This is a genomic window from Sporosarcina sp. P16b, from assembly GCF_002743065.1.
Classification (GTDB): Bacteria; Bacillota; Bacilli; order Bacillales_A; family Planococcaceae; genus Sporosarcina.
Window position 1 is genome coordinate 57,672 of the sequence record NZ_PDYO01000002.1, and the last position, 461,373, is coordinate 519,044.

Sequence of the window (461,373 nt, forward strand, 5' to 3'; positions counted from 1 at the left end):
CAACCGGTGTTTTGTTGAGCTTTTTGGTCATATCTTCGACCGCTTCGTAGACATCGTTATCTGTCGCGAGTCCGCGAATAACTTCGACAAGTTGCATGACCGGTACGGGATTCATGAAATGCATGCCAATTACTTTTCCTGGACGTTTTGTAGCTGCACCGATTTCCGTGATGGGTAACGAAGATGTGTTCGTTGCCAAGATGGTATGTTCTGGTGTGATTTCATCTAGTTCTGCGAAAATTTTCGTTTTGATTGCCATATTTTCAACCGCGGCTTCGATGACGATATCGGCATCTCTCGCATTTTTCATATCTAGTGATTGTGTGAAACGACCGAGGACTGCTTCTTTCTCTTCCTCCGTCATACGTCCTTTTTCCACGTTGCGCGTTAAGTTTTTCGTGATGACTTTAAAACCTCGATCGTATGCTTCTTCATTAAGATCGTGAAGAGTGACTTGATAGCCTGCCTGTGCACAGACTTGAGCAATTCCTCCGCCCATTTGTCCTGCGCCGATTACAAATACTTTTTCAATTGTCATCTACAATGCCCCCGGTCAGTTAGTTTTTGGAACTTCGATCATGATGGCATCTCCTTGACCGCCACCTGAACAGATTGCTGCGATACCGATTCCACCACCGCGACGTTTTAGTTCATTCGCCAATGTTAGGACCACACGCGCTCCGCTTGCACCGATTGGGTGTCCAAGTGCGACTGCACCTCCATTGACGTTGACTTTTTCTTCGTCCAGACCAGCGATTTGTGAGCTTGCGAGCGCAACGACTGCGAACGCTTCATTGATTTCGTATAGATCAATGTCATCCGCAGTTTTTCCTGTTTTCTCAAGCAACGCCTTGATGACATGACCTGGTGTTTCAGGGAAACGCTCCGGTTCGATCGCTACTTCCGCGTGACCTAGAATCACAGCAAGCGGTTCCTTGCCTTGCTTTTTCGCTTCGTCTTCATTCATTAACACAACAGCACATGCACCGTCGTTGATGCCAGGTGCGTTTCCAGCTGTGACACTACCGTCTTTACCGAACGCTGGGCGTAGTTTCGCCAACGCTTCAAGTGAGCTGCCTCGACGTGGGCCTTCATCTTCTGTCACAATGACTGGATCACCTTTACGTTGAGGAATGCTGACCGCAACGATCTCCTCTGCGAATACTCCTTTGTCCATCGCTTCAAGTGCACGTTCATGACTACGTAATGACCATTTATCCTGTGTTTCACGGCTAACTGAAAAGTCATTTGCTGTACTATTTCCGTACCTACCCATATGAACATTGCCCGGCGCGAATGCACAAGTTAGTCCGTCGTATATCATGCCGTCCACTAATGTGCTATCGCCCATTTTCAAACCTGAACGGACATTCGCGTAATACGGTGCATTGGTCATCGACTCCATACCGCCAGCGACGATAGTTGTCTCATCTCCGAGACGGATTAGCTGGTCGGCAAGTGTGATACTACGCATTCCGGAAGCACATACTTTGTTGATTGTTTCCGTTTTGACACCGTATGGAATGCCGCCTTTGACTGCTGCTTGACGTGAAGGTATCTGGCCTTGCCCTGCTTGTAAAACGGTCCCCATGATTACTTCATCCACTTGATCACCTTGTACACCAGCACGTGCTAATGCTTCTTTGATGGCGATGCCGCCTAGATCGCTTGCTGTTTGTGATTGCAATGCACCGCTTAATTTTCCAAATGGTGTTCTAGCACCTTGTAAAATAACTGTTCTCATCTTCCCATTCCCCCTATTTGTGTGCTGACTGAACGCTCGCTCGATATCTGCCTACTAAATAAGAGGGTGCATAGCCCCTCTTATTATAGTTCATTCAATTGTTAGCGCTTTAGATAACTTAATTGTACGGTATTGACACGATATTCACAATACTTTTAATTCCGTTTTCCATCGTCGTTTTTCGGTGTTTCATCCCCTGTTTCAACCGTTACAGCTAACTCAGGCTCTGAAATCCGTTCTGCCGACTCTACTACTTCTTCCACAACTACTATTTCTTCTACCACTTCTTCTTCGGGCTCCGCAACCGTTTGGAATTCTCCAAAGATCGATCGCTCCAATAGTTCAGCAATGTCGTATGTGCCGACTTGTTCTTCGACTTCAACAGCTTTCGTTCCGTCAGACAACATGGTCAAGCAATACGGACAGCCCGATGAAATGATTCCTGGGCTAACTTCAAGCGCTTGTTCAGTACGTGCAACGTTGACGCGCTGGCCCGTATCTTCTTCCATCCACATCATTCCGCCACCCGCTCCACAGCACATGCCTTCTTCACGGTTACGTTCCATTTCTACCAACTGAACGCCTGGAATCGCTTTAAGAATTTCTCTCGGCTGATCATAGACGTCGTTATAGCGGCCTAGATAACAAGAGTCGTGGAATGTAATGACTTCGTCGATTGCATATTTCGGTACTAGTTTGCCTGCCATGACCAGTTCATAAAGCAACTCGGTATGGTGTTTGACGATAACTTGCAGACCGAAATCCGGATATTCATTTTTGAAGATATTATATGCGTGCGGATCGATCGTGACAATTTTTGAGACGTTGGCTTTTTCGAATTCCGCGATATTCGCTGTTGCAAGTTCTTGGAATAGGAATTCATTTCCGAGACGACGTGGTGTGTCTCCGGAGTTCTTCTCTTTGTTACCAAGAATTGCGAAGCTTACTCCTGCTTCATTCAATAAATGTGCGAAAGATAGAGCAATTTTCTGTGAGCGGTTATCAAACGCACCCATAGAACCAACCCATAGTAGGTATTCGAAGTCTTCTCCAGCTTTCTTCGCTTCCTTCACTGTCGGGATGTGCAAGTCTGGACGTGCGTCTCTCCAGTTTTCTTTCTCTTTTCGGTTAAGACCCCACGGATTGCCTTGACGTTCGATATTTGTCATCGCGCGCTGTGCATCGGGATCCATCTTCCCTTCCGTCATCACCAGATAACGGCGAAGATCAATAATTTTATCTACGTGTTCATTCATTACTGGACACTGGTCTTCACAGTTACGGCACGTCGTACATGCCCAAATTTCTTCTTCTGTGATGACGTCTCCGATCAATGAAGGACTATATAATTCATCGATTGTCATGCCTTCCGCCGCAGCAGCGAATGCCAATTGATTTCCTTGTGTGTTTTTAAACATTAGTTGAGGTACCCACGGTTGTTGCTTCGTCATGACAGCACCTGTGTTTGTTAAGTGGTCACGTAGCTTCGTGATCAAGTCCATCGGTGACAACATTTTACCTGTACCCGTCGCCGGACACATATTCGTACAGCGTCCACATTCTACACATGCATAAAAATCTATCATTTGCGCTTGTGTGAAGTCGGTAATTTTACCTACACCAAGTGGCGGCATTTCATCCTCGTCTTCGATTTCTTCAAGCGCTTCAAAATCGATTGGCTTTAAACGTCCTGCGTGATCTAAGCGGTGGAAATAGACGTTTGCCGGACCTGCGATCAAGTGCGCGTGCTTAGATTGTGGAACATACACTAGGAACGTCAACAATGTTAGTAAGTGTACCCACCAGCCGATAAAGAATATGGTGACGGCTACGCCTGTCGGAACACCACTGAATACTGTTGCGATGATCGATGCCATTGGCTCTGTCCATGTAGTACCTTCATTATGCCAAATCATGTTCGCGCCGTTTGCGACCAGTGTGGAAATCATCAGTAGTCCAATAAATATAAGAACTAGACCGGACTTCCAACCGCGCTTTAGACGAACTAACTTCTCCATGTAACGACGGTAGAACGCCCATACGACCGCTACAAGGATGACAAATACGACAATTTCCTGAAAGAATGTAAACGCCGGATACAACGGACCAAGTGGCAGATGCGATCCCGGTTTTAAGCCTTTCCAGATCAGGTCAATTGCCCCAAATTGAACGAGTAGGAAACCATAGAAGAACATCACATGAATGGCTCCACTCTTTTTATCTTTCAATAGTTTCTTTTGTCCAAATACGTAAACCCAAATTTTCTTCAAACGCGCTTTGACGTCATTGTCGAATTCTTCTTTTCTCCCCAGTCGGATGAATTCGTAGCGAGTTTTTAGTAAGTATAGGAATAAACCAAAGCCGTATATAACGACCGCTGTAAATAATATCCAGTTCGCGATAAGTAATATATTCATCCCTTATTCCCCCTCCGTTTCTTCTACTTGTGATTCCCTTTGAGAAACCGCTTTCAATTATATTCTATGTATAGTGTAATAATGAATGATCATTCAGTCAACTGTTTTTAAAAGTTTATTTTTTATTTTCTTGCTATGTATGAGAGGTCGTTTTGTCAAGTAATTATTTACTTATTACAAGTATTCTCTCATCTAATCCCGCTCTGATAGGCTTTATCGCTACGTTACTTGAATTAATCGCTTGATCAAGGATGTAGATTATCCAAATTAGAGAAAATTTGCGCTTTCCATCTCTAGCATAACACAACTACCAAACTAGTTTGAATATTTCGTTTTGTTGTATTTTAATATAGCAAATTCACCTACTTCATGCTAACGTTTTCATAATGTGCTGCTAGCATTAGAAAGGGGTTTTGTTATGTATCGATTATATGCACGGCTATTTCAAAAAGGACTCAAAGTCGGAATGAATTTTTTACCTTGGCGAGAGCCAGAGTTGCTAGTTGGACCTGGTAGTTTGGAAAGCCTTGCGGGGAAAGTGAAAAGTCTCGGTATTCGTAGTGTGCTTATTATTACGGATCACGACGTCGCCAAGCTCGGCTTACTAGATGTCCTGCTAGTCGGTCTCCATTCACTCGGTATCAAATACTTGGTGTATGACCAAACTGTCGCAAATCCTACGATAGTCAACATCGAAGAAGCGCGAGCATTGTACGTCGCCAATGAATGCGAAGCACTCATTGCGTTCGGCGGTGGTTCTCCAATGGATTGCGCAAAAGCGGTAGGTGCACGAATTGCAAGACCCGAGAAACAGATTCCCGAGTTGAAAGGCTTATTCCACGTGCGCAAGCGAATTCCTACGTTGTTCACGGTACCTACGACCGCGGGAACCGGAAGTGAAGCAACGCTCGCTGCGGTAGTGACGAATAGTAGGACATATGAGAAGTATGCAATCAATGATACGTCACTGATCCCCCATTATGCTGTGCTCGACCCATTGTTGACGGTGAAGTTGCCACCAAACATTACCGCGGCTACCGGAATGGATGCCTTAACGCACGCAGTCGAAGCGTATATTGGCAATAGTAATACGTATGAAACACGGAAAGACAGCCGCGAAGTAGTGCAACTCGTGTTCTCAAATTTATATGAGGCCTACCTTAATGGGGATAATTTGACTGCGCGAACGAATATGCAACGGGCTTCTTATTTGGCCGGCAAAGCATTTACTCGAGCGTACGTCGGCAATGTTCATGCCATTGCACACACGCTCGGTGGTTTTTACAACATGCCACACGGATTAGCGAATGCAATTATTTTGCCGCACGTACTCGAGTATTACGGCAAAAGCGTATATGAACCTCTTTCCGAGTTAGCTGATTTAATTGGCATCACAAATCATTCGGATACGAAGCAAATGAAAGCGGAAAAGTTCATCGAGGCAATTCGAGCGTTGAATCATGCGATGAATATTCCGGAACATGTAGATGGAATTATGGTGGAAGATATTCCACTAATGGTACAACGCGCCTCAGCGGAAGCGAATCCGTTGTATCCTGTGCCGAAAATTTTAAGTAAGCGAGAGTTTACGGAATTGTATAATGTGATTCGGGTTTGATTTGATGGAGGTAGGGCGGATGTGAGACTTGAATGAGCGCTCAAGCCCCGCGATTGAGCGGAGACAAAGCTTGATAGAGCGTTCGGGCATTGTGATTGAGCGAATTCAAAACTAGATAGAGCGTTCGGGCATTGCGATTGAGCGAATACAGGACTTGATAGAGCGTTCAAGCCCCGCGATTGAGTGGAGACAAAGCTTGATAGAGCGCCACAAAAAAAACAGGGGCCTCTGGCATTACCAGAGACCCCTGTTTACGCATGATCACTTATCCTTTTTCTCATTCGTGCGGAACACTTTTGCGCTGCGGACGTATTCATTGTCTGAAATGCCGAGTCGAGCGTTCACGATGCGTGCTGCTACGAATAGATAATCCGATAGACGGTTCAAATAGCGCCCTACGACGGGTGATACATCGTCCGCTGCGTTCATCAGTGTAACCGTTACACGTTCTGCGCGACGTGTTACGGTACGCGCGATGTGCAATGTCGCAGCTGCTGGTGAACCGCCTGGTAGGATGAAACGTTCTAGTTCAGGCGCTTCTTCCATTAGCTTATCGATTCGGTTTTCAAGAACTGTGATAGGTTCATCGTCAAGCTTGTAATGACGCTCTTTCATGACGTTTGCCAAGTCACCGCCACCATCAAATAATTCATTTTGAATTGTCTCAAGATCGGTTAGGATATCCGCAAACGTCCCTCCATCCAGTTCTGTCATAGCTTTCCCAATGAATGAATTCAATTCATCAATCGTGCCGTATGCCTCGACGCGCAAGTCGTCTTTTGCGACGCGTCCACCAATTAAACTTGTCGTACCTTTGTCACCAGTCTTCGTATAAATTTTCATTTCACTTCACTCCTTTGATTGTCTGAGCAATACCATACCAAATTCTTGTAACCGTTGTTGCTTCTGTGAATAATTGCTGATACAAACGGCCGCATCGATCGCGTAGTTCCCGTTGCTGTGCATCAAGCGGCACAATGCCCCGCCCGATTTCTGTCAAAATAAAGACAGTATTCGGTCCGCTGATTTCGCGTACCGCGTTGCTGGCCTCTATTTCTGTTATATCCGTAGTCATCAGCCACTCGTGTAAACCCGAAATGACAAGTGATTTACCGGGTTTAGCGGTTGCTGCTGTATCCATTGTACAGAAATACGCCGACGAATCGCCAATCCAACGTCTCACATAGTCCGTTTTACCGTTATAGGCACCTCCGATAACGACGTGCATGGCTTCCCCTCCTTGAATTCATTCTCGCTAGCCCATTCGAGTTGCCAAATGGATCCGTTCGTAACGTTCCATTCCCAAAATGAACGCTGCTCTTGTGTGAATGTATCGAGCACTACGCGAATCACGCCGCCATGTGTCACGACGACCGCTTCATTCGGCAACTCGGCTAATGCATCCAACACGCGTGACTTTACTTGCTGCAATGTTTCCCCATTGCGCGGTGGTGTGTTCCACGCATCGTCTAGCCAATTGCGGTAATCAGGATCATTTTTCAACTGCTCATACGACTGCTCTTCAAAATCCCCGAAATGACATTCCCGCCAGCGCACATCAGCCGTAAAGTCTATTCGTGGAAAATAAATGGCCGCAGTTTGACGGGTTCTGATCAAATCACTTCCCATTACATGTTGGACGGCTACTGGAAATTCAATGGCCTCGCCTTCTTGCGACACCAATTCGCTATCCGTCCACCCACAATAGAGTCGCTGTTCATTGGCAGTCGTCGTTAAGTGCCGAACGAGAAATATACGATAAGGACGCCCCATAATAGCACCTCCATTCCTTCAATGAATGCCCCGCATAGATCCCCTGTGACGCCTCCGAAATGTTTGATCGTCCAGAGATGATAAAGCCAGATCGCTAAACATATGACGAGTAGCATAACGGGGAGTAATAAAATGGAGCGGAATTGAATACTTAACAAAACAATCGTCACTACACTGATCGCGCTCGATGCAACTAGCATCCGTCCGCGTAAAAATTGTTGTTTGAAAAAGTACGCAATGCCGCTTGTTTTCGCGGTTTTCGTCAGTGTGTAATACCCTACTACAGCAGCGCGAGAGAGAATCGGCACCGCGACAAGCAATGCCCAACCGTTTACAAGCTGCAGAATTTCAATGAATAAGCCAATTTTCAAGCAGAGCAAAACGAGTAACGACAATGTGCCGAATGCACCGAGTCGCGGATCATCCATGATAGTTAGACGTTTTTCACGATCCTGATAAGAAAAGAATGCATCGCCGAGATCCGCAAATCCGTCTACATGTAAGCCACCAGTCGCAACCAATCCCGCGAGTAAAATGAGTACCGCAGTTAGGAAACTATTAAAATCACTTGTAACATACGCAACGCCTGCTAGCAGTACGCCAATACCGCCCCCAACGAACGGCAACGCGATGTACATACCGGAAACTTCTTTTTTCCCTAACGGCAGTTCTTTATGAACAGGAAGTGACGTGAAAAATTGGAGCGCTAGTAAAATGCTATTCATCTTCTCGCTCCTTTACGCCAAAATAGATTGAATCAACGGCCAGTCGATATGTTGCTTAACTTGATCAGCCCATTGTTCGTAGACATCGACACCTTCCATTGCAGGAAGCGTGGTACGATCCATGTCTTCTTCTGGTATTCCATGGTTTTCTAAGACGGGAATGACACCAGCCACCGGGATCCCGGTGTATTGTTCAATAAATTTCACGCCACTTTCGAAATAAGACGCGTCACCGTAAAATTTATTGATGATAATACCTTTGACACGCTGACGCCTTTCTTCTGAAAGTAGTTGAAGCGTGCCAACAATCGATGCAAATGCACCGCCTTTAGAAATGTCTGCAACTAGTATAACAGGCACATCTGCCAGTTCCGCAACGCGCATATTCGTCAGTTCACGATCCATCAAATTTACTTCTGCGGTACTTCCCGCTCCTTCGATGATCAGCATATCGTAGTGATCGGACAAATAATCTAACGCTCCTCGGATCGTTTCAAGACCTTTATCGAACCACTCTTCACGAAAGGATTGTCCGCCTATTGTCTCAAGCGGTACGCCCATAAATAGAACGTCAGCCTGCATATCGTCTCGCGGCTTCATCAAAATCGGATTCATTTCCACGATCGGTTGTGTGCGAGCTGCTTGTGCTTGCTGGAATTGAGACCGACTGATTTCACGTCCGTCCGCTAATGTTTCAGAGAAGCCCGACATGTTTTGTGATTTGAATGGTGCAACATGAACACCTTCATTCGCAAGTAGCCGGCATAGTGCGGTGCAAATCATCGTTTTACCGACATCTGAAGCAGTGCCAACGATCATTAATCCGTTCATAAACTCTCACCTTTCCAGACGATTGGCAACCCGTGATCCATTTCAATCGCATGATTTGCAAACTCCACGATTTGTTGATGCAGTATGCCGATGGTTTGGCGGTATATTTCCGTCTCTTCTCCATATTGCTGCCAGTCATCGAGGACTTCATTTGAAACAATGACTAGCTGTGAGACAATTTCTTTCATTTGCTTTATCGTGTGAAGTAGTTGATTTTGCTTTTGTTCTAAACACCCCGAGCTATGAACGCAAGGTGTACCTTCTTCGTATCCTTCATACATTTCATTAGCGAGCCATGTAGTGAGGCAGTCCCATAAAACGAGATCACCTGGTTTTAGAAACGGCAACACTTTATGGAGATGTTTCGGTTGCTCGATTGTGTGCCAATTTGCATGTCGACGATCTTCTCTATGTTGATCAATCCGATGCTTCATCTCTTCATCGGCTGCTACACCGGATGCAATGTAGATGAGGCGACCTGCCGTTTGATTCGTAAGCAGTCGTTCCGCATACGCACTTTTTCCGCTGCGCGCTCCGCCACTGATGAATGTTACTGTCGCTTGAACCATTGATCCATCGCCTCCCGCAGTGTATCCATCATCGTTTCGGACTTCATTCCGATCCGTAACCAACGCCCGTCCATTCCGCGAAAATTTTCCGAATGCCGCAGGACGATCCCTTGATTCAATAAATCTTGATAAAGCTTCTTCGCATCTTGCACGGGCTTCATGACGAGATAATTAGCGGAAGAGTCGAGAACTTCACAACTATGCGAGCGTAGGAACTGCGTCATATTTACGCGTTCTGTTTGCGCGTGCAAAATCGCCTGTTCACGATACGCTTCTTCCTGTAAACAGAACACCCCGATTTCAGCAGCAAGTCCGTTGACATGCCAATGCGAAGCTCGTTGTTTCAGCGTTTTGATTCGTTTGGGATGTGCAATGATATACCCTAGACGGATGCCGGGTATCGCATACATTTTCGTCATCGAGCGCACGATTAACAAATTCGGATAGTTGGCGACTTGTGGAATAAAGGACTTGGATTCATCGACAAAATCAATGAATGCTTCGTCTAGCACAACATCTGTCGCACTACTTTTAGCCGCTTCTATAATCGTTATTAGCTCGCTTTTTGAAGGTAACAAGCCTGTCGGATTATTTGGCGTGCATATATATATCGCATCCGCTAAAGGTAATGCCTCTAGAATTTTACGCATAGGCAATTCAAAACCTTCTGCTTCACTAGCTTGAAGCGATACGACCTCTGCACCGTTCACTTCAAGCGTAGCGCGATATTCGGAAAAGGTTGGGTCAATTATGATTACTCGTTTGCCTCGGTAATGCCCTGCCAATAAAGATAGTATTTCTGCCGCACCATTGCCGACGAGCACGTGTTGTTCGTCTACTTGATGAAAAACCGAAACAGCCGAACGAAATGGCTGACCGTCTGGATCGGGATAGCTGTTAAGTGTTGATACCAACGTAGGCCACGCTTCCATTACAGACGGCGGAGGTCCTGCTGGATTGCAGTTCTCACTAAAATCCAACACTTCATCAGGCATAGGAATATTCATTGATGTGTACAGTCGTTTACTGTTTGCGCCATGTTCAGGCAAACGCATAGAAAATCCCTCCTATTACTGTGCCAAGTGACCAGAATGTCCAAGACACGACTTGCATTTGGTAAGTAGCGGAGCGGATATGTTCTTTATTCGCAATGACTGCCGGACCCAGTATCGCCCGTTCCGACACTACTCCGCGATATGTACTGCATCCGCCCAACTGAATATTGAGTTGCCATGCCGTTGCTGCTTCAAGATAGCCGCTATTTGGGCTCAAATGCTTTTTCGCATCGCCCAGCCAGCCGCTAATCCGCTTGGTAAATGAATGTCCACCTTCGTTTGGAGTGAATAATAGAATGAGCAATCCTGTCATTCTTGAAGGAATCCAGTTAAAGAGATCATCTATACGAGCCGAAACTTTTCCAAATTCACCATAACGCTCATCGTTGTACCCCACCATGGAATCAAGTGTATTGATCGCTTTATACAGCCATAGACCAGGTGCACCGAGCAAGAATGCCCAAAATAATGGGGCCGTGATCCCGTCAGACGTGTTTTCTGAAACCGTTTCAATCGTAGCACGGGCTATCTCACTTTCACCGAGTTCCTTCGTATCCCTGCCGACAATCCAACTGAGTTTTTCACGGGCTTCATTCATATCTCCTGACTTCAATGGCTCATAGACTAGCAACGCTGCGTCACGCAAACTCTTTTGTGCAAGTCCCGCCGCAATAAGCAGCGCTTCGATTGCGATACCCGCCAACAGATGCAGGCGATACGCGATACTGACGAGCCAGATGACGAGCAGAAACGTCGTCAGACAAATAAGCAACCAGACTATCGCCCCTTTTATTGTCCGCATACGGCCTTTATTCAATAGCTTCGTCAAGTTACTAATCGTCGTACCTAGCCACTTGACTGGATGCGGCCAGTTAGGCGGATCCCCAATGAGCCGGTCGAGCACCATGCCAATGGCGATCGCAATAAAATGTGCAGGGATCATCTGTGCTCACCAACTGCTAATCGATACGAATGAATAGCTCGCACCGTACAATCATAGACCCCTTTACCGATCAACTTGCCGAGTTGAGTAATGGGCCCCGCATACGGCAAGTATTCTCCTTGTTGTGTAGATGCGATTAACATGCTATCTGTCGAAGTACCTGTAGCGACTGTGCCGGATTCTGGATCTTTCACTTGCTCGTCTTGCAGTGCTTTCACTTTCGCTTCTGTTGCGGTAATCAATGCTTGGACGAAAGCTTCTTCACTTAATTCCCCGTTAATGAATACCCATGTATTGATCGTACCTATGTAAGGAATATCTTCACGTTGCCAAGACTTCGAAACATCCACCGCGTTTCCAACACCTGCTGTCACCGCCACGACAATCGAGCCGAACTCTCCTTCGTACTCTTCTACTTCAACGTGCTCGGGACTAACGGCTGTCATCATCGCGACTGTATCTGTCAGATGATAGCCAAGCGTACGCAAATAGTCCGTATTCTCCCGTTGAACATCATCAATCATATAATCCGCACGTACGCCCCGATTGACGAATGTCTTGTACCAGCCAAGTCCCGCATTATGGACAGCGGAAGAAATCGTCTTCAGCGATTGGCTTGATTGCAACAATACGTGATCTTCCTTAATCGTTATGTCTGCCTTCCTTACAGTAAATAGCTCCACCTTTTCTTGCAAGTTCGGCAACAGCGTCATTTGAGGCTTCGGCATTTCAGGATGAGGCTGTGTTTTGACACGCGCATTGTATACATGATGAATCTCTTGCTCGAGCACGACGTCTTGCGGCACGCCGATTGAAGCTACTTCTCCGTTCTTTAATAGCAACAAGCGATCGCAATACAGAGCAGCGAGATTGATGTCATGAAATACCGAAATGACCGTGATCCCCTTCTGTCTCGCTTGATTGCGGATCGTATCGAGCAATTGTTGCTGATGTGCGATGTCGAGGTGATTTGTCGGTTCATCCAATAATAAAATAGGTGCTTGCTGGGCTAGTGCTTGTGCAACAAATACGCGTTGTTGCTCGCCGCCTGACAATAATTCAATGGCGGTATTTTCGTATCGCGTGACACCTGTATAATTCATCGCTTTTTTTACTGCTTGCTCGTCAAACTCCGACCAACTTGAAAAAATTCCGGTCTGATACGGATAACGACCTAGCGCGACGGTGTCTTTGACGCTATGAGAAAACGCATGGGCATGAAGCTGTGGCAAGACGGCTACTTGCTGTGCGAATTGTTTCTGCGTATAGGCACCAGAAGGCTTTCCGGCAATCATTACCCTACCGCTTTGTTTCGGCAAAATCCCCGATATAATTTTCAGTAATGTAGATTTCCCGCTCCCGTTCGGCCCTAAAATCCCGAGAACTTCTCCTTTTTCCACGTGGAACGACACATTTCGCACAATCGGTTCTCTTCCGTAGCCTCCCGACAAATTGTCCACTTGCAACATCTTCACATCGCTCCTTTTCTACGTTGTTTGTAAAAGATATAGGCAAACACCGGAGCGCCAATGAATGCGGTAATGACACCGACCGGTAATTCCGCCGGTGAAATAATCGTTCGCGCCACGAGATCGCAAATGATCAATAATGATGCACCGTTACACAATGATAACGGCAAGACGTGACGGTGATCGGAGCCCCATAACATCCTTGTCATATGCGGGACCACTAGGCCAACGAAGCCGATTGTTCCAGACACGGCAACAGCGGAACCAGTTAAGACCGAACCGCCTAGCAAAATCATCAATTTACGTTGTTTGACATTGACTCCAAGATGATGCGCACGTTCTTCACCGAATAATAAAGCATTCAATTCGCGGCGATTAAGCCACAGCATAAATGTACCGATGATAAAAAACGGCAGGACCATCAGAATATAATTCCAGCCGCGCATCGATACGCTACCAAGCAGCCAACCGACGATCTGACGGAGTTCTTCTTGCGTTAACGCGATCATCAGCGACAGCACGGAGCCGAGAAATGAGCCAAAAATGATTCCTGTTAAAATGATCGTCTCCATTTTCATTGATCGGTCGACCATTCGAGCAAAACCGATCACTAAAAACATCGTGATTGCGGCACCCATCATACTAAATACAGGTAAGGTGAACGCGCCAAGAACCGGCAGCGATATACCAAAAAAGAGTGTGATCACGGCGCCGACAGAGGCACCGGATGACACTCCGAGGGTGTAAGGATCAGCTAACGGGTTTTTCAAAAGCCCTTGGAACGCGGCTCCTGATATAGCCAGTGAGGCACCGACAATTCCGGCCAACAACACACGTGGCATACGGATCTTCCACAAAATATTACTCGCGGTCGCATCCGATTGATTCCATAGCGTCTCTATTGGTATTTTCACTGTACCGATCGATACGCCGAGCCAGATTGCCACAAGGAGCATGGCAATCGACACGACATAGGCGAGCGCAGTTTTATTCACCGAATACCTCAGGATAGACTGCTTTCGCAAACGATTCTAATCCGTCAGCCAAACGCGGACCTGTACGGCTTGTAATATCTTCATCCAGTTGAATGACTCGATCTTCTTTGATCGCAGTAACTGCATCAAACCCGTCACGCGTCTTAATATTTTCTACAACGTTTGGAACATAGCTATATATTGCCAAAATTACATCTGGATTTTCATCTACAATCGTTTCAGGACTGATCATAATCCAACCTTCTTCTGTCACGATGTTTTCAGCATTGATCATATCCAAAAACTGTTGTGGGAAAGTTCCTTTTCCTGCCGTGTAAATTTCAGGCGCATCGGAGTTTTCAATGAACACGCGCTTCTTGTCCGTAATGTCCGCTGCTTTCTTTTCGATATCAGCGACTTTCGTTTTCATATCTTCAACGATTTGATTCGCTTCCACATTTTTGTCCATAACTTTACCAATCAATTCAATCGTTTCATATGTCTCTTCAAATGTTCCTGCATTCTGTATAACGATCACAGGGATGCCTGCGTCACGAATCTGATTCAATCCTTCTTCATTCGAACCCAACATCATTTCATGTGCGAACACCGCTTCCGGTTGCAATGAAATCACTTTTTCTATGTTGACCGTAAAGTCCCCTACTGTATCTAGCTCTGTTACCTCTTTAGGATAGTCATCGTTTTCTGTTACTGCAATGACTTTATCTCCTGCACCAATCCCGTATAAAATTTCCGTGTTGCTTGGAAGTAATGAAATGACAGTTTCCGGCACTTTTTCAAATGTAACTTCTTTGCCAATCGCATCTGTCAGAGTGTATGGATAACTCGTTGTATCCGTTGATGCTTGTTCCGTTTTCGTTTCTTCGCCAGCTTGATTTTCATCTGCTGGTGTTTCTTCTTTTGCACTATCGCTTCCACATGCTGCGAGTAGTAGTACCGCGAGCATTGCTGTCAGCAGTAGTTGTAAAAACTTCTTCATGTGTGTTCCTCCTTTAATATGTGTGTTGCATTACGCAAGTCGCAGACACGAAAAAAATCCTTCGATCATTCGAAGGATTAGGTGGGATGAAATCAGGACGTGACTTCTTCCATTACACCTATCCTCGTAGGTTGCTGCGGAACTTCATTTTCTAAAAAGGCAGGTGACCTGGCTTGTGCATAGCACGTACAGTGGCGGGACCGCATCGGATTTGAACCGATTTCACTTTTCATCTCTAGTATTGAGAACCTTTTAGAAGATATGTAATTATGCTTTATTATAGCGGTAATAGTGAGGGTTGTACAGGGCGGTGCTGATCTTTCAAAAGTCATCCCCACTTCCTACCTGTTCTTGTGGTGGTAGGTTGAACCGCGCTAAAACTGGAAGAGACCGCGCATTTCGTGTTTAACACCGCGCAATTACTCTATGTAACCGCGCCAAACTGCTTGAAGATCGCGCTATTGGGATATTTCGTTGGATTTGATGAAACTTTGACAGGCAGTACTTCCAAAGACATAAAAAAGCCAAACAGTAAAAAATCTGCTTGGCCATTTTCGATATATTACATTCTTTCCGGTGCTTCAACGCCAACTAATTTCAATGCGTTCGCAATCGTCGTTTTAGTTGCTGTGATCAAAGCCAAACGTGCCTCGGACAGGTCTTTATTTTCCGGGTCGAGCACTTTATTCGCATTGTAGAAACTATGGAATGTAGCTGCTAGTTCTTGAATATATGTCGTCACGCGGTGCGGTGCGCGCATGCGAGCTGAGTCGCTGATAAGTTTCGGGAAATCTCCGAGCTTCTTCAGTAGCTCCAATTCTTTCTCATCTTGCAATAGCGTGACGTTTGTCGTTGACGCTTCCACGTTCTGTTCTTTTGCTTGACGTAGGATTGAACAGATACGTGCGTGCGCGTATTGTGCGTAGTAGACGGGGTTTTCATTGGATTTGGATACCGCCAAATCTAAATCGAAGTCCATTTGTGCATCGCCTGAGCGCATCGCAAAGAAATACCGTACAGCGTCTAGTCCGACTTCTTCTACGAGTTCACGTAATGTGACCGCTTTTCCTGTGCGCTTGCTCATTTTGAATTTTTCTCCGTCTTTATAGAGCTGAACCATTTGCGCCACTTCTACTTCGAGCGTATCGCGGTCATAACCTAGCGCCTGGATTGCTGCTTTCATACGTGGAATATATCCGTGGTGGTCTGCTCCCCAAATATTGATCAGTTTATCAAATCCACGACTTAGCTTGTCTTGGTGATAGGCAATGTCCGGTGTTAAGTACGTGAATGAACCGTCTTGCTTGATTAATACACGGTCTTTATCGTCACCAAATGTAGTGGAGCGGAACCAAGTCGCGCCGTCTTCTTCAAAGACATGGCCATTTTCACGAAGTTTTTGGAGTGCGATTTCGATCTTGCCGTTGTTATATAGGGACGTTTCCGAGAACCAGTTGTCGAAATGCACGCGGAAGTCCGTTAAGTCTTTCTTTAGTTTATCTAATTCGATATTCAAGCCGTGTTCACGGAAAAATGCAAGTCGCTCTTCTTCTGGAACATGGACATACTTGTCTCCATATTGTTCAACGAGGCCTTTTGCGATGGCGATGATATCTGCACCACGGTAGCCGTCTTCCGGCATTTCTTTTTCTAATCCAAGTGCTTCGAAATAACGAACGTCAATCGATAACGCTAAGTTATTTATTTGATTACCCGCGTCATTGATGTAGTATTCACGCGCTACGTCATAGCCTGCTTTGTCAAGAATATTACATAATGAATCACCAAGTGATGCCCCGCGTGCGTGTCCTAAGTGCAAGTCGCCTGTTGGGTTCGCTGAAACGAATTCAACTTGGATCTTCTGTTGCTGTCCGCTGTCGGAACGTCCGTAGTCTGCTCCTTGGTCCAGGACAGATTTCACGATATCTCCGAGACTGTCTGTTTTCAAGCGGATATTGAGGAAACCGGGTCCAGCAATTTCAATGGAGTCGATTGCCGTGTTTGTCGTATCAAGATGCTCCAAGATACTTTCCGCGATTGCACGCGGTGGCTTTTTCGCGAGTTTTGTCAACTGCATTGCGATATTCGCTGCATAATCGCCGTTCTCTTTACTTCTTGGTGATTCCAGTTTAATTTCCGGAATATCCGCACCTTCGACTAGTTGTGCTTTCTCAATCGCTTCGTGCAACGCTTCTTTAATTTCATGTTGAATCTGCTCTACTGCATTCATTGTGTTACCTCCGAGTAGGTTATTGTCAAATGGTATTTCCCTAATAAACTTTCGTCTGAATGTAAGTCGTACGCTACGGTAAAGCGTCCAGGTACCCACTCCAGTTGATTGGTATAAACGGCTAAATCCATAACGGCAGGACCATTACCGTATGTGCCGAAACGGACATCGTCTTGTCTGAACGGTAAGCGCATCTGCACGCCACCTTTACGCATGATGAAGGCATCTTCGGCATGTAATTTCACGGTCGTTCGGACTACTGGCATTCCTTCTGTCCGTTCTTCAAACAATAAGTAGGCCTGCCCTTTTTTCTCAATGATCTCTCCAGTCGCCTGCATCGTATGCGTTTCCGCTTGCTGGTCTGGATGTTGAATAACGGAACGGAGCTGAACTTTCAATTTTGGCGCTTCCATTCGTTCACCGCCTTAAGTAAATAGATTCACTCATTATACACTTCTTCTGGTACCAGTTTCAATGTTACACGTCTAAACTTTTCCTACAGTCCGTTTAATCCGTCCATAACCGTCCCATACTGTCAAAAGATACTGAATGGAACGGGATGTGATGAGTAATGAAACGTACCGACTATATAAAATCCACCAATCGTAAAAAAATGAAAATGGTTGTATTTTCCCTGTCGATCACGTCGATAGCCGCGATCGTGACGGTCTTAATCGCCCTTCGAATATATGCTCAAGTACTTGGTGCCCCATCATTAAGCGTACCGAAGGCTTCATTGTTCCTCGATCATAGCGGGCATCAGATCGGGGATCACTTTTCGCAACATAGACGTTACTGGATGAAGCTGTCCGATATATCCCCTTTTCTTACAGATGCTTTCGTGGCAACTGAAGATAAACAATTTTATTCGCATAATGGATTTGATTATAAACGGATTGCGGGTGCAGTTCTGAAGGACGTCAAAACGATGAGTAAGGCACAAGGCGCGAGTACGATTACCATGCAATATGCGCGGAATCTGTATTTGACGCACGAAAAGTCTTGGACACGGAAACTGCATGAGGCATTGTTTGCTTATCGACTCGAAGTTTTCTATGACAAGGATACGATTTTGGAAGGTTATTTAAATACCGTCTACTTCGGTCATGGAATGTACGGGGTCGAAGCGGCGAGCCGATTTTATTTCTCAAAAGCGGCGAAAGAGCTGACATTGGAAGAGGCGGCTACGATTGCGGCGATTGCAAAAGGACCTTCTATTTATTCACCTCTTGATAATCCCGAGAATTCACGCAACCGCCAACTGCTCGTGCTCGATCAAATGGAGCAGTACGATTATATTTCAGCCGAGCAAAAGGAACGCGCGGTAGAAGAGAGGATCGTACTGAAGACAGAGAGTTGGAAAGATATGAAGCAAGTGGCACCGTACTTTTTGGATGCTGCGTGGCAAGAGGCAGAAGACATCCTCGCATCAAAAGGACGTGTACCTGCAGAAGGCGGCTGGCAAATCCGAACGACGTTGAATCAACAGCACCAGCAAGCAGCGGAACAAGCAATTAAACAAGCTATGCCCGCAAATGACCTGCAAGTCGGATTTATTTCCATGGCTGCAGACACGGGGTTCGTGACGTCGATGATAGGCGGAGTGGATTTTGGCGACAGCTCCTTCAACCGAGTAACTCAAGCGAAACGTCAGCCGGGATCTGCGATGAAGCCCATCCTCTATGCAACAGCGCTAGAAAAAGGTATGAATCCGTTAACATTCATGACAGCTGAAAAGACAGTGTTTACGTATGATGACGGTCGTTCGACATATGAGCCAAGCAATATTAACGGGGAGTTTGCGGTGAAGCCGATTTCATTGGCACAGGCGATTGCCATTTCAGATAATATTTATGCAGTCAAAACGCTTGAGCAAGTTGGTTACAAGCCGTACACAAAAATGGCGCAGCGACTAGGCATCGATGTCTCGTTTCCCGAATCCCCAGCAGTCGCGCTTGGAACATCCGATGTGACATTATTCGAGATGACGACAGCGTATAATCGTATTGCGTCAAAAGGTAAACAAGTCGAACCCCAAATGATTCTATCGATTACGGATGCGAATGGAAAACTAGTCTATGAGCACCCTTCTAAGAAGCCAAAGCAAGCCATGTCGGAACAAGACGCATTTGTGCTAACGCATTTGATGACAGGAATGTTCGACCCTGTTTTCAATGATTATTTAACTTCTACAGGCTTGTCAATGCGACCGAAACAAACACGACCTTATGCAGCGAAGTCCGGGACGACGATATCGGATCAGTATTTGATTGGATTCTCGCCCACATTAACTGCAGGCATCTGGACAGGCTTTGACCGTGGCAAGCAACTAGAGAATTTGGAGGATAAAACCGTTTCAAAAAAAGTCTGGATCGATTTCATGGAAGCGGCGCATGAAGGAACAGCCCCACAACCCTTCCTTCCCCCTTCAGGCGTACAAGGCGTCATTGTGGATATCGAAACTGGCGGGATTGCGGTCAATGATTGCGCGAAGCAACGATTGATCTATGTGAAGGATAAAGATGTACCGAAGAAGTTATGCACGGATCGCTCGTTGAGAGAACAACATTCGGGAGAAGAGGAAAATTCTAAAATGGAGTTATTCCCGTTTTCGTTTTTTGAGTGATAGAGCGGGAAACTGTAGAGATTGAGCGGCTGACGTGTGTGATAGAGCGCTTGGACGTTTGCATAGAGCGGATCGCGATGATGTTTGAGCGGATCGGTCTCCAGATAGAGCGGATAGCGGGAGTGATAGGGCGGATGTACGCTTAGCTACAGAATATGTGCGTTCGCACGGTAGCATAGAGCGCGTAGCCACATACTATGAGCGCTGGAAGTAGACTTCACTTCTTAAATCCCCATTAAAATAGCCTCGTTCTCCGTATCCGCGGAGAGCGAGGCTTTTTCGACCGTTATGTAGTAATCGAGTGAATCTGCACTGCTTGGGTTTGTGGTTTCATCAAACGATCCTCTACATAGCGGGTGTCCTAGATTACAGCGCAAAGCTGTATGTTTAGTTTACTTCCTTTGTTGCAGACATTCAACCTCAAAGAGTACGTAATGCAAATTGTCACATTTTTGACGCATTTGACGAAAATTGTACTTTTTACGTATCCCGTTGGACATCTTACTCGGTGCGCAAACCTTCATGTAATTCAGGTGTACTACGTTCCCAAAGTTCTGCGTTATGTGATTTCAGAAAGTCCTTAAGAATTTTTTTCGAACGATCGTCCATTTCGTCTACGATAATTTGTCTCTTCATGGATTTGTCCATACGGTTGACGTGGTCTGCCAGTAACTTGTAGCCACGTCTCTTCTCACGGTTGACGATCATTTCGCAAGCTGTGATACCTGCGTAATACGGACCTTCCTCACGGTAATCAATTGTCACCCAAACGAGCCAGTATGGTTTGCCGCCTTCAGAATCTTTGCGGTCTGTGGTGAATTTGATTCCCCGTTCCGTATCACTACGGGCATGCATAGCCCCCATTTCTACTTGTGCAGTGCCCGCTTCTACATCGATGATCACAGGCGAAATGTTTTCCAACGACAACGAACCTATGCCGAACCCTTTATGTCCATCTGTTGGGTCATTTTTTATTATCGTAAAGCCTAACTTTGGTTTTGAATTTTGCTCATTTGCCATATAAATCGACCTCCGTCTCTGTTATTATATGTACTATACCTGAATTTTCTGCTAAGGAGGAAACTAAATGCCATACGTCACAGTAAAAATGCTTGAAGGACGCACTGACGACCAAAAACGGGCACTCTGTGAAAAAGTTACGCAAGCTGTTGTGGAAACGACTGGTGCTACTACTGACAGCGTAACAGTTTTCATTGAAGAAATGCCAAAAAACCATCTTTTTAAAAATGGAAAACGTATGAGTGATCAGTAAAATCAGCAAAAGGATTCTCATCGTGAGAATCCTTTTTACTTGATCCATTTAGCTGACTGAACTTACTTGCATCTCTTCGATGAAGGCAAAAGCTTGATCCATTTCTTGATCAGTGAAGTTCAATTTGTTTTTCACGATACGCACTTTAGCAATTTGGTCCTCTTTGTCGAGCTGATCGAAAAATAGCAATGTTGAGACCAATTCCAAAAAGCGTGACGACTTCTCATTCAATCGCTCGATACATTTTGGCAACTGTTCTTTTGGTGCTTCTGCTGTCGTAAGGAATTTCGATCCTTCATCCGTCACTTGATAGCAATATTGCTTATACGAACCCTTGTCCTCAAAACGTTCAGCCAAAAAGCCCATTTCACATAATTCTTCCACTCGCAATGTCAGTTCTTCCGAATAAGGACCATACATATGGAGCTCATATTTCTCAGCAAACGGGAAATTCATTTTCTTTAATATATAAACCATCTTCTGCATTTTCTTACGGCCATTTACTTCATTCGCCAACGATATAAACTGAACGATTTTTGCATGCTCTTGCAGCAAGTCCCGCAACCCCTCTCTTAACCTCTTAACAATTCCAAAATCTTCTCATGCAACGGGTTTCCATCTACTAACAAGTCTTCAGGATAATAAATTTTATGATCTGTTCTGCGTTTTCCTGATATCGCTTCAACCACATCGGACAGCCGCGACAGTTCACGCAAATCGCCATTTTCTAGTTGTAAATAAATCGGCACACGCTCATTCTCTTCACCTGGACGATAAAAGTCGTAAGGCAAATCCGATGAAGAATCCGTCACTAAATAATATTCAGGATCGAGCCCTGCTTCTTTAAACAATGTAATCAGTTCACCGAATTTCATATATTGCACAGCGGGATCGAACTCGGCATATTGAAATAGCCGTCTGTTAACGAAGCGATCGCATAAATCCGCTAAAATCGTGTCATCTTCTTCCATCCACAGTTGAAAATATGTTAATAACACGCCCTCATCAAGAGCTATGTACTCTTTCAATTTGAACTCTTGAGCGAAGAACGAAATGAAATGCATGGGTTCTTGCTTAAATGCATACCCTGTTTCAAATAAAAATTTCGCTCTGTGTAAAATTTTAATAAGAATTACTTCCGCACTTCGCGACACGGGGTGGAAATACACTTGCCAGTACATCTGATAGCGGCTCATGATATAGTCTTCCACCGCGTGCATGCCGCTATGCTTGATGACTACTTGGTCTTCAGTCGGACGCATGACACGCAAAATCCGTTCCATGTCGAAATGGCCGTAGGAAACGCCTGTGTAATATGCATCGCGTTGAAGATAATCCATACGGTCTGCATCGATTTGGCTGGAGATCAAGCTGACGACCAGTTTGTCTGGATACGTTTTGTCGATCACATCTGCCACTTTTTGTGGGAAATCTGGCGACACACGACGCAGCACTTCATGGACTTCTGTCTGTTCCAATAAAATTTGCTGGGTGAATTGTTCGTGATCCAGATTGAATACTTTTTCAAATGCGTGGGAAAATGGACCATGTCCCAGATCATGCAATAATGCTGCACACAGGGCGACGAGTCGCTGTTCTTCGTTCCATTCTTTACGCCCCCTGAAGCCGTCGTCGAGAATTCGTCGGACGATTTCATAGACACCAAGCGAGTGCTGGAAGCGGCTGTGTTCTGCACCGTGGAACACTAGGTAAGTAGTGCCAAGCTGGCGAATTCTGCGCAGGCGCTGGAATTCGCGTGTGTTGACTAGGTCCCATATTACGCGATCCCGGACATGTATGTAGCTGTGTACAGGGTCTTTAAACACTTTCTCTTCGGGCAGTTTTTCGTTTTGGTACGCCATGTCGTCACCTCATCCTTCATTCGTTCCAGTATAACAAAAATCGACGTGACGTGACATAGTACTCTTTGACGGATTTTAAACGGGATTGTGTGTGGAATTTCAAATTTAAGATAGTGACTTAGTATCTACGAGGGGATTGCTGCTCCAGCTGGGGACGCTTTCCGGAGGGCGTGGCTTGAGCCTCCTCGTCCGCTTCGCTCCCTGCGGGGTCTCAAGGCGCACGCTGATCCTCCCGGAGTCGCCCCAGCTTCCGCAGCAATCCTACATGGTAAGTGGTAGAACGTGGTTCACCCTTTGTAAGCAGTGTGTAAGTTTTTGTTGTCTTTGAGCTTGATTAAGTTCAAGTTCCTACACAACTCTAATCACAATCCTAACTTCAATGAACTTCTATAAGTATCACCCACACACATTGCAAGGGATTGGCGCGTAGGTGGGGCGACCCCCAGAGGATCAGCCCGACAGGAGAGACAACCAAGGGAGCGAGAGCCGTCACGAAGAACGGCTTTTGCGAGTAAAAGCGAAGCGTTAAGAGCATATCATTGCACTAGCGAATTGGTTGGCTCGCCGCGGGCCCTCAGGAAAAAAGCGTCCTCTCCATAGCGCAAATCCCCACCCCAACACCCTTCCAGCCTCACCCCACTGACTTTACTTAACTCCCACTCACCTAAAAAAACGTCCATTTTATTACCATCTTCATAGAATTTTGTAACTCTCTGAATAAAAGACTCATCCCGTGGTCATAATGGCAGTAGAAAGAGAGTACAAGACAGGAGGCATGGAGATGGTGAAAGTTAGACAAGACGCTTGGTTAGAACAAGACGATGAATTATTGGCAGAGACGGTGCTACGACATGTAAGAGAAGGAAGTACACAGCTAGGTGCATTTGAGGAAGTAGGCGACGCCCTGAATCGAACAGCGGCAGCTTGTGGGTTCAGATGGAATGCAGTTGTTCGAAGAGACTACGAGGGTGAACTCTCTGAAGCGAAGAAAGAGAGAAAGCAAACGTTACGTGTGCTAGGTACAGATTTTAAAAGACGTAATCAGCAAATGTACAGCCCCGAGACAGGCGCAGATGGCCAGGAAAAAATCCAGGTTCCATTATCAGCCCTATCCCTCGACACGGTCATTGCCTATTTAATTCGCATGCATCATAACGGTGGTGCGGATACGGATGCACTTCGATGGAGACAGACAGCAAAAACAGCGACGGAACAAATGAAATCGCTAGAAATGCAAATTGAAGATCTGAAAAAAGAGAATAAAACGTTGAAAGATGACTATGAGCAATTCGTCCAAATCATGAATCGCGCACGTCGATTAATCGCTTTAAATGAAGAAAGCGAGCACGTTGCACCGTTGTTTAAAATGGAGCCAAATGGTAATCTAATCACATCAAAAGAGCCGCCAATCAATAACTGATTGGCAGCTTTTTTTCGTACTATGATAACATCTTTTGATTGCGTTCAAAGACACGTCGCAAATAGAATCCGTACAATTCCATTTCCTCGTCTGTTAACCCATCGTGACGCACATCTTCCGTCAACGAGCGCAACAATATCTGCAGACGAATAACGACTTCATTGACCGTCAAATGCGTATCCAGAATTTCCGATAACGATGCCATTGTATCAGGTTGGATTACAGGATAACTGAATTTCGTCTGTTGGCCCTGCAAGCCCTCCTCATAGACTTCACGTATTAACTCCGCACGTTCGGAACCACTGCCTTCAACGCATAAATATACTTGCACAGCAACTCCTTGACGCAAACGACGCTGTGAAACCCCAGCGAATTTCTTGCCATCGACACTTAAATCATATGATCCGGGACAATAAGATCCGACAATTTCATAGGCTTCTATCCGTTCGCCAAGCTCAGGAAATAATAGCTGAACTAGTGATACCATCGCTTCGTAGCCTATTGGAATGTCAATCGAAGACTTTTGTTCAGAGAAGATTAAGGAAATATTTACTATCCCTTCATCTAAGACGACTGCAAGCCCTCCCGAATTGCGAACGATCGACTGATAGCCATGCTGCTCAATTCCTTCCATCGCTTGTTGAATAAATGGCATTCGATGATCTTGAATACCTAACACGATCGTCTTATCATGTACCCATGTCCTGACAACCGGTACACTTTGTTGCTGCCCAACTAATTGGCATAACGTATCATCCATGGCGAAGGATTCGAGCGCAGAACGATTGCGTGCCGAAATGGATTCGTCGATGAAACGCCAAGCTGGTTGATTCAGTAAATGTTTATCTTGTGACATGTCTAGCTCTCCTATAGTGATTGATCTGGATCATATGTAGACGGTTCACAAACTACGAGCCTGTCATTATAGGCTCTGGGCTGCTGTGATGATAGAAAGTTTATAGACATCTTCTGCAGAACAGCCGCGTGACAAGTCGTTGACGGGACCATTCAAGCCTTGAAGGATCGGACCAATCGCTTCGTATCCACCTAGACGTTCTGTCAATTTGTAGCCGATGTTTCCAGCGTCCAACGTCGGGAAAATAAAGACGTTTGCATCACCTTTGATAACGGATTCTGGAGCTTTTTTCGCTGCTACACTTGGTACATACGCTGCATCAAATTGGAATTCTCCGTCAATCAATAGGTCAGGTGCCAATTCTTTAGCAATTCTAGCCGCTTCCACCACTTTTTTCGTCTCTTCTGTCACAGCAGAACCTGTAGTAGAGAATGAAAGCATCGCAACGCGTGGATCAATTCCGAATGCCTTTGCAGTTTTCGTACTTTCCACAGCGATTTCAGCTAACTCTTTGGCTGAAGGATTCACAGTAATGGCACAGTCCGCAAAAATTAGACGCTCTTCTTCTTTCATCATAATGAAAGCACCGCTCGTTTTTGAAACGCCAGGCTTCGTCTTGATAATTTGCAATGCAGGACGAACTGTATCCGCCGTCGAATGTGCTGCTCCACTCACCAAACCGTCTACACGTCCTGTATAGATTAGCATAGTTCCGAAATAGTTTACATCTTTCAATTGCTCGCGCGCTTGCTCAATTGTAGCTTTTCCTCCACGACGCTCAACGAATTTTTCCGCCAGTTCTTCAAAATAGGAAGCGTTTGCAGGATCAATCAATTTAATCTCAGAAATATCAAAGCCACCTTCTTTTGCTACTTTATTTACCGCTTCTTCATTACCTAATAAAACTGGCGTTATAATCCCCTCTTGTTGAAGATGTACAGCCGCTTCTACTATTCTTATGTCCTCTCCTTCAGGTAATACAATCGTCTTTCCTTTACCTTCCAATGTCTTACGAATACCTTCAAAAAGATCTGCCATGTGTAATTCCCACCCTTGTTATATTTTCCTATTTATCATACCTGAAAAGCCCAATTAATACACTAAGAATTCTGAAGTTTTCAGATAACTGTCTATTAGATATTCATTTTTGTAATGCCTGTTGTGGGTCTAACCTTATTCCTTAACGAGTAAAGACTGTTTATGATACACTTGATATAGAAACTACTTTATTTTAAAAGGAGACTGAATTCAAGTGAACGAAGCAGCTATTACATTAGACGGTTGGTATGTACTTCACGATTTTCGCACGATGGACTGGGCTTCTTGGAAATTGATTTCAAAAGAAGAGCGTCAGGCAGCAGTCAATGAATTCCTAACTTTTTTGGAGCGTATACAAGAAGCGGATGATGCTAAAACAGGTAGTCATGCATTTTATACAGTCGTTGGTCAAAAGGCAGACTTCATGTTAATGACATTACGTCCTACAATGGATGAACTTCAGCAGTTGGAAGCAGAATTCAATAAGTTAATAATTGCGGATTACACAATCCCAGCGTATTCCTATATATCGGTAGTGGAGTTATCGAACTACTTAGCAGGTGAATCTGACGAAGATCCATACCAGAATCCGCATGTACGCGGACGTCTGTATCCTGAATTACCTCGTAGCCAATACGTTTGTTTCTATCCAATGGATAAGAAGCGCGAAGGCGAAGATAACTGGTACATGCTCGACATGGACCACCGCAAAAGTTTAATGCGCAGCCACGGCATGATCGGCCGCGGTTATGCAGGTAAAGTGAAGCAAATCATTTCCGGCTCCGTCGGCTTTGATGATTACGAGTGGGGTGTCACGCTGTTCTCCGATGACGTGTTACAGTTCAAGAAACTCATCTATGAAATGCGTTTTGACGAAGTCAGCGCACGCTACGGCGTATTCGGCTCATTCTTCGTCGGTACAATTTTAGACGCAGACAAGCGCGAAGCATTTTTCGAAGTATAATAGGTTAGATCCAAGCCGCGAATGAAACACTTCGCGGCTTTTTTGTTGCGAAGAAAGAGGGATATAGGGCTAGTGGTTCGGGATTGAAGCTCCAGCTGGGGACGCTTTCCGGAGGGCGTGGCTTACTCAAATGCAACCTATAAAAGTGCATGCTCCTAACGCTACGGTGTTACTTAGAACTATCACTGTTAATAGCAAGAGAATTATTGTTGGCTTCTAACTTAGTTAACTTTAGACACAACATAAGGTCTTGAATTTCACTCTCCAACACCAGAAAGAGATACTAGTGAAGCGAAGTGGAAGGCGGCGACTCGGGGAGGATCAGCTCGACAGGTAAGACAACCAAAAGGAAGCGAAGCGACCTGGTTGGCTTACCGCGGGCCCTCCCGAACGCGTCCGCCTGGAACGCAGCGTAACGTTGCCTTCCCCAAATCTTGAACTCCCCACTCCAATTCAAAATGGAAACACTAGTGAAGCGAAGTGAGAGCCGTTACGAAGGACGGCTTTTGCGAGTAAAAGCGAAGCGTTAGGAGCATATCTTTGCACTAAAGGCGGCGACTCGGGGAGGATCAGCCCGACAGGTAAGACCACTAAAGGAGCAAAGCGACTAGGGGGCTTACCGCGGGCCCTCCCGAACGCGTCCGCCTGAAACGTAGCGTAACGGTGCCTTCCCCTAACTTTGAACCTACCTCTTCAAAAAACTTCATTCATACCCACTCACCCTCCAACATAAGATACAACCAAGGGGGTTTTGCTTTAGCTGTCATCGCGACAAACAAAAGGGAATTAAAGCGCTTGCTCGTCTCACACAGACTAGTTCACACGCAACGCATATTTCCCTCGCCCAACAAGACTGCCCGCGAGTAAAACTAACAGATCTGGAGAGGATGTTGAAATGGTTCAATATTATTGGAATCCCGGCTATGCCCAGCAACAAATGGTCCCACCACAAACAAATGTACAGGGGAACGTACCAACACCGCCTTTTAGAGAGCAGTCGTACATCGAGAATATCTTACGGCTTAACAGAGGAAAACCCGGTGTCTTTCATTTTTCATTCGAACATGCGGTAGAATCAGGCAAGAACACAAAAGCGATCACGGGTATGGTAGAAGCTGCTGGACGCGATCACGTCATCCTCAGTGAAGCCAAGACAGGACGACGTTATTTATTCCCTATGATCTACTTCGATTATGCGGAGTTCCCAGAGGAAGTAAATTACTTCAACCAAACGCCATAAGAAAAAACCGCTCATGCGTGAGCGGTTTTCCTATGTTACCTTCCAAATTTCACTGCAGCAATGATCAACATCATCCACCCTACGATGAATGCAATGCCACCAATCGGCGTGATCGCGCCAAGTATTCCGATTCCAGATAAGCTGAGTACATACAGGCTTCCAGAGAAAATAACGATACCCGTCAGAATTAAATAGCCTGCCCACGATAGTTGCGTCGATGGTCCAAGCAATGTGTCGCTCATCAAAATACCAATTGCGAGTAATGCAATCGCATGGAACATTTGATAGTGTACCGCGGTTTCCCAGACGGCTAAGTAATGTTCGGAAAGGCGATCTTTCAATGCGTGTGCACCAAATGCCCCAAATCCAACTGCAATCGCGGCATTAATAGCTCCTGCGATAATGAAAAACGGCATAATGATTCCTTCTTTCTAACGAATGTTGTATATTCTGTTTCCAGTCTACCATATTGAACCATGTAAAATGACAGGTGTTTGAACGATTTTTGGTGCTATCAGAAGTCAAACAGCGACTCTCCATTGGCATCCTCTTCACGCAATGGTTGCTCGTTCAGCGACGTAATTGGCGTCGCATGTACAGTGCTCGTTTGTATAGCTTGCGGGATGGACGGTACAGATGGCCTTTCATCACCAAGCATCAAATTACATAATGTTCGCACAGCATAGATCGCTTCTCTTCGTGCTGCTTCATCCTGTGTTTGTTTAGCCAAGCGGACTTGTCGCTCCATTTCTCCGAGCATTTGTGCAGCTGTGATCATCGCATTTTCATCCCCTTTTTCGGTTCAAATTTCATACACTCCATACCAGAGGAGCGCTTTACCACTATAGATGGTAACATTTTCGTCTTGAATCCATATGCCTTGCAGCCCCGCGGACTTGCGGGATCCCAAGTCGTATAAAAGAAGATACAGTCGAAGCAATTGACTGCCATCGTTACACATCCTTTCTCATTCATCACTTGGTCGTTTTCGCCCAATCTATCGGCTCTTCTCCCCACTCGCGTAAATACTCATTCGCTTTAGTAAACGGCTTACTGCCAAAGAATCCTCTGGATGCACTAAATGGACTCGGATGAGGCGATTCGATAATTGCATGGCGTCTGCGGTTGATCAATGCCGTTTTTTCCTGCGCATGTCTTCCCCATAAAATGAAAACGATTGGTGCACTGCGCATCGACAGTTTACGAATGACTTCGTCCGTAAAGAGTTCCCAACCTTTCCCACGATGCGAAGCGGCTGCCCCTTCGCGCACAGTGAGTACAGTATTCAATAATAATACACCTTGTTCAGCCCACCCTGTCAATGTTCCTTCAGTCGGGGCATCAATTCCAATATCTGATGATAGTTCTTTGAAGATATTGCGTAAACTCGGTGGCACTTTCACGCCAGGCTGGACAGAAAAACTCATACCATGAGCCTGTTTGGGTCCATGATAAGGATCTTGGCCCAAAATCACGACTTTGACGTCCTGAAAAGGCGTCAATTTAAAAGCTGTCCACATATCAGACATTTGCGGATAGATGATGTGATTTGTGTATTCTTCACGAAGAAAAGTACGCAATTCCTGATAATATGTTTTATCGAATTCATCTTTTAGTATGTGATCCCAATCATTACGAAACTCTGCTACCATTTGCATCACTCCTCAAATTCAATATCTAGTTGATAGCCTGCAAATGAAAACATGTCTTTTAGCGTTTTTACTGCATTTTGCTCTGCGGATTCTAGGACACCTTGTTCGGATGCCTCTTCCATTATTAACGTTTTGGCTTCATTCGCTAGCTCATAGCCTTCTTTAATATCTGCTTTTCCACGGAATAACCCTTCTACAGAATAGACTTCTACTTTATCGAAGTACAGTTCTGCACCACCGAGAAAATCAGCTTTCGGTATTGTCAGCTCAATACGTTTTTCGTCTTCATCCACTCGCATATCTTGCTCGGTGATTTCACTAAGATCAATTCCGGCTTTGATAGAACCTGGAATGACTACTAATAAATTCCGCTTCGTCCCAGGAAAATTGACTCCGATGTTTTTACCGAATAATTCATTGTCCGTGCGTTTGATGAGCACTTTCGAGTAAGCTTCTGCCGTTGTCAGTTCCTGTAGCTCTTGGACACGCTCGACAAATGCCGTCTTTTGTTCCGTAAAAGTAGAGCCCAATTGCATTAAATAAAAGCCTGCTATTGGCAGGGTAATAAGTGCGGCGACTAATAGTACAATGACTAAAATATATGTTCTTCTCCACGAAGTCCATAAAGTAAAAGCGATTTCGAGAATTCCTCCCCTTCGCTTACGTTTGGTCTTTTTCCGTCCAGCGAATGTTACAGCTGATTGGGCATTAGCTTCCGTCCATTCCTTCTTCTCTCTTTTAGACGATTCATGCTTACTCATGGCTCACATCCTCTCGTTTGTTCCAACACTCCGTTTCTATTTATACGTTCTGTCGAATAATAAGTTTCATTGGCAAGATCTGTACGTATTACAAGCTTTCTAGACTTTCATCATACCTGAGTTGTTTGTATTTCGACAATTAGTTGTATACTATACGTAACAATAAAATGTAGGATGCGAAGGAGAGAGTTATTATGTCATTAAAGAAAACCTTGACGATTGCAGGATCGGATACATCAGGCGGTGCAGGAATTCAAGCAGATTTAAAAACTTTTCAAGAGCACGGTACGTACGGTATGACGGCAGTGACAGTGATTGTCACGATGGATCCCGATCAGAATTGGTCACATAATGTCTACTCATTGCCGACTGATGTCGTAAAGGCCCAATTGAAAACAGCGTTATCTACTGGAATTGATGCTATCAAAACCGGCATGTTGAGCACAGAAGAAGTCATTCGAACGGCAGGTCAGGCAATTGATGAATCTGGTTTGGATCATGTCGTGATCGACCCTGTCATGGTGTGTAAAGGTGAGGATGAAGTATTGAATCCTGGGAATACGGATGCAATGATTACCTATCTCCTACCGAAAGCAGAAATCATCACACCAAATTTATTCGAAGCGGGACAATTAGCTTCTATGAAAACACCGAAAACAATAGATGACATGAAAATGGCAGCGCAGAAAATTCATGAACTCGGCGCTCGTAATGTCGTGATTAAAGGCGGCAAACAACTCGATCATGAAGAAGCGGTGGATTTGTTTTACGATGGTTCGACGTTTACGTTACTGAAATCAGAAAGATCCGATACCTATCATAATCACGGAGCGGGCTGTACATTTGCAGCTGCTATTACAGCAAATTTGGCGAACGGGTTGCCGATCAAAGACGCGGTCATTCAAGCGAAGCAGTTTGTCACAGCGGCCATTGCGCACGGTTGGAAGCTTAATGAGTATGTAGGACCTGTCATGCACGGCGCGAAAAATCAGTTCGACGTGCCACATGTAAAGTTGCAGGAAGTATAATGAATGCTTATAAGTCAGATGTAGTCCTGACTTATAAGCCGTCTAATCGCATTCAAACTGCAATATCTATATAATACTAAATAGAAAGATTGCAGCGTAATGCCTGCAAGATTTAGGAGGATGAGTATGGAAACGGTTGACGTGAAACATTTACAGGAGTTACTGGACTCCTTTGCCAATAAAGATGTCTACATACATTTAGAAACGACAAATGGATCGTATGCTTCTCATTTTCAAGAAGGATTTTTTAATGCCGGCGCATTTATTCGTAATGTCATTATTCGCTACGAACTTTGTAAGGTGACGGGCGAATCTCCACACCGTATCGGTTTGAAATTGCCGAGTGGTTGGATTTACGCACAAGGGATCACGCACTATACAGTTGACGAACATAATCGTTTACTGATGGCGGGACTCGGGCCTGATGGAAAACTAGCGGTAGCGCTTGAAATTAGCGAAACACCATTTACTTATTAAGAAAGGAGATTTTTTGATGTTGCAAAAAGAACGACACGTACTCGTTGTATTCCCTCATCCTGATGATGAATCATTCGGCATCGCTGGAACGATTGCACAATATATTGAAATGGGCGTACCCGTTACGTATGCTTGCTTGACACTAGGCGAAATGGGCCGTAATCTAGGAAATCCTCCTTTCGCAAACCGCGAAACACTACCACAAATCCGTAAACAAGAGTTGCTAGATGCGTGTGATGCGATGGGATTGACAGATTTACGCATGATGGGACTGCGCGACAAAACGATAGAATTTGAAGATCCAGAAAAACTGGTTAAAATGATGACTGACCTCATTGATGAATTACATCCTTCATTGGTCATCTCATTCCACCCAACGCTTGCTGTACACCCCGATCACAACGCAACGGGCGTAGCTGTGATTGAAGCGATGAGCCGCATGCCGGAAGCGAATCGACCGGTACTGTACATGAAAGCCTTCGATAATGACACGTTGAACCAACTTGGTGAGCCGCAGGTTGTGCATCATACACCTGACGTAGCAGATAAAAAGATTGCCGCCTTACGTGCACATGCCTCCCAGACGGTTTGGATGCTACCCGACATGGAAAAACGATGGGCTGCAAACGATAAAGATGCACTTGACTGGTTATATAACGAAGCGTTTTATATTCATGATTTCACGTAAAAAACCGCAAATCTGCGGTTTTTTTGTATCTTATACAAAATCACTTCTCTTCAAACGCTTTAATAAAGGCATATAAATCCTGCAACTTCTTTTCAAACACTTCCACGTTTAATGCACGATCCATTTGGATTCTTACGTTATTTTGTGATTGTACCGCGATTTGCATCTGACTTCCTGCTTCTCTAATTACCGTTTGATAACGGTGTCGTATATCATCGATTTGTCTCTCGGCTTCTTCATCTTCTGCACATAACGGCACAATATCCACTAATTCATCGCGCGGACTTTCCGCGTCGTAGGCATGAGGTTGTGTCGAATCGAACAGGCACACCGATAACTCAGGAAACAGTACTAAGTCGATACTTGCGGGATCCAATCCACACCAACCGTATAACACATCTAACCCACGTCGCTGCGCTTCGTCTCCTAACGCCCGCATCATCGTCGACTTGCCTGTGCCCGGTAATCCCTTGATCAAAAAGCGACGTTTTGTACGTTTCGTGATAGACGGGATGAAATCATGTGCGCTGCCAGATGATAATGAACCGACGATCCGATGCGAGACATGAGCTGATTTCGTTAGTTCAATCGTTCCAAATAATTCTCGCTTTAATTCTTCCGTAATCTCTTCGTGGCGGGGCCAATCCATGCGTGCGATATTCACTGCTTCCCATTCATCATGAATCGCTTTTGCCCGTTTTAACTCTTTCAACGACTGACCAAAACGTGTTTTCTCTTCTTTCAACAAAGCACTCACCTCATCATGCCGTCCGAGTAGCTGATCTTGATGATAGACGTCATAAAAACAAAAGACTTTATGGCGGTTACCAAGATCTGTCGGCTCGAAGGAAACCGGATGGGATGCTTGCAAGATGAAAAGTTCCAGTCCTTCAACGAAAATTGCATCGGTTTTATCCACATGTCCAGGATTCATGAATCGATCCACACTAAAGCCCTTGTTGACAAAATAGACCGCCAAGTCATTGAGCACTTGCGATAAGGAATGCGTAGGCAAACACTTCAAAAATATCGTCTTTTTTGACTCCGTGAGCAACTCTTCATACTTATGTTGCACGCCTTGTCCTGTATAAGCCGTTCCCATATATTCTGTAATATGTCCGTATATATTGACCATCCTTTCTTTCTTCATTTCATCATATGTATAGGTAAATAAAAAAAGCACAGCCGAGTAGGCTTATGCTTCTTAATAGTGTAATAAAACTTTTTCGTCCGTTTGATGAGTGATCTTCAATAACATTTTCTTACATTGTGGTAAGGCAATTTGAATGATTTGACCAGAGAATAGGACAACAACCAATGTACCGACCCCTACAGGTCCACCAAGCAAGAAACCGATAAGTGTGGCGATCGCTTCAATCGCGGTCCGTACCAATCGAAGACTCCAGCCAAACTTTTCAACAAACAACAGCATCAAGCTATCCCGAGGTCCAGCCCCAAGATTCGGTGATACATATATCCCTACCCCATAGGATAAGACGAATACACCGGCGATGAAATAAATAATTTGCACTGTCAATGAAGTCACATCAGGTAAAAGCCAGTTGAAAAAGTCGATAAATAATCCGATGACCAACATATTAAGCCATGTACCTAGTCTCGGCCATTCCCTCAAAATAATCGATGTCACCGAAATGATAACAAAACCCGATATAATACTCCATGATCCTATCGTTAATCCGAAGTTTTGATACAAACCGAGATGGAGCACGTCCCACGGAGCAATCCCAAGCCGCTGACCTTTAATCATCAACGAGATGCCAAGCGACATGATCATCATTCCCGCGATGAAAAATATCCATCGCCAAGCTAATAAATTACGCATATACATTCTTCTTTCTTCTAAAATATCAGTGTACTCATGGATTCATTGTAACAGAAATCAAGAAAGTTGCTATGTACTTACTTTACGAGATCACTAAATTGTGCTTTTGCAATCCGTGCCAAGTCTTGTGGTGACAATTTCATTTGCAATCCGACTTTGCCCGCACTGACATACATATAGTCGAGCGTTTCAGCTTGTTGGTCAATAAATGTCGGAAATTCACGTTTCATACCGATTGGCGAACAACCGCCACGGACATAGCCCGTTTCTTTCGTCAATTCTTTCATAGGCAGCATTTCGACTTTTTTAAAGCCTGCGGTTTTCGCTGCTTTTTTCAAGTCTAATTCATCCGAAACGGGAATGATAAAGACGAGTAAGTCTGTTTTACTTGCCATGGCAACGAGCGTTTTATAAACAGTAGAAACCGATACATTCGTTTTTTTCGCAACGGAAACCCCGTCATTCTGACCGTCATCCGTTTGATAGCTGTGGATTTCATGGGGAATCTTCTCGCTTTCGATGATGCGAATTGCGTTGGTTTTCGGCAACTTTTTCTTTGACATAAGTAGTACTCCCCTTTTCTTCAATGTAGTAGAAAGCTAGCAGAATATATGATGTGAAAAAAGCCCATTTCACTGGATTCCAGCAAAACGGGCTTCATTTTCAAACGAATCAGATCAAATGCTGATATTCATTTGTGGCTGATCCATGTCGTACTGATTCATTCTGGCTTGATTTTGTACTTGATAGAGAGTAAATGCATGACTATATTGTTGTTGCATACGATTCGGTCTATTAGTTGCTGCGGTACTGTCAACGCTACTCATGAGATCACGAATAGTTTTGGCCCGATTATGTAACGCTAATTGTAGTTCAGCTTGTGTGATTTTCGCAGATGCATTACTAGCTAGCTGATAATCCGCTGTCGTTGGTGGTGATTCAGAGTATGCCTCTTTGCGGACTTCACGCCACAAATCAATCGTTTCATCCAAGTTATTACCGAGCGGAATCGAGATATTCTTCATCTGTCCCGCACCAAGCTTCTGGAAGTCTGTTTGCATTTCTTCCGGTTTTTCAATTGGTTGCGAGTTTCCGCGCAGCAATGCGACTAATTCATCTTTGGTCTTTTGCGCTAGTTCACGAAATTCTGTTTGTCGTTCATAAGCATTTTCAGCATTCATTTTCCGGATTGCATCATACCGCTGTAGTTGTTCGGCGGCGTTCGCAAACCCTATTACAGCATTCATGGTATCCACCTCCGAATAGGATTTTTCGATATGTACAGCTAGTATAACTAGTTTACGCGGTAGCGCGTGAACTGCCAATCCATCAAAAGATTGGATTCGCGCGGGATTGGTATTTTCATTTTATCCTTTAGGTACGCATTTCATACTATATGGATATGCGAGCCGGGCGATATTTACTAGTGTTTGTTATGGGAATATGTGTAGTAAGAGTACCCTTTTTTATATGTGATCAAACAACACCGCACACTAGTTGATGTAGTGTGTGGTGGAAAGTGCTGAAGTTCAAGGTCGAATGATGTTTGTAATGTATGTTTAGTTAGTTAGGGCATGGGATTGAAGCTCCAGCTGGGGACGCTTTCCGGAGGGCGTGGCCCGAGCCGCTTCCCTCGCTTTCAGCTCAGTCCAGGGTCTCGAACTCACGCTGATCCTCCCGGAGTCGCCCCAGCTTCCGCTTCAATCCTACGTTGATAGTGTAAGTACGTAAATCAGTCATTGTAGATAGATTGTGAATTAGTGTCGCCTTCGAACTTAGTTAAGTTCAAGGACAGATCTAATTTGAGTCCCAGTCTTTCACTATCGATAGTATGCAAATTAGAAAAGCCCTTGAACCTGTTTAGGTTTAATGGCTTGGTTCATATATATATAAACGATTACAATTCTAACTTTACTGTACAACAATACGTATTAACCACTCATCTTACGAGGGATTGACGCGTAGGATGGGCGCTCAAGAAAGCGTTCTCTCCGAAGCGCCAATCCCTAGCCCCCACACTATTGCAACACAATCCAATCCCCATCCATTCACTCAATCTTTCATGATCTTCGGCGGTGTTTCTCCTGGAATCGCTGGTTTTTCTTGGGGTGTATCTTCCAAGAACTTTGTCTCTACGATTTCTTTCGGTACACTTGCTTTGCCGTTCTTTTCTTCCAGTCGGTCAATTGTCCGCTCGATCGTTTTGTTTAACGTCGAAAGCGCTACGATTGTATCCCCCGTTTGTGCTTGCAGTTCTTTCTCTGCCGTGTAGAACTCCATGTCTCCATTTGCACGGATGATGTACAACAATATTGATTGATCGTCGCGCTCGCGTAAGTACTGCGTGTAGCTATATTGTTTCGTCAACAACGTCTTACGGAATACGTGCCCTTGATTGATACGTTCATCCAGTTCATGAATCGTCAAGTTCGGTGTGAACAGGAATTGCCCTGTCGCTAGGTTGAACTGTTGATCTGCACTTCGTTTATGTGTGGTCGTTTGAAACAGTAAGTCTCTTCCTAGATCTGGCGTAAAATCGGCACATACGTGTGAGTTATAGGTATCCGTCTTAGTCATGGCCAAAATATAACGGTATGGCGTTAAATCTAAGTGATAGCCTGTATGCTCGGATAAAATATCTCCCTTAAACGTTGGTATGCTGAGTTTTCGCGCATTAGACAAGCCACCCCAAGAGTCTTCCACAACTAAAACTTTGTGACCAGCAGTACTAATATTCTTCGCAAGTTCCGCTACGAATCTTGTACTGCCGATTAGTACTACGCCCGATTCAATCGGCGTGGCCAAATTCAGTTTCTTGGCAAGCCAGCCAATCGAGAAGCCATGTAAGATGACAGTCGCAAATACGAGCGCGAAAGTCAACGCGGTTAAAAGCTCCGCATCTTGATAACCGTTTTCAAGCAATATGGTCGCAAAATAGCCTGATACAGTCAGTGCCACTATCCCCCGTGGCGCAATCCAACCGATGAGTGTTTTTTCACGATTCGTTAAATCCGTGCCGATTGTTGATACCCATATCGATAGCGGCCTAACGACAAATAACATCGCGAGTACGTATAGAATAATTTTTGGATTCAATATTTCAATCAAAATATGTGGATCTAACGATGCCGTCAACATGACGAATATTCCCGATATGAGCAATACTGAAATATTCTCTTTGAAATTGCGAATGTCTTCTAAAGTAGTCAAATGCATATTCGCCATCGTCATCCCCATCGCTGTGACTGCCAATAAACCAGTCTCATGCATGATTTCATCCGATAATACGAAGACAAATAACACGAGGCCGAATAAGATTGGCGCTTTTAAATATTCCGGTACCCAGCCCTTTTCAAATGCTGTGCCTAGAATCCGGCTCGTTCCCCAACCAAGAAGTACGGAGAACAATGAAGCACCAAAAAACAGCAACATCGCTTTGGCCGTTACTTCACTATTGACGAATTTGATGACTTCAAATGCAAATACGGCTAGAAGTGCACCGAACGGATCAACGACGATTCCTTCCCACTTTAATATTGCGGCCGCACGGGGCTTTAAGCGCGCCTGTCTAAGTAAAGGCAAGATTACAGTAGGACCTGTGACGATAAATAGGCCGCCAATAATGAATGCCACTTCCCATGATAATCCTGCGATATAGTGAGCCGCAAGTGAACCAGCAATCCACGCAATAAATGCACCGAACGTTACGATTCTCGCAACGGGACGTCCAAATCCTTTAATTTCTTTAAAATCGAGGTTCAAACTGCCTTCAAATAAGATAATAGCCACTGCGAATGTAATGATGGGTGAATATAGATCCCCCATTGATTGTTGCGGATTAATCAAACCGAAAATCGGTCCAACTAGTAGTCCCGCAATTGCCATCACGACAATCGCTGGCATTCTTGTACGCCACGCTACCCATTGCGACGCTACACCAATTAACACGACCAACATTAAATCCATAACCAACGAATTGAACATCAGGTAGGCCGCCTCCTTCCCTCTTTGAAACCTTTCTAAATCGCTTTCTTCTCATTGTAATAAACTATTCCCATTTTTCATAGGGTAAGGGGAACAAGTAGTTTCAGAAAGGGTGGTTCCAATCGAAAAACAAGTCAAAAAAACAATCGCGATCTATCTTTCCATAACAGAAGGCAAAGGAAGTTATCCTTTACGACGTGCACTACTACTGGCAAATACTCTAAAAAACGAAGCACAAGTCATCTTTTTATACGACCAAGAAACGCCAGTTCCAAGCGAACATTTCACGTGCCATAAAGTAATTGGTCCTTCCTCCTTAATTAAATTAATAGGTAAGCTTCAGCCTGATCTTTTGATTCGTGACAGTGGTCCAAGCTATAAAGAGGAAATGACCAAAATTCATGAACTAGTACCAAGTATTTTACATTTCGACGATTTCGGTGATGGTGGACAATTGGCAGACTGGGTGATCCAGACGCTGTATCCGGAAACTCAGGAACTCTATGCTGAGCACTATATCGTGGGGCCGCAGACATACATGGCAGACGCGTCACTGCAATCTTTTCGGCATGCCGGTTTAAAAAGAAAATCCCCGTCTTCTTCGCAACTCGTCATTTCATTCGGCGATGAGGATCCGGGCAATCTCACATTCCGGGCTTTGCGACATTTAAAGCAACTGCAAATTCCTTTATCCGTACTGGTACTGCTTGGAAAGAATTATAAACATGATGTGAGTGAAATCCAAATGATGGCATTGAGTCGACCGAACACCAAAGTCGTACAAGCCCCAGACAACCGTGCAGAACTGTTCTCAAAAGCCGATATGATTCTGTGTGATGCGGGTTATACACCATATGAAGTAGCCGTTATCGGTGTGCCTTGTATTGTACTTGCCCAAAACGAATTCGAATCAAACCTCGGATTTCCAACCGAGAGAAACGGCTTTACACATCTCGGCCTCGGTCGTAAAGTAACTCAGTCGAACTTACTGAACGCGATCATGGAACCATTGCTACATGATGCACGTAAGGAACGCGCGATCAAAAAGCAGTTACAGAACGATATCGGGAATAGTGAAGAAAAAGTGCTTGAAGCGATCCGTTATTTGTTGGAGTTCCCTAAACGTACAAGGCAGGATATGTTACACTAAGGGAAAACAGATGATAGGAGTTTTCCCTTATGACAAAGGATCAGTTGGAACAAGAGATCGCGGAGCTTAAGATGGACTACATCAGCCTGCAAGGAGATATGGAGAAGTTGGAGTCGACCGGTCATGTGAAGATGATTGAAAACGCGGAGCTGCGTCTTTCTAAAATGGAAGAGCGTCTCGCGGATTTGAATAAACAGCTTGCTGAAGCGACGAATTAATACGAACAACCTCCATCAAGTATTGCTGATGGAGGTTGTTTTGTAAGTTTTGGATATAGAACGGCTGGCTGTGGGGTTGGGGTGGGGATTGGCGCTACGGAGGGGACGATTTCCTGCGGGCATGGCTTGAGCTTCCTCGTCCGCTAAGTGCAAAGACGTGCTCCTAACGCTTCGCTTTTAATCGCAGAAGTAATTGCTATTCCCGCGGGATTCGCCCCTCCTACGCGACAATCCCTTGTCTATTGAACATGTTTAAGTTCAAAAGTAAGAGTGTTGGAGTGGCTAGTAAATTAGTGAGTGTGAGGGGATGGAAGCTCCAGCTAGCGGACGCTTTCCCATGGGCTCGGCTTGAGCCTCCTCCCCTGCGGGGTCTCAAGGCTCTCGCTGATCCATCGGGAGTCGCCGCTAGCTTCCGCTTCCATCCTACCCAGATAGTAGGTAGAAATAGATCACTCATTGCCGGTAGTGTGTGACTTCGTGTTGTTTTTGAACTTATTTTAAATTCAAGTACAGTTCAAGTTCAAAACTACTTACTATCTGAACTTCAAAGGTCTTCGAAAAGTATTACCTACTCACTTTGCAACAATAATTAACACACCATCTCCAGTAAGTAATTCAAAGTACCCCCATTATCCACGTAGGATGGAAGCGGAAGTTGGAGCGACCCCTGGAGGATCAGCGAATGCCGTAGCGAAGGACGGCATTTGCGAGTAAAAGCGTAGCGTTAGGAGCATGCACTTTTATAAGTTGCATTTGAACAAGCCACGCCCTCCGGAAAGCGCCCCCAGCTGGAGCCTCAATCCCCTTGTGCTTACAAATTCACTCTCAACATACACGCCCTAGAACTTAATCCCCTCTTACCCCATAAAAAAAGCCCACAGCAAGTGTGAGCTTAGGCCATAACATACTCTTCAGCTGCCTCGTCTTGTACGAGCAACTCTTTCAGGTACTTCTTCGCGCGGAACAAGCGGGACTTCACAGTGCCGATCGACACACTCATCAACCCTGCGATCTCTACTAACGAATATTGATTCACATAGAAATACTCAATCGTTTTTCGGTAAATACCATCCAACTCGCTGATTTTCTGTTGCACTAGCTCTGAAATATCGCTCTGCTCCATCAACTCAGCAGGTGTTTTCGCATTACTAGGAACCAAATCTAAGATCGGAACGTCTAATGTATCAGGTTGATTCATCACGTATTGACTCTGTCGTACATTTTTTCTGTAACGGTCGCGAAATGTGTTCATACAAATCGTTGTCAACCAAGCCTTCATACGGTTGACTTCACTCATTTCACCGCTGTAGCGCACTACTTTTACCCATACGTCTTGCATGAGATCTTCTGCTTCTTCTTTATTGCGAGTCAGTTTAAGACATAAATGATATATATAGCGTCCATATTCTTCGTATAATGCGTTTAAGTCGTTTTTCATAATAAGTAGCCTCCGTTTTATAACTGGTACCCTTATTATCATAGACACACACATTACGAGCTATCGCTTTCTCTTTCAGTAACCTTACAATTGTGTAAGGTTACTTGACAAACTCTACGCTTCAACGACCTCTTCTTTTGGTTCCTGCTTGGTAATCTTTAGGCGCAAAATTCGCGTTCTGTCCATTTCTTCAATTTCAAACAACAACGAATTATAACTAAACTTCTCGCCTTCTTCAGGGATATGACCCACTTCCTGAAAAACAAATCCACCGATAGTATCGTGATCGGTAGGTAACTCTATATCGAGTAGTTCAATCACGTCTTCAATCTCTAAACGTCCTTGACAGACTAGAAGATTCTCTTCTTTTTCGAAGACCATCGACTCTTCCTCCACGTCCGTTTCATCCTCTATATCCTGTCCAATCATTTCTTCAATAATATCTTCCTGTGTGACGATCCCAAGTGTCCCACCATATTCATCTAGCACAATCGCCATATGTTTCTTTTGCGTTAACATACGCTTAAACACAAGCTCTACACTTGCGGTCTGCACGACGAACAAAGGCTGGCGATCAATTACCTCCGCAAACGTTCGCTCGGGAAACATTGACCACTCAATCAACATTTTGGAATAAAAAATACCGACCACTTTGTCGATACTCTCTTCATATACTGGATAGCGGGTATAGAAATACTGCAATACGACGTCACGTACTTCTTCATACGTAGAATCCATCGACAATGAAATAATATCCGTACGGTGTGTTTCCATTACGTCGCTAACATCTTTATCCCGAAAATCTAGCATACCCTTTAGACGGATTGATTCATCCTGACCGAATGTACCTTCAGTAGATGCAATGTCCACCATGGAACGCACATCTTCCTTCGTCAAAGTGGCTTCCGTCACCGTTCCTTTTGAAATTAAGCGAACGAAGAAATTGGTAAACAATGATAGGAATAACGTCAATGGAATCATTAACTTCACGAGCACCGAAATGGGTGGTGCTACAAAATACGCGATACGATCCGCAAATGTTGCAGCAATCGTTTTCGGCAATACCTCTCCGAATATAATCAAAATAACCGTTAAGATCCCTGTCAGTAACCCAATACTCAATCCTTTATCAATTGCAATCATCGTCACAATCGTCGGCATCAAAATATTCGCAACATTATTCCCAATTAATATGGCCGTAATCATACGGTCCGGCTTGGAAATCAATTTTCGTAATTTTATCGATTTAATGTCTCCTTGATCCGCACGCAATTGAACTTTCATTCGATTGATAGCGGTCAACGCCGTTTCACTTCCCGATAAAAAGAAGGACAAAAATAAACATAGTCCCAGTGCAATAAACAATTGCGTCTCCTCCAACGTTTCTCCATTTATTTGTCATCATTCATCATATGTTATTGCCATGAATCCAACATTTCTTATTTCATAAGTATATCACATATATAAACTGAATCGTTAATGCAACATACAGGTAGGACGTATACTTTTATCATTCAGTTCCCTTACCCGTAAGTGCCTAAACCTTAATACCTCACGAATTTCTGCTATACTGTGATATAGAAAATATCCAAAGAAAAGAGGGTTTACCATGACTTCATCACAAGCATTGGATCACTATTTCACAACCAACCGTGACCGCCACTTGGAAGAGTTAACGAGCTTCTTGGCAATTCCAAGCATCAGTGCACTTTCCGAACATCAATCAGATATGCAAAAAGCAGCAGAATGGCTGTCGAATGAATTCGAAACAATCGGTTTGGAAAACGTGTCAATTGAAAAAACAGCTGGACAACCCGTTGTCTATGCGGACTGGTTACATGCTGAAGGTCAGCCAACCATCCTGATCTACGGCCACTACGATGTGCAACCTGTTGATCCGCTTCACTTATGGGAAACACCTCCATTTGAAGCAACAATCCGTGATAATAAATTATATGCACGCGGAGCAAGCGATGATAAAGGGCAAGTGTTTATGCACAGTAAAGCAATCGAGGCGCTGATGAATGTTGAAGGAAAACTACCTGTTAACGTCAAGCTAATTATTGAAGGAGAAGAAGAAATCGGTAGCCCGAGTCTCGAGGAATATATCCAAAATAATCAAGACAAGCTAGCGGCAGACTTCATCGTCATTTCAGATACAGGCATGTACGGACCTGGGCAGCCCGCCATTTGCTACGGACTGCGTGGTTTAGCCGGCGTACAAATTGATGTGAAAGGTCCTAAAGGCGACTTGCACTCCGGACTGTATGGTGGCGGTGTTCAAAATCCAATCCACGCACTCGTCGAAATCTTGGCTTCATTCCGTGATGCCGAAGGAACTATCGCAATCGACGGATTCTATGATCAAGTTCGCGATCTAACAGAAGAGGAGCGCGCGGGTTGGGCTGCTCTCGACTTCGATAAAGAAGCAGTGAAAAAAGAAGTCGGTGTCAAAGAACTCACTGGCGAGCCAGGCTACACGTACACAGAACGTACATGGGCTCGCCCTACACTCGAAATTAACGGTGTATTCGGCGGATTTTCAGGAGAAGGTATCAAAACCGTCCTTCCTTCCGAGGCCGGAGCGAAAATCACATGCCGTCTAGTCCCTGATCAAGAGCCGGATGAAATCATAGAAAAACTACGCGCGCACATCGCGAAACACGAACCAGTCGGATGTGAAGTGACGGTTACTGAATTTGATAAAGGTAAACCTTATTTAACTCCATACGATCACGAAGTCATCCAAGCGGCTGGCAGAGCGTACGAGCAAGTATACGGCGTACCTACCGTCTATACACGCGGTGGCGGCTCCATACCCATCGTCGCTGCATTCGATGAAATCCTAAATATACCTGTCGTTTTGATGGGCTTCGGACTGGATACAGAAAACTTCCACGCACCGAATGAACACTTCCATTTGGAGAATTTCGATAAAGGACTGCGTGTTATCAGTAATTATTATGGAGAGATCGAAAAACTAGGGCTATGATTTGCGAGCGGATAGATGGGTTGATAGAGCGGTTGCTTGCGTGCATTGAGCGCTCGTGGCGTTGCATAGAGCGGACGCGTGAGTCCATTGAGCACTCGTGGCGTTGCATAGAGCGGACGCGTGAGTCCATTGAGCGCTCGTGACGTTGCATAGAGCGGATGCGTGAGTCCATTGAGCGCTTCTCCCTTCTCACATACAAGAAACAGGCTACTCCACAAATGGGGTAGCCTGTTTTGTATTTTATTCGTATATCCACATGAAGAATGGCACTTTACCACTCTCAAGATTCCTCTTCTTCGTCCTCACTACTTCCAAAGTACGTAATGATTTCTTCTACCGGCTTACGTGGTGAGGCTTTCGGTGACGTATCGAAATAGCCGAACTGCAACATGCTGATGATGCGTTCGCCCGCCTCTACGCCTAAACGCTCGCGGAATTTCGGGTGATCGATGAACGGTGGCGTCTTCCAACAAGTACCAATTCCTTTATCCCAAGCAAGCAATTGAATATTTTGAATTAGCGTGCTAGCTGCTGCGTAATCCTCCAGCCGTTCTTTTTGGCGTACATCTTCAGGTACGATGACGAAAACAGCTGCACCGGCAGTCGAGAACTTCTTCATTTGTTTTTCAAGATCCTCAGCAGAAAGCTGTTTCCAATTTGCTACACCGAACTCCTTCAAGACGTCCAAAAGCTGTTCATACTGTTCACCTGTCGCTACGATCAATCGCCAAGGATTCCGGTTTCCGTGGTTTGGAGCCCAAACGGCATCTTCTATAATTTCTGGAATGATCTCTGGTTCGATCGGTTGTCCGTTAAAATTCTTAATAGAGCGCCGTGTAACAATGGCCTCTCTTACCGATAATGCTTGTTCATTCACACTCAACCTTCTCCTTTGCAATAAGTATCTATTTTTCATTATACCCTAACTTGGTAGTCTGTTGCTAGAGGCTATGAGAAACACTTTGATGCAGAACTGGATAATTATGAGAAATGATCATTAATTTTAAAAAAGATATACTTCGCATTTGGCGAGTAAGCATAGGAGTCCTTATAATCCCACGTGCGGTGATATGCGTTATACGTATGGGCATTGACGAGCGGCATATCTCCGTCCTTGGCAGTTACAATCGTCGTATGGTCGAAACGCCCGTCTCCATGGAAGTCATACGAAATGATATCGCCTAGCTGCAATTCTTGGGGAGTTTTTACTTGAGTTGCAGTCAGTCCTTTTGTAGAAGTCGCTAAGTACCATCGCATTGAGTGAGCGACGGTATAACTGAAGCTCCACGTACCTTTACGCATCCACCAACCCTTTTCGCGGTTTGGTTGTCCATGCATCGGTGCTCCACCCGCCAACAGACATTGTGAAATAAAATTCGTACAGTCATCTTCAAAACTGGGGAAGGCAGGGTTTCTGCTATTCCACCAAGTGTCTGCATAGTCTACTGCCGCTTGTCGATTGTACAAAAAAATCCCTCCTTGCCATATCATATGACAACGAGGGACGTTCAATTAGTGATGTAATACTTTCGATAAAAAATTCTGGGCGCGTTCGGAATCGGGATTCGTGAAGAACTTGGCAGGTGATGCCTGTTCCACGACTTTTCCGTCTGCCATGAAGATGATCTCGTCACAAATTTCTTTGGCGAAGCCCATTTCATGTGTCACGACGACCATCGTCATACCACTTTCAGCCAGTTTTCGGATGGCATCGAGAACTTCGGTGACCATCTCGGGATCGAGTGCGGAAGTCGGCTCATCGAAAAGCATCACTTGCGGATCCATTGCGAGCGCACGCGCTATCGCGACACGTTGTTGCTGACCGCCTGATAACCGATTCGGATACGCGTCAAATTTATCGCCAAGACCTAGTGAAGTCAGCAACTCCTTCCCTCGCGTTTCCGCAGCGCTTTTGCTTAGTCCTTTTACATTGATAGGTGCAAGCGTGACATTTTGCAACGCTGTAAGGAAAGGATAGAGATTAAAGCTTTGGAACACGAATCCGATTTCAGAACGCGCTTTGTTAATATTCACTTTTCTATCGTGTATGGAAACGCCATCTACTACAATTTCTCCGTCATCGATAGGTTCGAGCGCATTGATCGTACGAATTAATGTAGACTTCCCTGCTCCACTTGGGCCAATGATGGCCACAACGTGTGATTTAGGTACTTCAAGCGAGACATCTGTCAGCACTTGGTTCATACCGAATGTTTTATTTACGTGTTTAATAGAAATCATTTCTGGCACTCCTTCACGTCAAGCTTCATGAATTTTCTCTCGCTAATAACTTTTGTTCGATCGCACGAATGATCATGGATAACGTGAACGTCATGGCAAAGTAAACAAAACCGATGAATGTCCATACTTCTATGGAACGCATACTAGTGGCCACGAGATTCTTCGCGTTCAACGTCAATTCCGTCGCACCGATGACCGAAATCAAAGAGGAGTCTTTAATTAGCATGATGAATTGTGAAGCAAGTGGCGGTAGAACTCTTCGGAAAGCTTGTGGCAAAACGATCAAACGCATCGCCTGCCAGTAGGTCATACCTGACGAACGAGCCGCCTCCATCTGACCTCTTGGCACACCTTGTATTCCTGAACGAACTATTTCTGCAATGAATGCTGCGGTAAAAACAGCCAAACCAATAATTGATGCCCAATAAGAACCGAGCTTTAAAAATTGACCGAGTACAAAGAAAATCCAAATCAATAGTACAAGCAACGGCACGCCGCGCATGACTTCTACATAGGCTGAGGAAAGAATACGGATGAATCTATTGCGGGAAATCCTACCCATTCCGATAATAATCCCCATCGGAATAGCCAGCAATAATGCGATCGCTGAAATTTCAAGAGTTTTCAGCGCCCCTTCAATAAAGATATCCATATTTTGCGATATTACACTGAAGTCATATTCATAGCCGCCCATATTATTCTCCCGAAACCTTATCTAGCCAGTCGCTTTCTTCAAACCAACGACTTCTTGATGCTAGTTCTTCCGGGCTGTCAACATAGCTGTGCAAGAATGAATTCAACCATTGAATCGTTTCAAAATCATTTTTCTTTACTGCAATTCCGAGATTCTCAGCAGACATCAAACCTTCTACTTGATGAACTTCTCCTTCATGTTCCAAACGCCAAACAGCAATGGCAGGTTCATCATACACAACGGCATCAGCCTGTCCTGAACCCATTGTCGTAGCTGCTAACGGGAAATCCTCGAAGTCTACTACCTCCGCATTTTTGAACTGAGACTTCGCAAGCAATGCGCCCGTAGTCCCGATACCTACCGCAATTTTATTCCCCTTGACGTCAAGCTCTTCCCATGATTTGATACCCTTATTCGCAGCTGGCACCATGATCGCCTGACCTGTTTTATAGTAAGGATTGGACATGCTAATGGATAATGCACGATCCCCACGAATCGTCATACCTGCGATGACCATATCTACCTCACCTATTTGCAAAGCCGGTCCTAAGCCATCAAATACGAATTGTTTAAACTCTACTTCCGTATTTAACGCTTCACCCACTGCGTTTGCTAGATCGATATCATACCCGACATAACCGCCTTCAATGCTTTTCATTTCAAAAGGGAAATAACCTGGTGCAATTCCAACCACCAATTTTTTGTTGTCTTTAATATTCTTCAACGTGGACTTCTCTGTTGAGCCTGCCCCTCCATCGTTACTGCTACATCCCGCAACGACCAATACTAGGATTAGCAATAATGCTGTAAACATCTTCTTCATACATTTCCCCTTCTCTCTCTTTACTAGTATAAATATTCTAAATTAATACAATTATAAGATACGGCCTACCAACTGTCTACAAGTATATGTATACGTTTGCTTGTATACTCCATATATTGGACAAGATCTTATAACGATTACTTTCTATAGTATTCAATATACATTACAGTGAATAATTATACAATAGTAAATAGTTTCATTACGCATGGCGAAGGAGAAGATAGGTTTACTAGTACTGTCTCGAATAAAAAAAACGACAGTCCGTTAGAGATTTCTCTAATGAACTGCCTTCTTTATTTTAATGGAGCATAGGGGGCTCGAACCCCTGACCTTTGCACTGCCAGAGCGTCTGTCTGTATTTTTTGTATAATTTATAGAATGATAAACATTGTCCCATAAGCTTTTGCGAGCGGTATATTGCGTTCCATTATATTCTTTACGATTAAAAAAGCTGGATAGTGTCAACAAACTGTCAACAAAAACTGCTTATCTCCAATGCCCAAACTACAAGGACACCACGCTAAAACACCTCACTGAAACCCATAATTATCATAGTCCTTATAAATTCCCTACTACTAAACACTCTCAATATTCAACATGAACATGAACATGAACAATTATATGTGTGTAAGTTTATAGCTACTAATGCTTCAAGCTTTTTTTGAATGAAAAAGTACTTACAAATCAGTTTAAAAAGAATATAATTAGGGCTACAAAATTTGGAACTTAGCTTTTTCTGTTATAATGGTAAAAAGATAGGAAAGGAGAATGGATAATAATGTCTAGAAAAGACTTACTTACGTATGAAGACTTAATAAAAAAGATGCAAGCTATGGGTATTAGGTTTAATATTGTTAATACAGATGAAGCTATCAATGTAATGAGAAATCACAATTACTTTTTCAAACTTGGATCATTTAGGAAGAACTATGAAAAAAATGATAAAGATAATAGGTATAATATAGAATTCGCTTTTTTATCAGACTTAGCAACATTGGACATGCGAATAAGATATATATTTTTACATATGTGTTTAGATATTGAACACTCCATAAAATGCCGTATTTTAGATGACATAACATACCATACTAATGAGGACGGATATGAAATTATGTTAGATTTTTTTAAAACAGAATACGGGGATAAAGATCGAGTCTTTAGCAATGTGATGTTTGAAAAAGAAGGGGTAAAATCTTTTAAAAAAGGATTCGAGAAATACTATGATGATCCTCCGATTTGGGTGTGCTTAGAGTTAATGAGTTATGGTTCACTTTCTGCATTTGTTGATTTTTATTACGCTAGAAGAGAAGCAAACGTGGAATTCAAAAAAGCGAATCAATATATTCGACTTGTTAAAAACATAAGAAATAAATGTGCTCACAGCGAACCCGTAATTTCCAAGCTTTATCCTAATTATGGTATGACTATCCCCCAGTCCCTCTATGCAAAAGGTCGAGCTATTAATATTACCGTTAAACAAATGAAGATAAAAACAATAATGGATATGCTGGCTTTATTTGAATTACATAAAGCTTATTGTAGCGAAGGCATAATTAACAGTCGCAAAGTCAGTTTACAAGAGTTTTTAGAAAGAAGCAAAAGAAACCTTAAGTATTATGACAAATCCACTTCAGTGAGTATTTTTTTTAATGCATTAAGGAAAATGGTTGCAAACCATAACAGGTTATAATACAATACAAATAAGGAAAGAAACCATTGTTGGTTTCGCAAAGAGACTGTTCTTTGATTGCAATAAAACTAAGCGCGCTAATCTTTAAATAGGTTAGCGCCCTTTTTTTATCTATTTTTTGTTATACATGCTTATCTACTGCAGCGAGTACATATGAAGTTAAAATGAACCTGCTCAAAATTGAGCACATCTTTTTGACAGACCAATTTTGGACAGTGAGATTCATTCTCTAAGCGTCTACCAATATGACGGCTTAAATTTGAGCTGTGAGTCCCTCTTTGTCAAAAATTATAAGAACCCACTCATATCGTCCGAATCATTAGCCACCTGAACATTTACAGGAGCGACTTCTGCAAGCTTTACATCCACACGCTGACCACCTCGCATATCATCATCAATCAACCGTTTAACATATTTACTAAAACTACCCCGCTCTGCTCTTTCGGCATACTCCAACAATCGACTATCGTACTCACTCACCAAACTAAAACTAATCGTCTTTACTTTTCGAGTCATCCAAACGCACCCTTTGCGAGTTGATAAAATCCGATTGCATTGGCAAACACCGGACTAGATATGGTGATGTGATTGCCCTCTTGTAGCGTCGGCTGCAACAATTCCGCGTTACCATAATGCTGTTGGATATAAGGTAACATATCCTTTGCGATCCCACCGCACACCAAGACGTCATCCGCACGATCCCACTTTAATTTAGTCGTGTTACGGATGACTCCACGGGCCACGCTTGCCAAGTCCTCTTTATTGTTTACTGTCTCCATCCCGAAATTAAATGTATCAGACGCGTTGTTGATGTATTTTTTATTGTTGATCGTAGCCGCATTGACCGTCCCGCTTCCTATATCAATAATACGAGTTACACCGCTAACAGGCGCGCTCCAAAACGCCCCGGAACCTTCCGCGCCAACAGCAACCTCTACTATATTAAAGACTACACTCTCGCCATTGACGGTAAAGCTGTGTTGTCCTGTAAGCATATCCTGTATGCGTTGTTTATCTGCACTCTTGTGGGAGATGATAGGCTGACCCGTTACCAGGCTAACATCCGTTATATCAATGCCGTACTTTTTACCGTAACGATAGATGGCCAACAGTACGCGGATCTTCGTGTCTTCGTGAGCCTTCGTATCACCGAACATCGAACCGCCCCCAAATTCATCTTCGTAGACTGCAATAGAGCCCGCAAATCCTTTACGCCCATCTATATCAAATTCCATATCATCATCACCGTGAGCTTCCACAATATCACGTTCAAACCAATCGCAAATCGCAGTACGGTATGAATCTGTTCCATATGGACCCGCAACCTTAGCTTTGTGGTTACCTGCATCAATGCCTAAGATTAATTTACTCAATATAAAAACCTCCTCGTGTATTACGCATGTAATAAATCTGGACGTTTGTAGTACACCGGTAATACATCCAGGTGCTTTGTATTGCGCTTGTAATGCATTATACGTCCGTAAGGTATAAAATATTCCTAATCAGTCCACACTCTATTCAAGGAGGGATAAACATGACTAAAAAAGATACGACTAAAATTGCAGAAGCGATCATTAAGAATGCGGAAAAGTACAGCATCCCCTTGAAAAAGAGACCAAAGCCTAAAAAGTAAGCATACCTCTCCCCTACCCCGACATATGCTCTAATATCCCTGGTACGGTAGAACAGCGTACATGGGTTAACTATCACAAATGAAAGGATGAGCGCATGAGTAGGGTAGGGAATAGGAAGGTGCGGAACGATAAGAAAAAGGATATCAAACCAACTGTCTCCCCCGAACTTCGAGATTGCATCTACCGACTAGCCTTTATAACAGATACGCCTATTAAAGATGTAGTAGAAGAAATATTGATAGCTGGATCTCAACGAAAGAAACCTCTGAATCATTTGGCGCAACACTTTTTGCGAGATGTAAGGATCAGCAATTCTCTTTATATGGGGGATAACAACCGCACACCAGTAGCTAAGCGCGCTGCGAGTGGTAAAGGTATTAGAATATCCACACGGGTTACACAAGGCATGTACAATGATTTAGAGGGTATCGCCTATGCTATGGGTTGTTCCGTTTCTCGTGTCTGTGCGTTATTATTGGATGCAACAGTTCGCGATGCGGATTTTATCAATGAATTTGCGAAGAAGTATATAGAAGAAAATGTGGACGAAAAACGTATGAAGGAACTAAAAAAGGTTCTCAAATATATAAATGCTGGCAATCCATATGACGAACACATGTCATGGGCTGCTATCCTCTCTTATCTTGTGGATGAGGTGAAAGTAGGTGCGGAAAAATTGCAAGATACCGTACAGGATTTTGTTATTAATAGATGGGATAAAGAGGAGTAGTTATCTACTCCTTTTAGTCCACCCCATACCCAAAAGTACACACCCACAATTGCGCAACTACCTTCTGTATGTTCCTATAATTCAAAATGTACTCATGAGCAAATAAAAAAGAACGCCTGTGTGGACGTTCTAACAATAATTAAGCTTTTATAAATCTATTCCAAGTATGTTGTTAGTTTGCATTTTTAAATAAGCTTTCATAACGTCAATGGGCAAACTGAATAACTCTATACCTTTAGCCTTTGCAACCTCTTTAGTTTTATTTAGAATAGTATCATTCTCCACTAACTCCAGAAAGTCATTTCCTTCCCAGGTTAATTTTGGACAATATTTTAAGCCGTAGCCTCCGGATATGTCGAGTAAATCATAATCAACTAGATTTGCATCCCTTAGTAACTCTAATTGGTACAGATAAAACTTGTCATCCATATCTCGTAATTGAAAAGATGACTTGAAGTAACCTTTCGAAAAACCTTCTAAAAGATCAATACAAAAATCCATATCTCTTCTCATAAGGTTTGCCTCCTCTCTATCTACCATTATTCGACAGATGAAGAAGACTTCCTCCTCTTCAAACTAAGTCTATTTACCTAAAAATATAATCTTACATAAAAAAAAGGATCTGCATCCCCTCTATTGTTTTATTAGATTCTAATACCTTTCATGTATGCAGCTGTGGAAGTTCTATCATAATTCATAGCATCCACAATGTCATAGACGCCTTCACCTACGAGTTTGCCATCCAGGAATAAATCTGTACTCTTCTGCAGCAATTTCATAAGCAACGAATTTTGTTCTGACATCATTTGGTTTCGTTGCAAAAAGGTATACAACATGTTTTCAAAGACTCCTCCACAATGGATAAGGTCACTTTTAGTGAAAAACTATTTCAGAGAAGTCAATAGCTATATCATTACAAGAATTTATTTCTACTAGACAATAACTCTTGTTTAATTTCGTTATATTCTTTGCCCAGTGTGAGTAATACCGAAATTGTCTGCTCTACTTTCACTATTTTCCTCAAATCTTCGGTTGGAAACGAGTCTCTCAAAGGTTCATTTTTCCCAAGCTCGAATAATTCTTTTAACTGCTTTGCGCTCATATCAAAAATGATGTTGTAAACAAGATTGGTGAATTGCGCATACTCAAAACCTTTGGTAGTTGTTCCTAGATAAAACTCTTGTATAGCATCCGTAAGTTGTCTTCTTTCGCGTTTGCCAATTTCTCGTTCTACAGCCCACTGTCTTTGTGCTAAATCAGATACTTCTTCTACATTTAGCAAGTAATTTCTAACGGATCTTGCTACTTCTGATTCAGTTAATAACATTCCTAACCTTAAGAGTCCTCTTCGGTTGAGTAACGTTAATGCGTTTACTCCTTTAAACAGAAGTTCATCTTGAACCTCTGCCTTAAACACACTTAAAGCAGCTCCTTTTAAGACTCTAATTTCTCCGTAATCATTAAATTCTCTTCGATTTCTTTTAATAATACTCCTAATTGTTTCAACGGGTACATCGTAATAATTAGCAGCCATTTCAGTAGTGATTTCTATAGTATTTGGTAAAGTGGGTAAAACTTTAACCTTCTCCAAAATCTCATCCCTGTATACATGTTGGTCCCTCATGGTGCGACTTTCAATAAGAACCAATTCATTTTCTTCTGTCAGACCTGCTTCTAATTGTTTATTTGTAACCTTCGCCATTAAAACTCCTCCTTTTCTATAAATCAAATATACCTAGAAAATAGTAAATTTGAAACATTTCGACAAAAGTAGTGAAATTTCGCAAATAAAAGCGGCATCGTCCGATAATGCTGCTGATCCACCCCTAAACAACCTTTCACAACGTCTTTTCAAGCGCTCTATCTTCCCAATGAACAAATCCATATTAACTACTCGCTTACTACGTCTAATTTTGCTTATAGGTTTAGATCTCCTCCCAATTCGTCATGTCGAATCACCACTCACTCCCTTATTTTCGGGCATAGAAAAAGCATCCCTCAAAAGAGATGCTGTAATCAGATGTTGTCCTCCGGTTGGCCAGGGAGGACTAATAATGAATTTTTAACTACCTTTTTTTCAATTTCTGAAAGCTAAAGAAGTCGGAATGCCTATAATTAATTAAGTTGATCCAAAAAAATTTATAAAACCTTTTTTGATAACGTTCTATATAGTTTTTATTCTGTTGCCTTTTGAACATAAATTTCAATCTTTCCAAGGAGCGTGTTGTAAATTCAATTGATAAATGCTCATTGGTTGAGAAGTGCGAACTTCCATTGTAGTCGGTTTGAAATAAATAAATGGCATCGTTACTTTTCCAATAAGGAAGAACAAACTCTTCTTCGATACGATTTCTTCCCGAGTATATGGTTTTGATTTTAACATTTAAAAGGTCATTGTTTGTCCTATTATGAACTATCATAAATGTACAAAACCTATCTCTTTTACCTGCTTCGTTTTTGAATTGCGCACCATTTTTCCCGAATAAAACTAAACCATCACCATGGGTATCTATACTTTCCTGTTTGATCGGAAAGTACATTTCATGTTCACCGTACTCAAAGTAAGCTCTGTTATCGAAGTTAATTTTCTTCTTATCCCGAATTACTGTAAAAATAGAAGTTAGCATAAATGTTATTATAGCGGTTATCAAACTAGTAACCCCTACTAAAATAGGAATTATCGTTTTAAAACTCTCATTTGAAAGTAGTTCATTCAAAACTATTCCCCTTCTTCCCACCGCATCCGTCAGACATTGTCCTGGCGCGTCAAATTTTTATACTTTTCATACCCTTGTGATTACAAACCTCAAATATTATCACAGTTCCTATCTATAGGTTGCTAATAGTTCTATTATATCAACCTCCATACCTTATTTGTCATAAATCTTTTTTACAATGTCAGCGTCTTTCCACCCCCCCCCCAAAGAACACCTTTAATTTCTAAAACCCATCTCCCATGTTCTATCAGCTCACTTATCTCATTCTTACAATCATATTCTCCACGCTGCGTAAACCCACCCACATCCACAATCCAGAAATCACCGTCTTGATCAATCATCACATTATCCCGACCCAGATCATGAATCACAAAATCATACTCATTAAACACCTTAGAAAACTCCTGTACATCCTCACAAAACTTCTCATAATCGAACTGGATTTCAAACCAGGGAATCCACGGCCGGAAAAATAGATCGCTCCCTTGGATACGCTGCATGATGTACCATTTCCCATGCTCACAATAATCGTATACTTTCGGGATGAATGGACGGCCTGCCAGTTCTTCCAAAATGATACCGTGATTCTGAAAATGATAACCCGTGCTTACTTTGAGAACCATTTCATTATCAATCACATACACTCTATATTCCGCGCCCCAGCCGATCAGCTTTAATTGTGAAGGGTAGAACACACCGTACTTAGTCGTTATCCCTTCTTCTCCCGTGATTGCTCCATGCATGTGCATACCACCCCTTTCTATTCACCCAGAAAGAAAGCAGCCCGTTTGCAGGCTGCTCATTGTATGATTTTTATATTTAGAGAACTTCTTTTGTAATTGTCAATTCAAAGTCATCGAGTGTAATCTTTTCTCCTTTATATTGCTGATACATGCGGTGCAGAATATGCCGCTTGGCTTCTTCCAGACGCTCTTCTTCTGTTTCATGTTCACATTGATAATGGAGAATAAACGGAATTTGTAAATGTTCTGTACGGTCAAATTTCTTCCGATTCTCTTCATTGATTTTGAGTGCATCTGGGTTAGCTTGGAATACTTGTTCCTGTAACTTGGTACGTTTAGCTGGTGGCGCTTCATAAGGATTGAAAAACCGCTCTGCTGCCTCATTGGTGGCTTTGAATTTTCCGGTATACCTAATACACGGTGTACTTGCTTCTTGCATGGCAATACGCTTCTGGTATGTGTTTAATCGTTCAGCTTTTGTCACTAGCATTATTGAATGCCCCCTTTGATTTTTAACATCTGTACAGCTCGTGCAGACGCAGGTAACTGTATTGGTTGGTGTAATCGTTCCAACTTCGCTCCCACACCATTTGGCAAGTGATACTGTAATCGACTAGCTTGTTGCGCTTTCTGTTCAATTTGAATCATTTCCATAATGATCGGCTGTGCTTTTTTCACATACTCGGTCATTAATGATTGTAGTTGCTTGTCTAGTTGCTGTAATTGCTTGGACTGTTCTTTCACATCCTCGTTGTAATCAAACACAGCTTTCTGGGCTTCTACTGCATCCATGGGTTTGCCACCGTAACCATACTCTTTCTGCTCCCTACGAGCATCTGCAACCGTCCACTCTAATTCATCAATATTTAGTAGAATCGAATCACGATCCCAGCGATCTACTGCATCCTTTAAACTGTCCTTTGCTACACGCAATCGGCTTTCCAGTGTGTGGATGCTTGTTTTCTTTTTCATCTGTTCGCGATCTGCAATTGCTTGCATTGTACGCACGAATGGAGCTTCTTTCGCTTTTGCCATATTTAGTTCCCTGCTTTCTTAAATTTAGTTAATAGATTGGTTGGCTTAGAGCTTGCTTTCATATTCTGCAAAACAGTTCCGCGGTTTGCATCCTTTTGGAATTTACTCAATACACTTGCTTGATTTTGTGGCCGCTTACCAATATGACTAGCTGCAAACTTCTGCAATATCGTTTTGGTATAATCGTCTATCGCATCGGCTACCACAGCTTGTTGGATAGCTTGATTTGCCACATCCTCCGCACCTGTAACTGTCACCGTGAAGTATTCAGCGGCTTCATCACCAGTAAGCCATGTTTCAGGATGAAGCATTGTTTTAATAGCCTCTTCTGAAATGCCAGTCTGTGCATTTGCCATATAAACTGATAGGAGAGTTTTTTCCATTGTTTCCAGATTGCTAATTATTTGTTGAAAATCAATTTTGTTTCCCATCGCCATTACTATTGGTAAATGAACCATTAGAACAGCATTTTCCGGCATAACGACTTTATCGGCCGCAAACGGAATCACACTGGAGATTGAACAAGCGAAACCATCAATATAACTTGTTGTCGGTCCTTTATGTGCTTTCAAGATGTTATAAATAGCAAGCCCAGCACTCACATGGCCACCGTATGAATTAATGTGAATGTCTAATGGCTCGTATGGGTTCAACTCTTCCAGGAAGGCTTTCACTTCTGTCGGGGTTACATCTGTGTCATAATACTTTTCTTCTGAAATAGAGCCATAAATATTTAGTGTTGCGTTCATTGGTCCACGTCCTTTTCTGCATTTCGCTGTTTATTTTCTTCCACTTGTCTTGTAACACGATCTAACAAGAATTGTTCTCCCGATGTGGGCTTGTCCTTCCACACTCCTGTTTGTTCAAATTCCTTAGTGACACCCACATGATAAGCTGCTGCAATTCGTTTCAAGTCTTCTTCTGTTAAATCTTTTGCGGCTGTACCTAATTTTTGTCTACTCATCTTATTCACCTCCAATTAGTAATCATCTACTGGATCTTCGTGTAGCATAGCCGCCTTGATATTTAGCTGTTGTAGAATTTTCATCATCTGCGTATTGACGCGGATCAGTTCCGAAATCGAATCATTCTTTTTATGGCCGGACTGCTTTTCACCGTTTTTCCATTTCACCATAACACCGCGTTTTTGCACGTCCTGGATCAGCCCGCTTTTTATATCCCAGAAAGCCATATAATCATCCACAAGATTCAGGAAGTAGGGGCCATCGTTCTGCTGTTCCCTTAATTGACCCAGCAAACCCTGCTGAATGGCCGCTCGTAAATCACCGTCTGACTGTTGTACCTCTTCTTTATTCCCAGCATTCCCCATCACTTGCACCCCCCTCCCCTTATGTACGAGAATCGAATAAATATAAAGAGTCATGACCCCTCCTCGTTGAATGGTTTCCCGAAAATTTTTCAAAAGTTTTGATGGGGGCGGGTTATTTTCCCCGCAGGTTCGTCCACACTGCGTACAGCAAGAGAATTGGTATGGTTACAAAGAATGTAAGCAAGATACCGATCTTGATTAACAATTAACATCGATCCTTTCCTCTTCTTTCTTTATGACGCTTTCCATTTTGATGATCTTATTTATAATGTGGCGCGGAATTCTGTTGATACTTCCACAGTTTTTGCATTCGAGTTCATGATTGTCGCGCTGCAGTGTTTGTATATTTCTAGTCACCTGATCTATGTCTATTTCTTTACGCTCTTTCTTTACAGGATTCTTTAAGCACCTTTTAAAGTTTGCATGTGCAACGGAGAGCGCACTGCGGCTTAGATTCAGTTCATCGGCCACTTCCTGCAGCGTGTAGCCCTCAATGTATTTCAAATAAATAACCCTGGTGAAACCTATCCTGCTATTCTTCATCATTGATTTTAATTTCTCTAAGTCTGCTTGTTGGAAACTCTTTTCTCTTGCAGCTGCCTGCCTTCTTTCCTGACTGCTTGTCTCGTCCTTCTCAATGCCTTCCAGTCGCTCAATATAGTCCATGATTTGATAAGCGACTTTAATCATATCCTGATGCATTTCAGGGCTTACCATTTTGTAAGTCATTTGCATTGTAGACATACCTCATTCCGCGAACAGCTGCCGCATTTTATTTTTTCTTTTATTTCTCTTTTCCATATCTGGTTTAGGAATGATGCGCTGATCATCCGCGGAACTCATTCGATCTCTCATGGCTTCTCTGCGCCATTCCTCATCATCATCTTCTTCATAGTATTGATTCAGCAGTTGCAGGTTGTTCACTATGGACTGGCGTAACTGCTCATAGTCAACCTTGCGGGACCATTCAAAGTAGCTGGTAAACATGCGCTTGTCCTCCACACTCAACTGCCCGCAAACCTCATTGAAGCGATGATACTGCTGGCGTGCCTTCCGGATCTTTCGTTCATACATGTCCTTCTCTTCAATGATCAGAAGGGCGACCATATCCGTCCTTTTCGGTAAGAAGTAATCTTCTTCATACATGGATACGCCATAACTAAACTCATACAGTTGTTCAAAGTGTTCTTCTTTCTCAGTCTCCATTCGATCAGCCAAACTTTTTCCCTGGGCATCCTTCCACAGGTTATAGCTGACCTCCCGCACCCGCCGTTCAACCTCGGCTGTCTCTTCGTCCATGTCTACGTCATAACATGTGCCGGCTGTCGCCAGAGTGAATTGTTCGTAATACTGATCTATCATGCTCGGCTGTTCCATGTGTAGCACCTCCCTGAATGGTCCTGTCTATTCTTGTTGCCGAATACGCGGCTGATACCTAATTCAGTTCAATGCCATACTTTTCAGCTAACCGGATATTCTCCGCATTCTCTCGATCTATGACTAGCCTGTAAGTAGGTGGAGCCATAAAATTAATGCAATGGCCAACTCTGTAACCTTCTTCTGCTGCATGAATGTGCTTATCCCCACATATAACGCATTTCTCCACCACGGAATATAGCTCGGTAGGTTTTGCGTAAGCCGTTTCTTTGAGTGTTACGATGTTTTGTTTTGTCATTTTATTTACTCCTCCTTTTATTGCTTTATTGCTCTTTTATTGCCGAGTAAGCAATAAAGCAAAAACCTTGATGCCACCATGTTTATACCTATAATTCTTATACTTATTGCTTTATTGCTAATAATATTAGATTATATAAAAAGGGGTATGTAGATGCCGTTTACCCCTATATAAATAGAAGTTAAGATATTTCCGGCAATACGGCAATATAGCAATAAAACATCCGCGATCCGTTGATACTAATAGCTTTCTGTTGTTGCTAAGAATATTGCTGCTAATTGCTATATTGCTATTTGTTACCTTTGGACTTGAAACCTTTCACTGTCTTCCAGGCACCGCTTTCCTGTACCGATTTATCTTTCCATTCCATACTGTAACGAGTGCAAACTACTTCCTTGAATTTTTTTGTGTCCATGGGAGGAACGCGGTTTTCTCTGCACCAATCCTCATAATCTTTTATCGCTCTCGTACCCCGTACATCGTTAAAATACTGTTCATTGAACTCATGGAAGAAGTCAGCAGCTGGATCATTATGTTCTGCAAATGCAGTCGCGGCCTCACGCACTTTATCATTTGGTGTTAATTTATCGGCTGACGGATTACTCATCATGCGCTTCAATGTATCGACAGCTATCTTCAAAACGTACTCACTAGCCGAATCACTTGATATTAATCTCATACTTTCTTCATCCGGTAAGCAATCCACATCCAACGAAAAGTTATGATCGAATGGAATAATGTTCAATCGACGATTTATAGCATTACCACTCTCATTCAGATTAGGGAAATGATTACTTGCTATGATCATCGTTGTGCTTAATCGGACTGTTTCAGAATCCCGCCCCTTGCGTTCAATCTCCGCATATCCACCTGTGACAATAGTCTTTAATAGGCCGCTGTCTTCAATGAGTGATTCCGGATTATCGTCCACAATATTCGCAAGCTTTCCGTAAATGGAAGATCCAGCGAACGTACTACTGGCTAATTTCTGTGGAGTAACCGCTGAAATGCTTCCACCATCTTTATTGAATGTCTGATGTATTAAATTCAAAACAGATGATTTCCCATTGTGCGCGCTACGTCCTAGCAAATAGTGTATTTTCGGGACCAATACACCTGGATAAAGTACGCAAGCAAATATCTCTTTAATATTTTCAATACTTGCCGCATGACCTCTGGTTACTTTATTTAATGTAGAATCAACAAAAGAATCGTAAGCGACAGGATTATAGTTGACTCCTATTTTTTGAAGTATAAATATATCTGAATTGAACGGCTCGAGTTCAAATGTATTAAAGTTCAAAATGCCATTTTTTAACGCAATATAATTTTCATTCAATTTACTAACTACTGGAGACATATCCTGAATGTAATTGTGGGTTTCTTTGACTTGACCATTTTTAAGCTCATCATCAAACTTCCGAATTATGCCGTTAATTTGTCGGCCTGATCTATCTTGCTCATATATCCCTTTTTTCGGATTGAAGTAATACAAATCACTATGAGGACTTGGATAACGGACAATGCTATATTCTTTCATTACTTCTTTCGCTAATACCTGATGAAGAAAGGAGCGTGTACTATTATCGTTAGTACGCCACCAAGGACGTTTAATTTCACCTTCACCACCTTGTGGAGGACTAAATGTATTAGCACATTCAGAAACAGCTTTCATGATTTGTTCATTTCCGTAGGTTGTCCCGTTTTGCGGTCTATCCCATTTATCACGCATTAAAGAGGATTTCCGGTAAATGCTGTCAATCATTTGAATATCGCAATTACACCAGAAAGCCAAATCATTTAGGAATCCTAAATCTGCATCGGAATAATCACTCTGGTATTGAGGTTCCCAGCCACCAAATAAAAAACTTTTGAACCTATCGCCTGTAGCTGGATTCTTACAAGCTATCTTGATGATTTCTTCTTCTGATAAAGCGGCACGGCCAAAGTTATCATTTTGCTGAATCGTAGATACTTGAGCTTTTTCACGTTTTAGAACCTTATCCAGAAATACATTCAATTCTTCTCCACCTGGATTGATAGGCAAAGCGTTTAAACTTTCGCCCGTGATCGTCAAAAATCTTGAAGAATCGTATATTTCATAACCCGTTTCAGCGTTTTTATTTTTATGTCGCTCACGGTCCAATTTGTGACGGAACCAGACATGTATACCTTTCCCAGAAGGCGATGTTTCAGCGTATGACATACTTACTATTTCTTCTGCCAACGGGTCCAATTCATCCACAGATTGAAGATCATCTATATCTACACATACAAAATCATCTTGCTGTGTCAAAACGAATCCTACGCCTTCATAATTATTATTTTCTTCATATATTTTCAAAACCTGTTCAAAGTTGCCCCAGGTTGAACTATCTGTGGAACTGGCTCTTCTACCGTTTAATTGATACGGTATTTTGTCGAATTGTTTTCTCTGTTCATTCCATTCAGCGCGCCATAAAACAAACTGTGGAAGTTTCTTTAATTCATCAGGAATGTTTTCAGCGGCCACTAATAATATTTCTTCTTTTTCAACTAACGCCATTTTTCACAACTCCTTTCTGTGACTTCTCCTCATCCTTTTATCTATCTAATTTAGAATCACAGCACGAAAGGAAAAGTCATTAGAAAGTTTTTCCTTGCTTAAAAACATATTGCTGATCTATACTGTTACTTATAGAGATACTTCTTGCGCCTTATTCCGTTGCCCGGAATTAGGCTTTTTTTGTTTGTTTAACTGCCGCGATCTGCTGCTTTGACTCTTCTGGTTGCCCCAGACATTCGTTAACTAACAAATCAGTAGTTTCATCTAGGTTGGTAAAACCCTTCTGGTATTCATTACATGCATGTGTTGAAAGTGTTTGAAGCACTCTTAACTTTCGTTGAATCTTATCCCAGTGGATCATTGCGTTTTCTCTTTTTACATTGCTCGCTTCATGAGACAAATCAGCAATCTCGCACAACATATCTTTAAGTAATTCCCCATGTATTGAAAATCCGCCACGCACTTCATCTAGCTCTAGCACTGCATCACTTAGTTTTGTCATTATTTTTCCCCCTATTAGAATCACTTATATTTTGTTGTTCAGCGTTTAAATCTTTCAGTGTATACCCCATGAGCGTAATAAGAGTGGAAAGCTTTGCTCTCGCTTCATAGTGACGTTGCTTTGAATCAACAGACATAGATGCAGCGGTAAAATCCTCTAACACGTCCCCTAAGAGCATGTGGACTCCCTCCATCGTCTCAAGATGTATTGCTAACTTGTCGATATTCTCTTCCATTTGTTTGATCTCCCTTCATTTCTTCAATTTATTTTGAATCTAGCCTGGTTTCCTTTTATAGAGTAATTGCTAGAATAAAAGTGATAACCGTCAAGCTACCGTAAAATATATTAATTGCCAGCGTGTTCGCTTCTGGTGAATCAGTTCCAGTTAGCACGTTTGCGAAATCTTTCACTGTGGATCACCCCTTCCTATTGCTCAATTTCCGACATCCAGCGGTCGAGACTATCTTTTTTGAATAGAAGCCGCTGTCCTAATCTGATATTCGGTATGGATTTTTCACGCGCTAACTTGTAAATCATATCCAGTGAAACTCCCAGATAAGTAGCTGTTTCCTGCGCTGTTAGTGTGGATCGTTTGATAGGTTCAATGTTTAATTTACTTGTCATACCTGCTCACCTCTTTTTATAGTTTTCTCATGCATTATAAAACTGCAGTAGCCTCATTTGGTAAGTCATCAACCACTTTTATTAAAAAAAGATCAAGCACTTCTTCATCTAATCCCTTTGCGATTTTCGATGCTACCGTAGCTGAAGGTTTTTTGTGTTCATTCAATATTTGAGATAAATATGAATGTGATATACCGATTTTTCCAGAAAAACTCCTTATTCCATAACCTTTTGTCGCTATTTTCAATTTCACTATATCTGATTTCCTGATTGTTACTTCAACCACATTCACCACCACCTTACAGAAATTTTATTCACTTTCTAATTCCTATTCTACAAACAAATATGGTTGATGTCAACCACCATCTACCAAAATTGTTTGACCATTTACCATTCAGTGAGTAAAATAGAGAAAATGGAGGGATGACGCAATGGAAGAAAGTACATTCGGTGAAGTTATAAAGGTCGCCAGAACTGAAAAGAAGTTATCACTGAGAGAGTTGGCCAGACGCATTGACGTGTCGCACCCCTATCTATCACAATTAGAAAATGGCCACAACAATAATCCTTCTGCTGAAATTATTTATAAATTGGCTGATAGTTTAGGTATATCTTTTGCATATTTATTATCATTAACAGAGCGTGATCCGGGATACAGCGACTTGTTTCATTCTGAAACCTACTCTTTACTAAAGTTTCTGGGGTGGGAAGATCTGCGAACCATTGTTAATTTTTCTGACTCTGAATTCGAAGAATGGATTAAGGAAATGGGTTTAGATAATAATACGGAGAGTACGGATAATATTAGGTTTGTGATTAACAAATTATATCAATTAGAAGATAAAGCTAAAAACATAACTCATGCGCAATCTTTTGTTGAACAGAGAAAAAACGAGATTGAGCTTGGAGAAAAAAGTGGTATCCCATTGAAAGCCGCGCTTCTAATCGGCACGAAGGGACTTCCGTTAGTTGTAAATAACTACATCCTCACTGATGAGGATAAAACCAAGTTGTTAAAAATTGCCGAAATCATGTTTGGCGAACAGGAGTGATCCACCATGTCCGGAAGCATACAGGATAGAAAGAACGGTTCTTACTTGCTTACCTATAGTATGGGGTTCAACGCGCAAGGAAAGCGTAAGAGGAAGACCAGGACAGTCAAAGCGAAGAATATGACGGAAGCGAAAAAGAAATTAGCTGCATTCGTTACGGAAATTGAAGGTGGCAACTATATAGATCCTACTAATATGAGTTTCGGGGCATTTGCGCATGATTGGTTTGAAAAGAGCGCAAAACGTAACCTCTCACCTTCCACGCTTTCTAGTTATGAGAATACTTTGAAACGGCACATACTCCCCAACTTTGCCGATATGAAAATGGACAGTATTAAACCTATACACGTAACCGATTATTTGATTAGTCTTGAAACGACTCGACTGGATGGCAAGAAGAAAGTGGGTCTCGCTCCTGCTACCATTAAGAAACATCACGACTTATTAAGTAACATCTTTCAATTCGCTATCAAGAATGGATCCATCAAGACTAATCCAGTTACAAATTCAGAAAAGCCCACACAGAAGAAAACAGAAACTGCAGTGTACACTACAGAAGAAGTCCGGCAACTGTTCGCTATGCTCGATGATGAAGGTGTCAAGCACAGTCTTATGATTCGTTTAGCCATCGAAACAGGCATGAGACGCGGTGAGATCCTCGGTTTACAGTGGAATGATATAGACTTTGAATCATACAAGATCCATATAAACCATTCGCTTAGTTATACAAAGGAATCTGGGTACACCTTAGGAAGTACAAAGAACAAGAAAAGGCGCGTGGTCATTGGCTCAAAAGGATTGATGAACAGACTTGCCGAATTCTACAAAGTAAGAAGAATGGACAAGCTACAAGCGTCTGAACTGTGGGAAGGTGGACAGCACTTCTATGTCTTTTCAGATTGGAACGGAAAGCCATTGCATCCAGATACACCATCCAGATGGTGGCTTAGGTTCTTGAATCGTAGTGGTTTTAAAAAGATACGCTTTCACGATCTACGCCACACAGCCGCTACCCTATTAATTAACCAAGGTGTACACGCTAAAATTATTTCAGAGCGCTTGGGCCATTCTAATATCTCCATAACAATGGATGTATATGGCCACTACCTGGAAGAAGCTAATCAACTAGCCGCGAATGTCTTTGATGATCTATTTGAAAGCCCTACGCAACAACGCCATATTTAGTGGCGTTTTTATTTTTCTTGAAAAGTGTCAACAGATTGTCAACAAAAAGTCTGTGTCAACAAAAAAACACCCTCCGTTGACGGAAGGCGTTCTCTCACAAACACTGATATGAAGGCATTTACAGAACCTTTTCTACTATGGAGCATAGGGGGATCGAACCCCTGACCTTTGCACTGCCAGCGCAACGCTCTCCCAGCTGAGCTAATGCCCCTCATATCTGATACAATATAGAGTATATCAATTGTTCGTTTAAAAGACAATAGGCAAGAAAGGTGGTTAATGGTATGCAGCATGAAGAAAGAGAGTTATCTGAAATTGTTTCTCTGTGTGACTCCAAGGGGCTTCTGAATCCTGAATCAATAGGATACGCACGCAGCCCTTTAGTGAGGAGCAATTTAAGAGGACAGTTCATGAAGAAGAAGCGCTGGAACAATTGGTGCATCTATGGGGAGGATATTTTATTAACCGCCTCGATCGTACACCTGGATCATAAAGTGACTTGTCTAATTTACATACTAAACTATGAAACACAGCGATTCTACGAAAAACATGTAACCCTTCCTTTTGGAAGACGTATTAAAATGCCTGAAGAGGCACTCGATAGTATCAAGTTCGTACATGACGATATGACGGTTCAATTCGTTCATATGCAAGGCGAAACGCATTTGTCCATTCTCATTCCTGATTTTGACAATGAAGTGTTGCATGCAGATTTACATATTATTCATCCCGAGAAAGATGAATCATTAAATGTAGTCATTCCGAAAAGTCGAGACTCATTCCATTTCACTTCCAAACATTCGATTATGCCGACCGGCGGATATGTACGTTTTGGTGATCGACGTTTTGATTTCAATCCCTATTACAGTTTTGCCATTTGCGATTATGGGCGCGGTGTATGGAATGCCAGAACGAATTGGGACTGGGCGATGGCTTCCCAGCGGACAAGCGGCAAACGGATCGGCTTAAATTTCGGCGGTAGTTGGACGGATGGTACGGGGTTGACGGAAAATGCCGTCTTCGTAGAAGGTACGATGCATAAATTTCATGAAGATGTAGTATTCGAAAGTGATAAAGAAGACCCGAAAAGCGCATGGAAAATCCACACAAAGTTTTCGAATGATATCCAGTTGACGTTTAAACCATTTTTCCAATGCCCAACGCTTGATGACTATATTGTACGGAAGATGTCGATTAATCAATATGTCGGCTATTATCATGGAAAGGTTCGACTACCAAGCGGACAAGTTTTACCGATTCGACAAATGCTCGGTTCGATCATGGAGCGAAAGTATCATTAATTGGGCTTCTTCCTATTCTCCTGTCTACAAATAGAACATTTTTTGTTTAAGGTAGTCGTTTTAAGGTGATAATACAAGTAGTATACACTTTAGAAAGGGTGGCGCTTATGTCGTTCATGCGAATGTTATCTATTGCAGGAGTTTCATCTATTCTACTTCTCGGAGGTTGCGCGTCAAAAGACGAGGCACCAAACAATGACGATGCAGTCAGCATTGAAGACGAGAGTAACGGCAGTACCATTAACACGGGTGACGGTTATGGTTTCACGGATTTCGATTTAACAATCAAGAAAGACAATAAGAAAATCGAGACGGATTATGAAGATGTAAAGCCTGACGATGCAGAGTACGTCAACGAGTTCCAGGACGTGAATCTGGAAGGCAATGAGGCCATTGACGATATGCATAAAATGTTTATGGAAATTTTGATTGATAGCGGGACTACTAAAGAAGAAGCAATCGATCGCATTTTACAGTGGTATGGACTCGATACGTATGATGAGTTCAAGTTGGATGTACAGTTTGCAGATGATAAGACCCTTCATATTGATGAGAAGAAGTAATAACGCGGAATAGGCTAATTATCCGATTATGTCATCCATTCTGTTCACCGGTGCAAAATGAAGCATGAAACAGACCGCTAATTTGTTTATGAATTAGCGGCCTTTTACATGCTTTTTTTTATTGTTTTAACGTAAATAATAAGTAATTCATACAAACTCCACTACTAATTGACAGTTGTGGTTGGAATCCGTTCATTTTAAAACAAATCATTACTCCTTTACACTATCCAACAAGATAAAGCCAAATACCACACCAGCTATTGTTTGAATGGTTAAACTTCCCGAGTAAATAATTTCCGGTACAAATGGAAGAATACTCTCTCCGGCTGGTGTAAATAGTAATACATACATAGATAATACACAAAGAGATGGCAACCCAATCGCCATGAATTTAGCCCAATCAAAGGTCCATTGTCTATTCTCTTTAATTTCATTTATAAGTTTTGGCAACCTGAACAGTATTCCAATACCAATAGGAAATATGGATGAAAACAAAACAAATGATAGTACTTCAAAGTTTTTCATATATTCTTGTTTCAACAGGAACTGATATTTTGCACCTGAATAAATAATGATCCCTATAACCATTGTCCATCCGAAGTAATAAAAAAACCTTCTCATAAGAATGCCCCCTTTTACAAAACGACTCTTCTTCTATTTAGCTCATTTCTTGAACAATCACCGTTCTACTATTTATACGTCCATAACGTGTGAAAGAGTTCATCTTTTCGAAGACCTTGAATTCAAGTAACTCTGTATAGACCTTCACATTCCACTCTCTCATTTACTCTACTAAAAAGTATATATAATAGATAAAAAAGCATCGCTACATGCAATGCTCGTTCACGGTGTAATTATTCAACTCCATAGATCAACACATACGTACGTTTTTGACATCCATTCTTCGGAACAGAAAAAAGACACAAGTTTTCGGGAGTGAAGGCCGGTGATCAACAGCCCTTCACTTACCCATCATGATTCAACATTCCATAAAACACGCCTTTACGGTCCAGCAGTTCTTCATGGCTGCCCGATTCGAGTAGCTCACCGCCTGCCAGTACGAAGATTTTGTCTGCTTGCTTGATCGTGTTCAGACGATGCGCGATGACGAAGCTTGTTCGACCTTCCATAAGACGTTCCAACGCATCCTGTATTGCGAGCTCTGTCACTGTATCAATGCTGCTAGTCGCTTCGTCAAGCAATAGCAGGGTCGGATCGGCCACTAGCGCACGGGCGATGGATAGCAGTTGTTTTTGCCCTTGTGATATCTCTTCGCCGCCTGCCGTCAGCACCGTATCATAGCCCATCGATAACTTGTTGATGAAGCTATGGGCGTTGGCTTTTTTAGCGGCTTCTTCGACTTCCCCGTCCGTTGCGTCAAGTCGTCCGTAGCGAATGTTTTCGCGCACGGTCGCTTCGAATAGGAATGGATCTTGCAAAACGAAAGCCATTTGGCTACGCACAGTTTGGCGCGGCAGTTCATCGATTGGGATACCGTCGAGCAAAATTTGGCCGCTGTCTACTTCGTAAAAACGTGACAGCAATTGCATGATCGTCGTCTTCCCTGCTCCTGTTGCTCCAACGAAGGCCGCCGTCTCACCTGACCGAACATGGAAACTAAGGTTCTTGATAATTGCTTCTTCTTCATAACCAAATGTTACATTGCGAAACTCGACATCGCCATGTAATGTTTCGATCTGTGCCGTTGCTTCGTCTTTTTCAACAGGCTCGTCCATAATGGCAAACACTCGCTCTGCACCCGCGATGGCGGAGAGTACAGTGTTAAATTGATTAGCCAAGTCATTTAGAGGACGCGTAAATTGCCGTGCGTACTCACTGAAGATGACAATGGTTCCAACCGTTACGCCACCATACCCTGTCACCGCCAGCAGTCCGCCTACCCCCGCAACAATCGCAAACGACAGATTATTCAGCGTGTTCATCACTTTTGGAATGAAACCTGAATACGTCTGCGCCCAGAAACCTGTTGTACGTAGACGTTCGCTTTTTTGTGCGAACTCTCCCATGACATTCTGTTCTTGCGAGAATGCTTTGACGACTCGTTGACCTGAAATCGTTTCTTCAATCATGCCGTTTAATTCACCGATTGCACGTTGTTGTTCTTTAAATAAAATACCCGTACGCCGAGTGATCCAGCGCATCGCAATGAACATTAAAGGAACGATGATCATCGTCAGCAACGTCAATAACGGACTGAGATAAAGCATGATGGATACCGTACCGATAAGTGTCAGCACGCTTGAAAATACTTGGATCAATGAGGAATTCAACGTCTGGCTGACATTCTCGATATCATTCGTCACGCGGCTCATTAATTCACCGTGCTGGCGTTTATCAAAGAAACGGATGGGCAGCTTCTGTAGATGGCCGAATAATTGCGTGCGCAGACGATAGACTGTCTGTTGCGCGATTCCGACCATCCAGTAGTTTTGGAAATACGTAGACAATGAGAAGCCCACATACACGAGCAGTAAAAAACCAATCTGCATACTGAGCCCATCCACTTTTTTCGGAATGATGAAGTGGTCAATAATGTTTCCGATCATTAAGGGACCGATTAGCGCTAGGGCTGAACTGATTAAAACAAGTACCAACACGGTGATCAGTAAACCTCGTTGCCGATCAACTAAGCGCCAAATACGTGCGAGCACGGACTTCCAGTTACCCGCTTTCTGAACTTTTTTACGTTGTACTTTTGATAAATCTGCTTTCTGGATAATAGGTTCATAGCCAAATGGTTTTCGCATCATGCCACTCCCCCACTCTGTTGCGATTCCGCAATTTCTCGATAGAAGCTAGACGATTGAAGTAGCTCTTCATGCGTACCATAGCCTACGATCTTGCCTTCTGATAATAATAAAATTGCATCAGCAATTTTAGCAGTTTGAATTTTTTGCGTGACAATCAGCATCGTCGTATCTTCTTCCCGCAATGCGTCCCATAATGACGACTCCGTTTTAACGTCGAGCGCACTGGTGCTATCATCCAAAATCAGTAAGGATGGTTTACGAATCAATGCGCGCGCAATCGACAAGCGCTGTTTCTGACCACCAGATAAATTCACACCGCGCTGGCCGACACGTGTTTCATAGCCATCTTTAAAGTCCATGACAGACGAATGAATTTGTGCTTTTTTAGCGGCCTCTTCGATTTCGTCGGCAATGGCATTCGGTTTACCCCATGACAGATTATCAACGATCGAACCAGTAAAGAGCATCGATTGTTGCGGCACATAACCGATCAAATTCCGTAACGTATCGAGTGGCCAGTCTGCGATGTTTTTTCCATCAATCCACACCGTACCTTTCGTCACTGTGAACATGCGCGGGAGTAGTTGCATCATGGTGGATTTACCGGAACCGGTCGCGCCCATGACGACGAGTTTCTCACCCGCCGCAACTTCAAACGATACATCTTTGAGTACGTCTTCAGTCGTTCCTGGATAACGGAAAGAAACGTGTTCAAAACGAACAGAAACTGCTCCTTGGTGGCGATTGTCAGCTATCTCTAACTTTTCGACATCAGCATCCGCAACTAGCAGTTCTTCCATTCGATCGGAAGACGCTTTTGCGCGAGAGAAGATGACAATTAAAAAAGAAAACATTGAGAAGGCACTTGTCATGCGCATCGTGTAGTTGACGATCGCCACGATATCCCCGACAGGCATATCTGAATTGCGGACTTCATCTGCACCGAACCAAAGTACCGCCATGAAGCTGACATTCATTATAAACAATAACACTGGCAGTATTAATTCCATTAAGCGCATCGCATGTACACTATCTTTTTTTAGTGCACTTGCCGCTTTGGAAAAACGGTTCGTTTCAAAAGCACCTCGTAAATAGGCTTTAATGAGACGAACCGCTTGCAAGTTTTCTTGTACGAGATGATTGACACCGTCTAAACGGCGCTGGACTAATCCAAATAAACGGACTCCTTTGCGCGCCATGACCACGAGGAATACCGCTAGGAACGGTGCACCAATCAGTAGAAACACCGCAAGTTTCGGACTGACGACGAATGCCATGATTAGACTACCGATCACCATCAATGGCGCACGTGCCATAATTCGTAGTCCCATGAAAAGGGCGTTTTGGACGAGTGTCACGTCACTTGTCAAACGTGTAATGAGACTCGACGTCGGAAAGCGCAAAAATGCTGCAAGTGAAAACGTTTGGACACGCTGAAATAATGCTTGCCTAAGATCATAACCAAAACTTTGTGCAGCATGTGCAGCGAAATAGGAATTGACGACGCCCGAAAAGAACGCCACGAAGGCAAGTCCCATCATGACACTCCCCCAGATCAAAACCGTGTTCAAATCCTCTTTCATAATTCCTTCATCTATAATTCTACCGATCAGCAATGGCTGGATTAATTCGACTGATAGTTCAAGTAACATGAGTAAAATGGCGATGAACATTGGCCATTTATAAGGTAGTGCATAGCGGAAAACCGTTTTCATCTGATTCACCCTTTACGTGCCGTCATTGCCTTCATTATGTCATATAGGAATATGGCGTGTACAGGCGTAAAGCTACACCTCGCTATGATCGTACTCTTGGATGGATTCTGGGAACGGAGCGTTTTTCTCCTTGCGATTCCCCCCGATCGATAACCAGATAACTCCCGCAAGCATGATGGCCGCACCACTTAGTTGCCAGACCCCCATCGTCTGACCGAGCCATAACACAGAGATCATCATCGCGGTGAGCGGTTCGAAACTGGAAAGGACGCTCGTTTCAACGGGTGAAATATACGTCATGCTTTGCAAAAACATGATGAATGCCAGTGTTCCCATTATGATGACAAGTAGCAACATACCCATTGACGGACCGTCGAGCAAATCCCCAAGGTTCATGAAGAACATCGGCAAGTTAAGGATGAATAAAGTAATGCCGCCAATGAACATTCCCCAGCCGACAACAAGTAACACACCCCACTCCGCCATAAGAACTACGGGATATAATGTGTAAAAAGTAAAGGCAAATCCCACAATTACTCCCCAGACAATCGCTGTTGTATCTAATGAAATGCTTGAGAATGAACCATTGGTCAAAAGCAAGAACAAGCCGAATAACGCCACGACCATACCGACTACTTGACTACCTGGTGGAAAGGACTTCTGTAGGATGGATAGTAGAATGATAATATAGACCGGCGCAACGAACTGGAATAATGTCGCAACTACCGCGTCACTATATGCAATGGTTTGGACGAATCCGAACTGGACCCCAAGCATTCCGATAATGCCAAACATCACCATTTTGCGCAACCACAACTTCTGTCTCATAGGACGACCAACTTGTATGCCTTTTGCTTTTAATAACGCTAGTACTACAGCACCTGCAATGGTCAAACGTAGGATTAACATCATAGAAACCGACATCTCACTATAGTCCAAAATCCACTCCATCATAGGTCCAGTAGCGCCCCATAACATTGAACCTACAATGATCATCACAATTCCTTTTAATCGCAACATGGTCCATCACCCCTTTCTAAATTGTTGTTTTTTACTTATATAGTATAAAATTCACATGTCAGATGTAGACAACACTGAAACTTCATTTATAATAGTCATATAGTAGAAGTGGAAAGGAGTACCCCTATGCATGCAATTCCGTTACCAGAGATTAGCGAACACCAAGCATTGGTCGATAGTCTAAATAAATACCAATTAGTGACACATACTGATGGCGAAGGTCTAATCACCTATGCCAATCAAAATTACCTAACGGTTAGTGGTTGGACCCCGAAACGGATCTTAGGTAAATCGTTTTGGCAAATGTTTTCGGATCAACCCCACAGTCAGGAAATAGCGAACTCCATTTGGGATTGTTTGCTGTCCGGGAAAACATGGGCGGGTAAAATAGAAAAAATGACCCGCATAGGTGAACCGTTCTTTGTGAATACACTTGCCGTACCTACCCTATCCAACGCCGGAGAACTACAGTCTGCGTTCTTTTTAGAACTTGATATTACGGAAGACGTTCGCTTGCAGGAACGCTTAGGAGAAATTGCATTCATTGATGTAGAAACCGGACTGATGAGTCGTCACAAGCTAGAACAAGTAGTGAATGAATCTATCGCAAAAGCCATGCATTTTTCATTCGTTTATTTGACGATCGATCATTACTACACTATGAAAGAGCTGCAATCTCAAGAGTCTGAGACGCAGCTGATTCAAGAATTCACCAACCGATTAAAGCGCTACTTCCAGGATAGTCCCATTGCGCGTGTCGATACGAATAGCTTCGTCGTGCTGACAGCTTTCGGCGATTGGTATATTCAAGGTTTCTATGAATTCTTAAAACAACAGCCGATCTACCTCAGCCACAATGCGCAAACACTTTCGATTAGTGGCGGGATTGTACGTTTCCCTGAGGATCAACAAACATACACACAACTATACAAAGTCGCGATGACTGCGGCAGCCGATGTCGTGAGTCAAGGTGGCGGACGGATTGCTTCTTTATCTGCTCAGTCTCATAAAATTCTGAACCGCCGTTTGGAAATTGACCGAAAGATGCTGACGGCACTGGATCGCAATTCATTGCATGTAGCCTATCTGCCGCAATTTGATGTGGCGAGCGAGAAAATTACTTGCTACGAAGCGCTTGTTCGTTGGGAAGATGAAGATCTGGGTGTCATCAGTCCTGACGAATTGATTCCGATTGCAGAAGAAAACGGTTTGATTGAAGAAATCGGTGCATACGTCGCAGAAGAAGCAATGACGTTCGTAACGAAATGGCATCGGGCAGGTAATGATATGAGGATTTCCATCAACTCTTCCATTCGTGAATCTTTGAACCCACAATGGAAAGACCGATTGATCTCCATCTTAAATGAAACAGGTTGCCCCGCAAATAAGGTTCATCTCGAGTTCACGGAAAAATTCGCGCTCAAAGCGGAGGAAGAACAATCCGTACTGACGCAAATGTCCGAACTGCAAAACCTTGGTTTGCAATTCACTCTCGATGATTTCGGTTCCGGATATGCATCGTTGCGATACTTGCAGCATTTGCCAATCACCAGCGTCAAAATTGACCGCGTCTTTACCGAAACATTGTTGAGCAATCCGAAGACACAGAAATTGATCGAAGGATTGATCCAACTTTCAAAAAAACTAAACTTGTATACAATCGCAGAAGGCGTCAGCAATGAACAGCAATTTGAGTTGCTGAAAGAAATGGGTATTGATGCAGTGCAAGGTCATTTCATCGGAATGCCGACGCCCGCTGAGCAAATCGAAATCAAATAAATTATCGCAATCAAATTAGATGGAGCTCCTTTCATAAAGAAAGGGCTCCATTTTTTCTATCTCATTCAGTTGTGGTACGTCTCAGTGCGTTTGATTACAGCTTACTGTACGGGAGTTGAAAAGACAACCTTTTTTGATTGGATGGTGGGGGTGTATGGCTGGATTGCGCGGGCGTGATTGAGCGATAGGCTGGGCTGATTGAGCGGGATTCGAACGTGATAGAGCGCTCGGACAGGTTCGTTGAGCGAAATTCGAACGCGATAGAGCGCTTGAACGGGTTGATTGAGCGGATCTCGAACGTGATAGAGCACTTGAACGGGTTCATTGAGCGGAACTTGAAAACATAAAGCGCCCACGTAGTTGTAGTGGGCGCTCAAGCCTTATTTTCCTATCGATTCTAGAGGTTGCACACTATTCGTTGTATGGCCAGCTCTTTCCAACGTATCCAGAGGCGTGAAGTGGTCTAATGTGTAGCTATTTACTTCATTTACGGACATCGTGTAGAGGGCATTGTCGCTATACAACAGCCGTTGAATTTCTTTTTCCCAGTCCATGTATTCATGCGTCATGCGTTTGGTCAAATCGGCTGTTTGGACGATGCCGCGTTCCGCTGTGATTTCGTAAATCATTGCGCCAGAGCTTTGAAGATCTAGGATATTTTCACGCTTGGATTGCTCATACACTGAAATTGGAAAGCCGAATAAGTGGCGTGTTGGATGGATGAACAAGGCGTGATGATCATGCTGGACAGAGGAATAGGTGCCTTGCCCGCCAATCACTTCAGAAGCGGTTTCTTTTGGATTGGCAAAATCGGTTACGTCGAACACTGAAATTTTCATGCCGCCTGTTTGAATAATAGGTGCGCCGCCTTGCGGATTTTTCTTTGCAATTGTTTCATAACCGAAGCCGATCAAATGGCCTTCGTCAAGCGGATGCAAGTAGTTGCTAAAGCCAGGAATCTTCAGCTCGCCAAGCACTTTCGGGTTATTCGGGTCCGCAACGTCCATGACGAATAGCGGGTCCGTTTCGCGGAACGTTACCATATACGCTTTGTCTCCGAGGAATCGTGCAGAATAAATTCGTTCATTGACCGCCAGATTCTCGACTGAACCGACTTGTTTCATATTTTCATCGAGAATGAATAAATGGTTCTTCGCTTTATTACGTTCATCCCAAAGATTCCCTTCTGTTGTGACCGTACGGAAGTAGCCATTGTGCTCATCCATTGAAAACTGATTTAAAATCGTTCCTTTAAGTTGGGCAGTTTGTAGGAAATGCACTTGTGTTTTGTCCAGGCTGAATTTGAATACTTCGCTGGTGCTTTGCTGATTGTTTTGGTAGTTTGTGGACGTCAGATACAGATGATTTGGAGACATATAGAGCTGTTCACCACTGCCCAGATAAGCTTTCGTATTCACTCCTCCCTCTTCTCCCGACTCGATGTCGAGTGTCGTGATGACGGAGTAGGAAGGTTCCATGGCGCCTGGCAAAATCGAGATTTTATCGAGTGCTAGCGGCTGTACCTTTTGAGCCGCTGCGGAATCATAAACTTTTGGTATTAGCTGATCTTCTACCAGAGTCGGATGATCATATCATAGGAACGGCTGATTATTCGTGACCATGTAAACGAATTGGTCAATTTTGCGTGTTCCGATGACGTACCCTTCTGCACCCGTTTCACGAATAAGTTTCGGATTCGTACGGTCTGTGACGTCATACACACGAATAACGGACATTTGTTGTGTCGGCATCATGCGGTCTCCCGTCATTTTCGAATCCATATTGGATGTCGGCGCGTCTAGATTTCGGCCACCAATTAATACGACTTTATCTTGATCTATATACAGTTGGTTTGCATAAAACTCATCCGAAAAGGCTACCTTGCTGGCACGGACCATCTCGTTTGAATTACGGATATCCGTGATCATAAGACCTTCGCCATTTAAGACATCATAGAGGAAATCACCATCCGTTTTGACAGTATCTGCTTCATCTACTCCCGCTACTTGCTGATTGGTCTGTGAATGATCAGCGCCGCCACTAGTAGAAGCTTTATCTTCCGAAGAAGACTCTTCCATGATTTCACTACGCCCCTGAGGTTCCACCCGTTCAAAGAAGTTCTCTATTTCCTTCATGGAAGTGACGGGCTGGACAGATTCGATGACGGTAAATGAAAGAACTTGGTCTTCAGCACGTCTCCACATTCCAAAACTTTTAGATGGGATATGCAATGTATAGTCCCCTGGCTGTAGCCCACCTACTTGCAATGACGCGTTTTTATTTCCGTACGAAAGCTTGGCAGGTGTTTTCTTATTACCTTTCATAACATGGAACTTCGAAGCATCCAAGTTTTCCCTAACCGGATTCGTAAAGTAGACATTCAGCGACTGACCCGCGAGCACGGACTTCGTGGATGTGATACCAACTTTCGGCCAGAATAGGAAACTGATCAGTACAACGATTCCAATCGTCCCAGCTATCCCCCATACAATGAGCCATCTTCCTGTATTCATCGTGTTCATCTCCTCTTGTGTAGTATGTATAAGAGTAGACTGCAAACTATTGATTTCGTTACATCCTATTAAAAAAAGCTAAAAACACTCTTTTTATAGAGTGATTTTAGCTTGGTCACAACTTTTTCCATTTTCCATCGCCTTCTACGTTACTGATTGATTGTCCCATATGAAATAGATTTTCAAGCTTCAGTTCGTCCAGATATCCCTTGAGTTCAAGCATGATATGATCGGTATCGATCTTCTCCTCGTTGAAGAGACTGATATCAACCGGTAGCGGTAATTTCATTTTTTGCCCCGGTTCGATTTCCAATCCAAGATCAGTCGAGTACTTGAAGGGGTTCTCATCCCAACCTTTCTCCTGTTTTACCTCGAAGCTGAAGGTTAATGTAGGCTGGTGAATGACTCTATTGGTGTCATTATTTATCTCAATTAGGTATTCAATTTTTCCATCTTCCAACGCTTTTTCTTGTAACACCTTAAGCTGTACATTTTCTAGATCTTCATAAAGCCCTACAGCTGGCACAACCTTTTCGGTTTCAGTGTTCGACTTTTGTAATAACGGTAGCACGAGTAGCAGAAACATCACGGTGGCTGTTGCGACAACACCCCAGATTACCAGGCTTTGCTTTTTTCTACGGGGTTGAATCCCGATTTCCTTCTTGCGGCCCTGGTCTTTTTCTTGTTTGTTCATCGTATCCCTCCTCTCTATATTTCATTTCTATGGATAGTGTACAGTAATAGTTTACTGTATGCAGTAGGCATCTATTATCGAATTAAATTCGACCCATTTTATCATTTAAAAAAGGAAGAGCAGAAAATCTCTCTTCCTCGCTGTTATTTACACGCTCACAATCGATAATTCTTTAAGTTGTTCAATCGCTTGTTCAATCAATTCCACTTTTTGCACGAGTGCAAGGCGGACGTACCCTTTCCCTGCGGTGCCGAAGATGCTGCCAGGTACCATGACGACACCCGCTTGTTTGATCACTTCGAAGACGAATTCTATGTCGTCTAGGTCGTACGGATATTTTGCCCAAACGAACATACCGCCTTCAGATGGCGTCGTTTCCCAGCCCAGTGATGCAAGTCCGTCCATTAACGCGTGATGGCGTTTAGAGAACTCTGCGCGTAGGCGATCCGTGATCTCTTCACCATTATCAAGCGCCACAATAGCGGCTTCTTGGATCGGTCCGAATGTTCCATAGTCGAGATTGGATTTTAGTTCGCGTAGCACTTTGATCATTTCTGCATTCCCAACAAAGTAAGCGATCCGCGCACCTGCCAAGCTAAAGCTTTTCGACAGCGAGTTGATTTCCATGCCAACTTCCATTGCGCCCGGTGTCGTTAGGAAACTTGCCGGACGGTCGCCTGAGAAATAGTATTCCGAGTAAGCTGCATCATGTAGTACGATGATGTCGTATTTTTTCGCAAACGCTACGACTTCTTTGAAGAAGGCTTCATTCGGCATTGCGGGTACTGGGTTTCCTGGCAAGTTCAGGATAAGTAGTTTCGTTTTTTTCAACACTTCTTCCGGGACTTCGTTTAGATTAGGCAAGAAGTCGTTCTCCGCAAGCAATGGCATGTAATAAGGCACAGCGCCTGCTAGTTTAATTCCTGCGTCATAGGCGACGTAGGCAGGATTCGTTGTCAGAACGTAATCTCCTTCGTCACAGAACGCAAAAGGTAAATGAACGAGGCCTTCCTGCGAACCCATCGTTTGCAAGATTTCTGTCTGGGGATCGATGATGACACCTGTCCGCCGCTTGTAGTAATCCGCGACGGCTTCATGGAATCGTTTCGTCCCTCCGAGTGTGTAACCGTAAGAAGATGCTAATGCACTTTGCTCAGACAACGCTTGGCGTACACGCTCGTCAGGCGGAAGATCCGGGCTGCCGAGGCTTAAATCGACGACTTGCGCACCTGTTGCTTTTTTTAACTCAGCAGCTGCTTTTAAGTCACCAAAGATCGCTGGTGAGAAAATGGACATTTTTTTGGAAGGTTGAAAGTTCATGAAGACACGCTCCTTAGCTGTTATATAGTACGTAATGACTTCATTATAACACGTGAAAAGGCCACTTGGATTAATTTTCTATTGAACATCTGGATGTTTGTTCTCCGGCAATCAGGGAATACTTTTCATAACTACATGCTGAGGAGGATGTCACATGAGTCAAGATTCATACGAAAAAATCGACGAGAATATTACGGGACAGACACAATCTACACAGCCCGGTGTCGAGGCAGAGATGCATCCCGCCCCAATTTATGATGATCCAACTTTTAAGGGTGCAGATAAACTTAAAGGCAAAACCGCACTGATCACAGGCGGCGATAGCGGAATTGGTCGTGCCGTCGCGGTTGCCTATGCGAAAGAAGGAGCGAACGTAGCCATCGCCTATTTGGCTGATCAGGAAGATGAAGATGCGGATAAAACGATTGAATTAATTGAGAAATATGGTGGCAAAGCGAAGAAATATCAAACGGATATTAGTAGCGACAAAAACTGTAAACAGCTAATTGGACAAGTTATTAAAGATTTTGGTGAGATAAATATACTGGTCAACAATGCCGGAAAACAATTTCCCCAGCAGTCCATCGAAGACATTACTGAAGAGCAGTTGAAAGAAACGTTTGAAACGAACTTCTTTGGTTTGTTCTTTATGTCAAAAGCCGCCATTAAACATATGAAAAAAGGCGACTGTATAATCAACACTTCTTCGATTACAGCCTATAACGGATCGCCTGGATTACTTGATTACTCCGCGACAAAAGGAGCCATCACAAGCTTTACACGATCATTAGCCTTAAATGTATCGGATAAAGGGATTCGTGTAAATGCAGTAGCACCAGGACCGATCTGGACGCCATTGATCCCTGCTACGTTCGACGCGAAAACTGTGGCTGAACATGGAGCCGATACACCGATGAAGCGCCGCGGACAGCCAGCTGAGAACGCACCCGCTTATGTTTTCTTAGCTTCTAAAGACTCGAGTTATATGACAGGACAGACGATACACGTGGATGGAGGGGACTTTGTCGGTTCTTAACTTGGAATAAATGGCGGTTGAAATGTAATCGCGCTATGGCCTTACAACTAGAAACCCCACGCAAAAAACGATGCGGTAAGCCACATTAATTGGCTTACCGCATCGCTGTTATTCTTCAAACGGCCACTTAGGCAACATGCGATTCAACTTCTTATCACTACGCTCCCCAAGCACATACTCCGCCTGCATAATCGTATGAATTTCTCGCGTGCCTTCATAAATGACGGGCGCCTTTGAGTTGCGTAAATACCGCGCAACCGGATACTCATCCGAATAGCCGTACGCTCCATGGATCTGCACTGCATCATCTGCCGCTTGGTTGGCAAAATCACAAGCTTGCCACTTCGCGAGTGACGTTTCACGCGTGTTTCGAACACCGCTATTTTTTAATTCACCCGCACGATAAACAAGAAGACGGCTCATCTGATAACCTGCTTCCATCTTTGCAAGCATTTGCTGAACTAATTGGTGTTCACCTATTTTCTTACCGAATGTTTCACGCGTTTTGGCGTACTCTACGCTTGATTCAAGACAGGCATACAATAAGCCTACTGCGCCTGCTGCCACCGTGAAACGACCATTATCTAGCGCCGCCATCGCAATTTTAAACCCTTCGCCTTCTTCGCCCAGTAGATTCGCAGCGGGTACGCGAACGTCTTCAAAAAATAGCTCGCCCGTGTTACCTGCCCGAATACCGTACTTCCCTTTAATTGCCTTCGATGAAAATCCAGGCATTGTACGCTCCACAATGAATGCGCTGATGCCGTGGTGTTTCTTCGATTTATCCGTGTAGGCGAAAACGAGAAAATTGTCTGCCGCATCACAAAGTGAAATCCAAGTTTTCTGACCGTTCAATACATAGTCATTTCCGTCACGAACCGCTGTTGTTTGAATGGCAGAAACATCCGAGCCAGCGCCAGGTTCCGTCAATCCGAACGCACCGATTTTCTCACCTTTGGCTTGTGGCACCAAGTACCGTTGTTTCTGGTCATTCGTTCCCCACTGCATCAGTGTCATGCAATTTAAACCGATATGTACCGAAACTGCAGTACGAAATGCCGTGTCTCCACGTTCGAGTTCCTCGCATAGAATCGCTAAAGCATTATAATCCATACCGCTGCCACCGTATTTTTCCGGTATACAAACTCCCATGAATCCTAGATCCGCGAGCCGTTTCCAAATTCCCACGTCAAAACTTCCTTGGGCATCCCATTTTGCAATATGCGGCATGATTTCGGCATCCACAAACTGTCTGGCTGTCTGTCGCAACATGTTCTGTTCATCTGTAAATGTAAAGTCCATCCTCGTGTCCTCCTTTACAATGAAACTAGGCTTTTTCGATACGTGCGTTCACCGCAATCTGCCCGACTGGTATACGGTATACGCGGTTATACAACTGTCGATAAAACTTCCTAAACTGACGTTCATTCAACGCGGGCAGTTGCGAAGTCGTCATCAGTAATAACGGGTGCTTGAAATTCGTCAGCTTCAACGTTTTATCAAGTGTCAGTCCATTCCGTTCGTAAAATGCAATACGTCGTGTTCGGATTGATAATTCTTCTTCGTTTTTGGAAAAGTCCGGATCTTCCACTTCGAGTAGTATTCCCGATGGCGATAACGCATCCAGACGGCGAAGCAGCACGCTGCCTAATCCATACGAACGGAATTCCGGCGCTATTGCCAAATAGAGTACGTGAATACCTCCATATTTCGGGATTTCTTGATAGATAGCATAGCCGTAAACGTTGATGCCGTCCGTCAAGTAGACTGCACGCAAGATGTTTTTCTTGAGTGCTTTGCGCATAATCGGAAACGGAATATGGTCGAGAAATCCGAAGTCTACTGACATGAATTTGAATAACCTATTTACTGTCCGTCGATTTGTTGCGAGACGCTGTAATCCCATCTGTGATGAATTCAAAGTTTGTTGTTGCATTCCACTTCACTCCTTAGAAATACGAGGAGATGGTCTATTGAGATCTAAATCCACGCTTTCCTACCAGTATATACTGTATCAGGCCCGTTGTACGTCAATAACAACTCCGCGCTTCTTCATTTCTTCGATATACAATTCACCAGGCACGATCTTTTCCGGTGGGTACGCGCCTCTTTTCGTAATGACGCCATCGCCAATCATTTGCGCTACAACTGAAATGGTGTTGGCCGTCGCAAGTGCCATAGCCGTTTCGTTGGTGTTCTGATCTTTTTCGGTAATCATATTACACAAAATTGTATGCGGCTGTCCGTCTTTCGTACCGCTCACTATAACGCGAAGCAAGACGGCATCCGATTTATCCCCTAGGCGTAGTTGCGGCGTCAAATGAGCGAGCATAACGTCGCGTACACGTAACGGTCTACCGTCTACTCGAATCATGGATTCCCTAGATAGTAAACCGAGATCCACTAATACTTGAACCTTTTCAGCATGACCCGGATAACGGATCGTCTTGTATTCTAGCGTCTCGATAGCAGGGAATGACTCAAGCAGCGTCGACGTACCGCCTGATGTATGGAAGGCTTCCATTTCGCCGTAGCCATCAAATTCCAATGTTTCAATTTCCGATAATGAAGGCAATTCCTTCACTTCGCCATTTCGCCTAACGCGTGATGTATCGGTGTAATGATCGAATAATCCTTCCAATGAAAAGACGACATGATAATTCAGTGGTGGCTCGGGTTTGACCGGAACTCCACCTACGTAAAGTTTGATCGACTGGGTTTCGTCTAGCAACGAAGCACCGTAACCAGCCAGAATATTAATCATGCCCGGTGCCACCCCGAGGTCCGGAATCAGCGTTACGCCTTTTGCGATAGCTTGTTCATTCAGCGCGAGCACTTTTTCCGTCGCGCCACCGATATGTCCGCCTAGATCCACAACGTGTACGCCCCGTTCTACTGCACAGCGAGCGACGGCTTCATTGAATGTATAAAACAATGCGTTGACGACAATATCACCCAATCCAATGACGTCGCTAAGTTGCTCTTCATTCGTAGCATCGAGCAATAAAATATCGAGTTTTTCATTCATTAGTTCTTCGGCAAAATCTTCTGCTTGCCGAATCGCACGGTCCGCGAGATACACTCTCTTCACTTCGTCCTGCTTCACTAAATCACGAACGACTTCTTTTCCCATTAAGCCTGCACCTAATACCACTACTTTCATCTGCTCATCCCTTCTTCCCGTAAGTTCATTCCGTATCGATTTGCGCGCGCTGCAACTTGCCGCTGTAATCGATGTAAATGCTCTTCCATTCCGTAAAGACACCCAGTGCGGCAACACCGGAGTCACGATGGCCGTTCCCTGTCCCTTTCGTTCCACCAAACGGTAAATGAATTTCCGCCCCAGTTGTGCCTGCGTTGATATAGACGATACCTGTATCTAGGTCGCGTTGCGCGCGGAATACTTTATTGACGTCTTGCGAGAAAATCGAACTGGACAAGCCATATGCGACGCTGTTATTCACTTCAATCGCTTCCTCAAGACTGCTGACCGTAATCAATGAAACGACCGGGCCGAAAATTTCTTCCTGCGCGAGTCGGCTATCCCATGCGACATCCGCAAACAATGTCGGCTCAACATAATGTCCATTCGCGAATTTGCCTTCATTCAACACATTTCCACCCGCCACCAGGTTTGCACCTTCACTTTTGCCGATCTCGATATAGCCTTGGATTTTCTCCAGTGCCTTTTCATTGATCACAGGGCCGACTTTCACCGTTTCATCCAGCCCGTCACCCATCGTTAGGTCTTTCATGCTCTCGATCAAACGTTTCTGCAACTCTTCTTTCACATCTTCATGAACAATGACTCGGCTACAAGCTGTACAGCGCTGTCCTGCCGTTCCAAATGCGCTCCACAAAATACCTTCTACCGCTAGTTCAATATCTGCATCTTCTAGCACGATGACTGCATTTTTGCCGCCCATTTCTAAAGATACTTTCTTCAAATGACGACCACCTAATTCCGCAACGTGGCGCCCTGTTTCCGTCGAGCCGGTAAATGAAATAACACGTACATCGGGATGTTCAATCAGCGCAGTACCAACATCTGCACCTGAACCGAAGACGATATTCGCCACGCCATGCGGCAAGCCAGCTTGTTCAAAAATCCACGCCATTTCATATGCCATCAACGGTGTTTCTGTTGCCGGTTTCCAAATAAATGTATTGCCCGCCACAATTGCCGGAAACGACTTCCACGTAGCAATGGCAATCGGGAAATTCCACGGTGTGATTAGACCGACAACGCCAATCGGTGCTCGAACACTCATCGCAAATTTATCCTGCAATTCAGACGGAACCGTTTCACCGAACAACCGTCGACCTTCTCCAGCCATGTAGAACGCCATGTCGATTCCCTCTTGCACTTCACCGCGTGCCTCTTCTATGACTTTCCCCATTTCCTTCGTCAATACTTGCGCTAGATGTTCCTTTTTGTCTTTCATAATACGGCCAATTTCATAGAGATAATCCGCACGTTTCGGTGCCGGCACCAAAGCCCATTTCTTCTGCGCCATCTTCGCTGCGGCAACCGCTTGCCGAACCTCTTCATCCGTTGACAAAGGTACTTGCGCCAGTTCTTCCCCGTTCGCTGGATTGAGTACGGCAGTATAACTAGCGGCTTCCTCTTGCCACATGCCATCAATGTAGTTAGTTAGCTTCATTAAAATTACCCCTTTCTGCTCCATATAGTTTTCGTTCGTCGCCTCTATTAGAATTGTTCGACAATATATCATCCTATTCCTTTAAAGCTAGACATATTCCGAATAAATTAACTTGATAGGCAGGCATGGATAACAGGCATAGAGCGCTTACCTTATGTAATAGAGCGGTTAAATGGATAGATAGAGCACACTAGGAGGTTTATAGAGCGCGTATAAAGATGTATGAGCGTATGCCATGGATATATGAGCGCTTAAGCTGACAGTATGAGCGGGAAGCTTGGAGCATTGACCTTGAGCCCCCCTCCCCAACACTATGGCCAGCCTCATGACGCAAAAAAAACCGCCACAGCAAGTCGGAAATTCCAACTCGCCATGACGGCTTGCATTCATTACAATAAATACCAAATATAGTGTGCTTCCTCATGACTACCCGGTGTAAGTGCAACGCTTTTCGGATAATGCATCTTCTCCACAGCCATCTCCATTAACTTGCTAACATGCGGATTCAACTGTTCCGCCTTAGCAAACAACTCCAATGCACGCTCCGAAGACTCACCCTGCGCGCGTTCCATCTCTACCAACCAAGATAAATACCAATACGCAGCGTCTTCTTTAGAAACATCTACACATGCTTCTAACACCTGTGTTGCTTGATCTATTTCTCCTGAATGAATCAATGAAGAAATCGCCAAGTACCTTGCACTTTGATGGTCAAAGAGGTCGAGCGACAGTAGACGCAAGAAGATCTCGCTCGCTTCAACAAAACGATCTTGCTCATAGAGCCACACACCGTACTGCATCAAGCTACGCAAATACGGACGATTCGGTGCGAACTTCCACACATCTTCCGCGCGATGGTCAAACTGCTTTTCACCAGAGAATATCGCTTGTTTAAAGAACTTCTCCTGCTCGTCCTTCGATTCTGTCAACTCCGTCTGAAGTAACAACGCATCGACATTCGTCGGATCAGCGCCATATGCACCTACTGCGAAGTCGTGTCGCTGTTCGATCGTTTCAGCATTGTACGCCATATAACACAGCATCTGTGCTTCTTGTTGTTGATTTTCCGGCTCGAATGGTTGCTGAATCGCTTCTTGAATATACGCTTGCGCTTCTTCAAACGAATCAAAGTTATGCTTTTGCGTCAACATATGCACTTGCCAGTTCATTTGCTCAGACGGTAGTGGATGGGTACCGATATGATACGCGGCATCCTGCTTCCCTTCCGCCATCATCTTTTCAAGTTCCTCAATCTTTTCTAGCAGAATATCCGTATGCTTTCGGAATGAAGAGACGGAAACCCCAAACAGTTTACCCACTTCCGCTTGCGTGTACGTATTCGGCATCATATTCGTATCGACTGCCAATTGGAACGCTGCCGCAGCGAGTACTTCAGGCTTACGGAACTTCGGATCTTGATCGGTAAAGTAGTATGCCATCAAGGACAATAACATTTCATACGCACCCGGATAAAGCTCTTCCTTTTCGAGTTGAGCATCCAGGATTTCTACTACTTGACGTTGCAGCGGTGTAAAGTTCTGCTCGACTACATCAGATAACGTCTGAACGTCCAGTTTACAAACCACTTCGTAAATGTCGACGAGATGCTTCTTGAAGAAATCGAAGCTGTTTTTCTCTTCGCTCGTTTCCGCTAGTTTCTGCACACGCGTCAATAGTTCATCACTCATATGACCATTCACTGCAATAGCAGAAATCGGCATGACCCAGCGCTCTTCATTGCGCATCTCTTCCAAGACGATAGCAATGACTGCGCGAACATCTTCAGGCTCACCTGCTTCTCTTGCCAATAAATACTCGCCTTCTCCTAGAATTTCTTTCATATGATAGACATCTTTATCAGCCTTCGTCACTTCTGCAAATGTAATGAAAGCATTCTGCCAACTCTTCAAAATAGCACGTACTGCCCTATTTTGCGTGCGGTTGAGCGCTTTTACAAGGTGGCGTCTCCATAGATCTTTACGGACGATGAAGAAATAGTAATCGCTGACATTCGTCACGAGTTCTTCTTCTTCCATCCACTCACCAAGGCGTTCAGCCCAGTCTTTCAATAATCCTTCTAATGATTGAATCTCAGCAGGAGACAAAGATGTTTCATAATAACTGTTTAATACTTTCCTTAATTCTTCTTGGACCGTATTTGTGCCCGGCATCTCTGTTTTGCCGCAGCAGTTCTCTACGATATCCCCATTTCCGCATGGGCATTTTTCTTTATTCCCTATCACATCGAACACAACCTTTTCTTTTTACTATACCATACTAAAAAGAAGCTCCGCATGCATAGCAGCATACGAAACTCCTTGTTTTAGTTTTCAGACTGTTCTTTCACTTCGCCAGTAGTAGGCGAAGTCGGTGGTATGACCCGTTTTATGAATAACGATAAGATCAATGCAATGAGTGTAATTACCGTAGAGATGAAGAACGCGTGATTGACGCCGTCGAGCATCGCCATCCGTCCAATCTCTTCTTTCATAGCGGAGACATCGACTCCAGATGCGACCAAATCTTGCACTTGGGTAGTTGCAGACACATCCAATCGCTTGGTCATGAGCGTCAATAACAAGGCCGAACCAATCGCGCCAGACACTTGCTGCAATGTGTTATTCATCGCCGTACCATGCGGATTCGAGATCATCGGCAACGAGTTCATTCCGTTTGTCATAACCGGCATCATGACCATCGATAACCCGAACATCCGAAGCGTATAGACACCCATCAAATAATAATAACCTGTATCCATGTGCAATTGGCTCAATAAATACGTCATGAATACCGAAATACTAAGTCCCGTGTAAACGAGGACACGCGGACCGTATTTATCGAATAAACGACCTGTGATGGGCGACATGATTCCCATTAATACTGCACCGGGTAACATCAACAGTCCGGCATCTAGCGGTGAAATTCCGCGCACGTTTTGCACATACAACGGTGTCAAAATCATTCCGGAAAACATCGCCACAGACAGCACCATCGATACGACAGAAGAGAGAGCAAACATCGAGTGCTTGTAAATACGAAAATCGAGCATGGGCTCTGTCATGCGTAATTGTTTTAGGATGAACAGTACGAGCGATACCGTACCAAGCGCGATCGTGCCATAGACGATCGGAGAACCCCATCCCTGTTCACCTGCAGAACTGAAACCATACAGCAAACCACCAAAGCCGATAGTCGATAATACTAATGAAGAGAAATTGATGCGTACATCACGATTCGGTGTAATATTTTTGAGTTTGAAAATTGCAAGAACTAGCGTGAGCAATGAAATCGGTAGCACGAGCTCAAACAGTGTCCGCCACGAATAATGCTCGACTATCCAGCCAGACAATGTCGGCCCAATTGCCGGTGCCGTGAACATCACAAGACCGAACATCCCCAATGCCGCTCCCCGTTTTTCAATTGGGAAAGCCGTCAACATTACATTCATCAATAACGGCATCATCAGTGCGGAACCGGATGCTTGGATCATACGTGCAACCACTAGTAAAGAGAATGTCGGTGCGATGATTGCGATCAACGTCCCTAACGAGAAAAGCACCATGGCGGTAATGAAGATTCTTCTATTTGTAAATTTCTGAATGAAAAACGCACTGGCAGGAATCATAATCCCGTTGACGAGCATATAACCTGTCGTCAGCCACTGAACGGCCGAAGGGGAAATCGAAAACTCTTTCATAATGACTGGCAATGCGATATTCAGTAACGTATTGTTCAAAATCGCAACGAACGCACCTATGAATAATATGGCAATGATGCCATAAGGCGGTTTCTCCTGCATTTTTTTAATTTCTATTGATTCTACCATTTTATCCTCCTATAACATGTAAAAACTATGTCAGAAGTATATTTTATACCGGCAGTACATTTATTACAACTAAAAAATTTCAAATACCCAGAGAGCTTGATGTAATAACGTTTTAGGAATAGTATAGATAGTATACACAGAGTATAAAAATTCAAATGCACAGGTGATTATCTATGAATGACCGCAAAAAGCACGTATTGCTTATCGCAAAACAACTATTCATCGACAAAGGCTTTCATGCAACATCCATCCAAGACATTTTGGATGTAGCACAAATTTCAAAGGGAACGTTCTATAATTACTTCCCTTCTAAAAATGAATGTCTCATGGCGATATTGCAAGACGCGTATTGTATAAGTTACTTACGAAGAAATGAGCTAGCGATTGGCAAAGACCTTGCAGACCCTGGCCTGCTCGCTGCACAAATTGAAATTCGTTTGACGATGAATCGACAACAAAACTTGCTACCGTTGTTTGAAACTATCGTTCATTCGCCTGACGATGAGCTGCGTCAATTTGTGAAGCAGATGCATTTTCGGGAACTCGCATGGCTTGCGAAACGACTGGTCAACGTCTACGGTGAGGAAGTAAAACCATACTCCTATGATTGCGCATCGTTACTTTTTGGCTTCATCCAATATGCGCTTAATATCTGGAAAAGTTCAACTACCGAGCCAATCGATACGATGAAACTAGTGGATTTTGTTATGCAACGAATGGAAGTGATCGTACCCGATATTGTAAAACGAGACGCTCATTTCCTATCACAGAGCTTGCTGGAAGATATGTTAACGGCGGCAGATTTTTCTCCGATGACACGCGAAGTGTTGATTGAGAGTTTGCAAAAGTTCGTTGCCAACTTACCAAAGGACGGAAGTCAAAGGACGTTATATAGCCAGTTTTTACTGGATGAGCTGTCCGCTGAACAACCAAGGATCTACTTACTAGAATCCGTTGTGCGCTCGTTCCGTCAAGCGTTCGAAGGTTCGGAACAACAACTGCAAGCAATCGAATTATCCGCGAATATTTGGGGGTTCATCAATCAATCTCAATGAAATAGAGACTAGCCAAGTCAGCGAAAATGACTTGGCTAGTCTCTTTTTATTTATTGTTGAGTATTAATATGAGTAATTTTGGGGAGTAAGATGTGTTATGTTAGCAGTCGTTTGGCTACGCCTGCCGCTGCAGTCACCTTCTTTAGGAAGTGGAGACGAATTATTACACGTCACTATAGATAGTAGAATAAACTAGTTGATCTGCGTTCCAGGCGGCGACTCCAGCGGGAACAGCGCGAGCTGAAAGCCCCGCAGGAAGCGAAGCGGACGAGGAGATTGAAGCCGTGCCCGCGGAACGCGTCCGCCTGGAACGCAGATCAACGTCGCCCTCACGTCACTAATGTCTCGCCTGAGTCAACCACGAACTTGATGATTCGGCTCTTCCCCTTGCGCAAATGCAAGCAATGCTTCCACGTTTAGCTTCATCATCGCCTTGCGCGTCTTCACCGTCGCACTACCAATATGCGGAAGCACCGTCACATTCGGCAACGTCAGCAACGGATGGTCTAGCGGAACAGGCTCCGTCTCGAACACGTCTAACCCTGCTGCATGAATTTTCTTCGTGCGTAGCGCTTCAAACAGCGCGTCTTCATCCACAATACCGCCACGCGCAACATTGATCAGAATGCCTGTCTCTTTCATCTCGGACAACTGCTTCTCCCCGATCATACCTTTCGTCTCCTCACTATACGGCACCAAAATCAACACGTAATCGGACGACGCTAGTAATTCGGAAAGCTCGGCATAACGACAGCCATACATATCTTCCATTTCTGACTTGCGGTTACGGTTGTGATACAGCACGTCCATATCGAACCCTTTCGCCCGTCTCAACACCGCTTCACCAATTCGGCCCATGCCGATGATACCAAGCGTAGCCCCGTACACATCAGTTCCAGTGAAACCAAGGGGCTCCCAAGACGTCCAGCGCCCTTCGCGCAACGCGTTCTCTGCACCAATCAAATCACGGCCCGTAGCCATCAATAAAGCGAACGCCAAGTCTGCCGTTGTTTCTGTTAGCACATCCGGTGTATTCGTTACGATAATATTCCGTGCTGCCGCCGCTTGGACATCGATGTGATTATAGCCCACTGCCATATTGACAATTAATTGTAATGAAGGGGCTGCGTTAAGCACTTCTTCGTCGATTTGATCGGAAATGACAGTCCATAGTGCATCCACGTCAGCTACTTCTCTTAACAATACGTCACGAGGAACGGCTTCACTCGTCGACTCCCACATGCGTACTTCATAGTGTTCGCGTACTGGGGCAATCAGTTCTTCTGGCATCTCTCGACAAATATATACTGTTGGTTTCATGGACAACACTCCTTTAGCCACCGATATAGTTCATATTGATTTTCTTCCGGTTCTTTATCGTCTGCTCCGTCCGTTCATCGGAATAGCGGTCTTTTCTGCCTCTCCACACGGTAGCAATCGCTTCATATAGTTCTACATCAGTTTGATCCGAACGAATTAATTTTCGTAGGTCAAAGCCTTCTGATGCGAAAAGACACGTATATAATTTCCCTTCAGACGATAGACGAGAGCGCGTACACGTTGAACAAAATGACTCCGAAACGGATGTGATGAAGCCGACTTGTGCATCCGTTCCTATATAGCGATAACGTTTTGCTACTTCACCGTAATAGTCTTCTTCCGCAGGCTCCATGTCGAACTCAGCGGCTAGCATGTCGTAGATCTCTTTTTTTGTTACGACTTTTTTGAAGCTCCAGCCATTGTCATTGCCGACATCCATGAACTCGATATAGCGCAATGTGATGCCACGTTCTTTGAAATACGTAGCCATCGGGAGGATTTCGCTCTCATTGACTCCTTTTTGTACGACCATATTCACTTTGATAGTGAAACCGATGTCCTGTGCCTTTTCGATGTTTTTGAGAACAAGTTCAGGTGAAATGCCACGGCCGTTGATCTGTCCGAATAATTCTGGATCCAGTGCATCTAAACTGATATTCAGACGGCGCAATCCAGCGTCGTACAGCGGTTGTGCGTATTGACCGAGCAACACTGCATTGGTTGTCAGTCCGATGTCTTCGATCCCTTCGATGTCGTGAAGCTTCTGTATCAACTCGGGTAAATTCCGGCGCATCAGCGGTTCACCGCCTGTCAAGCGTAGCTTCTTCACACCTAACTGAGCAAAAATCCGTGCCAAGCGCTCCAATTCTTCAAACGACAGCAATTCATTTTTAGCTAGAAATAAAAAGTCATCACCAAAAACTTCTTTCGGCATGCAGTACGTACAGCGGAAATTGCAGCGATCCGTGACAGAAATTCGCAAATCCCGAATCGGACGACCGAGTTGATCTACAATGGCATTCATCTTCTTCATCCCCTTCCCAGTTCACATGGCTTGTTGACATTTTTAAAAGAAATTTCGGGTGTATCGGTTAATAAATCGCCTTCAATCCAACGACCTTCATGTTGTGCTTGCACATGCATCACGCGACGATTGCCATCGCGTAACGCTTGTTTTATTGTCGGTTTGACGTTAGCACTCCAGACCGAAACGAGTGGGTGTCGCTTGCCTTCTACCGTTACAGACGAAATATCTCCATGATGCAACGCTAGCAATCTTTTCATGATCCCCGCTTCCATAAACGGCATATCACACGGCAACACGACATAGCGGTCAGCTTGCACTAATTCCATAGCGGATAAAATTCCGGCAAGAGGACCCATTCCAGAAACTGCCTCCAGGTCCGTCGTCACATGCACGCAATCCGGAAACTGTTCCCTATATTCTGGACGCGCCACGACAACGATCTCCTCGCAAATCGGTCGCAATGCCTCTAACGAATAATGATAAAACGAGTGACCTTCATGCAGTGCAAATGCTTTTGGCGAGCCATAACGCTGCGATTGTCCGCCCGCTAGCAACACACCGACTGTCTTCATCCGCCACTCACTGGTGGAATAAACGCGCAGACATCTCCCGCCTGAATGACATCATCCTTTAAGGCATACTCTTCATTCACCGCCACATGGATAGTCTCTTTACCGAAACCTGGATATGTCTCTTCTGCCCAGTTCAGCAATTCTTCGACCGTCAAGGGCGCGCGATCCAAAGACTCTTCACCTTTACCCGTCAACTCGCGTAGTCTTGCAAAGTAATGAACTGTAATCATCATGATTCGCTCCCTTTCTCTGGATATTTCTTCTGTGCACCGATCCATTCTTCGCCGTCTTCCCAGATTTCCTTCTTCCAAATCGGTACGACTTCTTTAATGCGCTCAATTGCATATTCATTCGCCTCATACGCTGCTTTTCTATGAGGAGACGATACCGCGATAACTATGGCAATGTCTGATATTTTCAACTCGCCAATCCGATGCGCCATAGCGACTTGAACTCCAGGCCACTTTGCTTCCATCTCCGCACCGATTTCAGCGAGCTTTTTTTCCGCCATCGGTACATAGGCTTCATACGCAAGATACAATGTGCGAACACCATGCGTCCATTCGCGTACATGTCCCGTGAATACCGTCACCGCACCCGCAGCTGGATGCAAAACAAGATCGCTGTATTTCTGCACATCAATCGGCTGATCTATGATTTCATATCGTTTCATTGTCCCGCCTCCACCCATTCTTGCAACCAGCCATCGAGTCGCGTAATATCTTCAAAAAGCTCGGCTGTTTTCACCGTTCGAATGATTCCAGTCAACGACTCCAGCTCTTCCCGTTCTTCTTCGTTTCGGATGAGCACCACTTTCTCACCGGCTTCTTTTTTATAGCCTTCTATCAATAAAACGTCTGGTTCACTTAACGCTGCCAATGTCTTTAGCTGTTCAAATGAATATTCTTTATTTTGTATCAATTGTATCATATCCCCCCCAGCGACAAGGGTTGAGACTGCTCCAAACCCTAAGAATTGCACCGTATCCGTATGTGCTGGCGGCAGTTCAGGCGCTCCCCCATGCCCATGATGTTTGAGCACCGCGACTTCGTAACCAAGATGCTTCAGCACGGTAATCCAATGCGAAACAAGCGTCGTTTTTCCACTGTTCTTGAAGCCCACGACGTGTAGCGTCTTCATAGTTCCCAATGCTCCACACCTTGTTCCGTTCCTAACAATAATGCGTCCACTACCATGCCTTTTTCATAGCCGCGAGTTCCGCTCGGCAAGACGATGATGCAGTTACCCCGTGCAATAGAAGACACTGCACTGGATTTATTGAAACCTGCAGGCGTCGCTATGATTCCTTCGTTTGTCATCGACCAGCTGGCGCGAACGAAACGTGTGAACGGATTCGCTTTCTTGAAATCTTCACCAAGAACCGCTTGAATACGCGGCATATAAGGTGCTGTGCAACCCATCATCGAGTAAATGGCAGGCCGCGCGAACAATTCAAATCCTGTGAAGCAAGCAGACGGATTACCTGATAGACCGAATAATAATTTATCTCCTAACACCGCTACTGTCGTCACACTGCCAGGACGCATCGCCACTTTATTGAACAATACTTCCGCACCTAGACGCTCATAGATCATAGGTAAATAATCGTAATCTCCGACCGACACACCGCCCGTCGTAATAAGCAAGTCTGTTTCCTGAAGTGCATTCTCCACGATTTCGGTACATACATCCAAATTGTCTTCCATCATGCCATACGATGTATACTCAATCCCCATTCGCGTCAACTGTGCACGAATCATCGGACCATTAGAATTGCGGATCTTCCCTGGTTCCAGTTCATCAGTGACATGTAGCAATTCCGTTCCAGTCGACAATACCCCAGCAATCGGTCGTTTCGCAACACGCACTTGTGCATAGCCAAATGTCGCAAGTAACGCAATAGTCCCTGGATGAATAATCGTTCCTGCCTCGATCAATGTCTCACCTTGTTTCGCATCTTCACCTTGACGCGAAATATTTTCGCCCGCTTCAAACGACTTACGTAACGTAAACCCGCTATCATTTTCCACCGTTTGCTCCAGCATAACGACTGCATCCGCATGTTCCGGAATTAATGCACCTGTCATGATGCGAAACGATTCACCTGGTCCAATCGGACGATCCGCAACATGCCCTGCACCAATTTCTCCAATCACACGAAAGGCTTTTCTATCATCACCTGAAGCACCCGTCGAATCTTCCGCCCGAATCGCAAAACCATCATACGGCGAACGATCAAAAGGCGGCACGTCATGCTTCGCAACGATAGGCTCTGCTAGCACACGACCATATGTATCTTCTAACGGAAGAACTTCCGTCCCCAACTTATGTACATTTTTCATCACACGCTCTACTGCTTCCGCCACTTGAATCGGTTTTCGAATTTCCACCACGTACATCTCCTACTTTCTTTTGTTATACTAACTAGTACAATGAAATGAAACGAAAGGATGATCATCATGTCCGAACTTACACACTTCAATGAACAAGGCCGCGCCAAAATGGTCGACGTGTCCGACAAAGAAACGACACTACGTACTGCGATCGCTACATCATCAATTACGGTAAACAAATCCATTCACGAGCAAATCACTCATGGCACAAATAAAAAAGGAGACGTCTTCGCAGTTGCACAAGTCGCCGCCATCATGGCCGCGAAAAATACGTCTAACATTATTCCAATGTGCCATCCACTTCCTTTAACGGGCGTAGATGTCCGATTTGATTGGGATATCGATGAAGAATCTTCCCATTATCATGTGTTAATCGAAGCCGAAGTCAAAACGAAAGGCGTAACCGGAGTCGAAATGGAAGCCCTGACTGCCGCTTCCGCCGCCGCATTGACGATTTACGATATGTGTAAAGCTGCCGGCAAGGACATGGTCATCGGACCCACCATGCTTCAGCATAAATCAGGCGGGAAAAATGGTGATTATCAACGTGCGGACTAAATGTCGCGCGTTTTTTTTGATTGGATTTGGATGGTACGCTCATACTTCCATGTTATCCGCTCTATCGACCCGCGAAGCCGATCATACTTCCATGCCATCCGCTCTATCACCCCGCGCAACCGATCATACTTCCATGCCATCCGCTCTATCACCCCGCGAAGCCGATCATACTTCCATGCTATCCGCTCTATCACCTCGCGAAGCCGATCATACCCCCACGCTAGCCGCTCTATCACCTCACGAAACCGCTCATAACCCCAAGCCATCCGCTCTATCACCCCACGAAACCGCTCATAACCCCAAGCTATCCGCTCTATCAACCCACGCAACCGCTCATAACCCCAAGCTAACCGCCCCTATCCCCCACACCCCTCATCCACTATCCCAAATGCTTTCCAAGCTCATGCACAATATGCGGCAACTCCGGCACGATCAACTTATCCATCGCTAGCTTCACGGCCTTCGAAGAGCCCGGCAATAAAAATACCGCCTGCAATCCGATTCCACCTGCCGTTGCGCGACTGAGCAACGCTTTTGATCCCACGTCTTCGGTATAGCTCAAAAAGCGAAACAGTTCACCAAATCCGTCTAACGGTTTTGTGAAATAGGGTGACACGGTTTCCACTGTAATATCCCGCGCGCCAATCCCCGTTCCGCCCGTGAAAATCATTGCCTGAATCGACGAATCGGACAACCAAATAGACAATTGCGCTTCGATACGTGACGCTTCGTCGGGACAAATCTCGTATGCCTTCACAATATGTCCCGCTTCGAGTAGCTTATCGCATATCACCTTGCCGCTTTTGTCATCCGTTTTTGTCCGCGTATCACTGATTGTCAGTACAGCAACTGCAACCGATTGATCACGCGCTTTCTGTGGTAAATGAGTCTCTTCCATTTGCTACCCCTCCTAGCCGAATAATGAATGATAGATTTTCCGTCCTTCTCGCATATCTTTTAAACCATGAATCAACAACCTGCCATTACCGAACAAAATACAGCGATAGCTTTCCGCCTGAAATTCCACGAAAAACGGCGTCTCCCGGTATTTCGATTCTAGTTGTTGGGCGACTTTCACACCGTCCGCTACCGTCAACTTACGTCCTGCGTCGGGTATGATTTGTACTGTATCACGTCCGCAAAGCACAGCGTATTGCGTGCCCGCCGCTTGATGCAACGCAGGATACGTTGGATGTTCACCACATGTTTCGCATTGCGGATTCTTCATCCGGCTGATTCCCGCTTCAACGGATGTATTATTCCACACATCAAAATGCAGAAGTTTCGTGCGCATGGCCTCTTCATTTCCTGTCAGCCATTTCATCGCTTCCGCGCTTTGATGTGCAGCCGAAATCTGTACTGCAGGCGCAATTACCCCTACTGTATCACATGTTTCATTGACCGCTGGCATGACCGGCAGTAGACAGCGGAAACACGGTGTTTTGCTTGGAATGAAAGGAAAGACGCTACCTGAACTGCTAACGACCGCGCCGTATACCCATGGGATATGTAGTTTCCACGCGACGTCATTGATCAGCAAACGCGTCTCGAAATTATCGGTTGCATCCAGTAGAATATCCGCGCCGACCGCAATTTCTTCGAGCAACGGTCCGTCGATATGATCGAGCACTGTGATCATTTCAACATCTTCACGAATGGCATGTAAACGACGTGCTGCTGCTACGACTTTCGGCACACTATTTTTCGCATCCGCTTCGACGAATAATTGTTGCCTCTGCAAATTAGATGCCTCCACGTAATCGCGGTCTGCAAGCGTTATTTTACCGATTCCCGCGCGCACGAGCGTCTCGGAAATCGACGAACCGAGCGCACCACAGCCTATAATCACTGCATGTGCATCCGATAGCCGCCGCTGTCCCGACAACCCAATAGGTTGAAATAATGTTTGCCGTGAATATCGATTCTCCACTTCATCTACTTCCTTTCATGAAACAACAAGCGAGGCAACCGATTAAGACCGATTGCCTGCATGTGTCTCCGGACTAATATCACTGAATGAACCTACGTAGCGAACGACGTCGCCTGTTCCATCTTTCACCGAACTGATGGATAGGAACTCCAAGTACTCTTCGCCACTCTTTTTCTTATTCCAAATTTCGCCTTGCCAGACACCCTGTTCATTAAGAGTGTGCCACATATCATTGTAGTATTCACGATCATGCCTGCCTGAACTTAAGATGTTCGGACTTAGACCGAGTACTTCCTCTTCACTATAACCTGTTAGTTTCGTAAATGCCGGATTGACCGAAACAATGAGACCTTTTGAATTGGTCACGAGAATACCTTGGCCAGTCGAATCAAATACTTCTTTAGATAAGCTCGTACGATCCATGTAGTAAAGCCAAATAGCCAATACAAGGCTGGCTAACGACACTTGTGAAAATGCCATGAAACCAATGGAGTAGGAACCTGTCATCGAGAAAATCGTTGCGAGTAATAATGGAGGGAAAAATCCACCAAGACCACCCATCATCGATACAATCCCGTTCACGGTACCTGCTTGCTTACTGAAATACATCGGTACGAGTTTAAAGATGACACCATTTCCGAGACCGGCAGCCGCCGCAATCATAATACTGCCGACTGTGTACAGTACGATATCTGGTGAAAATGCCAGTACGATGGACGCAATCGTCAAACCTGCGAAACAACCCATTAAAATGAATAGCGGCTGGAACTTATCGCCTAACCAACCACCGACCGGACGTAATAATGTCGCGACGACGATGAAGCCTGCTGTACGAAGTCCCGCGTCGACCTTATCGAGTCCAAAGTAATTGACGAGGAAACTTGGTAAAAACACAGTAAACGCAACGAACGAACCGAATGTGATGAAATAAAACAACGAGAAGAACCAGAGTTTCTCATTCTTGTAGACACCTTTAATTTGCTCGATAATCGGTGCTTTCACTTTTACTTCCTTACGGTCACCGAAGAAAAAGTTCAATGCGATGAATGCAAGCAATAAAAGCAAATACATTTTGACAGTCAATGACCAGCCAAACTTCATCGCAAGGACCGGAGCTGAAAACGTCGTGATCGCTGTCCCGATGTTCCCCATCCCGTAAATACCATTGACCAGTCCGTGCTTTTCCTTAGGATAATACTTCGGTAGCGACGTAACACCAACAGAGAAAATCGCGCCCCCAATCCCGAGCAACGTTCCGCCAATTAAAAGTCCTGTCACGGTTGATGTTTCACTTATGTAGTAGACAGGAAATAGCAATACAATGAAACTGATGAAAAACATCATACGTGCGCCATAGACATTGGCGTAGTAACCAAGTGGAATTCGCAAAATCGAACCGAGTACTACAGGGATTGCTGTGATGATGGCTACACGCTCTGGTGGAATGCTGATATCTTCGCTAATAAATGGTAATAACGAAGAGATCAGGACCCATACCATGAAGCCGACAACTAAATTTGCCGTCTGTAGAGGTAACTGAATCTTTTGTGTCATAGGAATCCATCCCATCTGAAATTAGTTGAAATTCTATCCAACATTTTTTCTTTTAAACTACTATAGTTCGTTACTCTGGTAAAATGGACGTATACAATTGTTCGAATAATTCATCTTGTTCTTTTGCACGTAAGACCGATAGAACCATCGGAAAGATGACGTTTTCTTCTTTTACAAAGTGAATCATAATGACTTCAAACGCTTCACCTGCGTCTTGTACGACGTCTTGCATCATCGCGAGTGTAAATTCCGATAGATCCCCTCTTGTGTGATGGAGGAAATGTCCGATATACGCATCGATTTCATCGTGTTCTTCTTGCACTGCTTGAACCGGTCCTTGATCATTTCCTACATATTTCGCAAGCATCGGAAACAGGAATGCTTCTTCTTTTTCTGTATGGTTTTTTAGCGGATCGATGAACTCGACGACTAGCTCGCGCATTCTTTTGAGCGCTTCGAGACCTTCGTCACGCGTGAACCGTTCATTCTCAAAACCCAGCACGATCGCATGCCACTGCTCCATCAAAGACGTTAAGTAACGATGTTCATTTTCGATCACGCGTAGGGCAGGTAGCGTATGGGTCGGTCCTGTATTGCTCATCATCCTTCACCTCTTCATTAAAAACTTAGAAACTTTTTGCGTAGCGCGTATTCGACGAGTTCCGGACGGCTCTTCAATTGCAGCTTGTCCATCATTTTCGCTTTATGCGCTTCTACAGTCTTGACGGAAATATACAGCATTTCCGCTATTTCCTTATTGCCATAACCTTTTGCAACAAGCGGCAGAATTTCAATTTCCCTTTTAGATAATATCTTGAACGGATCATCTTCATCTGTCTCATTCGTTCCTTTTTTCACAAACTCCCTCACGAGCGAAGTAGCCATAGACGGATGAACATACGTCCCGCCGTCATACACTTCACGAATGGCGTGTAGCAACTCTTCGTCAGGAGCATTTTTCAAAATATAGCCCGCTGCACCGTTTTTCAGTACGTGGAACATATACTCCTCGTCATCGTACATCGTTAAAATAATGATCTTCGTTTCTGGAAAGTCTTCATGGATTTTGCCTGTCGCAATCAAGCCACTTTGGCCAGGAGGCATGCTAAGATCCAGTAAAATAATATCCGGTCTGTGCTTCGCAACTAGTTCATATGCTTCCAATCCATCTGCCGCTGTTGCTACAACTTCCATATCGTCTTGAAAATTCAAGATATGCATAAATCCTGTGCGGACGACTGCATGATCATCAGCTATTATGATTTTCACTCGTTGCCCTCTCCTTCTTCAGCGGAATATTTGCTTGGACTGTCGTGCCTTCTAGCTGACTAGAGACGATCGTTAAACTGCCACCTACTAATTCCACCCGTTCTCTCATCCCATATAGACCGAGGCCCGTGCCTTGTGGGGTAAAGTCATTGACATCAAAGCCGACACCTTCGTCGCATACTTTTATTTGTAGCTGTCCGTCCACTTCATCCAAAGTTAAAAAAACATCTTCTACTTGGGCATATTTCATGGAGTTGAGAATCGCTTCCTGGCCGATGCGATACGCAACTGTTTCAATCGCACCATCATACCGTCTTTCTTTCACATCCGATTCGAAATGAACATACAGTCCATAATTCTTCTCCAAATTCTTGATGTGCGTCCGGAAAGCCGCTTCCAATCCGAAATCATCGAGTACTGCTGGTCGCAATTCAACAGATAGATGGCGGATCTCATCAAGTAAACGCATAAGTGAACCTTCCGTTTGTCTCAACTTCTCAAGCGCTTTGTCGTTCATGCCCATATATTTCAAGACGCGCAAATCGACGAGCGAACTGAGCATTTCCTGCGCCACGCTATCATGTAGCTCGCGTGAAATTCGTTTGCGTTCATTTTCCTGCGCTAAAATGACTTGTTGCATCCGTAACCTTTGATGGAGAACTTCGGATGTCTGGGTTTGTCTCGTTAAATTACGCAACATCAACATGGATACGTGTTGCTCTTCATCTAACACCTGATAGGTTGCGCTGTATGGTTGCACGCCAAGATCTTTTGTCTCCAAAAAGAGTTGGAATGAAGAGACTGTTTGTTGTGGTTTCTCCATGAAACACGAGACACATGTCATCTGTTCGTCTTCACTTGTAAAGCCACGGCATGTAAGACAAATTGCATCCGCCTCGCCTTGCAGCATCTTGTCATAGAGAGCAGGTTCCATTATTTGTTTCGCTGCTTCATTCATGGATAGAATTTTGCCATTCTCGCCGAAAAAAAACATCGCTTCTGTCGTACGATCGTATAGTTTGTGCAGCATAGTCGTTAACTGGTCATTGTTCAATAAAGTCATCTTTCAATCGCTCCTTCATGTGAAACGGTCCGAATTGGGGTCCTACCGCATGCTTGAATTGCTCAAACTTATCAGCCGTTAACCGGTCCACTTTACGATAGCCAATCAAAAGTACGCCTTGCACATGATCATCACGGAATAGAGGAATTGCGCCAAAACTTTTCAGCTTTTCAAATACGACAATCGGATAGTTATAGAGATCGCCATCCACTATACTTGCTTCAACATTCTCGATCTTCATCGACTTCCCTGTCTTGAACACAATTCCTGCCACACCTTTTCCCGATTGAAGGACAATTCTACGATAGCGTACACTGATATTCCCCGTTACATATCGCCACCTAAGATCGTGATGATATTTCTTCAAATCCACAAACGCCAAGCCGATGAAATCCGCATGAAGCGTTTCTTTCAGTTCGTCAATCGCCAGTTGGAAATTACTATTTACTTGTCCTGTCATAGACTTAATCTCCTATTATTCATCATTCGCTTACCGGGGTGATTGTTTGGTCGGCTGATGTTTTCTATATAGAATATAACTTCTACCTACATAATTCAATGGCACACTCCAGACGTGAACGAGTCGTGTGAATGGCCACATCGCGAAAATAAGGAAGCCAGTTAAAATATGAAGCTTGAACGCTATGGGAACAGCTGCCATATATGCAGCTTCCGGCTGGAATATGAGCAAGGATCTGAACCAGACCGAAATCGTATCACGGTAATCGAATCCTGGCGTCATCGTGTTTGTAATCAATGAGCTATATACCCCAATGAAAACGATAAATAGCAAAAAGGTATTGACGAGTAAATCCGACCTAGAAGATAACTTGCGAACATTTCTCTTTGTGAAACGACGGGACGTCAAAATAATCATTCCCGCTAATGTCACTACACCAAAGAATCCGCCACCCCACACTGCACCGATATGGTACATATGGTCGCTGATACCCATTGCCCGTGTCCACTCTTTCGGAATCCCAAGTCCCGCCACATGACCTAAAATGACGGGGAAGATACCGATGTGGAACAGCAGACTGCCGATCATTAATTGCTTCTTTTCAATAAACTCACTCGACTTCGCGGTCCAGCCGAATTGATCATTCTTATAGCGGAAAATATGTCCTACAATAAATACGGCAATACAGATGTAAGGAAAAATGACCCAAAGAAATTGACTAGTCATTAGCGGAAACCTCCCGTTGAATACATGATTTACATGTTTCACGCAGTGCACGGATCAAATGAAGCCATGGACTTTCATACTTTTCAAGTGCTTTCATTAAAAAATAGGAACCATCCTCGATGACCGCGAGCAACATGGAAAAGCTTTGTTGTGCCCGCGGGTCTCCCTTCCATTCAGCTGCATAAATAAATTCACACATTAACGGAAGCAAGTCGGATAGTTCTTCATCCGGCATTTCGAGCCCGAACATTTCGTATAACACTTTTAATTGTGCCAGCGTCTGACCGCGCTCTTTCGAGTCTGCAAATTTCACATAGGTCATGAACAGCGTGGCGTCTTTCTGGAAATCGAATGTGTACGTGTACAGTTCTTGTATTTCATTCAAACTATACGTTTGCATCGCTTCCCAGTACAGCTGCAGGTCAGCGTAACCCGCAGCATCTTCCGTTACGTACTCATTCCACATATCTGGATGGAATGTTAGCTTTTCCGGATAGTTCAGTTGATGGGAGAAAAAGCCGAAGATATGCTTCTTGTCATATAAGAGGTCCAGATTAATCACGCCAGATCCCCCCATAGAAGTTTTCTTCATAGATTTCCTTGCCCGTTTTCACTGGCGCTGCTCCCGGTGTTACAGGTCCGCAACCGTCACAACCTCCGTCCGAGCCCATTACAGAAAATGAAGAATACGGATTTTGAGCTGGTGCTTGTTCGCCGTATGTGCCCATTCCGTCATAACCTGCTGAACCTTGTGAGCGGTAGACGTTCATCTGGCTTTCTTTATGTGATGTCGGGATCACGAAACGATCTTCGTATTTAGCAATAGCTAGCAAACGATACATCTGCTTTGTCTGTTTAGCTGTCAATCCGACACGCTCTAGTTTGGATTCGTCGAAGTCCTTGCCAGAAGAAACTGCACGCATATACGAACGCATCATGGCCATACGTTGCAAGCCTCCCTTAACGATATCCACATCTCCAGCCGTTAGCATATTGGCTAAATACTGAAGCGGAATTCGCATTTCTTCAATCGCCGGGAAAATCATGTCCGGGTTTTTGATGGAGTCTTTCCCTTCAAAGTAGTTCATGATCGGGCTAAGCGGTGGTACGTACCAGACCATTGGCAATGTCCGATATTCCGGGTGCAATGGGAATGCTAGCTTGTACTCGATCGCTAACTTATACACGGGTGAGTTTTGCGCCGCATCAATCCAGTCCTCCGAAATGCCATCTTTGATTGCTTGCTCGATGATTTCTGGATCATGTGGATCTAAGAACAAATCACACTGCGCTTGGTACAAGTCTTTTGGATCCGGTGTAGATGCGGCTTCTTGCACGCGGTCTGCGTCATAAAGCAAGACACCTAGGTAGCGAATTCGGCCTGTACACGTCTCAGAACAAACCGTCGGCAAACCGGATTCTACGCGCGGGAAACAGAATGTACATTTCTCCGCTTTATTCGTTTTCCAGTTAAAGTAGACTTTCTTGTACGGACAACCGGTCATGCAGTAACGCCATCCGCGGCACGCTTCCTGATCGACAAGAACGATTCCGTCCTCGTCACGCTTGTACATGGCACCTGACGGACAAGAGGCTACACAGCTCGGGTTCAAGCAGTGTTCGCATAGTCGCGGCAAGTACATCATGAACGCTTGTTCAAAGTTGAATTTAATTTCTTCTTCAATTTTCTCGATATTCGGGTCAGTAGGTCCTGTAATATGTGCACCAGCTAACTGATCTTCCCAGTTCGGGCCCCACTCTGGATCCATGTATTCGCCCGTAATGACAGACTTCGCACGTGCAACCGGTGTATGCTCTCGATCGGGCGCGGACGTCAGTTTTTCATAGTCGTATGTCCATGGCTCATAATAATCTTTCATTTCTGGCATATCGGGATTATAGAAGATTTTGCCAAGTGCGATTTTCGACAGCTTGGAACCCGATTTCAGTTCTAGTTTGCCCTTTCGCAACTGCCAGCCACCCTTATAGAGTTCCTGATCTTCCCAACGTTTCGGGTAGCCGATCCCGGGTTTCGTTTCTACGTTATTGAACCACATATACTCGGCACCTTCACGGTTCGTCCATGTCGTTTTACACGTCACACTACATGTATGACACCCAATACACTTGTCTAAGTTCATGACCATTGCAACTTGCGCTTTAATTTTCAAGCCAGTTGACCTCCTTCATCTTACGGACTGCGACGTAGACATCACGTTGATTACCGATCGGTCCGTAGTAATTGAATCCATAACTGAGCTGTGCGTAGCCGCCTACCATTTGAGTCGGCTTCATGTGAATTCGCGTCGGTGCATTATGGCTTCCTCCGCGTTGCTCGGTGATTTCCGAGCCTGGCATCTGAATATGCTTATCTTGTGCATGGTACATAAACATCGTACCTTTAGGCATTCTGTGACTGACAACGGCACGTGCATTGACGACACCGTTTCGGTTATATACTTCGAGCCAAGCATTGTCGTCGATTCCGTGCTCTTCTGCATCGAGATTCGATAACCACACGGTCGGACCACCGCGGAACAAAGTGAGCATGTGCTGGTTGTCTTGGTATGTCGAGTGGATATTCCACTTACCGTGCGGTGTTAAATAACGCAAGACGAGTGCATCTTGTCCGCCTTTAATGTCTGCATCACGGTCCGCAAAGACGAATGGTGGAAGCGTCGGTTTATAGACTGGCAACGCTTCGCCGAATCCAAGGAATAATTCGTGGTCGACGTAGAAATGCTGTCTGCCCGTTAATGTACGGAATGGCACGAGACGTTCGATATTCGTCGTAAATGGCGAGTAGCGTCGACCCAATTTATTCGAACCACTGAAGACCGGTGTTGGAATGACTTCACGTGGTTGGGCGGTAATACTTGCGAATGTGAATCGCTCTGCTGCGCGGTCTGCGGAGATGTCTTTTAGTTCCATGCCCGTATCATGCTCCGCGGCTTCAAATGCTTTTTGCGATACACGGCCGTTCGTTGCGGAAGATAGTGTCAACATCGCTTCTGCTGCGTGTTTCGCTGTGTACAATTTAGGCAAGCCGTCTTTCACGGTGTCGTCTTCATAAATACCGTTGATACCTTTCATCAGTTCATATTCATCCGCTACTGAGAAACTAACACCGTGCGCGCCGGTTTTCCCTGTCGACAATAGCGGCCCGAGCGTAATATATTTATCGTAAACCTTCGTAAAGTCGCGCTCTACAATCGTCATACCCGGCATCGTTTTGCCCGGGATTGCTTCAATTTCACCTTTACTCCAGTCATGCACTTCGCCCATCGGCTGAGCAATTTCCTGAACCGAGTCATGTGCTAATGGAGACGTGACTACGTCTTTATAGACGCCCGGCAAATGTGTTTCCGCGAGTGTAGAGAACGTTTTTGCGATTTCACGATAAATATCCCAGTCCGATTTAGATTCCCATAAGGGGTTAACTGCCGGATTGAATGGATGGACGAACGGGTGCATGTCAGTTGAAGACAGATCCACTTTCTCATACCAAGTGGCAGCGGGTAGAACGATATCTGCATATAGCGGTGTCGCGGTCATGCGGAAATCGAGTGCTACTAATAAATCGAGCTTTCCTTCCACGTCATCGCGCCAAACCATTTCTTTCGGTTTCATATCTTCATTCGGCGTCGCAAGCAAACCGTCTGAAGCACCGAGTAAGTGTCTCATGAAGTATTCCTGCCCTTTTGCAGAACTTGAAATCAAGTTCGAACGCCAGACAAATAATGAACGCGGGAAGTTTTCCGGTGCACCGGGATCTTCTGCTGCGAATTGTAGTTCGCCAGATTTCAGCTGATCTACGACATGCGAAACAACTTCTTTCGTATCCGTCTTGCCTAGTTTCGCTGCTTCTTCCGTGAGCAGTAAACTATTTTTATTGAATTGAGGATAAGATGGCAACCAGCCGAGACGCGCTGCGAGAACATTATAGTCTGCTGGATGCTGGTATCTCGCTTCCCCACCAAGTGGTGACATGAGCGTATCCGTACCCGCTTCTTCGTACTTCCATTGATCGGTTGCAAAGTAGAAAAATGATGTGGCGTTTTGCAGACGTGGCGGACCTTGCCAGTCTTTCGCAAAGGCAATCGTGCTCCAGCCCTCGATTGGACGACATTTCTCTTGTCCTACGTAATGCGCCCAACCTCCACCATTCACTCCTTGTGAAGCCGTCAACGTGACAAGGTTGAGAATCGCGCGGTAGATCGTATCACTGTTGAACCAGTGATTGATTCCCGCTCCCATAATAATCATCGAACGTCCACCTGTGTCGATAGCGTTTTGTGCAAACTCCATTGCGATTTGCGTAACGAGTTCCGGTTTAACGTTGGTGATCGCTTCTTGCCAAGCTGGTGTATAGATAGAAGTAACATCGTTATAACCTGTCGCCTCTAGCTCACTGTCAATTCGATTCACACCGTACTGACTCAACATGACGTCGTACGTTGTCGCAACTAAACGCTCCGTGCCGTCCGCGAATTGTACTTTCATCGCAGGAATCGGACGCTTGAATGTGCCATTTCCTCGGTTATCGAAGTATGGGAAATGAATTTCTTGCCATTGCTCGGCTTGCTTTTCGATGGATAATGCGGGTTCAATACGTGTACCATCTGCATTTTCCAGTTGCAAATTCCACTTGACGTCTTCTTCCCAGCGCTGCCCCATCGTGCCGTTTGGAACAATGATTTCTTCTTTTGCTTCATCAAATAACACAGGTTTCCACTTCGCGTGTGCCGTCTGCTGTCCAAGATCGCTTGCTCGCAAGAAACGCCCGGCTTTATACGAATCTTCATGCGGATCTAGTAAAATCAAGAACGGCATATCGGTGTATTGTTTGGCATAGTTTATAAATGTTGGTTCTTTACGTTTTTGATAGAATTCATCCAAAATGACGTGGGTCATCGCTTGAGCAACTGCTGCGTCCGTTCCCGGATTTGCTGCGATCCAGTCATCCGCATGCGTTACACTTTCCGCATAGTCCGGTGCGACGGAAACGACTTTGGTTCCTTTATAGCGGACTTCCGTCATGAAGTGTGCATCGGGGGTCCGGGTAAGCGGTACGTTCGAGCCCCACATGATGATGTAGCCTGCGTTAAACCAGTCACTCGATTCCGGAACGTCTGTCTGTTCACCCCAGATTTGTGGAGAGGATGGCGGAAGATCCGCGTACCAGTCGTAGAAACTGAGCATTTCGCCACCAAGCAATGAAATGAAACGAGCCCCCGATGCATAACTGACCATGGACATCGCAGGAATTGGTGTGAATCCTGCCACGCGATCCGGGCCGTATTTTTGTACCGTATAGATGAGTTGTGCCGCAATGAGCATCGTCGCATCCCGCCAATGAATCCGGACATGACCACCTTTTCCGCGGGCTTTTTTGTATTCATTGGATTTCTCAGGGTCTTCAACGATTGCTGTCCATGCTTTTACAGGATCTTTCGTTTCCTCCAACGCTTCGTTCCACATGCGCCATAGCTTACCGCGTATATATGGATACTTCACACGCAATGGACTGTATTCATACCAAGAAAACGATGCGCCACGTGGACAACCACGCGGTTCGAATTCAGGCATATCAGGGCCACAGGAAGGATAATCGATTTGCTGATTTTCCCATGTGATAATGCCATTCTTGACGAAGACTTTCCAGCTACAGGAGCCTGTACAGTTTACGCCATGCGTCGTACGAACCACTTTGTCATGCGACCAGCGTTGACGGTACATGTTTTCCCAATCACGATTTTTCTCTTCTAACACTGACCAACTTCCAGAATAACTCTCGACAGGTTTAAAATAATTCAATCCGAATCTCTTTTTCATCGAACATTTCCACTCCTTTTTAGAACGTAGCAGTAAATGAATCCAATCTACTAATCTTCTTACCCCAAAATAAACTAAGTAGTCTGAAATCAAACTGAGGGAATTCCCTATTAATTACAATGTATTGTAGGTCTTTTCTATCAAGTCTTATAAAATATCTTTATATTATATAACTATACGTCTTTCTCTACTCGTTTCTATCAGGGAATTCCCTATTCTCCTTTCACGAATCCCTTATTTTACTTTCTAAGTAAGGGAAAACACTTTATACCGCCTTCTGAATACGCTTTAAAATTTTCATAATTTTAAGTGTTTTTATTTATCTAATGGGAAATTTAGTATAGTTCTCATAATATTATGTTGATTTTATTTATATAAATGATAGAATTATATACAAAATGAAAGGTAAGGTGGATGATACCGTGGCAAACGAATTAAATAAGGTACTTCGTTGTGAAGCACTGAAAGATAAAATTGTTACAGCAGAAGAAGCAGCTTCTTGGATCGAGGATGGAATGTCTCTAGGTCTGAGTGGATTTACTTTGTCCGGAGACGCGAAAGCGGTTCCATTGGCATTGGCAGAACGAGGAAAAACTGAGGACTTCAAAGTAAACGTTTTCACTGGCGCTTCAATGGGCCCGAACGTTGATGAATTGATGGCCAATGCAGACGTCATCAATTTACGTGTTCCGTACCAAGGTAACCCAGCAATGCGTGGCAAAATCAACTCAGGTGACTCATTCTATATCGATCAGCACCTTTCCCATACAGCTGAATGGATTCGCCAAGGCGTAATCGGACCCGTTGACTATGCCATCATTGAAGCAGCTGCTATTACAGAAGAGGGATATATCATCCCAACTGGTTCTGTTGGTAACTCTCCAATTTTCGTTCAAGAAGCGAAGCATGTCATCATCGAATTGAATGTGAACGCGCCTATGGAGTTTGAAGGCTTACATGACATCTACATCCCAGATGCTCAAAACCAACGTAAAGAAATCCCTGTGTACAGTGCAACGGATAAAATCGGTACACCAGGAATTAAAGTAGATCCTGAAAAGGTTGTCGGAATTGTTCTTACGGAACAAGGCGATATTCCTTCCCCTATTGTTCCTCCGGATGAAGAGACACAAGAGATCGCAAACAACTTGTTAAACTTCTTCCGTGACGAGATCAAATTGGGCCGTATGGATGAAACGCTCATGCCTCTTCAATCAGGTGTTGGTTCGGTTGCGAACGCAGTACTTGATGGTATGAGAACTTCCGAGTTTAAAGATATCGAAGTCTATTCTGAAGTACTTCAAGACGCAATCTTCGACTTAATCGATGACGGCGTAGTGAAATTCGCTTCTGCTACTTCATTGACTCTCTCTAAAAAGCGTTTGGACAGCTTTAAAGACGATATCAGTAAATACCGTGATAAACTTGTATTCCGTCCTCAAGAAATCTCAAACCACCCGGAAGTTATCCGTCGTTTGGGTATCATTTCATTCAACACAGCGCTTGAGCTAGACATCTACGGAAACGTTAACTCTACACATGTTAGCGGAACACGCATGATGAACGGAATCGGTGGATCAGGTGACTTTGCTCGTAACGCACGCATCGCGATTTTCGTTACGAAGTCTTACGCAAAAGGCGGAGACGTGTCATCCATCGTACCTTTCTCTTCTCACGTGGACCACACGGAACACGACGTAGACGTAATTGTTACGGAACAAGGTTACGCGGATCTTCGCGGCTTGGCTCCAAGACAGAAAGCGGAATTGTTGATCGAGAACTGTGCTCACCCTGACTTCAAGGAAGAGCTACGTGATTATTATAATAGAGCAGTTGAACAAGTTGGCGGACAAACACCACACATTTTGGAAGAGGCGCTATCTTGGCACGTCAATCTTGCGAAAAACAAGACTATGCACAAGACTGTAGAAGCTCAGAAGTAATTTTATAGTAATGAAACGACCAAGCGGACTTTGATCCGCTTGGTTTTTTGTTTTTTGGGAGGTTAGAGCGGTTAACTAGGGGGATAGAGCGGATGTGGGTCTTCATTGAGCGGTTAACTGGGGGGATAGAGCGGTTTCGGGGGATCATAGAGCGGGCGGAGAAATTTATGATCGGATAGCGTGAAAGTATGAGCGCTTGACCATATTGTGAGCGTTTCCTTCTGAAAATTGATGGAGCAGTCGCCTCGATCGACATTGAGCGGTTAACTAGGAACATAGAGCAGATGCCGAGATACATTGAGCGATTAAATGGATGGATAGAGCGCGTTCAGGAATTCATTGATCGGTTGAGGAAATGTATGAGCGGATAGCGTGGACGTATGAGCGGATAGCGTGGACGTATGAGCGCTCAGCCATACGTATAAACGACTTCAATTAACGAAAACGGTGCTCTCCCCTTCCTCCACACATAAAAAAAGAGGAACCCGTCACGGATTCCCCTTCCTTTATTTATTACAAATCATCAAAGCCATTCAAATCACTAGTTTTCACATATTGACGGCTCGTTTGTTCGAAGAAGTCCGTTTTCGTATCGTCGAAGTTATCGACGTACGCACGGATCCACTTCATTGGATTATCGGTGAACTCTGGATAGATTTCGCTTAAGCCAAGCATGCGCAACATTTTGTTCGCGCGATACTTCACGTAGCCTTCCATCTCTTCTAGCTCAAGGCCATCGATTCCCGCTAATACATAGCGACTCCAGATGACTTCTTGCTCGACGGAGTGGCGGAATTGGTCATAGATCCATTCCGTGAATTCGTCTGTGTTATACTCTGGATGTTCAGCCAAAGCTGCACGGAAGATATCGCTGATGGCTTTACCATGCTGTAGTTCGTCACGGTTGATGTATGAAATCATTGTGGATGTACCGACCATTTTTTGGTGGCGTGCCAAGTTATAGAAGAATGCGAAGCCACTGTAGAAAAATAGGCCTTCTAGTAATGTCGTATACACCATCGCTTTTAGAACCGTTTCAATTGTCGGGTTCTCCGCAAATTCATTGTAGACATCTACAATTCGTTCATTTCGCTTCATTAATACTTCGTCTGTACGGCCCATTTCGAAAGCTGCCATTTGCTTGTCCAAGTTCGTGACTGATGAAAGTACGTACGATAGCGATAGGTAAGGTTTTGAAGTAATCGCCACCTTTTCCCCCGCTCCACACCGTGCGTGCGACTTTCACCGCACACGGCGTTCCATCTTGATATATTTTTCACTTTAAATAGTCTCTAAATTACACTCTTTACGATATTTATTCAACTTACTAATTTGCATCTCACTCAGTTCTAGTAGGTTTAGATACCTTCGAATAATCTCTAAGTCCGTTGCATGGATCAGCCTGTGTACCAATGTGGAAACTATTGTTAAGTTCTTGTATTCGTCCGTGCCACCCGAAGCTTTAGGCTTTATATGGTGGCAGTGAATTTCTTTAGCTAATAGAAACTCACCTTTGACACTACATTTTCCATTTTGCATCGAGTATTTTGAGAGTCTGTTATCTATATATTCAAACGTTCGGTCATAGGTTTCCATTCTACTCAAAATTACTATTTGATTCCCGATATCTGGTTTCAGTTTTTCATACTCTTCTCTGCCTTGCTTCGTGTAAGGAGTTAAATGCTGTGAGAAGTTCATATTGTTTACTGTCCTTATATCCGAAAACACATGCATTGGTATACCAGATATAGTGTAAGTATCATTTCTATTCTTATGATACTTCACATAAGATTGGGGAGGATTGATTGGATTTCCCTGTTTTGCAATCCCTTTTAATCTCGCATGCTTGGACTTTCTTATTCTGGATTCGACTTCACTAAGGTCTATATTCACATTTGTGGCATATTGGAAATAGTTTTTGATACCCATAACGAAACTATTATAGCTAAACACTGTTTTCGCATCTGCACTTTTGCTAATTTTTTTGATATGTTCTCTTGTCTTTATGATGATATCTTCTTTCTTCGATTCCACAATGTTTGTTTGGGCTACCCATTTAGTTCCTTTTTTCTCGGCTTTAATGCTAAACCCAAGAAACTCAGTCGATTTCTTTTTAAGATTGGTTATTCCAGATTTCTCTTCCGAAATATCCAGACTTAATCTTTTCTTTAGAAATTCTTTAGTACTAGCAAACATTTTAACCGCGGTCTCATAATCCCTTGTGAAGATTTTGAAGTCATCAGCGTATCTGACAATAAACATTTCTTTTAGATTAGTCTTTTTCAGTGCTATGAATTTATTCCTGTTGATTGAATACGTATGATTCGAAGGGAATTCCTCCCATTGCGTATTTATCCATTGGTCTAAATCATTGAGCACTATGTTTGATAAAAGTGGGGATAGGATTCCTCCTTGGGGAGTTCCTTTATTCGGTGTACCTATTCCCGATACAGGCGCTTTTAGCATTTTTGATATTATGGCTGTTACTCTGCTATCTTTAATTCCAATTCCATATACCTGTTTGATAAGTCTGTTGTGATTCACGTTGTCGAAGAATCCTTTTATATCAATATCCACTACATATCTCAGTAGGTTCTTGTTGATTAAGAATTGACTTCTTGAAACTGCATGTCTTGCAGAGCGTAATGGTCTGAAGCCATATGAGTGTTTATAGAATTTAGCTTCTGCTATCGGTTCGATTACTTGCTTTATACATTGTTGAATTTACCTATCCGATATGGTGGGTATCCCTAATGGTCTTTTACTTCCATCGAGTTTTGGTATTTCTACCCTTCTAACAGTCTGCGGTTTATAATTCGCCAAACGTCTTCTAACGTGTTCAACAATTTCCTTGTCAGTGAAACCTTTGAAGTGTTTAATCGTCTTCTTATCGACCCCTGCTGTGTTACTACCTGCGTTGGATTTAATAGTCCTATAAGCAAGAAGTATGTTACTAGAACTAGTGATGATACTATAAAGGTCAATTCCATCCGTTCTATTTTCTTGACTTGCAAGATATAGTTCATCAAAGGTTTTAACCATGTCATAGTATTCTGCATATCGCATTTGCATACTCACCGATGTATTACCTCTCCTCATTAAGTTCTCTTAACGAAGTCACATCTTCCTACTCGATTTTGTGAGTTTTTCAAATTTAGATTTGACGTATTTAAAGTTTATACCAAGACTCGAGGCTATCCCTCCACTACCTTTCAGTAGCTTCATCAGTACTGTGCCTCTACTTTCACAAGACTAAAGATGTTTAATAGCCAAAGCCTTTATATCATCGCCACTCCGTCTACAAACGTTTAATTAAGTGTGCCTTGCTTACCACGTTTCCAATCATCTAGCTGTACATGCGGGTTTAGGTGCTTACTCTAAGCCTGTTAAATTATAGCCTCTTTGTTAGCTATCCCGAATTTCATCGCTACGACCCTTACTTTTCGGTATTTAACTACTCTCTCAGGAGCATGAGAACCTTTCGGTAATCAACCACATCTAGACCTGTACATTCGCAAGTTCGTCAGTCCCCATCGGACATTCTCACCGTGCCCGCTTTATAGCCCTCCGACCTATCGTTAAACATAGACTCTGTGATAGCAATCCTTAGCTTATCTTCAGCCGACTTCACCTAGCTTCATACAATACCCGATTGTAGTCGTATATTGCATGTAGGAGTATTAAGGATTTCGTTTTCTGCAAACATGATTGCTTCTTTCCGAAATTCGATGATTGAATTGTTTAATCCAAATTTAATGGATTACCTCCCATTTCGTGTTTATGCACTTATAGGGAAACGTGTCGCTCCATAGCTGTGATTATGCTCACTTTCCTGGTCTGCAATGGTCGCGAGAATCGACTTGACGGAAGGATCCGTTGTGAAGTCGGCGATTTTCATTGCGATGACAGTTTGTGGACCATCAAGTGTAGCCAGTAGGCCGATAATTTTTAGGAATGCGGATTGTTCTTCTTGCGTCAGGCTCGAGAACTGCTTGACGTCTTGCGTCATGTCAACTTCATTCGCTGTCCAGAACAGGGAACGGATTCGCTGACGTAATGTATAGAAATGGGGATGCGCGAGGTCGTTCCAGTTTAGAATGCCGCTTGCTTCCCCACCGAAAATAGCTGTTGCCTTGTTCGGGTTTGCAGGATTTAATACTTTTACTCTTGTAAGTGTCGCCAATGTTCGAGCACTCCTTTCGTCCAATTCGTAACGGTTTTTTCTTGTATGCCGCGTGGGCTTTGCTCAATCTTTAATGGTTCAAAAGGTGAATGATAGAATTTCGCCAGCTTGTCTGCGGCTTTGCAAAATAATTCATCACCGCCAAACTGTGTATCCCCCGTGCCAAAGACATAGACAAGCTCGGGTTTATAGCCGATGTCCGCCACGAAATCTTTGACTTCATCCGGTGTTGCACCTTTTTCCCATGTGAATGAACCGAGACAAAACGCGTCGTATTTTTTAATATCAGGGAGGACACCGATGCCGATACGATGAGTATCGACTTCGACGCCTTCACTTTGGAGACTTTCTGTAATCAATTCCGCTACTTCCTGCGTGTTGCCGCTCCAGGATGCATAGGCGATTAAGAATGACACCACTCACACTCCTCAATTTCCGCTGCAGTTGAACGCATATAGTACGTGGTTTTCATGCCCGATTTCCATGCCTGCAAGTGCAAATCCAAAATCACAGATGCGCGGATCGAGTTCGGTACATAAATATTGAATGAAATCGACTGATCGATATGCTGCTGACGAGCGGCGTTTTGCTTGATCGACCAACGCTGATCGACGATGTAAGCTGAACGACGGTAGATGTCATACGTGTTGTGGTTCAAATCCGGTGCAATGACCGGTAATTTATAGTCTTTCTTCTCTTCATGGTAAAACGGCTTGAATACTGGGTCGATTGACGCTGTTGAGCCTGCGATAACCGATGTCGAACTGTTCGGTGCGACTGCCATTAAATAGCCGTTACGCATACCGTTCATTGCCACATCCATGCGCAGTTCACGCCATTTATTTGAATCGTATTCGCGTTGCTCAAAGTATTCACCCGTTTGCCAGTCCGATCCATCAAATAATGGATACGCGCCTTTTTCTTTTGATAATTCCATTGAGGCTTTAATTGTCAAATACGCAATATTTTCATATAGCTCGTCTGCGAAATCCACCGCTTCGTCCGATTCCCACTGAATGTTTTTCAACGCGAGTAAATGGTGCCAGCCGAATGTGCCGAGTCCAATTCCACGGTAGCGTGCATTGGTGCGTTGCGCTTGTACAACTGGGATTTGGTTCTGATCGATGACGTTGTCGAGCATACGCACTTGAATTTTGATCAAACGGTCTAGCACGTCTGCCGTTACTGCTCTTCCAAGGTTAATCGATGACAGGTTACATACAACGAAATCACCTGGCTTTGTGCGTGTGACGACCATATCGTCTTCTAGTGTTACGGATTCATGTGTACTCGCTGACATATTTTGCAGTATTTCAGTCCTCTTCTTCAATTAAGCTCGCAAAGCTTAATCCGCAATTAATTGCTGCTGCATGTCACCATGCAGAGGAGACTATATCATCATCCCCAGCACGACCTGGTAGGATGCTCCGCTTTTCCCTTTATGAATTATCCCTGTTTTTCATCAGGGCCTCGCTTGAGGGGTACTCTACTCGCTTCTTCACTAGTGCTATTTCAACTAGCTATGCTTTCGATAGTCGTTAGGCATTTACTCAACTATAATATGATGGTCTGGAAAGTTACGGGAATACATACGGTTTCTCATAGCATGTGTAGAAATGCCATGAGCTAATGCCGCCTTTGCAATACTTTCATATACCACGTCATGGACTTGGCATTTACAAGCAGCATGTTTGTTGGTCGGTCTTAGTGATTTCGGGACAATTCTCTTATAGCTAGGAAAGTTATCACAGTCTAATCTATACGAAATTGTTGTACAATAAAGGGAAAGTGCAACAGATGCTGCAGTTATTGATGAATATTCAATTCCATCTATTATAATTGCTTTTGAGTTCTTCTTTTTGACTGCTTCAATCATCTTTTTGGTTTTTGGTTTCCCGTATTGATGATTTGAAGCGCCTGTCATTTGTTTCACTCTTAAACTGCGGATATGCTCTTTGTTTGGGTTTGTTGTAAAACAATCTCCGCCAATAGATGTCATTTTAATATTATAATATTCCTTTGATTCTACAGCATTTCGTTTAGAAATATAATATTCCTCAAGTTGATTCAACTCTATATCTGAGTATGCCTCAACCAGAATTACCCTGATAAACTTTTCCTTACCATACTTTTTAATAGCCCTTTTCAAATAAAGACCTGAACCCAAATATGTTTCCCAATTATTTATCCGACCGTAAATACATTTTCCAATGTATTTCATATTATTAACTGTATTTGTAGTCTCGTAAACAAAACCAAATGGCTTTTCCACAAATATCATCCCCTATAGAACAAATGTTCTTTATTTGATGATACTACAAAAGTTGAGATTTAGCACGGGATTGTCTTACTAAATAAGAGTTCCCCCGTTTAACGGAGTTTTCGACAGCCATTACTGACTGAAGGTGCTATTGTTAACACAAATTACTAGAATAAATCATACCTTCATGCTTATTCGGATTCATGCGGTTTACTTCGTCGCGATAGAACATGAAAGGCGTTCCTGTCTCGAGCTGGCTACGCAAGATACGTTTCATAATTTCAATCGCGGAAACCGTCTCTCGTGATAAATCTTCATTACGGACGCATTCCTCATACTTCTCGCGGAATGTTCCTTGTCCTTTCGTTTCATCATAGAAGTCTTCCAATGAATAGCCCATTTTCGTGCGGACTTCATGTGGATCGAATAAATGCCAGTCTTCACGGGACTCGACTTTCTCCATGAACAAGTCTGGCAAGCAAACGCCTGTGAAAATGTCATGTGCACGTAAACGGTCATCGCCGTTATTGAGCTTGAGATCAAGGAATGTGAAGATGTCTTGATGCCATACGTCGAGATAAACGGCTACGGCACCTTGACGTTGACCGAGTTGATCGACACTGACTGCCGTATTGTTCAACTGTTTGATCCATGGCAGAACACCGCTTGACGCGCCTTCGAAACCACGAATCGATGCACCACGAGAACGAACTTTCCCCATATAGACGCCGATACCGCCACCGAATTTCGACAAGTTCGCGATATCGGTGTTGCTGTTGTAGATCCCTTGTAAGGAATCATCCACTGTATCGATAAAGCAACTGGATAGCTGACCGTGCATCTTGCCTGCATTCGATAATGTAGGTGTCGCGACCGTCATGTATAAATTGCTCATCGCCCAGTATGCTTCGCCAACTTTATGAATGCGGTCTACTGTTTCGTCTTGCATTAGTGTCATCGCGATGATCAACCAGCGCTCTTGCGGCAGCTCCACTGGCTGTTTCTTAAAGTTTACGGTTACGTATCGGTCTACCAATGTTTTCAAACCGATATATGTGAATAATAGATCACGGGAAGGATCGAGTAGTTTACCGATTTCCTGAAGCTCATCTAGGCTGTATTTCTCTGTCAGAACGGATGTATATAAACCTTGTTCCACCAAGCGTTCTACATTTTTCGCAAAGTCGGTATAAGCATCCGCCCCACGCAATGCTTGTTGCTTTGCATAGACGTCGAATAAATAAATTCGTGCCGCTACAAACGTCCAATACGTATTTGCTTCATCAATACGGCTTAAAGACTCCAGCACCATCGCGTTCGTCCATTCAGTTGCCGTGCTAGCCGGGTGGCGCTCTTGGAATTTCTCACTCGCTTCGATTAACGGCTCCATTTGTTTCTTGCCGAATTCTTCTTGTAAGTTTTCCAACACTAGATTAAGTCCCTTAGTTTCTTGAATAATAGCCATGATATCCGCTCCCTTTAGTTAATTAATTCGGTTATGTACTAAATAAAAAAACTCCCAATAAAATCGGGAGTCGTCAATTGACGCTTAGTAGATCGCGGAAAGTTTTAGGCAGACTGAAATAAGACTGCTTTGTGCTTTCACTCTCCAACCCCGAAGAATGTTTTGCTGAGATGACTGGCAGGTCTACTGGCTGGCACATCGTTCTTCCATCTTTCCTTCCCGCCGAAGCAGTGGTTTTATAAGATAGTCGTCCGTGCCCTCAGTTGCGGGGGCAGCTCCGTTAGTGGCGGATTCCCTTTTAAACGTGGTGGGTACCAATTCATCTATTTGCTGTTACACACTATATATAGTGTGTTGATTCATATATAACCCTAACATGTTGTGTTCAAACATGCAAAACAAAAATCGAACCGAAGTTCAGAATCCTTCTTCTGAACTACGATTCGATTTTTGTTATTCAGTATTTTATAGTATATCAAACTTTTTACTTCTTGACTAAATGGTTTGTGTGAATGCTTTAAACTTAGGAGTGTGTGAATAAGGGATTTCCGCTATAATCCTAACTTATACATGGTGATAAGTTAAAGATTGAGAAATCATATCCCTTACATCCACAAATCACCCCCATTACAAACGATCTTCTGGTTTTTCCGCTGTCTCTTCCCAACATTCCGCGCCTTTTAATTCAGGGATGCTGGCTGACTTGAAGACAGGGTTTCTGCCGGCTTTACGTTGTTTAGTGAAGTCGTCCAGTACTTTAAAGGCGATTTTACCAAGTAGTAGAATGACGATTAAGTTAATGATGGCCATTAGTCCCATGAATAGGTCGGCCATATCCCATACAACTTGTACTTTTGCGATTGCACCGAAGTATACCATGACCAGTACAAGAACTTGATAGATTCGTTTCCATACGATGTTGGCATGAATGAATTCAATATTGGTTTCGCCATAATAATAGTTACCGATGATAGAACTGAAGGCGAAGAACATGATAGCACCGGCAATGAAGTACGGTGCCCATGCGCCTACTTGTACAGCCATGGAGTTTTGTGTCAAGATGATACCGTTTGTTTCACCTGTTTGATACAATCCGCCAAGCAAAATGATGAATGCGGTCGCAGAACAGATGATGATGGTATCGAAAAACACACCTAGACTTTGTACCAATCCTTGTTTTGCCGGATGCGATACGTTCGCTGTAGCAGCCGCGTTTGGCACACTACCCATACCTGCTTCATTGGAGAAGAGACCGCGACGTACACCTTGCATCATGGCCATCCCGATTCCGCCACCCATGACTTCTTTAATTCCGAAAGCATGCTCGAATATCAATACAATAATGCCTGGAACTTCTGAAATATTCATAATCACGATATATAACGCTACCAAAATATAGAAAGTCGCCATGATGGGTACGATGGTTTGTGTTACTTTTACAATCCGTTTGACGCCACCGAAGACGATAATCCCTGTTATTAGCATTAAGCCAACCCCGACACTCCAGTTCGGAATGCCGAATACTTCAGTGAATGACTGACTGATGGTGTTGGATTGTACTGCGTTAAATATGAATCCGAAACTCATCGTCAGTAAAATCGCGAAGACAATTCCGAGTTTCCGCCAGCCTAGCGCTTTTTGCATGTAATACGCCGGCCCTCCGCGGAATGTGTCACCATCTTTCACTTTATATACTTGTGCCAATGTACTTTCGATGAATCCAGTCGCCATGCCGATTACGGCGATCACCCACATCCAGAATACCGCACCAGGCCCACCAATTCCGATCGCTAGGGCTACCCCAGCTACGTTACCTGTTCCTACGCGTGACGCGGCACTAATTGTGAATGCCTGGAACGGCGATACCCCGTCATTGTTATCCTTCTTCTCTACAATCAGACGGAACATCTCACCAAATAAGCGCACTTGTACAAATTTCGTGCGAATCGTGAAATATAAACCCGCGGCCAATAAAAGTCCAATTAAAACATATGTCCAAATGAAATTAGTCACCGGCCCTACAAGCCAGTCAATCGCGTCTTGAAACATCTGACCACCTCCTTGTGATTCTATACCCTACTCGCCTACTAGCTATGCATGGTATAAGAAAAAACTATTTTCTACTGTCTATGTTGCAGGACAATTGACGCTTTGTTCTCCAATAACTTTGCTGCTTGTGCCATCAATTCAGCTAACGATTTCTCTCCATCGTCTAATGAATGCAATTCGGTGAACCACTCAAGTAGTTCTTGACGCGCCGCTTCTTCAATCGCTCCTGAAATGACGATGACCGGAACATTCTCTACTCTCGCAAGCTTGGCAATCCCCATTAATGCCTTGCCTGCAAGCGTCTGCCGGTCTGTCTTCCCTTCCCCTGTGACGATGAAATCTGCTGAAGATAGATGCTTTGCGAAATCCATCGCTTCGAGCACGACATCAATTCCACTTTCAAGATAAGCGCCACAATACGCAAGTAATGCCCCAGCACTTCCCCCAGCCGCTCCCGCACCGCGCAGCTCATGCAATCGCACGCCCGTCTGCCTTTCCGTCATGTCCGCTAGATGACGTAACCCTTCATCCAGACGCAGAACCATCTCTGCATCCGCCCCTTTTTGCGGACCGAAAACGAATGACGCACCCTGCTCACCGACAAACGGATTGTCCACGTCGGACGCAATGCGAATGTCTGTCTCCAGCACACGTTTATCCAGTTGCGTGATATCAATTTCATCGATTATTGACAGCGTTGAGCCATTCATCTGCACTAACTGTCCATCAGCTAAAAATCGAACGCCTAGTGCTTCGAGCAAGCCTGTTCCCCCATCATTCGTCGCACTCCCGCCAAGTCCAATAATCATTTTCCTGTAACCTGCATCAAGCGCATGACGAATTAATTGCCCTGTACCAAATGTTGATGCTTTCATTGGATCGAGTTCATGATCCGCAAGCAACAGCAAACCGGACGCTTGTGCCATTTCAATGACCGCTGTCTCGCCGTCACCAAGCACACCAAAGTGCGCATCCATTGCGCGACCAAGCGGATCTTGCACAGACACGGTTCGCAACGTCCCCCCAGTTGATGACATGAGGACAGACAGCGTCCCCTCACCACCATCCGCAACCGGTAAACGGACGACTTCTGCGTGCGGATATACTTTTTTTACGCCACTATATATAGCGTCGGCCGCTTCTTCTGCATGCAAGCTTCCCTTAAATGCATCAGGCGCAATAACAATTTTCACGGCTCTCACTCCCTTTATTCGTATTCTAGCAGATTACGCGGGAAAAGTTACAGTGAAAATATTGGATGGCTACTATATTTTTATCATGAAGGCTTTCAGGTGTGGATGTGTGTACGCTCAATGTTTACAGGTATCCGATCATACTTCAGCGGAGTGCGCTCTATGTGTTCGTCCATCCGCTCTATCGCGACGCGTATCCGATCATAGACCCCGGTAAGACGCTCTATACGACCGTGTATCCGCTCAATGTCTACGGATATCCGATCATACTTCGAGACAGAGCGTTCTATGAGTCTACCCATCCGCTCTACTAGCCACGCAACATGTTTTAAATGCCGCATTTTTAGGGAACACTGCGTATAAAAGGAAAGGAGTGAGTAATAGATGGCTGTGTTGCAAGTGAAAAACTGGACGAACCGAAGAAGTTATCAGAAGAGAAATCTATGGGCGGGTATATTATTCGGACTCGGGTTCGTGGCGTTTTTAGATGAGACAGTATTCCACCAGCTACTTCATTGGCATAAGTTTTATGATAAATCTACGGTGGCGGTTGGATTGGTATCGGATGGTTTGTTTCATGCATTTAGTTGGTTTGCGACAGTGGGAGGGTTGTATTTAGTGGCGGATTTGCGCAGAAGGCATGCGTTATGGCATAAGATGTTCTGGGGTGGCAAGTTACTCGGGGGCGGTGCGTTCCAATTGTATGACGGGACCATTCAACACAAGGTCATGCGCATACATCAGATCCGATATCACGTGGACATTGTTCCGTATGATATCGTTTGGAACGTTACTGCGATTTTGATGATTGCGGCAGGTTTGTTGCTCATCAAGTCCGCGCAACGGAATGCACGCTCGGCGGAAAAGCTTATGCCTCATGCCACATGATTCCTATATCAGTGCAACCGATTGGTTATTTGGGATGCTTGCGTTGCTCGCCATCGTATTCTACGGGGGCGCTGTCTTTCATTCCAACCGGCAAAGCCGCTTGCGTAAATGGCCACGAAAACGGATCGTGTTGTGGATTGCGGGTGTACTCGCTTCAGCAAGTGCTGTTGTCGGACCGCTTGCCGAACTGTCACATGCTTATTTCACGTGGCATATGTTGGGACATCTCTTGCTCGGTATGATCGGTCCCCTTCTGTTGGCGCTCGCCGCTCCCATGACATTATTGCTCCGGACATTACCCGTTCGACAGGCAAGAATGGTAAGCTCCTTGCTAAGAAGCCGACTTGCGGGGTTCTATACACATCCCGTCACTGCCTCCATTTTAAATATCGGCGGACTTTGGCTGTTATACACGACAGGCTTGTTTGCGGCCATGCACCATCATCTTTGGCTCCATGTCTTGATCCACATGCATGTGTTCGTTGCGGGATATCTATTTACCATTTCTCTTTTATACACCGATCCTGTATCTCGTCGGTACAGTTACCGCTTCCGCACTGTAGTCTTTATTGCGGCTCTTGCGGGACACGGAATTCTATCAAAATTCCTATACGCCTATCCGCCTGCCGGTGTACCCATTGAAGAAGCGCGCACAGGGGCCATGCTTATGTATTATGGAGGCGATGCGGTGGATCTCGTGTTGATCATCCTTTTGTTCAGGAGCTGGTATCATTCGGCCAAACGTCAACAGACCCACATTCCGTCCACTTCAGACGGTCATGTGTATATGAATAAAACGACACAAAACGCACCCGCTGGCTAATGGGTGCGTTTTATATTTTCTATTCATTTCATGAGTCCGGTATACCTGTCACAATGGTCCCTTGGGCAGCGGCACACAACTTCCCGATAGTGAACATTTCATTTTGCGTCATGCTCTCCCCTTATAGACTGTAGGCCTTCACTTGGAATGAAGCGAATATTTTTCTTACGCCAATCGCTATTACGATCTAGGTGCAAATAATATGACAGACACACCAATTAGGCAAATACCGGCTCCTATGAAATCATACAAATCAGGAGTTTTTTTATCAATTCCCCATCCCCATAATACGGATAGAAAGACGAACACGCCTCCATATGCCGCATAGACTCTGCCAAAGGTTGGAAAGGTCTGAAATGTGACCACTACGCCATATAAAATTAAGGCAATGCCGCCGAATAATCCGAACAGTGCAGATTTCCCTTCGCGCAACCATTGCCAAATCAAATAACCACCGCCGATTTCCGCCAAGCCGGCCAGCAGAAATATCACCACGACCTTCAACATCAGTAAACCTCCATTTAATCACTTCGGATCATCCAACATATAATTGTTCACATACACAAGTCTATTTCTTGAAAACTAGTATTAACTATATCATGATTCAGACAACTTAAAAAAGCTAACTATATTCTGAACAGATGAACTTGGCGTGAAGCTAATTAAACATGACGACTTTACTTTCGTTTGTTGCTCATACATAAAAAGGGTCTGCAACGTAACACATAAAAACCAAAATAGAAAAAGGCTTATCGAAGTTCGATAAGCCAGTTCACCGTATCTTCCATTATTTCGCCAAAGCGATCTCAATATGCGCTAAATGATGCGCTTCATGCCAAGCCAGTTTCGCTACTTTTGTCGCTACGGCAATCTCGCCGTTTACTTCATGAGTAAATGTTCGTTGTAGTTGCTCTTCCGTCAGACTATTGCCTAACGCTACAATACGCTCATTGATCCCTTCAAGCATCTTAATGGAAGGCTCAACTGGTAGCTCATTGTCAGGTAGTACAGCCCATTTCTCTTGATCAAATGCGGGTACTGTTGGATGGTCGTCTGTTAACGCAAGCTTTAATCGCTGATACATAATCAACTGCGAGTCTGCAATATGATGTACCAATTGACGAACTGTCCATGCACCTGCGCGATACGTTTTAGTTAGCTCTTCGTCAGTCAATGAATCTACAGTTCCCCTTAATCGGGTAGTATATGTTTCAATTTCTTGTAACCACTTTTGAATATCTTCCAACGTCACCTGTTCAGGAACGTGTAATTTTCCGATCGGAAATTGATTATCCATAACGAACCCCCCTCTTCATTGCCTTCATTATCCCATAAACTATCTAATTATTCTACGAATTGAATAGCACTACTTATTTAAAAAACTCTACTGACTGTATTGACCCTCACGTTACGTTACACTTTATACTACATAGTAAGGAGGTGTTGATAATGAAAATGAAGGTAAAGGAAGTCGCGGATTTAGTCGGTATTAGCGTACGCACACTTCATCATTACGATGCAATCGGATTGCTGACACCCGAGGAGACAACAGACACGGGTTATCGCTATTACTCCGAACGGAACCTTGAGACTTTGCAGCAAATACTATTTTTCAGAGAACTAGAATTTCCTCTTAAAGAAATAAAGAACATTCTCAGCGAACCGTCATTTGACCGCCAGCAAGCTCTTCAGCTACATCGAAAACTATTGCTTGAGAAACGCGAACGGATCGATCAAATGATTGCGACTATTGATAAAACTACACAGTATATAAAAGGAGAGAGGGACATGTCGAACGAAGAGAAGTTTCAAGGATTTAATTTTAATCACAATCCCTATGAAGAAGAGGCTCGAAAATTATGGGGTGCAAAAGCGGTTGAACAATCGAATACCGCATTCGAAAACAAAGCAGTCGGTAAAAAAATGAATGACATCTACCGGAAATTAGCACATCTTACAAACACACCGCCAGAATCCGCTGAAGCACAAACAGCTATTACAGAATGGTATGAGTTTTTGAATACACACACTGGCCATCACTACACATTGGAAGCATTCAAAGGTTTGGGGCATATGTATATAGCAGACGAACGCTTCACAACGAATATCGATCAATTCGGTGCAGGTTTGGCACAATTTATGAGCGAAGCGATGACGTTTTTTGCAGATCATAACAAAAACTAAACATCCTGTTGCATGCTGTTTATCAATCAATAAATAGGGCTACCTCCGCATTTCGGGTAGCCCCCATCCCTGTCTATTCACCGATGTTTCCGCGCTGCTTTCATCATGTAACTGACGACTATGACAAAAATCAACGCACCTACAATAGTAGGGACGACATAAAAGTCACCTAAACGCGGTCCCCAACTGCCAAATAAATTGCCTCCAATCCACGCACCGATGATACCTGTAATCACATTCCCCACCACACCGCCTGGGACACTTTTACCAATGATCAGACTAGCAAACCAACCCATCACACCACCAATTATTAAATATAAAAGGATACTCATTTCACACGCCCCTTCTCTTATTTTCACGCGTTTTTATTACGTACATTTCGAAAATAATAGTGAAGTGAAAAAGTGATATCTTATTAACAATCTATTCTTCGTTACAGCATACTATTCGACAAATGAAAGTCTGTGTAGGTGCATGTATGCGAAAAGTCCATTCTCATGTTATAGAAACACTGAAATCTCTTTTCATAATCGATATGACGGAATGAGTCCTTTTTTATACAAGAACGCTACACCAATCAAAAACGAACTCGGGACTTTCTTCCAAAAGAATCGTTTTTGATAAAATTGACGATGGGCTTTTTTCAAATTACTCCACTGTTTGCAGTCTTTTTTCTGTCGGTACCGCGCCACATCAATCAGCTTCACTCGATTGTCAGGCGTGATCAATATATTGCGTAAATGAATGTCTGAAGGATTCAAACCTGCGTCGGTTGCTAGCGATAAGGCATAGTCGATTTCTTCTATATGAGCTTCTGTAATCAAACGCCCATTTGTTAGGCAATCAAAAAGTGTATTTCCTTCCACGTAATCCATCACTAAGTAATTCGCGCCTGCCTCATAAATACGTGGAAAGTACTGAATATCCTTGAGTGATAGATAAATCTCAGCCTCTTCCTTCGCAATGTGCTCGAAGTTTGAAAAGAATACCTTCATCGCCTTGTTCGAGAATTTGATTCGAAATACAAACGCACTTCTCCCTGTTCCGACGAGCTGCATAGACGGATGAAAGTCTATCAGACGATTCTTTTTATTCACGACAATCGACTGGACAAGTTCTTGATATATACTCAAAGTGTAACCTCCTATAATTTTTAAAAAAACAAAAAAGAGACATCAAAACCAATTAGTGGCTTAGATGTCTCTGTTACAATCACAAAAGACCTCACCAAATAATTGGTAAGGTCTCGCAAACAACGTTAGTTGCCAGTAAAGCCGAGGACTTCCATCCTGTGTTGACGACTTTTACTGTCATAGCTACTCCCCTTAACGGAAGTGTTCGTATACATGTATAGGCTCACTATAAGTTGAACCGACTTAGATGTCAACTAACTAAGCATGCATAGGTATTCATTGACACATTGTGATAAAACAACCAATTACTTTTCTGCTGAACCCCTTATTCCATCAAACGTTTCACTAGTGTACCTTAAACTGTTTCTTCTCATCTAGCAGGTTGACTGCTAAATTTACTTTTTACCATACCGATCAACGCAGGCAGGACAGATAAAAAGATAATCGCAAGTAACACCGTGGAAAAGTTCTCTTTAATAATAGGAATATTGCCGAATAAATACCCTAGCATCGTGCACAGACCTACCCAAAAAGCTGCCCCGACGACATTATAGAAAGCAAAGTACCGGTAATTCATGCGGCTCGCGCCCGCAACGAACGGAGCGAACGTCCGGACAAACGGCATAAAACGGGCAATCAGGATGGTTTTCCCGCCGTGTTTATTAAAGAACGCCTCCGCGGCTTTCATTTTCTCTTGGTTTATGACTTTCCCTAGCCAACTGCCAGGAGAAATCGACATGCCCACTTTACGTCCAATATGGTAGTTCACTGTATCGCCTATGACCGCCGCAACGAAGAAGACCGCGACAAGCAACCAAATATTAAAAGCATCTAGCGCCGCAAATGCACCGCCTGCGAAAAGTAAGGAATCTCCAGGTAGAAACGGAAAAATAACGATTCCAGTTTCAATGAAAACGATTAAAAATAAGATGACGTACGACCAGCCGCCAAATATTTGAATAATATCGACTAGATGCTCGTCAATGTGCAAGATAAAGCTGATCAGACCTTGAATGAGGTTCATGTAAAGTCTCCTTTTTTGAAAAAATGACTTCGACGCTACGCAAGTGAGGATACCAGGCGTATACACACTATCTATATACCTTACGTCCGGCACAAGGTATTTATCCTTGAAAAGCGCCAAGCTTGTAAAATAAATAAGATTCGCTTCCCTTTTGAAAGCAAACAGGAAATGGATAATAAGCGGTTGCGTCTACTTATGAGGCTTATTAAATATACCATGGATTCCCGTAAGTTCATCCAACTTATTATATTTCCCCTACAATTGAACCCCAGATACGCTACACACGAACCCGATCAACGTATCGGATGACTAGGCTAGCAACGAGCACACTGAAGATCAAATGACTTACCGTCCAGTACAACCACGCCATGCCGTCATCCGCTGCTGGCGGCTGATCGGTTAGCAAGGTAAGGAAATACAATACGCCGCTCCCCGCTGTATACACCACAACATACGGCCACATGTTATATTGCCATTTGAAAAATTTTAATAAGTAAAACAGCCCCAACACGCTGGCAATACAAAAGACGAAGTGAAAGACGATGCCGAACCAAGCGACGTGCGAAAAGACATGAATGATGGGGAAATAATCTACATTGTACAGCAAAATATACGCTTCATTTCCTGTTACAGCCCATACGACAAGCATGAGTAGCGCCAACACGGCACCACCGGCAATTCCTATGCTGACCAACTGCAAAAATCGCTTCATCTGCTCCCCCTCTTTTCGTTAAGGTGTTTGGTTATCTATTCCCTCGCATTTTCTAAATAAACGACCCTGTTCCCTAGTCTTCTTCACTACACATCTATAGTCTGGATGCACTTCTACGTGCCATACCATCACAAAAAAAGACCTCACCCAAAACGGTAAGGTCTCCTCAACTAGAGTAGGTTCCATTTTAATGTCTACTGCCATTCAACACCAACCAGCTACTAGTAAGATGTAATACATAGTAGATGTAAATCATGGACGAGCATGTCGACATGTTCTTTCTTAGTAGACCAACTGGTACAAAAACGAACCGCACTATGGCTAGCATCGACTTTTTCCCAGAACGTGAATGAATATTTTTTGCTCAACTCCGTCATGACATACTCCGGCAATATCGGAAATTGCTGATTAGTTGTCGAATCATAACGTAATGCAAACCCGTTCTCTACAAATGCTTGTCGAAGGATCAACGCCATGTCCACCGCATGTTTCGAAACTTCATAGTACAACCCATCTTCAAACAACGTTTCAAACTGGATGCCTAACAGTCTCCCTTTAGCAAGCAAGCCGCCTCGTTGTTTAATGAAATATCGAAAATCTTTTTTCAATGAATCATTGGTAATGACAACCGCTTCACCAAACAACGCACCTATTTTCGTTCCGCCAATATAGAACACATCACATAGTCGTGCATAATCTGCTAACGTAATATCATTATCAACCGAAGCCAACCCATACCCAAGTCGGGCACCGTCCAGTATTAATGGCAATCCGCATTCCCTACACACTTTATTCAAAGCTTCCAATTCCGCTTTAGTATAAGTCGTTCCATTTTCAGTAGGGTTCGAAATGTACACGAGACCCGGCTGTACACTGTGCTCTGGACTCGCATCATTCCAATGGGCATCCACTAGCTCTTTCACTTGCTCCGCTGTAATTTTTCCGTCCTCGCTAGGTAAAGTCAGTACTTTATGTCCCGTAGATTCAATAGCGCCTGTTTCATGTGTCGCGATATGTCCACTCTCTGCAGCAACTGCGCCTTGGTAAGGACGTAAAATCGATGCGATGATCGTCGTGTTCGTTTGAGTTCCCCCTACTAAAAAGTGAACATCCGCCTCTTGCGCTTCACACGCTTTACGAATATACTCTCTAGCTTTTTCGCAATGTTCATCCATCCCGTATCCCGGAGTTTGTTCTTCATTTGTTTCAATCAATCGTTGCAAAATTCGCGTATGCGCGCCTTCCGTATAATCATTTTCAAATCGTATCATCGTTGTCCATCTCCAAATATACCTGATTTTTTCTGCAAGTATACCATAGAATAATGGATTTCTGTTGCATCTTACATTGTTCTTGCAATGATGAATTTTCCGTTTTTTATTCCGCAAACAGCTGTTGTACTTCACTGTCATCTTGTAATTTTTCTTGAATAAAAACATCCAATTCTTCTTCATTCGTAAAGTCGTTTAACTCTTTCCCATACCAGTCTTGTAATTTCGTTTTATGAATTGTATAGGCATAGTCTCCGAATTCAAAGCTAGCCCACTCCGCATTATCGATAAGCGCGAATAAATAACTAGCATTATAAATCGTCGTCTCTTTATATTCACTTTCCCTTATCGCTGCATCCATATTTTCATACTTGATCGTCATACCATATGGTTCTGTTTTGGTTTCAAGCGACACTTCCTCAAACTTTTCGGCATAACGCAGTTGGCCAATTATATGGATGACTGCACTGTTATCACCAATAAACGATCCTTTGTATTGGAATACATCTTCACTTGGCTGATCGGTAGTGGAACTACAACCATTTAAGAAAAGTATGAGTATGAATGAAGTCAAAAAGTATTTTGTGAAGTTTTTCATTGGAGTCTCCTTCCTTAATATGTTTTACTCTATCGCTCAATGATCATGACGATAGACGTTATTTGGGTTTTCAAGGATTCCCATTCTATTTTACGCTATAACTATTCCGTCTTCCAAATCATTTATCCATTTACAGTAAAAAAAGAGGGAAGTAATACTACTTCCTCTCTTCTAATCGATTGTTTAGATTTTTATGTTGCTTGCCAACTTTTCTCCATAACGTGGTGCCCTTTTAGAAAAAGCACGTCTACCAAGTGATAAATGGTGCGGATCCTGGTGGGGCGTTTCGTATAATATCAACTAGAGGGAAAAACAGCGTGAATACTATGCCACCAATATTAAACAAACTAATTATGGACTCTAAATTAATCTCTCTCTCCCCTTTTTCAATATCTGTTAACTGGTCCGTTAGTTCAATAAGAAAAGCGATTCTTATTAAAGAATCGCACAAAACAGTAGTTTCCTTATGCTTGATTTTTCTTATTCAAATGAACAAATGCATCAACGAATGATTGTAAGAATTGAACAGTTCCTTGATCTTTAACTTTGTCGTTTTCATCCAATAAAGCTGCAGCATTACTAATATAAGCTTCCGGTTGTTGAACCACTGGCATATTTAAGGGTACAAGGATTTGACGTAAGTGATGGTTTGCACCAAATCCACCCAAATTACCAGGAGATTGGCTGATAATCGCTGCCGGTTTACCATTCCATACACTCGCTCCATAAGGACGTGAACCTACGTCTAGTGCATTACTTAATACAGCAGGTACAGAACGGTTATATTCAGGCGTTACAAATAAAATAGCGTCAAATTCCTTTATTGTGTTACGAAATGAAGTATATTCTGCTGGAACATTATTTTCACCATCTACATCCTCATTATAAAATGGCAGATTTCCGATTTCGACAAATTCTGTTTCATATCCTTCAGGGAATAGAGATGCAACATTAGCCGCAATTTTTCTAGAAAAAGATTCTTTCCGTAGGCTACCAACCAAAATACCAATTTTCGTCATTTACTATCATCCTTTCTTTCAGTGTTAATATTACCAGTAATCATCACTTTTAAAAGTACGCACTTAAAAGTGGTATAGTATACAAAAAGATACTAAAGGAGCAACTAGCATGAATATAGAACCAGAATTATGTCGTGTAGAAGATGCCTTAGCCATACTAGTGGGGAAATGGAAACCCATTATCTTATTGCATTTATTGAAGAACGGTACTCAAAGGTTCGGTGAATTAAAACGAAGAATGCCTGGAATCACGCAAAAAATGCTGACTAATCAATTACGTGAGTTAGAAAACGAGGATATTATACAGCGTGTTGTCTATCCACAGGTTCCTCCTAAAGTGGAATATTCGATTACTGAATACGGTAGGAGCCTGGAACCAATCTTACACGCAATGCATGAATGGGGAACAAAGCATACATTGCATAAAAGACAAACAATGAACGAAAGAACGAGCAAATAAAAAGCTGCCTTAATCGGCAGCTTTTTAAAATTACATTTATTGTTTAAACTTAGATCAACATCTTCAACTAACCTGCCTCGTTACTTTAAAATGCTTATTCGGTTATCGCGCCCTTTTACTTAATTACTCCAACTCAAGAGTTATAGCCGAATGAGATAATATTTATCGTTACAATCAAAAATACAACGATAAAAATCGTAAATAGTAAAGTGATAATCGGGGTTAAACTTTCAGGATTTTAGTGCGATTTTTCCATGAAGACATTTCATGGCATTTTCTTACTCTCCTGTAACAATTGAGATTCTCCCGTTCGCTCCCAAGATTCCACAGTTTCATACGCTTGCTTAGGTGAATACCCTTTGCCCACAAGTACTCCCATCAAGATAAATTCTTGAAAAATATGTGTTAAATTGACTCCTCTTTTCACATCTTCTTGTGCCTCTTTGACTAAAAACTCTGTGTACCTAATCCAATCATCAGGCGTTTTTTCGATAGTTGATTCACTTTGCACAAGACAATTCGTACGATTTTCCGTGTAGAGAAAATTATACTTTGCAGCATGCTTAATTTCATCAGTTAATATTTCAAATACTACATCTCTATTTTGACGATCCGGTAGACCTTTTCGTATTTCTCTATACTTTTCTACTGCTTTTAACTCGCCAAAAAGAGCCTGCTGAATTCCGTCTATATAGGATGCTGGTTTCTTAAAACCCTCTTCCGTTACGTCCAGTACTTCTTGACCAGTAAAATCTTTATACATTTTCTTAAACATTAAATTATGTCTAATCTCATCATCTCGAATGGATGAAATGATTTCTTTATCTTCCTGCGTCGGAGCAACGGATATTAAATATTCATAAAAAAGCCGGTCTTCCTTTTCTCCTTGAACTGCCTCAAATATCAATGCTAATGACTTTTGTAATGCTTCCGGATTATATCCTTGATACATACTGTTCCCTAAATAGTACACATTTGTCCCCCTTAAATATATTTTCATTCTTATCGTATGGGATGAATTATGAATTGGTTACTGGTAGCCTATCTATTCTTAAGGTGCCTCTAAAAGTAAACAAAGACAATAAAGATAGTAAATGAAAAGGATGAAATGAATTTTACCATTTCGTACTGCTGTTGAAAGGTGGAATTCAATCTCTGAACGGACTTGTATTCTCTCAACACACGAGGTAAACATAAAGCAATTTCCAGGAGGTATTAAACTTCATGACTCAAGAAAAGCCGGTTATTGCAATTGCTATTTTTTCTTAATAGAATTCCTGCTCATTAGATAATAAGCAGTGCCAGCTATAAATAACCCTGTGCTAAGCCATATTGCAATACCGTTCCACTCAGCATTAAACAATGTAATATTTGTTAGGTTCACAAAATAAATTGCAATTAAAATAAAGTACAGTCCCATTATCTCTTTCATTTTCGCACCCCTCAAATGGCCCGTTTAAGTGATCTGGAATCAATTGTTTATACTACAATCGCGCCCGTTACCGAGACTGTAGTTTTAACTCGTTGATTTCCGTTTCAGGCGGACGCTTTCCGCGGGCATAGCTTGAGCCTCCTCGTCGCTACGCTCCTGCGGGGTCTCAAGGCTCATGCTATTCCCGCAGGAGTCGCCGCCTTACACTACAATCAACTAAGTATCTGCTCTTAAAACTATTCAGGAATTGCGCTCGATTGCGATAATTACTATACTGAATTACTTCAAACAAGTCCATTTATATTTAACTTAAACCAAGGAACTTTACTTTTTACCTTCCTTTGCTTTTCGCTTTGTATAAATAACATGAATAGCATTTCCAATTGTTACAATTATTGCTGCCGTTAATATACCAAGTACCCAATATATATTTAAAATATTAAAATCAGATATTAAAAACAAAATGGTTGCTACAATAAACGCTCCCCAACCTCCGATAGCCCAACGCCATGAATGGTCTTTATTAAATAGCATAATAATCCCCCCTTGCTTGTAATACAATCTGGCCCGTTTGTGTTATTTGACGTGATCTCCTGTTAAGCAATCGAACTCCGAATGTGGAAGTGATAGTATCTCTAATTTTCATTGAATTCCAAAGAAACCTTGTCTATTTGTATATTGGGGTTTACAGCTAATAATGAATGTATAAATTCACTTTCATTTTTTGGAGATATATTTATCACATCATATTTACCATAAAGAATCTCCAACCTGTCAACGGATAGGGCGGGCGCTGTAAATGGACTTTTTGTTCTGCTGATTTTTTTGATCTCTTTGATATGTATTTCACTTTTAAACGGACCAAATTTTAATTTCAGCAATTCCCTCTCAACCTTATAACCTGTTCCAAACCAAATCCATAATAACAAAGTTAGAATAGATGCACCTATGATATATCCAGGTACACTTTTATAGGTGATTAGTTGCCAGCCAACAGGTTCTCCACCGAAAATGTAAATTAAAATTATGAAAAGAATAAAACCCCAAATGATTAAGAAAAACCAAATGTCTTTCTTGGTTGGAAAATACAATCGTATCACCTCTATTTAGAAACCTATTTCATTAAATGGACCGTTAGTTGAACAAATATTATTGTTTATTCTTGATTTCTTCTAAAAGAGAAATCATCTTATCATTTTGTTCAATAACTGTTTGATTCTGTTTTCTAATTTTTGCAAAGTCGAATACAAATACTATTAAAACCAAGATTAAAAAGAATAACACGTTTTCCCCTCATTTCTATACCAGCAATTCATTCTATTTTTCAAAAATCGTGTAGTTGCCCTTTTATACTCGACATCACCTTAAACTTATCTACTTTTATTCAATCACATTAAATTTGTTGATACACAATTTGGACCTCTTGCGGGAAAACAGTTATGCCATAAGATGTGTTATAGAATATAGAAAACCATATGACCCTAGCGAACCAATACTTATTACTAAAACCATAACCGATAAGATTAAAGGTCTGTAATCTGACCTTTCCTTTGAATTAAAGAGGAAAATAAGGGATACACATATACTGGCGATAAAAAAGATCAGCCACAGAATATTTAATGTGAAACTTTCAAAATTAGTAAGGAAATTAGCTATATAATGTATGTTTATTATAAGCAGTATAGTTAAAATCATTTTTTCAAGTTAACTCCCCTAATCACTGTGAAAACTCACCCTTTGGCTTTGATACTTTCTTTCACACTCGCCCACTGTTCCTTGGTAACACTGAACATGACAGTGTGACGAATTGTTCCGTCTATCCGGATCATGTGATTGCGAAGAACGCCTTCTCTTATAGCACCAATGCGTTCAATTGCTCGTTGGGAACGAATATTTTCATGATCGGTTTTCAGTTGGACACGATTCATTTGTAATTCTTCAAAGCAATGAGTAAACAGCAAATATTTACATTCCGTGTTGATGGAAGTTTGCCAAAACTCAGGGTGTAGCCAAGTGTTTCCAATTTCCAAGCGCTTATGTGCCAAAGCAATATCCATCAATCTAGTTGAACCGATGATTTTGTTTGATTCATTATGAATAATAACAAATGGATACTCACTCCCAAGCTCTTTTGCACGGAGAGCTGCTTGAATGTATTTTTCCATGTCGAATCGAGTCTTCATCGAATTCGTCATATGTGTCCATATTCGCTCATCTTGCGCGACACCGTAAAGAGCTTCTACATCATCTTTTATCATCGGTCTCAGCGTAACTTGAGCACCTTGCAATAAAATCTCATTCATACGTATCCTCCAGATTTAGTAGTAGCATATATTGACTCTATTAATAATTACTGATCTATATTATTATCGAATTTAACAAGTTAATTAAACGTTTGATGATTTATAAGACAATGGTATGTACCTATTCTAAATTACTGATTCTAGCCATAGTACCCAAGCTAGAACCAATCCAAGCCGCGATAAATGGCAAGAGGTTATAAAATTGTAGCGATTCGGAGCTAGTGTTTAGAGTAACGGCGAATACCGTGAACATAATGCTTGTGATGCTGAGAATAACAACCTCAGTTATCTTTTTTCTCTTCCATCGCTTCTTTCCCCAACGATCTCTATCAAAAGCCTGGACAAGCTTATTTGTTTTGGTGCCCGTTGTTTTTTCTGTTATGAGGATATAGAGTGCGTGTACAGCGAAAAACCATAATAGTACACAAGTTAATGTCAAGAAAACAGAAAGTGGCCATTCTGCTTTTACATAAAGAACAGACAGGGTAAATATCGCCAACATCACAATACTGATTTGTACCAATTGCTTTTTCTTCAGTTGCTTTACTTCTTGTATATCCCATTCCGACACATCCACTTTATCCCTCCTTAAGCGTTGTATTCTATTTTTCTCTACTATCCAAAATTCACATCTCTTTTTTATAAATCATTCTATGCGACAAGTTGGCCCTTTTACTGAAACGTGAGCAAATTCTTATCACAGAATTGCACATATTTATAGCAATGAGTTACAAAGAAAGCTAATCTTTTTGCTCTTTTTTCCCAACACCATATCCTATAGAAACACCCAACAGTAGTATAAGCAAGAAATCCCCGTCGAAGTTTTTTGTAATGATACTAATTACTAACCAAGCAAATAAGATTCCTGCAATTAACAACATTATACTTTTAGACATATTTAATACTCCCTCATTTCGGAATATGTCGAATGTATTACTGAACAATAATACAAAATAGCCCGATTGTTGAACGGTTGTATTCAATTAACGCACCCGTTAATAGTAGTTTTTATTCCAAGTGACTCTCTGGAATTTTGAGGAACCAAATATATATAGCCAATGCAAATATAGTTCCATATAATAATTTGACTTCGATAAAAATCATTACAAATAGATAGCTTAGAAGGAAAGTTAATATCCCACCCAATACAGAACTTATCGTTTTCGGTAACAAATATTTATAACTTAGTTTATAAAAAGTAAAGCCACCAACTGAACTTAAAAAAACTGATAACACCAATATAAAGAAAAAGCTTAATGACATTCTATCACCATCCTTTTAAAAATGATTTGGCCCGTTTGCGGAGCGTACGCAGATTGCTTCTTACGCAATCGACTGTACCCGCTAATTCTATATAATCCCCTCAATTGAAACATATAACGAAAATAAAAAAACAACAATACAAAAAGAGCCATACACTTTTCGCTTTTTTCGAAACTCTTCTAACCCCATAACTAATAGCGCTAAACCTAAAAACAATATTATATACGGAGATAGCCTAAATTCTTGGGTGATAATTCCATATCCCGCAAATAACGCAGCTAGGGCTGCGAAAACTAAACGTAATAAAATCAGCAAATAACCCACACCCTTTTTCTTCTTAAACAAAATGGCCCTATTATTGAACAAGCGCAAATATCTCCACAGAACTGCACACAATTACTAAATCGAGTTTAGAAGTTTTGAATAAAATATGGCCCGAGACAATTGTTTTCATGCGTTATAATAAATGTTCATTTACCTTCCCAATCCATTACGTACAGATCTCTATAATCCAGGTCTCCCTCTTCGTCATACGGTAAATCATGTACTTTGAGATTTTCTGTGTTTTGAACTAAGAATCCATCATGTATAAATTGATAAAAAATTGTACATTTATGTTTTTTTAGCCTCTCAAATACCTTTACTGCCTCCTCTTTTTCAAGACATACCGTTTTTTCATAACTACATAAATGCCAAAAAAATGAATACATGTATATTTCCTTTTGTTCATCATGTGTTAGATGCCCAGCAAAGTTTTCAAGCCATTTCCCTCGTAAATAGCGCCCCCACTTTGGTATTTCTAATACTTTTAAATCGGTATTCTCCATTTTTAAACCTATCTTTCTCCAATTTCTTGTTCGCTAATCGGGAATAATTCATCTTCCACAACTGCACTCATTTGCATGTAAACCTTTTAATTATCTAAATCATCATCAGTAAATGACTTTTTATTTACTACAGGCTCGGTTGTTCTTTCTATTGACTGTCCCACTACAGACTTGTTAATTCCTTCTTTGACTGCTTTATAGATCACTAGATAAAGAATGAAGAGTCCTATAATCCAGAGAATAATCATCCCAAAAACCTGGCTTGCCATTAACTCCCACTCCATTCCTTATACAAAGCTTCCCCGCTGCTGGTACGGTGTTTATTCAACGACTGCTCCCATTTGCTGAACTCTTTAATTATAATTCTTGAATCTTTTCTACTCTGTTCCCAAAATGATCTCTAAATTCAAATCGGTCATAACCTGGAATTGGTACGCCTTCAATGATTTGAATAGAATGTTGTTCTAACACGTCTTTCCAATGTAAAACATCCTCTACCAGATAAGCTACATGCGCTTTTGTTGTTAAGCGGTTAAAACCGTCTTCTGTGCCTACGTGAACCTCTCTGTCTCCGACTTTCAACCAGAATCCTCCACGACCAGTAAGTGAATCTGGCTTTTCTACTTCTTTCAATCCCAATACATCACAATAAAAATTCTTACCTTCCTCTTCTGCATTTTTCGGAATCGTGATCTGCGCATGATGCAATCCAAGAATCATTTACCTCTCCCCCTTTGTATTGAAAACTTTACCTATCGAACAATCTGGCCAAATTACTAGATCGTTCACGCCCCTAAATCAGATAACCATTGACGAAGTTTTGCTTTAGGGTAGTATATTTTATTATTTATAACTACGCGTGGTATGTTTGGATATTCTTGAATCAAGTGTTTCGCATCTTCTTTGGAAATCCCCATGAAGTAATGAACATTATTTTCCCTTATCAATTCGTGTTCATCATCATCGCTAAAGATTTCTCTGATACTATCTTTAGCATTCGGATTTTTAAAATTTTTGAGCCCATCTCCTATAAAATATCCAGCTGCAGCAATTCCTAATCCAATCCAAATTAAATCAAATTCCATATTATTATCCCCCTAATTTTTTCCAACATACTGTATGTAAGTAAATGGTCCTTATATAGATCAAACGCAATTCCTTACTATAGAATCGCATTTGATTCTGAAATAATCTCTGATTATATAATGGTTTCCAATCTACTTCTGTTTTCTGCTACACCAAATTCGATAAAATTATTTTGTGCTTCTTGTAACGACGGCTCGTTAGCTCCGCCAGTATAGTCTGGATCATCAAATTGAATGTTATCGTCTTCCCAAAAACAAATACCGCAAATATCGAAAGTGCCGGATGGCTTTTCATCTAATGTTTTATATCCATAACTGGGACATGTATATTTCCCACCATTCCAACACTTTTTCAGCTTTAACAATCTCGTAAGATAATTGACTATAACTATCCTTTTCTATTCAATTGAAGGAGTGTTCAATAATTTGACCCGATCCCCTGTTAAGCAATCGCGTTACGAATATGGAAATGATAGTACCTCTACTTTTCATTGAATTCCAAAGAAATCTTGTCTATTTGTATATTGGGGTTTACAGCTAACAATGAATGGATAAGTTCACTTTCATTTTTGGGAGATATATTTATCACATCATATTTGCCAAAAAGAATTTCCAACCTGTCAACGGATAGAGCAGGCGCTGTAAATGGATTTTTTGTTCTGTTAATTTTTTTGATCTCGTTGATATGTATTATCCTTTTAAACGGACCAAATGTTAATTTCAGCAATTCCCCCTCAACCTTATAACCTGTTCCAAACCAAATCCATAGTAATAAAGTGAGAGTGGATGCACCTATGATATATCCAAGTACACTTTTATAAGTGATTAGTTGCCAGCCAACAGGCTCTCCACCGAAAATGCAAATTAAAATCATGAAAAGAATAAAACCCCAAATGATTAAGAAAATCCAAATGTCTTTCCTAGTTGGAAAATACAATTGAATCACCTCCATTTGGATACCTATTCCATTAAATAGCCTAATTGTGGAAAATACTTATTCAGTTATCGTCCCCGTTTGCTTTACAGATACCACTAAAATTCACGCCTCTGTATTAGTATCTATCTCACTTTTTCTAACGTCCGAAATGGTCTTTACGGCCACAATTAAAAAGAGAGCAATAAACCCCACTTTGAATCCTATTGACCAATTCCATATGAAAGCCGAGAAAGTGACTCCAAATGTTAATGCTATATAGTATAGAACTTTATAAGATTTTTTTGAAAAAACATCTATTACAAAAAACATAATGAATAGAATCATGAATATATTTTTTAAAACATCAAACAAAGCGTCCCAATCCATCTTTTAACCTTCTTTCATAAAATGGCCCGATTACTGAAATGGGTGCAAACCGTCGTGCAAGAATTGCGACTATGTGTATAGAATTCTAATCATAAATATGAAAAAGTAACTAACTTACATTTTTCGCATCGATATGCTGGAACTTTGCCTATTTTAAAGAATGAATCATTTATTAAGACCTCGTTTCCATCATCAGAGAAAACGGAATCCCCTGATTCTGACCAGCAAATTCGACGGGGAGAAAATATATATCCTCGCTTTACTTCATCACCACATTTATGACACTTTGGAGTTTCGTTCATATTGCTGACGCCGCCTTTCCTAGATGTTTTTTATAACTCCCTATAAAACAATCTGGCCCAATTCTGGAAAAGATAATTATGTTAATCTTCCATTTCTTGCGAGAACCTAAGTAAATATCCATCAGGGTCTTGAACAAGAAATTCTTTTTGCATAAATGTAGTATCATTACTTTTATATTTGCTAACAGTGGATTCTCTGAAAAGTGGAATGTTATGTTTTCTTAAACGATCAATAACAGGCTGTATGTCTTGAATTTCTATTTGAAAATTGATTCCCCTGCCAAATGGGTGTTTCAACTCCCCAGTGTCCCAATGACCATTGATTTCCTCTAACATTATTTGCGTTTCCTCTTCTAACGAAACAAATAAAAATTTATCACCCACACGTTCATATTCTAATTTGAAGCCGAGCAATTCTATATAAAACCATTTAGATTTCTCGATGTCTGTTACAGATAACTCTGGAATTAAAGCATTGAATCTCATTATTTCTTCTCCTCATACTTCTGATAAAATTACTCCGTTGAATGGCCCGATTATGAAAAATCCTTATTCAGTTATCGCTCTTCATAAACAAAGGCTAACTAACCATCGCATCAAGGTTTTGATTACTGATTAAGGTTATCTATTTTCTTCTCAATTCTATCGAGTTGCTTTTTTCGCTTATTATTAGAACGTATCAATAAAACAATTAAGACTATAATTATCACTATAAAACTAAGTGAAAACAGTGTAAATGCGATATCTCCTAAGTTAATTGTGCTATTGATAGAATCTAAATTTATTTTTCTCTCCTCCTTCTAAACTCACTAAATGGCTCGATTCCATCACAATGCGTATTCAACAACTACACCTGATAAATAAATATTGATATTGTTGGGTAACCTTTAACTATGACTTTATTACTTTATTACTTTATTACTCTTTTACCGTTCTAATATCTTTTATTGAATTCTTGGTAATGGAGTCTTCCTTTGTTAGCTGATGACCTTCTACAAGCGAAATATAATAATCCCCATTTGATAAAGGATAAAAGTTCTGATCTTCTTGCTTCTTTTCAAAATAGATTGTGTATCTATGTTTGGAATCTGTTTTTAACTCCCAACTTCCTCCCGATTCCATAGTGGCATTTGCTGATATTCTACTGGCTGTGTAGCCTTTTTTATCTTCTAGCAATTCAGCTACAAAATAACTGTTTTTATTTTGTTCAATCACTAATATTTCTATTTCGTCTGTTGTAGTTATCGAGTCAATACTTCCTTTAATTCCTTCGCTTTGAATCAGATCTTCCAAAGCAGCTTCTGGTGATGAATAGTAATTTGTATTATTCTCTTCAGTGCAAGCAGATAAGAGTAAAAGGCTAGTCATTAGTAAAGCACCTATTAAATGTTTGATGATATTCGCCTCCTTCTAATCCCTTATTCGTTTGTAGAAGTAAAACCACACGATGAGAATAATCCAAGTTATCGCAGGTAATACCGCTGGAACCATTCTCGGCAAGTCAGTAAAACTTCTAAGGCTTACCTGTACAAGTAAAGTTGAACCAACAAGTAGAAACAGCACGCTCAAAAACTTAGCGTTAATTTTAATTCCGTCACTCATTTACTTCAGCCTTTCCCGTTTAATAAAATGGCCCTGTTACTAAATAGGTGCAAATCTCTTATACAAGGATCGCCCCGGTTTATGAATTTTCTTTTCTGTCTTTATCCTTTAGTGCCTTTATAGTCTCAGGGATGACGACAAAGACTAGTATTCCACCCATCATTGTTAAATAGGTGTCTAGACTTATTACTTTCGTTAAAAAAAGAAAGAGCATAACGGCAAGTATGAATATTCGCCAGTAAAAGAGAGATTTCATTTTCATCAAAACACCCCCATTTCTCTGCAAAGTGGCCTGATTATGGAAAGTCTTTATTTAGTTATCGCACCCTATTGCGAGAAAAAAGTTATCCCATAAGATGTGTTATAAAATATAGAAAACCATATGACCCTAGCGAACCAATACTAATTACTAAAACCATAACCGCTAAGATTAAAGGTCTGTAATCTGACCTTTCCTTTGAATTAAAGAGGAAAATAAGGGATACACCTATACTGGCGATAAAAAAGATTAGCCACAAAATATTTAATGTGAAACTTTCAAAATTAATAAGGTAATTAGCTATATACAATAAGTTTATTAAAAGCAGTATAGTTAAAATCATTTTTTTCAAAATAACACCCCTAATCACCTAGATTATCTTTCCAATTCACTCGACAATCTGGCCCGATTGTGGAAAATACTTATTTAGTTATCGCGTCTATTTATGGAATTACCAAAGGGGCTCATCTTTTCCACTTAATTTAATTTTAGAAATAATAAACGGAACAAATAGTAGACTTAACCATCCAAAAGTTAATAACCTCTGCGATTCAGCAGAGATGTATTGTCTGTCACCACAATGGAGACAGTCTTTTCCCTTCTTTGAAAATCCAAGAGCGATTATGTCTTTGGCATTCCACTTGTAATTACAGTTAGTGCAACGTGGCATGATTATCCCCTCCTCTTCTTCATTACCCTATATTCAGAAAGTGGCCCGGTTGCGATATTAGGGCGATTACTCGTGTAGCAAACACCCCTATTTATTGTCAGGTGATTTCGATTTGCCTTTAAAAAATAACACAGAAATTAACATAATTATGCCTATAATCCCTACTATGAATTCAGCGATGTAAAAGTCAGAATCTCTTATTAAACGAATAAGAAATCCTCCACCAAAGATTATTGTCATACTCATACCAAGAATTAGAAATGCTGTTTTCATTACTTCCCCTCCAAGCATAATTTTTTCGCAAAATGGCTCTATTACTTAATAGGATGCAGGTCTCTTATACAAGAATTGAGCCCTATTCTTGTATAAACCTATTCACTCGCGGTCTTTTCACCATATTTATTTTCCATAACGTAAAAAACAAAAATTATTATGAGAATCACAATTGGAGTTGTACTATGCTCCATTAACCCGAAGTACGGCAATATTAAAGACAGAAGTATGAATGTTGTCGCTACCAATCGTACGATAATAAGGTTTTTAGGATGTTTTTTATTATCCAAACTACTCTCCCCTTTTCTAAAAAAATGGCCCTATTGTGGAAAGGACGCAAATCCTTCTTCAAGAATTGCGCCCGAAAATGGAATACGGCTATCTTTTTCTATTCATTTGAAAGGCTGTCATGGATGCCGAGAACATCAACAAACCTCCTCCAAAATTCATTATTCTATTACCCGTGTCGCCCAAACTATTAATTGTCAAGGAAACCATAAATACCCCCATTGCCATTGCGAAAACTATTAATACCTTTTTCCACACGCCCCCCCTAATATTTACGTCAGTATGCTGCAAGTTGGCCCGATTGCGATTTAGTCGCGATCACTTGTGCAACAATCGCGCCCGATTGTGGAAGTATTATTTGATAATAATATTCCCTGCATATTCGGCGCTACCTTTATCCGTAAGAAGCTTCACGACAATAATGTATTCTCCTTCTTCTTCCGGCAAATTAAAGAATTTATCTTTAACTGGTAAATTCATTTTTTCGTCGTTATGGTGCGCATAAACACGCAGATCCTCAATTTCAAAGTTATGATGATCAAATGATATCTCCATTTGCTCGCCAGAATCATGGTTTAATGGCTCTAGTCCGTTTTTTAAAAAAGACATATCATCTGTTTCTACTGTGTATTCTCGCCATTCTGCTTTATATGATTCTAACTCTTCTTTATCTGCCTCATCTGAATTGTTATCAAGTGAAACCCTAGGAGGATAAGGGTTATCATCTCTTTCCCGAATATCAAGATTTCCTACATATTCCGTGTTTCCACTATCAGCTTCAAGCTTCACAACAATAAGATAATTGCCTTCTTCTTTCGGCATCTCAAAAACTTGATTATCAACTGGAAGTTCCGTTTTTTCGCCATCTTGTTTTACATAAATATTTATATTATTAATCCTTATATCCCCGTTATCAAATCTTATATCCATCTTTTGTCCAGAATAATAATGTAATGGCTCTTGTTCTTTTGCAAGGGAATCAATGTCATCTGTTTTTTTCGTATACTTCTTGTCGGAATCCCAATTTATATTCGCAGTCTCCAATTCTCCTTTAACAAAATCTAGCTGACTCTCAATGAAGGCGTTAGGAGGGTTAAAATCATAATCTTCACCTATACATCCCGTAAGTAAAAAAACAAAAAACAAACTTATAGAAATCATTATTTTCCGCTTCATGTTAAAAACACTACCTCCCCTTTTTATTCCACTAAATGGCCCTATTGAGGCATAATTCTTATTCAACAACTGCTCCCGTTCGTTGAAGTACACACTTTCTAAAATCCTTTATTTTTCTTCGGTTTTTTAATACTGAAGCATGCTCCTAAAATTAAACCTTCCGCCTACAATCCATAGATCACAGATTTACTATCGGTATGAATATTTAAATTAGTGGGTTTCTAGTATAAGTTGTACAACAACCACATCATTTTCAAGCTCATCAAATTCATATCAAAAGCACAACCACTTCACAACAACATCTACTTCACATTTTCTTAAACTGATTTGACACATGAACCAGAACATACTTTTTCGTCCACATTTGCGTCGTAACGAGCAAGGTTTCACCTTCTTTTTCAAAGAAAAGGCCTGAACCCTCTTTTACTTGAAAAGCCCACCCTCTGGAGCCAATCATTTCTTTAATCGTTTCATCTGCTACTGAAATACCTTTGTTCCGGCTTCTTGTGATATACCATGCGGAGTCTTCGTCTGCAGTGATTTCCATAATCTTTTGATCAGAATCTTTCAATTGTCCGATGACTTCTCTTGCCGATAGGTTTTCTATCGGTAGAGAAGGGTAATAGGATTTATTCACAACGATCCACGCAGCTACCATAACTACAAGTATCGCCACGATCATGCCAATCCATTTCACACGCGCTCACCCATTCCCACAAACTGTCGATACACATACACCACGCTGTGTCATTCACTTCCTCCCAACTGAAGCTCTAGTCCTAACCATCTTGCTTTGACTTTTCCCGTTCCTCTCGTTCAAGAATATATCTCTCGTATGCATCCTTCACGCCATCGTACGCATCGACTGGGACGGTATGTTGATGTATTTCCTTCAACAACCAAAACGACCTGAAAATCACTCCGACGGTGATGGCAGCTAACATATACCAACCTATAGGTCCCGTAAACGCCAAAATTCCTAAAACCCCCGCCATCAAAATACACCCTACCAACTTCATACCATCTCTCCTCGTACGTAACATGTGGCGACAGATTTGCCGCCACTATGATTTCTTCTGTTTCATAATCCAATCAACTGAAAATGTGTTTCTTCATCATTTTTAAAGATTTGCATATATTCATACGTCCGATCCAATGTAATGTTGTATAACTTATACTCGTCTTCTGTCGGTTCATCATTCTCCTGCAAGTATATCTGGATAGAGTCCTCATCCGTTTTAATCTCCACATCGCCAAATCCTTTGCCACTTTCCAGGAAATCTCTATTTAAATACAAATATCGTTTTACTTCTGTTTCATTGAACATATAGATGCCATTTCCCTCAGGCTCTTCAGAAGTTTCTATATCGTCAATGAAACTTTTCACATCTGCATTCACTTGATCGATGGTCACTTCAGAATAGGATAATTGCTTCTCGCCACACCCTACCAACACACCCACAACTATCAGCAACACGAATAATTTCCTCATTTTATATACGTCCCCTTTCAAGTTAATTCCATAAGCATTGCATAAACACTTCCAATGAATATACCACCACTTCCAAATATTACATACCGGTTAGGTACTATTCTACAATAAAAATTAGCGATATATGCAATAATTCGCAATTGTTCATACGTATATGATAAAATGGAATAGAGTGACATTCTCTTTCTTAAAAAGAACACTATTGTTTAGTATAAGGAGGAATTGCAAATGACTAAAGATGACAGACAAGAGATTATCAGAAAGAATGAAATGCGATCGAAGGAAATTTCCAAAATGATTGGCGAAGGCGGAATCGGTGCGGAAAAGTATTACGATATTAGAAAAAAAACATCTACTGAAGATACTCCAGAAGAACACAAAGAGAATGTATCTGACGACAATAAATAATCTTGTTGCTTACTGCATAATTCCATAGTAAAACCAACGCGCTGCTTTCCTATTTCATGGGAAGTGGCGCGTTATTTTGCGGGAACACATAAAAGAATTCCGTAGTACACTACGGGGTTCGGTAGGTAGGGAGAAAACACGAAAACGTAACCCTATTAACAATCCATTTAGCGTATGATTTGTAACCGAATTGATAGTAGAAAAAGCAAGAAAAAATGCTTAGGCATAGAAGCCTGAGCATTTTTTATTCAACAATCGCACCTGATTGTTGCATTGTCCCTAGTATTTATAATACAAAGTTACCCTCCCGCAGGAGCGACACAAATAACTTGAACCTTACATTTTTTTAGATTTGATTTTCTTACAATCTTGATTTGGCCGCCGTTACATGGCGCAATGCGGACAATAATGGGCTGCCCATTTTCATCTCTGCTCCAAACTAATGTAGGACATTTTTTTAAATTGCCTGCATCATCGATATATGTGAACCGAGGAGCAAGTAGTTCCAGTTCGCTTAGAGTAGCGATACGGAAGCCAGCCCCTAAACTCTGACAATATTTAACTGCTTGACGAAAACATCTGTTTACTTGAGTATAATTATAAACTATATTAGTGGACAGATCATAACCCTCTGAAGCAAAAAAATCTCTGAATTCTTGACATTGACTTCCTTCACACCGGGTTAATTGTTGTGGACATTTCTTTTTACACTTACAACGGCAACCTGTTTTTTTCTTTTTGCACATACTATTTCACCCCCCTACATTTACTATATTGATAAAGGTAGACAAGGGATTGTATGTATATATCAGAAAGTGCAAAATAAATCATTAGAACGCTTAGACAAATGTTTTCCTAAAAATTTATACTACTACTGAATATGCGGAAGCTAAATCTTATTAAAGAATCGCGCGCGATTGCAGATGTCCTTTTTTATTTAATCTCTTTTACATTTATAGTCATGTGATTGACTGGCACTCAACGACAAGATACTCGCTACATTAAAAGTGGTTGGTTTAAATAACCCCTAAGTGGATGGTCCTCAAAAATGCTTTGTATTATAGAATTATACTGTATAGAATGAAGAAATGTATTTCTAAAAAGGAGGAAGGCGTAAAGGTGTTCCTTATTGCATCAATGATTCTCGTGGTCATTATTTTAGCGGTCGGGCTAATTTTGACCATATCCACTGCTAATTCTATGAATAAAGATTACAATAGTAAAAAAAGTTTTTCCAATTTGCTGTGGATTTATGTTTTATCACTCCCAGTTATTGTTATATTGACTCTTGTATCTATATTTATATTTTATTAACATCGGTGGACGGTTCAGGTCCCGTGAAAAGGCATATGTTTTCGAGTCTCAGGAACCGTCTACGCCCACTGAAAAAGTTCGTATTTCACTAATACATTCTGTAGATTCTTCCCTATAGGCTCCTTGACCGCGGGGTGTATTATTCATCATCGTTCCCTGAATTATGTGGTTGATGTTACAGTACGACAACGACACAATTCTAGGGAGCAAATGTGGCAGCCAAAAATTCATTGACATTCTTCAAACATTATCCCCTATAACTTCTTAGCGCGTAGGCGAACCTTGAAATGCCTTCTTGTATGGAAGCTCCGTTACCTTTACCATAAGTAAATCGTACGTATCCATTCTTTGAACCCATTAGTCTCCCAGGTACAAATGAAACGCCATTTTTCATAGATTCTTCAAGTAACTTATATTCATCCATTTCGTGGTGTATTTTACACCATAAATGAATTCCGCCTTGTGGCACTACATATGTAACTTCATTTTTAGTTAAACTGTCCAATGCTAAAATTAACGCATCTCTACGCTCCTTCAGTTGGATCCTTAAATTTGAAACATGTTTATCAAATTGAGGGGAATCTAGAAATTGATTTGCTATCCATTGTGGAAAAACACTATGACCGAAGTCTATTTGCTGTTTGCCGTCTGATAAACGCGTAATCACTTTTTCTGGTCCAATAATCCAACCAATGCGTAATCCTGATGCAACCACTTTTGATAAGGAACTAATGTATAGAACATTTTCATTATCATCCATTGACTTTAACGTGGGTCCAATGTCTCCATCGAATGACGTCAAATTATACGGATCATCCTCAATTATGGGAATACCGTACGTTGAGGATAATTCCACTATTCTCTTTCGACGTTCTAGCGACATTTTTGTGCCAGTAGGATTTTGATAATCAGGATTTAAAAAAAGCATACGAATTCGATGTTTTCTCTGTAAAGCTACAATATCATCAGGATTTAAGCCATATTGATCAACTGGGAGTAATAGCGTTTTAATACCAAACGATTGAAAGATCGGTAAAGAGAATGCGTAGGATGGATCTTCAATAGCAACTGTATCACCTGGTTTTAACAGGCACTGAACGATTAGGTGGATGGCTTGCTGAGCGCCCGATGTAATCAGTATGGAGTTTGGCTCAACTTCCATATTTTTATAGGTTTTTACATGTTGACAAATGGTCTCCCGTAATTCCACATCGCCTAAAGGATGATCGTACCCTAAATTCCCCTCAAACGCATAATCCTTAAGAATCCTAGCGAATTGGGCGTTAGGTTGTAAATCTGCTGCAAGTTCCCCGCTTGATAGGTTAATCATTCCTTCTTGCTCCGTTTCATTACGAAGTTTCTGTACAAGAGGAAGATTCGGAAGAAATGATCCATCCTCCACATATCTACCCCAATTCGGAACTCTTTTATGAGTTAGTCCCCATATATCTGTATTGATATACGTGCCGCTTCCTTTTTTTCTGACAATTAATCCACTCGCCTCTAACTCATCATAAGCCGTCACAACTGTGCTCCGATTGATCCCTAACTTTTTTGCTAACTCACGTTCAGATGGCAATGGCTGGTCCTGAGATAAATCCCCAGATAGTATCCCATTCTCTATTTGTTCCGCAAGTTGCCTATACATCGGTTTTTTTATTGAACGGTCTAGCATAAAATGCATGAAACTCCACCCTTTATTTATATGTTTTCAATATACTAAATTTCGTCGTACGCTCGTAGTGAAATAGTACATGTTAGTATATCATCCCTTACCAGCTGTATCTCTATAGAAGTGGTAAAGATGTTCTTGGCCATTTCAACTACATCTGTATATTCATTTGTAGGTAACTTTCGAAGTTCAATCTAATTCTCCCCCACTATGGTCCGTTACTCCGTTCTTATTCCCCTTCGTTACACGTGGTATTTGGTTCTACATGAACGTGAACATCATATACATCATTTTTTTCTTTTAGTTTTTTTTCAACTAAGGTGGAAATGTCATGTGCTTGTTTGAGACTTAAGGTTGGTTGAACCAGGATTACAATATCAACTACTGCATTATTACCGTAATACCTACCTTTAATTTCTTTAATTTTTTGAACATCTTTTATGGTTTGAATGGTTTTTTTATAAATTTCAATTTGATTTTCATCAAAACCATCACTTAAATCATGAGAAGCCTCTCTGAAAATATCCCATGCTGTTTTACAAATAAGGAATCCTACTGCTAATGCAGTCAAAGTATCAAGCCATGGCATATGTAACTGTGATCCGAATATGCCTATAGCAGTTCCGATACTGACCCAGGCGTCTGAAATGTTGTCTTTGGCAGCAGCCATGACAGCTTGGCTGTTTATTTTTAATGCTAATTTTTTATTGTATCGATAAACAAAGTACATGACTATAAAGGAGAAGATACCGACATATCCTGCCATGATATCTGGCGATTCCTTTCCTCCCTGGAAAAAGGAAGTGGCTGTGCTAATTAAAACTTGTATACCCACTGCCATCATAATGAAAGAGGCAACCAGCGATGCGATTGTTTCACTTTTCCAATGGCCATATTTATGATTTTTATCTGCGGGTTTCCTCGATAATTTTAGTCCGATCAAGACAGCAATCGATGCTATAATATCCGTTGTATTATTTAAACCATCTGCCTTAAGGGCTTCAGAGTCGCTCAGATACCCTATAAATAATTTTAAAACGGATAGACATATATAAGCGACTATACTAAGATAGGCTCCTCTTTCACCTAATTTCAAATTATGATACCTTTGCTCTTCCAAAAAAATTCAACTCCTTATCATAGAGATTTATCAGAGACGATGTTAGACAGGATGAAAACTCGCCTTCAGACAACATGAACCTATGATTACGTCTAGCCAAAGGTTCATTTTTTTTGAAGAAGTATATTTTATTGATACATTTCTTTTCATCTTCCCACAATCCGGCATCCCCAGTATCTTACATAAGCGCGCCCCATTTTTGAAGATATAGCTAATGCTACTCGAACTTTGGAGGCTCACTTAGCCATGATTTCAGATATTCAATGAACTTTTTCGTAGATGGAGCAAGGGTTTTAAAAGATGAAACCGCAATACCAATTGTTCGATAATTTTCTCCCTCTAGTTTAAGGGCTCGAACATTAGTTGGAATCCGATGTAAAACCATTTCAGGAAGTATACTGATTCCCATACCATTTCCGACCATTGCAATAATTGCCTGGTCATCTGTCAGTTCAAATTTTATATTAGCTGCAACATGGTGTTCTTTTAAAATTCTTATTAAATCGTTATCACTCCCTTTTTTCGACTTGATGAGAGGCTCCCCTTTAATCATTTCAAAACTAATTTCATTTTGATCGGCAAGAGGGTGCTCGTTTGAAAGGATACAGAGCAATCGATCTTTTCTTAAGGGAATTACTTCAAAATGTTGCGAAGTCGGTAGGGACACAAACCCAAAATCAACTAAGCCAGTTGCGATCCAATGCTCGACATCGTCATAGTCCCCTTCCATCAATTTGATTTCGATCGAAGGGTAATCGTCAGTAAATTTTTTTAAGATTTCAGGTAACCAGTGTACAGACACGCTAGAAATCGTTCCAATACGTACTGTACCAATTTCCAACCCATTGATACTGGCTATTTCTTGACCCAACTCTTCGTTCCATTTTAGTATTTCACGTATGTATGTTAATATGCGCTCTCCGTTACTGGTCAATTGAATACCTGAACGGTCTCGATTGAGTAAGGTAAATCCCCATTCTGATTCAAGGCTGGCTATAGCATGACTCACAGCCGATTGGCTTAAACCGATTGTTTCACCCGCCTTTGTTAGGCTCCCTAATTCCACTACGGTACTGAATATCTCAAACTTCACTAAAGACACTTTAACCCCTCCTCTTGCATGAAAATCATTCATGTCATTCTTCACAAACATTCATTTTTCTAATCTTCAGTTTACAGCTATACTTATAAACAATCAATTCGTGATGGGATAGGTGATCAAAATGAATCGGAATACGTCGTCTGGGGTAGTACATGGGATAGGATCGGATACTCAATTAAAGGCAAATTTCATGATGCTGATTGTGACGATGCTTTGGGGTTCATCCTATTTGTTTACAAAAATAGGTCTTGATTCTATTCAAGAGTTTAACCTGATAGCACTACGTTTTGGCATAGCCTTTATATTAGCCGGCGCTGTATTCTACAAGCGGTTAATACGTATAGATCTCAAAACAGTGTTTTATGGATTTCTACTAGGGTCCATCTTGTTCGTATTATTTACTGTTGTTACGATCGGATTAAAATTCACATCTATTTCAAATGCAGGATTTTTATTTAGTCTATCCGTTGTATTTGTTCCATTGTTACTAGCCATCCTATTTAGAAAAAAACCTGAAAACAAAGTGATTTTTGGTGTGGGTATCTCCATTACTGGGATTGCTCTATTGACGTTAACTAATGAATTGACGGTCAATTCCGGAGACTTCCTCATCATTTTAGGTGCACTATTTTATGCCATTCTCATCATTGTGACAGACAAGTTGACGAAAAACGTTGATTCGATCGCACTCGGGATTTTACAACTCGGCTTTACTGGGGCATGGGGGCTTCTATTTTCATTATTTCTCGAAAAGCCACATCTTCCTGACACAACCAAGTCATGGGTTTCTATACTGGCTTTAAGCATACTTTGCAGTGCCATTGGATTTATTGGCCAAGCATGCGCACAAAAGTATACTACACCAACGCATACAGGTCTTATCTTTTCATTAGAACCCGTTTTTGCAGCATTATTTGCTTTTATTTTCGTACAGGAAACACTACAAGCTACAGGATATGTAGGGGCAATTCTTATTTTAATTGGTATCTTAACCGCTAAGTTTACTGTTAAACGGCCTTTCAGAAAAAGATTCAACCAAACTGTTGATGGTTCTGAATTCTAGCCAACTATTCACGATCAACATGGTAAAGGGTATGCAAAGGCATGTAATTATTCATTGCAAGGGTCCGGCTAGCCTCCTTAGTGTATTGGGAGATGTTAGCATTCACGTAAATACGCAACTTTGCTTAGGTTTCCTTCATCATCAAATGTCCCTTTAAAAGAAAAATAAGCGCTATTCTTTATTACAGAATAGCGCTCGTTTGTTGAATAACTAATGAGCTTTTATTAACTGATAGTAACTTACAAGCGTTAATATTTCATATGTGCATAAATTCTTGCCATTGTTAAACTAAATTAATAAGGCACTGAAATTATAATTAGTTCCATTTATTACCTGATTGTGCAATCAACAACTTTTATCCTGAAAAAAATTGGGGAAATTGTTTCACAATCGCATTAGTTAGTGTGTCCGCCATTTGTAAAGCTTCTGCCTCAATTTTGTTAAACACATCAATACTTGATTGAATATTGTTTTGGAGTATAAGTACTGCTTCCTGTTTAGTAAGAGCCAGATGCTCGAAAAACATTGCTTGAAATTTATCTTTTGAAATAAAAGGATTTATTTCACTTAGAAATTCAGCAATTTCTTCTCCATTTTCGTGCCATCTTCGATCTATAGCTGCTACAGCTCTCTGATCACCGGCTTTTGCAGCTTTGACAAGTTCCGCGGCAATTACCAGGTGCTCCCTTATTAATTTGCTGTACATGTCGGCTATTTTATTTCCATAGTAAGGTCTCAATAAACTTCCATTATCTGTAGAGTTTTGGAGTAGACGTGCGGTAACAGCATCTATATCAGGTGAATTAAAAGCAATGCTATTTATTGTCATTCTCGTCCAGTATACGTGTTGTAACCAAACTAAACGCATAGAATTATTTAAACTGTCTTTCTGTTGATTATAAATAGGTTTGTCACCCCATCCCTCATGACATTGAGGGTTATAGTCAAATTTATAATTCGCTCCACATTGACAATAAGGGTTTAAACAATTACGTTGATAATAAGGGTAACCACCGTAATACCCCTGTTTATTTTGCCACATCTTGCATCCCTCCAAAACTTTAGTTCTTATTAAATTACTATATGTAATATAATTCAATTAGGTGTTTGTCTTTACTAGTTGAATGATTCACTTTCGTAAATCAGCAATTTTTAATTTGAAACTTTTTCGGGATCGCTTCACAATCGCATCAGTTATTGTGTCCGCCATTTGTAAAGTTTGCGCCTCAATTTTGTTAAACGCAGCAATACTTGATTAAACATTGATTCGGAGTATAAGTACTACTTCCTGTGTAGTAATATCCACGTGCTTAAAAAAACATTTCTTGGAATTCATCTCTTGAAATAAAAGGGTTTATTCTACTCAGATATTCGGCAATTTCTTCACAATTTTCGTACCATCTTCTCGTTATAGCTTCCACATCTTTCTGATTGCCAGCTTTTGCAGCTTTGACAAGTTCCACAGCAATCAACAGGTGCTCCCTTATTAATTTGCTGTATCTCTCGGCTACTCTATTTCCATAGAAAGGCTTTAATAAGCCTTACTACCCCCTTTACTACAAAATGGTCCTATTGTGGAAAGGTCGCAAATCCTTTTTTAAGAATAGCGCCCGATTGTTGAATATCGTTATTGAACTAAAGCACCCGTTAGTTGAATAAGAATTAGGACTTGATTTCTTTCAATTTCGCTAAAAATTCAGTTTGAAAGCCTGCTTCAAATACTACACACTGAATTATGTTTAGGTCTTCAGAAAAGGCAAATAAGCCTTTTAAATCTATAAAAGATAATGGGGTAAATTCGGGTCTAGGTTTTACTTCCCATGACTGGACTTCACCTATGCAAAGAAAATCATCAGAATTTCGATACTCACTTTCTGAAAAATAAACTTCAAGAAAACCAATTGCTGAGGAATCTATGAAGCCAGTTTGAATCATCTTTTTCCCCTTTATAACAGTCTGTTTATAATCAAAGGGGATTTTCAATGGAACAGGTTCCGATATAATTGTAATTAGCCTAGTTGAATAATCAGCGAGAATGGATACTACACCTCTAAAAATGTAATGGTACTGCTCAATGTCCTCACACTTTATTTCGAAAATACTTATAGGCATTTCCTTTGTTTTAATACCGAAATTTAGTTCCTCTTCATAGTCCTCGCTTACATTTATAAATGAGATTTCCACTATTTGCTGTCCCTCCAAAAAATAAACTTCAACAGATATAGCCTTGATTAACATCAGGATTTTACAATCACTTATTGAACTAACCTGCCCCGTTAGTTCAACAAGAAGAGTATTATGTTGATACACTAAAGCACCCGTGACTTTACACCTTAAATCTTATCATCATCTTCCGTTTGACCATATTCCTTCTCCAACAATTCACTAATTCCTTTTCCTTTATCTCTTTTTCCATATTGTTTCTCAAACATTTCTCCAATAATTGAATTGTTAATCCCTTTAGTCACGGCTACTTGAATAACTATGAATAGAACAAACAATCCTACAAGATATAACACAATTGCTTCCACGGCTATAAATCCCTCCAAACATTAAGTTGAATTGAATGGCTAATTTCACCAAATATCTTATTGAAGTATTCGCCCTTTTAGTTGAATAAGAAAAGGGTGCTTATCCCTCAATTGAAGTAAGCTCCCGTTCTCAAGAAAACACAAAATTATTTAATCCTTTTTACCCTGATTGAGAACCTTAATTATTTCAACTAATTTCTCGTTTTTTTCTTGGTCTAATTTTATTTTCTTGTTCATGAACTTAATTACCCTGATTATAAAATAATTTGTTCTTTTAGCTTGGGTACCTATTATTTTTTATTTGGTTCTAACTGGTTTTGCTTCCATCTCCACCGTTAATCATTTCAAACCTTCCAAATTAGTAAGTATATCAATATCATACAGTATCTTCCTCAACTAACCTGCCCCGTTAGTAAAAACACTCCTTATGTCTATAATTCTATTAAGTTGGCAATAATCCCTTTGATATTACTTTTTTAGGAGGAATGGAATTGTTACTGTCAAAAGCATGGTCTTCGTTTGAAGCTGATAAACGAATAGAGGGTTTTTCACCACAAACCTTGAAGGCCTATCACTTACAGTCTTTGCTACTAATTGGTTATTTTAAGGATGTTGAGATGGAATTGCTGGATACAAATCAACTGAAGGAATATCTTGCGGAATCGGGCAAACATTTAAAACCAGCCAGTCTTGCACATCGCATCCGCTTTATGAAATCATTTTTTCGTTGGTCTCATGAAGAAGGCTACTTGAGTAAGAATCCTACTTCCAAGATTAAAGAGCCCAAGGTAGGTAAGCGAATACCCAAATATTTAAACGAACGAGAGATTGAACACCTTCGTGAATCCTGTCATTCCCCAATGGAAAAAGCGATTTTTGAATTCATGTTTTCTACCGGTTGTCGAATTGGAGAAATAGTTGCGTTAGAAAAGAACGATATTAATTGGTCCAATCAATCTGCGATTGTTAGAGGAAAAGGTGATAAGGAAAGAGAAGTTTATTTTAATACACGTTGCGACATTTGGCTTAAACGTTATATTGAAAGCCGTAATGACAATAACCCTGCCATCTTTGTGACAGTAAGGCAACCACATAAAATGAGTGTTGCCCAGATGCGATACATCATCAAACGGATCTCCAATCGTGCTGAAATCAATAAGGAGATTCATCCACACCAACTTAGACACAGCTATGCAACTCATTTGCTGAATAATGGAGCTCCTATTGAAGTCATACAAAGTCTTATGGGGCATGAGAAAAGTGAAACCACGAGGATATACGCTCAATTAAGCGGAAGGCTAAGGAAAGAGTATTATCAGAAGTACTTTTAAATGTAAAGGAGCAATGTCTTAAAAGACGTTGCTCTACTTAACTAAAGCACCCGTTAGCTCATTTAGGAATGTATTTACCAAGCAACGTTTGAAGGCTTATTTTTGATTAACAAAACTCTTATATAAGGAAAATCCCAGAATATATTAAGCAGGCGCCTATCAACATTAAAAGAAATTTCACTATCCACCAAGGTGCTATACTCAACAAAAAAGAAAATATTAGCCAAGTAATGGTTATGATTATAGAATCTGAAGCAGCGGAGGAAGTATTTTCTCCAAATTTCTTATGTTCTTCTTTATTGTAAAAAAAGCTGCTTATGAAAGCACCTATTCCAAGTAGAATAATAAAAAACTTTAAAATGATCATCAAATTTACCTCTTTTTCATTACTTATAATTCTAATAGTTTATCTTAAATTTTGTTTCACTTCCTCCTCAACTAACCTGCTTCTTTAGTTCAATAAGATAAAAGGCTGTACTCCCTCTCCCTCTTGAAGTAAAGCACCCATTCATTGAAGAAGGATTTCATAATTTAAGGCTGTTTTCGCAATTTTTTTTAATCAAGAAGACCATTACCAATGTACTCAAAAGTATTCACATCAGCATAGATAATTACATTGTTTGGGCTGCCTTTACTTTTAGTAGGGAAATCGATTAAATATACTTCTTTCCCTTCATATGACTTATCATCGATTTCAGTTATCATATATTCATTCAAAGTAACTTTAGAGACCTTTCCATCCATCCAAGTACCATCAATCCATTCTTTTTGTTTTGCAGATAATTGTTCCCAAACAATCCTTCTAACATCATTCTCATTTTTTTCCTCATTAACTTGCTCATTATTACCCACAGTGTTTTGGTCATCGCTATTCTTTGCTTGTTTATTCTGAGTAGAACAAGCAAATAAACCTAATAAGAGACAAGATGAAAGAATAAACAGAGTGATTTTCTTCAAAACCAACACCTCCTCATTCGATTAGACGACAATCACCCTTATACGTTTCACGCTTAGTCTGCTTTATTGTCAACTGTACTCCATTTTTGAATAAGTTAAACAACGCTTTTCAACTAACCTGCCTCGTTACTTTAAGTACATAATTTCACAATCCCCTTTAAAATATTGCAAAGAGATCAAATATTCCTTAAAGGAGTTGCTCCACATTCTGGCCCGATTGTTGAATTAACTTACCATTATTTAATTATGTTTAGAACAATCTGTACAATGAATTTTGCCCTCATTTTTCAAATACGCTTTTATTTCTACCATGCCGACATATTGTGGAACTTTCATTTTCACATAGATTTCTTCACCAGGTTTAACTTCTCGATTGCAAGTAGAACAATATAACGTACGCTTGAACAATTGACTACCTCCCTTTACTAGAAAATGATCCTATTGTGAAAAGGACGCAAATCCTTCGTCAAGAATTGCGCCCGATTCTAGAATTGTAACGCTCAATTGCCTACATTTTTTCTAGCTAATCTATCTTTACAATTTAAAACCAACTCAAACATGAAAAAAGCTAACAATCCACTCCAAAAAATAAAAACTGGAGAAAACAAGCCAGTTGATGTAAATAAATAATAAAAATAATCGATTGCCGAAACGAACATGTACGTAAAGAAACCAAAAGCCAACCCTTTTTTAGAGTTGAATACTTGTCTATCATTCATTTTTCTGAAGAACATCACATGTCACATCCTTAACTTCACAATCAGGGCCGTTGTTGAATAAGCCGACCTCTTATATCTCTATTTTTTCATAAAATCATTTATTCCCTTCAATGGTATCAGTTATTTTAAATACCCTGTTCGAAACTCCTGTCAGCCGTGCCATTAGCAGAGCGACATAAATTTACGTGTTGCTGTTTATTGGTTTACCCATTGCGTTGTTATTTTTTGCTGATAACCGCTTTAAGCATGGATATAGGTACAAAAATAAGGACGCTAATTCATATGCGAATCGCGTCCCCAATTGGTAGGCTATTTACTGTTTTCTCCCCGTGTTCTGAACCCGTTCACAGTACACGAAAGTCTTTTTTACAATATATACTTATCGATCTTCAATACCAATTCTGCGATTTCCGGCTTACTGACTTGATCGTCAGCTCCAACACTATCTCCTTTATGCTTCAAGTCATCTGTGATGAGTGAAGAGAAGATGATAATCGGCAGTCCCGCAAGTTGAGGCGTTTCACGAATTCGTTTTGTGAAATGGTGTCCGTCCATTTGTGGCATCTCGATATCCGTGATGACCAACTGGACTTCCTCCTTCACATCAACACCATCCGCCACTAGCGTTTCTAAATAATCAAACGCATCTTTGCCGTTTTCATAGAAGTCGAGATTCGCGTAGCCTGCTTCATTGAGCGTGTCATACAATAACTTACGCAATAACGGGGAATCTTCCGCAATCAAAATGCGTTTATTTGATCGTTCACGCTTCCCAAGCTTCTTCACTTGCTCCACGTTAATACCTGCTTCCGGATTAATATCCACAATGATCTTTTCGAAATCAAGCAACAGCAACATATCGCCGTCGAGCTTGATGACGCCAATCACCTGGGAGTTTTCTGCTGCATAAATGCCAGAAGGTTTCTCAATTTGATTCCAAGAAATGCGGTGGATCTGCGTCACGTTATGTACGCGGAAAACGACCGTTTGTTTATTGAATGATGCGACGATATACTTTGCATCTTCTGGACGGCTTGAAGGGGCCATTCCTAAAATTTTCTCCATACTGACGACGGGCAATACTTCGCCACGCAACTGAATAATTCCTTCCACCGCAAAATGTGCATGGGGAATCGGCGTGATTTTCAATGGCATGATGATTTCCTTCACTTTGATCACGTTAATGCCATAACGGTTCCCTTGCATCTCAAATCCGACAATCTCCAGCTCATTTGTGCCACTTTCCAATAAAATTCCTGAATCATTGGACACGCTCTTCCACCCTCTCAGACTATATGGTCAATTGCTAATATATGTATTCATCGAATATACCATTCATTGGTGCGATAGAACTAGTATATCACACCAATTGACTATCAATCTATGGGTATGTAAATAAATCTAGTAATGAGTTCGAGTTAAGGATGTACGAAACCTCGCGTATTTGACTCTGCCAGCCAGCTTTCGAGTTGTGGAACGGTCAAGGGTTTCGAGAAATAGTATCCTTGGAAAGTCAAATCAGACTTCAAACCAAGCAGAAATTCCACTTGTTCTTCTTTCTCTACGCCTTCGACGACTATTGTCAGATCCATCGAGCATCCGATCGCTATGATGGCATTTAGCACCGCACTGTTCTTCGCTGGCGCGGGTACTCTGTCTGTAAAGGACTTATCGATTTTCAGCGTCGTAATGGGCATCTGCTGTAAAAAGGACAACGACGACACGCCAGTCCCGAAATCATCAAGCGCGATCGAAAATCCATAGCGCCTGAATCGTTTCATTGCAGCAATAGCCTGGTTAGTGGACTTCGCCGTACTCGTTTCCGTTAGCTCCAGTTCAATACGACTTGGATCCAGTCGATACGCAGTGGTTTCTTTCCATAACAGATCGAGTAAATGTGGTTCTGTCACGTATTCGCCAGGAATGTTAATGGCTACTTGCGGTACATGAATACTTTGCGAATCCCAGTTATGAATCTGTCTGCACACTTCGCGAATAACCCAGTCCGTCACTTCTCCCATTCGCCCTTCTTGCTCTAGGATTGGAATGAACGTCGCGGGCGTAATCGCGCCAAGTTTCGGGTGCGTCCAACGAAGCAATGCTTCCACACCGACAAACTCATGGATAGCCCCTTTTACTTTCGGTTGATAGACGAGATAGATCTGTCTTTCATCCAACGCTTTGGAAATATCGCGCAAGACATCTTGCTCATACGACATTCCGTGCGTCACTGGATCGAACGTCACCAATCCCCACTCATGTGAAGCTGCCGCTTGTTCCACAACCATCAATGCCTCTTTATACAACGTCTTCACAGATTTGTTTTGATCAGCCTTAGCTAATCCACATGCATAGCGCATCTCTTGGTTTTTAATAGATAATAATTGATCCATATCACGCTGCATAAGGACTAAGTTTTTATAAAAATCTGCGGTGCGTCCCGTAGATTCCACACAAAATAGATAACGATTTCCGCTGACACGATATAACTGTGCATAGGAAGGTTTCCACTTCGCAAACAACTCACCGATTTGCTGCAGGATCTTATCTCCTTCTGAGTAACCATATAATTGATTGATACGTGGCAGATCAGGGAAATTCCAAATCGCAACATCTCCCGGTGCGACTTCATCGGTCAAACAACGTTCCCAATTCCGGCGATTCGGCAGTTTTGTCAAGACATCAAAATACTTCAGCCAATAATCGACATAGCCGTCAATATAGGAGATCAATAACATGCCGAGAAGCAAAAGCCCAGAGCCAACACCGATCAAAACATTCATCACCTGCATATGCATAACAGACTCACTTACTGCTTGTCCTTCTTCTACATAATACGTAGTAGCGAGTATGCCTAGATAATGCATAGAAAGTGTCCCGACAGTCAGGAAAAACGTCGCCAGCACTTTTGATGCCGAAATACGTTCTAGATTGCTGATTTCTCGCAATGTCAGATAGGCAAGCAATCCAGCAATCACGTTCCCCGCTATAAGTAAGTTCCAATCGTAGACGATTACAGCATCCACCTTCATCGCTTTCATACCTATAAAGTGCATAGCGGTCGTACCTTGCGCAATCAACGCGGCCCCTACTGCATGACGCCAACAAGCTTTCATCGGGCTACATACAAGCCGAAACGCAAGTAATGTCGCAAAGAAAATGGGCAATATACAAACAAATGCCCACCCATAATGCACATGCATTTCAATCGGCAACAAGAGTGAATTCATCGCAAGAAAATGGGTCGCCCAAATCCCAAACGACAATGCCAGTGAAGCCAATAAGAGCCATACTTCCCGCTTAAAGAAACTTGGCTTTAGCATACGATCATATAATACGAGTGTGGTATAGGAAGAGAACGCTATCACCAAAAATGATGCGAGTATCATTTTCGATGAAAAGGAACCGATTAATTGTGTATAGTCTTGGTAGTCTGGTGTCGAAAACATCCGTTCCACCTCCTTACCCCGTTAGATAGGGAAATTCATACTTTATCATGATTCTAAGTACTCACAGCTAACATTGTACAAAACGAGTTGCTTACTACTTATTATTTACTATTCGACAATACTAGTCAATCAATTTTTTATATATTCTGGACACTTAGCAATCTAATTCACGAGTAATGTGATAAGTGTATAGGGTTTTCCGTTAACCCGATGGCAAAATCTCTTTGGTTATCACAGTTTGTGAGGGATTATGGTAGAATAAAGCAAATTACAGAACTAAAGGAGAGATACAAATGCCCATCTATAATAAACTCGTTCGCGATCTCATCCCAGAGATTATCGAAGCGGATGGAAAAACTTGCGTGACTCGTCTATTGAATGATTCACAATACATAGCTGAAATTAAAAACAGGATGCATGAAGAACTGGCGGAGTACGAGGAAGCGAGTTATATTGGTATAGAGTCATTTAAAAAGAAAGTCAGTAAAATATATGAAAGATTCTACTCTTCAGACCAATAAAAAGACGTCCAATTTTTCTAAAATCGGACGTCTTTTTATTGAGTAGATTATCACTTGGGATTTACGGTTTTTGTCCAACGAACTGGATGACATGGGAAAGTCCTTTATGGAGGTCGCCTTCATGGCGTGTGACCTCTCCAACAAAAAAATGAATGATTCGCCAATCACTGAATGCGTCCAGAAAGTCTTCCGGTCGGTAGAGAAAATCCAGCTCTTTGGGGCCTCCGCTTTGATAAGGGATTTGGTCTTGTGAATAGACTTCCGCTATAAAATACCCTCCAGGCTTTACGGCTTCTTTGACTCCATGAAGGGTTTTCAGTCGGACTTCTCCTGGGAAGTGGCCAAAAATATTCACAACTCCATCCCATTGATTCTGCTGCCACTGTGCTTCTGCCAGATCGATCAGTTGCGTGTTCACCTGGACACCTTGTTTTGCTGCCAACTTTTTCACCTTATCCAATCCGGATTCGGCATTGTCCCATGCCGTGACGTGCAGCCCCTGTCTGGCCAGGAAGACGGCGTTTCTTCCTTCCCCTTCCGCGATGGTCAAGACCTCCCCAGATAAATTCCCCTGCATATCCTTTAGAAATACATTCGGTTCGGTCCCATAGATGTATTTCTTGTCTTTAAAGCGTTCATTCCAGTTCACCATTGTACTGCCTCCTTAGTTTTGGAGTGAATTCTGCAACTCCCAACAACGGTGGGTTTGCAATCGGTATTGGGCAAGCAAGTCCTTTTGCATCAAATGATTTATCTGTCTAAATCATTTAAAACCCTCTATACTGCGCAGTTGTTCGGGCCCGTCTCCATTTCCTTCGCTTCTTCAGGCGGTGGATTAATCTTGCCCATATTTGTCTGTCGGATTTCTTCATATGCATTCGGCTGATCTTTCAGACCTTCCGTAACCCGCTTGATAAACTTTTCTTCATCTTTTATCTGCAGTCCCTCATTGTTCTGATAAAGAACAGACAGTTTCGCTGACACACTGCCGTCTTCATTGAGCTCACTGACGTCCGAGTAATGAGCCGGAAGCACAAGCAGGTCATCAGCCAATTTTTTGTAGCGGCTGTAGAGGGTTTCGTACAGATCTTCTGCCCAGTCGCCCGCTTTACCGGCAAGATCCGGGCGGCCGATGGATTCTACAAACAGAATGTCACCCGTGAGCAAGTACTGATTATCGACTACGAATGTCGTACTGCCGATTGTATGCCCAGGAGAGTATACAGCTTCAATCTCTGCGCTGCCGACTTGAAATTTCATTCCATCAACGACTGGTTCAAATTTAAAAACCACTTCTTCCGCATCATCCGGCGGCAAATAATAGGTAGCATCCACTGAGTTCGCCAGTTTTTTACCGCCTGAAATATGGTCCGCATGCAAATGCGTATCAATGACATGTGTTATCTTCAGACCTTTTTCCCGCGCAAACTCTTCGTAGGTTTCTGTCATCCGGCTAGCGTCAATAATTGCCGCTTCCCCGTCGGATTCGATCATATAGGATAAGCATCCTTTGCCAAGTCGCACGAATTGATAAAGAGCGCCTCCGGGCAATTCACCAATTTTGACTGCTTCCAGCTGTTCACTCCAGGCTGCCATGCCGCCTTCAATCGAGTAGACATTGTCAAAGCCCTGTTCTTGCAAATAGGAAGCCGCTTTTTGGGAATTGTTCCCTCTTGCACACACTGTATACACGTTCTGGTCTTTCGGCAAATCCTCCAGACTCGTTGAATTGGAATCACTCAGCTCCCTGAAAGGAATGTTGAAGTATTTGACTTGATCTCCTTCAATCTGCCAGTCAGCCGCCTCGTCTTTGCCGCGTACATCCAGCACATAAACCGGTTCTTTCTGAAACACCTGATTCGCCACTTTCTTTGGGGATACTGATTTAATTTCCATAAATAATTCCTCCATTCCATAAACTCTTATTTACCGTCCGAGGTACACTGTACGGTAAAAAAATTAGCTTAAACTGTCTTATCAATACAGCCAATCAATCTCTTTTCAATATCCACCGCAATTTCCTTCAGCGAGTCGTTATTAACCATTTCTATCAGCGCACTCGGTTTCGGCATGCCTATTTTTGTTGTATCCTCCTCTTCAAAGATAACAATTTTGCATGGAAGGAAATACCCAACAAGCAGATCTTCGGATAGTACGCGGTTTGCTTCCTGCGGGTTGCAGACTTCAAGAATCGTATATGGTGTATCGAAATCAGTGCCTTTTTCCTGCAGTTTCGCAGTCAAATCGAAATTCCAGAGCACACCGAATTTTTCGTCCTTCAGATTCGCTTCCAAATCCTTCACCGCTTCATCCTTGCTCTTGCTTGTTTCCACTGTGTAATCAAACATTTGTATTGCTCCTCTCTTGTGTACTCATTCTTTTCTTAAACTTCCCGTATTAATCACGCCAAAACATTTCTTCTGGAAATAAGCCTTTACTACTTAGTGAAAATAACGAAGAACAAAAGCGGTCATCGTTTTATTTCCTATTTTATTTTCCAAAGCAATTAGCCATTGAAATCGGGAAATAAACACTACCAAAAGCAAACGAAGACGCAAAACCATCCAGTAGAAGTTCTAGACGTATCCGATTCTTTTGAAGTATGCGGATGAGCTAAGTGAATTGGAGTGGATCTTCGAGAGGAAAGATTTTATTTGAAGATGGTGTGTTTTGTTTGGTTGGGTATGGGAGATTTATGAGTATCGATTGCATTGGTATTTTGAGAGGAAGAGTTCTGTTTAACACACAAAAAAGTTGTAGCCATTGCGCAACTTTTTTGCGAGTCGGATCTAGGCTACAACCCTTTAACTACTTACGCAAAGAGTTGTCTTTGAAATGTTTAATTTTCTAAATAGGAATATTTTAATATAAATGAAATGAAACCTAAAACTAACCTCTTTAACAATTATATCTCCTCCTGTAAACATACCCTTTCAACATCTTACAGCTAAGTGTAGTACCTTGTAGTTATAATGATAAAGAGCTCTTAACAATAGGTTGCTACTATCATTTTACTTTTAAAAACAGAAATGTTAAAATCCACACAAATAAGTAGCAACTACATCTCTTCCATCAAAAATAGAGCAATGGGTTAACTAAAGTGTTAATTTATCCATTGCTCTATCATTTATTTAAATTTTATCTATTTAAACGCTCTAACTTTTTGCTTTTCTTTAATGCCGCACCTAAACGATGCAATGCTTCCTCTAATGCGTCTGTTGGCAATGCTAAGTTAATCCGCTCAAAGCCGTTGCCTTCTTCGCCAAAGATGTACCCTGACGTCGTAAAAAAAGCGGCATCCTTCTGCAAAAATGATTCAAGTTCTTCTTGATCCAAACCTAAAGCATTAAAATCTAGCCATTGCACATAAGTCCCTTCAATCAATGGTGCTTTGATTTGTGGGAAATATTCCTTAAAGTAGTCATGTACTAAATGTTGGTTGGTATCAATCACCTTTAACAACTCATCAAGCCAAGCTTCTGATTTTGTATAGGCTAATTCATAAGCCTTATATCCTAAAATGCCCACCATATTCCCAGTTTCTACTGCCAATTCTTGTTTGAATTGTTCACGAATTTTTTCATTTGAAATAATGATACTAGAAGCCATCATCCCCGCCAAGTTGAAGGACTTGGAAGCTGCTGTACAAGTAATTAACTTATCTGTTAACTCTTCATTAACCGTTGCAAGCACCGTATGTTGATGACCTGGCATGATAAAATCATACCAAATTTCATCTGAAATCACATATAATTCATGTTTCACAGCAATGTCTGCTAATTTTTCTAACTCTTCCTTTTTCCAAACTCGACCCACAGGGTTATGCGGGCTACAAAATAACAATATTTTGTTGTTCGGATCTGCTGCAGCTTTTTCAAAAGCCTCAAAGTCAATCGTATAATCATCATTATTCTTAAGTAACGGTACATTTACTTCCGTACGCTCATTATCCTCAATTGCCATACTAAACGGATAATAAACGGGACGAAAATTGATGACTCCATCTCCCTTTTTTGAAAACATACGAATTGCTGTATAGAAAGCGGATAAAATCCCTTGAGTGGGAACAATCCATTCCTTTTCAATTTCCCATTGATGTCGTCTTTTTTGCCAGTCCACTACAGCCGTTAAAAAGGATTCATAAGGACCTGTATAACCAAGCACTGCTTCATCTAGATATTCCCTTAATCCTTCTATCACTTCAGGTGGGTTTTTAAACTCCATATCAGCATCTGACAATGGGATAACATCTTCACTCACATCTGGATTCAACTTATACATTTGCTCCCATTTCAATGCACCTTTATCTTTTCGGTTCACTCTTGTTGTAAAATCGTATCCCATTTCTAACACTTCCTTATATAGATTGTACTTTTTATACCTTTTCTTCCTATCTTAATCGTCTACTCACAAGAATCATATATTATTTAGTTAGAAAATCTACTGCAAATTTAGACGTTGCCAAAACTCCGTTAATTAGCGCATTTTCATCTATATCAAATTGATTATTATGATGCTCTGCACCACTTCCGTACCCTTCATTACGAACACCTATAAGAGCAAAAAGCGTAGGTGCTATTGTTCTATATTCACTAAAGGTTTCAGTCGCATACCAGATTACATCATGTATGACAGAACCTGGCATTATTTCTTTATTACCAGAAATCGCCAGTTTCGCTAGTTTTTCATCATTTATAACCGGATCCCCACCAATTTCGAAATTTTCTCCAAATTCAACGGTACAATTATGTGCCTGCGCAGTAAATTCAGCAATTTTCTTTACTATATCCAAAGCCTTTCTGCCTTCTTCCACATCAAAAAATCGGAGGGAACCCCGAATATTCACCTTATCTGGAATGATATTATCTATCTCACCACCATGGATTTGCGTCAATCCGAGTGTAACCGTTTTTGTGACGTCAATTTGATTCGCCCATGCATTTGTAAGTCCAGTTAAAATATTGGCTGCAGCAAAAATTGGATTAATGGATAGATCCGGACGTGAACCGTGACCACTTTTCCCATGTACAGTGAAATTAACTAATTTACCTCCGGCCATTCTCGGACCTGCATCAACACATACTGAACCACTGTCCATAAACGCTGTTAAGTGGTTGCCGTAAATGGCATCGATTCCTCTATTAACTAAGTGTTGAACCATCGCCTCAATACCGGAGCCAATTTCCTCCCCTTCTTCAAAAATAAAGTAAACTTTACCACTCAAATCATGCTTCATTTCTGTTAGTATTTTCATTGTGGAAAGTACAATAGCCATATGACCATCATGTCCACATGCATGCATAACTCCTGGATTTTTAGAGAAATACTTTCTTGGTCCAGCAAGATTCTGCGGATTTTCTTCTATAGGAAGTGCATCAATATCTGCTCTAATTCCTAATGTCTTTCCTGGTTTTCCTGTATCAAATAAAACGGTGAAACCAGTGCTTCCAGGTACTTCTTCAACTTCCAATCCTAATTCCTTTATTGTATCTTTTAAAAATTTAACTGTTTCGTCTTCCTCAGAACTTAGTTCTGGATATTCGTACAAATACTTACGAATGCGAATGGTTTCTGCTTCTAATTCTTTCGCTCTGTTTTTTATGAATGTATTCATTTCTGTCATTGTCGTCATGTTATCGCCCTTCCCTCATTTATTTAAGATCATATAAGTGAATCCATTTCATCGTGACAAAAATCGCTACATCAAGATATGTGTTTAAGAAGTTCACAACGAAACCACATATCAAACTGACGTGAAGTCAAACTCGTATGATGAAATGGATTAAAGTGTATATTAAACTTGCATTTGTAATCATTTACTTTTCATCCTATTTATTCGCCACCAGTCCAGCCGACAATTGTTAGTATATATAGAATGACAAAGCTCATTAGCATGAAGATTAATACTGCCGGGAAAACCCAACGTACCCATTTTGTAAAGGGTACACCTGCCATTACACAAGAACCGATTGTCCAACCAAGCACTGGAGACACTAGATTTGTGAAACCATCACCAAACTGGAAAGCTTGAATTGCTAACTGATTTGGTAGACCCAGCGTGTTGGCAATTGGTTCAATGATTGGAACAAGAATCGCTGCCTTACTTGTAGCTGATGGTATAAGCGGGTTAAGTATAGCGACAACTAGACTTATTCCAATTGTAGCAAAACTTTGGTTAAGCTCCATTAACGGCTTTGTCAACGTAAAAACAATTGTATCTATGATATTTCCTTCCGTTAAAACCAGTGACATAACACGAGCTAAACCGATAATAAAGGCAATAAAAGCTATAGAAGCAATTCCCTTAGAAAAGTTTTCACCAATATCATCAAAGGACATACGAGTCAATAGTCCAATAACGATAGCAGCTATTATAGCAACAACAGTAAAGAAGTGGTAAAGCTGTTCTCCTCCAAATACAGAATAAGCGATGATCACTAAAAAATGAGCAATAAAAACCAATAGTGCCAAAATACTTGTTAATTTAAGTTTTTCTTCTTTTATTACATCGTCTCCATATTGATTACCTAATTGGTGTGCTCTCCATCCATTACTATACATTAGAGAAGTTTTTTCATTACTTTGAATTTTTTTGATGTAACGCATAAGATAAATTAAGCCAACAATCATAAATAAGTTTACAGAAATGAACCGAAATCCGATTCCGGAATAAGGTGTAACACCAATCATCAATTGAGATATAACATGGCCTTGAGGTCCAGTTGCGAATCCAATTAAGGTCGGAAAAGTTGTAATACCGATAGCAACAAGTGGATCCAGTTTCAACTTCCTAGCAAATATGACACCAATTGGTACTAATGCAATCAGTGAATCACTACCTGCAAGTGCACCAATATAAACCATCAATATAAACATTACACTAACTAAAATACCCATCCCTTTATCTTGTAATTTAAAAATAGCCCAGTTCAAAATATTATCTATTGCACCAGATGCGAGTAGTACAGCAATTGTTGCACCCGATACTAAAACAAGGTAAATAATGATGCTAGACTCATTCAATCCATCCAATATTAACATCATCATCTTCCAGGGACTTACAGGAGTTTGATGTCCAAGGAACGCAAACTGATTTCCTAAAACAGTCCCATCCTCATCCGTCGCAAAATTACCTGCTGGGATTATATATGTTGCAATACTGCCCAATAATAATATCCCCATCATTATCCAAAATAAATGTGGCAACTGGAACTTTTTCTTATTAATAATTAGATTTTCATCTGCCTTAAATTGCTTTTCCATAATGAGAATCCCCTTTTTAATTTAGATGTATTCTTATCATTTAAAGGATATATTCTAAAACAATTTCACTTGGAAGCCTTATATGTTTACATTACTTAAGCACTAAAATTTTGTACCCATCTCAAAAAACTTCTAATCATGAACCGAACGAAAGCGCTTACACATCTTTCATTCAAGTTTAATTATGTCAAGATGTAGTATTTCTCTTCAAATGAATACTACATCTTTTAACCAATTAACTTCTTATAATGTTTTCTTTCTTTTGAAATACTGGCACATCTATTTCAATAGTCTTCGGATATTTAATTCCAGCCCCTGTATTTAGTACAACGACTTGTCCATCTTATTTAATCCAACCATCTTCCCGAAGGTGCGGCGGCAAATGCTAACGTACCTTCGGGACAGACAAATGTCCCCTCTGAAGAAGCGATAAAACTTAATTCTTTCATTAGAGCACCGTTACTTATAGCTATTGCACAGCGGTTTGTTTTTTCAATACCTTCCACTAATTCTTACAATTCACGAAGTCCTTTATAAATGCCAATATAGCTATAAGTCATTTATTAACGAATGGCAATCGATTCAATTTCAACCAAAGCGTTTTTGGGAAGTTCTTTGACTCCTACCATGGCTCTAGCTGGTTTACTATCACCGAAGTACTTATCGTATACTTCATTTACTTCTACTACTTTATCTAATGAAGTAAGGTAGACTGTATTTTTCACAACATTTTTTGCAGATAAACCGGCAGCTATCAAAATCGATTCTATATTTTCCAGACACTGCTCTGCCTGTTCCACGATATCTTCATTCATTTTATTGGTAGTTGTGTTAATAGGTAATTGACCCGAAATGAATAGAATATTATCCCTTTCTACTGCTTGTGAGTAGGCACCTACTGCTGCTGGAGCATTATCGGTATGAATCTTCTTGAACATATTAATCATCTCCCAAACTATTATTAAAACTTTGCTCCATACGAACTTTCTGAAGGTAGTTGTAAATAGTGAACTTCGACACTCCTAGAACACTAGCGATATATTCAGTAGCACCTTTAATTAAGAATGTACCCTTCGACTCTAATTCCCTAATGACTTCTATTTTTTCTTCAGTATCCAACAGTGCAGGAGCTTTAAAGTGTTTTTCAAGTGCTTGCCTTGTCATTGATTGGATCACTTCATGTACATCGGTATAAAAGTTTTCATTTCTTTGCACGTCCTCTTTGAAACTAATAATTTCTTGAACTTCACCTCCCAGTTGAATTAACAAACTGATATCAAAATTGATGCATAACGCTCCTATTACCCTATCGTGAGAATCTTTCAAAAATACAGTTGATGATTTCATAACGGAACCTTTTCCAGATACTGTTTTGTAGTTCGCAAAATCTTCCCCATGCCCATTTTTCAATTGCTGTAACACTAAATCCGTGATTGGTGAACCAACATCCCGACCTGTCACTGATCCAGCCAAGTGGATAAGCGATTTTTCCAGACTACTAAAATCGTGTACAGCAACTTCGCACTTCGATCCAAACATCTCGACTAAAATATCAGCAGTGCGAATCGCGTGATCAAAAACTAATTTATTTTCTTTTTCCAATTCCATCCACTCCCACCTCTCGTTATCTAGGTAAATCAACTATTCGGATAACTATAAAATCAATATTATCAGACTGTTATTTCAATTACAACAAATTTTTAACCATTAAAATTTTGTTGTAATTAAAACTTCTTTATAGGCTATAAAGTTTATGGCTATCTGACAAATCAACAAATGAGAGTTTGGCGCATTTATCACAGTAATTTAAATACTATGAAATGGCTGTTTTAACAGAACTTCGCGAGTATTTTCGGACAGGAGGTGTTTCTATTGTTAGGTAGCAAGTTCACATTCACTACGTCCACTTATCCAATAAAAATAAAGCCGATGATTCCTTAGCGTAGGAAAAATCGGATTGGTGGTTGTTTTTAATAACTTTTTGAACGCAATTAAAATACCATGTTTATGTGCTGAAGGTGAATTGTTAATTTGTACATCATTTTTGTTTGAAAAGACATATGTATTCTCCATGCTTCTTTAGTTAACATAACGTCACTTCTAGTAGTTGATCCAGACAGACAAGCCCTTGTAACACTTCAGATCCCCCTATGGCCCTTCCCTTTCGTTATGTGTGAAATATACATCGTTATATTAACGGGCTTTTGGTGAATGACAGACCTGTCTAACTGAATAGCTATGCAGATTGACCTCAACGATGAGTAGATGAAAAACCCTCGCGGAAAGTCATGGGGAAGTTCATTCAAATTTATCCATAATTAGCATGTGAATCCTTTTTATAAGTTACGACATTCCTCTAATACCTATATCTATGTCCTATACGCCGTCAACACGGACCCATGTTTCATTCTTATAAGTACGTACAGGTACCAGGTCCCTACACAATTAGGGTGTCATTTACTTTTAAAAAACGTACTATTAGATATACCAGACCCGAAAATATGTTGCGATAAATAATATTCAACAAACAAGCAATTTTGACTGTATTCGTATCAACTCGTATATACTAAATACAAAAGTGAAAAGGAGCAAAACCAATGATCAATAAAATCGGTCAAATTATGTTATATGTACACAATCAAGATGAGGCTGTGGATTTTTGGACGAAAAAGGTTGGATTTACTGTCATTTCAGATGAAGATAACGGTCAAGGTATGAGATGGATTGAAATAGCTCCAACCAAAGAAGCGGAAACCAGTATAGTTCTTCACAACAAGGAAATGCTTGCTGAGATGCAGCCAGAATTGAATCTTGGCACTCCTTCTTTGCTGTTTTTCTCAGAAGATCTTGAAACGTTACATAGTACCTTGTCAAATGAAGATATTACGGTGGGAGAAATAGTCGATATGCCTTCGGGGAGGGTATTTAACTTTGCCGATAGCGAACAAAATTATTTTGCGGTCATGGAAAAGAGTAAATAACCGCTAGAAGTGTGTTAGGTTAACATACTATGTGTTGCATTCACTTCAATTCGTGTACATGGGAACCGCTTGCGATTGTCAGATCCGTTCAGAAGCTAAAATTTAGTTGGTTGGGACACGTCCGAATGCAGGTAGGATTCATTCTAATTCAACAAACTGGATATTTCCTTAAACAAAAAAAACGCCACGGCATCTATATACCACGGCGTTTCATTTCTTCTTCAAGCAGTTCAATAAATGCTTGATCTACACGTACTTCCTCTGCGCGCTCATAAACTTCGAGCAATGCTGCGTTTGATAAGTTTAGCATAAGACCCCTACTTTCTTGTATATGAATTTTATTTGTTTACCATACCCCTAAATCAAGCATTTAAACCATTATGTACATAATCGTATCAGTTTTTTCACTCATTTTGTTGCTCGGCACACGTCCAGCTACAGAGCAGAACAAAGAGTTCCAAACACCATTTCTTTTACAAGCACTAGTAAAAATGCACCAAATATACCAGGAAACTAACTATTTAAAATCCTTTTAATAAATTATCTGCTATAATTCAATTAACTTTTCAATCTATTAAAAAGGAGTGGTACGTATCACACACTTAGTCGATGAAGGCAATAATTTGCAACTGACTAAAGGCATAGAATCGTTACTAGTGGGTCATGTGGTATATACGTATACAGACAGTAACAAGTATATAGAACACGCTACATCATATATAGCTGAAGGATTGGATAAAAATCACGTCATTTTGTATGTAGATCAGCCACAGAGTTTTGCATCTGTTAAAGAAAACCTTAGAAATAGCGGTTATTCGGAAGTACAAATGGCTAACATTTATTTTGTTGATACCGACTTAGCATGTGAAACGCATGAAGATTTTAATCCTGAAGCTATTTTAAAGGATTTACATGACTTCTTTGAACCTCATATGAAAGAAGATAACGTGCTTCGCGGGTGGGGGTTGGTGACTTGGCGTCCTCAAAGTATAAAAACGTTAGTTCCTTCGATCGCATTACATGAACAAAACTTTGACGAATTTTTCTCTAGAGTAGCTAATATCACACGTAATTATATCAATGTGTGCGCGTATGATAGTGTATCTTTATCCAGTTCACTCTTAATTGAACTTTTGCAAACCCATGAATACCATATGACGGATACGCATTTCTTACCTTCTCATTTATATAAAAAAGAGTCACTTCGTTTCACAGGAATATCCAAACAACTGCAGTTTGAAAATGAACTACGAAATCATGATACGCGTAGAGATAAATTACACATCACGGGAAAATTGGCTACCATTATTGCCCATGAACTTCGCACTTCCCTTACTGTCGTCCAAGGCCGTTTACAATTATTGGATTTAACTGACGACAATCGTAGTGAAGCAGGTCAACTACAACTTGACGGGATCAAAAAGGAATTACAGGAAATCGAACAAATCGCTTCCAAATTCGTATCTTTAGCTGAAACACATGTAGTAAATAAAAAAGTGATCAATATTACGGAATTAATCGAAAGTGTTAAGGTTCGGATCGAATCAGATATGGACATGAAAGCCATTGCTATACATGTACTATCGGATAATCCCAAAATGACCATTTTTGGTGATGAATTAAAAATAAGACAAGTATTTATTAATTTAATCCAAAATGCGGTTGAGGCCATGGAAACCGGAACTATTACGATTGATGTGAAAGACGATGTTGACCATGTGACTATCGACGTTGCTGATAGTGGTCCAGGTATCCCTGATGTTATTCTACGTCAAATAGGTGAACCATTCATGTCATCAAAAGTAGATGGGACGGGATTGGGATTGTTGATCTGCGAAAAAATCATTAGAGATCATAATGGGAACTTAGTACTTCAAACGGAGGTTGGAAAAGGGACGACCTTTACAGTTAGTTTACCAAAATCAGCACTAGGCTTATAACATTGAATGAGTCTCCCTACGAAAAGAAGCAGAAGCCATTTAGGGCTCCTACTTCTTTTTTGATTTTCTCGAATGGTTTATGGCTAGTTTGTTCAAATCAGTACATTCAATAAAATACTTAACGTAATAATACTAAGTAGCGTAGAAATCAACGTGATCATCGAAACTAGTTCCGGCTCGGTATCAAATTCAATCGCATACATCGTCGTGGTGGCCGCTGTAGGCATTGCGGAAATGATGATGAGGACTGTCCCTACTAGAGGATCCAACCCCACGAACAGCACGAAAACAAAAGCAAGTATAGGCGCAATGACCATTTTCAAAACTACGCCCGAAATGACAACTTGCCAATTTGGCCTCTTACTAATCACTGATCCTAGTTGCATGCCGAGCAAGATCATCATTACGGGAATCGCGGCATCCCCGACCATAGACGTCGTAGACAAAATCGATTCGGGTACGGAAATCTTGAAGTACTGGAAGAGGAAAGCGAAAATCGCAGCATACGTTGTCGGCATTTTGAAGACCATTTTTATGGATCGACCTATTCCGCTCGTACTGCGTGACGCGTAATACACACCGAAGAAATTATTTTGTAGCGATTGAATCACCATGATGAAGATGGCATACGGCAGCGCTTTTTCTCCTAAGCTAAATAACACGACTGGCAAACCATAGTTTCCCGAATTCATGAAACCTGTGGCCAGTATGGAGGCACTTTCTACTTTCTTCTCCCACTTAAAGATTTTCGCAATCACCTTGTTTAGTAAAACCATCGCATAAAAAAGTGAAAACATATAAATCAGGATGGTCATATAACTCGTATTGAAATCCGCCTGGTATAGGGAAGTAAAGACAAGGGCTGGCGTTAGTATGTAAATTGAAAGAGAAGAAATCGATTTGATATGTAAGTCTTTGACTCGTTGTAAAATGAATCCGACTGCGAATACTGAAATGATTGGTAAAATAACTGTAAAAAATAATCCCATTTATACACCTCTATTGTTCCTGTCATCTCAGAATCTTGATTGGACGTAGGTGCCTTTGATAAACTTCAAAGACACCTTACGGATTCCATACTACTAGTCATCTTGTAAATTGTCTCCTTATATGAGATGTTCATTTGCAAATGGTACATTACTTATTACATTACGTTCCACGAATTGCAATGGCTTCATCATGCGTTTCATGAATATAGTTTGCAATTTCTTCTTGCTCCCCTGCCAATTCAGTCAGCGTGGCATTTAACTCTTCCACTGCTGCTGTGCTTTGCTCAACTACCGCAGCAAATTCTACCGTGCGCTCACGTATCGTTAATGTTCGTCCCGTAATGACATCAAATTCACTTATGAATTTAGCTAACCCATTTTGCAATGCAGACATGACTTCATGCAACACGTTAAATGACGCACTGGATTCATCCGCCACACTGTTTTGCATCGTCAACTGCTTTACCCCTTCTTCTAATTTTCCAACCGCAATCGTATTCGTACTATTTAACTCCACAAGATTTGTGTCGATCTTCTGAAGTGTCTCATCTGTCAATCTAGCCAGTTTACGAATTTCATCTGCGACTACCGCAAAGCCTTTGCCGTGTTCGCCTGCACGCGCTGCTTCAATCGATGCATTTAATGCCAATAAATTAGTTTGCTCTGTAATTTGTTTAATGGAACTTGCAAACGCATTGGTCTCGTCAATTTTACTAGAAAGAATACCAAATGTATGATTCAAATCTGTAAAGAATACGGCAAATGTATCAAGGCTCTCTTTCAATTGAGTCATTTGTGCAGTTCCCGCCTCCGCTTTACTACCTGCATCATTTGTTTTGTCGCCCAGTTCACCAAGGCCTGTCGAAATCTCTTGAATCGCTTCATATGTCTGTTCCGCGTTTTCAGCAATCTCCGAAATATGATCGGCTTGATGTTGGCTACCTGAACTCACTTCATTGACCGCCTCTAACATTTCGCGCTGGGAAGTCGTTGACCTAGCCGCATTCGTTTGAATAAACGCTAGATTAGACGTGATTTTCGTCACGGCTGCGTCAAGCTTCTCAAACAGCATTTGTTCTTCTTCGGCTTTCTCCGACGTAAGTGCAAGAAGCTCTTCTACGTGATGAAAGACACGATCATTCTGTCTCACTAATAAAAACAAACAAAGTGCAGTGAGAAAGTGAAGTAGAATCAGATTGGAACCGCTTCCAATAATGATTTCAGGTGATATGAAATATCTATTGTTCACGAGCAGTGCAATCAAGCTCAATACATAGGCAATTCCAATAATATGCATTTTCCCATGAACGGCACCTAACACTAAGACTAGATAAATCACGCCAATCGTCCCTAGGTTAGCATTTGAGAATAAAATGAGACTCATGGAAATGCAAAAAGTCAAAAAAATTAAAATGTAAGGAAACCGTCTTGCGATGAAAGTTGATTGATTCATAAATAAGTAAAAAATGATGGCCACGACGAACGGAATGGCAACGGATGTAATAATAATCATGGACGACTGAAGAATGATTTGTGCAAGGAGTCCAAGTCCCGCTGTTAGTCCAAAACTGAGCGCCATAATGTTGTTTTTGTTCATCCAATCCGTGTGTTTTAGTTCTTCAATTTTCATCTTTCATTCTCCTTTGATGGCAATAGGCCTAGGAGGGTTATGGAATACCCTTATGTATAAGGTATCATTTATAATAATCTAAATAAATAGGTAATTTGATTCAATTATATTCATATAACTTTTCAGCAGAAGAGTTATATGACGTTTTCTGAAAGTATAGCTACGTCTTGGATGTTTCTCTATTTCCTATAATCTAGTAAATTTCCATCACCACTTGGCTATAATCCTTTCATACAATGCTTCCAACTCGTCGTCCCCCATCTTTTCTACATAACTCATCGAATAATTCGAGCGCAAGCAAATTATCAAAACCAGCACTCCGCGTTCTTCCACTGTCATGCACCCACCTCCACCTGATACAGCACACGCTCTCCCGCTTTTGCGTGGCCCACATATGCGGGGTACGCAATGATCTCTTTCTTATGCTCATACAGGCATTCTTCGGCACCCGTTTCCATAAAGGTCATGCGGTTGATCATCAGTCGATCGGCTCGTGTGAGTTTTCGTTGTCGTTCGCGGAATAATTCTTCATGTAATCGGTAAGCATCCAGTGAATGCTCTGCCAGATAAAAAGCGTACCACTCATCAGGGCCGTCCATGACAAATAGTTTCACTTTGCCGATATTCAAGTCGTTTTTCTCCATCAATCGCTTAATTTCCACTTCGTCAAATTCGATTGCTTGTAGTTTTTTACTGTCATCTTGGAATGTGACTTTATCTTTCTGTAAGGCCCAGTAGATGCTGTTGGCTAAGTGTGATAAGTCCATTTCTAGTGCGTAGTCGAACATGTCTTGAACGGTGATCATTTGTTTTCTCCCCTTTTATAGTAGTTTTCATCAAAGTTATATAGCTTGCCGGTTTCTTTGCTGTAAATGGTTTTGATCGTGCCGGTTGGTCCATTACGGTGTTTGGCAATATCGATTTCTAGTAGATTCGTTGGCGCTTTGTCTCTTTCATAATAGTCCTCACGGTGGAGAAGCGCGATCACATCGGCGTCTTGTTCAATATTTCCTGAGTCACGCAAGTCACTCATGACGGGATGTTTGTCATGCCGCATTTCAGACGCTCTTGATAGCTGTGATAAGACGACGACGGGACAGTCGAACTCTTTCGCCATCGCTTTTAATTCATTGCTGATCTGTCCAATTGCTACCGTTTGATTGTGTACATTGCCTTCAGGACGAATGATTTGTAAGTAATCGATGAATATAATCGGTCGTTTCGTCGGATTGGTTTTGATGATATACCGAGCTTTTGCTTTTATTTCCCTGACGGTCATACCGCTTTTGTCGTTGATGTGAATCCCCCCACCGTTCAAGTGATTCAGCGTGGGTGTCCATCGATCTTTTTGTGGTTCGGTAAAATATTTATACGGGTCGCGCATTCGTAAACGATTGTATTCACCTGTCGAAGCGATCATTCGATCAATCATTGTTTTACGATTCATTTCAAGCGAGAAGACGATTGGCATATGTCCATCTTTGCTGGCTTGCAGTGCCAAGTGATTGAGCACGTCCGTCTTTCCCATAGATGGCCGACCCGCGACGACGATGTACTCACAGTCTTGGAAGCCGTTTAGGATTTTATCCAAATCGATTAGTCCTGTCGATATGCCAGGCTTTGTTTGATCTGGCAAGAACGGTCTTTCAAATTGAGTGACTAGATATTCCGATAATATCGTCACCTCTCTGCCGTTATTCAGTTCATCCAGTTCTTCTAGGACATGCACTACGTCATCCCCGCTCCACTCATGCTCAATCGCTTGCTGTAATATCCGTGCCGTTTCTTGCTTTTTCCATTGGTCGATGATCATCTCTTCGTATTCATCAAAACGTACGACATTCGCAAATCGTTTGAGTCCATATACGTAATTGACTCCTCCAAGCTCGCTTGGCTCTCTCCTTGTCAGAACCGTGATATAGTCTACCGGTTTCCCTTCCTGCGCCAATTCCCGCATAACAGTATAAATAGTTTGATGGACATGCCCCTGGAAAAATCTCGCTTGCATGTGACTATCGAGAATTAAGTAATTTTCTTCAAACATCGAACCTAGTATACTTTTTTCAGCAAATTCGTAACTCATATGCATTCTCTCCCTTTTCAAAATCTAATGTTGGTGACGTATAGGCTTCCAATCCGATCGATCGAACCATTTCAGCTGGGGCTTCATTTAAATAATTTTCGAATTTCTCTGCTTTGAATAATGTGGACGGTTGCAAGTAATAGCGAAATTGTGGATGGTGGAGCCATTGAGCCACTTTCGTATCGATCACTAGTTTGAAATCATCCAGTGTGTAGCCTTCTTCGATACGCTCATGGAGAAGGTCCATCGTCGTATTCGTAGTATGCTTGAATCGCTTGAACGCTTTTTCGTTTAAATAATCAATGACAGAAGAAATAGTGGCGAGATCTTTCTCGCTATATCTTTTTTTCTTTGTAGTCTGTTTAAGTTCTTTGGTTATTGCTGGGTGCAAAACGTTCTCCTCAGACAGACGTTTTTGTTCGACTCTATCGACCATTTCCGTCTGCTCGAAGGGTACAAATTCACCGCACGTCTGTGACAGCTTTTCGTAATCAATCCGATACCATTTCGTTCGATCCATCGGCATTTTATTGTACGCAGACGTAATGATCAGTTGGTCCGTTTCCAATTTTTTCACTAGCCTCTTGACCACATGCATCTTCCAACACGGAAATTCACGCGTCCACTCTTCATACGTGTTATACACCCATCTATGGCCTTCGTTGTAGTTTTTAGATATTTGCAATCGGTAGTGCAATTGCTGTAGAAACAACGCTTCATTTATGCCAACTATTGCTGCAAACTCCGGTGAAAATGGGATTCGTACCTCTTGAATTTTTCTAATCATTGCTTTGCGCCTCCTGTTCAGTTGTTTGATTATTTGTTCTTTCATACGTCATATAGACGAATTATTCAAAAAGGATACTGGTTTCTTATTTTTATTTTTACAAAGCTGAAATTTGCGCACAAAAAAAAGAAGTTACGGCTCGTTTTTGAGCTGTAACTTCTTTTTTGTAGTGATAAACCACAGATATTTCTCTAGAGTGTTGATCGCAAGACTTACTTCTTACCCGCAATAATTTCAAAGATGATATCCGCATGATCCGTATTATCTAACAAACCTGTAAAACGCTCTTTGGATGGTCCATACGCATAAACTGGTACGTCTTCACCTGTATGTCCACCAGTTGTCCAACCCGTATAAGAGCGTTTGTCGATAATCTGTTTGATAGCTGTTTCAATATCACTGGCTTCTGTACCTGCTGCTTGGATGGCTTCGATTTCATTCTTCTCTATTGGCAAACTTTCTTGATCGATGTAGCGTTTCAATGTTTCTTCTACATCGTTACCGCTTGCCATTTCTTGTGCAATGAAAGCGGGTGTACGTTTCACTGCTTTGATCGCATCCGCTGACCAATCATATATGTCATCTGCTCCTATGGAAAATCCTCCAGTTGAGTGATCCGCCGTCGCAACGACTAATGTGTGGGGATCGCTTTTTGCAAACTCGATAGCTGCCTTGAATGCTTTCTCGAAGTCTTCCATTTCACTCATCGCACCGACAATATCATTATCATGTCCTGCCCAGTCAATTTGGCTTCCTTCCACCATGAGGAAAAATCCCTCTTCGTTTTTCTTCAATCGCTCAATCGCCGCTACCGTCATTTCTTCCAGTGAAGGGATTTCTGCCGAACGGTCTATCATCTTTGGCATGCCGCCATCTGCGAACAATCCCAGTATTTTGTCATTCTTATTGTTCAATAATTCTTCTCTTGTCGTGACGTATCCATATCCATCCAATTCGAATGAATGCGCATGGCTCAAATCTTCTCTGACGAAGTGTTTTTTTCCGCCACCTAGAAGAACATCGATTGTATGCTCACCGTTGATGCGTTCATTGTAGTAATCATCGGCGATCTCGTCCATATTTTTTCTACTTTCATTATGGGCACCATATGCGGCTGGAGTGGCATGTGTAATTTCAGAAGTGGCGACAAGGCCTGTTGATTTCCCCGCTTCTTTTGCAGCTTCGAGGACAGTTTGCACGCGCTCTTTCTCTTTGTCCACCGCAATAGCATTATTGTATGTTTTGACACCTGACGACATAGCCGTTGCTGCGGACGCTGAATCTGTAATCGACTCCTCGTCATCGTCAGGATATGTCATCTGTTGACCAACTAGATATTTATCGAACTCGGTTAACTCGATCTCAGGGGTTTTCGGGTCATCTTTGAAGTAACGATAAGCCGATGTATAGGAACTTCCCATGCCATCCCCAATCAAGAATATGATGTTCTTAATTTCCGGTGCGTCATCATTTTTCACTTCGTCAGCTGAACTCGCAGAATAATTCCCCGTCCAGATGGCTCCACCTATTAAAGCAGCGGATAGCATGACGACGGGCACGATAGTCTTACTCAACTTCTTCAACAATAAACAACCTCCTGTATGTGTAATCAACTTTTACTCTACTAGAAGATTATTAATATACGAAGAAGGCTGTGTAAATGTTTGGTAAGGAAAGGGGTTTTTGAAATTGGATTTAGTTGTTAAACTAGCGGATTATATTTATCACTTCACCATCTACCCAACAGGCGGTACCGATTTACTCCGATTCTGTATAAACATCTCCAACGTACCCGAGCCGAAGAGGACGCCTGCTACAATCAATAACAGTCCGATAAACTGAACATGACGAGTACCAATCTGAAACTCCACACGAATGAATTCGGTGGGTTCTGAGGTACTATTCGGCTTCTTCCTGACTCTATAATAACTGGACAGGACACTAACCGAGTTCCCTGAGTCTTTCTGGAATCACGTATGCCCTAACGGACTGCGTTACGATTCGGTAGGCCCATTTCAAGACCTGTTCAATTTTGCTCATTGTTACAGACCCATGCTCGCAATGCGAATCATGCTGGTGGATAGTCGAATCATTTCCGTTTCATGGTCGTCGCAAAAGCGGTTCCATGACGCATTACATAAACTTCGATCAATGCTTGTTAAATCGTCGTTCGTGTTTTGAATCAAGAATGCACTGTAAAGGTCTCGCTGTATGTGTCGATTTCCAAATATGTTCCAGCGGTCGCTCAAGGTCTTCTTTTGATAGGTGTCATCCATATGATTGTATTGACTCGCCTTGACGCTCCAGGTATCAATCTTTTTGAGATGAATGCCGTCTGCCTGCAATTTCGTGTCCAATATCGAGAGTAAAAGTGCAGGGGCCCGTCGAGCAAGCGACCGTCCAAATCGCCTCTTCGAACAGATGCGACCCGTCACCTCATTTAGGGTTGTCTTACTGGACCTACGTTGTAAGCCCGAGAAACACATCGTTTCCACGCGAATATCATCTCCCATCGCACGAATCCAATTGGCCATGATTTGATGGTCCTGCTTTCGTATGGCTGTCATCTTTCGATGTAACTCATTGAGCTGCCGACGCACCTTTTGATACGTGTTACTTTCATGCCAAGGTATACGTACCCCCTTGATCGTTCCATTTGGATGATACCGTTCGGGATTTGTCGCTCGCCGACTTCGATCCAGCTTTCTTTGCAAGAGGCGAATCTCCCGCTCCAAATGAATGACATTTGGAGCGAGTAGGAAGAGTTTGGCATCTGTCTCGCTAACGATCGCAATCGTTTGTGGCCCAATATCAATCCCCACGCGACCGACACCTTTCGCGTGCCTCAGTTCGCCTTTTTGGTCTTTCTTTTCTGGCGGAATACCTTCGAGGACGAGCTGTACAAAATAGCGTTCTGACCCTCGGATAGATCTTCGAATGATGCGGCAATACTTGATGCGATCCTGTAAGGCGAGATGAGCGTAGACGTCACGTTCTTTAAGATGGATAGGCAGCGTAAGCCCATTCCAGTGAATGCATCTTTCTTTGTGGCGAATGCCAGCGCCATTGCTTTTCCCTTCGACAGAGTGCATCTCCCCTTTTCGTTTGAAGTGGACACGTTTCGATTTGCCAAATAGCAGCTTAGAGAAGGAGTGCCAAGCTCGCGTTGCAATTTTCTGGGCTGTGTTCGAATCGATATTCTTCTTGAAGTGGTGTTGCATAGGTTTCACATAGGCATGTAAAGCATATTCGCTTAGGCCGTATTCCTTGTCGAGTTCCCGAAACGCCTTATTGCGTGCTACAGATGGTTTTTCTGTAAGCAAAGAGCGATAGCGAGGATCCCTGCCTCGGTTCTTTCTACGAAGGAGTAATTCTCCAAGACAAGCATTGTAGAGGGTGCGGGCAATGTTCAACCGCTTCCGAAGAACATCTTCTTGCCACGGCTCTGTGCGTAGCGGAAGAGTCAATACATATGTTCCGTTCGTCATCGATCAACACTCCTTCCAGTTAGACATTTTTCTGATTTTCAATATAGTGCTTGATTGTATCTTCTGAAATATGGCCAACAGTGCAACTGAAATAGCTACGTGTCCAGGGGGACGGAAGCCTGGACTTAAGGGATGGGTACTTGCCACGCAGTCTTCGGCTACTAACTCCCTTGAAATCTTTAATTACCTTATGTAGCAGTAGCCGCGGATCAAACTCTATGAATAAGTGGACGTGTTCTGGCATGATTTCCAGAGCATGAATGATAATCTCTTTTTCTTCTGCTAGTTCGTAGAATATCTGTTCAAGATCCATTGCGATGTCCCCTGTTAGCACCTTTCGAGGATACTTCGGACAAAAAATCACATGAAATTGGTTTTTGTAGACCAGTCCTTTTTATGTATATAGTCATTCATGTGAAACAGCTCCCTTAGATTATTATCTGATTTATCTGTCAATAATACCAAAGCAATATTTGATTAGCAACAATCTACTATATTATTTGTCGTAGAACAAAGAAAAAACCGACACCATTCCTCCCCATCATTGAAATGAGGGGCTTCCTGGTGTCAGTGTTGTGATAATTACTTTTATGTCTTTCATAGTTCACTAGCCCTCTCTGCAGATTATTTTCGTATTGGGCTAATTATAGAATGTACATCCATAAAGTCAATGTCACCAAACTCGCACTTCCCTCCCGCACACCATTATGTGTATACTAAATAATAAAATTAGTTAAATAACTTACAGTTCAGAAAAGGCGGGTTTCGATGATTAAATTTCGCGGACACCATATCTTTTGTTTGCTTGGGTATCGGGGAATGGGCTATTCGGAAGAGTACACGGCAAATATGACGAAAATACACGACGTGTTACGGGAGCGGCCCGATACGTTGATTCAGATTATAAGAGGACCCGATTCTTTATGCGCTAAGTTTCCCAAAGGGCAACCGTATCATTGCGAAGATGATGGGATTTATGAACGCGATTCGGTGATTTTACATACGCTTGGATTGAAAGTCAGCGATGTACTACCTTGGCGTGAGGTCGAAAGAAGGATTCGGCTACATGTCGTGCCGGATGATATTGTCGTAATATGTGAGACGTGTTCTTGGCGTTCGTACGGGTATTGCCAGGAAGGTGTCGAGGACATGCTAGAGTTAAGAGGATTGCGGGAAGTTCTTCACAATAAATAATTTCCGTAGAGCAATAGTCCAAGTCGAAATAGCATGATATGATAAGTACATAGATATGAAAGCGTATTCATACACTTTCATTATACGAGGAGGAGATTTCAATGAATATGTCTCTCCAGCAAAAACAAGAACTCGGCTTGCGCATGACTACTGAACTTCGGCAAGCGATCGAGCTATTGCAGTTATCAACTTATGATCTAGAACTATATATACGGGAAAAAGAGTTGGAAAACCCCGTGATCGAGATACAGGAAGCTGAAAGAACGGATTCATTCCAAGAACGACAGTCCACAAATTATTCCAATCAGGAAACCCATTCAACAGAATGGGTGAAGCAGCAAGAAGTCAGTAAGCGTGACCAAATGCTTCGCCAAGTCGAAATCGATTTCGAAGATGTCGAGACAAAGCAATTACTTAAGACGTTGATTCATAGCTTGGATGATAATGGCTATCTTTGTGCAGAGATGCAGTCTATAGAAAATGTAGAGACAGGTATTGAATTACTGCAACAAATCGGTCCGCCTGGCATAGGTTCTCGGACATTGCAGGAATGTTTGTTGCTACAAGTGAAAAGTTGCGATGAGTATCCCGCTTTAATGGAAACGTTCATATCGAAGTATTTGCCCTATGTGGCCGAACGTAAATGGGCTGATATCGCAAAAGGTATGAATATTACGCTGGCTCAGGTAAACGAATTGCATGAATTTCTGCTGACGCTGCATCCAAGACCTTGTCCAGAGCTTGGTAACAGTGAAACAGAATTTATGATGCCTGATGTGATCGTAGAGGAAAAAGACGGGAAATTGTCATTTCATTTGAACGATCGGGATCTCCCGAAAATTGGTCTGCGCAGGGAGTATGTATCTTCACTTACAGGTACATCCGATCTGTCTTCCTATTTGCGCAATTACCATAAACAAGCGCAATGGCTGCTAACGAGCATCGAACAGCGACGCAATACGATCATTCGCATTGTCACGGATCTTCTCGAAAAACAGGACGCATTTTTTCGCCATGGAAGGAAAGCCTTGCAACCCATGACGATGAAAGATGTGGCGGACAGTATTGAAATGCACGAGTCGACAGTTAGCCGTGCGGTGTCCAATAAAGTGATCCAAACACCTGCCGGCACGTTCGAAATGCGTTCTTTATTCACTTCCAAACTGGCCGCACAGGATGGAGACAGTGTGTCGCCATCCGCTGTCAAAACATCGATTCAGTCACTGATTACACATGAGGATAAACGGAAGCCGTTATCTGATCAAAAGATTGTGGATTTGCTCTTGGAACAACAAGGGATCACTATTTCGCGCCGGACGGTCAGCAAGTACCGGGAAGAACTTCACATCCCGGCGTCTAGTAAACGGAAGTCGATTTTGTAAGCCGTATTTCTTCATCTTCAGTCATGTTCTTTATTTTTCGAATCTTCCCTCTTCACTTGTATTGTTGCAGTAATTCAATGTGCCTTAGCTAGACAAACAATACATCCAACATTATGAAAAGACGTTATAATATTCTTGTGTATCAGTCTCCAATTAAAAACAGCATACCCCCAGTCGTAACTAGACAGGGGGTATGCTGTTTTTTGCTTTGTCTGTACTTATTTCTGCGATGCCCGCTCCAGAATCTTAATCGCACGTGCCTTTATTCAATTCACAAACGATGTGAAGCCATCGGAAGAATTGAATTTCACTTTGAAGCGTCCATAATCTGAATCCAGATTAAATGTATATTGGTCAAATGTGTACTTCGCATCTGTTACCGGATCCAATTCAATTTGCTGAGTAGTGGTAACATATTTAGCCACCATATTTTTATGTCCATAGGATGTAAACTCGGCTTCCAAAACTTTTTTGGCTTCATTAATTGTCAGCTGGAAGTTCTTCGTACCAACCTTCGTATACTTTAACGAATTCATCTTCCATTTATTATCTTGTTTTTTAAATTGATAGGCCACAAATCCGCCAACAGAATAGCCATTTTGGAATTCCACCGTGTTTACATTCAGTGTATTGGAATCGGGCTGTGTAAACTCGAACCGTACCAATGGCTCATTATTAATGTATGGCAAGACGTTAGTATAGCAGTCCAGGCATTTAGGATTGTAGTAACCTTTCAGATCCCCGTCTACAAACGCTTTTGTTGCACTCATACGTAGTGTAGACTCTATATCCAAATATATCCATTGATACATCCGCGCATCACGCATAGTCTTCTCAAGTTCAAATGTTCTACGATTGACGAGATCCCATGCTTTACCTTTAGTCACTTTATCTGTCGCTGGACGAGCTTCCTTCACCTTGATAGCTGCGTATAAGAATTGTGCATAGTGCGCGCGCGTAACGGGTTCATTCGGTTTAAATTCACCTTCAGGATAACCGTTCGCAACTCCACTAGCTTTTAGCGCATTGGCATGTGTGTAGCCCCAGTGGTCAATATACACATCATAAAATGAATTTTGTTTCGTCATATACAAATCAAACGCGATATCGAGAACTTTCGCCATTTGAATCCGTGTAATCGGTGCGTCCGGATTGAAGTAGCCATCTGTTCCGCCACTGAAAATGCCAGCTGCGGTCAACTTCATGATTGGGTCATAGTACGGGTGACTTTTCGGTACATCATGGTACGTGACGGTGCTGTTTGCTTGCGGTAACTTCAGCGCTTGATCTAGTAACTTCGCCACGTGTTTACGTGAAATCAGCTCTTGCGGTCGGAATGTGCCGTCAGTATAACCGGCTATGAAGCCTTTATCCTGTAAATAGTGGATCGCTTCATAATTCGGGTGATTTTTCGACACATCCTTGAATTCTTTTGTTGCTGCTTGCGTGGAACCAAATGATACAAATGAAAGCATAACGAGCATTATCGTCCAAACGAAAATCCGACTCATCTTGTTCATACTCTTTCCTCCTCAGTGAATTATTTTGTCGGCTGTAGGTTACTTGTTATTAGTATTCTACCAAGTTTCAAATGATTCGTATATACTTAATTTCGCAATATTGCAAATAATTTAATATCCTCATTAATTCTGCCTTATTTCAAGCTTTTGTCATAGTGAAAATGACATTTGACCTATCATATGAAGTCTGTTAGCATGAAAAGATTGTTATCCTTTCGACAAACTTCGATGATATGTAAGACTACAATGAATACGTTCATAGTTCTAAGTCTATTGGTAGAACAATTTATCATGTTACTGGGGATAATTTCGACTATAGCGGTCTAGACTTCATTAACGTACAAAACTTATTTGTTGTGAGTGTTAGCAATTTCACTCATAATAGTGGATACAACAATACTGCAACAGTCGGTGTACTTGCCTATCGTATAAATTTAGTAGGAAGGATGGATGGATTATGAATTTAGCAGCTATCGGTGTGCCAGGGCTCATTATTATCCTTGTAATTATTTTGATTCTTTTCGGACCTCGTAAATTGCCTGAAGTCGGCTCAGCAGTCGGAAAAACTTTGGCAGAGTTCAAAAAAGCTACAAAAGATATTATGGGCGATGATGAAGAGAAAACAACTAGTACTACACAAAAGACAATAGAAACAGACAAAAAAGATATAAATAAGTAGGTGACAAGATGGATCCGTATAGTGATCAAAACTCAAAAAACCAAAGCCCGTCAGACAAAAAAGCAAAAGATGAAGAAACCGCTTTACCCGTTCACTCTGCGGAGACTTCTTCCACTGAACGGGCTGTGCCAGAAGAATTAAAACCAGAACCACAACCGGATGAACCAAGAATGCCGCCTCCAGAGCCATCTGAAGATGAAAAGAAGGAGACAGATCCTGCGCTAATCGAACATCTCACGGATCTTCGGAAGCAGCTCATCAAAAGTGTCGTCGTATTCCTGGTTTTCTTCATTGCCGTATTCAGCACCATCAATCTATGGTTCCCATACGTTACACGGGGCTATAAGCTGATCGTTTTGAGTCCGCTTGAAGTCATTTCATTCTATACGACGATTTCCGCCGCGATGGCGTTTGGATTATCCGTCCCGTTCGTCTGTCATTTCCTCTGGCAGTTCGTCAAACCGGGTCTGACGCAGAAAGAAGGACGTTTCCTAAGCCTCTACTCCCCTGCAATTCTGATCCTGTTCGTCGGTGGTCTGGCATTCGGGTACTACGTGGTCAATCCGCTGAGCTATAACTTCTTAGTGAAGCTCGGTAAAATAAATTTCGATGTCATGATCACAGCAAAGGAATATGCACGTTTCCTATTAATGACTACCATGCCGATTGGCTTGCTGTTTGAGCTCCCGATCGTCGCACTATTCCTGTCCGCTATCGGTATTCTGACATCTGAAACTATGAAAAAAGTGAGAAAGTGGTCGTATGTGATACTCGCAGTTGTATCCGCATTGATCACGCCCCCTGATTTCTTAAGTCAGTTGATCATTCTCATTCCGATGATTGCTTTGTATGAAGCGAGTATTTTCATTGTCATGAAAACTGAAAAACGTCTGGTACCTGAAGCAGAGGCATCGTAAAGACTAGAAAAAAGCGTTCCACTTGTAAAGTGGGACGCTTTTTTGCGTAGGGAATGTATTTAATGACGCGGTCGCTTACTAATTTGAGCAAGCTGCTCTATGCCGGGCGTTAAACGCTCTATGTCCAGCGTCTAACGCCCTATCCGCCACGCCTACCGCTCTATGTCCAACGTTAAACGCTCTATCCGCTACGCCTACCGCTCTATGTCCAACGCCAAACGCCCTATCCGCCACGCCTACCGCTCTATGTCCAGCGTCAAACGCTCTATCCGCCACGCCTACCGCTCTATGTCCAACGCTATCCGCTCTATCCGCCACGCCTACCGCTCTATGTCCAGCGTCTAACGCTCTATCCGCCACGCCTACCGCTCTATGTCCAACGTTAAACGCTCTATCCGCCACGCCTACCGCTCTATGTCCAACGTTAAACGCTCTATCCACCACGCCTACCGCTCTATGTCCAGCGTCTAACGCCCTATCCGCCACGCCTACCGCTCTATGTCCAGCGTCTAACGCTCTATCCACCACGCCTACCGCTCTATGTCCAACGCTATCCGCTCAATATCCCCCGCCAACCGCTCAATACCACCCTTCTCCCCCACCAAAAAACTACACTTATTCCCCCTCGCAATTTAATTTATTTAAAACTATTTGACAATTAGTCAAATCGGTTTTATTATTAGTACAAGTTCTTTAAAAAAATTAAAGGTGGTTATTCATATGACAGAGATGATCTACGGCAATACTCCATGTATGTTGGGGGCTAAAAATATATCAGCAACAAAAGATTTTTCGGATGTAGACGCGATTGTATACGGTGTTCCTTGGGAAGGCGCGGTTACATGGGGAGATTACACAGGTTGCGAACTCGGTCCAAAAGTAATGCGCTTATGTTCTGCACGCTACTCGGGTTACCTTCCTGAAATCAACGACATGGATGTTTTCGAAAACGTCACACTAGGTGATATGGGAGATGTCGACGTCGTGCCTTCTGATGTAGATGAAACAATGAAGCGCATCACCAACTTCACTTCGGAATTATGGAAATCAGGTAAGTTCGTCATCGGTCTTGGCGGCGATCACGGTATTACGTACCCTATCGTGAAAGCGATTGCAGAGCAAGATAAAAAGGTTGGAATCATTCATATGGATGCACACTATGACAACCTTCCATCACATAACGGTGACCAGTTCGCTCGTTGTAGCCCATTTGCACGTTTGTATGAACAAGAAGGCGTACGCAATGAAAGTATTATCCATACAGGAATTCACGGACCTCGCAATAAACCCGAAAGCGGACGCAATGCGAAAGCTGCTGGTGCAGTGACTATTACGGTCAATGAAATCCGTGGCCATAAAGATTTAAAAGAGATGGCTAAAGAAATCTATGCACAGGCGTCAAAAGATGTAGATTGTGTATACTTGACGATTTGTAGTGATGTGTTGGACTTCGCATTCAATCCAGGCGGTCCAGTAGACGGAAATGGCTTAACTTCTTATGAATTACTCACATTGGTACATGAAATTTGTAAACTAGGCGTAATCGGTATGGATTTCGTGGAAATTTATCCGCAGCAAGATCCTAATCAATTTTCTGCTCACTTTGCTTCTACGTTGATCCTATATGCACTAGCAGGAAACATTCTTCATAATCAACAAAAAGAAGGAAAATGAGCTACTACTTCTCAGACTACTAAACCTTTCGATTGAAAATAGTCGATTTTTCCAACTTTATATAGGAAAATAAGGAAAAGTAATAAAACTGAGGAGTGTTAGAAGTTATGAATCCAAACCAATTGATTTTCGATTCTTATATACGAATGGCTGATGCCATATATAGTGTGTTCAATGTGAGTTGCGAAGTGGTGATCCATGACGTGACGAAAGTAGAATCTTCTTTAATTTATTTAAAAGGCGATGTCACGGGCAGATCGGTTGGTGCCCCTACTACGGAAGTCATTTTGAGAGAACTGAAGAAGAAGCACGAGGATATTAAAGATCTGAATGGCATCATCACGAATACGACGCGTGGAAAGATGATCAAGACTTCCATTGTTTTCATTCGAGATATGGATGGCAAAGTGATTGGTTTCCTTGGTATCAATTTAGATATTACGGAAATCAATCGTTTACACCATGTGCTAGAAGAAATGATTCGACCGGATACGAGCTACGACGGGCAGCATTTTGATGAAACGTATGCGACTCATATCGATGAAGTGTTCGACAACATCACCAAAAGCACAATAGTGGAGCTTGGAATCGACGTGGAAAACTTGAAGCGTAAGGACCGAATTACTTTTGTGCGGCAGTTGGAAAGTAAAGGGATCTTTCTAATTCAAGGATCAGCTGATCGAATTGCAGAATTATTAGGTGTATCCAAACAAACCATTTATAACTCACTCGAGGAAAAGTGACTTTTCTTTTCCTCGCCTATTCAGTGAGGACACGTAAGGGAGGAAAAGAAGATGGTCGCTAACGTACCCGCTACACAGCAAGCTAAGAAAAAAGGGGTATTATCAAAGATAAAATCGATGGGACCAGGAGCCATTATTACGGCTTCATTCATAGGTCCAGGTACTGTCACTACCGCCACTCGCGCAGGTGCTGGATTTGGTTACGCCATTTTATGGGCAGTAGTCTTCTCTATTATCGCAACCATCGTTCTTCAGGAAATGTCTGCACGACTTGGTGTCGTGTCAAAAAAGGGATTGGGCGAAGCGATACACGACCAATTTAAACAGCCTTTACTGAAATTCGCTTCTATATGGCTCGTCATTATATCGATTGGCGTTGGCTGTGCTGCGTATATTTCGGGAGATTTGATGGGAACATCCCTTGGTGTCTCTACATTGACGAATATTCCAGCACATATTGTAAGCCCTTTCATTGGCATAGCGATTCTGTTTCTCGGATTGTCAGGTAGTTATAAATTAATCGAAAAGTTAATGATTTTCCTAGTCATCGTCATGAGCGTGACGTTCATTACGACTATGATTGTCGTAAAACCTGATCTCGGCGCGGTGTTCGCGGGAGCATTTATCCCAAGTGTACCAACTGGTTCAATCATTATTATTATCGCACTGGTCGGAACCACAGTCGTTCCGTACAACTTCTTCATCCACTCTTCTATGGTGCAAGAACGTTGGACGCAAGTAAGTGACTTGAAGGAAGCAAGATGGGACACGATCATTTCGATTTGTGTCGGTGGATTAATCACTGCTGCCGTGTTAATCACAGCTGCCTCTACGATGATGGGCATGGAAGTAACGAGTGTTGCGGATCTGTCCGTCCAATTGGAACCTTTATTCGGTTCATGGGCAAAAGTATTTATCGCGATCGGAATTTTCGCAGCAGGCTTCTCCTCCGCTATCGCAAGTCCACTTGGTGCAGCAGTTGCAATCAGCAGTGTGCTGAAGTGGGAAGGCGGAATGAAGAATAAAAAGTTCAAAATGGTATTCTCCGGTGTGATTATCATCGGTATTATCACATCCGCAATTGGCTTCAGTCCACTCGACGTATTGCTTGCGGCACAAGCGTTGAATGGTATTTTGCTTCCGATTGTTGCGGTATACTTGTTTATCATCATGAATAATAAACAATTACTTGGTGATCAGCGCAACTCCACTTCACTCAATATCATTGGAGCGATCGTCATCTTGATTGCGATTTTCCTTGGTGGGTATAGTTTAGTTGATGCAGTTCAAATGTATTTGTAAGAATGGTTGTATAGGGAAAAGCGTTTCACTGTAAAAGTGGGACGCTTTTTCGTGTATCTAAGAGGTTCTATTTTCACTATTCGCTCATTAAATAACGGGGAGCGCTCTATGGGGCTACTTATCCGCTCTATCTAGACGCATTACTGCTCTATCACACCCCACGACTGCTCTATGTATTCGTATATCCGCTCTATCCACTTCTTAAACCGCTCATTTAAGCGTTCTGCCACAACGGCAGAGCGCTAGAGTGATCATCTTCTTCACATTGATGTATTAATGTTCAATACCCGATTTTCAACGTAAGGTGTTTTTATTTGTCTCACTTTTTTAGGTTAGTGTACATAGGACCATACTACTCGAGATATTTTTTGCAAAACTCAAAAAAAGCAGACACGTAATGCATGTCTGCTTTGCTCAATCCTATTTAATTAATTAAAAATCATATCGTCTTCTTCACTAACCGTTGCGTCTACATGCAGATAAGCGCCCAGTTGACTGACTCTCACTGTGATGCCGTAGTAAACTCTGTGATTACCCTGTGACACGCCCTTAGCTTCCGGGAAGTCGATATAGAATTCTCCTGGTTTCTTCGGTGTGATACGGAACACATTCGTCCCCGGATCTCTTGTCACTGTCGCAATCTGTTCACTTCCTTTAGGCAGCACATGCTTGCCCAGTTTAGCGCCTTCCCAAATGCTCAGCACCTCTTCCGATTTGATCGGCGTAACATGGATGTAATAATAAAATTGTTCTTTAATTTCAGTTGATGAGACATAATAACGTACGATCTTGCCATCCGCATACATAACCGTCGCAATAAATTCGCCCGGCTGATCCAGTTGGATGACATGACAATATTGTTGCAACTGATTTTCGCATCGCTTAAACTCTACGCGATCATTCACCAGTTTTCCCGCTGCTGTCGAAAGGGAAATCGACGTAGCATCAATGAATGCTTCGTTATTTTCTCTTCTTTCATAATGTTTCCACAGCACGACAGGTGTGGAATAAATATCTTCAGTCTCTTCCAATGAAATATCCCATGCACCATTCACTTTTTTGACATGCACATAGTATTTTCTATAACTTTTATCGGATGTATCAGATGAAGCTACCCCTGAAAAAGTCAGTGTAGCTGTTCCTTCTTCCTTTGGAACAATATGAATCTTCGTTTGCAAATTGACTTGACTTGGGATTTCACTGTCTGCCACGACGTCGAATACATTCGAGTTCGTTTTGCTGACATTATTGAATCTCTTCCATTTAAAATCTTTCGCATGCATCGTTAGAATTCCAGGCTTCACATCTTCCGCCGCTTTTAGTAATTTCGCTGCTTGACCTCTTGTGATAGTGGCGTTTGGACTAAATGTCGTAGGAGACGTACCAGTTGTCAGCCCGAGTTGATACAAACTATAAATTCCATCTCTGTGGCCATTTTTATGCACAACGTCTTTAAATCCATAATCGGGATCACGATATAGTGGTAATTCAAACGCTTTGATGATGATCGAAGCCATTTGCGCGCGTGTAATCGAATCGTTTGGCCCGAATCGCCCGTCTCCATAGCCGTTGATGACTCCTTTTTCCGCCAGTACCGCAATCGCTTTATAGTAGCCATTTGCAGTCGACACGTCTTTGAACTTTGGATCTTTTATATTCGTAGTAGAAAGCTTCGTCATCTTCACGATAATGGCAGCTGCCTGCCCTCTCGTGATAGAGTCGTTCGGACGGAATGTACCGTCTGGATAGCCTCCAATTATATTACGTGACGCCAAGTCATTAACTGCTTCCGCGAAATGCTTCGAATCTGGAACATCCGGAAACTTCGGATTGCCTGCCGCTGCGCTTGATACAGGTACACTACATGCTAGCAAAATCGCACCGAGTATTGCTATGATTTTATTCTTCATTCGACTTCATCCTCTCCATAATCTAGTAGTATGCCGTACAGACGTAGAATTACAGAAATAGTTTCAAAGTTTTTTGAATTAATTTCTCTTTAGATTAATGCACTATTTAATAGAAATCAATGGACTTTTGAATAATCAAATAACACGTTGTATAGTAATACTAATACAAAGGAGGGTCTAGAATGGATAAGAAACGTTTTGAAATCATCGAAAAACAAGGCAAACTGCAGCAATTTCAAGTGATCCGCGACAATGAAACCGGTGTACTTTATATGTCACAAGCACAAGGCTACGGCCTAGGCATGACAGTCCTCGTCGATGCGGAAGGAAAACCACTCGTCGATCAAGAGTATATAAGATCAGGTAAGTCCACTATGTAGAAATCCACATTCTGTCTCTCTCGCATTGGATACATTCCTTTCAAGCGGATCTACTGGCAGTCATTTAAAGCGGATCAACATGTAAAGATGCTTTTGGCGACCCGTTGCTACTTACTTTTGAAATACTAATAGGAAACTAAAGCAAATGGGTGCGATTCCGCAAGAAGGATTTGGTCATACGTCTAATTAGTAATTAACCCATTAGAACTGTATAATATAAGGTACGATTATAATGATAAAGGGGTGGTTTATATGAAGCCATTGGATCTTGACTCAAAAGAATTTAGACGAGTGATGCATAATCTACATCTCGAAAATTTAAAAATTTCTTCTGATATGCAGGAAAAAGTCTTAGAACTCATAAATACAAAGACTTCAATTACCCCTACTTTGATTAAGGATATATTGCGGCATGGGAAAGTATAATGATAAAGAAAATGATAAGTACCTAATAAAACACAATTTATTGGAGATTAATTCTTATAAAGAACTCGAAAGAGCAGAAGCATTGGCGTTTTCTCTTCGTGCAATGGCACTAGAACAAAACGATTTCATATTCGAATCATTTACTTTGAAAAAGTTCCAAGAGCTGCATCATTATCTATTTCAAGATATCTACCCCTTTGCAGGAAACTTTAGGAATGTTCAACTCATGAAAGGTGCTACTCGTTTCTGTCAAGTTCAATTCTTGGATAGCTATGCAAGTAACTTATTTATGGAGTTAAATGAGGAGCCTCTTTGGAATTCATTAAATGAAGCTGCAGATCGTTTAGCTTACTTCAAAGCAGAATTAAATATGTTGCATCCTTTTCGAGAAGGGAATGGTAGAACTATCCGGATTTTTCTACATGCTTACGCAATGAGTAGAGGAATTGAGTGGTCGTATGAAACGCTGGAGAGTGAAAAGTATCTGCATGCCATGATTAAGTCTGTAACTGATTTAAAGCCACTAAGAGAAGTATTCTTGGAAACGATTCAATACGTTGAATAATATAACGGGTACTGATCTTTTACACAGATTAGTGCCCGTATTTCATATTAGGAGTTTACTATTAAGCGGACTATTTGTGGTGTCGTTTGGAGGAACTCATCGAATATGGCAAGGGATAGTTCAGGGTAAAATGTAAGCTGCATGTTAAACATTCGGGGGCAATTATTAGGCAATGATTCTATCTCGATTTCCTTAAATAACTATATGATTGTTAGTAATTATCAAGTACAAGTCCCGTATAGATGTTGACTTTAATAGATTCAAAAATCATTACACTTATAGAGAGGAAATTTAAAATGAAAAAAATAAGCTTGATGTTTTTAATGGGAGTAATATTGATTCTAGCAGCGTGCACTTCTGAAAATAAAGATAGTCTTGTAAATATCAAATTGTCGGATAGCGAAAATGAAAATGTAGAAGCAGCGAAAGCCGATCTAAGCCAAAGTGAATTTAACGATGCAATTGAAGAAGCCAATAAAGAAACGGCAAAAGAAAATAATGCTGAAGTAGTAGATTTATTCGAAGGTGCAACTTATGAAGCTTATTTATTAACACGAGCAAAATTAACACAAGAAAGTTTCGATAAAGCTAAGGAGCAAGATGTTTTTGCAACTGAAGTAAGTTACGAAGACTATCAAAGTGTTGCTGAAGCACTTGTAAATGATGATGAATACCAAGGTAGTTATGGTGCATACGCGGCGAAATCTGTTCAGTATTTAACTCCCAAAGGTATTCCTAATTAAAGGATGTATGGTCCAGTTAATCGTTTCAAATAAACAATGACTTTCAAAAGTAATTCAATATTCGGGTGCGATTGTGTAACTTAGTTTATTCGTACTCGCTTAATTGATCGGAGTGGAAGCCGACTCCGGGAGGATCAGCGAGAGCCGTAACGGAGAACGGCTTTTGCGAGTCAAGCGTAGCGAGAAGGAGCACTTCTTTGCTTTAACAGGTGAAACACCCAACGAGCAAAGCGGAGCGGCGTGGTTCACCGCACGCCCATAGGACACGCGTCCGACTGTAGCGCAGATCAACGGGCACCAACCACTCCCCCATCATCGGTTGATTCAGTTTACACATACATCCTCCGTATCAGAATTTCCAATCACTTATAAAACTATAAAAAATCCTCCCCAACACATTAAAATGTACCCTATAAGATAGACACTTTGAAAAAAGTCTATCCTATAGGGTACTTTTGTTTATAATGAATAAAAAGATGTGGGGGCGGATGAATGTGACTGAACGATTGTTTACCTTAAAAGAACAAGCACGCTTGCAATGCAATCCTAACGTACAAGCTGTTAGTGATAAATCCATCACCTATACAGATGAGTTTAAACGCCATTTTATTTCGGAAAATGAAAAAGGAAAACTGCCGCGAGACATTTTTGAAGAGGCTGGATTAGATGCCGATTTAATAGGAGCTGTTCGGATTAAATCTGCAGGAAAGCGTTGGCGTGCCGCCTATAGAAAAAGCGGGGTAGAAGGCTTACAAGACACACGAAAAACCAATTCAGGCCGTCCATCAGAACGCGACTTGACATCGGAAGAAAAGATTGAACGTCTAGAAGCGAAAAACCGCTTATTACAGGCGGAAAATGAACTGTTAAAAAAGCTCGATCTACTCGAAAGGCAGATGATGAAAAAGAAATCACAATCCAAACGGCGCTAAAATATGAACTAATTAATTTCACCATCCAAAAGTATAAATTAGCACGTTTGGTAAGCTACTTATGCGAACTGATGGAGGTATCGCGTTCGGGCTACTATAAGCACTTTGAAGAGAAATCTAAACAGAAACGTGCAGCTCGCGAACAGGCAGACGAAGCCGTAAAGGAAATCATTTTAAAGGCCTATCTTTTTCGAGGACGAAAAAAAGGAGCACGCCAAATTAAAATGACACTCGAAAATCAGTACGGCATTACATATAACCTAAAACGCATTCGCCGGATTATGAAGAAATTCGATATCATCTGTCCCATCCGCAGAGCCAACCCAGCACGTCGTATGGCAAAGGCGACGAAAGAGCACCGCACATGTGAAAACACGTTACAACGTGAGTTTAAGCAAGGGGTGGCTGGAAAGGTATTATTGACCGACATCACCTATTTGACATATGGAAATGGCAAACGTGCTTACTTGTCAACGATTAAAGACGCCCAAACGAATGAAATTTTAGCTTATGAAGTTTCTTCTTCGTTAGGTTTGGAGATCGCAATGAATACGCTTCGCAAACTAAAGAAACATCGTCATTTAATGACAGATGCCTTTATACATTCAGATCAAGGATTTCATTATACAAACCCAAAGTATCAGGCAGCAGTGAAGAAAATGGGGTTAGGACAATCGATGTCACGCAGAGGGAACTGTTGGGATAATGCTCCACAGGAATCATTCTTCGGTCACTTCAAGGATGAAACCAATATAAAAGATTGTGAGACAATGGAAGAAGTTAGGCGGGAAATCAAGAGTTATATGACGTACTATAACCATTATCGCGGGCAGTGGAACTTGAAAAAGCTGCCGCCTGCAGAATACAGACGACAGCTTCAACTAGCAGCTTAGGCTTTTTTATAATTGTCCTTTACAAAGGGTACACTTTATTCAGTCAGGGGCTTTTTCAGACTCCTCAGGTTGTTGGAAATGAGCGAGCAACTCTTCCGCTACTTTCTTTGGCATCCCTGCTTCTTTTAATTGTTCAGGTGTTGCCTCGCGTATGGCTTTCACTGTTTTAAAATGTTTCAGTAATTGCTGTTTACGTTTGGGTCCAACACCTTCAATTCCATCAAGTGATGAAGTCAGTGAAGATGCCCCCCGCCTCTGTCTATGGAACGTAATAGCAAATCGGTGAACTTCGTCTTGAACGCGTTGAAGCAAGTAAAAAGCTTCACTCGTTTTTTTCAACGGGACAATCTGCGGCGGATGACCGTACAGCAACTGCGCTGTATTATGTTTATCATCTTTTGCCAGTCCGGCTATCGGGATGGAAAGTCCGAGTTCATCTTCTAGCACTTCACGTGCGATTTCCATCTGTCCTTTCCCACCGTCAATGACAATTAAATCGGGTAAAGGCAACTGATCTTTTAAAACACGTGCATAGCGTCGCCTAACCACTTCACGCATCGCACCATAATCATCATGCGCTGCAGCAGTTTTAGTTTTATATTTTCTGTAATCTTTTCGATTAGGTCTTCCATCTACAAATGATATCATCGCGGATACTGGTTCCACGCCATGTGTATGCGAGTTATCGAAAGCTTCGATGCGAAGAGGGGTACTGATGTTCATCGCTTCTCCAAGTTCTTCACAAGCACCAATTGTACGTTCTTCTTGGCGTTCAATAATTTGGAATTTAGCATTCAATGCAATAGACGCATTCTTGACGGCCAGTTTGACAAGTTCTTTTTTCTTTCCACGTTGTGGTATCAACACATTCGTATCGAGTAATTGATCTGCTAATGTAAAATCAACGGTTTCCGGCAGAAGTACTTCTTTTGGCAACAAATGTTGAGCTTCTCCATAGAAACGACCCAGATATGTTAGTAATTCCTCTTCTGGATCTCGATAGGCCGGAAAAATGGAGACATCCCGTTCTATCATCTTCCCTTGTCTAACGAAGAACACCTGCACACACATCCAACCTTTATCCACTGCATAGCCAAAAATATCACGATCTGTAAAATCATTCGCATTCATATTCTGCTTTTCCATAACGGTTTCAATATTGGTAATTTGATCACGATATTCCTTCGCACGTTCAAATTCTAATTCTTCCGCAGCTTTATTCATTTTTTGCTGAAGTTCCTTTTTGACTTCTTTATAGCCGCCATTAAGGAATCGTGTAATGTCTGCAATCATTTCAGTATACGCATCGGCAGGTACCTCTTTAATGCAAGGCGCCAGACATTGACCGATATGATAATACAAACACGCGCGTGTAGGGATACTTTGACATTTACGGTACGGATATAAGCGATCCAGTAATTTTTTCGTTTCATGGGCTGCGCTAGCGTTTGGATAGGGTCCAAAATATTTACCTGATTTTTTATTGACTTTTCGTGTAATAATCAATTTCGGATGACGTTCGTTCGTGATTTTCAAGTAAGGATATGTTTTGTCATCTTTTAGCATGATATTATATTTTGGATCATATTTCTTTATCATGTTTAATTCCAAAATTAATGCTTCAATTTCAGAATTGGTAACTATATATTCAAAATCCTCTATTTCTCCGACCAATCGCTGTGTCTTGCCATCATGGGAACCCGTGAAATAGCTACGCACACGGTTTTTCAATACTTTTGCTTTCCCTACATAAATGACTGTCCCTTGACGATCTTTCATTAAATAACAACCCGGCAATTCGGGGAGGATCGAAAGTTTATGTTCAATGATTTCATTCATTATTTTCACCTACTAAAAAACCGGGCTGCTCTGCGGCCCGGTCTCTTGTATTTATGCGTGTTTTTCGACTAGTTGTGCAAGTGCCTCTTTAGGTTGGAAGCCTACTACTTTCTCAGCTACTTCCCCGTCTTTAAAGAGAAGAAGTGTTGGGATCGACATGATACCAAACTGGCTAGCAGTTTCTTGGTTATCGTCCACGTTTACTTTTACGATGTTCGCTTTTCCTTCTAGTTCACCTGAAAGTTCTTCAAGTACAGGAGCGATCATTTTACAAGGACCACACCAAGGTGCCCAAAAGTCCACTAGTACTACGCCTTCTTTTACGTTTTCAGCAAAGTTCGAATCAGTTGCATTAATAATTGCCATTCTTATTTCCTCCTTAGTCTTTAACTATATTCGTATTATATCATGGAGGTATAGAAGGGGCTAAAAAAATGCCTGTACCCATTCATTAGCTTACTTTAATCTTTTTGATTTCTTCGATCATGATGGGGATAATCTCGAAGATGTCACCTACGATACCGTAGTCCGCGATTTTAAAGATGTTCGCTTCTGGATCTTTATTGATTGCCACAATGACTTTCGAGTTGGACATACCTGCTACGTGCTGGATGGCTCCAGAAATTCCAGCTGCAATATACAAGTCCGGTGTAACGACTTTACCCGTTTGACCAATCTGTAGTGAATAATCGCAGTAGTCTGCGTCACATGCTCCACGTGAAGCACCGACTGCACCGCCTAGAAGATTTGCCAATTCTTTTAAAGGCTCAAATCCTTCAGGTCCTTTGACGCCACGGCCGCCTGCTACGATTACTTTCGCTTCAGATAAATCAACGCCTTCTGTTGATTTACGTACTACGTCTTTGATGACAGAGCGAAGATTCGTGATTTCCACGCTTTTCGCTGTTACGTCACCTGAGCGGCTAGCATCATGCGCTAATGGCTCGATGTTGTTCGGCCGGATTGTGATAAATTGCAACCCTTCTTTAATTTCCACTCGTTCAAATGCTTTACCAGAATAGATCGGGCGGATGAATTCTGCATCGTCGCCTTCTCCTTCGATTTTTGTAACATCTGAAATTAATCCAGTTCCAAGCTTACTTGCAATTTTCGGTGATAAGTCTTTCCCCATGGCTGTATGTCCAAATACGACACCGTCTGGGGATTCTTCTTCGTACACTGCAAGGAACGCTTGGCCAAAGCCGTCTGGTGTATAGTGCTTCAAATGCGGATGTTCAACCGTTACTACACGGTCTGCCCCATAATGAATCATTTCTTCGCCAAGCGACTGAACTTGATCCCCTATAAGAACAGCGACAACTTCTCCGCCGCCTGAAATATTCTTTGCTGCTGCAATTGCTTCAAATGATACGTTACGTAGTTCTCCATCACGTGCTTCACCTAAAACTAACATTTTCTTTGACATAATATAGTCCCTCCTAAGTACGGTTCTCTATATGAATTAAATTACTTTCGCTTCGTTACGCAATAATTTTATAAGTTCAGCTGCCTGATCTGCTGGCTCACCTTCAAGTACACGCCCCGCTGATTTTGCAGGTGGTAAAAAGACTTCTTTTGTTTCCGTCTTCGCTTCTACATCCTCTTCCTCTAGGTCCAGATCATCGAACTCTAGATCTTCAAGAGGTTTTTTCTTTGCTTTCATAATACCTGGCAATGAAGGATAGCGTGGTTCGTTTAGACCTTGTTGTGCTGTTACGAGAATCGGCAAGGATGTTTCAATCGTTTCTGAATCCCCTTCTACGTCTCGTACAACTGTTGCGTTCGTTCCATCTATCGTTAATTCAGTAATTGTCGTGACATAGTTAATGCCTAATAATTCTGCAACACGTGGTCCCACTTGTCCTGAACCGCCATCGATTGCTACGTTACCCGCCAGAATTAGATCAGCATCTTTATCTTTTAAGTAATCCGCAATGACTCTTGCAGAAGTGTATTCGTCGATATCATCAATGTCGTTCTCAATATTGATGAGTACTGCTTTATCTGCCCCCATTGCCAATGCAGTTCGCAATTGTTTCTCGGAATCTTCGTTACCGATTGATAGTACAGTTACTTCCCCACCGTGTTCATCACGTAGTTTAATAGCTTCTTCCACTGCGTACTCATCGTATGGATTTATGATGAATTCTGCGCCATCTTCAGCAATGGCACCGTTTGAGATTGAAATTTTTTCCTCCGTATCAAATGTTCTTTTTACTAATGCATAAATGTTCATTAATAGAACCTCCTTTTTTGATAATTACTTCCCAGTAAATGTAGGTTGACGCTTTTCAATAAATGCTTGAATACCTTCTTTTGCATCTTCAGAGACGAATACTACTCCAAATGACTTAGCTTCTTCTTCCACACCTTCATAGAACGACGGGTCTTTTGAGAAGGAAAGCATGCGTAATGCATGTTTCATTGCAATCGGGCTCTTTGCTGAAATCTTCTTCGCAAACTTCAATGTTTCTGCCGAAAGTTCTTCTTCTGAATATGCATGATTTGCAAGCCCCCACTGTACTGCGTCTTCTCCTGTGATCGGATCACTCGTCAACATCATTTCTGCTGCTTTGGCTACACCGACCAAACGTGGTAAACGCTGCGTTCCTGCAAATCCAGGAATGAGACCTAATTGCAATTCAGGCAATCCCAGTTTTGCACTCTTCGTAACTAAACGGATATGGCAAGCCATAGCAAGCTCTAAACCGCCTCCAAGTGCGGCTCCATGAATGGAAGCGATTACAGGTTTAGGGAAATTTTCAAGACGCTCGAAAACTTCTTGTCCTTTACTAGAAAGCTGCGAGAACGCTGATCCAGTGTCAATTGTTGTGAATTCTTTAATGTCTGCACCTGCTGAGAAGAATCGGCCTTCACCATATAGAACCACAACACGAACATCGTCGTCGTGCTCTACGCTAGTTAACAACTGATCCACTTCCTCAATCAATTTTGAAGATAAAGCATTAGCTGGCGGATGATCAATTTTTGCTAATGCGACATGTCCATCCTTTTCCAAGTTAATCAATGTCATCTACTATCTCTCCTTTAATACTATGCTTACTGTTGTTCGTAGCCATGCAATAGCATATTGCTAACTTTAGGTGCTAGGCTGACTAAATTAAACTTCTGTTCGTTCATCACCCAAGAGGTAATCGTTTCGTCCATAGTGCCAAATAGCATCTGCCTTGCTAGTCTAAGGTCTAGATCGGGAGATAATTCTCCATTCTCTACCCCTTCTTCAAGCAAAGTATCCAACAAAACCATATATTCTTTCAACACATTATTGATTTGGAATCGCAGTTCTTTATTTGACTGTCTGAGTTCCAATTGTGTGACGATCGCTAAATGAGGATCTTCTTGCAATACTTTGAAGTGATTTTCCACAACTAATTCTAGTTTTTCTGCAATTGGAAGATCTGTTTTTAATATTTCTTTAATATTTTCTACGAAAATCGCCATTTTTTCTCTGAATACAGAAATTAGGATGTCTTCTTTATTTTTAAAGTACAAATAAATGGTCCCATCCGCCACTCCGGCTTCTTTAGCTATTTTTGAGACTTGCGCTTGATGGTAACCGTTCTCCGCAATAACAATTACCGCAGCGTCTACTATTTGTTTATATTTAGGTTTAGTTCGCTTCATTAATGATTCACCACCAAAAAGAAAATATGAATGACTATTCATTCATATTTTCATGTTAATATTCTTTTGGTTTATAGTCAAGCATTTTGTTACGAACTTTTTAATGAATTCTGAACTTCCGTTAATTTCTTTCGTTCTTCTTCCACTAATGTTCTGCGCAGTATTTTACCTACTGCTGTTTTAGGTAGATCTTCGCGGAAATCATAATGTTTTGGAACTTTAAATGCAGCAAGCTGTTTTCTGCAATACGTATCTAATTCTGTTTCCGTTATGGAATATCCTTCTTTTAAAACAATATACGCTTTAACTGTTTCACCACGATATGGATCCGGTACACCTGCTACGATACATTCTTGAATAGCTGGATGTTCATATAGGACTTCTTCAACCTCGCGTGGATAAACATTGAATCCGCTTGCGATAATCATATCTTTTTTACGGTCGACCACATAGAAGTATCCATCCTCATCCATATACCCTAAATCTCCTGTCAAAAACCATCCATCGCGGAATGATTCCTGTGTGTCTTCAGGTCTATTCCAATAACCTTTCATTACTTGTGGCCCTTTTACCGCAATCTCCCCTATTTCTCCTACTGGTAATGGTTCTGATGAGCCGGGACCAAGCACACATCCATCCGTATCAGGCCACGGAACGCCAACCGAGCCACGCTTTTCCAATCCATCCCAAATAAAGTTAGCCATAGCGACTGGAGACGTCTCTGTTAAGCCATATCCTTCCACAAGTTTTCCACCGGTTACCGCTTCGAACTTTTCTTTCACTTCAATTGGTAATGCAGCAGATCCACTGAGACAAGCTTTTATAGAAGATAGATCATATTTTTCCAAATCGGGATGATTCAACAGACCAATATAGATCGTGGGTGCCCCAGGAAATATGGTTGGTTTTTGTTTGTCAATATCTTTCAACGCGGTCTTAAAATCAAATTTAGGTATCAACACCATTTTATGACCTTTCATTACAGCGAAAATCAAAACAGTCGTCATACCATACACATGGAAAAACGGTAGAATGCCCATAATCGTTTCTTCGCCATCAGTCGTTTTGTATAACCACGCACTACACATTTCCGTATTACTAATTAAATTGGAATGTGTCAATTCTACGCCTTTTGGCGGTCCCGTAGTTCCTCCGGTATACTGCAATAGTGCAATATCACCGTTCTCATACGCTACATGAATCGGATCGGGTTTTGTTGTTTTCATGATTTCGGTATATACATGATGCATACCACGATGCTCTACTTTCACCGTTAACTTATGTTCTTTTTTCTGAATGAATGGATAGACTAGATTTTTTGGGAACGGGAGATAATCTTTGATCCCCGTAATAATAATATTTTCAAGCGCAGTTCCGTTCATAGCTTTCGTGACACGAGGGAACAAAATATCAAGTGATATAATCACTTTTGCACCCGAATCAGAGAGTTGATAGTGCAATTCGCGCTCTGTATACAGTGGATTTGTCTGAACCACAATGGCTCCTGCATATAGAATTCCATAGTAAGCGATAGCGCCCTGCGGACAGTTTGGTAACATAATGGCTACGCGATCACCTTTTACGACTCCTAATTTTTGCAAATAGGTAGCAAATTTTAGAGCGGACTCATGAAATTCTTTGAACGTGATATCTTTCCCCATAAAATGCATCGCTGTGTTATTTGAATATTTTTTGCTGGATCTGGTTAGATAGTCTTGCAATGGAATATTTTCATATGCTAAAGTAGTCGGAATTTCTTTTGGATATACAGAAAGCCAAGGTTTTTTCGTCATCTTTACAACTCCTTTATCGTGATATAATAGTTTGAATATTCCTTGTTCATTAGTATATCGATAAACTAATTAGTTTACAAGATAAATATGAAAGCGCTTTATTTATCTATATACATGCCTCTTAGTCTATGTGAGTGTGATTGCTATTATACATTTTCAGAAGATGGAGAGGCTGGACATGGAATACGGGAGGGGATTTGCGCTTCGGAGGGAACGCTTCAATCCTTTCGTAAACACTACATAACTATCCTCCGCTTGGTTTTGATCTTCTACAATTCAACTACTAAAAAACACACCAAGACCGAGGTCAGGGTGTGTTGGTGACGAGCCAGTATACTCCGATTAGGACGAAGAGTACACAGACTACTAATAATATTTTAATTAATCTTTCCATAATATGCGGTCTCCTATGAAATACTGGCGCCGATGACGAATGACAGTCCGACCGAAATGCAGAGCGAGATGAAGCCGACGGAGCGGTTGTCCGCTTGGATCTCCTCGTCTACCTTAAACTTCGGTGTCAGGAATTCGAACAGCAAATAGGCAAAGACGAGAAGGAGGAAGCCGAATAATCCCCATCCCATCATCTGCGGCAGACTATTGTGTTGCTCGATAGAATAGCGGAAAATATTTGCAACACCAAATATCTTTCCGCCTGTTGCCATTGCCACTGACAAGTTTCCTTTACGAATCTCTTCCCAGTTTTTATATTTTGTTACAATTTCAAATAGCACCATTGATACAATCAAGCATAGTGTAACGACACTGAAATACCCCGCCGTCTCAACTAATGGATGACTCCAAAATCCCGTATGATTCACAACGCTACACCTTCTTTATGTTCTTTTGCTAGTCATACGATTCAAACAGCTGAAAGGTTTCATTTATTTTAATTCTACTACAGTAACGCCGCTCCCACCTTCGCCTGCTTCACCAAAGCGATAGGATTTCACGCGTGAATGTTTTTTTAAGTATTGTTGAACACCTTGTCGAAGTGCCCCTGTGCCTTTACCATGAATAATATTCACTTGATGGTAGTTGGACAATAATGCATCATCAATATACTTCTCTGTGCGTGCAAGAGCATCTTCATATCGTTCACCACGTAAATCGAGCTCCATTTTCACATGCTCAGAACGACCTTTTACTGCTGACACTGTGACATGTTTCTTTTCTTTTTCAGGTTTCGTATATTGCAATCCAGACTCAGGTAATTTCATCTTCAAAATACCAATTTGAACAATCCACTCGTTATCTGATACTTTTTCAACAAGTGTCCCTTTTTGTCCATACGCGAGTACTTTTACTTCGTCCCCTTGTTGTAACGGACGAGGTCCTGCTTGCGCTTTAATAGCTTTCTTTTTCTTTTCTTCAGGCCTAGCGTCTTCCAATCGTTTACGAGCTTCAATTAACTCATGCTCCTTAACACTGGCTCCTGCATTCAACCGTAGAGCACGTAAGTCTGAAATAACCGCTTCGGACTCCGTTTTGGCTTGATCCACAATTTTTTTCGCTTTTTCTTTGGCTGCTTCTGTTAAACGGTCTTTTTGCTCTTCGAATTCTTGGAGTTTATCGTGTAATTCTTTTTTCAACTTCTCTGTTTCCAAAAGTACGTCATGTGTACGTTCAGCATCTTTTTCGGATTGTACGCGGCTCGTTTCAAGAGAGGCGATCATCGAATCTACTTCTCCACGATTTTCTCCTGTGAAACTCTTTGCACGATCTATTACATGACTTTGTAAACCTAATCGTTTGGAAATTTCAAACGCATTACTTCGTCCCGGTACACCGATTAGTAAACGATACGTCGGACTCAACGTATCAATGTCGAATTCAACACTCGCATTGGCAACACCTGCCCGGTTAAAACTATACGCTTTTAATTCTGGATAATGAGTTGTCGCCATTACACGTGCGCCAGTACCATGTACTTCATCGAGAATAGATATAGCAAGAGCAGCACCTTCTTGAGGATCCGTCCCTGAGCCTAATTCATCGAATAACAATAGTGAACGATCATCGAACTTCTTTAATATATTCACGATGTTGACCATATGAGAGGAAAATGTACTCAAACTCTGTTCAATCGATTGCTCATCCCCGATATCCGCATAAATCGAATCAAAGACGGCAATTTCAGAACCATCAAGAACAGGTATTGGCAGGCCTGATTGTGCCATTAACGTGCAAAGTCCCACTGTTTTCAGCGTTACTGTCTTACCACCTGTATTCGGACCGGTGATCACAATCGTTGTGATGTCGTTGCCAAATTCAATCGTATTCGCTACCGCTTCATTAATTGGCAGAAGCGGGTGACGCGCTTTAGAGAGGCGCATATAGCCATCTGCGTTAACTGCTGGTTTTGTGCATTTATTGGCAGTACCGTACTTAGCTTTCGCTAAAATAACATCCACTTCTGCCAATAGCTGTACTAATGTGAATAGCTCATGAGCGATTTCTTGCACACTGGCCGATAAGGCAAGTAAAATCTTTTCGATTTCTTCCCGCTCTTTAATTTTCAGTTCACGAATCTCGTTATTTGCCTGAACGACTGCATCTGGCTCGATGAATAGTGTTTGACCAGATGATGACATATCGTGAATTACACCGCCATAATGGGATCGATATTCTGCTTTAACAGGAATACAGTAACGATCATTACGCATCGTAACGATTGCGTCAGACAGCATTTTCGACGCGTTCTTCCCTCTTGTATAACTTTCAAGACGTTCACGTACGCGACTTTCTTGGATTCGTAAGCCTTGACGAGTCGAACGTAACGCGGATGAAGCACTGTCCATCACTCGACCATTATCATCGATTGCTGCATTGATTTCATGTTCAATCGCTGTCAAGATCGGCATCGCTTCTTTACGCGCGATTAAATGAGGAATAGAGATCTCGCCTTCAGTCGCAACAGCTTCTAAAAACTGACGAAGAATTCTGCTAGCACGGATCGTATCTGCAATTTCCACTAGCTCCATTGCGCTTAACATTCCACCAATTTGTGCGCGTTTAGCATGGGATCGAATATCATGGATTCCACCCATTGGGACATTCCCTCGGATACGTAAAAGTGCCAACCCTTCATCTGTTTCCTCAAGTAACCGAGTGACATCTTCGAGATTTTTTGAAGGTACCAATTGCTCTATATGTGCGCGGCCTGCAATGGACGTACATTGTGCCGCTACTTGTTGTATAATTTTATCAAATTCAAGTGTTTTTAAGACACGTTTTTCCAATGTCTTACACTCCCTTTCATTTACGAATCACTTTCTCAATAAATGTTTCAAGCGGCCATGTGTTAACTACCTGCTCAGCAGGAAGCCAAGCTTTTTGTGCATATTCCACGCCAATCGGCATAATATTAAGTTGATCTGTCGCGTGCGCATCTGTGTTGATTGCAATATTGACGCCCGCTGCCATTGCTTGTATTACGTGTTCTGTGCGCAAATCTAAACGATATGGACTTGCGTTCACTTCAAGAATTTTACCATATTCACTCGCCCACTTGATGAGCTGCTCGATATCCGGATTATATCCCTCACGTTGACCAATAATACGACCTGTTGGATGGGCGATCATGTGCACGTGTGGATTTTTACATGCAGCATGCAGACGCTCCATAATCTGCTCCTGCGGTTGATTAAAACTAGAGTGAATAGACGCAATAACAAAGTCCAGTTGCTTTAGAATCTCATCTTCAAAATCTAATGTCCCGTCCGGAAGAATATCCATCTCTGTTCCACAGAATACCTCAATGTCATCATACAACGCATTCACTTCACGAATTTCCTCAATTTGCTTCAATAAACGCTCAGGTGTTAAACCATTTGCTACTTTTAAATAATGCGAATGATCGGTAATGACCAGATGTGAATAGCCTTTTGCACGGCAAGCCTCCACCATCTCTTCTATAGAATGTCCACCATCTGACCAAGTGGTGTGCATATGAAGATCGGAACGGATTAGTTCAGGTGTGACAAGTGTAGAAATCTCCTTTACACGATCAAGCTCCGTTCCGTCCTTGCGAATGCTTGGCGGAATGAATGGCAAATCAAAATGAGCAAAAAATTCTTTTTCATTAGCAAACGTCTGCACATGACCTGCTTCATCTTCCACGCCGTATTCACTGATTTTCTCTTTACGTTTTTTAGCCAACTGGCGCATCCGTATATTATGCGCGGCAGAGCCGGTAAAGTGATGAAGTGCCGTCGCAAATTGCTCTTCAGTTACAAAGCGAAAATCCACATCGATTGGACTTACTGTATCAAGCGTAATTGACAGTTTAGCATCGCCTGCTGCAATCACTTTTTCGATCGGTAACGCAGTCAATATTTTTTCACGAACAATTTGGGGTTCGTCAGTTACGAGAATCCAGTCTACATCTGAACTTTCTTCTTCGCGCCTACGATAACTCCCAGCCACTTGATACTTCTGAATTTCCTCAATCAACTGTAATTCAGCCTGAACAATATCAACGATTTTAGCCACTTGCCAAATTGGGGTCTTGCCGGAACGATTTGCAAGTATTTCTATTTCACGCAATAAGTTCTCCTCTGTCTTTTTGCCGAATCCCGGAACTTTGCTTACCTCTTGTCTTTCGCAAGCTGCTTGAAGTGATTCGACCGAATCTATATCCAATGCTTCACGTAGTTTGGCTATTTTCTTTCCACCCAATCCAGGAATATTCAAGAGAGGAATCAAACCTTTTGGCACCTTCTCCTCAAGCTCCATTAATACATCGGATGTTCCTTTTTCCATCAAATCAGTTATGACCGCACCAGTTCCTTTACCGATTCCTTTCAACGATAGGATATCATCCATCTCAGCGAGACTTCTCGTGTCCAATTCCAGAATTGAAGCGGCTTTCCTGAATGCTGCTACCTTAAAATGGTTTTCTCCAAGTAACTCCATATATAATGCAATTTTTTCAAACGTACGAATTATAGTCTTTTTATTCAAGTTCGTATCCTCCCACTCTGTTAAAAAAGCTTCCACGCGTTCGGGAAGCTTTTGGTTCATATGTACAGTACAGTATTTACGAGCGTTAACCTATATAAACGAACCACCAATTTTTTATTGCCGAGGAAATAATTGGCGTATGTTCGAATATCGCTTTTGCCAGCAATGAATGACCTACTGAGTTTTGAATGATTTCAACGGGAAGCATCGCAAGTAAAGATAATACAAAAAAGATGATTACGTAGAATTCAATGAAGCCCAGTCCTGCGCCAACGAGACGCGCACCGAAACCTAGAATCGGAATATGCTTTATGAAGTCCAACATGGAACCAACTAATTGCAAAACCAGCTTCATTCCGACAAAAATTAAAATAAATGCGATCAACCGATAAAACGTCATATCCATATCCAAATTTTCGAATGTCCAGCTCAGCGTATCTGCTGCAGTCGCCCCCGGATAGGGTATCCATAATATTAATTTTTCTGCAAAGGGCTTGTAGAACTTATACGCTACGATTACCGATACAATCAATCCTAACATATGGATGAGCTGTACGATGAACCCGCGTCTAAAGCCCGCTATTAAGCCCCCTATAAGCAGTAAAATAATGAGTAAATCTATCATGTTTTGAACCTCAACCCTTCATTTTTTTCACTTCATCTTCTAATTCTTTTACTCTTTCTTGTAATTTTAGAAATTCATGCACATTATTTACCGCCGTCAGGACAGCAATCCTTTTACTGTCGAGATGTCGATTATGCTTACTGATTTCGCGCATTTTTTCGTCAACGAGCGAGGCTACATAACGCACATGTGAAGAAGGTTCCGTACCAACAACCGTATATGTTTGTCCGTAGATTTCAACTGTCACTCTTGCTTTTTTATTGTCCGCCATTTTATGCCCTCCCCCTAAAAACCCTCACATAATCATACCATGAAAATCAATTACTTGTGAATCAATTACGTCTCATATTGACACGAGGTTCGAAATTCAGACATGATCTTTCATAAGGGACTCTAATTTCAGGTATACTAAGGAATAGATTATTCCGAGAGGTGGATAAATAAATGAGTAATCAGGTCATTGTCCTGTCTGAGAAAGAAATACCGAAAGTACTTCGCTTCTATGAAACAAATAAAGTTACCCGTAATGCACCAGGTGTCATTTTTGCAGCTAAGATTGCCGATACGTCCATTACTGCTTACCGGTCCGGAAAAGTGTTGTTTCAAGGTGCAGGTGCAGACAGAGAAGCTGCACGCTGGGGGAATGTAACGAAAGTGACACCATCTGGAGCAAAAGGAGATACATTACCTGCAAATTTTGCATCGCTATCCGTTCTCGGCTCAGATGAGACAGGTACAGGCGATTTCTTCGGTCCGGTTACTGTAGCTGCTTGTTTTGTTGGTAGTGACCAAATTGAATTGGTAAAAGAACTAGGCGTAAAAGATTCCAAACAACTTACAGATGCGTATATGCAACACATCGCGGAGGATTTGAAACGAGTTGTAACTTACTCCGTACTGACGCTCGATACTATCAAATATAATGAAATCCAAAGTAGAGGATGGTCGCAAGGTAAGATCAAAGCTATTCTTCATAACCAAGCACTTCAGCAAGTACTGGATCAGATGCATCCTGTTTTACCAGAACATATTCTTATTGATCAGTTCGCGGAACGACGTGTTTACTATAATTATTTAAAAGATGAATCTTCTATTATTCGAGACAAAGTATTTTTCTCAACAAAAGCTGAAAACCTCCACGTCTCAGTAGCCATTGCCTCTATATTGGCACGAGTCGCATTCCTTGAAGCAATGGATCAATTAAGTACAAAAGCTGGTGTCACATTACCTAAAGGCGCTGGACCCAAAGTGGATCAAATAGCTTGTCAAATCATCCGTAAAAAAGGAGAACCATTCTTACACAACATCACGAAAGTACATTTCGCCAATACACAAAAGGCATTGAATCTCGCATATAAAAAATAATATGATTGCGGTGAAATAAAGTAGGCTACCTGTCAGAAAACTGATAGGTAGCCTGCTTATTTTTTATGATCGAAGTTGTGCGTTTGCTTGTACAGTTAACGCATCCAGTACTTTACTGTGCGCCTTAACGACGTCTTCATCCGTCAACGTACGTTCAGGATCGAAGTATGTCAGAGAGAACGCCACGGATTTTGTTCCTTCATCTACGTTCTTCCCTTCATATAAATCAAACAGCTGAACCTTCTTCAGTAATTTACCGCCTGCTTGCTGGATTATTTTCTCCAAGTTCGCTGCAGTTGTGTCTCGATCGACAACTAAGGCAATATCACGGGAGATGGAAGGATAGCGTGGAACAGCTTCATACAACAGCTCTTCTATTGCAGTTTGCATAATAGCCTGCAAGTTCATTTCCATGACATACGTTTCCTGCAAGTCACGTTGTTTTTGAACTGTTGGGTGTACTTGACCGATGATACCCACTGACTGATCGTCTAACCATACTGTCGCTGTACGACCTGGGTGCATTTGATCCACTGTCGCTTTTGTAAACTGCAGTCGTTCATGCAAACCTAACTGCTCAAACAATCCTTCTACAATTCCCTTCATAACGAAGAAGTCGACTTTCTTCGTTTCGCCTTGCCATGCATGGTGAACCCATTTGCCAGTCAAGGCTGCTGCAACATGTTCCACTTCTTTCGGTAAACCATCCTCTTCGATACCAAGAAAAACAGATCCTGTTTCGTAAAGTGCAATCGACTCATTTCGACGAGCTACGTTATATGTTGTTGCATCAAGAAGGTGCGGAATGATGCTTTGGCGAAGAATACTGCGCTCTTCACTCATCGGCATAAGCAATTTCGTTACAGGAGCGGTCTCCAACGCGAAAGCTTGCGCATCTTTTGGTGAAGCCAATGAATACGTCAAAGCTTGCGATAGACCTGCCGCTTCAAGGTATCTGCGAACAATGCGACGCTTCGCCTGATACGGTGTCAATCCGCCTGGTGTACTTTCCACGATCGGTAATGTTTTCGGTATTTCATCATAACCATATAGGCGCGCGATTTCTTCAATCATATCTTCTTTGATTTTTAAATCTTGACGTCGTGTCGGAATATCCATCACGAGTTGGCCATTGATTAAGTCCGTCGGGATCTGCAAACGATCCATAATCGTTTTCATTTCATCCATAGCAATCTTCATACCTAGACGATTATTCACGTAGTCCGGCGAAAGAATGATTTTCTGGGGTGTTTTGTCGAGTTCGTCAAAGGTAACGGATCCTTCAAGAACTTCTCCGCCTGCTAGTTCCGCCATCATTTGTGCCGCTCGTTCTGCTGCTTCTGCTACACGATTCGGGTCAACGCCTTTTTCAAAACGTGTGCTTGCATCACTGCGCAAGCCCACTTCTTTGGATGTTTGTCGAACAGAACTTGGTGCAAAATAAGCGGATTCGATAACGACCGTTGTGGTCCCTTCGTGCACTTCTGAATTCGCACCGCCCATTACACCCGCAAGCGCGACCGGCTCTTTACCATTCGTTATTACTAGTTGCTGGTCATTCAATGTACGCTCCACTTGATCAAGTGTCACCATTTTTTCACCTTCACGAGCATGACGCACGACGATCTCTTTCGTTTCAAGACGGTCATAGTCAAATGCGTGAAGAGGCTGTCCGTATTCCATCAATACATAGTTCGTGATATCCACCACGTTATTATGCGGTCGAATACCCGCTGACATTAACGTGTTTTGCAACCACTGAGGTGATTCCGCAACTTTCACGTTCTCCACTACTTTTGCTACGTACATGGGATTGTCTTCAGTTGCTTCTACGGAAAGTTTCAAAACGCTTTGAGCTTTTTCTGCAGACGCTGAATAAGAAATTTCCGGCAGTTTAATATCTTTAGATAAAATCGCTCCTACTTCATACGCAACACCAAGCATACTCAATGCATCAGAACGGTTTGGCGTTAAATCAAATTCTAAAATACGATCGTACAAACCAAGATGCGTCAATGCGCTATCTCCAGCACGGACATCATTTGGTAACACATAGATTCCTTCAGCATACGCTTTTGGAACTAATTTCCCTTCTATACCGAGTTCTTGCAATGAACAGATCATACCGTTAGATTCTTCACCACGAAGTTTCGCTTTCTTGATTTTCATTCCGCCAGGCAAGATAGCCCCTGGACGTGCGACAATGACATGTTGCCCCTCTGCGATATTTGGAGCTCCACAAATAATTTGCGAAATTTCTCCACCTACATCGACTTGACATATATGTAATTTATCCGCTTCAGGATGTTTTACACAGTTATTCACGTGTCCAATGACGATATTATCCATACCGAATGAACGATCTATGATGCCGTCTACTTCAATACCAGCACGAGTAATTTTTTCTGCCAGTTCTTCTACAGACAGTTCGTTCCAATCTACATAATTACTTAACCAATTCGTTGATACTAACATCAATATTCCTCCTTATGCCTCTGAACGGTGGAATTGTGAAATAAACCGAATGTCATTTGTATAGAAATGACGAATATCTTCCACTCCGTATTTTAACATCGCAATTCTTTCCGGCCCCATGCCGAATGCAAATCCTGTAACTTCTTCCGGGTTATAGCCAGCCATTTCTAAAACGTTTGGATGAACCATTCCCGCTCCTAAAATTTCGATCCAGCCTGTTTTCTTACAAACGTTACAGCCTGTTCCACCACACTTAAAACAAGAAATATCCATTTCAACTGAAGGCTCAGTGAATGGGAAGAAGCTTGGACGCAAACGAATTTCACGCTCAGCACCAAATAATTTCTTTGCCAATAAATCAAGCGTGCCTTTCAAGTCGCTCATGCGGATGTTTTCACCTACAACAAGTCCTTCAATCTGTGTGAATTGATGAGAATGCGTCGCATCATCTGAGTCTCGGCGGTATACTTTACCTGGACAAATGATTTTGATTGCAGCCCCATCTTTCGCTTCCATCGTACGAGCTTGAACAGGAGAAGTGTGTGTGCGCAATAAAATGTCCTCTGTAATATAGAAAGAATCTTGCATATCACGGGCTGGGTGACCTTTTGGCAAATTCAACGCTTCAAAGTTGTAATAATCTTTTTCCACTTCGGGACCTTCTGCGATTTCATAGCCCATACTAATGAAAAAGTCTTCAATTTCCTCTACTACCCGTGTTAATGGGTGATGATTACCTAGTTTGACTGGACGGCCTGGTAATGTGACATCAATTGATTCATTTTCCAATTGCTCCTGGATCGCTTGCTGTTCAAGTGTTTCTTTCCGTTCCTCAAGAATTTCTGTTACACTTTCACGAATTTCGTTGACGAGCGCACCCATCTTCGGACGTTCTTCAGCAGGCAGTTTACCCATCCCTTTTAACAGGTCAGTAATCGGTCCTTTTTTACCTAGATACGCTACGCGCACATCGTTCAATTCTTTGACAGTATTGGATTCTTTGATTTTCAGTATTACTTGTTCTTTCAGTTCATGCAACTGTTCTTTCATGTGTACTTGCTCCTCTCTCTATTGCGGTAGTATTGCTTAGCTAAACTTTCCGGAAAACAAAAAACTCGCCCCTATAAAAGGGACGAGGTCGATTTCGCGGTACCACCCTGATTAGTTTGCATCAAAAAAACGATGCAAAATCACTTGAATTGGAATAACGGTCCTATGCCGGCACGCCTTTACATGTCTGGTCCAAGCGCGCAGCTCGCGGGGTGAACTTCAATGGAGCATCGTTTTTCACACTTTCAGTCAAGGTGTGAAATCCCTGATAACGCATCTACCCATTTACTTTTCCCGGTCATTGCTATTTTCTTTGATTCGACTTCTAGTATACCGTAAATCGATTACGCCTTCAATAGAGATGTCATGGCTGACGAAGCGTGTACAACAAGATACCTGTTGCAACTGCCACATTCAGTGATTCAGCTTGGCCGTATAACGGAATTTTCACTACATGATCGGCCTGAGATAGTAATTCGCTATCAACGCCACTTCCTTCATTTCCTACAAGTAGTGCAAATGAGGTGTGTGTTTGCAGTTCATCGAGGGATATAGCTTGCTGCAAACCTGTACCGATAATCGGGACATGATGGTTTTTCAAACGATCGATCCAAACGGACAACTCTTCGCGTACTACAGGAATATGGAAATGAGAACCTTGCGCAGAACGAACCGTTTTCGGATTGAATGGATCTGCACATCCTTTACCTAAAATGACCGCATCCAAACCTGCCGCGTCTGCAGTACGAATCATTGTGCCGATATTTCCTGGATCTTGTACAGCATCAATTAACAACACCCGCTTCCACTGATGTTGATCTGTTTCTTCATATTGAGGCTGTCTACAATAGGCAAAAACACCTTGTGTCTGCTCTGTTTCGGAAATCTCCTTAGCAACTGCAGCTGTCAGTTCAATAATTGGCGCTGTCCAATGTGCCGGAATTTCAATATCCTCGCGTACAAGTAATTGAAGAACTACATCTGGCTGTTTAATGGCTTCTTCGACAAGATGTACACCTTCCACAAGGAATTCTTTCGTCTGATCTCGTTCCTTTCTAGTCGTAACTAGTTTCTTCCAATGTTTCACTAATGAGTTTTGAGTTGATTCAATTCGTTTATTCAAGAGGCTGAACATCCTTTTTTTCTTTTTAGTGTATCAAACCAGCGTATATTTAGCGACTTTTGTGGAAAAGATGAGAATAAAGGAGGCTGAAGAATATGAATTTCCAAATACGCGATGCAATTTCAGCAAACATGACAAACAATAGCTCCACTGACGTACGAAGTGTGATCGACGATGCCATCCAACGAGGCGAAGAACATTTATTGCCGGGATTAGGTGTGTTTTTCGAGCAACTATGGAAACGTTCCGATGAAAAAGAAAAAACAGAAATCACCAATGAACTATCTCAAGCATTCGCCCAAGCACAATAAAAGACTATTTATACAAAGACCAACCCTTCACACTGAGCGTGAAGGGTTGGTCTTTTAAACTTTTTTATCACGGCATACTGGTTAGTAGAAATACACTAGTGTACTAGAGAGTAAGGCGGTGACTCGTGTAGGATCAGCTCGACAGGTGAGACAACTAAAGGGAGCTTGCGACCTAGTTGGCTCACCGCCAGCCCTCTCAACCGCGTCCTAGAACGCAGTAAAAAGATGCACACCTACGTCTTTTTACTTCTTCGTATAGTGTTCTTTTAACTGATCACGCAAAGCAGCCTTCAAAAACTTCCCGACAGACGTCTTAGGAATCTCCTTGACAAACAAAACCTCATCCGGAATCCACCAACTCGCAAACTGCCCCTTCAGCGAATCCTTCAACTCTTGCACTTTCGCGTCACTCTCCGCCACATTCTCATTCAACACTACACAAGCTAGCGGACGCTCCATCCACTTCTCATGCGGAACCGCAATCACTGCAGCCTCATACACATCATTATGTGACATCAATGCATTCTCCAAATCAACAGAAGAAATCCATTCTCCACCACTCTTGATCAGATCCTTCGTACGATCCGTCAACTTCAGATAGCCGTCCTCTGTCATCACCGCAATATCTCCCGTATACAGCCAACCATCTTTAAACGCTTCTTCGGTACGCTCATCTTTATAATATTCACTTGCAATCCATGGACCTCTGACGATCAACTCACCCATCGTCTGGCCGTCCCACGGTACTTCTCCGTTTTCATTGACTACACGAATATCCAGCCCCGGCATGACCAAGCCTTGCAAAGACCGAATATCAATTCTCTCATCTATTGTCAAATTATCCATAGAAGAAGTTAGCACAGATAAACTGACAAGCGGTGAGGTTTCCGTCATGCCATAGCCGATGACAAATGGTATTTTGTATTTTTCTTCAAATGTCTTAATTAAGCCTTTAGGAGACGCAGATCCGCCACACACAATGACACGTAACGATGAAATATCACGTGGTTTTTGCTCAAGCACTCTTAATACAGCTAGCCAAATCGTCGGAACACCGGCCGTAATGGTCACTTTTTCACTTTCAATCAAGTCGAGTAAGACTGTCGGATTAAATCCTGGCCCCGGTAAAACTTGTGTTGTCCCAAAGAAAACTGCGGCAAATGGCACTCCCCATGCATTAGCATGGAACATCGGCACAACAGACATTGCAATATCGCGTTCACACAGTGCCATAGAATCCGCCAGTCCGAGTGCGTAGCTATGCAACACCAATCCACGATGTGTATAAATAACTCCTTTCGGTTGCCCCGTAGTAGCAGATGTATAGCATAAGCCTGCTGGAGTATTCTCATCCAAATCTTCCGGGTATTCATATTCATCTGAGGCGTTTTCCACTAACGCTTCGTAAGAATGGACATTTTCTAACGTAGTCTCGGGAATATCTTTACTATCGCCCATGACTACAAAATGTTTTACCGTCTTCAGCATGGGTGCCATTTTTTCAAGATGAGGGAAAAATTCTTCATCCACTAGCAAAATTTCGTCTTCCGCGTGATTGATAATATACATAATATGCTCAGGCGATAGTCGTATATTAATCATATGCAAGATTGCACCCGTACAAGGCACTGCGAAATACGCTTCTAGATGACGGTGATGGTTCCAAGCGAACGTACCGACTTTTGTTCCATGCTCCATTCCTAACTGTGTCAGTGCATTTGACAGTTTACGTGTTCTCTTTGCCCATTCACGATACGTAAAACGCTGTATACTCTGTTCACCAGTTCGTGAAATAATCATTTTGTTTGGAAAAAAACGTTCTGCACGTGTGATAAATGTTGATAGAATCAATGGTGTTTGCATCATATTCATCCGCTCCTCTTTCGTTAGAAATCAAGTTATCGATCCGACTAACACGATCCAAAGCATGTACTATCATTTCAATGAAATCGATGCGCAGATGGAATGATTCCTAGGATGTACTCTACGCGCAAACAACTAACTCTATGAATATTCACTACTGTTACTTTCTAAATATAGTATATACATTGACTGACTATTCTGTCTACAAAAATCGGTAGAATGTAGTTCACACCAATTTTTGACGCGTCCAAAAGAATGCATCCACACCAAGAACGGTTAGTGCACCGAATACGATTGACCATATAGCAAGGCTAATTAGCAACCAACTAGCAGTCTTTGATTTGGAAGAGCCTAGAGCAAGTGCCAAGAACGCTGCCAAATGGGAGCCAATCAGAATTGGACCTAGCAATGCTAGGCCTGGAACACCGTAGCGCTGCCAAATTTTCTCTGCACGAGCTGTACGCTTTGACGGAGGTTTTACATCGGTTTTCTTTTTGCTATCCCACCAGTTTTTTAATTTCTGAAAAACCAAAATTTCAAGCGCTATAGTTAAAGCATTCCCTGCAAAGCCAATCACAATAGCAGCCGGCGGAGACATACCACGTAAAATCCCCAAAGGAACCGCCACTAATACTTCAAACCCCGGAGTTGCACCCGCAAGAAATACAAGTAAATACGTAATCAACTAGTTTCCTCCCCCATTTCGATTCCATTCAGTATATCAAATGAAAGAGTGCAAAACATAAAAAAACTGCTTTCCGAATTCACAGGAAAGCAGTTGAATGATTTATTATAATAAAGATGCGAGGATCGCTTTTTGTGCATGCAGACGATTTCCTGCTTGCTGGAATACATACGAGTTAGAACCATCGATTACGGAAGTCGATACCTCTTCTTCACGGTGTGCTGGTAGACAATGCAAGAATACATAATCTTTTTTCGCATGACTGACCAATTGATCATTGATTTGGAAATCTTTGAAATCGACTAGACGCTTCGCCGCTTCTTCTTCCTGCCCCATACTTGTCCAAACATCCGTATAAATTGCATCTGCATCTGTGGAGGATTCAATCGGATCGTACGTCGACGTCACGCTTCCACCATTTGACTTAGCAATTCCCTTCGCTTTTTCAAGTAAACCTGAGTGGTATTCATAACCTTTAGGTGTCGCCACAGAAACATGCATACCCATATGCGCACCCGCAATCACTAATGAATGCGCCACATTGTTGCCGTCTCCAATATAGGAAAGTTTTAAGCCTTTCAAATCACCTTTTACTTCCTTGATAGTCAGTAAATCCGCCATTGCTTGGCACGGGTGAAATAGATCAGTTAATCCGTTAATAACGGGAACTGAAGTATGTTCTGCCAATTCCTCGACCATTTTATGAGATTTTGCACGAATCATCACACCATCTAAAAACTCGGATAATACTTTACCTGTATCTGAAACCGATTCTCCACGTCCAATCTGTAAATCTCGTGCATTCATGAATAGACCATGTCCACCCAATTGAATCATGCCTACTTCGAATGAAATACGTGTACGAGTAGAGTTCTTCTCAAAAATCATACCTAATGTTTTACCTGCTAAAATGTCCGGTGTTTTACCAGCCAATGTATCTTGCTTCATGTCATATGCCAGTTGTATGAGATACGCGATTTCCTCACTGGAATAATCGAGTAGTGTTAAAAAGTCGCGTCCTTTTAAGCTATCCTTATCTATGCTTGTTGTTGTTTGATTTGTTTTTACCATTTGTTGATCCCCTACCATCCATTTGAAGTATGTATAAACTAGTATACAATTGTATATTTATGAAGTCAAATGAATCTTTATAAATTTTCATAGTATTTCATTAAAAACAGCGATGCTTTTTGGGCACCGCTGTGTGAGTGTATAAATTATTCAAATGTGATGTTTTTCACTGTATTTGCATCAAGGCGTTTAACAATTTCAACTAACAGTTTAACTGTATTCTCAAAATCTTTACGGTGAAGCATGGCCGCATGACTATGAATGTAGCGAGTCGGAATGCAGATAGCCAATGTAGGGATTCCTGTTCCGCTTAAGTGGATTGATCCGCCATCCGTTCCACCACCGGCCATTGTCGCAAATTGATACGGAATATTCAGCTCTTCTGCTGTATCGACTACGAAATTGCGTAATCCTCTATGGGATACCATCGAAGCGTCATACAACAAGATCTGCGGACCTTCACCCATTGTACCAACAGATTCTTTTGCTGTAATACCTGGTGTATCCCCAGCAATTCCTACGTCTACTGCGAAACCGATATCCGGTTGAATTTTATTCGTCGCTGTTTTCGCTCCACGCAAACCAACTTCTTCTTGAATAGCACCTACACTATACAAACGATTCGGGTGCTTTTCACCTTTTAGCTGCTTCATCACTTCAATAGCGATGGCGCAGCCGATACGATTATCCCATGCTTTTGCAAGTAAGTAATTTTCGTTTTTCATGACCGTGAATTTGAAGTACGGCACAATCATGTCGCCTGGAAGAACGCCCCATGATAGAACTTCTTCTTTTGACTCTGCGCCTACATCAATGAACATGTCTTTAATATCGACAGGTTTCTTACGAGCTTCGGGAGGCAAAATATGTGGCGGCTTTGAACCAATCACGCCTGTAATCGTATCACCTGAACGTGTAACGATGGAAACACGTTGTGCCAACATGACTTGTGACCACCAGCCACCTACTGTCTGAAAATAAATGAAGCCTTTGTCATCGATTCGCGTCAACATAAAGCCTACTTCATCCAAGTGTCCCGCGATCATAATCTTCGGTCCGTTTGCATCGCCTTCTTTGCTAGCGATCAGTGAACCTAGTCCGTCATGATCGATTTCATCTGCATAGGGTTTGATGTGTTTCGTCATGACGTCACGCGCTTCGCGCTCATTGCCAGGGATTCCCCGTGCATCCGTTAAATCTTTTAGCATTTCTAACGTTTCATCTAGTTTCATAAAATATTCTTCCTCCTCATACTATATCCAAACGTACTTGCTTCGGTCTTACAACAGTTCTTTACGAATAGCTGCAGGTGATTTAGGTGATAACAATCCTGGCGCGATGTCATAGACTGTCTTCGCCCCAGTCTCGCCTTTTTGCTGCAATTTATAAGCTGCTCTCGCATATGCGACTAAGACACTTGACGTGAATTCGGGATTGCTGTCTAGTTTGAGTGAAAACTCAATGACTTGATCCGTGTGTTTACCCGTATTGCCGCTTCGAATGACGAAACCACCATGCGGCATCTTTGCATGATCCATACGAAGCTCTTCTTCCGTAATAAAATGAACAATCGTATCGTAGTCTGCAAAGTAGTCAGGCATGGTGACAATTGTTTCACGAACTTGATCTTCACTTGCTCCTTCTTCAAGTACGACATAACATTCACGTGTATGTTTTTCTCTAGTTGAAAGCTCAGGATGCTCACCGTTACGCACACGATTAATCGCGTCCTCCGCGGGCAATGTGTACTGAACGCCTGCTTTTACACCATCAACCCGACGCACTGCATCGGAGTGACCTTGGCTCAACCCTTTACCCCAGAATGTATAGGTTTCCCCTTCAGGCAAAATGGATTCTCCCATTAAGCGATTGATCGAAAATAAACCCGGATCCCACCCAACAGAAATAATTGCTGTCGTCCCTGCTTCTTTAGCTGCTTCATCAACAGCCGCGAAGTACTCGGGAATCTTTGCATGCGTGTCAAAGCTATCTACTGTTGTAAAGTGTTTCGCAAGTGCTGGCCCTTGTTCAGGCAAGTCATTTTTAGATCCACCGCATAAAATCAATACATCAATATCTTCTTTAAAAGATTCAATTTCATCCAGCTTATAGACCGCTACTTGCTCTGAAAGTAATTGTACGTCTTTCGGCTCTCTGCGTGTGAATACACCAACTAATGTCATATCTTTATTTTGACTAATGGCTGACTCTACTCCACGCCCCAAATTACCGTAACCAGCGATTCCTACTCGAATTTCTTTCGTCAAGATCACTCATCCCCTTTTTCTTTCTGTTTACGTTTCTCATTTTACCGTTAAGGGTGATAGATTGCGAATATTTATCTTTTGAGCAGTTCGGTTCAATTCGAAATGTTTCATGGTAAAATAGATAGTAGGTCAATTCTTTGTAAAGTGAGGATCTTTTATGCGTTTTTTTGTCTATCTAATTGTTTTCTTCTCGTTTTTTGATTTATTTTCACAGTTGCCGGTCATTAGTCCGTTTGCTACAGGTCTTGGCGTTTCCGCTTTCATCGTTGGATTATCTGTTGGTATTTACTCGTTTGCGAATGTTTTCGGTAATATCATTTCAGGTATTTTGACAGATCGCAGAGGACCATTTTATATTCTATTACTTGGATTGTTCACGTCGGCTTTGTCGTTGTTCTCATATGGATTGATATCTGGTTCTGTTTCACTAATTGGCATTCGATTTTTACACGGCTTGACGGAAGGCTTGATCATTCCTGCTGCCTTCACGTTTCTCGCTAATGGCTCCGAACGTTCCAAGCGTGGAAGGAATGCTGCAATATCGGGTGCATTTGTCGGGCTCGCGGCCATTTTCGGGCCTGCATATAGTGGAATTGTTTCCGTTAAGACAAGCGTCGCGACCATTATGGCCATCAATGGCGCCTTTATGATTCTATTGACAATTGGCGCTATACTATTTTTACGTTCCTTTACATACGTAAGAAAAGTGAAGTCAGCGAAACAAAAAGCGATAAAGCCGTTAGCTTTTTTCCGCCACCCTGGTATCGTCCGGGCATTCCTTGGCGCGTTCTTCTTAATGTTCTCACAAGGTGTATTGGCATTAGTGCTTCCACTAAAAGTAGAACACCTTCACTTTGATGCAAAAATGACCGGAATGCTGTTGAGTGTGTTCGGTCTAGTTGCTGTGTTGATTTTTGTTTTACCGATCAACCGTATTTTTGATATCGCCCGTCCGATGGTCACATTGGCAATCGGCTTGCTATTGATGAGTGGCAGTATGTTGTTCTTATCGCAAGTTGATGAACTATCGTGGATGATGTTGGCAATGGTTGTCTATGGAACTGGGTTCGCATTCCTGTTTCCTTCTATCAACTCGTTGCTAATTGATTCCACAGAACCTGAAACAAGAGGGAAAGCGTACGGGTTCTTCTACGCATTCTTCTCCTTTGGCGTTGTAGTGGGGTCTGGCACTATCGGTATATTAGATTTAGATTTCCATCATGCTTTTATGCTTGCAAGTGCAATTTTGTTGATCGCGGCCATTTTTACATTCATCGGTCTGCGAAAAGATATCCGACCTACAAACTAATATCGAACTCCCCAATAAATTATATGTAAAAGGTATGTCCATCGAGGTCAAAAGACGTTAATGGACATACCTTTTTTGTATGGTTCAAGTTCCTACATGTAGTGCGTATGACTAAGTGATTGGGAATGAAAAGGAGATGCCACAAGAAGTCGTTGCTACACGACTTTCCGGACATCTCCTGTTTTTACGCTTGCTGTGTAGAGAACGAATTAATAATCTCGAGGAACACTTCCCCATAACGTTCAAGCTTCGTTTCGCCTACCCCTTGCACGGACAATAACTCTTCATTAGTGGCAGGCATTTTAGTTACCATATCCCGTAATGTCTTGTCCGAGAAAATAACGAAAGGCGGGACACCAGCTTCCTGTGCTAGTTTTAAGCGCACCGCCCGTAGTTCATTGAATAACGGATCATCTGTTGCGACGACAGTTGTTACCATCTCGCCTTTACGCCAGACTTTTACTTTTCCTAACAACACATCTTTCCCGTCTTCGCTGACGAAAATAGTCGGATAGGGTCCACTTTCCACTTGTAAATAATTCTTTGAAATCAAAAATTCAATGAAATCCGCTACGTCTTTAGCATTGCGCCCTTTCATCAATCCATATGTCGATAGCTCATCGAAGTTCAATTCTTTCAACTTTTTGTTTCTGGATCCTGTAAGTACTTGCGCAACCATCGTCTTACCGAAACGTTGCCCCATACGAATAACACAGGAAAGTACTTTTTGTGTATCGACTGTTACATCAAACTGTTCACGCGTGTCAGTGCAGTTACCGCAACGACCACATTCTTCGACATCCTCTTCGCCAAAATACTTAATAATGTGTTTTTGCAGACAGCCTTCCGTATGGCAGTAATCAACCATCACTTGCATCTTTTTGATTTCATTTGATACACGGGAAGGATCTGGAGATTGTTCAATGAGGAAGCGTTGCGTTAAGACATCTTGCGAAGAGAATAACAAATAACAATCGCTGTCGAGCCCGTCACGCCCCGCTCTCCCAGCTTCCTGATAATAACTTTCCATATTCTTCGGCATTTGATAATGAATGACGTAGCGTATATTCGATTTATCAATCCCCATACCAAACGCGTTCGTCGCGACCATTACGCGTGCGTCTTCCATGATGAAACGATCTTGTTGATGTTGACGTTCATAGTCGGGTAATCCTGCATGATATTTAGCAACCGGAATACCACTTTTCTCAAGTAACAAATATACTTGCTCGACCGCTTTTCTCGTTGCAGCATAAATGATACCTGATTCATTTTTATTTTTCTGTGTGTACTCTTTAACGAATTGATCCCGATTTTGACCTTTTACTACCGAAAATAGTAGATTACTCCGCTCAAAACCAGTTACAACCCGGCTAACAGGAGGTATATGTAATTGCTGGCATATATCATCCTGTACTTCAGGCGTAGCTGTTGCAGTTAATGCAAGAATAATCGGTCGATTACGTAAATAATCAAAAACTCGGTGTATATTACGGTAGCTTGGACGGAAATCATGTCCCCATTGTGAAATACAATGGGCTTCATCGATCGCAATCAGCGGAATCGTCATTTTTTGCAATTGATTGAGAAAGGATTCGGAATCCAATCGCTCAGGTGCTACGTACAACAGCTTATACTTTCCTTCGAGTGCGTTATCCATCGTGCCAAAGTATTCCTCTGACGATAATGTACTGTTAATATACGCCGCTGGTATACCCAACTGATGCAATGCATCGACTTGGTCCTTCATCAAGGAGATCAACGGTGAAATGACAAGAACCGTTCCTTCCATTGCCAATGCCGGTACTTGATAGCAGACAGACTTACCGCCACCTGTCGGCATTACGCAAAGTGAGTCATCACCTTGTAATACTTGTTCAATCACTCGTTGTTGCCCTTCCCGAAATGCTGAATAACCAAAATACTTATCCAATATATCTAACGGATTTTGAATGATCGCTACCACCTCCCTCATTACTAGTTTTTATGATTGAAACAATAAGCGCTCTTCTTCTCGGCTATGTAGCTCATTCACTACGATCAAGCCGTTAAATTTTTGAAGGATTTCAGGTGTCACAGTTGGATCTTCCTCACGTAACGACTCGATGTCTGCAACGAGAATTCGCATCAAATCATGGTCGCGTGTAAGCTGGATAATATCCCGCTCCAGTTCGTGCTTTTCTTCCATAACTTGTTTATAAAAACCTTCTTCTTCGGCATCTGCATGACTGATGACACGCGTCTTCCAATAATCCAGTAAATGATCACAGGCTTGCTGAACCATTTCCGTTTCACCTTGTTCTACATATTCTATTAATTCATCTGTTTTCATTATGGCACCAGATAGTCCACCTTCATGAATCGCTTTATGTGAATGAAGCTGTCTTAATGCAGGTCCTGACATGCTGACCACTCCTTCTAGTTTTTCTTAAGCATAACAGAATTTCTAGGTCAGTGATAGCTTCCTACAATGAAAAGAGCCTTACAGAAAAATTCTCTGTAAGACACTTTTTACACCTTCGCTATACGAATACGACTGACCATCAGCCATGCGAGTATGCACATATAAATCACAAGGTAAGGTGCAATCAAATAAGGGACGACAAAGTAACTTAATGTAAGTAAAACACCCGCTGCTGTTATAGGCAGGCCATAATAGGAACCATCAAACTCTTCTACGTTATAACGGGCTAAACGGACAGCTCCTGCTAAAATATAAAAAATCACAGCGGACAAACCAATCCACATCGTATCAGTCAACGCTGTATCATAGAGTAGAATAGCAGGTGCTACACCAAATGAAACTAAATCGCTAAGTGAATCGAGTTCTTTCCCAAATGCCGACTCTGCATGATAATGCCTAGCTACCATACCGTCGAACCGATCAAATAATGCAGCGAAGAATATGAACATTAGACTCATATGTGCATGGCCTTGAAGCACAAGTAATATCGCTATAATCCCTAAACTTAAATTAAAAAGTGTGATGATATTCGCCAATTGTGATTTTAGTTTAGTATAATCAAAATATCTGAATGAAAACAAGTTACGACCTCCTCGTATACTTCTTTAGTATATGCTTTTAATGAAAGGAAGAAAAGATGAAAACACGTATTTTTAAATCATTTGTAGAACTAACAGGTTCGCCAGTTAGTTCGGCGCTACTAAAAAAATTGACAACTTCTCGAATTAGCAAGCCGCTAATTAAGCCCTTTGCATCATTCTACCATATTCAAGTAGACGAAGCGGAATACAGAATAGAACAATATTCTAGTCTCAATGACTTTTTCACTCGCTCATTACAGGCGGGCAAAAGACCGATCGATAGCAATCCAATGAACTTAATCTCGCCAGTCGACGGTGTATTAAGCGATTCAGGCAACATCGATCCACACCAACAATTTAGTGTAAAAGATAAAACATACAGTCTACATGCATTGCTTGGCGATTCGGAAAAAGCCGAGCGCTATACGAATGGCTATTATTATCTATTCTATCTCTCACCGAGACATTACCATCATTTCCATTATCCTATTTCCGGAACACTTGTGAATCGCTATGCATTAGGTTCTACCTCGTATCCTGTTAATGATCTAGGAATTCGCATGCGTGACAATGTATTTTCTTCCAACCATAGAGTTATTTCGGAACTCTCGACTGATTTCGGACATATTGCAATCGTCAAGGTGGGCGCCTTAAATGTAAACAGTATCCGCATTGCCAATTCTGAAACTACTTGTGTAAAAGGGCAAAATTTTGGTCATTTTGCATTTGGGTCCACTGTTATTTTATTTATCGAACACCATGAGGCATTCCGACCAGAAGAAATGCCTTTTACAGAAGTTCAAGTTGGTGATAGGATCGGAGAGTGGCAATATTAAGTAGATGAGGTTTTCTGATGGAACATCTTCAAGAATATATAGTGCAGTATGGTTATCTGTCGATATTTTTCTTTTTGTCCCTTGGTATTTTCGGGCTTCCTGTGCCCGATGAATTGCTTGTAGCATTCGCTGGTTATTTAACATCAGCGGGAACATTCCAATTTCTATTCACAATAATTTTCACACTATCCGGTGTAATGGTCGGATCCCTGTTCACATATTTGATTGGTAGAAAACTTGGTAAACCGTTGATTCAATGTTTTGGAAAACATTTATTCCTTACACCACATCGTATGCACAAGATCGAGCGATGGTTTATGACCTACGGCTCCTGGACGGTGACATTCGGATACTTTGTTCCAGGCATGCGTCATTTAATCTGCTATATTTCAGGGATGAGCGGCATGAGTATTCACCGCTATGTATTGTTTGCCATACCCGGTGTAATTGTCTCGACAACAGTTTGCTTGTTACTCGGCTATTTCATTCATTTACCTTTTTTCTAAATGACCGGGAGATGAAAACACAAAACATAGTTTCTAGACGTAGTGCCACATCCGCACTATGTTTAGAAACTAAAACGACGATGTCATTTCGGCTAAGAAATGATATCGTCGTTTTTCATGCAATTCTTTATATACCTTGATCCAACACATATAGCTGACGATATCTTCCATTCGTAGCCAATAATTCTTGATGCGTCCCATTCATGATGATTTCACCATTATCCATGAAAATAATACGGTCCATTTTCTCCATGCCTATTAAATGATGTGTGATCCATACAACCGTTTTATGTTCTAATGACTGATGAAGTGTTTCTACAAGGGAGTGTTCCGTTAAGGGATCCAAACTAACCGTAGGCTCATCTAAAATGACGATAGGCGTTTGTTTCAATAAAATCCGCGCCAGTGCAATTCGTTGACGTTCACCGCCCGAGAAACGTTGTCCCGTTTCTTCCATTTGTGTTTTCAGGCCTTCAGGAAGTGTTTGTAAATACTCGTATAAACCGACTTGTTCAGCCACTCGCTGTACATCTTCTAACGTAGCGGATGCATCTCCAAGTTTTATATTGTTTTGAACTGTGGTGGCGAAAAGATATGGCTTCTGATTTAAGACGCTCATAATTTCATATATGGAATCTCCATAGAGTGAAGAAGATTGTCCATTGACATGTACGTGTCCAGTTGTCGGCTGAACGGTACCTAGTAATAGCTGTATTAGAGTAGACTTTCCGGCGCCGCTCTTACCAAGTACCGCAACTTTTTCTCCTGGTTGAATCGTGAGTGTAATATTTTGTACTGCATTTTCTTTTTGACTTTCATAACGATAACTTACATTGTCGAGGACTATAGACACTTGATCTACATTACCTAGCTCCATTGGAATTTGTTCCTCTAAAGTATTTTGCTGATGTATAGTGTCGACTCTCTGCAATGAAGCTTCATAAGCAGGTAAACGCTCAATCGCAAATGACACGGGAATCAACCCTTCTAAAATAGGCAACGTAACCAATGTAAATGCAGCGATATACGTGGGTGCCAACGAACCGGCTGCCGCTTGTTGTCCTGCCCAAATACCAACGATTAAGACCAGTAAACCAGAGAAAATTTGCAATTGCATTGTACGCGATTGTTGCCAATAGACTAATTTTTTATCAATAGCATGACTTGCATGACTTTCTTCTTTAAACGAAGCAAGAAATTGTTCTTTCCTACCGCTGATGATCCAATCCCGCAAACCAAAAATACCTTCTGTCATCGTGTTATATAATTGACTGTGAAGTTTTTTCGACTGCAGCTGATTTTTCTTCATCATATACAGGGAAAGCATAGGATAAACGAACGTCACGATCGCTAGTAAAACAGCCATAATGAGCGCAAATTTCCAATCATAAATAGCTAGTACAATCACCGAGAAACTGAATAGGAATAATCCGATGACGGTAGGAAACAACGTACGGATATACACATCCTGTAAATGTTCAATATCATCCGCTAGCGCACCGAGTAGATCGCCTGTTTGAAAACGCGAACGAATAAATAATGCTTGCGGCTCCAGAACGTGATATAACTGCACGCGCATATCGGCAATAATTTTCAATACGGCATTGTGTCCGAGCAGACGCTCTACATATCGTAAGGCAGCACGCGAAATACCAAATGTGCGGACTGCCACGATCGGAATATACACGAGTAAGATCGTTTCAGGTCTTTCCGATGTACGAGATATTAAATATCCTGATGTGAAAGTCAACATCGCAGCTGAAAGAATAGTCAGTGTTCCGAGCAGTATAGTAGATAGTATCGTTTTATTATATTTACGGGCGTAAGGAAGTATATGTTGTCGGTACAAGTTCATATAGCATAACCCCTTCCACGCGCTTCAAGTAAACGACAGTAAGCTCCGTCTTGTTTTATTAATTGTTCATGGGCGCCCGATTCTACCACTTTACCGTTTTCAAGGACTACGATGGTATCCATTTCCTTCATCCAATGAATCCGATGGGTAGCAAACACTACGAGTTTATCTTCAAGAAGCGGTAAAATCATTTGCTTTAATTCATGCTCAGTTTCAATATCTAAATGCGCGGTCGGCTCATCGAATAATAAAATTTGACGACGTTGTAGTAACGAACGAGCTAGCGCAATCCGCTGCTCTTCCCCACCGCTCAGCACTCTCCCACCCGCTCCGATCCGTTCTTCATAACCCGCAGGAAATGTTGCGATCAATCGATCTAGACCTACACGCTCCGCGGCGTCTTGTACTTCCTGCAATGTAGCATCCGGTTCATAAAAGCGAATATTTCCGATTACAGTATCCGGAAAAATCGTAGGATGTTGTGGAATATAGGCAATTTGTTTTTGCCACTCCAATGTGGCTAGGTGCGGCAATTCTTGTCCGTCCAGTACGCAACTTCCGTCAGTAGGTAGCGTGAAACCTGACAAGACATCAACTAGTGTCGATTTCCCTGCACCTGAATGGCCAATGACGCCTACTTTTGTGAACCCTTTTAACTCCAAATCTAAACCTTCAAAAATAATCTGTTCATCGATTTTGACTTCGACATTGCGTAATTCCAACTTCGACTCATCATTCCAAGTAGCAATCGGCGAATCTATGACTGGTGGCAGAATCGTTTTCTCTTCCAAGATACTGTGGATTTGTAAGCTTGCGTCTTTGCCGTCGGCTGTCGCGTGAAAGTCATTTCCTAATTCTCTAACAGGCGAGAAAAATTCTGGCGCTAGAATCAAAATAATAAGTGACGGTTCAAGAAGAATCTGTCCATTAATCAATCGAAGTCCAAGTTCAACCGCCACTACCGCAACCGAAAGGCTGGCAAAAAAATCCAATGAAAACGAAGACAGAAACGCATAGCGCAAAGATCGATTCGTTGCAATACGATACTTGTTACTAACTATAGCAATGGATTGCTCATGCGCTCGGCTACGCCCCAAGTATTTCAGTGTTACAATTCCCCGTAATGAATCGACAAAGTGCCGAGATAGTAAACGGTACGTATCCATCTGTTCATCAATTTTCTTCTTAGAAACGAGTCCGATAAGAATGAGAAATATGATAAGAATCGGTAACACTATAATGAGCGTCACAGCGGACATAATATCGAGAGTAAAGATATAGACTACAATGACGAACGGAACTAAAGCCATCGCTAACGTCCGTGGTATAAGCAATTCTAAATACTTTCTGAACTTCGGGACACCTTCCAAACCGAGTGTCACCAAATGTCCCGAACCATATTTCCCAACTACTTGAGGGCCAAGATCAAAGATTTTCTTCAATAATTGTTGCTCATAATCCTTTGCTGTCCTATCGGCAAATCCATACGAAATACGCTCTTTTGCCCATTGAATCACATGACGCAAACTGTTGGCTACGACGAAAATCACAAATGATCGAAGCGCTTCACTCCAGTCTGCACCTTGGAACAATTGTGTGATGGCTTTTGCTAAATAAATCGCTTGAACCACAATGGCGATGGACTGAACTACAGTAAGTAGTCCAATCCATGCCATCACTTGTTTACTTCCTTTGTATTGAAGCAAGTATTTATCCATTAGTATTCTAGATGCTCCTTATCACCTGTCAACCGTTTACGGAACACATAATAACTCCAAATTGTATACGCCAAAACGATTGGCACCATAGTAAACGCTACGATCGTCATGATTTTCAATGAATAGTCTCCTGAAGCCGCATCTGCAATCGACATATTAAATGCAGGATCCAGTGAACTGATCATCACATTCGGGAATAGCGCGATGAAAAAGCTTGCCATGATAATGATCAATACTAAACCAGTCATCGTAAAACTTAGTCCTTCTCGTTTCGTTTTCAAGAAGAAGAACAGTAATCCGTATAATACGATGGCCAGACTATACAGCGGGATTAGAATAGCCCCATGATCTGTAAGAGCATCTGTGTCCAAATGCGTGAAGATCATAAACAGTACTAGAAACACACCCGTTAATGCATACACTTTACGCGCTGCTGTATTTGCCCGCTCACGTAAATCGCCTACCGTTTTCAAACCGATGAACAGCAATCCATGCAGATACGATAACAAAACAAACGTCACGCCGCCAATCATTGTGTAGACATTTACGAAATCGGTAAAGGCCGCATACATGTTCATGTCTCCATCAATCGGTAATCCACGAATTAAACTCGTGAAGAAAACTCCAAAAAGGAAAGGCGGTAAAATACTACCGATGAATACCGCCCAGTCCCACGTCTTGACCCAAGCTTTCGAATCGACTTTATTACGAAACTCGAATGCCACCCCTCGTATGATGAAGGCTAGCAATAAGACGACGAATGGTAAATAGAATCCACTAAAAGCGGTTGCATACCAGTGTGGGAATGCGGCAAACATCGCACCACCCGCAGTAATTAGCCATACTTCATTAGCATCCCAAACGGGTCCGATTGTATTCATGACGACCCGTTTTTCCAAATCATTACGCGCCAGGAACTTTGTACTCATTCCCACACCGAAATCGAATCCTTCTAGGAAAATAAATCCTATGAATAAGACAGCGATTAATATAAACCAAATATCACTTAATGGCATGTCCTGCACCTCCTGTTTCAAACGGATCTGTTGCCGATACATCCTCTTCCGGTTGTTCATCCGGACCTCGCTGGATGAACTTCACGAACAATATGACCATGATGATTCCGAGGATCGTATAGATTGTGGAAAAGGAAATAAGTGAAAACAGAATCTGGCCTGCTGAAACATTGGGTGAAATACCGTCAACCGTTTTCATTAAACCGTTTACTACCCAAGGTTGTCGTCCCATTTCAGACATAATCCAACCAAATGAATTCCCAATAAACGGTAGGAAGATCCCCACTACTAGAAGTCGTAGGAACCAAACGGATTCTACAATTTTCTTTCGGAACATCAGGAACAAACCAAGTGCGCCTAATCCAAGTAATGTACCACCTGTGACAACCATTATACGGAAGCTCCAGAATGTCGTTTTTACAGGTGGAAGATATTCCCCTTCCCCATGCTTATCAATCATTTGTTGTTCAAGTGCGTTCATACCTTGCACTTTCCCTTTAAACTCACTGTATGTTAAATAACTCAACATATAAGGTATATCAATACGTTTAGTTGTCTCTCGATTTTCCACATCAATCTTTGCAAATAATGTCCATGCGGCCGGATCACCACTATCTTCCCATAGCGCTTCTGCAGCAGCCATCTTCATTGGTTGTGCATGCATCAAGTACTGAGCTTGTGAGTGACCCGTAAATGCAATTCCAAGTCCTGATAACATACCGATGACCAGTGAAATCGCCAAAGACTTTTTAAAGAAGTCGACATGACGTTTCTTGATCAAATACCATGCGCTGACGCCTACTACGAAGAATGCACCTGTAGCAAAACTTCCGAAAATCGTATGTGGGAAAGCAACCCATAATTTTTCATTAGTCAGCAAGGCCACCACGTCATTCATTTCCGCACGGCCATTTTGTAATACATAGCCTGTTGGATTTTGCATGAACGAGTTCGCTGCTAATATCCAGAATGCAGACATGACCGTCCCGATAGAAACTAACCAAATACAAGCTAAATGTAATTTCTTCGGGAGTTTATTCCAACCGAAAATCCAAATTCCAATAAATGTAGATTCTAAGAAAAATGCCAATAGAGCTTCTACAGCAAGTGGAGCACCAAAAATATCTCCAACAAATCTAGAATAGGCGGACCAGTTCATTCCAAATTGAAACTCTTGAATGATTCCGGTCACTACACCAATCGCGAAGTTTATTAGAAAGAAAACACTCCAGAACTTCGTCATTTTTAAGTAAATTTCATCTTTCTTCACTACATACATCGTTTGCATGATCGCGATAATCAGCGCCAGGCCGATGGACAAAGGGACGAAAATGAAATGGAACAATGTAGTAGATGCGAATTGAATTCTCGCTAATAAGACTTCTTCCATCATTTTTGTTAATCTCCTTTCGAACTGTGGTTCTATTACCTAGAATAACGCAGAACAAAAAATAGTTCGTGAACTATGTACGATATTCCTGTTACAAATCTGCAAACTTATGACCAAATTGTCTATAAGTTATGGCGGCTTTGTAACAACGCGTAAAAGAGTGCGGTATGATTGGGTTTCAGTGGTATTCCTAACTAGATTTGCAAGTAGTAGACAGAGATTTCTGGTGTAAAGGGGACTTGCCAATTGACGTTCATTGTCGGGGAAATGAGCGGTTGACGAGTATAATAGAGCGGGTGCGAAGTAGCTATGAGCGATTGTAACGTGCCTTTGAGCGATTGCGGAGGAACTATGATCGGTTGCCGAAAGTTATGAGCAGTTAAGCCGTTACTATGAGCTTTTGTAAAATCTATGGCTCCTTACACCGTATGGCATTCTTTGAAAATACAAAAAAAAACGACCTACTCCCCTTTAGTAGGAAGCAAGTCGTTTTATCAGATGTTATCTATTACTTTCACAATCTCCTCATAATCTGGATGTCCTTTATGAAGATATATAATGAAGTGATCTACGTTGATCACGGCCAACTGCTCTGTCTTACTGCCGATATAGACAGGAAGATTTCCTGTCTCTTCAACTATTTCAAGTCGTTTGTCAGATGGATCTAGTTTATAGAGATGCAATGGAAGTAAAGCATCCCCATTGATCGTTACGATCATGCCACTTTCCGCTCTGAACATATCAATCGCAGCTTCAGCGGGTTCGCCTACAGTGAAACCTGCCTGCTCCAGCTGACTTACGACATTCTGATATAACTCTTCATCTTCAACAGCCGCCACAATCACTTCCTCTTGTTCTAGAATGACAGGAGATGGTTCAGGTGTTTTTTCTGGCGTTGCGCTTTGTTCTTTCGTGCTGCATGCGACTAACACTATTGATAAACAGCTTAGTACTATAGCATAAATAAACCACTTTTTCATAGTGCTCATATATTGATATCCTTTCTACGTGAAACTTTTTCTATCATGATTATACATCATTCTACTATAATACTTAATCTAAATCGTATTTCTAGACAAATAGTTGGCAACAAATTATGATGAATATACAGTACATAATAACCTGTACCTATTAATAATCATTATTAGTTTATAATAATTATAAATAAGCCTTTCTTTTAGTATTAGGCTTTGATACAATTATATTCATAGTTTGCAAACCAACAACTGAGGAGGAATGTATTTTGACTAATAATGATAATAATTCTCAAAAAAGAAAATTGACAACGGCTGCGGGAGCACCAGTAGTTGATAATCAAAACTCTATGTCCGCTGGTCCAAGAGGTCCCCTTCTATTACAAGATGTATGGTTACTTGAAAAATTAGCACATTTTGATCGCGAAGTTATTCCTGAGCGTCGTATGCATGCAAAAGGATCTGGAGCATACGGCACCTTCACTGTAACGCATGATATTACAAAGTATACGAAAGCAAAGTTATTTTCCGAGATTGGTAAACAGACGGAGATGTTCGCACGCTTCTCGACAGTTGCAGGCGAACGTGGTGCAGCCGATGCAGAGCGCGACATCCGCGGTTTTTCTTTGAAGTTCTATACTGAAGAAGGAAACTGGGATATGGTCGGAAATAATACACCTGTATTCTTCTTCCGCGATCCTTTGCAATTCCCAGACTTGAATCACGCAGTCAAACGTGATCCACGTACAAACATGCGCAGCGCAACAAACAACTGGGATTTCTGGACTGGACTTCCTGAAGCACTCCACCAGATCACGATCTTAATGAGCGACCGAGGTATTCCCCGTTCATACCGCGAAATGCATGGATTTAGTAGCCATACATTCAGTATGATCAATGAAAACAATGAACGTCACTGGGTTAAGTTCCATTTCCGTTCCCAGCAAGGTATCCAAAATATGACAGATGAAGAAGCTGCAGCGACTGTTGCAACGGATCGTGAAAGTTCTCAACGCGATTTGCTGAGTAACATTGACAATGGCAATTTCCCTAAGTGGAAAATGTACATTCAAGTTATGACAGAAGAAGAAGCAATGGAAATGCCGTATAATCCATTCGATTTAACGAAAGTTTGGTATAAAAAGGACTTCCCTTTAATTGAAGTCGGTGAATTCGAATTGAACCGTAACCCTGAAAACTACTTTGCTGAAGTAGAGCAAGCTGCGTTTACACCAGCCGCGGTCGTTCCAGGCATTGGGTTCTCACCTGATAAAATGTTGCAAGCCCGTCTGTTCTCTTATGGTGATGCGCAACGTTACCGTTTAGGTGTCAATCATCATCAGATTCCTGTTAACGCTCCAAAATGTCCGTTCCACAGCTTCCACCGTGATGGGGCAATGCGTGTTGATGGTAATAAGGGCTCTACTCTTCACTATGAACCAAACAGCTATGGTGAATGGCAAGAGCAGCCAGACTTTAAAGAGCCGCCACTAAAAATTCATGGCGACGCAGACCACTGGGACTTCCGTGAAGATGACGATGACTACTTCACACAGCCTGGAAAGCTATTTAATATTTTAAATCTAGAAGAGCAGCAACGTCTGTTCGAGAATACGGCACGAAATATGGGTGACGCACCGAAAGAGATCAAAATCAAGCATATCCGTCACTGCTACCTGGCAGATCCGAAATACGGTGAAGGTGTAGCGAAAGCATTGGATATTCCCATGGCAGATGTGGATATAGAAAATACAACAACGATTGTAGAAGAATAACATCATATGAAAAACCGCTTGGAGAGTTTACTCCAAGCGGTTTTTACATTCTACTTACGCTTTATCGCCTACGCCATTTAATATATTAGCAATCAAAAGTCCAAGAACAACCGCAATAACACTCATGACAAATGGCGTACCACTTTCAGGCATGCCTGGATAAATCACAAAGACCGACCCGATGATTAATCCTATGATTACGGCAAACATTCCGGTATGGAAATTAGAAAGCAGGTAGCGTATTAGTTTACTGCTGATTATAAACCCAACAACGATACCACAACCTGTCGCGATAATAATCGGTATATTAAAGTCTGAAATAGCCGTAATGACTGTCGCATAAACGCCTAGTAACAGTAAAATGAAAGACCCACTAATACCTGGCAACAGCATCGCCATACTACCTGCCCATCCCGATAAGAAAAGAATGATGGTATTTTTCACTGTTAGATGGGTAATAGATATAGGATCAATAGGGTTCATAAAAGCGGTAGAAGCTAATGCCGCTGCCACTATTACCATCAAAACAATATGACGGAATTTAAAGTTCGTTCTCAGTCCCGCTTGCTTTGAAACAAATGGAATGACACCAACAATTAACCCTAAAAATAAGTATTGGGTAGGTTCGTGATAATGCTTTAGTAAATATGAAATAACTTTACTGAATAGAATGATCGTCGCACCCATTCCGATACCAAGCGGAATGAGGAAACCAATATGCTTCTTCCAGTCCTTACTAAAAAAACCACTTATTGAAATAAGCAACTGATCGTAGATGCCTAATATAAATGCAATCGTTCCGCCACTTACTCCGGGAACCAGATCACTGATGCCCATCAAAAAACCGCGGTATAAATTTCTCCATTCCATGCTCGTTGTTCCTCCAATGATTTCATTCCGTATAGTATATCATGCTGTGCTGCACTAATTACAGTTCACCATTATTTATTTTCCCTATATGTTACAGCTATTTGGACAGAATATAAATTTCTGTCTATCAATAGGACTGTACAAAACAAAAGTTGTTCCATTGTTAGACAAAAACAATGGAACAACTTCTCATTAATAATTATCCATTTCAGATACTGTCACGAATTTATAGCCTTGAGACTGCAGATTTTCAAGTACCGCCTCCAGACCATCTGCAGTCGATTCATGAATATCATGCATTAAAATTATACTGCCTGCACGCGCATCTTGTGCAACATGTTCTAATATCAGTTCGGGGTCATGATGATCCCAGTCCAATGTATCCACATTCCATAAAACGACAGGTAATTTCGTGCTTTCCCGTACGCGATCATCTACAGCACCATATGGAGGTCTGAAAACAGTTGCTGGGTGTCCGATGATCGCTTCAATGATATCGGAAGTCCCTTTCACTTCACTTTGAAGTGCCACGTCAGTAAGCTCCGTCAAGGTAGGATGATTCCATGAGTGGTTACCTATCTCATGCCCAGCTTCTGCCACTTTCTTAGCAATTGAAGGATATGAATGAACTCTGTTGCCGAGCATAAAAAAGGTAGCTTTTGCGTTATATTTCTTAAGTGTCTCCAAAATTCTTAGTGTATAAATTGGATCGGGACCATCATCAAACGTCAAAGCAATAGTCTTTTCCTTTTTAGTGTCATCAGTTGCAACTTGAAATTCCTTTGCTAAGAATGGATTCAATTTTCGTAGTGGGATTTCCACAGTTGCCGGTCCAGCTTGCCTTTTTGTAAATTCACCTGTCCCAAAGTATAGAAATAATGAATCATCTGTTAAGGCATAGTTGCGATAGTTTACCCACATAGGTTCAGTAGGTTGCCATACACTTTCCTTAATCACATCACCTTCTAGCAAAGGACTTTGATGGATTTCATCACGCACTACACTCGCCATTCGTTTTAGCTTTTCCAGATTATGATCCACAATATCTTCAATCTTGAGTTCTTCTCCTGTTTCAGGATTGATATGAAATGTTTGTATTTTCATTTGACTATCTTGATCAGCAAAGTACGTAACAGCACGCATAACAAAAGAATAGTTTCCCGAAAGGTGCTGAAGCGTTTCAAAAGATACATCTAACTTGGACACTCTATTTTCCTTTTGTTGTTCATTGGCATAGGTTTTTTTCAATTGATCCACATAGTCCAACACTTGCTTATTAAAGCCATCGTATTCTGTTTGAGGATAACGAATGGTAAAAGGATACCGTGAGTCTTTAGGTATCTCCGTAAACATTTTAATACCTGGATACGGCGATATAATCGACTCAACCGACACTTCTTGTTTTGGCGCAGGTATAATTTCTTGTATTACGTGTTTAGGAGAGGTGGTATCTTTAGTCTTCATTACATTCACTATTAATAGTAGCGTAATAGATAGTAAAGTGATGATCGTGATGATTAATGCACTATCGATCCATGATGATCGACGTCTTTTATTTGTATCTTTCATGAAAGGACTCCTTTACTACACACTCGCCAGCATGGATGATAAATTACAGTTTACTAGCAATAGGATTACTATACCCTTTACGTTCCAAAAGTATTCTGTATTCCACCTTAATATTTTACAATCTGCTACCTTTAATTTCAATTGAATTATATGAAGGTTTTTCCATCTCCTAGTATACAACAAATCCATGATGATACGAAATTGTGTGTAGTGGTGTGTTGCCTTTAAAAAAGATTTTTATGTGAAATAGCTTTTTGAATCCTTTTCTCGAAAATAAAATTATGCTATACTATTCTGGGCCCGATTCTTGCAAAATCGGGTTCAAGGGACACACTATCCCTTTGTACACACCGATCTCGGCTGTTGTCTATTGCAAAGATCAAACAGAAGGCGGTAATTTACATGGAAAAGAAAGACTATCGAGTATTATTGTTTTATAAGTATGTAACAATAGAGGAGCCTGAAGAGTTTGCGGCTTCACATTTGGAATTCTGTAAAGAAACTGGATTAAAAGGACGTATTCTTATCGGTGCAGAAGGCATCAACGGTACTTGTTCAGGAACAATCGAACAAACGGATGCGTATATGGAGCATATGAAAGCTGATCCACGTTTTGCTGATGTGTGGTTTAAAATTGATGAAACAGACGGTCACGCATTCAAAAAAATGCACGTTCGCTTCCGTCCAGAGATTGTCAATCTCAGCTTACCTGAAGATGTCAATCCCTTAGAACTTACAGGTGAATATTTGGAGCCTGAAGAGTTCTTAAAACAAATGCAAGATGAGAACACTGTTGTTTTGGATGCTCGTAATGATTATGAGTATGACCTAGGTCATTTCCGTGGTGCAATACGCCCGGATGTCGAAAACTTCCGTGATCTTCCTGAATGGGTAATGGAAAACAAAGAACAGCTTGAAGGCAAGAAAATTCTTGCATATTGTACGGGCGGGATTCGTTGTGAGAAGTTCACTGGCTGGTTGAAACGTGAAGGATTTGAAGATGTAGCACATTTGCACGGCGGTATCGTTTCTTACGGTAAAGACCCTAAAGCAAAAGGACAGTTATGGGACGGTCAATGCTACGTATTCGATGAGCGTATCGCAGTTCCGATCAACCAAGTAGAGCACGTCATCGTAGGACGCGACCATTTTGACGGCACACCTTGTGAACGCTATGTAAACTGTGCAAATCCTGAGTGTAATGCAAAAATTCTATGCTCAGAAGAGAATGAACATTTCTATATGCGCAGTTGTTCAGACGACTGCCGCACACACCCTCGTAACCGTTATTTTGTAGAACACGATATGACAGTGGATGAATACGACGCACGAATGGCCAAAATTACAGCATCACGTGCTCATGAAACCATTTCTTAATACACGAACAGCCAGCATCCTTTTATAGGAAGCTGGCTGTTTGCTTTTATATGTAACGAGTTACCTACTTTTCATATATTTTCTTCCTGAATTCAACCAAACTTTCCTGCTATATAATCTTTCGTTTCGGAAAATAATGGGTAAGTGAAAAGTGTTGCTGTCTGTCCATACTCTTTTACTTCTCCATTTAGGAAGAAAGCTGTGAAATCGGATATTCGCGCAGCTTGTTGCATATTATGCGTTACGATAATGATCGTATAGCGCTCTTTTAATGTTCGGATCAAGTCTTCTACTTTGGCGGTAGAAATGGGATCAAGAGCTGAAGTAGGTTCATCCATTAATAAAATCTCTGGCTTGGTCGCTAATGTTCGTGCAATCGTTAACCGTTGCTGTTGTCCGCCCGAAAGACCGGTAGCGGGATGATCCAAGTGATCTTTTACTTCATCCCATAAAGCAGCGGCGCGCAGATTCTCTTCTACGATCTCATCCAATACTTTTTTATTCCTTTCTCCATGAGTACGGGGTCCATATGCAATGTTTTCATAAATTGAGAACGGAAAGACCGACGCATGTTGAAATACCATTCCTACTTTTTTTCGCAATTCCACTGGATCAATAGATGGTTCCGTTATACTTTCATTACCAATCCAAATTGCCCCTTCTGTCCTCACTCCGGGAATCAGATCATTCATACGGTTCATTGTCCGCAAAAAAGTTGATTTTCCACATCCCGATGGTCCGATAAGTGCCGTAATTTTCTTCTCTTCTAACTTCAGATTGATATTTTTTAATGCATGGTGGGTACCATAATAAAATTGTAGATTTTCTGTTTGGATGACTGATCGTTCGATAGTTTCCACTACATTCATTTCAATCTCCCCTATCCAATGTGTCCATTTATATAATGTGCCGTTTGTTCATGAATTGGATTAGTAAAAATCTGTTCAGTGGATCCATGCTCAATGACACGCCCCATATAAAAATACGCTACTTCATCCGAAACACGTGCCGCTTGTTGCATATTATGTGTGACGATCACGATCGTATAATCTTTTTTTAATTGTGATATCAGTTCTTCGATTTTTGCGGTCGACACGGGATCAAGTGCAGATGCAGGTTCATCTAGTAATAAAACGCTCGGTTGCATTGCAAGTGCTCTGGCAATACAAAGTCGTTGTTGTTGCCCACCAGAAAGGCGTAAAGCGGATGTATGTAGTTGATCTTTTACTTCTTCCCACAGTGCTGCTTTTTTTAGATTCTCTTCTACAACTCCTTGTAATTTTCGCTTGTCCTTCACTCCGTAGCGCATAGGTCCAGCTGCAACATTCTTAAAAATAGATTTGGCAAACGGAACAGGTCTTTGAAATACCATTCCAATCTCTTTGCGTATTTCATGTAAATTCACATTGGGTGAATGCAAGTCTACTCCTTCATAATAAATTTTTCCTTCCGTACGACATGAGTCTATTTCATCATTCATGCGATTAATAGAACGCAGGAAAGTTGATTTCCCACATCCCGACGGACCAATCAATGCCGTAACGGATTGTTTTGGGAATGATAGACTGACTTCATTAACAGCACAATGCCCACCATAATATACTGATAAATCGGTAGTTTGCAACACTGAACTGCGTTGAAAATCAGGACTATCCACTACTTTAACTCTATTCGTTTTCATTTTGACAGGCTGTAAAGCGACCGATTGCATACATATCCTCCTTTAATTGGCACCCATTTTTTTAAACATCAAATTCCCGATAAAGCGTGATGTGAAATTAAAGAATAAAATCGAGATGATCAATAATGCCGCTGCTCCGTCAGAGATTGCTGCTGCGTCTGGCATAATACCTTCACCGTTAATTTTCCAAATGTGAACGGCCAATGTTTCAGCCGGCCTAAATGGATTTAAAGGAGATGTTGGGGACAACGGATTCCAATTGGTGAAATCTATAATCGGTGTGCTCATTCCTGCTGTGTAAATCAAAGCAGCCGCCTCACCGAATACTCTTCCTGATGCTAATATGACACCCGTCACGATGCCAGGAAGTGCTGCTGGAAGTATGATGGTCGTAATCGTTTCCCATTTTGAAAAACCAAGCGCCCATCCTGCTTCGCGTTGTGATTTCGGTATGTTACGAATAGATTGTTCTACAACTCGTACGAGCAAAGGGAGATTGAATAGTGAAAGTGCAAAGGCACCGGATAAAATCGAAAAACCCCAGCCCATATACAAAACGAAAAAGAGGAATCCGAATAATCCTACTACTATAGATGGTAATGAAGATAGCACTTCAATCAATACGCGAATACAACGAATGATCCAGTGGTCCCTCGCATACTCAGCTAAATAAATCCCTGCACCAATCGCAATCGGCACTGCAATCATCAGTGTCAAAACGAGTAAATAAAAGGAGTTAAATAATTGAGGTCCCACTCCGCCACCTTCTTTGAAAATCTGAGGAGGTGTCGTAATGAATTGCCAGCTCAGCTGAGGAATACCTTTTACAAAGACAAATCCAAGCAAGCCTGCCAAAACTGTAATGATGATGCCTACAATGACGTATAGCCCAGCCGTAGCGAGCCGATCTGTACTTTTAGCTGACATTACGTACTTTTCCCCTTTCCAATCATTCGTACTATAATCGTGAAGAATAGCGACATCAGTAAAAGTATAAGCGCGAGTGACCAGAGCGCATTATTTTCCACTTGTCCCATCACTGTATATCCCATGCCCATTGTTAAAATACTAGTAATCGTGGAGGCTGGTTCAAATAATGAATGTGGAATGACAGACGCATTCCCAATAACCATCTGAACTGCTAGAGCTTCACCAAATGCTCGCGCCATTCCGAAAATGATAGCCATCAGTAGGCCAGGTTTCGCAGTTTTCAATACAACTTTACAAATCATTTGCCATCTGGTTGAACCTAGCGCCAGCGATGCTTCACGCAATGAACGTGGAACTGACTGAATAGCGTCTAGTGCTAAACTCGTGACTGTCGGTAAAATCATGACAGATAACACAATAGTACCCGCTGCGATACCAAATCCGCTACCTGGAAATAGATCGCGTAAAAAAGGTACGACGACACTTAATCCAATAAATCCATAAACAACTGAAGGAATACCTACTAACAACTCGATCACAGGCTGCATGATTCTCTTACCTGCATTTGGCGCAATCTCGCTCATGAAAATGGCTGCGCCAATCGCAAGTGGTCCAGCAATTAAAGCGGATATTCCTGTAATCGCCAATGAACCTACTATAAATGGCAAGGCCCCGATAATAGGTTTGCCTAGGGAATTTACTTCCGCTGGGTTCCACGTCGTACCTGTAAAAAAGTCTTTCACACTACCATCATTCATAATGAATGTAGATAAACCTTTTGAAAAAACTAGAAATAGAATGGCTGCAGTGATGGCTGCAGTCAAGACCACTGCGAGGAAAGTAAGCGATTTTCCGAATCGCTCTGTACGCATTTTACTACTTTTTCTGTACAATGGATGTTCTATCTCTTTGATCGTCTTCGCCATCATGTACGCTCCTTTCGAGATAGGAGGAATTTACACGTTTCTATCATTTATTTGTAACAGTTCCTTCCGCATCTCGCTCTACTTGCATCCCCGTTACCGGTAAGTAGTCCATTTCAGGTAGTATAGTTTCCTGTACCTCATCGGAAAGTATATAATCGATCAAGTCTTTTGCGAGACCCTTTGCTTCTCCATTTGTATACATATGCTGGTAAGCCCAAATTTCCCATTTATTTGATTCAACATTTTCTTGGTTTGGCGTCACGCCATTAACCCGTAGAGCTGTAGTCGTTTCATCGAAGTAAGAAAATGCTAAGTAGCTGATTGCTCCCGGCGTTTCACTGACAATTTTTCGTACCGTACCCGAAGAATCTTGTTCTTGTGCCTCGAGTGGTTGTTTTCCTTGCAATACTAATGCTTCAAAAGTAGCGCGTGTTCCGGATCCTTTTGCACGGTTGATCACCATTATTTCTTGATCCACCCCGCCAAGCTCTTTCCAGTTTGTGATTTCTCCTGTAAAGATTCCAATCAATTCTTCAGTCGTAACATCTTCTACACCCGTTTCTGGATGACTTACTGGACCCATTCCAACCACCGCAACTTTATGGTCGACTAAGCTACCCGCGTCCACGCCTTCTTTTTCTTCCGCGAATATATCCGAGTTTCCAATATCTACTGCCCCTTCGCTAATTTTACTTAACCCAGTACCGCTTCCTCCACCTTGGACATTTATAACCGAGCCTGGATTTTTTAACGCAAACTGCTGTGCTGCAGCTTCAACTAAAGGTTGTAGTGCACTAGACCCTACTGCTGTGATGGGTTCAGTTTGTTGTTTGGCTTCTTCCTTTTCACCATTACTTGCTTTCGGACTACTACAAGCTGCGATCAACCACGTACAAAGTAAAACAAATGCCAATACAGTTATTCGATTACGTTTCCTCATCACTGTGCCCCCTAAGATATTTTGTTTAAGTAGTAACTTTCTACTGCTTCTTTACTATAAACAATGAATATTAAAGGCTGATGGATGAAACGTAAAGGTTGTGTAAAGGTTGTGTGTAGAAAGATCATTCCCTGGATCTCTGTAATATAAAAAGCCAAAGACACAACCCTGTATGGATTCGTCTTCAGCCTTCGTATGTATCTAAAATATTCAGTTTATCTCTTCTTCAAATTTATAACCAAATCCTCTGACAGTCTTAATATAGACCGGACTTTTTGTATCTCGTTCAATTTTCTCCCTAAGGTGACTAATATGAACATCTACGATACGAGAATCTCCAGTGTAGTCATAATTCCATATCGCATTTAGCAACTGCTCACGGTGTAGTACTTTACCTGAATGTCGCATTAAGTATAAAAGTAGTTCAAATTCTTTTGGAGTCAATTCTAAAGGGCTTCCATCCAAAAAGGCTTCAATTCGATCTGGATAAACTAGTAAACGTCCATGACTTAGTTCCGTTCCCAGTTCTTTTTCTTGTGTAGAATTCTGTAACTCAATTCTGCGCAAGATGGCTTTCACACGCGCAAGCACCTCTCGTGGACTAAATGGTTTTGTTAGGTAGTCATCTGCTCCAAGTTCGAGCCCAAGCACTTTATCAAATTCATCGCCCTTCGCCGTCAACATTAAAATAGGTGTATGAATTTTTTCCTGACGAAGTTTCTTGCATACGTCCATGCCATCCATGCCAGGTAGCATAATATCGAGCAACAATAAATCTGGTTCTTCGGAAAGCGTCATAGAAATTGCTGTATTGCCATCTCGTGCTATGCAAACGGTGTATCCTGCCTGCTCCAAGTTGTATTGCAAAAGAGTAGCTATCGATTGTTCATCTTCCACAACCAAAACCTTTTTCATCTGGTTAGCTCCTTTACGACTAGTTCATTAATTTTTCAGAAAGTCTACGTCTCTACTCTACTTTGACGTCAAGAAAATGTCCACTCAAATCGATAATTGTTCTATATAGTTGGTGATATATTCAAATGAACAAACTTGATCTGTTGCTATATAGAAGGTTGAAGTTTTCTTCTCAGTGCAATTGATTGACATCGGTACTGCATCCTAGTACCCTTAAACTTAAGCTTACTTTTAGTTAGTTTAACAGTTGAAATGTACATGAAAACAGGAGGAATTACTATGACACTAGAGATGCAAAGAGAAATTCATTTAGCTAACAGACCGAAAGGCTTGCCTACTATGGACACTTTCAATTTTGTGGAAAAGCCTGTGCCTCAACTTAAAGATCATGAAGTTCTGGTTCGTACGCTATATGTATCAGTTGACCCATACATGCGAGGAAGAATGATAGATGCGAAATCTTATATCCCCCCATTTAAGTTGGATGAAGTGATTGCCGGTGGCGTCGTTGGCGAAGTCACGAAATCTACTTCTAATTTATTTAAAGCTGGAGATGTTGTTGTGGGTAACTTGAATTGGGCAGAATACACGGCCGCTTCCGAGAAAGAAGTTCGTAAAATCGATCCCAACATTGCCCCCATTTCTACACATTTAGGGATCCTTGGCATGACAGGTCTCACTGCATACTTCGGGTTACTTGATATCGGTAAACCACAACCAGGTGAAACAGTCGTCGTTTCTGGTGCCGCTGGCGCAGTCGGTTCGGCAGTAGGCCAAATCGCCAAAATGAAAGGTGCCAAAGTGATAGGAATTGCAGGTTCACAAGAAAAGATCGAGTACTTAAAAAATGAGCTCGGCTTTGATGAGGCAGTCAATTATAAACTGGATAGCTTTAAAGAAGACTTGGCCAAAGCTGCAACTGACGGTGTGGATGTCTATTTTGACAATGTCGGTGGCGATGTGACAGATGCAGTCTTTACATTACTAAATAAACATGCGCGAATTGCACTATGCGGTGCTATTTCGTCTTACAATAAAGAACAACAAGACATCGGTCCGCGTCTTCAAACTATGATGATCAAAACAAGCGCTTTGATGAAAGGCTTTACCGTAGGAGATTATGCAGCAGACTTCGCTACTGCATTAGCTGATTTAAGTAAATGGCTATCAGAAGGCAAGCTGAAGTATGAAGAAACCATCGTTGAAGGCTTCGACAATATTCCAGATGCGTTTCTTGGTTTATTCGATGGAAGCAATGTAGGTAAACAACTGGTCAAGGTCGCTGATTATAAAACAACGAAACACTAACCAGGTCGCAATGATAAAAGGCTATCCCGAGAAATTCTCAGGATAGCCTTTTATATTACTGGCATAAAAAACATCTTGTACAGTGAAAAAATTTCCATACAAGGCGCAGACTATTTTATTAACCGAATACGCTCGTACTGTGCAACGGTTGTACTTTTGCTTTTGGATCTATGAATGCTTTCGCGTGGCTGATTGCAACTGGTGCTTCACCCATACCTACCGCAATCAATTTCACTTTGCCATCGTATGTTGTGACGTCACCAGCAGCATAAATGCCTTCGATATTCGTCTCCATGCGAGAGTTCACTTTAATAGAATTACGATCCATTTCTAAACCCCATTCTTTCAATGGGCCAAGTGAAGAAATATTGCCGTAATTGACTACAACATGATCGAATGTGAGTTCTTTCACGCTACCGTCTTTTTCCTTTAGAATGACTTTATCCAACGTGTCTCCATCGCCATGTAACTCACTTATAGCGTGTGATGTTAAAACATTCACACTAGATTCGTGTAGTTGATTGACACTTGTTTCATGCGCAGTAAAACGTTCTCTACGGTGAACTAGTGTTACCTCACTTGCGATATCTTCAAGCATCAATGCCCAATCGAGTGCAGAGTCTCCCCCGCCACACACACAGATATTCTGATCTTTAAACATGGACAAGTCTTTAATACCGTAATGCAATGTTTTGCCTTCAAAAGTTGGTTCTTCTTTCAAACCGATTTTACGTGGTTGAAAAGCCCCAATTCCTGCGGTCAATAATATGGTCCGTGTCAAATGTTGTCCTTTGTCTGTCGTTAAAACAAAGTGATCATCCTTCTTTTCGAAGGACAATGCTGCTTCCCCTAAACAAATTTCAGGTTTTGCATAATGCGCTTGCGTCACTAAGTTTGCCACTAAATCCTTTGCTAAAACTTTAGGGAATCCGCCAACATCATAAATGTATTTATCAGGATATAGCTCGATCAACTGGCCGCCAAGCTGTGGTAAACTATCGATAATTTTGACAGACATCTCCCGCATACCCGCGTAGAACGAAGAAAACAATCCAGTTGGGCCGCCGCCGATAATCGTAATATCCACTATTTCATGATTCATTTAAAACACTCCTATAATTAATTCTTTAATGATAAGCTATTGGGGTGTACCACTTATGTTTCACTGGTCTATTATCCCTTATTCTAAAGAGAATAACATCTAATTTGTATTTAGATTTCCGGAAAATGTTCATTACAGTATTGCTCTGCTGATGCTTGTTCTTCTTCGTCCCATTCCACGTCGAATGGGCTTTCCGTTGCCAATTCATAAAATTGGTACGTAAGCATCTTTCGCTCGCCATCCTTCACAGAATATAGCATACGTAAGCCAGTACCATCTTCATTAAACAGTTCATCTTCTTCATCTAACTTAACTGTCAAAAGAAATTCGTAGCGCTGACCATCGATTATACCTGTTGGATCCACCAGTTCTTGTACTTTACCATTTACTATTTGCATTCAATTTCTCCTTCTTCCCGCTCACTTAGAGTTTACTCTCTCTATCCTACATCATTTCATAAGATTGTGGCAATTTATGAACGTCACTTTCGATAAATAGTTTGCTTTTCTATACTCGTTGCTAGAAAATGGAGGGATAGTCACACTATACGAACTAGGAGGAGTGCAATGCTTACTTTTGAAGAGTATGAGTATACACGCCCGGATATCGAAAAACTACAAACAGAATTCAAGACTGCACTTGAACAGTTTAAGCAAGCAAACTCATTTGATGATCAAGCTGAAATAATGGAGCATATAAACATGTTGACGAGTGATTTTAGTACGGCGGAGAATATCATGTATATCCGTTCTTCGATTGATACGAATGATGGCTTTTATCAAGATGAACGGGATTATTTTGATGTGATTGGGCCTCAATTCCAAGCCTTGCAAAGCGATTATTACCAAGCTGTAATCTCTACGCCTTTCCGGGCACAATTAGAAGATAAATGGGGGCCACAGCTATTTAAGCTTGCGGAGAATGCCATTCATTCGTATTCAGATGAAGTCTTGCCTCTTTTACAACGAGAAAACCAATTAGTTTCCGAGTACTCGAACCTCGTAGCTTCAGCACAAATCGAGTTTCACGGCAAAACGCTGACATTGGCACAACTTGGACCATTTAAAGAGTCACTTGATCGCTCTGTAAGAAAAGATGCTATGAATGCCACTGCTGATTTCTATGCGTCAAATGAAGTTCATTTCGATAGAATTTTTGATCGTCTCGTTGCCGTGCGTCATGAAATCGCTACAACACTCGGATTTAAAACTTTTACAGAACTGGGATATATACGTATGGACCGGATTGGCTATGATGCATATATGATGGAGCACTTCCGAAATCAAATTCGAACACATGTAGTACCATTGGCTGAGAAGATTCGTGGTATGCAAAGTCGGAGAATAGGGATCTCACAAATGAAGTTTTATGATGAACCTTTGCATTACCCCGAGGGAAACCCTCAACCTAAAGGTTCTCCTGAATGGATTGTAGAAAATGGACAAAAAATGTATCAGGAGCTATCGCGTGAAACCGGACGCTTTTTTGATTATATGAAACGTAAAAACTTATTGGATTTGGTGGCGAAAAAAGGCAAAGAAGCTGGCGGCTATTGTACATTTATAGATAATTATGATTCCCCGTTCATCTTCTCTAATTTTAATGGAACTTCAAGTGATATTGACGTTTTGACGCATGAAGCAGGCCATGCATTCCAAGTCTATTCGAGTCGTTCAATTGGCATCCCCGAATACATTTGGCCAACGACTGAAGCAGCAGAAATTCATTCCATAAGTATGGAGTTTTTCACTTGGTACTGGATGGATCGCTTTTTTGGAAGCGATGCAGATCGTTATCGTTATGCACACTTACTTGAAAGTGTATTGTTTTTACCTTATGGAGTTGCGGTGGATGAGTTTCAGCAACGCATCTATGACAATCCTGACATGACACCAAGTGAACGTAAAGCGGTATGGAAAGATATCGAAACCATTTATTTACCTAATCGGGATTATGATGGACATCCCTATTTAGAACAAGGCGGTTTTTGGCAAAGACAAGGTCATATCTATGAAGCGCCGTTTTATTATATTGATTATGCTTTGGCGCAAATTTGTGCGCTTCAATTTTGGCAACGATCTTTACATGATTTCGACGAAGCATGGACAGATTATTTGGCACTGTGTCAATTGGGCGGAAGTAAATCATTCTTGGAACTCGTTACAACGGCCCATTTAAGATCACCGTTCGAAGATGGAACGGTTGAATCGATAATGGATTTCATTGGCGAATGGCTGGTTGATCATCAGATTTCTTGATTTTACAGGAACACAAAAGGATGTACAGAATGTCATGTTGACGACTTTCTGTACATCCTATTTATGATCCAACCGAGGGGCATTAAGAATATTGATCACTTCTTTTACTTACCTACTTTTACTAAAAAAGCAAAAAGCCGTACTGGCTCTTTGCTTATCATTTCACTACTATAGAAAGAAATTACATTAACCCTTTGGCATTACCTGCCGAATCGACATCCATATTGAGCGCTGCTGGATTTTTTGGTAAGCCAGGCATAGTCATGATGTCGCCGGTCAGACAAACTAAGAAACCTGCTCCGAGTTTCGGTAAGATATTGCGGATTGTGATCAAGAAGTCTGTTGGACGTCCTAACTTTTTTGGATCATCGGAAAACGAGTACTGCGTCTTTGCCATACAGACCGGTAACAAATCCCAGCCATTCTTTTTGATTTCGGCTAAATCTTTCTTTGCCTGATCGGTAAATATAATGCCTGCGCCACCATATACTTTTTGAACAATCGCTGTGAGTTTTTCTTCTACAGATTGCTCTACTTCATAAATCGGCGCGAAATTATTTGGCTCTTCCATCACTTTCAGAACTTCTCTCGCCAATGCTTCACCGCCCGCTCCACCATCTTGCCACACATCAGTTAAAGCGACTTTGACATTATTCTCCTGACACCACTTTAGTACTACCTGAAGTTCACTATTAGAGTCGCCAACAAAATGATTGAGCGCGACAATAGGTTCCACCCCGAACGACAGAATCGTTTCGACATGCTTTTCCAAGTTAACTAAACCATTTTCTACAGCTTGACTATTTTCTACTTTTAAATCCTGCTTCGCAACTCCGCCGTGCATTTTGAGTGCACGAATTGTCGTTACAAGAACGACTGCATTTGGCTGGAATTTACCGATGCGCGCTTTAATATCCATAAATTTCTCCGCACCTAAATCGGATCCAAATCCTGCTTCTGTCACGACATAGTCAGCCAGATTACGCGCTGTATTCGTTGCAATTAACGAGTTACACCCATGGGCAATATTTGCAAACGGTCCACCGTGAATGAAAGCTGGTGTGCCTTCGATCGTTTGAACGAGGTTAGGTTTGAATGCATCTTTTAGCAAAAGTGTCAACGCACCTTCTACACCTAAATCACGCACAGTCACGGCTTCTTTTTCATACGTATAGCCGATGACTATTTCGGACAAGCGCTCTTTTAAGTCTTGTAAGCTAGTCGCCAGACAGAATACAGCCATGATTTCGGATGCTACTGTAATATCAAAACCATCTTCACGTGGTACGCCTTGTGCTGGTCCACCCAAACCAATTGTTACATGGCGGAGCGCACGGTCATTCATATCCATGACGCGTTTCCATGTAATCCGACGAGGATCGATCTTTAACGCATTGCCCTGATGCAAATGGTTATCGATCATAGCGCTCAGCGCGTTATTAACCGTTGTAATGGCATGAAGGTCTCCAGTAAAGTGCAAATTAATGTCTTCCATAGGCAGAACTTGGGAGAAGCCGCCACCCGTTGCTCCACCTTTGATACCCATTACGGGTCCTAATGAAGGTTCACGCAATGCAATCATAGTTTTCTTACCTAAACGAGAAAGCGCATCACCAAGACCCACTGTCACTGTCGATTTTCCTTCTCCAGCTGGTGTTGGACTTGTAGCCGTTACGAGTACGATCTTTGCTTGTGAAGTTTTTTTGGGAATAAGGTCTACATTAATTTTTGCTTTATATTTACCATATAGCTCCAATGCATCCAAGGGAATTCCTGCTTTGGATGCTATGTCTTCAATTGGTTGCATAATTGCTTTTGAAGCGATTTCCAGGTCTGTCAGTGTCTTTACTTCTTTCGTCACTACTTCCACTGCCTTTCTATACAGGGTATATGGTTTAGTTTGAAATGGCTAAAACGATTTTACCGAATTGTACACTGTCATCCAGCCTAGTAAATGCCTCACTTGCATTTTCAAGAGGAATCACTGAATCAATAACAGGATGGATTTGATGCTCTTCAACTAACGCTAACATATTGCGTAATTCTTCACGACTTCCCATCGTAGTGCCAAGTAACGAATACTGACCGTAAAAGAATTCACGTAAGTTCAGTTCGATGGTATCTTCTGTCGTTGCACCAAATACTACGATCCGACCACCTTTTTTTAGAATTTCAAGAGAACGATTGAATGTTGCCCTTCCCACACTCTCAATCACAAGATCCACACGTTCATCTTGTAGTTCTGTTGGCCAATCACTATTCGTATCAATCGCTATATCTGCACCGATTTTCATTGCGTGATTTCTTTTTTCTTCACTTCTTGAGGACACGATGACCCGCGCTCCCATTTTCTTTGCAAATTGAATCATATAGGTCGCGACTCCACTTCCTGCTCCAGGAATAAAGACGGTTTGCCCTTCTTCTATACGACCCCTCGTCACTAGTGCACGATAACCTGTAAGTCCGGCTAGGGCGATAACTGCAGATTCATTCCATGTGAGATGTGATGGCTTTTTCTCTAGCTGTTCTGAAGATATGCAAATCTTCTCAGCAAACGTGCCATGATCCGGCATACCTAAAATATCAAACTCAACTGGAGGCGCATCGCTTTCTTCGAACCATCGAAGGGATGGATTAATAATTACTTCGTCTCCTATGTTCCAACCGGTTACACCTTCTCCGATTGATTCAATCGTGCCTGCGCCGTCTGATCCCATTACCAATGGTTCTTTAGCATCTCCACGTCGTTTAGGTATAGCAGTATCACGGCGATTAAGTCCTGCTGTTTTCAATGCGACAATTACTTCACCATTTCCAGCTGAGGGATCGGCGATATCTGTATAGTGGAGCTCACCATTTTCATGAACGAATGCTTTCAATCAACTCATCCTCCTTGGGTTTATCTACGACTCTATCATAACGTATTTCATTCTATTTTCCTACATTTCACGCTATTTGATTATTCATTATTTTGTAATATAAGAAGTGACTGACATGGTGTAGGGTAGGGGATTTCCGTTCCGAGCGGACGCTTTCCTGCGGGCATGGCTTGAGCCAAGCGAACAGCGAAGGGTTCGCTTTGCCGTATTTCTGTGTACTTTGCAGAAATTAAGGCATCTGTCCGTGGTCTCAAGACTCATGCTCATAACGCTTCGCTTATAATCGCAGAAGTAATTGCTATTCCCGCGGGAGTCGCCGCTCGGAACGAAAATCCCTGCACAGTAAATAGTAGTAACTTTTTGTTGAGCATTAAAGTCAGAATAGTAAATAGTACTGAACTGGATCTGCACTTAAACTAAGAATAAGTCCAAAGACTACAACAATAACCACTCTAATGCCAGTAAATGATCTACATCTCTTTAGGCAGGATTAAATTGGAAGTTGTGGCGACTCAGGGGGGATCAAGCCCGACAGGTGAGACAATCAGATGGAGCTTTCGAATTGGTGAGCCCACCGCTCGGCCCATGGAAAGCGTCCGCCAGCTGGAGTTTCAATCCCCTCCTACTCTCTACTAACTTATCCAGCTTTTCCGATTTTAATTTTAGATTTCTAATAAAAAAAACGATGTCCCACGAAGTATAATCACTTCCAGGGACATCGTATTATAGTGTGCGTCTTTTATATTTAGCGAGCTCGAGCAATTCTAGTACATCTTTCTTAGGAAGACGGATAGCTAACTCCATCAGCTCTTTCTCAGCTGATCGACGTCCTTTTCCGCTACGATACTTCTCTTTATTCACTGCGTCGATTTCTGCATATAGCTCATCAATTTCTGTTGGCCATTTACCAGAGGATTCGACATTCATCGTTTCACGAAGACGATCATAAAGTGATTCTACTGTATTACCTGTCGCTTTGAAATACGGAGTAAATGTTACCTCACCCATAATCAATTCATCGGTAGAAACAGAAAAACGCTCTGAAATTTTAGCGATCCATGCAGCGGATGGTGCGTTCTTACCGCGCTCCCAATCTTTAATTCGACTAGCTGATGTGCCAATTGCTGCTCCAAATGCCATCATCGATAGTCCTCGACGTTCTCTCAGTGCCTTTAAACGCAGTCCAAAATCATCCTTACTCCATTCGTTCAACGAAATACCCCCTGTATGACCTATAGTGTATTAATTTTATTATCAAAACAGTCTTTTTGTCAATTTATTTATTTATGAAACTTTTACTATAGTTAAAATGGCAGTGAAGCTAATGATATCGCTCAGTATCCACTTCTTTGACGTGCGTAGTTTTCTTCATTTTTATCTATGTATGCTTGTATAATTTGTTCTTCAGTAAAACCGAGCGTATTCGCAAGCGCTCCGTAGTTCACCCAGATTTTTTTATAATCTTCAAATGCTAATGAATCCAAGAATGCATAAATAGATTGACCTGTTTGAATAAACTGCTGTGTCAAATTTTGATCTTTCGTATCACTTGCCGGCCATTCTTCCAATCCATCAAAGCCTTTTTCAATTCCTAAAGATAATAAGAAATGAATAGAATCCACATACTCTTCTAAAATAACGCTGTCAGCTGAAGGACCTTTCGTGCTCCAGAATTTAAAACAACGCGTTTCGTTAGCCAACTCAGAAAGTTCGACTACTAATGCCAGACCTCTTTCAGTAAATGTTTCATTCGTTTGATGATTTTTTTGAATATATGTATCGAGCGCTCTTTGCATTTCAAATAGTTGATGTAATTTCAATTAAATTCCCTCCACCATTTCGCTAGTAAATGAAACCTTTTCCCATACTCATCCGTATAGTACAGTACTATATCGTTTGCAGGAGCTGATTTCATGATTTTATTGATCCGCGTCTTCATTATAGCATTGGTTATTTATTTGTTTTATGCCGGCATTCGCTATTTGACAGATGCTAAGCGAAAGCTGGATGAAGCGTATGAAAAAGAACAATATTATTTTTATGACGATGTGAAAAATATCCGTAAAAACTTCTTTATTACGTATAAAGGTGCGATGTTTGAAGGTGAGAAATATCTAGGCACCACGTCTGATTCTTTTGATGTTGTTTCCATTTTCATTTGGGTAAAAAATGAAGCAAAATTGCAAGGTATGACAAAAGAGGATTTTCATTTTCTTGAATCCGAAGTACGAACGAATTATCCCCATGCTGAAATCAATTGGAAGAACCCAATTGAACAATTAATGAAATCTTGATTGGATGGAAATAGCTAAGAAAAGCTATTTCCTTTTTTATATTAAAATGTAACGGTTGTTGGGAATTTCACACCATATATCGCTAGTAGCAGCACTATGTCAATCATCATCAGAAGTAGAAATCCAATACGGAAATGGGTCTTTCTCGTTTTGTGATGAAAGAATTGCATGCCAACGTACGCACCTACTCCACCACCAAGCAGTGCCAATAACCATAGATTTCGTTCTGGTACACGTTGCCTTTTCTTTTTAGCTTGTCTTTTATCATACCCCATCGCCAAAAACGCCCAGAGTGACAGGATGACCATATAAATCAATAGAGTTTGTGCCATTTCAGCCATTCCTCCATACGAAAAAAATCCACCTTCATTTCCATATAAGAATGAAAACGAAAGTGGATTTTGGTTCATCTTATTTTGCTACAGATTTTTTTGCTGTCTCTGCAAGTTGTGCAAATGCTGATGCATCTGTCACTGCAAGTTCTGCAAGCATCTTACGGTTAACATCGATGCCAGCTACTTTCAAGCCGTGCATTAATGTGCTGTATGAAATACCATTCACACGAGCAGCCGCGTTGATACGTGTAATCCATAGTCTACGGAAATCACGTTTTTTGTTACGACGGTCACGGTAAGCATAGTTATAAGATTTCATTACCTGTTGGTTTGCTACCTTATAAAGTCTATGTTTTGAACCAAAATAACCTTTTGCTAATTTCAATACCTTTTTATGACGCTTGCGCGTTACTGTTCCACCTTTTACGCGTGGCATAGTGCATTACCTCCTGCTTATCCTTTAAGTGTGTGTTCGGTCTTACTTCATGTATGTGAGCATTTCGCGAATACGCTTGTAATCGCCTGAAGAAACTAGTGAAGACTTACGTAAGTGACGCTTAGCCTTCGTAGATTTGTTAGCAAATAGGTGACTTGTGTAAGCACGGCCACGTTTTAATTTACCAGTTCCAGTTCTTTTGAAACGTTTCGCGGAACCGCGGTGAGTTTTCATTTTTGGCATGTTCTGTTCCTCCTAAATTGTTCGTGTTACTGTTTTTCGGCAAGTGGGGCAAGTATTAAGAACATGCTCCGACCTTCCATTTTTGGTTTAACTTCAACAGTTGCAACTTCTTTGCAAGCTTCTGCAAAGCGATCAAGAACTCGTTGGCCAATTTCTTTGTGCGTAATTGCACGGCCGCGGAAACGAATCGAAGCTTTCACCTTATCCCCATTTTCCAAGAACTTGATTCCGTTACGAAGTTTCGTTTGGAAATCATGCTCATCGATTGTAGGGCTAAGTCGAACTTCTTTTACGTTGATGATCTTTTGATTCTTACGTACTTCACGCTCTTTCTTTTGCTGTTCGAACTTGAACTTTCCATGGTCCATAACACGAGCTACTGGGGGCTTCGCTTGTGGAGCAACAAGAACTAAGTCCAGGTTTGCTTGAGCAGCAATTTCTAAAGCTTCATTACGTGTTTTGATACCGAGTTGTTCGCCGTTGTGATCGATTAATCGCAACTCACGTGCTCTGATACCATCATTTACGTACATGTCTTTGCTAATAGTAATCCACCTCCGAATATTGTCTCGTGAATACATGTTTTGGTATATCGGAAATTCCGACTGCAAAGTCCCATAGGTCTATCCATTTTACAAAATAAAAAAAGTAGACAAATATGATTTGTCTACCCGCGTAAGTATACTATGCTAGTACACATAGATATAAACTTATTGTGCTAACCTGGCAACAACTTCATTGCGTCGAACAGGTGAGAAGCGGGTAGCCTCTTCTTATACCACAAACTGTATTCAGTTAACCTTATTAATAATATCATCTTTAGTATCTAGTGTCAACAACTCTGCATATCCTATTGTCGGATGCACAAGTTACGTTTGAATTAATTCAACTTTTTAAGTATAGCGCGTTATGGAAACTATTGCAACTATTATTTTTTCTGTTTAAGAAAAGTTGAATGAAAAACGACTTAACATCTACTTCGGTGTCTGCGGCTGGCTCCTGCATGTATCGCCAACCGCCTGTATGACACCTTCGTTTAGTTAGTGGGAATACTTAACGTAATTAGTTACAGTTCAATAAAGTCGTTGATTGAACAGAAGGCGCCAACTTCAACGGATCCGTTCAGCACGAGCTCAAGAAAAAGCGTCTGACCGAAACGACAATCCGCAATGCCTTGTCTTCATTCAATCTATCGACTTCATCTTGATCCTTAATCCTTCTTCACATCTTCTTTGATTAGCGCAAGGAATGCGTCGAATGACATGCTTTCAGATTTCTGTTCGCCGTATTTACGAACATTGACTTCGCCAGCTTCCATTTCACGGTCTCCAAGTACAAGCATATACGGAAACTTTTGTACTTGTGCTTCGCGGATTTTATAACCAATCTTTTCGTCACGGCTGTCTACGTCTACTCGGAACCCAGCCAATGCCAATTTCTCTTTGATTTCCTCTGCATAATCAAAGTGCACGTCAGGCGATACTGGGATGAGTTCTACTTGAATCGGTGCTAACCATGTTGGAAAAGCTCCTTTGTATTCTTCAATTAAGAAGGCAACAAAACGTTCCATCGTTGACACGACACCTCTATGGATGACGACTGGACGATGTTGCTTACCATCTTCACCGATATACGTCAGATCGAAGCGCTCAGGTAAGAGAAAGTCAAGTTGTGCAGTGGAAAGAGTTTCTTCCATTCCAATCGCTGTTTTTACTTGTACATCTAATTTTGGACCGTAGAATGCTGCCTCGCCTTCTTCTTCTGTATACGGAAGCTCCAACTCATCCATCGCTTCTTTTAACATAGTTTGTGCACGTTCCCACATTTCATCGTCATCAAAATATTTCGTTGTATCTTCAGGATCACGATACGATAGACGGAATGAATAATCTTTAATATTAAAGTCTTTATATACTTCAATGATCAACCTAACGACACGTTTAAACTCTTCTTTAATCTGATCAGGACGCACGAAGATATGTGCATCATTCAATGTCATTCCACGAACACGTTGAAGACCTGAAAGTGCACCGGACATTTCATAACGGTGCATCGTGCCAAGTTCCGCCAAACGAAGTGGCAAGTTACGATACGAATGAATGCCGTTTTTATAAATCATCATGTGGTGAGGACAGTTCATTGGACGTAAAACGAGATCTTCGTTATCCATACTCATTGTTGGGAACATGCCATCTTGATAGTGATCCCAGTGACCTGAAGTTTTGTAGAGTTCTACACTTCCAAGTACTGGAGTATAGACGTGCTGATAGCCTAGTCTTTCTTCTTTATCTACAATATAACGTTCTATTACGCGTCGAATAGTAGCGCCTTTAGGCAACCATAGTGGAAGACCTTGTCCAACTTTTTGTGAATTCGTGAAGAGATTCAGTTCTTTACCGATTTTACGGTGATCCCGTTCTTTCGCTTCTTCAAGCATGCGCAAGTGTTCTTTCAACTCGTCTTTTTTGAAGAATGCTGTTCCGTAGATACGTTGAAGCATTTTGTTATCGGAGTTCCCTCTCCAATAAGCGCCTGCAATGCTTAACAGTTTAAATTCTTTTAGTTTACCTGTAGATGGGACATGAATACCACGGCATAAGTCGAAAAATTCACCTTGTTCATAGATGGATACTTGTTGATCTTCAGGAATGGCTTCAAGAAGTTCCAATTTGTATTCATCGTCAATTTCTTTGAAACGTTTTTCGGCTTCAGCACGGGATACATCGTGACGAATGATCGGCAAGTTTTCGCCAATGATGCGTTTCATTTCCTTTTCTAATTCGGGTAAGTCTTCTGCAGTGATCGGTGTAGGCGAATCGATATCATAATAGAAGCCATTTTCGATAGTAGGTCCTATTCCTAGTTTCGCATCCGGGAATTTGCGTTTGACGGCTTGTGCCAAAAGGTGAGCCGTACTATGGCGCAGAATTTCCAATGCTTCATCTGACGTTGGAGTAATGATACTAATATCTCCATCTGTATGAATTGGTGATTTCAAATCGATCAGCTGATCTCCAATTTTTCCCGCCAATGCGCTCTTACGCAATCCGGGACTGATGGAGCCCGCAATTTCTTCTGTTGTTACGCCATCCTCGAATTCTTTTACTGCACCATCTGGAAATGTTAAATGAATATTTTCTGGCATGTGTATGACTCCCTTTCTTTTTTTGAACGCAAAAAAGCCTCATCCCTAAAGGGACGAGGCTTGAGCTCGTGGTTCCACCCTTCTTCCTTCTATTCGCAAAAACACGAAAAGACCGAAGCTTTCGATCGGCTAACGGGCCGTTACCGTCACCAGCTACTAGATTTCACTGATGCTGCTCGGAGGTGGTAAATTTATCTTCTGCCTACAAGGGTTTCAGCCATGCCCCCTGTTCTCTGGAAAGGTGAAAAATAAATCATTGTCCTCTTCGATGCATTTTAACATGTTATGAATGTTGAACTGTGTAATAGTATAGAAAAGTTTGAGCATAATTGCAAGTGTAATTTATTCATTCTTTCAACAAAGCAAGTTTATGAAGAAAGATTAATCCCGCCAGTTTTCCCCACCCAGTTTGAATGGTTGGCTAACCATACGAATTCTCTCCATAATTCGTGCAGCTTTAATAGGTTCTTTTTCCCCGCGCTGACTCGTTGTAAGGTGATGTTCCAATTCATTATAATCAAAATTGGATGTGAAGAATACAGGTAGTTTTTCCGCCATACGGTACTGTAGAATCGTACCTAGCACTTCATCGCGTGTCCACGTGGACATCGTTTCTGCCCCAATATCATCCAGCATCAAGACAGGAGCCCTTTTTACAAACTCTATTTTCTCGTCCAATGTTTGGTTTTGGATAGATTGCTTCATTTCACGCAGGAACTCTGGCACATATACAACAACAGTCTGTATACGTCTAGTTGCCAATTCATTCGCCAGCGCGCCTAAAATAAATGATTTTCCAATACCGAAGTTACCGAATAAATAGAAGCCTCTTTCGGGGACCTTACCAGTAGACTCAATTTGATTCAGGAAGTCTTTAGCCGCGCGCATGACGATCACGCGACTATCTTCTGAGAGAAAGTTCACGTCAGATAGGCGTGCTTCCATCACTTCTTTAGGCATGTACATACTGTTCACCATTTTCGAGATGTTTCTACGTTCATCTGCCAACTGCTTAGTAGGACAGACTACGTAATCAATATCAATCAGGCGCTGGGCTATGACTAGTTTCGGCTCAAAGCCTTTCATGACATTGATACACCCTTCAAGATTCGGACAGCGCTCACATGCGTGTGAAGCCGATGTAAATTCATATAATTTACCTAGACTGCGGTTGACCACTTCTGTATTGACTTCATCGGAATGATCGCTAATAAATTTTTGTACAGCCGGGTCTTCCATCACTTCTGTTCGAAGCTCGTCGTATTTCTGAGCTAACGATGGAGCATTCACTACGCGTTTCATCGCATCCCCAATTCGTTCCATATTATTTCACCTCTGATTCTTGAATCCCCAATTCTTTCAATAACTTCTGGCGTTCTTCCTCTACATTGAAGTCATCAGGTTTTTCGGATTTCTTCTTCTTTTTATCGCGCTTTGAAAACCATTCTGGAACTTTTTCTTCCCTGGTTGGCTTTCGGCTTCTAGGCGTTGATTGCTTGCCTTCTTTAAGCCATTTCATGTATTGATCATGTTCTTCTCTTGATAACTTCAAAGCCGTTTTCGCATCATTTACTTGTTTATTCGCCCAATGTGAAGCAATGCGTTCCACAAAACTACTAGTGATTTTTCCATCATTACGTAGCATTACATATTGTAGCAAGACATTGACGACACCTACCGGGAATTTATGCAGATTGATTAATCGTTCAGCAAGTTGAATATCTACAAGGAATGGTTCTTTTTTGCTTACTTTACGTAACATCTCTTTTGGTGGTGTATGTTCCAAATAGAATAGCAATTCTTCGTCACGGCTCATATTCTCTTTAGGCATTTCATCGACGATCGGTTGTGTAAATACCGACTGTAATTTTGGTGGTTGCTTGGACGTATTCATCTTATAAAATTCCGCAGCTGCCTTACGGACTTTTTCTTCTGTCAGCTGGTGGTTTTCATCCATTGCAATCATTACGACCTTTTGCATATCAAGTGGACTAAGTGAATACAAGAAAGCCAGCATCGCAATCATTTCCTGAGAAATAGTGCGTAACGAAGCTTTAGGGATCATTTGATCGGATAGTCCGTTATAAAATAAATCGAAATTAAAATTCAATACGTAAAACGGTATGCCAGGCGGTTCACTTTTTCCTTGAAATTGCATTCCGGCAGTCAATTCCATCGCTTGATCGCCTCTTGCAGGTGTATAGACATCTAAAAATGTCCGTGATATATCCTGATACTCCTCTTTCGCAATAGGCTCCTCTAAAAACCGACCACGCAACTGACGATAAGGTTGCTCTCCGATTTTACTGAACAAAAACGTTGATAGAAGCGGATCATTGAAGAAAGAAGGTGCATCGAGCGGCGGTAATAGTTCGTAGAGGAAAGACCGCTTATTTATTTCTTGTTTTTTCTTATACGTACGTAATAACCCAATAGCTTCTAACGAAATCCTCGCTTCAAAAATGGTTTGAAGTGGGAAAGAAGACATATTCATCAAATAATAGTGGGTATGTTCTTGCGGTTCTCTGCTTTCCGCATCTGTCCACAGTGTCATAAACAGACTGACCGCTTCGGGACCGATCAGTGGCTGATAAAAAAGCGTTAGCATCTGCCGATCATATGCAGAAAAAGGATGTGCTAACTTTACTTCGAAGGAATCGACAGGCTGCAACTCTGTATAAAGCATTTTAACAATCGCCTCCCCTTCTAGATTACAACTTACTCTTGTTCTTCATCTTTCCTGTTTTGCAATTGTTGCAACTCGTCTATGAAGATTGTGATGTCTTTGTAGTGGCGGTAGACAGATGCAAATCGTACATAGGCAACTTCATCCACATCCACTAATCGTTCCATCACCATTTCTCCCACTTGTTCGGAATCTATTTCGACATTTCCTGAGCTTCTTAGTTCTTTTTCGATAGACGCCACGATATCTTTTAATTGCTCGATCGGTACCGCGCGTTTTTCACAAGCGCGAATTAATCCTCTCAGCAACTTTTCACCGCTGAATTCTTCTCGCGTCTTATCTTTCTTTACGACAACTAACGGAGAATGCTCCACTTTTTCAAATGTCGTGAAACGAAAACTGCATTTTTCGCATTCACGTCTTCGTCGAATGGAGCGATTTTCTTCCGCGGGCCGTGAATCAATTACACGTGTTCCGTTGTAGTGACAAGCTGGACATAACATAGTTAGTTCCTCCGCATATTCATTAGTACTTTTCATTATAACAGAAACTATCCATACAACAACAAACGGACATGGAAAAGCACTTCATCCTGTAAGATGAAGTGCCGATTCATTCATTAAGAAGTTACTTTGTCAGTTAATGCAGAAGCGACTTTTTTCGCCAATTGCACAACACGTGCTGAATAACCCCATTCATTATCATACCATGCAAGTACTTTGATTTTACGATCGCCCATGACGATAGTAGAAAGTCCGTCAAGTGTTGCGGATTCTGTTGTCGTATTGAAGTCGATCGATACAAGTGGTTCTGTAGTAAAGCGAAGAATGCCTTTCATCGGGCCTTCTGCAGCTTTACGGAACGCATTGTTTACTTCTTCAACCGTCACATCTTTTTCTACGTCCACCACCAAGTCCACAAGGGATACGTTCGGTGTCGGGATACGTAATGCTAGACCATGAATCTTCCCTTCAAGTTCAGGGAGTACAAGTGATAAAGCTTTTGCAGCACCTGTTGAAGTAGGAATGATGGATTCTCCGCAAGAACGCGCGCGACGCAAATCTTTATGGGGGTTGTCTAGGTTCTTCTGATCATTCGTATAGGCATGTACTGTTGTCATTAAGCCGTTTACAATACCAAATTCATCATTCAATACTTTTGCAACGGGCGCTAAACAATTTGTCGTACAACTAGCATTAGAAATTACACTATGTTGGTTGACGTCTAATTTGTCGTCATTTACTCCGATCACAACTGTTACGTCTTCATTTTTACCTGGAGCTGTTAAAATTACTTTCTTTGCTCCGGATTCCAAATGAAGTGCTGCTTTCTCACGGGAGTTGAATACGCCTGTTGATTCTATAACAATATCTACACCCAGTTCTTTCCAAGGTAATTTCGAAGGGTCACGCTCAGAAATTAATTGTACACGTTTGCCATCGACAATTATTGCGTTTTCTTCTGCTACGATTTCACCATCGAAAACACCGTGTGTTGAGTCATATTTCAAGAGATGTGCAATTGTTTCAGCGGGATATGTCGCATTGACAGCAACAAGATTAACATCATCTTCTTTGATAATCTGGCGGAATACCATCCGTCCAATACGGCCAAGTCCGTTAATTGCAATTTTTGTAGTCATTAAAGGGATCCTCCTGCATGTATGTTATACTTTATATCTTTAATCGTTCATTAGTATAACATATTTTATCCTTATGCCAACACTATTACACATTAAATTCACAAATAAATTCCCTACAGCCATTATCTTGGCACAGCTTGCCAATTTCCGAGGATTGCATCCAACTGTTTTTCAGTTTCATCTAGTGTCTCGTTATTGTATATAACCGCGTCAGCACCTTGTTCTTTGCTATCCATATCCAACTGCGATGCGATTCTGGCATCCGCTTCTGCTTCTGTCCATTCGTTGCGAGCCATCAGTCTTTGCTTTTGAATTTGCTTCGTGACCGAAACGACGATAATCTTTTCTACATAATCCTGCAGTCTACTTTCAAAAAGTAACGGGATGTCCATAATGACGGTTTGATAGCCTTGAGTTAAATAGTCTTCTTTCTGATTGACCATTCGCCCCCTGATTGCAGGGTGCATTAATTCATTTAACTGTTGCCGTTTCTTTTGATTACCAAAAATTATGGCGCCGAGCTGTTCGCGATTTAATGTGCCATCTTCGCGTAACACTTCTTCACCGAAAGTCTGTTGAATCTTATCAAGCAATGGGCTACCTGGCTCAACAACTTCCCTCGCGATGACATCCGCATCGACAATAGGGTAACCTTTTTCACGCAACATATTGGCTACAGTACTTTTCCCGCTTGCAATACTTCCCGTCAATCCGATAATCACGTTCACCACTCCTTATTTTTGGCATGCTGGACAATAGACAGAGGTTCTGCCCGCGATCTGCTTACTTTTTGTCGGCGTGTCGCATGCTACACATGTTTTTTTACCGTACATATGCAGTCGATCTTGCATCGTTCCCGCATTGCCGTTAACTGAACGATAATCAGATATGGTACTGCCCCCCGCGTCGATACTTTCTTGTAAAACGCGTACAATCTCTTCAAACAATAAGATTTTACGCTTCCTGCTAATCCGTTCCGCTGTACGACCCGGATGAATTTTCATATGAAACAGCGCTTCTGTAGCGTAAATATTGCCGCATCCCGAAATGACTTTTCCATCCATGATCACTTCTTTAATAGGTTTTCTTTTATATTTCGGAGTTTCTGCCATCGATAAAAAATGGTCCAGCGCTTCTTCAGAAAAAGGTTCGGGTGCCATCTCTAACAAAGGAGGGAAATCTTCTTCCGCCTGCAGTAAACGCATTTCGCCGAATCTTCGTATATCCGAGTAGACTAGTAATCCGCCATCTTCCATTTCTAAAAAGACATGTGCATGTTTCCGAAACTTCTCTTCTGTAATTTCATCAGGAGAGTTCACGACAAACCATGCACCCGTCATGCCAAGATGGCTGACGAGTAAGTATGGTTGCTTTTCTTTCAATAAATGAAAATAAATATATTTACTGCGACGCACAATTTTCTCGATTTGCATTTGCTCCATGCCATGAAGAAAGTCGTCTACAGATTTCCCTTTAATAATCGTTTCTTTTCCTGCCGTTTTAGAAATGACCACGGTATCAGATACAGAAAGCTGCTTAACCGTTCGCCCTTCTACGAGCGGTGCAAGATCGCGCACCACTCCTTCTACTTCCGGTAGTTCTGGCATGTATATCACTCACTTTGTTTCGTACCAAGACTTGCCATAATTCCAATCCACTTTCAACGGAACGTCGAGTTGAATCGTTTGTTCCATGACTTCCGGTACGATTTCTTTTAATTTCTCCAGCTCTTCCATTGGCGCTTCAAAGATCAATTCATCATGCACTTGCAGTAACATACGTGCTTGCATATTTTCTTTTTCAAGTCTGGCATCCATATCTATCATCGCTTGTTTAATGATATCTGCTGCAGTTCCTTGAATCGGTGTATTCATCGCCGTACGCTCTGCGAAACCTCGCAAGTTGAAATTTGAACTCGTGATATCCGGCAAATACCGTCTACGCTTCAATAGTGTCGTCACATAGCCTTTTAGCTTAGCGTCAGTAATACTGTCATCCATATATTGTTTGACGCCTGGGAAGCTTGCTAAATACGTATCAATGAATGTCCCTGCTTCTTTACGGCTAATATTCAAACTTTGTGATAATCCATAATCACTGATGCCATAGACGATACCAAAGTTAACAGCTTTTGCTGCGCGACGCATATTGCTATCGACTTCCTCTTCCTTTACACCAAAAACGTCCATTGCAGTTTTCGTATGAATGTCCGCACCTTGGCGGAATGCTTCAATTAATTTTTCATCTTGCGAAATATGTGCAAGTACACGCAATTCAATTTGTGAATAGTCAGCCGCAAACATAATCCATTCTGATTCAGATGGAATGAAAGCTGCACGTATTTTGCGCCCTTCTTCCAAACGGATCGGGATATTTTGCAAGTTCGGATTGATCGAGCTCAATCTCCCCGTCTGTGTTAAAGCTTGCTGGAATCTCGTGTGGATCTTTCCATCTTCATGAATTTCTTTTGTGAGCCCTTCAATATAAGTTGAATTTAATTTACCGAGCTGTCTGTATAGTAAAATATGTTGAATGATTTCATGTTCGCTTTCAAGCTTCTCTAACACATCCGCAGCTGTCGAGTAACCCGTCTTCGTTTTCTTGATTGGAGTCAATCCGATTTTTTCAAATAAAATGACACCGAGCTGTTTAGGCGAATTAATATTGAATTTCTCGCCAGCCATTTCATAAATCATCTTCTCAATTACCGCCAGACGTTCCGATAACTGTTCACCAATCGTTTTCAGCACATCTACGTCCGTTTTCACACCGGTTACTTCCATTTTTCCAAGTATCTTTGCTAATGGTAATTCGAGGTCATGGAACAAGTCTTGCTGTTCATTGTCTTCCAACTGTTTTGTGACAACTGGATACAGCTCCCACACCGCATGTGCTTTTCTCGCGGTATGGTTGGCAAGTTGTTCAGATGCTGGTACAGTTCGTTTGGCCCCTTTACCGTAGACCACTTCATCATTTTCTACACCATGATAGCCGAATGAACGTGCGATTTCAGAGACTTCATTCGTCGAGAATGAAGGATTGACGATGTATGCCGCCAGCATGAGATCGAATTCTGCACCATTTAGTTCCATGCCAAGGCGCGCAATCGCTGCATAAGCTGATTTGGAATCGGAAACTAATTTACGTGTTGTCTGGTCTGCAATCCAGTTCTTAAAGAGATCCGATGTAGTCGCTAATTCAGTAGAAATGAAATACGTATCGGAGTCATCTGAAAGACCGATACCCAAAATATCTTGAGATAAATAATTATCACCGTCAATCTCGACATGTAAAGACATCGTATCCGTCAGCATTTCTGAAGTAATCTCTTCCACCATGCGGACGTTGATTTCTTCTAGTGGTTGAACCTCGACAGATACATCCATCTTTTCAAGCAATGATTTAAATTGTAATTCTTTATATAGTTGTATCACTTCTTCTTCGTTTCGTCCGACAAAGTCCATATCATTCAATGACACAGTAATCGGTGCGTGTACTTCAATTGTGGCGAGTTCTTTACTCATGAATGCTTGATCTTTATTATTCACGAGGTTTTCTTTCATTTTCTTTGCGGTAATTTGCTCTATCGATTCATAGACTTCCTCTACAGAACCGTATTCCTTCAATAATTTGATCGCAGTTTTTTCGCCAATCCCAGGTACGCCTGGGATATTGTCGGACGCATCGCCCATCAAACCTTTCATGTCGATGATCTGTAGTGGTGCAAGACCATATTTTTCTTCAATATGCGCAGGTGTGTATTTTTCAAGATCGGTAATGCCTTTTCTTGTAATACATACCGTCGTCTGATCATTCGCCAGTTGCGTTAAATCTTTATCTCCAGAAATGATGACGACTTCCGCTTCTGCATCACTGCATTCTCTGCTTAATGTCCCGATAATGTCGTCCGCTTCATATAGATCGAGTTCATACTGCGTGATGCCGAACGCTTCAATTAGTTTACGAATATATGGGAACTGTTCCGAAAGCTCTGGTGGTGTTTTTTGCCGTCCACCTTTGTATTCTGTAAACGTACTGTGGCGGAATGTAGTTTTTCCTGCATCCCACGCTACGATCACATGCGTCGGTTTTTCATTCGCTAAGATGGTCTCTAACATCATAGTAAAACCATATACCGCGTTTGTATGCACACCTTTTTCATTCGTTAATAACGGTAAAGCGAAAAACGCACGATAGGCTAAGCTGTTTCCATCCAATAAGACGACTTTCTTTTTCGTCAAAATCCATCCCACTCCTTTATATTCGTCACTATAAAAAAACGTCATTTTCATCTAGTTTACCACGTTTGGCAACTCGAATGAAAATGACGCACTTATGATTACTCGATATTGCCGCTTAATAGCTTGGCATATGGAGAATCAGCTGGTAGGATGATCATCGTTTCGTCATCCACGACTTTCGTATAAGACTGAAGTGTTCTATACAGTTTGTAGAATTCTGGGTCTTTTGCATACGCCTCGTTATAAATTCTTGCCGCTTCCGCTTCACCTTGCGCAGTGACGATCGCGGCTTCTTTTTTCGCTTTTGCTAACATTTCCTGAACTACACGGTCCGTTTCTGCTTCGATCTTCTGCTTCGCTGCATCACCTTCAGAAAGGTAGGATTGTGCAGTCGAATCACGCTCTGAAATCATCCGTGTGTAGATAGACTGTTCGTTTTCTTCAGGTAAATCAATACGCTTCATACGAACATCCACTACTTTAATGCCATAATTCCCATCGTCCAAAAACTTATTTACTTTGGCCGTCACATCGTCATTCAAGCTTCCGCGAGAAGAGTCTTCATCATTGACAACATTGACATAATCTAGACGTCCCATTTCATTACGGACTACAGAATAAATGAATTCTTCCATTCTAGCTTCGGCATTGACAATATTACGTGCATTGGAAATCATTTTAGCGGGATCTGTAATATGCCATATTGCATAATTATCAATGATAATCCGTTTCTTGTCTTTTGTATTAATTTCCGCTTCTGATACGTTAGAAGTCATTCGGTTTTTCGGCAACGTACTGACACTTTGAATAAATGGTATTTTCATATGCATTCCGGGCTTTTCGATAATTCGTGTAATCTCACCGAACTGACGGACGACGCGGTATTCATTTTCTTTGACGATAAATAAGTTGGATAACAGAATCACCAGAATCGCAAAAACGACTGTTAACGAGATAATGAGTTTTGTATACTTTTTCATATCAAACGCTTTTTTCGGTCGCATCTGCGTAACTTTAGGATCAGCATCTGGTTTCTGAGCATTTCTTTTTTGGTCGGTTTCCCCCATCTTCTTAAGGGCATCTTCTATCTTCTTGAAAGGGTTTTGTTCGTTACTCATGAAGCTTTCCCTCCTTTTTCAGCCGACTTATCCTTTTCTCCCGTTACAGGCGGCTGATCTTTTTGCAGCTGTTGGAGTGGTAAATACTTCATCGTTTCTCCGCTATCGTTCATAATATACAGATTTGCTTTAGGTAACACTTGCTCTAGCGTCTCAATGATCAAACGTTCACGAGTGATATCTTTACTTTTCGCATATTCATTATATAAATCACTGAATACCGCTACGTCGCCACGCGCTTGTTCGATACGTGCCGTCTTTTTCCCTTGCGCTTGGGATTTGATGGCGTCACGTTCACCAATTGCTTCTTTCGTTCTTTGGTTCTCGTACTTTTTCGCTTCATTAATCTTCGTGTTTTTCGTTTCGCGCGCATCGGTTACAGCGGTAAATGCTGCACGTACTTCTGCATTGGGTAATTCAACATCTTGCAACTTCACGCCTTGTACCGCTATACCGATATCATATTTCTCTACCAAACTAGTCAATAACTCACGAGTCTTTGCTTCAATTTCTGCTTTCCCATCCGTTAGCGCCGCATCAATTGTGGAACTACCGATGACAGAACGTATGGAAGCAGATGCCGCATCCCTCAAGATTTCAATGGGGTCTTCTGCATTGAATAAATACTTCTTCGGATCCACTATACGCCACTGCACTGTCAGATCGGTCAGCACGATATATTCGTCCCCTGTTATCATCTTTGTTTCCTTATCAACGATTTCACCTGACTTATCTTGTTTGTAACCGAAATGAATGCTGTACGTTTCTTTTGATAAGATTTCTGTTTTCTGAATCGGCCAAGGTAATTTAAAATGTAGACCAGAGTCCGTCACGGGTGCGCCAGCTTGACCGAATGAAATGACGACAGCTTGTTCTGATTCATCTACTGTGTACCACGTAGTAAAGACGATCAATAAAAGTAATAAGCCGGTGACAAACAAGCCCAGTGTCACCAGGATCCTCTTTGTGCTCATATCTGTTCCTCCTTTTCTATGTATGACTACTGTACGGAACAGTAGTCGAGTAAGTTTCATTTTTCTATACTACATTTGTTCATCAATGGGTAAATGAATACGAAAAACAGTGCCGACACCCACTTCACTGTCCACTGTGACAGTGCCTTGATGCGCTTCAGCAATGTGTTTCACAATCGCTAGACCCAATCCTGTACCACCTGATTCCCTGCTTCTCGCACGATCTATGCGGTAAAAACGTTCAAATAGTCGCGGTAACTCTGAAGGCATGATGCCAATCCCTTGATCGCGAACGGTGATTTCCACGTTTCCTTCTATTTCTTCTACAGAGACCGTCACAATCGTTTTCTCTTGCGAGTAGGCAATGGCATTATTCAATAAGTTCACCATGACTTGCACTAAACGATCATGATCTGCAGGAATTATGAATTGTTCTGGCATATGCAAATCAATTCGCATATCTTTTTCCTGTACTCTTGCCTGAACGATTTTGATGGATTGCTCGACTACTTCAATAACATCCACAGGCTCTCGTGTAATTTCAAAGCTTCCACGTTCCATGCTAGATAATCGCAATAAATCTTCAATCAATAATTGCAGACGATTACTTTCTTTATACATAATCTCTAGGAAATCTTTCTTCACCACAGGATCTTCCACCACACCGTCAAGCAACATTTCCGAAAAACCTTTAATCGACGTAACAGGTGTTTTTAATTCATGGGACACATTTGCCACGAAATCTTTACGTATTTGTTCCAGGCGGACCAACTCTGTAATATCATGCATGATAATAACGATTCCGAGCCAGTTGCCGTTTTCACCTATAACAGGCGCGCCGTATACTTCTAAATGGCGGATGCCTTCCTTGAGTACTACTTGAGATTGGAATGAACGTACTTCCTCTGTTAAAAAAATGGTTTCAATTTCTCTTTCAATATCCGCTGGCAATCCGATATCTTTAAACGTTTTTCCCATTAGCTCTTCTCCATCGCGATGGAAGGTTTCTTCAAACACGCGATTGACCAAGTTGATTGCACCTTGTCTGCCAAACATCAATAGGCTGCTACCAATGCTACTGACCAATGTCTTTAAGCGCTCTTGTTCCATTGCGCGAAGTGCAGAGTTTCCTTGTAATTTCTGCGCGACTTCATTGATGGAATTCGTCAGTTGATGATTGATTTCCGAGTCTTCATTATGCGCTCGCGCCTGATAATTGCCTCGTGCCAATTGATGAATAACACCTGTGAAGTGATCAATCGGCTGAACATACTGCTGAAGGATTTTTGCCATAACGAACATCGTGACAACAAATACTAAAACGAGTATAAACAGTAAGTAGACCCAATAGGTTTGTTGTATTGTTGCATCCACATTTTCTCCAAATAAATGAAAAAATTGTCCTAAGATAATTCCTAGCACAATTAATAGAATGGATAAAATGATGGCGGATGCAGTTAAAATTCGTGTGTAATAGTATTTCATCTAGTTTTGCTCCCCGAACTTGTAACCGACGCCTCTCATCGTTTTAATATAGCGCGGTTTCCTCGTATTTTCTTCGATTTTATCGCGCAGATGGCTCACATGTACATCCACAATTCTAGAATCTCCTGCAAATTCGTAATTCCAGACTGCTTGTAGCAACTGATCTCGAGAGAACACGCGATTCGGATGCTTCATGAAATGAACAAGCAACTCAAATTCTTTAGGTGTAAATTCTAGCGGCTTTTCGTCCAAGTACACTTCCAAGCGTTCCGGATATACTGTCAGCTGTCCCGCAACCAATTTCTTTTCCTTCATATGGTTGCGCTCACCTGTACGCCTAAGAACTGCACGTACTCTTGCCGCCACTTCACGGGGACTAAAAGGCTTGGTCATATAATCATCGGCACCCATTTCTAGCCCAACGATTTTATCCATCTCTTCCCCTTTAGCAGTTAACATAATGATTGGCGTTTCAATATTTTCTTTTCTCAACATACGGCAGACTTCTATTCCGTCTATTTTCGGCAACATTAAATCTAGAATAATCAAATCGGGTTGTTCCTCTAATACTTTTTCCACGGCTTCTTCGCCGTCATTTGCGAGTACTGTTTTATAGTCCGCTTGCTGCAATGTGAATTCAAGTAGTTTTTGTATAGATTGTTCATCTTCCACAATTAAAATCTTTTGCTGTTTAATTCCCATCCGGCGATTCCTTTGTTTGTGCCAGTTTGACAGGAAGCTTTTGTGGCGCGATCACTACTACTTCTCCGCTCATAATTCGTTCGCCTTCCTGATCAGTTGCATCTACTTGGATCGTTACTTGGTTTGACTGAACTTCAAGTTTCGTGACTTCCAGAACGAATTCGACTATCGAGTAATGATAGACCGGTTTAGGAAAATGCAGTTGCTGATTGATTATATGTGCGCCTGGTCCTGGCATATGTTTCGAAATGGCGGCTGTTACGATACCCGTCAACATAATGGGTGGAACGATCGGCTGTCCATATATCGTCTCCGCTGCATAATCATGTTGCAAATAAAGCGGATTGGCATCATTCGTTAATCCCAGGTATAGCATCAAATCTTTATCTTCTATTTTCTCGGTTAAGTGTAACCTCTCACCGATTTCTAACTCTGTGATATCTTTCCCTATCAATTTCCGTCTACTTTTCAACAAACAAACCCCTCCTATATTTCTAAAGTCATCTTTGAAAAAAAGCTGAAAATTACTTCAATAATTAAATTATAACAATCCACCCAAGAAAAATCGAGCTAACGAGAAAAAAGATCGGACGGCTACATAGCTGTCCGATCCCCAACCTATAATTTTACGATAGAACACTCATGACTGTACGTACAGAATCAGCGGACTTTTGAAGCCCCATTTTCTCATCGTCAGTCAATTCAAGTTCTATGATCTTTTCAATACCGTTCGCACCTAATACAGTCGGAACACCTAAATAAATACCGTTCATACCATATTCGCCTTCTAGAAACGCAATTGATGGTAATACACGTTTTTGGTCTTTCAAAATAGCTTCTGTCATTTCAACCAATGCAGCAGCCGGCGCATAATATGCAGACCCATTGCCTAACAGATTGACGATTTCAGCTCCACCTTTACGTGTACGTTCTACAATCTCTTCCAGACGACCAGCAGAGATCAAGTTTTCAAGAGGCACACCACCAGCAGTCGAATAACGCACTAAAGGCACCATATCGTCTCCATGGCCACCTAAAACGAATCCTGTTACATCTTTCACGGATAGATTCAATTCTTGTGCGACAAACGTTCGGAAACGAGCTGTATCCAGTACACCCGACTGACCAATCACACGTTCTTTAGGGAATCCAGATTCTTTATACACAGTATACGTCATGGCATCCACTGGATTCGTCAGAACGATAATCTTCGTATCAGGAGAATACTTTACAATTTCAGCTGTCACGGACTTCATGACTTTTTGATTTGTCTGTACTAAGTCGTCACGGCTCATTCCAGGTTTACGCGCAATACCCGCAGTAATGACCACTACATCCGAATCTTTTGTATCCTCGTAATTGGATGTACCGATGATGTTGGCATCAAACCCCTGAACCGGACCAGCTTCCAACATGTCCAATGCTTTGCCTTTCGTCGGATTTTCCATTGATGGAATATCCACGATGACGACATCGCATAATTCTTTTTGAGCTAAAAGGAATGCAGTTGTTGCTCCAGTAAAACCAGATCCGATAACCGATACTTTTTTACGCTTCAATGACATGTAAAACTCTCCTTTTTCAGAACAAGATGGTAGAAAGAGGGGGATTCTCATCCCCCTCCTTCGTCATGCTTATAGGTTTTTGATTAGTGCGTCTGCAAATCCAGAAGTGCTTACTTCTTCCGCATTGTCCATTAGACGTGCGAAATCGTATGTCACTACTTTAGATGCGATAGATTTTTCGATAGAAGCCGTGATTAGATCAGCCGCCTCGTTCCAGCCAAGATGTTGAAGCATCATAACGCCTGATAGCAACACGGATGAAGGGTTAACTTTATCCAATCCTGCATATTTCGGTGCTGTTCCGTGAGTTGCTTCAAAGATCGCATGTCCAGACTCGTAGTTAATGTTCGCTCCCGGTGCGATTCCGATTCCGCCTACTTGTGCAGCAAGCGCATCAGAAACGTAGTCACCATTCAAGTTCATTGTAGCTACTACGTCAAATTCTTTTGGACGAGTCAGGATTTGTTGCAAGAAGATATCCGCAATTGCATCTTTTACGATGATTTTGCCTGCAGCTTCTGCATCAGATTGTGCTTTATTCGCAGCATCTGTTCCTTCAGCGTCTTTAATACGGTCATATTCTCTCCATGTGAATACTTTGTCGCCGAATTCTTCTTCAGCCAACTCGTATGCCCAGTTCGCGAATGCGCCTTCTGTGAACTTCATGATGTTTCCTTTGTGTACAATCGTCAAAGATTTACGACCTTCTTCAATCGTATAGTTCAATGCTGAACGAACGAGACGCTTTGTGCCTTCTTCAGAAATCGGTTTGATACCAAGTCCTGAAGTTTCAGGGAAACGAATATTTTTAACACCTAACTCGGTTTGAAGGAAGTTAATTAATTTTTTCACTTCGTCAGAACCTTCTTGGTACTCAATACCTGCATAGATGTCTTCTGTGTTTTCACGGAAAATAACCATGTCACAATCCTCAGGACGTTTCACGGGTGAAGGTACTCCTTGGAAATAACGAACCGGACGCAAGCACGTGTATAGATCAAGTTCTTGACGTAGTGCTACGTTCAATGAACGGAATCCTCCACCGATCGGCGTAGTAAGTGGTCCTTTAATCGCAATTAGATATTCTTTAATTGTGTCAAGAGTTTCTTGTGGAAGCCAGTCACCAGTTTCGTTGAATGCCTTTTCTCCTGCAAGAACTTCTAACCAATTAATCTTCTTTTTTCCGTCATAAGCTTTTTCAACAGCTGCTTCGATAACACGTGAAGCTGCATGCCAAATATCCGGACCTGTGCCGTCACCTATAATGAAAGGAATCGTTGCGTGATCTGGGACGTTTAAAACACCGTTAGTTACTGTAATCTTTCCTTCGTTAGCCATTATTGATATCCTCCTGAGTTCAAAATCAGTGGGCCGGTATACGAGATACCGCCCCACGAATTTACTATTTTTTATCGTTCATTGATTGGAACATACTTTTGCATGCCTGGTCCAACGTACTCTGCACGTGGGCGGATCAAGCGGTTGTTTTCGTATTGCTCCAGGATATGTGCAATCCATCCTGAAAAACGTGAAACAGCAAAAATAGGTGTGAAAATATCATGATCGATGTCTAATGAATGATATACCGAAGCGGAGTAGAAATCAACATTTGGAGGCAATTTCTTTTCTCCAGTGACAATTGCTTCGATCTTTTCAGACATATTGTACCACTTTTCTTCACCACGAAGAGCAGTCAATCGCTTAGACATTTCACGTAAGTGCTTCGCACGTGGATCACCTTGACGGTATACACGGTGTCCGAAGCCCATGATTTTTTCTTTATTAGCCAGTTTTTCACGAATATATGACTCGACCTTATCTTCATCGCCGATCTCCATTAGCATATTCATAACCGCTTCGTTTGCACCGCCATGTAATGGGCCTTTAAGAGCGCCAATTGCAGCAGTAACGCCAGAATACATATCAGATAGAGTAGCCACACATACGCGCGCTGTGAATGTCGATGCGTTCAATTCATGGTCTGCGTGTAGTACAAGTGCTTTATTGAATGCTTCTTCAGCGATATCAGCAGGCTCTTCCCCAGAAAGCATGTAAAGGAAGTTTGCCGCATAGCTTAAACCTTTTTTAGGTGCTACTGGCTCTTGTCCTTTTCTGATACGTGCGAATGCAGTAACTACAGTTGCAACTTTAGCTTGAAGCTTAACTGCTTTATTGTAGTTTTCTTCAGGTGACATATCTTCCGCTTTTTCATCGTATAATCCTAGAAGCGAGATTGCTGTACGAAGTGCCGCCATTGGATGCACTTTGTCGATCGGATACGTTTTAAAGTGGTCAAGAACCCCTTGTGGAATTGCTGCGTTATCTTCCAACTGCTGTTTCAATTCAGCTAGTTCCTTTTCGTTTGGCAAACGTTTATGCCAAAGTAGATAAACTACTTCTTCGAAACTAGCATTTTCTGCTAAATCATCGATACCATATCCTACGTATGTAAGAGTGTCATCGATAATGGAACTGATTTGAGTTTGTGCTGCCACGATACCTTCCAAACCTTTTGTTGCTGTCATGATATTCGCTCCTTCTTCCCAGTTTGGTCATCTCCCTGAAGCGGAGTGCAGAAACGATGACCATCTGCTAATTATATTTTATCTAAAACGCTTACAAAGTCCATTATAAGCAACTTGAACGGTTTTGTGAATGGTAAAGATGTTTTTTATTTATTATTATCCGAAAGGAATGGACAAATTCCCATGATATCCATCGACTCCAAACGCTTCCAAACCTATGCCCGTCAATGGTTACCGGCTATATTAATCATAATTTCTCTCATCGTGATTCCACCTGTTGGATTTGCGATAGTTTTCGCTTTCTTCACCGCTCCGCTTATGAATTCTTTAATAGCCCTTATAAAACTGCCGGCTTTTTTAGCTGCTTTACTCATAATGGGGATGCTTGCCTCTTTAGTATACACCTTCCTATTCCTATCAATCAATGGATTGATTTCTGTCATTTGGACAATGGAAGATCAATTAGGTGTAATTATTGAAATGATGGATAATCAAGGATGGAACCTACACGCGGCCGCAGAACAATTTATCCAACTAAGTCATGAAGCGGTGGAGGGGGTCATTAGTTTACTACAAAAGACTTTCCAGCAGATTTTCAGCACATTTTTATTTATTATTGCGTACTTTTTCGCTTTACGAGAAAGTGCTACCAATCGTTTTTGGTTTTTAGTGTACTTTCCTAAAAACTTCAGACAGGTAGCACGCAGGATTTTTGAGAGGTCAAGCCGTTTGATGGGACATTTTTTCTCCGTTCAAATTCGACTATTTATTATGACGTTTATTCTAATGGCTGCCGGTTTTTGGCTTCTCGATTTCGAGTCATTCGTAACTAAAGCATTTTTGATTTCATTAGTCGATAGTATTCCGTTCCTTGGAATAGGTCTCGTGTTTTTGCCGATGATTGCCTTTTCCTTCTATATTGACGACATGCATTCGGCTATTGGCTTAGTCGTTTTGTACATCGTTTTACTTGTATGCAGGCAGATGGTTGAATCCATATTATGGGCACACACCTTTAAATTACGCACTGTACATTCATTTGTTATTACGGCTTGCGCTGTTTATTTATTCGGATTATACGGCATCATGTTTTTACCATTCTTCCTATTTATTGCGTTAAAAGTTAAGGAACATCCTACGTTTACATAACTCGGATTTGCCCGTTACGTATTTTATTGTAAATCCACTTGACGATAAATGGGTACAGTATTTTACGTGGGCCACTAAACAACAATACTAATCCCATAATGTCTGTGATGAAACCAGGTATTAGTAATAATAAACCACCTAGTAAAATACACACGCTATCTACTAATGCTTTACCAGGAGTTTCTCTATTGGCCATACGGACCTGTAAATCACGCCATGCACGAAGCCCTTGTTTCTTCGCAAGATACGCGCCACCAATTCCTGTTATGATAATAATCAAAATCGTAGGCATGATACCGAGCGTTTTGCCTGAGATCATTAATAAAGCCAGTTCTGTAGTCGGTACGATAATAAATAATGCTACTAACCATTTCATATAGTGACCTCCAAAAAAGACCGCTTTCTCTTAACGAGAAGCGGTCTGTATGTTTTTACAATACTTTTGCGTGACCGTTGTAGATCACACCACTCGCTGCGTCCATTGTAATGTCACTGCCATTTTTAATAACAGATGTGATATTTTCCACCCCTACGATAACAGGTATACCAAGACTCAAACCAACTACCGCAGCGTGACTAGTCAAACCGCCCGTTTCAGTAATGATACCTGCACATCGCTCGATCGCTGCGAACATATCACGGTCTGTAGAATGCGTAACAATAATGTCGCCTTCTTTAATTTGTGTCAATGCTTCTTGTGAATTCTTGATGATTTTCGCTTTACCGAAAGCAACATTTTTGCCGATGCCTTGTCCTCGACCGATTAAATCACCGATCACATGTAATTTCATCAAGTTCGTTGTACCCGCTTCACCAACCGGTACCCCCGCTGTGATAATGACTACATCTCCATGCGTTACATATTGATGTTTTACACTCTCTTCGACTGATTCCTGAAGGATCCCATCGATGTCCAGTGCTTTTTTTCCAACGATTGGATACACACCCCAAACTAGCGTCAGCTTATTGGAAACCACTTCAGAACGTGTAACCGCTATAATTGGAACACCTGGACGGTATTTCGCAATCATCGTCGCTGTTTGACCACTTTCAGTTGGTGCTAAAATCGCTTTTACATTCAAGTTTAGTGCTGTATAAGACGCCGCTTGTCCAATTGCCTCTGTAAGATTTCCTTCTTTTTCTCTCGTTCTTGTGGAAACGACAGAATGGAAGTCCATAGATTCTTCAGTAGAAAGTGCGATCTTGCACATGACTTTTACAGATTCGACCGGATATAATCCAGCAGCCGTCTCACCCGAAAGCATGACAGCATCTGAACCATCCAAAATCGCATTGGCTACATCGCTTGCTTCCGCGCGTGTAGGACGTGGGTTTCTTTGCATAGAATCCAACATTTGAGTGGCTGTAATAACCGGTTTACCGTATTGGTTACATTTACGAATCATCATTTTTTGTACCAATGGAACTTCCTCAGCTGGAATTTCTACTCCTAGATCTCCACGAGCAACCATCAGACCATCGGATAATTGGAGGATTGCATCGAGATTGTCGACACCTTCCTGATTTTCAATCTTCGGTACGATATGGATATGTCCACCATTATTATTTTCCAGTAGTTCACGGATTTGAATGACGTCAGATGCACGACGGACAAAAGAAGCCGCGATAAAATCGACGCCTTGTTCAATACCGAACAAGATATCTTCTTTGTCTTTATCCGTAATTCCCGGCAATTGAACGGAAACATTCGGAACGTTAACACCTTTATTATCTTTTAAAGGACCTGCGTTGATCACTTTGGTGTGGATCAAACCTTTTTCCGTATCCTTACCTGTTACTTCAAGTTCGATTAATCCATCATCTAGTAAGACAAATGAACCACGTTCCACATCATGAATTAACTTTTCGTAGGTAACGGAAAATGTTTCTGCAGTGCCGAGTACTTCTTGCATCGAAATATCTACTGCTTGTCCACGCACCAATTCAATTTGACCATCTTTCATTTTATGCGTCCGAATTTCAGGACCTTTCGTGTCAAGTAGAATTCCTACCATTTTTTCTTTTTCTGCTGCTGCTTTGCGGATTCTTTCAATACGTACTTTATGCTCTTCTTGGGTGCCATGGGAGAAGTTTAGACGTGCAACGTTCATCCCTGCGTCAATCAGCTTTAGTAGTCCTTCATATGATTCACTTGCTGGGCCGATTGTACACACAATTTTTGTCTTTCTCACTACTTATCGCTCCTCTGCGTCATGTCGACTCTGACTAATTAAATAGATATTGTTTCTGCTAAATCTACTAATGACAAATCCAACTTTTCTCGTTTAATAAAGACTTCCTCTAAGTTATAGTCTACCACTTTATGATTTCTCATACCAACAGCAGAACTTTTCTTTCCGGATAACAATGTTTCAACAGCTCTTGCACCGTATTGACTAGCAATTACCCGATCTCGGGCAGATGGCGAGCCGCCTCGCTGCATATGTCCTAAAATGGATACACGGGTTTCAATACCCGCTTCTTTTTTTAGTAGTTCTGCCAGTTGCGTGGCAGACATCATACCTTCCGCTAATACGATAATACTGTGCTTTTTACCACGACTCGTACTGCTCCTTAGGCGTTCAACAATAGCGTGTATGTTAAATGGCTTCTCAGGCAGTATAATCGATTCAGCACCGCCACCAAGCCCTGCCCATAACGCGAGATCACCTGCGTCACGACCCATTACTTCAATAATGAAAGAACGTTCATGAGATGTTGCAGTATCTCGGATTTTATCAATTACTTGGACTACGGTATTCAATGCAGTATCAAAACCAATCGTAAATTCTGTTCCGGTAATATCGTTATCAATTGTAGCAGGTACACAAGCACAAGGAACACCCAATTTCACAAGTTCATTGGCTCCTTTGAACGACCCATCTCCACCAATGACGACCAATCCTTCAATCGCATGAAGCTTGATTTGCTCCATTGCTTTGGCACGACCTTCTTCCGTCATGAACTCCGGACATCTTGCAGATCGCAATATCGTTCCGCCACGCTGAATGATATCTCCGACTGAACCAAGCTGGAATTGCTCGATTTTACCGTCAATCAATCCTTGATACCCATTGAACACACCGGAAACTTCCACCCCTTCGAAGAGAGCTTTCCTGACTACGGAACGAATGGCCGCATTCATTCCCGGTGCGTCGCCACCACTTGTTAAGACCGCAATTTTTTTCATGTCGATCCCATCCTTTAATCATGTCTTGTATGTACGAGCAAAAGACGCGGTTGCCCGCATCTTTTATTCCGAAAAGACGCCAATACTCCGGAATTTATTATATCGATTATCAATCAATTCATCTGATGTCAATTCGCATAATGTTTTCAGTGATCTTCGTAGCGTGCTACGGATTTCTACCGACTGTTTGTTTGCATCGCGATGTGCTCCGCCAAGTACTTCGGGAATGATTTCATCAATAATATTCATTTCTTTCAAATCGGGTGCAGTAATTTTCATCGCTTCCGCTGCTTGTTTAGCCAGTGATGGATCTTTCCACAAAATAGACGCTGCACCTTCCGGGGAAATAACAGAGTACGTAGAGTTTTCAAGCATATGGATATGGTTTGCTACACCGAGAGCCAGTGCACCTCCACTACCCCCTTCTCCAATAACGATGGAGATAACAGGGACTTTTAAACCAGCCATTTCAACTAGATTACGTGCAATTGCTTCACTTTGTCCTCGTTCCTCTGCCGCTTTACCAGGATATGCACCTTTTGTATCGATGAAACAAATAATAGGACGATGGAACTTTTCCGCTTGCTTCATTAGGCGAAGCGCTTTACGATATCCTTCGGGATGCGGCATACCAAAGTTTCTTCTAACATTTTCTTTGGTGTCTTTTCCACGCTGATGGCCAATGATTGTAATGGGCATTTCCTCAAATGAGGCGATTCCACCGATTATCGCTTCATCATCTCCAAAGTTGCGATCTCCATGAAATTCGATAAAGTCTTCGAACAAACGAGTAATATAATCCATTGTCGTCGGTCTTTCAGGGTGTCGGGCAACTTGTACACGATCCCAAGGCTCCATACTTTCATAGATATCTGTTTCCAACTTAACTAGACGATTTTTCAAATTGACGATTTCAGATGAAAGATCTACGTCATTGACTGCGGTATACTCTTCTAGTTCATTAATTTTTTCACGCAGTTTTACGATAGGTTCTTCAAATGCAAGTGTTTTACTCATACGAGTACAGCCCCCTTTCGTGCGTGAAGCTTCAAGATTTTATTCATTTCTTCTGGCATATCGTTGCGATGGACTACAGCGTCCAATTGCCCGTGATTCAATAAGAACTCCGCTGTCTGGAAATCTTCAGGCAGTTTTTCACGTACGGTTTGTTCAATTACTCGACGCCCTGCAAACCCGATCAAAGCTTTTGGCTCTGCAAGATTAATATCACCAACCGAGGCAAAACTCGCGGATACACCACCTGTAGTTGGGTAGGTCATGATGGAAATGTACAATAACCCTTTATTGGCATGTCTTTCAAGAGCAACACTCACTTTAGCCATCTGCATCAGACTAATTACACCTTCTTGCATACGGGCACCACCACTTGCGGAAAAAATCAACATAGGAATACCTAATTCCGTAGCTTTCTCTACAGCTCTCGTAATTTTTTCGCCAACTACTGATCCCATAGACCCCATTCGGAAATGTGCATCCATGACTGCAACGGCTACTAGTGTATCTTGAATCCTTCCGACGCCAGTCAGTACGGCCTCATTCAAACCTGTTGCTTTTGCATCAGCTTCTACTTTTTCTGTATAAGAAGGGAAATCTAGCGGATTCTCTGTTTTCAAATGATCATCCATTGATTCAAAGCTACCCTCATCAAATAAGTGATCGATCCGCTCTTGTGCCGTCATCTTATAATGATGCTGGCAAGAAGGGCAAACCTTACCATTCTTCAACAAGTCCTTCGTCAAAATCACATGCTTGCACTCCGGACATTTCGTCATAATTCCTTCTGGCACATCTGCTTTACTTTTGGCAGAAGGTATTGTATGTTGGTCTACTTTTGATTTCTTTTTAAATAATTCTTTGATACTCATTCCGTTTCCCTTCTTTCTCCCTCAACTTGATCCATCCATTTTTCATAACAAATTAAGGCTTTTTCCTTATTACCTGCCATCATCTCATCCAGCAGTTCATGCACTATAGCTATTTCCTCATCAGCCTCAATGGCTATATCAAAAGAAACACCGCTATACTGTTTTAGTAAAAACCAAATTTTCAAGGAGAGTCGATTTTCAGTAGCGACAATGGTTTCGCGCACCATATCTTCACGTGAAAACACTGACTCTCCTTCTCTCAACCTACTTTGCATGCCTTCCCAAACAGGAAGCATGCGCAATTCTTCATTTTCTGTGACTGTTGTAATTGCTGCCCGCTCATGGATCATCCTTGTATCTACTACATCTTGGATTGACCGTGCTTGCTGCATAATAAACGTCGAGAGAACTTCCACTAATTGATGTTTTTTGAAATCGGATAGGAACGTTCCTTCGCCTCGCCTCGTCTCAATGAGGCCTAGCAATTCCATACTTCGCAACGCTTCGCGTACTGCGGTTCTACTCACTTGTAGCTTTTCTGCTAGGTGACGTTCAGATGGTAACCTATCGCCGTATTCGATTTTTTGTTCGCTAATCAGTGATTGTAGTTCTCCGATAATATCCAAAAAACGCTTGGATGATGATTGTGAATTTTGCATGAGGAGAACTCCTTTTTCATACCTTCAGCAGAGTGGTCTGACCACCCTGCATACAAGCATACAAAAAAGTCGGCACCACGTAAAGCAATATCGTGAAATTACAAGTGTTTTTATTTCGTCATTTTTCTTGCCGACTGAACGCTCACTTACTAAAAAGTCGAAGTATGGTCAATCGTGACGTGGATTGCGTCATGATTGACCATAGAGTCTATACTCGTATGTTTTATTCTCCCGAACGATGGAGCGGCAACAACTGTTCTACTATCAGTTGAACAGATTGATTTCGAAAATCTATGCTTCCTGAAATTTGAACAAACGCTCCCTCTTTTAAGTGGACGCTGATCTGTGCGTATTGTTTCGGAAACAAAGTACAGGAAATTTCTCCAGTCTCATCTTGTAACGTAAGAAATGCCATCGCTTCGCCTTTTTTGGTACGAATCCGTCTAATCGACAGAATAATCCCCATACAGTGCACTTTAGTTCCTTGACGTAAAGAAACTAGAGATGTAATGGTCGCTAGTTGATTGGATGCATTTCGCTTCAATTGTTCAACAGGATGCTCGGACAAATAAAACCCTAATGTATCATGTTCAAAACCAAGCTTTGTCATCTGATCCATTGTGCCGCCCGGTGTATATTTAGGTTGCGAATTAAATTGGAACTGTTCGCTTAATGCATCGTCGCCTATGAACAGCGCATGGGAATGAGCGGCATCTATTGAGGCAAGGAGTACGGAACGCTTCTGATTAAAATCGTCAAGCGCGCCTGCTTTAATTAACGGAATGACAGTTTTTTCTGTGAAGTAATCAGCCCCGAGTGCAATCGCCATGTCAAACATAGAAGACCAGTTCCCCTTCTCACGCGCTGCAGCCAATTGCTGATAGAAGGCGAACGTAACCCCTTTTATAGCGCCTAGGCCTAGACGAACCGCATGTCCTTCGACTGTATGTGAATAGCGGCTTTTCGTAACTGACGGAGGTAGGATCGGAATACCTTTTGCCTTCATTTCACGAATTACTTCCGTCATCTTCTCTTTACTTCCTGTTAAAGAAGATAAAAATGCTGCGTAAAAATATGTCGGTTCATTTGCTTTAAAGAATGCCAGTCGATAGGAAATTAGTGAATAGGCTACAGCATGACTTTTCGGAAATCCGTAATCCGCAAATTTAACGATCAGATTATACACGTCGTTTGCCTTTACCTGATCGAATCCTTTTTTACGTGCACCGGCAGTAAAGTGCTGGCGTTCTTCTTCCAATACTTGCTGATTCTTCTTACTGATCGCTCGTCTTAGAAGATCGGCTTCCGCCATAGTGAAGCCCGCAATATTCACCGCGATTTTCATGATCTGTTCTTGATAAATAATAATGCCGTACGTTTCGGCTAGAATAGGTTCGAGTTCGGGTATGTCATATACTGTCGGTTCTTGTCCATTTTTTCGACGACTATAAAGAGGGATAAACTCCATAGGACCCGGACGGTACAAGGCGTTGACTGAGTAAATATCTTTAAAGTTATCGGGCTGTATCGTTCGAAGGGCGCGACGCATACCAGGCGATTCAAATTGGAAGATCCCTGTTGTATCTCCTGCTTTAAATAGTGCGTATGTTGCTTGATCAGTGAGTGGTATCTGCTCAAAGTCGATGATCTGCTTTTTATTGTATTGAATCATGGCACGGATTCTATCGAGTAGTGTGAGGTTTCGCAACCCAAGAAAGTCCATTTTCAACAAACCGACTTCTTCTACATCTTTCATCGCCCATTGAGTCAGGAAGACTTCATCGGATCCAATCTGCAGTGGGACATAATAAACGAGCGGTTTCGCAGCAAGCACGACACCTGCAGCATGGGTTGACGCATTTCTCGGTAAATCTTCTAAACGTTCTGCAGCTTGTTGCCATATTTTCCTTCGGGGCTCCACTTGAATCCAGTCACGTAATTTCTTGGACTGCATGATCGTTTCTTTAAACGACTGTCTACTATTCAATTCATTGGACATGAAACGCACTTCTTCCGGTGTGAAATCCACCACTCTGGCAACATTTCTGGCAACGGCTTTCGTTGAAAGTGTACCGAATGTGATAATCTGTGCGACATATTGTTTTCCGTATGTTTCCGCTACATAATTGACAACTTCCGTTCTGCGATGATCCGCGAAATCGATATCTATATCAGGCATGGTCACTCGTTCGGGATTCAAGAAGCGCTCAAATAACAATCCGTATATAATGGGATCCACTTCTGTGATACCAAGTGCAAATGCTACTAAAGAGCCTGCCGAAGAGCCACGTCCTGGACCTACCAAAATTCCTTCCGTTTTTGCGTAACGTACATAGTCTTCTACTATTAAGAAATAATCTGTGAAGCCCATTTGTTCAATAATCGATAATTCATAGCGTAGTCGCTCTTCATACTCTGGCGAAAGTGTTGGGAAGCGTTGTTGCAATCCGGTCCGACACTGTTCTTCCAGCAAATCAATGGACTTTTTGCCATCTACTACAGGAAACTTGGGAAGTAAAAAATCTTCTTTCTGGATCGTCACATTACAGGAATTCATAATGTTTTCCGTTGTCTGTAACCATTCCGGATACTCTCTGAACCAATTTGTAAGTTCTTGTAGTTCAGGCAAAAACGCTTGTCTATAACGATTAGGCGGTTTTTTTGAATCATTTAATTTATAGCCTTTCCGAATGGCTGTAGCGACTTCATAAGCTTGAAAGTCTTCTTTATGAAGAAAGCGTGTTTCGTGACAAGCCGCTATGGATAATTGACTTTCCTTACTCAACTGCATGATGGCAGCTTCGTCAGTATGGGCCCCTCCACCCGGCCGGCTGATTCCAATAAATGTTGAAGTGCTGGAAACGTTCTCCGTTAGTAACTGCAGTACATGTAGAGTACGCGCATTCGCCCAGGATGAATCGGTCATCGCACATATCATGATGCACCCTTCTCTATAGGCGTGGAGCCAATTCAGCGGTAAGTTTTCTTCTTGACGTGTCGAAATAGCACTGCTCATTTTCAGCAGATTGGAGAAGCCTGTTTCGTTTTGCGCATAAATGTATACAAGCACTTCATGATCTGCGACTTCTAACATAACGGACAATCCAATTATGGGTCGGATGCCGTATTTACTCAGCATTTTACTAAATGATCGCACGCCATATAATGTACTATTGACGATAGCAGCAGAAGAAGCCCCTCTTTTTTGCAAAAGAGGAGCCAGTTCATCTAACTTTACGATTCCACGCAATAAATCTGCGCCTGTTACAATTTGCGGATACATCAGGTTCATTTCAATCCCTCAGCTCTGCTTAATAGTTTCTGCAAAGTTCTTGCAGTTTACCGATGATTTCATCTACTTCTGTCCATGAATACGCGGAAGCACCTGACGCTAATGGATGACCACCGCCATTGTGCTGCATCGCCAATGTATTGATGATAGGACCTTTTGAACGTAGGCGGACACGGATTTGGTTCTGCTCTTCAATAAAGATGATCCACGCACAAATCCCTTTAACCTCTCCAAGTGACCCTACGAGTTGAGACGTCTCCGATACGGTTACATCGAACTGCTCCAAAATTTCTTTTGTTAATTTAATATAAGCCGCACCATTTTCATCGATCGTAAAGTTTTGGTAGATGTAGCCTTGCAAATGCAAGATTTTACGATCCATCTCATACATACCTGCGAATAATTTCGTTCGATCAAAAGGTTGCTTGATTAACGAGCTAGCTACTTCAAATGTCTTTTCAGTCGTGCTCGGGAACATAAAACGACCCGTATCCCCAACAATTCCTGCAAATAAGAAACGTGCCGCTTCTGGGGACATTTCCCAATTGTATGAAGCTTGACCTTCTTCATATATGGTATAGATCATTTCCGAGCAAGAACTCGCGTCTGTATTTACCCATCGCTCATCACCATATGGATCTTCGTTCGGGTGATGATCGATTTTCAATAAAAATGCACCTTTGTCGTAAAATGATCCATCAATACGATCCGTGTTCGCTGTATCGGTAACGATGACCAGGGCACCTTCGTAATCTGATTCAGTCACGGTGTTCGGTTCACCCAAATAACTTAACAGTTCATCATGCGTTCCAGCTGCGAGTACTTGCTTTCTCGGATAGTTCTTTTCAATAAGTGCTTTCAACCCCATTTGTGACCCGTATGCATCTGGATCAGGTCGGACGTGACGATGAATGATAATTTTTTCGTATTTCTCAATTGTGTCAATGATTTGTCGTTTCATCTATATTCCCCCAGGTTTCTGTACAAGTATTCGCATTTCCTATTAAAAGCCGCTACAATATATAATGAACCTCAACGCTAAGGTAGTAGGTTATTTTGTATGTAATGGGGGCTTTTTTGATGGAAATGGTTAACTTTATTTTTGTTTTTGGTATCGTCGCTTGCGGCGTATTCTATTTTGTTTTCAAAACACGACAATTCCGCACGAGCCATATGTTTCCCATCCGTAAAAAGATGTATGCGAGTTTGGCAGGCACAGCACTTGGCGCCCTATTGATCTTCTTCGGCATCAATCAATTGCTGATTTTCGATGGCACACTCACCTATATCGTGTCAGCTATATTCATTCTATTCGGTGGATATGTTGCTATATTTAACTTTAACGCTCAGAAACATTATAAGCAGTTTGTTGCGGAAGAAAGTAAACTAAACCAAGCTGATGTCAATTGACGTCAGCTTTTTTTATTTCTCAAAAAGCTGGAAAGTTCCCATAGCTTTAGCAACTATTCCATCGTTCGATGTCAATTCGATTTCCAGTTTGATGAATCGGCGACTCGAGTGAATAATCTTTGGTTCCACTGTTACCGATGCGCCAAGCTGAACTTGTTTGATAAAATAAATCGTTACATTCTCGGGCACACTTTCGCCACGTTTTTGAAGCTTAATCGTACGACTACCCGCTTCTGTCAGGATCGTTAGCATCGCTCCGTAAGATAATGAACCAAATTGATTGGTCATCTGTGGCACAACGGAAAACTCGATTTTTTCAGGCGAGTTGGCTATAGCTTTCATTTGATTCTTGACAATGTCGTCAATTGTTTCCCCTTGTTGCGGTTGACGTTGAGTCATTTGCAGTGCTTTTAGAACATCTTGACGACTGATGATTCCTTCTAGAATGCCCGCATCATTCACGACAGGCATTAGATCAATGCCTTCCCAGATCATACTGTGTCCCGCTGATGCAACACTCACTTTTCCGTTTACCGTGATGGGACCTGGCGTCATGACTTTTCCAACGGTTTCTACATCGGGATTGCTGACGACATCTCGGGACGTAATAATCCCTACCAATGTACCGTCAGATTTTACAACAGGGTAGGCTGAGTGCGATGTTTGATGATTCACTTCGTAAAATTGATCGACGGAATCTTCAGGAGATAATGTCACGGTACTGGCAAGTGGTGTCAAAATATCCTCTACCAATAAAATCTCTTTTTCAATCAACTGATCATAAATCGCTCGGTTCAGCATAGTCGCTACTGTGAAGGTGTCATAACTTGTTGAAATAACCGGTAAATTCATTTCGTCTGCCAGCTGCTTCACTTCATCAGTCGCATCGAAGCCACCCGTCACGAGGACGGCTGCCCCCGCTTTAATCGCAATTTCATGCGCTTTCAAACGATTTCCTACGATCAGCAAACTGCCCGCATCGATATATCGGATCATATCCTCGAGCTGCATGGCGCCTACTACAAATTTCGTTAATGTTTTATGTAATCCATCACGACCACCCAGCACGACGCCGTCTACAATGTTGATGACTTCTGCGAATGTTAGACGTTCAATATTTTCTTTTTTCTTTTTTTCAATTCGGATTGTACCGACACGTTCAATTGTATTTACTAATTTTTGATTTTCCGCTTCTTTTATCGCACGGTAAGCGGTTCCATCACTGACTTCCAATACTTTCGCGACTTGGCGGACGGAGATCTTTTCCCCCACTGCCAAACTTTCGATATAACGCAAAATCTGCTCGTGTTTAGTTGACATGATTTCACCTTTTTCTTCGACCCAGTTTAAGGTTTCGGCTTTTTGATAATCATACCATAAATTCAACAAAAAAACGGTCTACGACACGAACAATGCGCCGTAGACCGTAATTATTTATTTTACATTTTACAGTTCGATGATTTCTCCTGGCTCCATTATTTTCACTTCATGATTCTGTACGAGTGATTTGAAGTCTTCAGGATCCACTTCAATTGGTGGGAATGTATTGAAGTGGATTGGAACGGTTAACGTGGGTTTCAACAATTCGACTGCTTTTGCGGCATCTTTAGGACCCATGGTGAAATTATCGCCAATCGGTAAGAACGCCACATCAATTCCCTCTTCACCATACAGTTTCATATCACTAAATAGCGAAGTATCTCCTGCATGATAAATAACTTTATCTTCTATCGTCAAGAGTAAACCAGCAGGCATACCTGTATAAATTATTTCATTATCTGCCGTTGTATAAGATGAACTATGGAATGCCTGTGTATATTTCACGGTACCGAAATCAAACTCGTTTGCTCCACCAATGTTCATTCCGTGTGTAGTCAATCCCTGGAATCCAAGGTATACGGCCAATTCATTCGGAGCGACGACTAAGATATTTTCTCTTTTAGCAATATCCATTGTGTCGCCCACATGGTCATTATGTCCGTGTGTTAGTAAAATCACATCAGGCTTTTCATCGTCCGCCTGTAGATCTGTTAATTTATTACCTGTAATGAAAGGATCGATTAAAATCGTCTTGCCTTTCGTCTCAATTTTTACGATCGAATGACCATGGTATGAGATTTTCACAACGATCACACTCCTCTTTTAATTACCTACTCTATTCTATACCTTCTGCAAAATAGCTTAAAACCCTCTTTTTTTGTTATACTAACCATAACAGAGGAGGTAATATGTTGACGAACATTCAAAAAGTACAAAATTTCTTAGCGAAACATGATATTGATGCAGCACTCATAACCAATCCAGACAATATATTTTATCTAACTAATTTCCGTAGTGATCCCCATGAGCGGTTACTAGGTGTAGTCGTTTTCAGAGAAGCGGATCCATTTGTCATTTGCCCTGCTATGGAAGTTCCGGATGTAAAAGCAATTGGTTGGAAGTATGACGCTATTGGATATAAGGATACAGATAATGCGTTCGAATTTTTAGATCAAGCAATCACTGAACGGACTTCTACATTCTCATTACTCGCAATCGAAAAAGAACATGTAACAGTTGATCGCTACGAAATCTTGCAAGAGCGTTTTCCGACTTTACAGTTTGCGAAGTTAGATGATGAACTAGCCAACCATCGTCTGATCAAAGATGATGTGGAGCTTGAGCACTTGCGTAAAGCAGCCGAATTAGCAGACTATGCAATAGAAGTAGGTTGTAATGAAATCGCGGAAGGTAAAACCGAGCTAGAAATAGTCCAAGCTGTAGAACAAGCGGTGAAACAAAAAGGCGCAGAGAAGATGTCATTTGATACCATTATCGTTTCCGGTACGAAGACCGCTTCCCCCCATGGTATTCCGGGTGAAAAACGCATTGAAAATGGGGATTTCATCTTATTTGATCTTGGAGTCGTGTATAAAGGATACTGTTCTGACATCACGCGTACGATAGCATTCGGTGAGCCTACAGAGGAAAAGCGTAAGATTTATGAGACAGTCAAGAAGGCACAGCAAGCAGCAATTGACGTAGTACGTCCTGGTACATTGGCTAGAGAAGTGGACCTTGCCGCTCGGTCCATTATTGAAGAAGCGGGTTATGGTGAGTTATTCCCGCATCGGATTGGCCATGGCCTTGGTATTTCTGTTCATGAGTTCCCCTCCTTGACAGCTACGAATGATATGCCACTTCAAGAAGGTATGGTATTTACAATTGAACCGGGCATTTATGACCCAGCTATTACAGGCGTACGGATTGAAGATGATGTGTATGTGACGAAAGATGGCGTCGAGGTGTTAACGAAATTCTCTAAGGATTTGATCGTTGTCGGAAAGTAAAAAGAGTAAAAAAATGAAGACAGACTCTAATTTAGAAGTTTGTCTCCAGTCTCGGGCCGCTACTTTATGTAGTGGTCTTTTCTTTCGTTTAGATCGTTTCTAGTACATCTCCAACATACGCGTATTCCAGTTCTTGTGCTTCTGCTACTGCCTGGTACGTAATGTGCCCTGCTAGTGTGTTGATTCCTTTGCGCAGCGCTTCATTGTCTGCACATGCTTTTTTGACACCTTTGTTAGCAATTTGAAGAGCGTAAGGAATGGTCACATTCGTTAACGCCATGGTGGATGTTTGTGGAACTGCTCCCGGCATGTTCGCTACCGCATAATGAATGACACCATGTTTTGTGTATGTCGGGTCATCATGTGTTGTGACACGGTCAGATGTTTCAAAAATTCCACCTTGGTCAATGGCAATGTCAATCACTACAGAGCCAGGGCTCATAGATTTCACCATTTCTTCTGTTACGAGAGTTGGCGCTTTTGCACCCGGAATCAGAACGCACCCGATTACCAAGTCTGCATCTTTTACTGCTTTTGCAATGTTATATGGATTGGATACTAATGTTTGAATATGCTCTCCGAAGATCTCGTCTAGCTGACGTACACGCTCAACCGATAAATCCAAGATGGTTACGTGTGCACCGATTCCAATTGCAACACGCGCAGCATTTGTACCTGCTTGTCCCCCACCAATGATGGTGATTTTCCCACGTGATACACCTGGCACTCCAGCAAGCAAAATCCCTTTGCCGCCTTTCGTCTTTTCCAAATACTGTGCACCGATTTGTGTTGCCATACGGCCTGCTACTTCACTCATCGGCGCTAGTAGAGGCAATCCGCCACTCGGTAATTGAACTGTTTCATAAGCAATTGCTGTTACTTTTTTGTCGAGCAATGCTTGTGTTAATTTTAACTCGGGTGCTAAATGTAGATACGTAAATAGAATTAACCCTTCACGGAAATACTGATATTCAGATTCTGCAGGTTCTTTAACTTTCAGTACCATGTCCGCTTCCCATACTTCAGCGGCTGAGTCTACGATAATCGCACCTGCTTCTTTATACTCTTCATCTTGAAAACTCGAACCGATTCCAGCACCTTTTTCAATTAATACTTCATGACCAGCTGTTTTTAAAGTTAGAACACTTGCAGGGGCTATTGCCACTCGGTTTTCATTATTTTTAATCTCTTTTGGAACACCTATACGCATGCAAAATCCTCCTAGAATTGTAATTTCTCTTAATTACTTTTTTCATTTTCTCTTTGTCGATTAATAACTATTTAATCTTATCAGAAAATAGATGGTTTTTCCTCTTTTTTTCAACGTTTTTCCATATAATCTTCATTTTCTAAACTTTGATAAAACATTTCGACAAAAAAAGAAGGACTCTCATAATCTATGGAGAATAAGAATACTGTAGATAGATTTTAATTTTAAGGATGGAGTGGTAAAATGGCACTTACTTACAAAGACATCATCGTAGCCGTGGATGGTTCAGATGAGGCAAAATGGGCTTTTAAGAAAGCGATCGCAATTGCAGATCGTAATGATGCGACTCTTCACTTGATCAATATTATTGATACACGTTCTTACGCGGCAGTTGAAGCGTACGATCGTTCCATCGCAGAGCGTGCACAGAAATATGCTGAAGAGTTGTTAACTGACTATCGTACAGAAGCGGTTGCAGCCGGCGTAGCAAATGTGGAAATCCACGTAGAATATGGTTCTCCTAAGACGTTGATCCCACGTGATATTGCTAAGAAGCTTAATGCAGATTTAATTATCTGTGGGGCTACAGGTTTAAACCGTGTCGAACGTTTCTTAATCGGAAGTGTTTCTGAAAATATCGTTCGTTCTGCAAAGTGTGACGTACTGGTTGTACGTACTCCGGAACATCTACAAGGCTAATGCGTAACTAAAAGCTGTCCAAGAAGTCGTTCATTCGATTTCTTGTGGCAGTTTTTTCTTGCGTATATTGCTAGAGATATAGTATAGCGGGCACCGTTGACCGACATTCCAGGCGGACTCTTTCCTATGTAGACTTTTGAATACACTTATGTCGAAGCACATACTCCTAACTCATCGCTTTACCCCGCAAAAGCCGTAGAGAATGAATTGAAGTGCTGCTTGAATAATAAAAGTCCCGACTATCAGCGTTCTGACGGTCGGGACTTTGTTTTATTTATTCAACTGCTACTTTCTCTGCTTCTGCTGGCACTGGAATTCCAGCGATTCGCACTGTATCGCGAGCTAGCATGATTTCTTCGTTTGTCGGGATGATGAGTACTTTGACTGGTGAGTGTGGGAAGCTGATGTACGCTTCTTCGCCGCGAATATTGTTTAGGCTTGGATCAAAGTAGACACCCATAAATTCTAATCCGTTCATTACTTTTTCACGAACGATTGCACTGTTCTCTCCAATTCCGGCTGTGAAGATGATCGCATCCACTCCACCCATTCCAGCCGCGTATTGCCCGATGTGCTGGTGGATCCGGTCTGTGAAGACATCGAGTGCCAATTGCGCACGGTGATTGCCTTGTTCTGCAGCTTCCGTAATATCGCGCAAGTCGCTTGAAAATCCACTGATTCCAAGTAGTCCTGATTTTTTATTTAATGTGTTGACTACTTCTTCAGCTGACTCGTTCGTATGTTCCATCATATATGGAATAAGAGCCGGGTCAATATTACCTGAACGCGTACCCATAATTACTCCTGCTAACGGAGTGAAGCCCATGGATGTGTCCACTGACTTACCACCTTTAACAGCTGCAATACTCGCACCGTTACCTAAGTGACAAGAGATGAGACGTGTGTCTTCAAGAGGTCTATTCAAGATCTTGGCAGCACGCTCCGTTACGTATTTATGGCTCGTCCCATGGAAACCGTATTTACGAATTCCATACTTTTCATAGTATTCATATGGTAACGCATACAAAAACGCTTTCTCGGGCATTGTCTGATGGAATGCTGTATCAAAGATTGCAACAGATGGTGTAGTTGGCAAAGCTTTCTCAAACGCTTTAATTCCTACAATATTTGCTGGATTATGCAAAGGCGCGAAACTTGAAATCTCTTCAAGCTTCTCAACTACTTCGTCAGTAATTAATACCGAATCACTGTATAGCTCTCCCCCGTGAACTACACGGTGACCGATTCCGTCAATTTCATCATATGACGAAACGACTCCCTCACTCAGTAAATGTTCCAAAAGCATTTCAACGGCCATCGAGTGATTAGTAATATCTACTACTTTCTCGATTTTTTTTTCGGCAGTCGCCATTGTAAATACAGAATTCTCCATCCCAATTCGTTCGAATAACCCCTTAGTAATTTCTTCTTCGTTCGTCATTTCAATCAATTGAAACTTCAATGAAGAACTTCCAGCATTGATCGACAAGATCTTCGGCACAAATATCCACCCCTTATAATAATTACGTCGTAGAACGTTTTAATTTATTATAGTATCTACCTATTCTAAAAGCAATTGAATTCATGGGTTGTGCGCTATCTTTCTGCCAATGTATTATTTTTAAAAAAGAGGTAAAGTGACTATTCGTCACTTTACCTCTTCTTGCATCCACGCACTTAGTTTATTGAAGAACTGTTGCATAGCAGTAGCGTTCCCAAGTTCAGGTATTTTCGCTAACAACACATCCGGTAAGACAAAGTTCTCATTTGGTGGCTGTTGTAACAATAAAATACTTTTAGCAAAGCGTTGATCTGCAAATAATGATGAAGGTAGTTCAAGCAAGCCCCTCAATAATTTATGTTCTTTGACAAATTTCAAAATAGGTTCTGCTCCTTCAGCAGTTAACAACTTGGAAGGAACGATGAATAATCCGTAACCGCCCGGCTTCACATAGCGCATAGATTGCTCAATATATAAATAATGAGAGAACGCATGACCTTCCGGTGCCATTAGTTCATAATCCATAGCCACTTCATCGTCAGGGTAATAGCCTACAGGTAAATCACTTACTACCGCATCCACTACGTCAATAGGTAACGGACGAAGCGCATCTTGTAGATAAAATGATACCGGTAGCTCCAATAAATTGGCTGTCGCTGCAGCGATTTGAATCAACACATCATCAATTTCAACTGCACTGGCAGAAGCGGAACCTTTGTATTGATTTAATACTGTAAACAATAGATTCCCCGTTCCTGCCGCAGGATCGAGTAACGTTACAGGTTCTCTGGAATCCAATATTTTATTGACTAGATAACCCATCAAAAAGCCAATCGTATCCGGAGTCATTTGGTGATGAGCTTGTGTGGACTGCTTCAATCCTTTTAATAAGGCTAGTTGAATACCTTTACGAATTTCTTCTTTATCAGGATCTTGCAAGTCTACTGCTGACGGTTGATCTAGCCATTTTTCACTAGCTTCGAGCACAGCATCCAAATACAAACCTTCCGTAGCCGCCGCATGATTGTCGTAATACGTAAAAACTTTTTCCATGTTATTCATTTGAAATTCCTCCAAGAAGAAACCCACCTCTCGTTTCAGGTGGGTTTTTTAATTAATTCAATTCTTTTACTGCTTTAATCGCTGCATCATAGTCCGGGTGGTCAGTCGCTTCACTTACATACTCTACGTATGTGACTTTGTCGTCACGATCGACAACGAAGATTGAACGGGTCAATAAACGTAATTCCTCAATCGCTGTACCGAATGCTGTACCAAATGAAAGATCGCGATGATCAGAGTATAAGTGTAAATTTTCGACTTTCTCATTTTCTTTCCAACGTCCTTGTGCAAACGGAAGATCGCAAGAAATTGTCATGACTTCCACATCGTCACCGAGAGCTGTTGCTTCGTCGTTGAAACGCTTTGTCTGGATGGAACATACACCTGTATCAACAGAAGGCACCACACTGATCAAACGTACTTTACCTTTTGAATCTTCAAGTGTAACAGGATTCAAGTCATTAGCAAGCACTGTGAAACTTGGTGCCTGATCTCCAACTTTTACTTCTGAACCTAACAGATGAATCGGATTATCTTTGAATGTAACTTGTACCATACCTAACCACTCCTTTTAATCTAGTGTACTAAACCGTAGGGTCATCATGCAACTGATGGTGTTCAGGATGAATGATTTTCTGCACTTCTTTTCTCTCGAATGTTCGTTCATGCACGACAACCGTGTCGGCAAAGACATCATGAAGGGCTTTCTTTTGAGGTAAGAACAAAACAAGTAAATACAGAATCCACAGCATTTGTGAAATGAAACGACCGAAACCTTCTCTAAAAATAACGGAGCCCCAACTTACTTTCTCACCGTTTGATTTCATCACACGAATTCCCATGATCATTTTCCCTACGGTTTGCCCTGCTATTTTCGTCATCAAGATAAAATACAACAATAACAAGACAAGGGCAGTCACTTTATACGAACTGAATAAAAAAGCAGAGGGCTTGGTGATCGCAATATCAAGTACGCGAAACACCGGCTTGATAAAGATGCCGCTAATTGCCGAAATGATCAGCATGTCGATTAAAAATGCCCACAGTCTGATCCAGAAACCTGCATATTTTGGTACGAGTGTCTGTTCAAGTCGCACAGTTGGTTGCGTATCCAGCAGTTCATTCGTCATGATCGTTTCCCTCCTTCTCATTCACCGTATAAATACATCATGCGTGGTGCTGTATTTTCAGTCAGTAATTTCTTCATGATTTGTGATTCGACATCGCCATTGAATACATCATGTGCTTTGATGGATAGAATAGCTTTTAAATTAGTAGGCATTCCATATTCAAATACTTCCGCCTTTTCTAAGTGATAATCTTCTTTCATAGCAGCAATGACTGCCGGTAACTTACCATAATCATCTGCAAGTCCCGCTTCAATTGCTTGGCGGCCATTCATAACACGTCCATCCGCTACTTTACGGACAGCCGCTTCTGACATACCGCGTCCATCTACAATAATATCAACGAAACGCTTATACGAATCGTCAATCATTTCCTGTAGCATGGCACGTTCTTCAGGCTTCATCTCTCGAGTCGGGCTCATCATGTCTTTATATTGACCTGACTTGATCGTCGGGAATTCCACACCGTATTTTTCGGCCAACTTTCCGTAGTTAACCGATTGCATGATCACACCGATTGAACCAGTCAATGTTTCAGGATGAACATAAATTTTATCTGCAGGAGCTGAAATATAATAACCTCCTGAAGCCGCCATGCCACCCATCGCAGCGTAGACCGGAATTTCTTTCGTTTCCTGAATTTCTGTAATGGCATCATAAATATCAGATGACTCCAATACACCGCCACCTGGTGTATTAACAGACAGCACAATTCCTTTCACCGAGTCGTCATTCGCTGCTTCTTTCAATTGCGTCATGAATTGTTTATGGTTGTATTCCGCTCCACTAAAGAGTGTCGCTTCACCAACGTCTTGTATGACGCCATCTACTGTCAATACTGCAATACGCTCATTAACGCTTCCTTCTTCTACTACTGTTTCTTGTACTTTCGTCTCCATCAAATTGATTTCATTGACGAAACTGTTCCAGTCTCTCGTGAAGACCCATGACATCGCGTTAATACCAACCGACACAATAATCAATGTGGCGGCTACTGCTACAGCAATCCATCTTTTTGCATTCATACTATATTTCCTCCTTTGTTCACATCTACCTATACGTTCCTAATCGTCCAAATGTTTCATTCGTGTTACAATTATTTTATTATCTGAAAAAGGAGACGATTCAAATGAATTCTCTACATACCATTTTTCTCTTTAGCCGTTTGGACGAAGACACCGTCCATAAAAAACATGTGATTACACAACGCCTTAAAAAAGAAGGTTTCAAACTAACAGAAGATCATACGAAAGCCAATGTAGTCATCAGTATCGGCAGTGACGGCACATTCCTACAAGCTGTTCGTAAAACCGATTTTCGCCAGGATGTTCTTTACCTTGGAGCATCTGTAAAAGGGGCACACGGCGTCTATTGTGATTTCAAATATGATGACATTAGTTCCCTTATACACACACTACAACAAGCAACGATCGAAGAGCGCCATTATCCGCTCCTTGAAGTGTCGATTAACGAGCAGAATCCGTTCTTATGCCTGAATGAATTCAGTATACGTTCTACTATTATTCGAACATTTGTCATGGATATTTACATCGATGACTTATTATTCGAAACATTTCTTGGCGACGGTATGATCATCTCCACGCCAACAGGTAGTACAGCGTATAATAAATCTGTTAAGGGCGCTGTAATTGATCCGCGGCTACCTTCTTTCCAAGTGACAGAGCTCGCATCGGTTAACAATAATCGGTACCGTACGCTCGGCACGTCGTTCATCCTAAGCAATGAACGAACATTGACGCTCAATATCCAACAAGAAGGCAATGAATTTCCTTCCATTGCAGCAGACAACGAAGCGCTCGGTATCAAACAAGTAGGGAAAGTAGAAGCACGACTAAGTCATAAAGTCATTCGTACCGCAAAACTTCCAAATAACTCCTTCTTCGAAAAAGTCCAACGTACGTTCTTCTGAAATGAACCGAAAAAGACTGTCAATAGTCAGAACAAAACGACTCTTGACAGTCCTTTTTAACCCCTTACGACCACATCAATTTTGATTTTGCTCTTTTTTACGCAACTCAATACGCATGATTTTTCCTGAAGATGTTTTTGGCAATTCTTCTAAAAACTCAATCTTACGAGGATATTTATAAGGTGCCGTCAGTTCTTTGACATGATTTTGCAACTCTTTTACGAGTTTCTCAGTTGATTCTACCGTATCATCGCGCAAGACGACAAATGCTTTCACGACGTTTCCACGTTCAGGATCAGGGCTTGCTACTACCGCACACTCACGAACCGCAGGATGCTTGATCAAGGCATCTTCCACTTCGAACGGTCCAATCGTATAACCCGAGCTCACAATGATATCATCGCCTCGCCCTTCAAACCAGAAATAGCCTTCTTCATCCTTTTTCGCTCGGTCTCCGGTAATATAATAATCCCCTCTAAATTGCATCTTCGTGCGTTCAGGGTCATTTAAGTACTCTTGAAACAGTGCAGGAGTTGATTTATGAACGGCAATATCGCCCACTACACCTACGTCTGCCGGTTTACCTTCCTCATTAATGACCTCTACGATATTTCCCGGTGTAGGTTTACCCATTGATCCAGGACGCGCTTCCATTCCAATCATCGTACCAACAAGCAACGTATTCTCTGTTTGTCCATATCCATCACGGACAGAAAGCGAAAACTGCTTTTCGAAAATATCAATGACACCACGATTTAATGGTTCTCCCGCTGAGACAGCACTTTTCAAAGAGGCTAGTGAAAACGCATCTAAATTTTTAGCTTTTGCTATAAATCGGTATTCAGTCGGCGTACAACACAGAACATTGACTTGGTAATCATCCAGGAACTGTAAGTATTTATCTACATCGAATTTACCGCTATAGACAAAACCTACCGCACCGCTTCCTAGAACAGATAAGAATGGTGTCCAAATCCACTTCTGCCATCCTGGTGCCGCTGTAGCCCATACAATATCATGTTCTTCAATACCTAACCAGTTTGGTGCAGTCGTTCGTAAGTGTGCATATCCCCAGCCATGTGTATGTACTACACCTTTCGGCTTGCCTGTCGTACCAGATGTATACGACAGAAACGCCATATCGTCACTAGCGGTAAACTCTGACGAAGCATTCTTTTCTTGTGCAGTCAAGGAGACTTCCCCTTCTTTTGCTTCACCGATAATATAGACTGTCACTTTTTCAAGATTTTCTACGTGTTCAAGTTGATCAGTAAAAGCGTCAAATGCAATAATTGCTTTTGCGTTACTGTGTTCAATTCGATATTCAATTTCGGAGGAACGTAGCATTTCAGAACTAGGGATTACAACAAGTCCTGCCTTTAGTGCACCAATGTATGTCACATACGCTTCAATCATGCGCGGCACCATGACCAGCACTACATCCCCTTTTTTCAAGCCATTCGATGTCAGCACGTTCGCTGTACGGTTAGCTGCTTGGATGAGTTCGTCATACGTTACTTGTTGTTCTTGATTTTGCGCATCTACATAAATTAATGCTTTTCTGCCATCACCCGTTGCGTATTTTTCGAATTCCGAAACAATATTGTAACGAGCGGGCGCAAGTAGTTCTTCTCGGTTCATTTCCATTCCCCCTTTTTGCGTAATACTACAAGTATACAAATAGAATGGTGAAATTTCAAAACTTTATATACTTTTCTTCATTATACTGTCAAGTAACGTATAGTATTCTGTGTTTTTCGGTATGCTAGGTGGAATGAATGGTGTGGCTGGCAGTGGTGTTAGGGTGAGGGATTTGCGCTTCGGAGGGGACGCTTTCCTGCGGGCATGGCTTGAGCTTCCTCGTCGCTTTGCTCCTGCGGGATCTCAACCTCATGCTTTTCCCGCGGGAGTCGCCCCTCCTACGCACAAATCCCGACAGTGATAGTGGGATATACTTATTGTTCATTGAAGTTAGGTTTGTAATTATTTGAACTTGAAATAACAAAATGTAAAACACAACAACCATTCATATACTATCGCCAATGAGCGATCAACTTTTGAAGTAGGATGGAAGCGGAAGCTGGTGGCGAGTGCAAAGATGTGCTCCTAACGCTTCACTTTTACTCGCTAAAGCCGTTCTTCGTTACGGCTCTTCCCACAGGATCAGCCTGATTAGTTGAGACAACTTAAGAGAGTCTGCGAACTGATCGGCTCACAGCAGCCCATTGGAAAGTATCCGCCAACATAGGCTTCAATCTTACGTACTCACTATTACCTTACACGTCTTATTGCATTTAGCACTTGAACTTATAAGAAAAATTTAAAACTAATCCAAAAAGATGCCCCAAGAAGCGCTATAGCTTCAAGAGGCATCCCATGTCTTACGATTACTGATTAGAATTGTTCATTTGTGATTGAGCCTGACGCACTAATCGCTTTGTAATTTCTCCGCCGACGGATCCGTTGGCACGCGATGTGGAATCTGGCCCAAGTTGTACTCCAAATTCAGAAGCAATTTCTTCCTTCATTTGGTTAAGTGCTTGTTGCGCTCCGGGAACTAACAATTGGTTTGAGTTGTTGTTGTTGCTACTTGGCATGTCGTTCACCTCCTTGTGACATTAGAATGGTCACTTTTCAAAATATCATGCAAGGAAGATAATAGGTAATTTTTTCTTTACAACAAGTCTTCGAAGTCTTCTTCTGTCTGTCTGCTCGGAATCGTCGTAACACGTCGGCTTGCCACTTCCGTCACCATGTCATCAAACTCCTGGAAGCTTTCGTAATACGCCACTTTTTCAACTTGCGGTTTCGTTTTATTACTCGGTGGCGTAAATACGGTACAGCAATCATCATATGGACGAATAGAAATATCGTACGTGCCAATTTTTTCAGCAATCTGGATGATTTCTAATTTATCCATTGCGATGAGCGGACGCAAGATGGGTGTATTCGTGACTTCGTTAATAGCCGTCAAACTTTCAAGTGTCTGGCTTGCTACTTGCCCTAGGCTGTCACCTGTTATCAAACCAAGTGAATTCGTGTCTTTCCGTACTTGTTCAGCAACTTTCATCATCATTCGTCTTGTAGTCGTCATCGACAAATTGCTTGGTACTTGTTTTACAATCGCTTGTTGCAACTCCGTAAACGGAATAACATGCAAGCGAATGACTGCGCCGAGTTTTGTTAGTTGTCTGACAATGTCTTCCACTTTTTCTAACGCCAAATCGCTCGTAAACGGCGGGCTGGCAAAGTGAATGGCATCAAATGACACGCCGCGCTTCATCATCATATAGCCTGCTACTGGACTGTCGATTCCTCCCGACAATAAGAGCAATGAGTGGCCATTGGAGCCAACTGGCATGCCACCTGCGCCTTTATAGGTGTGTGAAGAGATATATGCTGCTTCTTGCTGTATCTCTACATATAATAAAATTTCAGGTTTCTTCATTTGAACGATCAAATCAGGGAACGCCCTCAATACATGACCACCCAATTCTTGTTGCAATTCTCCCGTATTGAGTGGGAAACGTTTGTCTGTACGTTTGACATCTACTTTAAATGTCTTGCCAGCAGTTTCCGTTTTACCTAGAACTTTTAATGAAGTTTCTTTAATATCCTCCACTGTTGGTTCGCAAATTACAATGGGACTGAATGATTGAATGCCAAAAATCGACGGCAATATTTCAACAGCACGATCTAGTTCTTCAGGTTTTTCTGCATAAATGAACATCCGGTCACGTTCTGCGCGCATCGTAACAGTTCCCAAATCGGACAAAGCAGCTTTTATATTCGCCTTTAGTTTACGTATAAATTTACTTTTATTCTTTCCTTTTAGCGACATTTCACCATATCGAATTAAAATGGTATTCCAGTTCATTTCCCCACTCCTTTTCTAATCAGCTCGACTAATTGACGAACCGCTACTTTCAATTGTTCAATTTCTTCATTTGTTTGATTTTTACCTAAGCTAATTCTAATGACGCCTTTTTCAAACGCTCGAGGTACATGGATCGCTTCAACCACGTGGCTTACATCCGAATTCTTGGATGAACAAGCACTTGAAGTCGAGACGATTATTCCCTGTTGTTGCAGGAAGTTAATCGCTATCTCCCCTGTTATCCGTGCAAATGCAACGGAAAGTATATAAGGTGCACTCGCGTTTGGTGCCAATACTTCGCATTCATCTATTTCCGAGAAAAACGCAACCAGTTCATGGCGCCATTGCTGGAACTGCTGCATATTTATTTCTTCTACAAGTAAACGGGCCGCTTTCGCAAGTGCCGCCGCATGTGGCACCGATACGGTTCCGCTACGCAATTTATGTTCTTGTCCGCCACCAAAGACCATGGGTTGCAGTCGTATATTGTGACGATACGCTAGAAATCCACTATTTTTTATTCCATAAATTTTATGGGCCGATAATGAAACAAGATCGGGACCATCCGTAAAATCAGTAAGCAAGAGTTTTCCAAAGCTTTGCACACAATCGGAATGGAACATTGCACGTGAAGATGAATGAATGATTTTCGCACATTCCTCAATCGGCTGAATCGTACCAATTTCATTGTTAACATGCATGATACTAACTAAAATCGTATCTTTTTGCAACTTCTCTTGGAGTTCGTCCAATGAAATTCTTCCTTCTTCATCTACAGTTAGATAATCCACAGTGAAGTGTTGTTTTTCCAATTCCTTGAAAACATTCAATACAGAAGGATGTTCGATACATGTCGTAACTAGATGACGACCTTTATGTTGGTTGGCGTATACATAACCTAGTATGGCAAGATTATTGGATTCTGTTCCGCCTGAAGTAAAGATTCCTTCCGTCAATCCTAGTCCGATCGTTCCAAGCAGTTGTGTTCGCGCACGTTCCAATAATTTTTCTGTACGTTTTCCTTCCGCATGTAGCGATGCAGGATTGGCAAAATACGTTTCGGAAGCATCCATAAACGTGCGGAGAACTCTTTCATCCGGCTTGGTTGTGGCGCTATGATCAAAATACATACGTACTCTCTCCTTTCTATATGAATGAGCGAAACAAAGCCACCGGAAAACCGGTGGCTTTGTCGGAATATAATTATACTTTAACTTGAATCATACCTTGAATCTTTTTCAAGGCGCCTGGTTCAACTTCTTCCACCGCAGTACCTGCTTCTTCCAATGCTCTTAAGTAGCGGCATTGCATGAAGGACTCTTCAGCTTTCAACAATTTAGTGTGAACGTCCGGATGAGATGCACGGTAACGGTTACCGTATTGGATGATTCGTTCTACAAGCAATGCATTTTCAATCATATCTGCAGCTTTCGCACAAACATCAGTGACTACTGTATCTGCTTTTTCAACGTATGATTCAACCAACGCCATATTAAGTGGCACTTCTTCCAAACTTTGTTTCACAATAAATATTTGTTCATCTGCTTCTTCAAGTTGCACTTCCATATCATCGGGAATTCCCGGGATATTGGCACGGTGTAAATTACGATCCGCAATTTGAAGTTGCTGTGCAAGAGTCACAATGCGGGAACGTACGAGATTTTCGTCGATCCGAAGATTCTTAATACGACTACTGAACTTGGAATGCGCATCAGAAATGGCATCCAATTCTTCCACTAGCTCTTGCAACTCAATTTGTTGAGCGGAGTATGCCAAGTTTTTCGCATCTTGACGTTCGATGAATATTTCAATTCGCTTCGCCAATGCGTTCAATTTTTGCAATGCCATTTGTGGAATAACGACTTCATTTTCATCAAGACGGTAACTTTGTTGAACGAATTTCACTTCTTCAATCGTATCCGGAATCGCATATTGAAGTTCTTCAAACAGATCCAACATTTGATCCAAATGCTCATCTACGTAATGACGGGAACTAACTTCCTCTTCCAATACATCATAGAATGATTCGATTTCGTCATGAATTTCATTTACTTCCGCTGCTACTTCTTCCACATCCAAGCGTGCTAATAACTGTCGAAGATCCGCAATTTGTTGTTCGATTTTTTCGAAACGAGAAGGCATTTTCAGATGTCCTAAATAATACTCCTGACCTTCCATTTCGATAATTCCTTTACGCAATTCTCGCAAAGCCGCAGGTATTTTCGTCTGCAACTCATTAAGTAATGCAGGAATCTCATCGAGTAAAAACGAAAAGCGTTCTTCTTTTGCTCCTAGTACAATCACAATTTCACGCGCTTGTAAGTAGTTTCCATTGTCGATAAGTGCGTCGTATTCTTCAAACCTTGGATTGAAGGATTCCCACTCTTTCTCTAAAGACTCCACTGCCGGTCCAAATGCGTACTGATGAGCTAAGATCTTTTTGCGCGCGGCACGGTGGTGTTCTTTTACCGTTTCTATTTCGAACCGATTTCTTTCTTCACTGCCGATCAGTTCGTTTAATTCCTGCAAGATCGTTCGCATCTCTTTTTCACATTCGTTCAAGATTTCGCGGATCTGTTTTTCCGTTTCCGTTGCTTTCTTAAAGCGGAAACGATCAACTTGCCCTTCAGCATCCAGTAAAAGCATATCTACATTATGAAGGCGATCATCTACTACTTCTGTCCAATTATTGCGCCATCTCTCGAACATTTCTTCTGTTTCGCCAGTCATGTTCAACTGCTTTACTTTCGTCATTTCTTCAAATATTGGCTCGTTTTGAATTTGTAATTTTTCTTGTTCCATTTCACTGATTTCTTGTATATGCTTTCGCCTAGACAGAAATGCCATCACTGTTAGAACAATGATGATAACTAATGGAATGATGACGTATATCATCTCACTATGATCCCCCTATCCCACACTTCGCGCATAAAGTGACTACTTTAGATATTATAGTATATCGTAACATGTTTAAAGCATTTTCGTCTTCTATTCACATCTTTTTTAAAAAACTACGAACTTTTTATCATATCTTAGGATATTTCAAGATGAATTCTCGTATTCCCACATTTCCTACTTGTAAATTTGGCGAATTATTCATTTACATAATAGATAAAAGGCCTTCCTCATTTAATTTTGCTGTTACTTGCTGGCGAATCTGCAAGATTTCATAGCGTTGCGAACCAATTTGAATCCATGTCCCGGGATATGCCTTTCCAATTTGTATGATTCCTCCTGCATTTGTCTGAATACATGTTTTCACTCCTGCGGGCGATCCCGTTTCATCCAATTCTATATGTCTCCCCGCAATGACTTCCCCGCCACGACACACGCCTTTAATAGTAATATCTTGAAGCGCTGTAAGAGAACAATTATATACTCCTTTTGAGCGGATATGGATATCTCCGTTACTGTACAAAATACTATTCAACGCGAAGGCCGCTTGTAATACAGATTCCGGACGAATTTCTTCACCGTAAATTTCAATTAATTGATTCGCTTTCTCGATCAATTTTCGTAAATACAGAACATTCGTATGTTCCTCTCTAAGTGGGTCGACAAATAACTGATATAAACGCTCAGCTAAACCTAGCCATTCTTGATCCAATCTTCTCGTATGATTTTTCACTACTTGTATAAAGTGTCGATTCATGTCTGTAAACGCCGCGTATTTTTGCTCCAATAATAACTGAATGACTTGCTTCAATATAAATGGCGGCACCTCTTCGGGATTCTCACCACGTAATGCAAAGATTTGAACGAGTGCTGAGTCGATATTGCGTAAGTAGTCGAGAATTTCCTTCAAATCATTGATCATGATCGTAATAACCTTTTCCTGAATGCCTACTGTAACAGTGGATGAGAAAATACTCCCTTGAATGAATACAGACTTCGTTCCACGAATGGAGGCCTTTGTGCAATTCTTCATAATCGTGATAAAGCCTGAAGCCGCAATGAACATGGAAGGATGCACACTACCACCAATCCATACATCTCCTTCAAAATGAATATTGCCACTTTCCAAGCTGACATCTGCAGCATGCCGATATTCTCGATTCACATAAATCTTTGCGAGTTTACTGCGCCACTCAATAACGGGTCTTCCATCAATTTTCGCATAGAGCTTATGCAGTATACTATCTACAGTAGGACCTGGACGGACGATCACGTCTTTAGGTGGTTTCACTTTATACGTTACGCCTAGTACATTTATGCCGTTGACCCCTTGTACCGCTGGGATATACGTAGCTATCAGCTGACCCGCTTTCACGGTCGGAATAAAGTTATGCTCGCGGAAATCAATAGGAGCTTCATCATCACCTTCTGGCTTTTTGAAATTCAAATGAATGTCCAAACGTGCATCTTGACTTTCAATAGGAAGAATTCCTCGGGCGACGAAAAATTCTGCAAATTCAAGCGTATTTACAGCTTGCTGAATACCATTCATGGACATATAGGAAGGATCAATCCCCATACGATGCAGTTCTTCCATTAGCGAATCTATCGTCAACTCGTTGAATACATGTACTTTTTCAATTGCTTGAATTTTGAGAACTTGTTTCCAAGACGTATTCTGCAATGTACGCGTGATTCTTTTTCCAGGCGTCACTAAAGCAGTCGCAATCATCTGATCATCACTCAGTTGTATGACGAGTTGAGTATTCACTTCTTCGGCAATTGCCTCACACTCTACATGATCTGTCGGTTCTAAGATCGTCCGTCCTGTACATTCAATTCCGTTGATCAGTAGTTCGACGCCAGGCGAAGGCACAATAATTGGATAGTCTTGCTTACCGAATCGAACTTCCAATCGTCCATTGTGAATACGGACACCCGCAGGAATTTCTTCTAGTTCTTCTTGTATGCTACTCGTTTTTTCTCTTTCAGTAATTGTTACTTCTGCTAACACTCTTTTGAGTCCGAACATTGAGGTACCCGCGGGTCTTTTTACATGGATGTGAACGTCATCTATTGTCAATTGCAGAATTTCAAGCGCATCTTTAATCGCCTCTCCTACCGTTTCAGCTTGTGTTGTAATGGATCTGGTCATATTTGCACCCCCATCTATATAGCCCTTTATCTTCATATATAGTATAGCATAAAACAGATTCCTTTTAACTATTCTCCAAGACTATTCAGAGCTTTCTAATAACCTCTATTCCGAAATCTCCGTTCGCTTCCTTCATATTCATTATCTGATAAACTATGTACGAGAAAGAGGTGGTACTAGTGGATAGCAAAGATCCGTATCAAGAAGATTTGGACGATGATGAGCTGCAAGATCTCGTACTCGAAGCACAACGGGAAGCTTTAGAGAAAGCAGCAGCCGAAAAAAATGTCCGCCGCACCTATCGTCCTTTTCCTAAGTGGATGTTTTGGATTATGGCAACTACGTTAGCACTCAGTACGTTCGCTATCGTTTTTCAGATATATTCCATTCCAGCATTGGAGTTTCTAAAAGCATCTTCAGAGTTATCTTCCGATCCACAAATAGCAGAATTTAAAGAGTCGGTAGTTGTCGTAGCCACAGAAAATACGAAAGGTACAGGCTTTGCCATTAATGAACAAGGTACCATACTAACGAATTTTCATGTAGTAGAAGGAAATGAATCGATGATCGTCTCTTTCCCGGAAGGCGACCGGTTTACCGCAGATGTCACACACGTGTTTCCAGACATCGATCTAGCAGTACTCGAGGTCAACGGAACGGATCTTCCTCACTTAACTCTAGCGGAGAAAACGACTTTTTACGATCATGAGCCCATTACGTTTATCGGAAATCCATTGAGTTTTTCAGGAATAGCGAATAAAGGTCACACGATTGACTACATACAGCTAACAGATTGGGACATTCCTGTTGTGATGATCAAGGCTCCTGTTTATAGAGGAAATAGTGGGAGTCCTGTTATTAATAAAGAAGGCAAAGTGATTGGCATTGTCTTTGCTACATTGGATGAGGAAACGCACGGTAAGGTAGGGTTGTTCATTCCTGTAGATGCTTATTACGAGGCAATGGCTAAGGAAAAAAGTACGTGACAGAGAACGGCTCGGGAGTTACATCTTTCTAATCTGTATGTATACAAAACAAAACCGGTCAAAGGAGTCATCTCCTTTAACCGGTTTATTTACTGTCTTACTTTTTAGCAACTAGCAATAATTTACCTTTATCTAGTTCACTTTCGCCTTCTTCAGCTTCTGTTTTTGAAAGGCCGATCGCTTGCATCTGTGCGCGCAATGTATCGCCGCGAGATGTGAACATGTTCTTCATTGTATTAAGGAAGCCCATCTCTGCCATACCTACTTGTTCTGAATCCAATGCGTCTGAAATTTTGTCTTCACGATCTTCACTGTGCGCGAAAACATAAATCTCATCATGCGTGTAGCCTTGCCCTACCAATTCTTCAATCTTCTTTTTAGCTTGTACTGCGTTCTCTAGGAAAAACTTATCCATTTATTATTACCTCCATTATATAGTTGTTTTCTGCTCTATTCATCTATACCTATTCTTAGCGATCGTTAAACAATAATGCCGAATTTCACATCCTTTGAACCATTATCTTGTTTTAAACTGATAGATATTACGTAATTCCTAGCTTGAAAAACAAAGCAATAGTCAGAATATGCTATACTTTCTTTATAACACAGCAAAAACAGGGGGTTATTTCATTGTCAACAGAACGCATTGAAGCAGGTTTAGAGAAGATTAAGGAGTATGTAAGTGAGGAAGAAGCCGAACGCCTGATGACGGCCGACGCATTAAAAGAGTTGGCGCCAGATTTACGGAAATACATAGTGGAGTTCGCGTATGGTGAGATTTATTCGCGACCGGGGCTTGATAGTAAACAAAGACAATTAGTGACACTCTCTTCACTTGTCACGCAAGGAGCGACTACACAAATAAAAACGCATATAAAGCGTGCAGTAACAGTCGGTTTTACTAAAACAGAAATCGTGGAGAGCATGATGCAACTCATTCCTTACGTTGGATTTCCACGTGTACAAACCGCGTTGACTGTAGCTAAAGAAGTTTTCGAACAAGAAAAATGACAGGAAAATCCGACCAAGAGATATCTCTTGGCCGGATTTTCTTCTTACCATCTAAAGATGGCAGCTGCCCCTGTTCCAACAGGCATCCGTTCTTTTGGAAGAACCACTACTTCGCCTCCGGTTTTAAAGACGGTTTCTGCTAAGTCATCCAGTACATCGTCCACTGCAGATCCCTCCAGATTTTCCGTCTGAATTTCTCCTGTTTCTAGGTTGATTCTACCTGGATATTGATAATCGTCTTCCAATATGAGTCGTCTGATTCGGTCTTCACTTGCCGCTTTAGCAATTTCTTCAATGTTTTCGGAAGCTTGGTCGCTCACTTTAGCATTTTCAAAATTTTCCACTAAGTCTTTTGTTTTCTGTAAATACGTGGGTTCTACTAATTCCCACGCCATTTTACGTAACTGTTCAAGACTTAAGGCATCAAAGTCGGACTTAATTCCATCGGCTTGCAAGTATGGATTATGACTTAACTCTTTGAACTGCGTCTGGTATTCTGAAAGTGTTACTAGATATAGTGGGATCTCCATCGGCTTAGAGTAATTCTCTGCAACCGTTCGATCTACGTATCGGAAATAACGCTCAATATCGATATCAATTTCATCTTTTTTACCACCATGTCCATGCAACATCACCGTTCCAGCAGCGCCACCTGTATTACCAGCGCCCAAATGCGATTCGGTCACTTGATTTCCAATCGCTTCATCTTTGGTTTTCGCCAATTCCTCAGGGATTTCTACTTCCTCTACACCATATCGATTCCCTTCAAAAAGTTTGAATTCTTGTCTGTTGACACCAAGCAGATGATAACGATCAGCAGATTGGAATACGCGAATAAGCGGTTTGATATGGAAACTGTCTGACACAATCGCCAATTCAGGTACAGGACGTTGCAGTCGATAGGCAATGATACGATCTTTCGTTGCGAATAATGCGAGTCCATCTCCTGCATGTGCCCAGAAAGGACGCTCGCCTTCTAGTTTCTCAAGTGGAGCCAATAGACTTTTCACTTCATTCGCCGCATGTTTTTTTGACAACTCTTGATTCACTTTCTGTAGTAAGTTTTTAAATCTAATCGGGTCTTGTTGATTTTCAGGTCGATACCGGTGGGTCGGTTGATAAATGGAGATGCATGTCTCCGCTTGCTCCTTCAAAAACTCATGAGGAAATTCGTTTACAATCTCTACGTTCATCCTAATCCCTCCAACAAAAATTTTCCTGCATACAACAGGCTCTATTCAACTTGTTCCCTATTCACTTGTTTATAAACTATACGATTCCGATAGTGTAGAAGCTTCTTGACAAACTACTGCAACTCATGTATAGTTATTGTTTGGGATTGATAACAGATCTGACATAAAAATGGCGTTCTGCAGATGTTTATTCGGAACACTTATTCATCACTGGCGCGACTATAGGGTCGCAAGGACGCAAAAGTAGGTAGGGTTTGCGTTGCTTAAGGGAAACAACCAGTAGAACAACGACCGCGGCAAAAGAGGTCCAATCAGAATCTACATGCTATATAAATCAACACATATAATCGTTGTCAAACGTAACATTTATTATCCTATATAAAAAGCGAGCTCCCCAATAGGGGACGCTCGCTTTTTTCAATTTAGATCGCTTCAAATGCTTGATCCAAATCTGCCATGATATCTTCCATATGCTCAAGTCCCACAGATAAGCGTAGTAACGTATCAGACACACCCATCTTCTGACGACCTTCTTTCGGCACAGCAGAGTGTGTCATCGTCGCGGGGTGCTGCATTAGCGTCTCTGCATCTCCTAGACTCACTGCCAATTTGACGAGCGATAAATGATTCAGCAACTTCTGCGCCTCTTCTTTTCCGCCTTTGATGGTAAAGGAAATCAATCCGCCACCCATTTTCATCTGCTTCTTCGCGATCTCATACTGCGGATGCTGATCATCAAATGGATAGAATACTTCTTCTACTTTCGGATGCTTCTGTAAATACTCAAAAATAATTTTGGCATTGGCTGAATGACGATCCATACGGATAGGTAATGTCTTAATACCGCGTAACAATAGCCATGCATCGAATGGCGAAATGATACCACCGAAATCTTTTAACACGGTCCCACGAAGTTTTGCCATCTCGTCTGCATCTTTACCAACGAGCAACCCCGCGATCACATCACCGTGTCCATTAATGTATTTCGTTGCGCTATGAAGTACATAGTCTACACCGAATGTTAAAGGTGTTTGTATGTAAGGAGAGCAGAAAGTATTATCCACTACTACTTTCAAGTTATGGCGCTTCGCTACATTAACTACCGCTTCAAGATCAACTAGCTCCATCGTCGGATTAATTGGCGACTCTATATATATACATGTAGTTTCTGGTTTCACAGCTTTTTCGATTTCTTGTTCCGTTTTCATGGAGATTAAATCATGCGTGATATTATACTTCTCTTCTAATATTTTTAAGAATCCGAATGTGCAACCATAAATCCCACGCGAACAAATCACATGGTCATTTGCTTTTGTCAAATGAACGAGCACCGCACTAACTGCGGCCATACCAGAAGCAAATGCAAGTCCTGCTGCGCCCTCTTCCATCTTGGCAATACGTTCTTCCAGCACAGCGACCGTCGGATTTCCTAAACGAGAATAAATATTCCCCGCTTCTTCACCAGCAAAACGTCGCTCTCCTTGTTCAGCCGAATCAAATACATAAGTTGAGGTTTGATACAGCGGCACAGCTAAACTTCCCTGATGATCTTTACTGTCGTATCCTTCATGAATCACGGCCGTCTCTTTGTGCCAGTTGTTAGTGTTCTTCATGCTGATTCCTCCTTGTTATAGCTTATTCATATTATTATGAAAACGCTTTAGTCTAGTGTACATCGATTGTTTGCAAAACGAAAGAGCAATTACTTCAATCTATTTTAAATAGAATAAAGAAATCTATAACTAGTTAAGAAACGCTGATTTCCGTTCCAGACGGACGCTTTCCGCAGGCACGGCTTCAAGCTCGCGCTGTTCTCGCTGGAGTCACCGCCTGTAACGAAAATCTGCTAAGTGTTGCAGTACTAGGTAAATATCATTTTTAAAAACTGAAGTGATTTACTTTAATGCAACTTATAAAACTGAAATGCTTGACCAATAGTGAATAACTTGGTATGCTATGCTTTGTGTAAAATATTCGCAGCAGTTATGTGTTCTGTTTTGTCCAGTCTATTCCTTTTTTAAGGTGCACCACGTAACCTCGAGGCTGCAGGGGCGAAGTTGCAAGATTATAGAATGGCAGATGGATTGAACATATCTGGTCTTATTTTACAACAAAATAAAACCAACAGAGGAGGAGTCTCTCATGGCTCGATATACAGGTCCATCTTGGAAATTGTCACGCCGTTTAGGTATCTCACTAACAGGCACTGGTAAAGAAATTGAAAAGCGTCCATACGCACCAGGACAACACGGTCCAAACCAACGTAAAAAACTTTCCGAATACGGAATGCAATTACAGGAAAAACAAAAACTACGCTTTATGTACGGAGTGAACGAACGTCAATTCCGCACACTTTTCAACAAAGCTGGTAAAATGCAAGGTATTCACGGTGAAAACTTCATGATTCTTCTTGAAGCTCGCTTGGATAACGTTGTGTACCGCATGGGTCTTGCACGCACTCGTCGTGCAGCTCGTCAGCTAGTCAACCACGGTCACATCTTGGTAGACGGCAAGCGCGTTGACATCCCTTCATTCGCAGTGAAAACAGGTTCTGAAATCTCTCTTCGTGAGAAATCTCAAAACTTGACTGCTATCGAAGAAGCACTAGAAGTGAATAACTTCGTTCCAGACTTCGTAACTTTCGATAAAGATACGAAAAAAGGTACATTCGTACGCCTTCCAGAGCGCGGCGAATTAGCTGCTGAAATCAACGAAGCATTGATCGTTGAATTCTACTCTCGTTAATAACAAGGAAACCCCGTTGGCTGAGATATCTATCTCGGCTGGCGGGTTTTTTGTAGTTACGTAAAGAAATTTTGAGATCATTTGAATTAGAACTGATACGATACCTCAGATAATGAAATTAATATATATCAAACAACTTCTAATGTATAAGAAGGTTTCTCGATAACCATATGGTATTTAAATTACAACAATGGTAATATTAATTATAATTTCAATCGCTGAAAAAACCTGACTCTTTCTAGGTATCTAAAACCTAGTACCAAAAGTAAAAGATTGTTTAAGTGAAATAATCTAATGCAGATATTCCGAGAAGATAGTAATGAGTAATAGTTTTCTGGAAATTAATAAGATTAGGAGGGGAAACAATTGGCACAATGTAATTATTGCAATAAGAAAGGCATCTTCCTTAGAGTTTCAGAAATGGGTTTATGTCCAAATTGCGATGGTCCAGTCAAGCTTTGTATAAATAGACATATAGAAATTATTCAAGAGTCTGCCGAACTAGTAGATAACTCAAAAGTCTTCAATACTCGCTTAGGTCGTGTTGATACTATTGTTAATAACTTAAATATATTGGCTGAGGAATATGTTTCTAAGGGCATCAATATTCCTCTGGATATAGACTCTTTTAAAAATAAGATTAGTGTAATCAAAAGCCAAATCATAGAAGCAGAAGCTTATAATAAAACTGATGACTTTCTAAGGAAAGCCGGACTAGCTAAAACTCTTAACACTAAAATTAATAATGCCAACAAAGCTCTTTTATTTTTAAAAGAACTTCAAAATGATTTCGGATACATGAATGAAGAGTTAGGTATTAAGGTCATGCGTTATATACATGACGCGGAGTATCAAGATCTTCTGTTAAAAGCCGAAAAAGAAGAGTTTAAAGAGAATTATAAAAAAGCAATTGATAAGTATAAAGATGTTTTATTTTTCCTCGCTAAAGACGACATTGATGATAATCTACAAAGAGATATAATACAAAACATCCAAAATAAGATAGATACACTTTCAACTAACCTGAAGAAATAATATAATTTAATGAACTACGGTTTTTATAATTGTATTTTTTTACATACAATATTGTAATATCTCACTATACTACGTTTGTAATATAAAATAATTAGGTGGGATAATGATGACAACAAATATCAATGTTGAAATGACTTCCTCACTAGAAGTGAAAGGTATATCTAATTCATATTTTGCCGACGTACTACTCAAATGTATTGGATAGTCGATATTAGGATGGCTAGTTATATTTTTCACATTAAGGATTTGTGCACTTTGGGCCATATGATTTATGGATTGAAGATCAATCACACAGTCATTGAGGGTAGAAGAACGCAGTTTTAACAGTTCTGCTATCAGATTGTTCGGTCACTGGATCAAGTACTAGCTGTTGACGTTAATCACTTTGGGAATTTATGGATTCTGGCTATATATTAAACTTGAAGATTGGAAAATGTGGATTATTTCATATATGAAATAAAAATATCAATGATTTGTTATGATTTATCAATAAATGTCTTGAAATCTATACAGCTAAGACACAACATCGACTACTGGGAGAAACGGGCCGACAAGGTCCTCCCCCATTTTCACTATACATAACCAGATGAAATCAATTTGTATGACATCTGTTAGCGTTACGGTATCAGAGTATTGCACTTAGACTCTCCTTATATAGAAGGAATAGCAATTAATAGATATCTTAAGGCGTTCTCCATACTGAAGGTTCATGCACGACGTAGGACCATCTTCATTAAAGAAGGATTGGACGCAATCAAAAAGAAATTGTTGCCTGCTGAAGAGTTCTGTAACTTGTATACCCATCATCAAACACAACTGAGCGTGGATTAAATACACCACCGGCAAGTTTGAGAGTCAGACGAGGCCCATGGCCGCCTATCTACTGATGCCAGGGTAAATTATCATTGAAGATGTATATGCGGAGGCGTACGAAGCGCCTGTGGCGATCTCGGACATTGCAGATTATTTCTTGGTGACTGACGAAGCCGCTGCTCATCGGATGGAGTTTATATTTAACCATCAGTCGATGTAATGCTATCTACAAACGGCAGATTGGGCACCATTGAACAATTTCATTAAAAAGGAGCAATACAGCTTGACCTTTTTTGTTAACTATCTAAGTGAAAAATTGCCGTCTTACATAAATTTATAGGGAGTGTTTACATTGAAATTAAAAAAGCCGCGTTCACCGTTAAAAAAGATTCAATCGCAAGCGAAAAGATCTGTAAAGAAAGCCGTTGTTCCTGGTTACGGTAAAGGTGGATCAACAGCAATGAAGAATCCTGCGAAATACGCTGCAAAGAAGGTAACCGGACAACCTTTATCCAAACCCAAGAAGAAGGGGTTTTTCTCGTTGTTTAAATGATGGGGTACTCCCCCCTGCCACTAGATATTTCAAGTTATTTCAGAATAAGCTATAACTTTCACTGCGCAGGCAATTACAATGTCGCGTGGGAAGGTGAGGACGTTGGAGTGAAATGAATAAAATTACGCTTGCATTCGGAGGTACATATGAGAGAATTAAATTTAACGGATGAGGAAGCTAAAACGCTTATTGAAATGCTTAAAATGCTTCTCCAAAAATACAATATTGATTTAAAACCCGATAATAAAGGCGTTATTAACCTTAAAGGTGAAATAACCGGTGAGTTTTTTCTGCATTATTACACACCGCGCTATAGAGATGATAAAATATCAATCCATTTACGTGACAAAGAAACAAATCATAACTTAGTAAGAGTAAATATTGATCCTGTTGGCTTCCATAACAATGCGGACGGCGTGACGATTGCAGGTAACAGGATATTGTTATTCTCTAGTGAAGAATGGGTACGTAAGAAAGAGAAGGGTGATGATAAAACTCATGTCAGGGCGTTTAATTTACCTTCTCAGTTTACTGACACTTCTTCATTAGAGCAGGTATTTTTAGACTTCATAGAGTATATTAATGTAAAGAGAGAAGGCAAAATAACCTTTGCTGGATTAATCTGAATGGTGGTGAGATAAATGACAAGCAACATTGCCCAAAATTCTTATTTTAAGTGGATTCAAGAGAACACGACTTTTTCCGACGTTCTTCATAACGCGGTTGAAATTTCTTCTCCTTTTACTGATTCTTTAAATGAAAACATAAAAATTTATATTGAAACAAATTCAGATCAATTTAAAGTCACGGACGGCGGTTTCACTATCTGGAGTTTAGAGGCGACTGGAATGTCATTTAGAAAAGGAACTCACCGCCAAAATCTGTTGCATACCTTAATTGGAAGATTGAATGTACATTTAGAAGTCGAATCAAATGAATTATTTATTATGACAGATAAAAATAACCTCGGTAAAGCCATACATCAATTAATTCAAGCTATTTTATCTGTATCTGATTTACTGTGGTATGGGAAAAAAACTATTAAAAACTTATTTTTTGAAGAAGTCACTAATTACTTTAGAAAACATGATGATATTTTCGATCCGTTTCCTGATATAGAAATACAAGGTAAATCGAGACTGTCTCATCACTTCGACTACCTCATGAATGTTCATAATAGAGAAAAAAAATTAGTACGTTTGATAAATCATTTAGATCAAACTCAGTTGGAACGCACTTTGTTAAGCTGGAGTGATACGAGCAAACAAAGAGAATCGAAATATGGAGAAAATTTGGGCATGGTTGCTTTGATAAACGATAAAGATAAAACTATTCCGAGCAAATATTTAGATGCCTTCCAAGAGTACAAAATAGAGCCAGTAGGTTTTTATGACAAACCAAGCTTAAAGAAAGCTCTTTCTTTAACAGGATAAATACTTAAAGATTAGCCTTTTCATAGGCTTTTCTTTTTCCCCTAAAAAAGAACATACATTCCTACAAAACAGATAATTTCTCATCATCTCCCACAGCGTCTGTCTACGCCACAAAAGATGACAATAATGTGCAAAAGAAAACAGACAAACCTAAACGTACTTATTCAAAAAAGAACCCTTAGTATTCAGGTACGTGAATACTAAACGCGAAAAAATTTGGGGATACAGACATCGTTATTGCGATTGACTGGATAAACGTTTCGAAATAGTTGAGCAGAGCTTGATTACTGAAAAGTTGGCCTTGCGCAAGCTGCTGAAAGTGAAATCCGACTTGGTTAATGGCAATATGAGTAAAGTCGATCACTCAAACCTCACTATTTCATAGTGGTTAGATATTTGGTTTGAAACCTATTAAAAAGATTGAAAAGTCATTTCTAAGTTGCAGCGTGAAAATGCTATCAAATATCAGATGAAACCCCTTCTTGGGAAATACGTACTGATATCTTTAGATAAGTCCACATACAAACTCAAGTTCATTAACGTCCTGTTAAAGAAACATGCCCCTGGTACTGTTCAATTGTTTCATAGACTATTCAAGATAGTGACAACACTGCTGTAGAAGATGAGATTATCGTTTGCAATCGCTTTAATACTATCATTATTGAAAGTGGAGAGAAGAAAGAGAACTTCTATACAGCTGATGAGCCGAATGTGTTCTTGAAACCCGCAAAAAATTGGAAAATATCACGAATTACACGACCATCCTTACCTTAGCCTATACTGGATCACATCGTGGTTAGTTACAAGGTCTCAAATGTTCGGATATAGACTTCGCTAAAAAGCTATTGACTGTCAGTCTTACAAGAGATCGATAGGGTGATAGAATGCCGAAAACGAAACGAAGTTATCGGACCATCCTTATTAATGGGGTGCTGATTAGCCAACTGGAATCATACCATAAATGGTGCATTCAGAAGAAACTATCGATTGGCAAGCTACACCGAGTGAAAGTCTATGTGTTTATATCTGATCAAGATGACACCCCTATCGCTAATAACACATTAAATTATTGCTTCAGAAGAATTAACAAACAAATTAATTTGAAGAAAATCACGCCGCACGGATTACGTCATACACATGCCACAATATTAATTAGTCAACGCATCTCCTTGCAAACTAGCATTTTCTCAATAATCATACTCTCCAATCTCAGCCTCAAATATCTCTTTCACTTCCTCCGAAGCCACTCCACCATAATTAACATAACCCGTCTCCGGCCAATAAACTGATCGTGTCATAGTCCCATCTACTAGTTCAATTCCAAAAAACACTCGCTTTCCTTCAGTCGCACGTCTTTCTGGTTCATACGGCATAACCACCAACTCTTCAATCAGTTGCTCCGCATGCTCATCCGTAAACTCTCCAATGAACGATAAATCTTGCTCACTTTGCAAAATAACTCGCTGCACTTTCCCTTCTATATCTAAAAAGTCTCCAACCGTTTCAGCCGTATCCGATTCAGTTACTTCGTATACCTTCCCGTCCGCTATAATTCGAAATGCCGGATCATAGCCTTTCATTGCGAACAATTTCGTCCCTTTTGACAAATAAGCTGCGTCTCCATTTTTCGTTTGATGATTCGTTCCCGCATGGCCATCCAACCTATACTTCACTTCTCCTACTTCTCCAGCTGTTTCCCAGTCCTTATTAAGCTCGTTCATTTCATAGTTCGCCCCATACGTTGTATCATTCCATTTCACAAAATCCACCCAGTCAATAATCGTGTTCTGCGGGGATGGATTGAAAGAGCAAGCTGTCAGCAACAATAAAATGGAAAATAGTAGCGTTCGTTTTCTCATAATTCTCCACTCCTTTTGAACGTAGACGTAAACTTTGGTTTTATGTTACAAATGACTACCACGTTGGCTTTGCTCTCTATATAGAGTTTAGAAGCAAAAAGGATACAAGTTGCGGAAATATTTTTTAGTAGAAAATTCATAACGGAATAATTAACGTCGAGGTACTTCTCGACACTATCTTTATTCTTTAATTCTTAGTATTCTTAAGTTCTTTGGTTATAGGCCGTCCCAATATGATACGTTGTGTCGTTTCATTTTGGTACGTCCCTATGTTTCAATGTGATACGTCCATGGTACTACTTAGAAACGTGTAATCAATTATATTTCTTTATTTTTTATTACAAAATATGAGGAAGTGAGCCTTCATTATGATGAGTATTTAGATCAAATAAAAGAGCGCCCCTCTAAAGGACGCTCTGAATAATTATTTATGCTTTGTCTTCTGTAACTGAAACATATTGTACATCTCTATAAAAGAAACAATATAACGTCCCTTTACTATCGGTAAAAACAATATCATTGCTTCGAGAATTTGTCGCGATCCCTAAAGCATCTTCTTGATCTGCTGCTTCAACTATTCTTAAAATACTTTCAGCGCCCGCAAAGTGGTAATGTACTCTGTATTTTTTCAAACTTCTCACATCCCTCTATCTACAGTATTCGACATAGGGAAAGAAAACCCTTTTATGTTGAGTGCGTGAATGCTAAGTTATAGTGTTTTAAGTTCAGTATTGTCATCACGTACATGACTACATTAGAAATATATTGATTACGAATATATGTTCTATACAAATTATTTAAAACACGATATGATAAACATCAAATATACAGTAAGTTAATTTCAGTTAGACAACTATTGAAACACACATAAAAAATAGTAGGAGGTATTATATGACGGATCGAGAACTTCTTGAACTTATGTTGGACAAAGTTACAAATATGGAACAGGATCTTTCTTCTCTCAAGACCGATATTTCCAGTATTATAGATGAACTAACATTTATGAAGAAAGCCATTGCCGAACAGGACGTACGCACCAATCCCAATAGCCAGAAAATCGATACGTTCTCTGAACAGATTTTATTCAACAAAGCAAAATCAGATGATATGCGTAAAACCCAGCGCTTACTAAACGACCATGACACAGATATTCGCATTATCAAAAAGTTGTTAACTAAATAAAAACGTATTATTTTACAGTGCTTATGTAACCAACTTCTTCGTTCGTTCAAACGAATATGACTGTTTTACATAGGCACTTTTTATGATTCCCACTATCAGTTATGTATGTTATTTCTAATATAAAAAGACACCTCCGAAGAGATGCCTTTTCATCCATTATGAATTACGAAACTTACCATATTTTCGATCCTTGATACTAACCAAGAAACCCTAATGTCATAGCATACATCATATACTCTTTTTTCAATTCACTAACTCCCAGTTAAACAAACTTCACCATACTATATTTCTTTTTCCCACGTCTCACAATGGTAAAAGCATCTTCCAAACGTTGCTCTGCCCCTACTGTGAACGCTGTATCTGTAATACGTTCTCCGTTAAAGGAAATCGCACCGTTCGTTACGTCTTCACGAGCTTGGCGTTTTGATGGAGATACACCTGCTTGCACAATGAAATCCACGATGTTTTGATCGACTTTTTCCATTTCGACAGTCGGCACATCTTTAAACGCATCTTTCATTTCAGTAGCCGTCAATGCTTTTAAATCTCCGCTAAATAGCGCTGCTGAAATGCGTAATGCTTGATCAAGTGCGTCCTGACCATGAATTAGACGAGTCATTTCTTCTGCTAACGTCTTCTGTGCTTTACGTAAATGCGGCTCTTGTTGTACGGAAACTTCAAGTGCTTCGATTTCTTCACGGCTTAGGAAGGTAAAGATTTTCAAATACTTCACAACGTCTGCGTCTGCTGCGTTGATCCAGAATTGATAGAACTCATATGGAGAAGTTTTCTTCGCATCGAGCCATACCGCACCGCCAGCAGATTTACCGAATTTCGTGCCATCTGCTTTTGTTACCAATGGAATCGTAAATCCGTATGCTTGTACTTCTTCGTCATGCTTTTTGCGAATGACTTCTAGGCCTGTCGTGATATTCCCCCACTGATCTGATCCACCAATTTGCACACGGCAATTATAGTTATCATATAAGTGGTTGAAGTCCGCGCCTTGCATTAACATGTATGAAAATTCCGTGAAGGAAATTCCTTGATCTAAACGAGACGCCACATTGTCTTTTGCAAGCATGTAATTGACGCTTAGCAATTTGCCATAATCACGCAAGAATTCGATCAATGACATGGAACCGATCCAGTCATTATTGTTTACAAGTTTCGCACCATTTTCTGTTTGGAAATCAAAGATCATCTCTAGTTGTTTTTTGATTCCACGAACATTCGCGTCTACTTGATCTGTCGTTTGTAATTGGCGTTCTTCTGAGCGTCCAGATGGATCCCCGATCATTCCTGTAGCGCCACCAATTAATAGAATAGGCTGGTGTCCGTGTAACTGAAAGCGACGCAGTGTCAGCATCGGTACGATATGGCCGATGTGCATACTATCCGCGGTTGGGTCTACTCCGCAGTATAGTGAAATCTTCTCGTCTGTTAGAAGCTTCTCAAGACCTTCTTCATTCGTCTGTTGGTATAGCAAGCCTCTCCAACGTAAATCATCCATTAATTCATTCGACATGTCCTATATCCCCCTATTTTCAACGTAAAAAGTCCCCACACGATCAAAAAATGATCATGCAGGGACGTTAGTTGATTAATTATAACGCGGTACCACCCGGCTTGAGAGTAAGTACTCTCCGGCTTTAAGGCGCTAGTAACGTTGCGCAAAACGTACACTCCAAAACTGTAATTCATGTATAGTGCACCGAACAGCTTCCACCAACCGCTGTCTCTCTTAAACGGAACTCACTATCATTACTTCGGTTTTTTCGACATGTAATTTCGTATGAGTTCAATTTTACCCAACTTCCTATGAAAGTCAACATTTATTGCATATTTCCTTCTGAATCTGTGATATAATGAGTAAGATTTTTGGGGGGAGAAAAACTTTGAACAACGAAAAGAATAATAGAATTAAGCAACTTGAAGATAAGTTTGAACAAGCGAAAAAAGAGCCTTGGGCCAAAAAACTTCGCATCGGAACCGGCGTACTTTGGAACTTGTTTTTATTACTCATTATCTTCGCCGTCATCGGGGCCGTATTTGCGAGTTCAGTTGGTGCAGGTTATTTCGCTTCCCTTGTTGCGAAAGAACCGTTACGTTCCAAGGAAGAACTTCGGGATCAGGTGTTTAATTATGAAGAGACATCTGAAATGTACTTTGCAGACAGTATTTATCTAGGCAAGATCAACTCGGATATCGAGCGCCGACAAATTACGCTGGATAAAGTTTCACAGTATGCACTGGACGCTGTGTTAGCTACTGAGGATGAATACTTTGAAGAGCATAAAGGCATCGTGCCAAAAGCGATATTCCGCGGAGTGTTCCAAGATGTTACGAACTCAGACAGTCAAACGGGTGGATCTACACTCACTCAGCAGTTAGTGAAAAACCAGATCTTGACGAACGAAGTTTCTTATGAACGTAAAGCTAAAGAAATCTTACTGGCTATGCGCTTGGAACACTTCATGACGAAGGATGAGATTCTAGAAGCCTATTTGAATATCATCCCTTATGGTCGTGATGTGATGGGGCAAAATATCGCGGGCATCGAAACAGCTGCGCGTGGGATTTTCGGTATAAAAGCTAATGATCTAAATTTGCCACAAGCTGCATATATTGCAGGTATTCCACAAGCACCGTATACATACACGCCTTTCTATAGTAAGAACCAAGGCATTAAGGAACGCGAAAAGCTGATGTATGGTGTAAACCGGATGAAGACCGTACTGTTCCGTATGCGCGATGCAGGCTATATTTCGGAAGCGGAATATCAGGAAGCTCTTGCGTATGATGTGACGAAAGACTTTAGACAGCCTTCACGTCGTGCTACTGAACGTTATCCGTATGTCACACAAGAAATTCAAAATCGCACAATCGAAATTTTAGCTGAAGTTTTGGCTGAGAAAGATGGCATTGACGCGGATCGTTTTGAAGGTGACTCCAAGATTAAGGAAAAATACGAAATCATGGCAGACCGTTCCATGCGAACAGACGGCTATCGTATCTATTCTACTATCAACAAAGAGCTGTATGACAAAATGAATGAAGTCGCTGACAGCTTCCGGTACTACGGTTATACGTATACTATGGAAACATTAGATGAAGAATCAGGTAAAATGATTACGAAAGAAAATCCTGTACAAGTCGGTGCATCGATGATCGAGAACCATACAGGGAAAGTACTTTCATTCGTCGGTGGACGGGATTACGAACTGGAAGCATTGAATCATTCTACTCAAGCATACCGACAAAACGGATCTTCCATGAAACCATTACTGGTTTATGCACCTGCCATTGAATACGGTGTAATTGGTGCAGGTAGTCCACTAGTGGATGTGAAGTTTAGAAAAGGTAGTTACGCACCCGGCAACTATTTCGACCGTGAGTTCGGGGTATTGCCAGCCCGTGAATCACTGGCGCGTTCACAAAACTTATCTACCATACGTCTATATGACCAAATAATAGATAGAAATCCTATTGATTTTCTAAAGAAAATGAAATTTGCAAATGCTACCGATAAGGCAGGCATCGGTCTATCTGCATCGTTAGGTACTATGGATGTCACTGTAGAAGAAAACACAAATGCTTACGCTACATTCGCTAACGGTGGTCAATTCATCGAATCGTATATGATTGAACGGATTGAAGACATGAAAGGTAACATAGTATTTGAACACAAAGCAGAACCTGTGGAAGTGTTTAGTCCGGAAACTTCTTATATCATCACCGATATGATGCGTGATGTACTAAAAGGTAACGGTACAGCTGCACGTTTACCTGGCTTAATGAATTTCCGTCCCGATTTAGCTGCGAAGACAGGGACATCCCAGCATTACGGTGATGCTTGGCTAGTCGGCTATAATCCAAATATATCGCTTGGTGTTTGGATGGGTTATAAAAATCGAAATACGCCGTTATACCACGGCTACAACAGCGGTCAAATGCATCCATCAGAACGGACTGCACGATTGTACGGACAATTGATGAATGTAGCCAATACGGTCATACCAGAAACCATTAAAGCAAGAGATACGTTTAAACGCCCGAATGGCGTCGTAACACGTTCATTCTGTGGCATTTCAGGACTTGCTCCTTCTGCTGCTTGTGCATCGGCAGGACTCGTTAGATCAGATTTATTTAATTCTAAAAAGATGGTCCCTACGAAAGTGGATGACAGTATCGTTTCATCCGCAGCTGTTCGAGTGAATGGCAAACTATATCAGGCATTACCTTCTACTCCTCGTGAATTTGTCACGTCCGGCGGTATCGGCGTAACTTCTGAATATGGTAAGCGGATGCTTGGACGCTTAGGCGGAGATGCTTCCAAACTGCTTGCAGGTCGTGGCGGATATGCAAGCACTGTCGCAGGATCTACATTCCCTGCAGACAACGTACCACCTGCAGCCGTATCAACAGGACAAAATGGATCCGTTCTTACATGGACTGCTTCGTCTTCAAATGATGTAATCGGTTATTACATTTATCAGAACGGTGCCAAAATTGGTACGGTTCATGATGGTGCTTCTAGATCGTATAAAGTCGGATATGGTTCATATTACGTACGCGCAGTTGATATTACTGGCTTACTCTCGGGACCTTCCAACACTGTAACCAATACGGCACCTGCACCAAGAGCAGAGCCGAAATCAGATACGAATACTGGAGCTAAACCAAGTACGACAACTCCAGAAACGAAGTCGGATGCAAAGTCGGATGCAAAACCGGATACCAAGTCTGAATCAAAACCGGATGCAAAACCAGAGACTGCACCAGAACCTACACCCGAAACTAAACCTGAAGCGACACCGGAACCAAAGCCGGATGCAGCTCCAGAAGCAAAAGAATAACTAACAAGCCGGATGACCATTCTAAATTGTCATCCGGTTTTTTATGAAGAATTTCATCAAAGTGAATAACAACCCCTCCTCCCTTCTTCCTTCTAACATCACCATTTTTTTACTACACATAGATAATTACCGACAATTCCGTGATTTAATGATAATAATATACTTTTCCCCAATATAAATTGTATACTTAACACAGAGTAGCACGTATCGAACGTACACCGAGCTTTTGAGCGTACCAAAAGTAGAAATATTAGGAAGAGGTGAACTGTGTGGAACACAAAAAGACCTACTTTTCCAGATCATTTCCGCATGACGAGGGTGAACTGGTCATTGAAGGGCCTGTTTCATCAGAGCGACTGGCATCGTTTGAATTTCACGAAGGACTGAAAGCGTTCCGTCCATCCAAACAACAACAAGAAGCATTGGTGAAAATCGCCGCGTTTCCTGAAGGTCGGATCAACGTAGCGAGAATCGATAATAGGATTGTTGGGTATGTTACGTTTCTCTATCCCGATCCACTCGAACGCTGGTATGAAGCAGACATGGCCAATTTAATAGAACTAGGCGCCGTCGAAGTAGTTGCAGCTTATCGTGGCGCCCGTATCGGTAAATCCTTACTGGAATTATCGATGTTGGATGATGCGATGGAAGATTATATTATTATTACGACTGAATATTATTGGCATTGGGATTTAAAAGGTACTGGTTTGACAGTATGGGATTATCGCAAAATGATGGAGAAAATGATGCGTGCAGGTGGCATGGAATTCTTCTCCACTGATGATCCTGAAATTTGTTCCCACCCTGCCAATGCACTAATGGCGAGAATCGGAAAACGAGTCGATCAAGAATCCATTGAACGCTTTGACCGTGTGCGTTTCAAAAATCGTGTTAATTACTGAAAGTGAGGAATAATCATGCTAATACAAGACATTATGAAAACAGACGTGATTACGCTTAATTCTACACATACGATCGCAGATGCAGTACAACTGATGAAAGAAAAACGAATTCGCCACATCCCCATTGTGAAAGATGGGCAGATCGAAGGACTCGTTACAGACCGTGACGTCAAAGAAGCTTCTCCTTCAAGTATTTCGAAGAGATTGGAACCTTCACTTTATGAAACCACGCTTGATAAAATTATGAAAACTGACCTATTGATCGGCCATCCGCGGGACTTTGCGGAGGAAGCTGCGTTAATGTTTTATACGTATGAAATTGGTTGCCTACCCATCGTTTCTAATTATCAGCTAGTCGGCATTCTAACGAAAACAGATTTACTCTATAACTATATTGAGTTAACAGGTGCCAATCAGCCCAGTTCACATATTCAGATCCGCGTGCCGAATACGCCCGGTATTTTATATGAGGCATCTAAAGTATTTCACGAACACAATACGAACGTGCTTAGTGTACTCGTCTATCCTTATCAAGATAACGAAGAGTACAAAATTCTCGCTATCCGCATTAAACGAATGAATCCCCTTCCGATCATCGAAGGATTAAAAAAGCAAGGATTCGAAGTTCTATGGCCAAGTGAACCGGAGATGGGCGTATGAAAAAACAAGCGAGTTTTATCTTTTCTCCTGACCAACTAAACTATGAATTTTCGGATACCCATCCTTTTAATCAAAAGCGAATCATTTTGACAAAAGATTTACTAGATGAAATGAATACGATCGAGCCTCATGAAATCGTCATTCCGCGCACAGCCACAGACGAAGAATTGCTTCTCGCTCATGACGCAAAGTATATCGAAATCGTCAAAAAGGCGAGTACAGGTAATGTCAGCGAAAATATCGGTAGTATTTACGGTATCGGTACGGAAGATACACCCTTCTTCACTGGCATGCATGAAGCGAGTGCACTGCTCGTAGGCGGTACACTTACAGCGATTGAAGAAGTAATGGAAGGTCGTTCAAGATATGCGCTGAACCTTGGCGGCGGCCTGCATCACGGCTTCCAAGGGAAAGCTTCTGGCTTCTGTATTTATAATGATAGTTCTGTAGCCATTAAATACTTACAGCAAAAATATGGAGCTCGCGTATTATATGTGGATACCGATGCGCATCACGGCGACGGCGTGCAATGGACGTTTTATGATGATCCAAATGTTTGCACATTCTCTATCCATGAAACAGGCCGCTACTTGTTTCCCGGGACAGGAAATGTGACAGAACGAGGAAATGGAGCGGGTTACGGTACTTCATTCAACTTCCCTATCGACGCATTTACGGAAGATGAATCGTTCCTACATATCTATAAGACTGCCTTGCGTGAAGTGGCAGAACACTTTAAGCCCGATGTCATTCTTACACAAAACGGAGCAGATGCACACTACTTCGATCCACTCACGCATTTATATGGCACCATGAAGATCTACGAAGAAATTCCAAAACTAGCAAAAGATATTGCGGAAGAATTCTGTGATGGAAGATGGATTGCAATCGGCGGCGGCGGATACGACATCTGGCGCGTAGTACCACGTGCGTGGTCGCACCTATGGCTAACTATGAAAGACATCCCAACACCTACTGGAAGACTTCCAGAAGCCTGGCTAAATAAATGGCAACCCGAGTCACCTGTTTCACTAATTGAGACGTGGGAAGATCCTGAAGATCTGTATGAACCAGTTCCTCGTAAATATGACATCAACGAAAAAAATGAGCAAATGCTAACGAGAGCTTTGCACGTCATCCGAAAATCATAATAAAAAGCAACTTATCGCTCAGATAAGTTGCTCTTTGCATTTATACCTTTTTAAAAACAACGTATGAGTGTTGTAGATTCAAAACACGCATCACTTTCGTTACAGGCAGCGACTCCAACCTACTTCCTAACCGATTGCCGCTCTTCCAAATAATACGGTAGAATAACTTCTGTCTCTTCTACTTCTTCTTTGTTCATTAACTTCGTTAACAAACGCATCGATACAGCACCGAGGTCATACAAAGGCACCACAATCGCGGTCAACTGTGGACGAACAATACGCGCAAGAATAGAGTGCTGGAAACAAATAATCTCCACATCCTCAGGAATTCTAAGATTCTCATCACGCACACCATTCATAATACCTATGGCCACTTCGTCACTGCTCGTCATGACAGCCGTTGGAGGATTAGACAGCTTACCTAGTACACTCCAGCTCTCGTAAGCATCATCATACGTATTGTCAGTTTCCACGATCAATGACTCATCGATCGTCATCCCTGCTTCTTCCAACGCACGAATATACCCAACACGTTTGCACACACGATTAATGTCACGCGTAAAAGGTCCCGAAACAAATGCAATACGCTTATGGCCATTGTCGATCAATTTTTTTGTTACTTCATATGCGGCCTGTTCATGATCAATATTGACAGATGGTAAATTGGTTTCAAAATCCAATGTTCCTGCCAAGACGATCGGAACGTTCGCTGTCTTCATTTCTTTTCGTACTTCAGGTGAAATAGAATCACTCATAAAGATCAATCCATCTACTTGCTTGCCTAAATGATCTTCAAACAACTCCACTTCTCGAGATGTACTCTTGTCCGAATTGGAAATGATAATATTGTACTCATACATCGTGGCAACGTCTGCAATCCCTCTGGATAGCTCTGCATAGTAACTCTTGGACATATCGGGGACAATTACTCCAATCGTCGTCGTACGCTTGCTAGCCAGTCCACGAGCGACGGCATTTGGGCGATACCCCAATCGTTCAATACAGTCCAATACTTTTTTGCGAGTCGCCGGCTTCACGTTTTGATTGCCGTTCACTACACGTGAAACCGTTGCCATCGATACGTTTGCTTCTCTTGCTACATCGTAAATAGTGATAGCCATTTTTGCTCCTCCTGTCTTTATTCTTTACTAGTATACCGTGTTCTACTGGATTTTTGTGTTTTTCTGTGTAGAAATCTGTCATTCTATACAGAAAAACACCGACCTTTACTAATAAAGGGTCGGTGTTGGATGTTTTAGATCGTTTGGTGTGTGTTCATGAAGCGAGTCATCTCTTCGTAGAACTTGTCAAACTGCTCAATATCCATTTGCTGCGCTGAATCCGATAATGCTACGGCTGGATCCGGATGAACCTCTGCCATAACGCCGTCTGCTCCTACTGCAATTGCCGCTTTCGCTGTTGGAAGCAATAAGTCTTTACGGCCAGTGGAATGTGTAACGTCCACGAATACCGGTAAATGTGTTTCTTGCTTCAAGATTGGAACAGCAGAGATGTCCAGCGTGTTTCGAGTAGCCGTCTCATATGTACGAATTCCTCGCTCACATAGCATAATCTCCGTATTACCTTTAGAAATAATATATTCAGCTGCATTGACGAACTCAGAAATCGTTGCAGACATTCCGCGCTTTAGAAGGACTGGCTTATTGACCATTCCAGCTTCTTTTAACAGTTCAAAGTTCTGCATGTTACGCGCACCGATTTGAATCACATCGACGTATTCGAGTGCTTCCTCTAAGTGCGATGGTGTAATGATTTCTGTGACGATAGAAAGTCCAGTTTCATCTGCAACTCGCTTTAGAATTTTTAAGCCTTCAAGACCTAAACCTTGGAAATCATATGGAGATGTACGTGGTTTGTAAGCTCCTCCACGAATCATCGTTAATCCTTTTGCTTTGATGGACTTGGCTACTGCCAAAACCTGTTCGTAAGATTCTACTGCACAAGGTCCAAATACGAAAGATGGATGTCCGTCTCCGATTTTATGGCCGTTTACATCAACAATCGTGTCTTCAGGTTTTTTAGTACGGGATACGAGCAATGCATTCTTCTGCTCATCTTGCTGTACTTCAAGTGCCGACATGAAAATAGATTTAAATACCTGCTCAAGGATACCGTCTGGTAAAGGGCCATGGTTTGCCTTCTTTAAGACGTTGAGCATCTCGCGTTCGCGAATCGGATCATATCTATTTACACCTTGCTTTTCTTTTAACTTACCAATTTCTTGGATAACGCCTGTACGTTCATTGATCAATTGTAGAATATCTAAGTTCAACTGATCGATAGTACCTCTCAACTCACCTAAATCTTGCTTGCTCATAATACCTGTCTCCTCCCCGTACATATCTTCCTTTTCTAACACCGGAATCTATGGTACATTTTTATATAATAGACCTAGTATAATGAATACTCTTAGAAAAGTCACGCAATTTCATCTAATAATTATATATTCACTATTTTCGCATAGAAAAAACTTGAAAAGAGGTTGGAAATCCTGGCTACTAAGTTATTCGCTCTTGACATCGGGACTCGCACCGTTGTAGGGATTGTACTAGAAGAACAAAACGATTCATTCCATATTGTGGACTTGATTTCTAAAGAACATAAAGAGCGATCGATGATTGATGGACAAATACATAATATTTTAAGCGTGGCGTCTATAATTCAAGAAATAAAAGAAGAATTGGAACACATTCATGGCCCTCTGCATCGCGTCAGTGTTGCGGCAGCTGGACGTTCATTGAAAACAGCAGAAGGAACTGTGACAGTAGATATTTCAGATCGCACATTGATGTCCAGCGAAGATATTAATCGATTGGAATTAGCCGCTGTACAAAATGCACAAGAAAAATTACTATCCGCTCATCAATCACAAGAGGATGATCACTATTATTGCGTAGGGTATTCTGTTTTATACTACAAATTACAAGATGAAAAGATCGGTAGTCTGATTGATCAAAAAGGGAAATCAGCGACTGTAGAAGTCATTGCTACATTTTTACCACGTGTCGTTGTAGAATCCTTACTTGCCGCGTTAAAGCGTGCCGATTTGGAAATGGAGGCTTTAACACTCGAGCCAATCGCTGCTATTCATGTGCTCGTTCCCCCTTCCATGAGAAGATTGAATATCGCATTGGTCGATATTGGAGCTGGCACATCAGACATTGCGATTGTTAGAGATAATACCGTGACAGCATATGGCATGGTACCCGTTGCGGGAGACGAAATGACCGAAGCGCTAAGTGCACATTACTTGCTCGATTTTCCTATTGCTGAACAAATGAAACGACAAATTCATAATCAAGACATATTGACATTTCAAGATATTTTAGGATTTGAACAAGAAATCCCTTCAGAAGAAGTAATTGATGTAATTAAACCTTCAGTGAAACATGTAGCACTGTCGATCGCAAGCGAAATCAAACGATTGAATCTCAACTCTTCCCCACAAGCCGTAATGATTGTGGGAGGTGGAGGGTTAACTCCTACTCTGACGAAAGAAGTGAGTATGCAGCTAGACCTTCCTGAGAACCGCGTGGCGATTCGAAGTCTCGATGCGCTTTCAGGAGTTACACTTTCAGACCAAATCGAAGCCTCTCCTGCACTCGTAACGCCAATCGGTATTGCGATTGCAGCACAAAGAGCTCCCATTCATTACATTACCTTAACAGTCAACGACCAAGCCATTCGATTATTTGAACTAAAAGAGCTTACAGTGGGCGATACACTGCTTGCCGCCCGCGTTACTGCCCGTCAGTTATACGGTAGACCCGGACTCGCACTAACTGTCAAAGTAAACGGGCGATGGAGAACACTTCCTGGCGAGCACGGCTCATCTACAACCATCTTATTAAATGGTACTGAAGCCAGCACTAAGGATCCTGTTAACGATCATGACCGCATAGAGCTATTGTTCGGTAAAGATGGCACAGACGCCACAGCGACTGTCAGAGACTTAGTAGATGCGCCTGAACCGATACGTTATCAGCTCGACGGAGTGACGCAGACAGTTACGAGTGAAATTTTGCTCAATGGAAAGACGGTTACAATGGATACTGAGATTGCGGATCGGGATGAACTGACGGTGAATCCGGCGAATCGAATAAAAGACGTACTAACGTCTCCTATACGTTCAGGGACAGATTCGTTCACTGTGACATGGAACGGAACTCCCCACCGCCTAAAGAAACGCGAGATCCTCTACATCGCAAACGGACAAGAAGTCTCTGCTGACTACCAGATTCACGCAAACGATATCATTGAAACGCGTCAACCTGCCTCCCTTTCCTTAAAGGAAATAGCAAGAGAATTAGATATCGTTCTAGAAGAGCGTGCCGATGTAACATTTAATGATGAGCCTGTGGCAATCAAAAAACCACGAACTGCTGTTTATGTAAATGGACAACAAGCAAGTCTTGACTACCAAGTACAAGCCAACGACCATGTGGAGTTCAAGTCGTTGCCCACTTCTCCTATACTATTCAGTGATGTATTTTCATTCACTGATTTTTCCTTACCGTCTCAATCTACCACTGCCTATCAATTAATGCGTAATGGCGAATCCATCGGCTTCAATGAATTGATATTCGGTGGAGATCAACTACGTATTCTATTTGTTTAAAAGCTACGCTGTGCGGAAATAACGCATGGCGTAGCTTTTTCTTTATGGCTGTTCTAACTAATCGTACACATAGAAAAAACCTTCCCGTGAAGGAAGGTTTTCGCTATTATTTAGAATGAATTTTGTTGTTGTTGTTTGAAGACGAGTTGTTAGCTTTAGATTGATTCGTATTCTTTTTAGCAGAGGCATTTGTATTAGGAGATTTAGTCTCATTTTTTTGGTTAGCAGATTTGTCAGTTTTAACCTGATCTGCATTTTTGTTTGTTGTTTCTTTTACTTTTGAAAGTTCCCCTGATTTTTCATTGTTTTCTTTTGAACTTTTATAATCAGTTGCCTCTTCACCTTCAGATGATACAGTCCCATCGTCCATTGGAACATTTGTTTTTGATTTAACAGACTTCACTTTGTCAACTAGCTGTTCTGATTGTTCTTGCAAGTTTTGAGACAACTCAGAAGTCTTCTCTTTTGCAGCTGTAGTGAACGCTGCAGTTTTTTCTTTTGCCGTATCCGTAAAGTCAGCTGTGTAATCTTTTGCTGCACTTGAAAATTCCACTGCTTTGTCTTTTGCTGTGCTTGATAACTCTACCGCTTTATCTTTTGCCGTTGAGCTCAATTCAATACTCTTGTCTTTTAATTGTGAAGCCTGTGTAGTGAAATCTTCACGCATTTCACGGCCTGTCTTTGGAGCTAAGAACAGTGCAGTCGCAGCGCCAATTACCCCACCGATGATTGCGCCGGCAATGAAACTACCTGTACCGTTGCTATCCTCATCATACAGATCATGAGTTGAACGATATGTGTAGTTCGCTGGATATTGTGGTTGGCCATACGTATTTGAGTAGTTACCTTGGTTGTCGTTATAGTTCGGTTTGTTTTCTGTCATTTTTTCTTCCTCCTGTGAATTAACTATATTTGTATGTTTTAAAGGAAAATGCTTGTACTAGGAGCGCGATTTGTATACTGTCCAACCAGCGGACGTTTTAGGTTGCCGTTCTTTTACTTGATCATATAGATTAACTGCAACGGTTCCCCACTGTACGACTTGCGCGATTTTGTCACTGTTTTGTTCGGCGTTTGTAGTTACTGAGCTCGAGATCCGATGAACTGATTGATTGAGAGTGTTCACCGTGTCACCTACTCCTTTTACCGCATCCACCACAGTGTTCAGCTTGTCCGCTTTTCCTTGTAAATCTTCGGCCAGCTGATTGGTTTTTTGAAGAAGTTGTGTACTTTCTGTAGTCACTCCCTCTAATTGCTTTGATAAGTCACCTACTGTATGCGAGACACTTTGTAAAGATGTCTTTAACGACCCCAGTGTCATAGCCAGACTTACACAAAGAATAAGAAATGCGATTGCGGCAATCACTGCTGCAACGTAAAGTAAATTGATCACTTACGTTATCCTCCTAGAGCATATTCTTACGAAAACTTTACCCCTCTTTGAGAGTTTCTAAACTTTTCGTCCTATACTCCTGTTCGACATAACTGGGTGATATCCTTTATCGAAACCAAAAAACCTAAAAAAAAAGAGAAACAGCCCTCTCATAAAAGAGATTAGGCTGTTTCTTCTTTCGTAATATCAGAAGTAAATTGTTTTAAATATAATTGGATATCTCCAGCACCCATAAAAAGAATGACAGAATGTTTATGTGCTGCTAAATCTGACATATCTTCTATCTTCAAATGTTGGGAATTGGGGATTTTATCTATCAAATCATGAATCGTTAAACTACCGACTTTCTCCCGTGCAGAACCGAAGATGTCACATAAGTACACATGATCTGCTTCAGACAGACTTTCTGCAAATTGATCTAACATCGCTGCTGTTCTGCTGAATGTATGCGGTTGGAATACCGCAATCACTTCACGATTTGGATATTTTTGCCGTGCCGAATCCAATGTTGCACGGATTTCGGTAGGATGATGTGCATAATCATCCACAATGACACGGTCATCTACTTCCAAGACAGAAAAACGTCTTTTTACGCCTGTAAACGTCGCAAAGCGTTCATTCACAATGTCAGCTGGAATATTTTCATAATGACATAGTGTAATAACACTCAACGCATTTCTAATAGCATGATCGCCTGTTAATATAATGGTGAAACGGTGATAGAATTCATTTCGAATGAACACATCAAACGAACAGCCGTTTTGATCTTTTTCAATATTTGCTGCGTAAAAGTCATTGGATGAATCCAAGCCATAATAGACAATCGGAACTTGACATTGAAGTTTCTGAAGATTGTCGTCGTCACCACAAGCGATTAATGCCTTCTTTACTTGACTCGCCATCTGTCCGAAAGCGCTCAAAATATCGTCCAGACTTGTGAAATAATCCGGATGATCGAAATCAATATTCGTCATGATGGCATAGTCTGGATGGTAGGCCAAAAAGTGTCGTTTGTATTCACACGCTTCAAATACAAAGTTCTCCGCATTCTCGGTACCTTTACCTGTACCGTCCCCTATTAAGTAAGAAGTTGGCGCAAAGCCACCCAATACATGCGCCAGCAAGCCCGTTGTAGACGTTTTACCATGTGTACCCGTAACACCTATGGAAGTAAATTGTTCCATATAGTCGCCTAGGAACTCATGATAACGAATAACTTCTATACCAAGTTCTGCTGCCCGCAGTAATTCAGGATGATCATCTTTAAATGCGTTTCCTGCAATCACTTTCATGCCCGGCTGAATATTATTTTCATCAAATGGCAGTACTTTTATATTTCGTTCATGTAAGGGGTCTTCCGTGAAAAAGTATTTTTCCACATCCGAACCTTGAACTTCATACGAAGAGTCATGTAGCAACTGGGCAAGGGAACTCATTCCCGATCCTTTGATACCAGTAAAATGTAACAATGTCATATTGAAACCTCCCGGGAGTTCTTTCATCCCACTTTTTATCTTCAATTGTCCCGAAATGGACGAGAAGATTATTTCTTGTCATAGTATACCATGCGTTCGACCAAACCTTTAGATAGGAACTATGCATTCATTATTTCATGAAGCTTTCAAATGCTTGTTCAGTCAAAAAGACGTCGCGCGGTCTGCTCCCTCTTTGCTCAGATATAAATTGATTGGCTTCCATTCGGTCGATTAACTTTGCCGCCCGGTTATAACCGATGCTGAAATGGCGCTGTAATGACGAGGTGGATGCACTCCCCTGCTCGATGACAAAGTTGCAGGCTTGCTCAAATAATGGATCCGATTCCTCTTCTCGGACAGCAGCCGCCAGCAAATCATCTTGGCCGAATAAGTAATTCGGTTCTGCTTCATTACGAACATGTTCTATTATACGCTCGATCTCATCATCCGTGACAAATGTCCCCTGAAGACGGACAGGAGCCGATTGGCCATTGCCTAAATACAGCATATCCCCCTTACCAAGTAAACGATCTGCCCCTACTGAATCTAAAATAGTTCTTGAATCTACTTGTGAAGACACAGCGAATGCTATACGAGTCGGGATATTGGCCTTAATTGTTCCGGTAATGACATCAACAGAAGGTCGCTGAGTTGCGATGATTAGATGAATACCACACGCCCTAGCTTTCTGAGTGATTCGGCTGATCGACACTTCTACGTCCGCAGGTGCCATCATCATTAAATCTGCTAACTCATCAATCACTACAAGGATATAAGGCATCTTTAAAGAGAAACGTCGTGATGCCATGACCATTTCGTTATAGCGTTCAATATTACGTACTCCGGAATGCGCGAATAGTTCATAGCGTCTTTCCATCTCATTAACTGCCCATTTCAATGCCGCAGTCGCCGCTTTTACATCTGTAATAACCGGACTTAACAAGTGTGGAATGCCATTATATGGTGCCAATTCCACCATTTTCGGATCAATGAGCAATAGTTTCAGATCATGATGTGAAGCTTTATACAACAAACTGATCAGTATAGAGTTGATACAAACGGATTTACCGGAGCCTGTAGCACCCGCAATCATTCCGTGTGGCATCTTCCGTAGATCAATGGTTTGCGGCTCCCCCGTCAAACTAAGCCCTAATACAGCTTCAAGGGGCGAGTCTGATTTCATAAATGAATCACTATCAATAACCTCTGAAATTCGAACTGCACGTGTTTTGCGATTCGGAATTTCAATACCAATCATACTTGTACCTGGAATCGGCGCTTGGATACGAATATCTCTAGCCGCCAACGCCAATTTTAAGTCGTCGGTAAGATTTCGAATTTTACTTACTTTTGTCCCCTGCATCACCGTTAACTCAAACATCGTGACGGCAGGACCTTGCACAGCTTGTTCAACCGTCGCCTGTACAGCGAAATACGAAAGAGTTTCTTCTAACGTAGCGGACTGCGCTGCAAGCCACTCTTCATCAACGATTTCTTCTTCCGGAGGTGCCAAATATTGCATCGTCGGGAATCCGTAATGTGGTGGATCTTCTTCGATGATTTCCTCTTCAGGTTCTTCTACAATCGTTTCCGAAGTTGTAGCGGCCATTTCGGTTACTTCAACGTGAGATTCTACTGCAATAGATTCAGGTTCTTCAATGGAATCCTGTTCTTCCACGTTCAGTTCTACACTATTCTTCTGTTGTTCTAGCTGTACTGATTGTGTATCTTCCAGTGATTCTGTTTGTTCCGCGACAGGGTGATCCGCATCGATTTCGACTGACGCTTCTTCTACTAATTCTTTCTTCGCTGCATTAGCTGCAATGAGTTCTTCTACTCTAGCCGCTAATTTTTCTTTATCGGATTTAAGCATCAATACATTAAAAGGCACAACTTTTTCTTTCTTAACAGCTTGTACTGGCCCCTCTTGATCATCCATTTCGAATTCTACTTCATTGGATTCTATTTCTACTTGTTCTACTTGTTCTACTTGTTCTACTTGTTCTTGTTCTTCTTCTTCTTCTTCTTCTTCTTCTTCTTCTATCGTAACGGTTACAAGCGCTTCCAAATCTACTACAATTTCTTCTGTTTCAGTTGCAACATCGTCATACATTTCTACTTCTGTTTCTACTTCTGTTTTCGCTTGCTCTGTATTTTCCGTTTGTGCAAAGACTTCTTTTGATTCTTCTGATTCCTCAATCGTTACTTCAGCTTCTTCGATTTCATCATGTATATCGTCGTGTATAATTACTTCTAGTGACTCTTCCACTTGTATTTCTTCAGTCTGTTCCACTAGTTGCGTAGGTTCTTCAGATACTTCCAATTTAGGTTCTTCTACTTCTTGTGTATGTTCTTCCGCTGAGGTCATCTCCGACTGTCTTTTTTCTGATGAACTAGCAAACAATGGTGCTTTATTTGGTTGTTGGTTGGAAATCAAGGACAATGGCAATTCTTCGTCTTGATCTTCAAATTGATCATGTAACTCTTGATCTTTCACATCTTTCTTTTCTATGACCGATTCCATAGCCTCACTGATTGGAGAACTAGTGTTCAATCCGTAGATAGGTGAAGGCACGTGCGTAGGCGAAAATGGCTTTCTGAATATCTTAGGCCTCTCTACTTTCACAGGTTCTTCTTGATGACGAGATGGTACTTCTAGTTCAGGACGTCGCGATTCATATGGTTCAATCCGTTGCGGCTCCGAGTGCATTGTACGTTCTTGCTTTCTTCCGGTAAACGGTAGAGGCAATGGATTCGATGTAGGTGGAATGATTTGGGCAAATTCTCTTTTTGCTTCTGCACGGTAGACATTTCCACCTCGCTCATAACGACCTGGCCAACGTTCATTCTGTTCCAAAGGAAGTATTTCAAATGCTTCTTCTGTTGCTTCATCTTCTAGTAAATAGTCTTTCGTATATTCATCATGATGGATCTGTGGTTCCCATCCATAAATTTCGTAGTCAGAAACTATCGGAAACCGAAAGTTTGTTTTTTTATCTTCATCAAGACCTTCGTTTGGTTTTTGGTTTAGGTTATTTTTATCATTAATATTTTCAGTAGTTGGTTGTTCAAATAATGGGTTATTTTTTTCAGTGCCTTCTTGCATTTGCTGAAGGCGTCTTTTCATATTCCGTAGCCAGCTCAAATATATCACTCTTTTCATATCAATCATTTCATTTTAACAGGTTACCTAGGAGGAAATCAAACAGTTCTATGTTCTTTCTGTATAAAATGATGATTTGTAACCCTTTGTAACAATAATACAAAAAAGCTTTTGCTACAAGCCTAATGAGGCTTATGCAAAAGCTTTTTCCTATGGATATATTTACAACGTACCTTCGAAAGCTTCTCCGACTTTCTTATCATCTTCTAATACGAGAATTCCTTTTGCGTCGGGAGCATCTTGCAGATTGAGTTCTTTAGCAGAACAAATCATACCAGACGAAGCGACTCCACGAAGTTCCGCATCACGAATGACCATACCTGAAGGCATTACAGCGCCTACTTTTGCTACGACCACTTTCTGTCCAGCTTCCACATTAGAGGCGCCACAAACGATTTGCAATGTTTCCTCCCCTACGTCTACCTGACAAATGTTCAATTTATCTGCATTTGGATGCTTTTCTTTTTCAGCAACATAGCCTATAACGAATTTCGGAGTGAAGTCCAATTCCAATTCTAACGCAATGTCATTTTTCTCTAAAGCTTCCTGTATTTGTTCGCCAAGCTCTTCTGTCAGTTCTACTTGACCTACTGTTGAAACAGTGAAATAACTGGATGCATCAAATAAATTGAACGCGACTACAGTTTCTGTCTCTTCACTTTTAATCAAAGCGACATTATTTTTTCTTTCCACAGTAATTGCTGCCGGTCTTTCAGTTGTAAGTTGAACGAACAATACGTCGCCAACACCTTCTGGATTATAAAATATATTCATTTTTTCTGATCCCTTCTTGCCAATCTATTTTTCGCCATAATGAAAATCGGTTCAAGTTTACCATCTTCATAAATGAAAGACAATGATGTAACAGGTACGGCACCTGTTGTGAAAAACTGCATCGCGATCTGCGCCACGACGTCATAGCCTGTTTCATTCCGTATATCTCCAATGATTAACACATCTTGGTGAGGAACGGAAACGACCATATGCCCTTGTATTTTCTGTTCCATTTCTCTCATGAATGGCTGATTCAATATTCTGCTCGCATCATAGCCATCGTTATTGTTGATGAAGTAGAATATATTATCAGATACGACATCTTGCTTATACGTTGTCGGTAACGACTTCACTTTAAACATTGCGACTTCCTGTATTTCCTGTTCTGTCATCTGCAGATCAGACAGCATCCCTTGATCAATCAGGCGATACGTGTTTCCTAAATCTAGCGCATAGAAAATTCGTGTTTCGGCTGTATGCTCTTTCGTTAAGAAAGCTTGTCCTGCGGAACTTTCAGTTGGAAATGAAGTCGAACGGATGACAGGATAAATTGTATTTTCTCCCGCGAAGCCTTTTGCTTGTTCTTGCTCCATGGCGCGAAATGTCTCTAGGACGGTATACACCACTTCATCGATTGCACGTTCGTTTTTCTGTTCATACTTGGATAGAATTTCAGGTAATGAAATATCCATGCCTTTATGAAGAGTATGGTGGACAATCCGCAATTTGTCAGCCCGACGGTCAAATTGCCAATCAAAGTTCTCTTTAGGTAAGCGTTTCTTTAGTTCTTCTACCAAATCTTCAGCTTCCATTCGTTAACCCTCTCCTTCATTACTTAAAATTACTTACTGGTCGTCATGTTGAACCGAACGAGCAATTTCCATCATCATTTCTAAATACGCTTTGGTATTTTCTTCATCCGTCACAGTTTCAACTTTCGCTCCGCCTACGTTGGCGATTAACTCTACTTGTTTCTCACCTTTTTGTATGACCGCAACAAAGCCAAATGCTTCATCTTTAGAAAATGTTTGTGCACCTACTAAATCATCCGGTTCATCCGTTAACAGTACGTCATAATAGACTTGACTATTTTTCTTTTCATTCGGATTAACTGTTAGATAAAATGAATCATTTCGTTTAGTTAAAACAATCTTTTGGGAAGTTGATTCTTTATCCATTCGTAGAGTTGGCGGTTTATAGAATTCAATATTGCCCACCGTTTGATTCGATTTTTTGCTATTTAGTTCGAATGCTTTTTTCGCTGAAACAAATGCATCGTCAGTACGGACTTCTACTTTTTGATTACATCCTACCAACACGACAGCCAGTAGCAACAGCAAGAAAACCTTTCCACTTCGCAACATTCAGGTTCCCCCCTTCTCTACTTTCGTTCAATTTTCTATCAGTCCTATTCTAATCGCACCCCGACGCTATTGCAATCGTCAGCTCTGTAGCGACGTGCTATACAAGAGCTGGCCAATCAATAATTGCATGATATGTTCAAATAACGCATCCCTTGGTACAAGTTGTGCCGTCAACATACCCATAGCCCCTTCTGACGTGCGTACATTTTGCTTTTTGAAATAGGCATCCACTGCATCACCAAGTTCTTTGCCACGGCGAATTTCGTCGGCCAATTCTTCTGGTAAAGGGATTTGTGCTCCTGCAGCAGTAAACGTTTTGCCTTCCGGTGTGGTGAGGGCGCCCCAATTGCAGAGATACATCGTGCCGGAAAGCATATGAACCCCGCCTTCTAAACCTATACCGAAAGCATTCTTGGCTGCAGTGATCGAACGATTGATTGCGCCTTGCCGCGTTTCTTCCTCACTCATCGGCTGTGCGCTGACACCTGACGGAACGGACGCAAAAGAAATGGTACTGTTCTCCACGTAACGTTCAACGACCCGAACTACCGCACGTTTTTTCGCCTGATTTTCAGAGCCCAGAACAAATTCCATTCCACATCCTCATTTCATTTCTAGTCGTTTAGCAATTTTGTTTAATAGTTTCCACAGTTGTTTTATCACATGCTTTTACTAGTTTTGTAATTAATTCTTTCGCTGCTGCATAATCATCTGTGTGGATAATGGAAGCCGCAGTATGGATGTAACGAGAACAAATACCGATAACAGCACTTGGCACGCCGTTATTGGCTACATGTACTTGCCCTGCATCCGTACCGCCTTGGGATACAAAGTATTGATACGGTATATTGTGAGTTTCAGCAGTATCTAAAATGAATTCGCGCATACCACGGTGTGTGATCATCGAGCGGTCCATAATACGTAGCAACGTTCCTTGGCCCAATTGACCAAATTCTTTTTTATCGCCACTTGCATCATTTGCAGGACTTGCATCGAGTGCGAAGAATAGATCAGGATCTATCATACGTGCAGCCGTTTGCGCGCCACGTAAGCCGACTTCTTCCATAACGGTTGCCCCTGAATACAATGTATTCGGCAACGTTTCATTTTTCACTTCTTGCAAAAGCTCTATGGCAAGACCGCAACCATAGCGGTTATCCCATGCTTTGGCCATAATCTTTTTTGGATTAGCCATCGGTGTGAACGGACAAACCGGCAAGATCTGCTGACCGGGACGAATGCCGAAACGCTCAGCATCTGCTTTGTCGTCAGCGCCAACATCAATCAGCATGTTTTTGATATCCATTGGTTTGCTGCGCTCTGCGTCACTCAACAAGTGCGGTGGAATCGAACCGATCACACCGGGAATTTCCGCATCTTCCGTGATGATCTGGACTCGTTGTGCCAATAATACTTGGTTCCACCAGCCTCCTAACGGCTGAAAACGAAGCATTCCGTTATCTGTAATACCTGTTACCATGAAGCCGACTTCATCCATATGTCCAGCAACCATAATTTTCGGCTCGTCTTCTTTTCCGTGCCGAACACCAAACACGCCACCGAGACCATCTTGAATTATCTCATCCGAGTTCTGTGCCAACTGCTCGCGCATAAAAGCCCGGACACGGTATTCATTACCAGGTGCGCCCGGAAGTTCAGTCAATGTACGAAATAACTCCAATGTTTCTTTTTTCATCTAAATCCCTCACTTTTTTATTGTCTATGTGTAGTATATCCACATAGTAAACAGATGAATACTAATTAGGTTAAGAATGTACTTTACACAAAAGTGCCATATTCTGCCGATTAGTAAAATTGGAAACGCTTTTGAATCGCCATGTACTTTTAAACTATGTTACACTATAAGAAAAGATTTGCGAAGGAGGCTGCAATTAGCCATGAGAGTAAAAGACTTTTTAGCTGGAATTTTAACTGGTGTTGCTGCAGGCGTAGTAGTGAATGAGGCATTTAATCGTTACAATGAAGAAGTACCTGCTGATAACGTATTGAAAAAAGTAAAAGATGCATTTAAAGAAGAAGGACCAATCGACGGTTCGTGGATCGTTATGAAACCAGAACCTTACACAAATCACGTGATTTCTATGGATGTTTACCGTGGTGGCGTTTCTCGCATGAAAGACGGCAAGCTAGAGCAATTTGAATTCGCAGCTGATGCGAAAACAGGCACTGTCGTGGAGCTAGTTCGTCAGTAATCAGTAATTAACTATACGTAGCGAGACTATCCAAGAAGTATTTACTTCTTGGATAGTCTCTTTTCTTGTTAGAATGAATTTTAAGTGCGAGTTGTATGCAGCAAGATTCGAAGAACGGCCCTATCTTCACTTTAACGCGTAGTCCGGCTTAAGATTTTACATAACTATATTTTAAAATGTACTTCTCCATACAGAAAAAGACAAACCCCTCGTAAAAGGGATCTGTCTCTAGCACTTAATGTTTAACATTGCATAAGGTTTCCAGCTCAAGAACACAACACCAGTTGATCGTAAGAGGAAGGCGGCGACTCCCGGAGGATCAGCGTGCGCCTTGAGATCCCGCAGAAGCGAAACGCACGAGGAAGCTCAAGCCACGCCCTCGGGAAAGCGTCCGCCTGGAACGTCGATCAACTGCGCACTCCCACTCCCCTCACTAAATCACTTGAACTTGAACTTGAACTTGAACTTGAACTCGAACTCGAACTCGAACTTAATCCCTCACCGAGTACGAGGCAAGCTATCTACAATAGTCTTCCCATCTTCACTAAACTTCGCCATGCGATACACCGCATCATGATAGAAAATAAACCCATACTCATTTGGAAGCGCTTCCTTCATTAAGCGCTCTTTTGCAAAAATCGAGTCCATTGGATAATCATCATACGCAAGTACCCACAAAGGATTCGTATGTGCATGCGTCGGCATAATATCCGCCATATGAATCAACGTCTCGCCGCCTTGCTCTAGCTTAATTACACAATGGCCGTCACTATGACCGCCCGTATGAATCATCTTAATACCTGGTGCTACTTCAATCTCTTCTTCAAACGTCTCAACTTGACTTTGAATTGGCTCCCAGTTTTCTTTCCAATACGTATTGCGTGAGCGAATATTCGGTTCTCTCATTTCATCCCACTCAACTTGTGAAGTATAGATCTTGGCATTTTTAAATACAGACACCAGCTGATCATCTTCCCACTGTGTCAAACCTGCCGCGTGATCATTATGAAGATGGGACATTAACACAACATCAATATCATCAGGCGTCATGCCAAGCTCTTCTAAACTTTCCTCTACACGCGTTTCGGCACGGACACCCAAGTTACGCTTTTGCTTGTCGTCCAACTTGCCTTTTCCGATACCGGAATCAATTAAATAATTTTTATTTTGATATTGAATGAGGATGGGGTCTGTTCGTAGTTCAATTAAATTGTTTTCATCTGTTTCATAGCGTCTTGACCATAGAGCCTTCGGAACGACACCGAACATCGCACCTCCGTCTAAAAAGTTTACGCCTCCGTCTAACCACGTTAGTTTCATATCATGAAAAGTTAGTTGATCCAAAATAATTCCTCCCTACATTCCTTTAGTAACTGTTGTATGGACATTGTACTTTTCCACTGAGCCCTAGAGCTCTAGCAGAAAAGTACAATGTCCAACAGCTTTTAATCTCTTATCGATCAGAATTAGCTTTGATATTGTGCTTCCAGACGATAAATCGGCTGACCTTTACTTGAAAACTTTTCTTCGTACTCGGTTAACACATTGTCTTCAGGCATGTTTGCATGTAAATCGAGTGAAACGGATAGTAATTTCATCCCATAATTCGTCATGGAAACAAGGGAATATTCAAACAGCGAACGATTATCTGTCTTAAAGTGAATTTCTCCATTCGCCTTCAAAACACCTTCATATTTCGCTAAAAAATTCGGATGTGTCAATCGACGCTTTTCATGGCGATCTTTTGGCCATGGATCAGAAAAGTTTAAATAGACACGATGAATTTCCGAATCCGCGAAAATGGATTCCAACTCTTCTCCATTAACACGCATCAAACGTAGATTCGAAGGTTTTTCCGCTTCAATCGCTTTCTCTAAGGCGGATACAATGACATTATCGAAATGTTCGATGCCAATATAGTTAATCTCCGGATTAGCTAATGCCATTCCAATGATAAATTGACCTTTACCTGTACCCACTTCAATATGAATTGGCGCATCGTTCCCGAATTCTTCAGTCCAACGATTCTTTTTGCCTTCCGGATCCAAAATCAATACATCCGGATGCTCCGCCATGAAATCTTTAGCCCAAGGCTTATTTCGTAAACGCATAATCAGTACACTCTCTCTTTTTCAGTAAATTCTTTTCTATTGCTCTTCTATGATTTCTTCCGCATCAAACAACCGACTCATCGCTGTAGTTTGTGCATGATCCAATATTGCTTGTGCGGCTTTAAATTGCGTATGTTTCATGGGACTCGGATTACTGCATAACTTTGTCAGCCATTGTTCATATGTTTTGCGATCAATGGTTGTAACCTCAAACGGAGTACCAGGATAGTCAATATAGCCATTTCTCGATACAATCAGCTTCTTGATCGGGATTTCCACTTTCGCTGCTCTGAAAAATGATGAAACCACTTTCTCCATTCTACTAAGCGCTATCGTTGGATTCAGCACCTTCGCTTGTTCTTCACCGAACTTCTTCAGCCAAAACCTTTCGCCACTACCTATGTACGCAGCCATTCTTTCATCTTCTAGCACTGTGATGCAATAGCATGTAGTAGGAGCTAATAAGATGATGTCCAACTCGACAGGTGCCTTATTGACTTTGACGATTGGATAATAAAGCAACAAGAAGCTATCAGGTAGACGCAGTGTCAGTTGCTTCAACAATGGATCAGAGAAATACTTTGGATCTACACGGGATCGGTCATACAATGTAGAACTAGCCCACTTTAATTGGAATTGAAACAATTGATCCCGATAGGCTCTTTTTAACTGTTCAACATTCGAAGGTTGACTTGAAATAGAAGCTTGAAAATCCCAATCATTCTCTTGATCTTCTACCGCTTGTTCAGAAATAGCGGACGCTTGTGTCAATTCCACATCTGGTTGTTTACGCCATTTTTTGAATAATACCGTATACCATTTCGAAGGCACTTCCACATCCTTAGAAAAAGTAGCCGCTTGCTCCGCATATATATCCACACCGTGCTCCCATTGTTTTTTAATACGTTTCCATTGGTAGCGCTTCAGACGGATGAATTGTGTCGGATAACGGGTTAGATCATTCTCGTACCGCGAAATATAATCCGCAAGTTTAATTAGCTGGGCCATTTGATTCTCTTTCCTTATGATGACCAGCCGCCACTAACTTCGGAATTTGTGCCTCAAATGCTTCTTGTAACTTTCTCGTCCACAGCCCCGGAACTCCTTGTCCTATAGGTTGCTGATCTATAGTGATAACCGGTGTGATTTCAGCATTCGTAGACGTATAGAAAAATTCATCCATTTCTAACGCTTGTGGCAATGTGAATTCTTCTTCTTTAACTGGAATCGCTAACTTCTCTGCTATTTGCAACACGACACGACGAGTAATTCCGTTAAGTATGAAATGGTTAGCAGGATGTGTATACAGGATACCGTCCTTAATACCAAACGCATTGGAAGAAGAGCCTTCACGTACTAACCCGTCCCGTACGAACAACGCTTCTTGACATCCATGATCAAACGCCTCTTGTTTCGCCATGACATTGCCGAGGAGATTCAAACTCTTAATATCACAACGAAGCCAACGCATATCTTCAACAGACTTCATCGCAGCGCCTTGTTGAAGATATTGCATAGGACGTGCATTTTCTACGGCATAGCCAATCATGACAGGGACACTGTCTTCCGGGAAATGATGCGTACGTGGCGCCACACCGCGTGTGACTTGTATATAAATATGTCCGACAGATAGTTGATTATCCGACTGTAGCTTTTGTACGATTTCGAGTAGCTCATCGATAGTATACGACAGGTTCACACGAATTTTTTCTGCACTCTCGAGCAATCTCTCCAAATGTTCTTTCGCTGTGTACAATGCGCCATCGTATACTTTAATTACTTCATATACTCCATCGCCAAAAACATACCCACGATCATTCACCGAGACGTTCATTTTATCTTCTGTTAGGTATTCCCCATCTTTGAAATAGATCACACAACCGCCACCCTTCCTATATGAAACCTCAAGCCAAATTACCGCCAGTTTCCTCTTTTTCTATTTTCACATGTTTATGACATAAAATCAATTAGACCTTATTAGAGTGAGAGCCATTTTTTCTATTCATCTCTTAAGAACAGCTAACTAGGTAACTAGTAAACTATTTATTCTAATTTATTAAAAAGTATGAGCGAAAACATGTGCGCTTTTATATAAAATACGTTATACTACTATTGTCAGAATCATTCACTTATTATTCTGGCATAGCGTAGATAATAGGAGCAAATCAGGAAAGGTAATATCAAAGAATACCCCAACAATCTTCTTTTGAAATGTTGGCGTGAAAATATGAAGATGAAGGAGTGGTTTCTTAAATGAACCCAGCTACCGATCGCATGTTAATTCGTATCAAAGATGTCTATCTGTTCATTCGGGATAACGGAAAAGTAACAACGGAGGCCGTGGCGGAGGAATTCAATATTTCACCCCGCACTGCACAACGTGACTTAAATGTTCTGGAGTACAATGAATTGATTAAGAGCTCAGTCCGCGGCGAATGGACGACGACGTCCAAGAAAGTGAAATTATCTTCCTGATGTAGCCTCCTATATACAAATTTACAACGCAAAAAGGCTGATGCTTTTGCATCAGCCTTTTTGCTTGGAACGATCTACTTCTTTTAGTTGTAGCAATTCCGCTTCTGTTAGCTCACGGTATTCACCTAGTTCCAATTCTGGATCCAATTCAAGCGGTCCCATCGTTAACCGCTTCAAATACACCACTTTTTTCCCTACCGCTTCAAACATCCGCTTCACTTGATGAAACTTACCTTCTGTAATCGTCAGTTCAATCTCCGACTCTTCAGCAGAATGCAATATGTGTAGAATGCCAGGCTTCGTTTCATAGGCATCATCTAAAATCACCCCGCGCGCAAAAGCTTCTGCATCTTCTTCTGTTACTATTCCAGCCACTCTCGCATAATACGTTTTCGGCACTTCTTTCTTCGGTGACAATAAATTATGCGCCAGTTTCCCGTCATTTGTCAGAAGTAATAACCCTTCTGTGTCTTTATCCAAGCGACCTACCGGAAACGGTTCGAAATGCCGATCTTCGCCCGCAAGCAAATCAACGACTGTTTGATCACGATGATCTTCCGTCGCAGACAAGACACCAGGCGGTTTATGCATCATTAGGTAGATGAATTCTTTATACAGCACTTCTTCACCTAACAATGAAATCGCATCGGAATGCGGGTCCACGTGCTGAGCAGGATCTTTCATCACTGCCCCGTTGACCCGAATCATTCCTTTTTTCAAGAGTTGTCGAACTTCTTTACGTGAACCATAGCCTGTGTTTGATAATAATTTATCCAATCTCATTGATTATCCTCCAAGTCCAAAGCGTCTCATCATACGTGTTAGACGATCTCCAAATAATTGTTGTGCTAGTCCTGATTTGATAGCCAAGAATCCATAGATCACCATTCCGACACCTGATCCAATCATGACATACAACAAAGCTTGCCAGCGTCCCACTGGAATGTGCGCCATATTCAAGCCTTTATTCGTCAGCCAAACTCCAGCAAACATCACTGCGTTGAAAGCCAATATCAAAAACAAACGTCTGATGACCATTTCAGATTTATAATTCAATGCTTTTTTAATGACGTACAAATTGATACACACTGCTACCGAGTAGCCAATGGCAGTGGCGATAATTGCGCCGTTCACTTCAAACAATTTAATCAGCGGAATGTTGATGAGCATTTTCACTAGCAATCCGAGCAATGAAGTGAAGACAATCCATTTATGATGATCAATTCCTTGCAAGATGGCAGCCGTTACGGTGAACATCGCAAATAGAATCGCTACCGGTGCGTAGGAAGCTAAGACACTCGCTCCCGCTACATCGTACTCATATAAGAATTGATAAACTTCACTGTTTAAAACAATTAACCCAATCACCATTGGAATCGTCAAGAACAGCATGATCTGATACGTTTGATCGAGTGATCGTGTGACGCCCTTTTGATTGTTAGACGTATAATCCTTTGTGATAATGGAGATGAGCGCCATAGAAAATCCAGTTGCGACCATCACGGGAATCATCACGATCTTATGTGTTAAAAAATTCAGCTTTGTTAAATATAAATCAGATACACTTGAAAGTCCGATGGATTTCATAGCGCCGTTAAATGTAATCATGTCGACGAATTGATAAATTGGATTAATCGTTCCGACCAATACAAATGGCAATACGTACGCGAGGACTTCTGTATAGATTTGTTTCAACGACACCGAACTCGCTGGCGGACTATTCGATAACAAATAATTAAATTCATCCTGATATTTTTTCCAGTAATAGTAGAGACTCCATAAACCAGCGAGCGCTCCGATAAACGCAGCAAACACTGCAAAGTGGACAGCAATTTTTGGTGACAAATCCAGTACATTGACGACCACAAAAGCTCCGACGAGCACCACAACGATCCGTACAATCTGTTCGATTAATTGGGAAACAGATGTCGGTTCGAACTTTTGATAACCTTGCAAAAATCCACGAGCGATACTAAGTAAAGGTACTGCCAGCAAAGCAAAGCTGACCCAACGAATGACTGTTGCAATATCTTGAACCGTGAAAATCTGTTCTTCATCTTTGATGACGAGTTCCGCAATCGGAGTCGCCAGGAAGAACAATGCGAGAAATGACAGAAAGCCCGTTAAAGACATGACGAGCATGCCTGATTTCATCAATTTCCGTCCGGTCGCATAATCGCCTAACGCATTGTATTTGGAGACAAACTTTGAAATGGCGAGCGGAGCCCCGGATACTGCAACCGCCAGTGCTAGATTGTAAGGTATGTATGCATATTGATAGAGACCGACACTCTTTTCTCCAACGATTGCATAAAACGGAATTACATAGAGTAAGCCGAGTGCCTTCGATAAAAATAAGCCAATCGTTAAAATGGCCGTGCCTTTCAATAAATTGGATGCCATAATTGATTCCTTCCATTCCTAAAGAGATTCTTGTATAGTTTACCCCTCGACACGCTTTTGCACAATCTTTATCTCAAGTCCAAATCAAAAAGCAACCATGCCCATATGGTGTATAATGAAAGACAAAATGAAATGAAAGAGTGGTTCTACAATGTATGATGTAATCGTAATTGGTGGCGGACCTTCAGGTTTAATGGCCTCTATTGCAGCAGCCGAACAAAAAAAGCGGGTTTTATTGATTGAAAAAGGACGTAAACTCGGCAATAAACTAGCCATTTCAGGCGGCGGTCGCTGTAACGTCACAAATCGACTGTCACAAGAAGAAATCATTAAACACATTCCGGGAAATGGCAAGTTTTTATATGGACCGTTCTCTGTCTTCAACAACCAAGATATCATCCACTACTTCGAAGGCCTTGGCGTTCCGTTAAAAGAAGAAGATCACGGCCGGATGTTTCCCGTTTCAAATAAATCTAAAGATGTCATCAACGCCCTATTAAATCAGATGGATGAACTAGGCGTGGACATACGATTGGAAAGCCGCGTACAGAAATTATTAATGGATGATGAAAAAATTCTCGGTGTTCGGTTAGAAGACGGTGAAGAAGTACGTGCTCATGCAGTAGTCGTTGCAGTCGGAGGCAAAGCCGTTCCACAAACAGGCAGCACGGGTGACGGATACCCTTGGGCTGAACGGGCGGGCCATACCGTAACGACATTGTATCCAACAGAAGTTCCGTTGCTGTCACGCGAACCATTTATTGTCTCGAAAGATTTACAAGGTCTAGCATTACGTGACGTCAAAGTATCTGTATTGAATAAAAAAGGAAAAACGCTTGTTACCCATCAAATGGACATGCTCTTCACCCATTTCGGATTAAGTGGACCAGCGATTTTACGCTGCAGCCAATATGTGGTCAAAGAGCAGATGAAGAATGGCAAACAGCCTGTCTTGCTGCAAATTGATTCAATACCTGATCAACATGAAGAACAATTGACACAAACTATCGCGAAAATTTTAAAAGACGAACCTAAGAAACAAGTAAAAACCTCATTGAAAGGCCTCGTACCTGAACGGTGGTTGCTATTTTTATTGAAGAAAGCGGAAATCGGGGAAACCGAAATCGGCATAGATATTAAGCGTGAGGCTATACGTACACTCGCAAAGCTTCTTAAGACGTTCCCTGTACATATTACAGGCACGCAACCGATTGAGAAGGCATTCGTTACGGGCGGCGGCGTTTCAGTAAAAGAAGTAGAACCAAAGACGATGGCTTCACGTAAAAAAATCGGATTGTTCTTCTGTGGAGAGATTTTAGATATCCACGGCTATACGGGTGGCTATAATATTACCGCCGCTCTTGTGACAGGACGTCTGGCGGGAATGAATGCCGGATTATTAAGTCGAACGGAATAATCGTGTGAGCGGTTGAACGTCTGCATAGAGCGGTCGACACGTGCGATAGAGCGGTTGACATTTCGCATAGAGCGCTTAATCCGTCTGATAGAGCGGCTAACGTGTCGCATAGAGCGCTTACCCCGTGCAATAGAGCGGCTAACGTGTCGCATAGAGCGCTTGACGCGTGCGATAGAGCGGTTAGCGTGTCGCATAGAGCGCATAGTCCATAAATATGATAATCGCAAAACGCATTCCATAAATCGAAAAAGCCGGTTGGAGAAAATCTCCAACCGGCTTTCTACATTTCATTAACCCGCTACAATATTTACAAGGCGGCCAGGAATCGCAATAATCTTCTTCAATTCCTTACCTTCCATCCATTGCTTCACGTCTTCGTTTGCCAAAGCCACTTGCTCTAACTCTTCTTTCGAGCTATCTTTGGCTACAGTTATTTTTGCACGAATCTTACCGTTGATCTGTACCGCTACTTCCACTGTGTCGTCCGATAATTTTGCTTCATCAAATATCGGCCACTGTGCATAGGCAATCGTGTCCGTGTGACCTAGTTTCGACCACAATTCTTCAGCCAAGTGTGGCGTGATAGGTGAAATTAACAGAAGGAATCCTTCAATATAGGCTTTTGGCAACTTCTCTGCTTTATAGCTTTCATTGATAAATACCATCAATTGAGAAATCGCTGTGTTATTGCGCATGGCTTCGTAATCTTCCGTAACTTTTTTGACTGTCTGATTATAGACTTTCTCTAGCGGTCCTCCAGTTTCATCCGTCAATTTATCTGTCAATGTATCGTCTTCATTGACGAGCAGACGCCAAATACGGTCAAGGAAACGACGAGATCCGTCTAGTCCATTTGTAGACCATTCTTTTGATGCATCCAGTGGTCCCATGAACATTTCATAAATACGCAATGTGTCTGCACCGTGTGAATGAACGATATCATCCGGATTGATGACGTTACCTAGCGACTTAGACATTTTCACATGTCCTTCACCTAAGATCATCCCTTGGTTGAAGAGCTTTTGGAATGGCTCTTTCGTTTGTACAACACCAATATCGTACAATACTTTATGCCAGAAACGAGCATACAATAAATGCAGAACTGCGTGCTCCGCTCCCCCTACGTAGATATCAACAGGCAACCAACGCTCAGCCAATTTCGGGTCAATTATCATGTCATCATTATTCGGATCGATATAACGCAAGTAATACCAGCAGCTTCCTGCCCATTGTGGCATCGTGTTCGTTTCGCGACGACCTTTCATACCTGTTTCTGGATCGACGACATTGACCCACTCCGTAATATTTGCAAGTGGTGATTCACCTGTTCCGCTTGGCTTAATATTATCGGTCACCGGCAACATCAACGGCAATTCAGATTCATCGACTGTAGTCATCGTGCCGTCTTCCCAATGAATGACAGGAATCGGTTCGCCCCAATAACGCTGACGAGAGAATAACCAATCGCGCAGACGATACGTAATTTTGCGTTCGCCCGTACCATTCTCTTCGAACCATTCAATGGACTTTGCAATAGCTTCTTCTTTCCCTAATCCATTTAGGAAGTCCGAATTCACGTGTTCGCCTTCTCCTGCATATGCTTCTTCTTCAATATTTCCGCCTGCAACAACTTCTACAATCGGCAAATCGAATTTTTTCGCAAACTCATAGTCGCGTTCATCATGTGCAGGAACTGCCATAATGGCCCCTGTGCCGTACGTAGCCAATACGTAATCTGCGATCCAGATCGGCATTTTTGTACCGCTTGCAGGGTTGATTGCATAGGCTCCAGTGAATACGCCCGATTTGTCTTTTGCCAAATCTGTACGCTCAAGATCACTTTTTGATTTTACGGATTCAATATATTTCTCTACCGCTTCACGCTGCGCATCGGTAGTGATCGCGCTGACTAATTTATGTTCAGGAGCCAACACTGCATACGTCGCACCAAAAATCGTATCCGGACGTGTAGTAAATGCTTCGAATGAATGCTCAGTGTCCGCAATTTCAAACGTTAATTGTGCGCCTTCAGAACGACCGATCCAGTTGCGTTGCATATCTTTTAGGCTTTCAGGCCAGTCCAAATCATCCAGGTCTTCTAACAGACGATCTGCGTATTCCGTAATCCGCAATACCCATTGGCGCATTGGACGTCTTTCAACTGGATGATTTCCGCGCTCAGACAAACCGTCGATCACTTCTTCATTCGCCAGTACAGTTCCTAGGGCTGGGCACCAGTTGACCGCTACTTCATCAATATACGCTAGACCACGTTTATATAGTTGAATGAAAATCCACTGCGTCCATTTATAATAGCTTGGATCCGTTGTATTAATTTCACGAGACCAATCATAAGAAAACCCAAGATCTTGCATTTGGCGTTTAAATGTTGCAATATTCTTCGCTGTGAATTCAGCTGGATCATTTCCTGTATCAATCGCATACTGCTCAGCAGGCAATCCGAACGCATCCCAACCCATAGGGTGCAATACGTTATATCCTTGCTTACGTTTGAATGCACTTAAAATATCTGTCGCGATATAGCCAAGCGGATGTCCAACGTGCAGACCCGCTCCAGACGGATAGGGAAACATATCCAATGCGTAAAATTTAGGCTTGGATGGATCGTCAACCATTTTGTATGTATCGTGATCTTTCCAATACTTTTGCCACTTCTCTTCAATTTGCGTGTGCTTATAACTCATGTCAAAAACTCCTCCACTATGATTCGATTTCTTTACTTGTATTGGTGCGTACAGATAAAAAAAGACTCCCGTCCCTCTATAAAGGGACGAGAGTCTATATAGTTTCCCGCGGTACCACCCAAATTGACGGACTACGCCGTCCAACTTGATTCCTTAACGCGGAGTACGGTATTAGTTACAAGTATTCACCAATACAGGCTCAAAGGCGAGTTCGTTCCCCACTACTACAGACTTGCACTAGCCGTCTGCTCTCTAAAAAGTAGCGTAAGAAGTACTATTCCTCATCATTGCCTTCATTATTTTATTCAGTTTACCCGAAACGCACGCTGAATACAAGCCTTCCCTGTTGCTTTTTGTCGTAAACTCAATCGTTCCTGCGATTTGTTATGTGATATCACTGTATATTCCATGGTATAATGTCTGATGTAAAGGAGCTGTACAGAATGAATGAAATCAATCTTCCGTTTCCAAGTGAAGGGAAACGATACCATACATGGTCAAGACATTTGAAGGATACATTCGGTTGCAAAATCGCCAAAGTAGCGCTTGACGCAGGGTTTGACTGCCCGAATCGTGACGGTACTGTTGCACATGGTGGCTGTACGTTTTGTAGCGTGGCGGGATCAGGTGATTTTGCAGGAGATCGCGTAGATGCCATTGAAGTTCAATTTGCTGAAATCAAAGAACGTTCCCAGCGTAAATGGAAAGATGCGAAATACATGGCCTATTTCCAAGCCTATACGAATACACACGCCCCTCTTCCTGTTCTTAAAGAAAAGTTTGAAGCGGCGTTGGCACAAGAAGGCGTTGTGGCATTATCAATCGCTACGCGTCCCGACTGTCTACCTGACGACGTAGTCGAGTATTTAGCCGAACTCAATGAACGCACCTATCTATGGGTAGAACTTGGCTTGCAGACCGTACATGAATCGACTGCAAAACTCGTCAACCGTGCGCATGATTTCGAATGCTATAAAGAAGGTGTCGATAAGTTACGTAAACACAATATTAATATTTGTAGCCATATCATCAATGGTTTGCCTGGTGAAACTGAGGAAATGATGATGGAAACCGCTCAAGCAGTTGCTGAACTGGATGTACAAGGAATCAAAATTCATTTACTACATTTATTAAAAGGAACACCTATGGTAAAGCAATACGAAAAAGGCAAACTGGAATTTTTAACGAAAGAAGCGTACATCAATTTGGTAGTTGATCAACTCGAGATCATGCCTCCCGAAATGATCGTGCATCGCATTACAGGTGACGGCCCAATCGATTTATTAATTGGACCGATGTGGAGCGTCACGAAATGGGAAGTCCTGAATGGAATTGATGAAGAATTGAAAAGACGTAATAGTTGGCAAGGGAAAAAACATCTGCAAGAGGTGAAATAATGTGACAAATATATTGCTGCACCGCGTACTGCCGATTGCAAAACGGCTAATTACTGAACGCGTGCAGCCTGGAGATACAGTTGTCGATGCGACCGCTGGTAATGGCAATGACACCCTTTTCTTAGCGAACTTAGTTGGGGACGAAGGTCGTGTTTTCGCATTTGATATTCAGCAGCAAGCACTAGAGACAACGGAGCAACATCTTGGTGAGCTAGCGAATCGCGCTACACTCATTCATGATAGCCATGCAAATGTCCGCCAATACGTGCAGGGCGAGATCAGCGGTGCTATGTTCAACTTAGGATATTTACCATACAGTGAAGATCCTAGTATCATCACGACGCCATCTTCTACAATTGCAGCAATCGATGCGTTACTAAGTTTGCTGAAAAAATCCGGAATCATCACAATCACTGTCTATGATGGACATGAAGGGGGCAGTGAAGAACGTGATGCACTGCTTGATTATGTTTCGACATTGCACCAAGGTGATGTGCATGCGATCCGCTACGAATTGCTAAATCAGAGAAGAAACCCTCCGTTTCTACTTGCACTCGAGAAAATGAAAGATTTTACGGAAGTGCGGAAGTTAGAAGCCGGAGAATCATAAAAACCCGTCGCCACAAGTAAAAGTGGCGACGGGTTTTCATCAATCAAATTGACGAATATCTGCAATAGGGTCGATTTCCAGGAAGTCCACTTCGTTCACAAATCGCACGAGTTTTTCTGCCGTTTCAGAGGCTGAACTTAACTGGCCTTCCCTCTTATATGCCTCGAACCTTTTCAGGTGTGGAAATTGTTGTTCAGATGAGGAACGAATCGTCTCCTGCATACCCGTATCGATAATTCCTGGCGCGATGGAAACAATCCCTGTTGGATAGTCTGCCATCTTTTGCTCCAATGCAATGACACGTGAAAACTGATCGAGTCCAGCTTTCGTCGTACAATAAATCCCCCATCCTTCATACGCACTGCGGCCTGCTCCGGAAGAGATATTCATGATCTTTTTCGTTCCCTGGAAGTCTTTCAATGAATCGATAAATACATTCATTAATTGAATCGGTGCCGTTAAATTCACTTTAATGGCTTGCTCCACTTTTTGAGTGTCCAATGAACCTACCAAACTAATCGGATCCACAATACCGGCGTTGTTGATCAGCGTGAAAGAACTAGCATCCTCCAGATGTTGACTAACTATGCCCCCAAGAATGGCAGTCGCTTTTTCACAGTCCATGAGATCTACTTCATACATCGTGTGTAGCTGTTCTGGATTCGTCCGTGCCAAACCATAGACGGTTGCCCCTGTTTTTGTAAATTGGCTAAGTAATTGTTGACCGATTCCTTTAGATGCACCTGTAATGATGATGATATCCATATGTATCTACTCCCTTTCTATACAATGTAGCTAATTAAAGACCCTATGTATGTCGTTGCTTCTTCCACAGTCTTATTCGGTAATTCAACAAACAATATCCAGCAATACACTGCAATAGCCAATATAATGACGATCAATAAAATCGCTTGACGTTTATTCATAACTCCACGTCCCCCACCCATTGTGCAACTCTGTAATTTCTACTATACCACAACAACGAAATAAGCCCGCCACTCAAGTTTCATTGAATGGCGAAGCCGATAACTGAATTTACGTTTGAGAAACAAATTTTTGTGCTCCACCATTTTTAATTCGTAGTAAATCCGCCAATGTCTTCACGCCTTGACGATCAAGTTTTCTAAGTAGTGCCGTGAATACATATGCCGTTGTCAACGCATCGCCTAATGCACGATGTCGTTCGAACACTTCTGTGCCGAATAGACGTGCATAATCTTCCAAGTCCTGTTGCTCACCTGTAGGATCCAAATAATTAATCAAATGCATCGTATCGAATGATGTAGGGGTTTGAAATGTACATTTCTGACGGCTTAATTCTTTCTTAATCACCATTTCATCAAAACTGACATGATGTCCAACCCAGCCCGCACTTTTATGTTTTTCTATAAAGGCAAAATATTCTTCAATAGCTGGAAGAGGCATAGGGGCATGGTCCACTTGTGACTGCTGTATAGTGGTCAGCTTGCTGATGATAGGAGGAATATCTCTTGACGGATTCACAAATGTTTGAAATACATGATCCGTAACCTCAAATCCTTCAACTTGTACGGCACCTATCTCAATCATTCGATCGTCTGCACCAATTGCAAAACCAGTAGTCTCTGTATCAAACACTGTGAAATTCATATCTTGCAGCGGCGTATTTAGCTGTATTGATTGTTGTAATTCATACGTTAATTTTTTCTTCTTCCAAAACATGATATCGCCCCCTACCTATATAGTACAATATGCGTGAATTTTGTACAGGGACCTTTATCTATACTTTCTTAAAGTTTTGATAATAAATGTGATTGAAGTGCTCTGACTGTATCTAGCGTTGTCCGCAATTCGTTTAATTCCCATCTTCTTAGTTTGCGCAAGTCGATTTCTGTAGAAATTTTCTCATCTCGTAAGTGTTTCTCCCACGACATGGAAATTCTCATACTTAAAGATATTTCATATGCATGACGAATTTCCTCTGCAAAGTCTTTCGTGATTTTTCTCTTTTTCTGCAAAGCGGAGATAATCTCAAGAGGTGTTGCGTTAATGATACCATTGCTGACTCCTAAAATTTGCAAACAATGATGAAGCGGGAATAGAGCATGTTTCTTAATATCAATCACATCTGCTTTACTGCGTCCCCTGAAAATAGTCAAAAAGTTTTGTTGCAATTGTGGTATTGGTTTCTCTTTTTCCTGTTGTGCCATATAGTAAATAAATGTAGCTGATTTTCTCAACAAATCTTGAACCATTAGAACAAAGCGATCATTGACAGTAGTTTCACCGTAGAGAAAACGGAATGACAGGAAGTTGTAACCGAGCAAGATCTGTTCAGGTGTAGACCGTAGCGCCCACTGGCGAATGCGTTCGTGCCAAATTGCCATCGTGCCACGCCACTGCGATTCACTCGCCATCATGAATCCGATACATCTAATATAGCCTGCTTGCTCAAGGTGAACGACAATTTCGTTGCCAAGAAGTTCAAAATAGTTCTCGACTTGCTCGGATTCCTCTTTCGATACATCTTCATATACAAGGAAGTGATCTTGATCAGTCAGCATAAACTGCTCTCCACGTGCACCACTGCCCATCTGGTACCAAGCAAATGCTACAGGTGGTGTTCCTTTCCCTTGATCCTCAAGTGATTGAACAGCCAGCATAACGCAATGCTTCGCTAAACGATCATAGAACTTTGTAATGATTTCCAATGTATGGATGGTTGAAATTTCATCCTGAATTAAATTGGATAACACATCGTAAATTGCTGCTTTAACGACAGGCAAATTTTCAAATGAAGCTTCTTCTATCGTTTTTAAGATATTCATCGAATTACGATCGCGTTTCGTCATCAATGTAGCGAATGTCACAATACCTACAGGCTTCCCTGCTATGACTACTGGCAAATGCTTGATTCCATATTTATAAAATTTAGTCAAGGCCTCGTAATAATAATCAGTAACCTTGACCGTATGCGGTTTTTTCGTCATGACATCTTTCGCCTTTAATCCGATTGCGGAACCACCATCCGCTATCACTCGTTCAACCAAATCTTTTTCCGTCACGATTCCAAGCAACTTGCCTGACTTATCTGTAACAATTATAGAGCTAATGGAGTGTTTAATCATCAACACAGCTACTTCTTTCGTTTCTGCCTCCGCATGAATCGTCACGACTGGACTGCTCATGAAATCCTGTACACGACGAACATACGGTTCACTCTCACCATATTCATCAGCCAAACGCACTTGTTCGCCTAATGAGGTATAGACATTCGCCAAACGAATCGACATTTTACGTAAGACGTAATCCCGCACATGTTGATCGTCCATCCGATGCTTAATCACTTCATACGGAACTTGGAGACAAACGGAGCCTTCGGCCACGACCATATCAATATGATGTTTATCAAGCGGCCGGTCCATTTCCCCTAAGTAGTAAGCAAAATTGGAAAAGCCAATGACTTCATTTTCTTGAATAAATTCTAGTGTGACTGAGCTACCATCTTGCCCCTCTATTTGAACCTCGGCGGACCCTTTCAACACAACGAGTAAACCTTCCTGAGGTGTTTTGAAATAGTTAGATCTCTCCGCTTCTTCATACATCTTGAGCTTACATTCAAGTAATAGCTGATCAAATTCCTTTTCTGACGTGTTCATAAACAACGGATTTCTATGAATTTTATCATACCATTCCTGATCTTTTACCATCTTCAGCATTTCAAAACCCCCTATTCGTATTGACCAACACGAGATCTCACTTCATATTATTCAAATGCAAATGTCATCAGTACCTTTATATTTACATTCAATATTCTTTCCGCAAGAACTTTCCACAAAAAATCAATCTCTTACCTATTTTCACAATTTATCCTTTCAACAAAAATGGCCCCCTCTTCTGTCGTGCTTGTAGAAGAGGGAACCATTAGTTGAATATCAAGCTAATTATTAAAGATCAAGCTCTTTGTAGCCAGTTTCCGCTTTGAAACGAACTTCTGCATAAGAAATTTCATCTTTCTCATGTCGCTTAGAGCTAACAAGTGTACCAATCCATGCAGCAAGGAAACCTGCTGGTACAGAAACGATAGCCGGGTTAGCATATGGGAAGATTGGATTACCAGTAATAAGAGTAGCTCCCTCAACTGGGTTCATTACTGATGGGCTGATTGCAACAAGAACTAGTGCAACAATTAGACCTGTCAACATTGAAGCAACAGCACCTGTTGTATTGAACCTCTTCCAATAAATGGTTAATAGAATAGTTGGTACGTTTGCGGATGCAGCAACACAGAATGCCAGTGATACTAAGAACGCAACGTTCAGCTTTTCAGAACCAAGTGCAAGAAGGATAGAAGCCACACCAATTGCGATAGAAGCCCAACGAGCAGCTGCAACTTGTTGTTTCTCGGTTACATTACCATTTTTAAAGATTTGTCCGTAAATATCGTGAGCGATTGCAGAAGCACCAGATAGTACAAGTCCTGCAACAACTGCTAGGATTGTCGCAAATGCAACAGCTGCAACGAAGGATTCAAGTGCGTCTCCTCCAAGAACTCCAGCCAGCATTGGTGCTGCCATGTTCCCTGCAGCGTTTTCTGCGATGATTGCATCCGCTCCAACGAATTTAGCTGCGCCAAAACCAAGGAAGATTGTCAATACATAGAAGATACCAATAATCCATACAGAATAAATAACGGAAGAACGTGCTGTTTTCGCATCTTTAACTGTGAAGAAACGCATTAAGATGTGTGGAAGACCAGCAGTACCTAAAACTAATGCGATTAATACTGAAATAAGCCCAATTGTGTCTTTATACACAACCCCTGAGTGAAGGAACGCTTCACCATGTGGAGTAGCCGTTTTCATGACCTCGAACATACTGATAAAGTTGAAGTTAAACTTCATAAGTACCAAGAAGGAGATAATGATTGTACCCAACATCAAAAGAATTGCTTTGACGATTTGTACCCAGCTTGTCGCTGTCATTCCACCGAATAGAACGTAGATTAACATCATTGTTCCAACGATTAGAACTGCCATCCAATACTCGATACCGAATAATAATTTAATAAGAGCACCCGCACCAACTAATTGTGCAAGCATGTAGAACATTACGATAGTAATTGTGTTCAATGCTGCTGCTCCACGCACTTTCTTAGCGCCGAAACGTGCACCGATCATATCTGCCATCGTAAACTTACCCAAGTTACGTAGTGGTTCAGCAATTAAGAATAAAACAACTAGATAAGCTGTTAACCAGCCAATACTATAGTAGAAACCGTCAAATCCGTTTAGTGAAATTGCACCCGCGATCCCTAGGAAAGATGCTGCGGATAAGTAGTCACCAGCAATCGCCATACCATTTTGCCAACCTGTTAATGAACCACCGGCAGTATAAAAGTCACTTGCTGTAGTCGTCTGCTTTGCCGCCCAATATGTAATGTAGAGTGTCAGCGCGATTACAGCGAAGAATATAACATATGAAATCCAACTCATGAACACAACCCCCTTATTTTAAAACGTTTTTCTCTATAATCTTGTCCACTTCAACATCAAAGTGTTTTGCTTTATTCATGTATATGGACGTGAATACCCATACCATAATGAACATGGAGAATGCATAGACCCAGGTCCATGTCATTGCACCAATTGCAGGTGTTTCTAAAATTTTTGTATAACCAGTTAATAGTGGAAGAATAAAGTACGCTGCGAAGAAGAAAATAACAAAAGGTGTAGCGAAGTTCTTTTTTCTTTTTACAAGACCCTTAAAGTCTTCTGTTTGAACAAGTTTTTCATAATCCATCGTGGATTTCCCACGTGCCACTTGATTAGTCATTAGTTAATCCCCTTTCTATTTTATATAGCGTAGTAAATTAGTTCCTGTTCCCCCCATCTCACTGAAACCGCTTTCATCATCGAGTTGAAATGATAATATGTTACAGCGTATTCGGATATAAATTTGTTATAGTACACATGTAAACGATACCAAACATTTACTAGATTTGCAATAACATTTTTAAAGATTCATAAAATTAAATCTACTGAGAAAGCAAATCATGTATAGACATTAATCTATCAAATATAAGCAGAAACTACAAGAACTTTTTGCATTTATCATACACTTTTAAAAATCAAAATCTTATAACAATTCCTAATTATTTCATTGCACTGTGCAAAATACTGTTAAACAACCGGAAAAAGTTGTAGTATACTGTATATTGGTTATGAGTGAAATAAACATGGTGGGAAGACTACTTTTTGGAGAAAGATGGTGTGTAAAATTGCCTATACCAACTAACCACGCACAACCCATACGAAAGACTGCTAAAGAGAGTGCATTTAGTCAACTGCAGAAATGGATTATCGATGGAACTTTACAGCCCGGCGAAAAACTAAATGACGTTGAATTAGCAGAAGCACTTGGAGTGAGTCGCACGCCTATACGGGAGTCACTACAATTATTAGAAGTTCAAGGATTTGTTCAAATGTTTCCAGGTAAAGCAACACAAGTGACAGACGTAGATCGGGAATCTATTTCGGACTTACTCCCGCCACTCGCAGCGCTGCAAGCATTATCAGCTGAACTTTCCATACCAAACCTAACTGAAAGTATTATTAGGAAATTGCGGGAAACGAATAAGAAATTCGCGCTAGCAGTTGAAAAGGAAGATTATTTTCAAGCTTTGAAAACCGATGAAAAATTTCACCAAATCATTGTGGACACAGCTAATAATCCATATATTTCTTCCATGCTTGTCTCATTACAAGCTCATGTGCGTAGACTTTTCTTTCATAATTCCATTATACTAACGGAAAAATCGATTGAAGAACATGACCAGATCATAGATTTAATGAGTAAGCGTAATGGTGAGCAAGTTACTAAAGTTATGAGGGAAAATTGGTTGCGCGCGATCGAGGAGTTTCGTTCGATTGAAAAAGTTGATTGATAAATAGAGTGGAAAACAGGATCCGACCTAAATCGGATCCTGTTTTAATTTTATGCTTTTTCTTTAGTTAAGATATTTTGGACACCTTGCCCTCTTTTATTGTGTACCACCGCCACGATAGCTGTTACGACAGTCACAATCAATACAGGAACTAACCAGCCGACACCTTCTGCATAATATGGAATGTACGCTGTATATGCCTCCTCTACGGTCTCAAGCCAATTTGGCATGTCCTTCTCTACTAGTGAGTAGAACTTCACAAGCGCTTCAACGAAACTGACGAGAAAAGCCGTTACAGTCGCTGTTCGATATACCAAGCTGGATTGATGGAATAAAGGGCCGGTGAATGTTAGCAGGATTAATACCATGGCCAGTGGATACAGTAGAACCAGTACAGGAATTGAGTAATTGATAATATTCGCTAGACCGAAATTCGCTACGACCAAACAGAATAGTGAAAAGAATACTACAAAAAGTTTATAGCTAACTTTTGGGATGATTGCATGAAAATACTCGCCACATGCAGTTAAAAGCCCAATAGCTGTTGTTAGACAGGCAAGCATAATCACAACTCCGAGTAACAATAGTCCTGTCGTACCGAATAAATAAGAAGAAGTTTCGCTTAACACGGAACCCCCGCCATCCAGATAGCCAAATAAATCAACCGATGTAGCACCTAAATACGCAATACCTATATATATAATGGCTAAAAATCCGGCTGCCACAAATCCTGTCTTAGCCGTGGAAGTCAATATTTGTTTTTTACTAGTAATGCCCATCGCACGCAATGCGTTGATGACGATGATTCCAAAAACTAGAGAGGCTAGTGCATCCATCGTATTGTATCCCTTAAGAAAACCTGTAAAGAATGGTGTTTCATTATAAGGGGCTTGCGAAACTTGCGCACTTCCCATTGGATTAAGAAGCGTCATACCAATTAAGCCAATCAATATAATAATGATGAGTGGTGACAAATATTTACCGACTCGATCAACGATCTTTGCAGGATTCAATGATAGCCACATGCTAATACCAAAGAACACGAGTGTAAATAAAAAACGGGCAATATCAATAGGGAAACCATGTAAAAATGGAGCAACACCAATATCAAATGCCACAGCCCCTGTTCGTGGTGCTGCAAAAAACGGCCCAATCGTCAAGTAAAGTATTGCTGTAAATAGAACAGCGTAGACTGGGTGAATTCGACTTGCCAAGTCTTGCAAATCTTTCTTGCCAGAAAAACCAATAGCCAAAATACCTAAAAAAGGCAAACCTACTCCAGTAAATAAAAAGCCAGCCATAGCTTTCCACGTTTGATCTCCAGCCAGCTGTCCAAGCTCGGCAGGAAAAATTAAATTACCTGCACCAAAAAATAAGGCAAATAGCATAACCCCAATAACAAGACTTGATGAAAATGATAGTTTGTTCTCCATATGTATAAAAATCCTCCCAAAGTCAAAAGCTTTAATTTGTATGCAATATATTGCGTTCCCTTATATTACTCTTCTCAATTTGGAAAATCAACAGCCAGTCAAATCATTTAACTCTTGTCTATATTGTCAACTTACAGACTATTCGCCAGGACCCACATTGGATCTTTTAAAAATAGAAAAAACTGACCCCCGTAGAGATCAGTTTGGATTGATAAGATGATTAAATGAAAAGTCGTGTATTGGATAGTTTGTGAATTCCATTTCAAAGTCGATTAGCTACGTCTTACTCCCCCCGCTAATCAATTCAGTACAAATTTCGTTTTGCTGTAACCTTCTCTCCATTTAGTTACTTGCAATGTAGCAGGAATAGCCTCTTTCATTTCATCGATATGGGAAATGATACCGATCATTCTCCCTGACTGCTGAAGCGCGATGAGTGTATCTATAGCTTTTGCTATAGCCTCTTCATCCAATGCGCCGAATCCTTCATCAATAAACATCGTCTCCATACGTACAGCGCCTTGGAAGCTTTGAATGACATCTGCCATACCCAGTGCCAAACATAAAGAGGCATTAAATTTTTCACCGCCTGATAGCGTTTTAACGTCTCGTGTCTGCCCTGTATATGCGTCATGAACATCTATACCTAAGCCACTTTGTTTCCCTCTAGTTTCTTGACGGTCACTACGGACGAGTTCATATTGTCCATTTGAAAGATCACGCAGGCGAATATTCGCAGCTTGAATGATGCGCTCCAAATACTCGATTTGAATATAGCGCTCAAAGGAAATTTTCAAATGGTTTTGACCACGGATTAGATCGTAGAGATTCACAATTTTTCCATATGTCTTTTCTAGCTCGGCTTCCTTAGATTTGCTATTTTTTAATTCATTGTATAGATCCTGCGCTGCTTGTTCCCGTGCTTTTGATTGATTGCACAGAGCAAACGCCTCTTCATATTGTGTTTTCATTGTTTCAACCTCGTGCTCCATCACTGCCATATCCGTTCGCTGTTTGCCATCTACAGACTTCTTGAGTTCTTCTACGGATGATTGTAATGTATGAAGCGTTTGGGCGAACACTTGAAGTTGTTGCTGAATAGCCTGACGCTTTGAAGTCGGCAGTTTCACTTGCCTATAATTCTCTTCCGAGGTAAAGCCTTCTTCTGTCAGCCGTTTTGTAAAGGAAGCTGAACTATGGTCTACCTTTGCTTTCATATCTGCTAAGGACTTCTTCTCCAAAACCTCTCGGGATTCCCATTTTATTTTCTCAGTTGAGGCGTCTTGAAATTTCTGTTGAATCGTTTTCCAAGCACTTTCAAGTTGTTGACTTATTGTTTCTTTAGATGTAATTTGTTGTTGCAATGCGGATAGTTCCTGTAGATTTTCAGGAACCCTCGTTAATGCATAGTTATAGAGAGCTCGTTTCGTTTCAAGCTCTGCTTTTGATTCATTGCGCTGCTGTTCCAATGTATTCAGTTCTTTAGTGAGTTCATCCATGGCCTTCTGCGCTTGGTTTTGTTGGTCTTTCTTTTGTTTCAACGACTCTCGCTTTTTTCTAAGGACATCTACTTTTTCCGTCAAATCTGCCTGTTCTTTTTGATGATCACGATTCAAATCTACTTGTTGCTCATCCAATTCAGCTTTACTTAATTCAATACGTTGCTTAAGTTGTTGCAATTCCGCCTGCTTAGTATGAAAAGTCTGTATTTTATTCGTTAACTCTAGTTTAGCTGTGTCTAATTGTTGCTTCGATATGTGCTCGGCTTCTGCAACTTCGGCTTTAGCTGGATGGTCGACACTACCGCAAACTGGGCAAGACTCTCCGTCATGAAGTGAAGCAGCGAGGGCTACCGCCTGATTACTAATCCAACGATTTTCAAGAGCTTGATAGACATCTGTATACTGCTCTACTTGTTGCTTAGCGGTTGTAAAATGTGTCACCAGTTCGTGTTGTTGTGTTAGCTGTTGCTTGTATAAAGCCACTTGCTTTGCGACGGCTTTGCTAGTTGAAAGTTGATCCACCAACTTTTCGTAGTCTTCCAATAAAGTTTCCAATTCACTAATTTCATTTTTCTGCATGGTCATGGCTTCTTTTTCTTGCTTTGCTGCTAGCTGATTTCTTAGCAAAGATTTCTCTACTTGATCTACCGTGTTCGTAATTTCCTCTAACACTTGACGTTGCTCTGTGAGTCCGGATACGATTGGAAGTAAATTTTTTAGCGTAAGTAACTGTTCTTTCACTTCATTTCGCTCAGATTCCTTAGCTAGTTCCTGTTCATAAGAAGCCTTTGCCGACACTAACTTTCTCTCCGCATTAGCAAGAAACGTGACAGTTTCAGAATAACTTCGATCTTTTTTCTGCCATTCCATTACATTAGACTTCACTTGTTGTTCTAAATCTTCTAATCTCGCGGCCCGTTCTGCTTGTTGCAATTGCTGTTCGAGACTTTTCATCTCTGGTTGTTTCGCCTGCAATCCATCTAATTCTTTTTGGCGTTTCAGCAACTGAGCAAATTGTTCATTAATTGAACGAGCTTCATGTAATTCTTGTTGTTTTTCGTTATGAACTTTATAGAGTCTAGTATATTCTTTATGAGTTTCTTTAGATTGTATCTCATGATAGGCATGTTCTTGTTGAAGACCTACTAGAAGCTGATGGTAGTTGGGGTACTCTGATTGTAATTCTGTAAATAATAAAGAGTCGCGCGTGGGTAACTTCGCTGGTATTTGATGAAGAATCGTGTCACCCAATTGTTTTTCACGAAGATATTCCGCATTCGCTTCTTCTTTTTTTACTTTTAACTGTTCTACGATCTTCTGGTACGGTTCCGTTTTAAAGATTTTCCGCATGATGGCTTCCTTATTTGCCGTATCGGATGTTAAGAATTTGCGAAATTCCCCCTGAGGCAACATCATGATTTGACTAAACTGTGCGTGCGTAAAGCCTAGCAACTGTTCGATCTTTTCATTTACCTCCGTAACAATTTGGCGATCTACCGCCGGAACGAATTGCTCGTCCTTTTCTTCAAATAATTCGCAGCGGCCTAGCGTATCTGATTTATTGCCTTTTTTCCTATAAGGAATCTGACGCACGACACGAAATCTCCGCTTATGGATATCAAAAGTTAACTCTACAGTCGTCTGCATGTCATCATGCGCAAACTGACTGCGCAACGCTTTTGTGTCAGTACGATCCTCTCCACTTGCCTGTCCATATAATGCGAAACAGATGCCGTCAAAGATTGTAGTTTTGCCAGCACCCGTTTTTCCGGAAATGACAAATAAACGATGATCTTTCAAATCACGAAAATCAATAACTTCTTTATCTTTATACGGTCCAAATGCCGTCATCGTTAATATAATGGGTTTCATGCACGTTCTTCCTCCTTCATAACGTCCCACAAAACTTCAGCGAATAACTCTTTTGTTTCTTCGTCTACTTCTTCGCCTTGAAGTTCTTTAAAGAAGGAAGCAAACATTGCTTGGTCGCCTTCTTTTTTCTCAACATTCACTGTTCCGCCAAGACTGTCTGTAGAAGAAGCAAAAAGTTTACGTTCTACATGCATGGCATTCGGAAAGACAGAACGGATTTTCTCCATCGGTTGTATGACTGGTACCGTATCAAGTAGCTTGACGAACACATAATCTTCATTGTGAGACATCATTAATAGATCATCCATCGTTCCTTCAACCGTTCTCATATCATGAAGAGGAGTGAGTAATCTTTTCTCGATTTCCACTTTGCCATTTCTTCCGAGCTCCACAATGAGATACCCTTTTTGATGATTCTCTTCCGATATTGAATACTTTAATGGTGAACCCGAGTAACGAATCGTTTCATTGCCTACGAAATGCGCCTGATGTAAGTGACCAAGCGCTGTATAATGAAACGGCTCAAACAAATCTGAAGAAACATATTCAGCCCCACCAATCGATAAGGGTCGTTCCACGTCACTTGTATTCTCCTCTTTCTCACCATGCGTAGTGATGAATGCGTGACCAACGAAAACATGTCGAGCATCCTGATCCATAGACTTCTCTATACGCTCGATGATTTTCTTCATAGCTTGTTGATGACTGGAAATCGACTCATCTTCGAGCAAGTGACTAACAACTGAAGGATCCGCATATGGTGCTAAATGGAAATAGACATCACCATACGGGTCATGAAGCTTGACTGGAGACAAGTGCGGGGACAATTCTCCTGTTATGTATAAACCTTGGTCTTTCATGAACGTACTTCCAAAATGAAGACGGCTAGGGCTATCGTGATTTCCTGCAATAGCGATGACAGGTATTTTCAAATCGATAACAATCTCCTGTAGAACTTCATTCAATAAACCTACCGCTTCAGTTGGTGGAATTGCGCGATCATACAGATCTCCCGCTATAATGACCACATCCGGTTGTTCTCTCTTTATCTCTTCTATAAAAGCTTGCAATATATAACGCTGATCTTCTGTCATATAGATTCCTTGAACGAGTTTACCAAGATGCCAGTCTGCGGTATGAAAAATTTTCAAATCGATTCCCCTCTTTTCATCTATAAAAATAGAGACAAGAAGAACAGCGTAACAAAAGAGTGATATGAAAATCCTCCGTTCACTACGCTCATTCTTCTATCTCAAATTACTTACTATCCACTTTTTGATCCGCCTCATTCAATATTTCTCCGATTTTGCGTTCATTGATAACAAGATCGGCAAAGTGATCCATTTCTGTAGGCTCCATATTGATAATGACTAACTTCGCGCCTTGCTCTTTTGCGATCAGCGGAAATTGATTCGCAGGTGTAACGGTTAATGATGAACCTAAGACAATGAAGAGGTCTGCTTTCTCACTTTCAAATATCGCTTGAATAAATGCTTCTTCTGGCAGCATTTCTCCAAACAAGACAACTGATGGACGCAACTTACCGCCACAATCGCAGTAAAATTCCTCTTGTTCGTAGCGTTCGTTACCGTATACTTTTCCACACGTTTCACAATGGACATGACGAAGTGTCCCATGAAGTTCCATGACGTTTTTTGACCCCGCCATCGTATGGAAACCATCGACGTTTTGCGTAATAATTCCATCGATCAGGCCATCTTTTTCCCACTTAGCTAAAATATCATGTCCTTTATGCGGTCCTGTTTCTTTTGCTGCTATGACGCGTTGTTTATAAAACTGAAAAAACTGTTCTACTTGTTGATTGAGAGCAGTTACGCTCGCCACTTTAGCAGGATCTTCTGTTTCCCACATGCCCGTTTTAGCAGAACGAAAATCTGGTAGCCCGCTTTCTGTCGACATTCCTGCTCCAGTATAGACAATAGTACGTTTTGATTCGTTCAATAAATCTGCCAGCACTGTCTTCATCCTTTCAACTAGCGAAATTATGTTCTACCTACATTCTAGCATATCCTGTTTTATTGCTACTTATCAAACGATACGAAAATAGAAAAACGAGCATCCACAATGGATACTCGCTTAGTATTAGTTTGCTGTAATTTTTTTAATGGCTTCTAGATCAATCAATCCATCGATTTCATTCGTTTTGATATAATCTGCTTCTTGACTGATATCAGCCATCTCTTGCAATACGTCCTCATTTACATCTGTTGTCACTTCGATTCTTGTGAAGGCTGCTTCCAATTCATCACTGGCTATTTCTTTACCAGTCAGATCTTTGATGTGCTTCACCACTAGTTCTTGTGCTTTTTCTGGCTCATCACGAATGAATTGAACTGCTTTTGCGTGAGCTGTCAAGTAAGCAGTCGATAATTTTTCGTTTTTCAAAAATGCATCGCTTGTTGCGACAACTGTGTTCGTAGATTCTTTACCCCAAGCAAAGTCTTCCCAATCGAGAATCAATTTACCATCCGCCTGATTTTGTAAAATATACCCCCAAGGTTCTTGTGTTGCTGCGCCGTCAACTGAATCTTGAATGAATAATGTTGCTGTATCCGCTGGTGCAGATGCGAAAAACTCCACAGTTCCTCCGTTAGCTTTTGCCTTTAGGTCCACGTCTTTCAACGCTTTACGTAGCATTACATCTTGCGTACTACCGATTACGGGAATCGCAATCCTTTTGCCATCAAGATCAGCTAATTCATTAATTCCACTTTTACCGTTGGCTACTAATACCGCACCGCCATTTACTGCTCCAGAAACAATATGATACTTTGGATCTTTTACATAATAGTTGATTACAGGTCCAGGTCCAACTGTTCCGATGTCTATCGAATTAGAAGCCATTGCTTCCATGAATAACCCACCGTTACTAACTGTCTTCGTCGTAATCTTAATGTCTTCACCGAACTCTTCCGCGAAATAATTATTTTCGAGTCCAACGATTGTTGCGATATGTGTTAAGTTCGGGAAATATCCAATCTTTACTTCTTTTTTATCCGCGCTGTCTACTTCTGTTTTCCCACATCCTGACAAAATCCCCACAATTGCTAATACTGAAAGCAATACACCCAATAGTTTCTTATTCATATGATGATCCCCTTTTCTTAGAGCGTGTCACGCCCGAATTCCCCATTTTCTTTCAACACTGCGTTCCAAACGCAAAAATAATACATTATCCATAATAGTTCCAATAACACCGATGATAATCATGACAGAAATAACTAAATCCATTTGACCGAGTGCGCGTCCTGATTCTAGTAGTTGACCGAGACCGACGCCGGCACCTAGTAATTCCCCTGCCATGAGTGCACGCCATGAGAATGCCCACGCGATGCGTAATCCAGAAATTAATTGTGGTACGGACGCTGGCAAGATCACGGTCCGCAAAAAGTGAAAACCGCTAGATCCTAGTGACTTGGCAACACGCTGATATAATACTGGTACGTTTTTAAAGCCGCTTGTTGCGTTAACGATCATCGTCCAAGTAGCCCCTAATGTAACGATAAATAAAATAGCAAAATCATTGAGACCGAACCAGATGATCGCAAGTGGAAACCAGACAATACTTGGAATAGACTGTAAAGCTGTCACTAGAAAACCAAGTGTGTCTTCCACTATTTTGTATCGCCAAATCAAATAACCAAGCACCAGTCCAAGTACAGAAGCAATCGTGAATCCAATTAACAATCTGCTAAGGCTTGCACCGATTGCAATGAGGATTTGACCGGAGATGAGTCCAGAAATCAAAGTCGACATGACTTGTGTGAAACTCGGAAACATAAAATCGGGTAAATCCGATAGCCTAGATGTGACTTCCCATATCGCCACTAGTATCCCGAGAAACACTATTCGTCTTAAAGCTGTAGTCATCGCCCATCTCCTCCTTCAACACTTTCTCTATTTCTTCTTGAAGTTCAGCCAAAATCTGCTTTTCGAGTTGCAACGTCACGTCATTCGGCATGACGCCATCTTTTGTATCATTGGATTTGAAGGTCGCTTTAATTTTCCCAGGACGTGTCGCAAACACGACAATCTTTTGTGAAAGTAATACCGCTTCACGAATATTATGTGTAATGAAGAGAACGGTTACTTTCGTTTTTCTCCAAATATCCAATAACTCTTTATGAAGTACCATGCGCGTTTGTTCATCCAATGCCGCGAATGGTTCATCCATTAATAGGATATCCGGCTCCATTACAAGCGCACGCGCGATGGATACGCGTTGCTTCATTCCCCCTGATAATTCATGCGGATAGGAATTAATGTAATTCCCCAAGTGGACCATTTTCAACATTTCAATCGCTTTTTGTTCCGCTTCTTTCTTCGACATCTTCTTTAAAAGTAAACCGTATGTAACGTTATCGAGTACTGTCAGCCAGGGGAACAACCCCGCTTCTTGGAAAACGACCACTCGATCTGAACCCGACCCTTTTACTTCTTTTCCGTTAATACTAATTTTCCCTTGCTCAGCATTTTCGAGTCCCGCAATTAAATACAACATAGTGGACTTTCCGCAACCTGACGGACCTACTATAGAAACAAACTGTCCTTTTTCTATTTCAAGGTTGATGTGATCTAGTACTTTGACCGTTCCCTTTTCTTTGTGGGGAAAGCTCTTTTCAATGCCTTCAATTTTCAAATACATGTTGATTCCCCCTCATAAATATTTTTGTGTCATTCCTTTTTTTAATTCCTACTAACTTTATATGTTTTGTATATATATATAATCTACCATTTACGTAGGTTTTGTCAATAGGATTTCTGATTATTTTTTCAATCTATTTAAAAACATGTGATTAAACGCTATAGGTAATAGCTTTCTATCATTTTTATTCCGAAATTCTACACTAAAAAACCTCTACCCGACGTGGGAAGAGGTTTTTGCTTGTGGGTATTATTGAAATAAATCACTCGATAAATATCTTTCACCAGAATCGGGCGCAATACAAACGACTGTATCTTCAGGAGTTAAACGTTTCGCCACTTGCAATGCTGCATACAGTGATGCACCACCTGACGGCCCGAGCAAAACTCCTTCTTGTCTTGCGAATTGTCTGACGGTAGTATATGCGTCGTCATCTTCAATTCGAAAAATCTCATCATAGACATGGGTATTTAATACAGTTGGAATAAATCCAGGACTGGTACCTACCAGTTTATGTTTGCCTGGTTTGCCACCTGATAATACCGGTGACCCTGCAGGTTCAACCACATGAACTGTAATAGCCGGGTCATGCTCTTTTAATGATTCACCTGTACCTGTTACCGTACCACCTGTTCCTGATGTACAGACAAATGCTGTTAATTTACGATTGATGGATTGAATGGCTTCTATAATTTCTACAGCCGTCGTATGGCGATGACTATCAGGGTTCGCTTCATTTTCAAACTGCATCGGAATAAAACTATTCTCAATGGACTGTGAAATTTCATTCGCTTTAGAGATCGCACCTGGCATACGCTCTGCGCTAGGTGTCAATACAACTTTCGCTCCATAGGCTTTCATTAAGTTAATACGCTCAATCGTAGAGTTATCTGGCATAACAAAAATGGCTGGGTATCCTTTTGCTGCAGCATTCATGGCCAAGCCAATTCCCGTGTTTCCTGACGTCGGCTCAATAATCGTGGCACCGGGTTTTAGTACCCCCGTTTTCTCGGCTTCTACAAGCATTTGATAAGCCGCGCGATCTTTTACACTACGGCTTGGATTGAAATACTCCAATTTCACATACACCTCAGCGCCAGTAGTTTCACCGAGCGTTCGTACTTTTACAAGCGGAGTCTCTCCGATTAATTCCGCCATATTATTGACTATTTTCATTCTGTACACCTTCTCTTCATGATGATAACACTAATAATCTGATTATGTAGCTGATGTAATCTTTTGATCACTAGGTAAAGCTAATCCGACTAGACCAATGAACGGCAAGAATGACGTGATGATCATCGTTTGGTAAATACCGATCGAGTCGATAAGTGTTCCAATGGCAACTGCACCGATTGCCCCCATTCCGAACGCTAATCCTACTGTTAGTCCCGCCATGGTACCAATTTTGGAAGGTACGAGTTCTTGGGCATAGATTACCGTGACGGAAAAACTAAGCATAATAAAGAATCCGATTGCTAATAATAATACAATGATTCCAGGTACGGGTGCATACGGCAGCAACAAACTAAGTGGTAAAGGCACAATAAGCGATAAGACGATCACTTTTTTTCGTCCTATTCTGTCAGCCATGGGTCCACCGAAAAATGTCCCGACAGCACCCAGGGCCAAGAATAAGAAAATGTACAACTGGCCATGCTGAATCGTCATACCATAGTATTCTATCAAATAGAAAATATAGAAGCTCGTAATATTCGTCACATAGAATGAACGCGCAAATATAATAATCATTAATAAAGTCAGCGCGAGGGTGATTTGTCTTTTTGACAAACTTTCCAATGTCGTTAATAATACTTTCTTCCGCGTACCTAAACGCTCTTCATTCAGCTGTTTCTTATACCAGATCGAGATTCGAGTTAGTAAAGCAATCCCAGCAGCAGCTACTAATACAAAAACAGCTGCTCCTATTTGGCCGAGAGGAACGAGGACGAAAGCGCTGATCAAAGGTGCGAGTGCTTGTCCCGAGTTACCTCCTACTTGATAGATAGACTGTGAAAGTCCACGCTTGTCTCCCGCCGCCAAAAATGACACGCGAGAACCTTCAGGGTGAAAAATGGCTGACCCCAATCCTAGCAGCATAACAGATACAATGATCAGCCAATAGCTTGGTGCTAATGCTAGCCCTACCATTCCAATTAAAGAACATGTCATGCCAATCGGCAACGCAAATGGCTTGGGTTTGCGATCACTTAAATATCCTACAACTGGTTGAAGTAGAGAAGCTACAATATTTAGAGCAAAAACAATATACCCTAATTGTTTATAACTAAATTGATATTCTTTTTCCAGTATCGGCAACATAGCTGGAATCACTGCCTGTAGCGTATCGTTAAATAAATGACAGACCGCAATCGCAATCATGATGGGAAATACCGGATTCGCTACGGCAGTTTGTGAAGATTTACTCATACTTTCTGTTCACACCTCATCTAGTTGTCTATTTTACTTGGTGAATGTAGTAGGCATTACAACTCCAATCACTTCCCCAGAAGCGCATAATTCATCCTCAGCGTAAATTTCTATAGCTACTTTCCACTTCTTCGGATGAATTTCCGTAACGTTTCCAATCGCTTTCAATACTTTTCCTTGAGGAGTCGGTTTACTGTAGGTAATCTGCAAGGAAGCTGTCACAAAACGCGGCGGTACAGTCCCGTCACTAGGTTCATGACCGTTCTTTCGATGTAGGGCAAGTGCACAAGATCCTGTGCCGTGGCAATCCATAAATGAAGCAAGAAATCCACCATACACAAATCCCGGAATTGCCGTATATTTTTCAGGTGGTAATGAATACGTAACGGTTTGCTCTCCTTCCCAACCAGTTCGGAAATGGTTCCCTTCCTCGTTGAGCCGTCCGCAACCATAACACCATGAAAAGTCATCCGCATAATTATCCTGAATAGCATGTGTCACATGTTCTTTCATATTGATCGCCTCCCTTTCAGATGAATACCCTCTATTATACATTCTGAATATTAAAATATCGACCTAAAACAAAATATCGTTTAGAGTATGGACAGTTATATGCGTATCTTCTGGATTACATTCATATACTAGTGAGAAACGATACTTTATGGAAGGAGGGGGATCGTATGAAGATACGTGGAGTTATCTTAGCATTATTAGTGGCTGGAGGATTTTATGTCATGATTCAGTCAATCGACGAAGCTGCCTCCCATCCCTTTGAGCGATTGCAAGAACAACAACTGAACGGTTTATCTCCCTATTCATTCATTACTTTTCGGCAACCTGGTCTGCAAAACCAGCAAGCCGTTACGTGGCGAGTAGATCAAGGTGAAGAAGTTGACCGCCTACTTCAATTTCTCCAAACATATGATTATGAGCGGATAGATCCGGATACATTACAATTGTTTGATGACCAACCGCTCTTCACAATCGATCTACACGATGAAGAAGGAAATCGTATGACTATATTGATTGAGGAAGGGATATTAATCCACAATGACCGTCTGTATTATAAGGTTGTCAATGGCCCCTTACAGGTTGATTGGCTAACGGAATTTATACTTTCCAATAAACCATAATTTTGTACTGTGAACATTCATTGTATTATACTGGTAGTTAATTCGACAACCGAATAATCGATTAGAAGGAGAGATTCACATTGGTGAAAAGCTTACCTAAACGTGCACAAGTTAACGAACAAGAAACCTGGAATTTACAAACCTTATTTGAAAATGAACAGGACTACGAGAACGCAGTAAAAGATACTGAAACGGAAGCAACTGCTTTTCTGAAAAACTATAAAGGTACGATCATAGATTCAACTTCAGCTATTCAAGCGTTGGATGCCTATCGTAGATTACAAGAGAAACTGGTCAAGATCGCTAGTTATGCTGAGCTGACGGCAAGTGTTGATTTAACAAATGATGCTGCCCAAATGAGAGAGAGCAGATTTGGTTCAATCGCTGCCAAAATCGGTAGTCAAACTTCTTTCATGATGAGTGAATTGACTGCGCTTTCCGAGGAGACTTTACAACAAGCATGTAAACAGTCTCGGGAGTATGCAACTGTATTCGATAAAATCATTCGGGAAAAACCGCATCAATTACATCCTGAAGTAGAGAAGACACTCGCTGCATTCTCTGCTTCTTTCCAAGCACCCTATTCGATGTATAATACAACGAAAATGGCAGATATCGACTTCCCTGACTTCACTACAGATGGAAAAACCTATCCACTGAGCTATGTTTCATTTGAAGGTAAATGGGAGTCTGAACCAAAAACATCGGTAAGACGTGCAGCGTTTAAAACATTCAGCGATACGTTGCGCAAATATCAACACACAACAGCCAAAACATATGACATGCATATACAAATGGAGAAAACGATCTCTGACTTACGTGGGTATGACTCCGTTATTGACTATTTATTGATGGAACAAGATGTAGATCGTTCTATGTACAATCGCCAAATCGATGTGATTATGGAAGAACTCGCACCACATATGCGAAAGTACGCAAAACTTCTTCAGAAAATATATAGTCTCGACGAAATAACGTTTGCGGACTTAAAAATGCCAATCGATCCGTTATATGAGCCTTCCATTACAGTGGAGGAGTCAAAGAAATATATGAATGATGCGCTTGCTGTTATGGGCGATCACTATCTTGACATGGTGAACCGTGCCTATTCGGAACGCTGGATTGATTTTGCTCAAAATGAAGGTAAATCAACAGGTGCATTTTGTGCAAGTCCTTATGGTCAAGGCTCATTTATCTTGATTTCTTGGACAGGTAGCATGGAAGATGTCTTTGTCTTAGCGCATGAATTAGGTCATGCCGGACATTTCAACTATGCACATGAGGCGCAAAACCTGTTCAATTCGGAATCGTCACTGTACTTCATTGAAGCGCCTTCTACGATGAATGAGATGCTGATGGCCAATCACTTATTGAAAAATTCCGCTGACCCGAAATTCAAGAGATGGGTATTATCTTCCATCGTCGCACGAACATATTACCATAACTTCGTGACGCATTTACTTGAAGCGGCGTTCCAGCGCAAAGTGTATGAACGAGTGGATGCAGGTGGCCATGTCAATGCGACTATTTTAAACGATTTGAAGCGCGGTGTACTCGAAGAATTCTGGGGCGATAGCGTGAAGATGAATGATGGTGCAGAATTGACATGGATGCGTCAACCACACTATTACATGGGCTTATATCCATACACATATAGTGCTGGATTGACAATTTCTACTGAAATGGCAAAACGCGTATTGAAGGAAGGAGAACCAGCTGTTGAAGATTGGCTCAATACTCTTCGCGCAGGTGGTTCAAAAAAACCAGCCGATCTCGCGAAAATGGCAGGAATCGATATCACAACAGACAAACCGTTGCGCGATACGATCTCCTATATCGGTGAGTTAATCGATGAAATTGAAAGACTGACTGAAGAGATTGACACACAGTAAGAACAAAAAACATCCGCCAAGCAGTTTTTCCTGCAAGGCGGATGCTTTTTCTTTTACTTCATTATTTCACTTAGGATTTCATATGAACGAAGTCGCTCTTCATGATTAAAGATTCCTGAACTGATGATCAGCTCATCTGCTTTCGTCATTTCCACGAACTCTTCTAGCTCCCGTTTCACGGTTTCCGGACTTCCAATGATGACAGACGGTGCTTGGCTTTGCTGTGCAACCGCTTCTTGCTCAAATGGTGACCATGCCGCATGAATATCTTCAATTGGAGGAGTAAATTGCGTCATCTTACCTTGTCGGATATTTAGAAACTGCTGCTGCATGGATGTAGCCAAGTATTGTGCCTTTTCATCCGTATCCGCTGCAATTAAATTAACTCCCATCATTACATAGGGCTTCTGAAGATCTTTCGACGGTCGGAAATTTTGATGATAAATTTGCAGAGCCTGCATCATAAACTGCGGTGCAAAGTGACTGGCGAACGAAAACGGTAAGCCGAGTTCCGCAGATAACTGCGCACTAAAGCCGCTTGAACCAAGCAACCAAATCGGAACGTCCTGTCCTGCTCCAGGAAATGCTCGAACACGATCAGTCGGATTGCCCGCAAAATACATACGTAATTCTTCTAGTTGTTGTGGGAAATCTTCTCCACCGCTTTGTAATGTCCGGCGAAGTGCATACGCTGTCGCCTGGTCACTTCCAGGTGCACGGCCTAGCCCTAAGTCAATACGACCTGGATACATAGCATCGAGTGTACCGAACTGTTCCGCAATAACTAGCGGTGCGTGGTTTGGCAACATGACACCGCCAGAGCCCACTCGAATATCTTTCGTCATCTGCGCTACATGTCCAATGATGATAGATGTCGCGGAACTCGCAACACCGGGCATATTATGATGCTCCGCCAGCCAGTAGCGATTGAATCCCCAATCTTCTGCATGCTGTGCAAGATCTACACTATTCTTAAATGACTGACCCGCATGACTTCCTTCATTGATCATTGCTAAGTCTAATATCGATAACGGAATTCCGCTAAAATGTTTCGCCTGTTCTCTTATCAATGCATTCACTCCTCATAACAACAACCATTTTTCTTTACCCACTCAAAAATGGCCTGAATAATATCTTCCAATTCTTTCCCTTTCGGCGTAAGTTCATACTCGACTTTTCTGACCTTTGGATCGGACTGTTTTTTAATGACCAAGCCATGCGCTTCTAAATCGCGCAATCTCTCCGTTAAAAGACGATCTGATATCCCTTCGATCTCCGTCGATAATTCAAAGAACCTCTTCGGTCCGTCCAATAAATGATAAATGATGATTCCCATCCAACGCTTACCGATAAACTCGATCGTGTTGTGGAAACTATCGCAACTTTTTTGACCTTTAGGATTTACTGATTGAACAAACTCTTCATTTTTCTTCATTAGCAAAACCCCAATCCTCTACTTTTTTTACTTTATCATACCTAAGTTTGATAAACAAGCTTACTAATAGTAACCTCATAAAGAACTCACTTTTAGTAGGTTACGCAAAAGAGGATGTCTTAGGAGTGTTACTCCTTCTAAGACATCTTTTCTTCATGCTTGCTCAATAGTTACTTTACAGCTCACTTCATCGTACTTACCATACGCCGCGTGATAGATTGGCCCCACACCTTGTTTGAAGGTCAATGAACGTCGAATGCCTGCTGTGATGAACTTCTTAGCTTCCACCACGGCATCTTGTACCGTTTGTCCTTTTGCCAAGCCTGCCGCGATAGCAGCAGAGTAACTACAACCCGCACCATTCGTATTCAACGTGTCCATTCTGGGAGCTTCAAGTAGATAAAACTGTTTACCATCATACAGCACATCTACTGCCGGCCCTTCCAATCTTCCACCTTTCACTAATACGAACTTCGGTCCAAATTCAAACAAACGACGTGCAGCTTCCTTTAAATCCCCTACAGATCTCAAGTCCATACCGCCCAATAAGTAAGAAGCTTCAGGCATATTCGGCGTAATGACTGTCGCAAGAGGAATCAATTGCTTTTGCATCGCCTCCATTGCATCGTCTTTCAATAACGCAGAGCCCATCTTTCCGATCATCACGGGATCTACTACAATATTTTGAACGTCAGACTGCTGAATCCATTTCGTTACGTTGACAATAATTTCTTTTGTAAACAACATGCCAGTCTTCATGGCATCGATACCGATATCTTCTTCTATCGTCACCAATTGCGCTTCAATCGCTTCCCAAGGCTGAGGGTATATACCTTGTCCAGTACGTGGATTTCTTGCAACAATCGCTGTGACCGCTGTGGTGCCAAACACATCAAATTCTTGGAATGTTTTCAAATCTGCTTGGATTCCTGCTCCCCCACGTGCTGCGGAACCGGCGATAGTTAATGCTCGCTTGATCATCGTCTCTTTTCCTCCTATTTACTATGTACTTCATCGGATTATTTACACTATAACAGCCTCATTCTTCAGGTTAACGTAGCGAGGTTTGAAGAGTCAATTTCATCGTACTGTACAGAATACTTTCCTTTTTACTAGTAACTAAAAACCCTCTATCCACTTACAGGATAGAGAGTTGCAATGATTTTTTTACACCATATAAGAAATATCGGAAGCTATCGTTGGATACGCGAATGGCATTTTCTTTAATTCTGTAAGAGGAATTTGGAATCGAATAGCCATCGCAAATAGATTAATCAGTTCATCGGCTCCACTACCCAAGAAATGAGCACCAAGTACGACGTCTTTCTCTTGGTCGATAATTACTTTAAATGCAGCGGCCCCTTCATTTGTCTGTTTATATGTGAACCACTCGGTGATATCTTGTGATTTTACATATATTTTTAAACCGGAGTTTTTTGCCTCTTGTTCGCTCATTCCAACGGATGATAATTTAGGAACGGTGTATACAACGGAGGGAATGACTGGATAATCTGCCGTTTTGTTATTCCCTTTTAGAAGATTAGAAGCGACAACATGTGATTCAGTTGTTGCGACGGGTGTCAATGGAGGCGCGTCACTTGAAGCGACATCTCCAGCTGCATATACATGTGGATTACTTACGCTTTGCATGTATTCATTGACACATACGCCTTGCTTATCACGCTGTACATTTCCTTTTTCTAAATCAATATCCAATGCCGGTGTGCGTCCTGCTCCATGTACAACGAGATCCGCTTTCCATTCTACTTGGCGATCCTCTTGTTCCCCTTTGACCACAAATGAATGGCCACATTTTTCAATTCCATTTACTGGTGTGTTCAAATGCACATGAACACCCATTTCTTCCGTACGTTTAATCAGCATTTTCACTAAATCTTGATCAAAATTCTTTAGGGCGTTTTCACTTCTATGCAAAATATGCACTTCTGAGCCCACCCTCGCGGCAAGATGCGCAAATTCGAAGGAAATAAATCCGCCACCTATAAAGATAATCTTTTTAGGTAGTGACTTCAATTCCATGAAGTCATCACTCTGCGTCAAATATTCCTCACCTTCAATACCCATTTTTATAGGTTCTGCACCTGAAGCAATTAAAATATATTTCCCTTTCAATACTTCCGAGCAGACTTTCAATTCGTTTTCACTTTGGAAGACTGCCTTGCCATGATACATATCAATTCCTAATTTCTCATATTTCTCTTCGGTATCTTCAGGTATCGACTGAGTAAATGTGCGTTTGAATTCCATTAATGTAGGCCAATCGATTTTGCTGTCTCCTTCAATTCCTTTTCCACGCATCCGTTCATTCCAATCAATCAGTTCAGCAGCCTCTACCAATACTTTCTTCGGATCGCACCCCCGTTGAGAACATGTCCCACCCAATGGTCGATCATCGATAATTGCGACGCTCCAGCCTTCTTTCCTACATTTTGTTGCTGTAATGGAACCTGCACTGCCTGTTCCAATCACAAGCAAATCATATTCTTTGACCATACTTTATCTCCCCCACCTATTCTTGCTCATTCTATAATCAATTACCCTTTATTGACCTTTATCACACTTGGAAACCAGTATACAATTCAATTCACGTTACGTTCCTACGTACATACTATATAACAGCAAACAGGAAAGGTCGGATGAAAATGATTTCAAATAATCCCGATTACGCAGCGGATTTGAATATTAGTCCCTTTTTTAAGAAAAATGAAAAGAACTTTATTAATATTCTAAGCAGTAAGCAACTAAACACATTGGATGATTTGTCGATGTTGGATATCTTCCTCAGTAAAGATCATATCATTGAACCTCATTATCATCCAAATGCTTCCGAGCTGACCTACTGCGTTTCAGGCTCTGCTACTATTTCTATTATGAATATTGACACGAAAATTTTTCAACATTATATGATTACAGCAGGTCAAGTCGTTAATATTCCTCAAGGATGGTGGCATTACCAAATTGCACATACCGATGATACACATCTGCAAGGTATATTTAACGCAAATACTCCAGAGGTCGTCTTAGGTTCCGATATTCTGACTGCTACACCAACTGACGTTTTTGCCTACTCTTATGGAATAAATGAACAACAATGGGCAACCGCTGTGAATGATATTTCCCCTACGCAATTAATAGGCCCACCAACAGAGTAAGCATTTACAAAAGCGACGGTAGCATTGCGTCACCTATCCCTTCATCATTCCACTGGTTCTTTCCAAGTAGACATACCTTCTGAAACATTGATCACTTTGTACCTTTCTTCATACAAAACCCGCATCTTTTGTTGCTTCTTTTAACTGATCCGTATAAGAAAGTAATGCAGATCTTTCTCATTTTCTAGCTCATTAATCTCCATCTCTTTTAACCAGACAATCACTAGACGTTTTAAGTTATTCTATGCATATTGCAAAGCTTATTGATAAATATCAATAGAATTCATAATTTACACCCTTCATCCTTGGCAACATGAAAGAGAAAAACCCTAACTAGAAGTGACCCACTTCCGTTAGAGCTTCAATTATTGTACTTATTTCACGAAAAATCCTGCGACTCGTTGCTGTTCATCCAATGTAATAGTGTATACTCTATTGTCCTCTTTGTATTTCGCAGCAATTGTTGCAACAAAGTATTGCTCTTTTTTGGTAACAGACTCTTTTTCAAAAGTGACGAATTCGCCGGATTCCTTTACAATATCGGCTACTTCTTGTAATTGCTCTACAGATAACGCATCTTTCATCGTTGCGTCGAACATTGTACGCATTTCATCAAATTTCTCTTCGTTGAATAGCGTGATCGCCTCTTTCGATTTCTTAATATACTCTTTGGCGGCAGATTCATCGACCTTATTTTTCCCACATGCAGCGAGTAGGAAAACCGTTGCCAAGGCTAGTATAACTAGTTTTTTCATGCTCTAACTTCCTTCCATTGATAGATAAAAACAAGCCTCCATAGAGTGATTCAATCTCTTCTACGCATATACCTGAATCGATGATTAGTGAAAGAGTGTTCCGGTTTAATTGGCAGCCATCGCAAACCTTTTCCCATAACGGATTTACTAGATCTTGTACTTTAGCAAAGCCCGGCTGCTCGAGTTTGACATGTTCAAAAAATAATAGAGTCGCATCCGGCTTGCTAATACGTTGAATTTCTTTTAATGCGCGTAGAGGATTAGGTATTGTACAAAATACTAAAGTCGAGATTACCGTGTCAAATGTATGATCGGCAAATGGTAATGATTCTGCACTTGCCTCATATAAAGTAATGGGAACATGTGCATTCCGTCCTCTTCTCGTAGCTCTGCGACTTATCTCCGGATTCGGTTCGATTGCTGTTACATGTTTTGCCTGCCGATAATATGGAAAATTGATACCAGTACCTGAGCCGATCTCTAATACATTTCCTTGTGCATTACGGATTAATTCTGTGCGAACCTTTTTAAATCGAGTTACTTCTAGAGGCTTCATGGCTATGTCATATATTCTCGGGAACACATTTCCCATTTTAGAAACTCCCTTTACTATTTTCTATTACTAACTATTCCATTACAGTAATCTGAATACCTGTGATATATAGCAGTCCTATATATCACAGGTATGTTCATCATACAGCTAGCACTCGGTCTGTCGATGTTCTTGTTCAAATTTGTGTGTGGGGTGGCGGCAGTGCATTTGCGATTTCCATTCTACTATTTATCGTCCATGTATATAAAAATGTTCATGCACCTTTCCATACGTCCTAGGAAAGACTCATCCAAAATTCTTCCGTATCTCAGACATACTCTTGTATTGCATCCAATACTATCTGTTCTTTGATTTGATAATGAGTGGCTTGCCAAATAGCTCGCTGATCTTTTAAAATCAATAGTTGTGGAATTTCGTGAGGAACACCTAGATCTGATTCAATAGCCGTTGAAAGCTTTTTACTCACCTGTGTAATAACGATGTAAATAGGCAATTCCGTACGAAGTCCATCCAATTCTTTTTTAGCTGCCAAACTACTAATAGATGTCATGCTCGATTTAAACAACAGAAATGGTTGCTCATCTGACTTTTCAAGTAATTCCCGCCACTCGTCGATCTTTTTTATTCGTTTCATTTTATATTCTCTCCTTGTATACAAAAATCTTGAAATATATTAGATCCTTCTATTCTATACAGCGTACTGAACTGATTCCTCTTTTTTGCTTATATATCCCTCATTCAACAGCAAAAACCCTCACTTCTATAAGTGAGGGCCAACCTTTTTTCGTAGCAAATTATTTATAAATAACCATTGATCCGTGACTTGTCTTCTTCAATAATTTCTTCTTTTAAATCCTCGATACTTTCTGCCCTACGTTCATTTTTCTTCTTAATCTGTTCGAACTCCTTGCCCTCCGCAAACTTCATCGCATCTTCTGCTGCCTCCATATTACTGATTGTCTTCTTCAGTCGTACTTTGTTATCAGCAGAATCATTCGGTTTCGGATAGTTTTTCGCCATCATATACACTCCTTTTTGAAGTTTTCTTTCTATATGATAGCTTTCCCGTATCTAAATGAACTATACAACGTTCAAGTCAAACCAATCACTCATCATTGCGTATGTTTTTACCTAAGCTATCAAATGCTTGCTGCAACGGTACTTTTAATGCGGGTGCTAACGTTTTTGCATATTGTGCAGTAATATGGTTATCATCCCGATAGACAATGATATTCCCGATAACAGGATAACAAGTTGTCTCATCACAAAATGAGTCTGTTAAGTCTGCAAAAAACACATTCGATGGAATTCCTTCTGTCACTTTCCACGGAGTTTCCTTTGCAATAGCTTGATCTCTTGGTACTGAACAGTCCAATGGATCCTCTGACTGTTCAAGGCAGACTGGAATAATTTCTTGCATACGTGGATTATCCCGTATCGCAAAAATGGTAGTAATGCCTTCAAGCTTTTTCCACTGATTAATAAATCCTCGAGGTACTTTTGGATGTTTATTCACTGTCGCTGTTGTGAAAACCAAATCAGGTGGATCTTCTAGTAACGTATCAATTAAATTGCTATTCCATGGAATACAAGCTTTCGTTAAGTGTCCTTTAGGATCTTCGTCAGTAAATCGGCAACCATCATGACTATATAAATCGATTTTAAAATTCATTTCTTCCGCCAATTCTATTAAAGCCGGGAACCAATGACCTGAATGCGAACCACCAACGAGCGCTAACGTGAAGTCAAAGTCCTTCAATACACCATAAGAACATTTTCTAACTTCAGTTAGGTTTGCTGACTGGCATTCCAAATCATTGTAAAATGCCGGAAGATCTGTTTTGATTTCTGAAGGTGCTGGGATCAGGTCTGTATAAGAGACGGTTTTCATATCATACTCTTCTGATTGAGCACCAGGGTACTCTTGTACATCGACAATATTCGAACTAGCGGTTGCCACTTCAATATAAGCCGAAATAGAAAATATTGAACTACATGCAAGTACTAACATAGAAGACAATACGACAAGTAGTTTCACTTTCTTATGATTTCGATCTATTTTTTGAACAGGTTTTTCTAATAACTTAGTAGAAATTATGGATAACACAAAGGTCGCCATCAATAGTAAAATCCCATCTTCTATAGGCACGGTTTCTGTTTTCATATAAGATCGATAGAAAATCAGCAACGGCCAATGCCATAAATACACACCATATGTAAGACTACCGAGATAGATCAGAGGCTTTGTCGCTAAAAATCGATTGACACCATATATCGTTATACTTTCAGAGGCGATTAATATAAGTATTACTCCGCTAATAGGAATCAAAGCCAAATATCCAGGAAACACAGTAGATACTGGGAACAAAAATCCAGTAAATCCAATAATCGCAAGGCCTAGCCACCCTAAAATCACACTCCATCTTTTATTGAAAAACAGGTATGGCGATAGTAAAGCAAAAATTCCACCGATACTAAATTCCCATATCCTCGTGAATGTATTGAAGTATGCAAAAGGCTGGTTGACATCTGTTTGATAGACGGAAAAAGCAAGTGAACCTATACATACTATGATAAGCGAACCGAGTAAGGTCTTATATACAGGTGTTTTCAAAAGCTTTCGTGCAATATAATAAATAGATGCTAGCAAAATAGGCCAGATGAGATAAAATTGACCTTGCACACTGAGTGACCAAAAATGTTGAAACGGACTAGGTAAATTATCTTGCGCCAAATAGTCGATAGAATCTAATGCTAACCGCCAGTTTTCAAAATAAAACGTGGAAGCTATCATATGCCTGATGATTTCTCCCCATTCGAACTTCGGCAAAAGAATCACTGCAAAAATTCCTGTGAATATTAACACTACTGTAGCTTGAGGTAATAGCCTTCTCGTTAAACTCAGAAAATATTCGACAAAATTCACTGATCCCGTTCGTTCTATTCGCGTGATGATGGATAACGTCATCAAATAGCCTGAAATAACGAAGAACACATCGATTCCACCAGACACCCTACCAAACCATATATGATAAATGGCGATCAATAACGTTGCGACCGTCCGTACCCCTTCTATTTCGGGTCTAAATCTTTTAGTAGGTAACTTTAGATCCGACATAATTTCCTCCATTAATATGCTGTTTTAATTTTAAATGCATTCCATACTATATCATAAAACTATGGAAACGTTCATTTATTTTCAGTTCATATTATGTAATTTTGATAAGTAATAAAGCAAGGTTAGTTAAAGAACTATTTCATGTAAAATACCCCAATCCTTCTACTAATCTACCCTGCTTATACGAGAAAAAACAGAAGTCTCCATAAAGACTTCTGCCCTTTCATTATATGGAACTACATTCACTCCGCTGTAAATGCATCTTGCAAATAATTATAAGATTTCTTCAATCGTTCTTCATACATCGGAACTTGCCAATTATCCCATGTATAACTTTTCATTGAATCCAACTTCATGTCATGAAGCGCAGGAAATGACTCTAGTACTTTGCCATCTTTTGAGGTTAATACCGCTCCAATAAATAGTTCCTCAATGTGAATGCTTGTTTTGGTACCATCCGCCAACAAATTCTCGATAAACTCTTTTGTACTTGGATCTTTTGCCTGTAACAACATCCATGGAATACGTAGCTCCAGCATGCCATCACGCATATGATAATCTGCTAACGAGTCATAATCAGTCGCATCGGGGTCTCCATTTCCTTCCCGAAGTTTTCCCGTTTCATAAAAGCTGAAAGGGATCGTGCGCTTTTCATTTGCAACAAAATAATCTTTATTTAACGCATACTGCATAGGAATCAATTGATTCGTTCGATTTTTCATTTCTTTTTTCGGAATATATCCTACATCTTTACCGTAATCATGGTGGAACAGATCATAATGAGGATCAATCAACATTCGTGATTTGGAACCGTTAATTTTAGCAATGAACTCCAGTTCATTAGTAAATTGTATACCCTCTATTCTACTAGCGCGTGTAATTCCACGTCCTGGTATCGTGTCAAAGAGAATATTTACGACGTCCGTTGCACCTATTTGGGATTCATCATAATCTATCCGAATGTACAAAAAGGTTTCGTCATGATCTACATACATTTTCTCAAGCGTACCTTGCTTGTTCTTGTACATCGGTTCTCCTGTCCATTCCTCTTCATGTCCCGCAACTTTTATTTTTAATGGATCAAAGCTAAGCAGACCGAATTTTTGTTCATTTGTCTGTGTGTTAGACCAGTAAGGACGACGATCTGGATTATCATATTCTGCTGTGTTCCACGTTCGTTTAAACCATTCATCTTGCCATGAAAATACTAGTCCACCCATTAAATTCTCATGCAATATATCTTCATATAAATGTGTCAATGTTTCGCCTTGCTGGTCTTCTGATATAAAACCTTGGTTCCAGCCAAATGGATTTTCATGTGCTTTTCCTCTCGAAGCAGGAATCCCAAATTCTGAAATCAGAATCGGTATTCGATGCGCTTCATGTAAATCTTTTAAATAGGCAGCGTAGTTATTCTTCTGACCTCTGAAATCAATAAACTCACGATACTTTTTCTCGTAATTCAAAAAATCCGGATAATATGGATATACATGATAGGATGCAAATTGACCAGCCTTCTCCATCTCGCCTTTCGTGTAGAGTAGATTTGGATTAACGGATACGAGATCTTCCTGACTAGATGAATCAGACGGATGTGTCAACATATCCGTTGTAACCCAGTTGACGAAGCTCATCGGTCGAATTTGCTGGTAGTTACTCACCTCATGTGAGACTAGGATATCCATTTGCTCAGCCAGCCAATATTCAAATGCAGCAGCACCTTTTGTTTCAAAATACTTTCCGCTATATTCTCCTAAATCAGGATGTAATTTATTCGTGTTTTCTACCATGAATGGATACCATTCGATTCCAATCATCCATGCTGTGACCCATTGGGAAATATCCGCATCGTACACACCAGATGCATGACCAGGACGTGGCGGTACAGTAACATTTCCGTGAATGACATCGACAAGTTGGACCATTTCTTCTTGGAAGTCTTTCAAATTCTCTTTTTCAAAAGCATCCAAGGACTCTTCCAGTTTTTCTTCATTAATCCATACACCATGCATGACATATATAGGTGTATCGTGTACATCGTTATACGCTTTTAATGCGTGATAAAAGTCAGGTGGATGAAGAGTGTAGACGCGTATAGTATTGGCGTTCATCTCGCCAATGGCTTCGAACCATCTGTAATATTCTTCTTCTGTGATGGCAGCTTCTCCAGGAAATGCTCCCGGTTTTCCCATTCCAATATTTACGCCTTTCACAATCATCGGAGTCCACTTTCCTTCTGAAAGAACCTCCAAATACTTTCCATTCATTCGTGATGTCATCTGTACTCCGTCATGCTTCGATTCTTTAACATCCTTTGCCTCCACCTGACCGAACTTAGCTAGGGACCCTTGCATCATAGGTACATAAGCTGACCAGAAGAATGTTTTCTCAGGGGATCTTTGAATCGTTGCATAGATTTTTGCTATTCCTTTTACTTGATATATAGAAGGGACATTTTCCACACTGCTGAAATCGCCAGAAAAATACATGCTCTCCGAAACACCGGATGTGTGACGAATCACTGCATCGAATTGAGTAGGGATTCCTTTTTCATCTAACAGTTTTTTTCCTTTTCCAGTAAGATTCCACTCATACACCGCTAATGATTCGCCTTGCTCCGCTGTAACGATATCGAACCAGGAATGAAAGCGATGCGAACCCGTGACGTTTAATCGTTCCGTACCGATGTCCGTAAATGTTAGCTGAATACCTTCATTTGAAAATTCTTCATTTTTTTTCAATGCAAGAACTTCACCTGTAATATCATTCAGTAACAGAAAACCAGGTCCACTATATGTCCACTCTGCTAATTGTTCGGAAAGAGTGCTTTGCAAATCTGCATTTTTTTGTGGATCAAGTTCTTCCATATAACGACCTTTCCAACCAGAAAACTTTAATCCCATTCGATCTTCAACATGTGTACGTACTTTTTCTGAAGTAGGGGCAGAAAACGAATTATACTCCGCTATAAACAACGAAGGCTTTTTTGAATTAAGTCTTTTCACTATTCGTTGCCATTCTACTTCTTGTAGTCCGCCATGATCATCCTCGTAGGCTGCAAGCACAGGATCTTTCGTTTCTACTGTACGTTCATCGATACTGTCTGTATTTGCCAAGTAAATGATATCTTTTTCCATATAATCTTGTGGTAGTGGATTCAACTCTGAAATACCCTTTCCTTCTACTGCTGTGAATCCGCCATAATAGTCCCGCGCAGGATCAAATGGTTTGTTATGCGAAGCTTTTACTCTTGCATAATTCAATACCCAACTAACCCCAAGATGTTTTGTATGTAAATTTTCTACTGCTGATTTATCTATAATGGCTACTTTCATCGGTTGATTGTCTTTCAAAAACCATAATCCTACAGGTACAATGAGTAAAAATATCAAAATCATCACAATCACTATTAACCTCTTCATACGCAGCCCCCGTCCACTAGTACACATGTATTCTATTGTCTCTAAAGTAGTTCTAATCAATTATGTGCTTTGTACAAAAACAAGAGTAATTAGCACCACCTTTTTATCATTTTCAGCAATTATAGCATATTATAATACTTTATCACTAGCACTTTTCAATAGAGTGGTCATAACAAATGCTTGAACGCTGACACAGAATTTATCTATGCTGATGTGTGAAGAAGTCAATGATGCAAGAAAATGAAGTGCCCCAAATGTCTATATCTTTGGGGCATTTACTACTAGTATCAGGAGTTAGTGCAATCAAAGTCAGTTGGATCTTGAAGTGATTGGGTAGATTATACTGGGATTCATCACTCTACCAATTGACTGAATAAACATGTGAAGCGGGATCTACTAGTGATGAAGTATCCCCCCTTTACTATTCACTTTTCCATATCGTCGATGATCCAAGGAACCGCATGAAGCAGATCGGGATATACTGCATCGGCTAGTGGATCTGTTGTGCCTAGGAAGACGGTTTTAGTACCTGCTCTCTTTCCCGCAATAATGTCTGTATCTGTATCGCCTATCATATATGACGCGGACAAGTTTACGTCATATTTCATTGCAAGATTTTCTATTAGTTTACTGTGCGGCTTGCGGCAATCACAACCAGACTTCGGCTTATGCGGACAATAAGCGACTTCGTCAACTACCGCACCTTCCTTTGCAAGCTCTGCTATCATATGATCATGAATGGATTTCAATGTAGATTCTTTCATGTAACCAAGACCGACACCGCCTTGATTCGTTACAACGAATATATAATCGAACCATTGATTCAATTGTTTAATCGCCTCCGCTACTCCCGGCAAAAAATATAATTGGCTAGGTTCATTCACAAATTTCACTCGATTCGTTAACACTTCATTAATCACACCATCTCGATCTAGAAATACAGCTTTTTTCATGTTGGCCTTCCCCCTTAAGAAATGGTCGTATTACCTTCATATTGTCCCCATTACATGTTTTTAAACGTAGTGTGACTGGCTCCATGCAAATATTTTGATTTCATTAATTGTCGGAGCAATTTCACTTACATATTTAGCTATATTGAACACCGTAAGAATGTTGGGCATTGCGATGATTATGATGCCTTCCACTACACTAGGTCTAAATCAGCTACCGAATCATTTGATTTCTCATGGTACAGCAATAGATAATACATTCCAACAAATTTCAGGATCTCTTGGAACTGCCGCACTTGTTACAGTCATGATCACATACGATCTAGATAACGGAACAGCTGCTGGACAAATCCATGGCGTTAACACGGCTTTCCTTGTTTCAGGTTGTATATCTATTGTTGGCACTTTTGATTAAGAATCCACAACAACAGAATAGGAAAGCATCAGAATAATTATATGAAAAGGATGTCTCAAAAAGTGGAATTGCTTCTCGGGACATCCTTTTTTATCTAGTTCTAGATCTAGATTACAACTTAACACTTGCGTTTTTTATCTAATTGAATGTATAGCCGATTAAACATTTTATAAAGTTTATTATACATCTGTACTAGACGAGGTGATGAGTTACGCGATTAAAAATCGAGTAAAAGAATTGCGTGCACGAAAGGATATAACACAAGGAACACTTGCAGGACAAGTAGGAGTCACACGACTAACGATTGTGGCATTAGAAAAAGGTAGTTATATTAAGCATATTTTGAGGAAGATAGAAAAAGAGCATATTCACAGAATCTGCGAATATGCTCTCTTTTATTTGGACAAATCTATTTTTTTATTCAACGTATATATAATAACTCCGCCAATTGTCATAGATAATAACTCACCGATTCCCGCTGTCAGCCAAGTAGCCCAAAATGGGAAACCAAGCAAAATCGTCAATTGAGCAGCAATTGCGCACATAGACAATGCAAACACAATAGCAGTGATCACCATTTTGACGATATCATTTTTAATTTTCTTTGTCAGCGCACGACATATTAATAATGCGATTAACGTAGCCATAGAGCCAATCGGCACATCCAATATCCAAGTGGGTGACATAAAGTTTGCGAACATGACACCTAGCGTGACACCGATCACGTATCGTTTATTATACAAAGCCAGGTAATTGAACATCTCCGACAAACGTAGTTGGATTGCGCCAAAACTGATAACTGCAAATACGAACGTCACCGCCACATACAAAGCTGCAACGAGAGCTGTTTTTGTCAGTTCATTCACCGTACTCTTACTCTTAGGTGAATCTTTTACATAAGACATACTCATTTTATTTTCTCCTTTATGAAATAGCCTAGTTGCTATTCCAGTAATAACTACGACCAAAGGAAGAAAGAGCCTATCGCTCGATCAAAAGTGTCGCAGTGCAAACAGAATTTGCTTGCTTCGGTATTATACCAGAGTTCCCTATAATACAAAAGCTTTATTTTGCTGTCCATCCTCCATCAATCGGAACAACCGTCCCATGAATATAATCAGCCGCTGAACTAGATAAGTATAAAGTTAAGCTCGCGACTTCACTCGGCTGTGCCCAGCGCCCCGCAGGTGTTTCTTCTGCTACCCACTTTGCCATTTTACCGTCTCCTGCGAAATCCGCTTGGTTCATCGGCGTCTGAATGGCGCCCGGTGCAATCGCGTTCGCACGAATTCCCTCACGGCAGTAATCCATGTCCAATTGCTTTGTATAACCGATAATGGCATGTTTTGATGCCGTATAGGCTGCCCCGCCACCACCGGCTACAAGACCTGCAATGGATGCCATATTGACAATGATACCTGACTTGCGCGCGATCATATGTGGCAATATTTCATTCGTCATAAAATATGTACCTTTAATATTCGTATCCATGATTTTATCCCATAATGCTTCGTCAGTATCCAAAGTTTTCGCAAAACCGTCCAGTACACCTGCTGTGTTTAATAAAATGTCTATTTTACCAAATACTTTACATGCTTCCTTCACCACATGTGCTACATCATTCTTTACACTGACACTGCCAATCGTATAGGCAAACTGTAACGGATACTCTTGTTGTAATTTCGAGAGACCCCCTTCATTTATATCAAACGCAAAGACATTTGCTCCATTCTCTAAAAATGCTTTGGCTTGTGCTTGACCAATACCTGAAGCTGCACCAGTCACTAGAACTGTCTTCTCTGTAAATTCTTCAAATTTCATAATATCCTCCTATGTAAAAAAGCCCATGATGGCTCATGGGCTTCGATTCATTGTATTATTCTACGATTACCCAATCTTCCGCAAGCAAGTCACAAACAGTTGGTGTGAACATGGTGTATCCTTCACCCGTTACGTCAATCACGAAATAAGGATTTAACTTCTTGCCGTCCTGTTCGCTCTCTCCTACTAGTTTCACATATAACTCCGCTCCATCCCAGTTGCTACGGATTACTTTCTCTCCAGCTTTCAAACGTGGCAATATTTCTTCAAATGTCATGTATATCCATCCTTTATCACTGTAATAATTCGGACAAGTTTATCGGGAAAAGTATACTTGATTATAATCATTTTTACAACTTGAGACCATTGCAACCATCCAATTGAGCAGTATGAATGTACCTTTTACTTTAGATTACTAACTGTCTAACTTGCCATATCTCACATTCCATGATAAATTGAACAATAGAAAATTTCATTACGGAATCAACATGTATAACCTCGATAATATGGTTCGAGGGTCTCTACCAGGAACCGTTAAATCCTGATTACAAAATCATTTTTGTAATCGGGATTTTTCTATTCAAAAAACTGTGTAGAGACACTAGTAGGAGGAATTGTTTTGGATTTACGTGTTTTATTATTGGCAGTGTCCGCTATTACTGTTGGGCTAGTAGAATTGGTGGTCGGTGGGATTTTGCCCGTCATTGCTGATGATTTAAATGTTTCAATTGCAACAGCAGGACAACTAATTACAGTATTCGCTCTCGTGTACGCGGTAGCAGGACCTGTGTTATTGTCACTAACCGCGAAGGTAGAACGCAAGAAATTATATTTACTCACGCTTTTTGTATTTTTATTAGGAAACATTCTGACATATTTTAGTCCAACATTCGGTTTAATGATGGCAGCCCGTGTTTTGACAGCTGCAAGTGCGGCACTCGTCATTGTGCTGTCGCTAACGATTACAGCACGTATGGTGGAGCCTAGAGTCCGAGCAAAGTCACTTGGCTATATTTATATGGGAATCAGTTCTTCACTTGTGCTCGGTGTACCGATTGGGATTGTTATAACAAATGCTTTTGGGTGGCGAACTGTATTCCTAGGCATTTCACTTTTGACAGTCGGTTCAATTGTATTGATTTCCAAGTTTCTAGAGAAGATTCCTACTGGCGAAGTACAGCCGCTTTCCGTTCAAATTAAAGCATTGGCGAATAAAAAGATTTTCTTTGCTCATATGGCAACGATGTTCATGCTCGCAGGTCATTACACCGTGTATGCATATTTTACACCGTTCCTAGAGACCACGATGCAATTGAGTCCATATTGGATTAGTGTATTCTACTTCTTATTTGGACTAGCGGCTGTAGCAGGTGGAGCATTTGGCGGTGGACTGGCAACCCGTCTTGGTTCCAAGAAAAGTATTTTACTCATTCTTGGTGCATTTGCGATTAGTTTATTCGTCCTGCCTTACTCTACATTCTCGATTCCACTATTCATCATCTTCATGATGGTTTGGGGCGGATTGAGCTGGGCGTTGGCACCAGCACAACAAGATTACATTATTCAAAGTGATCCGGTTACTTCTGATGTACACCAGAGTTTCAATAACTCGGCCTTGCAAGTCGGAATCGCGCTTGGTTCTGGTGTCGGTGGCATCGTGTACAGCCAGACGGGCACGGTGACGAATATGCCCGCTGTTGGTGGCGTACTTGTCATCATCGCATTCATCTGTGCAGCTATCTCGTTATCGATGACTAGAAAGACTCGTCAGGCTACCGGTTAATCAGGTAGAATAGAGTGAACTCGTTACAGAGTTCACTCTATTTTTTATGAAACGAGGGATGATTATGGTCGGCTTGCTACTGGATATCGTCATTCTACTTGCATTTATTGTGTACGGTATCGCACTTTGGCAAGGGAAAGGTGCATCTTTGCTTTCAGGTTACAATACGATGCCCATGGAGAAAAAGATGCAGATCAATGAACGTGCGTTATGCAAATTCATGGCGAAGATTATGTTCTCTTTAAGTTTTTGTGTCGGATTGTTCGCAGTTAGTGAACTGCTGAAGAATGATATATATTTCATAGTGGGGCTATCACTTTTCGTGGCAGTACTCGGCTTTGCATTGATTTATGTGAACACTGGAAATCGATTTAAAAAATAAAATGAAGCGCTTCTTCTAACGTTTTGACACCTCACCAATTTGCTCCATCATGTCCAGTACACTTTTTAGGAATGCGTCGATTTCACCCATATGTTCTTCAGTTAATTTTGGTTTGAAATGAATATTGATCCGGTTCATGAACCCTGGTTCTGTTTGTTCATGGCGGAAGCTGAGCGTTTGTGTGTAACTGACATCGTTTTCCCATATGGTACGAAGAATACACGCAATCTCTTCACATTCTTTATCTACATCTTGTATACATGTGCGGACGAGCAATGTAAGCAGGCAGCCTGGATCCGTGCCTTTAATTTCAAGTATTTCATCCGCCAAATCCTTGAGTGAGGAATGTAACGTAAGATCGACGAGGACAGTCGGAAAGCCAACTTTTGAAAAACGAATGGTACACTCCCTAGCCATCATCGCTAAATCCAATTGATCACTACGATGTAAAATATGGACTGCTTGTTCCAAGTTGTCCAAGTCATACAGATGATTCTCAAATGCAACTTTTAAGTTTTCAAATACGGTTGGATCGTACATGTCATGGCCTCCTAATTTCTCGTATGTATAGGTTGAAACGATTTAGCCACTATAGATGTAAACTAGGAAAGGAAGGTATGTAAATGACAAATAAAGATGCGACGCTTGCGGAATTGAGCACCGATGATTTACATGCACTGAATCGCTTGGAAGATAAATTAGGTGTGACACTTATTGCGTATGAAAACGTTACATCACCAAAAATGAAGTAAGGATGAAGTGGCACTTTCTATTACAGAAAGTACCGCTTCATTAAGTGTAATGTAGTTTAAACACAAACCGTTGCTAATATTTTTTGAATATCATAAATAGCTTTATCTTTTCTAAACTGCTTTTCAATATGCGGAGTCAGTGAGCTTGATATCCAGATTTTCAATTCTGCATCCATATCAAATGTACCTGCAGTTTCTAGACTATAATGGGAGATGCTTTTAAATGGCACCGAATGGTATTCCACTTTCTTTCCTGTGATTCCTTGCTTATCAACTAGTATTAATCGCGTTTTCGTAAATACGATTAAATCGCGCACAAGCTTAAATGCCGCTTCTACTTCTTCACCTTCCGCCCAGATCAATTCTAGTTCTTTCTTCACTTCCTCCTTGTTTACGACTGAAGCATTCCCTAAGAGTCCATCAAACAATCCCATGTAGCTATTCCCCTTTTCGATAGTGTTTTGTCCTCAACGTTCCCACATAGTTAAAAATTCCTTCATACTTTATATTGTAAAATTTCCCCGACCCATACAAATATATGCTTCTTACATAGTTTACCATGTTGCAGTAAAATTGGATATAAAGAGTAAAAAGCTGGCCACGCTATGTAAACTAATGACATAGCGCAGCCAGCCGTTACTAGTTATATAATTTGATATCAAGCAGGCTTCTTTCTCAACACGCCGGCAATTAAGCCTGTAATGACCGAACCAATAATGATTGCGAATGCATACAGTAGAATCTTACTGATCCCACCTTCAACGAGTCCCATGACAAAGATTCCTCCGTGAGGTGCACGTAAAGCGATATCAAATGCCATCGTTAATGCACCTGCAGTCGCAGCCCCAACTACTGAAGCCGGAATAACTCGCAATGGATCAGCGGCGGCAAACGGAATGACACCTTCCGTTATGAAGCATGCCCCGAGCACATACGCCGTTTTCCCTGCTTCACGCTCAGTCTTTGTATAGCGATTTTTAAATAATGTAGTCGCGATCGCCATACCAAGCGGTGGCACCATTCCGCCAGCCATTACTGCCGCGATAAATTGGAAGTTCTGCGCGTCAAGCATGGCAATACCAAATGTGTATGCCGCTTTATTAACCGGACCACCCATATCGACAGCCATCATTCCTCCAATGACTAACCCTACCAAAATTTGATTCGTACCGCCCATCCCTTCAAGGAAAGCGGAAAATCCTGTGTATAGCTTGGCCAATTGTGGATTGATAAGCAACATAATTAATCCTGTCGCTGCAATACTAAAAACGGGATAAAATAGCACGGGTTTTAATCCCTCTAGTGAATTAGGTAAACGAGCAAATAGTTTCTTAACGAGTAAAGTAATATACCCTGCTAAAAATCCTGCAATGAGACCGCCTAAAAATCCTGATCCTCCACCCACTCCATCTACGCCTGAAACGGTGATGGCTATCAGACCCCCGATCATACCGGGAGCAAAACCAGGACGATCCGCAATGCTGGAAGCTATGAACCCGGCCAATACAGGAACCATAAGGAAGAATGCTTTTCCGCCACCAATAGTATTAAGCATAGCAGCAAAGGCATTGTATTCTGGACTGTCTGGATTGGAAGATTCGATTCCCCAGAAGAAAGAGAGCGCTATCAAAATTCCTCCACCGACGACAAATGGAAGCATATTTGATACACCGTTCATCAAATGCTTATAAAATCCACTCTTCTTGTCACTCGATGATGTATCTTCCTGACCTTTTTCTAGCTGATAAATCGGTGCATCTTTTTCAATCGCCCTGTCCAGTAATGTATCCGTTTCATAGATAGCATCTCCAACTTTCGTCTGGATCACATGTTTTCCAGCGAATCGTGCCATCTCCACTTTCGTATCTGCTGCCACAATAATGGCATCCGCTTCTGCTATTTCTGCATCGGTTAATCTATTCTTCACACCCGATGAACCGTTTGTTTCTACTTTTAATGAAAGGCCACGTTCTTTTGCTCTCTCATTCAATTTTTCAGCAGCCATATACGTATGCGCAATTCCAGTCGGACAAGCCGTAACCGCTAGCAAACGTACCGCTGATTTCTCTTCTTGCTTGGTTTGTACTTCTTCTGTTACCTCTTCATCTAACTCCGACTCTTTATCATTAACCGCTTGCAATACGTCCGCTGCTGTTTGTGCAGACAAGATTTTATCGCGAAATGAAGTATCCATCAAAAATGTTGCTAATCTAGACAGTGCATCTAAATGGTCGTCGTTCGCCCCTTCACTAGCTGCAATCATGAAAAACAAATGTGCCGGTTGGCTATCGAGCGAATCAAAGTCCACACCTTCTAAAGAACGGCCAAATGCGATAGCAGGCGACTGAACAGCAGCTGACTTCGCGTGTGGAATAGCGATTCCTTCACCAATACCCGTTGTGCTCTGACTTTCGCGATGCAGAATATCATTCGTGAACTGTTCTTTGTCACGTAACTTCCCTGCATCATATAACCGCTGAATCATTTCGGACAAAACCGTATCCTTCGATCTAGATTGTAAATGAAGGTTGATTGTATCCTCTGTCAATAACTGTGTGATTTTCATAGAATAGCACCTCTTCCTATAATTTCGTAATGATCACTTGACTCAATAACGACTCAACATCTTCCTTTTCACATAAATCCGACTGGAAAGCGGTGGCACTACCGCTAGCAACTCCATATCTAAAAGCATTTCCCGCATGTCCATCTTTGGAAAAGGATGCGATAAAACCTGATACTAATGAATCCCCCGCACCTACCGAATTGACAAGCTTACCTTTTGGTGCAGTGGCTGCCAATGTTTCATTAGGTGATACATAGAGCGCCCCTTCTTTGCCCATCGATATCACCACATGTTGAACACCTTCACTTACTAGTTTTTTGGCATAACCAACTGCTTCTTGTTTACTATGAATGGGCTTACCAACCAATTCTCCAAGTTCCTGTTCATTCGGCTTGATCAAGAATGGCTTAGTTACTTCCATGATCTGTTTCAAAGCAGGTCCTGATGTATCCACTACAAGCTTCACTTTATTTTTTTCACAAAGTGCGGCAAGTTCAGATAAGAATGACGAAGGTAGAGACTCTGGTATTCTTCCTGCAATCACTAACCAGTCATTTTCAGTTAGTCGTCCAATTCGCTCAAGAAGATCTTGAATATTTTTTTCATTTAAACTCGGCCCAGGCCCATTTAACTCCGTTTCATCAGTGGATTTGATTTTCACATTGATTCGGGTAATATCTGCGGTGCGAATAAAATCAGTTTTTATACCTTCTTTTTGTAAAAAGTCCTCAATATAGTCGCCTGTGAAGCCTCCAATGAAACCGCATGCTACCGTATCTACACCTAGTCTGTGAACTACCCGTGATACGTTAATACCTTTTCCACCTGGATAGTAATACACTTCATTTGTACGATTCAGTTCTCCACGCTCAAAATTAGATAAGTAAGCAGTATAGTCTACTGTCGGCATGAATGTACATGTGAAAATCATTTCTGTACCACCTTTACTAACGTTTTTTCTTCCAGTTCATTTAGAATATCGTCTGGTATTTCGTCAATAAGCAACACTGCTTCTTCTATAGATAAAAATTTAATAAAACTGTTTCTATTCACTTTGGAATGATCCGCCACTATATAAGTAGTTCTTGATTGCTCTGCTGCCAAACTTTTCACAGTGACCTCATCAGGATCTGGCGTCGAATATCCGTGAACAGGATCAACCCCATTCGTACCCAAAAAACATTTATTGAAATGATATTGTTTCAACGAGTTCCTAGCTTGTTGCCCAACGAGCGCACCTGTCGTAGCTTTGACATGGCCTCCAATTAAATAAGTGGAAATGCCATAATCCGTTAGGGATTCCACATGTGTCAGCCCATTTGTTACCACCGTTATATTACGATCTTTTAGAAAAGGTATCATGTGAAACGTAGTTGTCCCCGCATCAAGATAAATGAAATCCCCTTCTTTGACTAGACTAGCTGCCAAGGATGCCACTTTTACTTTTTCTGAGAAATATTTTTCCGACTTGGCTGAGATGCTTAGCTCTTGCATATCTCGATCTGGCATTGTGGCCCCACCATGAATACGTTGAAGTTTATTGAGCGTTTCGAGTTCAGTTAAATCTCTTCGAATGGTAGATTCAGATGCGCCGGTTGCCTCTACTAATTCCGTAATCTTCACCGTTTTATAAGTAGCCAATTTTTTTAAGATTAATTCATATCGTTCATTTGTCAGCATGCGCAACCCACCTTTTCTATCAATAACAACATATTACTTGAATTTTTCAATAAAATCTATCATAATCATTCATAAGCAGTCAAAAACATTCAAAACAATTCATAGGAGGTTATCGTAATGATAAAAAAACAATTCGTATTCAGCAATGGTGAAGGGCTTCACGCACGTCCAGCTGCCCAATTGGTCGCTGCCGCTACTCCTTTCAAATCAGAACTTTCACTTGAATATAAAGAAAAGAAGGTAAATCTAAAATCTATTCTTGGAGTGATGTCACTTGGTGTCGCTGCAGGATCTACCATTACGTTAATTGCAGATGGTGATGATGAAAAAGAAGCAATGAATAAGTTGGAGGAATTATTACGTTCTGAAGGCGCAGAAGACTAATGGAAAATATCCTTCAGGGCATAGCAGCCTCCAATGGTATTTCTATCGCCAAGGCCTTTCGTCTAGAAAATGCTGAGTTGACTGTACTGAAGGAATCCATTTCAGACGTGTCAGCGGAGATAAATCGTCTACAAATGGCACTTTCCCATTCCCGATCAGAATTGACGACTATTCAGAAACAGACACAGGAAAAGTTCAGTGATCAGGAAGCAGCTATTTTCAGTGCACATTTACTCGTTCTCGACGATCCAGAATTACACGCTGCTATTACAGATATGATTCAAACGCAACACGTGAACGCCGAATATGCAGTACAAGAAGCGGCAAACTTATACGTGTCCATTTTCGAAGCGATGGACGATCCATATATGAGAGAACGTGCCGCTGATATTCGGGATGTGACGAAACGAATCCTTTCCCATTTGCTTGGCGTAAGCATTCAAACACCCGAAGATATTACACAAGAGGTCGTTATCATTGCGGAAGACTTGACGCCTTCTCATACTGTTCAACTGAACCCTGAACTCATTAAAGGATTTGTGACGGATATTGGGGGGCCTACTTCTCACTCTGCAATTTTAGCGAGAACATTGGAGATTCCAGCCGTTGTCGGAAGTAAAACGGCAATGGCCACGATTCAAAACGGCGAACTTATTATTGTTGATGGAGAAGCCGGGAAAATTATTGTGAACCCTGACGCAGAAACTTTAGTCGCTTATCAAAAAAAGCAACAAGCATTTGCTAAGCAAAAGGCAGAATGGCAATTGCTTGCGCATGAACCTACTATCACGCTTGATGGTCATCGCGTTGAATTAGCAGGAAATATTGGAACTCCTGACGATGTTGAAAGTGTCTTAAAAAACGGCGGGGAAACCATTGGTTTATTTCGCACGGAGTTTCTTTACATGGAAAAAGAACAATTTCCGACCGAAGATGAACAGTTCGAAGCTTATAAAAGTGTGTTAAAACAAATGAACGGAAGCGCTACCGTTGTTCGAACTCTGGACATTGGTGGAGATAAAGAATTATCTTATTTACAAATACCGCATGAAGCTAATCCATTCTTAGGTTTACGAGCAATTCGCCTATGTCTCGATAATGAAGAGATGTTCAGAACACAGTTACGGGCGTTATTGCGTGCTAGTATACATGGAAACTTGCGGATCATGTTTCCCATGATCACAACGATTGAAGAATTCAGACAAGCAAAAGAAATATTCTTAGACGTCAAACAACAACTCATCAGTGAAAAAGTCGAGGTAAACGAAACGATTCAACTTGGTATTATGGTTGAAACACCGGCTGTGGCTATATTGGCTGATGTCTTTGCCAAGGAAGTAGATTTCTTCTCAATTGGTTCAAATGATTTAATTCAGTATACGATGGCCGCTGATCGGATGAATGAAAACGTATCTTACCTTTACCAACCATATAATCCGTCAATTTTGCGCTTTATTAAATTGATTATTGACGCGGCTCATAAAGAAGGTAAAGCAGTAGGCATGTGTGGAGAAATGGCACGTGACGAAACGGCAATTCCTATATTGCTCGGGATGGGATTAGATGAATTTTCCATGAGTGCATCTTCAATCCTTCGTGCACGTTCACAAATTCAGAACCTGTCCAAGACCGCTTTGGAAAGTCAAATAGATCATATTCTTTCCCTATCTACCGCGGACGAGGTCTTACAATTCATCAAGAGTTTAAATGACTAATACTACGTAAAGGAGCACTCTTCGAATCATGTAGATTCAAAGAGTGCTTTTTAATTTTTTCAACGTCATTTCGTTATGTATAACATGCGAACTTGCCTCCTGCTTTGTACCCTTCGCCATTTACATATTATAAAAAAGTAAGTGTCTGGATGGTTGATTGAAGTACATCCACTATTTATTTTTAAAAATGAATCACTAGACTCTATAACTTTCTTAGGTTGTTACATTACCTCCCAAGTGCCAGATATTCATATACTACAAAGAACAGTGGGAGGTGAATGCTTTGAGAAAGCCAGTTAATTGTAAATGTGATAAGAAGAATTACTGTCAGAATCACTGTAAAAAATACTGCACCCGTTGTAGAAAAGACTTATGCTGTCCGTGCTTTATGATTCGTTTAGGCGGTCTGCAAAACGGTCTTAACTTTCGTTTGCGCCAAATGGTTTGTTGTGAAGCAGAGTTCCAGTTAAACAATGATGAAATCGTTAAGGGTACTATCGTTTTTGTTGGCTCCAATTTTGTCGAGATATTCGTAAATGGGAAAGCGGAAGATTTGCCTACAGACTCTAATCGTACTGATGAGTTAAAAGGAATGAAAAGAGGACATCCTATCGGGGAAACATTGCTATTTCCAATCGACAAAATTTCATCTGTAAAGACACTAGGGGGTTGCCCTTCTAAAAACCCTACCAAGTAATATAAAAAATCAAACAACCAGTCCCCGAGTTTACAGGGACTGATTGTTTATTTACTAATTAGGATATGACCAATATTTCGGATTGAAATGATCCTTGTTTCATTAGCCAACTTCAATACAATCGACTCTTTATTCAAATTCACAAGTACACCTTCGATCAGTAATGTACCTACCCTAACTTTTATCGTCTGCCCTTCAAACAACAGCAAATAGACCGCTAATGGAATTTTGAAGAATCGCTGAATAAGTTCTGGAGAAGAGGCAACGACTTTTCCAAACTGAAATGTTAGCTTCCTACGTAAATGTGGGTCGATATTCTTTAAATTGGCCTTTGGCAATTGTTCAGAATAGTAGCCCGAGGCTTTGACCGATTCAATCTGCTCGTATGGTACGATGATTTTATAATCTTCTCGGCTTAGTAGGATGAAATCATATGCCGCCCTCATCACTACTCCGGAAATGGTTTCATTTAAAGGATTTATTATTTCTACTTCTAGACCAATCAGCCCGTCAAAAGCCCGTTGAAACGTTTCTTGAATGGACCGGTTATCGTCAAGTGCTAAATCCAGTAATAACCGATTGGTTTCTGCAATTTTCTCGTCTACTTCCTCACGTTTTTCAAGAGGAAGACAGCTTTCTGGAGATGGCAATTCTGGACTTCCTGCCCGTCTAGGACAGCATTTTTTTGGTATAAAGAAGTCCGGTTTTTGCATTTGTTTTTTCTGCCGTTTTTTCTTTATTCTTTTGTTCCCCATTTTTACACCTCCCGTTTTTCAACAGACTAGTTATCTAGTTTTGGGAGATGCGTTTTAAGCTCTTTGAACACTCTCATAATCCCCCACATCCCTTGCTCGATATCCCAGCGAATGTTTCCTGACCGATACATGAAGTCTCCGTAGAATCCGCTATAAGCTCCTGCACCGCCAAGCAACTCTAAATTTCTTTTAGCTCCCGCAACATTAAATCCGACATATGATTCTGTTCGTGAATGAATATTTTTCGAATCAAATTTCCAACGGTGACCGTGGAGGTGGAATGTATGAGTTCTTCGTCTTTCAGCGGTTGTAACTAATCGAATAGTGACTGGATCCCCCACATAGCTTTCAAATATAGGGGTAGAAGGATCACCAAAAACGTCAGAGCTGAATAGATCATGGATTTTTGCATGCTGCCGATAACGATTGATCAGGCGCTCGCTTCGGTAGTTAAAGCCGCGTGATCCCTGATCATACGTATCGAGCAAATCTCCGTCTATCTCTGGCGGAGCAAGCAAAATACCGTCCACAGGATCAAAAATGACTTGGTTATTTTTATCTAGCAGCCTTACACCGTCATGCATCACAATTACGAACTCCCTTGTATCTGGTAAGTACGGATTCCGCAGGATTACATTCGCTCCTGTTGACACTGGCTGCAATGTATATGGATCCAAATATTCCGTTCCCCTAGGCTCAGCAATAAACGCTCCGAACGCGCCTTGCGAACGGTGATTGCGAATATCTGCCATATCCCACATGCCACACACACCAACAGCGGAATCGACATACCAACGATATGTTCTAGATTCACCCGGACCAACAGTTTGATCTCCATTAAATCCTACCGTCTCTCCGGCAGATGTCTTCACATCATAATCAAGTAATTGGGCATGAAGGGAAATACGTAGAGATGGAGGATAAAATGCTTGCTCCTTCACAATCGGATATGGAGAGATTCCGTCTTTGAACGGGAACAGCTCTGATTTCAGATAGCTAGTTAACGTAACATCGACTGTATCCCCAACGTTGCCACGTAAAATGAGAGGTACCGGTTCCATTTTACCTTCCCGTATCGCTTCCATATTCTCACGCAATGCAAAAATAATGCCATTCGGATCATGATCACCGAACAAGTTATACTGGATCGAGGTTTGAAAAGCTACAACATCGTATTTTCGCAGAGGCCCTTCCACAATCTCAATAGTTGGATCTGCTGCTGATGGTGGTTTGATCCCTATACATTCCGGCACAGGTTTTGAACGCTCTTTCGGTTCGGGCCGATCTGGAAGTTTGATTAGTTCAGGAACTTTTTCATCGTATGCCCGGATCAGACCCCATAACCCATTCCATAAATCCTCTTCTGTTTCAAAAGTCCATAAATAATCACCCGATCGCGGCACATTCATCTCCATAGTAAATGATTCGGATATGCCGAGATGCTGCTGGTTTTCCAATCGGGAATTCAGATCCCCACGCTCTTGTAGCCAACGTAGACCATGTACATTAAAGCTATGGGATTCCTCCTGTGCCCCTTGCAGCAGACGGATCCGAATGGAATCTCCCTCATAAGCTTTAAATATCGGGGTAATTGGGTCTCCCTTTACATATGAGCTGAAACTATAAGCGGGATCGCAGTCTTTGCCTAAACGGAATTGCAGTGGCTCATTTTTATAGTTCACTCCAAACAATCCTGGATCATCCGGAGAGCCCGGGAATGGCGGAGGTGCTAATGGTTTACCGTCTTTATTAAATAAGTGTGTGAAGTCCTGTGCAAATATTACAAAATCCCTGTAATCAGGAATCAGCGGATTGACACAAGTGACTTCTGTTCCTTGATCTACTTCTTCGCCAGTCGACGAATCAAGATATTTAGAAAAACGCGGATGAACAACCCCTGTTCCAAAGACACCATGCTGCTGGTGGGCACCGGGGAATAAATGATCATGGAAGAACCAGGCTTTAAGCTCTGTATCGGCATAATAAGAATATCGGATGGTCTCACCTGATAAAACAGAAGAATCATAGTTCCAGCCTACATTCGCTCCATCATTAACGAGCACGTCAAACTTTACAAAGTGGATATGCATACCGGCCTCATAAGTTCGCGTGACAAGCTGGAAGGCATCACCATCCAAGATATGCGGCAGCCGGTTCGTGAAATTAATTTGATAGCGCGTATGACTGGAGTCATGAATGACTAGCGGTTCCGGTGCTTTCTTTCCAGAACAGATATCCTCCAAATCTTCGTCAAGTACGAATATCCGCCCAGTTGGGTCATGCCAACCTTCACGATTATAAATTAGAGGAATCTCGATCAGTGAGATATTGAACTCTTTAATAGGCGCACCTTCAGGACACGGGTCAGTAAAAACAGCACCCGGTCGGGGATTTTCGATTGCTGCGTTCTTCTCCAGTTCAGTCAGCCCTCTACCCCCGACAATCCCCATTGGAGGACGAGGTGCTTTCATACCGACTTTTCCTGGAATAAAATTTGGGAACCCAGGTTTCATCTTGGTTGGTTTAGGCGGCGCTGGTCTGTCTGGAAGGGGCTTAAGAGACCTGATTGGCACTCCGTTCGGATAGCACTGACTGCCATCTTGAAGGGTGTTGAAGACTCGGTTCATCCCCCACATCCCTGCAACAAAATGCGGATAAAGATGACAGTGGATTACTGCGTCACCGAAAGAACCTTGCAAGCTACCAAGACCGTAAAGAGGCTGGATTGTATAATGGCTCTGTGGACTAATGGCTTGCGCGTCCAAAATTTCTGACGCCAAATCACTTGGATCGCTGAACCATTGGTGAACGTGATAATGGAATACATGTGTTTCCTTTACTCCGCCATGGAAAAGTCGGATTTTTGCAGGGTCACCGACATACCCTCGCAAAATCGGAGTCGACGGGTCTCCGAACACCCATGAATCATGGTGTACTTCCTCACCTTCGCAGTTCGGACAGACAACCCCTTCCGCAACTAATTGTTCACGTCTATTTTCCGGTTCATAACGGTAATTAGCGCCGTGGAATGATTCTTCCTCTTGATTGGAGAAATGATTAATTGGCCTGTTACCTGTTAAATCATTCACTTCCATTTCATCTGTAAACATCCACACATACTCTCGAAAGGAAGGTAGTAGAGGATGATGGACATCTGCATATTGGCCACTGTTCATCGGCTTGCCTGTTTCTGGATTAGTCCACCAGGAGAAACGGCTTTGTACACATAAGCCGCCAACCAAACCATTTGAGTTGGAACCGTTCTGATCACTTGAGACATTTCCAAGGTCTGAGAAGAAATAGTTTCCTTCTTTCATTAAGTGCAGCTTATATAGAATTTTTTCACATGGAGCTATAGTTGTATCTTTATTGAAGCCAACATTTGCTCCGTCCGATTGGCAAACATCGTATTCTGCTTCCTGAAAATGCATACCCGCATGGAAAGGAAGTTTGTTTTCGAAGAGAATTTCCACGGTATCTCCTTCATTCGCCCGGATAAAGAGCGGCTGAACGAGATCAACAGGCATGAAAGGATTTTTCTTTACGAGCCGCTTCACTTTTTCTTCATTTTCCTTGAGCACATACATCATACCATTCGGATTGTGGTCACCAAACGTGTTTAAGACAATCCGTATGGGGATGGCTACTACATGGTAGCGTCTCCTCACTCACTTCACCTCATTTTCTACTCTTTTAATTCAGGGATTTTAATTCCTGTTTCTGTTTCGATATAGAAGACTTCAATTGAGTCGATATGCACAAACCATGTTTTTCCTTCCAATGCAGGGATAGACGTTATTTGAACTTTTATTTCCACAAAATCATTTACCACACTAATAATTTCTCCTATAAACATAAACGGAAACGCTTCAGTCAGAATTAAAACTTTCTGGCTTATGTTCTGACTAAAGTGAGTACTAATCCCTTCTTTACGAATTATATTAATCGGCTGACATTCAGTTGGTTGTGTCATGTATCCATCTCCTTTTTAAGTTAACGGAAAGACTAAATCACAAGGCACTTCTGTCGAGAATGAAACAATTTTCTCCAGGGGGATACTGATCGGTGTCGGAAACTTATAAAAAGGGGCATTCACCATTTTGACAGTAACAGGCGTTAAGGTAAGATGCCCTGCCCCCACTTCCGAAACAGTACCGCAAAAAACCGGTCTGAATACTTGACCTAATAGATTTAGCTGCATCGCGTGAGTGATAATGAGTACTTCTGTATTTAATAAACCCGAGAAATCCTGGGATTGAATACACTTTTTATTTTTCATTGTCCATTCCTCCTTTTACCTTTTTATCTAATGAACGGATCAGCATCCACATCTCTTTTTTCAAAAATGAAAATAGGGAAAGAGTAGATGCAAAGCGAATCTTATCTAAAGGAATTTTGCGCACTACGCCAAAGCTCATGAGCTCCAAATCGCTCTTTGTCGTATTCACGATCTTTCCGCTGACCGTTTCTTCGTGTAAGACGACTTCCACTCTTGTTCCTTTCCATGAAAGAAGGTTGGTCCGAAAAGACTCCTCGAAAAATTGTTGGACGAGTGCTTCCCTATTGTTGACGGTCTCGCCAAATCGGAGTGTAAGCCTTTTTTGCAATTGATTATCATATAAATGATGCTGATGCGTATTCGAATAAGAGGGAAAACCAAAGGGGATATTTGCTGTTTCAATATATGTGTAGGGGATCCAAATTCGTTTCTGTAGATTCGTTAGCATAATAAAATCTCTGCCGATTGCCGCGACTTTACCTTCTGTTTCCAAACAGCTGTCAATCTCCCCGGATGATGAAATGACTACTTGCTGATTTCGTTTGCTTTTGAAGAACTTTTTGAGTGTCAATGACTTCCTGAGAGGTTCATGAATTCCGGCTATCTTAAATAAGTTTTTCTGACCGATATAATCTGTCAACACTCTCGTTTGTTCATCCGGTCCATTACTCGTTGGTGAGGAAAATTCAGGATTTCTACTTGATTTCTTTATAAAGTTCGCCTCCCTATCCCCAATTCAAAAGTACTGCTATAACTATTTGATTAGTTGTTGTAGATGATTAGCGATTTCTTCGATTGCTACTTTATTTTTCCGTGTTGCCATATTATGTTGTGCTCGTATCGAATCTTTATCGTCGACAATATACATAGAAGTTGAATGGGTAACGAATCCATCTTCATTTTTGTCGTAATAGAAATTCAGATAGTTTGAAAACGCTTTAGTCGATTCTTCTGTACCCCTAAAAAACAACCAGTTAGGGTCTTCAATATTAAATAGTTTTTTATATTGCACTATTTTATCTTCCGTATCATATTCAGGATCCACGGTGATAGCTATGATGAAATACTTATCCTGAGAGATTCCCCTATCTTCCATTACCTCCTGCAAAGCTGTTAGATCCCACATAGTAGTGGGACAAACATCGGGACACTTTGTGAAGAAAAATGTGACAAGCTTCGGTTTCCCCTGGAAGTTTGTCTTGTTCTCGCCCACCTCTGTAAAAGGCCATTCAGGTACTTTTCCAATTTGGGGTAGTTCCACCGCTTTCGACCACATCGCATATAAAATCCAAAAAACGATAGGTAGCATTAACAGGATGATCGATTTTTTCACTATTTTTCTCCTCTCATGCCCAAACTATCTTCACCCTCTCATCGAATAGCGGATGAAGAAACAAACCAACGAATGGGAAAAGGCAATAAATATAGTTAGGATAAAAAGATTACTCTCAATCAATGAATTAGATTCAAGGGGGATATTGCAAAGCGCGGGATTTTTCAACACTGCACCGGGCATCATGCCCATTACTCCCCCAATCGCGCCGTTATAAAGACCATTTAATGAAGCAGGTGCTTTAATAAGTGAACCGAATCGCCAACCTATACACACGCCAAGAATTATTGGCAATAAATACGTAGCCATTTGAATATCTGGCAACAATAATTCTAAGTACAATGCTGTGGCAAAAGAAGAGATGGACGCAATCGCCATACAAATTGTTTTTGTGAATCGGTCGTCAAACAACAATCCTTTCTTCTTTACTATTCGATAGTTGACTAGTATTTCACCAACACACCACATGAACAGCAAGAGTAGAAGTAGCATAACCCCCTTCACGCCCTTTTAATAGAAATGAATAAAATACCTAAGCAACCGATGAAGAACGCATGTAGAAACCAGATAAATAGCATTTGCATCTCTATAACAGTGCCAATCATCGGCGCCATTAGCCCGACAATCAGACCATTCGTCAAACCAGTCACAAACGTCTGATAATCAATCAGCATGCCAAACCAAGCTCCTACTACTCCTCCAATAATCGCCGAGAGTAATGTAATATACGTAAAGTGAAACGGCAAATGTGTGATAAGCATGATCCCAAACAACAAAGCAGCCATCCCGCCCATAACCATGCTCATATTCATACCTAAATGGAAACCTACCAATTTCCTCACTTTTCTAATGTACATATAAAAGCCAGTGATTAGACAGATGTCTGCATACAATAAAAATAGCAAGATAGACTGCTCCATAGGTCACCTCGAAATAGCATATGGAAGAAGAGACAAAATAGTAACCTATTTATCCAATATTTCACCAGATATAAAGTAAAATTTATACTGCATACTATCCCTTCTCCCACATATTTAAGTACTCTCCAGTTCTGTTATCTAGTACACAATAAGTGAAGATTTCACTGCCGTTTAGTCATCACACAAATATCATGCGAACTCGCCTCTCGTTTGGTACACTTAGATATGTAGTAATTTTAATAAGGGAAGTGTTTTAATGGTTGGACGTAATGACCCGTGCCCATGTGGCAGTGGTAAGAAATATAAAAAGTGCTGTGAACGAAAAGATGCGGTGACAGTTGAAGATTTGTTGACAGATGAAATGGAGCACTTATTGCAAACATTTTATGATATTCATCCTCAGCGACCAGATATACCGGCGTTCGTGGAATTTGCCAATACGTGGAAATCTTCATTAAATAGTTATTTACCACAAGAAATGATTGAAACGATAGCGCTTGACGAATTCTTCTTCCATAAACGAAGAGATATTTGGGATGACTATGTAGCAAAGCAGAAGAAAAAACACGTTCGCCCATCTATTCTAGAATTACTGGATAGATGGTCAGAGCCACGTGTATTTATCGGTGAGGTAACTGCTGTCGGGGATACATATTTAACAGCTACAAGTATTCTTGGTGACGAAACGATTGAATTGTGGAAAGAAAGCGATAAGCCTGTTCCCGTTGGTGTGCACTTCTATTGCTTCATACTTTCCGATGGTACATCTGAAGGTAATTATTTAGCAGTCTCCAGTTTAATTTTCTTCCCGACGGATCATTCGGAAGCAATCAAACAGTTTGCTAAAACACTTGCGGATACAGAAAATTCTTCACTAAAGGAATCCATCATGAAGTTCTGGATTGCGCTTGGTGAAAGCGGCTATACCGGAGATGAGTTTACTGAATTTGAAGCAGGCGTTATAGAGGCGGCTGATGAGTTTTTACTGCAACATGACCGAGAATCGAAGGCTTTGCTTGAAGTGCTCGAAGACTTTTTAGTAGATGAGCAGCCAAAAGCACGAAAGAAATTAGCAATTGCGGCGGGCGCAATCCGTTATGGACAAGACAATAATTATTTTGAACCACTCGATATGACACTAAAAGAAATCGCGGAAGCATTCGATGTTTCTACTTCTTCGATGAGTAAATACGCGAAGGATTTGGCGGAATATGCTAGCGATAAAAATTAATTAATATAAGTAGTTACGAACATGGGAATATCACATTCCCATCTATTAGATGCAGATGAAAAAACCACGTATGGCTCATAGTTGAGTCCATACGTGGTTTTTATTTTCCGAAGCCTTGGAAATGTTCATCAATAGCTTCTTGGAATGTTTTCGATGCTACTGCTTTTTTAATCGCAAATGCAAAATCCTTCTCACGATCTTCTTCTCTAACTGCAACAATATATTGCAACTCTTCATCAAGCTGTTCGTGCGCCAGAGCATCGTCCAATTCCATTTCATTGACCATAATATAATTGTCTGGAATAATTGCCAAATCACCGCTTGCCATAGATGGAATCAGCTGAGCAATCAAGATGGGCTGGATGTTTAGGTTTTTCGGATTACTCTCAATTTGTTTTTCTGTAACCGCATAAGTTGGTGCTTTGGGATCTATTGAAATTAATCCCTGCTGTTCAAGGAAACGTAGGGCTCTTGCCGTGCCTAGTTCATCATTTGGAATAGTAATCCATGAACCATTTGGAATATCGTCCATTGATGTCAACGAGTTGGAGTACAAGCCAAGACCCACACTCGGAACTTCCGTTAAAGCCACTATCGGCAAATCATATAGTTCGTTAAACCGCTGAAGATTGATTTGTTGTTGGTTGATGTTGGCGTCTATTTCGCCATCAGCCAACGCTTTATTTGGTTCGATTAAATCTACGTACGATTCGATTTCAACTGTGTAACCTAGCTCTTCAAGTGCCGGTTTTAATGCCTGATCGATGACTTTTGCATAAATTCCTGCCGTCGTGCCTATTTTTATTGTTTCATTGCTACCGGTTGGACTGCATGCCGTCAATAGCAACCCAAAGATCGTCAGTAGACCGAGTACTTTCATTTTCATCTTCAAATCGTTCCTTTCAAAAAACTGCTATCTTCATCATATTCGCTGTAATTTTTACTGTCAAACCAAATCCTACAATAAAAAAGATGTGCAACAATGTACACATCTTTTTGCTCGCTATGTAATTTTACCAGACTGCCGGTTTTTGTACCATCAGCCAAAGCATCACCATCAGCAGTCCAATATAGATCCAGGCAGTGCGTTGCAACTTATTGACCACTGCTTCCCTATCATTGCTTGGTTCATGGAATCTTTTCAATACAGAGGAGAAACCAGTTGCCAAGAAGAATCCGGACAGCAACATGACGCCTATTGTGAGAATAACCCACGAGGTGTTCCATGGCCATGGACCAAATAAAATTAATAAGATACCGGTCACAACAAGCACATGGCCTGAGTGCATAACGAGTCGTATAATGACCCGGATAAACGCAAGATAGATGTCTTCCGCTTCTGCTTTAGCAGTACGTAGCCGACGTATTAATGGCAGTAGGAGAAATAATGGGCCTACTGAAATTACAGCCGATACTACGTGCGCATAGACAATCGCTCCGTAATAATAGTTCATTTAAGAGATTATTTCTGAGCTGGGCTATATTCGTGCACCCAAACTTTCATTTTAGGAAGCCAAGGCATTTTGTCGTGGATGGACAACATCGCCTGTTTATATTCTTCAACTGTTTCATGACCTTCAGATTTGGCATCTTCATCTGTTAGTTCACCGAGTGTTTGTTCATACAATTTCTCAATTTTGTACTCTTTGCCTTCTAACGTCATAATTTCGCCCGGATATGCATACACACCATTACGTCTAGTCGCCCACTTTTCACCGTTGAGTACTTTTTGTACATCTTCTGGAATTGTTACAAGTCTTTCGATAGAACATGTTTTCTCTGGATAGTTTGTCATACTAACACTCCTCTTTGTTGGTTAATCTTTCACGTATACTAGTGTAACCCTTTTCATCAATGAATTACAGCTTTTACTTCCCAATAAAATACCCTCCCCACCGGAGTGACGAGGGATGATATTTATTTTACTTCTACAGTATGTTCTTCGTGCTCGTGTATCTCTTCATTTTCAATGTGGATAATCACTTGATAGCTGCCCGCTTTAGGAAATTGATAGTTGGCTGTATATTCACCCGGTTTCGCTTCATCCGCATCTACCCATGTGGTTTCTTTATCTGCCGAGATGATTTCATAGCGGACTTGTGCCTTTAATGTTTCACCGTCAAGCTGTGCATGTGTCATCAACACTGTATCTGTCGCTACTTTTGCTGACTCAGGTTGCATGAAATGAAGAGATAATCCTTCCACTCCATCGCCATGTTCATGATGTTGATCGTCTTGTGCACTTTCATGTTCATCCGATTGATGACTCGCATCTCCGATTTGGATTTGCTTTTTTGGCATGACATGCATCCCCCGCGCAGTAACATGAACCTGTACGTGATACATACCATCTGTCTCAAATGTATTTTCTGCTGAATAAATACCGTCTTTATCATGGGTTGATTCTACGTGAATACTGTCTTCTTTCTTGCCTTCTTCCCAGATTTCATACTCCACTTCTGATGCATCATCTACATTTTCTTCACCTTGTGTCACGTGTGTAGTAATGAATACCGGTTCATTGACATTTCCTTGTTCAGGTACTGTAAGTTCTACTTCAATTGGTTCAGGTAAAACAGCTTCCGTCGGTACCTCTTCATCTTGACCACAACCAGCGAGAATACCAATCATTGCCGTACTCATGACAAACATTCCAAAACGTTTCATCTTTTCATTCTCCTATCTATTCGTTTAGCTGTTATGATTATAAAATATGATTACGAAATTTCAATGAAGTTTCGACAACTTTTTGAAACTTCATGTGGATTTCACATGTTTTCCGGAAAATTAGCGTGCAGAGATTTTATGAAATGAGGCGTATTGAATTGGGTTACCAATTATTGATCATTGATGATGAACCGCAAATGCGGGATTTAATTCGTGTCATTCTCGAAGATGCGGGATATACCGTAATAGAAGCCAGTGACGGTTTGCAGGCTTTGTCGGCCGTTAAGCAACATACTATAGATTTATGCATAGTCGATGTGATGATGCCTTATATGGATGGGTTCACATTTGCAGAGGAGATGAAACGCACTTCTTCGATTCCTTTGATTTTCCTATCTGCACGAGGCGAAGAATGGGATAAAGTACAAGGGTTGAAGCTTGGTGGTGATGATTATATCGTCAAGCCCTTCTTACCAGGAGAACTTGTGGCGCGGATCGAAGCGGTCTTACGCAGAACATACCGCCACAATCCCGCTCCACTCGTATTACACGCAGGTCCACTTACCATTAATGAGGACTCGTATACCGCACAGCTTAACGGAAAACCTTTAAGTCTAACTTTGAAGGAATTTGGCTTGCTATTGTTGCTAGTCAAACATAAAGGGCGCGCATACTCCCGTGAACAATTACTTGAATTGGTCTGGGGCGATGATCACCAGAGCAGTGAGCGTACAATCGATACACATATCAAAACACTACGTCTAAAATTAGGGGACGCAGGTAAAATGATTGAAACGGTATGGGGAATCGGCTACAAACTAGAGGATCCTGAATGAATAATTTGAATCTGAGCAAAAAGATGTTGATTGTATTTTTGGGCAGCATCACCTGTACCATCTTATTTTCATTCTTCTTCATTCATTACTTGTATACAGATTTATATAAAGAACAAATTAAAGAGTCCATCATATATCAAGGAAATCGAACAGCTTCTCACTATCATTACGGCGAGCTAAGTGATTCGATCATTGAAAAGATTCAATGGTATAACATTGTCTCGGAGTATGAAATCATCGTTGTAGACCGTCTGGATGATTTAACGTCCCATTTCCCTTATCGGATCAATTATCAATCACTGATCAATGAAAACGACGAGAAGATACTAGAAACGGGTAAGCCTGTTATGAAAGAAGGCTATGTGGATGAACTAAAACGGGAAATCTTCGGTGGGATCTTCCCTATTAAAGGTGAAAATGGACTGATCGGTTTTATTTATATTTATGTTCCGCTCGCCGCGATCCAAGATGTGTTCCATGATAGTCTTCCGCTCATGGTACTTGTAGGCAGTATTTTCTTCTTTATTCTATTTTTGATTTTGCAACGTGTATGGCGTTCGTTGTTCGAGCCACTGCAAACATTGCAGATCTATTCGGAAGAAGTGTCTAAAGGCGATTATTCGAATCGACTCAATATGTTACGGACAGATGAAATAGGTAAGCTTTCGACTGCATTTGATTCAATGAGTCGTTCTCTTGAAGAACAAGATCAGCGCAAGAAAGACTTCACGTCAAATATTGTACATGAGCTCAGGACACCTTTGACGTATATTAGCGGTTATGCGCAACTTTCACGCGATAAAATCGATTCGTCTTCTGATGATGTAAAACAATACTTATCGACCATCGAGAAAGAAACTGAACGCCTGAAAAAGCTCATACATGATTTAGTCGAGCTAAATCATTTAGAGCAGGATGTTTATTCATTAGTAAACGAACCAATTGCGATTGCGCAATTACTGTTAGATACATTGGAATTATTCGTAATCCGGTTAGAGGAAAAAGATATTCAGTTGCGCATATCAATTGATGAGGAATTGATTTTAGAAGGAGATCCAAAACGATTGCAACAAGTTTTTTATAATACGATTGATAATGCGGTAAAATACGCCGCGCAATCCATTGCTATTCACCTTACGGCCAGTAAACACGGTGTACAATACCACATCGCGAATGACGGCGTGACAATCGGAGATGAGGACATAGATCATATCGGAGAACGTTTTTTCCGTACCGATAAAGCACGAACTCGCACGACAGGCGGTACTGGACTTGGCCTGTCGATCGTCAAAGAAATTGTAAGGTTACACGAAGGAACATTCACGATTTCCAATGAAACAACAGAAACTATTGTGGTGATCGAATTGCCTGAGCAAATGCGAAAGGAGTGAAAGCAGTTGAAACGTTTGATTCCTTTTATGTTGATCCTCATAGTATTCGTCAGTGGTTGCAGTGAACCACTTGAGCGTGGGAAACAAGTTCGTGAATTCACCTTTACGGATCAACATAATCAACCATTTAATTCTAAATATCTATCTGGTTCGCCCTGGATTGCAGACTTCATCTTCACGAATTGTACAACAGTATGTCCGACATTAACGAGTGAGATGGCAGATCTACAAGCTGAATTGAAAGATCGGGACATCGAAATGAACTTCATTTCGTTTTCTGTCGACCCTAATACCGATACACCTGCAGTATTGAAAGACTATATCGCAAACTTCACGGATGATGAATCCAACTGGCATTTGCTGACAGGCTACACACAACTAGAATTTGAAGCATTTGCACGTGAAGAGTTCCAGACTTTTGTGCTGAAACATGAATCTTCCACTCAAGTTGTCCATGGCACAAATTTTTATCTAATGGATTCAGAAGGCTATATGATGAAGGAATATAATTTCTCAAATGAATCTTATAAAGAAGAATTATTGGCTGATTTAAAACGCATGAAATAATAGTCGGAGGGCGTGACGTATTTCTTCGAATCCGCTATACTAGGATAGGAAAGCAGGTGTACGTGTTGGATCCTCGTTATTGGAAAGCCGGTTTTTTTACTGCATTGATTTCATTTGTTCTACTCATTTTAGGCGTACGGACAGTACTTGGACATGACCTAGTCGTCAATAATTATTTGACGTTTGCAGTGTTCGGTCTTATGGTCGGCATTGTCAGCTCCCTCTTATTATTCTATGAGCTATCCATTGCATTTAAAATGTTCATGGTCGTTCTTGTTCTAGCATTTGCTGAAATGTTCCGCAGCTTCCTAATGATGGATAATGAATTCTCGGAAGCAATCGGAATTTTATCTTTATTCATTATTTCATCTTTCGGACTAGCAATCTCCATTATTGTACAGTTTATTGTAAAATTAGCTCGCAAAAACTAAAAACCGGTTGGAGAATTATTCTCCGACCGGTTGTTTTTTTACTTTCTTGATTTGTTTACTTCTCAATTGACCACATGCTGCATCGATATCCGTACCGTTCTCAAGACGTACTCCACAGTTGATGCCTTTACGTTTAAGTGCTTCGTAAAACGATTTAATGGCCTCGGGTTCACTGCGTTGATACTGACCGTGCTCGTCTACCGGATTATAAGGAATCAAATTGACATAAGACAAGTGACGTTTATCAGCCAACAGCCTGCCTAGTTCTTCCGCCTCTTTTACATGATCATTCACATCGCGCAGTAAAATGTATTCGAATGTGATTCGACGATTAGTAGTTTCTAAATAATAGTTAATGGAATCCATTAGTTTCTCTATCGGGAATGCTTTGTTAATTTTCATGATAGATGAGCGTAACTCATTATTAGGTGCGTGTAATGAAACAGCTAAATTAATCTGAATGTTTTCATCCGCAAAGTCTTTAATTTTCTCAGTCAAACCACTTGTGGAAACGGTGATATGACGCGCACCAATAGAGAGACCTTTTTGATCGTTGACAATATGCAAGAAATTCATCAAATTCGCATAGTTATCGAATGGTTCGCCGATTCCCATGACAACGATATGACTGACACGCTCGTCTTCACCTTTGCCGTCCAGATGCTCTTGAACTTTCATGATTTGACCAACAATTTCCCCTGCGCTTAAATCACGATTTTTACGCAATAAACCACTTGCGCAAAAACTGCATCCGATATTACATCCTACCTGTGTCGTCACACACACAGAATAGCCATAAGGGAATTTCATTAAAACCGTTTCAATCAAGTTGCCATCTTCCATTTTAAAGAGAAACTTCACTGTGCCGTCTTGTGATACTTGCTTGACATTTTGTTCAAGTGTTTGGATCGAGAAGTTCTCATCCAACAAGTCTCGCGCTTCTTGATTGATATTTTTCATTTCATCAAAGGACAGTACACGTTTCTTGTAGAGCCAGTCCCATACTTGGGCTGCTCGGAATTTCTGTTGTCCGTTTTCTATGAAGAAGTTTGTCAATTGTTCAATTGTCAAACCATATATGGATTTTTTCATGTGATTTCTAGCCTCATTTCAAAATTGCAATCTTGTTATTATACTACAAGTTTGCAGTAAAAGGAACAACTGATTAGATTTATAATCATTTTTGCTGAACGTCTTTGTCCGTTCTAAGCTTCATGAAAAATGATAATAGGTTCAATGCTGCGAGTACGACAAAAAAGATCCCCATACCGGTATGTCCTGTAGCGATTCGATCATATGCAAAGTATGCCATCACCACGCCAATGACAAGATCGATAATTTTTGAATTAAACAAGTTCCTACCCCCTTACTGTCCTATTCGTAGTATAGCAGAAAAAAGCACCTGCAACCGAATTTCCATCCGGTGCAAGTGCTCGATAAGCTATCTTTTCTTACACATTTGTCGTAGTAAGTTTATGCTTTTTGATGAAGTCTGTTAGTACTGTTTCAAGATTTGGGGTTCCGATTTCATCCAAATCATAATAGACACGTGTGCATGGCTTGTTTATATTAATGACTCGTGACAGGTCCATAGGTGTACCAATAATGACTGCATCTACATCAGCTGCATTGATCGTCGCTTCCAAATCTTTTAACTGTTCTTCGCCGTAGCCCATTGCTGGTAAAATATTTTCGATGTGCTGATACTTATCAAAAGTTGTGATTAAGCTTCCTACTGCAAATGGACGTGGGTCAACAATTTCAGCTGCACCAAGACGCTGTGCTGCAATTACACCTGCACCCAGTTTCATTTCACCGTGAGTCAATGTCGGACCATCTTCAACAATTAGCACGCGCTTGCCTTTGATGATTTCAGGATTATCAACAGAAATTTTTGATTCCGCTTTAATAATTGTACTGTTTGGTGCTGCAAATTTAATATTGTTTTCAACCGTTTGAATTGCTTTTTCCGATGCACTATCAATTTTGTTGATAATAGACACATCTGTTGTACGCAAGCATACTTCACCTGGGTAGTATTTCAATTCATGGCCTGGACGGTGTGGATCGAGAACTGTGATCGCCAAGTCTGGCTCGTAGAATGAAAAGTCATTGTTCCCGCCATCCCAAAGGATTACGTCACAGCCGTCTGGATCATTTTCAGCAGCATCCAGAATATCCTGGTAATCTACCCCTGCATAGATGATATTTCCACGGTCAACGTGCGGCTCATATTCTTCCATTTCTTCAATCGTACATTTATGTTTTTTGAAATCTTCTACCGTTGCATAACGCTGCACACGTTGTTCAGCCAAGTCGCCATAAGGCATTGGATGACGAACAGCTACTACTTTCAAATCATGCTCAAGCAATGTTTCGATAATTTTACGGGATGTTTGGCTCTTCCCTGTTCCCGTTCTAACCGCACAAACAGAAATAACTGGTTTATTACTTTTAATCATCGTTGCTTTTGATCCAAGGAGTGTAAAATTAGCACCTGCCGAGTTCACAATTGCACCAATTCCCATAACCTTTTCGTAGCTTAAGTCACTATATGAGAAAACACATTCATCTACTTCTAGTTCTTTGATTAACTCAGGTAGCTGATCTTGTGAATAAATAGGAATTCCTTCAGGATACAATTCACCAGCTAATTCACTTGGATATTTACGTCCATCGATATCCGGGATTTGCGTAGCTGTAAATGCCACGACATTGTATTCTTCTTTACCACGGTAGTATGTATTAAAATTGTGGAAGTCTCTTCCTGCCGCACCAATAATGATTATATTTTTAGTTTTCATAAATTTATCTCTCCAATCAAGCTTCTTTTTATTATTATAAGTCAAAGTGTATAAAAATACAATAGAAAATATTAAAAATACATGCATTTGTATACATATACATCTTTCATTTGTCATGTATTGTCGCAAAAGCTACTATAGCAACCATCTATGCATCTTTCTATACATTTACGACAAGAAAAAGCCATTCAGTATCGAATGGCTTTTGATCAATTTATTCATCTAGTAAGTTGCTTAAGCACTTCAAACAGCGTATTCATCTGATCGTCTGTACCGATCGAAATACGTAAATAATCACGAATATCCGCTTGGTCGAAGTGACGGACTAAAATTCCACGATCTTTTAATTGTTGATACAACACTTTTGCGTCCTTGTGTAAAGGCTTAACGAAGACGAAGTTTGCATCGGATGGGAGAACTTCAAAGCCTAACTCTTTTAAAGTATGGACTGTAGATTCACGTGTGCGAATGATTTTATTTGTACTTTCCGAGAAGTATGCATGATCAACAAATGCAGCGGTAGCCCCCGCCATAGCTAAGCGATCAATTGTGTATGAGTTGAAGGAATCTTTGATTCGCGTCAATCCTGCTATCAATTCGGGTTGTCCAAGTGCGAATCCGACACGCAATCCTGCTAGTGCACGAGATTTAGATGTGGTTTGAACCACAAGTAAATTTGGATAGTGGTCAATCAGTTTCATCGCAGACGGACCTGCAAAGTCTATATATGCTTCATCGATAATGACTACTTGATCCTGATTATTTTGCAAAATATCTTCGATTACATCTAACTCAGCATAAATACTTGTCGGCGCATTTGGGTTTGGCAGAATGACGCCGCCTGGTGAATTATAGAACTGCTTTTTGGGTAATGTGAAATCAGCATTTAATGGAACTTTTTCGAATGATATATTAAATAGCTTGGAATAGACCGGATAAAAACTATAGCTAATTTCCGGAAACCTAATTGGTTTTCCTGGCTCGAAAAATGCCATGAATGAAAATGCCAGTACTTCGTCAGAGCCATTACCTACAAAGACATGGTCTTTTGTCAGTCCATATGTCTCCGCTATCGCGTGACGTAATGGATCTACTGTTGGTGAAGGGTAGCGTTGCAATGTGTTGCCGTTTAACTCCTCTTGAATCGCCTCTAATACTTTTGGGCTTGGTGGATACGGGTTTTCATTCGTATTTAATTTAATGATATCTGGCTGATTCAACTGCTCACCCGGAACATAAGGTTCTGTACGGCGTGCAACTGTGCTCAGAAATCTACTCATTGCGTAGCACTTCCTTTTTCGGTCTTCTTTCACGTAGCACTTGTTGAACATCCGTTAGATCAACGTCAAGAATATTCATCAATACAAGCGTATGGTAGACCAGATCTGCAATTTCATTGGATACTTCTTCTTTATCTGCATTTTTTGCACCGATTACGACTTCCGTAGATTCCTCTCCGACTTTTTTCAACACTTTGTCAATACCTTCATTGAATAAATACGTCGTATACGAGCCATCTATCGGATTGGCTTTGCGATCTGCGATTTCGTCAATTACTTCATAGACGACTTCACGTAATGATTCTTCTTTTTCCATTGCTGTTGTGAAGAAGCATGTTTTTTCGCCCGTGTGACAAGCAGGACCTTGTGGAGTAACTTGGATCAGTAATGTATCTTGATCGCAATCTACAGAAATACGTTGCACTTGCTGTGTATTTCCGGATGTTGCGCCTTTATTCCAAAGTTCCTGTCTCGAACGGCTATAAAACCAAGTTTCATTTGTTTCTAACGTCTTTTCAATTGAATCCTTGTTCATATAAGCAAGCATTAGGACTTCCCCTGTGCGATCGTCTTGTACAATCGCTGGGATTAGACCTTTGTCGTCAAATTTTAATGCATGGATGTCTAGTGTCATTTTAGTCATTCCTAACTGCGATATTTTCTTCTGCTAAGTAATTTTTCAAGTCTCGAATATTGATTTCATTGAAGTGGAATACGGATGCGGCTAGGGCTGCATCTGCTTGTCCTACCGTAAGTACATCTTTAAAGTGTTCAGGTTTTCCTGCACCACCACTTGCGATGATTGGAATATTAACAGCTTCAGCCATAGCGCGGTTGAGTGCAAGATTATATCCGTCTTTCACTCCATCTTGGTCCACACTATTGACGACCAGCTCACCTGCGCCAAGTGCTTCCATTTTCTTCGCCCATTCGATTGCATCGATCCCTGTCTCTTCCATACCGCCTTTTGCATAAACGGACCACTTGTTTTCGCCTTCTTGACGAACATCCATCGATAACATCACACGCTCCGATCCGTATTTATCCGCTACTTCTTTGATTAGTTCCGGATTCGTCAAAGCTGCACTATTGATAGATATCTTATTCCCACCCAATTCAAATACTTTGTCCACATCTTGGAGTGTACGAATTCCTCCGCCTACGATGAATGGAATCGGCACTTCTTTTGCAATTTCTTCAATTAAATCAAGGAACATACCACGGTTTTTCGTGGATGCAGAAATGTCATAGAATACGAGTTCATCAGCGCCGTCTGCAACATACTTTTTTGCTAATGTAAGAGGATCTGCCACTTCCTGAACGTCTAAAAATTTCTTTCCTTTTACAACTTTACGATTATCTACGTCTAAACACGGAATGATCTTTTTAGTTGTTGACATGACTGTCGTCCTCCAATAGTTTTTTTAAGGATAAATTGCCTTCGTATAATGCTTTCCCGATAATAGCACCGTACATGTCTTCTGCTGCGAGTTTCTTAATGTCCTCTTCTGTAGATACACCACCTGATGCGATAATATCGATTGAAGATGCGTCATCCATAATTTTCAGTTCTTCAAAGTTTGGTCCCTGAAGCATGCCGTCTTTCATGATATCCGTATAGACAACTGTTCTAACGCCAATTTCTGCTAAGTCCTGTAATAAATCAACTGCTTTGACGTCACTTGTTTCCGTCCAACCGTCTGTTGCGACTAAGCCGTTACGTGCGTCGATGGAGACAGCAATTTTGTCACCGTACTTTTCAACGGCCTTTTTCAAAAATTCAGGATCTTGGATAGCTGCCGTACCGATAATGACACGTGCAACGCCGTTTTCGATATGTGAGTCGACAATGTCCATATTGCGAATTCCGCCGCCTACTTGAACGGGGATACTGACTGCTTTTGCGATGGCTTCGATGGCTTTTTTGTTGGCGGAGTTTCCTGTTTTTGCGCCGTCTAAGTCTACGACATGGATGTATTCGGCTCCTTGGTTTTGCCACTCTTGTGCCATGTTTGTTGGCGAGTCGTTATAGATTATTTCTTGTGCGTAGTCACCTTGAATGAGCCGTACACATTTGCCGTCTCTAATGTCGATTGCTGGGAATAAAATCATCAACTAGTCCTCCTATAAAATGAAGTAAGCATAAAAAACTCATTGGCGCCGTTGATCTGCGTTCCAGGCGGACGCGTTCGGGAGGGCCCGCGGTGAGCCAACCAGGTCGCAAGTGCAAAGATATGCTCCTAACGCTTCGCTTTTACTCGCAAAAGCCGTTCTTCGTGACGGCTCTCGCTCCCTTTGGTTGTCTCACCTGTCGAGCTGATCCCCCCCGAGTCGCCGCCTGTAACGAAGATCAACTAGTAAATTGTTATTACTGTTAATTTACAGCAAATATCAAACCTTAAAAATCTATTACAAAGACCCTTTAGTAGAAGGTATGCCTTTTACGTCTGGGTTGATGGTGCTGGCTACTCGTAGGGCGCGGCCGAAGCTTTTGAATACGGATTCTATAATGTGGTGTGTATTTTTTCCGTAGTTCAAGTTGATGTGTAATGTGATTTTGGCGTTGTTTGTAAATGCTAGGAAGAATTCTTCGACTAGTTCTGTGTCGAATTCGCCTACTTTGTCTTTCATTCCGTCTACGTTAAATACAAGGAATGAACGGCCACTGATGTCGATGGATGCTGTGGATAGTGCTTCGTCCATTGGTGTGGAAACTAACGCAAAGCGTTCTATTCCTTCTTTTGTGCCGATGCATTGGTTGAATAATTGGCCTAGAACAATACCAACGTCTTCTACGGAATGGTGTTGGTCCACTTCAACATCGCCATCACATGTTACGGATAAATCAAAGCGTCCGTGTTTTGCGAATGCCGTTAGCATATGGTCGAAAAATCCAACACCCGTGTTGATATTCGTCTTTCCCGTACCGTCTAACGAAAATTCCATTTCAATAGATGTTTCGCCTGTCTTACGTGTTAATTGTTGTTTTCGCATTCGTATCCTGCCTTTCGTACGTTAATCGAGTTGGCATGTCCTGTTAATTGTTCGGCATTTGCTAATGTAATGATGTCATCTGCCACTTCTAACAATGCGTTCTCAGAATAGTAGATAATACTCGACTTTTTCATGAAATCATATACGCCTAATGGGGAAGAAAACGCTGCTGTTCCACTCGTCGGCAATGTATGATTCGGTCCAGCCATATAGTCACCCAATGCTTCAGGGGAGTGCTGGCCTAGGAAAATAGCTCCTGCGTTTCGTATAGCAGCCAAGTGCTCCATAGGATGATCAATCATTAGCTCCAAATGTTCTGGTGCTAAACGGTTCACCGTATCAAATGCTTCTTGTAGTGAATCGACTACAATGATACGTCCAAAGTGTTCTATAGATTGTGCTGCAATTTCCTTGCGGTCAAGTTCAGCTAGCTGACGTTCAACTTCTTTTGAAAGCTCGGTCGCAAATACCTCGCTCGTCGTGATACAAACTGCCGCCGCACGCTCATCGTGCTCTGCTTGAGATAGTAAATCTGCTGCTGCATAAACAGGATTTGTATTGGCATCGGCTACGACACAAATTTCACTTGGTCCAGCAATCATATCGATTGCTACATCACCGAACACCCACTTTTTCGCTCTCGCAACGTATGCATTTCCAGGTCCAGTGATTTTAACGACCTTTTTAATTGTCTCTGTTCCGTATGCTAGGGCAGCTATTGCTTGTGCTCCACCTACTTTAAAAATTCGATCGACTCCCGCTTCTTTCGCTGCTACTAAAACGTGAGGATTAATCTTGCCGTCACGTTGTGGGGGTGTCACCATGGAAATTCGTCCGACTCCCGCAATTTTAGCCGGTAATGCATTCATTAAGACCGTCGACGGATAGGCGGCTTTTCCGCCCGGGACGTACAATCCAACACTGTCGATTGGTGTTACTTTCTGACCGAGCATGATGCCTTCATTCGGATTTAAAAACCATGATTGCTCTTTTTGTGCTTCGTGATAAGTCGTGATTCGCTCTTTTGCTGCACGCAATGCGCGGTAGAAATCTTCTGTAACTGCTTGTTCTGCTTCAGTGATTTCTTCTTCTGTGACGATCAAGCGGTCAAGCTTCACTCCGTCAAAACGTTCAGTGAAATCCAGTAATGCTTCGTCGCCTTCAGAACGAACTTTGTCAATGATGGATAAGACATTGCGATCAAACTCCAAATCCGTTTGATTAGAGTCATCTCGTTCTAGTAGTTCTTCTATGAATTCAGCCCCACGAATGATCTTCATGAACGCACCTCCAAACCTTCCTTCATGTCTTTGATGAATTGCTGGATATCTTCAGTTTTCGTAGCATAACTTGCCTTGTTGACTATTAATCGTGCACTGACATCCGCCATCTCCTGCAAGACAACGAGGCCATTTTCTTTTAATGTTGTACCCGTTTCGACGATATCGACAATGACATCTGACATGCCAATCAATGGTGCGAGTTCAATCGATCCATTTAATTTGATCATTTCAGTACGAATACCTTTTTTGTCGAAAAACTCTTTCGCAACTAATGGATATTTTGAAGCAACTGTTAGAAATGGTATGTTTTCAATTGGTGTATCGGGATATCCCGCTACCGCAAGCTTACAACGTCCAATTCCTAAATCCAGTAATTCATAGACATCACGTGGATCTTCCATCATGACATCTTTTCCAACAATCCCTACGTCAGCTGCGCCTTTTTCAACGTACACTGGAACGTCTACTGCTTTGACAAAAATGAGTTTAATCTTTTGCTTGTCGTCATAAATGACGAGCTTCCGACTTTCATCAGTGAATTCTGAAAAATGTACATCTGATTTCTCAAGAAACTTCATCGCACGTTCTGCCGTTCGTCCTTTTGCCATCGCCACTGTTAGATAATCCATTCAGGTACCCCTTTCTTGCTTGCGATAAAATCAAGCAATTGTTTGAAATCGATGAACTCTTTTGTCTCTTCTTGATCTACTAGTTTATTTTGCTGTTCTGTTAATTGAATCGTGTAGAGACTGTCTGACTGGTGTTTTGCATCAATCATAGATTTAGAAATGACACGATAGTCACGCTCTCTTAACTCATTCGTTATATCGATTGCGTATTTAATACGGCTTTCTTCATATAATACAGTCACGTCGATGCTATATCGTTCCTTCTGACCTTTATTGGATGAAGCTTTGACTAATGATTCGATTTCACATGCAAAACCAATTGCCGGTAATTTCATGCCAAACTCTTCACTTAATGCATCATAGCGTCCACCCATTAATACCGGCTTGCCAAAATTCTCTACATAGCCTTGGAAAATGATGCCTGAGTAATACCCCATATGATTGATCAAGCCAAGATCGATGACGATATGCTTCTTCAATCCATATAATTCGACGATATCGCACGTTTTTTGTAAATAGTTGATTGCCTCTTGCGCCGATTCACTAACCTGTAAGTTTTGTAGTTTTTCAAACACTACTTCAGGTGCACCGTATAATAGAGGTAATTGCTCGAGTACTTCTTTAACGGAAGGATCAATTGACAACCGCTGTAGGAATGGACCTATTTCTACGACGTTTTTTGCTTGAATCAACGTCTTGAGTTCAGCTGTTTGTTCTGCTGTGATATTGGAATCCGCGATCAATTCATTGAAGAATCCTGCATAACCAATTTCAATTTTCACATCTGTAAAACCTACGTCTCGTAATGCGTGACATGCAAGCATGATCGTTTCAGCATCCGATGCCGGTGAACTCTTGCAATAGAACTCGACCCCTGCCTGCGTTTTACCGATTCGTTCACTTTCCTGGAATGTCTGTCTAAAGACTTCCTGCACATAATAATAACGCATTTCTTCAGGTAAATTATCATGCAACTGAACGAGTTGCTGTGTCAATGGTATCGTAACGTCCGGTCGTAAAACGAGTACTTCACCGGTATAGTCAATTACTTTGATCATTTCATTTTGATTAATTGAGGTACGTACATTGGAATACAGATCATATTGTTCAAATGCGGATGTTTTAATGCGTTTATAGCCATATGTAGTGAATCGTTTTCCTAATATGCCGATGATCTTTTCATGCTTTTCATGTTCGTTTCCAAGAATTTCAGAATACAAGATATCTTCTACCGCCTTCCATGAGTAAAATATACTTCACTGCTTTACCACGCTAAAGTTAATTATTACTATAATGGTTTTGTAGAGCGTTGTCAACTGTTAGAAGCAGCGTTCATCTGCTACAATATGTACTATAGAAAAGGAGACTGGAAACTATGTTTGATTACCATATGCACAGCGCATTTTCAGCGGATTGTGAAATCCCCATGGAAGAGATGGCCAAAGCTTCTTTAGCTAAAGGCCTTACTGAAATCTGTTTCACCGATCACATTGATTATGAATATCCGGATGAAACCATTCATTTCGATTTTGACAAACTCGACTATGCACAAAAGATTCTTCAATTAAATGAACAATTCAATGGCCAACTGAAGATTAAAAAAGGTGTTGAAATCGGCTTGCAGCCTGATCTATTACATCTTTACGAAGAACTGATGGACGGGCATGAATTTGATTTCGTCATTTGTTCACTACACACAGTCGAAAATAAGTCCTTACACTATCGCGAGTTATTTGAAGATCGTTCGACAGAGGCAGCTTTTGAGACGTATTATAAAGAACTATTATATTGTGTTCAGCATTATAAGCGTTACAGCGTGCTTGGACACGCAGATTTAATTAAACGCTATACCGATCAGCCGCCAGCTCATTTATTTCATGACTATTTAGAAAAGATCTTCAATACTATTATACCAGAAGGTAAAGGGATCGAACTGAATACTTCGGGAACTCGCTACGGATTGCCGCATAATATGCCAAGTGAAGATATATTGCGTTTATATAAACAATGTGGAGGTGAAATCATTACACTTGGTTCCGATGCGCATAGAACAACAGAAATTGCACATGAGTTTAAGGAATCTATAGAGTTATTTCAGTCCATTGGTTTTAACTATTTGGCTACATTTACAGAAGGCCAGCCAGAATTCCATAAAATTTCTTCCTTGTAAGAGGAAAAGTGACGAGAACTTCTTTGGAGTTTCGTCACTTTTTATTTGGGAATATCACTATCGTCTGAATAGCCATGTTTTTAACAAAGCCAAACGCTCTCGAATTAATACTTTTGCTTTTATGGATTCAGGCGTCTTTGCTGCAACAACATCAGACTCCCATCCTATCTGTCTTGCAAGAAACCTCGCTCTAGCCAAGTGATAGTCACTGCTGATGATAGTCACTCCCGCCACTTCAGGTATGATATTCTGACTGAATTGAAGATTCTCATTTGTGGAGGTAGATTGATCTTCCATAACTAAGCGTTCTTTCGCAATTCCATGTTGTTGTAAAAAGCGATACATTGCCTCAGCTTCGCTAATGTCTTCGTCTTTTCCTTGTCCGCCTGCAAGAACCAACTGTACATGCGGGAATTGCGTAGCATACTCCACAGCGCTCTCCAATCGGTAACGCAATGACAGCGAAGGAACTTCTCCGTTCACTTTGGCCCCTAGAATAATTGCATAGTCATATTTTCCATTCGCTTTCATCTGTTGTGCTTGTTTTATTCTTTCTCCTGGTAACATCCAAAACATCCCCAGTCCCGCAATGATTAAAACTGCCAGTACGATGATCCTCCATAATTTCTTCATTCGTTCACCCCCTGCTATATTCATAAGACGGAGATGAATGTAAAGTAGTTCCAAAAAAGAGCAGCGAACCTTTTGGCCACACTGCTCTCACTATCTATTTTAAAGCTTCTTCACGATTTGCTTTTTATTGACCATACTATGCATCTCAGTAGGTAATCCCCATAGCTTAATGAAACCGACCGCTGCGGCTTGATCAAATTCATCATCAGATGTATAAGTCGCTAATTTCTCATTATATAGGGAATTAGGAGATTTACGACCCTCTACTATTACATGACCTTTAAACAACTTCACACGAACTACACCGTTGACGTATTGCTGTGTCTCTTTAATGAACGCCTCTAGTGCATTACGTAAAGGAGAGAACCAAAGACCGTTGTAAATCAACTCACCAAGTTTTTGTGAAATGATGGGTTTGAAGTGTGCTAATTCTTTCACAAGCGTTAAATCTTCAAGTTCCTTATGTGCTTTCAACAACGTAATAGCTCCTGGAGCTTCATATACTTCACGGGATTTGATACCGACTAAACGATTTTCTACATGATCGATACGACCCACCCCATGTTTGCCAGCCACTTCATTCAACTTTGTAATCAATTCACTTAATATATACTTTTCCCCATCAATCGTAACCGGAACACCTTGTTCAAAGCCAATCTCGATAATATCAGCAGTATCGGGTGCATTTTCAATGGAAACCGTTAAACCAAATGCGTCCTCTGGAGGTGTTGCCCATGGGTCTTCTAAAATTCCACATTCATTTGCACGTCCCCATAAGTTTTGGTCCACTGAGTATGGATTATCCAGGTCAATTGGAATCGGAATATGATGTTCTTGTGCATAATGAATTTCTTCTTCACGTGACCAGCTCCATGAACGTACAGGCGCTACGACTTCAAGCGTTGGATCTAGCGACTTGATCGCTACTTCAAAACGTACTTGGTCATTTCCTTTTCCGGTGCATCCATGAGCTACTGCCGTCGCTTGTTCTTGATGTGCAATTTCCACTAACTTTTTGGAAATGAGCGGACGGGATAAGGCAGAGACAAGTGGATATTTATTCTCATAATATGTTTGAGCTTGTAATGAAAGAAGGACGAAATCCTGTGCGAATTCTTCGCGGGCATCTATAACATAGCTACTGACTGCGCCTACCGTAAGAGCCTTTTCCTTAATGAAGGTAAGATCTTTCCCTTCACCGACATCTAAGCAAACCGCAATGACGCTATATCCTTGATCCGTTAACCATTGAATTGCAACGGAAGTGTCTAAACCGCCTGAATAGGCTAAAACGACTTTTTTCTTTTCCATGGGTAAATCCCCTCTCATTGAAGCGAGTGTATGTTTATTCAACTAAGTGTATTTTTATAATAACATATTTTAGTTGAAACGCAATAAAAAAGTATAAAAAACGAGGCTGGGACATAACTTAAAAAACAGTCCGTTCCCCTACGCTACAAAAGGCGCGCTTGAGCCTCCTCGTCGCTGGCGCACCTGCGGGGTCTCAACATTCGCGCTGAATCCCGCAGGAGTCGGCCTTTTTCCGCTTCAGTACACTCTTGATTACTAACTAATTAAACTTTATAAATAAGTTTCAGTGAATTAAAAAAGGTATGAAGGTGTCTTCTCCTTCATACCTTTTGAGGTTTTGTCCCAGCCTCGTTCTATATTACTTATCTAATTCCGTGCGCAACCATTGCATCGGCTACTCTTAGGAAGCCTGCTACGTTGGCGCCCATTACTAGATTGCCTGGTTTACCATAGTCCACTGCTGCAGTACTACAGTCTTTATAGATGTTCTGCATTACTTCTTTCAAGTGCATATCTACTTGTTCTTCTGACCATGATAGGCGTTGACTGTTCTGAGACATTTCCATAGCAGACACGGCTACACCGCCAGCATTGGCAGCTTTCGCTGGTGCGAATAATACATTATGCTCTTGAAAAATTTCAATCGCTTCAATTGTACAAGGCATATTTGCGCCTTCACCGACCGCTTTTACACCATTTGCGATCAGCATATGAGCTGCAATTTCATCGATTTCATTCTGTGTGGCACACGGTAATGCAATATCACATGGAATAGACCAAATTTCTGTGCAATCAGCATGATACTCGGCATCAATATGTTCTTTCGTATATTCCCAAATACGTTTATTGCCGTACTCTTTTAGCTCCTTCACCAAGTCAAGATCAATTCCGTTCTTGTCATAGATATAGCCATCAGAATCACTACATGCCACAACTTTCGCTCCGAGCTGCATTGCTTTTTCCATTGCATATGTCGAAACATTACCTGAACCTGAAACTACAACAGTCTGACCTTCCAATGAAAGATTATTTTCTTTTAGCATTTCATCTACAAAGTATACTGTACCATAACCAGTTGCTTCTTTCCGACCAAGACTTCCACCGTGATCAGGATTTTTCCCAGTTAAAATACCTGCTTCATAGCCACCTTTAATCCGATTGTATTGACCAAACAGATAGCCGATTTCACGTTTACCTACACCAATATCGCCTGCTGGCACGTCAATGTCCGGTCCAATATGTCTGCTAAGTTCTGTCATGAAACTTTGTGTAAAGCGCATGACTTCACGATCAGATTTACCCTTCGGATCGAAATCAGAGCCACCTTTACCCGCTCCGATTGGTTGACCTGTCAAGGCATTTTTGAAAATTTGTTCGAAAGCGAGGAATTTCATAATACTATTATTAACAGATGGGTGGAAACGAAGTCCGCCCTTATAAGGTCCGAGGTCACTATTAAACTGAACGCGGAAACCTCTATTTACCTGTACCTTGCCCTTATCGTCTTCCCACGCTACACGGAAGGAAATGATTCTTTCCGGCTCTGTGATGCGTTCTAGTATTCCGTTTTCCATAAATTCGGGATGCTTAGCAAAGACAGGACGAAGAGAATCAAAAATCTCTCTTGTCGCTTGTAGAAATTCCTTTTCATCCGGATTCCTTTTCTTCACCAATTCATATACATTATGAACGTAATCATTTGCTCGTTTGCGATTATTATATTCTACCTCATCAATCTTTGTCATTTGCGATCATCCCTTTCCCTAGGTATTAATTAAAAAAACTGTCGACTGACCAGTCACTCATTTACTCAGTGGCTATAATTTAATATACTTATATGATTAAAGAGTAAATTCTATTAGATAAATTGAATTTTAATTGTTCTAAATATTTCTTTGTATTCCAATATTATCACTGAAAAGATAGTAAGTTACAAGATTTTTTTATAATATCTGTGTTTTGACTTAACTTTTGTGTCAATTTTATGTACTATCTTTAACTTTATCATTTACAATCGCGTGAGTTCGGAGTATTATTAAACTATTCAAACAAACTATGTGGGGTTATAAATGTAAGCGCATACACATACTAGTGAGAACAATACGAAAAGAAAGAGGCGAAGCGTTATGACAAAGAAAACAAGTACAATTCGATCAATCTTGGGAGCGAACCTACTCCTGATCATGACTTTTGCTTTCCTACCTGCTTTACTCGTAAATCCAGATATGGAGATGTTCCAAAGCGCAATGAAATTGTTAACTAACGAGTGAGAACTCATATGACAGAGCCTTTCCTTTTTCTTTAGGAAAGGCTCTTATATTTATCGCTTACGAATTGTAAATCGATCGTCTAATAATAGCCAGTTTTGTGGGAATGCTAAGCCAAGTTTCCAATACATGATTCCCCGCAACTTGAATCTCTTCAGCAAGTTAAACTTCTCGTTGATGCTTCGTGCATCTTCAAACCACACCTCATGTTCGGTTCCTTGTTCATCGTAATACGTATAATGCGGCGCTTGAGCTAGGGCGTCGTATTCAATTGCAACATTCTGCTCAATTGCCAGATTAGTAGCGGCACGCGGGCTTAATGCTCTGGCAGCTTTACTGTCCGATTGACCAAATGGGGCTATCCAATCATAGCCGTATAAATTCTGACCTAAAAAAATTTTTTCATTCGGGATTTGACTAACTGCATATTCTACTACTCTTGTGACCGGACCAATTGGGCTAACAGCCTGTGGTGCACTATACGTATATCCCCATTCATAGGTCATCAATACAACGAAATCTACAATTTCTCCATGCACTTTATAATCATGAGCGCCATAAATACCTGTCGTGACTTCCCCGGCTTTTGGTGCAAGTGCTGTGGAAATCGTAAGGCCTGCTTTATGGATTTGATCGCGTGCATTGCGTAATAATTGATTATATAATTCCCGATCTTCCGGGAATAATAACTCAAAATCGAAGTGAATATCGCCATAGCCGATCTCTTTTGCTATATCAATCGCACTTTGAATCATTCGGTTTTGCACTGCCTGATCTGTAAAAATAACATGCGCTAATTCCGCACTGAATGTAAAGTCTTCTAAATTCGTCAGAACTAGCAAATTTACAACACCTGCGTTTTTTGCGATAGTAGGAATATCTGCTAGAGCTGGTGCTTTGAGTGATCCGTCACGTTGTACTTCATAACTGAACATCGCGAGATACGTAAGACCATCCACACGTTCTCGAACTTCCGAGAGCATATCTTGACTGACTGGATTACGCGGTTCTACATATAATAATGAATCAATCATCGTTTTCACTTCTTGTGGTATATATAGACGCTGACCAATCATTAACGGTCTCGTCGGGTTGATTGCATTAATTTCTGCCAATCGCGCAACTGTTAGACCATACCTTTGTGCAATTGTATAGAGACTATCACCGGGTCGCACCCAGTAATACGAACCTATTATCGGAATGACAAGCGCTTGTCCTACAGCCAATCGTATATCGCTTTCTAATTCATTAACTTCTGCTATTTGCTCGTATGGCACACCATATATTTTACCAATTTTATATAAACTCTCCCCTTGCGAAACTACATGAATCTGCATGTATCTCCACTACCCTTCCTGAGTTCTATCCTTATGATATGATGGCGCGTTGCGAACTATGCATGGGACATCAATACAATTTCATGTGCATAAGATTTCGATCACTTCACATACTAATCTCGATGTACATGACTATTGAAGGAGGAAAAACATTTGACAAATCAATTCGAAACGTCTCAACACATGCAAGGCGGACAAGTTCCCCCATCGATGAATCACGGTGGACATGAGTTATTTGATGTTAAAGAGGTATTAAGCGCGTCAGTCGGAGCATTGAACCAAGCGATGATTTTACGTCCACATGTCCAGGATCCGGAACTTTTGGATATTCTCGATCGACAATACCGATTCATGCTGGATGAGTATAATATCCTTGTCGAAAGTTTCAAGACAGGCAAAGATCCCTCACATCCTACACAACGCTATCAAATGAAGGCAGGCAGCGACTTCATTTATGGTATGAAAGAAAAGGCACCTACTAAGCCAATTCAATCTACAGGTGAAATCAATGATGAAATCATCTCCGGCTTTTTGTTGGGTGCTACAAAAGAAGGCGCTACAGGCAAAACGGCTGCTTCATTAGAAGTATGTAATCCAGTCGTTCGCCGTGTGCTTGCAGATTCCGTACCCAACTGTATAGAAATGGCATACGAGTTGTCCATTTACCAAAACAAACATCACTATTATCAAGTTCCACAATTAAATGATCAGGATATGAATATGTTGCTTAATTCTTTTGCGCCTTCGCAAGGTCAACCGGGTATGCCCAACAACCTACAATAAGTAATAAATCAAGCAGATGGAGTTTTCTCCATCTGCTTTTTGCTTTTACACTCGTTATATTTGTATACTATGAAGAAGAACAGAATGGAGGAGTGTTTATATGAGGGTTGCGATCTTTGATTTTGATGGTACGTTGTACACTAAAGAAACCTTTAAATTACTCATGGAGCATTTAAAGAATCATCCTACATACAAGCAGTATTATAAAAATTTTTACCGTTCGATATTACCACTATATATTCGCTATAAATTAAAATTACTACCCGAATCTATTATGAAAGAGCGCTCAATGCGCCTTTATCTACAAGCCCTGGATTCATTGACGATGACAGAACTACATGAGTTTTTCAAAAGTATGCATAATAAAATGATGCCTGACTTCAATGAACAAGTCATTAATCGACTGACAGAACATCGAAAGGAAGGTTACCATGTCCTACTCGTTTCTGGTGCTTATACTCCTTTTTTAAAAGCAGTCACTAGTCACCTGACATTTGATCAAGTTATTGGTACAGACATCCCTTCTATTGGTGAAAAGATTGCAATGGATCGGCCATTCCTACATATTCAAGGTACACGTAAAAACGAACAAATTTACCAAGCCCTACAAGGAATAACTGTTGACTGGGACAATAGCTTCGCATATGGAGACAGCATTTCCGACCTTCCAGTCTTAGAGAAGGTTGGGTGCCCAGTAGCAGTTCGTCCAGATGAAAAACTTACCGTTGTAGCAAAAAAAAGAAATTGGGAAATCTTATAAAAAACGTGAAAAGTCCTGATTGAATCAGGGCTCTTCACGTCAAGTCGATTTTAATGTATTAATATATAAACTACCATCTGTCTGAATTTCTGCATAGAGAACATGCTCTGGCTTGGAAATCCCTTGTTTTTTTAGCTGTTCAGTTAGCCACGTGTCGGTTAATTGAAGTTCTCTCATATTTTTCTCTTCTACTATCCCGTTAGTAATAATTTCAGTCGGAATATATTTTGGCGGTGGTGCTGGTGCTTTGACATCTTTCTTTGTAGCATATTTCTCACTTGCATTCAGCATGACACTTAAATTACCATTCGTTTCGAATATCGCGTAATTGACATCTTTCATCGAAAATACCGACTGCTCCCGTAGCATCATATTTATATCATTGAAACTCAACCGTAATTTACGCATGGAACCTTCCAAAATCTTTCCGTTTTGAATGACAATCATCGGTTTATCATCGAGTAATACGCGGAGTTTAATGGATTTGAATGATAAGAAATTGGCAATAATTGTCAACGTCGCCCACAAAACCATTCCATATAAGCCGTTCAAGAATGGCGTTTCAGACTCTCCCGCTAAATTGGCCGCAATTGAACCGATTGTTATACCTGTCACATAATGAAAGAAAGTCAATTGGGACACTTGTTTTTTCCCCATAAAACGCGCCAATATCAACAGCACAACAAATGAGATCACCGTTCGCATAGTCATTTCCCAAAAGGATAATTGCCAAAATTCATCTATGTTCACTGCATACACCTCCAGTAGTCGGAGTATGTGCAAACTATAGAGGTTTATACACTAATTACTTTAATTCCAGTTATAAGGAGTTTTCTGGTAGACATAGTAATTGAGCCAATTGGAGAATAATAAATGCGTGTGGGAACGCCAAGTATTTATAGGTTCTTTGGATGGATCATCGTTCGGATAATAATTTACAGGCATATCAATGTCCGCACCTTTTTCTAAATCGCGGGCATATTCATCTCCTAATGTGTGTGCATCATACTCTAAATGTCCAGTTACCATAATATGTTTTGCATCATTTGAGATCACAATGAATGCACCAGCCTCTTCAGAAGCAGAAAGTAGAGTCAAATCGGGATGATTCTTTATCTCTTCTAATGAAACTCCGGTATGGCGTGAGTGTGGCGCTACATATACATCATTGAATCCACGTGCCAAGTTTACTGTCGGATCGGTAATATCATGTGAGAATACTCCAAAACATTTCTTTGGCAACTCGAACTTTTCAATTCCGTAGTGATGATAAAGAGCCGCTTGAGCACCCCAGCAAATATGGAGGACAGATGTAACATTCGTTTTTGTCCATTCCATGATTTCTTCCAACTCCCTCCAATAGACTACATCTTCAAATTGTAGAAGTTCGATTGGAGCACCCGTGATAATCATGCCATCAAAACGGCGATTTTTCACATGTTCAAAAGTGGTATAGAACGTTTCTAAATGATTCTGACTGACGTTTTTCGAAACATAGCTAGCTGTATTAAGAAATGTGACATTCACTTGTAAAGGTGTATTACCAAGTAATCGGAGCAATTGTAACTCCGTCTTCTCTTTTTCAGGCATCAAGTTCAAAATTAAAATATTGATTGGGCGGATATCCTGTGTTGTCGCACGTTCTTCATCCATAATAAAGATTTTTTCTTCTTTCAATAATTCTACTGCAGGTAAATGTTTTGGTATATTAATCGGCATTCTATTTCCCCCTTGACTTTCATTTATTACAATTTCTATACAAAAAAGCCCTCATTTCTCTTAGATAAGAAAAGGAGGGTTGACCGTTCACCGTTCTTATCTCTCAAGACAACAATCTTGTTGGAGGTAGCACCTTCCTGTATGCACAGAGGTTGCTGAAGCTTCATCAGGCCAAATCCCTCAGCTTCTCTTGATAAGAAATATTTAATTACTGACTATTATAGCATTAATAAATTAATTGTATAGCAGAATTATCAAATTGTTCTGCGCATTTAAGTTTTGTAAATTGTAGATGATATGTTTTGGTGTATAATAGAAATTACCCACTACTTTTCTTCGAGGAGGAGCTTATGAAGTCTTTAGGTATTGTTCGTAAAGTGGATCATCTCGGTAGAATTGTTATTCCAAAAGAACTTCGAAATTCTTTGTCGATCGATAAGGGCGACCCGATTGAAATTTTCGTAGAAGACGATAGAATTATTTTGAGAAAATATCAGATCAACAGAGCGTGTTTTATCACGGGTGATGTGATGGATGAAAACAAACTATTGTCAAACGGAATATATATCAGTCCAAAAGGCGCTAAAATCCTTATGGAACAACTAAAAGATTTCACGTAATACACGACATAAAAGCTTCTTGTAGCTAATTTCCTTATATAAAAAGGACCGAAAACAACTTCTGCAGTTGTCTTCAGTCCTTTTGTTTAATTGCCACATATCTTCCCGCCGGCAACCATTCCATTACGTTAAGCTATTAATAAACTCTTCGATCTCTTCCTTAGTTTTACGATTCTTACTGACAAAACGACCTGTCTCCGTTCCTTCGCTGAATGCTACGAAGCTAGGAATACCGAATATATCCAACTGACTGCATAAATCTATAAATTCATCACGATCAATTGTAACAAATTCATACTCTGCAAATTCTGTTTCCAATGTCGGCAAGAATGGTTCAATTACTCTGCAATCTGCACACCAATCTGCAGTGAATAAGAAAATCACCTTCTCCTCTTGTTTAAGTTGCTCAAATTGCTCAAGAGATTCTAACTTTTTCAATTTCCAACACTCCTCTAAATGAATAGTATACGCACACTATAACACTTATTCCTGCATTTCTTCCTTTCAGACGACTTATGCTATTTCCTTTCACTTGGTTAAATTCAAGATGTTTTTTTATAATTAACTCCCAAAACACGAACGTTCACAAATAATTCAATAATACCGTTCGCGTTTAACAGTTTTTCGTTTTTTCTGGAAAAGCAATTGACAATAGTTTTTGACGTGTTATGATTAATTCTAAATTAATAGTTGCTAAACAATTTTGACGAAGACATACCTTCCTGAAAAGAATTTTCCAGAGAGCTGACACAGTGGTGAAAGTTAGCAAATTCCGAGGTTGGGGGCACTTCCGAATTGATTCGCTGAACATTTTAGTAGGCTGATCCGTCACATGCACGTTACGCATGCTGAATGAAGGCTGCAATTGCAGCAAAACAAGGGTGGTACCGCGTTAGTTTATTGAGCTTTTCGCCCCTTACTTATATGTAAGGGATGAAAGGCTTTTTTATTTTACCTATAAGGGGGGTAGCGCGCAACTTACATAGACGATCAATTGTACTTAGCTTTTCCAACAAAAAAATCCACTACAAACAATTGAAGGAGAGAATGAATATCATGGCTTTTAAAATACTTATTAGTGATCCACTTAGCGAAGACGGAATTTTCCCATTACGACAGGCAGAAGGTTTTGAAATAGTAATGGAGACGGACCTGACACCAGATCAGCTGAAAGAACGTATTAAGGATTTCGATGCATTACTAGTACGCAGTCAGACAACAGTTACAAAAGAATTGTTGGAAGCAGCTGATCAATTAAAGATCATTGGTCGTGCAGGTGTAGGAGTCGATAATATCGATTTGGACGCAGCTACCGAAAAAGGAATTATCGTTGTGAATGCGCCGGATGGCAATACAAACTCTGCAGCCGAGCACACAGTTGCAATGATGATGTCCATGGCACGCAAAATCCCTCAAGCTTTCAACTCGTTAAAAAACAATAAATGGGATAGAAAATCATTCCTTGGCGTGGAATTGAAAGACAAAACTTTGGGAATTATTGGACTTGGCCGCATCGGGGCTGAAGTTGCAAGACGTGCAAGAGGACAACGTATGAATGTAGTGGCGTATGACCCCTACTTAACGGAAGATATCGCGAAAAAATTGGGCATAGAAATTGGAACTGTAGATGAAGTGCTTGAAGTAGCTGATTTCATTACAGTTCATACGCCTTTACTTAAAGAAACACGTAGAATGATCAACAAAGAAGCATTCGAGAAAATGAAAGACGGCGTACAAATTATCAACTGTGCACGCGGTGGAATCATTGATGAAGATGCTTTATACGATGCAATTGTTGCTGGTAAAGTGGCGGGCGCGGCACTGGATGTGTTCGAAGAAGAACCATTCCTTGACCACAAATTATTGACATTACCTGAAGTAATAGCAACTCCACACTTGGGTGCAAGTACATTCGAAGCACAAGAATCGGTTGCAGTTGACGTAAGCCGTGACGTAGTAAACTTCTTGACAATTGGTTCGGTTCGTAACCCAGTAAACTTGCCATCTGTTTCCCGTGATGTATTGGCAAAAATCGAACCATTCTTCGATCTTACAGAGAAGTTGGGTATGTTCTTATCCCAAATTCAGAACTCGGTTATCCATGAAATCAATATTCAATATGCTGGTGAATTGGCAAACTACGATGTGCGCGCATTAACACGTAACACAGTCAAAGGTATTTTGAAGCGTAATCTCGGAGAAACAGTTAATGATGTAAACGCGAAGTTATTGGCTGATCGTTATGGCATCAAAGTGAATGAGCAAAAAACAACTACTGGTAAAGGCTTCTTGAACTTAATCTCAGTAGAAATCGTTACTGAAAAAGGTATTCGCAAAGTTGCAGGTACACTTCTAAACGGCCTTGGAGCACGCATTGTAAAAGTGGACGATTATGTAGTAGATGTGATTCCAAGCGGTCACTTACTATTTATCCGACACATGGACCAGCCTGGTGCAATCGGTCGCGTAGGTACACTTCTAGCAGAAGAGAATATCAATATTGCAGCGATGCAAGTAGGACGTTCCACTGAAGGCGGATATGCTATTATGATGTTAGCTGTTGACAACCACGTCGAGTCAACTTCTATCAAACGTATCAAAGAAGTTCAAAATATAAACGATGCAAAAGCAATCGATTTATAAAAATATGAAAATCCAGCTGAGAAGTAAATTTCAGCTGGATTTTTTATGTACGATCGACAAAAAAATCAAATCCCATAACCGTTAGCATTCCGAACACTACACACCATAGCGCAATACTGATCGCAGACCAAATTGCCGTATTCACTTTCTTGGCGCCTAATACGAGGCCGATAAAGGCCGCGATATGGGTTCCAATCAATATTGGACCAGCAAGTGCTAAAACCGGCAATCCGTATGTATTCATAATTTTTTCTGCACGTCGTTGGCGTTTCGAACCGCTATTCCCCTTCTTTCGCTTTCTACGTGCTATCCATTCTTTAATATTTTGGAAACCAACAATCAATAGAAGAACTGTTGCCATATTGCCAGCAAATGAAAGAACTATCACCCATATAGGCGATAGACCCCGAATAATACCTAACGGAATGACAATCATAATTTCGATACATGGAATGGCCGCTCCCAAAAACACCATGATATATTCCAGCATGATATACCTCCTTGCTGTACAAACAGTGAAACATGAGTGGACAAGGATCAAAACCGATGAGATCAACTCATCGGTTTTCTAATGTGACCAGTATAGGAAAAAGACCATGTAAATTATCGATTTCATACGTAGGTTTCACTTCTTCATTCTGTAACTTATTTTCACGATTAATCCATACATTACGCATACCGACACGACTTGAACCCAAAATGTCCGTCATCAAGTTATCACCAATCATCAACGCTTCATCTGCTTGAACCCCACTTAACTCAAGAACATGCTTGAATATAGAAGCATCAGGCTTTCCTTTACCAAATGCACCAGAAACGATAATATTATCAAAGTAACCAGGTATCTCTGGTGAGATCGTCAGTTTAATCTGTTGTAAACTTGGTGAACCGTTTGTCAAAAGGATTAACTGATAGTTGTCCTTCAATTTATCTAACACTTCAAACGTCTCTTCATATATATATGGATGATTCTTACGCTCTCTTGGAAATACATCAGCTAATTCCCTACCAAATGTTTCATCATCAATCCCTAGTTTCTTCAACCCTTTAACCCATGCTTCCTTTTGGTAACCTGGAATAACCTCTTTCATTTTCTGAAACTCTTCCCCTTCGTCGTCAAAGACACCCCATAATCCTTCAAAAGGATTAATTCCGATATTTTGAGTATGTGGAAATGTTTCATATGTAGCATACAAATCTCTTGCTTCCTGGCGCACTGCATGCTCAAGTTCTACTGGATTGACCCCTGTTTTCTTTGTTGCATACTCACAAGTTTTTTGAAAAGCCATGGAAATACTCTTGGCATCCCATATCAATGTATCATCCAGATCAAAAATCAACGTTTTAATCATCGTGACATCCCCTTTGCAATTGTAATAATTCAGTTATATCTCCCTCTTATTATACACATTACTTATGTGTTTTGTTAGTGGGTTACCTAAACTGCAAGCCATACGCAGATTTTTTATGCTAGTATGCATATATTTCAGGGAGTGAGGGAACCTATTGAATAGGAGGTGAGCTGGAATTGGTACAACATTATTTTATCGGCATCTCTATTGCTCATCCTGTCGATGATATAGCACAACAATTTCGCACAGAATATCAATTGAACGAGAAGTACAAAGTAATTCCACATGATAAGGATTTGCATTTGACCCTTCGCTATATTGGAGAGCTTGATGACACCAAACTCCCCTGGCTGAAATCCTGTCTACAAAAAATCGCCAAATCGCATACAGAATTCACGGTGTACGTAAAAGGTCTATCATTTTTCGGATCTGCAAGTGGACCACGTGTTGTTTTTCTAGCAGTTCAGGATTCCGAGTCTTTACGCGAACTACAAAAGCAAATCACTAGACGTACAGAGGATATACTTGACTTGGAAAGAGATACTCGCTTCGTTCCACACATCACGATAGCTAAAAAACGGAAGACTACAGATAAAATGCAATTAGAAAAAAAGTCTATTGAACCTGTTCCCATCATAATAGAGGGTTTTACCCTATTTAAGATTCACCCTAAAGCAACTCCCTCCTATGAGGCCATCGCGCATTTCCCATTAAAAAAGAGTTGATTGCCAACTGCGCAATCAACTCTTTTTGGATTTTCTACACTTTAAATCGTGACATATCATTTTGAAGTTGTTCTGCAAGTTCGGCCAATGTTTGTGAACTGGATGTGATTTCCTGATTGGCTGCTAACTGTTCTTCTGTTGCAGCACTAGTGGATTCCGCTTCTGCCGCTGCTTGAACTGCCAATTCTTCTACGCGTTTAGCTCCTTCTGTTACTTCATCTGTCATCGCACGAATTTCTTCGATTGCTGATGATACTGTAGAAACTTTTTCACTAACGTCTGATGTTGCATGCTCGATGTCCAAGAAGACGGCATTTGTTTTCTCTGTTGACAATAATCCTTCAGCCACACGTTTTCTACCTTCATTCGTGCTCGTCACCACTGTTTCTACATCATGAATGATCGTATCTATCATTCGACCAATTTCTTGCGTAGATTGCTTGGATTGTTCCGCCAAATTTCGCACTTCTTCCGCTACGACAGCAAAGCCTTTACCGTGTTCTCCTGCACGCGCCGCTTCAATAGCCGCATTAAGTGCAAGTAAATTAGTTTGTTCGGCAATTGCCGCTATCATCGATGTGACGCCACGAATGCTTTCAGTGTGTTCGGACATTTTATTAATCGTTTCCATGGAATCGCCAATGGTCTTACTAATGTTCGTCATCTGATCGGTCGTTTCTCCCATTAAAGCAGAGCCTTGCTTTACCAATTGCGCTACATCATCTGATGAATTCAACATGTCCTCATTATCTTGTGTAATGACATCAATGGCGGTTAACATTTCCTCCATTGAGCTAGTAGATTGATTGACAATAGTCGTTTGCATCTCACTCGTCTGTAAGTTCTTTTCCGAAATTTCTGCTACCATTTCAGAAGCGGCCAAACTCTCTTCTGCACTTGCAGACAATTCTTCTGATTGTGCTGCTAAATGCAAAGCGGAATTTTTCGCTCGATCAATAATACCACGTAAATCAGCAACCATTTCATTTAGCGTAATAGCCATATCGCCAATTTCATCATTATTTTTTATCTTCACTTCTTCTATGGCAAAGTTCCCTGCCGACACTTCAGCTAGTGCAGTTGTCATTGTGCCAACCGGGCGGCTTATCAAACGAGTGATAATCATCGTGACCACTACACTGCCTATGATCCCTAGTGCAATTAAGATTGTCATCAATGAAATAGCGCTATTTGTATAACTCGCCACTTCCTTTTCCAACTGTTCTTGTTGTTGTCTTTGGTAATCAATCATTTGATTGATAGTATCGGAAATCGTTATTTGAAAACCTACTCCATTCGTTCCAATAACAAGCGCTTGTTCATCATTTCCTGCACGTTTCTCTTCTATAATGGATAGTAGTACCTTATCGTATTCTTTGCTAGCTTCCCGAATGGATACCAATGCATTTCGCATAGTGTTATTCTTCAGGATTTTCTCCAATTCAGTTAAGTTATTTTCAATACGAGATTGGGTTTCTTCTAATTCTTTTATGTAAGTTTCCGAGCCATATAACATATATCCCCTAATATTTTTAGTTAAGTTATTTTGATCGTTTTGCTGTCGCTCTAACAAAATGACTTTATGCATCCGATCGTTAATTAAAAATGAATACTTTTCGTTAATATTCTTCAGTGCTAAGAACCCTATTAATCCAATAATAATGATAATGATGACTAGACTCATAAATCCAATCCATAACTTTTTTCCAACTGTGAATTTCATCTTCAACATTCTCCCCTATTCAATTTTCAACCTTCGTATACATTTGGTATGCAATGCCAATTATACCCTACAATATTCATATTCGCATAGAGTAATTTAAAGTTTCTGCCAAATTAAAAAAATATAGCATATATTATCGTTTGTTTTCATCCATTTGATATTTTCTAGTTATTTATATACATTTCACTACTATAAAAACAATTACTAATATGTCTTTATACTTTTACAATCGGACAACAATTGATTCCAAGGTCCTTAATTTATAAAACGGAATTTTTTTATGAAAAAATCACACATAGGAGTTTCGACTAAACTTGAAATTCCTATTGTGACTGCGAATAGTTATACTATTCTCTTAGTTATATTGTGAAATCTGACAGAGTTTGACATGAGTTTTTTTCTTTCGTCAGGATGGTATTTATTTCGTTTTTCTAGTATACTAGAATTTCATGACTCTTGAGAGAAGCACTCAAGGCAATTTTGCGTTTATATATAAATTGACATTAAGCCAGCAGTGAAAAGTAGTACAAGAATGAAGTGGTTAGGATGTGTTACTCGTGTCAACAGAACTTTTTATCACAACGGACTTTCAACGCCGATGGGTCAATCAATTGACTGAGGCAGGTCCGTTTTTCAGCAGCTTTTCAGAACAATCTGATGAGCTCTCAAAGTTTCCAAAAGAGAATATAGAAAAACTCGTGAAAATGGGCTATACGACGCTAACCTTACCTAAAGAATTAGGAGGTGCGGGTATCACAGTGACTGACATGGTGCTCTTTCAGGAGACCATCGCTCGTTTTGATAGTGCTACCGCTCTTGCTATTGGCTGGCATCAAGGAGTCGTTGGTGAACTGTATGAGAGCCGGAAATGGACGGAAGAACAGTTAGCCCAGTTTAGTGAAGCGATCCAACAAGGTGCCCTTGTGAATCGTTCCGTTACCGAAGCACAGACCGGTAGCCCTACACGTGGCGGCCGACCACAAACAACTGCTGTCCGCACAGAGAATGGTTGGGTGATTTCAGGTGAAAAGACATTTACGACTATGGCGCCTGCCCTTACCCATATTCTCGTATCTGTTTGGATTGAAGAAAAACAAAAAACAGGTTTTTTCTTGTTGCCAAGTGACACGGCCGGCCTTTCCATCAGAGATACTTGGCATATGATTTCCATGCGCGGTACGGAAAGCCAGACACTTGTGCTAAATCAAGTGGAAGCAACGGATGATCAGTTGGTAGAAGTGAATGAGGCACCACGTGGTAACAACCAAAACGGCTGGCTTCTTCATATTCCCGCATGTTACATGGGAATTGCCCAAGCGGCACGTGATTACGCGGTGCACTTTGCAGCCACTTATCAGCCAAATAGCCTTAATGAACCCATTGCTTCCCTTTTCAGTATCCAAACACAAATCGGGAAGATGGACTTAGAGCTGATTAAAGCACGCCACTTACTTTATGATATCGCGAGAATTTACGATGACCGTGCACGTCGAGTTCATTTACAAAATGAACTCGGGGTAGCGAAATCGATTGTAACGAATAGTGCGATAGAAATTGTTAACTTAGCCATGCGCATTGTAGGCGCTAAAAGTTTGGAATTGTCGAATCCCCTCCAGCGATATTATCGCGATGTGCGGGCCGGACTTCACAATCCACCGATGGATGACATGACAATTACAAAGCTTGCACAAGCCGCAATTAGTGGACAACAATGATTAAACGTTTACTCGTGAGCGGGTATAAAGCCCATGAATTAGGAATCTTTAATGAAGACCATAAAGGCATACCTATCATCAAGAAGGCATTGACAGATCAATTGCTAGTTCTCCTAGATCAAGGACTCGAATGGGTTATAGTCAGTGGACAGCTTGGAGTTGAAACGTGGGTTATTGAATGCGTGTGGGACTTGCAAGAAGATTATCCAAATTTACAATACGCGGTCATTACACCATTTCTCGATCAACAATCGAACTGGAATGAAATAAAACAAGAGACATATGAACAAATCATATCACTTGCGGATTACACAGTGAGTTTGACAAACAAACCTTATGAAGCACCTTGGCAATTTGTAGAGAAGAATAAGTTTCTACTTCGAAATTCGGATGCTTTGTTACTTCTATATGATGAAGAAAATGAAGGGTCACCGAAGTTTCTTAAAAAAATGGCAGTGCAACTAGCTGAAAATACCGCCTATGAATTATTATCGATTACCGCGGATGATCTACAACTCATTGCGGAAGATTTACAGCGAGAACAATGGGAGTAAGAAAAAGCGAAATGCCAAATCTCAGGCATTTCGCTTTTTCTATTTGATGAATGTTCTACTTAATTACTTTTAAAACCTGCTTAAATTCATCAGTCCCTGCCTCACCTAACAACTCATATAACGCTGTTTCTACACAAGTGCCTGAGACTCCAAGATGTTTCATCTTTTGTAAGCCGATCATTTTATTAGCTTCTGTTCTGGAAGTAACTGCATCCACTACCACTTCTACTTCGTAACCTTGCCTCACAAGATCAGCCGCTGTCATATAGACGCAAATATGCGTTTCAATTCCTGCAATCAACACTTGCTTCCTACCCAACTCATTGAGTTGTTTAACAAATTCTTCGTTGCCCATTGCACTGAATGTCATTTTTGAAATGGGGTGTTGTCCTTCAAGCAAGTTCGATAACGATTCAGAAGTCGGCCCTAGACCATCTGGGTATTGTTCGAGCCATAGAATAGGAATATCCAATACTTGTAATCCTTTAATCAACTTCTCCAAGTTATCATGTAGTTCCTGACTTTCATTGACGATTTGTGCGAGTTTTCCTTGTACATCTACTAAAACAAAAACTGTTTGATCGGTTTGCAACATAATATAGTCATCCCCTTTTCCAACATTCCTGTAAGTATAGCATATTAACAGATTTATTAGAAAAATATCTATTTCTGATTATTAAGTAAAAAACCGTCTCCCTTTCATCAATGAAAGAGAGACGGTTTGGAATGGTTATTAGTTTTGAACTGCTGCTTTTTGTTTTGCTTTCGCTTTTGCTTCAATACGACGAGCATGCAAAATTGGCTCTGTATATCCGCTTGGCTGTTCCGCCCCTTTAAAGATAAGGTCAGAAGCTGCTTGGAATGCGATGGAATCATCATAGTTCGGTGCCATCGGCTGATATAACTCGTCATCAGCGTTCTGCTGATCCACTACTATTGCCATACGCTCCAAAGTTTCTTGTACTTGCTCTTTCGTACAAACACCATGACGTAACCAGTTGGCAATGTGCTGGCTGGAAATACGCAATGTTGCACGATCTTCCATTAATCCGACATCATTAATATCGGGAACCGTTGAACATCCTACACCTTGGTCAATCCAGCGAACAACATAGCCCAGGATCCCTTGTGCATTGTTATCCAGCTCCGATTGTACTTCTTCAGCAGACCAATCCGTATTAGGTGCCAATGGAACAGTAAGGATACCATCACGATAATCGATCGAACTGTCAATTCCAGCCTGTACTTCTTTAACATTTACTTCATGGTAGTGCAATGCATGTAAAATTGCAGCTGTTGGAGATGGAACCCACGCAGTGCTCGCTCCTGCTTTTGGATGTGCAATTTTCTGTTCAAGCATTGCAGCCATTAAGTCAGGCATAGCCCACATTCCTTTACCAATTTGCGCATGTCCAGGTAGACCCGCCCGGATTCCCACTGCAACGTTTGCAGCTTCATAAGAAGATAGCCATTCGGATGCCTTCATATCAGCTTTTCTAATGACCGGACCAGCTTCCATAGACGTATGGATTTCGTCACCTGTACGGTCAAGGAATCCTGTATTGATGAATGCAATACGTTCTTTCACTTCATTGATTGCGGATTTCAGATTCAGTGACATTCTACGCTCTTCGTCCATTACACCGATTTTAATTGTATGGCGCTCAACACCTAGCAGATCTTCAATACGATTAAATAATTTGTTCGCAAATGCCGCCTCTTCTGGACTATGCATTTTCGGCTTTACGATATAAATAGAATTATGAAGCGAGTTTTTAAACGCTACATTTTCTTTAAAGTTATGCGTAGCAATTAAAGATGTAAGAACACCGTCTAAGATTCCTTCAGGTACTTCATTGCCATTTTCATCAAGAATTGCATTATTCGTCATTAAATGACCTACATTACGTACGAACATTAATGAACGACCACGCAGTGTCAACTCTTTGCCGTCTACACCTATATACGTACGGTCAGCATTCAATTTTCTAGTAACTGTTTTACTACCTCGTTTGAATGTAGATTCCAAGTCACCCTTCATTAAACCAAGCCAGTTACGGTATACGCCCACTTTATCTTCAGCATCAACTGCGGCAATAGAGTCTTCACAGTCCATTAACGTAGAGAGTGCTGCTTCAATTACAAGATCTTTCACACCCGCCTTATCGCTTTTACCAATTGGGTCGTTCTTGTCAATAGCGATTTCGATATGCAATCCATTATTCACCAACAATACTGCAGTCGGTGCATCTTTGGAACCATTATATCCAACGAACTTGGACTCATCTTGCAATTGAGTCGTGTTACCGCTCTCAAGCGTTACTTCAAGTTTGCCTTCTACAATTTTATAAGCAGTTACATCTGCATGTGAACCTTCAGCTAAAGGCGCCGCTTGATCTAGCAAGTTTTTCGCGAAATCAATTACTTTCTGTCCACGAATCGGATTGTATTCAACACCAGCTTCAGCACCCGCTTCATTACTGATAACATCAGATCCGTATAGGGCATCGTATAAACTTCCCCATCGTGCATTCGCTGCATTTAATGCATAACGAGCATTATCAATTGGCACTACCAATTGTGAACCGGCTTGGTTTGCGATTTCATGATCAACATTAGCTGTTGTCACTTTGAAATCTTCGGGAACTGGCTCTAAGTAGCCAATTTCTTGTAAAAACTCTTTATATTTAACGAAATCAATTTCGCCTTTATTATTTTGATGCCATTCGCTAATGGTCTTTTGTAATTCATCACGTTTTTCTAATAGTGCTTTGTTTTCAGGAGCAAGTTCATGAATGAGCGAATCAAAGTTTGTCCAAAATTGATCATTTTGAATTTCTAAGCCCGGAAGAACTTCTTCTTTTACGAAGTTATATAGTTCTGTTGCGACTTGCAATTTACCTACTTGTTCATAGTTTGTCATGGATAAAAGCCACCCCTTAAAATTTTTCCGCTACACTGTTGTATAACATATAGCGATGAACACCCATCATTATCCATTATCCGGCAACACCCCATAGCCCGTCGATCAAAAATCGACTCAATAAAGACAAATGATCTCTTCACATGAAGACGTGTTAGTACATATCATACCTAAAGTCTAGTTTACTTTCAACTGAATTGTGAAAATTTTCACATCATAGTTATTCGTCTTCGAGACAACCTACTCGTAACAGTTATATAACAGTCGGCGTAATATGTTGTTTTATCATTTCGTATTATACTTCCATATCGTTAGTTGTTCTTTAGCTCTCATCACTAAATTCTAATAGTAAGTTGACACACTATTTTGCATGTGATAGCTTTAGAGACAATCATCTGAATTGAATAGTTTGAAAAGTAGGTGGAATGAAAATACTTTCATTTCTTAAAAGGGAATCCTTTTCTTGGAGCGGTCCCGCCACTGTGAAGACGCTAATGCGTCCAGCCAGACACCTGCCTATTTTTCATGACGCTAATCCTACGGTGAATAGGGAAGTGTTAGACAGTCGCAGTGTATCATCGCATGCTTATAAGTAGCATGTTATTTTATACGTACTCGCAATTCTAACATTTCCCCTAGAGATGTTTTTTTTATTGAAAAAAATCAAGGGGGAAATTATCTATGGTAAAAAGCAGTATAACGGGCTACCCCGTAATAGGTGAAAATCGTGAGTGGAAACGTGTACTTGAGGCATTTTGGTCAAAGAAGATCTCGGAAGATGAGCTTCTTCAAACAACGAAAGAGATTCGCTTGGCAAATTTGAAGAAACAGCAAGATGCTGGGGTTGATTGGATTGCTGTGGGCGACTTCACATTGTATGATCGCGTACTGGATACGTCAGCCATGTTCGGAATCATTCCTTCACGCTATAACTGGAAAGGTGGACAAGTATCCACTTCCACATACTTTTCGATGGCCCGCGGTAATGATGAGGCGGTTGCCTCCGAAATGACAAAATGGTTCAATACAAACTATCACTATATCGTGCCTGAATACGAAGGCCGGCGTTTTGAACTAACGGAAAACAAGCCTCTAGCTGCTTATCGTGAAGCCAAGAGCGAACTGGGTATTGAAGGTAAACCTGTTCTACTAGGCCCCTATACATTACTAAAATTATCCAAAGGGTACGAGGATAAAGATGTACCATCCATTATCCTGCAACTGATACCCCTCTATCAAAAAGTATTACAAGAATTACAGGATGAAGGTGTTCAATGGATCCAAATTGACGAGCCGATTCTATGTACATCAATAAGTTCAGATGAAATGAAGACTGTCACAGAAATTTATTCACAACTGACAAAAAATCTGAGCGGGCTGAATATTCTTCTACAGACATACTTCGATTCAGTTGAACATTATAGAGAAACGATCGCCTTACCTGTTGCGGCTATCGGACTAGATTTCGTCCACGGACGCGAAAGAAATCTAGAGAACTTGAAGCAATATGGTTTCCCAGAAGATAAAATACTTGCGGCAGGAATTGTAGACGGTCGCAACGTATGGCGTTCCAATTTACGTGAAAAACTTACATTGACTGAAAAAATTCAACAGCATGTTACAGCTGATAATTTATGGATTCAACCTTCATGTAGCCTGCTCCACTCACCTGTTACGACTCGCTCGGAACAGAAACTAGATAAAACCATTTTGAACGCGTTAGCATTTGCCGACGAGAAGATTGAAGAAATTAAAGCTATTCAACTAGCAGTACAACATGGATATGAACAAGTTTCTAAGGCATTGGATGACAGTGAAGCAGCATTGACTGCATTTAATTCACTTCCTGCTCGCAATAATAAAGAAGTACGTGAAGCGACTTCGGGAAGTCTTCTATCAGACAGTAAGCGGAATCTTCCATTTGCAAAACGCAAAGTGAAACAACAGGAAAAATTCCAATTACCACTACTTCCGACTACCACCATCGGTAGCTTCCCACAAACACCGGAAGTACGGGCTACACGCAATAAATGGAGAAAAGGCGAAATTACGAATCAACAATATAAAGATTTCGTTCAAGCTGAAATTAAAGAATGGATTGATATTCAAGAAGACTTAGGACTTGATGTATTGGTACACGGCGAATTCGAACGTACAGACATGGTGGAGTATTTCGGGGAAAAGCTTGACGGATTTGTCTTTACTGAAAAAGCATGGGTACAATCCTACGGCTCACGTTGTGTTAAGCCGCCAATTATCTTTGGAGACGTTGCGTTTATTAAACCAATGACTGTAGAAGAATCCATTTATGCAAAATCTCTTACAGGTCATGAAGTAAAAGGAATGCTCACGGGCCCTGTAACCATTTTAAACTGGTCATTCGTTCGTGATGACTTGTCTAGAGAAGAAGTGACAAACCAAATTGCATTGGCTTTGCGTAAGGAGATCGAAGCGCTTGAAGCAGCCGGTATTCATATGATCCAAGTGGACGAGCCAGCACTTCGTGAAGGTCTTCCATTGAAAAGAACCGAATGGAAACACTATCTGGACTGGGCCGTTAATGCATTCCGCGTATCTACTGCATCAGTCGAAGATACAACGCAAATTCATACGCATATGTGCTATTGTGATTTCAATGACTTTATTGAAGCGATTAGCGCGCTGGATGCAGACGTAATCTCCATTGAAACGTCACGTAGTCACGGTGACTTAGTCGAGGCTTTCAATGAATATCATTATGACAAAGGAATCGGTCTAGGTGTCTATGACATTCATAGCCCACGCGTTCCTGCAGTAGAAGAGATGACAGAGATTATTAACAAAGGTCTTGAAGTGCTCGAGCCTTCTCAATTCTGGATCAATCCTGATTGTGGTTTGAAGACGAGAAAGCGTGAAGAAACAGTTGCAGCGTTGAAGAATATGGTGGTTGCAACTGTACAGGCACGCGAAAAGTTAGGCATAGTAGCGGTAAAATAATGAATGTAGGACTGTCTTAGAAATCAATTCGGTTTCTAAGACAGTTTTTTTATTCATAGAGTTTAGAATTGAGTAGTTTGCATGGTGGTAGAAGGAGGATTTACATTTCAGAGGGAACATAGCCACACGAAGTCTCCCCTTTTATGCATCCTTTGCAAGAACAAACGAAGTGTTACGAGCATGCACTTTCATTGCACCTGAATTTGAATTACACATTACAAGAGAGGACGTCCCATGAAGTAAAGTAACTTCGGGGACATCCTCTTTTAACTCCATTACTAATTAGTCGAACTGCTTCGTAAGGTTCGCCATCTCAATAGCAGACACTGCTGCGTCCCAGCCTTTGTTCCCTGCTTTAGTCCCTGCACGCTCGATCGATTGCTCAATCGTATCCGTTGTTAGTACACCGAAAATTACCGGAATACCCGATTGCATGCTTGCTTGTGAAACACCTTTTGCCACTTCATTACAAACAAAGTCAAAATGAGGAGTTGCTCCACGGATGACCGTGCCTAATGTAATGACTGCATCATATTTTTTTGAATCTGCCATTTTCTTTGCAATTAACGAAATTTCGAATGCACCTGGCACCCACGCTATATCTACATCGGCTTCATCTACACCGTGACGTTTGAACGCATCTTGTGCACCTGACAGTAACTTCCCTGTGATAAATTCGTTGAATCGTCCAACGACGATACCTACCTTTAACCCCGTGCCTACTAAATGCCCTTCAAATAAATTACCCATGTTTCATCTCTCCTCATAAAGTTAATAAATGTCCAAGTTTTTCTGCCTTTGTGTGTAGGTACTTTTCGTTCGCTTCATTGAATGGTAGCTGAATCGCAACGCGTTCAACAACTTCCAATTCATAGCCCTTTAAGCCAGCAATTTTCTTTGGGTTATTCGTCAGCAAACGCATTTGCGTAATACCAAGATTCTGTAGAATTTGTGCACCGATACCATAATCACGTAAATCAGCTGCAAATCCGAGTTTTTCATTTGCTTCCACCGTATCAAAACCTTGTTCTTGCAGTTCATAAGCTTTCAGTTTATTGATTAGGCCTATTCCCCTGCCCTCTTGACGCATATACAACAATACACCGCGCCCTTCTTCTTCAATTTGAGAGAGAGCAGCTTGCAGTTGCGGACCACAGTCACAACGGCATGATCCAAAGACGTCGCCTGTCAAGCATTCCGAATGAACTCTTACTAAGACCGGCTCTTCGGTTGTAACGTCTCCTTTTACCAGTGCAACATGTTCTTTTCCTGTCATCGTTTCAGTATAGCCAATCATGCGGAACTCGCCATAATCTGTCGGTAGCTTGATCTCTGCTTCACGTATAACTAATTTCTCTCGTTGTAGACGATAATGAATCAGGTCTTGAATGGTGATGAGTTTCAGATCTAGCTCTTCAGCCATCTGACGTAATTCCGGCACACGCGCCATCGTTCCGTCTTCACTCATGATTTCACAAATTACGCCCGCCGAAGCACTGCCTGCCAGTCGCGCTAAATCGACCGCAGCTTCAGTATGTCCTGTACGTTCTAATACACCGCCTGACTTCGCTACAAGTGGAAATATATGTCCAGGACGTTTGAATTCACCCGCAGTAGCACTTAGGTCCATCATTTTAACGATTGTATCCGCACGTTCAAATGCACTGATCCCAGTATGTGTAGAGCGATGATCGATACTAATCGTAAACGCGGTGCCATGTGAATCCGTATTATTATCGGTCATCATCTGTAATCCTAGTTGGGCGGCTTTTTGTTCTGTTATCGGCACACAAATCAAGCCTCGACCTTTCGTTGCCATGAAGTTGATGATTTCAGGCGTAATACTGTCCGCTAGTGCCACGAAATCGCCTTCATTCTCTCGATCTTCATCATCGACTACGATGACGACTTTACCTTGTTGTAAATCCTCTAATGCTTCTTCGATTGTATGAAACATCTTCATTCACTCCTTCACATAAATCCGTGTTGTTGTAAAAAGTCTTTTGACATCATTTGACCTGCAACTTGTCTTTTTTGCAACATATTCTCAACATATTTAGCGAGCATATCGCATTCGAAGTTGACTATATCTCCTATTTGCTTTTTTGCGATGACTGTCATTTCTTGTGAATGTGGAATCAACGAAATCGTAATATCCGTATCCTTCACTTCAAAGATCGTCAATGAAGTACCATCCAATGCGATAGAGCCTTTATGCAACAGATAGGAGTCATATCCTTGAGGTAATGACAAGCGTATATATAATGCATTATCAACTGTTCGCTTGTCACGAATCGTAGCTATTCCGTCTACGTGCCCTGTGACAAAATGTCCGCCAAACCTACCATTTGCCGCGAGTGCCCGCTCCAAATTCACAGGATCTCCCGTCGCTAATTGTCGTAGTGAAGTAGAGGAAATGGTTTCAGGCATGACGTCCGCTGCAAATTGATCTTTTGTAAAACTCTTTACCGTCAAACAGACACCATTGACTGCGATGCTATCCCCTATTCTCACATCTGTTAAAACAAGGGATGCAGCTATCGTAACCGTCATAGATTGAGCACCTGGTTGTATTTGCTTAACTGAACCAATCTCTTCAATTATTCCTGTAAACATGATTCAATCACCCTCTTTCGGTACCGCTATGATTTTAATGTCTGGACCAATCATCTCTACACTTTCAAAGGTTAAGGGAAACGCTTCATTCATCAATCGGGGATCCAGTCCGCCAATTGGTGTCAAAGATCCAATCCCTCCAAGCAATTTGGGTGCTACATAGCTAATGACTTTCTGCACTGCACGCGCTTTCACAAATGAAGCATTAATAGCTGCTCCACCTTCAACAAGCAACGTCATAACACCACGTCTTCCTAGTTCTAGTAGAATATCTTCTACAATCAACTGGGCTTTTTGCATTCGGATGATCTGGACATGCGGTTTCCTAAGTAACTTTTCACGTGTTAACTCCGCGTATTGCCCGCAAAAAATCCACGTCGGTGCTTCTGCATTTTGAATAACTTGACTAGATTCCGGTGTTCGTAATGATGTATCTAAAATAACTCGAATAGGATGTCGTCCACCTAGGGGCAGTCTGGTGGTAAGAAGAGGATTATCGTGAAGAAGTGTTTGTACACCTACTAAAATTGCATCCTGTGTATGGCGAAGCTGATGGACATCGAGTCGCGCTTGCTCACTCGTCACCCATTTACTATCTCCTTTTGAAGTCGCAATTTTACCGTCTATCGTCATAGCTGTTTTCATTGTCACATGAGGTGTTTTGGTTCTAATAAAATGAAAAAATGGTTGATAAAGTTTTTTAGCGCGTTCAACTGAAACAGATTCGGTTACTTCCACTCCTGCTCCACGAAGTTTCGCAATACCTTTACCCGCTACAAGTGGATTGGGATCCGTTGTCGCAACATAGACATGCTGGATACCCGCTTGAATGATGGCATCAGCACAAGGCGAAGTTTTACCAGTGTGAGAACAAGGTTCAAGCGTTACATACAAATCAGCATCCCTTGCACTCGCTCCCGCCATATCAAGTGCGACTCGTTCCGCATGGCGCTCTCCGGCTTGTAAATGTGCGCCCATTCCAATGATTCGGTTTGCCTTTACTACGACCGCACCTACTGGTGGATTGGGAGAGGTTTGACCTGCCACATTTTCTGCGAGTTGCAAAGCCATTTCCATATAATTCTGATTCATTGAGCAACACTCCAGCTTACGGTATTCCTCTAGTGACATTTCTACATACAAAAAGCCCCGCAAAAGATTATGCGGGGCTTGTAACCATGACTAAATAAACGTTATAAACAATAATGAAAAAATCATTACATGTAGTATATACGCACTGTTCCTTCTCTCATCCAGACTTTAACTGTCGGCTTTGGAGTTTCACCAAATCCACCTTCCGCTTATTTAAAGCATCCGGGTCACGGACTAAGAGCTTGCTAGCTCATCACCGTCGGTAGGGAATTACACCCTGCCCCGAAGGAAACATATTCGATTAACTAAAAGTCTAGCACATATGATGACTAAATAACAATAGTTGAATATTTATTCTGACGAAAACACCCATTTGTCCACTGTAAATCGGTCCAATGCTTCCATATTGGGAATGTACCCAATTCCATCTTCTGACGGGACTGTAATATAACCTTCATGCGCCACAACTTCTGGTGTAATGATGTCATGTTCCCAGTAGCGTGAAGACCCAGCTGTATCGCCCGGGAGCGTGAAATTAGGTAAAGTTGTCAACGCTACGTTATGCGCTCGGCCTATACCCGATTCTAGCATGCCGCCACACCATACATCGATACCTTTCGCTGCACAATAGTCATGAATTTTCTTCGCCTCTGTCAAGCCACCTACTCTACCAATTTTTACGTTAATTATTTTACAACTACCAAGTTCGATAGCTTTACGCGTATCTTCCAACGAATGAATGCTTTCATCTAGACAGATCGGTGTCTGAATGTGTTTTTGCAATTTGGCATGATCGACAATATCATCGGAAGCAAGCGGTTGCTCAATCATCATCAAATTAAACTGATCTAGTTCTTTCAACAACTCTATATCGTCTAACGTATAAGCTGAGTTAGCATCCGCCATTAACGGTACATGAGGGTAGGCTTCTCGAATGACGCGAATCACTTCCACGTCATAACCAGGTTTGATTTTCACTTTGATGCGCTTATATCCTTCATCTATAAAACCTTTAATATTCGCCAATAAGTCTTCAATTTTTTCTTCGATTCCAATACTGATACCCACTTCAATTCGTTGCCGTTTCCCTCCAAGTGCTTCAGCAAGCGTCATATGGTGATGCTTTGCATATACATCCCATATCGCCCCTTCAAGCGTCGCTTTCGCCATATTATTTTTGCGGATATGTCCAAATAAGTCACTTACCTCATCGGGGTGTGTAATTGATTTGCCAAGTACTGCGGGAATCAGGAAATCACGAAGCATGTGAATCGTCGTCTCTGTCGTTTCTTCACTATACCAAGGCGCAGTAAAAGCAACAGATTCCCCCCACCCCTCATGACCGTCCTCGTCTGTGACAGTTGCCAATAGAAAGTCTTTTTGCTGAATCGTACCAAAGCTTGTAGTAAACGGATGTTTCATTGTCATATTCATTCTACGAAGTGTAATTGAGTTGATTTTCATTGAATAAGCTCCTTTAATTTTGCAACGGAATGATGGATCGCTTGCAGAATCGATAGTACTGTACAGACTCTCCTGTTCTCCACACATCGATTAAAGCGAATCCCGCCTCACTCAGTTGCTGAAATATTTTCCTCGTCTTCATTCGCCATTCACAGGCCAATTGCGAGTTGTGTTGCTTGATCAATTGAATATGTTTGGGAACAGGCACTTCTATCGCTTCCGCCTGTATCCATTCATTCGTTTCCGGTAATAGTATAGCTGGGTATAGATCATCACTCAAGCGAATTGAAAAGGGGCGGCTATATAGCAAATTAGGTTGCCATTTCTCCATTACACGCGGACTGTCAATCCACCATGCGACTTGAAAACGATCAGTCGGTAACCCTTTGTTTAACCCATCGTCCATCTTTCCATAACAATCCACTATATAGTCGTAACAGACACCGTATAACTTTGAAGTATTTAAA

Annotated in this window: 446 protein-coding genes, 1 tRNA gene, 6 pseudogenes, 6 riboswitches and 4 other annotated features (2 of these 463 running past the window's edge); of the genes and pseudogenes, 106 read left to right on the forward strand and 347 right to left on the reverse strand. The window is 41.4% G+C overall.

What is annotated here, in order from left to right:
• The 3 genes from CSV77_RS03305 to CSV77_RS03315 all read right to left on the reverse strand — a co-directional run.
• Positions 1-538, reverse strand: the 5' portion of a protein-coding gene (locus CSV77_RS03305) for a 3-hydroxybutyryl-CoA dehydrogenase (protein WP_099672276.1). It extends 314 nt beyond the left edge of the window; the window shows 538 of its 852 coding nt (coding positions 1-538); its start codon is at positions 536-538; its stop codon lies beyond the left edge, outside the window.
• A gap of 15 nt (positions 539-553) precedes the next feature.
• Positions 554-1,744, reverse strand: coding sequence for an acetyl-CoA C-acetyltransferase (locus CSV77_RS03310; protein WP_099672277.1), 1,191 nt, complete (start codon positions 1,742-1,744; stop codon positions 554-556).
• A gap of 155 nt (positions 1,745-1,899) precedes the next feature.
• A complete protein-coding gene (locus tag CSV77_RS03315) occupies positions 1,900-4,161 on the reverse strand; it encodes a (Fe-S)-binding protein (RefSeq protein ID WP_099672278.1) in 2,262 nt (753 codons plus the stop codon).
• Positions 4,162-4,579: 418 nt separating this feature from the next.
• Here CSV77_RS03315 and CSV77_RS03320 point away from each other — a divergent pair, with 418 nt between their 5' ends.
• Positions 4,580-5,779, forward strand: coding sequence for an iron-containing alcohol dehydrogenase (locus tag CSV77_RS03320; RefSeq protein WP_099672279.1), 1,200 nt, complete (start codon positions 4,580-4,582; stop codon positions 5,777-5,779).
• Positions 5,780-6,040: 261 nt separating this feature from the next.
• Here the strand turns inward: CSV77_RS03320 and CSV77_RS03325 are convergent, their stop codons facing one another.
• The 13 genes from CSV77_RS03325 to CSV77_RS03385 form a co-directional block, all read right to left on the reverse strand.
• Positions 6,041-6,622, reverse strand: coding sequence for a cob(I)yrinic acid a,c-diamide adenosyltransferase (locus tag CSV77_RS03325; RefSeq protein ID WP_099631226.1), 582 nt, complete (start codon positions 6,620-6,622; stop codon positions 6,041-6,043).
• 1 nt (position 6,623) lies between these two features.
• On the reverse strand, positions 6,624-7,007 hold the full coding sequence (locus CSV77_RS03330; protein ID WP_099672280.1) for a bifunctional adenosylcobinamide kinase/adenosylcobinamide-phosphate guanylyltransferase: 384 nt from the start codon (positions 7,005-7,007) through the stop codon (positions 6,624-6,626).
• Complete coding sequence (locus tag CSV77_RS03335; RefSeq protein WP_099672281.1) at positions 6,959-7,552, reverse strand: histidine phosphatase family protein; 594 nt, start codon at positions 7,550-7,552, stop codon at positions 6,959-6,961. Before CSV77_RS03335 ends, CSV77_RS03330 begins: the two co-directional genes overlap by 49 nt.
• Entirely contained in the window at positions 7,513-8,277 is a 765-nt protein-coding gene (cobS, locus tag CSV77_RS03340; protein WP_099672282.1) for an adenosylcobinamide-GDP ribazoletransferase, read from the reverse strand. The genes CSV77_RS03335 and cobS overlap by 40 nt, the downstream gene beginning before the upstream one ends.
• Positions 8,278-8,289: 12 nt before the next feature.
• Positions 8,290-9,108, reverse strand: coding sequence for a cobyric acid synthase (locus CSV77_RS03345; RefSeq protein WP_099672283.1), 819 nt, complete (start codon positions 9,106-9,108; stop codon positions 8,290-8,292).
• Positions 9,105-9,677 (reverse strand): bifunctional adenosylcobinamide kinase/adenosylcobinamide-phosphate guanylyltransferase, encoded by a 573-nt coding sequence (locus tag CSV77_RS03350; protein WP_099672284.1) that lies wholly within the window; start codon positions 9,675-9,677, stop codon positions 9,105-9,107. Before CSV77_RS03350 ends, CSV77_RS03345 begins: the two co-directional genes overlap by 4 nt.
• The gene (gene cobD / locus CSV77_RS03355; RefSeq protein ID WP_099672285.1) at positions 9,659-10,732 is read right to left on the reverse strand and encodes a threonine-phosphate decarboxylase CobD; all 1,074 of its coding nucleotides are present in this window, start codon (positions 10,730-10,732) and stop codon (positions 9,659-9,661) included. The genes CSV77_RS03350 and cobD overlap by 19 nt, the downstream gene beginning before the upstream one ends.
• Complete coding sequence (cbiB, locus tag CSV77_RS03360) at positions 10,719-11,672, reverse strand: adenosylcobinamide-phosphate synthase CbiB (protein WP_099672626.1); 954 nt, start codon at positions 11,670-11,672, stop codon at positions 10,719-10,721. The genes cobD and cbiB overlap by 14 nt, the downstream gene beginning before the upstream one ends.
• Positions 11,672-13,144, reverse strand: a complete 1,473-nt coding sequence (locus CSV77_RS03365) for an adenosylcobinamide amidohydrolase (RefSeq protein ID WP_099672286.1) — start codon at positions 13,142-13,144, stop codon at positions 11,672-11,674. Before CSV77_RS03365 ends, cbiB begins: the two co-directional genes overlap by 1 nt.
• Before the next feature lie 2 nt (positions 13,145-13,146).
• Positions 13,147-14,139 (reverse strand): FecCD family ABC transporter permease, encoded by a 993-nt coding sequence (locus CSV77_RS03370; RefSeq protein ID WP_099672287.1) that lies wholly within the window; start codon positions 14,137-14,139, stop codon positions 13,147-13,149.
• Positions 14,132-15,118, reverse strand: coding sequence for an ABC transporter substrate-binding protein (locus CSV77_RS03375; protein ID WP_099672288.1), 987 nt, complete (start codon positions 15,116-15,118; stop codon positions 14,132-14,134). The genes CSV77_RS03370 and CSV77_RS03375 overlap by 8 nt, the downstream gene beginning before the upstream one ends.
• A gap of 141 nt (positions 15,119-15,259) precedes the next feature.
• A riboswitch (cobalamin riboswitch) is annotated at positions 15,260-15,386 on the reverse strand.
• 294 nt (positions 15,387-15,680) lie between these two features.
• Entirely contained in the window at positions 15,681-17,348 is a 1,668-nt protein-coding gene (argS, locus tag CSV77_RS03380) for an arginine--tRNA ligase (RefSeq protein WP_099672289.1), read from the reverse strand.
• Positions 17,345-17,761 carry a YwiB family protein gene (locus CSV77_RS03385; RefSeq protein WP_099672290.1) on the reverse strand — a complete coding sequence of 139 codons (417 nt, stop codon included), beginning with the start codon at positions 17,759-17,761 and terminating at the stop codon, positions 17,345-17,347. Before CSV77_RS03385 ends, argS begins: the two co-directional genes overlap by 4 nt.
• 158 nt (positions 17,762-17,919) lie before the next feature.
• Between CSV77_RS03385 and CSV77_RS03390 the strand changes: the two genes are divergently transcribed.
• Entirely contained in the window at positions 17,920-19,974 is a 2,055-nt protein-coding gene (locus CSV77_RS03390; RefSeq protein WP_099672291.1) for a transglycosylase domain-containing protein, read from the forward strand.
• A gap of 501 nt (positions 19,975-20,475) precedes the next feature.
• Here CSV77_RS03390 and CSV77_RS03395 read toward each other — a convergent pair.
• Entirely contained in the window at positions 20,476-20,994 is a 519-nt protein-coding gene (locus tag CSV77_RS03395; protein ID WP_099672292.1) for a YwhD family protein, read from the reverse strand.
• 67 nt (positions 20,995-21,061) lie between these two features.
• On the opposite strand from CSV77_RS03395, the gene CSV77_RS03400 reads away from it, so the two are divergent.
• A complete protein-coding gene (locus tag CSV77_RS03400) occupies positions 21,062-21,247 on the forward strand; it encodes a 2-hydroxymuconate tautomerase (RefSeq protein ID WP_099631212.1) in 186 nt (61 codons plus the stop codon).
• Between the two features lie 48 nt (positions 21,248-21,295).
• On the opposite strand, the gene CSV77_RS03405 is transcribed toward CSV77_RS03400, so the two are convergent.
• Together CSV77_RS03405 and CSV77_RS03410 are read right to left on the reverse strand one after the other, a co-directional pair.
• Positions 21,296-21,802 (reverse strand): YwgA family protein, encoded by a 507-nt coding sequence (locus tag CSV77_RS03405; protein WP_085132664.1) that lies wholly within the window; start codon positions 21,800-21,802, stop codon positions 21,296-21,298.
• A gap of 17 nt (positions 21,803-21,819) precedes the next feature.
• Positions 21,820-23,109 (reverse strand): HD domain-containing protein, encoded by a 1,290-nt coding sequence (locus CSV77_RS03410; protein ID WP_099637520.1) that lies wholly within the window; start codon positions 23,107-23,109, stop codon positions 21,820-21,822.
• 781 nt (positions 23,110-23,890) lie between these two features.
• Between CSV77_RS03410 and CSV77_RS03415 the strand changes: the two genes are divergently transcribed.
• A complete protein-coding gene (locus CSV77_RS03415) occupies positions 23,891-24,529 on the forward strand; it encodes an RsfA family transcriptional regulator (protein WP_099672293.1) in 639 nt (212 codons plus the stop codon).
• Between the two features lie 19 nt (positions 24,530-24,548).
• Here the strand turns inward: CSV77_RS03415 and lipL are convergent, their stop codons facing one another.
• The gene (gene lipL, locus CSV77_RS03420; protein ID WP_099672294.1) at positions 24,549-25,385 is read right to left on the reverse strand and encodes an octanoyl-[GcvH]:protein N-octanoyltransferase; all 837 of its coding nucleotides are present in this window, start codon (positions 25,383-25,385) and stop codon (positions 24,549-24,551) included.
• A gap of 66 nt (positions 25,386-25,451) precedes the next feature.
• Positions 25,452-26,423, reverse strand: a complete 972-nt coding sequence (pta, locus tag CSV77_RS03425; protein ID WP_099631208.1) for a phosphate acetyltransferase — start codon at positions 26,421-26,423, stop codon at positions 25,452-25,454.
• A gap of 214 nt (positions 26,424-26,637) precedes the next feature.
• Between pta and hemQ the strand changes: the two genes are divergently transcribed.
• Positions 26,638-27,387, forward strand: coding sequence for a hydrogen peroxide-dependent heme synthase (hemQ, locus tag CSV77_RS03430; protein WP_099631207.1), 750 nt, complete (start codon positions 26,638-26,640; stop codon positions 27,385-27,387).
• Positions 27,388-28,282: 895 nt separating this feature from the next.
• Positions 28,283-28,627, forward strand: coding sequence for a spore coat protein GerQ (gerQ, locus tag CSV77_RS03435; protein ID WP_099672295.1), 345 nt, complete (start codon positions 28,283-28,285; stop codon positions 28,625-28,627).
• Between the two features lie 35 nt (positions 28,628-28,662).
• Here the strand turns inward: gerQ and CSV77_RS03440 are convergent, their stop codons facing one another.
• The 5 genes from CSV77_RS03440 to CSV77_RS03460 all read right to left on the reverse strand — a co-directional run bounded on the left by CSV77_RS03440 (position 28,663) and on the right by CSV77_RS03460 (position 31,040).
• Positions 28,663-29,043, reverse strand: coding sequence for a DUF423 domain-containing protein (locus tag CSV77_RS03440; protein ID WP_099672296.1), 381 nt, complete (start codon positions 29,041-29,043; stop codon positions 28,663-28,665).
• 98 nt (positions 29,044-29,141) lie between these two features.
• Positions 29,142-29,405 carry a YwdI family protein gene (locus CSV77_RS03445; protein ID WP_099631203.1) on the reverse strand — a complete coding sequence of 88 codons (264 nt, stop codon included), beginning with the start codon at positions 29,403-29,405 and terminating at the stop codon, positions 29,142-29,144.
• Positions 29,402-29,578, reverse strand: coding sequence for a uracil-DNA glycosylase (locus tag CSV77_RS17085; protein ID WP_083034898.1), 177 nt, complete (start codon positions 29,576-29,578; stop codon positions 29,402-29,404). The genes CSV77_RS03445 and CSV77_RS17085 overlap by 4 nt, the downstream gene beginning before the upstream one ends.
• 23 nt (positions 29,579-29,601) lie before the next feature.
• Complete coding sequence (locus CSV77_RS03455; protein ID WP_199203701.1) at positions 29,602-30,285, reverse strand: uracil-DNA glycosylase; 684 nt, start codon at positions 30,283-30,285, stop codon at positions 29,602-29,604.
• Positions 30,285-31,040: a DUF4230 domain-containing protein gene (locus CSV77_RS03460; RefSeq protein ID WP_099672298.1), complete on the reverse strand. Its 756-nt coding sequence runs from the start codon at positions 31,038-31,040 to the stop codon at positions 30,285-30,287. Before CSV77_RS03460 ends, CSV77_RS03455 begins: the two co-directional genes overlap by 1 nt.
• Positions 31,041-31,234: 194 nt before the next feature.
• On the opposite strand from CSV77_RS03460, the gene thiD (CSV77_RS03465) reads away from it, so the two are divergent.
• The 3 genes from thiD (CSV77_RS03465) to bshB2 all read left to right on the forward strand — a co-directional run bounded on the left by thiD (CSV77_RS03465) (position 31,235) and on the right by bshB2 (position 33,233).
• Positions 31,235-32,068 carry a bifunctional hydroxymethylpyrimidine kinase/phosphomethylpyrimidine kinase gene (gene thiD, locus CSV77_RS03465; protein ID WP_099672299.1) on the forward strand — a complete coding sequence of 278 codons (834 nt, stop codon included), beginning with the start codon at positions 31,235-31,237 and terminating at the stop codon, positions 32,066-32,068.
• Positions 32,069-32,194: 126 nt separating this feature from the next.
• Positions 32,195-32,545, forward strand: coding sequence for a YojF family protein (locus CSV77_RS03470; protein WP_099672300.1), 351 nt, complete (start codon positions 32,195-32,197; stop codon positions 32,543-32,545).
• A gap of 13 nt (positions 32,546-32,558) precedes the next feature.
• Positions 32,559-33,233, forward strand: a complete 675-nt coding sequence (gene bshB2 / locus CSV77_RS03475; RefSeq protein WP_099631198.1) for a bacillithiol biosynthesis deacetylase BshB2 — start codon at positions 32,559-32,561, stop codon at positions 33,231-33,233.
• A gap of 40 nt (positions 33,234-33,273) precedes the next feature.
• On the opposite strand, the gene CSV77_RS03480 is transcribed toward bshB2, so the two are convergent.
• The 5 genes from CSV77_RS03480 to CSV77_RS03500 all read right to left on the reverse strand — a co-directional run bounded on the left by CSV77_RS03480 (position 33,274) and on the right by CSV77_RS03500 (position 39,060).
• The gene (locus tag CSV77_RS03480) at positions 33,274-34,383 is read right to left on the reverse strand and encodes a hypothetical protein (RefSeq protein ID WP_158232013.1); all 1,110 of its coding nucleotides are present in this window, start codon (positions 34,381-34,383) and stop codon (positions 33,274-33,276) included.
• A 54-nt stretch (positions 34,384-34,437) separates the two neighbouring features.
• Positions 34,438-35,076, reverse strand: coding sequence for a YczE/YyaS/YitT family protein (locus CSV77_RS03485; protein WP_099631351.1), 639 nt, complete (start codon positions 35,074-35,076; stop codon positions 34,438-34,440).
• 77 nt (positions 35,077-35,153) lie between these two features.
• Positions 35,154-35,639: a Cys-tRNA(Pro) deacylase gene (ybaK, locus tag CSV77_RS03490; RefSeq protein WP_099672302.1), complete on the reverse strand. Its 486-nt coding sequence runs from the start codon at positions 35,637-35,639 to the stop codon at positions 35,154-35,156.
• Positions 35,640-35,753: 114 nt separating this feature from the next.
• A complete protein-coding gene (locus CSV77_RS03495; RefSeq protein WP_099672303.1) occupies positions 35,754-36,323 on the reverse strand; it encodes a hypothetical protein in 570 nt (189 codons plus the stop codon).
• Between the two features lie 805 nt (positions 36,324-37,128).
• The gene (locus CSV77_RS03500; protein WP_099672304.1) at positions 37,129-39,060 is read right to left on the reverse strand and encodes a cation:proton antiporter; all 1,932 of its coding nucleotides are present in this window, start codon (positions 39,058-39,060) and stop codon (positions 37,129-37,131) included.
• 112 nt (positions 39,061-39,172) lie between these two features.
• On the opposite strand from CSV77_RS03500, the gene CSV77_RS03505 reads away from it, so the two are divergent.
• Both CSV77_RS03505 and CSV77_RS03510 read left to right on the forward strand, forming a co-directional pair.
• The gene (locus CSV77_RS03505; RefSeq protein WP_099672305.1) at positions 39,173-40,210 is read left to right on the forward strand and encodes a glycosyltransferase family protein; all 1,038 of its coding nucleotides are present in this window, start codon (positions 39,173-39,175) and stop codon (positions 40,208-40,210) included.
• A gap of 29 nt (positions 40,211-40,239) precedes the next feature.
• Complete coding sequence (locus CSV77_RS03510) at positions 40,240-40,428, forward strand: SE1832 family protein (RefSeq protein WP_029053516.1); 189 nt, start codon at positions 40,240-40,242, stop codon at positions 40,426-40,428.
• Positions 40,429-41,320: 892 nt separating this feature from the next.
• Here the strand turns inward: CSV77_RS03510 and CSV77_RS03520 are convergent.
• Positions 41,321-41,866, reverse strand: a complete 546-nt coding sequence (locus CSV77_RS03520; protein ID WP_099672307.1) for an RNA polymerase sigma factor — start codon at positions 41,864-41,866, stop codon at positions 41,321-41,323.
• A gap of 114 nt (positions 41,867-41,980) precedes the next feature.
• Complete coding sequence (locus tag CSV77_RS03525; protein ID WP_099632071.1) at positions 41,981-43,231, reverse strand: hemolysin family protein; 1,251 nt, start codon at positions 43,229-43,231, stop codon at positions 41,981-41,983.
• A gap of 244 nt (positions 43,232-43,475) precedes the next feature.
• Between CSV77_RS03525 and CSV77_RS03530 the strand changes: the two genes are divergently transcribed.
• Positions 43,476-44,858 carry a dipeptidase gene (locus CSV77_RS03530; RefSeq protein ID WP_099672308.1) on the forward strand — a complete coding sequence of 461 codons (1,383 nt, stop codon included), beginning with the start codon at positions 43,476-43,478 and terminating at the stop codon, positions 44,856-44,858.
• Here the strand turns inward: CSV77_RS03530 and CSV77_RS16850 are convergent.
• The 6 genes from CSV77_RS16850 to CSV77_RS03555 all read right to left on the reverse strand — a co-directional run bounded on the left by CSV77_RS16850 (position 44,828) and on the right by CSV77_RS03555 (position 48,616).
• On the reverse strand, positions 44,828-45,076 hold the full coding sequence (locus CSV77_RS16850) for a hypothetical protein (protein WP_158232014.1): 249 nt from the start codon (positions 45,074-45,076) through the stop codon (positions 44,828-44,830). The genes CSV77_RS03530 and CSV77_RS16850 overlap by 31 nt on opposite strands.
• A 62-nt stretch (positions 45,077-45,138) precedes the next feature.
• Complete coding sequence (locus CSV77_RS03535) at positions 45,139-45,735, reverse strand: nitroreductase family protein (protein WP_099672309.1); 597 nt, start codon at positions 45,733-45,735, stop codon at positions 45,139-45,141.
• Between the two features lie 104 nt (positions 45,736-45,839).
• Entirely contained in the window at positions 45,840-46,325 is a 486-nt protein-coding gene (locus CSV77_RS03540; RefSeq protein ID WP_233212161.1) for an amidase domain-containing protein, read from the reverse strand.
• Positions 46,326-46,370: 45 nt separating this feature from the next.
• Complete coding sequence (locus tag CSV77_RS03545; RefSeq protein ID WP_099632074.1) at positions 46,371-47,099, reverse strand: amino acid ABC transporter ATP-binding protein; 729 nt, start codon at positions 47,097-47,099, stop codon at positions 46,371-46,373.
• Positions 47,100-47,124: 25 nt separating this feature from the next.
• Entirely contained in the window at positions 47,125-47,793 is a 669-nt protein-coding gene (locus CSV77_RS03550; protein ID WP_083034879.1) for an amino acid ABC transporter permease, read from the reverse strand.
• A gap of 1 nt (position 47,794) precedes the next feature.
• The gene (locus CSV77_RS03555) at positions 47,795-48,616 is read right to left on the reverse strand and encodes a transporter substrate-binding domain-containing protein (protein WP_099672310.1); all 822 of its coding nucleotides are present in this window, start codon (positions 48,614-48,616) and stop codon (positions 47,795-47,797) included.
• A 778-nt stretch (positions 48,617-49,394) separates the two neighbouring features.
• Here CSV77_RS03555 and CSV77_RS03560 point away from each other — a divergent pair.
• Positions 49,395-50,306, forward strand: a complete 912-nt coding sequence (locus CSV77_RS03560) for an Abi family protein (protein WP_099672311.1) — start codon at positions 49,395-49,397, stop codon at positions 50,304-50,306.
• Positions 50,307-50,594: 288 nt separating this feature from the next.
• Here CSV77_RS03560 and CSV77_RS03565 read toward each other — a convergent pair whose 3' ends face one another.
• Both CSV77_RS03565 and CSV77_RS03570 read right to left on the reverse strand, forming a co-directional pair.
• Positions 50,595-50,822 (reverse strand): hypothetical protein, encoded by a 228-nt coding sequence (locus CSV77_RS03565; RefSeq protein ID WP_099672312.1) that lies wholly within the window; start codon positions 50,820-50,822, stop codon positions 50,595-50,597.
• On the reverse strand, positions 50,819-51,679 hold the full coding sequence (locus CSV77_RS03570; RefSeq protein ID WP_099672313.1) for a ParM/StbA family protein: 861 nt from the start codon (positions 51,677-51,679) through the stop codon (positions 50,819-50,821). Before CSV77_RS03570 ends, CSV77_RS03565 begins: the two co-directional genes overlap by 4 nt.
• 379 nt (positions 51,680-52,058) lie before the next feature.
• Between CSV77_RS03570 and CSV77_RS03575 the strand changes: the two genes are divergently transcribed.
• A complete protein-coding gene (locus CSV77_RS03575) occupies positions 52,059-52,670 on the forward strand; it encodes a hypothetical protein (protein WP_144034652.1) in 612 nt (203 codons plus the stop codon).
• A 147-nt stretch (positions 52,671-52,817) separates the two neighbouring features.
• Here CSV77_RS03575 and CSV77_RS03580 read toward each other — a convergent pair whose 3' ends face one another.
• From CSV77_RS03580 to CSV77_RS03665, 18 genes are all read right to left on the reverse strand, one after another.
• The gene (locus CSV77_RS03580) at positions 52,818-53,183 is read right to left on the reverse strand and encodes a DUF2513 domain-containing protein (RefSeq protein WP_158232016.1); all 366 of its coding nucleotides are present in this window, start codon (positions 53,181-53,183) and stop codon (positions 52,818-52,820) included.
• A gap of 131 nt (positions 53,184-53,314) precedes the next feature.
• Positions 53,315-53,506 carry a hypothetical protein gene (locus tag CSV77_RS03585; RefSeq protein WP_099672316.1) on the reverse strand — a complete coding sequence of 64 codons (192 nt, stop codon included), beginning with the start codon at positions 53,504-53,506 and terminating at the stop codon, positions 53,315-53,317.
• A 77-nt stretch (positions 53,507-53,583) separates the two neighbouring features.
• Complete coding sequence (locus tag CSV77_RS03590; RefSeq protein WP_099672317.1) at positions 53,584-54,372, reverse strand: hypothetical protein; 789 nt, start codon at positions 54,370-54,372, stop codon at positions 53,584-53,586.
• Positions 54,373-54,736: 364 nt separating this feature from the next.
• Positions 54,737-55,387 (reverse strand): hypothetical protein, encoded by a 651-nt coding sequence (locus CSV77_RS03595; protein WP_099672318.1) that lies wholly within the window; start codon positions 55,385-55,387, stop codon positions 54,737-54,739.
• Positions 55,388-55,560: 173 nt separating this feature from the next.
• A complete protein-coding gene (locus CSV77_RS03600; protein WP_099672319.1) occupies positions 55,561-56,130 on the reverse strand; it encodes a protein kinase family protein in 570 nt (189 codons plus the stop codon).
• A 76-nt stretch (positions 56,131-56,206) separates the two neighbouring features.
• Positions 56,207-56,620: a hypothetical protein gene (locus tag CSV77_RS03605; RefSeq protein ID WP_099672320.1), complete on the reverse strand. Its 414-nt coding sequence runs from the start codon at positions 56,618-56,620 to the stop codon at positions 56,207-56,209.
• On the reverse strand, positions 56,620-57,165 hold the full coding sequence (locus CSV77_RS03610; protein WP_099672321.1) for a hypothetical protein: 546 nt from the start codon (positions 57,163-57,165) through the stop codon (positions 56,620-56,622). Before CSV77_RS03610 ends, CSV77_RS03605 begins: the two co-directional genes overlap by 1 nt.
• Positions 57,166-57,167: 2 nt before the next feature.
• On the reverse strand, positions 57,168-57,914 hold the full coding sequence (locus CSV77_RS03615) for a head maturation protease, ClpP-related (protein WP_099672322.1): 747 nt from the start codon (positions 57,912-57,914) through the stop codon (positions 57,168-57,170).
• Positions 57,911-58,129 (reverse strand): hypothetical protein, encoded by a 219-nt coding sequence (locus CSV77_RS03620; protein ID WP_099672323.1) that lies wholly within the window; start codon positions 58,127-58,129, stop codon positions 57,911-57,913. Before CSV77_RS03620 ends, CSV77_RS03615 begins: the two co-directional genes overlap by 4 nt.
• Positions 58,130-58,144: 15 nt before the next feature.
• A complete protein-coding gene (locus CSV77_RS03625) occupies positions 58,145-58,495 on the reverse strand; it encodes an RNA polymerase subunit sigma-70 (RefSeq protein WP_144034653.1) in 351 nt (116 codons plus the stop codon).
• Positions 58,496-58,693: 198 nt separating this feature from the next.
• On the reverse strand, positions 58,694-59,230 hold the full coding sequence (locus CSV77_RS03630; protein ID WP_099672325.1) for a sigma factor-like helix-turn-helix DNA-binding protein: 537 nt from the start codon (positions 59,228-59,230) through the stop codon (positions 58,694-58,696).
• Between the two features lie 12 nt (positions 59,231-59,242).
• A complete protein-coding gene (locus CSV77_RS03635) occupies positions 59,243-59,872 on the reverse strand; it encodes a hypothetical protein (protein ID WP_099672326.1) in 630 nt (209 codons plus the stop codon).
• A 58-nt stretch (positions 59,873-59,930) separates the two neighbouring features.
• Positions 59,931-60,170, reverse strand: a complete 240-nt coding sequence (locus tag CSV77_RS03640; protein ID WP_099672327.1) for a hypothetical protein — start codon at positions 60,168-60,170, stop codon at positions 59,931-59,933.
• A 289-nt stretch (positions 60,171-60,459) separates the two neighbouring features.
• Positions 60,460-62,715 (reverse strand): phage/plasmid primase, P4 family, encoded by a 2,256-nt coding sequence (locus tag CSV77_RS03645; RefSeq protein ID WP_099672328.1) that lies wholly within the window; start codon positions 62,713-62,715, stop codon positions 60,460-60,462.
• A 169-nt stretch (positions 62,716-62,884) separates the two neighbouring features.
• Positions 62,885-63,217, reverse strand: a complete 333-nt coding sequence (locus tag CSV77_RS03650; RefSeq protein ID WP_099672329.1) for a hypothetical protein — start codon at positions 63,215-63,217, stop codon at positions 62,885-62,887.
• Complete coding sequence (locus CSV77_RS03655; protein ID WP_099672330.1) at positions 63,201-63,452, reverse strand: hypothetical protein; 252 nt, start codon at positions 63,450-63,452, stop codon at positions 63,201-63,203. Before CSV77_RS03655 ends, CSV77_RS03650 begins: the two co-directional genes overlap by 17 nt.
• A 191-nt stretch (positions 63,453-63,643) precedes the next feature.
• Entirely contained in the window at positions 63,644-63,841 is a 198-nt protein-coding gene (locus tag CSV77_RS03660) for a helix-turn-helix domain-containing protein (protein ID WP_233212162.1), read from the reverse strand.
• 34 nt (positions 63,842-63,875) lie between these two features.
• The gene (locus CSV77_RS03665; protein ID WP_099672331.1) at positions 63,876-64,127 is read right to left on the reverse strand and encodes a helix-turn-helix domain-containing protein; all 252 of its coding nucleotides are present in this window, start codon (positions 64,125-64,127) and stop codon (positions 63,876-63,878) included.
• A gap of 145 nt (positions 64,128-64,272) precedes the next feature.
• Here CSV77_RS03665 and CSV77_RS03670 point away from each other — a divergent pair, with 145 nt between their 5' ends.
• Together CSV77_RS03670 and CSV77_RS03675 are read left to right on the forward strand one after the other, a co-directional pair.
• Complete coding sequence (locus tag CSV77_RS03670) at positions 64,273-64,893, forward strand: helix-turn-helix domain-containing protein (protein ID WP_099672332.1); 621 nt, start codon at positions 64,273-64,275, stop codon at positions 64,891-64,893.
• 6 nt (positions 64,894-64,899) lie between these two features.
• Entirely contained in the window at positions 64,900-66,078 is a 1,179-nt protein-coding gene (locus CSV77_RS03675) for a tyrosine-type recombinase/integrase (RefSeq protein WP_099672333.1), read from the forward strand.
• 138 nt (positions 66,079-66,216) lie between these two features.
• Here the strand turns inward: CSV77_RS03675 and CSV77_RS03680 are convergent.
• A tRNA-Ala gene (locus CSV77_RS03680) sits at positions 66,217-66,289 on the reverse strand.
• Positions 66,290-66,362: 73 nt separating this feature from the next.
• On the opposite strand from CSV77_RS03680, the gene CSV77_RS03685 reads away from it, so the two are divergent.
• Both CSV77_RS03685 and CSV77_RS03690 read left to right on the forward strand, forming a co-directional pair.
• A complete protein-coding gene (locus CSV77_RS03685; RefSeq protein ID WP_099672334.1) occupies positions 66,363-67,379 on the forward strand; it encodes a DUF2804 domain-containing protein in 1,017 nt (338 codons plus the stop codon).
• A gap of 107 nt (positions 67,380-67,486) precedes the next feature.
• Complete coding sequence (locus CSV77_RS03690; protein WP_099632077.1) at positions 67,487-67,942, forward strand: YusW family protein; 456 nt, start codon at positions 67,487-67,489, stop codon at positions 67,940-67,942.
• 210 nt (positions 67,943-68,152) lie between these two features.
• Here the strand turns inward: CSV77_RS03690 and CSV77_RS03695 are convergent, their stop codons facing one another.
• From CSV77_RS03695 to CSV77_RS03710, 4 genes are all read right to left on the reverse strand, one after another.
• Positions 68,153-68,563 (reverse strand): hypothetical protein, encoded by a 411-nt coding sequence (locus CSV77_RS03695; RefSeq protein ID WP_099672335.1) that lies wholly within the window; start codon positions 68,561-68,563, stop codon positions 68,153-68,155.
• A gap of 344 nt (positions 68,564-68,907) precedes the next feature.
• Positions 68,908-70,713 carry an ABC transporter ATP-binding protein gene (locus tag CSV77_RS03700; protein WP_369802724.1) on the reverse strand — a complete coding sequence of 602 codons (1,806 nt, stop codon included), beginning with the start codon at positions 70,711-70,713 and terminating at the stop codon, positions 68,908-68,910.
• A complete protein-coding gene (locus CSV77_RS03705) occupies positions 70,710-72,428 on the reverse strand; it encodes an ABC transporter ATP-binding protein (RefSeq protein ID WP_099672336.1) in 1,719 nt (572 codons plus the stop codon). The genes CSV77_RS03700 and CSV77_RS03705 overlap by 4 nt, the downstream gene beginning before the upstream one ends.
• 72 nt (positions 72,429-72,500) lie before the next feature.
• On the reverse strand, positions 72,501-73,448 hold the full coding sequence (locus CSV77_RS03710) for a DMT family transporter (RefSeq protein ID WP_099672337.1): 948 nt from the start codon (positions 73,446-73,448) through the stop codon (positions 72,501-72,503).
• A 126-nt stretch (positions 73,449-73,574) separates the two neighbouring features.
• Between CSV77_RS03710 and CSV77_RS03715 the strand changes: the two genes are divergently transcribed.
• Positions 73,575-75,227, forward strand: a complete 1,653-nt coding sequence (locus CSV77_RS03715) for a sensor domain-containing protein (RefSeq protein ID WP_099672338.1) — start codon at positions 73,575-73,577, stop codon at positions 75,225-75,227.
• Between the two features lie 380 nt (positions 75,228-75,607).
• Here the strand turns inward: CSV77_RS03715 and CSV77_RS03720 are convergent.
• The 3 genes and pseudogenes from CSV77_RS03720 to CSV77_RS03735 all read right to left on the reverse strand — a co-directional run bounded on the left by CSV77_RS03720 (position 75,608) and on the right by CSV77_RS03735 (position 79,754).
• Positions 75,608-77,749, reverse strand: a pseudogene (locus CSV77_RS03720) (beta-propeller domain-containing protein).
• A gap of 106 nt (positions 77,750-77,855) precedes the next feature.
• Positions 77,856-78,434, reverse strand: a complete 579-nt coding sequence (locus CSV77_RS03730) for a hypothetical protein (protein WP_099672341.1) — start codon at positions 78,432-78,434, stop codon at positions 77,856-77,858.
• A gap of 147 nt (positions 78,435-78,581) precedes the next feature.
• The gene (locus tag CSV77_RS03735; protein WP_099672342.1) at positions 78,582-79,754 is read right to left on the reverse strand and encodes an aminotransferase class I/II-fold pyridoxal phosphate-dependent enzyme; all 1,173 of its coding nucleotides are present in this window, start codon (positions 79,752-79,754) and stop codon (positions 78,582-78,584) included.
• Positions 79,755-79,908: 154 nt separating this feature from the next.
• On the opposite strand from CSV77_RS03735, the gene CSV77_RS03740 reads away from it, so the two are divergent.
• A complete protein-coding gene (locus CSV77_RS03740; RefSeq protein ID WP_099672343.1) occupies positions 79,909-80,790 on the forward strand; it encodes an SDR family oxidoreductase in 882 nt (293 codons plus the stop codon).
• A 108-nt stretch (positions 80,791-80,898) separates the two neighbouring features.
• Here CSV77_RS03740 and CSV77_RS03745 read toward each other — a convergent pair whose 3' ends face one another.
• From CSV77_RS03745 to CSV77_RS03770, 6 genes are all read right to left on the reverse strand, one after another.
• Positions 80,899-82,092 (reverse strand): acyl-CoA dehydrogenase family protein, encoded by a 1,194-nt coding sequence (locus CSV77_RS03745; RefSeq protein ID WP_099672344.1) that lies wholly within the window; start codon positions 82,090-82,092, stop codon positions 80,899-80,901.
• 25 nt (positions 82,093-82,117) lie between these two features.
• Positions 82,118-82,726, reverse strand: a complete 609-nt coding sequence (locus CSV77_RS03750; protein WP_099672345.1) for a GNAT family N-acetyltransferase — start codon at positions 82,724-82,726, stop codon at positions 82,118-82,120.
• 78 nt (positions 82,727-82,804) lie between these two features.
• Complete coding sequence (locus CSV77_RS03755; RefSeq protein ID WP_099672346.1) at positions 82,805-83,953, reverse strand: saccharopine dehydrogenase family protein; 1,149 nt, start codon at positions 83,951-83,953, stop codon at positions 82,805-82,807.
• 25 nt (positions 83,954-83,978) lie between these two features.
• The gene (locus tag CSV77_RS03760) at positions 83,979-85,454 is read right to left on the reverse strand and encodes an aldehyde dehydrogenase family protein (protein ID WP_099672347.1); all 1,476 of its coding nucleotides are present in this window, start codon (positions 85,452-85,454) and stop codon (positions 83,979-83,981) included.
• Between the two features lie 389 nt (positions 85,455-85,843).
• Positions 85,844-87,697, reverse strand: coding sequence for a tetratricopeptide repeat protein (locus CSV77_RS03765; RefSeq protein ID WP_099672348.1), 1,854 nt, complete (start codon positions 87,695-87,697; stop codon positions 85,844-85,846).
• An 80-nt stretch (positions 87,698-87,777) separates the two neighbouring features.
• Positions 87,778-89,280, reverse strand: a complete 1,503-nt coding sequence (locus CSV77_RS03770) for an MDR family MFS transporter (RefSeq protein WP_099672349.1) — start codon at positions 89,278-89,280, stop codon at positions 87,778-87,780.
• A gap of 173 nt (positions 89,281-89,453) precedes the next feature.
• Between CSV77_RS03770 and CSV77_RS03775 the strand changes: the two genes are divergently transcribed.
• Complete coding sequence (locus tag CSV77_RS03775; RefSeq protein WP_099672350.1) at positions 89,454-90,335, forward strand: TetR/AcrR family transcriptional regulator; 882 nt, start codon at positions 89,454-89,456, stop codon at positions 90,333-90,335.
• Positions 90,336-90,689: 354 nt separating this feature from the next.
• On the opposite strand, the gene CSV77_RS03780 is transcribed toward CSV77_RS03775, so the two are convergent.
• From CSV77_RS03780 to CSV77_RS03810, 7 genes are read right to left on the reverse strand one after another with little or no spacing between them, the layout of a single operon-like run.
• A complete protein-coding gene (locus tag CSV77_RS03780) occupies positions 90,690-91,655 on the reverse strand; it encodes a 2-hydroxyacid dehydrogenase (RefSeq protein ID WP_099672351.1) in 966 nt (321 codons plus the stop codon).
• A gap of 13 nt (positions 91,656-91,668) precedes the next feature.
• Positions 91,669-92,688: a GTP 3',8-cyclase MoaA gene (gene moaA / locus CSV77_RS03785; RefSeq protein WP_099672352.1), complete on the reverse strand. Its 1,020-nt coding sequence runs from the start codon at positions 92,686-92,688 to the stop codon at positions 91,669-91,671.
• Positions 92,685-93,254 carry a molybdenum cofactor guanylyltransferase gene (locus CSV77_RS03790; protein ID WP_099672353.1) on the reverse strand — a complete coding sequence of 190 codons (570 nt, stop codon included), beginning with the start codon at positions 93,252-93,254 and terminating at the stop codon, positions 92,685-92,687. Before CSV77_RS03790 ends, moaA begins: the two co-directional genes overlap by 4 nt.
• Complete coding sequence (gene moaD / locus CSV77_RS03795) at positions 93,251-93,484, reverse strand: molybdopterin converting factor subunit 1 (protein WP_029053550.1); 234 nt, start codon at positions 93,482-93,484, stop codon at positions 93,251-93,253. Before moaD ends, CSV77_RS03790 begins: the two co-directional genes overlap by 4 nt.
• A complete protein-coding gene (locus CSV77_RS03800; RefSeq protein WP_099672354.1) occupies positions 93,484-93,927 on the reverse strand; it encodes a molybdenum cofactor biosynthesis protein MoaE in 444 nt (147 codons plus the stop codon). Before CSV77_RS03800 ends, moaD begins: the two co-directional genes overlap by 1 nt.
• Entirely contained in the window at positions 93,924-94,394 is a 471-nt protein-coding gene (gene mobB, locus CSV77_RS03805; RefSeq protein ID WP_099672355.1) for a molybdopterin-guanine dinucleotide biosynthesis protein B, read from the reverse strand. Before mobB ends, CSV77_RS03800 begins: the two co-directional genes overlap by 4 nt.
• A complete protein-coding gene (locus CSV77_RS03810; RefSeq protein ID WP_099672356.1) occupies positions 94,391-95,647 on the reverse strand; it encodes a molybdopterin molybdotransferase MoeA in 1,257 nt (418 codons plus the stop codon). Before CSV77_RS03810 ends, mobB begins: the two co-directional genes overlap by 4 nt.
• A 66-nt stretch (positions 95,648-95,713) precedes the next feature.
• Here CSV77_RS03810 and moaC point away from each other — a divergent pair, with 66 nt between their 5' ends.
• Entirely contained in the window at positions 95,714-96,205 is a 492-nt protein-coding gene (gene moaC, locus CSV77_RS03815; RefSeq protein WP_099672357.1) for a cyclic pyranopterin monophosphate synthase MoaC, read from the forward strand.
• A 379-nt stretch (positions 96,206-96,584) separates the two neighbouring features.
• Here moaC and CSV77_RS03825 read toward each other — a convergent pair whose 3' ends face one another.
• The 11 genes from CSV77_RS03825 to CSV77_RS03875 all read right to left on the reverse strand — a co-directional run bounded on the left by CSV77_RS03825 (position 96,585) and on the right by CSV77_RS03875 (position 109,042).
• A complete protein-coding gene (locus CSV77_RS03825; protein ID WP_099672358.1) occupies positions 96,585-97,103 on the reverse strand; it encodes a MogA/MoaB family molybdenum cofactor biosynthesis protein in 519 nt (172 codons plus the stop codon).
• Positions 97,104-97,115: 12 nt separating this feature from the next.
• Positions 97,116-98,135, reverse strand: a complete 1,020-nt coding sequence (locus CSV77_RS03830; RefSeq protein WP_099672359.1) for a ThiF family adenylyltransferase — start codon at positions 98,133-98,135, stop codon at positions 97,116-97,118.
• 42 nt (positions 98,136-98,177) lie between these two features.
• Positions 98,178-99,689, reverse strand: coding sequence for an MFS transporter (locus tag CSV77_RS03835; protein ID WP_099672360.1), 1,512 nt, complete (start codon positions 99,687-99,689; stop codon positions 98,178-98,180).
• Between the two features lie 70 nt (positions 99,690-99,759).
• On the reverse strand, positions 99,760-100,293 hold the full coding sequence (locus tag CSV77_RS03840) for a hemerythrin domain-containing protein (protein ID WP_233212164.1): 534 nt from the start codon (positions 100,291-100,293) through the stop codon (positions 99,760-99,762).
• Between the two features lie 14 nt (positions 100,294-100,307).
• Positions 100,308-100,958, reverse strand: a complete 651-nt coding sequence (locus tag CSV77_RS03845) for a response regulator (RefSeq protein WP_099632103.1) — start codon at positions 100,956-100,958, stop codon at positions 100,308-100,310.
• Positions 100,939-102,021, reverse strand: a complete 1,083-nt coding sequence (locus CSV77_RS03850; protein ID WP_099672361.1) for a sensor histidine kinase — start codon at positions 102,019-102,021, stop codon at positions 100,939-100,941. The genes CSV77_RS03845 and CSV77_RS03850 overlap by 20 nt, the downstream gene beginning before the upstream one ends.
• Entirely contained in the window at positions 102,002-102,481 is a 480-nt protein-coding gene (locus CSV77_RS03855) for a GAF domain-containing protein (RefSeq protein WP_099672362.1), read from the reverse strand. Before CSV77_RS03855 ends, CSV77_RS03850 begins: the two co-directional genes overlap by 20 nt.
• A 30-nt stretch (positions 102,482-102,511) precedes the next feature.
• Entirely contained in the window at positions 102,512-103,207 is a 696-nt protein-coding gene (gene narI, locus CSV77_RS03860) for a respiratory nitrate reductase subunit gamma (RefSeq protein ID WP_099672363.1), read from the reverse strand.
• On the reverse strand, positions 103,200-103,769 hold the full coding sequence (gene narJ, locus CSV77_RS03865) for a nitrate reductase molybdenum cofactor assembly chaperone (RefSeq protein WP_099672364.1): 570 nt from the start codon (positions 103,767-103,769) through the stop codon (positions 103,200-103,202). Before narJ ends, narI begins: the two co-directional genes overlap by 8 nt.
• Positions 103,762-105,378, reverse strand: coding sequence for a nitrate reductase subunit beta (gene narH / locus CSV77_RS03870; protein WP_099672365.1), 1,617 nt, complete (start codon positions 105,376-105,378; stop codon positions 103,762-103,764). The genes narJ and narH overlap by 8 nt, the downstream gene beginning before the upstream one ends.
• The gene (locus CSV77_RS03875) at positions 105,368-109,042 is read right to left on the reverse strand and encodes a nitrate reductase subunit alpha (RefSeq protein WP_099672366.1); all 3,675 of its coding nucleotides are present in this window, start codon (positions 109,040-109,042) and stop codon (positions 105,368-105,370) included. The genes narH and CSV77_RS03875 overlap by 11 nt, the downstream gene beginning before the upstream one ends.
• Positions 109,043-109,464: 422 nt before the next feature.
• Here CSV77_RS03875 and CSV77_RS03880 point away from each other — a divergent pair, with 422 nt between their 5' ends.
• The gene (locus tag CSV77_RS03880; protein ID WP_099672367.1) at positions 109,465-110,985 is read left to right on the forward strand and encodes a succinyl-CoA:acetate CoA-transferase ScpC; all 1,521 of its coding nucleotides are present in this window, start codon (positions 109,465-109,467) and stop codon (positions 110,983-110,985) included.
• A 513-nt stretch (positions 110,986-111,498) separates the two neighbouring features.
• On the opposite strand, the pseudogene CSV77_RS03885 reads toward CSV77_RS03880, so the two are convergent.
• The 9 genes and pseudogenes from CSV77_RS03885 to CSV77_RS03925 all read right to left on the reverse strand — a co-directional run.
• Positions 111,499-112,167 (reverse strand): annotated as a pseudogene (locus CSV77_RS03885) (ribonucleotide-diphosphate reductase subunit beta); the annotation flags it as partial.
• Between the two features lie 99 nt (positions 112,168-112,266).
• A pseudogene (gene ltrA / locus CSV77_RS03890) lies at positions 112,267-114,063 on the reverse strand (group II intron reverse transcriptase/maturase).
• 700 nt (positions 114,064-114,763) lie between these two features.
• A complete protein-coding gene (locus CSV77_RS03895) occupies positions 114,764-115,168 on the reverse strand; it encodes a ribonucleotide-diphosphate reductase subunit beta (RefSeq protein ID WP_233212165.1) in 405 nt (134 codons plus the stop codon).
• Positions 115,147-115,584 carry a flavodoxin gene (locus CSV77_RS03900; protein WP_099672368.1) on the reverse strand — a complete coding sequence of 146 codons (438 nt, stop codon included), beginning with the start codon at positions 115,582-115,584 and terminating at the stop codon, positions 115,147-115,149. Before CSV77_RS03900 ends, CSV77_RS03895 begins: the two co-directional genes overlap by 22 nt.
• Positions 115,572-116,486: pseudogene (locus CSV77_RS03905) on the reverse strand (ribonucleoside-diphosphate reductase subunit alpha); the annotation flags it as partial. The pseudogene CSV77_RS03905 and the gene CSV77_RS03900, both read right to left, overlap by 13 nt.
• A gap of 228 nt (positions 116,487-116,714) precedes the next feature.
• Positions 116,715-117,440: a GIY-YIG nuclease family protein gene (locus CSV77_RS03910; protein WP_099672369.1), complete on the reverse strand. Its 726-nt coding sequence runs from the start codon at positions 117,438-117,440 to the stop codon at positions 116,715-116,717.
• Positions 117,441-117,585: 145 nt separating this feature from the next.
• A pseudogene (locus tag CSV77_RS03915) lies at positions 117,586-118,893 on the reverse strand (ribonucleotide reductase N-terminal alpha domain-containing protein); the annotation flags it as partial.
• A gap of 159 nt (positions 118,894-119,052) precedes the next feature.
• Positions 119,053-119,227, reverse strand: a riboswitch (cobalamin riboswitch).
• A 293-nt stretch (positions 119,228-119,520) separates the two neighbouring features.
• On the reverse strand, positions 119,521-120,942 hold the full coding sequence (locus CSV77_RS03920) for an alanine/glycine:cation symporter family protein (RefSeq protein WP_099672371.1): 1,422 nt from the start codon (positions 120,940-120,942) through the stop codon (positions 119,521-119,523).
• A 71-nt stretch (positions 120,943-121,013) separates the two neighbouring features.
• Positions 121,014-122,135: a glycerate kinase gene (locus tag CSV77_RS03925; RefSeq protein WP_099672372.1), complete on the reverse strand. Its 1,122-nt coding sequence runs from the start codon at positions 122,133-122,135 to the stop codon at positions 121,014-121,016.
• Positions 122,136-122,519: 384 nt separating this feature from the next.
• Between CSV77_RS03925 and CSV77_RS03930 the strand changes: the two genes are divergently transcribed.
• Both CSV77_RS03930 and CSV77_RS03935 read left to right on the forward strand, forming a co-directional pair.
• Complete coding sequence (locus CSV77_RS03930; RefSeq protein ID WP_099672373.1) at positions 122,520-123,023, forward strand: DUF2243 domain-containing protein; 504 nt, start codon at positions 122,520-122,522, stop codon at positions 123,021-123,023.
• Positions 123,013-123,846, forward strand: a complete 834-nt coding sequence (locus tag CSV77_RS03935; protein ID WP_099672374.1) for a cytochrome c oxidase assembly protein — start codon at positions 123,013-123,015, stop codon at positions 123,844-123,846. Before CSV77_RS03930 ends, CSV77_RS03935 begins: the two co-directional genes overlap by 11 nt.
• 180 nt (positions 123,847-124,026) lie before the next feature.
• Here CSV77_RS03935 and CSV77_RS03940 read toward each other — a convergent pair whose 3' ends face one another.
• Entirely contained in the window at positions 124,027-124,353 is a 327-nt protein-coding gene (locus tag CSV77_RS03940; protein WP_099632118.1) for a YnfA family protein, read from the reverse strand.
• Between the two features lie 280 nt (positions 124,354-124,633).
• The gene (locus tag CSV77_RS03945; protein WP_099632119.1) at positions 124,634-125,143 is read right to left on the reverse strand and encodes a YfiT family bacillithiol transferase; all 510 of its coding nucleotides are present in this window, start codon (positions 125,141-125,143) and stop codon (positions 124,634-124,636) included.
• Positions 125,144-125,295: 152 nt separating this feature from the next.
• Between CSV77_RS03945 and CSV77_RS03950 the strand changes: the two genes are divergently transcribed.
• Positions 125,296-126,030, forward strand: a complete 735-nt coding sequence (locus tag CSV77_RS03950; RefSeq protein ID WP_099672375.1) for a MerR family transcriptional regulator — start codon at positions 125,296-125,298, stop codon at positions 126,028-126,030.
• 77 nt (positions 126,031-126,107) lie between these two features.
• On the opposite strand, the gene CSV77_RS03955 is transcribed toward CSV77_RS03950, so the two are convergent.
• The 7 genes from CSV77_RS03955 to CSV77_RS03995 form a co-directional block, all read right to left on the reverse strand.
• Positions 126,108-126,362, reverse strand: a complete 255-nt coding sequence (locus tag CSV77_RS03955; protein WP_099632121.1) for a GlsB/YeaQ/YmgE family stress response membrane protein — start codon at positions 126,360-126,362, stop codon at positions 126,108-126,110.
• A 192-nt stretch (positions 126,363-126,554) separates the two neighbouring features.
• Entirely contained in the window at positions 126,555-127,163 is a 609-nt protein-coding gene (locus tag CSV77_RS03960; RefSeq protein WP_099672376.1) for a serine/threonine protein kinase, read from the reverse strand.
• A 370-nt stretch (positions 127,164-127,533) separates the two neighbouring features.
• Complete coding sequence (locus tag CSV77_RS03965) at positions 127,534-128,187, reverse strand: DedA family protein (RefSeq protein WP_099672377.1); 654 nt, start codon at positions 128,185-128,187, stop codon at positions 127,534-127,536.
• 277 nt (positions 128,188-128,464) lie between these two features.
• A complete protein-coding gene (locus CSV77_RS03970; RefSeq protein WP_099672378.1) occupies positions 128,465-128,899 on the reverse strand; it encodes a hypothetical protein in 435 nt (144 codons plus the stop codon).
• Between the two features lie 221 nt (positions 128,900-129,120).
• A complete protein-coding gene (locus CSV77_RS03980) occupies positions 129,121-130,170 on the reverse strand; it encodes a threonine aldolase family protein (protein ID WP_099672380.1) in 1,050 nt (349 codons plus the stop codon).
• A 106-nt stretch (positions 130,171-130,276) separates the two neighbouring features.
• On the reverse strand, positions 130,277-130,768 hold the full coding sequence (locus CSV77_RS03985; protein ID WP_099672381.1) for a DUF4825 domain-containing protein: 492 nt from the start codon (positions 130,766-130,768) through the stop codon (positions 130,277-130,279).
• A gap of 464 nt (positions 130,769-131,232) precedes the next feature.
• Positions 131,233-131,787 carry an NADPH-dependent FMN reductase gene (locus tag CSV77_RS03995; protein WP_099672383.1) on the reverse strand — a complete coding sequence of 185 codons (555 nt, stop codon included), beginning with the start codon at positions 131,785-131,787 and terminating at the stop codon, positions 131,233-131,235.
• Between the two features lie 109 nt (positions 131,788-131,896).
• Here CSV77_RS03995 and CSV77_RS04000 point away from each other — a divergent pair, with 109 nt between their 5' ends.
• Complete coding sequence (locus tag CSV77_RS04000) at positions 131,897-132,247, forward strand: winged helix-turn-helix transcriptional regulator (protein ID WP_099672384.1); 351 nt, start codon at positions 131,897-131,899, stop codon at positions 132,245-132,247.
• 265 nt (positions 132,248-132,512) lie between these two features.
• Here the strand turns inward: CSV77_RS04000 and CSV77_RS17090 are convergent, their stop codons facing one another.
• From CSV77_RS17090 to CSV77_RS04140, 21 genes are all read right to left on the reverse strand, one after another.
• Entirely contained in the window at positions 132,513-133,220 is a 708-nt protein-coding gene (locus CSV77_RS17090) for a ferritin-like domain-containing protein (protein ID WP_233212166.1), read from the reverse strand.
• A 783-nt stretch (positions 133,221-134,003) separates the two neighbouring features.
• Complete coding sequence (locus CSV77_RS04010; protein WP_099672385.1) at positions 134,004-134,213, reverse strand: hypothetical protein; 210 nt, start codon at positions 134,211-134,213, stop codon at positions 134,004-134,006.
• Between the two features lie 101 nt (positions 134,214-134,314).
• Positions 134,315-134,770 (reverse strand): PH domain-containing protein, encoded by a 456-nt coding sequence (locus tag CSV77_RS04015; protein WP_158232018.1) that lies wholly within the window; start codon positions 134,768-134,770, stop codon positions 134,315-134,317.
• A 639-nt stretch (positions 134,771-135,409) separates the two neighbouring features.
• Positions 135,410-135,982 carry a GNAT family N-acetyltransferase gene (locus CSV77_RS04020; protein WP_099672387.1) on the reverse strand — a complete coding sequence of 191 codons (573 nt, stop codon included), beginning with the start codon at positions 135,980-135,982 and terminating at the stop codon, positions 135,410-135,412.
• Between the two features lie 121 nt (positions 135,983-136,103).
• Positions 136,104-136,559 (reverse strand): hypothetical protein, encoded by a 456-nt coding sequence (locus CSV77_RS04025; protein WP_099672388.1) that lies wholly within the window; start codon positions 136,557-136,559, stop codon positions 136,104-136,106.
• Between the two features lie 163 nt (positions 136,560-136,722).
• The gene (locus CSV77_RS04030; RefSeq protein ID WP_099672389.1) at positions 136,723-136,878 is read right to left on the reverse strand and encodes a tRNA U-34 5-methylaminomethyl-2-thiouridine biosynthesis protein; all 156 of its coding nucleotides are present in this window, start codon (positions 136,876-136,878) and stop codon (positions 136,723-136,725) included.
• A gap of 454 nt (positions 136,879-137,332) precedes the next feature.
• Entirely contained in the window at positions 137,333-137,590 is a 258-nt protein-coding gene (locus CSV77_RS04040; protein WP_233212167.1) for a YczI family protein, read from the reverse strand.
• Positions 137,591-137,715: 125 nt separating this feature from the next.
• Positions 137,716-138,072: a DUF4275 family protein gene (locus CSV77_RS04045; RefSeq protein WP_099672391.1), complete on the reverse strand. Its 357-nt coding sequence runs from the start codon at positions 138,070-138,072 to the stop codon at positions 137,716-137,718.
• An 86-nt stretch (positions 138,073-138,158) separates the two neighbouring features.
• Complete coding sequence (locus tag CSV77_RS04050) at positions 138,159-138,341, reverse strand: hypothetical protein (RefSeq protein WP_099628984.1); 183 nt, start codon at positions 138,339-138,341, stop codon at positions 138,159-138,161.
• An 88-nt stretch (positions 138,342-138,429) separates the two neighbouring features.
• Positions 138,430-138,792 carry a VOC family protein gene (locus CSV77_RS04055; RefSeq protein WP_099672392.1) on the reverse strand — a complete coding sequence of 121 codons (363 nt, stop codon included), beginning with the start codon at positions 138,790-138,792 and terminating at the stop codon, positions 138,430-138,432.
• A gap of 65 nt (positions 138,793-138,857) precedes the next feature.
• Positions 138,858-139,157, reverse strand: coding sequence for a DNA-binding protein (locus CSV77_RS04060; RefSeq protein ID WP_099672393.1), 300 nt, complete (start codon positions 139,155-139,157; stop codon positions 138,858-138,860).
• Between the two features lie 113 nt (positions 139,158-139,270).
• Positions 139,271-139,513, reverse strand: coding sequence for a CPCC family cysteine-rich protein (locus CSV77_RS04065; protein ID WP_099672634.1), 243 nt, complete (start codon positions 139,511-139,513; stop codon positions 139,271-139,273).
• Positions 139,514-139,638: 125 nt separating this feature from the next.
• Positions 139,639-140,094, reverse strand: coding sequence for a PH domain-containing protein (locus CSV77_RS04070; RefSeq protein ID WP_158232019.1), 456 nt, complete (start codon positions 140,092-140,094; stop codon positions 139,639-139,641).
• A 455-nt stretch (positions 140,095-140,549) separates the two neighbouring features.
• The gene (locus tag CSV77_RS17095) at positions 140,550-140,762 is read right to left on the reverse strand and encodes a PF20097 family protein (RefSeq protein WP_099672396.1); all 213 of its coding nucleotides are present in this window, start codon (positions 140,760-140,762) and stop codon (positions 140,550-140,552) included.
• Positions 140,763-140,843: 81 nt separating this feature from the next.
• On the reverse strand, positions 140,844-141,248 hold the full coding sequence (locus tag CSV77_RS04085; protein WP_099672397.1) for a bleomycin resistance protein: 405 nt from the start codon (positions 141,246-141,248) through the stop codon (positions 140,844-140,846).
• 432 nt (positions 141,249-141,680) lie between these two features.
• A complete protein-coding gene (locus CSV77_RS04095; RefSeq protein ID WP_099672399.1) occupies positions 141,681-142,130 on the reverse strand; it encodes a hypothetical protein in 450 nt (149 codons plus the stop codon).
• 1,250 nt (positions 142,131-143,380) lie between these two features.
• Positions 143,381-143,566: a hypothetical protein gene (locus CSV77_RS04115; RefSeq protein WP_099672402.1), complete on the reverse strand. Its 186-nt coding sequence runs from the start codon at positions 143,564-143,566 to the stop codon at positions 143,381-143,383.
• Between the two features lie 642 nt (positions 143,567-144,208).
• Positions 144,209-145,096, reverse strand: coding sequence for a hypothetical protein (locus tag CSV77_RS04125; protein ID WP_144034656.1), 888 nt, complete (start codon positions 145,094-145,096; stop codon positions 144,209-144,211).
• Between the two features lie 241 nt (positions 145,097-145,337).
• On the reverse strand, positions 145,338-145,727 hold the full coding sequence (locus CSV77_RS04130) for a hypothetical protein (RefSeq protein WP_099672405.1): 390 nt from the start codon (positions 145,725-145,727) through the stop codon (positions 145,338-145,340).
• Positions 145,728-145,809: 82 nt separating this feature from the next.
• On the reverse strand, positions 145,810-146,049 hold the full coding sequence (locus tag CSV77_RS04135; RefSeq protein ID WP_099672406.1) for an ATP-dependent Lon protease: 240 nt from the start codon (positions 146,047-146,049) through the stop codon (positions 145,810-145,812).
• A 62-nt stretch (positions 146,050-146,111) separates the two neighbouring features.
• The gene (locus CSV77_RS04140; RefSeq protein WP_099672407.1) at positions 146,112-146,522 is read right to left on the reverse strand and encodes a hypothetical protein; all 411 of its coding nucleotides are present in this window, start codon (positions 146,520-146,522) and stop codon (positions 146,112-146,114) included.
• 228 nt (positions 146,523-146,750) lie between these two features.
• Here CSV77_RS04140 and CSV77_RS04145 point away from each other — a divergent pair, with 228 nt between their 5' ends.
• On the forward strand, positions 146,751-146,930 hold the full coding sequence (locus CSV77_RS04145; RefSeq protein ID WP_099636207.1) for a hypothetical protein: 180 nt from the start codon (positions 146,751-146,753) through the stop codon (positions 146,928-146,930).
• Positions 146,931-147,229: 299 nt separating this feature from the next.
• Here CSV77_RS04145 and CSV77_RS04150 read toward each other — a convergent pair whose 3' ends face one another.
• From CSV77_RS04150 to CSV77_RS04170, 4 genes are all read right to left on the reverse strand, one after another.
• Positions 147,230-147,676, reverse strand: coding sequence for a hypothetical protein (locus CSV77_RS04150; protein WP_099672408.1), 447 nt, complete (start codon positions 147,674-147,676; stop codon positions 147,230-147,232).
• Between the two features lie 815 nt (positions 147,677-148,491).
• Positions 148,492-149,928, reverse strand: a complete 1,437-nt coding sequence (gene pdxR, locus CSV77_RS04160) for a MocR-like pyridoxine biosynthesis transcription factor PdxR (RefSeq protein WP_099672410.1) — start codon at positions 149,926-149,928, stop codon at positions 148,492-148,494.
• Positions 149,929-150,145: 217 nt separating this feature from the next.
• Positions 150,146-151,036: a cation diffusion facilitator family transporter gene (locus CSV77_RS04165; RefSeq protein ID WP_099672411.1), complete on the reverse strand. Its 891-nt coding sequence runs from the start codon at positions 151,034-151,036 to the stop codon at positions 150,146-150,148.
• Between the two features lie 217 nt (positions 151,037-151,253).
• Entirely contained in the window at positions 151,254-152,138 is an 885-nt protein-coding gene (locus CSV77_RS04170) for a LysR family transcriptional regulator (protein ID WP_099672412.1), read from the reverse strand.
• A 121-nt stretch (positions 152,139-152,259) separates the two neighbouring features.
• On the opposite strand from CSV77_RS04170, the gene CSV77_RS04175 reads away from it, so the two are divergent.
• Entirely contained in the window at positions 152,260-153,201 is a 942-nt protein-coding gene (locus tag CSV77_RS04175) for a DMT family transporter (RefSeq protein ID WP_099672413.1), read from the forward strand.
• Positions 153,202-153,556: 355 nt separating this feature from the next.
• Here the strand turns inward: CSV77_RS04175 and CSV77_RS04180 are convergent, their stop codons facing one another.
• The 4 genes from CSV77_RS04180 to CSV77_RS04190 form a co-directional block, all read right to left on the reverse strand.
• Positions 153,557-154,243: an acetylglutamate kinase gene (locus CSV77_RS04180; RefSeq protein WP_099672414.1), complete on the reverse strand. Its 687-nt coding sequence runs from the start codon at positions 154,241-154,243 to the stop codon at positions 153,557-153,559.
• A 268-nt stretch (positions 154,244-154,511) separates the two neighbouring features.
• Positions 154,512-154,673: a hypothetical protein gene (locus CSV77_RS16860; protein WP_158232020.1), complete on the reverse strand. Its 162-nt coding sequence runs from the start codon at positions 154,671-154,673 to the stop codon at positions 154,512-154,514.
• 190 nt (positions 154,674-154,863) lie between these two features.
• Positions 154,864-155,385 carry a hypothetical protein gene (locus CSV77_RS04185; RefSeq protein WP_158232021.1) on the reverse strand — a complete coding sequence of 174 codons (522 nt, stop codon included), beginning with the start codon at positions 155,383-155,385 and terminating at the stop codon, positions 154,864-154,866.
• Between the two features lie 149 nt (positions 155,386-155,534).
• Complete coding sequence (locus CSV77_RS04190; protein ID WP_199203702.1) at positions 155,535-155,732, reverse strand: hypothetical protein; 198 nt, start codon at positions 155,730-155,732, stop codon at positions 155,535-155,537.
• 491 nt (positions 155,733-156,223) lie between these two features.
• Between CSV77_RS04190 and xerA the strand changes: the two genes are divergently transcribed.
• Complete coding sequence (xerA, locus tag CSV77_RS04195) at positions 156,224-157,063, forward strand: site-specific tyrosine recombinase/integron integrase (RefSeq protein ID WP_099672417.1); 840 nt, start codon at positions 156,224-156,226, stop codon at positions 157,061-157,063.
• A 555-nt stretch (positions 157,064-157,618) separates the two neighbouring features.
• Here the strand turns inward: xerA and CSV77_RS04205 are convergent.
• From CSV77_RS04205 to CSV77_RS04225, 4 genes are all read right to left on the reverse strand, one after another.
• On the reverse strand, positions 157,619-158,020 hold the full coding sequence (locus CSV77_RS04205) for a hypothetical protein (protein ID WP_099672419.1): 402 nt from the start codon (positions 158,018-158,020) through the stop codon (positions 157,619-157,621).
• Positions 158,021-158,260: 240 nt separating this feature from the next.
• Positions 158,261-158,428: a Fe3+ hydroxamate ABC transporter substrate-binding protein gene (locus CSV77_RS04210; protein ID WP_099672420.1), complete on the reverse strand. Its 168-nt coding sequence runs from the start codon at positions 158,426-158,428 to the stop codon at positions 158,261-158,263.
• A 677-nt stretch (positions 158,429-159,105) separates the two neighbouring features.
• Positions 159,106-160,011 carry a chemotaxis protein gene (locus CSV77_RS04220; protein ID WP_099672422.1) on the reverse strand — a complete coding sequence of 302 codons (906 nt, stop codon included), beginning with the start codon at positions 160,009-160,011 and terminating at the stop codon, positions 159,106-159,108.
• Between the two features lie 146 nt (positions 160,012-160,157).
• Complete coding sequence (locus CSV77_RS04225) at positions 160,158-162,188, reverse strand: EAL domain-containing protein (RefSeq protein WP_099672423.1); 2,031 nt, start codon at positions 162,186-162,188, stop codon at positions 160,158-160,160.
• Between the two features lie 293 nt (positions 162,189-162,481).
• Here CSV77_RS04225 and CSV77_RS04230 point away from each other — a divergent pair, with 293 nt between their 5' ends.
• A complete protein-coding gene (locus tag CSV77_RS04230; RefSeq protein WP_099672424.1) occupies positions 162,482-162,709 on the forward strand; it encodes a nucleoside triphosphate pyrophosphohydrolase in 228 nt (75 codons plus the stop codon).
• A gap of 61 nt (positions 162,710-162,770) precedes the next feature.
• Here CSV77_RS04230 and CSV77_RS04235 read toward each other — a convergent pair whose 3' ends face one another.
• The 8 genes from CSV77_RS04235 to CSV77_RS04270 all read right to left on the reverse strand — a co-directional run bounded on the left by CSV77_RS04235 (position 162,771) and on the right by CSV77_RS04270 (position 171,580).
• Entirely contained in the window at positions 162,771-163,361 is a 591-nt protein-coding gene (locus tag CSV77_RS04235) for a class I SAM-dependent methyltransferase (RefSeq protein WP_099672425.1), read from the reverse strand.
• Positions 163,362-163,486: 125 nt separating this feature from the next.
• Complete coding sequence (locus CSV77_RS04240) at positions 163,487-164,605, reverse strand: MBL fold metallo-hydrolase (protein ID WP_099672426.1); 1,119 nt, start codon at positions 164,603-164,605, stop codon at positions 163,487-163,489.
• 68 nt (positions 164,606-164,673) lie between these two features.
• Positions 164,674-165,057: a DUF302 domain-containing protein gene (locus tag CSV77_RS04245; protein WP_099672427.1), complete on the reverse strand. Its 384-nt coding sequence runs from the start codon at positions 165,055-165,057 to the stop codon at positions 164,674-164,676.
• A gap of 790 nt (positions 165,058-165,847) precedes the next feature.
• Positions 165,848-167,053, reverse strand: coding sequence for a MalY/PatB family protein (locus CSV77_RS04250; protein ID WP_099672428.1), 1,206 nt, complete (start codon positions 167,051-167,053; stop codon positions 165,848-165,850).
• 79 nt (positions 167,054-167,132) lie between these two features.
• Complete coding sequence (locus CSV77_RS04255; protein WP_199203703.1) at positions 167,133-168,332, reverse strand: amidohydrolase; 1,200 nt, start codon at positions 168,330-168,332, stop codon at positions 167,133-167,135.
• Between the two features lie 209 nt (positions 168,333-168,541).
• A complete protein-coding gene (locus tag CSV77_RS04260) occupies positions 168,542-169,972 on the reverse strand; it encodes an AbgT family transporter (protein ID WP_199203704.1) in 1,431 nt (476 codons plus the stop codon).
• Between the two features lie 563 nt (positions 169,973-170,535).
• Positions 170,536-170,910, reverse strand: a complete 375-nt coding sequence (locus CSV77_RS04265; RefSeq protein ID WP_099632155.1) for a Rid family detoxifying hydrolase — start codon at positions 170,908-170,910, stop codon at positions 170,536-170,538.
• A gap of 1 nt (position 170,911) precedes the next feature.
• A complete protein-coding gene (locus tag CSV77_RS04270; RefSeq protein WP_099632156.1) occupies positions 170,912-171,580 on the reverse strand; it encodes a helix-turn-helix transcriptional regulator in 669 nt (222 codons plus the stop codon).
• 989 nt (positions 171,581-172,569) lie between these two features.
• Between CSV77_RS04270 and CSV77_RS04275 the strand changes: the two genes are divergently transcribed.
• Positions 172,570-172,953, forward strand: coding sequence for a VOC family protein (locus CSV77_RS04275; RefSeq protein WP_099672429.1), 384 nt, complete (start codon positions 172,570-172,572; stop codon positions 172,951-172,953).
• Between the two features lie 193 nt (positions 172,954-173,146).
• Here CSV77_RS04275 and sda read toward each other — a convergent pair whose 3' ends face one another.
• A complete protein-coding gene (sda, locus tag CSV77_RS04280; RefSeq protein ID WP_099636188.1) occupies positions 173,147-173,263 on the reverse strand; it encodes a sporulation histidine kinase inhibitor Sda in 117 nt (38 codons plus the stop codon).
• Positions 173,264-173,537: 274 nt separating this feature from the next.
• On the opposite strand from sda, the gene CSV77_RS04285 reads away from it, so the two are divergent.
• Entirely contained in the window at positions 173,538-174,893 is a 1,356-nt protein-coding gene (locus tag CSV77_RS04285; RefSeq protein ID WP_099672430.1) for an ATP-binding protein, read from the forward strand.
• Between the two features lie 92 nt (positions 174,894-174,985).
• On the opposite strand, the gene CSV77_RS04290 is transcribed toward CSV77_RS04285, so the two are convergent.
• The 9 genes from CSV77_RS04290 to tnpA form a co-directional block, all read right to left on the reverse strand.
• The gene (locus CSV77_RS04290) at positions 174,986-175,882 is read right to left on the reverse strand and encodes an AEC family transporter (RefSeq protein ID WP_099672431.1); all 897 of its coding nucleotides are present in this window, start codon (positions 175,880-175,882) and stop codon (positions 174,986-174,988) included.
• A 160-nt stretch (positions 175,883-176,042) separates the two neighbouring features.
• Positions 176,043-177,512, reverse strand: coding sequence for a methyl-accepting chemotaxis protein (locus CSV77_RS04295; RefSeq protein ID WP_099672432.1), 1,470 nt, complete (start codon positions 177,510-177,512; stop codon positions 176,043-176,045).
• 207 nt (positions 177,513-177,719) lie between these two features.
• The gene (locus CSV77_RS17230) at positions 177,720-177,851 is read right to left on the reverse strand and encodes a hypothetical protein (protein ID WP_255407034.1); all 132 of its coding nucleotides are present in this window, start codon (positions 177,849-177,851) and stop codon (positions 177,720-177,722) included.
• On the reverse strand, positions 177,848-178,318 hold the full coding sequence (locus CSV77_RS04300; protein WP_099672433.1) for a hypothetical protein: 471 nt from the start codon (positions 178,316-178,318) through the stop codon (positions 177,848-177,850). Before CSV77_RS04300 ends, CSV77_RS17230 begins: the two co-directional genes overlap by 4 nt.
• Positions 178,315-179,595 carry a replicative DNA helicase gene (locus CSV77_RS04305; RefSeq protein WP_158232022.1) on the reverse strand — a complete coding sequence of 427 codons (1,281 nt, stop codon included), beginning with the start codon at positions 179,593-179,595 and terminating at the stop codon, positions 178,315-178,317. Before CSV77_RS04305 ends, CSV77_RS04300 begins: the two co-directional genes overlap by 4 nt.
• The gene (locus CSV77_RS04310) at positions 179,576-180,382 is read right to left on the reverse strand and encodes a conserved phage C-terminal domain-containing protein (protein WP_158232023.1); all 807 of its coding nucleotides are present in this window, start codon (positions 180,380-180,382) and stop codon (positions 179,576-179,578) included. The genes CSV77_RS04305 and CSV77_RS04310 overlap by 20 nt, the downstream gene beginning before the upstream one ends.
• 212 nt (positions 180,383-180,594) lie before the next feature.
• A complete protein-coding gene (locus tag CSV77_RS04315) occupies positions 180,595-181,968 on the reverse strand; it encodes an alkaline phosphatase (protein WP_369802727.1) in 1,374 nt (457 codons plus the stop codon).
• Positions 181,969-182,424: 456 nt separating this feature from the next.
• Positions 182,425-183,870, reverse strand: coding sequence for an RNA-guided endonuclease TnpB family protein (locus CSV77_RS04320; RefSeq protein ID WP_099672436.1), 1,446 nt, complete (start codon positions 183,868-183,870; stop codon positions 182,425-182,427).
• A gap of 19 nt (positions 183,871-183,889) precedes the next feature.
• Positions 183,890-184,258, reverse strand: a complete 369-nt coding sequence (gene tnpA / locus CSV77_RS04325; RefSeq protein ID WP_099672437.1) for an IS200/IS605 family transposase — start codon at positions 184,256-184,258, stop codon at positions 183,890-183,892.
• A 380-nt stretch (positions 184,259-184,638) separates the two neighbouring features.
• On the opposite strand from tnpA, the gene CSV77_RS04330 reads away from it, so the two are divergent.
• Positions 184,639-185,064, forward strand: coding sequence for a DUF1284 domain-containing protein (locus tag CSV77_RS04330; RefSeq protein WP_099672438.1), 426 nt, complete (start codon positions 184,639-184,641; stop codon positions 185,062-185,064).
• A gap of 101 nt (positions 185,065-185,165) precedes the next feature.
• Positions 185,166-186,446 carry an RNA polymerase factor sigma-54 gene (gene rpoN, locus CSV77_RS04335; RefSeq protein ID WP_099672439.1) on the forward strand — a complete coding sequence of 427 codons (1,281 nt, stop codon included), beginning with the start codon at positions 185,166-185,168 and terminating at the stop codon, positions 186,444-186,446.
• A 266-nt stretch (positions 186,447-186,712) separates the two neighbouring features.
• Here the strand turns inward: rpoN and CSV77_RS04340 are convergent, their stop codons facing one another.
• Positions 186,713-187,966, reverse strand: coding sequence for an S-layer homology domain-containing protein (locus tag CSV77_RS04340; protein WP_099672440.1), 1,254 nt, complete (start codon positions 187,964-187,966; stop codon positions 186,713-186,715).
• A 457-nt stretch (positions 187,967-188,423) separates the two neighbouring features.
• Here CSV77_RS04340 and tatA point away from each other — a divergent pair, with 457 nt between their 5' ends.
• Together tatA and tatC are read left to right on the forward strand one after the other, a co-directional pair.
• Positions 188,424-188,645 carry a twin-arginine translocase TatA/TatE family subunit gene (gene tatA, locus CSV77_RS04345; protein ID WP_199171356.1) on the forward strand — a complete coding sequence of 74 codons (222 nt, stop codon included), beginning with the start codon at positions 188,424-188,426 and terminating at the stop codon, positions 188,643-188,645.
• Between the two features lie 8 nt (positions 188,646-188,653).
• Positions 188,654-189,562 (forward strand): twin-arginine translocase subunit TatC, encoded by a 909-nt coding sequence (tatC, locus tag CSV77_RS04350; protein WP_099672441.1) that lies wholly within the window; start codon positions 188,654-188,656, stop codon positions 189,560-189,562.
• Positions 189,563-189,640: 78 nt separating this feature from the next.
• Here tatC and CSV77_RS04355 read toward each other — a convergent pair whose 3' ends face one another.
• Positions 189,641-190,087: a hypothetical protein gene (locus CSV77_RS04355; protein WP_144034657.1), complete on the reverse strand. Its 447-nt coding sequence runs from the start codon at positions 190,085-190,087 to the stop codon at positions 189,641-189,643.
• 195 nt (positions 190,088-190,282) lie between these two features.
• Here CSV77_RS04355 and CSV77_RS04360 point away from each other — a divergent pair, with 195 nt between their 5' ends.
• The 3 genes from CSV77_RS04360 to CSV77_RS04370 all read left to right on the forward strand — a co-directional run bounded on the left by CSV77_RS04360 (position 190,283) and on the right by CSV77_RS04370 (position 193,281).
• A complete protein-coding gene (locus CSV77_RS04360; RefSeq protein ID WP_099672443.1) occupies positions 190,283-191,236 on the forward strand; it encodes an agmatinase family protein in 954 nt (317 codons plus the stop codon).
• 107 nt (positions 191,237-191,343) lie between these two features.
• Positions 191,344-191,979, forward strand: a complete 636-nt coding sequence (locus tag CSV77_RS04365) for a helix-turn-helix transcriptional regulator (RefSeq protein WP_099632173.1) — start codon at positions 191,344-191,346, stop codon at positions 191,977-191,979.
• Positions 191,980-192,030: 51 nt separating this feature from the next.
• Positions 192,031-193,281 carry an Nramp family divalent metal transporter gene (locus CSV77_RS04370; RefSeq protein WP_099672444.1) on the forward strand — a complete coding sequence of 417 codons (1,251 nt, stop codon included), beginning with the start codon at positions 192,031-192,033 and terminating at the stop codon, positions 193,279-193,281.
• Between the two features lie 428 nt (positions 193,282-193,709).
• Here the strand turns inward: CSV77_RS04370 and CSV77_RS04375 are convergent, their stop codons facing one another.
• Positions 193,710-195,191: an S-layer homology domain-containing protein gene (locus tag CSV77_RS04375; RefSeq protein WP_099672445.1), complete on the reverse strand. Its 1,482-nt coding sequence runs from the start codon at positions 195,189-195,191 to the stop codon at positions 193,710-193,712.
• A gap of 182 nt (positions 195,192-195,373) precedes the next feature.
• On the opposite strand from CSV77_RS04375, the gene CSV77_RS04380 reads away from it, so the two are divergent.
• The 5 genes from CSV77_RS04380 to CSV77_RS04400 all read left to right on the forward strand — a co-directional run bounded on the left by CSV77_RS04380 (position 195,374) and on the right by CSV77_RS04400 (position 199,130).
• Positions 195,374-195,571 (forward strand): DUF6440 family protein, encoded by a 198-nt coding sequence (locus CSV77_RS04380; RefSeq protein WP_099672446.1) that lies wholly within the window; start codon positions 195,374-195,376, stop codon positions 195,569-195,571.
• A 252-nt stretch (positions 195,572-195,823) separates the two neighbouring features.
• A complete protein-coding gene (locus CSV77_RS04385) occupies positions 195,824-195,997 on the forward strand; it encodes a Zn-dependent hydrolase (RefSeq protein WP_233189534.1) in 174 nt (57 codons plus the stop codon).
• On the forward strand, positions 195,984-196,562 hold the full coding sequence (locus CSV77_RS04390; protein ID WP_099672447.1) for a Fic/DOC family protein: 579 nt from the start codon (positions 195,984-195,986) through the stop codon (positions 196,560-196,562). The genes CSV77_RS04385 and CSV77_RS04390 overlap by 14 nt, the downstream gene beginning before the upstream one ends.
• 296 nt (positions 196,563-196,858) lie before the next feature.
• Positions 196,859-197,305, forward strand: a complete 447-nt coding sequence (locus CSV77_RS04395; RefSeq protein ID WP_099672448.1) for a hypothetical protein — start codon at positions 196,859-196,861, stop codon at positions 197,303-197,305.
• Between the two features lie 494 nt (positions 197,306-197,799).
• Positions 197,800-199,130, forward strand: a protein-coding gene (locus tag CSV77_RS04400) for an IS3 family transposase (RefSeq protein ID WP_233212168.1) whose coding sequence is annotated in 2 segments (ribosomal slippage) — positions 197,800-198,181 and positions 198,181-199,130 — 1,332 coding nt in all. Because the reading frame shifts where the segments join, the coding sequence is not laid out codon by codon here.
• Between the two features lie 39 nt (positions 199,131-199,169).
• On the opposite strand, the gene uvrC is transcribed toward CSV77_RS04400, so the two are convergent.
• From uvrC to zapA, 12 genes are all read right to left on the reverse strand, one after another.
• Complete coding sequence (uvrC, locus tag CSV77_RS04405) at positions 199,170-200,969, reverse strand: excinuclease ABC subunit UvrC (RefSeq protein ID WP_099629724.1); 1,800 nt, start codon at positions 200,967-200,969, stop codon at positions 199,170-199,172.
• A gap of 51 nt (positions 200,970-201,020) precedes the next feature.
• A complete protein-coding gene (gene trxA / locus CSV77_RS04410; RefSeq protein WP_099629723.1) occupies positions 201,021-201,335 on the reverse strand; it encodes a thioredoxin in 315 nt (104 codons plus the stop codon).
• 85 nt (positions 201,336-201,420) lie between these two features.
• Positions 201,421-202,395 (reverse strand): electron transfer flavoprotein subunit alpha/FixB family protein, encoded by a 975-nt coding sequence (locus CSV77_RS04415; RefSeq protein WP_099672450.1) that lies wholly within the window; start codon positions 202,393-202,395, stop codon positions 201,421-201,423.
• Between the two features lie 36 nt (positions 202,396-202,431).
• Positions 202,432-203,205 carry an electron transfer flavoprotein subunit beta/FixA family protein gene (locus CSV77_RS04420; RefSeq protein ID WP_099672451.1) on the reverse strand — a complete coding sequence of 258 codons (774 nt, stop codon included), beginning with the start codon at positions 203,203-203,205 and terminating at the stop codon, positions 202,432-202,434.
• A gap of 24 nt (positions 203,206-203,229) precedes the next feature.
• Positions 203,230-204,003 carry an enoyl-CoA hydratase gene (locus CSV77_RS04425; protein ID WP_099672452.1) on the reverse strand — a complete coding sequence of 258 codons (774 nt, stop codon included), beginning with the start codon at positions 204,001-204,003 and terminating at the stop codon, positions 203,230-203,232.
• A gap of 26 nt (positions 204,004-204,029) precedes the next feature.
• Complete coding sequence (locus CSV77_RS04430) at positions 204,030-204,614, reverse strand: fatty acid metabolism transcriptional regulator FadR (RefSeq protein WP_099629719.1); 585 nt, start codon at positions 204,612-204,614, stop codon at positions 204,030-204,032.
• Between the two features lie 89 nt (positions 204,615-204,703).
• A complete protein-coding gene (locus tag CSV77_RS04435) occupies positions 204,704-206,407 on the reverse strand; it encodes a long-chain-fatty-acid--CoA ligase (RefSeq protein WP_099672453.1) in 1,704 nt (567 codons plus the stop codon).
• A gap of 407 nt (positions 206,408-206,814) precedes the next feature.
• Positions 206,815-207,228, reverse strand: coding sequence for a DUF350 domain-containing protein (locus tag CSV77_RS04440; protein WP_099629717.1), 414 nt, complete (start codon positions 207,226-207,228; stop codon positions 206,815-206,817).
• A 63-nt stretch (positions 207,229-207,291) separates the two neighbouring features.
• Positions 207,292-209,649: an endonuclease MutS2 gene (locus tag CSV77_RS04445; RefSeq protein ID WP_099672454.1), complete on the reverse strand. Its 2,358-nt coding sequence runs from the start codon at positions 209,647-209,649 to the stop codon at positions 207,292-207,294.
• A gap of 16 nt (positions 209,650-209,665) precedes the next feature.
• Positions 209,666-211,372: a DNA polymerase/3'-5' exonuclease PolX gene (polX, locus tag CSV77_RS04450; protein WP_099672455.1), complete on the reverse strand. Its 1,707-nt coding sequence runs from the start codon at positions 211,370-211,372 to the stop codon at positions 209,666-209,668.
• An 85-nt stretch (positions 211,373-211,457) separates the two neighbouring features.
• Complete coding sequence (locus tag CSV77_RS04455; RefSeq protein WP_099672456.1) at positions 211,458-211,997, reverse strand: CvpA family protein; 540 nt, start codon at positions 211,995-211,997, stop codon at positions 211,458-211,460.
• A 10-nt stretch (positions 211,998-212,007) separates the two neighbouring features.
• Positions 212,008-212,268, reverse strand: coding sequence for a cell division protein ZapA (gene zapA, locus CSV77_RS04460; protein WP_099629713.1), 261 nt, complete (start codon positions 212,266-212,268; stop codon positions 212,008-212,010).
• Positions 212,269-212,441: 173 nt separating this feature from the next.
• Between zapA and rnhC the strand changes: the two genes are divergently transcribed.
• On the forward strand, positions 212,442-213,362 hold the full coding sequence (rnhC, locus tag CSV77_RS04465) for a ribonuclease HIII (RefSeq protein WP_099672457.1): 921 nt from the start codon (positions 212,442-212,444) through the stop codon (positions 213,360-213,362).
• Positions 213,363-213,425: 63 nt separating this feature from the next.
• Here the strand turns inward: rnhC and pheT are convergent, their stop codons facing one another.
• The 3 genes from pheT to CSV77_RS04480 all read right to left on the reverse strand — a co-directional run bounded on the left by pheT (position 213,426) and on the right by CSV77_RS04480 (position 218,022).
• Positions 213,426-215,837 (reverse strand): phenylalanine--tRNA ligase subunit beta, encoded by a 2,412-nt coding sequence (pheT, locus tag CSV77_RS04470; RefSeq protein ID WP_099672458.1) that lies wholly within the window; start codon positions 215,835-215,837, stop codon positions 213,426-213,428.
• Between the two features lie 12 nt (positions 215,838-215,849).
• Positions 215,850-216,887 (reverse strand): phenylalanine--tRNA ligase subunit alpha, encoded by a 1,038-nt coding sequence (pheS, locus tag CSV77_RS04475; RefSeq protein WP_099672459.1) that lies wholly within the window; start codon positions 216,885-216,887, stop codon positions 215,850-215,852.
• A 75-nt stretch (positions 216,888-216,962) separates the two neighbouring features.
• Positions 216,963-217,198, reverse strand: a binding site (T-box leader).
• A 53-nt stretch (positions 217,199-217,251) separates the two neighbouring features.
• Positions 217,252-218,022: a TrmH family RNA methyltransferase gene (locus CSV77_RS04480; RefSeq protein WP_099672460.1), complete on the reverse strand. Its 771-nt coding sequence runs from the start codon at positions 218,020-218,022 to the stop codon at positions 217,252-217,254.
• Between the two features lie 83 nt (positions 218,023-218,105).
• Here CSV77_RS04480 and sspI point away from each other — a divergent pair, with 83 nt between their 5' ends.
• On the forward strand, positions 218,106-218,321 hold the full coding sequence (gene sspI / locus CSV77_RS04485; protein WP_099629708.1) for a small acid-soluble spore protein SspI: 216 nt from the start codon (positions 218,106-218,108) through the stop codon (positions 218,319-218,321).
• A 243-nt stretch (positions 218,322-218,564) separates the two neighbouring features.
• Here sspI and CSV77_RS04490 read toward each other — a convergent pair whose 3' ends face one another.
• The 5 genes from CSV77_RS04490 to CSV77_RS04510 form a co-directional block, all read right to left on the reverse strand.
• Positions 218,565-220,187 (reverse strand): long-chain fatty acid--CoA ligase, encoded by a 1,623-nt coding sequence (locus tag CSV77_RS04490; RefSeq protein WP_099672461.1) that lies wholly within the window; start codon positions 220,185-220,187, stop codon positions 218,565-218,567.
• Between the two features lie 223 nt (positions 220,188-220,410).
• Positions 220,411-220,869, reverse strand: a complete 459-nt coding sequence (locus tag CSV77_RS04495; RefSeq protein ID WP_099672462.1) for a small multi-drug export protein — start codon at positions 220,867-220,869, stop codon at positions 220,411-220,413.
• Between the two features lie 105 nt (positions 220,870-220,974).
• Complete coding sequence (gene argF / locus CSV77_RS04500; RefSeq protein ID WP_233212169.1) at positions 220,975-221,940, reverse strand: ornithine carbamoyltransferase; 966 nt, start codon at positions 221,938-221,940, stop codon at positions 220,975-220,977.
• Between the two features lie 146 nt (positions 221,941-222,086).
• Positions 222,087-223,172, reverse strand: coding sequence for a M42 family metallopeptidase (locus CSV77_RS04505; protein ID WP_099672464.1), 1,086 nt, complete (start codon positions 223,170-223,172; stop codon positions 222,087-222,089).
• A 48-nt stretch (positions 223,173-223,220) separates the two neighbouring features.
• On the reverse strand, positions 223,221-224,207 hold the full coding sequence (locus tag CSV77_RS04510) for a diaminopimelate dehydrogenase (protein ID WP_099672465.1): 987 nt from the start codon (positions 224,205-224,207) through the stop codon (positions 223,221-223,223).
• Between the two features lie 157 nt (positions 224,208-224,364).
• Here CSV77_RS04510 and CSV77_RS04515 point away from each other — a divergent pair, with 157 nt between their 5' ends.
• The gene (locus tag CSV77_RS04515; RefSeq protein ID WP_099672466.1) at positions 224,365-225,516 is read left to right on the forward strand and encodes an MFS transporter; all 1,152 of its coding nucleotides are present in this window, start codon (positions 224,365-224,367) and stop codon (positions 225,514-225,516) included.
• Positions 225,517-225,700: 184 nt separating this feature from the next.
• Here CSV77_RS04515 and recQ read toward each other — a convergent pair whose 3' ends face one another.
• From recQ to pssA, 3 genes are all read right to left on the reverse strand, one after another.
• A complete protein-coding gene (gene recQ, locus CSV77_RS04520) occupies positions 225,701-227,491 on the reverse strand; it encodes a DNA helicase RecQ (RefSeq protein WP_099629701.1) in 1,791 nt (596 codons plus the stop codon).
• Between the two features lie 9 nt (positions 227,492-227,500).
• The gene (locus tag CSV77_RS04525) at positions 227,501-227,920 is read right to left on the reverse strand and encodes a hemerythrin domain-containing protein (RefSeq protein ID WP_099672467.1); all 420 of its coding nucleotides are present in this window, start codon (positions 227,918-227,920) and stop codon (positions 227,501-227,503) included.
• A gap of 107 nt (positions 227,921-228,027) precedes the next feature.
• The gene (gene pssA / locus CSV77_RS04530; RefSeq protein ID WP_099636471.1) at positions 228,028-228,561 is read right to left on the reverse strand and encodes a CDP-diacylglycerol--serine O-phosphatidyltransferase; all 534 of its coding nucleotides are present in this window, start codon (positions 228,559-228,561) and stop codon (positions 228,028-228,030) included.
• Between the two features lie 56 nt (positions 228,562-228,617).
• Here pssA and asd point away from each other — a divergent pair, with 56 nt between their 5' ends.
• Complete coding sequence (gene asd / locus CSV77_RS04535) at positions 228,618-229,397, forward strand: archaetidylserine decarboxylase (RefSeq protein ID WP_099636470.1); 780 nt, start codon at positions 228,618-228,620, stop codon at positions 229,395-229,397.
• A gap of 17 nt (positions 229,398-229,414) precedes the next feature.
• Positions 229,415-229,903 carry a DedA family protein gene (locus CSV77_RS04540; RefSeq protein WP_099672468.1) on the forward strand — a complete coding sequence of 163 codons (489 nt, stop codon included), beginning with the start codon at positions 229,415-229,417 and terminating at the stop codon, positions 229,901-229,903.
• 127 nt (positions 229,904-230,030) lie between these two features.
• Here the strand turns inward: CSV77_RS04540 and cydC are convergent, their stop codons facing one another.
• The 5 genes from cydC to CSV77_RS04565 form a co-directional block, all read right to left on the reverse strand.
• Positions 230,031-231,758, reverse strand: a complete 1,728-nt coding sequence (gene cydC, locus CSV77_RS04545; protein ID WP_099672469.1) for a thiol reductant ABC exporter subunit CydC — start codon at positions 231,756-231,758, stop codon at positions 230,031-230,033.
• Complete coding sequence (gene cydD / locus CSV77_RS04550; protein ID WP_099672470.1) at positions 231,755-233,476, reverse strand: thiol reductant ABC exporter subunit CydD; 1,722 nt, start codon at positions 233,474-233,476, stop codon at positions 231,755-231,757. The genes cydC and cydD overlap by 4 nt, the downstream gene beginning before the upstream one ends.
• A complete protein-coding gene (gene cydB, locus CSV77_RS04555) occupies positions 233,476-234,492 on the reverse strand; it encodes a cytochrome d ubiquinol oxidase subunit II (RefSeq protein WP_099672471.1) in 1,017 nt (338 codons plus the stop codon). The genes cydD and cydB overlap by 1 nt, the downstream gene beginning before the upstream one ends.
• Entirely contained in the window at positions 234,479-235,882 is a 1,404-nt protein-coding gene (locus CSV77_RS04560; RefSeq protein ID WP_099672638.1) for a cytochrome ubiquinol oxidase subunit I, read from the reverse strand. The genes cydB and CSV77_RS04560 overlap by 14 nt, the downstream gene beginning before the upstream one ends.
• Before the next feature lie 494 nt (positions 235,883-236,376).
• Positions 236,377-236,871, reverse strand: a complete 495-nt coding sequence (locus CSV77_RS04565; protein WP_099629693.1) for a hypothetical protein — start codon at positions 236,869-236,871, stop codon at positions 236,377-236,379.
• Between the two features lie 335 nt (positions 236,872-237,206).
• Between CSV77_RS04565 and CSV77_RS04570 the strand changes: the two genes are divergently transcribed.
• The gene (locus tag CSV77_RS04570) at positions 237,207-238,631 is read left to right on the forward strand and encodes a catalase (protein WP_233191606.1); all 1,425 of its coding nucleotides are present in this window, start codon (positions 237,207-237,209) and stop codon (positions 238,629-238,631) included.
• 54 nt (positions 238,632-238,685) lie between these two features.
• On the opposite strand, the gene CSV77_RS04575 is transcribed toward CSV77_RS04570, so the two are convergent.
• Positions 238,686-239,501 (reverse strand): DUF368 domain-containing protein, encoded by an 816-nt coding sequence (locus CSV77_RS04575; protein ID WP_099636464.1) that lies wholly within the window; start codon positions 239,499-239,501, stop codon positions 238,686-238,688.
• Positions 239,502-239,693: 192 nt separating this feature from the next.
• Entirely contained in the window at positions 239,694-241,070 is a 1,377-nt protein-coding gene (locus tag CSV77_RS04580) for a polysaccharide deacetylase family protein (protein ID WP_099672472.1), read from the reverse strand.
• A gap of 402 nt (positions 241,071-241,472) precedes the next feature.
• Between CSV77_RS04580 and trhO the strand changes: the two genes are divergently transcribed.
• Positions 241,473-242,447: an oxygen-dependent tRNA uridine(34) hydroxylase TrhO gene (trhO, locus tag CSV77_RS04585; protein WP_099672473.1), complete on the forward strand. Its 975-nt coding sequence runs from the start codon at positions 241,473-241,475 to the stop codon at positions 242,445-242,447.
• A 92-nt stretch (positions 242,448-242,539) separates the two neighbouring features.
• On the opposite strand, the gene pstB (CSV77_RS04590) is transcribed toward trhO, so the two are convergent.
• The 6 genes from pstB (CSV77_RS04590) to CSV77_RS04615 form a co-directional block, all read right to left on the reverse strand.
• A complete protein-coding gene (gene pstB / locus CSV77_RS04590; protein WP_099672474.1) occupies positions 242,540-243,316 on the reverse strand; it encodes a phosphate ABC transporter ATP-binding protein PstB in 777 nt (258 codons plus the stop codon).
• 11 nt (positions 243,317-243,327) lie between these two features.
• Positions 243,328-244,128: a phosphate ABC transporter ATP-binding protein PstB gene (gene pstB / locus CSV77_RS04595; RefSeq protein WP_099672639.1), complete on the reverse strand. Its 801-nt coding sequence runs from the start codon at positions 244,126-244,128 to the stop codon at positions 243,328-243,330.
• 42 nt (positions 244,129-244,170) lie between these two features.
• On the reverse strand, positions 244,171-245,055 hold the full coding sequence (pstA, locus tag CSV77_RS04600) for a phosphate ABC transporter permease PstA (protein WP_099629687.1): 885 nt from the start codon (positions 245,053-245,055) through the stop codon (positions 244,171-244,173).
• The gene (gene pstC / locus CSV77_RS04605) at positions 245,055-245,984 is read right to left on the reverse strand and encodes a phosphate ABC transporter permease subunit PstC (protein ID WP_099672475.1); all 930 of its coding nucleotides are present in this window, start codon (positions 245,982-245,984) and stop codon (positions 245,055-245,057) included. Before pstC ends, pstA begins: the two co-directional genes overlap by 1 nt.
• A gap of 43 nt (positions 245,985-246,027) precedes the next feature.
• The gene (locus CSV77_RS04610) at positions 246,028-246,924 is read right to left on the reverse strand and encodes a phosphate ABC transporter substrate-binding protein PstS family protein (protein WP_099672476.1); all 897 of its coding nucleotides are present in this window, start codon (positions 246,922-246,924) and stop codon (positions 246,028-246,030) included.
• 210 nt (positions 246,925-247,134) lie between these two features.
• Positions 247,135-247,839 (reverse strand): response regulator transcription factor, encoded by a 705-nt coding sequence (locus tag CSV77_RS04615; protein ID WP_099629684.1) that lies wholly within the window; start codon positions 247,837-247,839, stop codon positions 247,135-247,137.
• A 279-nt stretch (positions 247,840-248,118) separates the two neighbouring features.
• On the opposite strand from CSV77_RS04615, the gene CSV77_RS04620 reads away from it, so the two are divergent.
• On the forward strand, positions 248,119-249,147 hold the full coding sequence (locus CSV77_RS04620; protein ID WP_233212170.1) for an NADP-dependent oxidoreductase: 1,029 nt from the start codon (positions 248,119-248,121) through the stop codon (positions 249,145-249,147).
• Positions 249,148-249,265: 118 nt separating this feature from the next.
• Here CSV77_RS04620 and CSV77_RS04625 read toward each other — a convergent pair whose 3' ends face one another.
• Positions 249,266-250,249 carry an NAD(P)/FAD-dependent oxidoreductase gene (locus CSV77_RS04625; RefSeq protein WP_099672477.1) on the reverse strand — a complete coding sequence of 328 codons (984 nt, stop codon included), beginning with the start codon at positions 250,247-250,249 and terminating at the stop codon, positions 249,266-249,268.
• 110 nt (positions 250,250-250,359) lie between these two features.
• On the reverse strand, positions 250,360-250,647 hold the full coding sequence (locus CSV77_RS04630; protein ID WP_099672478.1) for a DUF6509 family protein: 288 nt from the start codon (positions 250,645-250,647) through the stop codon (positions 250,360-250,362).
• 168 nt (positions 250,648-250,815) lie between these two features.
• Between CSV77_RS04630 and CSV77_RS04635 the strand changes: the two genes are divergently transcribed.
• Entirely contained in the window at positions 250,816-252,507 is a 1,692-nt protein-coding gene (locus tag CSV77_RS04635; protein WP_099672479.1) for a M3 family oligoendopeptidase, read from the forward strand.
• A gap of 181 nt (positions 252,508-252,688) precedes the next feature.
• Here CSV77_RS04635 and CSV77_RS04640 read toward each other — a convergent pair whose 3' ends face one another.
• From CSV77_RS04640 to CSV77_RS04655, 4 genes are all read right to left on the reverse strand, one after another.
• Positions 252,689-254,368 carry a formate--tetrahydrofolate ligase gene (locus CSV77_RS04640; protein ID WP_099672480.1) on the reverse strand — a complete coding sequence of 560 codons (1,680 nt, stop codon included), beginning with the start codon at positions 254,366-254,368 and terminating at the stop codon, positions 252,689-252,691.
• 34 nt (positions 254,369-254,402) lie between these two features.
• Entirely contained in the window at positions 254,403-255,386 is a 984-nt protein-coding gene (locus CSV77_RS04645) for a zinc-binding dehydrogenase (protein ID WP_099672481.1), read from the reverse strand.
• A 723-nt stretch (positions 255,387-256,109) separates the two neighbouring features.
• A complete protein-coding gene (locus tag CSV77_RS04650; protein ID WP_051210452.1) occupies positions 256,110-256,598 on the reverse strand; it encodes a helix-turn-helix domain-containing protein in 489 nt (162 codons plus the stop codon).
• A gap of 122 nt (positions 256,599-256,720) precedes the next feature.
• Positions 256,721-257,206 (reverse strand): dUTP diphosphatase, encoded by a 486-nt coding sequence (locus CSV77_RS04655; RefSeq protein ID WP_099672482.1) that lies wholly within the window; start codon positions 257,204-257,206, stop codon positions 256,721-256,723.
• 93 nt (positions 257,207-257,299) lie between these two features.
• Here CSV77_RS04655 and CSV77_RS04660 point away from each other — a divergent pair, with 93 nt between their 5' ends.
• The gene (locus CSV77_RS04660; RefSeq protein ID WP_099629676.1) at positions 257,300-257,680 is read left to right on the forward strand and encodes a sigma-w pathway protein ysdB; all 381 of its coding nucleotides are present in this window, start codon (positions 257,300-257,302) and stop codon (positions 257,678-257,680) included.
• Positions 257,681-257,721: 41 nt separating this feature from the next.
• On the opposite strand, the gene CSV77_RS04665 is transcribed toward CSV77_RS04660, so the two are convergent.
• The 20 genes from CSV77_RS04665 to citZ all read right to left on the reverse strand — a co-directional run bounded on the left by CSV77_RS04665 (position 257,722) and on the right by citZ (position 278,777).
• Positions 257,722-258,021, reverse strand: coding sequence for a DUF1294 domain-containing protein (locus CSV77_RS04665; RefSeq protein ID WP_369802729.1), 300 nt, complete (start codon positions 258,019-258,021; stop codon positions 257,722-257,724).
• A 70-nt stretch (positions 258,022-258,091) separates the two neighbouring features.
• Positions 258,092-258,451 (reverse strand): 50S ribosomal protein L20, encoded by a 360-nt coding sequence (gene rplT / locus CSV77_RS04670; RefSeq protein WP_085131190.1) that lies wholly within the window; start codon positions 258,449-258,451, stop codon positions 258,092-258,094.
• 42 nt (positions 258,452-258,493) lie between these two features.
• Positions 258,494-258,694: a 50S ribosomal protein L35 gene (gene rpmI / locus CSV77_RS04675; RefSeq protein WP_099629674.1), complete on the reverse strand. Its 201-nt coding sequence runs from the start codon at positions 258,692-258,694 to the stop codon at positions 258,494-258,496.
• 26 nt (positions 258,695-258,720) lie between these two features.
• Positions 258,721-259,275 carry a translation initiation factor IF-3 gene (gene infC, locus CSV77_RS04680; protein ID WP_099629673.1) on the reverse strand — a complete coding sequence of 185 codons (555 nt, stop codon included), beginning with the start codon at positions 259,273-259,275 and terminating at the stop codon, positions 258,721-258,723.
• A gap of 53 nt (positions 259,276-259,328) precedes the next feature.
• Positions 259,329-259,475: a sequence feature (ribosomal protein L20 leader region), on the reverse strand.
• A gap of 429 nt (positions 259,476-259,904) precedes the next feature.
• Positions 259,905-261,839 (reverse strand): threonine--tRNA ligase, encoded by a 1,935-nt coding sequence (thrS, locus tag CSV77_RS04685; protein ID WP_099672484.1) that lies wholly within the window; start codon positions 261,837-261,839, stop codon positions 259,905-259,907.
• A 46-nt stretch (positions 261,840-261,885) separates the two neighbouring features.
• Positions 261,886-262,117, reverse strand: a binding site (T-box leader).
• Positions 262,118-262,220: 103 nt separating this feature from the next.
• A complete protein-coding gene (dnaI, locus tag CSV77_RS04690; protein ID WP_099629671.1) occupies positions 262,221-263,162 on the reverse strand; it encodes a primosomal protein DnaI in 942 nt (313 codons plus the stop codon).
• Between the two features lies 1 nt (position 263,163).
• Positions 263,164-264,525 (reverse strand): replication initiation and membrane attachment family protein, encoded by a 1,362-nt coding sequence (locus tag CSV77_RS04695; RefSeq protein WP_099672485.1) that lies wholly within the window; start codon positions 264,523-264,525, stop codon positions 263,164-263,166.
• Positions 264,526-264,557: 32 nt separating this feature from the next.
• Positions 264,558-265,028 carry a transcriptional regulator NrdR gene (gene nrdR, locus CSV77_RS04700; RefSeq protein WP_099629669.1) on the reverse strand — a complete coding sequence of 157 codons (471 nt, stop codon included), beginning with the start codon at positions 265,026-265,028 and terminating at the stop codon, positions 264,558-264,560.
• A gap of 116 nt (positions 265,029-265,144) precedes the next feature.
• Positions 265,145-266,167, reverse strand: a complete 1,023-nt coding sequence (locus CSV77_RS04705) for a glyceraldehyde-3-phosphate dehydrogenase (protein ID WP_099672486.1) — start codon at positions 266,165-266,167, stop codon at positions 265,145-265,147.
• Between the two features lie 122 nt (positions 266,168-266,289).
• A complete protein-coding gene (gene coaE / locus CSV77_RS04710) occupies positions 266,290-266,889 on the reverse strand; it encodes a dephospho-CoA kinase (RefSeq protein WP_099672487.1) in 600 nt (199 codons plus the stop codon).
• A 12-nt stretch (positions 266,890-266,901) separates the two neighbouring features.
• Entirely contained in the window at positions 266,902-267,774 is an 873-nt protein-coding gene (mutM, locus tag CSV77_RS04715) for a bifunctional DNA-formamidopyrimidine glycosylase/DNA-(apurinic or apyrimidinic site) lyase (RefSeq protein ID WP_099672488.1), read from the reverse strand.
• Between the two features lie 9 nt (positions 267,775-267,783).
• A complete protein-coding gene (polA, locus tag CSV77_RS04720) occupies positions 267,784-270,408 on the reverse strand; it encodes a DNA polymerase I (RefSeq protein ID WP_099672641.1) in 2,625 nt (874 codons plus the stop codon).
• 98 nt (positions 270,409-270,506) lie between these two features.
• Positions 270,507-271,526 (reverse strand): protease modulator HflC, encoded by a 1,020-nt coding sequence (gene hflC / locus CSV77_RS04725; protein WP_099672489.1) that lies wholly within the window; start codon positions 271,524-271,526, stop codon positions 270,507-270,509.
• Positions 271,523-272,500 (reverse strand): FtsH protease activity modulator HflK, encoded by a 978-nt coding sequence (gene hflK, locus CSV77_RS04730; protein WP_099672490.1) that lies wholly within the window; start codon positions 272,498-272,500, stop codon positions 271,523-271,525. The genes hflC and hflK overlap by 4 nt, the downstream gene beginning before the upstream one ends.
• Positions 272,501-272,569: 69 nt before the next feature.
• Positions 272,570-273,985 carry a two-component system histidine kinase PnpS gene (pnpS, locus tag CSV77_RS04735; RefSeq protein ID WP_099672491.1) on the reverse strand — a complete coding sequence of 472 codons (1,416 nt, stop codon included), beginning with the start codon at positions 273,983-273,985 and terminating at the stop codon, positions 272,570-272,572.
• The gene (locus CSV77_RS04740; RefSeq protein ID WP_099672492.1) at positions 273,986-274,687 is read right to left on the reverse strand and encodes a response regulator transcription factor; all 702 of its coding nucleotides are present in this window, start codon (positions 274,685-274,687) and stop codon (positions 273,986-273,988) included.
• Complete coding sequence (locus CSV77_RS04745) at positions 274,677-275,162, reverse strand: MaoC/PaaZ C-terminal domain-containing protein (RefSeq protein ID WP_099672493.1); 486 nt, start codon at positions 275,160-275,162, stop codon at positions 274,677-274,679. The genes CSV77_RS04740 and CSV77_RS04745 overlap by 11 nt, the downstream gene beginning before the upstream one ends.
• Before the next feature lie 151 nt (positions 275,163-275,313).
• On the reverse strand, positions 275,314-276,252 hold the full coding sequence (gene mdh / locus CSV77_RS04750; protein ID WP_099629659.1) for a malate dehydrogenase: 939 nt from the start codon (positions 276,250-276,252) through the stop codon (positions 275,314-275,316).
• 69 nt (positions 276,253-276,321) lie between these two features.
• Positions 276,322-277,590 carry an NADP-dependent isocitrate dehydrogenase gene (icd, locus tag CSV77_RS04755; protein ID WP_099629658.1) on the reverse strand — a complete coding sequence of 423 codons (1,269 nt, stop codon included), beginning with the start codon at positions 277,588-277,590 and terminating at the stop codon, positions 276,322-276,324.
• Positions 277,591-277,661: 71 nt separating this feature from the next.
• Positions 277,662-278,777: a citrate synthase gene (gene citZ / locus CSV77_RS04760; RefSeq protein WP_099629657.1), complete on the reverse strand. Its 1,116-nt coding sequence runs from the start codon at positions 278,775-278,777 to the stop codon at positions 277,662-277,664.
• Positions 278,778-278,960: 183 nt separating this feature from the next.
• Between citZ and CSV77_RS04765 the strand changes: the two genes are divergently transcribed.
• Complete coding sequence (locus CSV77_RS04765; protein ID WP_099672494.1) at positions 278,961-279,926, forward strand: AI-2E family transporter; 966 nt, start codon at positions 278,961-278,963, stop codon at positions 279,924-279,926.
• On the opposite strand, the gene CSV77_RS04770 is transcribed toward CSV77_RS04765, so the two are convergent.
• The 8 genes from CSV77_RS04770 to CSV77_RS04805 form a co-directional block, all read right to left on the reverse strand.
• Positions 279,919-280,302 (reverse strand): FxsA family protein, encoded by a 384-nt coding sequence (locus CSV77_RS04770; protein ID WP_099672495.1) that lies wholly within the window; start codon positions 280,300-280,302, stop codon positions 279,919-279,921. The two genes, CSV77_RS04765 and CSV77_RS04770, sit on opposite strands and share 8 nt — an antisense overlap.
• Positions 280,303-280,357: 55 nt before the next feature.
• Positions 280,358-282,118: a pyruvate kinase gene (gene pyk / locus CSV77_RS04775; RefSeq protein ID WP_099672496.1), complete on the reverse strand. Its 1,761-nt coding sequence runs from the start codon at positions 282,116-282,118 to the stop codon at positions 280,358-280,360.
• A gap of 38 nt (positions 282,119-282,156) precedes the next feature.
• Positions 282,157-283,116 carry a 6-phosphofructokinase gene (gene pfkA, locus CSV77_RS04780; protein ID WP_099672497.1) on the reverse strand — a complete coding sequence of 320 codons (960 nt, stop codon included), beginning with the start codon at positions 283,114-283,116 and terminating at the stop codon, positions 282,157-282,159.
• A gap of 63 nt (positions 283,117-283,179) precedes the next feature.
• Positions 283,180-284,133 (reverse strand): acetyl-CoA carboxylase carboxyl transferase subunit alpha, encoded by a 954-nt coding sequence (gene accA, locus CSV77_RS04785; protein WP_099629652.1) that lies wholly within the window; start codon positions 284,131-284,133, stop codon positions 283,180-283,182.
• Positions 284,130-285,002 carry an acetyl-CoA carboxylase, carboxyltransferase subunit beta gene (gene accD, locus CSV77_RS04790; RefSeq protein ID WP_099629651.1) on the reverse strand — a complete coding sequence of 291 codons (873 nt, stop codon included), beginning with the start codon at positions 285,000-285,002 and terminating at the stop codon, positions 284,130-284,132. Before accD ends, accA begins: the two co-directional genes overlap by 4 nt.
• The gene (locus CSV77_RS04795; protein ID WP_099636442.1) at positions 284,999-285,661 is read right to left on the reverse strand and encodes a FadR/GntR family transcriptional regulator; all 663 of its coding nucleotides are present in this window, start codon (positions 285,659-285,661) and stop codon (positions 284,999-285,001) included. The genes accD and CSV77_RS04795 overlap by 4 nt, the downstream gene beginning before the upstream one ends.
• Positions 285,662-285,884: 223 nt before the next feature.
• Complete coding sequence (locus CSV77_RS04800; protein ID WP_099672498.1) at positions 285,885-288,953, reverse strand: DNA polymerase III subunit alpha; 3,069 nt, start codon at positions 288,951-288,953, stop codon at positions 285,885-285,887.
• Between the two features lie 19 nt (positions 288,954-288,972).
• A complete protein-coding gene (locus CSV77_RS04805; RefSeq protein WP_099672499.1) occupies positions 288,973-289,914 on the reverse strand; it encodes a DHH family phosphoesterase in 942 nt (313 codons plus the stop codon).
• 119 nt (positions 289,915-290,033) lie between these two features.
• On the opposite strand from CSV77_RS04805, the gene CSV77_RS04810 reads away from it, so the two are divergent.
• Positions 290,034-290,363, forward strand: coding sequence for a YtpI family protein (locus CSV77_RS04810; protein WP_099629647.1), 330 nt, complete (start codon positions 290,034-290,036; stop codon positions 290,361-290,363).
• A 12-nt stretch (positions 290,364-290,375) separates the two neighbouring features.
• On the opposite strand, the gene CSV77_RS04815 is transcribed toward CSV77_RS04810, so the two are convergent.
• Both CSV77_RS04815 and CSV77_RS04820 read right to left on the reverse strand, forming a co-directional pair.
• Positions 290,376-291,683 (reverse strand): DRTGG domain-containing protein, encoded by a 1,308-nt coding sequence (locus CSV77_RS04815; protein WP_099672642.1) that lies wholly within the window; start codon positions 291,681-291,683, stop codon positions 290,376-290,378.
• Positions 291,684-291,809: 126 nt separating this feature from the next.
• Positions 291,810-292,487: a metal-dependent hydrolase gene (locus CSV77_RS04820; RefSeq protein ID WP_099629646.1), complete on the reverse strand. Its 678-nt coding sequence runs from the start codon at positions 292,485-292,487 to the stop codon at positions 291,810-291,812.
• Positions 292,488-292,594: 107 nt separating this feature from the next.
• Here CSV77_RS04820 and CSV77_RS04825 point away from each other — a divergent pair, with 107 nt between their 5' ends.
• The gene (locus CSV77_RS04825) at positions 292,595-293,692 is read left to right on the forward strand and encodes a M24 family metallopeptidase (protein ID WP_099672643.1); all 1,098 of its coding nucleotides are present in this window, start codon (positions 292,595-292,597) and stop codon (positions 293,690-293,692) included.
• Between the two features lie 88 nt (positions 293,693-293,780).
• Here the strand turns inward: CSV77_RS04825 and ald are convergent, their stop codons facing one another.
• Positions 293,781-294,902 (reverse strand): alanine dehydrogenase, encoded by a 1,122-nt coding sequence (gene ald, locus CSV77_RS04830; RefSeq protein WP_099672500.1) that lies wholly within the window; start codon positions 294,900-294,902, stop codon positions 293,781-293,783.
• A 243-nt stretch (positions 294,903-295,145) separates the two neighbouring features.
• Between ald and CSV77_RS04835 the strand changes: the two genes are divergently transcribed.
• The gene (locus tag CSV77_RS04835; RefSeq protein ID WP_099629644.1) at positions 295,146-295,601 is read left to right on the forward strand and encodes a universal stress protein; all 456 of its coding nucleotides are present in this window, start codon (positions 295,146-295,148) and stop codon (positions 295,599-295,601) included.
• 274 nt (positions 295,602-295,875) lie between these two features.
• Here CSV77_RS04835 and CSV77_RS04840 read toward each other — a convergent pair whose 3' ends face one another.
• From CSV77_RS04840 to sppA, 5 genes are all read right to left on the reverse strand, one after another.
• Positions 295,876-297,102 (reverse strand): acetate kinase, encoded by a 1,227-nt coding sequence (locus tag CSV77_RS04840; protein WP_099672501.1) that lies wholly within the window; start codon positions 297,100-297,102, stop codon positions 295,876-295,878.
• Between the two features lie 147 nt (positions 297,103-297,249).
• Entirely contained in the window at positions 297,250-298,164 is a 915-nt protein-coding gene (locus CSV77_RS04845; RefSeq protein ID WP_099672644.1) for a class I SAM-dependent methyltransferase, read from the reverse strand.
• A 52-nt stretch (positions 298,165-298,216) separates the two neighbouring features.
• Entirely contained in the window at positions 298,217-298,720 is a 504-nt protein-coding gene (gene tpx / locus CSV77_RS04850) for a thiol peroxidase (protein WP_099629642.1), read from the reverse strand.
• A 28-nt stretch (positions 298,721-298,748) separates the two neighbouring features.
• Complete coding sequence (locus CSV77_RS04855; RefSeq protein ID WP_233212171.1) at positions 298,749-299,294, reverse strand: RDD family protein; 546 nt, start codon at positions 299,292-299,294, stop codon at positions 298,749-298,751.
• Between the two features lie 17 nt (positions 299,295-299,311).
• Complete coding sequence (gene sppA, locus CSV77_RS04860; protein WP_099672502.1) at positions 299,312-300,316, reverse strand: signal peptide peptidase SppA; 1,005 nt, start codon at positions 300,314-300,316, stop codon at positions 299,312-299,314.
• A gap of 104 nt (positions 300,317-300,420) precedes the next feature.
• Between sppA and CSV77_RS04865 the strand changes: the two genes are divergently transcribed.
• Positions 300,421-301,221 carry an NAD kinase gene (locus tag CSV77_RS04865; RefSeq protein ID WP_099672503.1) on the forward strand — a complete coding sequence of 267 codons (801 nt, stop codon included), beginning with the start codon at positions 300,421-300,423 and terminating at the stop codon, positions 301,219-301,221.
• 75 nt (positions 301,222-301,296) lie between these two features.
• Here CSV77_RS04865 and mbcS read toward each other — a convergent pair whose 3' ends face one another.
• The 6 genes from mbcS to CSV77_RS04895 form a co-directional block, all read right to left on the reverse strand.
• A complete protein-coding gene (gene mbcS / locus CSV77_RS04870; RefSeq protein WP_099672504.1) occupies positions 301,297-302,862 on the reverse strand; it encodes an acyl-CoA synthetase MbcS in 1,566 nt (521 codons plus the stop codon).
• 746 nt (positions 302,863-303,608) lie between these two features.
• A complete protein-coding gene (locus CSV77_RS04875) occupies positions 303,609-303,818 on the reverse strand; it encodes an alpha/beta-type small acid-soluble spore protein (RefSeq protein WP_099672505.1) in 210 nt (69 codons plus the stop codon).
• 77 nt (positions 303,819-303,895) lie between these two features.
• Positions 303,896-305,098 carry a tRNA uracil 4-sulfurtransferase ThiI gene (gene thiI, locus CSV77_RS04880; RefSeq protein ID WP_099672506.1) on the reverse strand — a complete coding sequence of 401 codons (1,203 nt, stop codon included), beginning with the start codon at positions 305,096-305,098 and terminating at the stop codon, positions 303,896-303,898.
• Complete coding sequence (locus CSV77_RS04885) at positions 305,095-306,228, reverse strand: cysteine desulfurase family protein (protein ID WP_099672507.1); 1,134 nt, start codon at positions 306,226-306,228, stop codon at positions 305,095-305,097. The genes thiI and CSV77_RS04885 overlap by 4 nt, the downstream gene beginning before the upstream one ends.
• A 73-nt stretch (positions 306,229-306,301) precedes the next feature.
• Positions 306,302-307,993 (reverse strand): septation ring formation regulator EzrA, encoded by a 1,692-nt coding sequence (ezrA, locus tag CSV77_RS04890; protein WP_099629636.1) that lies wholly within the window; start codon positions 307,991-307,993, stop codon positions 306,302-306,304.
• A gap of 205 nt (positions 307,994-308,198) precedes the next feature.
• Entirely contained in the window at positions 308,199-310,148 is a 1,950-nt protein-coding gene (locus CSV77_RS04895; RefSeq protein WP_158232024.1) for a flagellar assembly protein A, read from the reverse strand.
• Positions 310,149-310,327: 179 nt separating this feature from the next.
• On the opposite strand from CSV77_RS04895, the gene CSV77_RS04900 reads away from it, so the two are divergent.
• The gene (locus CSV77_RS04900; RefSeq protein ID WP_099672509.1) at positions 310,328-311,134 is read left to right on the forward strand and encodes a S1C family serine protease; all 807 of its coding nucleotides are present in this window, start codon (positions 310,328-310,330) and stop codon (positions 311,132-311,134) included.
• A gap of 97 nt (positions 311,135-311,231) precedes the next feature.
• Here the strand turns inward: CSV77_RS04900 and CSV77_RS04905 are convergent, their stop codons facing one another.
• On the reverse strand, positions 311,232-311,549 hold the full coding sequence (locus CSV77_RS04905) for a YflT domain-containing protein (protein ID WP_099629633.1): 318 nt from the start codon (positions 311,547-311,549) through the stop codon (positions 311,232-311,234).
• A gap of 215 nt (positions 311,550-311,764) precedes the next feature.
• On the opposite strand from CSV77_RS04905, the gene CSV77_RS04910 reads away from it, so the two are divergent.
• Positions 311,765-312,145 (forward strand): carboxymuconolactone decarboxylase family protein, encoded by a 381-nt coding sequence (locus tag CSV77_RS04910; RefSeq protein ID WP_199173094.1) that lies wholly within the window; start codon positions 311,765-311,767, stop codon positions 312,143-312,145.
• A 44-nt stretch (positions 312,146-312,189) separates the two neighbouring features.
• On the opposite strand, the gene CSV77_RS04915 is transcribed toward CSV77_RS04910, so the two are convergent.
• Both CSV77_RS04915 and megL read right to left on the reverse strand, forming a co-directional pair.
• The gene (locus tag CSV77_RS04915; protein ID WP_099672510.1) at positions 312,190-313,338 is read right to left on the reverse strand and encodes a baeRF3 domain-containing protein; all 1,149 of its coding nucleotides are present in this window, start codon (positions 313,336-313,338) and stop codon (positions 312,190-312,192) included.
• 422 nt (positions 313,339-313,760) lie between these two features.
• Positions 313,761-314,951, reverse strand: a complete 1,191-nt coding sequence (gene megL / locus CSV77_RS04920; protein ID WP_099672511.1) for a methionine gamma-lyase — start codon at positions 314,949-314,951, stop codon at positions 313,761-313,763.
• 529 nt (positions 314,952-315,480) lie between these two features.
• On the opposite strand from megL, the gene rpsD reads away from it, so the two are divergent.
• From rpsD to CSV77_RS17335, 7 genes and pseudogenes are all read left to right on the forward strand, one after another.
• Positions 315,481-316,083, forward strand: coding sequence for a 30S ribosomal protein S4 (gene rpsD, locus CSV77_RS04925; RefSeq protein ID WP_099632789.1), 603 nt, complete (start codon positions 315,481-315,483; stop codon positions 316,081-316,083).
• A 366-nt stretch (positions 316,084-316,449) separates the two neighbouring features.
• The gene (locus tag CSV77_RS04930) at positions 316,450-317,118 is read left to right on the forward strand and encodes a hypothetical protein (RefSeq protein WP_099672512.1); all 669 of its coding nucleotides are present in this window, start codon (positions 316,450-316,452) and stop codon (positions 317,116-317,118) included.
• A gap of 208 nt (positions 317,119-317,326) precedes the next feature.
• A pseudogene (locus CSV77_RS17100) lies at positions 317,327-317,578 on the forward strand (hypothetical protein).
• Between the two features lie 705 nt (positions 317,579-318,283).
• Positions 318,284-318,484, forward strand: a complete 201-nt coding sequence (locus tag CSV77_RS04940; RefSeq protein WP_233212172.1) for a hypothetical protein — start codon at positions 318,284-318,286, stop codon at positions 318,482-318,484.
• A 146-nt stretch (positions 318,485-318,630) separates the two neighbouring features.
• Positions 318,631-319,110 carry a DUF6978 family protein gene (locus CSV77_RS04945; protein ID WP_099672514.1) on the forward strand — a complete coding sequence of 160 codons (480 nt, stop codon included), beginning with the start codon at positions 318,631-318,633 and terminating at the stop codon, positions 319,108-319,110.
• Between the two features lie 15 nt (positions 319,111-319,125).
• Positions 319,126-319,917 (forward strand): DUF1829 domain-containing protein, encoded by a 792-nt coding sequence (locus CSV77_RS04950; protein WP_099672515.1) that lies wholly within the window; start codon positions 319,126-319,128, stop codon positions 319,915-319,917.
• Positions 319,918-320,801: 884 nt separating this feature from the next.
• Positions 320,802-321,206, forward strand: coding sequence for a tyrosine-type recombinase/integrase (locus CSV77_RS17335; RefSeq protein WP_099672516.1), 405 nt, complete (start codon positions 320,802-320,804; stop codon positions 321,204-321,206).
• Here CSV77_RS17335 and CSV77_RS04960 read toward each other — a convergent pair.
• Together CSV77_RS04960 and CSV77_RS04965 are read right to left on the reverse strand one after the other, a co-directional pair.
• On the reverse strand, positions 321,105-321,776 hold the full coding sequence (locus CSV77_RS04960) for a hypothetical protein (RefSeq protein ID WP_099672517.1): 672 nt from the start codon (positions 321,774-321,776) through the stop codon (positions 321,105-321,107). The two genes, CSV77_RS17335 and CSV77_RS04960, sit on opposite strands and share 102 nt — an antisense overlap.
• 428 nt (positions 321,777-322,204) lie before the next feature.
• Positions 322,205-322,408, reverse strand: a complete 204-nt coding sequence (locus CSV77_RS04965; RefSeq protein ID WP_099672518.1) for a hypothetical protein — start codon at positions 322,406-322,408, stop codon at positions 322,205-322,207.
• A gap of 259 nt (positions 322,409-322,667) precedes the next feature.
• Here CSV77_RS04965 and CSV77_RS04970 point away from each other — a divergent pair, with 259 nt between their 5' ends.
• Positions 322,668-322,958, forward strand: a complete 291-nt coding sequence (locus CSV77_RS04970; protein ID WP_099672519.1) for a hypothetical protein — start codon at positions 322,668-322,670, stop codon at positions 322,956-322,958.
• Positions 322,959-323,220: 262 nt separating this feature from the next.
• Here CSV77_RS04970 and tyrS read toward each other — a convergent pair whose 3' ends face one another.
• Positions 323,221-324,486, reverse strand: a complete 1,266-nt coding sequence (tyrS, locus tag CSV77_RS04975) for a tyrosine--tRNA ligase (RefSeq protein ID WP_099629616.1) — start codon at positions 324,484-324,486, stop codon at positions 323,221-323,223.
• Between the two features lie 370 nt (positions 324,487-324,856).
• Here tyrS and CSV77_RS04980 point away from each other — a divergent pair, with 370 nt between their 5' ends.
• The 4 genes from CSV77_RS04980 to CSV77_RS04995 all read left to right on the forward strand — a co-directional run bounded on the left by CSV77_RS04980 (position 324,857) and on the right by CSV77_RS04995 (position 330,530).
• Positions 324,857-327,817, forward strand: coding sequence for a transglycosylase domain-containing protein (locus tag CSV77_RS04980; RefSeq protein ID WP_099672520.1), 2,961 nt, complete (start codon positions 324,857-324,859; stop codon positions 327,815-327,817).
• A 269-nt stretch (positions 327,818-328,086) separates the two neighbouring features.
• Positions 328,087-328,719: a GNAT family N-acetyltransferase gene (locus CSV77_RS04985; protein ID WP_099672521.1), complete on the forward strand. Its 633-nt coding sequence runs from the start codon at positions 328,087-328,089 to the stop codon at positions 328,717-328,719.
• A gap of 15 nt (positions 328,720-328,734) precedes the next feature.
• Positions 328,735-329,379, forward strand: coding sequence for an acetoin utilization AcuB family protein (locus tag CSV77_RS04990; RefSeq protein WP_099629613.1), 645 nt, complete (start codon positions 328,735-328,737; stop codon positions 329,377-329,379).
• The gene (locus CSV77_RS04995) at positions 329,376-330,530 is read left to right on the forward strand and encodes an acetoin utilization protein AcuC (RefSeq protein ID WP_099629612.1); all 1,155 of its coding nucleotides are present in this window, start codon (positions 329,376-329,378) and stop codon (positions 330,528-330,530) included. The genes CSV77_RS04990 and CSV77_RS04995 overlap by 4 nt, the downstream gene beginning before the upstream one ends.
• Positions 330,531-330,649: 119 nt before the next feature.
• Here the strand turns inward: CSV77_RS04995 and ccpA are convergent, their stop codons facing one another.
• Positions 330,650-331,651, reverse strand: coding sequence for a catabolite control protein A (gene ccpA, locus CSV77_RS05000; protein ID WP_099672522.1), 1,002 nt, complete (start codon positions 331,649-331,651; stop codon positions 330,650-330,652).
• A 134-nt stretch (positions 331,652-331,785) separates the two neighbouring features.
• Positions 331,786-332,868, reverse strand: coding sequence for a bifunctional 3-deoxy-7-phosphoheptulonate synthase/chorismate mutase (locus tag CSV77_RS05005; protein WP_099672523.1), 1,083 nt, complete (start codon positions 332,866-332,868; stop codon positions 331,786-331,788).
• Positions 332,869-333,033: 165 nt separating this feature from the next.
• Between CSV77_RS05005 and CSV77_RS05010 the strand changes: the two genes are divergently transcribed.
• Positions 333,034-335,169 (forward strand): cell division protein FtsA, encoded by a 2,136-nt coding sequence (locus CSV77_RS05010; RefSeq protein WP_369802730.1) that lies wholly within the window; start codon positions 333,034-333,036, stop codon positions 335,167-335,169.
• Between the two features lie 106 nt (positions 335,170-335,275).
• On the opposite strand, the gene CSV77_RS05015 is transcribed toward CSV77_RS05010, so the two are convergent.
• The 9 genes from CSV77_RS05015 to CSV77_RS05055 form a co-directional block, all read right to left on the reverse strand.
• The gene (locus tag CSV77_RS05015) at positions 335,276-336,052 is read right to left on the reverse strand and encodes a YtxH domain-containing protein (RefSeq protein ID WP_099629609.1); all 777 of its coding nucleotides are present in this window, start codon (positions 336,050-336,052) and stop codon (positions 335,276-335,278) included.
• 57 nt (positions 336,053-336,109) lie between these two features.
• Positions 336,110-336,562, reverse strand: a complete 453-nt coding sequence (locus CSV77_RS05020; RefSeq protein WP_099672524.1) for a DUF948 domain-containing protein — start codon at positions 336,560-336,562, stop codon at positions 336,110-336,112.
• Positions 336,563-336,723: 161 nt separating this feature from the next.
• On the reverse strand, positions 336,724-338,037 hold the full coding sequence (gene murC / locus CSV77_RS05025) for a UDP-N-acetylmuramate--L-alanine ligase (RefSeq protein ID WP_099672525.1): 1,314 nt from the start codon (positions 338,035-338,037) through the stop codon (positions 336,724-336,726).
• Positions 338,038-338,167: 130 nt separating this feature from the next.
• Positions 338,168-341,164 (reverse strand): DNA translocase FtsK, encoded by a 2,997-nt coding sequence (locus CSV77_RS05030; RefSeq protein ID WP_233212173.1) that lies wholly within the window; start codon positions 341,162-341,164, stop codon positions 338,168-338,170.
• A gap of 198 nt (positions 341,165-341,362) precedes the next feature.
• A complete protein-coding gene (ytpR, locus tag CSV77_RS05035) occupies positions 341,363-341,974 on the reverse strand; it encodes a YtpR family tRNA-binding protein (RefSeq protein ID WP_099672527.1) in 612 nt (203 codons plus the stop codon).
• The gene (locus CSV77_RS05040) at positions 341,971-342,786 is read right to left on the reverse strand and encodes a DUF1444 domain-containing protein (protein ID WP_099629605.1); all 816 of its coding nucleotides are present in this window, start codon (positions 342,784-342,786) and stop codon (positions 341,971-341,973) included. Before CSV77_RS05040 ends, ytpR begins: the two co-directional genes overlap by 4 nt.
• A gap of 33 nt (positions 342,787-342,819) precedes the next feature.
• Positions 342,820-343,338, reverse strand: a complete 519-nt coding sequence (locus CSV77_RS05045; protein ID WP_099672528.1) for a hypothetical protein — start codon at positions 343,336-343,338, stop codon at positions 342,820-342,822.
• A 78-nt stretch (positions 343,339-343,416) separates the two neighbouring features.
• Entirely contained in the window at positions 343,417-343,932 is a 516-nt protein-coding gene (locus tag CSV77_RS05050; protein ID WP_099672529.1) for a DUF84 family protein, read from the reverse strand.
• Between the two features lie 28 nt (positions 343,933-343,960).
• Positions 343,961-345,034 (reverse strand): M42 family metallopeptidase, encoded by a 1,074-nt coding sequence (locus tag CSV77_RS05055; protein ID WP_099672530.1) that lies wholly within the window; start codon positions 345,032-345,034, stop codon positions 343,961-343,963.
• Between the two features lie 202 nt (positions 345,035-345,236).
• Between CSV77_RS05055 and CSV77_RS05060 the strand changes: the two genes are divergently transcribed.
• Positions 345,237-345,551, forward strand: a complete 315-nt coding sequence (locus CSV77_RS05060; RefSeq protein ID WP_029052835.1) for a peptidase M4 — start codon at positions 345,237-345,239, stop codon at positions 345,549-345,551.
• 498 nt (positions 345,552-346,049) lie between these two features.
• Here CSV77_RS05060 and CSV77_RS05065 read toward each other — a convergent pair whose 3' ends face one another.
• The 4 genes from CSV77_RS05065 to dat form a co-directional block, all read right to left on the reverse strand.
• Positions 346,050-346,895 carry a YtnP family quorum-quenching lactonase gene (locus CSV77_RS05065; protein WP_099636413.1) on the reverse strand — a complete coding sequence of 282 codons (846 nt, stop codon included), beginning with the start codon at positions 346,893-346,895 and terminating at the stop codon, positions 346,050-346,052.
• 122 nt (positions 346,896-347,017) lie between these two features.
• A complete protein-coding gene (gene trmB, locus CSV77_RS05070; protein ID WP_099672531.1) occupies positions 347,018-347,662 on the reverse strand; it encodes a tRNA (guanosine(46)-N7)-methyltransferase TrmB in 645 nt (214 codons plus the stop codon).
• A 36-nt stretch (positions 347,663-347,698) separates the two neighbouring features.
• Positions 347,699-348,670: a nuclease-related domain-containing protein gene (locus tag CSV77_RS05075; protein WP_099672532.1), complete on the reverse strand. Its 972-nt coding sequence runs from the start codon at positions 348,668-348,670 to the stop codon at positions 347,699-347,701.
• Positions 348,654-349,538 (reverse strand): D-amino-acid transaminase, encoded by an 885-nt coding sequence (gene dat / locus CSV77_RS05080; RefSeq protein ID WP_099672533.1) that lies wholly within the window; start codon positions 349,536-349,538, stop codon positions 348,654-348,656. The genes CSV77_RS05075 and dat overlap by 17 nt, the downstream gene beginning before the upstream one ends.
• A 377-nt stretch (positions 349,539-349,915) precedes the next feature.
• On the opposite strand from dat, the gene CSV77_RS05085 reads away from it, so the two are divergent.
• On the forward strand, positions 349,916-350,137 hold the full coding sequence (locus CSV77_RS05085) for a DeoR family transcriptional regulator (RefSeq protein WP_099629597.1): 222 nt from the start codon (positions 349,916-349,918) through the stop codon (positions 350,135-350,137).
• 51 nt (positions 350,138-350,188) lie between these two features.
• On the opposite strand, the gene CSV77_RS05090 is transcribed toward CSV77_RS05085, so the two are convergent.
• Both CSV77_RS05090 and CSV77_RS05095 read right to left on the reverse strand, forming a co-directional pair.
• On the reverse strand, positions 350,189-350,920 hold the full coding sequence (locus tag CSV77_RS05090; protein WP_099672534.1) for a pseudouridine synthase: 732 nt from the start codon (positions 350,918-350,920) through the stop codon (positions 350,189-350,191).
• A gap of 3 nt (positions 350,921-350,923) precedes the next feature.
• Positions 350,924-352,540 (reverse strand): putative polysaccharide biosynthesis protein, encoded by a 1,617-nt coding sequence (locus CSV77_RS05095; RefSeq protein WP_099672535.1) that lies wholly within the window; start codon positions 352,538-352,540, stop codon positions 350,924-350,926.
• Positions 352,541-352,691: 151 nt separating this feature from the next.
• On the opposite strand from CSV77_RS05095, the gene CSV77_RS05100 reads away from it, so the two are divergent.
• Positions 352,692-353,957 carry a BaiN/RdsA family NAD(P)/FAD-dependent oxidoreductase gene (locus CSV77_RS05100; RefSeq protein ID WP_099672536.1) on the forward strand — a complete coding sequence of 422 codons (1,266 nt, stop codon included), beginning with the start codon at positions 352,692-352,694 and terminating at the stop codon, positions 353,955-353,957.
• A 290-nt stretch (positions 353,958-354,247) separates the two neighbouring features.
• Here CSV77_RS05100 and leuS read toward each other — a convergent pair whose 3' ends face one another.
• Positions 354,248-356,662, reverse strand: a complete 2,415-nt coding sequence (gene leuS, locus CSV77_RS05105) for a leucine--tRNA ligase (RefSeq protein WP_099672537.1) — start codon at positions 356,660-356,662, stop codon at positions 354,248-354,250.
• Between the two features lie 79 nt (positions 356,663-356,741).
• Positions 356,742-356,959 (reverse strand) — a binding site (T-box leader).
• A gap of 146 nt (positions 356,960-357,105) precedes the next feature.
• Between leuS and mnmL the strand changes: the two genes are divergently transcribed.
• Positions 357,106-358,059, forward strand: coding sequence for a tRNA modification radical SAM protein MnmL/YtqA (mnmL, locus tag CSV77_RS05110; RefSeq protein ID WP_099672538.1), 954 nt, complete (start codon positions 357,106-357,108; stop codon positions 358,057-358,059).
• Between the two features lie 10 nt (positions 358,060-358,069).
• On the forward strand, positions 358,070-358,669 hold the full coding sequence (gene mnmM / locus CSV77_RS05115; protein ID WP_099672647.1) for a tRNA 5-(aminomethyl)-2-thiouridylate-methyltransferase MnmM: 600 nt from the start codon (positions 358,070-358,072) through the stop codon (positions 358,667-358,669).
• Between the two features lie 39 nt (positions 358,670-358,708).
• On the opposite strand, the gene CSV77_RS05120 is transcribed toward mnmM, so the two are convergent.
• The 6 genes from CSV77_RS05120 to CSV77_RS05140 all read right to left on the reverse strand — a co-directional run bounded on the left by CSV77_RS05120 (position 358,709) and on the right by CSV77_RS05140 (position 364,483).
• Positions 358,709-359,434 carry an SDR family NAD(P)-dependent oxidoreductase gene (locus tag CSV77_RS05120; RefSeq protein WP_099672539.1) on the reverse strand — a complete coding sequence of 242 codons (726 nt, stop codon included), beginning with the start codon at positions 359,432-359,434 and terminating at the stop codon, positions 358,709-358,711.
• A gap of 17 nt (positions 359,435-359,451) precedes the next feature.
• Positions 359,452-359,595 (reverse strand): hypothetical protein, encoded by a 144-nt coding sequence (locus tag CSV77_RS16865; protein ID WP_158231554.1) that lies wholly within the window; start codon positions 359,593-359,595, stop codon positions 359,452-359,454.
• A gap of 109 nt (positions 359,596-359,704) precedes the next feature.
• On the reverse strand, positions 359,705-360,370 hold the full coding sequence (locus tag CSV77_RS05125) for a 3'-5' exonuclease (protein ID WP_099672540.1): 666 nt from the start codon (positions 360,368-360,370) through the stop codon (positions 359,705-359,707).
• A 68-nt stretch (positions 360,371-360,438) separates the two neighbouring features.
• Positions 360,439-362,367: a DUF294 nucleotidyltransferase-like domain-containing protein gene (locus tag CSV77_RS05130; protein ID WP_099672541.1), complete on the reverse strand. Its 1,929-nt coding sequence runs from the start codon at positions 362,365-362,367 to the stop codon at positions 360,439-360,441.
• A gap of 228 nt (positions 362,368-362,595) precedes the next feature.
• The gene (locus CSV77_RS05135) at positions 362,596-364,143 is read right to left on the reverse strand and encodes a solute symporter family protein (protein ID WP_099672542.1); all 1,548 of its coding nucleotides are present in this window, start codon (positions 364,141-364,143) and stop codon (positions 362,596-362,598) included.
• 13 nt (positions 364,144-364,156) lie between these two features.
• On the reverse strand, positions 364,157-364,483 hold the full coding sequence (locus CSV77_RS05140) for a DUF485 domain-containing protein (protein ID WP_099631499.1): 327 nt from the start codon (positions 364,481-364,483) through the stop codon (positions 364,157-364,159).
• Positions 364,484-364,928: 445 nt separating this feature from the next.
• Between CSV77_RS05140 and CSV77_RS05145 the strand changes: the two genes are divergently transcribed.
• Entirely contained in the window at positions 364,929-365,594 is a 666-nt protein-coding gene (locus tag CSV77_RS05145; protein WP_099631513.1) for a GntR family transcriptional regulator, read from the forward strand.
• Between the two features lie 50 nt (positions 365,595-365,644).
• Here the strand turns inward: CSV77_RS05145 and brnQ are convergent, their stop codons facing one another.
• The 10 genes from brnQ to CSV77_RS05195 form a co-directional block, all read right to left on the reverse strand.
• Positions 365,645-367,027 carry a branched-chain amino acid transport system II carrier protein gene (brnQ, locus tag CSV77_RS05150; RefSeq protein WP_099672543.1) on the reverse strand — a complete coding sequence of 461 codons (1,383 nt, stop codon included), beginning with the start codon at positions 367,025-367,027 and terminating at the stop codon, positions 365,645-365,647.
• A 299-nt stretch (positions 367,028-367,326) separates the two neighbouring features.
• Positions 367,327-370,401, reverse strand: coding sequence for an AAA family ATPase (locus CSV77_RS05155; RefSeq protein ID WP_099672544.1), 3,075 nt, complete (start codon positions 370,399-370,401; stop codon positions 367,327-367,329).
• Positions 370,398-371,552: an exonuclease SbcCD subunit D gene (locus CSV77_RS05160; protein ID WP_099672545.1), complete on the reverse strand. Its 1,155-nt coding sequence runs from the start codon at positions 371,550-371,552 to the stop codon at positions 370,398-370,400. Before CSV77_RS05160 ends, CSV77_RS05155 begins: the two co-directional genes overlap by 4 nt.
• 106 nt (positions 371,553-371,658) lie before the next feature.
• Positions 371,659-372,378 carry an NAD-dependent deacylase gene (locus CSV77_RS05165; protein WP_099631495.1) on the reverse strand — a complete coding sequence of 240 codons (720 nt, stop codon included), beginning with the start codon at positions 372,376-372,378 and terminating at the stop codon, positions 371,659-371,661.
• Between the two features lie 126 nt (positions 372,379-372,504).
• Positions 372,505-373,509, reverse strand: coding sequence for an aliphatic sulfonate ABC transporter substrate-binding protein (locus tag CSV77_RS05170; RefSeq protein WP_099631494.1), 1,005 nt, complete (start codon positions 373,507-373,509; stop codon positions 372,505-372,507).
• Positions 373,510-373,536: 27 nt separating this feature from the next.
• A complete protein-coding gene (locus CSV77_RS05175; RefSeq protein ID WP_099631493.1) occupies positions 373,537-374,292 on the reverse strand; it encodes an ABC transporter permease in 756 nt (251 codons plus the stop codon).
• Positions 374,225-375,067: an ABC transporter ATP-binding protein gene (locus tag CSV77_RS05180; protein WP_099672546.1), complete on the reverse strand. Its 843-nt coding sequence runs from the start codon at positions 375,065-375,067 to the stop codon at positions 374,225-374,227. Before CSV77_RS05180 ends, CSV77_RS05175 begins: the two co-directional genes overlap by 68 nt.
• A gap of 249 nt (positions 375,068-375,316) precedes the next feature.
• Positions 375,317-376,243, reverse strand: a complete 927-nt coding sequence (gene cysK, locus CSV77_RS05185) for a cysteine synthase A (RefSeq protein WP_099631491.1) — start codon at positions 376,241-376,243, stop codon at positions 375,317-375,319.
• Between the two features lie 42 nt (positions 376,244-376,285).
• Positions 376,286-377,497, reverse strand: a complete 1,212-nt coding sequence (locus tag CSV77_RS05190) for an MFS transporter (protein WP_099672547.1) — start codon at positions 377,495-377,497, stop codon at positions 376,286-376,288.
• 33 nt (positions 377,498-377,530) lie between these two features.
• Positions 377,531-378,010, reverse strand: a complete 480-nt coding sequence (locus CSV77_RS05195) for a PaaI family thioesterase (protein ID WP_099672548.1) — start codon at positions 378,008-378,010, stop codon at positions 377,531-377,533.
• A 167-nt stretch (positions 378,011-378,177) separates the two neighbouring features.
• Between CSV77_RS05195 and CSV77_RS05200 the strand changes: the two genes are divergently transcribed.
• Positions 378,178-378,630 carry a hypothetical protein gene (locus tag CSV77_RS05200; RefSeq protein ID WP_099636865.1) on the forward strand — a complete coding sequence of 151 codons (453 nt, stop codon included), beginning with the start codon at positions 378,178-378,180 and terminating at the stop codon, positions 378,628-378,630.
• 80 nt (positions 378,631-378,710) lie between these two features.
• The gene (gene pepF, locus CSV77_RS05205; RefSeq protein WP_199203709.1) at positions 378,711-380,522 is read left to right on the forward strand and encodes an oligoendopeptidase F; all 1,812 of its coding nucleotides are present in this window, start codon (positions 378,711-378,713) and stop codon (positions 380,520-380,522) included.
• Between the two features lie 53 nt (positions 380,523-380,575).
• Here the strand turns inward: pepF and CSV77_RS05210 are convergent, their stop codons facing one another.
• From CSV77_RS05210 to CSV77_RS05225, 4 genes are all read right to left on the reverse strand, one after another.
• Positions 380,576-381,601: an LLM class flavin-dependent oxidoreductase gene (locus CSV77_RS05210; RefSeq protein ID WP_099672549.1), complete on the reverse strand. Its 1,026-nt coding sequence runs from the start codon at positions 381,599-381,601 to the stop codon at positions 380,576-380,578.
• Entirely contained in the window at positions 381,598-381,957 is a 360-nt protein-coding gene (locus tag CSV77_RS05215) for a winged helix-turn-helix transcriptional regulator (protein WP_099672550.1), read from the reverse strand. The genes CSV77_RS05210 and CSV77_RS05215 overlap by 4 nt, the downstream gene beginning before the upstream one ends.
• A gap of 153 nt (positions 381,958-382,110) precedes the next feature.
• Entirely contained in the window at positions 382,111-382,938 is an 828-nt protein-coding gene (gene thiD, locus CSV77_RS05220; protein ID WP_099672551.1) for a bifunctional hydroxymethylpyrimidine kinase/phosphomethylpyrimidine kinase, read from the reverse strand.
• A 186-nt stretch (positions 382,939-383,124) separates the two neighbouring features.
• On the reverse strand, positions 383,125-384,471 hold the full coding sequence (locus tag CSV77_RS05225) for a dihydrolipoyl dehydrogenase family protein (RefSeq protein ID WP_099672552.1): 1,347 nt from the start codon (positions 384,469-384,471) through the stop codon (positions 383,125-383,127).
• A gap of 143 nt (positions 384,472-384,614) precedes the next feature.
• Between CSV77_RS05225 and CSV77_RS05230 the strand changes: the two genes are divergently transcribed.
• Positions 384,615-385,130: a cupin domain-containing protein gene (locus tag CSV77_RS05230; protein WP_099672553.1), complete on the forward strand. Its 516-nt coding sequence runs from the start codon at positions 384,615-384,617 to the stop codon at positions 385,128-385,130.
• Between the two features lie 374 nt (positions 385,131-385,504).
• On the opposite strand, the gene CSV77_RS05235 is transcribed toward CSV77_RS05230, so the two are convergent.
• The 7 genes from CSV77_RS05235 to CSV77_RS05265 form a co-directional block, all read right to left on the reverse strand.
• Entirely contained in the window at positions 385,505-385,885 is a 381-nt protein-coding gene (locus tag CSV77_RS05235; protein WP_099672554.1) for a DUF3887 domain-containing protein, read from the reverse strand.
• Positions 385,821-386,477 carry a class I SAM-dependent methyltransferase gene (locus CSV77_RS05240; RefSeq protein WP_099672555.1) on the reverse strand — a complete coding sequence of 219 codons (657 nt, stop codon included), beginning with the start codon at positions 386,475-386,477 and terminating at the stop codon, positions 385,821-385,823. Before CSV77_RS05240 ends, CSV77_RS05235 begins: the two co-directional genes overlap by 65 nt.
• Before the next feature lie 268 nt (positions 386,478-386,745).
• A complete protein-coding gene (locus CSV77_RS05245) occupies positions 386,746-387,072 on the reverse strand; it encodes a monothiol bacilliredoxin BrxC family protein (RefSeq protein WP_099631480.1) in 327 nt (108 codons plus the stop codon).
• A 164-nt stretch (positions 387,073-387,236) separates the two neighbouring features.
• Positions 387,237-387,458 carry a small, acid-soluble spore protein tlp gene (locus CSV77_RS05250; protein WP_099631479.1) on the reverse strand — a complete coding sequence of 74 codons (222 nt, stop codon included), beginning with the start codon at positions 387,456-387,458 and terminating at the stop codon, positions 387,237-387,239.
• 85 nt (positions 387,459-387,543) lie between these two features.
• On the reverse strand, positions 387,544-389,556 hold the full coding sequence (locus CSV77_RS05255; RefSeq protein WP_099672556.1) for an acyltransferase family protein: 2,013 nt from the start codon (positions 389,554-389,556) through the stop codon (positions 387,544-387,546).
• Positions 389,557-389,798: 242 nt separating this feature from the next.
• Positions 389,799-392,978 carry a hypothetical protein gene (locus CSV77_RS05260; protein WP_099672557.1) on the reverse strand — a complete coding sequence of 1,060 codons (3,180 nt, stop codon included), beginning with the start codon at positions 392,976-392,978 and terminating at the stop codon, positions 389,799-389,801.
• Positions 392,979-393,403: 425 nt separating this feature from the next.
• Positions 393,404-393,931, reverse strand: coding sequence for a D-glycero-alpha-D-manno-heptose-1,7-bisphosphate 7-phosphatase (locus CSV77_RS05265; RefSeq protein WP_099672558.1), 528 nt, complete (start codon positions 393,929-393,931; stop codon positions 393,404-393,406).
• 94 nt (positions 393,932-394,025) lie between these two features.
• Here CSV77_RS05265 and CSV77_RS17310 point away from each other — a divergent pair, with 94 nt between their 5' ends.
• Entirely contained in the window at positions 394,026-394,343 is a 318-nt protein-coding gene (locus CSV77_RS17310; protein WP_144034658.1) for an MFS transporter, read from the forward strand.
• A gap of 395 nt (positions 394,344-394,738) precedes the next feature.
• On the opposite strand, the gene CSV77_RS05280 is transcribed toward CSV77_RS17310, so the two are convergent.
• From CSV77_RS05280 to CSV77_RS05290, 3 genes are all read right to left on the reverse strand, one after another.
• Positions 394,739-395,254, reverse strand: coding sequence for a QueT transporter family protein (locus CSV77_RS05280; protein ID WP_099631474.1), 516 nt, complete (start codon positions 395,252-395,254; stop codon positions 394,739-394,741).
• Between the two features lie 154 nt (positions 395,255-395,408).
• Positions 395,409-396,164, reverse strand: a complete 756-nt coding sequence (locus CSV77_RS05285) for a 3-oxoacyl-ACP reductase (RefSeq protein ID WP_099672560.1) — start codon at positions 396,162-396,164, stop codon at positions 395,409-395,411.
• Positions 396,165-396,219: 55 nt separating this feature from the next.
• Positions 396,220-396,441, reverse strand: a complete 222-nt coding sequence (locus tag CSV77_RS05290; RefSeq protein WP_099672561.1) for a DUF2829 domain-containing protein — start codon at positions 396,439-396,441, stop codon at positions 396,220-396,222.
• Between the two features lie 191 nt (positions 396,442-396,632).
• A riboswitch (purine riboswitch) is annotated at positions 396,633-396,732 on the forward strand.
• Between the two features lie 51 nt (positions 396,733-396,783).
• On the opposite strand from CSV77_RS05290, the gene CSV77_RS05295 reads away from it, so the two are divergent.
• Positions 396,784-397,947 carry an MFS transporter gene (locus CSV77_RS05295; protein WP_099631471.1) on the forward strand — a complete coding sequence of 388 codons (1,164 nt, stop codon included), beginning with the start codon at positions 396,784-396,786 and terminating at the stop codon, positions 397,945-397,947.
• A gap of 64 nt (positions 397,948-398,011) precedes the next feature.
• Entirely contained in the window at positions 398,012-398,329 is a 318-nt protein-coding gene (locus CSV77_RS05300) for a DUF3784 domain-containing protein (RefSeq protein ID WP_233189595.1), read from the forward strand.
• Positions 398,330-398,344: 15 nt separating this feature from the next.
• Here the strand turns inward: CSV77_RS05300 and CSV77_RS05305 are convergent, their stop codons facing one another.
• Positions 398,345-398,869 (reverse strand): hypothetical protein, encoded by a 525-nt coding sequence (locus CSV77_RS05305; RefSeq protein WP_233212174.1) that lies wholly within the window; start codon positions 398,867-398,869, stop codon positions 398,345-398,347.
• Between the two features lie 83 nt (positions 398,870-398,952).
• Between CSV77_RS05305 and CSV77_RS17235 the strand changes: the two genes are divergently transcribed.
• Positions 398,953-399,081, forward strand: coding sequence for a hypothetical protein (locus CSV77_RS17235; protein ID WP_255397318.1), 129 nt, complete (start codon positions 398,953-398,955; stop codon positions 399,079-399,081).
• Between the two features lie 56 nt (positions 399,082-399,137).
• Here the strand turns inward: CSV77_RS17235 and CSV77_RS05310 are convergent, their stop codons facing one another.
• From CSV77_RS05310 to CSV77_RS05325, 4 genes are all read right to left on the reverse strand, one after another.
• A complete protein-coding gene (locus CSV77_RS05310; RefSeq protein ID WP_099672563.1) occupies positions 399,138-399,515 on the reverse strand; it encodes a PH domain-containing protein in 378 nt (125 codons plus the stop codon).
• A 224-nt stretch (positions 399,516-399,739) separates the two neighbouring features.
• Positions 399,740-401,647: a PTS fructose transporter subunit IIABC gene (locus CSV77_RS05315; RefSeq protein ID WP_099672564.1), complete on the reverse strand. Its 1,908-nt coding sequence runs from the start codon at positions 401,645-401,647 to the stop codon at positions 399,740-399,742.
• Positions 401,648-401,663: 16 nt separating this feature from the next.
• On the reverse strand, positions 401,664-402,578 hold the full coding sequence (gene pfkB, locus CSV77_RS05320; protein ID WP_099672565.1) for a 1-phosphofructokinase: 915 nt from the start codon (positions 402,576-402,578) through the stop codon (positions 401,664-401,666).
• Entirely contained in the window at positions 402,575-403,327 is a 753-nt protein-coding gene (locus tag CSV77_RS05325) for a DeoR/GlpR family DNA-binding transcription regulator (RefSeq protein ID WP_099672566.1), read from the reverse strand. Before CSV77_RS05325 ends, pfkB begins: the two co-directional genes overlap by 4 nt.
• A gap of 117 nt (positions 403,328-403,444) precedes the next feature.
• On the opposite strand from CSV77_RS05325, the gene CSV77_RS05330 reads away from it, so the two are divergent.
• From CSV77_RS05330 to CSV77_RS05340, 3 genes are all read left to right on the forward strand, one after another.
• Positions 403,445-403,711, forward strand: a complete 267-nt coding sequence (locus CSV77_RS05330; RefSeq protein ID WP_099631464.1) for an HPr family phosphocarrier protein — start codon at positions 403,445-403,447, stop codon at positions 403,709-403,711.
• A complete protein-coding gene (gene ptsP / locus CSV77_RS05335; RefSeq protein ID WP_099672567.1) occupies positions 403,711-405,426 on the forward strand; it encodes a phosphoenolpyruvate--protein phosphotransferase in 1,716 nt (571 codons plus the stop codon). The genes CSV77_RS05330 and ptsP overlap by 1 nt, the downstream gene beginning before the upstream one ends.
• A gap of 388 nt (positions 405,427-405,814) precedes the next feature.
• A complete protein-coding gene (locus CSV77_RS05340; protein ID WP_144034659.1) occupies positions 405,815-406,123 on the forward strand; it encodes a hypothetical protein in 309 nt (102 codons plus the stop codon).
• 47 nt (positions 406,124-406,170) lie between these two features.
• Here CSV77_RS05340 and CSV77_RS05345 read toward each other — a convergent pair whose 3' ends face one another.
• From CSV77_RS05345 to CSV77_RS05380, 8 genes are all read right to left on the reverse strand, one after another.
• On the reverse strand, positions 406,171-406,878 hold the full coding sequence (locus CSV77_RS05345) for a hypothetical protein (RefSeq protein WP_099672569.1): 708 nt from the start codon (positions 406,876-406,878) through the stop codon (positions 406,171-406,173).
• A gap of 26 nt (positions 406,879-406,904) precedes the next feature.
• Positions 406,905-410,546: a cupredoxin domain-containing protein gene (locus CSV77_RS05350; RefSeq protein WP_099672570.1), complete on the reverse strand. Its 3,642-nt coding sequence runs from the start codon at positions 410,544-410,546 to the stop codon at positions 406,905-406,907.
• A gap of 17 nt (positions 410,547-410,563) precedes the next feature.
• Positions 410,564-410,851, reverse strand: a complete 288-nt coding sequence (locus CSV77_RS05355; RefSeq protein WP_099672571.1) for a hypothetical protein — start codon at positions 410,849-410,851, stop codon at positions 410,564-410,566.
• 15 nt (positions 410,852-410,866) lie between these two features.
• On the reverse strand, positions 410,867-411,157 hold the full coding sequence (locus CSV77_RS05360) for a hypothetical protein (RefSeq protein ID WP_099672572.1): 291 nt from the start codon (positions 411,155-411,157) through the stop codon (positions 410,867-410,869).
• The gene (locus CSV77_RS05365) at positions 411,147-411,800 is read right to left on the reverse strand and encodes a hypothetical protein (protein ID WP_233212175.1); all 654 of its coding nucleotides are present in this window, start codon (positions 411,798-411,800) and stop codon (positions 411,147-411,149) included. The genes CSV77_RS05360 and CSV77_RS05365 overlap by 11 nt, the downstream gene beginning before the upstream one ends.
• Before the next feature lie 111 nt (positions 411,801-411,911).
• Positions 411,912-412,490 carry an SCO family protein gene (locus tag CSV77_RS05370; RefSeq protein WP_233212176.1) on the reverse strand — a complete coding sequence of 193 codons (579 nt, stop codon included), beginning with the start codon at positions 412,488-412,490 and terminating at the stop codon, positions 411,912-411,914.
• 30 nt (positions 412,491-412,520) lie between these two features.
• Positions 412,521-412,982, reverse strand: a complete 462-nt coding sequence (locus CSV77_RS05375; RefSeq protein WP_099672574.1) for a hypothetical protein — start codon at positions 412,980-412,982, stop codon at positions 412,521-412,523.
• An 8-nt stretch (positions 412,983-412,990) separates the two neighbouring features.
• Positions 412,991-413,410, reverse strand: a complete 420-nt coding sequence (locus CSV77_RS05380; RefSeq protein WP_099636836.1) for a hypothetical protein — start codon at positions 413,408-413,410, stop codon at positions 412,991-412,993.
• A gap of 256 nt (positions 413,411-413,666) precedes the next feature.
• Between CSV77_RS05380 and CSV77_RS05385 the strand changes: the two genes are divergently transcribed.
• Positions 413,667-414,641 carry an SEC-C metal-binding domain-containing protein gene (locus CSV77_RS05385; protein ID WP_099672575.1) on the forward strand — a complete coding sequence of 325 codons (975 nt, stop codon included), beginning with the start codon at positions 413,667-413,669 and terminating at the stop codon, positions 414,639-414,641.
• 100 nt (positions 414,642-414,741) lie between these two features.
• Here CSV77_RS05385 and CSV77_RS05390 read toward each other — a convergent pair whose 3' ends face one another.
• The 4 genes from CSV77_RS05390 to CSV77_RS05405 all read right to left on the reverse strand — a co-directional run bounded on the left by CSV77_RS05390 (position 414,742) and on the right by CSV77_RS05405 (position 417,308).
• On the reverse strand, positions 414,742-415,527 hold the full coding sequence (locus CSV77_RS05390; protein ID WP_099672576.1) for a MetQ/NlpA family ABC transporter substrate-binding protein: 786 nt from the start codon (positions 415,525-415,527) through the stop codon (positions 414,742-414,744).
• A gap of 127 nt (positions 415,528-415,654) precedes the next feature.
• Positions 415,655-416,095, reverse strand: a complete 441-nt coding sequence (locus CSV77_RS05395) for a hypothetical protein (RefSeq protein WP_099631459.1) — start codon at positions 416,093-416,095, stop codon at positions 415,655-415,657.
• Between the two features lie 8 nt (positions 416,096-416,103).
• On the reverse strand, positions 416,104-416,436 hold the full coding sequence (locus tag CSV77_RS05400) for an ASCH domain-containing protein (protein WP_099672577.1): 333 nt from the start codon (positions 416,434-416,436) through the stop codon (positions 416,104-416,106).
• 122 nt (positions 416,437-416,558) lie between these two features.
• Positions 416,559-417,308 carry a FixH family protein gene (locus tag CSV77_RS05405; RefSeq protein ID WP_099672578.1) on the reverse strand — a complete coding sequence of 250 codons (750 nt, stop codon included), beginning with the start codon at positions 417,306-417,308 and terminating at the stop codon, positions 416,559-416,561.
• A gap of 158 nt (positions 417,309-417,466) precedes the next feature.
• Here CSV77_RS05405 and CSV77_RS05410 point away from each other — a divergent pair, with 158 nt between their 5' ends.
• The 4 genes from CSV77_RS05410 (at position 417,467) to CSV77_RS05425 (ending at position 420,533) form a co-directional block, all read left to right on the forward strand.
• Positions 417,467-418,144 carry a response regulator transcription factor gene (locus CSV77_RS05410; RefSeq protein ID WP_369802731.1) on the forward strand — a complete coding sequence of 226 codons (678 nt, stop codon included), beginning with the start codon at positions 417,467-417,469 and terminating at the stop codon, positions 418,142-418,144.
• A complete protein-coding gene (locus CSV77_RS05415) occupies positions 418,141-419,535 on the forward strand; it encodes a sensor histidine kinase (RefSeq protein WP_099672579.1) in 1,395 nt (464 codons plus the stop codon). The genes CSV77_RS05410 and CSV77_RS05415 overlap by 4 nt, the downstream gene beginning before the upstream one ends.
• 6 nt (positions 419,536-419,541) lie before the next feature.
• Positions 419,542-420,102: an SCO family protein gene (locus tag CSV77_RS05420; protein ID WP_099672580.1), complete on the forward strand. Its 561-nt coding sequence runs from the start codon at positions 419,542-419,544 to the stop codon at positions 420,100-420,102.
• Between the two features lie 65 nt (positions 420,103-420,167).
• Positions 420,168-420,533 (forward strand): hypothetical protein, encoded by a 366-nt coding sequence (locus CSV77_RS05425; protein WP_143560705.1) that lies wholly within the window; start codon positions 420,168-420,170, stop codon positions 420,531-420,533.
• A 15-nt stretch (positions 420,534-420,548) separates the two neighbouring features.
• On the opposite strand, the gene rlmN is transcribed toward CSV77_RS05425, so the two are convergent.
• The 11 genes from rlmN to hisZ all read right to left on the reverse strand — a co-directional run bounded on the left by rlmN (position 420,549) and on the right by hisZ (position 430,743).
• Positions 420,549-421,625 carry a dual-specificity RNA methyltransferase RlmN gene (gene rlmN / locus CSV77_RS05430; protein ID WP_099631452.1) on the reverse strand — a complete coding sequence of 359 codons (1,077 nt, stop codon included), beginning with the start codon at positions 421,623-421,625 and terminating at the stop codon, positions 420,549-420,551.
• Positions 421,626-421,710: 85 nt separating this feature from the next.
• Positions 421,711-421,887, reverse strand: coding sequence for a hypothetical protein (locus tag CSV77_RS16870; protein WP_158231552.1), 177 nt, complete (start codon positions 421,885-421,887; stop codon positions 421,711-421,713).
• Between the two features lie 97 nt (positions 421,888-421,984).
• Positions 421,985-423,337 (reverse strand): cyclic 2,3-diphosphoglycerate synthase, encoded by a 1,353-nt coding sequence (locus CSV77_RS05435; protein WP_099672581.1) that lies wholly within the window; start codon positions 423,335-423,337, stop codon positions 421,985-421,987.
• Between the two features lie 218 nt (positions 423,338-423,555).
• On the reverse strand, positions 423,556-424,617 hold the full coding sequence (gene hisC / locus CSV77_RS05440; protein ID WP_099672582.1) for a histidinol-phosphate transaminase: 1,062 nt from the start codon (positions 424,615-424,617) through the stop codon (positions 423,556-423,558).
• Complete coding sequence (gene hisIE, locus CSV77_RS05445; protein WP_099672583.1) at positions 424,610-425,260, reverse strand: bifunctional phosphoribosyl-AMP cyclohydrolase/phosphoribosyl-ATP diphosphatase HisIE; 651 nt, start codon at positions 425,258-425,260, stop codon at positions 424,610-424,612. The genes hisC and hisIE overlap by 8 nt, the downstream gene beginning before the upstream one ends.
• Positions 425,253-426,017, reverse strand: coding sequence for an imidazole glycerol phosphate synthase subunit HisF (gene hisF / locus CSV77_RS05450; protein WP_099672584.1), 765 nt, complete (start codon positions 426,015-426,017; stop codon positions 425,253-425,255). Before hisF ends, hisIE begins: the two co-directional genes overlap by 8 nt.
• On the reverse strand, positions 426,004-426,729 hold the full coding sequence (gene hisA / locus CSV77_RS05455) for a 1-(5-phosphoribosyl)-5-[(5-phosphoribosylamino)methylideneamino]imidazole-4-carboxamide isomerase (protein ID WP_099631447.1): 726 nt from the start codon (positions 426,727-426,729) through the stop codon (positions 426,004-426,006). Before hisA ends, hisF begins: the two co-directional genes overlap by 14 nt.
• A gap of 297 nt (positions 426,730-427,026) precedes the next feature.
• Positions 427,027-427,611, reverse strand: coding sequence for an imidazoleglycerol-phosphate dehydratase HisB (gene hisB / locus CSV77_RS05460; RefSeq protein WP_099672585.1), 585 nt, complete (start codon positions 427,609-427,611; stop codon positions 427,027-427,029).
• Positions 427,593-428,891 (reverse strand): histidinol dehydrogenase, encoded by a 1,299-nt coding sequence (gene hisD / locus CSV77_RS05465; RefSeq protein ID WP_099672586.1) that lies wholly within the window; start codon positions 428,889-428,891, stop codon positions 427,593-427,595. Before hisD ends, hisB begins: the two co-directional genes overlap by 19 nt.
• Complete coding sequence (gene hisG, locus CSV77_RS05470; RefSeq protein WP_099631444.1) at positions 428,888-429,523, reverse strand: ATP phosphoribosyltransferase; 636 nt, start codon at positions 429,521-429,523, stop codon at positions 428,888-428,890. Before hisG ends, hisD begins: the two co-directional genes overlap by 4 nt.
• Complete coding sequence (gene hisZ / locus CSV77_RS05475) at positions 429,511-430,743, reverse strand: ATP phosphoribosyltransferase regulatory subunit (RefSeq protein ID WP_158231551.1); 1,233 nt, start codon at positions 430,741-430,743, stop codon at positions 429,511-429,513. The genes hisG and hisZ overlap by 13 nt, the downstream gene beginning before the upstream one ends.
• 155 nt (positions 430,744-430,898) lie before the next feature.
• Here hisZ and CSV77_RS05480 point away from each other — a divergent pair, with 155 nt between their 5' ends.
• Positions 430,899-431,693, forward strand: a complete 795-nt coding sequence (locus CSV77_RS05480; protein WP_099672588.1) for a histidinol-phosphatase HisJ family protein — start codon at positions 430,899-430,901, stop codon at positions 431,691-431,693.
• 57 nt (positions 431,694-431,750) lie between these two features.
• Here CSV77_RS05480 and CSV77_RS05485 read toward each other — a convergent pair whose 3' ends face one another.
• The 3 genes from CSV77_RS05485 to gdhA form a co-directional block, all read right to left on the reverse strand.
• On the reverse strand, positions 431,751-432,326 hold the full coding sequence (locus CSV77_RS05485; RefSeq protein WP_099672589.1) for a YdcF family protein: 576 nt from the start codon (positions 432,324-432,326) through the stop codon (positions 431,751-431,753).
• Positions 432,327-432,425: 99 nt separating this feature from the next.
• A complete protein-coding gene (locus CSV77_RS05490) occupies positions 432,426-433,637 on the reverse strand; it encodes an argininosuccinate synthase (RefSeq protein WP_099672590.1) in 1,212 nt (403 codons plus the stop codon).
• Positions 433,638-433,999: 362 nt separating this feature from the next.
• On the reverse strand, positions 434,000-435,382 hold the full coding sequence (gene gdhA / locus CSV77_RS05495; RefSeq protein ID WP_099636817.1) for an NADP-specific glutamate dehydrogenase: 1,383 nt from the start codon (positions 435,380-435,382) through the stop codon (positions 434,000-434,002).
• A 381-nt stretch (positions 435,383-435,763) separates the two neighbouring features.
• On the opposite strand from gdhA, the gene CSV77_RS16990 reads away from it, so the two are divergent.
• Entirely contained in the window at positions 435,764-435,907 is a 144-nt protein-coding gene (locus CSV77_RS16990; RefSeq protein ID WP_199171272.1) for a hypothetical protein, read from the forward strand.
• A 50-nt stretch (positions 435,908-435,957) separates the two neighbouring features.
• On the opposite strand, the gene CSV77_RS05500 is transcribed toward CSV77_RS16990, so the two are convergent.
• On the reverse strand, positions 435,958-437,241 hold the full coding sequence (locus CSV77_RS05500; protein WP_099672591.1) for a LysM peptidoglycan-binding domain-containing protein: 1,284 nt from the start codon (positions 437,239-437,241) through the stop codon (positions 435,958-435,960).
• 153 nt (positions 437,242-437,394) lie between these two features.
• Between CSV77_RS05500 and CSV77_RS05505 the strand changes: the two genes are divergently transcribed.
• Positions 437,395-438,024 carry a spore coat protein gene (locus CSV77_RS05505; RefSeq protein ID WP_369802733.1) on the forward strand — a complete coding sequence of 210 codons (630 nt, stop codon included), beginning with the start codon at positions 437,395-437,397 and terminating at the stop codon, positions 438,022-438,024.
• Positions 438,025-438,124: 100 nt separating this feature from the next.
• Positions 438,125-438,784 (forward strand): HAD family hydrolase, encoded by a 660-nt coding sequence (locus CSV77_RS05510; protein WP_099672592.1) that lies wholly within the window; start codon positions 438,125-438,127, stop codon positions 438,782-438,784.
• Between the two features lie 39 nt (positions 438,785-438,823).
• Here the strand turns inward: CSV77_RS05510 and CSV77_RS05515 are convergent, their stop codons facing one another.
• Together CSV77_RS05515 and metA are read right to left on the reverse strand one after the other, a co-directional pair.
• Positions 438,824-439,528 carry a YetF domain-containing protein gene (locus CSV77_RS05515; RefSeq protein ID WP_369802737.1) on the reverse strand — a complete coding sequence of 235 codons (705 nt, stop codon included), beginning with the start codon at positions 439,526-439,528 and terminating at the stop codon, positions 438,824-438,826.
• A gap of 66 nt (positions 439,529-439,594) precedes the next feature.
• Complete coding sequence (metA, locus tag CSV77_RS05520; protein WP_099636814.1) at positions 439,595-440,503, reverse strand: homoserine O-acetyltransferase MetA; 909 nt, start codon at positions 440,501-440,503, stop codon at positions 439,595-439,597.
• 93 nt (positions 440,504-440,596) lie between these two features.
• Positions 440,597-440,703: riboswitch (SAM riboswitch) on the reverse strand.
• Positions 440,704-440,853: 150 nt separating this feature from the next.
• On the opposite strand from metA, the gene CSV77_RS05525 reads away from it, so the two are divergent.
• Entirely contained in the window at positions 440,854-441,123 is a 270-nt protein-coding gene (locus CSV77_RS05525) for an AbrB/MazE/SpoVT family DNA-binding domain-containing protein (protein WP_099672593.1), read from the forward strand.
• Between the two features lie 123 nt (positions 441,124-441,246).
• On the opposite strand, the gene CSV77_RS05530 is transcribed toward CSV77_RS05525, so the two are convergent.
• Positions 441,247-441,561: a thioredoxin family protein gene (locus CSV77_RS05530; RefSeq protein ID WP_099631434.1), complete on the reverse strand. Its 315-nt coding sequence runs from the start codon at positions 441,559-441,561 to the stop codon at positions 441,247-441,249.
• Between the two features lie 618 nt (positions 441,562-442,179).
• Here CSV77_RS05530 and serA point away from each other — a divergent pair.
• Positions 442,180-443,766 (forward strand): phosphoglycerate dehydrogenase, encoded by a 1,587-nt coding sequence (serA, locus tag CSV77_RS05535; RefSeq protein WP_099672594.1) that lies wholly within the window; start codon positions 442,180-442,182, stop codon positions 443,764-443,766.
• Between the two features lie 43 nt (positions 443,767-443,809).
• On the opposite strand, the gene CSV77_RS05540 is transcribed toward serA, so the two are convergent.
• Both CSV77_RS05540 and CSV77_RS05545 read right to left on the reverse strand, forming a co-directional pair.
• Positions 443,810-444,256, reverse strand: coding sequence for a small multi-drug export protein (locus tag CSV77_RS05540; RefSeq protein WP_099672595.1), 447 nt, complete (start codon positions 444,254-444,256; stop codon positions 443,810-443,812).
• 67 nt (positions 444,257-444,323) lie between these two features.
• Positions 444,324-445,118: an HAD family hydrolase gene (locus CSV77_RS05545; RefSeq protein ID WP_099672596.1), complete on the reverse strand. Its 795-nt coding sequence runs from the start codon at positions 445,116-445,118 to the stop codon at positions 444,324-444,326.
• A 176-nt stretch (positions 445,119-445,294) separates the two neighbouring features.
• Here CSV77_RS05545 and thpR point away from each other — a divergent pair, with 176 nt between their 5' ends.
• Positions 445,295-445,843, forward strand: a complete 549-nt coding sequence (gene thpR / locus CSV77_RS05550; RefSeq protein WP_158231550.1) for an RNA 2',3'-cyclic phosphodiesterase — start codon at positions 445,295-445,297, stop codon at positions 445,841-445,843.
• A 34-nt stretch (positions 445,844-445,877) separates the two neighbouring features.
• Here the strand turns inward: thpR and CSV77_RS05555 are convergent, their stop codons facing one another.
• Entirely contained in the window at positions 445,878-447,566 is a 1,689-nt protein-coding gene (locus CSV77_RS05555) for a methyl-accepting chemotaxis protein (protein WP_158232025.1), read from the reverse strand.
• Between the two features lie 557 nt (positions 447,567-448,123).
• Here CSV77_RS05555 and CSV77_RS05560 point away from each other — a divergent pair.
• On the forward strand, positions 448,124-449,281 hold the full coding sequence (locus tag CSV77_RS05560; RefSeq protein WP_199175265.1) for an acyl-CoA dehydrogenase family protein: 1,158 nt from the start codon (positions 448,124-448,126) through the stop codon (positions 449,279-449,281).
• Complete coding sequence (locus CSV77_RS05565) at positions 449,278-449,835, forward strand: SLOG family protein (RefSeq protein WP_099672598.1); 558 nt, start codon at positions 449,278-449,280, stop codon at positions 449,833-449,835. The genes CSV77_RS05560 and CSV77_RS05565 overlap by 4 nt, the downstream gene beginning before the upstream one ends.
• Before the next feature lie 55 nt (positions 449,836-449,890).
• On the opposite strand, the gene CSV77_RS05570 is transcribed toward CSV77_RS05565, so the two are convergent.
• Both CSV77_RS05570 and CSV77_RS05575 read right to left on the reverse strand, forming a co-directional pair.
• A complete protein-coding gene (locus CSV77_RS05570) occupies positions 449,891-450,430 on the reverse strand; it encodes a hydrolase (protein ID WP_099672599.1) in 540 nt (179 codons plus the stop codon).
• Between the two features lie 138 nt (positions 450,431-450,568).
• The gene (locus CSV77_RS05575) at positions 450,569-452,758 is read right to left on the reverse strand and encodes a malate synthase G (protein WP_099672600.1); all 2,190 of its coding nucleotides are present in this window, start codon (positions 452,756-452,758) and stop codon (positions 450,569-450,571) included.
• 401 nt (positions 452,759-453,159) lie between these two features.
• A riboswitch (cobalamin riboswitch) is annotated at positions 453,160-453,292 on the forward strand.
• A 147-nt stretch (positions 453,293-453,439) separates the two neighbouring features.
• On the opposite strand from CSV77_RS05575, the gene metE reads away from it, so the two are divergent.
• Positions 453,440-455,734 (forward strand): 5-methyltetrahydropteroyltriglutamate--homocysteine S-methyltransferase, encoded by a 2,295-nt coding sequence (gene metE / locus CSV77_RS05580; RefSeq protein ID WP_099672601.1) that lies wholly within the window; start codon positions 453,440-453,442, stop codon positions 455,732-455,734.
• 282 nt (positions 455,735-456,016) lie between these two features.
• Here metE and ribH read toward each other — a convergent pair whose 3' ends face one another.
• The 6 genes from ribH to CSV77_RS05610 all read right to left on the reverse strand — a co-directional run.
• Positions 456,017-456,484 (reverse strand): 6,7-dimethyl-8-ribityllumazine synthase, encoded by a 468-nt coding sequence (ribH, locus tag CSV77_RS05585; protein ID WP_099631423.1) that lies wholly within the window; start codon positions 456,482-456,484, stop codon positions 456,017-456,019.
• A gap of 13 nt (positions 456,485-456,497) precedes the next feature.
• The gene (locus CSV77_RS05590; protein ID WP_099672602.1) at positions 456,498-457,691 is read right to left on the reverse strand and encodes a bifunctional 3,4-dihydroxy-2-butanone-4-phosphate synthase/GTP cyclohydrolase II; all 1,194 of its coding nucleotides are present in this window, start codon (positions 457,689-457,691) and stop codon (positions 456,498-456,500) included.
• Positions 457,692-457,705: 14 nt separating this feature from the next.
• Positions 457,706-458,350, reverse strand: a complete 645-nt coding sequence (ribE, locus tag CSV77_RS05595; RefSeq protein ID WP_099672603.1) for a riboflavin synthase — start codon at positions 458,348-458,350, stop codon at positions 457,706-457,708.
• Positions 458,351-458,353: 3 nt separating this feature from the next.
• On the reverse strand, positions 458,354-459,442 hold the full coding sequence (gene ribD, locus CSV77_RS05600) for a bifunctional diaminohydroxyphosphoribosylaminopyrimidine deaminase/5-amino-6-(5-phosphoribosylamino)uracil reductase RibD (RefSeq protein WP_099672604.1): 1,089 nt from the start codon (positions 459,440-459,442) through the stop codon (positions 458,354-458,356).
• A gap of 145 nt (positions 459,443-459,587) precedes the next feature.
• Positions 459,588-459,736: riboswitch (FMN riboswitch) on the reverse strand.
• Positions 459,737-459,793: 57 nt separating this feature from the next.
• Entirely contained in the window at positions 459,794-460,906 is a 1,113-nt protein-coding gene (gene menC, locus CSV77_RS05605; RefSeq protein WP_099672605.1) for an o-succinylbenzoate synthase, read from the reverse strand.
• Positions 460,907-460,919: 13 nt separating this feature from the next.
• Positions 460,920-461,373: the 3' portion of a GNAT family N-acetyltransferase gene (locus CSV77_RS05610; RefSeq protein ID WP_099672606.1), read on the reverse strand. 365 nt of this gene lie beyond the right edge of the window; 454 of the gene's 819 nt are visible here — the last part of the coding sequence; its start codon lies off the right edge, out of view — the gene reads right to left on this strand; the stop codon is at positions 460,920-460,922.

Excerpts from the sequence above, each read along its gene's own strand:
- CSV77_RS04570 (WP_233191606.1), top strand. The coding sequence starts at position 237,207 with ATGTCCGCTGGTCCAAGAGGTCCCCTTCTATTACAAGATGTATGGTTA.
- hisA (WP_099631447.1), bottom strand. The coding sequence starts at position 426,729 with ATGATTTTATTCCCAGCAATCGACATTAGAGACGGCAAATGTGTACGG.
- CSV77_RS05100 (WP_099672536.1), top strand. The coding sequence starts at position 352,692 with ATGTATGATGTAATCGTAATTGGTGGCGGACCTTCAGGTTTAATGGCC.
- CSV77_RS03375 (WP_099672288.1), bottom strand. The coding sequence starts at position 15,118 with ATGAAGAAGTTTTTACAACTACTGCTGACAGCAATGCTCGCGGTACTA.
- CSV77_RS03485 (WP_099631351.1), bottom strand. The coding sequence starts at position 35,076 with ATGCGTAATTTATTAGCTTGGCGATGGATATTTTTCATCGCGGGAATG.
- hisC (WP_099672582.1), bottom strand. The coding sequence starts at position 424,617 with ATGAGTAGATTTCTGAGCACAGTTGCACGCCGTACAGAACCTTATGTT.
- CSV77_RS03695 (WP_099672335.1), bottom strand. The coding sequence starts at position 68,563 with ATGAGAAGGTTTTTTTATTACTTCGGATGGACAATGGTTATAGGGATC.
- CSV77_RS03395 (WP_099672292.1), bottom strand. The coding sequence starts at position 20,994 with ATGGCAAATGAGCAAAATTCAAAACCAAAGTTAGGCTTTACGATAATA.
- CSV77_RS04020 (WP_099672387.1), bottom strand. The coding sequence starts at position 135,982 with ATGAATGAGATTTTATTGCAAGGTGCTCAAGTTACGCTGAGACCGATG.
- CSV77_RS03640 (WP_099672327.1), bottom strand. The coding sequence starts at position 60,170 with ATGACAAAACAAAACATCGTAACACTCAAAGAAACGGCTTACGCAAAA.
- CSV77_RS04815 (WP_099672642.1), bottom strand. The coding sequence starts at position 291,683 with ATGTCAACTAAACACGAGCAGATTTTGCGTTATATCGAAAGTTTGGCA.
- CSV77_RS05005 (WP_099672523.1), bottom strand. The coding sequence starts at position 332,868 with ATGAGCAAGCAAGATTTAGGTGAGTTGAGAGGTACTATCGATCAGTTG.
- CSV77_RS03385 (WP_099672290.1), bottom strand. The coding sequence starts at position 17,761 with ATGGAAGCGCCAAAATTGAAAGTTCAGCTCCGTTCCGTTATTCAACAT.
- CSV77_RS05285 (WP_099672560.1), bottom strand. The coding sequence starts at position 396,164 with ATGAAATTTGAAGAATTTACAGAGAAGACAGTTCTAGTGACTGGTGCA.
- CSV77_RS05140 (WP_099631499.1), bottom strand. The coding sequence starts at position 364,483 with ATGACTAATCAAGTGGCACGTGGGAAATCCACGATGGATTATGAAAAA.
- CSV77_RS05045 (WP_099672528.1), bottom strand. The coding sequence starts at position 343,338 with ATGTTGCGAAGTGGAAAGGTTTTCTTGCTGTTGCTACTGGCTGTCGTG.
- CSV77_RS04610 (WP_099672476.1), bottom strand. The coding sequence starts at position 246,924 with ATGAGGAAACGTAATCGAATAACTGTATTGGCATTTGTTTTACTTTGT.
- CSV77_RS05345 (WP_099672569.1), bottom strand. The coding sequence starts at position 406,878 with ATGGGGAACAAAAGAATAAAGAAAAAACGGCAGAAAAAACAAATGCAA.
- CSV77_RS05415 (WP_099672579.1), top strand. The coding sequence starts at position 418,141 with ATGAATAATTTGAATCTGAGCAAAAAGATGTTGATTGTATTTTTGGGC.
- CSV77_RS03560 (WP_099672311.1), top strand. The coding sequence starts at position 49,395 with ATGTCTAGAAAAGACTTACTTACGTATGAAGACTTAATAAAAAAGATG.
- CSV77_RS05290 (WP_099672561.1), bottom strand. The coding sequence starts at position 396,441 with ATGACATTTGAAGAAATATTGCCACGTTTGAAAGCTGGAGAGAAAGTA.
- CSV77_RS03750 (WP_099672345.1), bottom strand. The coding sequence starts at position 82,726 with ATGCAACAACAAACTTTGAATTCATCACAGATGGGATTACAGCGTCTC.
- CSV77_RS03410 (WP_099637520.1), bottom strand. The coding sequence starts at position 23,109 with ATGGCGTACCAAAACGAAAAACTGCCCGAAGAGAAAGTGTTTAAAGAC.
- CSV77_RS04660 (WP_099629676.1), top strand. The coding sequence starts at position 257,300 with ATGATTTTATTGATCCGCGTCTTCATTATAGCATTGGTTATTTATTTG.
- CSV77_RS04525 (WP_099672467.1), bottom strand. The coding sequence starts at position 227,920 with ATGTCAGGACCTGCATTAAGACAGCTTCATTCACATAAAGCGATTCAT.
- CSV77_RS05380 (WP_099636836.1), bottom strand. The coding sequence starts at position 413,410 with ATGGAGCAGTCTATCTTGCTATTTTTATTGTATGCAGACATCTGTCTA.
- cydC (WP_099672469.1), bottom strand. The coding sequence starts at position 231,758 with ATGAACTTGTACCGACAACATATACTTCCTTACGCCCGTAAATATAAT.
- CSV77_RS05480 (WP_099672588.1), top strand. The coding sequence starts at position 430,899 with ATGTTTGATTACCATATGCACAGCGCATTTTCAGCGGATTGTGAAATC.
- CSV77_RS03495 (WP_099672303.1), bottom strand. The coding sequence starts at position 36,323 with ATGAATGCTGTAATAGGGTTTGCGAACGCCGCCGAACAACTACAGCGG.
- CSV77_RS03625 (WP_144034653.1), bottom strand. The coding sequence starts at position 58,495 with ATGGGGAATGCTGGGAATAAAGAAGAGGTACAACAGTCAGACGGTGAT.
- pdxR (WP_099672410.1), bottom strand. The coding sequence starts at position 149,928 with ATGCATTTTATGCTAGACCGTTCAATAAAAAAACCGATGTATAGGCAA.
- CSV77_RS03580 (WP_158232016.1), bottom strand. The coding sequence starts at position 53,183 with ATGAGAAGAGATATGGATTTTTGTATTGATCTTTTAGAAGGTTTTTCG.
- CSV77_RS04240 (WP_099672426.1), bottom strand. The coding sequence starts at position 164,605 with ATGGAAATTAAATCAGTATCCCCAAAGAAAGTGGCGAATCAGGTGTTT.
- tatA (WP_199171356.1), top strand. The coding sequence starts at position 188,424 with ATGAATTTAGCAGCTATCGGTGTGCCAGGGCTCATTATTATCCTTGTA.
- CSV77_RS03655 (WP_099672330.1), bottom strand. The coding sequence starts at position 63,452 with ATGGAAGAGAATATCGACAAGTTAGCAATACATCTTGAGACGATGGAG.
- ptsP (WP_099672567.1), top strand. The coding sequence starts at position 403,711 with ATGGAAAATATCCTTCAGGGCATAGCAGCCTCCAATGGTATTTCTATC.
- CSV77_RS05500 (WP_099672591.1), bottom strand. The coding sequence starts at position 437,241 with ATGCAGATTCATGTAGTTTCGCAAGGGGAGAGTTTATATAAAATTGGT.
- cobD (WP_099672285.1), bottom strand. The coding sequence starts at position 10,732 with ATGCGTTTGCCTGAACATGGCGCAAACAGTAAACGACTGTACACATCA.
- hisG (WP_099631444.1), bottom strand. The coding sequence starts at position 429,523 with ATGGATTATCTAACAGTGGCGATGGCAAAAGGACGAACGGCAGAACGT.
- CSV77_RS05325 (WP_099672566.1), bottom strand. The coding sequence starts at position 403,327 with ATGCTGACAAATGAACGATATGAATTAATCTTAAAAAAATTGGCTACT.
- CSV77_RS05400 (WP_099672577.1), bottom strand. The coding sequence starts at position 416,436 with ATGACAAACTATCCAGAGAAAACATGTTCTATCGAAAGACTTGTAACA.
- CSV77_RS03330 (WP_099672280.1), bottom strand. The coding sequence starts at position 7,007 with ATGCACGTCGTTATCGGAGGTGCCTATAACGGTAAAACGGACTATGTG.
- CSV77_RS04515 (WP_099672466.1), top strand. The coding sequence starts at position 224,365 with ATGCGTTTTTTTGTCTATCTAATTGTTTTCTTCTCGTTTTTTGATTTA.
- CSV77_RS04060 (WP_099672393.1), bottom strand. The coding sequence starts at position 139,157 with ATGGAATTTGATTTAATTTGGATTGGATTAGGAATTGCTGCAGCTGGA.
- CSV77_RS05330 (WP_099631464.1), top strand. The coding sequence starts at position 403,445 with ATGATAAAAAAACAATTCGTATTCAGCAATGGTGAAGGGCTTCACGCA.
- leuS (WP_099672537.1), bottom strand. The coding sequence starts at position 356,662 with ATGAGTTATAAGCACACGCAAATTGAAGAGAAGTGGCAAAAGTATTGG.
- CSV77_RS03660 (WP_233212162.1), bottom strand. The coding sequence starts at position 63,841 with ATGACAAGTAAATTAAACATTGAACCTATCAAACGATCCACACTAACA.
- CSV77_RS04835 (WP_099629644.1), top strand. The coding sequence starts at position 295,146 with ATGGCACTTACTTACAAAGACATCATCGTAGCCGTGGATGGTTCAGAT.
- CSV77_RS05050 (WP_099672529.1), bottom strand. The coding sequence starts at position 343,932 with ATGGAATTTGTTCTGGGCTCTGAAAATCAGGCGAAAAAACGTGCGGTA.
- rnhC (WP_099672457.1), top strand. The coding sequence starts at position 212,442 with ATGAGTAATCAGGTCATTGTCCTGTCTGAGAAAGAAATACCGAAAGTA.
- CSV77_RS03455 (WP_199203701.1), bottom strand. The coding sequence starts at position 30,285 with ATGCAAATGGTAGCAGAGTTTCGTAATGATTGGGATCACATACTAAAA.
- CSV77_RS05155 (WP_099672544.1), bottom strand. The coding sequence starts at position 370,401 with ATGAAACCCATTATATTAACGATGACGGCATTTGGACCGTATAAAGAT.
- CSV77_RS04895 (WP_158232024.1), bottom strand. The coding sequence starts at position 310,148 with ATGACCAGATCCATTACAACACAAGCTGAAACGGTAGGAGAGGCGATT.
- CSV77_RS04050 (WP_099628984.1), bottom strand. The coding sequence starts at position 138,341 with ATGGCAAGCCAGGTTTTTGGGATGATTATTCTCTGGATTATAGGACTC.
- CSV77_RS04045 (WP_099672391.1), bottom strand. The coding sequence starts at position 138,072 with ATGGAGAATACCGATTTAAAAGTATTAGAAATACCAAAGTGGGGGCGC.
- CSV77_RS04305 (WP_158232022.1), bottom strand. The coding sequence starts at position 179,595 with ATGAGTTACGAATTTGCTGAAAAAAGTATACTAGGTTCGATGTTTGAA.
- sda (WP_099636188.1), bottom strand. The coding sequence starts at position 173,263 with ATGCTAAACTTATCAAACGCAGCATTGCTCGAAGTTTATGAGCGCGCA.
- CSV77_RS04225 (WP_099672423.1), bottom strand. The coding sequence starts at position 162,188 with ATGTTTTCGACACCAGACTACCAAGACTATACACAATTAATCGGTTCC.
- CSV77_RS04095 (WP_099672399.1), bottom strand. The coding sequence starts at position 142,130 with ATGACTAGCCTTTTACTCTTATCTGCTTGCACTGAAGAGAATAATACA.
- dnaI (WP_099629671.1), bottom strand. The coding sequence starts at position 263,162 with ATGGAACGAATTGGGGATGCGATGAAACGCGTAGTGAATGCTCCATCG.
- ybaK (WP_099672302.1), bottom strand. The coding sequence starts at position 35,639 with ATGTCAAAGAAAAAGTTGCCGAAAACCAACGCAATTCGCATCATCGAA.
- CSV77_RS04625 (WP_099672477.1), bottom strand. The coding sequence starts at position 250,249 with ATGAATCATGAAATAGTGGATATTACGATTATCGGCGGCGGCCCAACT.
- CSV77_RS04275 (WP_099672429.1), top strand. The coding sequence starts at position 172,570 with ATGATCAATAAAATCGGTCAAATTATGTTATATGTACACAATCAAGAT.
- CSV77_RS04740 (WP_099672492.1), bottom strand. The coding sequence starts at position 274,687 with ATGGGAATTAAACAGCAAAAGATTTTAATTGTGGAAGATGAACAATCT.
- pfkA (WP_099672497.1), bottom strand. The coding sequence starts at position 283,116 with ATGAAAAAAATTGCGGTCTTAACAAGTGGTGGCGACGCACCGGGAATG.
- CSV77_RS16865 (WP_158231554.1), bottom strand. The coding sequence starts at position 359,595 with ATGAATAAACGTCAAGCGATTTTATTGATCGTCATTATATTGGCTATT.
- CSV77_RS04630 (WP_099672478.1), bottom strand. The coding sequence starts at position 250,647 with ATGCAAATAGTAAATGGTAAAGTACAAGAACTGGTGGATCCAACAGGT.
- CSV77_RS04765 (WP_099672494.1), top strand. The coding sequence starts at position 278,961 with ATGATATCCATCGACTCCAAACGCTTCCAAACCTATGCCCGTCAATGG.
- metE (WP_099672601.1), top strand. The coding sequence starts at position 453,440 with ATGGTAAAAAGCAGTATAACGGGCTACCCCGTAATAGGTGAAAATCGT.
- CSV77_RS03920 (WP_099672371.1), bottom strand. The coding sequence starts at position 120,942 with ATGTTTCAAGACGCGATTGACTGGCTTGTAGGGCCGGTGACTAATTTC.
- CSV77_RS04150 (WP_099672408.1), bottom strand. The coding sequence starts at position 147,676 with ATGTGCAAAAAGAAAAAAACAGGTTGCCGTTGTAAGTGTAAAAAGAAA.
- CSV77_RS05250 (WP_099631479.1), bottom strand. The coding sequence starts at position 387,458 with ATGGCGAAAAACTATCCGAAACCGAATGATTCTGCTGATAACAAAGTA.
- murC (WP_099672525.1), bottom strand. The coding sequence starts at position 338,037 with ATGACATTGTTACATTTTACTGGTATCAAAGGATCGGGAATGAGTTCC.
- CSV77_RS05235 (WP_099672554.1), bottom strand. The coding sequence starts at position 385,885 with ATGAAAAAACTAGTTATACTAGCCTTGGCAACGGTTTTCCTACTCGCT.
- CSV77_RS04855 (WP_233212171.1), bottom strand. The coding sequence starts at position 299,294 with ATGACGAATGAACTGCTGGATACGCAACCAACTGTGCGACTTGAACAG.
- CSV77_RS03950 (WP_099672375.1), top strand. The coding sequence starts at position 125,296 with ATGAAAATGAAGGTAAAGGAAGTCGCGGATTTAGTCGGTATTAGCGTA.
- mdh (WP_099629659.1), bottom strand. The coding sequence starts at position 276,252 with ATGTCATTGAAGCGTAAAAAAGTATCGGTTATCGGATCTGGTTTTACT.
- CSV77_RS05315 (WP_099672564.1), bottom strand. The coding sequence starts at position 401,647 with ATGAAAATCACACAGTTATTGACAGAGGATACAATCAACCTTCATTTA.
- CSV77_RS05405 (WP_099672578.1), bottom strand. The coding sequence starts at position 417,308 with ATGAAACGTTTTGGAATGTTTGTCATGAGTACGGCAATGATTGGTATT.
- ytpR (WP_099672527.1), bottom strand. The coding sequence starts at position 341,974 with ATGAATATATTTTATAATCCAGAAGGTGTTGGCGACGTATTGTTCGTT.
- CSV77_RS04580 (WP_099672472.1), bottom strand. The coding sequence starts at position 241,070 with ATGAAAGATACAAATAAAAGACGTCGATCATCATGGATCGATAGTGCA.
- CSV77_RS04135 (WP_099672406.1), bottom strand. The coding sequence starts at position 146,049 with ATGAAGTTGGTAGGGTGTATTTTGATGGCGGGGGTTTTAGGAATTTTG.
- trmB (WP_099672531.1), bottom strand. The coding sequence starts at position 347,662 with ATGCGTTTACGAAATAAGCCTTGGGCTAAAGATTTCATGGCGGAGCAT.
- CSV77_RS04875 (WP_099672505.1), bottom strand. The coding sequence starts at position 303,818 with ATGCCAAGTAGCAACAACAACAACTCAAACCAATTGTTAGTTCCCGGA.
- CSV77_RS03825 (WP_099672358.1), bottom strand. The coding sequence starts at position 97,103 with ATGGAAGAGACTCATTTACCACAGAAAGCGCGTGATCAATCGGTTGCA.
- CSV77_RS03350 (WP_099672284.1), bottom strand. The coding sequence starts at position 9,677 with ATGGTTCAAGCGACAGTAACATTCATCAGTGGCGGAGCGCGCAGCGGA.
- metA (WP_099636814.1), bottom strand. The coding sequence starts at position 440,503 with ATGCCGATTAATATACCAAAACATTTACCTGCAGTAGAATTATTGAAA.
- CSV77_RS04845 (WP_099672644.1), bottom strand. The coding sequence starts at position 298,164 with ATGAATAACATGGAAAAAGTTTTTACGTATTACGACAATCATGCGGCG.
- CSV77_RS04620 (WP_233212170.1), top strand. The coding sequence starts at position 248,119 with ATGACACTAGAGATGCAAAGAGAAATTCATTTAGCTAACAGACCGAAA.
- CSV77_RS04430 (WP_099629719.1), bottom strand. The coding sequence starts at position 204,614 with ATGAAGCGAACTAAACCTAAATATAAACAAATAGTAGACGCTGCGGTA.
- CSV77_RS04365 (WP_099632173.1), top strand. The coding sequence starts at position 191,344 with ATGAATCCAAACCAATTGATTTTCGATTCTTATATACGAATGGCTGAT.
- CSV77_RS03510 (WP_029053516.1), top strand. The coding sequence starts at position 40,240 with ATGACAAAGGATCAGTTGGAACAAGAGATCGCGGAGCTTAAGATGGAC.
- pstC (WP_099672475.1), bottom strand. The coding sequence starts at position 245,984 with ATGGCGAAGACGATCAAAGAGATAGAACATCCATTGTACAGAAAAAGT.
- CSV77_RS05545 (WP_099672596.1), bottom strand. The coding sequence starts at position 445,118 with ATGATTAAAACGTTGATTTTTGATCTGGATGATACATTGATATGGGAT.
- thiD (WP_099672551.1), bottom strand. The coding sequence starts at position 382,938 with ATGATCAAGCGAGCATTAACTATCGCCGGTTCCGCAGCACGTGGGGGA.
- CSV77_RS04865 (WP_099672503.1), top strand. The coding sequence starts at position 300,421 with ATGAATTCTCTACATACCATTTTTCTCTTTAGCCGTTTGGACGAAGAC.
- CSV77_RS04370 (WP_099672444.1), top strand. The coding sequence starts at position 192,031 with ATGGTCGCTAACGTACCCGCTACACAGCAAGCTAAGAAAAAAGGGGTA.
- mobB (WP_099672355.1), bottom strand. The coding sequence starts at position 94,394 with ATGAAGACGCTACACGTCGTGGGCTTCAAGAACAGTGGAAAAACGACG.
- CSV77_RS03550 (WP_083034879.1), bottom strand. The coding sequence starts at position 47,793 with ATGGGCGGCTATGAATATGACTTCAGTGTAATATCGCAAAATATGGAT.
- CSV77_RS05215 (WP_099672550.1), bottom strand. The coding sequence starts at position 381,957 with ATGAAGAAAAATGAAGAGTTTGTTCAATCAGTAAATCCTAAAGGTCAA.
- CSV77_RS03635 (WP_099672326.1), bottom strand. The coding sequence starts at position 59,872 with ATGGAACAGCCGAGCATGATAGATCAGTATTACGAACAATTCACTCTG.
- CSV77_RS03645 (WP_099672328.1), bottom strand. The coding sequence starts at position 62,715 with ATGGCGTTAGTTGAAAAAGAAGAAATATTATTAGTGGCCGCTGAAAAC.
- mutM (WP_099672488.1), bottom strand. The coding sequence starts at position 267,774 with ATGCCAGAACTACCGGAAGTAGAAGGAGTGGTGCGCGATCTTGCACCG.
- CSV77_RS04395 (WP_099672448.1), top strand. The coding sequence starts at position 196,859 with ATGAAAAAAATAAGCTTGATGTTTTTAATGGGAGTAATATTGATTCTA.
- brnQ (WP_099672543.1), bottom strand. The coding sequence starts at position 367,027 with ATGGAGAACAAACTATCATTTTCATCAAGTCTTGTTATTGGGGTTATG.
- sspI (WP_099629708.1), top strand. The coding sequence starts at position 218,106 with ATGAATTTCCAAATACGCGATGCAATTTCAGCAAACATGACAAACAAT.
- CSV77_RS04320 (WP_099672436.1), bottom strand. The coding sequence starts at position 183,870 with ATGACGAACGGAACATATGTATTGACTCTTCCGCTACGCACAGAGCCG.
- menC (WP_099672605.1), bottom strand. The coding sequence starts at position 460,906 with ATGAAAATCAACTCAATTACACTTCGTAGAATGAATATGACAATGAAA.
- CSV77_RS03835 (WP_099672360.1), bottom strand. The coding sequence starts at position 99,689 with ATGACACAAAAGATTCAGTTACCTCTACAGACGGCAAATTTAGTTGTC.
- CSV77_RS05385 (WP_099672575.1), top strand. The coding sequence starts at position 413,667 with ATGGTTGGACGTAATGACCCGTGCCCATGTGGCAGTGGTAAGAAATAT.
- CSV77_RS05485 (WP_099672589.1), bottom strand. The coding sequence starts at position 432,326 with ATGAAGAAATTATGGAGGATCATCGTACTGGCAGTTTTAATCATTGCG.
- trhO (WP_099672473.1), top strand. The coding sequence starts at position 241,473 with ATGGAAAAGAAAGACTATCGAGTATTATTGTTTTATAAGTATGTAACA.
- CSV77_RS03615 (WP_099672322.1), bottom strand. The coding sequence starts at position 57,914 with ATGAACGCAACACTAAATATTTATGGCTCTATTTCAGAAGAAAAGTAT.
- CSV77_RS03670 (WP_099672332.1), top strand. The coding sequence starts at position 64,273 with ATGGAAGAAAGTACATTCGGTGAAGTTATAAAGGTCGCCAGAACTGAA.
- CSV77_RS04800 (WP_099672498.1), bottom strand. The coding sequence starts at position 288,953 with ATGAACCTGATGTATCCGCAAATTGTAACAGGCGCAGATTTATTGCGT.
- argF (WP_233212169.1), bottom strand. The coding sequence starts at position 221,940 with ATGGTAAAAACAAATCAAACAACAACAAGCATAGATAAGGATAGCTTA.
- hisD (WP_099672586.1), bottom strand. The coding sequence starts at position 428,891 with ATGAAGATCATTCGTGGGGCTGAATTCATAGAAGAACTACTAGAACGA.
- cysK (WP_099631491.1), bottom strand. The coding sequence starts at position 376,243 with ATGAAAATAGTCAATAATATGGCGGAATTAATCGGAGAGACTCCGCTT.
- CSV77_RS04235 (WP_099672425.1), bottom strand. The coding sequence starts at position 163,361 with ATGGTGAACTGGAATGAACGCTTTAAAGACAAGAAATACATCTATGGG.
- CSV77_RS04425 (WP_099672452.1), bottom strand. The coding sequence starts at position 204,003 with ATGACATTGATTAACTTGGAAAAGGATGGACATGTCGCATTAGCAAAA.
- CSV77_RS05060 (WP_029052835.1), top strand. The coding sequence starts at position 345,237 with ATGAGAGTAAAAGACTTTTTAGCTGGAATTTTAACTGGTGTTGCTGCA.
- CSV77_RS05190 (WP_099672547.1), bottom strand. The coding sequence starts at position 377,497 with ATGAGTAAATCTTCACAAACTGCCGTAGCGAATCCGGTATTTCCCATC.
- CSV77_RS03565 (WP_099672312.1), bottom strand. The coding sequence starts at position 50,822 with ATGACTCGAAAAGTAAAGACGATTAGTTTTAGTTTGGTGAGTGAGTAC.
- moaA (WP_099672352.1), bottom strand. The coding sequence starts at position 92,688 with ATGAAGAAGATGAATGCCATTGTAGATCAACTCGGTCGTCCGATTCGG.
- CSV77_RS17095 (WP_099672396.1), bottom strand. The coding sequence starts at position 140,762 with ATGAACGAAACTCCAAAGTGTCATAAATGTGGTGATGAAGTAAAGCGA.
- CSV77_RS04435 (WP_099672453.1), bottom strand. The coding sequence starts at position 206,407 with ATGACGAAAAAACCTTGGCTTTCTGTATATCCAAAAGAAATTCCGACT.
- CSV77_RS17335 (WP_099672516.1), top strand. The coding sequence starts at position 320,802 with ATGCCGAAAACGAAACGAAGTTATCGGACCATCCTTATTAATGGGGTG.
- ribH (WP_099631423.1), bottom strand. The coding sequence starts at position 456,484 with ATGGGTAATTTATTTGAAGGGCATTTAGTAGGCACGGGGTTAAAGGTA.
- narI (WP_099672363.1), bottom strand. The coding sequence starts at position 103,207 with ATGACTAGTCAATTTCTTTGGGTCATTTTTCCTTACATCTGTATTGCC.
- CSV77_RS04575 (WP_099636464.1), bottom strand. The coding sequence starts at position 239,501 with ATGGAATGGAGAAATTTATACCGCGGTTTTTTGATGGGCATCAGTGAT.
- CSV77_RS17230 (WP_255407034.1), bottom strand. The coding sequence starts at position 177,851 with ATGACAGTGGAAGAACGCGGAGTGCTGGTTTTGATAATTTGCTTGCGC.
- CSV77_RS04565 (WP_099629693.1), bottom strand. The coding sequence starts at position 236,871 with ATGAGCACTATGAAAAAGTGGTTTATTTATGCTATAGTACTAAGCTGT.
- CSV77_RS05280 (WP_099631474.1), bottom strand. The coding sequence starts at position 395,254 with ATGAGTATGTCTTATGTAAAAGATTCACCTAAGAGTAAGAGTACGGTG.
- CSV77_RS05300 (WP_233189595.1), top strand. The coding sequence starts at position 398,012 with ATGGTCGGCTTGCTACTGGATATCGTCATTCTACTTGCATTTATTGTG.
- pstA (WP_099629687.1), bottom strand. The coding sequence starts at position 245,055 with ATGTCAGCTAAAAGTACAGATCGGCTCGCTACGGCTGGGCTATACGTC.
- sppA (WP_099672502.1), bottom strand. The coding sequence starts at position 300,316 with ATGAATGCAAAAAGATGGATTGCTGTAGCAGTAGCCGCCACATTGATT.
- CSV77_RS03390 (WP_099672291.1), top strand. The coding sequence starts at position 17,920 with ATGAAACGTACCGACTATATAAAATCCACCAATCGTAAAAAAATGAAA.
- tpx (WP_099629642.1), bottom strand. The coding sequence starts at position 298,720 with ATGGTACAAGTTACATTCAAAGATAATCCGATTCATCTGTTAGGTTCA.
- CSV77_RS03520 (WP_099672307.1), bottom strand. The coding sequence starts at position 41,866 with ATGAAAAACGACTTAAACGCATTATACGAAGAATATGGACGCTATATA.
- CSV77_RS04055 (WP_099672392.1), bottom strand. The coding sequence starts at position 138,792 with ATGATTCTTGGATTGCATCATGCGCAGATCACGATTCCGAAAAATGCA.
- CSV77_RS04010 (WP_099672385.1), bottom strand. The coding sequence starts at position 134,213 with ATGCTATTTAATAAAGACCATTCATGGCGTTGGGCTATCGGAGGTTGG.
- CSV77_RS03970 (WP_099672378.1), bottom strand. The coding sequence starts at position 128,899 with ATGAAGCGATTTTTGCAGTTGGTCAGCATAGGAATTGCCGGTGGTGCC.
- argS (WP_099672289.1), bottom strand. The coding sequence starts at position 17,348 with ATGAATGCAGTAGAGCAGATTCAACATGAAATTAAAGAAGCGTTGCAC.
- uvrC (WP_099629724.1), bottom strand. The coding sequence starts at position 200,969 with ATGAATGAAATCATTGAACATAAACTTTCGATCCTCCCCGAATTGCCG.
- CSV77_RS04455 (WP_099672456.1), bottom strand. The coding sequence starts at position 211,997 with ATGATAGATTTACTCATTATTTTACTGCTTATAGGGGGCTTAATAGCG.
- CSV77_RS03530 (WP_099672308.1), top strand. The coding sequence starts at position 43,476 with ATGACTTCATCACAAGCATTGGATCACTATTTCACAACCAACCGTGAC.
- CSV77_RS04480 (WP_099672460.1), bottom strand. The coding sequence starts at position 218,022 with ATGTTCAGCCTCTTGAATAAACGAATTGAATCAACTCAAAACTCATTA.
- lipL (WP_099672294.1), bottom strand. The coding sequence starts at position 25,385 with ATGTCACAAGATAAACATTTACTGAATCAACCAGCTTGGCGTTTCATC.
- CSV77_RS04140 (WP_099672407.1), bottom strand. The coding sequence starts at position 146,522 with ATGAGGAAATTATTCGTGTTGCTGATAGTTGTGGGTGTGTTGGTAGGG.
- CSV77_RS04250 (WP_099672428.1), bottom strand. The coding sequence starts at position 167,053 with ATGGGATACGATTTTACAACAAGAGTGAACCGAAAAGATAAAGGTGCA.
- CSV77_RS03700 (WP_369802724.1), bottom strand. The coding sequence starts at position 70,713 with ATGATGCGAAAACCATTTGGCTATGAACCTATTATCCAGAAAGCAGAT.
- pstB (WP_099672474.1), bottom strand. The coding sequence starts at position 243,316 with ATGAATGTAGTGGAAACTATCGAACGATCAGTCATCCAAACAGAAAAT.
- CSV77_RS04960 (WP_099672517.1), bottom strand. The coding sequence starts at position 321,776 with ATGAGAAAACGAACGCTACTATTTTCCATTTTATTGTTGCTGACAGCT.
- rpsD (WP_099632789.1), top strand. The coding sequence starts at position 315,481 with ATGGCTCGATATACAGGTCCATCTTGGAAATTGTCACGCCGTTTAGGT.
- CSV77_RS05310 (WP_099672563.1), bottom strand. The coding sequence starts at position 399,515 with ATGGGATTGTTTGATGGACTCTTAGGGAATGCTTCAGTCGTAAACAAG.
- rlmN (WP_099631452.1), bottom strand. The coding sequence starts at position 421,625 with ATGAAAAAATCCATATATGGTTTGACAATTGAACAATTGACAAACTTC.
- CSV77_RS05525 (WP_099672593.1), top strand. The coding sequence starts at position 440,854 with ATGAAGTCTTTAGGTATTGTTCGTAAAGTGGATCATCTCGGTAGAATT.
- CSV77_RS05195 (WP_099672548.1), bottom strand. The coding sequence starts at position 378,010 with ATGAAAGAACATGTGACACATGCTATTCAGGATAATTATGCGGATGAC.
- CSV77_RS17085 (WP_083034898.1), bottom strand. The coding sequence starts at position 29,578 with ATGGCAGTCAATTGCTTCGACTGTATCTTCTTTTATACGACTTGGGAT.
- rpmI (WP_099629674.1), bottom strand. The coding sequence starts at position 258,694 with ATGCCAAAAATGAAAACTCACCGCGGTTCCGCGAAACGTTTCAAAAGA.
- CSV77_RS03445 (WP_099631203.1), bottom strand. The coding sequence starts at position 29,405 with ATGATCACAGCTGCACAAATGCTCGGAGAAATGGAGCGACAAGTCCGC.
- hisB (WP_099672585.1), bottom strand. The coding sequence starts at position 427,611 with ATGCGAAAACAACAATTAACACGTAAGACAGGCGAAACATCTATTGAA.
- gdhA (WP_099636817.1), bottom strand. The coding sequence starts at position 435,382 with ATGACAAAGATTGATGAGGTAGAATATAATAATCGCAAACGAGCAAAT.
- rplT (WP_085131190.1), bottom strand. The coding sequence starts at position 258,451 with ATGCCACGCGTAAAAGGTGGAACAGTAACGCGCAAGCGTCATAAAAAG.
- CSV77_RS03715 (WP_099672338.1), top strand. The coding sequence starts at position 73,575 with ATGCATGCAATTCCGTTACCAGAGATTAGCGAACACCAAGCATTGGTC.
- CSV77_RS03555 (WP_099672310.1), bottom strand. The coding sequence starts at position 48,616 with ATGAAGAAGATGTTTACAGCATTATTGCTAATCCTAGTATTGGTCGTT.
- pnpS (WP_099672491.1), bottom strand. The coding sequence starts at position 273,985 with ATGAAATACTATTACACACGAATTTTAACTGCATCCGCCATCATTTTA.
- CSV77_RS05375 (WP_099672574.1), bottom strand. The coding sequence starts at position 412,982 with ATGCTACTTCTACTCTTGCTGTTCATGTGGTGTGTTGGTGAAATACTA.
- CSV77_RS04310 (WP_158232023.1), bottom strand. The coding sequence starts at position 180,382 with ATGATTAGAAAAATTCAAGAGGTACGAATCCCATTTTCACCGGAGTTT.
- CSV77_RS03995 (WP_099672383.1), bottom strand. The coding sequence starts at position 131,787 with ATGACGAAAATTGGTATTTTGGTTGGTAGCCTACGGAAAGAATCTTTT.
- CSV77_RS05255 (WP_099672556.1), bottom strand. The coding sequence starts at position 389,556 with ATGTCGGATCTAAAGTTACCTACTAAAAGATTTAGACCCGAAATAGAA.
- citZ (WP_099629657.1), bottom strand. The coding sequence starts at position 278,777 with ATGACAGCAACAAAAGGTTTGGAAGGTATCGTGGCAGCACAAACTCAA.
- CSV77_RS04265 (WP_099632155.1), bottom strand. The coding sequence starts at position 170,910 with ATGTTCAAGAAGATTCATACCGATAATGCTCCAGCAGCAGTAGGTGCC.
- CSV77_RS03590 (WP_099672317.1), bottom strand. The coding sequence starts at position 54,372 with ATGGCGAAGGTTACAAATAAACAATTAGAAGCAGGTCTGACAGAAGAA.
- CSV77_RS04665 (WP_369802729.1), bottom strand. The coding sequence starts at position 258,021 with ATGGCTGAAATGGCACAAACTCTATTGATTTATATGGTCATCCTGTCA.
- CSV77_RS04375 (WP_099672445.1), bottom strand. The coding sequence starts at position 195,191 with ATGAAGAATAAAATCATAGCAATACTCGGTGCGATTTTGCTAGCATGT.
- CSV77_RS05175 (WP_099631493.1), bottom strand. The coding sequence starts at position 374,292 with ATGACTACAGCTTTAAGACGAATAGTGTTTCTCGGGATACTAGTGGCG.
- CSV77_RS03780 (WP_099672351.1), bottom strand. The coding sequence starts at position 91,655 with ATGAAACCAACAGTATATATTTGTCGAGAGATGCCAGAAGAACTGATT.
- infC (WP_099629673.1), bottom strand. The coding sequence starts at position 259,275 with ATGTATTCACGAGACAATATTCGGAGGTGGATTACTATTAGCAAAGAC.
- CSV77_RS05040 (WP_099629605.1), bottom strand. The coding sequence starts at position 342,786 with ATGGAAGCTGAAGATTTGGTAGAAGAACTAAAGAAACGCTTACCTAAA.
- CSV77_RS05510 (WP_099672592.1), top strand. The coding sequence starts at position 438,125 with ATGAGGGTTGCGATCTTTGATTTTGATGGTACGTTGTACACTAAAGAA.
- CSV77_RS04270 (WP_099632156.1), bottom strand. The coding sequence starts at position 171,580 with ATGGAATTGGAAAAAGAAAATAAATTAGTTTTTGATCACGCGATTCGC.
- CSV77_RS05570 (WP_099672599.1), bottom strand. The coding sequence starts at position 450,430 with ATGTTGCAAACCGATCAAACAGTTTTTGTTTTAGTAGATGTACAAGGA.
- pheT (WP_099672458.1), bottom strand. The coding sequence starts at position 215,837 with ATGTTAGTATCAACGAATTGGTTAAGTAATTATGTAGATTGGAACGAA.
- CSV77_RS04360 (WP_099672443.1), top strand. The coding sequence starts at position 190,283 with ATGACAGAGATGATCTACGGCAATACTCCATGTATGTTGGGGGCTAAA.
- recQ (WP_099629701.1), bottom strand. The coding sequence starts at position 227,491 with ATGAGGGAGGTGGTAGCGATCATTCAAAATCCGTTAGATATATTGGAT.
- CSV77_RS04810 (WP_099629647.1), top strand. The coding sequence starts at position 290,034 with ATGGAAATGGTTAACTTTATTTTTGTTTTTGGTATCGTCGCTTGCGGC.
- CSV77_RS04945 (WP_099672514.1), top strand. The coding sequence starts at position 318,631 with ATGAGAGAATTAAATTTAACGGATGAGGAAGCTAAAACGCTTATTGAA.
- hflK (WP_099672490.1), bottom strand. The coding sequence starts at position 272,500 with ATGAGCACAAAGAGGATCCTGGTGACACTGGGCTTGTTTGTCACCGGC.
- CSV77_RS03705 (WP_099672336.1), bottom strand. The coding sequence starts at position 72,428 with ATGAAAACGGTTTTCCGCTATGCACTACCTTATAAATGGCCAATGTTC.
- CSV77_RS03985 (WP_099672381.1), bottom strand. The coding sequence starts at position 130,768 with ATGAAAAACTTCACAAAATACTTTTTGACTTCATTCATACTCATACTT.
- CSV77_RS04230 (WP_099672424.1), top strand. The coding sequence starts at position 162,482 with ATGCCCATCTATAATAAACTCGTTCGCGATCTCATCCCAGAGATTATC.
- CSV77_RS05260 (WP_099672557.1), bottom strand. The coding sequence starts at position 392,978 with ATGAAGAGGTTAATAGTGATTGTGATGATTTTGATATTTTTACTCATT.
- CSV77_RS05230 (WP_099672553.1), top strand. The coding sequence starts at position 384,615 with ATGAAAATGATTTCAAATAATCCCGATTACGCAGCGGATTTGAATATT.
- CSV77_RS04420 (WP_099672451.1), bottom strand. The coding sequence starts at position 203,205 with ATGAACATTTATGCATTAGTAAAAAGAACATTTGATACGGAGGAAAAA.
- CSV77_RS03710 (WP_099672337.1), bottom strand. The coding sequence starts at position 73,448 with ATGTTGCGATTAAAAGGAATTGTGATGATCATTGTAGGTTCAATGTTA.
- CSV77_RS04915 (WP_099672510.1), bottom strand. The coding sequence starts at position 313,338 with ATGAACGTAGAGATTGTAAACGAATTTCCTCATGAGTTTTTGAAGGAG.
- CSV77_RS05055 (WP_099672530.1), bottom strand. The coding sequence starts at position 345,034 with ATGAAAAAAGAAACATTGGAGTTATTTCGTACATTGACTGAACTTCCG.
- CSV77_RS05085 (WP_099629597.1), top strand. The coding sequence starts at position 349,916 with ATGAACCCAGCTACCGATCGCATGTTAATTCGTATCAAAGATGTCTAT.
- CSV77_RS05170 (WP_099631494.1), bottom strand. The coding sequence starts at position 373,509 with ATGAATAAGAAACTATTGGGTGTATTGCTTTCAGTATTAGCAATTGTG.
- mbcS (WP_099672504.1), bottom strand. The coding sequence starts at position 302,862 with ATGAACCGAGAAGAACTACTTGCGCCCGCTCGTTACAATATTGTTTCG.
- CSV77_RS03650 (WP_099672329.1), bottom strand. The coding sequence starts at position 63,217 with ATGACAAAACTAAGTGATGCAGTGCTAGAGCTAGATGAAGTGCGTGGC.
- cydB (WP_099672471.1), bottom strand. The coding sequence starts at position 234,492 with ATGCCATTAAGTGATATTTGGTTTATATTAATCGCTGTCTTATTCATA.
- asd (WP_099636470.1), top strand. The coding sequence starts at position 228,618 with ATGAAAACACGTATTTTTAAATCATTTGTAGAACTAACAGGTTCGCCA.
- CSV77_RS05130 (WP_099672541.1), bottom strand. The coding sequence starts at position 362,367 with ATGCTGAAGATGGTAAAAGATCAGGAATGGTATGATAAAATTCATAGA.
- CSV77_RS04695 (WP_099672485.1), bottom strand. The coding sequence starts at position 264,525 with ATGCTTTATACAGAGTTGCAGCCTGTCGATTCCTTCGAAGTAAAGTTA.
- CSV77_RS03800 (WP_099672354.1), bottom strand. The coding sequence starts at position 93,927 with ATGAAACGATATGAAATCATAGATCAGCCGATTGATGTGCAGAAATAC.
- CSV77_RS04415 (WP_099672450.1), bottom strand. The coding sequence starts at position 202,395 with ATGTCAAAGAAAATGTTAGTTTTAGGTGAAGCACGTGATGGAGAACTA.
- CSV77_RS05540 (WP_099672595.1), bottom strand. The coding sequence starts at position 444,256 with ATGCTGGAATATATCATGGTGTTTTTGGGAGCGGCCATTCCATGTATC.
- CSV77_RS05340 (WP_144034659.1), top strand. The coding sequence starts at position 405,815 with ATGATTCGTTTAGGCGGTCTGCAAAACGGTCTTAACTTTCGTTTGCGC.
- CSV77_RS04115 (WP_099672402.1), bottom strand. The coding sequence starts at position 143,566 with ATGAAAACAGCATTTCTAATTCTTGGTATGAGTATGACAATAATCTTT.
- CSV77_RS03935 (WP_099672374.1), top strand. The coding sequence starts at position 123,013 with ATGCCACATGATTCCTATATCAGTGCAACCGATTGGTTATTTGGGATG.
- CSV77_RS03855 (WP_099672362.1), bottom strand. The coding sequence starts at position 102,481 with ATGACAGGACAAGTAAATAGTAATTTCCAACTGGCGATTGACGAACTG.
- CSV77_RS05435 (WP_099672581.1), bottom strand. The coding sequence starts at position 423,337 with ATGAAAACTAAAAATATAATCATTATTGGTGCGGCAGGAAGAGACTTC.
- CSV77_RS03690 (WP_099632077.1), top strand. The coding sequence starts at position 67,487 with ATGTCGTTCATGCGAATGTTATCTATTGCAGGAGTTTCATCTATTCTA.
- CSV77_RS05490 (WP_099672590.1), bottom strand. The coding sequence starts at position 433,637 with ATGGAAAAGAAAAAAGTCGTTTTAGCCTATTCAGGCGGTTTAGACACT.
- CSV77_RS05265 (WP_099672558.1), bottom strand. The coding sequence starts at position 393,931 with ATGAAAAAAGCTGTATTTCTAGATCGAGATGGTGTGATTAATGAAGTG.
- CSV77_RS05575 (WP_099672600.1), bottom strand. The coding sequence starts at position 452,758 with ATGACAAACTATGAACAAGTAGGTAAATTGCAAGTCGCAACAGAACTA.
- tyrS (WP_099629616.1), bottom strand. The coding sequence starts at position 324,486 with ATGTCGAATGAATTAATGGATGATTTACGTTGGAGAGGCTTGCTATAC.
- accA (WP_099629652.1), bottom strand. The coding sequence starts at position 284,133 with ATGAGTAAAACACTTGCATTTGAAGAACCTATCGTAAAACTGCGTGAA.
- pta (WP_099631208.1), bottom strand. The coding sequence starts at position 26,423 with ATGGCAGATCTTTTTGAAGGTATTCGTAAGACATTGGAAGGTAAAGGA.
- CSV77_RS03730 (WP_099672341.1), bottom strand. The coding sequence starts at position 78,434 with ATGAACAAACAAGAAAAAGACCAGGGCCGCAAGAAGGAAATCGGGATT.
- CSV77_RS05245 (WP_099631480.1), bottom strand. The coding sequence starts at position 387,072 with ATGAAACGAATAAAAAAGATCGACGAGTGGCGGGAATTACTTGAAAAG.
- CSV77_RS05395 (WP_099631459.1), bottom strand. The coding sequence starts at position 416,095 with ATGAACTATTATTACGGAGCGATTGTCTATGCGCACGTAGTATCGGCT.
- CSV77_RS03310 (WP_099672277.1), bottom strand. The coding sequence starts at position 1,744 with ATGAGAACAGTTATTTTACAAGGTGCTAGAACACCATTTGGAAAATTA.
- cobS (WP_099672282.1), bottom strand. The coding sequence starts at position 8,277 with ATGAATAGCATTTTACTAGCGCTCCAATTTTTCACGTCACTTCCTGTT.
- CSV77_RS05360 (WP_099672572.1), bottom strand. The coding sequence starts at position 411,157 with ATGAAAAATAAAAAGTGTATTCAATCCCAGGATTTCTCGGGTTTATTA.
- megL (WP_099672511.1), bottom strand. The coding sequence starts at position 314,951 with ATGAAGAACACTAACAACTGGCACAAAGAGACGGCCGTGATTCATGAA.
- ccpA (WP_099672522.1), bottom strand. The coding sequence starts at position 331,651 with ATGGCTATCACTATTTACGATGTAGCAAGAGAAGCAAACGTATCGATG.
- CSV77_RS03790 (WP_099672353.1), bottom strand. The coding sequence starts at position 93,254 with ATGAAGACAGTCGGTGTGTTGCTAGCGGGCGGACAATCGCAGCGTTAT.
- CSV77_RS05590 (WP_099672602.1), bottom strand. The coding sequence starts at position 457,691 with ATGTTTCATACAATCGAAGAAGCATTAGAGGATTTACAACAAGGTAAA.
- moaD (WP_029053550.1), bottom strand. The coding sequence starts at position 93,484 with ATGATTACAGTTCATTACTTTGCAAGACTACGCGAGTTGACGGGTAAA.
- CSV77_RS04260 (WP_199203704.1), bottom strand. The coding sequence starts at position 169,972 with ATGGAAAAGCAATTTAAGGCAGATGAAAATCTAATTATTAATAAGAAA.
- CSV77_RS03335 (WP_099672281.1), bottom strand. The coding sequence starts at position 7,552 with ATGGGGCGTCCTTATCGTATATTTCTCGTTCGGCACTTAACGACGACT.
- CSV77_RS04255 (WP_199203703.1), bottom strand. The coding sequence starts at position 168,332 with ATGACAGAAATGAATACATTCATAAAAAACAGAGCGAAAGAATTAGAA.
- CSV77_RS04085 (WP_099672397.1), bottom strand. The coding sequence starts at position 141,248 with ATGAGATTCAATGCTTTAATTCCAGAGTTATCTGTAACAGACATCGAG.
- CSV77_RS03760 (WP_099672347.1), bottom strand. The coding sequence starts at position 85,454 with ATGAAGCTAACTAACTACATTGATGGCATGTGGCAAGAGGAAGCCGCT.
- CSV77_RS04290 (WP_099672431.1), bottom strand. The coding sequence starts at position 175,882 with ATGGGATTATTTTTTACAGTTATTTTACCAATCATTTCAGTATTCGCA.
- hisF (WP_099672584.1), bottom strand. The coding sequence starts at position 426,017 with ATGTCAACAACTAAAAAGATCATTCCGTGTTTAGACGTAGATAATCGT.
- pheS (WP_099672459.1), bottom strand. The coding sequence starts at position 216,887 with ATGAAAGAACAGTTGCATGAACTGAAAGAACAAGTAATACTGAAAATC.
- CSV77_RS03735 (WP_099672342.1), bottom strand. The coding sequence starts at position 79,754 with ATGAACTTTCAACCTTCCAAAAAAATGTCCATTTTCTCACCAGCGATC.
- CSV77_RS05030 (WP_233212173.1), bottom strand. The coding sequence starts at position 341,164 with ATGAAAAGACGCCTTCAGCAAATGCAAGAAGGCACTGAAAAAAATAAC.
- CSV77_RS04000 (WP_099672384.1), top strand. The coding sequence starts at position 131,897 with ATGAATATAGAACCAGAATTATGTCGTGTAGAAGATGCCTTAGCCATA.
- CSV77_RS03325 (WP_099631226.1), bottom strand. The coding sequence starts at position 6,622 with ATGAAAATTTATACGAAGACTGGTGACAAAGGTACGACAAGTTTAATT.
- gerQ (WP_099672295.1), top strand. The coding sequence starts at position 28,283 with ATGGTTCAATATTATTGGAATCCCGGCTATGCCCAGCAACAAATGGTC.
- CSV77_RS04970 (WP_099672519.1), top strand. The coding sequence starts at position 322,668 with ATGACGGATCGAGAACTTCTTGAACTTATGTTGGACAAAGTTACAAAT.
- CSV77_RS05240 (WP_099672555.1), bottom strand. The coding sequence starts at position 386,477 with ATGGGAAATGTGTTCCCGAGAATATATGACATAGCCATGAAGCCTCTA.
- CSV77_RS05015 (WP_099629609.1), bottom strand. The coding sequence starts at position 336,052 with ATGACAGAAAACAAACCGAACTATAACGACAACCAAGGTAACTACTCA.
- CSV77_RS04330 (WP_099672438.1), top strand. The coding sequence starts at position 184,639 with ATGATTAAATTTCGCGGACACCATATCTTTTGTTTGCTTGGGTATCGG.
- CSV77_RS05565 (WP_099672598.1), top strand. The coding sequence starts at position 449,278 with ATGATTAAACGTTTACTCGTGAGCGGGTATAAAGCCCATGAATTAGGA.
- CSV77_RS03585 (WP_099672316.1), bottom strand. The coding sequence starts at position 53,506 with ATGTTGTATACCTTTTTGCAACGAAACCAAATGATGTCAGAACAAAAT.
- zapA (WP_099629713.1), bottom strand. The coding sequence starts at position 212,268 with ATGGCGGACAATAAAAAAGCAAGAGTGACAGTTGAAATCTACGGACAA.
- CSV77_RS05200 (WP_099636865.1), top strand. The coding sequence starts at position 378,178 with ATGAAGATACGTGGAGTTATCTTAGCATTATTAGTGGCTGGAGGATTT.
- CSV77_RS03875 (WP_099672366.1), bottom strand. The coding sequence starts at position 109,042 with ATGAAAAAGAGATTCGGATTGAATTATTTTAAACCTGTCGAGAGTTAT.
- CSV77_RS04245 (WP_099672427.1), bottom strand. The coding sequence starts at position 165,057 with ATGTTTGATTACACAGTGGAAACAAGCAAGAGCAAGGATGAAGCGGTG.
- CSV77_RS04615 (WP_099629684.1), bottom strand. The coding sequence starts at position 247,839 with ATGAAAAAGGTTTTGGTTGTGGAAGATGAACAATCGATAGCTACTCTT.
- CSV77_RS04795 (WP_099636442.1), bottom strand. The coding sequence starts at position 285,661 with ATGCAAAATTCACAATCATCATCCAAGCGTTTTTTGGATATTATCGGA.
- CSV77_RS03940 (WP_099632118.1), bottom strand. The coding sequence starts at position 124,353 with ATGTTGAAGGTCGTGGTGATATTTCTGCTGGCCGGCTTGGCGGAAATC.
- CSV77_RS03840 (WP_233212164.1), bottom strand. The coding sequence starts at position 100,293 with ATGATGAGCAATACAGGACCGACCCATACGCTACCTGCCCTACGCGTG.
- CSV77_RS04950 (WP_099672515.1), top strand. The coding sequence starts at position 319,126 with ATGACAAGCAACATTGCCCAAAATTCTTATTTTAAGTGGATTCAAGAG.
- CSV77_RS04905 (WP_099629633.1), bottom strand. The coding sequence starts at position 311,549 with ATGGATAAGTTTTTCCTAGAGAACGCAGTACAAGCTAAAAAGAAGATT.
- CSV77_RS03400 (WP_099631212.1), top strand. The coding sequence starts at position 21,062 with ATGCCATACGTCACAGTAAAAATGCTTGAAGGACGCACTGACGACCAA.
- CSV77_RS04990 (WP_099629613.1), top strand. The coding sequence starts at position 328,735 with ATGCTAATACAAGACATTATGAAAACAGACGTGATTACGCTTAATTCT.
- thiI (WP_099672506.1), bottom strand. The coding sequence starts at position 305,098 with ATGAACTGGAATACCATTTTAATTCGATATGGTGAAATGTCGCTAAAA.
- CSV77_RS05090 (WP_099672534.1), bottom strand. The coding sequence starts at position 350,920 with ATGAGATTGGATAAATTATTATCAAACACAGGCTATGGTTCACGTAAA.
- CSV77_RS05355 (WP_099672571.1), bottom strand. The coding sequence starts at position 410,851 with ATGACACAACCAACTGAATGTCAGCCGATTAATATAATTCGTAAAGAA.
- CSV77_RS03945 (WP_099632119.1), bottom strand. The coding sequence starts at position 125,143 with ATGGATAATCAATTTCCGATCGGAAAATTACACGTTCCTGAACAGGTG.
- CSV77_RS03320 (WP_099672279.1), top strand. The coding sequence starts at position 4,580 with ATGTATCGATTATATGCACGGCTATTTCAAAAAGGACTCAAAGTCGGA.
- nrdR (WP_099629669.1), bottom strand. The coding sequence starts at position 265,028 with ATGTTATGTCCAGCTTGTCACTACAACGGAACACGTGTAATTGATTCA.
- CSV77_RS04340 (WP_099672440.1), bottom strand. The coding sequence starts at position 187,966 with ATGAACAAGATGAGTCGGATTTTCGTTTGGACGATAATGCTCGTTATG.
- CSV77_RS04490 (WP_099672461.1), bottom strand. The coding sequence starts at position 220,187 with ATGATGCAAACACCATTGATTCTATCAACATTTATCACACGTGCAGAA.
- CSV77_RS04385 (WP_233189534.1), top strand. The coding sequence starts at position 195,824 with ATGAAGCCATTGGATCTTGACTCAAAAGAATTTAGACGAGTGATGCAT.
- CSV77_RS04300 (WP_099672433.1), bottom strand. The coding sequence starts at position 178,318 with ATGATCACCGTTCAAGACATGTTCGACTACGCACTAGAAATGGACTTA.
- CSV77_RS03480 (WP_158232013.1), bottom strand. The coding sequence starts at position 34,383 with ATGAAGAAAGAAAGGATGGTCAATATATACGGACATATTACAGAATAT.
- hisIE (WP_099672583.1), bottom strand. The coding sequence starts at position 425,260 with ATGACTAAAATGACACTAGACATCCATGCATTAAAATTTGACGACAAA.
- serA (WP_099672594.1), top strand. The coding sequence starts at position 442,180 with ATGGCTTTTAAAATACTTATTAGTGATCCACTTAGCGAAGACGGAATT.
- CSV77_RS04145 (WP_099636207.1), top strand. The coding sequence starts at position 146,751 with ATGACTAAAGATGACAGACAAGAGATTATCAGAAAGAATGAAATGCGA.
- trxA (WP_099629723.1), bottom strand. The coding sequence starts at position 201,335 with ATGGCAATTATTAATGCAACTGATTCGAACTTTGCTGAAAACGTAAAA.
- moaC (WP_099672357.1), top strand. The coding sequence starts at position 95,714 with ATGTCCGAACTTACACACTTCAATGAACAAGGCCGCGCCAAAATGGTC.
- thrS (WP_099672484.1), bottom strand. The coding sequence starts at position 261,839 with ATGCCAGAAAATATTCATTTAACATTTCCAGATGGTGCAGTAAAAGAA.
- CSV77_RS03850 (WP_099672361.1), bottom strand. The coding sequence starts at position 102,021 with ATGACTTTATTGAACAATGACCAGTTAACGACTATGCTGCACAAACTA.
- CSV77_RS05555 (WP_158232025.1), bottom strand. The coding sequence starts at position 447,566 with ATGAAATTCACAGTTGGAAAAAAGTTATGGATTGGATTTATGAGTCTA.
- CSV77_RS05390 (WP_099672576.1), bottom strand. The coding sequence starts at position 415,527 with ATGAAAATGAAAGTACTCGGTCTACTGACGATCTTTGGGTTGCTATTG.
- CSV77_RS03610 (WP_099672321.1), bottom strand. The coding sequence starts at position 57,165 with ATGGCAAAAGCGAAAGAAGCTCCATTCGTGCGTACAATGCAAGCAATT.
- CSV77_RS04805 (WP_099672499.1), bottom strand. The coding sequence starts at position 289,914 with ATGAAACGACAAATCATTGACACAATTGAGAAATACGAAAAAATTATC.
- CSV77_RS04770 (WP_099672495.1), bottom strand. The coding sequence starts at position 280,302 with ATGAAATGGTTAGTAGCATTATTTATTATCGTACCGACTACAGAACTG.
- CSV77_RS05095 (WP_099672535.1), bottom strand. The coding sequence starts at position 352,540 with ATGGCATCCAATTTATTGAAAGGCACGGCCATTTTAACGATTGGCTTA.
- CSV77_RS04030 (WP_099672389.1), bottom strand. The coding sequence starts at position 136,878 with ATGTCTAAAAGTATAATGTTGTTAATTGCAGGAATCTTATTTGCTTGG.
- CSV77_RS04390 (WP_099672447.1), top strand. The coding sequence starts at position 195,984 with ATGGGAAAGTATAATGATAAAGAAAATGATAAGTACCTAATAAAACAC.
- ribE (WP_099672603.1), bottom strand. The coding sequence starts at position 458,350 with ATGTTTACAGGAATAATTGAAGAGATTGGTTCAGTTAAGCAAATACAA.
- CSV77_RS17235 (WP_255397318.1), top strand. The coding sequence starts at position 398,953 with ATGACAAATAAAGATGCGACGCTTGCGGAATTGAGCACCGATGATTTA.
- CSV77_RS03315 (WP_099672278.1), bottom strand. The coding sequence starts at position 4,161 with ATGAATATATTACTTATCGCGAACTGGATATTATTTACAGCGGTCGTT.
- CSV77_RS03460 (WP_099672298.1), bottom strand. The coding sequence starts at position 31,040 with ATGAGTAAGCATGAATCGTCTAAAAGAGAGAAGAAGGAATGGACGGAA.
- CSV77_RS03500 (WP_099672304.1), bottom strand. The coding sequence starts at position 39,060 with ATGTTCAATTCGTTGGTTATGGATTTAATGTTGGTCGTGTTAATTGGT.
- CSV77_RS03365 (WP_099672286.1), bottom strand. The coding sequence starts at position 13,144 with ATGTTGCAAGTGGACAATTTGTCGGGAGGCTACGGAAGAGAACCGATT.
- CSV77_RS03745 (WP_099672344.1), bottom strand. The coding sequence starts at position 82,092 with ATGGACTTTACATTTACAGATGAACAGAACATGTTGCGACAGACAGCC.
- CSV77_RS03740 (WP_099672343.1), top strand. The coding sequence starts at position 79,909 with ATGAGTCAAGATTCATACGAAAAAATCGACGAGAATATTACGGGACAG.
- CSV77_RS05225 (WP_099672552.1), bottom strand. The coding sequence starts at position 384,471 with ATGGTCAAAGAATATGATTTGCTTGTGATTGGAACAGGCAGTGCAGGT.
- CSV77_RS04885 (WP_099672507.1), bottom strand. The coding sequence starts at position 306,228 with ATGTATTTTGATCATAGCGCCACAACCAAGCCGGATGAAAGAGTTCTC.
- CSV77_RS04380 (WP_099672446.1), top strand. The coding sequence starts at position 195,374 with ATGGATAAGAAACGTTTTGAAATCATCGAAAAACAAGGCAAACTGCAG.
- ezrA (WP_099629636.1), bottom strand. The coding sequence starts at position 307,993 with ATGATATACGTCATCATTCCATTAGTTATCATCATTGTTCTAACAGTG.
- ald (WP_099672500.1), bottom strand. The coding sequence starts at position 294,902 with ATGCGTATAGGTGTTCCAAAAGAGATTAAAAATAATGAAAACCGAGTG.
- CSV77_RS03605 (WP_099672320.1), bottom strand. The coding sequence starts at position 56,620 with ATGCTAGTGACAAAAGCTGAACGATTAAACACATACCAGAAGCGTATT.
- CSV77_RS04505 (WP_099672464.1), bottom strand. The coding sequence starts at position 223,172 with ATGAAACTAGATGAAACGTTAGAAATGCTAAAAGATTTAACGGATGCA.
- tatC (WP_099672441.1), top strand. The coding sequence starts at position 188,654 with ATGGATCCGTATAGTGATCAAAACTCAAAAAACCAAAGCCCGTCAGAC.
- CSV77_RS03440 (WP_099672296.1), bottom strand. The coding sequence starts at position 29,043 with ATGCCGTTTTTCATTATCGCAGGAGCTATTAATGCCGCGATTGCAGTT.
- CSV77_RS03545 (WP_099632074.1), bottom strand. The coding sequence starts at position 47,099 with ATGATTTCTATTAAACACGTAAATAAAACATTCGGTATGAACCAAGTG.
- CSV77_RS03980 (WP_099672380.1), bottom strand. The coding sequence starts at position 130,170 with ATGATACGATTTGAAAATGATTATACGGAAGGCGCGCATACGCGAATT.
- pstB (WP_099672639.1), bottom strand. The coding sequence starts at position 244,128 with ATGAAAACGAATAGAGTTAAAGTAGTGGATAGTCCTGATTTTCAACGC.
- CSV77_RS16990 (WP_199171272.1), top strand. The coding sequence starts at position 435,764 with ATGACAAAGAAAACAAGTACAATTCGATCAATCTTGGGAGCGAACCTA.
- CSV77_RS03470 (WP_099672300.1), top strand. The coding sequence starts at position 32,195 with ATGGAAACGGTTGACGTGAAACATTTACAGGAGTTACTGGACTCCTTT.
- CSV77_RS04635 (WP_099672479.1), top strand. The coding sequence starts at position 250,816 with ATGCTTACTTTTGAAGAGTATGAGTATACACGCCCGGATATCGAAAAA.
- cydD (WP_099672470.1), bottom strand. The coding sequence starts at position 233,476 with ATGGATAAATACTTGCTTCAATACAAAGGAAGTAAACAAGTGATGGCA.
- CSV77_RS03755 (WP_099672346.1), bottom strand. The coding sequence starts at position 83,953 with ATGAAAGTAGTGGTATTAGGTGCAGGCTTAATGGGAAAAGAAGTCGTT.
- CSV77_RS05180 (WP_099672546.1), bottom strand. The coding sequence starts at position 375,067 with ATGTATTTGAAAATTGAAGGCATTGAAAAGAGCTTTCCCCACAAAGAA.
- CSV77_RS04175 (WP_099672413.1), top strand. The coding sequence starts at position 152,260 with ATGAATCGGAATACGTCGTCTGGGGTAGTACATGGGATAGGATCGGAT.
- CSV77_RS03930 (WP_099672373.1), top strand. The coding sequence starts at position 122,520 with ATGGCTGTGTTGCAAGTGAAAAACTGGACGAACCGAAGAAGTTATCAG.
- CSV77_RS03415 (WP_099672293.1), top strand. The coding sequence starts at position 23,891 with ATGGTGAAAGTTAGACAAGACGCTTGGTTAGAACAAGACGATGAATTA.
- CSV77_RS04180 (WP_099672414.1), bottom strand. The coding sequence starts at position 154,243 with ATGTGGCAAAATAAACAGGGGTATTACGGTGGTTACCCTTATTATCAA.
- CSV77_RS03630 (WP_099672325.1), bottom strand. The coding sequence starts at position 59,230 with ATGCAAATGACTTACAAAATGGTAAGCCCTGAAATGCATCAGGATATG.
- CSV77_RS05075 (WP_099672532.1), bottom strand. The coding sequence starts at position 348,670 with ATGGCCCAGCTAATTAAACTTGCGGATTATATTTCGCGGTACGAGAAT.
- CSV77_RS04995 (WP_099629612.1), top strand. The coding sequence starts at position 329,376 with ATGAAAAAACAAGCGAGTTTTATCTTTTCTCCTGACCAACTAAACTAT.
- CSV77_RS04705 (WP_099672486.1), bottom strand. The coding sequence starts at position 266,167 with ATGACTACAAAAATTGCAATTAACGGACTTGGCCGTATTGGACGGATG.
- CSV77_RS03685 (WP_099672334.1), top strand. The coding sequence starts at position 66,363 with ATGCAGCATGAAGAAAGAGAGTTATCTGAAATTGTTTCTCTGTGTGAC.
- ribD (WP_099672604.1), bottom strand. The coding sequence starts at position 459,442 with ATGAATCAGAATTATATGGAAATGGCTTTGCAACTCGCAGAAAATGTG.
- CSV77_RS04295 (WP_099672432.1), bottom strand. The coding sequence starts at position 177,512 with ATGAAAATTGAAGAACTAAAACACACGGATTGGATGAACAAAAACAAC.
- CSV77_RS03345 (WP_099672283.1), bottom strand. The coding sequence starts at position 9,108 with ATGAACGGATTAATGATCGTTGGCACTGCTTCAGATGTCGGTAAAACG.
- CSV77_RS03600 (WP_099672319.1), bottom strand. The coding sequence starts at position 56,130 with ATGCATGGAGCAATCACGGGAGAAGAAGGGATAACGACTAAGTACGGT.
- CSV77_RS03620 (WP_099672323.1), bottom strand. The coding sequence starts at position 58,129 with ATGAGTAGACAAAAATTAGGTACAGCCGCAAAAGATTTAACAGAAGAA.
- CSV77_RS03770 (WP_099672349.1), bottom strand. The coding sequence starts at position 89,280 with ATGGTAGAATCAATAGAAATTAAAAAAATGCAGGAGAAACCGCCTTAT.
- CSV77_RS04560 (WP_099672638.1), bottom strand. The coding sequence starts at position 235,882 with ATGGAAGAAGTCTTATTAGCGAGAATTCAATTCGCATCTACTACATTG.
- pfkB (WP_099672565.1), bottom strand. The coding sequence starts at position 402,578 with ATGATTTTCACATGTACATTCATGCCGACAGTAGACTATACTGCTTAC.
- CSV77_RS03775 (WP_099672350.1), top strand. The coding sequence starts at position 89,454 with ATGAATGACCGCAAAAAGCACGTATTGCTTATCGCAAAACAACTATTC.
- rpoN (WP_099672439.1), top strand. The coding sequence starts at position 185,166 with ATGAATATGTCTCTCCAGCAAAAACAAGAACTCGGCTTGCGCATGACT.
- CSV77_RS04540 (WP_099672468.1), top strand. The coding sequence starts at position 229,415 with ATGGAACATCTTCAAGAATATATAGTGCAGTATGGTTATCTGTCGATA.
- mnmL (WP_099672538.1), top strand. The coding sequence starts at position 357,106 with ATGAATGAAATCAATCTTCCGTTTCCAAGTGAAGGGAAACGATACCAT.
- CSV77_RS03955 (WP_099632121.1), bottom strand. The coding sequence starts at position 126,362 with ATGAGTATCCTTTTATATTTAATAATTGGTGGTGTGATGGGTTGGTTT.
- hflC (WP_099672489.1), bottom strand. The coding sequence starts at position 271,526 with ATGAGTAACGAACAAAACCCTTTCAAGAAGATAGAAGATGCCCTTAAG.
- thiD (WP_099672299.1), top strand. The coding sequence starts at position 31,235 with ATGTCATTAAAGAAAACCTTGACGATTGCAGGATCGGATACATCAGGC.
- CSV77_RS05120 (WP_099672539.1), bottom strand. The coding sequence starts at position 359,434 with ATGGATATCATCATCATTACAGGTGCATCTAAAGGAATCGGTCAACAA.
- CSV77_RS05125 (WP_099672540.1), bottom strand. The coding sequence starts at position 360,370 with ATGTTTTGGAAGAAGAAAAAATTAACGTATGAATTACAACAATCAATA.
- CSV77_RS03675 (WP_099672333.1), top strand. The coding sequence starts at position 64,900 with ATGTCCGGAAGCATACAGGATAGAAAGAACGGTTCTTACTTGCTTACC.
- CSV77_RS03965 (WP_099672377.1), bottom strand. The coding sequence starts at position 128,187 with ATGAACCTCATTCAAGGTCTGATCAGCTTTATCTTGCACATTGACGAG.
- CSV77_RS05135 (WP_099672542.1), bottom strand. The coding sequence starts at position 364,143 with ATGAGTTGGATTTCATATGTTATATTCTTCGCTGTAATCGCGCTGACA.
- icd (WP_099629658.1), bottom strand. The coding sequence starts at position 277,590 with ATGGCTAACGAAGGAAAGATTACAGTAACTAACGGTGTTTTAAACGTC.
- CSV77_RS05305 (WP_233212174.1), bottom strand. The coding sequence starts at position 398,869 with ATGTACGATCCAACCGTATTTGAAAACTTAAAAGTTGCATTTGAGAAT.
- accD (WP_099629651.1), bottom strand. The coding sequence starts at position 285,002 with ATGAGTATCAAAGAATTATTTAAAAAGAAATCAAAAGTAGACCAACAT.